This window comes from Halomonas sp. H33-56, assembly GCF_040147035.1.
Taxonomy (GTDB): domain Bacteria; phylum Pseudomonadota; class Gammaproteobacteria; order Pseudomonadales; family Halomonadaceae; genus Halomonas; species Halomonas litopenaei.
On sequence record NZ_JAMSHP010000001.1, the window covers coordinates 3,838,613 to 4,299,985 of the forward strand.

Below are 461,373 nucleotides of genomic sequence, written 5' to 3' on the forward strand. Positions count from 1 at the left end.
GCGATGGGGTAGCGCCATGGGCTCGCCGAACAGACTGGCGGCGCCGCTGGCCGGATCGAAGGACAAGGGACCCAGGCCAAGACGGTTGTCGGCGCGCTGCTGGCTGCGCCTGAGCAGCGCGCGTACCCGCGCCTCAAGTTCGGCCAGTTCAAAGGGCTTGGCCAGGTAGTCATCGGCCCCCAGGTCGAGTCCCCTGACTCGGTCATCCAGGGCGTCCCGGGCGGTCAGGATGATCACCGGGGTGCGATCGCCCGCGTCACGCAACTCGGCCAGCAGTGACAGGCCGTCACCGTCGGGCAGCCCGATGTCCAGAAGCATCAGGTCGACCCCACCCTGGCGCAGCGCCGCCCTGGCATCACTGCAGCAGGCAAACACCTCCACGGTATTGCCAAGGGGGGTCAGGGCCTCGACCAGCGAGCGGCTGATGAGGGCATCATCTTCGACGACGAGAAGGCGCATGCGACTAATGTCTTATCCAGGCAGGGAGGGCATGACAGGTTGATGAAAGCTAGTCGGCCTAGCATCTCTCACGTTAAAGCACCCCGGTTTCATCAATCCATAATAATAGTTGTCAGGAGTCCGCATGAAGAATATCACAGCTCTGCCCGCCGCCCTGCTGCTCGGCGCCAGCCTCAGCGTCGGCACCGCCCAGGCCGCCGACGAGGCCGAATGCATCGCCCCGGCCAAGCCCGGCGGTGGCTACGACCTGACCTGCCGGCTGGCCGCCAATGGCCTGCTCGAGACCGGACTGATCGAGGACCCGATGCTGGTCACCTATATGCCCGGCGGTATCGGTGCGGTGGCCTACAACCACGTCAACGGCGTGCGCACCGACGACCCCAACCTGATCGTCGCCGCCAGCACCGGCGCCGCGGTCAACCTGGCGCTGGGCAAGTTCGGCCAGTACGACGCCAGCGAAGTGCGCTGGGTCGGCGCCCTGGGAGTCGACTACGGCGCCATCGTGGTCAAGGCCGACGCGCCCTGGCAGACCCTGGATGAGCTGATGACGGCGCTGCAGGAAGACCCCACCCAGGTCGCCTTCGGCGCCGGTGGCAGCGTGGGCAGCCAGGACTGGATGAAGGCCGCGCTGACCGCCAAGGCCGCCGACGTCGATCCGCGCAGCCTGCGCTACGTGGCCTTCGAGGGTGGCGGTGAAGCCCTGGCCGCACTGCTCGGCAACCATATCCAGGTGTTCTCCGGTGACCTGTCGGAGCTCAAGTCCCAGCTCGAGAGCGGCGACATCCGCGTGCTGGCGGCACTGTCCGAGGAGCGCATGGGCGGCCCCTACGCCGAGATTCCCACCGCCGCCGAACAGGGTTACGACGTCCAGTGGCCGATCTGGCGCGGCTACTACATGGGCCCCGAGGTCAGCGACGAGGCCTACCAGGCCTGGGTCGAGCGCCTCGAGAACCTGGCCGGCAACGAGACCTTCGCCGAGCTGCGCGAAGCCCGCGGCCTGTTCCCCATGGCCCGCTTCGGTGACGACTTCGACGGCTACGTCAAGGATCAGGTCGCCGGCTTCAAGGAGCTGGCCACGGAAGTGGGTCTGACCCAATGAGTATCGCCGCCGACCGCTGTCTGGGTATCGCCCTGATGGGGTTGGCGGCGTTTACCGCCGTCAACGCCCTGTCCCTCGAGGTGCCCTTCAGCTACGACCCCGTTGGCCCCAAGGCCTTTCCGCTGGGGCTCTCCATCCTGCTGGGGCTGCTGTCGCTGGTGCTGGTGATACGTCCGGGTGAAAACGGCCACTGGCCCGACAAGCGCCTGGGATTGCGCCTGATCGGCGTGCTGGTGCTGCTGCTGGTCTACGCCGTGCTGTTCCCGCGCCTGGGCTTTTTGTTGAGCTCGATGCTGGTGATCGCCGCCCTGGCCTGGCTGTTCGAGGCCAGTCCGCTCAAGGCCGTGGCCACCGGTGTGTTGATGGCGCTGGGCGGCCAGTGGCTGTTCACCCATGGCCTTGGCATCGGCCTGCCCGGCCTGCCGTGGTAGCGCGAACCGCCGCCCTGAAGCCAGCTCCTGTAACAGCTCAGCTGCCAGCGCTGCCCCAGCCCTGACCGCCACCGATCCCTGATCAAGGTGTTCCCATGTTCGACTTTCTTATTGAAGGCTTCGGCGTCGCCCTGACGCCGCTCAATCTTGGCCTGGCCTTCCTCGGCGCGCTGCTGGGCACCCTGTTCGGCGCCCTGCCGGGCATCGGGCCAATCAACGGCATCGCCATCCTGATGCCGCTGGCCTACACCCTGGGCCTGCCCGCCGAATCCGCGCTGATCCTGCTGGCCGGCATCTACACCGGTGCCGAGTACGGCGGGCGCATGTCCAGCATCCTGCTCAATGTGCCCGGCGACGCCGGCGCGGTGATGACCACCCTCGATGGCCATCCGCTGGCCAAGCGTGGCCTGGCCGGTCCGGCGCTGGGCCTGTCGGCGGTGGCGTCGTTTGTCGGCGCCACCATCGCCATCATCGGCCTGACCCTGTTCGCCCCGCTGCTGGCCCGGGTGGCGGTGATGTTCGGCCCCGCCGAATTCTTCGCGCTGATGGTGTTCGCCTTCTCGTCGATGTCGGTGATGATGGGCAAGGACCCGATCAAGACCGCCATCGGCGCCGTGCTCGGCGTGCTGATCGGCACCGTCGGCGTCGACTCCGGCACCGGCGTGATGCGCTACACCTTCGGCATGCCGGAGCTCTATGACGGTATCGACTTCGTGGTGATGATCATCGGCCTGTTCGCCATCAGCGAGATCCTGCTGATGCTCGAGCACGCCCATCGCGACGACGTCGATGACACCCTGCCGCCGCTGGGCCGGGTGTTCGTCAGCCTCAAGGAAGTGATGGCCTGCAAGGGCACCATGCTGCGCTCCGGCGTGCTCGGCTTCATTATCGGCGTACTGCCCGGAACCGGCGCCTCGGTGGCCGGGGCGGTGTCCTACACCACCGAAAAGCGGCTGGTGGACAAGGACAACACCTTCGGCACCGGCGACATGCGTGGCCTGGCGGCGCCCGAAGCGGCCAACAACGCCTCCGCCGCAGGCTCCTTCGTACCGATGCTGACCCTGGGCATCCCCGGCTCCGGCACCACCGCGGTGCTGCTCGGCGCGCTGATGCTCTACAACATCACCCCGGGTCCGATGATGTTCACCGACAACCCGGAGGTCGCCGGTGGCCTGATCGCCTCGTTGTACATCGGCAACCTGGTGTTGCTGGCGCTCAACCTGCCGCTGGCCGGGGTCTTCGCCAAGGTGCTGACCATCCCGCGCTGGGTGCTGGTGCCGGCCATCGCCGTGCTATCCTTCGTCGGGGTCTATCAGCTGCATTCCGACCTGACCGCCATCTATCTGATGCTCGTCATCGGTGTCTTCGGCTACCTGCTGCGCAAGCTCGGCTTCTCGCTGGCGCCGGTCATCCTCGGCTACGTGCTGGGCGGCCTGATGGAAGAGAACCTGCGTCGGGCGTTGGCGATCAGCGGTGGCGACACCGCCATTCTGTGGCAGTCCGGCATCTCGCTGTCGCTGTGGATCGCCGCCTCGGCGCTGCTGGTACTGCCCTGGCTGGTACCCAAGCTGCTCAAGCAACGGCCCTCGAGCCAGGCTTGATGCAACGGGCTTCAGGGCCATGCTCGAGTCGCCCCGGCAAAGGCCCTGGCATCGCTCTTATATGGCCCGCACGAAGCCCCTGCGTAGCCCTTGTGTAGCCCTTAATGTAGCCCTCGTGTAGTCCCTGCGCGGCGCCATCTGGCGCCGCGCGCCGTCGTCAGGCTCGATCACCACCACCTGTGCACAGAGTACAGGCAACGCACACAGGAGACGCCATGCCCGCCGCCCCCACACTCCTTCCCCCCGGCGCCTGGCGCTTCCTGCCCACCCTCGCCCTGGGCGGTCTGGGCGGGGTCATCGCCTACCTGATCGACCTGCCGCTTCCGTGGCTGCTCGGCGCCCTGATCACCACCACCCTGGCCAGCCTCGCCGGGGTGCGCCTGGGCTCGCCGGGACGGTTGCGCAAGGGGGTTCTGGTGGTCATCGGGGTGATGCTGGGCTCGGCCTTCACCCCGGAGCTGTCCGGCGATATCACCGCCTGGGCCGCCAGCGCCGCAATCATGCTCGCCGCCACCGCGGTAATGATGGTGGTGGCGGTGGCCTTCAGCTACCGCGTGGCCGGTCACTCGCTGGACACCGCGCTCTACGCTGGCGCCCCGGGCGGACTGTCGGCGCTGTTGATGATGGCCCACGAGTCTGGCGCTGACCTGCGTGCCGTCGGTATCACCCACGCGGTGCGTATCCTGGTGCTGCTGCTGGCGATTCCACCGATCCTCGGCCTGTTCGGCCACGTGGATCTGGCCGGCGCCAGCAACGGGCCGGCCCAGTGGAGCCAGCTACCCTCGCTCGCCGGCACCGCCTGGCTGGTGGTAGCGGCGGCGCTCGGCGCCGTGGTCGGCCGGGTGCTGCGCCTGCCCAACGCCCTGCTGTTCGGCCCGGCACTGGTGTCGTCGCTGCTGCACTTTTCCGGGCTGACCCACGCGGTGCTGCCACCGGCGCTGATCGCCCTGGCTCAGGTGGTCATCGGCACCTCGGTGGGCGTGCGCTTCGTCGGCGTGGCGCTGTCCGACATGGCGCGGCAACTGGGTCTGGCGGTGGTCCAGGCGCTGATCCTGGTGGTGCTGGCGGTGGCGGCAGCCTGGGTCGGCCAGGCGCTGACCGGCATCTCGGTGGCTGCGGCGCTGCTGGCCTACATGCCGGGCGGGGCGCCGGAGCTGAGCCTGGTGGCGCTGTCACTGAATATCGAACCGGCCTTCGTCACCTCCCACCATCTGCTGCGCATCACCGTTCTGCTGGTGGCGCTGCCGCCGCTGGTGGGCTGGGCTCATCGCCGCCTCAGGGCCTGACGGCATCTGGATTCAGGTGTGGCGATTGGGCTCAGGCGTGGGCGTTCAGAAACGTCATCAACCGGGGAAAGACTTCACGGTCGACCCGGGCGCCCATGAACACGTCCTGATGACCGTAGCCGTCGATGATCGCGAGCTCATGGCGCCCCGGGGCGACCTCCTCCAGGGCCCGGTGGCAGTGCACGTTGCTGTCGGTGAAGACGCGATTGTCGCGCCCGGTCAGCAACAGGCAGGGGGTATCGACGCGGCGCGCCTCGAGCAGGTAGTCGTCGGGTAGCGCAGCGTACTCGGGCACCTCGCGCATCTTCACCGTGCGATGGCCCCGGCGCAGCATCTTCAAGACATGCCGGTGGTAGTTGAGTCCTACCGGGCCGTAGAGGTCACCACCCCGACGGTGGGTGCGCTCGTCCAGGTTCTCGTGGTTGTACAGTGCCGGCCAGCCGGTGCCCCACATCAGTGACAGCATATGGCAGGCTGGCACGTCGCATTCGCGGTGGAACAGCGATACGCCTTTCGACAACAGCTTGCCCAGCGTGAATCTTGGATCCTCGCTCCAGCGCGGGCTGACGTAGGGCTGCTGGAAGATGCGCTCGATCACGAAGGGAAAGATGTGGCCCTTGATCCTCGACCAGCGCGGTACATGGGGCGTCAGCGCAACGCTGTTGAGAATGCAGGAGCGAATGCCGCTGACGGTGCCGCCGAACAGTGCCATGGCAAAGCCCATCGAGCCGAGACAGTGGGCGATCACGTGCAGCTCGACGTCGTCCCCGGCGATCTGGCGAATCTTCGCCACCGCCGCAGGAAAATCAAACAGCGCACAGTCATCCATGGAGTAGCGGTTGGGCTGCAGGTTGTAGGGATGGCGGTTGCTCATGCGGAAGTCCAGCGTCCACACCTCGTCGACCCCTTCGTCCAAAAGGAAGCTGACCAGGTTGCGATGCTCGGGCTGGATGAACATGTCGCTGGAGGTGGTCAGGCCATGAACGATCATCACCGCCATGCGCCCCTGGCCACGCCGAAAGCGCAGCAGTGACAGCCCCAGGCCGTCCTCGGTACAGAAGCCGTGCTGGGTGACCTCGGCGTCGACAACGCCGTCGAGGGTATAGAGGGGGATCTCGCGGGCCATGGTGTTACCTCCCGGTGGGTCGCCGCTTCCGTCTGCTAGGCCAGCATCCGCGCCATGGCGCGCTCGGCCAGGGCGGCGATGGTGCGCGAGGGATTGAGCCCCAGCGCGCGCGGCACGATGGCACCGTCGAGCACGTACAGTCGCGGATAGCCGAACACCTCCCCGGCATGGTCGACCACCCCGTCCCAGCGATTCTCTCCCATGGGACAACCGCCCAGTGGGTGCGGGGTGATCAAATAGTCCAGCAGGCGCCAGCTCGGTGGCTCGATGGCGACGCCTCCGGTGGCCGCGCTCAGGCGCTTGTGGCGTTCGCACAGCGCCTGCACCGTGGCTCGCGACGCGGCCACCCGATAGTCCAGGCTCAACGACGGCTCTCGCTCCAGCCAACGCCGCGTCAGCCTGAGCACCCCGTCGGCGGTGTCCATGCCCTGGCCGAACCAGGGCATCAGGCAGCGATCGGGGTCATTCTCCTTGAGCGCCTCGGCCAGCACCGCGCGCCAGCCACCCCGCAACATGCTCGCGGTGGCGGAGCGCGACAGCAATTGCGTCAAGGCGTGGGCGATCAAGTCAGGGTAGCCGCCGTCCTCGACGAAGTAGCGCTCACCGCCGTCGCTGCCGTCGAGATAGTCGATGGCGGCGCTGATGGTCGGCCCGCGACAGGCATCGATGCGTCTGTTCGGGTAGATCGCGGGGGTCAGGAAATCGCCATTGGCGCACCAGTGATGGCCGAGCAGCGGCGACAGTTCCGGCAGAGTGCGGTACTGGTCCCTGGCCCGCAGCAACAGCTCGGTGGACCCCAGCGAGCCGGCGGCAAGGATCACTCGCTCGGCGCGCTCGTGACGGATCGTCGGCGCGCCTTCCAGATGCTGAAAGGTCACCCGGTAGCCCCCGGATTCCGGCACCAGCGATCGCACCATGCTCAATGGACGTATCTGCGCCCCCAGCTGCTCCGCCCGGGCCAGGTAATTCAGGTCAAGGGTATTGCGGGCCCCCACCGGGCAGCCGATATCGCAATAGCCGCAGTGGATGCAGGTCCCCTGTTCCTTGCCGTGGACATTGAGGGCCTGCCGACTGTGTCGACGGTGGTGAGGCTCACTGAGCCGATAGTTCCAGTCGGGGTCGAAGCGCACCGCCAGCGGCAAGGGGCGAAAGCGATCGCCGTCACCGCTGCGCACGGCGGCCTCCTGGACCAGTCGATAGCGCTCGCTGACCTGGCCCGCGGGGACCTCGGCCACCTCCAGCATCTGGCCTACCCGGTCCTGGTAGGGGACGAGTTCATCGAAGTCGATCGCCTCCGGCCAGCCACTGTCGAAGGCGAAGCGCTCAGCCGGCACCGAGACATTGGCGTAGACCAGCGAACCACCACCCACGCCAGCGCCCTGTGCCACCGCCATGCGCGAAAAGAAGCGCAGGTCGAGCCAGCCATGACGCTCCCGAGGGGCGTCCACATCGAAGCACCAGTCATCATCCGGCCCCCGGGGGAAGTCCTCGCGCTCCCAGCGTCTTCCGCGCTCAAGCACCAGCACCTTGAGCCCGGCCTCGGCGAGCCGGCAGGCCGCCACGGCCCCACCAAACCCTGACCCCACCACGATGGCGTCGTAGTTCATGCCTCGGGCTCCCGGCGAATGACCCAGGGCGCATAGAGGTGCCACAGTTCACCAAAGAAGAAGCGACCGAAATCCGCCACCGTGCGCAGGTCCCCTTGGCCCGTCGGCGTCATGGTCTTGAGCATGGCCATCAACTCGGCCACGCCCAGGTGCAGGATGCCCGCCCCGAGAATGTCGGCCGTGGCGCTCTCGCCCTCGTGCAGGGTGGTATAGAGGGTGGTGGTATCGCGCCAGAGATCAGGCCCCGGATCGTCGTTGACCCGCTTCACCCCGTGCAGGAACAATCGCCGCTCATCCAGTTCCAGAACCGCGTCGTAGACCATCTGACGCCCCGCCCCGGGGCCCTGGGAAAACAACTGAAAGTCGCCCTCTAGAATCACCAGCCCGAGGCCCAGCGGGGCAAAATCGACGACACCACCCAGCCTGCCGTGGTGGCGGTCGTCGGCCAGGAAGGCGCCCATGTCATCGATCTGGACCTTGGCGTGGAGGGCCAGTTCGGTGCCTTCTGCATGCCCCAGCCGTTCACCACGCTCGGGCGCCTGGCTTCCGAGCGAAAAATGGCCTCGCATGGTTTCCTCGAACAGCAATCCCGCCAGCATGGGGTTAGTCGTATTCACCGACATTTCTCCAGGAAAGGACCTGCTCTTGCGCCTGTCGTCCGGGCCGCCCGCCCTTTGGCGACCGGCCCGTCAGCACTCTTCCGACGAGCGCTCTCCAGCCCAGCGCCCTTCAGCCCCGCTTTCGACATTGCCGCTACCGGCCATATCGCTCGCTACCAGGGCACCAGCGCCAGATCGTTATAGGGCACCACGGAGCCATCGGGGTCCGTCACCCTGACTTCATCGCCGTAGCGATCGATCACCTTGACCCGCAGACGGTGGTGAGCGCGGTCCAGCTCCAGGCGACAGAAGTTTTCCTGCTGATAGAAGCCAAAGGCCCGGTAGTGCAGCGTCACGTCACCATCAAACAGCGGAAAGCCATCCACCTGACCGGGCAGACGGGAGTCGTGAACAAAACCGTTGGGGTCCCCGTCGGCCCAGAAGAACGGCCAGTACAGCGCCGAGGAGGTGACGTCATACAGCCGTCGCGGCTCTCCACCGCCCCCTTCCACCACCATCTCGGCGATATTGGCGCAGTGCACGTCGCCGCTGAGGAAGATCACATTTTCGATGCCGGCCTCGACGATATGTTCGACCAGCGCCTTGCGGGTGGCCGGAAACCCCGACCAGCTATCGCTCTCGGCACGCCGGGAGAGGTTGGTCCGCACCAGATCCGTCGGCGCCTGGGCGTCATGGCCATCCAGGGCCGGATCGAGCCTTTCATCCAGCGGACTGGGCGCGAACACCGTCGAGGTAACGACAAACTTGGGCATCGCGCCGCACCTGGCCTGCTGGTCGCTCAGCCACGTGAGCAGCACGTCCAGCTGGGAAGGATGCTGGGGGTCGATGCTGGGCCGTCCCAGCAGATGGTTGTCCATCACCCGGTTCTCGCGACCGTAGGTACGATGGGTACGGGTGTCACAGACGAAGAAGGGATAGCCGCCGCAGTCGAAGTGATAGTGCAGATGACGCCCGAAGCTGCGCGGGCAGTGTGACCACTGGTAGCTCATGTAGGCGCCAATGGCGACATTGAACAGCTCGCGCTTGGCGGCGAGCCGGTCACGATGCCAGTTGTCCTCGATCTCGTGGTCATCGAGGATCATGTACACCGGTGCCTGGCGCAGGAAGTGGCGCATCTGCGGGGAACCAAAGGCCTGGCGATAGCGGTCCTGAAACTCGGCGAAGGTCTCGGCGCGACCGATCGGCACGAAGCGACTGTACTGATCGGCGTAGATCTGATCGCCCACCAGCAGGCTGAAGCGCGCCGCCGGCCGACTGCCTCGACGCCTTAAGTGACTGGCCATGGGGCCGAAGATGCGATCGGCTTCCTTGGTCTTCCACAGGGTACCGGGATAGCGACAGGACCCCAGCAGAAAGGCCAGTCGTGGCTCCACTGCGGCGGCGAAGGTGGTGAATTCGGCCTCGCAGTGCTCGCCATCTAGGTCGGCGAGCAGCGACGCCATGCCGTTAACGTCGGGCAGCCTGGCGGCGATCTGGGCGTCACTCAGGCTTTCCACGTCGGGCGTCGTGTCATCCAGGGTGAGGGTCGCGACACGCACCTTGTAGCGGGTATCGGGCGTCAACGGCACCACCCCATCGGGTTGGCCCAGCGGCGCCACGCCATCGATCGCTCCCAGACCTTCCTCGGCCCCCAGCTCGAAGGTCCCGGTACGATCAAACTCCCGGTGCAGACGAAAATAGAAGGCGTGGGGACGTGACGGATCACCGTCGATCAGGCGGGGCAAGCCATTGTCCTCGACCACCGCCAGCAGGCCCACGGTGCGCAAGGACGCGGTCAGGTCGACGCCATCATCATTGGGAGCGATACCGCGAACCCACAGCCGACAGCTGTGAGCCGTGGTGTGCCCCACGATAGGCCCGATATCGGGCGCGCGAAGTCCCGACATGTGCCCTCCTCCGTCGCAGCGGCGCGTGCGAGGCAGACCGGTTGCCCGCCTGTCCCGTTAAGCGTAGTTCGACTTTGCTGAAGCGGCGACCTGGGCTCTGGTAACCTGTCACTTGCCAGCGTGGTCCTGCCAGTCGCTGATGCTCGCCGATTCTCTTCAATGCCAGCCCAGGAAGCCTCCATGACAGCGACGTCGGATAGCGCCCAGGACGTACTCTCGGTCAGCGACCTCAATCGACGCGCGCGCGCTACGCTGGAAGCCGATCTCGGCGAACAGTGGATCGAAGGCGAGCTGTCGGGGGTCTCGCGCCCGGCCTCGGGGCACGTCTACTTCACCCTCAAGGATGAACGCGCCCAGGTGAAGGCGGTGCTGTTTCGCACGCGTGGACGCTTTGTGTCGACGCCCATGCGTGACGGTGATCTGGTGCGGGTGCGCGCCCGAGTCTCGCTGTTCGAGCCCAGGGGCGACTACCAGTTGATCGTCGAGGCGGTGCAGGCCGCCGGAGCCGGCGCCCTGCTCGCCGCCCTGGCGGCGCTCAAGCAACGCCTGGGCGACCAGGGGGTCTTCACCAACGCTCGCTCGCTGGCCTTTCCCCCGCGACATCTGCTGGTGCTGACCTCCGCCAGCGGCGCCGCCCTGCGCGACGTGCTGGCGGTACTCCGGGCACGCTGGCCGCTGGTCACGGTGACCCTGATACCGGTACCGGTCCAGGGGGCCGAGGCGGCGCCCGCGATCATCGCCGCCCTGGGCCTGCTCAATCGCCAGGCGACGCTGGACCAGGACCGGGACGTGGTGCTGATCACCCGTGGCGGCGGCAGTCTCGAGGATCTGTGGGCCTTCAACGATGAACACCTGGCCCGAGCGATCCACCACTCGCGCCTGCCGGTGATGTCTGCGGTGGGCCACGAGACCGACCAGAGCCTGTCGGATCTGGCCGCCGACGCCAGCGCACCGACGCCCTCCGCCGCCGCCGAACGTCTGGTGCCCTCGCGCCAGGAACTGACGGCCCGGCTAACCCAGGCAGACAATCGTCTGAAGGGTGCACAAGCACGCCTGTTGCAGCGGGAAGGCCAGCGGCTGGATCACCTGCGCTCGCGCCTGCGTCACCCCGGCGAGGCGATCGCACGTCAGCGCGATAGTCTTGGCCAGCTGAAGGAACGCCTCGGACGCGCCATCAGCGGTCGAGTGGTCGCCGAGCGGCGCCGCCAGACAGACCTGGCTCACCGTCTGTCGCTGCGCTCGCCCGGACTCACCCTGGACGAGAATCGGCGCCAACTGAGCCGCTTGAGACGCCGTCTCGACGGCGCCCAGCGGCTATCGCTGGTCCATCGGCGCGAGCGCCTGGCAGCCGCCGCCCGGGAGTTGCAGGCGGTCAGTCCGCTGGCCGTATTAGGTCGTGGCTACGCCATCCTCACCGCCAGCGACGGCCAGGCGGTGCGCCGTGCCGATCAGGCCGCGCCCGGCCAGCGACTGCACGCTCGTCTCGCCGATGGCGAGCTGGACGTCGAGGTGATCGAGACATGGCCGGCAGCCGAGCAGGCCCCGGACAACCGATCCGACGACGAGGCCTAGGGCTTGTCTGAAAAGTGCCTGCGCTCGGTAATACAGCGTTAAAAATCGGATCAAAATGCTCATTTACACCCCGTAAACTGCGCTTTCTCACCGATTTTTGCCTTGTCTAACCTTCGCTCGTCGACTTTTCGGACAGCGCCTAGGTTGTCGGTATCTTGCCGGCGGCACCTTGCCGGCGGCACCTTGGCGGCGAACCGCCGCCGGCTGAAGCAGCCGGACGGGGCCGGAGCGGGGATCTTCGGGGGCTCGGCCCATCGGACCAAGCCTGCCCATCGGGCTAGCGAGAAGGGCTTGCCACCCCCGGCTTGAACGAGGCGGGTTCCAGCTCGTGGCGGGACAATAGCTTGTAGAAGTCGGTACGGTTACGTCCGGCGATGCGCGCCGCCTGGGTCACGTTGCCCTCGGTAATCTTCAGCACCTTGACCAGGTAGCTACGCTCGAATCCTGCGCGAGCGTCGTTGAAGGTCGGCATGGCGTTGTCTTCCGCCGCCAGCGCCTGGGCCACCAGGGCTTCCGGGATCATCGGCGCACTGGACAGTGCCACGCACTGCTCGACCACGTTGACCAGCTGACGCACATTGCCGGGCCAGGCACAGGTTGCCAGCAGATTGAGCGCCTCCGGCGAGAACCCCTTGACGAAGGGCTTGTGGCGCGACGCCGCCTGGGCTACCAGATGCTTGACCAGCAGCGGCACGTCCTCGGCGCGATCCTTGAGCGCCGGCAGCTTCAGGTTGACCACGTTGAGGCGATAGTAGAGATCCTCACGGAACTCACCTTCATGCATGGCCTGATCCAGATCGCGATGGGTCGCCGACAGCACCCGCACGTCCACCGGCACCGACGTGGTGGAGCCCACCGGGCGCACCTGACGCTCCTGCAGTACCCGCAGCAGCTTGACCTGGATCGCCAGTGGCATGTCGCCGATCTCGTCCAGGAACAGGGTGCCACCGTCGGCCGCCTGGAACAGCCCGCCGTGTTCGCTGATGGCCCCGGTGAAGGCGCCCTTGGCGTGGCCAAACAGCTCGCTTTCCAGCAACTGCTCCGGCAGCGCGCCGCAGTTGATCGCGATAAAGGGCTTGTCGGCGCGGGCGCTGGCTTTGTGGATGGCATTGGCCAGCAGCTCCTTGCCGGAGCCCGATGGTCCAGTGACCAGCACGCTGACATCGGACCCCGCCACCATCCGCGCCTGCTCGAGAATACGCTCCATTTCAGGGCTGCGGGTGATGATCTCGTCGCGCCAGCTATCATCACCTTCGCCGCTGCTAGCGGTATTGGACAGGGCATCGTCGATGGCCCCGAACAGCTCTTCGCGGTCCACCGGTTTTGTCAGAAAGCTGAACACGCCCTGGCGAGTGGCGCTGACCGCATCCGGAATCGAGCCATGGGCAGTCAGGATGATCACCGGCAGGCCGGGCATGCGCCGCTGGATATCCTGGAACAGCGCCATGCCGTCCATTTCATCCATGCGCAGGTCGGACAGCACCAGATCCGGCCGCCCTTCTTCCAGCCGTTTGAGCGCCTCGCGACCGCTCTCGGCGGTGGTCACCCGGTAGCCGCGGCTTTCCAGGCGCATGCCCAGAAGCTTCAGCAGGCTGACATCATCGTCTACCAGCAGTACATGGGCCGATGTCCTGGCGTTCGCGGTCGCTGCGACTTGCTTCATATCACCGTCTCCACAATTTCACTCCATCCGCTGTCGCTGGTTGGTGCTCTGCTCTCATTCCGCCTGCTGTCGCAGATTGATGTTCTGCTCGATGGCAGTCATGGCATCGAGCTTGTCTGCCAGTTCCTTGTTTTCCTGGCGTAGCCGAGCCACCTCGCCATGATGGCGACCGGCGCGGTCATCCAGGGCGCGCCGCCCTTCGAGTTCGTTGAGCCAATAGCGCAGCAGGGGCTGGAGTTCAACGGGCGCCAGGCTCAGGTCCGCCTTGTAAAGCTCCGACGCCTGGTCCCACTGGGCTTCGCTGCCCCAGCTCAAGGCCACGGCACGCCCCAGGCGTTGCTCGGGCGCATGACCTTCCAGCCGCGCCAGCATGGCGTCACGCCACTGGCGATCGCCACGCTGGGAGGCCAGACCGAAGGCGATCCAGTCGGTCAACATGCAAGAAGACTCGGCAAAGGTCGGCACCTCTGCATGGCAGGTGGTCAGATCGAGCGCTTCGACCGCCGGTGTTTCGTCACCGACTGACTCGATAGGCAGCATTTCGCAACCGCTGATCACCAGCATCAGACTGACAACAGCGGCAGGGCCGACGACTCGGGTAAGCGAGCGTCGAGGTGTCAGGGTCACACCCCTTGAGTTCATAGCGTCAGGTTCCTTGCGTCCTGACCCGTCAATGCGGGCCTTGTATCGTTATGTAGGCCGTAATGTCGGCCATCTTCCGGTGGTGCTGCCGGCAGCGTCAGTCGAAAGCACACCGGCCACTCGGGATCATCGATCAGCTCGAGCCGGCCGTGCTGTAGACGAGCGCAGTCGGCCGCCACGGAGAGTCCGATGCCGGAGCCCTTGAGCGCACCCTTGCGTCGTGCTCGTCCTTGGTAGAAGGCCTCGAAAAGGTGGTCACGGTCCTGCTCGGCGATCGGCTCGCCGGTGTTGGCCACCTCGAGCTCGAGCCTGTCGTGGCGTGCACGGGCGCGAATCAGCAGCTTGCCACCATCCTCACCGTAAGCCACGGCGTTGGACACCAGATTATCGAGCAATCGGGCGGTGGCCTGATGATCGGCACGCCACTGCAGCGGGCCCGAGAACACTTCGACCCCCATCTCCTTGGACTGCAGGCTCAATCGATGCTTGGCCAGCACCTCGCGTGCGACCGTGGCCATGTCGAGGCGCTCGATGGCCGCACTGCGGTGGTGCTGCAACAGATTATAGTCGAGCAGTTGCTCGATCAGGCGCTGCAGTTCGGCGCCGCTGGCGTCGATCAGGTCCAGCACTTCACGCTGACGCGGGCTCAACTCACCGGCCACGCCATCGGACAACAGCGCCGATCCCTCACGAACGCTGGCCAGCGGTGTCTTCAGTTCATGGGACATATGGCGCAGGAACTGCTGTTTCTGGGCTTCGAGCTCTTCCAGGCGATGGGTCAACCAGTCGAGCCTCTCGCCCAGCGCCACCAGCTCTGCAGGACCCTGAACGTGGCGCTGCTGGCTGTCCTGATAGCCACTGCCGATGCCGAGGATGCGCCGCTCGAGCTGACGCACCGGGCGTATGATCAAGCGGGTGAACAACAGCATCAGCATCAGACTCGCCGAGACCAGTGCCCCGGTCTGCCACCACAGGCGTTGCTGCACTTGTCGCGCCCGTTCACGGATGGCGTCCAGGCGCAGATCGATGCGCCTGTTGGTGGCCTGGCGCATACCCTCGACGTGTCGGGAAAAAGCTACAAAGTCGTCGAGCGAAGCCGCGTAGGCCTCCGGCGGCTGTTGCGGCAGGGTCGCGAGTTCGTCGAGCAGGCGTTCCAGCGCCTGGATGTCGGGGTCATCGGGCAGCAGCAGGCGCTGGCGCGCCAGCAACTCACGGAACTCGGCCAGACGATCGGCATAGATGTCGAGCAGGCTTTCTTCCTGGATCACCGCGTACTGGCGCGCACCACGCTCCATTTCCACCGCCAGCGACCCCAGCGTGCGTGCCCGACGTGTCTCGGACACCGCCTGACGAGCGCTGACCTCGGCCAGCCGCGACAGCTCCGACAGCGCCTGACCAGCCTGGTACATCAGCACACCAAGCGGCAGCATGACCACCACGAAGGCCAGCAGCACCAGTTGCAACAGCGAGCGAGGGCGCCAACGGCGCGTGGCAGCAGAGGTCATGACCAGAGTTCTGTGAAGGAAGGTGAATGAAGCGTCCATCAATCCATCCAGAAGAATACCAGAATTGGCCCGTTACCCCCGCGTCAAACGCTCAGCCGACTTCGCAAAAAACCGTATGAAAAAAAAGGGGCCGGCTAGGCCGGCCCGAATACGCAGGGAACTGAAGGGTCGAAAACAGATCAATCGATGGCCTGGTCCGCCCATTGAACGGTTTTCGGGTGGCCCAAAGGGCCCGAAGCCAAGGTGCGATCGTCGTTACCAGGAACCTGATCTCACCTCTTGGATGGTCTCCCATCCTGCCTCGTTCTGGCTCCGTCGCCTGGGCGGCGGAGCGAAAGACTCCCCCGAAGGGGTCGGCTTCCTTGCCAGAGCATCCTTGCTCTTCACGACACCTCTCCTTGCCTGATCGGCCGGTGCCGTCTCATCGCAACCTTGTGTCGCACATCACGCGGAGCAGGCGCTGGGTTCGTCGGAGTCGCACAGGGCAGTGATTTTTCCGCCGATCCCGGAAGGACAACGACACTTGATCGCCACCTTCCCTGCTCGCCAAGACTATTGCGATCACCGTGCCAAAAACAAAGCAACCTATTTATTATCAATAACTTAAAATTATCAAAAATTGCCAACCACAGCCATCTTAAGCGTCATGGCCGACTTTCGAGGTCTGAGCCTTGAACAAACGTCGCCAAATCCAGACGCAAAACGAGCCAAAATCAAAATATCCTTACTTAACAAACAATTACGGCGTCTCCAAATGGAGACGCCGTAATGGTTGGCCGAAACGTCGACGAGCACCTTCCCTGGTACGCCCTACAAGGCCTTGCTCATTACCTTCGACTTCCGCGCATGATTGTAGGCGTCGCGTCGCAGCGGTGGCAGTTCATCGAGCGCCGAGGGGACAAAGCCGTGCTCAAGAAACCAGTGGGCGGTGTGGGTGGTCAGGGCAAACAGACGATCGATGCCCTGGCGCCGGGCCTGACGCTCGATCTCTGCCAGCAGGCGTTCACCACGGGCCCCGCTACGATAGTCCGGGTGCACCGCCACGCAGGCCAGCTCACCGACGTTGGCGTCGTCGAAACGGTGCAGGGCGGCGCAACCGATGACCATGCCATCACGCTCGATCACCAGGTAGTCGTCGATCTCGTGCTCGAGCCGTTCGCGGGATCTCGGGACCAGCATGCCGCGCTTCTCCAGCGGATCCAGCAGTTCCAGCAGCCCGCCGATATCCTCCACGCCCGCCGCTCGAAGCTGTTCGTAGCGATGCTGGGTGATCATGGTGCCGACGCCGTCACGGGTGAAGAGTTCGCCCAGCAGAGCGTCGGCGTCGCGCCAGGACAACAGGTGGGTGCGTGCGACGCCATGGGACGCCGCCTCGCAGGCGGCTCCCAGGTGGCGTGCGCGCTCCTCACCGATAGAGGCGTCGTCCAACAGCGGCCGCGCCTCCGCCGGAGACAGCTGTCGCAACAACCGCCCGCTGTCATCGCGCAGACCGTCGGATTCCCCCAGCAGGATCAACTTGTCGGCCTTCAGCGCCACTGCCACTTGCTGGGCGACCTCTGCGGCGTCCAGATCGAAGACCTCGCCCGTGCTGGAAAACCCGAGCGGCGGCAGCAGTACCAGCGAGTGCTGCTCGAGCAGGGCTCTGACCGCCCCCGAGCGGACCCGGCGTACCTCGCCGGAACGCTGGAAGTCGACGCCGTCACGCACCCCCAGGGGCTTGGCCATGACCAGATTGCCGGACACCGTGGTCAACTCGATACCGTGCAGCGGCGTGTTGGGCAGCCCCAGTGACAGCCGCGCCTCGAGCCACAGGCGCTGCTCGGCGGCGACCCGCTCGACCCTGGCCATGATGGTTTCGTCGGCGACCCAGCGCCCCTGATGGCGCACCGGCGAGATACCCTCGGCTTCGAGCACGCTGTGTACCTGATGGCGAATGCCGAAGGCCACCACCAGCTTGACCCCCAGGGTGTGCAAGAGCGCCAGGTCCTGGATCAGCGACTCCCCTCGCCCCGCCGCCATCGCCTCCCCTTCGACCAGCACGACGAAGGTGCGGCCACGGTGGGCATTGATATAGGGCGAGGAATGGCGAAACCAGTCGACGAAGGAAAAGGACGTGTTCAAGGACCGGACCTGCTGCGGCGGACAAGGAGAAAGGAGTTCTCACTATATCAGAGCCTGCTATCGACCCACACCCGCCCCGCCCGTTACGCCCTGTTGCCACCTGCGCACCTGTGAACGCCAGACACGACAACGGCGCCCGAAGGCGCCGTCGTGGGGGGGAGGAGTGAGCGACATGATCGCCCTATAGCCCCTTTCCAACCCGTTAGTTGAAGATCCCTTGCCTAGTTGAAGATCCCCTTGAACATGAAGAAGAACATGATCGCAAGGCCCGCCCCTGCCGGCAGGGTGATCAGCCAGGACATCACGATGGTACCGATGACCCTCAGGTTGAGGGCGGCAAGACCGCGGGCCAGACCCACGCCCAGCACCGCACCCACCAGGGTGTGGGTGGTCGAGATCGGCAGGCCGGTTCCCGAGGCCAGCACCACGGTGGTGGCGGCGGCCAGGGTGGCGGCGAAGCCACGGCTCGGGGTCAGCTCGGTGATGCCGGTGCCGACGGTGGCGATGACCTTGTGACCATAGGTCACCAGGCCGACCACGATGCCACCACCGCCCAGCACCAGCACCCACCAGGGCACCGCCGAGGCGCCTTCGATGCTGCCATGCTCATGCACCACGCTGATGACCGCGGCCAGAGGGCCGACGGCATTGGCCACGTCGTTGGAACCGTGGGCGAAGGCCATGGCACAGGCGGTGAAAATCATCAGCACGCCGAACACCCGCTCGACACCCTCGAAACCGAAGGAGTCGGTCTTGCGCTGGCTACGGCCGATGCTGCGCTCGCGCCAGATACCCAGGCCCATCAGCGCCAGGCCAAAGAGCACCGCGATCAGCAGACTCTCGAACGGAGCAAGGTGCAGGCCCACGTGCTTGAGGCCCTTGGTCAGGGTCACCATGGCGACGATGAACCCCACCAGGAACACGTACATCGGCACATAGCGCTTGGCAGCGGCGAACGGGTCGTCGGCTTCGAACACCAGACGCTGCACCGACTTGAACAGCATGAAACCGATGGAGCCCGCGAGCAGCGGCGAGACGATCCAGCTGGCGGCGATCTGGCCCACCTTGCCCCAGCCCACCGCCTCGATGCCGAGCCCGGCCAGGGCAAAACCGACGATGGCACCGACGATGGAATGGGTGGTGGACACCGGCCAGCCCTTCATCGAAGCGATCAGCAGCCAGGTGCCGGCGGCCAGCAGCGAGGCCAGCATGCCGTAGACCAGGAACTGGGGGTCGTTTTCCAGAAGGGCCGGATTGATGATGCCCTTGCGGATGGTTTCGGTGACCTGGCCACCGGCCAGCCAGGCACCGAGAAATTCAAAGATGACGGCGATGATGATCGCCTGCTTGATGGTGACCGCCCGTGAACCTACGGAGGTACCCATGGCGTTGGCCACGTCATTGGCACCGACGCCCCAGGCCATGAAGAAACCGAACGCGCAGGCCAGTAGGATGAAGATGTCACCGTGCTGGGCAATGATCGACATGGGAGAAGATCCCTTGATTGCTGACTGAGGAAAGTCTGAATGACGTCAGACCGCCCGCAGGCGGTCGGATGGAAAGACGGTCTTCAGTTCGCCGTCATGATCTGGAGTCGGCTGCCGACCCGCTCGGCGCGGTCCGACACTTCTCCGATCCATTCGATGATCTGATAGAGGAACATCACGTCTACCGGCGGCAGGTCCTTCTCGAGGGCGAACAGCTGGCGACGAATGGCGATCTGCTGCTCGTCGGCACGCTGCTCGAGATCATGCAGCCCACGGATCAATTTCTGCATCAGCTCGGTGACATTGCGTCCGAAGCCGGATTCGAGCAGGTCCTTGAGTTCCTCGAGGGCCTGACGCGCCTGGGCGACACAGTCGACGGCGGTGGCGATGTACTCGCGCATCGGGGTCGCCAGGGCGTCGGGTACCTGCATCTGGCGGCCGAGCATGATGCCGGTGATGTCGCGGGTCTTGTTGGCGATCTTGTCCTGAACGCTGACCAGGTCCAGCAGGTCCGAACGGGAAACCGGCAGGAACAGGGTGTTGGGCAGGTTCAGCCTCAGCTCGGTCTTCAGCGAGTCCGCCTCGTGTTCGAGCCGGGTAATCACTTCACGATGCGAGGCCGCCGCATCCCAGTCGCCCCTAAGGGTCGCCTCGAAGAAGGGCAGCAGCTCGGCAGAGCAGTCGTGCGCCTTTTCGATATGGGCCAGCAGCGGTTGAAAGGGGGAGCGGCCAAACATCGCCGAAAACGGATTTGATGTCACCATAGGGAGTCACGGACACTGGAGAAATGGCGGCGACAGTATAGTGACCCCAAACTGTCACGTCATGGAAAAAATACTGCCTCACTAACGTCACATTGATGTGATTCACCCTCCATTATCCCTGCCAGGACGCTCCGCATGAGCCATGAAGTCGAACTCAAACTCGCCCTGGGGCCGGATGGCCCGGATGCGCTACGACGCCACCCCCGCCTCGCCGGAGAGGCTTCCCGCCGTCAGACGCTGGTCAATACCTACTACGACACCCCTGAGGGAGATCTCAAAGAGGCCCGCGTCGCCCTGCGTCTGCGGCGTATCGGCGACGAGTGGCGCCAGACCCTGAAGACCAGCGGCCAGGGCGGTGGTGGCCTGTCCACCCGGGGAGAATGGGAATGGAAGGTGGCCGGCGACACCCTCGATCTGGAAGGTCTCAAGGGGCTCGAGCCGATCCAGGCATTGGACGAGACCCTGCTGACCCGCCTCGCCCCCTGCTTTACCACCGACTTTCAGCGGGAGGTGTGGCTTTTGCAAAGCGATGGTGGCGAGGTCGAAATCGCCCTCGACGAGGGCGAGATTCGCGTGGGGGAGCTAAGCGTTACCATCCGCGAGGTCGAGCTCGAGCTCAAGCGGGGAGACGCCAGACAGCTACTGGAGCTGGCCGATGGCTTCGCCGAGAGCGTCCCGCTGCGCCCATCGGACACCAGCAAGGCGGCTCGCGGGACGGCACTGGCGGAGGGCTGGCGGCTGCCGTCCGGCGACAGCCCCTCGACCCTGCTGCATCGCCTGGTGGTCGCCCTCGACGCCTACGCCGACACCCAGGACAGCGGCTGGATGGTCACCGCCCGGGAGACGCTAGAGCGGCTTGCACAGTGCTCGTCGGCGCCCGGTGTCGGTGAGGAAGTCAAGCACCTGCAAGACTCCCTCGAGGACGCAGAGCACCGTCCCGACTGGCTCAGTGCCGAGGTCGGCGCCGGCCTGTTGAGACTCGGTCGCCGGCTACCCGACAACGTCGAGATGGAGTAACGTCAATAGCGAGCAACGCCGACGATGGCCCCATTTCCTGTAGGCGATAACCTAATCCCTGCAGGAGAATGCCCCGAGACCACAAGGACACGCCCGTGATCAACGGCTACAAGCCGGCCGCCGAAGGCCTCAAGACGCGCATCTTTCAGATCATCTTCGAGTCGGATACCCGGCTGGCCAAGGGCTTCGACATCGCCTTGATCACCGCCATCCTGGCCAGCGTGCTGGTGGTGGTGCTGGAGAGCGTCGATAGCCTGCGCATGCAGTATGGCGAGCTGTTCCGGGCCATCGAATGGACCTTCACCATCCTCTTTACCATCGAGCTGGTCCTCAGGCTCTACTGCCTCGAGCGGCCGCTCAATTATCTGAAGAGCTTCTACGGCACCGTCGACCTGATCGCCATCCTGCCGAGCTGGCTGGCGCTGCTGATCCCCGGAGCCCAGTCGCTGATTGTCATCCGCCTGCTGCGCAGCCTGCGCATCTTCCGGATACTGAGACTGATGGAATTCGTCGGCGAGGGACGCCTGTTGATCGACGCGCTGAAGCGCAGCGGCCACCAGATCTTCCTGTTCCTGTTCACGGTGTTCATGCTGGTGACCATCTTCGCCTCGATGATGTATCTGATCGAGCCGAGGGAGGCCGGTTTCACCAGCATTCCCGTAGCCATCTACTGGGCGGTGGTGACCCTGACCACGGTGGGCTACGGCGATATCTCACCGGTGACGCCGCTTGGCCAGGCCATCAGCGTGGTGGTCATGTTGATCGGCTACTCGATCATCGCGGTCCCCACCGGAGTCTTCTCCGCCGAGGTAATCCGCTCGATTCGTGCCGATCGCTACTCCGACGAAGCCTGCCCAGGCTGCGGCCACGACCGCCACGAGCAGCGTGCCAAGTACTGCCTGATCTGTGGCACCTGGCTCGACGAGGACACCCCCGACCCCAACGCGCCGAAGGAAGAACCAGAAGAGGAACCGGAGGACGACGGCGGTGAGGAAGAAAAGGCCAAGCGCGAAGATGACGAAGACGATGGCGTCAGCAATCCCGACCGCAGCGGGCCCTCTGTCTAAGGCGGGGTCCACAACCGCGGCCCGGGAGAGCGAGCCAGGAACGCGACCCCATCATCGTGGCGGTATTCGCCTGTCGCCTTTCTGACAATGCGCCGCATGCTTTCGCTGGTTTGCGTCGAGCGCTACTCCTGGAAGGGTGAGATATCGCCGCGCCCTTCGCGCACGATGACCGGCGGCATGTCGCGCAGATCGATCACGCTGGTCGGCTCCAGCTGACAGGCGCCACCGTCGATCACCAGGTCCAGGTGCGCACCGAAGCGATCGCGAATCTCTTCGGGGTCGGTCATCGGCAACGCCTCCCCTACCGGAATCAGGGTCACGCTCATCAGCGGCTCGCCCAGGCGTTCAAGCAGAGCACGCGAGATCTCGTGGTCCGGCACCCGTACACCGATGGAGCGGCGCTTGGGATGCAGCAGCAGCCGGGGCACCTCGGTGGTGGCGTGCAGGATAAAGGTGTAGGCGCCCGGGGTGTGGGCCTTGAGCAGGCGGAAGACGGCGTTGTCCACCTTGGCGTAGGTGCCGATCTCCGACAGGTCCGAGCACACCAGGGTGAAGTTGTGCTTGTCGTCCAGCGACCTGAGCCACTTGATCTTCTCGATGGCCTTCTTGTCCCCCAGGTGGCAGCCCAGGGCGTAGCCCGAGTCGGTCGGATAGGCCACCACTCCGCCCTTGTGGATGATCTCGACCGCGCGGTCGATCAGGCGCTTCTGGGGGTTGTCGGGGTGAATCTGAAAGTACTGGGTCATGTTGCCTCCCTGGCGAACAAACGGGCAAAAGAAGTTGGCGAAGAAAGCACGAGGCGCAGCGCGGGCCTTCCCTCTGAGACTAGACCGAATGGGCGGCGTTCTTGTCTTCGGGGCTCTTGTCTTCCGGGCCGGCGCGCGGGGTGTCATCGTCCACGCTCGCATTTGTCACGCCAGGGCCCGCCACGTTCGTACTCGCCGCGCTGGCGAACCAGGCGGCAAGGCGCGGATGGGCCCACACCGGCGCCACCGCGGTGCGCGGAATCGGACTCATGCTGCCCGGCGCCAGGTGTCCTCCCGGAAAGTGAAAGTCGCTGCCAAGCGATCCGTACAGCTCGCGCTCCATCAACTGTCGCGCCAGGTCCCGGGTGACATCAGGGTTCTGGAAGCCGCTGACCAGCTCCGCCGCCTGGCCCCCTGCCCGACAGAACTCATCGAGCAGCAGGCCGCGCTTGCGCCGGGTCAGCTTGTAGCGAAGGGGATGAGCCAGCACCGCCACGCCGCCGCTGTCGAGGATCCACTCCACCACCTCGGACAGGTAGGGCCAATGCGACTTCACGTCGCCGATCTTGCCGTTGCCAAGATACTTGCTGAAGGCCCCGGACAGATCCGCCACCAGCCCTTCTGCCACCATCACGTGGGCGAAGTCGGGGCGATTGAGCGGCCGGTCGCTGCCGGCCCAGGCACGCGCCTTGGCCAGCCCGTCGCTCAGGCCGATGCGCTCGAGTCGCCGGGCAATGGTCTCGGCACGCTTCTCGCGGGCGATGGCCTGCTCGGCAAGGCCGGCCTCCAGCATGGCCCCCGGCCCCGACGGCAACAGCCCGACCACATGGATATTGAGTCCCCGCCACTGACAGGACAGTTCGCTGGCGGGCAGCACCGACAGCCCAAGCTCGCGGGCGCGAAGGTCGGCCTCGGCGACTCCCTCGAGGCTGTCATGGTCGGTCAGGGCGATATGCGAAAGCCCCTTGGCGTGGCACAGCGTCACCAGTTCCGACGGCGCAAGAGCGCCGTCGGAAGCGGTCGAGTGCATATGCAGATCGATGGCGAGGGCCGTGCCCTCGAAGGACTCAGGAAGGGCTGGCATGGGACAGGAAACTGGCTCCTCGACATGACGCCGGGCGGCGACTTTGACAGAATATGGCCTCCATGGTGCGCGTGGCGCCTGCCGCGGTCAATGCTGGTCGCGTCGCGCATGCGCCTCCCCGAGCCGGGTGATCGTCATCCAGGATGCCGTAGAGCGGCATCCGACCGCCCGGCGAGTCTGCCCGGGCCAACGTCAACCGGGCCCTATCGAGGAACTATCGATGCTCTACGCGATCATCAGCGAAGATGTGGACAACAGCCTGGAACGTCGACTGGCCGCCCGGCCCGACCACCTGGCTCGACTCGAGGCCCTGCGCGATGAGGGACGCCTGGTGCTGGCCGGACCGCACCCGGCGGTGGACAGCGAAAATCCCGGAGACGCCGGCTTCAGCGGAAGCCTGGTGGTCGCCGAGTTCGACGACCTGGCCAGCGCCCAGGCCTGGGCCGATGCCGACCCCTACATGATCGCCGGCGTCTATGCGTCGGTCACCGTCAAGCCGTTCAAGAAGGTCCTGCCCTGAGGCGAGCCGAGTGCCTGCCCCGCGCACCTGGCGGGATCGCGGGCACCCTGCTTCTGGCACCTGTTCGTGGACAAGCGATGTCCTGGCTACCGTTCACGGACAGCCTGTTTGCTCCGGGTTTGTTCACAGCCCGCTTGTTCACAGAGTCTGTGGAAAAGTCTGTTGAAACGCCGCGGACGCATTGCTGTAACCCTGTTGCCACGCCCTCGACAACAGAGTGATCAATTCTTGACCAGCCCCGCCAGCCGGAAATCTTCGACGTGACATCATCTCCAGATGGCCTCCCCGCCCTGACCGCCGCCACTACCGCCGAACTGGACTGGCGCGAGGACGACAGCGGAATCAGCCCTCACTCCCGTGCCTTCGACGATGTGTACTTCTCGCGCCACGACGGTCGCGCCGAGACCGAGCACGTGTTTATCGCCGCCAACCGGCTGCCCCAGCGCTTTGCCGCCTGGCACGAGCAGCGCCCCTTCGTGATCGGTGAAACGGGCTTCGGCACCGGGCTCAACGTGCTGTGCGCCTGGCACAGCTTCGAGGCGCTGGCGCCCCCCGGGGCGCGGCTGCACATCGTCTCCACCGAGCGCTATCCCATGAGCGCCGAGGATCTGATTCGGGCCCTGGCAGGCCAGCCGGATCTGGCCGACAAGGCGGCGGCGTTGATTCGTCAATGGCCGGCGGCGGTCACCGGGGTGCATCGACTGGTGCTGTCGCCCCGGGTCATTCTCGATCTGCACCTGGGTGACAGCAGCGAACGCCTTGCGCTGCTCGACGGCCTGGTGGACGCCTGGTTCCTCGACGGCTTCGCCCCCTCGAAGAATCCCGAGATGTGGCAGCCTGCACTGTTCGCCACGATGGCGGCGCACTCCCGTCCTGGCGCCACCTTCGCCACCTTCACCTGCGCAGGCATCGTCAAGCGCGGGCTCAAGGCCGCCGGCTTCACCTGGCGCAAGGTACCGGGCCATGGACGCAAGCGCGAGATGCTCGCCGGCGAGATCGACTCGCCTCCCGACGATACCGGCAGACGTCACACCCCCTGGTTTCGCCCTCCTGAGGCGCGGCCCTGTCGGCGCGTGGCCATTGTCGGCGCGGGCATCGCCGGCTGCAGCGCCGCCGAGGCGCTGGCCCGACGTGGTGTCGAGGTCACCCTGATCGACGCTTCGCGACCCGGCAGCGGGGGCTCCGGCAATGTCCAGGGCGCGCTATACGTGAAGCTCGCCGCCGACACCAACCACCAGAGCCGGGTCTATCTGGGCGGGCTGCTCTACAGCCAGCGCTGGCTCGCCCGACTCGACCCCGAGCAGCGCCTGTGGTCGCCCTGTGGCGTGCTGCAACTCGGTGCCAACGAGCGCGAGGCCCGTCGCCAGCGACGCTTTCTCGATCACCACGGCCTACCCCACACGGTGGTGCGTGGCATCGACGCCGACGAGGCCTCCAGCCTCGCCGGGCTCTCGCTGCCCCACGGCGGCCTTTACTATCCGCTGGCAGGCTGGGCCAGGCCGCGCGAGCTGTGCGAGCAGCTCGCCCGCACGCCAGGGGTGACCTTCGTCCAGGCCAGCATCGACAGCATCGAGCCTCTGGAGGGCGGCGGCTGGCGTCTTGTCGGCAGCCACGCCCTGAAGGGCGATCACACCAGCGTCGCCATCGAGGTGGATCAGGTCATCGTCGCCGCCGCCTATCGCTCGGCTGACTTCAGCCAGGTCACTGGCCTGCCGCTGCAGGCGGTACGCGGCCAGGTCAGCCGCGCGCCCCTGGCGCTCGAGGCCCCGGCGCCGAAGCGAGTGGTCTGCGCCGGTGGCTACGTGGCACCGCCGCTGGATGGCGTGCTGACCTTCGGCGCGACCTTTGCCCCGGGGCGTAGCGACAACGACACCCTCGACGAAGACCACCAGGCCAACCTAGAGGAACTCGACAGAACCCTGCCGGGCTACCTCGACCAGCTGCGTCAAGCCGGCCACCCGCTGGCGCTCGAGACTCTCGACGGTCGTGGCGGTGTGCGCTGCGCAAGCCCCGACAAGACGCCCTACGCAGGCCCGCTGCCCGATCAGCCGGCATGGCTTCGCGACTACGCGGTGCTGGCCAAGGACGCCACCCGGGTGCCGGACGTCGCTGGCAGCCACCATCCCGGCCTGTGGATCAGCGCCGCCCACGGCTCACGGGGGCTGGCCAGCGCGCCGCTGTGCGCCGAACTGCTGGCCTCGCGGATCTGCGATGAACCGCTGCCGCTGGAAGCCCCCCTGGCCGACCACCTGCACCCGGGGCGGCGGCTGATCCGCGATATCGTCCAGGGCAAGCGCCAGGGCTGACTCCAGGATGAGCGCCAGGGCTGGCTCCAGGGCTGGACGCAAGCAGCAACGCCCAGACGCCGACGGCCCGCCTTGAAGGCGGGCCGTCGTCTTTTTCACCCGCCGCAGCAAACGCCAAGCGGCCGGGGGCATCGGCAGATCAGATGTCTCCTTCTTCCTCGTCATCTGCGATGTCTCTGCCAAAGGATCGCCACTGGGCCAGGGTCAGCACCTCGGTGCTCTCGGTCTCCAGATCGTGGGCGATGATCAGCTCCGAGCGCTCGAGCTGGCCCTTGAGCTCCTTGACCCAGCCTTTCATGCCCTCTCCGGTGTCGGTGGTGTCGTAGCCCTGACGGGTGACGAAACTCTCGAGCAGGGCGTCCAGTGTCTCCCCGGGCAACATGCGATAGGGTACTTCGACGAAACGGCTCATGCTTGCTCCTCCGAACTCTCGGATTCCCACTCGTTCAGGCGCGCGAGGAAGGTCGCCTCGTCGATCACCTCGACCCCCGCCTGCTCGGCCTTGGCCAGTTTACTGCCAGCACCGGGGCCGGCCACCAGGCAATGGGTCTTCTTCGACACGCTGCCGGCCACCTTGGCGCCCAGCGCCTGCAGGCGCGCCTTGCCCTCGTCCCTTGTCATGGTCTCCAGAGTACCGGTGAGCACCCAGGTCTGGCCTTCCAATGGCGTGGGGCGCTCGCCGACGTCGACCTCGTCCCAGTGCACCCCCGCGGCGATCAACGCCTCCAGCGTTTCGAGATTGTGCGCCTGCTGGAAAAAGGTGGCGATATGGGCGGCCACCACCGGACCCACGTCGTCCACCGCCTCCAGCGTCTCACGGTCGGCCTGCTTGAGGGCATCGAGGTTGCCGAAGTGGCTCGCCAGGTTGGCCGCGGTGGCCTCGCCGACCTCGCGGATACCCAGGGCGTAGATAAAGCGTGCCAGGGTGGTGGCCTTGGCCCTTTCCAGCGCCTCGACCAGATTGCTCGCCGACTTCTCGGCCATGCGCGGCAATTCTGCCAGTCGCTCGGCGGACAGGCTGAACAGGTCCGCCGGGGTCTTGACCCAGTCACGCTCGACCAGGGCATCGATCAGCTTGACGCCGAGGCCGTCGATGTCCATCGCCCGGCGCGAGGCGAAGTGCTTGAGCGCCTCCTTGCGCTGGGCGGCGCATACCAGCCCGCCGGAGCAGCGTGCCACCACCTCGCCCTCGATCCGCTCTATCTCGGACTCGCACACCGGGCAGCGCTCGGGGAAGACGATATCCTGGCCTTCGCCTGCCGCCTCGACCACCCTGACCACCTGGGGGATCACGTCGCCGGCGCGGCGAATGGCGACCCGGTCGCCGATGCGCACGCCAAGCCTCGCGATCTCGTCGGCGTTGTGCAGGGTGGCGTTGGACACCGTCACCCCGGCCACGCTGACCGGATCGAGCCGTGCCACCGGGGTGATCGCCCCGGTGCGCCCCACCTGAAATTCCACGTCGGTGAGGGTCGTGGTCTGCTCCTGGGCCGGGAACTTGAAGGCAATGGCCCAGCGCGGCGCCCGCGAAACGAAGCCCAGCTCGCGCTGCAGGCGTAGCTCATCGACCTTGATCACCACCCCGTCGATATCGACGTCCAGGCGCTCACGACGCTCCCCCAGGCGGCGGCAGTAGTCGATCACACCGTCCGCGCCCTTGACCACTTCGAGCTCGCGACTGACCGGCAGGCCGACCTCGGCCACCCGCTGCATCAGTTCGCTATGCGTGCTCGCGCCTCCATCGGGCTCAAGGCGCGCTACCTGGTAGCCACGGAATTCGAGTGGCCGCGTGGCGGTCACCCTGGGGTCGAGCTGGCGCAGGCTGCCGGCGGCGGCATTACGAGGATTGGCGAAGACCTTGCTGCCCTGCTCACGGGCACGCTCGTTCATCGCCTCGAACTCCTGGTGACGCATGATGACCTCGCCGCGCACCTCCATCAGCGTCGGCGGCGTCTCACCCCGAAGGCGCAGCGGAATGGACTTCAGCGTCTTCAGATTGGACAGGATGCCCTCGCCGGTACTGCCGTCGCCACGTGTGGCACCGCTGACCAGCACACCGTCTTGGTAGACCAGCGAGACCGCGGCGCCGTCGAACTTGGGCTCACAGCTGAACGACAGTGCCTCGGCGTCCAGTTCCATACGCTCGGCCACCCGCTTGACGAAGGCTCGTATCTCATCGTCATCGAAGGCGTTGTCCAGCGACAGCATGGGCAGCGCGTGGGTCACCTCGGGGAAGCCGTCGGCGGGCTTGGCACCGACCCGCTGGGTCGGCGAGTCGGGGCTCGCAAGCTCGGGATGGGCCTGTTCGAGCTCCGTCAGCCGACGCAGCAGCCGGTCGTACTCGGCGTCGGGCAGGCGCGGGTCGTCGAGCACGTGATAGCGGTAGTTGGCGTCATCGAGTTCGGTGCGAAGCCGCGCGACCTCGTCACGGGTCGAAGCATCGGTGGTCATGTAAACCCTTGTCCTGGCGAAGTGCGAAGTGCTGATGATCGGCCATTCTACCCCATGCCCGCCGGGAGAAAACCGCCAGACATCACCGCCCCCGACAGGCAAGCCCGGTCCGCCCCATCAAGACACAGAAGGCAAACGCAGACGGCCCCGTGTCTCCACGGGGCCGTCGCGTACCAGGCAGCGCCTGCGCGGTCAGTTCACCTGATAACGATGCAGGCGGTGGCGGCGCTCGAACTCCTGCACCCGCTGGCGGGCAAACTCCACGGTCTGGGCGGTCATCACGCTGTGATTCTCGTCCTTCAGCTCACCCCCCATATGGCGCACGATCACCATCGCGGTCTCGACCATGGCCTCGAAGGCCGCCGAGCTGTCCTTGGCGCTGGGCAGCGGCATCAGCAGGGTGATGCCAGGTGTGGTGAAGTCGTCCATGGCTTCGATCGGGAAGGTCCCGGGCTTGAGCACGTTGACCATGGAGAACTGCAGGGCGCTGCCCTCATCCTCGGTCTCGAAGCGATGGAAGATGCCCATGTCTCGGCTGTAGCGCAAACCGCAGGCCATCATCAGCTCCAGCAGGGTCGTGCCAGGGAAGCCATCCTCGTCACGGGACATCACGCTGATGACGATGATTTCCTCGGCGTTGCTCAGGCTGTCACGGGCATGCTCGGCGTTGACGTCGTGGCGCAGGGCCTTCTCGAGCACCGGATGGGTGCGCACCCTGGAGTCTTCGACATCGATGTCCTTAGTTTCATCAAATGCGGCTTCGTCATACGCGGCTTCGTCGTACGTGGCATCGTCGAACGAGGCTTCGTCTTCCATCGACGAGGCGCCACGCTGATCGGCAGCGGCCTGCCTGGCAAGCAAGGCTTCCTGACGGCGGCGCTCGGCCTCCTGAGCGGCCTGCTCCTGACGCAGCCCTTCTTCCTGCTGCCGCTGACGCTGCTGTTCGGCCTGATGCTGTGCCTGTTCGGCCTGCCGGCGAGCTTCTTCCTCGGCCTTGAGCTTGGCTTGTTCGGCCTTCTGCTCGGCCTTGAGCCGTGCCTTCTCGGCTCTTTCCTTCTCACGCTTCTCGCGTTCGATACGCTTCTGTTCCCGGCGCTCTCCCAGAGACTTCTGCAGCGAAGCGCCAAAACGATGCACGGAGGACCCCATGCGACGAGAGCGATCCTTCAACGAATCTCCCATCCCCTCGAAGTCCACCAGACGATACTGATCCTCGTCGAACTCCTCGTGGTCCTGTGGGTCCGCCGCCAGAGACGGCATGGCAGCGTCGCCGGGCTCGCTGGCGATGTCATCGTCACGACGCTCGCTCAAGCTGGGCTCGCGGCGCCCATCACCCGCGTCGGCGACATCGTCACGCACCGCGTGTTCGTCCTGGGCAGTCTTGCCGGTGGAGGCGTCAGCGTCCACCGGAGCGTCCATCGTCGTCTCGCTGGTGGCCCTTGGCTCCTCGTGGCTGTCGGCCGCCATGGGCTCGTCGGTCAGGGAGGACTGCTCGGCCACTTCTTCAGCGTTTTCAGCGTTCGGGGCCTGCGCGGGCGCTTTATCGACCCGCACCGACGGCTCTGACGGTGCGGGAGTCGGTTCCGCCTCGGCGGGCGCTTGTTCTGCACCCTCTTCTACACCCTCTGCTTGGGTGGGCTGCTCGGCTCGGGCTGCAGGCACCGGCTGACTGGCTCGCGGGGCAACGGTGTCCGCCGGCCGGTCATTGGTCGACGATCCATCGGCGCGGTGGCTGTCACCAGCCTCCTGAGCGCGACTGGCCTGACTGGAGCGGAATTCGGACAACACCCGGGATGGCCCGGGGTGCTCCTGACGCTGCAGCTTGGGCTTGGGCTGAACATTGGAGAAATCCGCAGGCCTGACGATCCTGGCCCCTCCATTGGGCAGCTCCCAGTTGATTTCTTCCTGGCGCGCACGCTCCTCGGGGTCGTCCTCTACCGAGGCCACCTCCCGACGCTCTGGCGCGCTGGGTCCGGGGCTAGCCGCCATGGCGGGTTCCTGATCATGGCGACTGCCATGACCACCGCCATAGCCGCTTTCGTAGCTACCGTAGCCACTATCAAGGACGTCTCCCTGCACCTCATCAAGGCGGGGAGTGCGACGTTGGCGCTGGAGGCGACGCGCCCCATCGATAACGATGAGGGTCACCAGTGCCAGCCCCAGAATGATCAGCCACTCTCTTAGTTCCATGGGTCGTCATGCCTTTGCTAAGGCGCCATGCCTGATGGTTGTCCGTCAACAGCATAGCGTGATTGCGAAAAAAAGGGCCACTTTTTTTATTTGTCAAGCGCCGGATTTTCTCCGGTCTTCTCGACAGTGCCCTTCGCATTCGCCCTTCCAACTCCCTTTGCTTACCTTGCCATGCAGTATCATGGTCTTACTTGGTAACCCTATTATAACCACCTTTCAAGTGCATCATGCTTCTGCCAGCGCGGCCGCCTCGTCCACGCCCACCGAGACCAGTCGCGAGACGCCAGGTTCCTGCATCGTCACACCCATCAGTCGTTCACCGGCCTCCATGGCGATCTTGTTATGGGTGATATAGATGAACTGAACGCTCTCGGACATTTCCTTCACCAGCTTGGCATAGCGCCCGACATTGGCATCGTCCAGGGGCGCATCCACCTCGTCGAGCATACAGAACGGCGCCGGGTTCAACTGAAAGATGGCGAATACCATGGACAACGCCGTCAGTGCTTTTTCTCCCCCGGACAGCAAATGAATGGTGCTGTTCTTCTTGCCCGGAGGTCGCGCCATGATGGCCACCCCGGTTTCCAGCAAATCATCGCCTGTCAGGGTCAACCATGCGGTTCCACCACCGAAGACTCGCGGGAAAAGCGACTGCAGGCCGGCATTGACCCGCTCAAAGGTATCGCGGAATCGCATCCGCGTCTCCTGATCAATACGTCGGATCGCCTTGTCCAGGGTTTCGAGGGCCTCGTTCAGCTCGGCCTGCTGCGCTTCGAGATAGTCACGCCGCTCGGCCTGCTGCGCGTACTCCTCGATGGCGGCCAGGTTGATCGCCCCCAGCCGGCGAATCTTCTCGCCCAGCTCCTCCAGCCGGGTCTGCCAGGCGGACTCGGTGGCATTGGGGTCCAGCCCTTGTGTCAGAGCCTCGGCATCGTGGCCAAGTTCCCTGAGCTGCTCATCCTGGGTCTCGGCCTTCAGCGCCAATGCCTGAACCTGCATACGCGCCTCCTGCAGACGCTCGCGCACGCCATCGAGATTTCGCTCGTGGCTCTGCCGCGCCTGCTCGTCGTCGCGCAGGCGCTCGACCAGCGCCGCCGCCCGTGCCCGCGACTCATTGAGCTGGCGCTCCTCCTGCTCGCGCCGGTGCAACAGCTCATCGAGACGCTCGCGACGTTCCTCATCCGGCTCATGCAGTCCTTCACGCGCTTCCTCGAGTTCGGCCACCCGCTCCTCCAGGCGTGAGCGGGTATCCCCCGCGCGCCCCTGCTGCTCGGCCAGGCCAGCACGCTCGGTGGTCAACCGCTGGTGCTCCAGGGTGAGCTGCTGGGAGCGCTCGCTCAGCGGACGCTGGCGGGTACGCAGCGAGGCCAGCCGCTCGCGCGCCTGGGTGCGCTCGCGCTCGAGACGCTCGCGTACCTCGGCGCCCTCTTCCAGCCGGGCCATGGCGCTCTGCCACTGCTCGCGCATTTCCTCGATGGCCAGCCGCGCTTCCTCGTCGGCTTCGGCCAGGCCCTCGAGCTCCTCGTGGATCTCCGCGCCGCGACTGGACAGATGCTCAAGCCGGCTGGCCAGACCATTGTCCTGGACCGCCAGTTGCTGACGCGCCTGATCCAGCTCACGCTCAGACAGCCGCAGTTGCTCGAGCCCCTGCTCGGCCTGATCGACCAGCGCCTGGGCACCTTCACGGGCCTGCTCGACGGACGCCAGCCGCTGTTCCTGCTCTGCCAGGGCGGCACTTGTCTCGTCCAGCCGGGCGCGGCTCACCAGCAACGCATCCGGCCCATCTCCCTCGCCCCGCTGGCGCGCCCAACCAGAGCCTAGCCACAGGCCGTCGGCGGTCACCAGGCTGGCCCCTGCCTCGAGCCGATCCTGTGCCTGCCAGGCCTCGTCACGGGAGGCCGCACAGCGAATGCCGGCGAGCCACTGCGCGGCCGCACCGGCGCCCTTGACCCTCGCCGCCAGGCTGTCGCCGGCAGCGTCGACGCTGGCCTCTGAATCGAGCAGTGCCAGTTCGGCGGCAAGCGGCGAGGCCATCACCTCACGACAGTGACTCGACGACGCCATGCGGGCCCTGAGCCAGGGGCCCAGCACCCAGGACACCGTCTCCTCCCAGCCGGGCTCGACATTCAGGCATTCGCCCAGGCGTGGCGCCTCGGCAAGGCCATGCTCGGCCAGGTGCCGGTCCAGGCTTTCGTCGTGGTCGGCCAGGGCCGCCTCGATCAGCGCCTCCAGCGAGGCGATCTCGCCACCCAGGGCGCTGTGACGGGCGAGCGCCTGCTCGCGCGCGCGGTCATGTTCGACAACCTCGCGACGGTTGGCATCGCGCTGATCGATCAGCCGTTCACGGCGCTCCTCGAGCTCCTCGGCGCGGGCCTCGTGCTCGGCCAGCTGACTCTTCACTTCTTCGCGCTGGGCGCTGAGGCCGGCCAGGTCCGGCAATTCATCGAGCTGCTGACGGCGCTTGGCACGGTCGGCGGCGATGCGCTCGAGCCGAGCTTCCAGCTCACGCAGGCGGTCCTGGGTGCGTTCGGCCTCGTGGCTGTCGCTGCGCCAGCGTTCGTTGAAGGCTTCCCATTTGGCGTCGGCCTCCTCCACCGCGGGCTCGGCCTCCTCCAGCGCCGCTTCCAGCTCGGCCAGTTGCTCGGCCAGTTCTTCCTGCTCGGGGCCCAGGGTCTCCAGGCGATCCTCGAGGGCCAGCAGGCGCTGACTGTCGTCCTCGCCGAGACGATCGAGCTCCTCGAGCTCGCGGCGGGCACTCTCGAGATCCCGCGCCAGCTGCTGATCGCGGGAGCGGGTGTGTTCGAGCTCCTGCTCGAGGCGGGCGATGGCGGTGGTGGTCTCGTAAAAGCGTGCCTGGCGCTGGTCGAGCTCCGAGGCCAGGCCATCGTGCTCGGCGCGGGCCTCTTCCAGCCGGGTCTCGCACTGGCGCATGCCGAGCACCTCGCGCTCCACCGCGGTCTCGAGCTCACGCACCCGGGTGTCCTGCTCGGTCTGGGCGGCACGCAAGGCGCGTCCGCGCAGCAGTGCGAGTTCGCCCTTGACCCGGTGCTCTTCTTCTTTCAACGACTGGTAGCGTCTGGCCGCCTCGGCCTGGCGCTTGAGCCGCTCGAGCTGCTTATCCAGCTCCTCACGGATATCGTCGAGCCGGTCCAGGTTCTCCTGGGTGCGACGCATGCGGTTTTCGGTCTCGCGACGGCGCTCCTTGTACTTGGAGATACCGGCGGCCTCTTCCAGGGTGGCGCGCAGCTCTTCGGGACGCGCCTCGATCAGCCGCGAGATCATGCCCTGGCCGATGATGGCGTAGGAACGCGGCCCCAGGCCGGTGCCCAGGAACAGGTCGGCGATGTCGCGTCGGCGACACTTCTGGCCATTGAAGAAGTAGCTGGACTGGGCGTCCCGGGTGACCTGACGCTTGACCGAGATCTCGGCGTACTGGGCGTAGACCCCGCCCATGGTGCCGTCGCGGTTGTCGAAGGTCAGCTCGATGGAGGCCATGCCCACCGGCTTGCGCCCGGTGGAGCCGTTGAAGATGACGTCGGTCATCGACTCGCCACGCAGGGTCTTGGCCGAGGATTCGCCCATGACCCAGCGTACGGCGTCGATGATGTTCGACTTGCCGCAGCCGTTGGGACCGACGATGGCGGTCATGTTGCCGTCAAAGGGCACCGTGACCGGATCGACGAAGGACTTGAACCCGGCCAGCCGGATCGACGTCAGACGCATGGACTATTCAATCACTCGATCGATGATAAGCGCGACAGGATCCATGTCCGGGCCGCCTACTGCAACCCCTTGTCGTTCACCCATGAGATCGCCTGCCTGTGGCTGGGCCTGGCCGCTGGACGATACCCGCGCCAGCAGACGCACCTCATCGACCTGCGCGAGGCTTGCCATGGGCGACATGGCATCGCTGGCGTCAAGGGTCAGGCTGGCCGGCAGATCGGCCAGGGTCAGGCGCTCGATGGCCAGCGGCGGCAGCTTGCCTTCGCTGTCCCGCGCCACCACGAACACCGTGGTCTCCGGCGCCAGACGCCCGACCAGTTCGTCAGCCAGCGACAGGCTGACCAGGACATTGCGCTCGCTCGCCGCAGGGGCCAGGCGTTGCTCGGCCTGGGCGACGCCCTGGCGCATGGCCTCGGACAACGGCGAGTCGTCCGCCGCCGACAGACCGCGCCGCCAGAAGCCCAGGGCGCCCTGGTAGTCGTCCTGCTGGAAGGCCTCGACCCCCAGAAACCACATGGCCGAGGGCAGATTCGGCGCCTCGCGACTGGCCTCCCGGGACAGCGCCAGAATGCGATCGTCGAGCCGCCCTTCGTTGATAAAGTACTGCATCTTGGCCAACTCGCCGATCCACCAGGGTGAACGCCCCTCCAGCGCAAGCACACGCTCGATGGCATCGCTGGCCTGGGCGTAGGCGCCGCTGTCGCGGTAAAGCGGATACAGCGTCTGCCACACGCGAGGGTTGTCGGGTTGGCTCTCGGCCTGCTGCTCGAGGCGCTGGATCATCAGCGCGAGGCTGGCCTCGGGGTCGTTGCGTACCTCTTCGATGGCCTGATACAGCACCAGGTCGCCCTCGGCGCCCTCCCAGCGGTACCACAGCACGCTGACCACCACCACCGCCACCAGCACCAGCGGCACCGCCAGCTTGCCCGCAGCGGCAGACTTCAGCGGTGAGCGCTTGAGCCGCTCGGTGTCATCGAGCAGGCTGCGCTGGAGTTCACTGAGATCCTCGTCGAAGCGTGCCGCGTCGATGTCTCCCCGAGACTTGGCCGCTTCCAGCGACGCCACCCGACGACGATAGACCGCCACGTTCTGGGCGGCGGCGTCATCGCTGTCCTCCAGCGCACGTTGCAGGCGTTCCACCTTCGCCGCACGGCGCAGGGGCAGGATCAGCAGCCAGGCCGCGAGCAGCAGCAGAACGGCAAAGGCCAGCCATAACAGGGTCATGCGGATCCCTCTCTATCGATCAGATCGTCCAGGCGCGCCTGCTCCTCGGCGGACAGCCTGCGTACCTGGGTGCGTCTCCGTGAGCGGATAATCAGCCACAATACCAGGGCGCCGATGACGACCAGCGCGCCGGGCAGCCCCCACAGCAGCAGGGTGCGCCCCTCGAGACGCGGATTGTAGAGGACATAGTCGCCGAAGCGCTGGACCATGAAGTCGATGATCTCCTTGTCCGAGCGGCCGTCCTGAAGCTGGGCGTAGACCCGCTCGCGCATGTCGGCGGCGATCGGCGAGTTGGAGTCGCCGATGGCCTGGTTCTCGCACTTGGGGCAGCGCAGGGTGGCGGTCAGCTCCTGATAGCGCTTTTCGGTCACCGGGTTGTCGAAGCCGCGTACCTCGATGGCTTCCGCCCGAGCGTCGAGCGCAGCGACAAGCATCAGCAGCGCCAGCACCACGCCCGCCAGCCAGCCAAGGCCCGAGCCAGGCAGATTACGTGCACGGGCGCTGCGGTCGTCGCCGCTAGCGCCGCACAGATCGATCAACGCCATTTTTCCACCTCCGGCAAGATGATCTTCTCCACATCATCGGCGGTGATATAGCCGGTGTGGTGGTAGCGAATGATCCCCTCGGCGTCTACCAGGAAGGTCTCGGGAGCGCCGTAGACGCCGAGATCGAAGCCGAGGGTGCCCTCGGGATCGAAGATATTGAACTCGAAGGGATTGCCGAACTGGGTCAGGAAGGCGCGTCCCCTGGCCCTGCGCTCGCCGTCGCTGGCACCTTCTTCCTTGTAGTCGACCCCGACCAGGCGTACCCCGCGCTCGGCCAGATCCAGAAGCTGCGGCATCTCCTGACGACAGGTCGGACACCAGCTGCCCCAGACATTGACCAGGGAAAGCTCGCCGGACAGCGCGTCCTGGCTCACCCGGCGCTCGGGATCCTCGAGGGTCGACAGCTCGAAGTCGGGGAACTCTCTGGCCATCAACGCGGATTCCCTTTCAAAGGGGTTGATCGACAGCCCCTGATAGAGAAAGATCCCGAGCGCCAGAAACAGCACCAGCGGCAACAGCAACAAAAGTCGACGTTTCATGCACGGGTCTCCCTGGCCGTGACGACAATGACAGGAGCGAAGGCCAGCGGCTGACGATCTTTCATGATGCATTGGCCTCCCTGGCCGTCACGACAGGCTCGGGCTCACGTACGCTCAAGCGGCGACGGTAGCGCCTGTCGGCGACGGCGATGATGCCACCGGCGGCCATCAGCAGTGCGCCCAGCCACAGCCAGCGCACGAAGGGCTTGATCTGCACCCTGAGCGCCCAGCTGCCGTCGTCGAGCTCCTCGCCCATGGCCACGTAGAGGTCATGGAACAGGCCAGGCCGCAGCGCCACCTGGGTCATCGGCATGCCGCGCGCGATGTACAGGCGCTTCTCCGGGTGCATCTCGAAGCTTGCGCTGGCGCCCTCTCGGGTCACCTCGATGGTGGCCGCGTCAGAGACATAGTTCGGCCCACGACGCTCGTCCAGCGCCGTCATGTGAAAGCCGATTCCGTTGACCTCGACGCGGTCACCGACATTCATGCGCACGTTGCGCTCCACCGAATAGTTGGACACCAGGGCGACCCCGATGATGGTCACGGCAAGCCCCAGATGGCCGAGCACCATGCCCCAGTAGGCAGGCGTCAGGCGCTTGAGGGCGCCAAGGCGCGAGCCGGCTCGGGAGGTCTTGCCCCACAGGTCACGCACCAGCGACAGCACCAGCCACAGCGCCGCGACCAGGCCCAGCGACGCCTTCAGGTTCCACTGCCCGGTGTAGACCAGCGGCGCCGCCACGCCGATGACCAGAGCGCCGAGACCGGCGATCCACAGGCGGGTCAGCAGCTCGCGCCCGGCCATGCGCTTCCAGCGGGCGCTGGGGCCAAGCCCCATGAACACGCAAAGCAATACGGTCAGGGGCACGAACAGGGCGTTGAAGTAGGGAGGCCCCACGCTGATCTTGCCCAGGTTCAGCGCGTCGAGCAGCAGCGGATAGACGGTCCCGAGCAGCACCGTCACCGTCATCACCACCAGCAGGATGTTGTTGACCAGCAACAGGGCATCGCGGGATACCCAGTTGAAGCCTCCGGGCTGGCTGACCCGTGGCGCGCGCAGGGCGAAGATCAACAGTGACAGGCCCACGGTGATGCCCAGCAGCACCAGAATGAACAGGCCCCGCGAAGGATCATTGGCGAAGGCGTGCACCGAGGTCAGCACCCCTGAGCGCACCAGGAAGGTGCCCATCAGCGACAGCGAGAAGGTGGTGATCGCCAGCAGCACCGTCCAGCTCTTGAAGGTGCCGCGCTTTTCGGTCACCGCCAGGGAGTGGATCAGCGCGGTGCCGGCGAGCCAGGGCAGCAGCGAGGCGTTCTCCACCGGGTCCCAGAACCACCAGCCGCCCCAGCCCAGTTCGTAGTAGGCCCACCAGCTACCGAGCGCGATGCCGACGGTGAGAAAGGCCCAGGCGATATTGGTCCAGGGGCGCACCCAACGGGTCCAGGCGCTATCCAGGCGTCCGCCCAGCAGCGCGGCGATGGCAAAGGCGAAGACCACGCTGAAGCCCACGTAACCCATGTACAGCATCGGCGGATGGATGATCAGACCGACGTCCTGCAGCAGCGGATTGAGGTCGGCGCCGTCGGCGGGGATATTCGGCAGCGAACGCTCGAAGGGGTTGGAAGTGATCAGCACAAAGGCCAGAAAGCCCACGCTGACCAGCCCCATCACGCCGAGCACGCGCGCCACCATGTCCGGTGGCAGCCCCCGGGAGAAGCAGCCCACGGCGAAGGTCCAGACTCCGAGGATCAGGCTCCACAGCAGCACCGAGCCTTCGTGGTTGCCCCACACCGCGCTGAACTTGTAGTACCAGGGCAATAGCGAGTTGGCGTTGTTGGCGACGTTGACCACGCTGAAGTCGTCGAGCATGTAGCTCGCCGTCAGACAGCCGTAGGCGATCAACAGAAAGGCCAGCTGGCCCGCCGCCATCGGCCGCGCGTAGGCCATCCACAGCGGGCGCCGAGTGGCAGCCCCGGCCAGCGGCAGCACCGCCTGCACGCAGGCCATCAGCAGCGCCACGATCAGCGCGTAGTGTCCGATTTCCGGAATCATCTTGATCAGCATGGATTCACCTTGGCCCGCCTTCCGTCCGCGTCAGTCCACTGGCGCCTGGCTCTGCGACTGAATCGCGTGGGCCCATGGGCCCGGAACGCCTGCGTTATGGTCGATTGACCCTGTCCCCTTCTGGCTCGAAGAAGCGCCTTCGGCCCTGCCCCCTCGGGCAAACAAGGCCCCGCACCACGGAGCCCTGTTGTGGGGATACCTTTTTTGTCGATGCACGAAGCCTACTGCGACGTGCCTGGGCCCGCCTGCTTGTAGTCTGCCGGCGAATAGCCGGCGTCTTCCAATGCCTCGGCGACCTCGGGCGGCATATAGTTCTCGTCGTGCTTGGCCAGCACCTTGTCGGCCGCGATAAAGCCGTCGCCGGTCAGTTCGCCGACCACCACCACGCCCTGCCCCTCGCGAAACAGGTCCGGCAGGATGCCGCTGTAGCGCACCTCGACATCGTCGACGTAGTCGGTCACCACGAAGCTGACGTCCAGGCTGTCACTGTCACGATGGACGCTGCCTTCCTTGACCATCCCGCCGGCACGTAGCTGCCGGTCCACGGGGGCTTCTCCGGCGGCAATCTGCACCGGGCTGAAGAACAGGTTGATGTTGGAGCGCAGGGCGTACAGGGTCAGTCCCACCGCCACCGCACACAGCGCCACCAGTCCAAGCACCAGCAGCATCTTATTTCGGCGTTTAGCCCTCATCTTGATCCTCCGAGGGGGAACTTGCGACCGCGGCGTCACGCCTCAGCCGGCGGCGCAAGGTGCGCCGAACACCGCGGCTTTCACCACGAACCAGAATCACGCTCAACAGCAGAAAGCCCAGGGTCGCACCCCAGGCGGTCCACACATAGGGGCCGTGGCTGCCCATGCTGACCAGCTCGGCCAGCGACTCGAAAGCCATCATGGACGCTCCTCGAACAGCTCTTTCACCCAGCGCTTGTGGCCTTCACGGCGCAGGATCTCGGTACGGGTGCGGGTCAGGGTGAAGGCCGCGAAGAAGGCGTAGAACCCCAGCACCATGATCAACAGCGGCATCCACATCTCGACCGGCATCGACGGGCGTTCGGTGATGGTGAAGCTGGCGGGCTGGTGCAAGGTGTTCCACCACTCCACCGAGTACTTGATGATGGGTATGTTGATCACCCCCACCATGGCCAGCACCGACGCCGCCTTGGCGCCGCTCTGGGGGCGGGCGAAGGCGCGCCGGATCAGCATCACGCCAAGATACAGAAACAGCAGGATCAGCATCGAGGTAAGGCGGGCGTCCCACTGCCACCAGGTGCCCCAGGTAGGCTTGCCCCAGACCGACCCCGACAGCAAGGCGATGGCGGTCATGGCGGCGCCCAGCGGCGCCATCATCGCTGCCGCCATGTCGGCGATCTTGATCTTCCAGACCATGAACACGAAGCCGGAGGCGGCCAGCGCCATGAAGATCGACTGGGCCAGGAAGGCCGCAGGCACGTGCACGTAGATGATGCGAAAGCTGTTGCCCTGCTGGTAGTCCGCCGGAGCGAAGGCCAGCCCCCAGACGCTGCCGACCAGGATCAGCGCCAGCGCCAGCGCCCAGCACCAGGGAGAGAGACGCGCGGCTATGCCGTAGAACCAGCGCGGCGATCCCAGCTTGTGAAAGAAGGCCCACATGAGCGTTGTACCTCGATCAACCTTGAATTCGTGATGGCCACGACGGCCCGATCAACCATGGATACTGATGCGCAGCGACGCGGCAATGGCCACAGGAGCCGCCATCAGCGCTACCGACAACAGCGCGCCGATCACCGCCAGGTGCCCCAGCCATTCCCCGCCGCCCAGCGCCGCGCCCATGGCGCCGGTGCCGAAGATCAGCACCGGCATGAAAAGTGGCAACACCAGAAGCGACAGCAGCATGCCACCACGCGCCAGCCCCACCGTCAGCCCTGCGCCGATGGCACCAATCAGGCTGATGCAGCCACTTCCCAGTGCCAGGGTCGCGCTCAGCGCCAGGTAGCTGCCCTGGGGCAATGCCAGCAGCACCCCCAGCAAGGGGGCCATCAACGCCAGCGGTAGCCCGGTGGTCAACCAGTGCACGGCGACCTTGGCCAGCACCAGCAGCGACAGCGGGTGCGGTGCAAGCAACAGTTGCTCCAGGGTGCCGTCCTCGAAGTCGCCACGAAACAAGCCGTCCAGCGACAGCAGTGCCGACAGCAAGGCGGCCACCCACAACACGCCAGGGGCGATCAGCGCCAGGCGTTCGGGTTCCGGCGAGATCCCCAGTGGAAACAGGGTGATCACCATGGCGAAGAACACCAGCGGGGTCAGGGCGTCACCCGGTCGACGGGCGACCGCCGTCAAGTCACGGCGGAAGGTGGCAGCCATCGCGCGACCAAGTCCATCACCGGCCTCTCTGACCGGCTCGGCGGCTTCGATCGACCCAGACGTCGGCGTGTTCATGAAGCCACCTGTCGGTGTCCGTCCAGGGTCAGCCGGCGCACGCCAGGCACATTGGACAGCGGATGGTGGGTGGTGACCAGCACCGCGCCGCCGCTGGCGGCATGGTTGGCCAGGCGGCGCTCCAGGGCGGCCACGCCGGCCACATCGATCGCGGTAAAAGGTTCGTCCAGCACCCACAGGGCACGGCGACTCGACACCAGACGAGCCAGGGTCACCCGGCGCTTCTGGCCGGCCGATAGCTGGGCGGTGGGGACGTCCTCGAAGCCGGCCAGGCCGACTTCGGCCAGGGCCGCCTCGAGCTCGGCATCGGGGCACCCCTCGCCCCCCAGCGCCTGATACCAACGCAGGTTTTCCAGGGCACTCAGGTTGGCCTTGATACCCGGGGCATGGCCCAGATACAGCAGGTTGGCCAGCAGGTCGGCGCGGGCGCGGGGCAGCGCCCGCCCCTGCCAGCGCACCTCTCCATCGACGTCGGCGATCTGGCCGCACAGGATCTTCAACAGCGTGGTCTTGCCACTGCCGTTGGGTCCCTCGACTCGGAGCACTTCCCCCGCCTTGAGGACAACATCCAATCCTCGAAACAACCAGCGGCCATCGCGCTCACAGGCCAGTTGTCGGGCTTCAAGACACAGACGCAAAGGGCACTCCACAACCAGGGACGGGGCAGCAAATCACGCACAGACTTTACACCGATTGCACTACCCGAACCAGACAGCCAGCGCAGCTGACAGCCGCAATCGCACAGGCAATGCACCTTTCGTTGATCCATGGCACTTGCACGAGCGGCGAGGCCTGCTATCTTTCACATACTGTATGAATCGACAGTATCAAGATCCCTCGACGTTGACACCAATCGCCACCCGCTACTCCATCCCGTGACAGCCCGACCCTCACAACAAGGGAGACCCCGCGCCATGGATATCGCGACCTGCCAGTTCCTCGAACGCCTGCCCAACCTGCCCATCGCCGACAGCTGGGCACCCGTCGACTCCACCTCGGATGCCCTGGTGGAGGTCCCCCTGCTGGGGCAGGTATCCGCCGGCATGCCGATCGAGGCCTGCCTGGACAACGCCACCCTGCAGGTGCCATCGCGCATGGTCAGGCGCAACACCTACGCCCTCAAGGTGTGCGGCAACTCGATGATCGATTGCAATATCTTCGACGGCGATGTGATCATCATCGAACGCCAGGAAAGCGCCGAGAACGGCGAAACGGCGGTGGTGATGATCAATGACCAGGAGGTCACCCTGAAAAAGCTCTATATCGAGAAGAATGGTGTTCGCCTGCAGCCGGCCAACGAGACCATGCCCCCGATCTACCTGAAGAACAGTGACATCCGTGTGCTGGGCCTTGTCATGGGTGTCGCCCGCCAGGAAGAAATGGCCGCCTGATGCGCTACCCGATACCCGAGCTTGCCCCCGGTGAGTGGCACGAAAGCGAGATCGAGGTGGAAAAGAGCCGCTTTATCGCCTGGGTGGCCCACGCCCCCAAGGTGGCGGACTTCGAAGCGCTGCTGGCCGAGGCTCGCAGGCAGCATCCCAATGCCAGCCATCATTGCAGCGCCTACATCGCAGGCCCGCCCGGGGAGCAGGTGCACATTGGCTTCTCCGATGACGGCGAGCCGGGCGGTACCGCCGGCCGACCGATGTTTCAGGCACTCGATGGCGATGGCATCGGCCAGGTGGGCGCGGTGGTGACCCGCTACTTCGGCGGCACCAAACTCGGTACCGGCGGACTCGCCCGCGCCTATACCCAGGCGCTGGTCACGGCGCTGGAAAGCCTGCCCAGGGGCGAATGCATCGAGCGCCGCCCACTCAAGATACGGGTCGACTTTGCCGGCGAGGCCGACGCACGGCAGTGGTGCCAGGGGCAGGATATCCCGGTGCAGGCGGTCGACTACGGGGCCGAAGGCGTCACCTTGACCCTGGGCTGGCCCAGTGAACGGTCCACCGACCTGAGCGAGCTCAGCACTCGCCTGAAGGGCCGCATCGAGTCCCTGGACCATCAGGCAGGCTAGGCCCGCTCGATGCTAACGTCGAGGGAGCCTCCAGCCCCGTCTGTTCCGCCTCCGGGACCGGTCCGACGCGACCCCTGCTAAAGCGGCCTCTCCAGGACGGCGTGTTCGTCCTTGGTGAGAGCGTCCTCTCCAGACGAGACAGCGTCTTCACCGATATAGCGTCTGCGCTTGTCGGCCTTGAGCCGTGCCACGTCCACCACCACCAGGCCATCGATGCAGTAGCCGAAGGCGGTATCCACGCCGAAGGCCTTGAAGCTGACGCCGCCAGGTTCGGCCACCTCCACGTATTGCTTGTAGAGCGCCGGCACCCCCGCCCCCATGGCCTGCAGGGCGCCTTTCAAGCGCTGAAAGTCCTCGCCGGCATCGTTGCCGGCGAACAGCCGATCCGCCTCCTCGCGCCCGGCGCGCGACATCGTGCACACCGCCTTGGCCCGGATCGGGCTGTCACCGTCCCCGTGGTAGTGCCGGTAGTAGCTGACCAGCAGGTCCTTGGCCAGGGGCGGTAGATGATTGGGAATGGTCACCGGCCCGAACAGCCAGCGCACCTCGGGATGATGGCGCAGGTAGGCGCCAAGACCATGCCAGAGATAGTCGAGACTGCGACGTCCCCAGTAGCGTGGCTGGACAAAGCTGCGGCCCAGCTCCAGCCCGTGGCGCCAGCGATCCATCGGCGCCTGTTCGAGATGAAAGATGGTGGCGCTGTAGAGCCCTTCGATGCCTTTGCTATCGAGGATGCGCCCGACCTCACCGAGACGATAGGCCCCGGCGATTTCCAGGTCACGATCGTCCCACAGCACCAGATGACGATAGTGCTCGTCGTACTCGTCCAGATCCCGCTTCTTGCCGGTGCCCTCGCCGACCCGGCGAAAGGCAATTTCGCGCAGCCGCCCGATCTCACGCATCACCGCAGAGTCGGGACGATGGTCAAACAGCAGGATCTGCTTGCCGTCAGGCGTCCTGCCCAGCACCTCGGCGTCGACCAGCTCCTCTCGCAGGTGCTGGCGATTTTCCGGATGGGCAATACCGGCCTCGGAGACAAACACGCCCTTGCGTCCCCGCCCCAGACGGTAGACGTGCTTGCGCAACAGCTTGAGCTTGGCGACGGTGGCCAGGTCCTCGCGGTCGAAGCGTGACAGCGGGATCTCGCCCCCCACCTTGAGCGTGATGTGCCGCCCTTTCTGGCGAAACATCTCGTGGGGCAACAGCAGCGTGCCCAGCGGCGAGTACAGCGAGGCCAACGAATAGAACAGCGAGGAGTTGCGACCGCCCACGTGCACCGGCAGGATCGGCGCATTGGTGCGCCGGGCCGCGTGCAGGAAACCCGACAGCCAGTTGCCGTCCTTTACCCCCTTGGGCCCCGCCCGCGACACCTCGCCGGCGGGGAAGACGATCACCGCCTGTTCATCGTCGAGGGCATCAACGATGCCCTGCAGGCTCTTGCGAAAGCCCCTGCGCGACAGGTTGTCCACCGGCAGCAGCAACGGTGCCAACGGCGTAAGCTGCATCAACAGATCATTGGCGACGATCTTCACGTCAGGGCGTACATCCGCCACCATGCGTACCAGCGCCAGCCCATCCAGAGCACCGAGGGGATGATTGGCGACGATCACCACCCTGCCGGCGACCGGAATGTTGTCGCGATCACGCGACGACAGCGAATAGCCGAAGTTCAGCTGATCGAGCACCGCGTCGATGAACTCGAGCCCTCCGGCGCGGCGATGACGCTCGAGAAAGGCATTGATCTCGCGCTCGTGCACCAGCCCCTTGAGGCCGGCGCTCAACAGGCGGCGGCACCAGGCTGGCCAGCTCTGTGCCTTCGGCACCTTGGCCATCAAGGCCTTTTCGACATCGATCATGCCCGTCCTCCGTCGGTGGCAATAGCCGCCAGACTAGAAAGCGCGCATGACAGCACCGTGGCGATCGCGTGTAAGCGGGATGACGGGCTCGACCAGAGTCAGCTACAAAAGCAGCGCCCCCACCTGGCGGCGGGGGCGCTGCGTTCGGTCAAACCTGGGCTGCGGGCCCGGATGACTCTACTCCCGGGTCTTGATCACCATCCCGGGACCATCATGTCGGGGACCCGATCATCATCCCAGGTACTTGATCATCACCCCGGCGGCTACCGCCGAGCCGATGACACCAGCAACATTGGGCCCCATTGCGTGCATCAGCAGGAAGTTGTGGGGATTGGACTCGAGCCCCACCTTGTTGGACACCCGCGCCGCCATGGGCACCGCCGAGACACCGGCGGAGCCGATCAACGGGTTGATCGGATGCTTGCTGATGAGGTTGAGCAGCTTGGCCATCAGCACACCGCAGGCGGTGCCGATGGCAAAGGCCACCATGCCGAGCCCGAGGATGCCCAGGGTTTCCACCGCCAGGAAGCGGTCGGCCATCAGCTTGGAGCCCACCGACAGTCCGAGGAAGATGGTCACGATGTTGATCAGGGCGTTCTGCGCCGTGTCCGAGAGCCGTTCGACCACCCCGCACTCACGCATCAGGTTGCCGAAGCAGAACATCCCGAGCAGCGGCGCCGCATCCGGCAGGAACAATACCACCAGGATCAGCAGTGCCAGCGGAAACACGATCTTCTCGAGCTTCGACACCGGACGAAGCTGGGTCATGGCGATGCTGCGCTCCTTCTGGGTGGTCAACGCCTTCATGATCGGCGGCTGGATCAACGGCACCAGCGCCATGTAGGAGTAGGACGCCACCGCGATGGCACCCAGCAGCTCGGGGGCCAGGATGCTCGAGACATAGATCGAGGTCGGACCGTCGGCTCCACCGATGATGCCGATGGCCGCAGCCTGGTTGAGGCTGAAGTCCATCCAGCCCATGGCGGTCATGCCCACCGCCCCGATCAGAGTGGCGAAGATGCCGAACTGGGCGGCGGCGCCGAGGAACAGGGTGCGCGGGTTGGCCAGCAGCGGACCGAAGTCGGTCATCGCGCCGACCCCCATGAAGATCACCAGCGGCGCGATACCGGAGGCGATGGCCACGCTGTAGAACTGATACAGCATGCCATGGGAATAGCCCCCATCCATGGCCAGGTCGTTGGCGGTACGAAGCAGCGCCGGCGAGATATCACCGTGCAGCGTCTCGCTGATGGCGTAGCGCCAGGTATCCACGTCGGCGCCCGCCGGCAGGCTGGTGCCGAGCGCCTGGGCCATCTGCGCCAGCAGCTCGGGACGCCCCAGGTGGGCCGCCTGCTCTGCCGCCGACAACGCCAGCCCCGCCTCGGGAATATTAGCCAGGATGCCGCCGAAGCCGATCGGCACCAGCAACAGCGGTTCGAACTTCTTGGAGATGGCCAGCCACAAGAGCAGCAGGCCCACCACCAGCATCACCGCCTGGCCCAGGGTCAGGTTGTACAGCCCGGAGCCGTACCATAGGGTCAGAATCTTCTCCATGGGAGGTCCTTAAAGCACGATCAGGGTGTCGCCGACGGAGACGCTGTCGCCCTCGGCGACCTGGACGTCGGACACGGTGCCGGCAGCGGCAGCGCGGACCTCGGTCTCCATCTTCATCGCCTCGAGGATGACCACCACGTCACCCTCGGCCACGCTGTCGCCGGGCTTGACGTTGACCTTGAAGATGTTGCCGGCCAGCGGTGCATCGATGGTCTCGCCGGAGGAAGCTGCCGGCGCCGCCGGTGCAGCGTCAGAAGAGCCAGCGGCGGGCGCTTCCTTGACCTGGGAAATGTCGCCACCCTCGGCGACCTCGACCACGTAGGCGGTGCCGTTGACCTTGACGGTGTAGGTCTCGGGTCCGGCGGTACCAGCCTTGGCCGCCGGCGCCTTGGCGGGCGCAGCGGGCGTCGCCGCCTCGACGCTGGGCGCAGGTTCGAAGGCGTCGGGGTTGTCACGGTTCTTGAGGAACTTGAGCCCGATCTGCGGGAACAGTGCGTAGGTCAGAACGTCGTCTACCTGACGCTCGCCTTCGGCCAGGCGGATGCCGTCGTCCTTGGCCTTGGCGGCCAGCTCATCGGTCAACCGCGACATCTCGGGATCCAGTCGATCCGCGGGACGTTCGGTGATCGGCGAGGCACCGTCCAGCACCCGGCTCTGCAATTCGCTGTCGAAGTCCGCCGGCGCAGCGCCGTACTCGCCCTTGAGCAGCGCCTGCACCTCCTTGGAGATGGACTTGTAGCGCTCCCCCATCATCACGTTCATCACCGCCTGGGTGCCGACGATCTGGGAGGTGGGGGTCACCAGCGGAATATAGCCGAGGTCTTCACGGACCCGAGGAATCTCCTTGAGCACCTCATCGAGACGGTCACCGGCGCCCTGCTCCTTCAACTGGCCTTCCATGTTGGTGAGCATGCCACCGGGCACCTGGGCCACCAGAATGCGCGAGTCGATGCCCTTGAGCGAGCCCTCGAAAGCGGCGTACTTCTTGCGCACCTCACGGAAGTAGGCGGCGATATCTTCCAGGGCCTCCAGGTCCAGGCCGGTATCGCGCTCGGTGTCCTTGAGCATCGCCACCAGCGATTCGGTGGGGCTGTGGCCGTAGGTCATCGACATCGAGGAGATGGCGGTATCGACGTTGTCGACGCCTGCCTCGGCGGCCTTGAGCGCGGTCGCCGATGAAAGCCCGGTAGTGGCGTGGCAGTGCAGATGGATGCGAATATTCAGCGCCGACTTGAGTTTGGTGACAAGCTCGAAGGCGTCATAGGGAGTCAGAAGCCCCGCCATGTCCTTGATCGCCAGGGAGTCGGCGCCCATGTCGGCGATGGACTTGGCCAATTCCACCCAGCTGTCCAGGGTGTGCACCGGGCTCTTGGTGTAGGAGATGGTACCCTGAGCATGGCCATCGTTGGCCTTGACCGCCTGGATCGCACGCTCGAGGTTACGTGGGTCGTTCATCGCATCGAACACGCGGAAGACATCGACCCCGTTGGTCTTGGCGCGCTCGACGAAGCGGTCGACCACGTCATCGGCATAGTGGCGATAGCCCAACAGGTTCTGGCCCCGCAGCAACATCTGCTGGGGCGTATTGGGCATGGCTTCCTTCAACGCCCGTATCCGCTCCCACGGATCTTCGCCGAGGTAGCGGATACAGGCGTCAAAGGTGGCGCCGCCCCAGGATTCCAGCGACCAGAAGCCGATCTTGTCGAGCTTCTCGGCGATGGGCAGCATGTCGTCGATACGCATGCGGGTGGCGAACAGAGACTGATGGGCGTCGCGTAGCACGACATCGGTGATGCCTAGCGGGCGTGCAGATTCGCTCATGGCTGGGTCCTTATCGTTATGAAGCGCTTTGTCGAAATTCACGGTCAGGGTCGTCGCCTGGTACGGACGACCTCAGCGACGCTGGCGGTAGCGGTGAACCGCGGCCGAGATCGCCGCCATCACCGCATCGTCCTGTCCCGGCGCGGCGGGTGCCGCCCCGCGCTTGGGCGCCTCGACCGGCACCGGTTCGGGAAAGTAGCGACCGATGACACGAGACATCAGCGTGGTGGTGATCACCAGCACCGTAAGAAAAACAAAAACAAAACCCATGCCGAGCGCCATCAGGCTGAGGCCCTCGTTGAGCAACTGAGTGTCTTGCATGCGGGATCCTCCGCGTTGTAGCGCCAAAGTTGCCTTGATCTTTCTGGATCATACGGCTTGCGCAAAAATTTTGATGCTATACCCTGCCACATCCCCGGCACAGCACCATGGTCTAAAGGTAGCAGTTTTGGTTGTTAAATTACTACATAAACAGGGGTTAGACGAAGGTCGCATCGGGCTCGCGCCCATGGAGGGCGTGATCGACGCCCATACCCGCGACCTGCTGACCCGTGACGCCGGCTTCGACTGGACGGTCACCGAGTTCGTACGGGTGGTGGACGCGCGTCTGCCGCCTCGAGTGTTCTACAAGCACTGCCCAGAACTGGCGACCGAGGGCGTCATCACCCCCAACCACATCCCGGTGCACCTGCAACTGCTCGGCTCCGACCCCGACGCCCTGGCCGCCAATGCCCGCCAGGCGCTACGCCTCGGCGCCATCAGCCTGGACTTGAACTTCGGCTGCCCAGCCAAGCTGGTCAACCGCCATGACGGCGGCGCCTCATTGTTGCGCGATCCGCGACGCCTGGAGCGTGCCGTGGACGCCGTCCACCGTGCCGTGGGCGACAGCATCCCGGTCACCGCCAAGATCCGCCTGGGCTTCTCCGACCGCCGCCGGGCGCTGGACTGCGCCCTGGCCGCCGAGGCCGCCGGCGCCACCCAACTGGTGGTGCATGCCCGCACCCGGGACGAGGGCTATCGCCCGCCAGCCCATTGGGAGTGGATCGGCCGCATCAACCAGCGCCTGCGCATCCCGGTCGTCGCCAATGGCGACATCTGGACCCTCGAGGACTACTGGAAGGCACGCACCCTGTCCGGCTGTCGCGACGTCATGCTTGGCCGCGGCGCCCTGGCCGACCCGAAACTCGCCCCGCGCATCCGCCACTGGCAGCGCACCGGAGAGCGCCTGCCGGCCACGACATGGGCCGAGCGAGCCGGCATCCTGACGTCCTATGCTGCAATGCAGCGTACCACACTCCCGGCAAAAGTGGTGGTATCGCTACTAAAGCAGTGGATGAACCACATGAAGGCGCGCGACCGCGAGGCCGCCTCCCGCTTTCAGGCCCTGCGACGCATCACCGACCTCGATGAATTCCTTGCGGGGCTCGGCGCCCAGCACCCTGAACCAGGCCCCGTCACGACTCCAGACGCCACACTGCGCCAGAATCTCGCCTCACCCAAGCACCGAAGCGAGGCAGTCGCCGCCGCCCAATAGGGATAGGCAGGCCAACCTCCCCTCCCGGAGAGGAATCCGATCGGAGCAGCGCCTAGCTCTTGTCCTTGAGATCGGCCCAATCCACATCGGGATCACGCCGCCCGTGGGCGCCTGCATAGGCCGGAGATTCGGGCGGCTGCCACTGCGCCAGCCGCTCGGACTCGACCTCGAACACTTCCACCGCCAAGGGGTGGCAGGTGGACAGCGGATCCCTGGCGTCCGGCCCCCATAGATCCACCGACAGATCGCCACCGGGACAGCAGGACAGCGCGCACAACAGGTCGATCTCGGCGAACAGCTCAAGATAGTCCCCAGACCGCGCCGGGCAGGCCTTCATGAAGTACTGGTCATCGTCGTTGAGCCCGGTGCACTGGAAGACATTGAGCACGTCATGCACGTCAAACTCGGTCAACCCCCAGGGTGCGACCGCCCTCACCAGGTTGGAATGGCAGTGAAAATCGAAATCCTCGCCGGTCAACAGGCGATTGACGTAGGGATCGCAGCGGGTTCCCAGCAGGTCATGCACACGCCCGCCTTCGGCGTCCTCACCGTAGCCTGCCAGAGTGTCGTCGATGATGGTGGCCATGGGACGCAGAAAGGGCAGCGTCGACCACAGCCTGTCGTAGGTGCTGACATGGGCTCGCTGCAGCTGACGGGTGCGCGAGGCCCACATGCGCTCGCGCGGGTCATGGCGATGCCACATGTTGAAGTCACCGACCTGGGCGCCATCGACGATGGCGATGCGAAAGACCTGCCCCGCCTTGACCTCCCAGGCCAGCCCATCACGAATCGGCACCCGATGACTGGCCACTCGCCGCCGCCTCCCCGCCCGCTCGGTCAGGCCGTCATAGAAGGCGCGATCCACGTCGAGCACTGACCCCCTGGTCGCCTGATACGCCGCCGCCACCTTGCCGCCCATGCGCCACCCTCCCGATGCGTGAATGTCAGGCTTCAGCCTAGACCAGGCCAGGGAAGACAACGACCGACGCTCGACACAGCACCGTTCATAACGAATCGACGCCAGTCAGCCGGTCAGCCGGTCAGCCGGTCAGCCGGTCAGCCGGTCAGCCGGTCAGCCGGTCAGCCGGTCAGCCGGTCAGCCGGTCAGCACGAAACTGGACAGGAAACTTGGCAGGAAACAGCATAAAAAAAGGCGCCCATCTCGCGACAGGCGCCTAAACGATCGCAACCGGCAGTGATCGCCAGCCGGTCAGCACGAAACTGGACAGGAAACAGAAAACCCGCCCTCCGAAGAGAGCGGGTCTAAATCTGGCGCGCCCGGGAGGATTCGAACCTCCGACCACCTGATTCGTAGTCAGGTACTCTATCCAGCTGAGCTACGGGCGCGTAGGCAATGAAATTCATTGCGATGTCGTATTCCAGGAAACTATCGGAATGCAACCTGGGAGAAGATGGCGCGCCCGGGAGGATTCGAACCTCCGACCACCTGATTCGTAGTCAGGTACTCTATCCAGCTGAGCTACGGGCGCGTATCAATCTCTTGATGCACCAGGCATCCAACATGCCTGATCATCGGTACCCATGAAGCCGCTTCACGACATGCATCGTAAAATGGCGGAGAGGGAGGGATTCGAACCCTCGATGAGGCTATAAACCCCATACTCCCTTAGCAGGGGAGCGCCTTCAGCCACTCGGCCACCTCTCCCTCATCGGCACGGTGCGTATCCTACCGAGACGTAAGGCCTTTGTCCAGCCCGAGGCGAAAAAAGTTCTCCGCTCGGCCACCACCTTCACTCATCATCGGCAGCGCCATCGTCAGCCTTCTCGCGCTGGATGCGCTGGTAGATCTCTTCACGGTGGACGGCAACGTCCTTGGGCGCATTCACGCCGATACGCACTTGATTTCCCTTCACCCCCAGAACGGTGACGGTGATATCGTCCCCGATCATCAGGGTTTCGCCGACGCGGCGTGTCAGGATGAGCATGACTGATCTCCTTCTCAGACTTGTTACGTGAGTCGCTACGCCGTCACGCTTCCGGACGACGTGCCCTCTTTCTTGGTGGCGAGCACTAGCGACTCATGACACCTGATTGTGCCGTTTAAGGGAAGCCCCCGGCCGAATTGGCGAGGGGACTCCTTAAAGCGTAGAAGGTGTGCGCCGCGCCGAGAAACTTATTCGCTCTCGATATCGGCCTTGTCGAGACCAAATGCCTTGTGCAGCGCACGTACTGCCAATTCCATCTGTTTCTCGTCGATCACCACGGAGATCTTGATCTCCGAGGTCGAGACCATGCGGATGTTGATGTTTTCCTCGGACAGCACGCGGAACATCTTCGAGGCGACCCCGGCGTGTGAGCGCATACCCACCCCTACCAGAGACACCTTGGCGATATTATCGTCGCCACGCAACTCGCCACCGCCCAGATCGGGGATGACCTGCTGCTCGAGGATGCGCATGGTCTGCTTGTAGTCACCCTTGGCTACGGTGAAGGTGAAGTCGGTGTAGTCACCGGCCGGCGCCACGTTCTGCACGATCATGTCGATCTCGATGTTGGCGTCGGCGATCGGGCCCAGGATGCGCGAGGCCACGCCCGGCACGTCCGGCGTGTTGAGCAGGGTCAGCTTGGCTTCGTTGGCGGTGAAGGCGATGCCTGAGATCAGCGGTTCTTCCATGGAATCCTCGTCTTGTTCGGAGTCTGCAACGATCAGGGTGCCGGGGCCGTCCTCGAAACTGGACAGCACGCGCAGCGGAACATTGTACTTGCCGGCAAATTCGACGGCGCGAATCTGCAACACCTTGGAGCCGAGGCTGGCAAGCTCCAGCATCTCCTCCACGGTGATCGAATCCAGGCGCTGGGCCTTGGAGCAGACCCGCGGGTCGGTGGTGTAGACGCCGTCCACATCGGTGTAGATCTGGCACTCGTCGGCCTTGAGCGCGGCCGCCAGCGCCACACCGGTGGTGTCCGAGCCGCCACGACCCAGGGTGGTGATATTGCCTTCCTCATCGACCCCCTGGAAGCCGGCGACCACCACCACCTGGCCAGCGTCCAGGTCTTCGCGCATCTCGTCGGTCTCGATGCGCTGGATACGCGCCTTGGTGTGGGCGCTGTCGGTCATGATGCCGACCTGAGAGCCGGTGTAGGACGTTGCCGGCACGTCCAGCTTGTGCAGCGCCATCGCCAGCAGCGAGATGGTCACCTGCTCGCCGGTGGACACCAGCATGTCCATCTCACGGGGGGTCGGCTCGTCGTTGATCTCGTTGGCCATCCCGATCAGGCGGTTGGTCTCGCCGCTCATGGCGGAGACCACCACCACGACCTGATGGCCCTGGTCGCGGAAGCCCTTGACCTTCTCGGCCACGGCCTTGATGCGCTCCACCGAGCCGACCGACGTCCCACCGAACTTCTGTACGTATAGTGCCATATGCCGTCTTCCTCGCTCGTTGGATTCAATGAATGAAACTGTTGTCTCTGCGAAGTTTTGTCAGGGCAGAAAAAAGGGCCGGGGACCCTCTCGAGCCCCCGACCCCAGAGGGATCACAATTTGGCGTCCACCCAGGCCGGGACGCTCTCCAGCGCCGCCGGCAGTGCATTGACGTCGCTACCGCCGGCCTGGGCCATGTCGGCACGACCGCCGCCCTTGCCGCCGACCTGTCCGGCGACGTGATTGACAAGCTCCCCGGCCTTGACCCTGGCGGTCAGATCATCGGTCACCCCGGCGATCAGGCTGACCTTGCCGGCGGCCTCGTCGGCCACCCCCAGCACGATGATGCCGGAGCCAAGCTTGTTCTTGAGCTGGTCAAGCACGCCACGCAATTCCTTGCCCGACACGCCATCCAGGTGCGTCGCCAGTACCTTGACGCCCTGAACCTCTGTGGCGCTTGCCAGCATGTCGCTGCCGGCGGCGCTGGCGAGCTTGGCCTTGAGCCGCTCGAGCTCCTTCTCCAGGCCGCGATTACGCTCGACCAGGCTGTCGACGCGCTCCTCGAGCTGCTCGGGCTTGGCCTTGAGGCGCTCGGCCACACGCGCAAGGCGCGCCTCCTGTTCGCCGAAGTAGGCCAGCGCGCCCTCACCGGTGATCGCCTCGATCCGACGCACGCCTGAGGCGATGCCGCTCTCGGCGACGATATGACAGCAGCCGATGTCGCCACTGCGGGCCACGTGGGTACCACCACACAGCTCGATGGAGAAGTCGTCGGCACCGATGGTCAGCACGCGCACGCTGTCGGCGTACTTGGCCTCGAACAGGGCAGCGGCGCCCTTCTCCTTGGCCTCATCGAGGGTCATGCTCTCGATCCGGGTCGGCGCATTGGCCAGCACCTGCTGGTTGACCAGGCGCTCCACTTCCTTGAGCTGTTCGGCGCTCATTGCCTCGAAGTGGCTGAAGTCGAAACGCAGGCGCTCAGGCGTCACCAGCGAGCCCTTCTGCTGGACATGATCGCCCAGCACCAGACGCAGGGCCTTGTGCAGCAGGTGGGTCGCCGAGTGGTTACGCACCGTCGCCGCACGCAGGCTCTCGTCCACCTGGGGCGTGACCTCGCTGCCGACCACCAGCTCACCTTCGAGCAACACCCCCTGATGCAGGTGATGCCCCGCCTGTTTCTGGGTGTCCTTGACCAGGAACCGTCCGCCCTCGACGTTCAGGTAGCCGGTATCACCGACCTGGCCACCGGACTCGCCGTAGAAGGGGGTGCGGTCCAGCACCACCACGGCGGGATGCTCAGGCGTCAGGCGCTCGAGCGCATTGCCTTCGCTGTCATAGAGCGCGACCACCCTGGCGTTGTCCTCGAGGCGGTCGTAGCCGGTGAACTCGGTCTGGCCCTCGAGCTCGATGGTGGCGCTGTACTCGGCGCCGAACTGGCTGGCCGCCCGGGCCCGCTCACGCTGCGCCTCGAGCTCCCGCTCGAAGCCTTCGGCATCCAGGGTGACGCCCCGCTCACGGCAGACATCGGCGGTAAGGTCATAGGGAAAGCCGTAGGTGTCGTAGAGCTTGAACACCGTCTCGCCCGGCAGGGTGTCACCGTCGAGCGCGGCCAGCGCCTGCTCCAGCAGGCCCATGCCATGATCCAGGGTGCGAGCGAACTGCTCTTCTTCCTTCAGCAACACGCGCTCGATCTGTGCGCGAGCCTGGCGCAGTTCCGGGTAGGCCTCGCCCATCTCGGCGTCCAGCGCCGCCACCAGGCGATGGAAGAAGGCTCCCTGGGCGCCCAGCTTGTGACCGTGGCGGATCGCCCGGCGAATGATCCGCCTGAGCACGTAACCACGACCTTCGTTGGAAGGCAGCACGCCGTCCGCGATCAGGAAGGCACAGGAACGGATGTGGTCGGCGATCACGCGCAGCGACGGCGCCTCCAGGTCGCTCGCACCGGTCGCCTCGGCGGCGGCCTTGAGCAGATTCTGGAACAGGTCGATCTCGTAGTTGGAGTGGACCCCCTGCATGACTGCGGCGATGCGCTCCAGCCCCATGCCGGTATCGATGGACGGTTTGGGCAGCGGCTTCATCTCGCCGCTGGCGTCGCGATCGAACTGCATGAACACCAGGTTCCAGATCTCGATGTAGCGATCACCGTCTTCCTCCGGACTGCCGGGAGGGCCGCCCCACACCTCGGCGCCATGATCGTAGAAGATCTCGGAGCTGGGACCGCAAGGGCCGGTGTCGCCCATCTGCCAGAAGTTGTCTTCGTCCAGCTTGGAGAAGCGCTCGGGATCGATACCGATCTCGTCTTTCCAGATGCGTTCGGCCTCATCATCACTGACGTGGACGGTGACCCACAGCTTCTCCTTGGGCAGTCCCAGCACCTCGGTCAGGAAGGTCCAGGCAAAGCCGATGGCGTCGCGCTTGAAGTAGTCGCCGAAGCTGAAGTTGCCCAGCATCTCGAAGAAGGTGTGATGACGCGCGGTGTAACCGACGTTGTCCAGATCGTTGTGCTTGCCACCGGCGCGCACGCAGCGCTGGGAGGAGGTAGCCCGCACATAGTCCCTGGGGTCACGCCCGAGAAAGACGTCCTTGAACGGCACCATGCCGGCGTTGGTGAACAACAGCGTCGGATCGTTGCCCGGCACCAGCGAACTGGACGGCACGCGGGTATGACCCTGTTCTTCGAAGAACCTCAGAAAGGCCTGTCTGATATCTGCGCTTTTCATGAAATATCCGTGGCGATGAGCGATAGAGCGCGTCGAACCGGCCCACTGCCGTGGCACGCCGGAGCATCCGAGCATGAAACCGCGACCCGGGGCTGTCGCAAAAGGGGACATTATAGCGTAGTTGTCAAGCGACTAAAGTGGGTCGTGCAAAACCGCATCCGAGAAGGCCCGTCTGACGGCGGTTCAATCATCGCCGAGGGCCCGTATCGCCTCGCGCACCTGGTCGAAGTCGAAACCGCGCCCGGCCAGAAAGCGTTCACGCCGAGCACGTTCCCTGGGATCCGCTGGCAGCTCTGGGCCGAAGCGCCGCTCCAGCGCTTCGCTCGCCAGTCGATACCAGTCGACGGACTCCTCGTGCTCCAGTTCTGCCAGCGCCTCCCTGGCCAGCGCTCGATCGACGCCCCTCTGGCCCAGTTCCGCCAGCATCTTCACCGGCCCCTGCCCCCGCATCAACCGACCGCGCAGAAAGCTCTCGGCGAAGCGCCGGTCGCTCTGCAGGCCTTGATCGGCAAGCGCTTCCAGGGCCTGCTCAATGTCCTCGAGGACGTGCCCCTTGGCCAGCAATCGCCCTCGCAGCTCTTCACGGCCGTATTCGCGTCGAGCGAGCAGATCGATGGCGTGCTCGCGTGGGGACATCTGGCTGGCAGCCTTGTGCATGTCATCTCCTGTTGGCACGGGACGGCGAGCACCGACGGCGCGAGCCCCCTTTCACAAACGCCTCGGGCCCCTGTCGAGGGGCCCGAGGAAAGTCGTACGTTGCGACGTCACAGGCCGGCGTGCCGGCTTGCCGCGAGTCGACCTGCTACAGCAGATCGTCGCCAAGGTCGTCGCCAGCGGGCGCCGCGGCTTCCGCTTCCTTCTCGCTCTTCTTCGGCTCCGGCTGGGTCAGCAACTGGGCACGAATCTGGGACTCGATCTCTTCCATGATGGCCGGGTTGTCCTCGAGGAACTGGGCGGCGTTGGCCTTGCCCTGGCCGATCTTGTTGCCCTGGTAGCTGTACCAGGCGCCGGCCTTGTCCACCAGCTTGCACTGAACGCCAAGGTCCACCACCTCGCCGGCGTGGTAGATGCCCTTGCCGTAGAGGATCTGGAATTCGGCCTGACGGAAGGGCGGCGCCACCTTGTTCTTGACCACCTTGACCCGGGTCTCGTTGCCGGTGACCTCGTCGCCCTGCTTGACCGAGCCGGTACGACGGATATCCAGACGCACGCTCGAGTAGAACTTCAGGGCGTTACCGCCGGTGGTGGTCTCGGGGCTACCGAACATCACCCCGATCTTCATGCGGATCTGGTTGATGAACACCACCATGCAGTTGGCGTTCTTGATATTGCCGGTAATCTTGCGCAGCGCCTGGGACATCAGTCGGGCCTGCAGGCCGACGTGGGAGTCGCCCATCTCGCCTTCGATCTCGGCTCTGGGCGTCAGCGCCGCCACCGAGTCGATGATGATCACGTCGACGCCACCGGAACGCACCAGCATGTCGCAGATTTCCAGCGCCTGCTCACCGGTATCCGGCTGCGACACCAGCAGATCATCCAGATTGACGCCAAGCTTCTCGGCGTAGCTGGGATCGAGGGCATGCTCGGCGTCGATAAAGGCGCAGGTCTTGCCGTCCTTCTGGGCCTGGGCGATCACCGACAGTGTCAGGGTGGTCTTGCCCGAGGACTCCGGACCAAATATCTCCACCACTCGACCATAGGGCAGACCGCCGATGCCAAGTGCGATATCGAGACCCAACGAGCCGGTGGATACCGACGGCATCACCACCCTGGGAGCGTCTCCCAGACGCATCACCGTACCCTTGCCGAACTGGCGATCGATCTGGGAAAGGGCGGCGTCCAGCGCCTTGCTGCGGTTCTGATCCTGCGCCATTTCGGAGCTCCTGTAGACAATGGATCGGGGTCGAGCGCCTTGCCCGAGTCCCCATCGGGCCCTGCGCCGGACCCTGGCAATTACTGTATGACTGAACAGTAGTATGACGAAATTTGCGGACGACGACCAGCCCTTCGAGGTGACGAATCGAGCGCATAGGGCAAATCAATAGTGGATGAGGGGTTGATCGCTGCGCTGGCACAGCCGCGGGGCCTGAACGCTTGCGCCACACGCCCGGCGCACGGCGCTGGGCGCTACGCCCACGGCCACCTCAAGGGCACCGCCGGCTGGGCTCAGGTCAGGCTCTCGAGCCGCCTGATCAGGCCTTCGAGCGCATGGACCACGGCGGCCTGGCGAACCTCATCGCGACCGCCGGCAAAGCGCTGGCGATCGGCCTCGAGCCGCCCGTCGACGGCGAAGGCAAACCACACCGTACCGACAGGCTTTTCAGCGCTGCCGCCATCCGGACCGGCGACGCCACTGACCGAGACGCCAAGTCGGGCACCACTGTCGCGACAAGCACCCTCTACCATCGCCTCCACCACCGGCTGACTGACGGCGCCATGGGCGTCCAGGGTCTCGCCGGGCACCCCCAGCAGCCGCTGCTTGGCGGCGTTGGAGTAGGTCACGTAGCCGGTCTCGAAGTAGCGTGAACTGCCGGCGATATCGGTAATGGCAGCGGCCACGCCGCCACCGGTACAGGACTCGGCGGCGGTCACCGAGACCCCACGCTCGACACACAACTCACCCAGCCGAATCGCCAGGCGACGAACACGATCGTTTGCATTTGTCATCGCAGGCCCGTCTCTTGTGGTGAAAACAGGGTGTCACGATACGACATCACGACAACAATGACAGGCTCGTCGTTGCCTCGGAAACGTCTTGCCACGACAACCGCAACAACAAGCCGACAGGTACAGCGCCCACCAACGCATCGCGGCGACCGAGGTCGCCGCGACAGTGATACCCGTCATCCAGGCAGGTTCAGCGCTTGGCAATGATCCAGATGGCGTGAACGATACCGGGAATATAGCCCAGCAGGGTCAGCAGGATATTGAGCCAGAAGTGCAGACCAAAGCCCACCTGCAGGAAGACGCCCAGCGGGGGCAGCAGGATCGCGAGAATAATGCGTACAACGTCCATATGACAGCTCCTTTGAATAGTCCGTAAAGACAGTTCCTTGTAGGCGACTCCTTGAGAGAGTCCCGCAAGGGAAGAGAGTTCCTTGAAAATCGCTCCGCACTCACCAGAAAAGGCGTCGACCGATCACCCACAAGGGTAGACGGACACCCTCTGGCCCCACAAATGCTGCATCGTGGATACATCATGCTGACACGCCTGGCCCCCGGGAAGAAAGCCCGAGACGGATCTCGGCACAGCGGTACAGGCGCGCCCTGCGCCCATGCTATCCTTGACGCCTTTCGCCAGCGTCCCTCGCGATGCCGGCCCGCCGCCGACGACTCATCAACATCGCTTCGAGATCCCATGAACGACATGGCCAAGCCCAGCGCCCCCAGCCATACGCCGATGATGACCCAGTACCTGCGGATCAAGCGCGAGCACCCCGAGGTGCTGCTGTTCTACCGCATGGGGGACTTCTACGAGCTGTTCTACGAGGACGCCAAGCGCGCCGCCGCGGCCCTCGACATCACCCTGACCCAGCGCGGGCAGTCCGCCGGCAAGCCGATTCCCATGGCCGGCATTCCCTACCACAGCGCCGAGGGCTACCTGGCACGCCTGGTCAGCGCCGGCGAGTCGGTGGCGATCTGTGAACAGATCGGCGACCCGGCCACCTCCAAGGGACCGGTGGAGCGCAAGGTGGTGCGTATCGTCACGCCCGGCACCCTCCACGACGAAGCCCTGCTCGACGCCCGCCGCGATAACCTGCTGGTGGCGATCGCGCCCCAAGGGGAGCGCATCGGCCTGGCCTGGCTCGAGGTCTCCAGCGGCCGCTTCAGCGTGCTCGAGGTGGAAAGCGAGGCAGAGATGCTGTCGGAGCTGACCCGCCTGGACCCGGCGGAGCTGCTGGTACCGGAAAGTACCGAGCTGCCGCCGGCGCTTGGCGAACGCCGCGGCCTGCGTCGTCAGAGCGACTGGCTGTTCGACCACGAGAGCGCCCATCGGGTGCTGTGTGACCAGTTCGGCGTGCAGGACCTCAAGGGGTTCGGCTGCGCCCACCTGCACGCGGCGATCATCGCCGCCGGGGTACTGGTGGACTACGCCAGAGACACCCAGCGCAGCGCCCTGCCCCATGTCACCGCCATCGGCGTCGAGAGTCGCGACGACTCCGTGGTCATCGACGCTGCCAGCCGGCGCAACCTGGAGATCGACACCAACCTTGGCGGGGGCGGCGACAACACCCTGGCCAGCGTGCTCGACACCACCACCACCGCCATGGGCTCACGCCTGCTCAAGCGCTGGCTCAATCGACCGCTGCGTGATCGCGAGCAGGTCATGGGGCGCCAGGCGGCCATCAGCCTGCTGCTCGACCATGACGGCCATGAGCCGCTGCGCGACGACCTCAAGGCGATCGGTGACGTCGAACGCATTCTGGCCCGGGTGGCCCTCAACAGTGCCCGCCCGCGGGACCTGGCACGGCTGCGTGACGCCCTCAATGCCCTTCCGGCACTCGAGGCGAGCCTTGCCGGCTACGCCGACGGCACCACGCTCGACGGCCTGCGTCAGCACATTCGCCCCTTCCCGGAGCTGGCCGAACTGCTGACCCGAGCCCTGGTCGACAATCCCCCCGTGGTGATCCGCGACGGCGGCGTCATCGCCGAAGGCTTCGACGACGAGCTCGACGAGCACCGGGGCCTGGCCGAACACGCCGGCGACTACCTGGTGAAGCTCGAGACCCGCGAACGCTCGCGCACCGGGCTTGCCGGGCTCAAGGTCGGCTACAACAGGGTTCACGGCTACTACATCGAGATCCCCCGTGCCCAGGCCAAGGAGGCCCCGGCCGACTATATTCGCCGCCAGACGCTGAAGAACGCCGAACGCTTCATCATCCCGGAGCTCAAGGAATTCGAGGACAAGGCGCTGTCGGCCAAGTCCCGCGCCCTGGCCAGGGAAAAACTGCTGTACGACGGCCTGCTCGACAGTCTCAACGCCGAACTTGCCAGGCTCCAGGCGACGGCCAGGGCGCTGGCCGCACTCGACGTACTGTGCACCCTGGCGGAGCGTGCCCGGGCGCTGGACTTCGTCCGCCCGACGCTGTCAGAGACCCCAGGCTTCGATATCCGCGGTGGTCGCCATCCGGTGGTCGAACAGGTCAGCGACGGCCCCTTCGTGCCCAACGACCTGCGCATGGACGACGATCGCCGCATGCTGGTGATCACCGGCCCCAACATGGGCGGCAAGTCGACCTACATGCGCCAGGCAGCCCTGATCACCCTGCTCGCCCACAGCGGCAGCTTTGTGCCCGCCGACAGCGCCACCATCGGCCCGGTGGATCGCATCTTCACCCGCATCGGCTCCAGCGATGACCTGGCCGGCGGGCGCTCCACCTTCATGGTGGAGATGACCGAAACCGCCAATATCCTGCACAACGCCACCGACCACAGCCTGGTGCTGATGGACGAGATCGGCCGGGGCACCAGCACCTTCGACGGCCTGTCACTGGCCTGGGCCAGCGCCGAACACCTGACCCGTACCCGCGCCTTTACCCTGTTCGCCACCCACTACTTCGAGATGACGGCGCTGGCCACAGAGGCGCCGGCGGTGACCAACGTCCACCTGACCGCCGCCGAACACAATGATGGCATCGTCTTCATGCACCGGGTCGAGGACGGCCCCGCGAGCCAGAGCTATGGCCTGCAGGTGGCCCAGTTGGCCGGTGTGCCCCAGACCGTCATCGCCGAGGCACGGACCAAGCTTGCCGCCCTGGAGCAGCAGGAGATCGATCATGGCCGCAGGAGCGCTGATCCGGATGGCGGAAGCCGACACCACCAGTCCGCCCCCCAGCAGGCGGACCTGTTCGCCAGCGCCCCCCACCCTCTGGTGGAAGAACTCGGCGGCCTGGCGGTCGACGACCTCAGTCCACGCCAGGCACTGGAACTGCTGTACCGCTGGAAGTCGGCACTGTGAGGCCCTTGTGAGGCATACTCTTGCCCGATAGCGGCGCGAGGACTAGAATGTGGCACCCAAGGACCGTAGATTATAAAAAGCCATTTCTATATAACATTAAGGCTTAAGACGCGCCGGCATGTTACGCCGGACGCGAAGGTTGCATGGCCTGCATGGGCGCCACGCCGCACGCACGTCACCAACGACCCGGGCGAAAGCCACCACTGTACAGAGAGGCCGGCAAGGCGCTGGCCCGAGGAAGGGAGACTGGCATGACATTCGTCGTCACCGAAAACTGCATCAAGTGCAAGTACACCGACTGTGTCGAGGTCTGCCCGGTGGACTGCTTCTACGAAGGCCCCAATTTCCTGGTGATTCACCCCGACGAATGCATCGACTGCGCCCTGTGCGAGCCGGAATGCCCGGCTGAGGCGATCTACTCGGAGGATGAACTGCCCGAGGGCCAGGAACAGTTCCTGGAGATCAATACCGAGCTGGCGGAGGTGTGGCCCAACATCACCGAGAAGAAGGATCCGCCGGAAGACGCCGAGCAGTGGGACGGCAAGCCGGGCAAGCTGGAAAAGCTCGAGCGCTGAGCTTAGCCGCCAGGCAGTACCTGAACAAACGCGACAGCCGCCTTATCCGGGCGGCTGTCGCGTTTGTGTAAAGCAAATCTTGAAGGAGGGTGTCCGGCCCACTCGCCCCCGGACAAGCAGCGACCGGCGCGGATTTCTGCCCGACATCGGCGCAGGAAGGACGTGGCGCAATGGCCTCTCGAAGCAGGTGCCCGACAGGCAGGCATAAAAAAAGGCGGCCCGTAGGCCGCCCGCTCCAAGCGTTTCCTTGGGCGGCTCCCTCCGCCCTACTCCCTGAGCGCCCTCCGTGCCCAGAAGCGACTTCCTGTCGCACCAGGCGCGCTCTTGACTCCTGAACGCATCCCGAAAACACCTACCTGAACCGAAGAGTGGCAAGTCCGGCCCATCCGGGTGTCAACCACCGAGGACATCCATGCCCCTTCACTGCCGACGTCGACTCCACCTCCTTGCGGAAACGATGCCGAAACAATGAAGTTTCCGTGGGACAGACGGGCGACTTGCCGCCGCGAAGCCTGACCTCTCGATTCGTGTGGCCATTCTGTCAGTTTCTGGGGTCATCACAAGCACCCTACTTTTCTCACCCATGACGCAGACCGAGAGGGCCTTGCGGAAAAAACATCGAAAAATCAAGGCGATAAAAAAGGCCCGCAACACGGTTGCGAGCCTTTTCGGCGCCAAAATAGTCAATGTCTTACAAGAACTGTAGTCAATCTCTTACAAAACGCGTCGACACTAGCACCATCGGTGCCTTGCCAAGGGCCTACGCCTGCCCCTTGATGGCGGAGCGGCCCGGATAGCTCGCACGCTCACCCAGCTCCTGCTCGATGACCAGCAGACGGTTGTACTTGGCCACACGATCACTGCGGCACAGAGAGCCGGTCTTGATCTGACCGGCACAGGTGCCCACGGCCAGGTCGGCGATGGTGGTGTCCTCGGTCTCACCGCTGCGGTGGGAGATGACCGCAGTGAAGCCGGCGTCCTGAGCCATGCGAATGGCATCGAGGGTCTCGGACAGGGAACCGATCTGATTGAACTTGATCAGGATGGAGTTGCCGATGGACTCGTCGATGCCGCGCTTGAGGATACGGGTGTTGGTCACGAACAGATCGTCACCCACCAGCTGCACGCGATCGCCGAGCTTGGCGGTCAGCGACTTCCAGCCGTCCCAGTCGGACTCGTCCAGACCATCCTCGATGGACACGATCGGGTACTCGTCGCTGAGGCCCACCAGGTAGTCACCGAACCCCTCGGCGTCGAAGCTCTTGTCCTCGCCGGCCAGCAGGTACTGCCCGTCCTTGTAGAACTCGCTGGCGGCGCAGTCCAGCGCCAGGGTGACGTCCTTGCCCAGCACGTAACCGGCGTCTTCGACGGCCTGCTTGATGACCGCCAGCGCCTCGGCGTTGGAGGCCAGGTTGGGGGCGAAGCCGCCCTCGTCACCGACGGCGGTGGCCAGACCACGCGCTGACAGCACCTTCTTCAGCGCATGGAAGATCTCGGCGCCGACGCGCAGCCCTTCGCGGAAGCTCGCCGCGCCGACCGGCTGGACCATGAACTCCTGGATGTCGACGTTGTTGTCGGCGTGCTCGCCCCCGTTGAGGATGTTCATCATCGGCACCGGCATCAGGTACTTGCCCGGCTGGCCGTAGAGCTCGGCGATGTGCGCGTAGAGCGGCACGCCCTTGGCGTTGGCGGCGGCCTTGGCCGCGGCCAGGGAGACCGCCAGGATGGCATTGGCGCCCAGGTTTTCCTTGTTGTCGGTGCCGTCGAGCTCGAGCATGGCATCATCCAGCCCGCGCTGATCGCGTGCGTCCATACCCAGCAGACGCTCACGGATCTTGCCGTTGGCCGCGTCCACCGCCTTCAGCACGCCCTTGCCGAGGTAGCGGCTCTTGTCACCATCACGCAGCTCCAGCGCCTCGCGAGAGCCGGTGGAGGCGCCGCTCGGTGCGCAGGCGACACCGATCGCGCCGCTTTCCAGGCGGACTTCCGCCTGCACGGTGGGGTTGCCGCGAGAGTCCAGCACCTCGAGGGCACGAATATCGACGATCTTGGTCATCTTGAGGATCCTTGTGGGTGAAAAACTCGTGTCAGCGTTGTCGATCCGCCCGGGTGACACCATAGGCCCCAGGGCCAGAACACACGATCCAACGGAGGTAGCGTCAGCGTATCTCGATCGACGGTAGTTTTTTTACTACGTCATCCAGCGCCTTGATCTGCGACAGGAAAGGCTCGAGCTTATCAAGCGGGAGTGCACAGGGGCCGTCGCATTTTGCTGAATCGGGATCGGGATGGGCTTCCAGGAACAACCCGGCGATGCCCACCGCCACCCCGGCCCTGGCCAGGTCCAGCACCTGGGCGCGGCGGCCATCGGCGCTGTCACTGCGCCCGCCCGGGCGCTGCAGCGAGTGGGTCACGTCGAACAGCAGCGGGAAGCCGGTGTCCTTCATCTCGCCGAAGCCGAGCATGTCCACCACCAAGTTGTTGTAGCCGAAGCTCGAGCCGCGCTCGCACAGCAGCAGCCGCTCGTTGCCGGCTTCCTGGAACTTGGTGATGATGTGGCGCATCTCGTGGGGGGCCAGGAACTGCGGTTTCTTGATGTTGACCACCGCACCGGTCTCGGCCATCGCCACCACCAGGTCGGTCTGGCGAGCCAGAAACGCCGGCAGCTGGATGACATCGGCCACCTCGGCCGCCGGTGCCGCCTGGTGCGGTTCGTGGACATCGGTGATCACCGGCACCCCGAAGCGCGACTTGACCTCATCGAGGATCGCGAGCCCCTTGTCCAGGCCGGGACCGCGGTAAGAATGCACCGAGCTGCGGTTGGCCTTGTCGAAGCTGGCCTTGAACACATAGGGGATGTCGAGCTTGCCGGTCACCTCGACGTAAGCCTCGGCGACCTCGAGGGCCAGCTCACGAGATTCGAGCACGTTCATCCCTGCAAACAGCACCAGAGGCAATGAATTGCCGGCCCTCAGGCCGGCAAATTCGATGGTACGCTGGGCGTCTGACATGGCGATCACTCCTGATGCGCGGACTGGGCGCGGGTGCGCTTGGCCTTGTGACCCAGGGCCGCGTTGACGAAGCCGGTGAACAGCGGGTGGCCATCACGCGGCGTCGAGGTGAACTCCGGGTGGAACTGACAGGCCACGTACCAAGGGTGGTCCGGCAGCTCGACCATTTCCACCAGGGAGTTGTCGACGCTGCGTCCGGAGACCACCAGGCCTGCCTTTTCCAGGTCCTCGATGAACTGGTTGTTGACCTCGAAGCGATGACGATGACGCTCGACGATGATGTCGTCACCGTAGGCCTCGCGGGCCTTGGACCCCTTGGCCAGACGGCACTCCTGGCCACCCAGACGCATGGTGCCGCCCAGATCGGAGGCCTCGTCACGCACCTCGATCTTGCCTTCGGGGTTGAGCCATTCGGTGATCAGGCCCACCACCGGGTGCTGGGTGTCGTGGGTGAACTCGGTGGAGTCGGCATCGTTCCAGCCGGCCACATGGCGCGCGTACTCGATCACCGCCACCTGCATGCCCAGACAGATGCCCAGGTAGGGAATGTCGTTCTCGCGGGCGAAACGCGCGGTGGCAATCTTGCCTTCCACACCGCGCTCACCGAAGCCGCCGGGCACCAGGATGGCGTCCTTGCCGGCCAGCCGGTCGGTGCCGTGACGCTCGATGTCCTCGGAGTCGATGTAGTCGACGTTGACCTTCACGCGGGTCTGGATGCCGGCGTGGATCAGCGCCTCGTTCAGCGACTTGTAGGCGTCCAGGAGCTCCATGTACTTGCCGACCATGGCGATGTTCACCGACTTGAGCGGGTTGAGCTTGGCGTCGAGCACCTTGACCCACTCGCTGAGGTCGGCCTCGTCGGCCTCGAGGCGCAGCTTGTCGCAGACGATGTCATCGAGCCCATGCTCGTGCAGCATCAGCGGAATCCGATAGATGGTATCGGCGTCCTGCAGCGGTACCACCGCGCGTTCTTCCACGTTGGTGAACAGCGCGATCTTGCGACGCTCGGTCTCTTCCAGCTCGACCTCGCTGCGGCAGATCAGGATATCCGGCTGGATACCGATGGAGCGCAGCTCCTTGACCGAGTGCTGAGTCGGCTTGGTCTTGGTCTCGCCGGCGGTCTGGATGTAGGGCACCAGCGTCAGGTGCATGAAGATGGCGTTGCTGGCGCCCTTCTCGCTGCGAATCTGACGGATGGACTCGAGGAACGGCAGCGACTCGATGTCACCCACGGTGCCACCGATCTCCACCAGTGCCACGTCGAAGCCCTCGCCACCTTCGTAGACACGACGCTTGATCTCGTCGGTGATGTGCGGGATGACCTGTACCGTGCCGCCCAGGTAGTCGCCACGACGCTCCTTGCGCAGCACGTGCTCGTAGACCCGGCCAGTGGTGAAGTTGTTGGACTGGGTCATCTTGGTGCGGATGAAGCGCTCATAGTGGCCCAGGTCCAGGTCGGTCTCGGCGCCATCCTCGGTGACGAACACCTCGCCGTGCTGGAAGGGACTCATGGTGCCCGGATCCACGTTGATGTACGGGTCGAGCTTGAGCATGGTGACCTTGAGGCCGCGAGCCTCGAGAATCGCCGCCAGCGAGGCCGACGCAATGCCCTTGCCAAGAGAGGACACAACGCCGCCGGTCACGAAGATATATCGTGTCATGGAGAACCTGTCGAAACGTGATCGGTAGGCCCGGCAGGAAGCCGCGCCAGGATGGGACGACAGACTAGCAGATATCGACTAACGGCTCAATTTGCACAACAGGAAGTCATCCTGGAGAAACCGCCCCGCCCCTCCGCCATGGTTCTCACAACGGGTGACGGGGCTCGGCAGAGCCTCAGATGTCGAGGTAGTCGAGGATGCCCTCGCCGGCCTGGCGACCTTCATAGACCGCAGTCACCACCAGATCGGAGCCGCGCACCATGTCGCCACCGGCAAAGATCTTCTCGTTGGTGGTCTGGAAGGCGAAGCTGCCATGCTCAGGCGCCTTGACCCGGCCACGCTCGTCGACCTCGATGCCCACCGACTCGAACCAGGGCGCCGGGCTCGGCTGGAAGCCGAAGGCGATGACCACGGCGTCGGCGGGGATGATCTCCTCGGAGCCCGGCACTACCTCGGGACGGCGACGGCCGTTCTCGTCGGCTTCACCCAGGCGGGTCCGCACCACCTTGACGCCTTCGACCCGCTCTTCACCGACCACCGCCACCGGCTGACGATTGAACAGGAAGTCCACGCCCTCCTCACGGGCGTTGGCCACCTCACGCCGGGAGCCCGGCATGTTCTCTTCGTCACGGCGGTAGGCGCAGGTCACCTCACGGGCGCCCTGGCGAATGGCGGTACGGTTGCAGTCCATGGCGGTATCGCCACCGCCCAGCACCACTACACGCTGACCTTCCAGCGAGACGAAGTCCTCGGGATTCTTCTCGAAGCCGAGGCGGTGGTTGACGTTGGCGATCAGGTAGTCGAGCGCCTTGTGCACCCCGGGCAGGTCCTCGCCGGGGAAGCCACCTTCCATATAGGTATAGGTGCCCATGCCGAGGAACACGGCGTCGTACTTCGCCAACAGGTCCTCGAAGGCGACGTCCTTGCCCACCTCGACGTTGAGGCGGAACTCCACGCCCATCTCCTCGAACACCGCACGACGACGTTCCATTACCGTCTTCTCGAGCTTGAACTCAGGAATGCCGAAGGTCAGCAGGCCGCCGATCTCGGCGTACTTGTCGAAGACCACCGGCTTGACGCCGTTGCGCACCAGGATGTCGGCGCAGCCGAGACCAGCGGGGCCTGCGCCGATGATCGCGACCTTCCTGTCGGTCCAGGTCACCTGGCTCATGTCCGGGCGCCAGCCCATGGCGAAGGCGGTGTCGGTGATGTACTTCTCCACCGAACCGATGGTCACCGCGCCAAAGCCGTCATTGAGGGTGCAGTCACCCTCGCACAGGCGGTCCTGGGGGCACACCCGGCCACACACTTCGGGCAGCGAGTTGGTGCGATGCGACATCTCCGCCGCCTCGAGGATGTTGCCTTCGCTGACCAGCTGCAGCCAGTTGGGAATGTAGTTGTGGACCGGACACTTCCACTCGCAGTAGGGATTACCGCAGTGCAGGCAGCGATGCGCCTGGCTGGCCGCCTCCATGGGCTTGAACGGCTCGTAGATCTCGGCGAACTGGCGGGCGCGGGTGCGCGCCGCCTTCTTCTGCGGATCCTGACGACCGACGTCGATGAACTGAAAGTCGTTGTTCAAACGGTTTGCCATGATGTTCTCCTGCCTTGTTCGGGACGCCGTCGGGTTATTCGGGCTGACGCGTGGACTGGGCCAAGAGGCCATTCAGGCTCGCCGCCTTGGGCTTCACCAGCCAGAAGTGGCGGATGAAGTCGCTGAAGTCCTCGAGGATCGCCTGACCGCGCAATGACCCGGTCTCGGCCACATACTCCTCGATGGTTTCCCTGAGGTGTCTCCGATAGGCCTCCATGGCCTCGGTGTTGACCCGATGGATCTCCACCAGTTCGTGGTTGTAACGGTCGACGAAGCAGCGATCTTCGTCGAGCACGTAGGCGAAGCCGCCGGTCATGCCCGCACCGAAGTTGACGCCGGTCTCGCCGAGCACGCAGACGATGCCGCCGGTCATGTACTCGCAGCAGTGATCGCCCGAGCCTTCGATGACCGCGTGGGCGCCGGAGTTGCGCACGCCGAAGCGCTCGCCGGCGGTACCCGCGGCAAACAGCTTGCCGCCGGTGGCGCCGTACAGGCAGGTGTTGCCGATGATCGCCGTCTTGTGGCTCTCGAACTGACTGCTCTTCGGCGGGGTGATGACGATCTTGCCACCGTTCATGCCCTTGCCGACATAGTCGTTAGCGTCACCTTCCAGGTACAGATTGAGTCCGCGGGCGTTCCACACCCCGAAGCTCTGACCGGCGACACCGGTGAAGCGCGCGGTCACCGGCGCGTCGTCAAGACCCGCCTCGCCGTAACGCTTGGCGATGGCGCCGGAAGTCAGCGCACCCACCGAACGATCACAGTTGGTGATGGTGAAGGACACGTCGGCCCCGCCCTTGGACTCGATGGCGTCCTTGAGCGCCTCCAGCACCTCGAGGTTCTTGGCGCCCGGGTCATGCGGCACGTTACGGCTGACCTGGCAATACTGAGGGGCATCTGCCGGCACATGGTCGTTGGCCAGCAACGGCGTCAGGTCAAGCTTGTGCTGCGAAGGCGTCAGCCCCTCGAACACCTCGAGCAGGTCGGTGCGCCCGATCAGGTCGGTGAGCTTGCGCACACCCACCAGCGCCATCAGTTCGCGCACTTCCTCGGCGATGAAGCGGAAGTAGTGCTTGACCATGTCGACGGTGCCACGGAAGTGCTCGTCGCGCAGGTACTGCATCTGGGTGGCGACACCGGTGGCGCAGTTGTTGAGGTGGCAGATACGCAGGTACTTGCAGCCCAGCGCCACCATCGGTGCGGTACCGAAGCCGAAGCTCTCGGCGCCAAGAATCGCCGCCTTGATCACGTCCAGGCCGGTCTTCAGGCCGCCGTCAGTCTGCAGCCGGATCTTGTCGCGCAGACCGTTGATGCGCAGCGCCTGATGCACCTCCGGCAGGCCCAGCTCCCAGGGTGAACCGGCGTGCTTGATCGAGGTCAGCGGGCTCGCCGCGGTGCCGCCGTCGTAGCCGGACACCGTGATCAGGTCAGCGTAGGCCTTGGCCACGCCGGTGGCGATGGTGCCGATGCCGGGTTCGGAGACCAGCTTGACCGACACCTGGGCGTCGGGATTGACCTGCTTGAGGTCGAAGATCAGCTGGGCCAGATCCTCGATGGAGTAGATGTCGTGGTGCGGCGGCGGCGAGATCAGGGTCACCCCCGGCACCGAATAACGCAGCCGGGCGATCAACTCGTTGACCTTGCCACCGGGAAGCTGGCCGCCCTCGCCGGGCTTGGCGCCCTGGGCCACCTTGATCTGCAGCACCTCGGCGTTGACCAGGTAGGCCGGGGTGACACCGAAGCGCCCGGAGGCGATCTGCTTGATCTTGGAGCTTCTGATGGTGCCGTAACGCGACGGATCCTCACCACCCTCACCGGAGTTGGAGCGCCCACCGGCCTCGTTCATGGCCTGGGCCAGGGCCTCGTGGGCCTCCGGCGACAGCGCACCCAGCGACATACCGGCGCTGTCGAAGCGAGGCAGCAGGTCCTCGACCGGTTCGACTTCCTCGAGCGGCAAAGCCTCGGCGGCGGGCTTCAGCTTCAGCAGGTCACGGATGGTGGCGGGCGCGCGATCATTGACCAGCTGCGCAAACTTCTTCCACTTGGCGTAGTCGCCCTCCTGCACCGCCTCCTGCAACGCCTTGACCACATCGGGGTTGTAAGCGTGGTACTCGTGGCCATGGACGTACTTCATCAGGCCGCCCTGGGAGATGCCCTTGCGCGGCTTCCAGGCGTCCTTGGCCAGCGCCACCTGAGTCAGCTGGATCTCGTTGAAGCCGGTGCCCTCGATGCGCGAGGCCATGCCGGTGAAGCAAAGATCCATCACCTCGGAGGACAGACCCACCGCCTCGAACAGCTGCGAACCACGGTAGGAGGCCAGGGTCGAGATACCCATCTTGGACAGGATCTTGAACAGCCCCTTCTGCAGGCCCTTGCGGTAGTTCTCGCGGGCGTCCGCCGGATTGCCGGACAGCTCGCCGGTGCGATGCATGTCGGCCATCACCTGATAGGCCAGCCACGGATAGACCGCGGTGGCGCCCACCCCGAACAGCACCGCCATCTGGTGGGCGTCACGGGCGTAGCCGGTCTCGACGATCAGGTTGACCCGCGGGCGCAGGGCCTTGCGACCGAGTTCGTTGTGGATCGCGCCCACCGCCAGCGCCGGATGGATCGGCACCTGCCCCTGGGGCAGGTCGGCGTCGGACAGCACCAGGATCACCTTGTTCTCGTGAACCGCCGCCTCGGCCTCGCGACACAGATCGAGCAGCGCCGCCTTGAGCCCTGTCTGCTCCGGGTCATAGCCCAGCGACAGACGCTGGCTGGCAAAGGCCGGGTCGTCCTGGCCTACCAGAGCGGTGAACTTGCGCGGCGACAGGATCGGGGTCGTCAGCACGATACGGTGGGCGTGCTCCGGGGTCGCCTTGAACACGTTGCGCTCGGCACCGATGCAGGTCTCCAGCGACATCACGATGGCTTCGCGCAGCGGATCGATGGCCGGGTTGGTGACCTGGGCGAACTTCTGACGGAAGTAGTCCGACAGCATCCGGTGCTTGCCGGAGAGCACCGCCATGGGGGTGTCGTCACCCATGGAACCCACCGCTTCCTGGCCGCTCTCGCCCAGCGGACGCAGCACCTGGTCACGCTCCTCGAAGCTGACCTGGAACATCTTCTGCTGCACCTGAAGGGTGTCAGCGTCCATGTTCTTGAAGGCGGCGAGCTCGGTCAGCGCGGACTCCAGGAACTGAGCCTCCTGCTTGAGCCAGCGCTTGTAGGGATAGGCCGACTTCAGCCGCTCGTCGATGTCGCTGGTGTGCAGCACTTCGCCGGTCTCGGTGTCCACGGCGAGGACCTGACCGGGGCCGACACGGCCCTTGGCCACCACGTCCTCGGGCTTGTAGTCGTAGGTACCGATCTCGGAAGCCAGGGTGATGAAGCCGTTGCGGGTGATCACCCAGCGCGCCGGGCGCAGGCCGTTGCGGTCGAGCATGCACAGGGCCTGACGGCCATCGGTCATGACCACACCGGCGGGGCCATCCCAGGGCTCCACGTGCATGGAGTTGTACTCATAGAAGGCACGCAGATCGCCGTCCATGATCTCCACGTTCTGCCAGGCCGGCGGCACCATCATGCGCACCGCCCGATGCAGCTCCATGCCGCCGGTCAGCAGCACCTCGAGCATGTTGTCCATGCTCGAGGAGTCGGAACCGGTGGTATTGACGATCTGGTCGAGGCTGGCGATGTCGGGCAGCCGCTCGGAGACGAAGTTCTCCTTGCGCGAGTTGGCCCAGCCACGGTTGGCCTCGATGGTGTTGATCTCGCCGTTGTGGGCCAGCAGGCGGAACGGCTGAGCCAGCGGCCAGCGCGGCGCGGTGTTGGTGGAGAAACGCTGGTGGAACACGCAGATGGCGGTTTCCAGGCGCTCGTCACCCAGATCCTGATAGAAGGCCGGCAGATCCACCGGCATCACCAGTCCCTTGTAGGAGACGACGTCGCTGGACAGCGAGCTGACGTAGAAGTCCGGCTCATCGATCAGCGCCTGCTCGGCCAGTCGGCGGGCCATGAACAGCGAGACGTCAAAGGCTTCCTCGGCGTCACCGGGCTCGACGAACAGTTGACGGATACGCGGCAGGCACTCCAGCGCCATCGGGCCGCACACGCTGGGGTCCACCGGCACCTCGCGCCAGCCGAGCACCTTGACACCGCGCTCTGTCAGGCTCGCCTCGAGCACCTGGCGGGCGCGCTCCTCACGCTGGTCGTCGTCGGGCAGGAAGATCACGCCCACGGCATAGCTGTCGCCCAGTTCGATACCCAGGCTTTCCTTGGCGGCGTGGCGCATGAAGCCGTCGGGCATCTTCAACAGCAGGCCACAGCCGTCACCGGTCTTGCCGTCGGCAGCGATACCGCCACGGTGGGTCATGCAGGTCAGGGATTCGATGGCAGTACTGAGCAGTTCATGGCTAGCCTGCCCTTCCATGTGGGCGATCAGGCCAAACCCGCAGTTGTCACGGAACTCGCCGGGCTGGTGAAGACCTCTGTTCATGGGCGCGCCTCAGGTGAAAGGGTTGTAGTCACAGCATAATCGCGATATTATTATCGGTTTTTCTTTTGATTTTAAGCCCTTAAGGGCTTTCGCTAACTGCACGAAAAATGGGTACCCAGCATAGCCAGCCCCCCGCCCTCGCGCAATCTCCCCGCCGCGCACGCCCCATAAAAAAACACCGTAAATCTGATGCTTGCACCAAGGCTTCGAAAAAAAACCTTATCAGGTCAACGACTTGGAAGCCGTTTCCAGCAAGTCTTGCTGTACGCCTTTCGCCACTAGACTTTAGTCGCAAAAACTGTCGACACCCCATGCCGATCAGGCATACGACATACAGATCCACGCATGAGCGGCGCCTCTCCCCCCATCCCGAAGCCGTCGACAGCACCTCGTACCGCACTCCGTGAAGCCCTGTTCGGCCAATACCTGTCCCGTCTCTTGCCGTTCCTTTCCACGCCAAAGCCACCCGTGCCAACCAAAGCCAACCTTGCCGCTCGGCGTGCCCCAGACACGACAACGCCCGCGCAAGGCGGGCGTCGCAGTCGATACGCTGGAGACTGGCATCATCAGGCCCGCGGGTAGGCCTCGATGCATTCGCCGAGCAGCGCCGGCGGGGTCTGGTCGTAGACGCAGGCCTCGCCAAGCGCGCGCATCAGCACCAGGCGCATGCGGTCATCGGTATTTTTCTTGTCGAGCTTCATGCGCGACACGAAATCCTCAACCGTCATTTCCCTGGGCGCCGCCACCGGCAGACCCGCCCGCTCGATCACTCGACGGGTGCGCGTCACATCGGCCTGCTCGATAAAGCCCTGGCGCATCGACAGGTCCGCCGCCATCAGCATGCCCACACCCACCGCCTCGCCGTGCAGCCAGGTGCCATAACCCATGTAGGCCTCGATGGCGTGCCCGAAGGTGTGCCCCAGATTCAAAAGCGCCCGCACGTCCTGCTCGGTCTCGTCGAGGGCGACGATCTCGGCCTTGATCGCGCAACTACGTTCGATGGCCTTGGCGAGCACAACATCGTCGAGGTCACGCAGCGCAGCCATCTCATCTTCCAGCCAGCCGAGAAAGTCACTGTCATGGATCAGTCCGTACTTGATCACCTCGGCAAGACCCGCGGACAGCTCCCGCTCGGGCAGGGTCGAGAGCGTGGCGGTATCGATCAGCACTGCGCGGGGCTGCCAGAAGGCGCCAATCATGTTCTTGCCCAGCGGATGATTGACCCCGGTCTTGCCCCCTACCGAAGAATCCACCTGGGACAGCAGAGTGGTGGGCACCTGGATAAAGGAGATGCCGCGCTGGTAGGACGCCGCGGCGAAGCCGACCATATCGCCGATCACCCCGCCGCCCAGCGCCACCAGCGTGGCCTTGCGGTTGAAGCCGGCCTCCAGCAGGGCGTCCCAGATGCGCGAGACGCCATCGACATTCTTGTGGGCTTCACCATCCGGCAGCACCAGGGTCTCTATCCTGAGGCGGTCGTCGGCCGCTGACAGCGCCGAGGTCAACCGCTCGAGATAGTGCGCGGCAACGGTGTCGTTGGTCACCACCATCACCTGGCGACCACTGAGATAGGAGGCCAGACGCTCACCGTCATCGACCAGCCCCGGTCCGATATGGATGGGGTAGCTGCGATCGCCCAGGGCGACGGTCAGGGTCAAGGGATTCACGGACGTGGGTGTGCTCATGATGAGGCCTTGCAGGTGAGAGGGTCGAGGAGGCGATGGACGCGACGAACGATATCGTTGACCACCGAGCGCGGCCCGCGGCGGTCGGTGCGGATCACCAGGTCCGCGGTGGCGCGATACAGCGGGTCACGCAGGGCGAACATGTCGCGCAGCAGTTGCTCGCGATCGCCGCGCTGCAGAAGCGGCCGGTTGCGATCCTTGGCGGTGCGCTTCAACTGCTGCTCCACGGTAGTGAACAGATAGATGACGGTACCGCCCTCGCGGATACGCTGGCGATTTTCTTCGCGCAGCACCGCGCCGCCGCCAGTGGCGATCACTACCTTATCGTAGTCCACCAGCTCGCTGATCATGGCGCTTTCCCTGTCACGAAAGCCGCTCTCGCCCTCGACATCGAATATCCAGGGGATATCCGCGCCACAGCGTGACTGAATCTCGTGGTCACTGTCGTAGAACGGACGTGACAATTCGGCCGCCAGCAGGCGGCCGATGGTGCTCTTTCCCGCCCCCATGGGGCCTATCAGAATCAGGTTGGGTACTTCCTGCATCAGTGAGTCGCCAGGCCGTCGTCGAGTATCCGGGGAGTGATGAATACCAACAACTCTACCTTATCGTTGACGTCCTCGGTATAGCGAAACAGCTTTCCCAGCCAGGGGATATCGCCAAGCCAGGGCGTCTTGTACAGCGTATGCAGCTGCTGGGTGGTGAGAATCCCCCCCAGCACCACGGTCTCGCCGTCCTCGACCAGCACCTGGGTCTGGATCTCGTTGGTATCGATGGCCGGCTCGCCGTCGAAGCTCTGCTCGGCCAGGGTGTCATTGTTGATGGTCAGATCCATGACGATGCGGTCATCGCTGGTAATCTGCGGGGTGACCTCAAGCGCCAGCACCGCCTCCTTGAACTCCACGTTGGTGGCACCGCTGGAGGTGGACTCCTGGCAGGGGATCTCCTTGCCCTGCTTGATCAGGGCGGTGTGCTGATTGGCGGTAATCACCCGCGGCTCGGAGATGGTCTGGCTCTTGCCCTCGCTCTCCAGCGCATGCAACTCCAGATCCAGCAGCACATCCCCGGCCAGATAGCCGAACTTGAAAGAGCTTCCCGGATCCAGGGCATCGCCCAGATCCACCCCCAGGCCACCGTAGGCATCCCCTCGATTGCCGAAGACCCCATCACCGATCTGTACCGATTCACCCAGCGCCCCGGACAGGGCACCGTCCCCGCTCCCCACAGGCAACTTGTCGTGACGGCTGCGTGCCCCCCAGTCGACGCCAATCTCCTCGGCGGTGTTGTCTCGGGCCACCACGATGCGCGCCGAAATCTGCACCTGGCGTACCGGCACATCCAGGCGCGCCAGGGTCCAGCGAATCTCGTCAAGCTGACTGGCCACGTCCTGGACCAGCAGGGTATTGGTGCGCGGATCGGTGGCCACGCGCCCGCGATCGGACAACAGCCCGAAACCGTTCTCGCCACGCAGCAAGGCGGCGAGCTCCGCCGCCTTGGCATACCGCACTTCGATATGCTCGGTCACCAGGGGCTCAAGCTCGTCCAGCCGCGAGGCCGCCTCGAGCTTGAGGCGGTCACGCTCGGCCAGTTCCGAGGCCGGCGCCACCAGCAGGATGTCGCCCTGCCGACGACTATCGAGCCCCTGGCTCTCCAGCACCATGTCCAGCGCCTGGTCCCAGGGCACCGCTTCCAGGTTCAGGGTCACCCGCCCAGCGACGCTATCACTGGCGACGATATTGAGGCCGGTGAAGTCACTCAACACCGACAGCACCGAGCGCACCTCGACATCCTGAAAGTTCAGAGTGATCGGCGCGCCCTGATAGCCCTCGCCCTGCGCCCAGCCCGGCGACACCAGCAGCACACCGACCACCAGCCCCACCAGCCACCGTGCGATCGCCTGCCCAGGCGAAAACGCCGATTCGCCTGTCCGACATGAACCGATATCAGGTCGCCTGCTCACTCGCCTACCCTCATGACACGCTCCTTCCAGCGATAGTCCTTGCCTGCAACCGCCTCCAGCCTGACGGCCTCAGCGCTGATCGCCGCGACCCTGGCGGGCGGATTGGCCAGCATCTCCCCTTGCGCCACCCGATAGAGATGACCATCGGGCGCCTCGAACAGCGCCCAATGCCGCTGCCCTCGACCCAGCACTCCCACCAGTTCAAGTTCGTCCAGGGAAAAGGCAGCAAGACCGCTGCCTTGCCCAAACCGCTGACCGCCGAAGCCCTGGCCCTCGAAGCGAAAGGGGCTTCTCGCGTTGGCGTAGCGATACTGAAGCACCGGCAGGCTCACCACCTCGGGCAACGCTACCGGCCGCCGATCGAGCTCCGGCGCCAGCGCCTCGGCCAGACGCCGATCCAGGGCGTCGAGGTCCGCCTGCTGGCAACCCGTCAGGGCCACACCCAACAAGGCGCCCATCAGCACGCCCACCAGCCGGCGCCGCCTCATGAATCCTCCACCAGCGCATCGGCGGCATCCGGCGTCGAATCCGCGACGCGCGCGCCGTCACCAATACTGTAGGTCTGCGCCAGCGCGTGCAGCTCAAGCCCTCCCTCGACCGGCGACAGGCTGAAATCGTGCAACGTCACCAGTCGGGGCAGGTTGGCCAGATCAGCCACGAAACCACCGATGGCGTGGTAGTCGCCCCGCACCCGCAGATCAAAAGGCCGCTCGACATAAAGCTCCAGGGGGCGCGCCGGCCTCAGTTCGAGCTCCTCCAGCGATAGCCCGCGACGCTTGGCCACCTGGCCGATGCCTTCCAACAGCGATGGGATGGCGGCGCCATCCGGCAACATGCGACGCCGCTCGCTGACACGCTGATCGAGATCCACCAACAGCCGCTTGAGGCGATCAAGCTCCGCCAACTCGCGTGCGCGGCCTTCGAAGTCGGCGACCACCTCTCGCTCCTGACGCTGCAGCTCCACCAGACGCTGTGACAGGGGATGCAGATAGCCCACCACCATGGCCACCAGGGCGAGCACGAAAGCCAGGATCGCCACCAGGGTCCGCAGCGACATCGGCCAGCGCCCGGCCTCACTCAGCTCCAGCCGACGCCAGTCCAGCGCCTTGAGCCGGCGCCACTCATCGAGCCAGCGCTCACGCCAGCTGACATCACCGCCCTGCTCTGAATTCATGGCAAGGGCTCCAGCGCCGGCAATGCCGCGAGGGTCATCTCCAGCGCAAAATGCTGATAGCCCTGCTCGGCCCCCACCCGCGACAACAGCGGTTCGGCAAAGACCTGCGCACGCTCGAGGGAGCGCAGCTGCTCGACCAGCCTGGCACTGTCGACGGCCTCGCCCTCGAGCAACAATCTGTCGCCGATGCGCTCGACACGCTGATAGCGGACCCCCGGCGCCAGGGTGGCTGCCAGGGCGTTGACCACCGCAAGCGTCTGGCGCCGCTCGTCCTGCAGCCGCTCGAGCAACGCCTGTTCCTGATCCAGCAATGAGAGCTGGCGTTCGAGATCGACCATCTCGGCGGACTTTTCTTCCAGACGCTCGACGGCAGCGGCGACATGTCGCTGGCGGGCCTCCATCTGCCTCAACCCCCACTGCAGCCAGAGCGTCGCCATCAACGCGAGCCCGACACCCGCCAACGCCGACAGCGCCACCGCCAGCCAGAAGCGTCGCGTGCGCCTGGCGCGAGCGGCCTCGCGCCAGTCAAGCAGATTGACCTGGACCTCGTTGATCGTCACATCTTTCATGGTCGTCCTCGCATGGCCAGGCCGCAGGCGGTCAGCAGGGCCGGCGCTTCGCCGCGTAGTGCCGCCGCGTCCAGCGATGGCTTGAGCGCCATCCCCTCCAGCGGGTCCACCTGGCTGACCGGCAGGCCGAGGGCCTGGCTCAGACGATCGGCAAGCCCCGCGACCAGGCTGCCACCTCCGGTCAACAGCAGTCGCTCGAGCGGACGCACATGGTCCGACACCTGATACAGCTGCAACGATCGCTGGATGTGCTCCACCAGGATCTCGACGAAGGGCCCCAGCACCGTGTGCGAATAGTCGTCCGGCAAACCGCCCCGCTTCTTGCCAAAGCCGGCCTCATCCATGCCGATACCGTAGTGACGCTGGATCGCTTCGGTGAGCTGCATGCCGCCGAACAGGCTGTCATGGCTGTAGACGATGCGCCCGGCCACCACCACGTGCAGCGTGTTGAGGTAGGCGCCCACGTCCACCAGGGCCAGGGCGCCGTCCCCCAGTCGGCGACGACGGCAAAGGCCAGCGATGGCCCGCTCGATGGCGAAGCTCTCGACATCCACCGCCGCAGGCATGAGCCCGCTGGCCTCCAGCGCCTGGGTCAATTGCTCGACGTCCTGGCGACGACAGGCCACCAGCAGTACCTCCTGCCACTGCGGATCGTCGCAGCAGCGCCCCAGGCGATAGAAGTCAAAGGCCACCTCACGGAACGGAAACGGTATGTGCTTGTCTGACTCCCATTCGATACGGGCCTCGATCTCTTCATCATCGAGCGCTGCCGGATAGCGCAGTACCCGGGTTATCGCCGCGCGGGATGGCACCGCCACGGCGGCCTCTCGACTCCCTGGAGAGGCCAGCTCGACCACCCGCGACAGCACCTCGATGACCTCGCCCATATCACGTATGCGGCGCTCCACCACGGCCCCTTGACGCAGCGGTCTGACCGCGTAGCCGGCCACGCGGTGGCCGGCGTCGTCCTCCACCAGCTCGATCAACTTGACCGAGGCGGAGGTGATATCGACACCGACCAGACCCTTGTCCTTCGAGGAAAACCACATGAGCCCATCACACTGCCACCATGGCACCGCGCCCGATGCACGACGCTGTGGCGCCAGCCTAGCCAAAACCGAGCCGGGCCTTACTGATCCATGACGGCACTTTGTGCAACAAGACGGGCAATTCGTCACAATGGTGGTGACAGGCCCTCCCAGTTCCTATAATGGCCGACGCAAAGGACTGCCTTACCCCATCTCTTCGCCCCGCCGTTTTTCGTTCTCAGCATGGACACCGCGATTTCATGAAGTATCTCAGAACGCTCATTTTCTCCGCCGTGTGGCTGGTGATATCGCTTGGCGCCGCCGCGGCCCTGGGCGTCGTCGGTGCCGCCCTCTACTTCGCTCCTGGGCTTCCCGATGTCCGTCAACTGCAGGACTTCGAGCTGCAGACGCCACTGCGCATCTACACCCGCGACGGTCAGCTGATCGGCGAATTCGGCGAGGAACGCCGCATGCCGGTCGACTTCGAGGACATTCCCGAGCCAATGCTCCAGGCACTGATGGCAGCAGAGGATTCGGCGTTCTTCGAACACCCCGGCGTCGACCCCAAGGGCCTGGCCCGGGCCGCAGTGGAACTGGTGTCCAGCGGTGGCGATATCCAGTCGGGCGGTTCGACCATCACCATGCAGGTGGCGCGCAACTATCTGCTGACGCTGGACCGCACCTTTACCCGCAAGCTGCGTGAGATCCTGCTGTCGCTGCAGATGGAACAGATCCTGAGCAAACAGGAAATCATGGAGCTCTATGTCAACAAGATCTTCCTGGGGCACCGTGCCTACGGCATCGCCGCCGCCGCCGAGGTCTACTACGACAAGCCGCTCGATGAGCTGACGCTGGCCCAGCACGCGATGATCGCAGGCCTGCCCAAGGCGCCTTCGGCCTTCAACCCCCTGGCCAACGCCGAGCGCGCGCTGATTCGCCGCAACTGGATCCTGTTTCGCATGCGCGAGCTGGGCTACATCGACCGGAGCGCCTATGACGAAGCGGTTCAGGCGCCGATCACCGCCAGTCGCCACGTGGCCAAGGCCGAGGTTCAGGCCGACTATGTCGCCGAGATGGCCCGTCAGTTCGCCACCGATCGCTTCGGTGACGAGGCCTATACCGGCAGCTATCGCATCACCACCACCATCGACAGCGAGCTCCAGCCCATGGCTCGCCAGGCGCTGGCCAATGGCCTGATCGCCTACGACACCCGCCATGGCTGGCGCGGGCCTGAGGACACCGAGATTCCTCAGAGTCTGGCCGAAGCCCAGGAAAAGACCGAGCGCACCGGCCTGGAGGAAGAGCTGTCCGAGTCTCCCGAGGTCATGGAAACCGCCCGTCGCGCGGCCGAGCGCAGTCAGACCAGCGTCGAGGGCGTCGATGGCGACGTCAGCAACTGGCTGCAGGTGCTGGAGCGCACCCCGACCTACGGCCCGCTGGAACCCGCCATCGTGGTGAAGAGCGAAGGCCGCGAGATGCAGGTGCTGGCCCATGAGGGCGAGCTGATCACCCTGTCCTGGGACGGGCTGGACTGGGCCGCGCCCTACAAGAGTGCCCGCTATCGTGGCGCCTCACCGTCCTCGGCCTCAGAGATCGCCAGCCGGGGTGACCTGGTGCGCATCCTCCAGCGCGAGGACGGCAGCTGGCGCCTGTCCCAGCAGCCCGGTGCCGAGGGCTCACTGGTGGTGATGGACCCGCAGACCGGCGCGATCCTCGCACTCCAGGCCGGCTTCGACTTCGACGCCAGCAAGTTCAACCGCGCGATTCAGGCCCGTCGCCAGGCCGGCTCCATCTTCAAGCCGTTCATCTACCTGGCGGGCCTGAACAGTGGCGAGGTGACCCCCGCCACCGTCATCAACGACGCCCCGGTGGTGCTCAACGACGGCAGCAACGAACTGTGGCGCCCGTCCAACTCCAGCGGTGACTTCCTCGGCCCGACCCGACTGCGGGTCGGCCTTGCCCGCTCGCGCAACCTGGTCACCATTCGCCTTCTGCAGAACATCGGGCTGAGTCGCACCATCGACTTCCTGGTGGACTTCGGCTTCTCCCGTGATCGTCTACCCAACGGCCTGTCGCTGGCACTGGGCAGCGCCAGCCTGACCCCGCTGGAGATGACCAACGCCTACGCGGTGCTGGCCAACGGCGGCTTCCGGGTATCGCCCTGGTTCATCGAGAAGATCACCCAGGGTGAGCAGCAGACCCTGGTGGAAGAGGCAAGCCCCCGCGTGGCCTGCCGCGAATGCAGCGAAAGCCAGACCACCACACAGATCGACGGCAACACCTACGAGGTGGCGCCCAGGGTCGCCAACGAGCGTGCCGTCTACCTGCTGCGCGACATGCTGCGCGACGTGGTCGAGCGCGGCACCGCCCGCCGCGCCCTGGCACTCGAGCGCACCGACATCGTCGGCAAGACCGGCACCACCAACGACCAGCGTGATGCCTGGTTTGCCGGCTTCAACGGCGACTACGCTGCCACCGTGTGGGTGGGCAAGGACGACAACACCCCCACCGCCGAGTACGGCGCCCAGGCCGCCTTGCCGATCTGGGTCGACTTCATGGGCCAGGCGCTGGCCGGCAAGCCGGAGAACATCCCCGAACAGCCGCCCGGCATCATCACCGCCAGGGTCGACGCCAACAGCGGTCGCCTGCTGCGCGACGGCCAGGGTGGCGGCGTCGAGGAACTGTTCGACGAAGACCACATGCCCACCGTACAGCCCCGCCGTGTCGAAAGCGCCGTCGAGCGCCACAGCGGCTCCCAGGGTACCGGCGCCTACGAAGCCATCTTCTAAGGCTATTACCCCTCCTTCCCGTCGGGAAGGAGGGGTCCCATGTCACTTCGCGCTACCCACCACGCCTTGAACCTTCCTAGAGACCACCTTATGGTGATTTCCCGTTTTCATTTGCCCGCGACGGCACTATGCATTTTCGGGCTTTTTGTGCCGATAAAAGCCGCGCTGGCGGACGCCTTCTACGCCCCGATCCCCGTCCATGACGACTCGCCGGACTTTCTCGGCCATGTCGAGTTCGGCTACACCCATCTGTCGGGCAACTCCAACAGCGAGACCTTTCTCGGCAAGGCTCAGCTGACCTGGCTGCAGGGGGCCTGGCTGTCACGCCTGCGCGGCGAGGCCCGCCACGCCAGCGAGGACAGCGAGACCAGTGCGGAGCAGTATCTGGTGTCCTTTCGCCAACGCCGCGAACTGGTCGGCCCGCACTATCTGTTCGGCTTCGGCCGCTGGGAGAAGGATCGCTTCAGCGGCTACGACCACCAGTTCACCGCCATCACCGGCTACGGCCGCCAGCTGATCGACGACGATCGCGCCCACCTGGCGCTGGAGGCAGGCCCCGGCTATCGTGCCGACATCCTGCCCGGCGAGAACGACCAGCGTCTGGCGGTGGCCTACGGCGCCCTGGAGGCCGGCTATGCGCTGAGCGATAGCGCCACCCTCGAACAGGAACTGTCGCTGGAGACCACCCGCAAGAACTCGACGGTGCGCTCCTATACCGCCCTGGATACCCGCATCAACGCCCATATGTCGCTGCGCCTGTCCCACGAGATCAAGCACAACTCGGATCCCCCCGAAGATGCCGAAGCCAAGACCGACCGCATCACCTCGGCGTCACTGCGTTACGAGTTCTAGGGCAGCCCTCGATCAAGAACAGACCGGCTCCTGCGCCACGAGTTCTCAAGCAGCTCTCATCCCTTGAGGACGCCGAGGCCAAGACCGACCGCATCACCTCGGCCTCGCTACGCTACGAGTTCTAGCGACCAGGACCGATCGGATTACGGCCACCAGACGCGACAAGGCCCTCCACTGGAGGGCCTTGTCGTTGCTGTCGAGACGTCTGGATCTAGCGGCGCCTGGATCTATCGGCGCCTGGCTCAGCCGCCGTAGACGTCGTCGATGGTCTTGAGCGGATAGTGCGACGGGTAGGGCTTTCTGGCCACGCCGGAGTCCACCGCCGCCTGGGCCACCGCCGAGGTCACCCGCTCCAGCAGACGCACGTCCACCGGGGTCGGAATGATGTACTCACGGCCGAAGCTCATGGCGTCCTGCTCGTAGGCTTCCAGCACCGCCTGGGGCACCGGCTCCCGCGCCAGGTCCTTGAGCGCGTGGACGGCGGCGACCTTCATCTCTTCGTTGATGCGGGTGGCGCGCACGTCCAGGGCACCGCGGAAGATAAAGGGAAAACCGAGCACGTTGTTGACCTGGTTCGGATAGTCCGAACGTCCGGTGGCCATGATCACGTCCGGGCGGGTCTCCCGCGCCAGGTCGGGATGGATCTCCGGATCCGGATTGGTGCAGGCGAAGACGATCGGGTCCTTAGCCATCTTGCGAATATGATCGGCGGTCATCAGGCCAGGGCCGGACAGACCGATGAACACATCGGCACCATCGATGGCGTCATCCAGGGTGCGCTTGTCGGTGTCCACCGCAAACATCGCCTTGTACTGGTTGAGGTCCTCACGACCTGTATGGATAACGCCCTTGCGGTCGAGCATCACCAGGTTCTCGGGGCGAGCACCACAGGCCACCAGCAGCTTCATGCAGGCGATCGCCGCGGCGCCGGCGCCCATGCACACGATACGCGCCTGATCGAGGGACTTACCGGCAATTTCCAGCGCATTGAGCATACCCGCCGCAGTGACGATGGCGGTGCCATGCTGATCATCGTGAAACACCGGGATCTTGCAGCGCTCGACCAGCGCCTGCTCGATCTCGAAACACTCCGGTGCCTTGATGTCTTCGAGGTTGATGCCGCCCCAGCTGTCGGCAATCCGCGCCACGGTATCGATGAATGCCTGGGGACTCTCGGCGTCGACCTCGATATCCACAGAGTTGATGCCGGCGAAGCACTTGAACAGCACACCCTTGCCTTCCATCACCGGCTTGCTCGCCAGCGGCCCCAGGTTACCGAGGCCAAGGATGGCGGTGCCGTCGGAGATCACCGCAACGGTGTTGCCCTTGCCGGTATAGCGATAGGCGTTTTCCGGGTCCCGCGCGATCTCTCGCACCGGCTCCGCCACGCCGGGACTGTAGGCCAGCGCCAGGTCCTTGGCCGTGGCGGTCGGCTTGGTCAGTTCGACCGACAGCTTTCCGGGAATGGGGAGAGCGTGATAGTCCAGCGCAGCCTGCTTCTTTGCGTCCGTCATGCTTGGTGTCCGGATGTCCTTGTGGAACGGTGGCAACACAATATAGAAAAATATTCCATTTCTCAACATGATTGAGAAAAGCGTCAGTTATACGCCCGTTTCAGGATTTTCGCTGACAATGTCGACAACTTTTGCTGCATTGCACCAACCCTTGTCATGAAGAAAGATGCAAGGAAGGTGAGCGCAGAGATGGGCCAAGGGTGACGCTGGAAGCTCACCGCTCGGGCAAGCGCGAGTTCGCCCCGTGACAACGATGAGGCCCGACCATCGCCTCCCTTTGCTGCTTGAAGCCTAGTCGCCCGCCGCGCGTTGCGCATTGATGCAACGCAATAACGGGATCGCTCACGCGGTCGCGGGCCCTGTCCTTTGCCCCCGTTCCTCTGCGCGCCCCAAGACGCAACGAACCCGCCATGAAGGCGGGTTCGAAGGGGACATTGCCCGAGCATCGTCGACCAGCGTTTCTCGCTGGCGCGTTCAGCTCCGTACGATCAACGCTTGAGCGCGGCACCGAAACGCTTGTTGAAGCGCTCGACGCGACCACCGGTGGTGGCCTGCTTCTGCTTGCCGGTGTAGAACGGGTGGCACTGAGAGCAGACGTCCAGGCTCAGGTCGTGGCCAGCGGTGGAACCGACCTCGAAGGTGGCGCCGCAGGAACAGGTCGCATTGACCGTCTTGTAATCCGGGTGGATACCTTGTTTCATCGTGAACCTCACTTTTCGGTATGCCGCCACCTGATCCATTGCCAGGCACCGCATACGGGTAATGGCACGGGCACTCGTTGGTGCGTCGTCAAGCCCCTGTGCCGGCCGGTGATCCGCTCCCATCAAGGAAGCGGCGGAGTATTCTAGCAGACTTCATTGTGGAGGCCAATTGGCTGACTCTCCTGCCCCGCGCGTGCTGCGGATCGCCATTCCATCCCCCCTTCGCCGCCTGTTCGACTACCTCCCCCAGGGGGCGCCCCCGCCAGGGGGCTGGTCGCCGGGGCTGCGCGTGCGCGTCGAGTTCGGCCGCCGTCAGGTGGTGGGCGTCATCGTCGACTGTCGTGACGACAGCGACCTGCCGCTGGCCAAGCTGAAGCCGATCCAGGCCTGTCTGGACAAGGCGCCGCTGCCAGGCGATTGGCTGTGGTTATGTCGATTCACCTCGCGCTACTACCAGCACGCCCTCGGCGACACCCTGGCCCATGCCATGCCGGTGTTGCTGCGTCAGGGACGCCCGCTGGAGGCGCGGGTACGCGAACGCTGGCAGGTCGCCTTGAACGGCGATCCTGCCCGCCTGGGCCGGGCTCCGCGCCAGGCCGAACTGCTGGAGATGCTGCGCCAGCATCCCCAGGGCCTCACCACCCATGTGATCCAGGCGCAATCCTTCACCCGCGACCAGCTCAAGGCGCTGGAAGCCAAGGGGCTGGTGAGCTGCCACGAGGAAACCCTCACCGGCCCCACCCCCGACGACAGCCAGGGCCTGCTGGCGAGCCCGGCGCTGGCCCTGAACGACGAGCAGGCCAAGGCGCTGAACCAGCTCCACCAGGGGCTCGATCGCTTTCACCCTTGCCTGCTGCACGGGGTGACCGGCAGCGGCAAGACCGAGGTCTACCTGCAGTTGATCGAGGCGGTGGTGGCCAAGAAGCGCCAGGCGCTGGTGCTGATTCCCGAAATCGGCCTGACTCCGCAGACCCTGGGGCGCTTTCGCCAGCGCTTCCGGGTCCCGGTGGTGGCGCTGCACTCGGGGCTGACCGACCACGAGCGCCTGGACGCCTGGGAGGCGGCGGCCAGCGGGAGGGCGCCGATTATCATCGGTACCCGCTCGGCCATCTTCACCCCGCTGGCACGTCCAGGCCTGATCATCGTCGACGAAGAACACGACGGTTCGTTCAAGCAGCAGGACGGGCTACGCTACCACGCCCGCGACCTGGCGGTGGTGCGCGCCAAGCGCCATGGCATTCCGCTGCTGCTGGGGAGCGCCACGCCGTCGCTGGAGAGCCTGCATCGCGCGCGCACCGGTGACTACGCTCACCTGCGGCTGACCCGGCGGGCCACTCGCCATGCTCCCGCTCGACTGGAGCTGGTCGACCTCAAGGGGCGCCCTCGACGCGGCGGCCTGATTCCACCGGTCATCGACGCCATCAAGGCAACGCTGGATGCCGGCCACCAGGTGCTGGTGTTCATCAATCGCCGCGGTTTCGCCCCCACCCTGGCTTGTCACGCCTGCGGCTGGATGGCCGAGTGCGACCACTGTGACGCACGCATGACCTGGCACCGCCAGCCGCCGATGCTGGCCTGCCACCACTGCGATCGCCGCCGGGTCATTCCCGACGCCTGCCCGGACTGCGGCAGCGCCGACCTGCGTCCGCTGGGTAGCGGCACCGAGCGTACGGAGGAGAGCCTGGCCGAAACCTTTGCCGAGACCCCGGTCCACCGCATCGACCGCGATAGCACCCGGGCCAAGGACGCGCTCGAGAAGATGCTCACCGAGGTCCGGCGTGGCGAACCAGCGATCCTGGTCGGGACCCAGATGCTGGCCAAGGGCCACCATCTGCCCCACGTCACCCTGGTCGTGGTGGTCAACGCCGACGCCGGCCTCTACGCCAGCGACTTTCGCGCGCTGGAGCACTCGGCCCAGTTGCTTGAGCAGGTGGCCGGGCGCGCCGGCCGCGCCGCCCACCCTGGCCGAGTGCTGGTGCAGACCATGCACCCGGACGACCCCAGCCTGCGTCTATTGGCCGAGCGCGGCTACGACGCCCTGGCCGAGTCGCTGCTGGAAGAACGCCGCATCGCCGCCCTGCCGCCACTGCGCTTCATGGCCCTGGTCCGCCTGGAAGGCCCCCGGGAAGACGCCCTGACGGCACTCGCCCGGGAGATCGCCGGCGAATTGCGCGAGCAGGTACGTAGCCTGGCTCTGGATCTCGACTGCCTCGGCCCGGTACCTGCCCCCATGGAGCGCCGTCAGAACCGCTACCACCTGCAGATCGCGCTGATGGCGGAGCGACGCAGTCAGCTGCACCCCGCGCTCGAATGGCTAGCCCACCGTCTGGAAGCCTGGCCCGAGGCGCGGCGTATCCGCTGGTCCATTGACGTCGATCCGCAGACCCTGAGCTGAGGTCCGATACGCTGAGCTTTGCCGCCCCGGCCTTTAAAGGCCAGGCGCAATCATCGATAATACGCGGTCTGCCCGCCGACAGGTGCTCCCGCCAGGATTCGCCACGCTCGGCCACCGTGCCACAGGACATAGACGCCTCATGAAAGACACCATCGTTGCGCTGCTGGATGCCGCTCTTGCCGAGCTCAAGCAGCAGGAAGTCGTTCCCCAGGAGCTTTCCCCGGCCTACAAGGTCGACCCGACCAAGGACAAGGCCCACGGCGACTACGCCACCAACCTCGCCCTGATGCTGGCCAAGCCGGCCAAGGCCGCACCGCGCCAGGTGGCGGAAAAACTGGTCGCGGCCCTGCCCGAAAGCGCCGCCGTGTCCAAGGTCGAGATCGCCGGCCCCGGCTTCATCAACTTCTTCGCCGCCACCGACGCCGCGGCCCAGGTGGTGCGCCAGGTGCTGGACGCCGGCGACGCCTTCGGCCGTAGCCTGGCCGGCGCTGGCGAAAAGGTGCAGGTGGAGTTCGTTTCCGCCAACCCCACCGGCCCCCTTCATGTCGGCCACGGCCGAGGCGCCGCGGTGGGCGACTGCCTGTGTCGCCTGCTCGAGGCCACCGGCTACGACGTCACCCGCGAGTTCTACTACAACGACGCCGGCGCCCAGATCACCAATCTGGCGCTGTCGGTGCAGGCCCGCGCCAAGGGGCTGGGCCCGGACAGCGACGGCTGGCCGGAGGACGGCTACCGCGGCGGCTACATCGAGGACGTGGCCAAGGCCTACCTGGCCGGCGAGACCATCCACGCCGACGACCGCCACGTCACCGCCAAGGGTGACCCGGAGGATCTCGACGCCATCCGCGAGTTCGCCGTGGCCTACCTGCGTCGCGAACAGGACCTGGACCTGCGCGCCTTCGGCGTCGGCTTCGATGTCTACTTCCTCGAGTCCTCGCTGTACCAGCAGGGCAAGGTCGAGGAGACCGCCCGTCGCCTGACCGATAACGGCCACACCTACGAGCAGGACGGCGCCCTGTGGCTGCGCACCACCGACTTCGGCGACGACAAGGATCGGGTGATGCGCAAGAGCGAAGGCGGCTACACCTACTTCCTGCCCGACGTGGCCTACCACCTGGACAAGTGGCAGCGCGGCTTCACCAGCGTGATCAACGAGCAGGGTGCCGACCACCACTCCACCGTGACCCGGGTACGCGCCGGTCTCCAGGCGCTGGATGTCGGTATCCCCCAGGGCTGGCCGGACTATGTGCTGCACCAGATGGTGCTGGTCACCCGTTCCGGGGTCGAGGTCAAGCTGTCCAAGCGGGCCGGCAGCTACGTTACCCTGCGCGACCTGATCGACGAGGTCGGCCGCGACGCCACCCGTTTCTTCCTCGCCGCCCGTCGCGCTGACTCGCAGCTGACCTTCGACATCGATCTGGCGCGCTCGCAGTCCAATGACAACCCGGTGTACTACGTCCAGTACGCCCACGCCCGGGTGTGCAGCGTGCTGCGCAAGGCCGAGAGCGAAGGCCTGGCCTTCGACCACGCCACCGCCATGGCCAACCTGGGCCTGCTCGAGGCAGACCAGGAAAAGGCCCTGCTCAATCGCCTGGCGCGCTATCCCGAGGTGGTCGAGCACGCCGCCAAGGCCCGCGAGCCGCAGCAGATCGCCCAATATTTGCAGGATCTGGCAGCCGACTTCCATAGCTGCTACAACGCCTGCAAAGTCATGGTCGACGACGACGCCCTGCGCAATGCGCGCCTGGCGCTGGGCCTGGCCGCGCGTCAGGTGCTGCGTAATGGACTCGACCTGATGGGCGTCGGTGCACCGGAGGAGATGTAAGCCATGGCCACTCGCAAGGCGCCCCCGCGCAAGCGCGGAGCAACCACCAGCCAGAAGCGCAGGCAAGCACCCAAGCAGGCCCGCGGAGGTATCCCCGGCTGGCTGTGGGCCGCCGTCGGCGTGGTCGCAGGCTTCCTGCTGGCCCACCACCAGAACGGTACCGCTCCCTGGCAGGATCCCCGTTCACCGGTGGCGGCGGTACTGCCCAAGCCCTCCAGCGGCGAGCAGCAGGGCAGCAATGCGAGTGGCAGTGCACAAGGCGGACAGGCCAGCGAAAGCGAGCCGCCGATGCCGACGTTCGAGTTCTATACCCTGCTGCCGGAGTCCGAAGTCATCGCCTCCGACGAGGAGATGCCGGCGTCCACCGCCAAGCGCCCCGAGGCGGCCCAGCCGAGCGAGGACGAGATCTCCGCGGACGACCCCATCGCCGCGGTGATCGCCGCCAACTCCCGCGAAGAGGAAGCGTCGTCCATGCCATCCGAGACACCGCGCAGCGCCGAGCGTCGCTACATGCTGCAGGCGGCCTCCTTCCGCGAGGTCAACGATGCCCGACAGCTCGCCGGGCGACTCAAGGACTTCGGCCTGCTGGCCAAGATCAGCGAGGTCGAAGCCACCGGCGGCGCCACCTGGCATCGCGTGCAGGTCGGCCCCTACAGCGATCGCAATGAACTGTCGCGGGCCCAGGATCTGATGAGCACTCAAGGCATAGAGCCGCTGCTGATCCAGCTGCAGAACTGACGTCGGCACACCTCCTCCTACTGAAGCTACGCCCACCAGGCCCAGAACGTCACGTCTGGGCCTGGTGCGTGCTGGCCACCGCTCAAGCACCCATCGTGGCGGTGTCTCTCTTCCTCTGTTGCACCGTCTTCTTGGCGCAGCGAGCCGCATTCCCGAGTCGCCCGCGCTTGAAATCCTTGCGACCTGCCCGCACCTACCAGCCTATCGCTTATGCAGAGGGCTCTGCCCCTCGACAGTCACCGGAGGCCTCGGCTTCCCCAAGGAGAATTCTCCATGACCACGATCGTTTCCGTTCGCCGCGGCGACCAGGTGGCATTGGCCGGCGATGGCCAGGTGTCACTGGGCAACACGGTGATGAAGGGCAACGCCAGCAAGGTGCGTCGCCTCTATCACGGCCAGGTGCTGGCCGGTTTTGCCGGCGGCACCGCCGACGCCTTCACCCTGTTCGAACGCTTCGAGGCCCAGCTGGAGAAGTACCAGGGCAACCTGGTCAAGGCCGCGGTGGAGCTGGCCAAGGACTGGCGCACCGATCGCGCCCTGCGCCGCCTCGAGGCGCTGCTGGCGGTGGCCGACAAGAAGGCCTCGCTGATCATCACCGGCAACGGTGACGTGGTGGAACCCGAGCGTGGCATCATCGCCATCGGCTCCGGCGGCAACTACGCCCTGTCCGCCGCCCGCGCGCTGCTCGAGAACACGGAACTGTCGCCCCGCGAGATCACCGAGAAGTCGCTGGAGATCGCCGGTGACATCTGCGTGTTCACCAACCATCACGTGACCCTGGAAGAGCTTTGATCATGACCCAGATGACGCCCCGCGAAATCGTCCACGCGCTGGATCAGTACATCGTCGGTCAACAGGATGCCAAGCGCTCCGTGGCCATCGCCCTGCGTAACCGCTGGCGCCGAATGCAGCTCGACGGCGAGCTGCGCCAGGAGGTCACCCCCAAGAACATTCTGATGATCGGCCCCACCGGCGTCGGCAAGACCGAAATCGCCCGGCGCCTGGCCAAGCTGGCCAAGGCTCCCTTCATCAAGGTCGAGGCGACCAAGTTCACCGAGGTGGGCTACGTCGGCCGTGACGTCGAGTCGATCATCCGTGACCTGACCGAGGCAGCGATCAAGCTGGTACGCGAGCAGGCCAAGGAAGAGGTCGGCCACCGCGCCGAGGACGCCGCCGAGGATCGCATCCTCGACGCCCTGCTGCCACCGCCCCGTGGCCAGGAAAACGAGCCGCGCGAGGACTCCTCGACGCGCCAGATGTTCAGGAAGAAGCTGCGTGAAGGCCAGCTCGACGACAAGGAGATCGAGATCCAGGTGTCGCCCCAGGCACCCAACCTCGAGTTCCAGACACCGCCGGGCATGGAAGAGATGACCAGCCAGCTGCAGAACCTGTTCTCCGGCATGGGCAAGGGCAAGACCGAGACCCGCAAGGTCACGGTCAAGGAGGCCTTCACCATCCTGCGCGACGAAGAGGCCGGCAAGCTGGTCAACGAGGACGACATCAAGTCCCGCGCGGTGGAGGCGGTGGAGCAGAACGGCATCGTCTTCCTCGACGAGATCGACAAGGTCGCCAAGGGCAGCGGTCAGTCCAGCGGCGGTGAGGTCTCCCGTGAGGGCGTCCAGCGCGACCTGCTGCCGCTGATCGAAGGCTCCACGGTGTCGACCAAGTACGGCATGGTGAAGACCGACCACATCCTGTTCATCGCCTCCGGCGCCTTCCACCTGTCGCGTCCCTCGGATCTGATCCCCGAGCTGCAGGGGCGTCTGCCGATCCGTGTCGAGCTGTCGGCGCTGACGCCGGACGACTTCAAGCGCATCCTGACCGAGCCGTCCGCCGCCCTGACCCGTCAGTACGAGGCGCTGCTGGCCACCGACGGCCTCGAGGTGCGCTTCACCGATGACGGCATCGAGCGCATCGCCGAGATCGCCTTTAACGTCAATGAAGGCACCGAGAACATCGGCGCCCGTCGCCTGCACACGGTAATGGAGCGGCTGCTCGAGGAGGCCTCGTTCAAGGGCTCGGATCTCGGCAACCCGCTGGTCATCGACCGTGCCTACGTCGATTCTCAGCTCGGCGAACTGGCCATGGACGAGGATCTGAGCCGGTATATCCTGTAACCACCGGCCAAGCACCCTCGATGACCGGGCCGCCGCGCACTGCGCCGCGGCCCGGTCGTGCTTTCGATGCCGCCAACGTTGACGTCCGGGCACGCCCACCGTGCTGACACAGAGAGGATCGCCATGAGCGCCCCCACTCCGACCCTGGTGCACTACCACAGAAAGGCCCGCGAGCTCGAGATCGGCTACGCCGACGGCTCCCGCCACCGCCTGTCGGTGGAGTACCTGCGGGTGTTTTCTCCCTCCGCCGAGGTCCGTGGCCACGGCGGCGACACCGCCACCCTTCAGGTGGGCAAGAAGGACGTGGGCCTTGCCGACATCACCCAGGCGGGCCGCTACGCCCTCAAGCTGCACTTCGACGATGGCCACGACAGCGGCCTTTACAGCTGGGACTATCTGGACTGGCTGATCCGCGAGCGCGAGGCCAACTGGACCGACTATCTCAAGCGTCTGGACGAGGCCGGCGCCAGTCGCGAGCCGCTGGGTATCGAGATCCGTCAGCTGTAGCGATCGACACCGGTGTGGCGACAAGCCGGGTGACGGTCAAAGACAAGCCACCTCGGCAAGGCTACAATGGCCGCTGCCAAAGAGCCCCCATCGGCTCTTCTCGCCATCGCTCACGACTCGGGAGTCCCATGGATAAGCGCACCACCCACTTCGGTTTTCAGGACGTGCCGGTCGAGGAAAAGGCCTCACGTGTCGCCGATGTCTTCCACAGCGTGGCGGCTCGCTACGACGTGATGAACGACCTGATGTCCTTCGGTATCCATCGGCTGTGGAAGCGCCTGACCATCGAACGTTCCGGCGTCCGGCCTGGTCATAGCGTACTCGACATCGCCGGCGGTACCGGCGACCTGGCGCTGAAGTTCTCGCGCATGGTGGGACCGCGCGGCAAGGTGGTGCTGGCCGACATCAACGCCTCCATGCTTGGGGTGGGACGCGACAAGCTGATCGACCGTGGTGTCGGTGGCAACGTCGAGTACGTCCAGGCCAATGCCGAATGCCTGCCATTTCCCGACAATACCTTCGACTGCATCACCATCGCCTTCGGTCTGCGCAACGTCACCGACAAGGACGCCGCCCTGGCCTCCATGGCGCGCATCCTCAAGCCCGGCGGCCGCCTGCTGGTGCTGGAATTCTCCAAGCCCGACAATCCGCTGTTGACCCGCGCCTACGACGAGTACTCCTTCCGTCTGCTGCCGAAGATGGGCGAACTGGTCGCCGGCGACGCCGACAGCTATCGCTATCTGGCCGAGTCGATCCGCATGCACCCGGATCAGGAAACGCTCAAGGGCATGATGGAAACCGCCGGACTCGAGCGCGTCGAATACACCAATCTCACCGGCGGCATCGTCGCGCTGCATCGCGGCATCAAGCTTTGAGGACATGATGGCCTTGACCCCGACCCTGCTGCTGGCCGGCATCGAGAAGACCGTCAACGCCCTGCTCGCACGCGACCCTGCCTCGCCTTCTCGGCTGCGCTCGCTGGCAGGCCAGCGGGTGCTGATGTGCCTGGAGTCCCCGCGTGTCCAGCTGGCGCTGTGCTATCACCCCCAGGGGGTTGACCTGCTGCTGGTGGACGAGGTCGATGAAGGCGCCTGGGACGCCATCGTCGAACTGGACAGCGACACCCTGGGCCGGCTGGCCGGCGGCGCCGACATGGAACGGCTGATGTTCGAGGGCCGCCTGGCGGTGCGCGGCAAGATCCACCTGCTCGAGGCGACCCGCGACCTGCTGCTGGATCTCGACCTGGACTGGGAGGCTGAGCTTGCCCGCTATCTCGGCGACCTGCCGGCTCACCAGCTCGCCGAAGGCCTGCGCGGCCTGTCCCGCTGGGGCCTGCGCACCCACCGTGAGCTGTGCGCCGACGTCTCCGAGTACGTCTTCGAGGAAGCCCGCTGGCTGCCCGGCCGCCATCAGCTCGAGGCCATGCGCGAGGCGCTGACCGAACTGGAGCTGGCCACCGACCGTACCGAGGCACGTCTCAAGCGCCTGACCCGCCGCCTGGCCCGGGAGAACGACGTCTCATGATCCTCCGCCCGCTGCGCATCATCTGGGTCGTCACCCGCTACCGACTCGACACCCTGCTGCCGCTGGAAAAGCTGCCCTGGTGGCTGCGGCTGATATTCACCTGGTCGCCGCTCAAGCTGATTCCCGTCGGCGAGCGCTCCCGCGGCGAACGCCTGCGTCTGGCGCTGGAGTCACTGGGGCCGATCTTCGTCAAGTTCGGCCAGATGCTGTCGACCCGTCGCGACCTGTTCCCCGACGATATCGCCAATGAACTCAAGCGGCTGCAGGATCAGGTACCGCCCTTCCCCGGCGAGCAGGCCGAGGCACTGATCGAGGAGTCCCTGGGCGAGCCGCTCGAGGTACTGTTCGCCGAATTTTCCCGCGAGCCGTTGGCCTCGGCCTCGATCGCCCAGGTCCACACCGCCAGGCTGCCCGACGGCCAGGACGTGGTGGTCAAGGTGATTCGCCCAGGCATCGAGCGGGTCATGCGCCAGGACATGGCGCTGATGTACCTGGTGGCGCGAGCGCTGAACAAGGTGCCGGAAGCGCGCCGGCTGCACCCGGTGGAAGTGGTCCGCGACTACGAGACCACCCTGTTCGACGAGCTCGACCTGACCAAGGAAGCGGCCAACACCTCGCAACTCAAGCGCAACTTCGACAAGTCGCCACTGTTGTATGTGCCGTCGATCCACTGGCCGCTGACCCGCCACAAGGTGATGGTCCAGGAACGCATCCACGGCGTGCCTGTGGCCGACATCGAGGCGCTCAAGGCCCAGGGCACCGACCTGAAGCGCCTGGCCGAGCGCGGCGTGGAGATCTTCTTCACCCAGGTGTTCCGCGACAACTTCTTCCACGCCGACATGCACCCGGGCAACATCTTCGTCTCCCGCCAGGCGCCGTCCGACCCCCAGTACATCGCCATCGACTGCGGCATCGTCGGCAGCCTTACCCGGGAAGACCAGGACTACCTGGCGCGCAACCTGCTGGCCTTCTTCCACCAGGACTACTACGAGGTCGCGGCGCTGCACATCGAGTCCGGCTGGGTGGCCGAAGATACCCGCGCCAACGAGTTCGCGGCGGCGGTACGCACGGTGTGCGAGCCGATCCTCGAGAAACCGCTCAAGGACATCTCGTTCGGCCAGGTGCTGCTGGGCCTGTTCCAGACCGCGAGGCGTTTCAACATGGAAGTCCAGCCCCAGCTGGTGTTGCTGCAGAAGACCCTGCTCAATATCGAGGGGCTGGGCCGTCAGCTCTACCCGGACCTGGACCTGTGGGCCACCGCCAAGCCCTACCTGGAGCGCTGGATGAAGGAGCGCGCCGGCGCCCAGGGCCTGTGGGAGTCGTTCAAGCGGCAGGCACCGGAGCTGACCCGGCAGCTACCGGAATTGCCGGTGCTGGCCCACCAGGCGCTGTCCCAGACCGAGAAGCGATCGCGCCAGATCACCCAGCAGGGCGAGGTCATGACCCATATTCTCGGCCAGCTGACCCGCCAGGCCAGGCGCATACGCCGGACGCGACTGGGGCTCGCCCTGGCCGCGGTGGCGCTGGCCTGGCAACCGCTGTCCGGCTGGTTGACCGATCAGCCCTGGCCGGTCCTGGTCGCTGCGGGCATCGGCACACTGCTGGTGATCTGGAACTGATCTTTTAATGGAATCTTCACCGATGAGCGATATTCTGAACCAGCTCGACGCCGCCCTCAGCGAACGTCGGCACGCCGATCCTGACACTTCCTACGTTGCCTCCTTGCATCACAAGGGGCTGAACAAGATACTCGAGAAGGTGGGCGAAGAGGCGGTGGAGACCGTGCTTGCCGCCAAGGATGTTGACGCGGATCCAGCCAGTCGCGAGGCGTTGATCGCCGAAACGGCAGACCTGTGGTTTCATAGTCTGGTGATGCTCTCGCACCTGGGACTCGACCATCGGCAGGTGCTGGATGAACTCGCCCGACGCTTCGGCGTATCGGGGCATGAGGAGAAGGCCTCGCGCCGCTCCTGAGCCTCGGCGGGAACCAACGATTCACGGCGCCTGGCGCCGCATATTGAGGAAGTTCTTATGTTAGGTGGTATCAGTATCTGGCAACTGCTGATCGTACTCGGCATCATCATCCTGATCTTCGGCACCAAGAAGCTCCGCAACGTTGGCAGCGACCTGGGTGGCGCGGTCAAGGGCTTCAAGAAGGCCGTCAACGAAGATGAGGACAAGTCGGAGGAGGCCAAGCCCCAGGCCCAGGTCCGTCATGACGAGACCGATACGCCCAACAACACCTACGACGTCGAGGCGGAGCGCAAGCCCGAATCCTCCGACGAGCGCAAGTAACGCCACATGTTCGATATCGGCTTTCTGGAACTGCTGATCATCGGGGTGGTGGGACTGCTGGTGCTGGGTCCCGAGCGCCTGCCCAAGGCCGCGCGTACCGCCGGCCTGTGGATCGGACGCATCAAGCGTTCGGTGGCCGGCATGCAACGCGAGATCAGCGCCCAGCTCGAGGCCGAGGAACTGCGCCAGAAGCTCAAGGAGCAGGAACGCAAGCTGGACGACAGCGTCAACCAGGCCAAGCGCAGCGCCGAACAAGCCAGGCGCAGCGTGGAATCCATCGCCGACACCCCGAACAAGGGCAACGGCGGGCAGGCGGATTCCACCGGCGCCCAGTCTGCCTCGGCCGGCCAGCGGCTGGACGACGCCGTCGACAGCGCCGCACGCGCCTCGTCGTCCAGCGCTTCGGCTTCCACGCTCTCCCCCGCTCCCAGCGATGACACCGCCTCTTCCGAGCACAAGGACTCCGCCACCCGATGAGCGATACCGGTGACACTCCGCCGTCAAGTCAGGGCCACGCCCCACTGATCGAACACCTGGTGGAGCTGCGCTCGCGGCTGATGCGCGCCGTGATCGCCATCCTGGTGATCTTCCTGGCGCTCTACGCCTTTTCCAACGACATCTACCAGTTTGTCGCAGACCCCCTGATGGAGCTGCTGCCGGAAGGCTCCCAGATGATCGCCACCGAGGTGGCGTCGCCCTTCCTGGCCCCGTTCAAGTTGACCCTGGTAGTGGCGGTGTTCGTGGCCATTCCCTTCGTCCTGCACCAGGCCTGGGCCTTCGTGGCGCCAGGGCTGTACGACAAGGAAAAGGCCCTGGCACTGCCGCTTCTGGCCTCGAGCGTCCTGCTGTTCTATCTCGGCGCGGCCTTCGCCTACTACGTGGTCTTTCCCCTGCTGTTCGCCTTCTTCACCCAGACCGGGCCGGAGAACGTGCAGGTGATGACCGATATCAACCAGTATCTCAACTTCGTGCTGAAGCTGTTCTTCGCCTTCGGTATCGCCTTCGAGATCCCGATTGCCACCTTCCTGCTCATCCTCACCGGCGCCGCCAGCGTCAAGAGCCTGAGCGCCAAGCGCCCCTACGTCATCCTCGGCTGTTTCGTCATCGGCATGCTGATGACCCCGCCGGACGTGGTCAGCCAGAGCCTGCTGGCGGTACCCATGTACCTGCTCTACGAGGTCGGGCTGCTGTTCGGCCGGCTGGTCAAGAGGCGGAGCAGCGATGACGAGGAAGCGCCGGACGAGGCGTGATCGCCACACCGGCAGAGCCCCCGTCAGCAGAATGCACAAAGCCCGAGGCATTGGCCTCGGGCTTTGCTTTTTTACCGCTCTCGCACCGGTGGTGTTCAAGGCGCTTGGCGACAATGATCCGCCATCGTCTGGCGTCTCAGCGGGGCATGGCCCCGCTGAGACGGCGCTCAGGTGTTGACGTCCATCATCTCGTCGATGCGATCCACCAGCTTGTTGATGCCCAGCGCCGCCTCGCTGATGCGGGTGGCCAGCATATAGGCGGGGGTGGTCACCAGGCGATGCTCGAAGTCCACCACGATATCGTCCACCGCACAGCTGCGATGCAGGCCGCCCATGGCGCTGATGCAGCCACACACCTCGGGGTCGGTACCGATGGTGACGGCGATGCCCGGCCCCAGCACCTTGGGCACCAGCACCGGTGCGATGCACATCAGGCCGATCGGCTTGCGCGCATCGTGAAACTCGATCAACAGCTCGGCCAGGTCCTCGTGGACCTCCATCTCGGACTTGGCCGTGGCGTAGTTCGAAAGATTCTTGGCCGCCCCGAAGCCACCGGGCAGGATCAGGGCATCGAAGTCCGATGCCGACAGTTCGTCCAGCGGCGAAATCTCGCCCCGGGCCAGGCGGGCGGACTCGACCAGCACATTGCGCGTCTCCTCGACGGCCTCCCCGCTGTGGTGGTCGATCACCTCCTGGTGAGCGATATCCGGGGCAAAACAGCGATAGGCGATGCCCAGCTGGTCCAGGCGCAGCAGGGTCAGGGTGGTCTCGTAGATCTCGGAACCATCCTGTACGCCGCAGCCCGACAAGACGATCGCTACCTGTTTACTCATGTCATTCTCCTTTATAGCGCGTCGCGAACGGGGCCGGACGCGGCCAAGACTGCCACTACTCTAGAGAGTCGCCACGGGTGCGACAAGACGCGACTTTCGGCGAACGGGAGAGGAGGAATATACTCAATCAATGTCATGCTTTTGTCATGAAGTGCCACCAGACTAGCGCGTGGCGCCGAATCCTTGCTTCCGTGGAGTGCCGTCTTGAGTGCCATTACCCCTCGTCTTTACCCCGCCAGCCGTCCTCGCCGCATGCGCAAGGACGACTTCTCCCGCCGCCTGATGCGCGAGAACCAGCTGAGTGCCGACGATCTGATCTGGCCAGTCTTCGTGCTCGAGGGCGAAGGCCGCCGCGAGGCTGTACCGTCCATGCCCGGGGTCGAGCGCCTGTCGCTGGACCTGTTGATCGAAGAGGCCCGCGAGGCCGTCGAGCTGGGCATTCCCGCCATTGCGCTGTTTCCGGTGGTCGACGCCGACAAGAAGAGCGAGCTGGCGGAAGAAGCCTACAGCGCCAGCGGCCTGGTCCAGCGCAGCGTGCGCGAGCTCAAGGCCGCCCTGCCCGAGCTCGGCGTGATCACCGATGTCGCCCTGGACCCCTACACCAGCCACGGTCAGGACGGCATCCTCGATGAAGACGGCTATGTGGCCAATGACCGCACCGTCGAGACCCTGATCAAGCAGGCGCTGTCCCATGCCGAGGCCGGGGCCGACGTGGTCGCCCCTTCCGACATGATGGACGGGCGTATCGGTGCCATCCGTGAACTGCTCGAGCGTGAAGGCCTGCCCAACACCCGCATCATGGCCTACAGCGCCAAGTACGCCTCGCGCTACTACGGCCCCTTCCGCGATGCGGTGGGCTCGGCGGCCAACCTGGGCAAGGCCGACAAGTCGACCTACCAGATGGACCCGGCCAACAGCGACGAGGCCCTCCACGAGGTCGCCATGGACATCACCGAAGGTGCCGACATGGTGATGGTCAAGCCCGGCATGCCCTACCTGGACGTGGTCCGCCGGGTCAAGGACGAGCTGCGCGTGCCCACCTACGCCTACCAGGTGAGCGGTGAATACGCCATGCACATGGCCGCCTTCGACAACGGCTGGCTGGACGCTGACACTGTCATCCTCGAGTCGCTGATGTGCTTCAAGCGTGCCGGCGCCGACGGCGTGCTGACCTACTTTGCCAAACGCGCGGCCAGGCTATTGGCCCGCTGATCAGGGGAGGGAGCGGCGCCCTTCCCGAGCCCCGATGAGGAACCACCATGGAAGACGCGCAGAGCGACAACGCCACGATTGAACATGCGACCCTGGGCAAGTCCGACGTCTCGATGAGCGACGCGCCCCAGGCCGATACCCCGGTGCCGCGCCTTAACCAGACGCGCACCGGCATCAAGCCCAAGGCAATGCCGGACCCTGAGGCCGACCTCACCGACCCGAGCCTCTACTTCAATCGCGAGCTGTCGCATCTGCAGTTCAACATCCGGGTGCTGGAACAGGCGCTGGACCAGGCGCACCCGCTGCTCAACCGCCTGATGTTCCTGTTGATCTTTTCCTCCAACATGGACGAGTTCTTCGAGATCCGGGTGGCCGGACTGAAGAGCCAGCTGGCCCTGGGCGACGACACCACCGGTGCCGACGGCCGCAGCCCGCGTTCGGTGCTCGACGAGATCTCGAAGATCGCCCACGAGCACGTCGAGCGTCAGTACCGCATCCTCAACGAGCAGCTGATCCCTGCCATGGAAGCCCACAACATCCGCTTCCGTCGGCGTGGAGACTGGACCAAGCAGCAGCGCAAGTGGGTCCATGATTACTTCTCCACCGAGATCATCCCGGTGGTCAGTCCCATCGGGCTGGACCCCTCGCACCCCTTCCCGCGGCTGGTCAACAAGAGCCTCAACTTCATCGTCGAGCTCGAGGGCAAGGATGCCTTCGGCCGCGAGGGCGGCCTCGCCATCCTGCCGGCGCCACGTTCGCTGCCCCGGGTCATCGCGCTGCCGGAAGAGCTGTGCGAGGAAGGCTTCACCGAGTACCTGTTCCTGTCGTCGATGATCCACGCCCACGCCGACGAGGTGTTCCCGGGGATGAAGGTCAAGGGCTGCTACCAGTTCCGTCTGACCCGCAACGCCGACATGACGGTCGATCCCGAAGAAGTCTCGGACCTGGCCTCGGCCCTGCGCGGCGAGTTGCTGGCCCGGCGTTACGGCAGCGGCGTGCGCCTGGAGGTGGCCGACAACTGCCCCGAGGAGCTCTCCGACTTCCTGATCAAGCAGTTCCAGCTCGAAGCCAGTGACCTCTATCGGGTCAATGGCCCGGTCAACCTGACCCGCATGATGTCGGTACTGGGTGACGCCGACCGGCCCGATCTGATGTACCGCTCCTTTACCCCCGGCGTGCCCAAGCAGGTCAAGCAACCCAACTCCATCATGCAGTCGATGCAGGAAGGCGACATCCTGCTGCACCACCCCTTCCAGTCGTTCACCCCGGTGGAGGACCTGCTGCGCGAGGCCGCCCGCGACCCCGACGTGCTGGCGATCAAGCAGACGCTTTATCGCACCGGTGCCGACTCACCCATCGTCAACGCCCTGGTCGAAGCCGCCGGCCACGGCAAGGAAGTGACGGTGGTCATCGAACTGCGCGCCCGCTTCGACGAAGCCGACAACCTGGCGCTGGCGTCACGCCTGCAGGAGGCCGGCGCCATCGTCATCTACGGGGTGATGGCCTACAAGACCCACGCCAAGATGATGCACATCGTGCGTCGCGAGAAGGGCGCGCTGCGCCACTACGCTCACCTCGGCACCGGCAACTATCACTCCAAGACGGCCAAGCTCTACACCGACTACAGCCTGCTCACCGCGGACCCTGTGCTGTGCGCCGACGTGCACAAGGTGTTCCAGCAACTGTCCGGCATGGGCCGCACCCGCCAGATCGAGAAGCTGCTGCACGCCCCCTTCACCCTGCACGAACGGGTCGTGGAAATGATCGAGCGGGAGGCAAGCTACGCGCGCAAGGGCAAGCGCGCCCATATCATCGTCAAGTGCAACTCGCTGACCGAACCCAAGCTGATCCAGGCGCTCTACCGCGCCTCCCAGGCCGGCGTCGAGTGCGACCTGATCATCCGCGGCATGTGCTGCCTGCGCCCTGGCCTGCCCGGCATCTCCGAGAATATCCGGGTGCGCTCGGTGATCGGTCGCTTCCTCGAACACACCCGGGTGTTCCACTTCCACAACGACGGCAAGCCCGAGATATGGGGCTCCAGCGCGGACTTCATGGCGCGCAACATGTTCCATCGGGTCGAGACCTGCTTCCCGCTGCTCGACAAGAAGCTCGCCGCCCGGGTGCGCAAGGACCTCGAGACCTACCTGGTCGACAACTGCCAGAGCTGGCTGCTGCAGGCCGACGGCACCTACATCAAGCAGGACCCGGGCGAGGCCGCACCGATCTCCGCCCAGGAAACGCTGCTGTACGCCTACGCCGCTCGCGCTTGAATAACGCCCCGCATTGACGCGCCATCGGCGCGTCGATAACACCACCCAGGCCCCTCGCCAGCGACGCTGGCGAGGGGCTTTTTCATGTTGTCGTCATGTGTCCTGACGGCTGCCGGTTGCCGCTCGACCTGCGCCTTGGCCGACCCAAGCGGTTCCCGGACCAACCGCCTCCCGCTTCAGGCTGCCGATCATCCAGCCCTGGACACCCAGACCCTAGAAAAAACACCCCGGCTCCCTGAAAAGGGAGCCGGGGTGCTGGGGCGGCGCAAGACGTCAGACGTCGACAACGCCCCTGGAGGTTGCCCGAAAGGCCGACGCAAGCCGACACCTTTCGGACACGTTCTAGACGCCGATCTGGCCGCCGTCTTCGCGCTGGATCACCACCGTGGCGGCGCGCGGTCGCACGCTGGCATCAGACGCCTGGGTCGCGTCGTCACTGGCCGGCCAGTTGCCCGGATGCTGGATATTGATAAACAGCGCGGTCTTGTCCGGCGTGGGGAAGATGCCAGTGACCTCGCAGCCGTTGGGGCCCACGCAGAAGCGCTTGAGCTTGTCCTGGTTGGCCCCGGAGATCACTGCGGCGGCACCATCGGCACGCTCGAGCTCCGCCGGCACGACCGCCAGCACCTGGTCATTGGTGCTCTCGGTGACGCCCTCGTAGCCGTTGTCGGTCTGGATCCACAGGATGCCCTGGCCGTCGCCGCGCTCATCGAAGTAGAGCCCATCGGGACTGGCGAATTCGTTGTCGGCGGTCAGCCCGGACAGGTTGTTCTGGTCACTGGCCGCGGCACCGAACACGAATACCTCCCAGTCGAAGGCGGTGGCATCGCTGCCCTCACGCCAGCGGATGATCTGACCGGTCTCGTTGTTCGCCCGCGGGTTGGCCGCATTGACCGGTGCCGTGGCGTAGCCGTTGCCCAGCGCGGTGATGTTGTCGCCGTCGCCGGTCAGGGTCGCCTCGGTGCCGTCTTCGGTACGCTTCGAGTTGTTGGTCAGGGTCATGTAGACCTCGCCGGTGGACGGGTCCACCGCGCCCCACTCAGGGCGATCCATCGGCGTGGCACCCATCAGGTCGGCGGCGTCACAGGTGTGGATGATCACCCCGGCCAGGTCATCGGCGTCGAGTTCCAGCGCCTCGGCCAGGGTACGGCCATCCTGGGTGGAAGCGTCCGGCGTCAGCGGCAGCCACTCGCCGCTGCCATCGGCGTTGAAGCGAGCGACGTAAAGGGTGCCGCTGTCCATGTACTTGTCACCGATCGCCAGGCGATCGGCCTCGGCGCCGGGAGCGATGGCATCCGCCGGGTCCCAGGCCGCCTCGGAGACAAACTTGTAGATGTACTCGTTGCGCGAGTCGTGACCGGAGTAGAACACCACCGGCTCGCCTGCTACCAGCTTGCCCGGCCAGCAGCCCTCGTGGCGGAAGCGGCCCAGCGCCGTGCGCTTGATCGCCTGCCTGCCGGTATAGGGGTCGATCTCGACGATATAGCCGAACTGACGCGGCTCGTTGCGGTAGTCACCGCTGGCGTCGTCGGCGACGGGGTCGCCGATCAGACGGGTAAATTCGTCGTCGCGTTCGCTGTCATCACCCGCGGCGGTCTCCCAGCCGTAGCGTCCGCGACCACTGGCGATGCCAAGACGGTCATCGTCCAGGGTACGGCCTTCGTTCTTGACGAAGTAGGCCGGCCAGTTCTCCTCGCAGGTGAGGTAGGTACCCCAGGGCGTGTAGCCATGGGCACAGTTGTTGTTGGTGCCGCGAGCCTGGGTGCCGCCCGGGGAATACCGGGTCTTGACGTAGTCGCTGCCCGCCACCGGCCCTGACAGGTGCATCGGGGTGGCGCTGGTGTAGCGACGGTTATGGGCGGAACCCTTGACGTGGCTCCAGCGACCATCGGCGTCCTTCTTCACCTCGACCACGGTCACCCCGTGGGCGTTGATCTCGGTGCGCACCTCGTCCGCCGGACGCTTGCCTTCGGTCATGTTAGTAGGGCCGCCCTGGGGCGCCCACAGCGCGTTCTCGTCGATGTATTCGTTGTTCATCACCAGCAGGAAGCGCTCGGAAGCCGTGCTCTCATCCAGCGCGAAAGGATGCATGCCGTCGTGATGCATGCCGACGCTGGCCGCCTGGGCCTGGGGCGTCATCGTCAGATCCTCGCTCCATTCGGGCGCGCTGTCGTCAAGCGGCGTACCCCAGGGCACCAGCACCTGGGCGGTATAGCCCGGCGGCACCACCACGGCGTCGCTGCGCGAACCGGCAATCGACTCGAAGGCCAGCGCCAGCGGCGTCTTGGCCATCCCTGACGACGGCTCGTTGGCGAAGGCCGAGAGACCAAAGCTTCCCAGCATGGTCATGGCCGCCATGCCCATGCCACCCTTCATCACCGCTCGCCGGGAAAGACGACGGTCGAGCACCGAGGAGAAGGGTTCATTACGGCTGGGGTTCAACAGACGATGATCTTCAATTTCCTTGCTCATTGCGCAGTCCTCTTCTTGCAGCCCTCTGTTCGCCGTCAAGGCGTGGGCTGTCGGTGCCAGTCACTGTTGCCGGCCTCGGGTATCGGAGGGGAAAGTCGATCACAGGGGCGACGGCGGTCCGCCGACAACACTAGGTAGTCCAGATGACACTCGTATGACGATAGACGAGGTTGACGCAGAGCACAGGAAGTAGCGCTATTGTAAAAAGAGTAACAGTTGGTGAAAGAAAATGGCTTCGCTCGTCGACACAGTGCACCAACAATCGCTATCGACAGGACCAGAACCATGTGGAATCTGGGACACCGACATCAGCGCATACTTCTTATGCCCCAACGCGCCCCTTCAGCCGACGAAGATCCCGAGCCTCGTTGGTACTGGGTCCACTGTGTCGATCAACAGAGCCTCGACCGGGGCAGCGCCGCCAATGTCCAATCGCTTTCGTGCCTCGACCAGGCACTTCCCTGTTGTCTCGTCATACCGCCACAATCGGTCACCCTGGTAACGCTGGACGGCGCCCTGGCCGAGGAGGTCGACAGCAGGGAGTCACTGGATGAACTGGTTGAGCGGGAGCTTTGCGTAATACCGCACACTCTCGCGCTCCATGTGCTCTATCGTGATGACAGCGCCCTGGATGTCATGGTGGTGCAGCGTACCCTGCTGGCCCAGTGCAGCCGACGCCTGGGACGCCATCACCTCTCGCCCCGCTGGTGGGCCAGCGCCTTCCAGGGTCTGCCGCCGCCCGAACCCGACACCCTGGGCGTACTGCCCTGGGGCGACGACTGGATGCTGAAGTGGCGCCACCCCGAGACCCCTGAACGGGAGCGCTGGCTGTGCTGGCCCAAGAGTCAGGACATGGAGGACCTGAGCGACCATCTTCCGGAAGTGCTGCGCGAGTCGCCATGGAATTGTCCACTGGCCCCCCAGGCCGTCAACGGCCTCGACTGCCTGGACTTCTGTGCCCGCCACCTGCCCGAGGACCTGCCACTGGTGCCCTCGGACATCGGAGGTGAGGGTCAGCCTAGGGAGAAGAAGCCCGAGCCCGCGTAGAGGCAGCGTGATCGCTATCGCTAAACTTCGCTGCCACTGGCCCAAAAAACGTGTAGAGGCGTTTGAAGCGACGAGAGGGAATGCTGAAGTCATATCGTGAGCGATGACGAGCCGGATGCCGCCGGAGCGCAAAGGCTGGAGTTTACCTTCGACGGAATGAGAACCTTTAGCGCCGGCGGCGGAGTTGCAGTGCATCGCCATCTATCCCGTGTTTCTTCAATCTCCGAGCATGACTCCTATACTTTCCGTTTGGCTACCAACTCCGTTGACCGCCGTAATATCCTGGGGACAGCATGACATGACTACGTAACAGGTCATCATTGCCTTGAACACGATCCTGTCGTCTCTTTTGGCCACGGGTGGCACAAATGTCAGTGAGCCATCACCATCAAGTGGAACATTCATCCACACATTGAATGGTGATGGAACATGCGAAACCTCCTTGCCGATGGCAAGCAATGCCATTCGAAGATTATCAACACAGTTGTCATGGTATTCGCTTACGCCAAGCTGTCTATAGCGATTGATATCGCAGGCGGCAATCAATGTGTCATGCACCCCAGGCGAAGTATCTTCCACTAGTTCCAGCATCTCGTTTCTTCTATTGGAAACCATACTGTCACCGACAACCGGCACCAAGCGCCCAAGATGGGTTCGAGTATGTTCCATGGATAGAAATTCGTCTGGATCACTCGTATTGAAAGCCCACATATCGCAGACCTGCAATCCACTTACGTTAATCAGCGTAAGCATCTGCCCTTTTTCCAGTACAACGGCAGCGCCACACCTCGCGGGAATGAAATAGACCTTTCCTGGCTGCAGAACACCATTGCGCGCAAGCGGTTGGCTCACTGACAACTGTTTTTCTTCCAGCGCACCGAAAGAAGCCGCCAGATCAGGCTCCCTATCTCTACTTATATAACCACCCATCATCCACCTCGCTCACTGATTTTTCCGACTTATCATGAAGAATACATTGTTGGAAATCAGACACTCCCTCTCACCACATCGGCCCTCTGACGGCGAGACGCGCAAATTTCTCATCCCGCGAGACTATTCTTATTTCAAGCTCTGCAATACAGACGTTTGCTGGACAGGGAATCACATCTGTTGCCGAGCATCTGGTACCCAGCAGGGGACGATCGTAGAAGCGGTCACGGAGGTGCGCTCACCCCGAGACTGGATCGGAAACAACGCGAGGAACGTCCAGACTGGCCGCCAGCCTGTCGACCAACGCCTCAACGCGTTGCTCCGCCTGAATCAGAGACTGCTGCAGCCGCTCGTCGGCAAACTCGTCATACTCCACGGCGATGCTGTGCAACTCCTCTATGCCGAGATAGGCGAAAACGGTACGCAAGTGTGGTTCGACGTGGTTGGTGTGCTCCATTCGCTCACCAGGCTCGTAGCCATAGTCACCCCGGGCACCAAGCACTACCAAGCGCTTGCCCATGGCGCTCAGCATCGGCCAATAGGGCAAGCCTGGGCGGGAGCGATCAAAGCCGAAAGTCCGCCCGACTCGCACGATATTGTCGATATAAGCCTTGAATCCGGCCGGAACGCCGAAGTTGTACATCGGTACGCCAGCAATGATCAGATCCGCCTCGAGCAGTTCGTCGACCAGGGAATCACTCTCCGCGAGAACCTCGTGCATCCACCTATCCCGCGCTTCCGGCTTGGTGAAGGCGGCATGAATCCAATCACCGGTGACAGGACGAGGCGGCTGCTGGCCGACATCGCGATAGACGACCCTGTCGTCAGGACGTGCCCGTTGCCACTGTGTGACGAAGTGGGCGCTGAGGCGTCTCGAATGCGATCCGTGGGGTTGACTACCGGAAAGTCCGGAGCGTGCGCTGGCATCAAGGTGCAACAGTGTAGCCATGAAGATTCTCCTTTGGGATTAGTACCGCTCATGCTTGGTGGTGCACGAACGACAGAATCTTCCAATCGATTCGGGCCGACAAACGATCTATTCTTTGCAGATACACAAAAATTTTTTGTCCATAGGGATGCGATGCAACGACGCCGACTACCACTCTCGCAGTTGCGTGCCTTTGAGGCGGCAGCACGTCACCGTAGTTTCAAGGGGGCGGCTGAAGAGCTGGCGGTAACGCCCGCCGCGATCAGCCACCAGGTACGTGAACTGGAAAGCTGGCTCGGCGTAGCGCTATTCGAGCGTCGCACCCGCCAGGTGATCCCGACCGACGCGGCAACGGAGCTTTCTCCCGTGCTACGCCAGGGCTTTGACGCCTTCGCCGAGGCATTGGAAAGTCTGCTCAAGCGAACGACACCCGCCAGCGTCACCCTCTCCTGCACTCCGGCCTTCGCCAGCCAGTGGCTGCTTCCTCGACTGACCGACTTTCATTCGACGAATCCCGATATCGCCTTGAATATCCATGCCAGCGAGAGCGTGCTTGATCTGACGCATGGAACCCGCCTGGCGATTCGTTACGGTATGGGCCCCTATCCGGACCATGAGGTGGTGACCCTGGCGACCGATCGCATTGCCCTGGTCGCCAGCCCGCAACTCCAGCTGGCTGGCGTCGACGACCTCAGGGGTGTTCGTCATATCGATTTCGACTGGTACTGTCCGAACCTTGGCCTGCCCGGCTGGGCTCAGTGGTGTCAGGCGTTGGGGTCTACCCCTGCCGTGCTGGGGCCTCGACTCGCCTTCTCCGAAGAAAGTCACGCGATCCAGGCCGCTATCTCCGGTCAGGGCGTGGCCCTGCTGGGCTTGACCCTGGTGCAGGATGAGATCGCTCGTGGTGTGCTGGAGGTGCCATTCGGCCCGTTTCTACCGGGACTGCACTACCACCTGATCAGGAGCCAAACAATGTCCGACAATGCCATCCTCGACAAGGTGGTGGTTTGGCTTCAACAGGCGTTTTCAGCGGCAACCGCTACCATAGGCGAACAACAGGCACCTTGATGCAACCCGTTTGCCTTCCCGCAAGAAATGACCGTCCTGGCCTTGAGCGTGGCGCTGGATGATCGAACTCAGACGTCATCGGACATCGAAGGCGTTCGCCCCATCGCCCCCTCTCCGATGACCCGAAGCAGCCGGTGGGACATGTGAGGATGACCCGACACTGCACGGGAGGGCATACTGGGGGCGATATCACTAAAACGGGAAAATGTTGTGAAACGGGCCATGCCAGGGATGCGGTCTGCTCTACTCACTACGGTGCTTGCCGCGGCGCTTGTTACTCTCAGCGGCTGCGCCGCCTTCGCCCCGGCGCCGCCGAGCCATCAGGACAATCTGTGCGAGATCTTTCGCCAGCAGCCTGACTGGTACGACGCCACCCAGGCCTCCTATGAAAAGTGGGGCACGCCCCCCTGGACCCAGATGGCCTTCATCAAGCGCGAGTCGTCGTTTCGCAGCCACGTCAGGCCGCCACGTACCAAACTACTGGGCTTCATTCCGTGGACGCGCCCGTCCTCGGCCTACGGCTATGCCCAGGCCCAGGATCCGGTATGGGGCGAATACGATGACGCCGCCGGCGGGCTGTTCGCCAGTCGCACCGACATGGACGACGCCACCGACTTCATCGGCTGGTACAACGCCCGCACGCGGCGCATGACGGGGGTGTCACTGTCCAACCCCGAGCACCTGTACCTGGCCTACCACGAAGGCCAGGGCGGCTATCAGCGCGGCAGCTATCGCGCCAAGCCGGCGGTGCAACGCGCGGCGCGGGAGGTGGCCAGCACCGCTTCCCGTTATCGCAGCCAACTGGCGGCCTGCGAGGCGGAATTCCGCTGCGACAGCTTCTATCAGGTATGGCCCTTCTGCCGCTGAGTCAGGTGGCCTCCCACAATGCTTCCCGCTACCGCAGCCAACTGGCAGCCTGCGAGGCGGAATTCCGCTGCGACAGCTTCTATCAGGTATGGCCCTTCTGCCGCTGAGTCACGTCCCCCACCCGCGGCGCGAGCCAGTTACGCCGGACAAAAACGACCAGAGGCCCGAAAGGGCCTCTGGTCTGGTTCGTTCGCATCGTCGGGCTCAACCCTGCTGGGCAAGACGCTCGGCAGCCAGGCTCAACAGGTGTTCGGTGGTCTCCCAGCCGATGCAGGCGTCGGTGACCGAGACACCGTAGCGCAGCTTGCCGGGCTCCAAGGGTTGTTTACCCTCGTTCAGGTGGCTTTCGAGCATCACCCCGATCAGCGAGGTGTCACCGGCCAGGCGCTGGGCCAGCACCTCGAGCAGGACTTCGCTCTGACGGCGATGGTCCTTGCGTGCGTTGGCGTGGCTGCAGTCCACCATCAGCCGCGGCGGCAGGCCGGTGCCGATCAGCGCCTTCCTGGCGGCGGCGACCGCATCGACCCCGTAGTTGGGCTCACCGTGGCCGCCCCGCAGCACCACATGGGTGTAGGGGTTGCCGGTAGTCTCGCGCATGACCGGCTGCCCCTGCTCGCCCACCGCGAAGTGCTGGTGGGGGTGGGCGGCCGAGCGCATGGCGTCGAGTGCCACCTGGACGTCGCCGCTGGTGGCGTTCTTGAAGCCGACCACCGCGCCGATGCCACTGGCCATCTCGCGATGCAGCTGGGATTCAGTGGTGCGTGCGCCGATCGCGACCCAGGCCAGCAGGTCCTCAAGGTAAGGAGCTATCATCGGCTGCAGGATCTCGGTGGCCACCGGCAGGCCCAGCTCGACGATCTCGCGCATCAGCTGGCGTGACAGCTCGAGCCCACGCGCCATGTCGCCCTTGCCATCCAGGTCCGGGTCATAGGCCAGGCCCTTCCAGCCCACGGTGGTGCGGGGCTTCTCGACGTACACCCGCATCACCACCAGCACTCGATCACGGATGCTGTCAGCCAGGGAGGCCAGGCGCCGGGCGTATTCAAGCGCCGACCTGGGGTCATGGATCGAACAGGGCCCGACCACCGCCAGCAGGCGATCGTCACGACCCTCGAGAATGTCACGGATCTGCTGACGCTGAGCGTCGACGCGATCGCTCAGGGTCGTCCCAAGTGGGCACTGGCGCTTGAGCGCCTGCGGGGTCGGCAGGGTCATCTGGGGGGCGGTCTCTTGCGTCGCGGCAGCGTTGAGGTCGGCGGTGGCAAGCGAAAGGCTGGCGGTCATGGTATCAGCTCCGTGTGGTCGTACATCGTTGGGTGCGTCGACCACCGAGGCGCTCACGGTCGGAGGTGGCCAGTTGGGCCGACCGCGCGTCGATAAATCGCCAGCTATCGCCATAGGCATAGCCATGGGAAATGGTGCTGGCGAAGAGTCGATATGCGGTCATGTCATTGCTCCGGTTGCCTGCCTTTCGCAGGTGAGTGCTACTGAGTGAAAACGTCTGGCCACACAAACAAGGAACCCCCGGACGGGCAGCCGTCCGGGGGTTCTGGGAGGCGGCCCTAGGGGGGAGCGCCTCGCGAGTGCCAGATACTTGGATCAGGCCTCGCGCACCAGCGCCCCGGTATCAAACCAATACCAGGAAAAGCTGGGCCAATAAAAGGACACCGCGTCCGCATGCACACAATCCGAACCCAAGACAGCACCGACGAGGGCGCTGTCGCTGCCATCGGGTCGGGGTCGGGTCGGGTTTGCGTGATCGGTCATCGGTGTCTCCTCGAATCTTGCTTCATCCTGCCCCGCGCCGGAGCAAATGGCAACCCCTGTGCACGGGCAGGAAAAGCGCCGTGCCGTCGACCATGGTCTGCTGACGCCCCTGGCTAGCCTGTCGCCAGTTGCACCCAGCCGATGGTCGCCGGCAGACAGGTCATGCCGACCATCACTACCAGGCCGAGAAAGATCGTCAGGAATCCGCTTTCGTCATGAAAGCCGTCGTGAGAGCTGTCACCATGCAGGTCGTCGTCGTGATGGGCCATGGGTCGCCTCCTTGTGATGTTGTTGTCAGGGTCATCCAGAGTCTAGGGGGATTCCTCGGGTCAGGCGAGTCCGCCGGCGATTCAGCGCAGGTGGCGGCCACCGTCCACGGCCAGGGTCGTCCCGGTCACATAGCGGTTGTCGAGCAGGTAGCGCAGGCTCTGGTAGATGACCCCTGGCCCCGGCACCATGTCCATCGCCGACTTGGCCCTGGCCTTGGCGGCATAGTCCTCGTCATCGCCCTGATTGAGCATGATCAGCGCGGGTGCAATGGCGTTGACCTGGATCTCTGGGGCATAACGCGCGGCGAAGGACAGCGTCAGATTGTCGAGCCCGGCCTTGGTGGCGGCGTAGGCGGCGTGCTTGCGCGAGCCCTTCTGCACCACATAGTCGGTCATGTGGACGATGTCCCGCTGGGGCTCGCTGCAGGCGTCGAGCAAGGGCTTGGCGTGGAGGTTGATCAGGTAAGGCGCCAGCATATGGATACGGAACAGCCGCTCGAAGGCGGCCCCGGCATCCTCGCCATCGCTGTCCGGTGCCCAGTCGCTGGCGTTGTGGACGATGGCACGCAAGGCGTCTGTCTCGTCCTTGAGCCGCTCCAGGAAGTCGAGGATACCGTCTTCGCTGGAGAAGTCCGCCTGGAGGGTGACGATGCCGCGCTCGCGCATGGCCTCGAGCTCCGGGCGCTCGCGGCGATAGCTGATGATCACCGGCTGGCCGTCCTGTACCAGGCGCTCGGCGCAGTGACGCCCCAGACGCTGGGCGCCACCGGTAATCAGGATCGGCGACGCGCTCATGACTGCTTTTCCCCGACCAGGCTACCGACCACCGGCACCAGAGGGTCGCGTGGCGCGTAGGCGAAGACGTCCGAGAACACCCGTGACGGGTCCAGCCCCAGCGAGGCGAGCACGTCGACACAGGCATAGACCATGCCGGGCGAGCCCGACAGATAGACGTCGTGGCCCGACACATCGCCAAGCTCGGCGGCGAGTGCGGCGTCGATACGGCCATGATGGGCGTGCACCCGCTCGTCGGCGAAGCCTTGCTCGAAGCCTTCCTCGCAGACCGCGTGGAAGCTGACCTTATCGGACTCGGCGACCCACTGCCGGGCCAGGCTCTCGGCGTACAGATCACGGCGTTCCTTGGCCGCCCACCACAGGCTGATGGAGCGCTCGGGGTTGGCGTGGAGCGCCGCCTCGACGATCGCCTTCATCTGGGCGAAGCCGGTACCGGCGGCGATCAGCGTCAGCGGACGATCGCTTTCACCATCCAGCACGCAGTCGCCCCCCGGCAGACGCACGGTCAGGTGCTGGGCCTCGACCAGCATGGCCCTGAGCTGGGCCGAGTTGGAGCGTTCGGGCCAGTGCTGAATATGCAGCTCGAGTCGCCCATCGTCACGATGGCGGCTGGCGATGGAAAAGGGCACCCAGCAGTCATCGTCCAGGCACATTTCCAGGTACTGGCCCGGGGCATGGGCCATGGCCTCGGCGCGTCCTTCCAGAATCACGCGAAACACGTCAGGGGTGAGGTCCTCGACCTCGATGACCTGGCAGGTCAGGGTCCTTGCCGTCATGTCGACCTCTTGTTGCTGTCGGGGAGAGGAATGTCGAATTCGTCCCAGCGCTCGCTGACCCGGGACTTGATGCTGTCGTCCATGGCAATCGCCACGCCCCACTCCCTGTCCGTTTCACCCGGCCACTTGCTGGTGGCGTCCAGGCCCATCTTGGAGCCGAGCCCAGCCACCGGAGAGGCGAAATCGAGGTAGTCGATCGGGGTGTTCTCGACCATCACGGTGTCGCGGGCCGGGTCCATGCGGGTGGTGATGGCCCAGATCACGTCCTCCCACTGGCGAGCGTCGACGTCATCATCCAGCACGACCACGAACTTGGTGTACATGAACTGACGCAGGAAGCTCCATACCCCCATCATTACCCGCTTGGCGTGGCCCGGGTACTGCTTTTTCATGGTCACGACCGCCATGCGGTAGGAGCAGCCTTCCGGGGGCAGATAGAAGTCGACGATCTCAGGGAACTGGCGGCGCAGGATCGGCACGAACACCTCGTTCAAGGCGAGCCCGAGGATCGCAGGCTCGTCCGGTGGACGTCCGGTGTAGGTGGAGTGGTAGATGGCGTCCTTGCGCATGGTCATGCGCGTCACGGTGAACACCGGAAAGGTCTCCACCTCGTTGTAGTAGCCGGTATGGTCGCCGTAGGGACCTTCCGGCGCGGTATCATCGGGGTACAGAAAGCCCTCGAGGATGATCTCGGCAGACGCCGGCACCTGAAGGTCGGCGTGACCGCAGTTGACCAGTTCGGTGCGCGAGCCACGCAGCAGGCCGGCGAAGGCGTACTCGGACAGCGAGTCAGGCACTGGGGTCACCGCCCCCAGAATGGTCGCCGGGTCGGCGCCCAGCGCCACCGCTACAGGGAAGGGCTCACCGGGGTGCGCCTGCTGGAATTCCTGGAAGTCCAGCGCGCCGCCACGATGGGACAGCCAGCGCATGATCAGCCGGTTCTTGCCGAGCTTCTGCTGGCGATAGATACCGAGATTCTGACGACTCTTGTGCGGGCCCTTGGTGATCACCAGCGGCCAGGTCACCAGGGGGGCGGCGTCACCGGGCCAGCAGTGCTGGATCGGCAGTCGATCCAGGTCCACCTCATCGCCCTCGAAGACTCGCTGCTGGACCGGTGCCGAGCGCACGGTCTTGGGACCCATGCTCATGACCTGCTTGAAGATCGGCAGCTTTTCCCAGGCATCGCGAAAGCCCTTGGGCGGTTCCGGCTCCTTGAGAAAGGCCAGCAGCTCACCGACCTCGCGCAGCGCCTCGACAGACTCCTGGCCCATGCCCATGGCGACGCGCTTGGGGGTGCCAAACAGGTTGCCGAGCAGCGGCATTTCGCTGCCCTTGACGTTCTCGAACAACAACGCCGGGCCACCGGCGCGCAGGGTGCGATCGCAGATCTCGGTGATCTCGAGATAGGGGTCCACCTCAGCGGTCACCCGCTTGAGTTCGCCGGCGGCCTCGAGACCCGCGATAAAGTCACGCAAGTCACCATATTTCATGCGATTGCCTCGCTCCCCTGAACACAAAAGGGGCAGCATAGCATGCTGCCCCTCGTCTTGACCTCGGTCACCTGGACCTTGCGTCTGGCGACCGCCCAGGCGCGGCGTTGGCCAACGCTAGCGGCGCTTCATCGCCTCGAAGAATTCGAGGTTGGTCTTGGTGTCCTTGAGTCGGTCGATCAGGAACTCGGTGGCCGCGGTATCGTCCATCGGGTTTAGCAGCTTGCGCAGGATCCACATGCGCTGCATCTCCTCGTCGGAGGCGATCAGGTCCTCACGACGGGTGCCGCTGCGGCGGATGTTGAGCGCGGGATAGACGCGACGCTCGGCCAGACGGCGATCCAGGTGGGCTTCCATGTTGCCGGTGCCCTTGAACTCCTCGAAGATCACCTCGTCCATCTTGGAGCCGGTGTCCACCAGGGCCGTGGCGATGATGGTCAGGCTGCCGCCTTCCTCGATGTTACGCGCGGCACCGAAGAAGCGCTTGGGCTTTTCCAGGGCATGGGCGTCGACACCACCGGTCAGCACCTTGCCGGAGGACGGCACCACGGTGTTGTAGGCGCGCGCCAGACGGGTGATGGAATCGAGCAGGATGACCACGTCCTTCTTGTGCTCGACCAGACGCTTGGCCTTCTCGATCACCATCTCGGCCACCTGGACGTGACGCGCCGGCGGCTCGTCGAAGGTCGAGGCGACCACTTCGCCGCGCACGGTGCGCGACATCTCGGTGACCTCCTCGGGGCGCTCGTCGATCAGCAGCACGATCAACTGGCACTCGGGGTTGTTACGCGTGATCGAGGTGGCGATGTTCTGCAACATCAGCGTCTTGCCCGCCTTGGGCGGCGACACGATCAGGCCACGCTGGCCCTTGCCGATGGGTGCGGTCAGGTCGATGATGCGCGCGGTCAGATCCTCGGTGGAACCATTGCCGATCTCCATGCGCAGACGGTCCTGCGGAAACAGCGGCGTGAGGTTCTCGAACAGGATCTTGTGCTTGGCGTTCTCCGGCCGGTCCAGGTTGATCTGGCTGACCTTCAACAGCGCGAAGTAGCGCTCGCCTTCTTTCGGCGGGCGAATCTTGCCGGAGATGGTGTCGCCCTTGCGCAGGTTGAAGCGCCGGATCTGGGACGGCGACACATAGATATCGTCGGGGCCGGCCAGGTAGGAGCTGTCGGCGCTGCGCAGGAATCCGAAACCGTCCTGAAGGATCTCCAGCACGCCATCGCCGAAGATGTCTTCGCCGCTCTTGGCGTGCTTCTTCAGGATGGCAAAGATGATGTCCTGCTTGCGGGACCGGGCCAGGTTGTCGATACCCATCTCGCGGGCGATATCGAGAAGCTCCGGCACGGGCTTTTGCTTGAGTTCGGTCAGATTCATCAGAGTTCAGAAATTACTCGTGGAAGCCGGGCGGCAAGGCGCCGAGGGGCGAAAAGACACGCCGATTGAGTGCGTTCAGAGCCCGAGGCTGCTCGTGCGAGGCCAGGTAAAGATAATAGGGCCATTGACTGGATTCTCCGGAGGGGAGATCCACGCCAGCGTCTGGACGAGGGAGCAGGTTCATTCGCCGTTGCCAGCGTCTCGCGGGCTTGGGCCGGGGCCTTGGCCGGGAGCGGAGCTGACGTCGTGCGGGCTGTCTGACGACTTGGGATGGTCACGTCGCGGCGGCGGCGCGACCGGGAAAACACATTCGAAACAGGCGAATGACCCGATACTAGACAAGCCGGAAGGGGAACGCAAGCCCCGTGGCGGACCCGGATCATTGACATCCCCCGGGGCGAAACGCAACCTTGATCCATCTCCAGTGAAGGACCCGCCATGAATCAACCCTCGGATACGCTCAGCACCCTGCGCGAGTCGCCCCACGACGCCACCAAGGACCCCGCCCGCCTGGCCGCCATCGATCTGGGCTCCAACAGCTTTCACCTGCTGGTGGCCAACTATCAGGATGACCGGCTGCAGGTGGTGGCGCGGCTGGGCGAAAAGGTCCAGCTGGCGGCGGGCCTGGACGACGACGGCTACCTCAACGAGGACGCCATGACGCGGGCGCTGGACTGCCTGGCTCGCTTTGCGCCCTTTCTCGAGGGCATCCCCGCCTCGCGTATGCGGGTGGTGGGCACCAACGCCCTGCGCGATGCCCACAATAGCCAGGAGTTGATCGACCGCGCCGAGGCCATGCTCGGCACGCGCATCGAGATCATCGCCGGGCGCGAGGAGGCACGCCTGATCTACCTCGGCGCGGCCCACGCCCTGGCCGAGAACGGGCGCCGGCTGATCGTCGATATCGGCGGCGGTTCCACCGAGTTCATCATCGGCGAACAGTTCGAACCCAAGGCGCTGGAAAGCCTCTCCATGGGCTGCGTGACCTTTACCCGACGCTTCTTCGGCGACGGCGATATCAGCGAGAAGCGCATGCGCAACGCCGAACTCGCGGCGTTGTCGGAACTGGCTAATATCCGCAGACCCTACCAGCGTCTGGGCTGGGATGACCCGGTGGGCTCCAGCGGCACCATCAAGGCGGCGGCGGCGGTGATGCACGCGGCAGGCGACGCGCCGGAAGGAGTGATCACTCGCGACGGTCTGGCCAAGTTGAGAAAGCGCTTGATCAAGACCAAGCAGCTCGACAAGGTCTCCATGGACGGGCTCAAGGCCGATCGTGCCCGGGTCTTTCCCGCCGGTGTCGCGATTCTGTGCGCGATCTTCGAGGCCTTCGACCTCAGCGAAATGCGCTACGCCGACGGCGCCCTGCGTGAAGGGGTGCTCTACGACATGGCTGGCCGCAACAGTCCCGAGGACTCGCGTCTAAAGAGCCTGGAGACCCTGGCCCGCTACAACGCCGTCGACGTTCGCCAGGCCGACAATGTGGCCGCCTCGGCCAAGGCGCTGTTCGCCCAGGTCGCCGACGACTGGGGGCTCGATGAGGAACGTGGCCGCTATCTGGAGTGGGCCGCCTGGGTGCACGAGATCGGCCAGTCGATCTCGCACAGTCAGTTCCATCGCCACGGCGCCTATCTGCTCGAGCACTCGGATCTGGCCGGCTTCTCGCGCCCGGAACAGCGCCTGCTGGCCTTCCTGGTCCGCGCCCACCGACGCAAGTTCCCGAGCAAGGAATGGCAGCTGTTGCCGAAGGCCGAACAGCGTGACAGCCAGCGCCTGGCACGCCTGCTTCGACTGGCGGTGATCCTCAACCATTCGCGCCCGGAGCAGCCGCCGGCGACGCCGCGGCTCGAGGTGGACGGCGAGGTCCTGCATCTGCACTACCAGGGCGGCGACGAGCCAGGCCTCTTGTGCACCGACCTGGAACGCGAGGCCGACTACCTGGCCAATACCGACTTCGCGCTCAAGCTGCACGCGAGCACGGCCCACGCCGAAGCCTGAGCCCTCTCACACGGGCCCTGGCCAGAGCCCTTGGTCAAAAGCCACGGCCAGAGCCCTTGGCCAAGCCATCAGCCGGCCCCAGGCGTCGCCCGTCAGGGCGACGCCGTCCAGCCCTCGGCCAGGGCGATCCAGCCCCCTCTGCCGGCGTCCAGCGCCGCCACGCAGCGCTCGCCCTGCCACACCACCAGCACCTGGGCACGCCGCCAGGGCGGCACACCAGCTTCCTGCAGCAGCCGCTTCAGGTCGCGACTTCCTCGCCCGGCAAGCCTCAGCCGTTCGCCGCCCTGGCGCGGGCGCAGCCACAGCGGCAGCGGCGTTTCCTCCTCTGTCGTCGGCAGCTTCATCGACACCCCCGCGACCACCAGGGCGCTCCCTGGCGCCCAGGGGCCTTCGGCAACCTCCAGCGGCTCTCCGGCGCCCTCCCCCATCAGCCACAACGCACCGCGCCAGAGCCGCGCCTCTGCCCCGGGCCAGCTCACCTTGACCTCGGCGTCACGCCGGGCATGACATTGCTCGAGCAGCTCGTCTAACCGTGGTCCCGGTGCCGGCGCAAGTCCCAGCCGACGCATGCACAGCCCGATCAACCAGCGCTGACGGCGCCGTGACAGCGACAGCAGGCCCTCGAGTTCGAGCCTGGCGGGGTCGCCACCCAGCCGCGCCAGATCCTCAAGCGCGTATTCGTCCAGCAGTGCCGCCGCCTCGCCGGCATGCCGTGCACTCGCCGCCAGGGCGTCCGCGGCGTCGGGCCAGCGCTGCTCCAGCGCCGGCACCACCTCATGACGCAGATAGTTGCGATCGAACTCGCGACTGGCGTTGCTGGGGTCCTCGACCCAATCGAGCCCGCGACGCCGGGCTTCGGCTTCCAGTTCGCTTCGCCGGACCTCCAGCAAGGGGCGCTCGATCGAAAGGCCACGCTCCTCACGCCGCGCCGGCATGGCGGCAAGGCCCGCAACGCCTGCGCGCCTGAGTGCGGCCAGCAGCAGCGTCTCGGCCTGGTCATCACGGTGCTGGGCCAGCCACAGCACATCACCGGCGTCCAGGCATTCGACGAAGGCGTCGTAGCGCGCCTGGCGCGCCGCCGCCTCCAGGCCCTTGCCGGAGGTACGGTCCACCCTTGCCCGGACGACCTCGAGGGTTATCCCCAGCTGCGCGCATAGCCTGCGACAGTGGCGCTCGAAGTCATCCGCCGCCGCCTGCAGGCCATGGTGCACGTGGATCGCCCGCAATCGGCGCGACCGCTGCCCGCAGACCCTTGCCGCCAGCGCCAGCAGCACGCAGGAGTCGAGCCCGCCGGACAGCGCGATCCACAACGACCGCTGTCGCGGCACCCGGTCGAGGGCCCGCTCGATTCGCGCTTCAAGGGTGGGAGACGTCGGCATGTCGGCGATTCCTGCAAGTCGGACGTGACGGCTGGTGCCTGGTACGCAGGCGGCCCCCATCGCAGGACGATGGGGGCCGCAGGAACAACGCTGGACGCAGGGAGCTTGCCCGCACGTCACTTACGCCGGGGCGCCATAGCTCATCAGACGCTCGTAGCGACGCTCGAGCAGCGCCGCGGTGTCCATGGCGTCGAGGCGCTCGAGGCTTTCGCCGATGGCGTCGCGCACCCGGGTGGCGGTTTCATGGGGGAAACGATGGGCGCCGCCCAGGGGTTCCTTGATCAGGGTGTCGACGAAGCCCAACTCCTTGAGTCGGCTGGCGGTGATTCCCATGGCCTGGGCGGCGTCGCTGGCCCGCTCGGCGCTCTTCCACAGGATCGAGGCACAGCCTTCCGGCGAGATCACCGAGTAGGTCGAGTATTCGAGCATCATCAGCTCGTCGCAAACGCCGATGGCCAGGGCACCACCGGAACCGCCTTCGCCCACCACGGTGGAAATGATCGGCGTCTCAAGCCGCGACATCACCGCCAGATTGTAGGCGATGGCCTCGCTCTGGCCGCGCTCCTCGGCGTCGATGCCAGGGTAGGCGCCAGGGGTGTCGATAAAGGTCAGCACCGGCATCTTGAAGCGCTCGGCCATCTCCATCAGACGGCAGGCCTTGCGATAGCCTTCCGGACGCGGCATGCCGAAGTTGCGGCGCACCTTCTCCTTGACGTCGCGGCCCTTCTGGTGGCCGATGATCATCACCGGACGATCATTGAGTCGCGCCACACCGCCGACGATGGCAGCGTCATCGGCGAACTCGCGATCACCGTGCAGTTCGTCGAAGTCAGTGAATACGTGCTCGAGGTAGTCCAGGGTGTAGGGACGCTGGGGATGGCGCGACAGCTGGGATACCTGCCACGGCGACAGGTCCTTGAAGATCGACTCGGTGAGCTTGCGGCTCTTTTCCTCGAGTCGGGAAATTTCGTCCGCCAGGCTGACCTGGCTGTCGTTGCCGACCAGACGCAGTTCTTCGATCTTGGCCTGCAGTTCGGCGATGGGCTGTTCGAAATCGAGATAGTTGGGATTCATGGGCCAGCCTTGTGGTCATGGTCAGGCGGGCGCGACGCAGTCGTCGCAAGCCCACCCATGGCAAAGAAAAAGTGGTGTGCATTATCGCACCCTGACCGGGCCACGCAAGGCGCAGCGGGTCAAGATCGTCGTAGAGGCGCCCTCGCAACCCCGCGCCGCTAGCGATACTTGAGGCGGACGCCGTCCTGGCCCTCGACCTCACGCAGCGCGATCAGCAGGTCGTCGGATGGCAGCACCTTCCACTGCTCGTCGAGTTCGAGCCAGCCGGTGGCCTCCAGATTGCGGTAGCGCAGGCGCACCGGCAGGCCTTCCTGGTGACGATGAGGCTCGAGGCTCGTGCGCAGGCTGTCGATCAGTCGACCGTTGGCCTCGCGACCATCCACCGAGACTTCTACCGCCTGACCGAAGCGCGAGCGCGCCTGGACCATGGGGGTGACCTCCTTGCCGCGCAGGCGCAGGCCGCCGGAGTAGTCGTCGCTGGACACCTCGCCTTCGATGATCAGCACCTCGGCGTTGTCGAGCTGTTCGCGCACGCTGTCGTAGAGCTCACCGAACAGCGACGCCTCGATGCGCCCGGTACGGTCGTCCAGGGTCACGAACGCCATGGTGTCGCCACGCTTTGACTTCATGGTGCGCTGGGCCACCACCAGGCCGGCGACCCGCTGGGGCTCGCGGGACGGCTTCAAGTCGGCGATGCGGGTCGAGACGAAGCGCGAAAGCTCTTCCTCGTATTCATCGATGGGATGGCCGGTCAGGTAGAGGCCCAGGGTGTCCTTCTCGCCGGCCAGGCGCTCGCGATCGCTCCACTCACGCACCCGCAGATAGTCGGCGTAGGGATCGCTGGCGCTGTCGTCCTCGTCCGGGGCGAAGGCCTCGCCAAACAGATCCATCATCCCGGCGCTCTGGTTCTTGTGGCTCTGGGCCGCGGCCTTCAGGGCGTCATCCAGCGAGGCGGCCAGCACGGCGCGGTTGGGCCCCAGGTTGTCCAGCGCCCCGGAGCGGATCAAGGCTTCCAGGGTGCGCTTGTTCATGCGCTTGGGGTCGATCCGCCGACAGAAGTCGAACAGGTCGCTGAAGGGGCCGTCTGCGCTGCGCGCCTCGACGATGGCGCCGATGGGACCTTCGCCCACGCCGCGGATCGCGCCCAGGCCGTAGACCACCCGCCCCTCTTCGTCGACGGTGAACTTGTAGCCACCGACATTGACGTCCGGCGGGGTCACCGTCAGCTTGAGGTGACGACACTCCTCGATCAGCGGCACCACCTTGTCGAGGTTGTCCATCTCGGTGGACATTACCGCCGCCATGAAGGGACCCGGATAGTGGGCCTTGAGCCAGGCGGTCTGGTAGGACACCAGGGCGTAGGCGGCGGAATGCGACTTGTTGAAGCCGTAGCCGGCGAACTTCTCCACCAGGTCGAAGATGTTGCCCGCCAGGTCGGCATCGATGCCGTTGGCCGCGCAGCCCTCCATGAAGCCGGCGCGCTGCTTGGCCATCTCTTCCGGCTTCTTCTTGCCCATGGCACGCCGCAACAGGTCGGCCTGGCCCAGCGAGTAGCCGGCCATCACCTGGGCGATCTGCATCACCTGCTCCTGGTACAGGATGATGCCGTAGGTGGGCTGCAGCACCGGCTTGAGCAGTTCGTGCTGGTAGTCCGGGTGCGGATAGGATATCTCCGCCCGACCGTGCTTGCGGTTGATGAAGTCGTCGACCATGCCGGACTGAAGCGGACCGGGACGGAACAGCGCCACCAGGGCGATCATGTCCTCCAGCGAGTCCGGCAGCAGGCGCTTGATCAGCTCCTTCATGCCGCGGGATTCGAGCTGGAACACGGCGGTGGTCTCGGCCTTCTTGAGCATCTCGAAGGTCTTGCCGTCATCCAGCGGAATGGTGTCGATATCGAGCGGTCCCTGGCCCTCCTTCGAGCGCACCTTGTCGACCATCTCCAACGCCCAGTCGATGATGGTCAGGGTGCGCAGGCCAAGAAAGTCGAACTTGACCAGGCCGGCGTCCTCGATGTCGTTCTTGTCGAACTGCACCACCAGACCGGAGCCGTCTTCATCGCACAACAGCGGCGAGAAGTCGGTCAGCTTGGTCGGAGCGATCACCACGCCACCGGCGTGCTTGCCGGTGCCTCGGGTCACGCCCTCGAGCTTGAGCGCCATGTCCCAGATTTCCTGGGCCTCCTCGTCGGCCTCGAGGAACTCCTTGAGCTGAGGCTCCTCCTCGATGGCCTTGGCCAGGGTCATGCCGACCTCGAAGGGGATCAGCTTGGACAGCTTGTCACCCAGCGAATAGGGCTTGCCCTGGGCCCGGGCCACGTCGCGCACCACCGCCTTGGCGGCCATGGTGCCGAAGGTGACGATCTGGGACACCGCGTTGCGGCCATAGCGCTCGGCCACGTAGTCGATGACCCGGTCGCGCTTCTCCATGCAGAAGTCGACGTCGAAGTCGGGCATGGAGACACGTTCCGGGTTGAGGAAGCGCTCGAACAGCAGGTCGTACTGGATCGGGTCGAGGTCGGTGATCTTCTGGGCGTAGGCCACCAGCGAGCCGGCACCGGACCCCCGCCCCGGCCCCACCGGCACGTCGTTGTCCTTGGCCCACTGGATGAAGTCCATCACGATCAGGAAGTAGCCAGGGAACCCCATCTGCAGAATGATGTTCAGCTCGAAGTCCAGGCGCTCGCGGTAGCGTTGCTCGAGGGCCGCCCATTCGTCGCTGTCGCGGGGGTGCTGCGCCACCGGATAGAGCGCCTCGAGGCGCTCGGTCAGGCCGTCGTGGGAGATCTTGCGGAAGAACTCGTCCTGGGTCATGCCCTCGGGGATGCCGTACTCCGGCAGGAAGATCTCGCCCAGACGCACGTCGACGTTGCAGCGCGCGGCGATCATTACGCTGTTTTCCAGCGCCTCGGGGATATCGGCGAACAGCTCGGCCATCTCCTGGGGCGACTTCAGGTACTGCTCTTCGGTGTAACGGCGCTCACGTCGGGGATCGTCGAGCGCCTTGCCCTCACCGATGGAGACCCGGGTCTCGTGGGCCCAGAAGTCCTCGCGCTTCAAAAAGCGCACGTCATTGGTGGCCACCACCGGCACCCCGGTGTCCAGCGCCAGCGCCACCGAGGCGTGTACGCAGTCTTCTTCCAGCGGGCGGCCGGTACGGGTCAGCTCCAGATAGAAACGTCCCTGGAAGGCCTGGCACCAGTCGTCCAGCAGGCGCCTGGCATCGGCGTGAAGATCGCTGAGCAGGTGGCGACCGACATCGCCATCGCGACCACCAGACAGCGCAATCAGCCCCTCGTTCTGCTCGAGCACCCAGGCCTTCTCCAGGTAGGCCCGCCCCTGGCGCTGGCCCTCGACCCAGCCACGCGAGATCAGCTCGGTCAGATTGCGGTAGCCGACGTCGTTCATCGCCAGCAGGGTCACCCGATAGGGGTGATCCAGGTCGTGGCCGTTGACCAGCCACAGATCTGCGCCGATGACCGGCTTCATGCCGGCGCCCTGGACACCGTTGTAGAACTTCACCAGGCCGAACAGGTTGGCCTCGTCGGTCAGCGCCAGCGCCGGCGCCCCGTGCTCGATGCCCGCCTTGACGTACGGCTTGAGGCGCACCAGGCCATCGACGAGGGAGAACTCGCTGTGGACGCGAAGATGAACGAAGGGAGCGGACATGAGAAAGCCTTACCTCGACCCGCCGTGGCGGGTGTGTGAAAACGGGTCAGAACAGCGCCAGTTGACGCTTTACCGGTGCAAACGACCGGCGATGCTCGGCCAGCGGCCCGAGGCGTTCGAGCGCGGCCAGATGCTCAGGCGTCGGGTAGCCCTTGTGGCGGGCGAAGCCGTAGTCGGGATAGCGCTCGTCGAGGGCCAGCATGGCCGCGTCACGGGCCACCTTGGCCAGGATGGAGGCGGCGGCGATGGCCGGATGGCGGGCATCGCCCTTGACCACGGCCTGGCCCGGAACATGATGCCCGGGCAGCCGATTGCCGTCCACCAGCAGGTACTCAGGAGCCGGCGCCAGACCATCGATGGCCCGGCGCATCGCCAGATGGGTGGCGTGATAGATATTGAGCCGGTCGATCTCTTCGGGGCTCGCCTCGGCCACATGGTAGGCCAGAGCATGCTCGCGTATCTGGCCGTCGAGCGCCTCGCGACGCTTGGCACTCAGCGCCTTGGAGTCATTGAGTCCGCTGATCGGCACCGAGGGATCGAGGATCACCGCCGCTGCCACCACCGAGCCCACCAGCGGCCCTCGACCAACCTCATCGACACCGGCCAGCAAGCTGCCATCATAGTTCACCACCAGCGGCGGCAAGGCGGGCTTGTTGCTGCGCCTGGACTTCGCTTCAGCGGCCACCGCCAGCCTCCTGACGGACATCATCCGTTTCATCAGCCGTGGCCTCGGCCACCTCCTCGGCCAGCCGAGGCGATACGCTTTCCGGCAACGGCTGTCCCGCTACCAGCGCTTCGATGGCCTCCGCCGCACGCCGGCTGGCGTCACGCTGCAACCCCTCGTGCATGGCGGCAAAGCGAGCCTCGAGCGCAGTCCGCGCCGCTTCATCGTCGAGCAACTCGCCCAGGCGGGTGGCAATGGCCTCGCTGCTGGCCTCGTCCTGGATCAACTCCGGCACCAGCGATTCGCGGGCGATCAGATTGGGCAGCGAGATCCACTCGGTCTTGACCATCAGCCGAGCGATGCGATGGGTCATCGGCGCCATGCGGTAGCCCACCAGCATGGGGCGATGACACAGCATCGCCTCCAGCGCCGCGGTGCCGGAAGCCAGCAGCACCAGGTCGCTTGCCACCATGGCCTCACGAGCCTGGCCATCGAGCAGGCTGACGCAGGCCGCAAGCGCCGGCCGCACGGCCAGCAGCGCCTCGAGCTCCTGCCTGCGCTCGGGCGTGGCCGCCGGGATCACCACCGCAAGCCCCGGCCTTGCCTTGACCAGGCGCTCGGCAGCCTCCAGGAAGGTCTCCCCCATGAAGCGGATCTCGTTGCGCCGGGAGCCGGGCAGCAACGCCAGCACCCGGGCGTCGGCGGCAATCCCCAGCGCCTCGCGCGTGGCCCGGCGGTCGTTGACCAGCGGCAGCTCATCGGCCAACGGATGGCCGACGAAGGCCACCGGCACCCGGTGCTTGACGTAGAAGGCCGCCTCGAACGGCAGAAAGGTCAGCATGGCGTCCACCGAGCGGGCGATGCCCTTGACCCGCCCCTGACGCCAGGCCCATACAGACGGGCTGACGTAGTGGGCGGTGGTGACACCTGATTCGCGCAGCTGGCGCTCGAGGCCAAGATTGAAGTCCGGGGCGTCGATTCCGACCATGATGTCGGGTTCCCAGTCCAGTGCATCCCGACGCAGGGTGCGGCGCACGCGGATCAGCTCTGGCAGGTGCTTGATCACCTCCACCAGCCCCATCACCGACAGGGTCTCCAGCGGATACAACGACTCGAGCCCCTCGGCGATCATGCGCGGGCCACCCAGTCCTCGGAATGCCACCTCGGGATGACGCGCCTTGAGCGCGCGCATCAGGCTTGCGCCGAGAATATCGCCGGACAGTTCACCGGCCACCAGGTAGACGCGGCGGATTGAGCCTGCCTCGCTGGCGACATCGCGTGCAGCGTGTGTCATGACGGATCCCTGACTGGCTGAACAAGTCTGACGATGGAAGGGTGCCCAAGCCGACGACGGCCATCAAGATGGCCGACGACACTGGGGCTGACGCCCGCCGCTGCGGGCGCCGACCGCCGGCCCGACCGCCGGGCCGATGACTGCCTAGCGGATGATGCCCCGCGAGGACGCCTCGATGGAGGCCACGAAGGCTTCGGTCTCGGCCAGCGAGAAGCGCTGGCGGATCTCGCCGATGGCCTGTTCCACGGTGAGCCCCTGACGGTACACCAGCTTGTAGGATTCGCTGAGGGCGCGGATGGCTTCCGTCGCAAAGCCGCGGCGCTTGAGCCCGACCACGTTGAGTCCGTGGGCCTGGGCCGGATTGCCGTTGATCATCACGAAGTCCGGGGTGTCCTTGGTGATGATCGAGCCACCGCCTGCCATGGCGTGGGAGCCGAAACGACAGAACTGATGGATGGCGGATAGCCCGCCAATGATCGCGAAGTCGCCCAGGTGCACGTGGCCCGCCAAGGTGACCTGATTGGCCAGGATGCAGTCGTCGCCGATCACGCAGTCATGGCCGACGTGGACGTAGGCCATGAACAGGTTGCGCGAGCCGATGGTGGTCTCGCTGCGATCCTGAACGGTGCCCCGGTGCAGGGTGACGCCCTCGCGCACGACGTTGTCGTCACCCATCACCAGGCGGGTCGGCTCACCCTGGTACTTCTTGTCCTGGCAGGCCTCCCCCACCGAGGCAAACTGGAAGATGCGGGTACGCTCGCCCAGCACGGTGGGGCCCTGCACCACGACGTGGGGGCCGATGACCGACCCGGCGCCAATCTCGACGTCTGGGCCGATCACACTGAAGGGCCCCACCTCGACATCGTCGGCCAGGCGGGCGCCGGGGTCTACGATGGCGGTCGGATGTATCAAGCGATCTTCCTCTCGGCACAGATGATGTCGGCCTCACAGGCCAGCTCGCCTTCCACGGTGGCACGGCACTTGAACTTCCAGATACCCCGCTTGGCCCGCTCGACCTCGGCGCGCAGCTCAAGCTTGTCGCCCGGCATCACCGGGCGCTTGAAGCGCACGTTGTCGCTGCCGACCAGGTAGTATACATAGCCATCGGCGGGTAGCTTGTTGACGGTCTTGAAGCCCAGGATACCGCAGGCCTGGGCCAGCGCTTCCACCACCAGCACGCCGGGCATGATCGGGTGGTGGGGGAAGTGACCATTGAAGAACGGCTCGTTGATGCTGACGTTCTTGTAGGCAACGATGGTTTCGCCAAGGGTCAGTTCCGTGACCCGATCCACCAGCAGAAAAGGATAGCGGTGGGGCAGATATTCGCGAATCTCGTTGATGTCCATAACCATCGTAGCGACCTCTGAAATGACAAGAGCCCTTCTCCCTGGAAGGACATGACCGGCGGGGGCCAAGGGCACCATACCGGCAATAGGCGGTGGATTATACCGACCTGTACCCGCCCCTCAAGCCTCGCCGGAGCCTCGCTTCTCCAGACGATTGACCCGCTTGGCGATACTGTCGAGCTGCTTGAAACGCACCGCATTGCGGCGCCACTGACTGTTTTCCATGGCCCCGGTGCCCGAGGAATAGACCCCGGGTTCGAGGATGGAGTTGGTCACCAGGCTCATGCCGGTGACCTGGACGCCGTCGCAGATGGTCAGGTGGCCGGACAGCCCCACTCCGCCACCCAGCATGCAGTGGCGGCCCACCCAGGTGGAACCGGCGATGCCGACACAGCCGGCCAGGGCGCTGTGGTCACCGATGTGCACGTTGTGGGCGATCTGCACCTGGCTGTCGATCTTGACGTCGTTGCCGATCACGGTGTCACCCAGCGCCCCACGGTCGATGCTCGAGCAACTGCCGACCTCGACATCATCGCCGAGCACCGCGCCACCGAGCTGGGCGATCTTGCGCCAACCGCCACCGTCGTGGGCAAAACCGAAGCCATCGCCACCGATCACGCAACCGCTGTGCAAGATGACACGCTTGCCGACGACCACGCCGTGATAGAGGGTGACGTTGGCGTGCAGGAAACCGTCCTCGCCAATCTCGCAGTCCGCCCCGACCACCGAACCGGGCCCGACCACCACACGATCCCCCAGGCGAGCACCTGACTCGATCACCGCATTGGGGCCGATCGAGACGTCGGCACCCAGACTGGCGTCCTCGGCCACCACCGCACTGGGATGGATGCCCGGCTGGTGCGCGTCGGCCTGGGGGTCAAGCATGCGCGAAAGCTCGGCGTAGCCGAGGTAGGGATTGTCCAGCACCAGCGCTGGCACCGGGCAGGCGTCGAGATGGTCGGCGTGCAGCAGTACCGCCGCCGCCCGGGTGGACGGCAGGTCCTTCAGATAGGCGCGATTGGCAAGAAAGCTCACCTGATCGGGGCCGGCGTCCTTGAGCGTCGCCAGGCCAACGATACGTTGGCTGCCGTCACCGTGCAGGCGAGCGCCCAGGCGAGAGGCGATATCGGAGAGGTTTGGCTGTGTACGTGTCGATTTCATGTATGACCGTAATGCGGTGACGACGGAATTCGGGACAGGCGCTGTCGGCGATTCCCTCAGTACGTGTTGAGCAGCCGGGTGACCTCGGCCGTCAGGTCCGGCAGATCACGACCGCTGTGCAGGACACCGTCCGGTGTCACCAGCACCTCGACCTCGTGACGCTCGATGACCTGAGCGACCGCCTGGTCGACCCTGCCTTCCAGGCGACTTATCAAACGCTGTTCGGCTTCCTGGCGAGCCTCGAGGATATCACGTCTGAGGCGATCGAAACGCTGCCCTTTTCGCTGAAATTCCTGAACCCGTGAGGGGCTCGGCTGCCCTTCGGCAGCCGCCAGGTCGTCGGCCAGGGCCTCGAGCTCAAGGCGTAGCGTTTCGGCCTCGCGCTGCCAGGGTGCGACCTGTTGCTGCAGGCTCTGCATGGCACTGCGGGCGGCCTCGGTGTCGAGCACGGCGCGACGCCAGTCGAGCACCGCCACCTGGGACGCCGATGCCGACACCGGGCTGCTCAGTGCAGCGGCCAGCGCCAACCACACCAGCCAGCGGCGACGGCCGCCTGTCCTCATCAGAAGGTCTGACCCAGCGAGAACTGGAACACCTGGGTGTCGTCCTCGTCCTCGTCATTGAGCGGCTCGGCCACGCTGAAGGTCAGGGGACCCACCGGCGTCAGCCAGGAGACGCCCACGCCCACACTGTAGCGTATATCGCTGAATTCCACCCCGGAGTTGCACTTCTTGCGATCCTCGTCCTCGGACAGCACGTCGTAGCACTCGGTGAGGAAGGTGTTACCGGCATCGACGAACAGCGACGGCTGCACCGAGCGCTTGTCCTCGACGAACGGCATCGGGAAGATCAGCTCCATGCTGCCCTCGAGCAGCACGTTACCGCCGAGGGTCTCGTCATCACCGTCCTCACGTTCGGTGGTGAGCTGGCCCAGGGTGTTGTCGGTGAAACCACGCACCGAGCCCAGGCCACCGGCGAGGAAGTTCTCGTAGAACGGATAGGGGTCGCTCGAATTGATGGCATCGGCGTAGCCCAGCTGGCCACTGAACTTCAACGACCAGGTCTGCTCTTCGTTGAACGGGAAGAAGTGCTTGGCCTGGGCCCTGGCCTTGTAGTACTCGGCGTCACTGCCGGGCACCCCGAGTTCCAGCGACAGCCGCTGGTAATTACCCGCCGTCGGCATGATGCCGCGGTTGAGGTCGTTGCGGGTCCAGCTGCCGGTGGCCGACAGGGTACTGGCGTCGTCACCCTCGTCGAGCACGTAACGCTTGATCTCCGACGGGGTGTCATCGTAGGTGTCGATCTCGAGCTTCTCGATGTTGGCGCCGAAGTTCATCCGCGTCAGCTCGTTGATCGGGTAGCCGAAGTTGATCCCGGCACCGAGGGCATCGGTGGAGTAGGTGGAGATGTCGGAATCTTCGTAGTCCGTGGCCCGGTAGTAGAAGTTGTAGCCGCGGGAGATGCCGTCCAGGGTCCAGTAGGGATCGGTGAAGCCGAAGTTGACGCTGGTGTAGGTATCACTCTTCTGGGCGCCGATATTGACCCGGTTGCCGCTACCCAGGAAGTTGTTCTGGGACAGCGAGGCACCGTAGATGACGCCGGCACTCTGGGAGAAGCCGAGACTCGCCGACAGCGAGCCTGAGGGCTGTTCCTCGACGGTGTAGGTGACGTCGAGCTGGTCGCTCTCGCCGGGGACCGGCTCGGTCTGCACCTGCACCTGCTTGAAGAAGCCAAGGCGCTCGAGGCGCTGGCGCGACTGGGAGATGGCCTCGGTGGAGGCAGGCGCGCTCTCCATCTGGATCATCTCACGGCGCAGCACTTCATCCTTGGTGGTGGTGTTGCCGACGAACTGGATACGCCGTACGTAAGCGCGACGCCCCGGCGCCACCTGGAAGCTCAGGTCCACCGTCTCACCGTCGCTGCGCACCTCGGGGATACCGTTGACCTCGGCGAAGGCAAAGCCCTCGGCACCCAGGCGCGAGCGCATGGCCTCAGAGGACGCCACCACGTCGCTGCGCGAGAAGATATCACCGGATTCGAACTGCAGCAGCTCGCGGGCCTCAGCCTCGGCCACCTTGAGATCGCCGACGAAGCTGATGTCGCCGACCCGGTAGCGATTGCCTTCATCGACGTTGATGGTGATGAAGATGCGCGACTTGTCCGGGCTGATCGATACCTGGCTCGAGGTGATCTCGAAGTTCACGTAGCCACGATCGAGGTAGTAGGAGCGCAGCCGCTCCAGGTCACCGGCCAGCGCCTCGCGGGAGTACTCGTCGGCGGAGAACCAGCCGAAGAACAGACCGGGATCGTCCTCGAGCTCGAACTCGTCGAGCAGGATCTCGTCGGAATAGGCTTCATTGCCGACGATGTTGATCTGGCGGATCTTGGCGACGGCGCCTTCATTGATGTTGATATCGACCCGCACCCGACCCTGGCCCACCGGCGTAAGCTCAGTGTCGATGCGCGCGCTGTAGCGGCCCTGGGACTGGTAGAGGCCTTCTAGCTCACGCTTCATCTCGTCGATGGTCGAGAGCTGCAGCACCTGGCCTTCGCTGATGCCGGCCTGCTTGAGGCCCGCACGCAGGTCCTCGTCGGGAATCTGGGAGTTGCCTTCGATATTCAGCGCCGAGATCGTCGGGCGCTCCTCCACCTGGATGATCAGGACGTCGCCTTCACGGGCCAGCTGGATATCTTCGAACAGTCCGGTGGCAAACAGCTGGCGAGCCGCTTCGGCCAGTTCACTGTCGTCCACTCGATCGCGAGCGTTGACGGGAAAAGCATTGAAGACGGAAGCCGCAGAGACCCGTTGAAGGCCTTCCACGCGAATGTCCGACACGGTGAAAGGGGCCGCGTGCGCCACCTGGGCACAGGCGGTCAAGAGTGTCGCCAATCCGATGGTCTTGATTTTCATGCAGTCGTTTCGCTCGCGTTGAGTCAGCGTACCTGTCCAGACAGGCACCTTATACATTTCTCCGCCTCACTGACAAGTTGGCGGCGGCGTCTCGCTTGGTGACGTCCCCGGCAAAGCGCGATTCACCTGGGCGCTCGTTGTTGCGCACGCACCACGTCGATGGCGGGGGCAACTTCTACCACAAGCGCATCACATCGAAGTACAGGGCCATGATCATCAGGGTGCCCACCAGCGCCAGCCCGACCTTGAGGCCAACGGCCTGGGTGCGCTCGGACACCGGGCGCCCACGTACCGCTTCGACCAGGTAGTACAGCAGATGGCCGCCATCGAGCACCGGAATCGGCAGCAGGTTGAGCACCCCAAGGCTGATCGACAGATAGGCCATGAAGTTGATGAAGCTCTCGAGCCCGGAACGCGCCGTGTCACCGGCGATCCGGGCGATGGTGATGGGCCCGGACAGATTGGTCGGCGAAATCAGGCCGACCACCATCTTGCGCACGGCGTCGAACGTCAGAAGCGTCATCTCGGCGGTACGTGAGGCCGCCTGCCCCACTGCGTCCAGGGGGCCGTAGCGGATTTCCCGCTGGTACTGCTGGGGCCAGTCTACCGGGGCAACGCCGGCACCGATATAGCCGATCTCGCTTCCATCATCCAGCCGGTTGATCCGCGGCGTCAGACTCAGCGCCTTCGACTCGCCGTTGCGCCCGACCTCCAGCGACAGTGTCTGGCCGGGTCGCGCTCTGACCCGCTCGACCAGATCAGGCCAGTCACTCACCGCACGATCGTCGATACTCAGCACACGATCACCGGCTTGCAACCCTGCCTCGGCCGCGGGCTCCCCTTCCATCACCTGGCCGATGACGGCAGGCATGTCGGGACGCCAGGGGGCGATACCGAGGGTTGCCAAAGGCGCGGGCGGGTCCTGCCCAACCAGCCAGTTCTCGACCGGCGCGCGATAGCTGCGGGAGGCACTCGAGCCCTCCTCGCGGGCCTCGATCTCCAGGCTGCCACTGGCACCGATGGCCGCCACCAGCTTGAGATTGACCTCGTCCCAGGAACGCACCGTCTCGCCACCGATGGCGGTCAGCTCCATCCCCGACTCGAGGCCCGCTTCGGCCGCCGGCGTCTGCGGGGTGACGTCACCCACCACCGGCACCACCGTGGTAGTCCCGGCGACGAACAGCGCCCAGTAGGCCACCAGTGCCAGCAGGAAGTTGGCCAGCGGGCCCGCCGCAACGATGGCCATGCGGGCCCACACCGACTTGCGATTGAACGCCTGATCGAGCTGGTCCTCGGGCACCTCGCCTTCGCGCTCGTCGAGCATCTTGACGTAGCCGCCCAGCGGAATCGCGGCGATGGCAAATTCGGTGCCATGGCGATCGAAACGCGACCACAGCGGGCTACCGAAACCTACCGAGAAGCGCAGCACCTTGACCCCGCAACGCCGCGCCACCCAGAAGTGGCCAAACTCATGGAAGGTGACCAGAAGGCCGAGTACGACGATCACGGCCAGAATATTTTGAATCAGGCCCACGCAAGCCTCCTTGGCTGTATCACGACGGCCGCCGTCGCCGCCGCTTCCCAGGCTCCGGCAGCGCCAAAGGCAAAAGGTTCAACCGGGTGCGCGATCATCACAACGCCTCCAGCCAGGCACGGGCACGCGCGCGGGCGTCATGGTCGGCGGCGAGTACCGCCTCCAGATCATCGGCGCCACCACCGGGGGCACCTGCGCGCACCGCCTCGACCAGCCGGGGGATCTCGGTGAACCCAAGCCGCCCGTCGAGAAAGGCCTCGACCGCCACCTCATTGGCAGCATTAAGCACCGCCGGCTGCAGCCCACCCTCGTCCATCGCCTCACGGGCCAACCGCAGGCACGGAAAGGCGGCCTCGTCGGCGGGTTCGAAGTCGAGCCTGGCCACCTGAAACAGGTCCAACGCCTCGACCCCTGCCTCGATCCGCTCGGGCCAGGCCAGGCCGTAGGCGATGGGGGTGCGCATATCGGGATTGCCGAGCTGCGCCAGCACCGAGCCATCGCTGTAGGCGGCCATGGAATGGATCACGCTCTGGGGATGCACCACCACCTGGATCTGCTCGGGGCGGGCGTCGAACAACCAGCAGGCCTCGATCAGTTCCAGCCCCTTGTTCATCAGGGTGGCGCTGTCCACCGAGATCTTGCGCCCCATGGACCAGTTGGGATGGGCGCAGGCCTCATCCGGGGTCACCCGGGCCAGACGCTCGGCATCGAATCCACGAAAGGGGCCGCCCGAGGCGGTCAGCAGCAGCTGAGTCACGCCGTGGCGCCCGAGTCCCCCACGATGCTGGCCAGGCAGACACTGGAAGATCGCATTGTGCTCGGAGTCGATGGGCAGCAGCGCCGCACCACTTTGCTCCACCGCTTTCATGAACAGGGCCCCGGACATCACCAGGGCCTCCTTGTTGGCCAGCAGCACGCGCTTGCCGGCCCGCACCGCCGCCAGCGTCGGCAACAGGCCCGCCGCGCCGACGATGGCCGCCATCACCACCTCGGCCTCAGGGGCGCTTGCCACCTCGGCCAGGGCCGCTTCGCCGTGACGCACCTCGGTGGCAAGCCCGGCCTCTTTCAGCTGCGTGGCCAGCCAGTCGGCGTCGGTCGGCGTGCCGAGCACCGCCACGTCGGGGCGATGGGTCAGGCACTGACGATAGAGGGCCTCGCGGGAGCGATGGGCGGTGAGAGCGTGGACCCGATAGCGGTCGGGGTGGCGGGCGATGACGTCCAGGGTACTGGTTCCGATGGAGCCGGTAGCACCGAGCACCGAGACGCCCTTGATGGTGGTCGAAGAGGTTTGGGACGAGGCAGAAACTGCAGATGCCGTCATGCTTGCACCAGCCAGGTAAAGAACAGGGCGAACACCGGGACCGCCGCGGTAAGACTGTCGATGCGATCGAGCACCCCGCCGTGCCCCGGCAGCAGCGCGCTGGAGTCCTTGAGGCCGCGATGGCGCTTGAGCATACTCTCGAGCAGATCGCCGAGCACCGACACCAGGGTCACGCCGAGGGTCAACGCCACCAGCGCCAGACCGGCCGACAGCGACAGCTGCTGCCACAGCGCGAACACCAGCGCCAGCGCAGCGGTGACCGCCATGCCCCCATAGACGCCTTCCCAGGACTTGCCGGGGCTGACGTTGGGTGCCAGCTTGCGCCGCCCCAGGGCACGCCCGACAAAGTAGGCGCCGATGTCGGCACCCCACACCAGCAGCAGCACGAACAGAAGCCAGGCGCTGCCGCTCTCGCGCAGCAGATTGAAGCCGACCCAGGTCGGCAGCAGCACCCAGGCTCCCATGGCCAGGCGCATCGCCCGCGAGGACCACTGATGGCTGCGCCCAGGATGACCGAGCACCCACCACAGATTGAGCGCCCAGCCCAGCGCGCCAATGACCAGCGGCCACAGCGCCAGGTGCTGGCCGAAATGCCACAGCAGCGCCATGCCAAGGGCCAGCACCAGCGGAGGCAGCAGGCGCGAGGCCCCGCGCTCGAGCCCCGCCAGATTGGCCCACTCCCAGCCCGCCAGCACCACGATGGCGGCGGTAAACAGAGCGAAGGGGCCGCCCTCCAGACCGAACAGCCCGGCCAGCGCCAGCGGCGCCAGCCAGGCTGCGGTGATGATCCGCTGTCTAAGCACCCTGGGCCTCGAGCTGTTCGTCGGTCATGCCGAAGCGGCGCTTGCGCCGGCAGAAATCCTCCAGGGCGTCATCGAAGGCCTCGCCATCGAAGTCCGGCCACAGGACGGGCGTGAAGTACAGCTCGGCGTAGGCCAGCTGCCACAACAGGAAGTTCGAGATGCGCCGCTCACCGCTGGTGCGAATGCACAGATCCACCGGCGCGGCGTCACTCAGACTGACCTGATCGGCCAGCGCCTGCTCGTCGATGGCGCCGGGGTCGAGCTCGCCGGCGGCCACTCGCTCGGCCAACCGCCGCGCAGCCCGGGCGATGTCCCACTGACCACCGTAGTTGGCGGCGATCACCAGGCGCAGCCCCTGGTTGTCGCAGGTCAGTCGCTCGGCCTCTTCGATGCGCTTCTGGATGGCCGAGGAAAACCCCGAGGTATCGCCGATCACCGACAGCCGGATGTCATGCTCGTGCAGCTTCTTGACCTCACGCTTGAGCGCCATCAGGAACAGTTCCATCAAGGCGTTGACCTCGGCCGCCGGGCGCTTCCAGTTCTCGCTGGAGAAGGCGAACAGCGTCAGCGTCTCGATGCGGCGCTCCGCCGCCCGACGAATGACGGCCCTGACCGCTTCCACGCCGGCGTGGTGTCCACGCACTCCTGACAGGCCGCGCGCCTTGGCCCAGCGATTGTTGCCGTCCATGATCACCGCCACATGGCGAGGCAGGCTCGCGGTCGGCGGTAACGGGCGGAGTTCGGGAGACGGCGTTGACTTCATGGTGTCTCGCATGACGGTTGAATCAGGCCCCGAGGCATCCCTGACCCGGGGAGTCCAGACAGTATGACCGATGGCGGGGTCGCCAGGGATCGCTGAACGACGTAGTACCCAGCGGCCGACCGGCCACGCCAGGCGTGACCGCTCGGTATCGCGCCCCCTCCCGGCCGCACAGGCAGGCCGGTACGGGTATCGCCAGGGCGCCTCAGACCTGCATCAGGTCCTCTTCCTTGGCGGTCAGGGTCTTGTCGATCTCGGCGACAAAGCGATCGGTGATCTTCTGGATCTCGTCCTCGCCCTGACGCTCCTCGTCCTCGGAGATATCCTTGTCCTTGAGCAGCGCCTTGAGGTCGTTGTTGGCGTCACGACGCACGTTGCGAATCGCCACCCGGGCGTTCTCGGCCTCCTGACGCGCCTGCTTGATGTAGCCCTTGCGGGTCTCCTCGGTCAGCATCGGCATCGGCACGCGGATCACGTTGCCGGCAGACGCCGGGTTGAGGCCCAGGTCGGAGGTCATGATGGCCTTCTCGACCTTCGGCACCATGCTCTGCTCCCAGGGCACCACGGCCAGGGTGCGGGCGTCCTCGACGTTGACCGAGGCCACCTGGTTGAGCGGCATCATGGAACCGTAGTATTCGACCTGCACCGCGTCCAGAATACTGGGATGAGCACGACCGGTACGAATCTTGTTCAGGTTGTGATGCAGCGACTCGACGGTCTTCTGCATTCTTGCTTCTGCGTCTTTCTTGATCTCGTTGATCACGATGTCACCCTCTGTGAATCAGCGTGCCTTCCTTGCCGCCCACCACCAGGTTGAGCAGGGCGCCAGGCTTGTTCATGTTGAAGACCCGGACCGGCATGTCATGGTCCCGCACCAGGCAAATCGCGGTCAAATCCATCACCCCGAGCTTCTGATCGAGGGCGTCATCATAGGACAGTTCGTCGTACTTCACGGCATCGTCGAACTTGACCGGATCCTTGTTGTAGACGCCATCCACCTTGGTGGCCTTGACCACCACATCGGCGTCGATCTCGATACCGCGCAGACAGGCGGCGGAATCGGTGGTGAAGAAGGGATTGCCGGTACCGGCGGAGAACAGTACCACGTCACCGGAGGTCAGGTAGCGAATCGCCGTGCGCCGATCGTAGTGCTCCACCACGCCGCTCATGGGAATGGCCGACATCACTCGCGAACGGATATTCGAGCGCTCCAGCGCATCACGCATGGCCAGGGCGTTCATCACCGTGGCCAGCATCCCCATGTGGTCACCGGTCACGCGCTCCATGCCGGCCTCGTGCAGGGCGGCACCGCGGAACAGGTTGCCGCCACCGACCACGATACCGACCTGGACACCGATACCGACCAGTTGCCCGATCTCCAGCGCCATGCGGTCCAGTACCTTGGGGTCGATGCCAAAGTCGGCATCCCCGGTCAACGCCTCACCCGAGAGCTTCAGCAGGATGCGCTTGTACTTCGACACCGCGGCACGGGGCTTCTCGGACTTGGACAGGGGGGAAGAATCGACGCTGCTCATGGCATTTCTCCGCTTTGGGCTTGACTGGGTCGGGTGGCGGTCGGTCAGGCCGCGAGACACCCACCGCTGACGCATACACGAAGGCGTGCGCTTTCGCGCACGCCATCATTACACTGTGCAGGCACAGTTTGGAACCTTGGACCTTAGCTACGCTTGGCCTGTTCCATGACTTCCTTGGCGAAGTCGACCTCTTCCTTCTCGATGCCCTCGCCCACTTCAAAGCGAGTGAAGCCGACCACTTCACCACCGGCGGCCTTGACGAACTCGGCCACGCTCTGGTTCGGGTCCTTGACGAAGGGCTGCTCGGTCAGGCTGTTCTCGGCCAGGTACTTCTTCAGACGGCCCTGGACCATCTTCTCGGCGATCTGCTCAGGCTTGCCAGCCATGTCCGGCTGAGCCAGGATGATGGCCTTTTCCTCGTCGAGGGCAGACTGGGGCATGTCCTCAGGACGGGCCACGGTCGGGTTGATCGCGGCAACGTGCATGGACACGTCCTTGGCGGCTTCCTGGGTGCCGCCCTTGAGCTCGGTCAGCACGCCGATACGGCCACCGTGCACATAGGCACCCACCAGGTTGCCTTCAGCGGCGTCGACGACGACGGCACGGCGCACGCCGATGTTCTCGCCGATCTTCTGCACCAGCTGCTCGCGGGCGGTTTCCAGCTCGCCTTCGGTCACCGCGGCCACGTCGTCGCTCTTGGCGGCGAAGAAGGCGTCGGCGATCTTGTCGGCGAAGGCCTTGAAGTTGTCGTCACGGGCAACGAAGTCGGTCTCGGAGTTGATCTCGACCATCACACCGTAGGCACCGTCTTCGGCCACACGAGTGACGACGACACCTTCAGCGGCGGTACGACCGGCCTTCTTGGCGGCCTTGAGGCCGGAGTTCTTGCGCAGATCCTCGATGGCCTGCTCGATGTCACCGCCGGCTTCGGTGAGTGCCTTCTTGCACTCCATCATGCCGAGCCCGGTACGCTCGCGCAGTTCCTTGACCTGGGAGGCGCTGATAGCTGCCATGGTATTCACCTCTAAATGGTTCGACCTGGGTGTCGGAGAGACCCTCGGTATTACCGCGGGCCTGAAGTAGAGAAAAGGGGGCCACGGCCCCCTTTGCGCCTGTCCGGCGTGGATCGCTTGCGCGATCGGCTGGCCCAGGCGGGCCGAAGCTTACTCGGCAGCGGCAGCGGCGGCGTCGCCTTCGCTGTCGGTCACTTCGACGAACTCATCGGGGCGACCTTCCTTCGCACGGCCACAGGCATCGGCGATGGCCTTGACGTAGATCTGGATGGCGCGGATGGAGTCATCGTTGCCCGGGATCACGTAGTCGACGCCGTCCGGATCGGAGTTGGTGTCGACCACACCGATGACCGGGATGCCCAGCTTGTTCGCCTCGTTGATGGCGATGCGCTCGTGGTCGACGTCGATCACGAACAGTGCGTCCGGCAGGCCGCCCATGTCCTTGATACCGCCGATGGAACGCTCGAGCTTGTCCTGCTCGCGGGTGGCCATCAGGACTTCTTTCTTGGTCAGCTTCTCGAAGGTGCCATCTTCGTGCATGGTTTCGAGTTCGCGCAGACGCTTGATGGACTGACGAATGGTCTTGTAGTTCGTCAGCATGCCGCCGAGCCAGCGGTGGTTGACGAACGGCTGACTCACACGGTTCGCTTCTTCCTTGATGATCTTGCTCGCGCTACGCTTGGTACCGACGAACAGGATCTTGTTGTTGGAAGCGGCCATCTTCTCGACCACATCGATCGCCTCGTTGAGCGCCGGAAGGGTATGCTCGAGGTTGATGATGTGAATCTTGTTACGAGCGCCGAAGATGAACTTGCCCATCTTCGGGTTCCAGTAACGGGTCTGGTGACCGAAGTGTGCGCCTGCCTTGAGCAGGTCACGCATATTGACGTGTGCCATGGATGACTCCTGAAAAATCGGGTTAGGCCTCCACGCACCCCATGGATCCGACCAGAGGTTTCCCTCAGGCACCCGGGACCATGTGTCGGTGCGTGTGTGTTTTCAAGGCGCGAGGCTCCGTCATGGAGACCTCTTCTACTGTTTGTCGCTCGCCAGCGGGCTATCCCGTTGCAGGCGATCGCAAGACCAGGGTCTCGACGAAAACACCAGCAAGGAACGGCGATTGCAGGAAAGCGCGCAGCTTTATACCATGGATGACCTTCGAATTGAAGTCGCCCAACGTCTCGCGCACCTCGACGCGTCCCTCCCCGGAGTCGCCGCGGTCATCGTCGCCGCGAGCCAGCGACTCGGCTCAGCCGCCTGCGCCGGGGCGACACCACCCAGACCGAGATTCCATGAACGTACCCATCAAGACGCCCGAAGAAATCGAGAAGATGCGCGAAGCCGGCCGCCAGGCCGCCAGTGTGCTGGAGATGATCGCCCCCCACGTGGAAGCCGGTGTCAGCACAGGCCACCTGGACAAGCTGTGCCACGACTACATCGTCAACGAGCTCGGCTCCACCCCGGCGCCGCTCAACTATCACGGCTTTCCCAAATCGATCTGCACCTCGATCAACCACGTGGTCTGCCACGGCATCCCCGACGACAGCAAGAAGCTGAAGAAGGGTGACATCATGAACATGGACATCACCGTAAGGACCGCCGACGGCTACCACGGTGACTCCAGCGTGATGTTCATCATCGGCGAGACCATCCAGGGCGAGCGGCTGTGCCGGGTCACCCAGGAGTGCCTCTACCGCAGCATGGCGCTGGTGCGCCCTGGTGCCCGCCTGTCGGAGCTGGCCCAGGCCATCGAGAGCCACGCCAAGGCCAACGGCTATTCGGTGGTGCGTGACTTCTGCGGCCACGGCATCGGCGCCGGCTTCCACGAGGACCCCCAGGTGCTGCACTATGACGGCTACGCCCCCGAGGCGGATATCGAACTGGCCGCCGGCATGTGCTTCACCATCGAACCGATGATCAACGTCGGCGACCATCGCACCAAGGTACTGCGCGATGGCTGGACCGCCGTGACCAAGGACAAGGGGCTGACCGCCCAGTGGGAGCACACCCTGCTGGTGACCGAGACGGGGGTCGAGGTGCTGACCGCCCGTTCCGACGAAGACCTGTCCTTCCTCGAGCGCTGAGAGCCCATGCTGCTGCACCACTATCGCTTCGCACCGGAATTCGAGCTGTTCGACTTCGACGACTTCGCTCGCCAGCTCGAGGGCCAGCGCTCCCCCATCGCGCCCTTCAAGGGCGCGCTCAAGGAGATCCAGTCGCGGCTGGACGAGCGCTTCCTCGGCGGCGCCGACATCCGCGACCTGGTGCGAGGACGGGCCTGGTGCCTGGACCAGCTGCTGGCGCTGGCCTGGGCGCGCCAGCCAGGCCTGGACGATGGTGTAGCGCTACTGGCGGTGGGTGGCTACGGCCGCGGTGAGCTGCATCCTCATTCGGACATCGACCTGATGTTCCTGCTCGAGGACGACGATGACACGCCCTACCGCGAGCCGCTGACCGCCTTCATCACCTTCCTGTGGGACATCGGTCTCGAGATCGGCCACAGCGTGCGCTCGCTCAACGACTGCGAGCGCGAGGCGACGGCCGACGTTACCGTCATCACCAATCTGCTCGAGTCACGCACCCTGGCCGGCCGCGAGGCCCTGCGCCAGGCCATGCGCGAGCGCCTGTCCGGCGAGCGCATGTGGCCGGCAGACCGCTTCTTCGAGGCCAAGTGGCAGGAGCAGATCACCCGCCACTACCGCTTCAACAACTCCGAGTATCACCTCGAGCCGAACATCAAGAGCTCCCCCGGGGGGCTTCGCGATATCCAGATGATCGGCTGGGTGGCCAAGCGCCACTTCGATACCGAGTCCTACGAGGACGTGGTCGCCAAGGGCTTCATGAACGATGCCGAGCACCGCATCCTGAGCCAGGGGCAGGCCTTCCTGTGGCAGGTCCGCTACGCCCTGCACATGCTCACCGGGCGCGCCGAGGATCGGCTGCTGTTCGACCACCAGAACACCATCGCCGAGCTGTTCGGCTACCGCGACAGTCCCGAGCGCCTGGCGGTGGAACAGTTCATGAAGCGCTACTACCGCCATGTCACCGCCCTGGCCGGGCTCAACGACATGCTGCTGCAGCACTTCGACGAACAGATCCTGAGGCCCGACACCCCGATCAGCGTGACCCCGCTGAACGAGCGTTTCGAGATCGCCGGCGGCTACATCCAGGTGCGCTCGCGGACCCTGTTCCGCGACCAGCCGGCGGCGCTGCTCGAGCTGTTCTACCTGATGGCCGAGCACCCCGAGATCGAAGGCGTACGCGCCGACACCATCCGCCTGATCCGCGACCATCGCCACCTGATGGACGACCGCTACCGCAACGACCCGCGTCACCAGGCGCTGTTCATGGCGCTGTTGCGCTCCGGTGGCAATGTCGCCCGCCAGCTGCGCCGGATGAATCGCTACGGGGTGCTGGGCAAGTATCTGCCGGCCTTCGGCCAGGCGGTCGGCCTGATGCAGCACGATCTGTTCCATATCTACACCGTGGACGCCCACACCCTGCGCCTGCTGAAGTGCCTGCACGGCTTCCGCAAGCCCGAGGCGAAGAAGGAGTTCCCGGTGGCGGCGACCCTGATCCACCAGGCGCCGAAGATGGAGATCCTGTGGATCGCCGGGCTGTTCCACGACATCGGCAAGGGCCGCGGCGGCGATCATTCGCTGATCGGCGCCCGCGAGGTCGAGGACTTCGCCGAACGCCACGGGCTCAGTCAGCGTGATACCCGACTGGTCAGCTGGCTGGTGGAAAACCACCTGCTGATGTCGATGATCGCCCAGAAGCGCGACATCACCGACCCTGAGGTGATTCGCGACTTCGCCGCCAGCGTCGGCGACGAGACCCGCCTGGACTACCTGTACATCCTCACCGTGGCCGACATCACCGCGACCAATCCCACCCTGTGGAATGGCTGGCGCGCCTCGCTGATGCGCCAGCTCCACGCCGAGACCCGGCGGGCACTGCGGCGTGGCCTCGAGAACCCGCTGGAGCGCGCCGACTGGGTCCGCGAGACCCGTGAGGAGGCGCACTCGCTGCTGGCCACGATCGGCGCCGACATGGCGCGGGTCGACGCCCTGTGGGAGTCGCTCGGCGAGGACTTCTTCCTGCAGTACGCCTCCAGCGAGGTAGTGTGGCAGACCCAGGGCATGCTGGCCCACGCCGGCAGCGAGCTGCCGCTTATCCTGATCAACGCGCCCACCGACGACATGGCCGAGGGCGGGACCAAGGTATTTATCCATACCCGTTCGGTGGATGACCTGTTCGCCGCCACCGCCGCCGCCATGGAGCAGCTCGGGCTGTCGATCCACGACGCCCGCATCGCCACCTCGCTCAACGACTGGACGCTGAACACCTTTATCGTGCTCGATGACCACGACAAGCCGATCCGCGATGCCAGCCGCCTCGAGGAGATTCGCCGTCACCTGGTCGAAGAGCTCGACGACCCGGACGACTACCCGACCATCGTTACCCGCCACACCCCGCGCCAGCTCAAGCACTTCAAGGTGGCCACCCAGGTGGCCATCGAACAGGACCCGGGTGGCGAGCGCACCCTGCTGGAGCTGACCGCACCGGACCGGCCCGGCCTGCTGGCTCGGGTCGGCAGTATCTTCATGGAGCAGGGCATCACCCTGTCGGCGGCGAAGATCGCGACCCTCGGCGAGCGCGTCGAGGACGTCTTCTACGTCACCGACCGCGAAGGCCGACCGATCACCGACCCCGAGCGCCAGCAGCAGTTGCGCGAACGGCTGATCGACGTCCTCAGTGTCTAGCGGCCCCGCCGAGCTGACCTGAATCACACAGCAGGCAAGGCGCGTCGATTTGAGGCTGGTACGCCCCTTCCCTATAATCGATGCCCGGTCGCGCCCCGCGCCGACGGCACCCACTCCCGTGATGACAACGACGCCCCAAGGGCGCGCCTGGACCCCATGAACCCTGATCTCGACGCCTTGCAACCCTACCCCTTCGAGCGCCTGGCGGCGCTGAAGGCGGACCTGACGCCACCAGCCGACCTCGCCCATCGTCCGCTGACCATCGGCGAGCCACAGCATGCGCCCTACCAGGCGGCACTCGACGCCCTGACCCGACATCAGCATGACTTCGCCCGCTATCCGGCCATCGCCGGACTGCCCGAGCTGCGTCAGGCCATCGCCGACTGGGCCAGTAGCCGCTTCGGCCTGGACGGGCTCGACGCCGAGCGCCAGGTGCTGCCGGTCAACGGTACCCGCGAGGCCATCTTCGCCTTCGTCCAGGCCTGTCTCGATCGCTCACGCCCGGCGCGGGTGGCGGTGCCCAACCCCTTCTACCAGATCTATGAAGGCGCCGCCCTGCTGGCCGGCGGCACCCCGCTGTACCTCGACTGCCGTGCCGACAACGACTTCCGCCCGGATTTCTCGGCCGTCGACGCCGACACCTGGCGCCAGGTGCAGCTGGTGTTCTTGTGTTCGCCGGGCAACCCCACCGGCGCGGTGACCCCGATCGAAGAGTTCCAGCAGTTGATCGCCCTGGCCGACGAGCACGACTTCATCATCGCCTCCGACGAGTGCTACTCGGAGCTGTACCTGGATGAGCAGGCTCCCCCACCGGGACTGTTGCAGGCCGCCGCCGCCATGGGGCGCCACGACTATCACCGCTGCCTGGTGTTCCACTCGCTGTCCAAGCGTTCGAACCTGCCGGGGCTACGCTCGGGCTTCGTCGCAGGCGACGCCGAGCTGATCAGCCGCTTTCGTCGCTACCGCACCTACCACGGCTGCGCCATGGCGCTGCCGATCCAGCAGGCCTCGATCGCCGCCTGGTCCGACGAAGCCCACGTGCGCGACAACCGAGACGCCTACCGCGCCAAGTTCGCCGCGGTCACCGAGATCCTCGCACCGGTGATGGACTTTCCCGCCCCCGAGGCTAGCTTTTATCTGTGGCCAGCGGTCCCCGACGGTAACGACGCCGCCTTCACCAGGCGACTCTACGCCGAGGCCCACGTCAGCGTCCTGCCGGGCAGCTACATGGGCAGAACCGGCAGCGACGGCACCAACCCGGGCGCCGGTCGGCTGAGACTGGCACTGGTGGACGAACTGGCCCCCACTCGGGAAGCGGCCGAGCGCATCCGCGACCTGCTCGCACGCGGCTGATCCCGACCGACGCCACGACCAACGAACATTGAGGACGGGCCCCATGCTGACGCTCTACGTGATCAAGAACTGCGATACCTGCCGCAAGGCCCAGAAGGCGCTGGACGGCAGCGGCCACCCCTACCAGGTCCATGACCTGCGCGCCGATGGCGTATCGGCGGCCCTGCTCGAGCACTTCCTCGAGTCGGTGCCGGTGCTGACCCTGCTCAACAAGCGCAGCACCACCTGGCGCCAGCTACCTGAGGACGACAAGAACGACGTCGACGCCAACAAGGCCCGCGAATTGATGCTCGCCAACCCGACCCTGATCAAGCGCCCGCTGCTCGACACCGGCGACGACATCCTGGTCGGCTATCGCGACGGCGACTACGACGACCTCTAATTTTTCGCCCCTCTTTGCGAATTCCAGTACCTACGAAAAGGACATACGGCATGCACAGCTTTGCACTCGGCATCGGCACCCAGAACACCCAGGGCGACTGGCTCGAGGTCTACTACCCGGCGCCGCTGCTCGCCCCCGACGCCAGCCTGGTAGAGGCCGCCGCCCGGGTACTCGACGCGCCCCAGGGCACCGCCGCCGTCAGCTTCCTGCCGGAACACTGCCAGGCCCTGGCCGACGCCCTGCGCGACGCCGGCCACCCGGAGCAGGCCGAACTGGCCGCCAGCCTCAGCGCCAGCCAGCGTCCGCTGGTGGCGACCTTCATCAGTGAGGACCTGCCGCCCCAGAGCGCCCCGGAGGTCTACCTCAAGCTGCACCTGCTGTCCCATCGCCTGGTCAAGCCGCACCAGCTCGACCTCACCGGCATGTTCGGTCTGCTGCGCAATATTGCCTGGAGCAGCGAAGGCGCCATCGACATCATCGAGCTGCCGGCACGCCGCCTCAAGGCCCGCCTGGAAGGTCGCACCCTGTCGGTGGACTGTGTCGACAAGTTCCCCAAGATGACCGACTACGTGGTGCCCAATGGCGTGCGCATCGCCGACACCGCACGGGTGCGTCTGGGCGCCTACCTGGGCGAGGGCACCACGGTGATGCACGAGGGCTTCGTCAACTTCAACGCCGGCACCGAAGGCCCGGGCATGATCGAGGGCCGTATCTCGGCCGGCGTGGTGGTCGGCAAGGGCTCCGACCTGGGCGGTGGCTGTTCCACCATGGGTACCCTGTCAGGTGGCGGCAACATCATCATCTCGGTGGGTGAAGGCTGCCTGATCGGCGCCAACGCCGGTATCGGTATCCCGCTGGGCGACCGCTGCACCGTCGAGGCCGGGCTCTACATCACCGCCGGCGCCAAGGTCACCCTGCTCGATGACCAGGGCCAGGAAGTACGCACCCTGGCGGCCCGCGAACTGGCCGGCCAGGACGATCTGCTGCTGCGTCGCAACTCGACCAACGGCCGTATCGAGTGCCTGACCAACAAGAGCGCCATCGCCCTCAACGAAGCGCTGCACGCCCACAATTGATCCCGAGCGCGGCGGCCCTGGCCGCCGCCTTTCTTCGAGACCGCTATGCCGACTACCGACTTGCCTGCACCGACCGACGCCCCCGCGACCACCGAGACACTCTCGCCCACCCTGGAGCTTGCCCTCGAGCTGTTGCGGCGTCCTTCGGTGACCCCGGACGACATGGGCTGCCAGGCGCTGATGATCGAACGCCTCGAGCGCCTGGGCTTCAACATCGAGTCGCTGCCCTTCGGCGAAGTGGAAAACTTCTGGGCGGTGCACGGTCACCACGGCCCGGTGCTGGCCTTCGCCGGCCACACCGACGTGGTACCCACCGGACCCGAGCACCAGTGGCAGACCCCGCCCTTTGCCCCGATCATCGATGACGACGGCATGCTGCGCGGTCGCGGCGCCGCCGACATGAAAGGCAGTCTGGCCGCCATGGTCACGGCGGTGGAGCGCTTTGTCAGCGCCCACCCCGATCACCCCGGACGCATCGCCTTTCTGATCACCGCCGACGAGGAAGGCCCGGCGGTGGATGGCACTCGTGCGGTGGTCGAGCACCTGCGCGAGCGCAACGAACGCCTCGACTACTGCATCGTCGGCGAGCCCTCTTCCACCGAGCGCCTGGGCGACGTGATCAAGAACGGCCGGCGCGGCTCGCTGGGCGGCGTGCTCAAGGTCCGCGGCATCCAGGGCCACGTGGCCTATCCTCACCTGGCGCGTAACCCGATTCACCAGATCGCGCCGGCGCTGGACGCCCTCGCCAACGAACACTGGGATGCCGGCAACGACTGCTTTCCTGCCACCAGCTTCCAGATCTCGAACCTGCGCGCCGGCACCGGTGCCACCAATGTGATCCCGGGCGAGGTCGAGGCCACCTTCAACTTCCGTTTCTCCACCGAGACCACTGATGCCGAGTTGCGCGAGCGCACCGAGGCCATCCTGCGTGGCTTCGACCTGGACTTCGAGATCGACTGGACGCTCAACGGCCAGCCCTTCCTGACCCGCGAAGGGGCGCTGGTCGACGCCGCCGTGGCCGGCGTCCGCGACGTCACCGGCACCACCCCGGTGCTGTCCACCTCCGGCGGTACTTCCGACGGTCGCTTCATCGCCACGCTAGGCGCCCAGGTGGTGGAACTTGGCCCGCTCAACGCCACCATCCACAAGGTCGACGAGCGCGTGCGCGCCGCAGACCTGGATGACCTGAGCCGGGTCTACGAAGCCATCCTGACGCGGCTGTTCGCCGACGCAAGGAGCTGAAGTGATGACCGAGCGCTACCCGGATATCGAGATCTATCTTGGCGAGGCCAGCGCCGAGCGCATCGGCGAGTGGCTCTGCGCCACCCTGAATGCCCCGCCGCTGACCCCCTGCGGCAAGCTCAAGTGGCGCACCGAAGGTCACCTCGATGGTGCCGACATTCCCGTGTTGCTGGTCGGCAAGGCCGCCGATGGCTTCGCCAGCCTTTGGCTCGACAGCGGCCAGTCGCCCTGGCCCACCGACGCCGACTTCGCCAGGGCCGCCGCCCTGGCGCTGGACTGCGAGGTGCGCTGCTCGCTGGGCGGCTGGCAGCCCGGCGACGACCCCGACCGCTTCCTGCAGGTGTTACCCGACGGCAGCGAATCGGCCATCGACTGGCCCGACTCGGGACACTGACGAGGCGCTCCCAGCTGGGCCCTGAAACGGGCCCTGAGCCGGGCACGAAACGGGCCCTGAGCCGGACGCAGAGACAGACGCGCGGCGCCACAAACGACGACGCCCCGCACTAGGCGGGGCGTCGTGGCAATGGCGAGAGCATCGCGCTCAGGTGATGACGGTGACGTCGTCGGCCTGCAGGCCGCGCTCGTTCTCGATCACGTAGTAGCGTACTCTCTGGCCTTCGGCCAGGGTGCGATGGCCCCGGCCGCGGATGGCACGGAAGTGAACAAAGACGTCCTCGCCCCCGTCACGGGTGATGAAGCCGTAGCCCTTGTTGACATTGAACCACTTGACCTCGCCGATCTCGCGATCGTCATCCTCGACCTCGGCCAGGTTGACCAACCTTGGCGTCAGGGCATTGAGGGCCAGGGTGGCGACCAGCAACACGCCAAAGACCGCTCCGGCAGCGGCAAGGTAGCCATGCAGCAGTGCCTCCTCGGCGATGGCGCCGTGCAACTCCTCGACGGACAGCCCGGTCACCAGGCTGACGGCAAGAGCAATCAGCAGCGGTGCAGGCGCGGCCAACAGCAGACTGATCACACAACAACGAACGAATACCCTTTTTTTCATGGACGTGAAAAACTCTCTTCTTATGGTGAAAACAGGTGGAATGACCATGGGATCCGCGGCCATGCACGATACACAGACGAGATCCTTCCGCCACGACTTCTCGAAAAAAGCCCAAGGCAGGCAGTTGACACGATGAACAGTGACACACCGCAACATGAGTCTATCACGGGTATTGACAAGTCGTCCGCCGATCTAGCAAAGCGTGTCGAAGAACTGGAGAGCCGTCTGGCCTACCAGGAACACTGGCTGGACAGCCTGGACGCCACCATCGCCGGCCAGGAGCGCCGAATGATGGAGCTGGAACGCATCAATCGCCTGATGCAGGAAAGGCTACGCGAACTGGCGGCCAGCAACGACCGCGGACTGGGCGATGCCCCCGGCCCCGAGGACGAGTTGCCGCCACACTATTAAGAGCCATCGATAGCCATCGACAAAAAAGCACCGCCAGGCGATCGCCTGGCGGTGTTCTTGTACTTGCCCAATGATCGAGTCTAACTAGCGCCTTAGTCGAGGCTGTCCAGGTAGCGCTCCACGTCCAGCGCCGCCATGCAGCCGCTGCCGGCTGAGGTGATCGCCTGACGATAGACGTGATCCATGACGTCGCCGGCGGCGAACACACCGGGCACGCTGGTGGCGGTGGCGTTGCCCTCGAGGCCTGACTTGACCTTGATATAGCCGCCTGCCATCTCGAGCTGGCCCTCGAAGATGCCGGTGTTGGGGCTATGACCGATGGCGATGAACACGCCGGGTGCGGTGATCTCGCGGGTCGAACCGTCCTCGACCGCCTTGAGCCGCGCACCGGTGACCCCGGTGTTGTCCCCCAGCACCTCGTCCAGAGTGTGGTTCCAGATCAGTTCGACGTTGCCGTTCTCGGCCTTCTCGAACAGCTTGTCCTGCAGAATCTTCTCCGCCCTGAGGCTGTCGCGGCGGTGCACCAGGGTGACCTTGGAGGCGATATTGGACAGGTAAAGCGCCTCTTCCACGGCGGTGTTGCCGCCGCCCACCACGATCACTTCCTGGTTGCGATAGAAGAAGCCGTCGCAGGTGGCGCAGGCCGACACGCCCTGGCCCATGAACTGCTGCTCCGAGGGCAGCCCCAGGTAGCGCGCACTGGCCCCGGTAGCAATGATCAGGGCGTCGCAGGTGTAGGTGCCGTTGTCGCCCTTCAAGGTGAAGGGACGTTCGCGCAGTTCCACCTCGTGGATATGGTCGAACAGCACCTCGGTATCGAATCGCTCGGCGTGACGGCGCATGCGCTCCATCAGCTCCGGCCCCTGGACACCGGCGTCGTCGCCTGGCCAGTTGTCCACGTCGGTGGTGGTGGTCAACTGACCGCCTGTCTGCATGCCGGTGATCAACAGCGGCTTGAGATTGGCCCGCGCAGCGTAGACCGCCGCACTGTAGCCGGCAGGCCCCGAGCCCAGGATGATCAGACGTTCGTGGCGCACTTCGCTCATGGCTACCTCACAAGACTAACTTGACTAAGCCGGGGGCTCCCCTGGGGGGCCGCGACGCTAAAGGAAAATGGATTCGATGATGACGGCGACGCAGCGTCGTCATGAGCCAATCCACCCGGAACTCGGGTCGGCAGGGTGCGGTCTGCCGCGCAAGGGTCTGTCGCGACTGGCCAGCACACCAGCATACCGAGAATATACGCAACGGGGCGGCCAGGCCGCCCCGTCGTGACACTGCTCGGGCTGTCCCGAGTCGGCTCACCTGGCGGTGAGCGCTGGCAGCGTCTTACAGCTCGCTGGAGTGAGTACCCAGGTACTTGGCGACACCTTCAGCGGTATCCTTCATGCCTTCCTGGCCTTCGTCCCAGCCAGCCGGGCAGACTTCGCCGTGCTTCTGGTGGTGCTGCAGGGCCTTGACCATACGCACCATCTCATCGACGTTGCGGCCCAGCGGCAGGTTGTTGACCACCTGATGCTGCACCACGCCATCCTCGTCGATCAGGAAGGAGGCGCGCAGGGCGACACCGGCTTCCGGATGCTCGATGCCGTACGCCTGGGTAATCTCGTGCTTGACGTCGGCCACGATCGGGAAGCCGACCTCACCGATACCACCGGCGTCCGGGCTGGTCTTGCGCCAGGCGTAGTGGGTGAACTGGGAATCGATGGAGACACCGATCACCTCGACACCCAGATCCTTGAACTGCGCCAGACGGTTGTCATGGGCGATGATCTCGGACGGGCACACGAAGGTGAAGTCCAGCGGCCAGAAGAACAGCACGCGCAGCTTGCCGTTGCTGTCGGACAGCTTGAAGTTCTCGACGATTTCGCCGTTGCCGGTGACGGCGGCGGCTTCGAAATCGGGAGCTTGACGTCCTACCAGTACGCTCATGAAAGTCTCCTTGGAGTAGTGAAACGTGAGGGTTCAAGAATCAGGGGCAAATACCGGATGTCACCCTAGGCCAGCGAACCACACCGGGCCAATCGACCTGGGCCATCGACCCGATAGTCGCCGGCTATTGTCACCCGACGGCGATGACGTCGCAATGACGCCGTCATCGACATCCGCCAGGCTCGAATGAGATCGTTACGCGGCCCACAGCGGCGTATGACACTTCCATCACATGAGCCCTGTCACATGACCTCGTCATCGTCGCCGGCGACCACCGAGACGATATCCTCGGTCACCGCATCCACCTCGATACGGTAGTGGATCGGCGCACAGCACTGAGGGCAGTCTTCCCAGGTCTCGTGGCTGCCCTGGGAGGTGTCCACCACCAGCTCGATATGGGCATCGCAGTAGGGGCAATCAAGCCGCCAGCTCGGCAGCGTCTGTTCGTGCACGATGCACCTCCCCTCTGGTCGCGATCGACGTGAACCTTCACCATGGGGGTGACCCGACAGCCTTTCAAGGCGTGATCCGGCATCCGTTTACACGTCAACGGTTGAAGAACACAACTATGATGACCAAGTACCACTACTAGTACCACCAAGGGATCGATATTGGCCCCGCGCCGATCCCAGCGAACCTGGACCGTTCGATTCAATGCCTCAGGAGGACAGCATGAGTAGCGATTCCCTACCGGATACCCGTCGCACGCTAGATGTAGGCGGGACTCAGTACGACTTCTACAGCCTGGCCCAGGCTGCCGAGGACCTTGGCGATATTCAGCGTCTACCGATGACGCTCAAGGTACTGCTGGAAAACCAGCTACGCTTTGCCGACGATGAGAGCGTGTCCAGAGACGACCTTCAGGCGCTGGTGGACTGGCAGAAGGAAGGCCGCTCGGACCGCGAGATCGGCTACCGTCCCGCCCGCGTGCTGATGCAGGACTTCACCGGCGTGCCGGGGGTGGTCGACCTGGCCTCGATGCGTGCCGCGGTGGAGAAACTCGGTGAGCAACCGTCGAAGATCAACCCGCTGTCGCCGGTCGATCTGGTCATCGACCACTCGGTGATGGTCGACAAGTACGGCGACCCGTCCGCCTTCAAGGACAACGTGGCGCTGGAGATGGAGCGCAACCGCGAGCGCTACGAGTTCCTGCGCTGGGGCCAGCAGGCCTTCGACAACTTCCGCGTGGTGCCGCCGGGCACCGGCATCTGCCACCAGGTCAACCTGGAGTACCTGGGCAAGACGGTGTGGACCCGGGAAGAGGACGGCAAGACCCTGGCCTACCCGGATACCCTGGTCGGCACCGACTCCCACACCACCATGATCAACGGCCTCGGCGTACTCGGCTGGGGTGTCGGCGGCATCGAGGCCGAGGCCGCCATGCTCGGCCAGCCGGTGTCGATGCTGATCCCCGAGGTCATCGGCTTCAAGCTGACCGGCAAGCTCAGAGAAGGCATCACCGCCACCGACCTGGTACTCACCGTCACCGAGATGCTGCGCAAGAAAGGCGTGGTCGGGAAGTTCGTCGAGTTCTACGGCGACGGCCTCAAGGACCTGCCCCTGGCCGACCGCGCCACCATCGCCAACATGGCCCCGGAGTACGGCGCCACCTGCGGCTTCTTCCCGGTGGACGACGAGACCTTGAACTACATGCGGCTGTCCGGCCGCGACGACGACCAGATCGCCCTGGTCGAGGCCTACTCCAAGGAGCAGGGCCTGTGGCGCGAACCCGGCCACGAGCCGATCTTCAGCGACACCCTGGGACTCGACATGGGTGACGTCGAGGCCAGCCTCGCCGGTCCCAAGCGGCCCCAGGACCGTGTCGCCCTGAGCCAGCTCGCCACCACCTTCGAAAAACTGATGGAGGACGAGGGCAAGTCGGCCAAGGACAGCCGCGACGACAAGATGGGCTCCGAGGGCGGCCAGACCGCGGTCGGCGTCGAGCGCAGCTATCGTCACGCCGACAGCCAGGACGTCAACTACAAGGGCGAGGACTTCAGCCTGGACCCCGGCGCGGTGGTCATCGCTGCCATCACCTCGTGCACCAACACCTCGAACCCCAGCGTGATGATGGCTGCAGGCCTCTTGGCCCGCAAGGCCAAGGAGAAGGGCCTGGCGACCAAGCCCTGGGTCAAGACCTCGCTGGCTCCCGGCTCCAAGGTGGTCACCGAATACCTGGCCGCCGCCGGCCTGCAGGACGACCTCAACGCCCTGGGCTTCAATCTGGTGGGCTATGGCTGCACCACCTGCATCGGCAACTCGGGCCCGCTGCCCGAGCCGATCGAGGATGCGGTCAAGACCGGCGACCTGACGGTGGCCTCGGTACTGTCCGGCAACCGCAACTTCGAAGGCCGGGTGCACCCGCTGGTGAAGACCAACTGGTTGGCCTCACCGCCCCTGGTGGTGGCCTTCGCCCTGGCCGGCAATGTGCGCTGCGACCTGGACAATGACCCCATCGGTGAAGGTAGCGACGGCGAGCCGGTCTACCTCAAGGACATCTGGCCCACCCAGGCCGAGGTCGCCGAGGCGGTGGAGAAGGTCAACACCGAGATGTTCCGCAAAGAATACGCCGCGGTGTTCGACGGCGACGAGGTGTGGAAGGCCATCAAGGTGCCGGAAAGCGAGGTCTACGAGTGGGACGACAACTCGACCTACATCCAGCACCCGCCCTTCTTCGAGGGCATGGGCAAGGAGCCGTCCAAGGTCGAGGACGTCAAGGACGCCCATGTACTGGCCATGCTCGGCGACAGCGTGACCACCGACCACATCTCGCCGGCCGGCGCGATCAAGCCCGACAGCCCGGCGGGCCGCTACCTGCAGGAGAACGGCGTCAAGCCGGTGGACTTCAACTCCTACGGCTCGCGGCGCGGCAACCACGAGGTGATGATGCGCGGCACCTTCGCCAACGTGCGCATCCAGAACGAGATGCTCGATGGCGTGGTCGGTGGCGAGACTCGCCACGTGCCCAGCGGCGAACAGATGGCGATCTACGACGCCGCCATGAAGTACCAGGAGGAAGGCACCCCCCTGGTGGTGGTGGCCGGCAAGGAGTACGGCACCGGCTCCTCCCGCGACTGGGCAGCCAAGGGCACCCTGCTGCTCGGCGTGCGCGCCGTGCTGGCAGAGTCCTACGAGCGCATCCACCGCTCCAACCTGATCGGCATGGGCGTGGTACCGCTGCAGTTCCCCGAAGGAGAGGATCGCAAGTCACTCGGCATGACCGGCGACGAGACGGTCTCCATCGAGGGCCTCGACAGCCTCGAGCCGGGCGGCAAGGTCAAGGTGACCATCAAGGGCGACAAGGGTGAGAAGACCCTCGACGCCCTGTGTCGCATCGACACCGCCAACGAGCTCGAGTACTACCGCCACGGCGGCATCCTGCACTATGTGCTGCGCAAGATGATCGGCGCCGCCTGATCACCCGGCGGGCCCAGGCCCGCCACACAGACGGCCGGCGCATCGCACTGGCCGTCACACCGAGACCTCGCCCACCGGCGAGGTCTTTTTTTGTGCGAATCTTGTTTTCTACTCCATCTACAGACCCTTCAGCGCAGCGCTTGAGCGACCGCATCTATTGCTACCCGCCTGTGTTGCTACCCGACTGCGCCTCACGCCAGCAAATAAAAACCCCGCCTTGTGGCGGGGTTCAGTGATCGCTTGAGCGCGCAGATGCCTAGAAGGCGCGGCGACGATAGTCGCGATAGTTGGGCATCCAGCAGCTCTTTTCGATGTCGCGGCGCAGCTTGGTACCGTCGCTCTTGAGCGCCACGCCCTCGTGCTGGGCCTGGGCCGCCACGTCGAAGGCGATCGACTTGGAGATATCGCGGATGCGCGACAGCGCCGGCAGCATGGCACCCTCGCCCTCCTTGACGATCGGTGCCTCCCGGGCCAGAGCCCGCGAGGCCGCCATCAGCATCGCATCGGTGACGCGGCGTGCACCGCTTGCCACCACCCCGAGGCCGATCCCCGGGAAGATGTAGGCGTTGTTGCACTGGGCGATGGGAATGCGACGACCGTTGATCTCGACCGGCGCGAAGGGACTGCCGGTGGCCACCAGGGCGTCGCCGTTGGTCCACTCGAGCACGTCGGAGGGGATCGCCTCGGCCCGCGAAGTGGGGTTGGACAGCGGCATGATCAGCGGCATCTTGCAGTTGGCGTGCATCGCCTTGACCACCGCCTCGGTGAAGATACCCTTCTGGCCACAGACGCCGAGCAGCACCGTCGGCTGAACCTGCTTGACCACTTCGAGCAGCTCCTGCCCCTCCCAGCCCTCGACCATACCGGCCGGGTGGGCAAGGCGGCGCTGGAAGTCACGCAGCCAGGTCTGGTCGTCCGTCACCAGGCCCTCGCGATCGACCATGTAGACCCGCTCGCGGGCCTGGGACTCGGTCAGGCCTTCGGCCATCATCGCCACCACCACCATCTCGGCGATGCCGCAGCCGGCGGAGCCGGCGCCCACGAACACCACCCGCTGACGGGCCATGCCCTCGCCACGTGCCTGGCAGGCCGCCATCAGGGTGCCGACGCAGACCGCAGCGGTGCCCTGAACGTCATCATTGAAGCAGCATAGCTCGTCGCGATAGCGCTCCAGCAGCGGCATGGCGTTGGCCTGGGCAAAGTCCTCGAACTGCAGCAGTACCTTGGGCCAGCGCCGCTTCACCGCCTGCATGAAGGCATCGATGAACTCGTCGTATTCTTCCTGGCTGATACGCGGGTGGCGCCAGCCCATGTAGCGCGGGTCGTCCAGCAACTGTTGGTTGTTGGTACCGACGTCGAGCATGATCGGCAGAGTATTGGCCGGGCTGATGCCGCCACAGGCGGTGTACAGCGACAGCTTGCCGATGGGGATGCCCATGCCGCCGATGCCCTGGTCACCGAGGCCGAGGATGCGCTCGCCGTCGGTGACCACGATCACCTTGACGTTGTCCTTGGTGGCGCTGCGCAGGATGTCGTCCATGTACTCGCGGTCGGGGTAGGAGATGAACAGCCCCCGGTGGTTGCGATAGATATTGGAGAACTCCTCACAGGCCTTGCCGACCGTGGGGGTGTAGATGATCGGCAGCATCTCCTCGAGATGCTCGGAGACGAGGCGGAAGAACAGCGTCTCGTTGTCGTCCTGGATCGCCCGCAGGTAGATATGGCGGTCCAGGTCATTCTGGCACTGCTGGTACTGGTGGTAGGCACGCTCGACCTGTTCGTCGATGGTCTCGACGTTCTGCGGCAAGAGGCCGATCAGGTTGAACTGCAGGCGCTCCTTCTGGGTGAAGGCGCTGCCCTTGTTGAGCAGCGGCATCTCCAGCAGAGAGGGTCCAGCGTAGGGAATATAGAGGGGACGCTTGGGTTCTGTGCTCATCTCTCGTCTCGTTTGGTGACTCGGTCAAGGGACTCTGGCGAGTCCGGGCACTCTTCTCGGTACCCTTGGGGAAACACTGACGACATCGCCCGTGCGCGATGCACCGGGCTCAGGCGGCGCCTGCCTGACAAGGCGTTATACCATTCTTCCTTTGTGCCCACTCTAGCACGCCGTCGAGAAAGCCCCGCAAAAGCGGGCCCTCAACGCAGGGCCCATGCGCACTTTAGCTCAGACAAGAGCGACTCGACGATGAGACGCGTAGGAAACGGCTCAAACGAAGCGACCAAGCCCCGCGGCGACACGCAGTCGATCCATCAGCGGAGCAGCCTCGGCACGAGCACGCTCGGCCCCTTGAAGCAGCACCGTCTCGATATGGCCCGGATCTTCCATCAGCGCCTGGTAACGCTCACGCGGGGCGCGCAGCTGTTCGTTGAGGTGTTCGAAGACCCGGTTCTTGGCGTCCCCCCAGCCGATGCCCGCGGCGTAGTCATCACGCATGGCCTGGGTTTCCTCGGCGCTGGCGAAGGCCGAATAGATCTGGAACAGGGTGCAGGTGTCGGGATCCTTGGGCTCGCCGGGCTCCAGCGAGTTGGTCTTGATCTTGCGCACCAGCTTGAGCAGCTTCTTTTCCGGCACGAACAGCGGGATGGTGTTGTTGTAGCTCTTGGACATCTTGCGACCGTCGAGGCCACCCAATACCTGGACCCGCTCGTCCACCACCGCCTCGGGCAGGGTGAAGAAGTCACCCTTGTAGAGATGATTGAAGCGCCCGGCCATGTCTCGGGCCATCTCGATATGCTGGATCTGGTCGCGTCCCACCGGCACCTTGTTGGCCTGGAACATCAGGATGTCGGCGGCCATCAGCACCGGATAGCCGAACAGACCCATGGTGACACCCTTGTCCGGATCCTGGTTGCCGGCTTCGTCGTTCTCCGCCACCGCCGCCTTGTAGGCGTGGGCGCGGTTCATCAGGCCCTTGGCACAGACGCAGGACAGCATCCAGGTCAGCTCGGGAATCTCGGGGATATCGGACTGGCGATAGAAGATGGCGTTGTCGGTGTCCAGCCCCAGCGCCATCCAGGTCGCGGCGATCTCGAGGCGCGACTGCTGGACCCGCTGCGGGTCCTGACACTTGATCAGCGCGTGCAGATCGGCGAGGAAGTAGTAGGACTGCACGTTGGGATCGAGGCTGGCCTCGATCGCCGGCTTGATGGCCCCGACGTAGTTGCCCAGATGGGGGGTACCGGTGGTGGTGATACCGGTCAGCACCCGGGTCTTGTCGGAAGCGGTGGTCGTTGCGGACATGGACGGCACTCTAGTATCGGCAAATGCCCGCTATGGTAACGCCAAGGCCTGTGGATGGCGACCGGGGCGACAGCGCCGCCCCGGCCGACCCTTGGCCAATCACATCAGCCGAGCACACTCTCCACGCTGGTCACCGGCAGCGAGAAGGCCTCCCCTACGGCTGCGTAGGTGAGCTGGCCGTCATGGACATTGAGACCGGCGGCGAAGTGACGATCCTCACCGAGCGCCCGACGCCAGCCCTTGTCGGCCAGCGCCACCACGAACGGCTGGGTGGCGTTGGTCAGGGCCTGGGTCGAGGTGCGCGCCACCGCACCCGGCATGTTGGCGACACAATAGTGCACGACGCCGTCCACCACGTAGGTCGGCTCGGCATGGGTGGTGGGCCTGGAGGTCTCGAAGCAGCCGCCCTGATCGATGGCTACGTCCACCAGCACCGCTCCCGGCTTCATTTCCGAGAGCATGGCGCGGTTGATCAGCTTGGGCGCCGCCGCCCCCGGGACCAGCACCGCCCCGATGATCAGGTCCGATTCGCGCACCGCTTCTTCCAGTGCATCGGCGCAGGAAAACACCGTCTTCATGCGCCCCTGGTAGCGATCATCCAGGGTCTCGAGGCGCGGGATCGACTTGTCCAGCACGCTGACATCGGCGCCCAGCCCCAGCGCCATGCGGGCGGCGTTCTCGCCGACCACGCCACCGCCGATCACGGTAACCTTGGCAGGCGGCACCCCAGGCACCCCGGGCAGCAATACACCCGCACCGCCCTGGGCCTTTTCGAGACTGTGGGCACCGGCCTGCACGGCCATGCGTCCGGCCACGGTGCTCATCGGCGCCAACAGGGGTAGTCCACCCTGAGGCGCGGTGATGGTCTCGTAGGCGATGCAGGTCGCGCCGCTGTCCAGAAGCCCCTTGGTCAGGGTTTCTTCGGCGGCCAGATGCAGGTAGGTGAACAGGGTGTGCTGGGGGCGCAGCCGGGCCACCTCTTCGGGCTGGGGCTCCTTGACCTTGAGGATCAACTCGGCGCCATCGAACAGCGCGTCCACGTCGGCCTCGATGGTGGCACCGGCAGCTTGATAGGCCTCGTCGGCAAAACCGGCGCCCTCACCCGCACCGGCCTGCACGACCACCGCGTGGCCACGCTCGGTCAGCTCCCGCGCACCACTAGGGGTCAGGGCGACGCGGTACTCATGGTTCTTGATTTCCTTGGGGACGGCGATCTGCATGGCGACTCTCCCATCGATTCGTACAACAGATTTTTTATCGTCACCCACAGTGAAGCACAGGAATTTTTTGCCAATAAACCCCCGACGAAAAAACGGAAAGATCAGAAAACTTCACCCTCAAAGACCTTTGAACTTTCTTCCCAGGCCCCTAAAAACAGCAAGACACACCAGGGCGTGAAGTTCTGCCCCGGAGGCACCCGATGGCAAAGAGCCTCACACGTCTTGAGCGTCGTAGCGGTATCCGGCGCCGCGGACCGTAGTGATGCGCGAGGCGTGGTCGCCGAGCTTGCGCCGAACCCGCCCCACGTAGACATCGACGGTATTGGTCATGGGGTCCTCGTTGAGCCCCCAGACCGCGTTGAGGATACGTTCACGGCTCATCACCCGCCCGGCATTGCCGAGCAATAGCGCCAGCAGATCGCGCTCCTTGGTCGATAACTCGACGACCTCACCCTCGACCTTCAGGCACAGCGCCTCGCGATCGAACTGCACCGGATCCTCCGCCTGAGCGCCCGGTGTCGCTCCTGCCCGTGCCCGGGCGCGTCGATGCAACGCCTCCATGCGCGCGATCAGCTCGTCGAAGGAAAAGGGCTTGCTCAGATAATCGTCGGCTCCCTTGCGAAGCCCCACGATCTTCTCATCGGTGGCATCCAGGGCCGTCAGCATCAGAATCGGGACCTCGTCGCCCCGTGCCCTGACTCGCGTGCACACCTCATGCCCGGACAGCCCCGGCAGCATGATGTCGAGCAGCACCACATCAAAACCGCCCTCCTTCAACAGCGACAAGACGGTTTCGCCATCACCGGCACGGGTGGCGGTCCACCCCTCGCCCTTGAGCCCGCGACACAGAAAGTCCGCGACCCTATCTTCGTCTTCCACTACCAGCACGTTCACGTCGTCGTGGACTCCTCGGCCATACCTGGCACATCGATGTAGACGATCAGCCCGCCTCCCGGTCGGTCCTCCAGACCGGCATCCCCTCCGTGGGCACGGGCGATGGCACGCACAATGGGCAGTCCCAGACCACTGCCCTCAGTGTAGTTGGTGGAGGCATTGGCACCGCGATAAAAGCGTTCGAACACCACCGCCTTGTCGACCGCCGATACCCCCCTGCCATCGTCCTCCACCGCGATTCGCCAGCCACCACCATGACGCCACAGGCGCACCACCACCCGGGGGCCCCCGTGGACCCGGGCATTCTGAAGAAGCGCCAGCACCGACTGGCGCAGCCGCAGGCGATCCACCTCCACGGGGGCAACGGTCACCTCGGTCTCAAGAGACACCAGCACCGATGACAGACTGATGACATCCTTGAGAAACTCGACCAGTTCGGTGGGTTGCGGTTGCAGGCGCAATTCGCCGCTCTCCTGGCGTGCGATGGTCAGCAGGTCGTCGATCAGAGCAGCAGTATGGCCGGCCGCCTCACGGGCACGACGCAACGCCTCGCGGTAGTCGTCCTCGTCGGGTTGGCGCGCGCGCAGTACCACGTCGCATTCGCCCTGGATGATGGTCAACGGTGTGCGCAGCTCGTGGCTGACATCGGCCAGCAGTCGACGCCGATGCCGTTCGGCCCGACGCGCTTCCTCCAGCAACCTTTCGAGTTCTCCGGTGCGATCCGCCACCGCCTCCTCCAGCGCGCTGTTCTGGCGCTCGAGCGCGCGCCGCTGGGAGTGCACGTCTGCACCCATCTGATTGAGCAGACGGCTGATGCGGCCTAATTCGTCACCGCCGGAGACCTTGATGGCATGACCGAAGGCACCCCCGTGCATACGCTCGACGCCCGCCATCAGCCTCTGAAAGCGCCGCGATACCCGCCAACGGTAGAACACCATGACCGCCACCGTCAGCACCACCGCCAGCAGCGCAAAACCGAGCGCCAGCCAGCGTGTCTGGCGGGCGCCCCGGGCCAGTTCCTCACGGGCTTCGCGCACCTCCTCGATCTCGCCCTCCAGGGCCACGTCCATCAGCTTGCGGAAGCGTTCATCAATGGCTTCATCGAGCAGCGCATAGAAACTCAACCAGCGGCTGACCGGATCGAGCTCCCGCTCCGAGTCGAGCAGCTCAGCGTAGCCGCGGATCACCTCGTCCAGCTGGTCCTCGAGCCTGGCCAGCAGTTCCAGCTCCTCGACTTCCTCGTCGCCTACCAGCTCGATCTCGGCGCCGATGATATCGCGGATCTCGCTGATATCCTGGCGCACCAGCTCCTGTAACCGGCGCTCCCCCTCACCACCGTCCTGATCACCGATCAGCAAGGCATCTGCGTACTGCTTGAACAGCCGATAGCTGTGGGTCGACAGATTCAGGTGTGCTTCGTAGGAGTGATGCGCCAGGTTCATGCGATCGCTCAACCAGGTACTGCGCTCGACGCTCCAGTAGGCCAACACCGCTCCGGTGCAGGCCATCGTCAGCAAGACCAGGGTATAGGCGGTTACCACACTGATGATTTTCATGACCCCAGTTTACTGTTCCCGCAGACGGAAGGCGTTTTCGGATGATCCATGTTCTCCGACAGGCGCAACAACATGCCGGCACCGCCGGTGACCGAATCAGGTAGATTGTGCACCAGGGTCGCCGGGCAGCGTGCGTCAAGCAGCGTGAACAGCTCGACGGCGTCCTTTAGCAGCGGCCACAGGTAACTGTCGACCACCACCAGATCAGGGCGCGACAGCAGCGCCTGGACCAGGGCTAACCGCAGGGACTCACCAGGGGTCAGGTTGTGCCCTGCTTCCTCGATCCGCCCATCCAGACCTCCCAGGCGAGCGATCGCAGGGCCCAGACCACACTCTCGCGCCACCCGGCCGATGTCGTCATCGTCGGGGCGCGCGGCGGCCCCCATGGTCAGCGCGCGGCGCAGGCTGCCCCTGAGCAAGGCGGGGCGATCACCGATACAGGCGATGGCCGGCTCGGTCGGCAAGCCGTCAAACCGCAGTCGCCCCGCCTCGGGTGCACGCCGCCGTGCCAGCACCGCCAGCACCCGCGACGCCAGGTCGGGATCATCGGTGGCGAGACACACCCGCTGGCCCGCGCGAATACGCAGATGCAGGGTGCAGCCACCCACCCGCAGGTGCTCCAGATCCAGCGGCACCGGCCGTCCACGTCGACGCACTCGCGGCAAGGCCTCGGTCCGCGCGAGCAGTGCCCGACACTTGTCGCGGGCGACACACCAGGCGCTGTAGCGATCCCATACGCCGATACATTCGCGCACAGGTACCACCAGGATCGCCAGCACCGACAGTGCCGCGGCGGCGTCCGCCGCCGCCAGACCAAAGCGCGCCGTAGCCCACAGCACCGCCGCTCCACCAAGCCCCAGAGAAGCGTTGGGCAGCGCACGCAGCAGCGATACCCGACGTACGCGACGCACGGCGTCCTCGGCACTGCGACGTCCCTTGCGCTCCAGGCTGGCGATTTCACGGGGCAGGCGATTCATCAACGCCAGCTCGCGGGCGATGGGAATCCGCTCCATCGCGGCAATGGCCACCCCGGCACGCCGCCTTCGCAGATCCCGATGCAGGCGGCCCAGCGCCAGACCCAGCCCGGCGGCCAGCGCCACGGCGACGAAGATGGGTAGCATGCCGGCCAGCGCCAGGACGGGATCGATCAGCCACAGGCACAGCGCCGCCATGGGAAAGACCACCGCCGCAGACACCAGCCGAGTGATGCCCATGCCGACCCAACCCCGGGCCGCCGTCAGGTCACCGACAAAGCGCAGCGACAGCCCTCCGAGGCGACGACCGGCAGGCTCGGCACCGAGGGCAGCGATGGCGCGGAAGACGACGCTGCGAAGCTCCACCGCGTAGCTCTGGCCGATGGCCTCGCCCCGGACCCTGGCCAGTGCCTGGCAGGCAGCGATCACCAGCGCTGCCGCTGCCAGTATCAGCAGCGAGGTCAGCGGCAGCTGGGAGGAGGTCGAGCCGGACGTCGAACGCAGTGCGACGAAGACATCGCGGGTGGCGAAGGCCGTGGCCATCATCAGCCCAGCCTGGATGATCCCCAAGCCCACCACCAGCGCGATATGCCTGCCTCTGCCATGCCCCGAGAGTTCGGGAAGCTCGCTCATGCGGCGGCACCCGTGGCAAGCCGGTTATCCTCTGTCAGGTCCTTGAGCATGGTCTGACCGAGACGCCTTCTGATGATTGGCGCCACCAGCCTCGATACGGCCTCGGGGTCGCACAGCGCCTCACGCTTGACCACCGGCAGCCCGGTTTCGCCGCTGGCTTCACGGCTACCGAGCGCCGACAGACTGACCATCCCCGCCAGGGCAAAGGGCGTTTGACCATGACGTTTGAGCACCGACACACCCCCGACCGCACCCAGCGCATCCGGAGCCGCGAACAAGATACCGTCCAGGCGCTCGATGATGGTGGAATCCGCCAGGATGGCAGCGGTCTCGTCCTGGAACACCCCGTCAGCGATTTCCACCACCACCACCTCGGCACCGCGCGCCGCCGCGCCACCGACCAGCGCCTCGAAGCCACGTTCGATGCGCTCGAGCGGACAGCGGAAGGTCGACGCCATGCCGGCATCGGTAAAGTCACTGACGGCCACCGAGGCGTCGGCGAAGGCGTTGAAGTCACCAAAGGCGCCGGTGCCGGTGGCCTTGACCCCCTCCACCGCAAAGCCCGCACGTTGGAGGCCGTGGGCCAGGCTCACCGCCGCCGTAGTCTTGCCGGCATTCATCGAAGCGCCGAACACCCCAAGCACCACTATGTCATCGGGGATACGCGAATCTGCGATGGCATAGCGGTCAATATTGATCACCTCGCCATGAAGGTCGGCGAGAAAACCCAGCGGACGCAACTGAGTGGGGCGAGCCATCCTGGCATGTGCCGCCTCGACCTTGCCGGCGATGCCGCCACCGGCCAGCAGATCCATACGCACATCCACCTCAGCGCGGCCCATGAATTGATCCGGTGCGTAGCGATCGCCCACACACAGCACCAGCAGATCACCGGGATAGCTCTCGCTGGGACGGCCGCAGGCCAATTGGACCCGCTTGTGCTGCCCGACCTGGAGGACTTCACACAGGATCAGGTCACCGGCGCGCACTGGATGGTCGAGACTGACCAGGGAACGGACGTCATCGCGCCTGGCGCGGCGGGTGGTAAAGGCCCACTTGGCGGTGGCGGGGACGGCGAAGGGAGTCACGGCAGCGGCACAGGTCATGGCGGTAATCCTCTGGGATGAAGGCACATCCCGAGGCTACCGTGGGCCGCTCGTTGCATCCTGTCAGGCGAGTGAGCGCGGCATTAAGCCCACATGAACACAAGCTGACAAGGCGTGAAAAAACGCGTAGCGGATTGGCGACAGCGAACAACCGTCGCCTACAAAGGGTGATAACCCCCTCCTTCGCCTTGCATCAGGCGCACAAGCGCTTGCGGTTGCCAAACCTCCCGTCTCGCCGCCCGGAGGCCATCCGCCTATCCTCGAACCAGGGCGCCGGGCTAGAAAGAGTTCTGGATCTGCCTATACCCTTCCACCAGGCTATTGTTGGTGCGGGCCACGTCTTCGGAAAACGCTGAATCCTGGACCGTTACTCGGGACAGGGTGTCCAGATCGGTCCCGGGGCCAATGCGCTCGGTGGACGGCACATAGAAGTCGTCGGGAAGGTCGCAACCATCTACCACGGCGTTATGGCGCACCACCGCGCCCTTGCCGATAGTGCAGTTGAACAGCACGCTGTTGAAACCGATAAAGGCGCTCTCTCCGACCACGCAGGGACCGTGCACGATGGCGCGATGCGCAATCGACGTGCGTGCACCAATGATCACCGCCGCGCCGGACTTGGAGTGGATGACGACGCCGTCCTGGATATTGGAGTGGGCGCCGATGATCATCGGCTCCATCTTGCCATCGGCATCGACCTCATCGGCACGAATGACCGCGTAGGGGCCGATGAAGACGTTCTCCTCGACGATCACCCGCCCACAGAGAATGGCCGTGGGATCGACAAAGGCGCCGGGGTGGACAACCGGCAAATCACCGTAGGGATTCTTGCGAATCATTCATGCTTCCTTGGTTGTGATTCCTGCGAATCAGATAGTAATCGTCGCCCGGCGTAGTCGGCATGGGCGAATCTTGATGCGACATACGCCACCGCCTTCGCTGAGCCGGTTGGATCATCCGTGGACAAGCCCACCGAGCAGGCACTCGTCCGGACTCAGCATCGCCCTTGGGGCGGCCATCACGGTCACAAGCGGTGGATGCTTACCGGCGCCGCTACTTCCGCGTCCTGGCGAAGTGATGTTCTCTCTGTTCCTGGCGCTGCTTGGCTTCGAGGCACAAGCGCGCCGTGGGCCGGTGCAACAGCCGGGGAAGTCCGATGGGAACGCCGGTCTCCTCGCAGTAGCCGTACTCACCCGTCTCGACGCGCTTCAAGGCGCTGGCAATATTGGCCAGCAAGCGGGTTTCCCTGTCGGCCTGGCGAAGCTGCAGCTGAAGCTCTTCCTCCTGGGCTGCCTGGTCCAGATCGTCGCTCGACCTTTCTCGAGCCGACATGCGCAGGCGAACCTCCTGCAGTCGCTCCTCGACCAGCGCCCGTTCCTGCAGCAATCGGCATCGAAAGAACGCCAGTTGCTCACCGTTCATGTAGTCGTCGTCCGGCATCTCGAGAAGATGCGCTGCGTCATCCATCGTTGGCATCTCACCGCTCCTCCCGCCGCGCCGATTGCACAAGGCGTCTGAGACCATCACACTCGCACAAAATGTTATGTTATAACATATCTGTTAAGTGGCACAACACACCCGCAAATCTTGACTCCCAGGGCCACCTCGCTGAGGCGGTCGTTGACCACGTCGCCGTCCACGGCCACCAGGCTGACCCTCCCGCCTCTACCTCGTGGTCCAAAGTGCTGCAGTTCTTCCATGAACCCAGGGAGTCTTTAGACGCATTCAGGAACAAAGTGCGACCTATCACACCCAGGGTCAGGACAAAAAAGCTGCCAGTATTGAGATTCGCCAACTCGACACCCAGGGTGCCAGAAAATTGCCGGAAGGGGCGGAGGCCAGCTGTGTACGCTCAGGTCTGTGTGGTCAGGTCCCTGTCGTCAGGACGTTATCGTCAGCTTTCCGCGACCAGGGCGCCGCCGTAGGCGCTGACGAATTCGGGAGGAAGACGGCGGGGACGGCCGCTTGAGAGAGCGATGCAGGCGTAGCGGGTACGTGCACGCAGCAGGGTGACACCATCCTGCGGGCGTATCAGTTGAAAGCGGCGGGTCAGGGTCAGGCGCGAGTCGCAGGCGACGATCCAGGTGGCCATGGCCAGGCGTTCGCCCTCGAAACCCGGCGCCAGATAGTCGAGTTCGTGACGGTGCACCGCCATGGCGCGATCCAGCGCCCGGTAGTGTTCCAGGGTCAGACCCAGCTGGCCGGAGTGCTCCCAGCTGGCCTGTTCCACCCAGCGCAGGTACTGGGCGTTGTTGACGTGGCCGTAGTGGTCGATGGCCTCGGGCGCCACCAGGATGTCGATCACGAAGGGCCGGGGCAGATCCCAGTCGAAGGCACCCTGTTCAGCGGTCATGATCGTCCTCCTTGCGGCCACCGCAGTTCCAGCAGGTATCGAAGGCCCCTTCGAGCTCCTCGCCGCAGGCCCGGCAGCGCCAGGCGCTGTCCGGCGCTGGCTCCTCGAGCGCCTGTTTCACCAGCGCTTCGGCTCGCTCACGGTTGTGCTCGGCGACCCACACCTGGGGCTCGCACTCCAGCGGCGGCAGCTCCCCGGCGCCACCGCCGAGGGTCATGTTGCGCAGTTCGCAGGGGATCCCGGCGGCGTCGAGCAGGTTGCGCACGTGGCCCACCAGCAGGGCGTTGCCGTGGGCAAAGATCAGGGTCCAGGGAACCTCGGTCATGGTGTCTTCCTTGGCGCGGGCTTGCCCAGGCACGATGTGACACTTCCATCGCCCGAGGCAAGCCCCTGCGCCTTTTTCGGCCCAGCTAGTTCGGCCCAGCTAGTTCGGCCCAGCGTGTTCAGCCACGGCGAGTCACGTCGCGCCTATCTAGCTCATGCCTTGTTCAATCGCGCCTTGCTCAGTCGCGAAAGACGCGCACACCGAGCGCCTTGAGGTAGGCGGTTTCGGGAATCGCCGGGTGCACCGGGTGATCAGGTCCCTGGTGGCCCTGGAAAAGGATCTGTCCCTGTCGATCCTGGTGACGTACCGCACCGCGCACCACGTCGACCAGGCGATCCTGTGCCAGGTGCATGGAGCAGGAGGCGGACAGCAGCAGGCCGTCGCGGCCCAGCAGGCGCATGGCGTCGCGATTGAGTCGGGCGTAGGCACGCTCGCCGTTGGCGATATCCTTGCGCCTCTTGATGAAGGCCGGCGGATCGAGCACGATCACGTCGAACTTCTCGCCGTCGGCCTTGAGCGCCGCCAGCGCCTCGAAGGCGTCGCCGTGACCCACAGCGACCCGCTCGTGCTGGCCGTTGAGCGCGGCGTTCTCGGCGACGCGATCCAGCGCCGACTCGCTGGCATCCACGCACAGCACTTCGCTGGCGCCATGGGCCGCCGCCTGCACGCCCCAGCCACCGACGTAGCTGAACAGGTCCAGCACCCGCTTGCCGGCCACCCGCTGATTGAGCCAGGCGCGATTGATGCGGTGGTCGTAGAACCAGCCGGTCTTCTGGCCGTCGAGCACGGGGGCGGCGAACTGCACGCCGTTCTCTTCCAGCAGCACCTGCTCCGGCAGCTCGCCCTTGACCACCTCTACCACCTCGCTGAGGCCTTCCTGACGACGACCACTGGTGTCGTTGCGCAGCACCACACAGGCAGGGGACAGCACCTTGTCGAGTGCGTCGAGCAGCTCGTCCTTCACCGCTTCCATGCCGGCGGTGTTGAGCTGGACTACCAGCACCTCGGCGTAGCGGTCGATGACTAGCCCCGGCAGCAGATCGGCCTCGCCATGGACCAGGCGGTAGAAGGGCTTGTCGAACAGGCTCTGGCGCAGCGCCAGGGCCTGATTCAGGCGATGTACCAGCAGCGAGCGATCCAGCCGCATGCTCGGGTCACGCGAGACGATGCGGGCGCAGATCAGCGAGTTGGGATTGACGTAGGCCAGACCCATGGGCTTGCCATTGGCGGCCTCGACGATGACCTGCTCACCGACTTCGAGCCCCTTGAGCGGCGTCTCGGCGATGTCGATCTCGTTGGAATACAGCCACAGGTGGCCGGACTTGAGGCGACGATCGGCGTTCTTTTTCAGGCGCAGCGGACGAGTCACGGTGATCACTCTCTCTACGGAAACTACATGAATAATTGGGCGAGCCCTTCAAGCATCGACAGGACTAACGTTGGCAACGAGGGCAAAAGACACTGGCACGCTGCCCCAGGGTCACGTGCTTCAGCTCACCGCCACATCGGCGGCAGGGTGCGCCGGCACGCCCATAGACGTTGAGGCGCTGGGCGAAGTAGCCGGGTTCGCCGGTGCCGCTGACGAAGTCGCGCAGGGTGGTGCCGCCCTGGGTGATGGCCGCGGCCAGCACCTCCTTGGCGGCGGCGGCCAGGCGATCGTAGCGCTCGCGTCCGATGCGACCGGCCGCGCGGCGCGGATCGATACCGGCCAGAAACAGCGCTTCGCTGGCGTAGATATTACCCACCCCGACGACCACGGCATTGTCCATCAAGAACGGCTTCACCGCCGCCTGGCGCCCCCGCGACAGGGCGTACAGCCGGGCGCCGTCGAAGGCCTGCGACAACGGCTCGGGGCCTAGCCGCGACAAGCGGGTATCGTGGGCCTCGTCGTCCCGGAGCCAATCGACGAAGCCGAAACGACGCGGGTCGTGATAGCGCAGGATGACGCCGTCCTCGAGCACCAGGTCCACATGGTCGTGCTTCCTGGGCAGCTCACCGAGGCGGGCAATACGCAGGCTACCGGACATGCCCAGGTGCCACAGCAGGGTGCCCTTTTCGCGCACTCCGCCGCCGTCGTCCGACCGGGACGCGGCCGTACAGGTACCCTCGGTGCTGGCGACCGTCTCGCCGTTCTCGACGCTTTCACCGCCCTCGCCCGACAGCACCGGCAGCAGCAGGTACTTGGCGCGACGGCGAATCTCGCCGAGGCGGGCGCCGATCAGACGATCGGCGAGATCCTCAGGCACCGGCACCCGCAGGCGCGACTGGCGCACCAGCACCTCACGGATCTCGCGCCCTTGTACATGGGGGGCGATGCCGCGCCGGGTGGTCTCGACTTCGGGAAGCTCGGGCATGGCACACCTGGGGCCTGAGGTTAGAGCGGCGAGCAGCGAGCGACATCACGCCATCGCCCGGGGCCGCTGACAGGGACATACGCAAGAACCCGACCTCGGGGCCGGGTTCTCGGTGACAGGCGACAACTCGCCTGCGGTGGAAGCGAGATCAAGCCTTACTTGATCTTGGCTTCCTTGTACATCACGTGCTTGCGAACCACCGGATCGAACTTCTTCATTTCCATCTTGTCCGGAGTGTTACGCTTGTTCTTGTCGGTGGTGTAGAAGTGGCCGGTACCGGCGCTGGACACCAGACGAATCTTGTCACGCATGAGACTTCTCCCAGTTTGCCGCCTGGTACGCGTCGTGCACACCAGGCCAGTCATTCAAGTCGGCGGAGGCCGTTCGCTCAGGCGAACCAGTGGGCTCCCGAGGACGTCATCCTTAGATGGCGTCGCCGCGCTTACGGATATCGCTGAGCACCTCTTCGATGCCCTTCTTGTCGATGATGCGCATGCCCTTGGAGGAAACACGCAGGGTCACGAAACGCTTTTCGGACTCGACCCAGAAGCGATGGCTGTGAAGGTTCGGCAAGAAACGACGACGGGTCTTGCGCTGGGAGTGTGAAACGTTGTTACCAGTCACCGGGCGCTTGCCGGTAACCTGACATACTTTGGACATGAGAGCCTCCAACCGCGTGGCGAGTTGTTCAAAACCTGTCGGGCAAACCGGGAAGGGCGAGAACCGAAGGGATGTGTCGCAGACTGGCCGCGCGGTGCCGGCGAAAGTCCGCATTCATCATGCCCTCAGCAACCTCGAGCCCTGTCATGAGCCCCGTGCTTTTGACCCAAGGGAATTCAAAGGGTGCACTTTATACCAGACCCTGCCTCCATGGGCAAGGGATACACCAACGTTCGCCAGGTCGCTCGCTCACGGCCCGTGTCGAGGTGCTCGAAACGGCTCCGCTGCGTCGACGGCGATGACGTGACGTGTTCGGGTAGAGAGTCGCCCGGCCAGGACGCGATAGGATCGAGACGATCCTCGCCCCGCCTGGGCCAGCTCTCTTTGCGCGCGGCGCATTATACCCAACCTCGCTCGGCAAATGACACCACTTCTGCGTCTCCCACCACAAAATGATCCAGTACACGGATATCGAACAGGCCCAGCGCCTCTTTCAGGCGATCGGTGATACGCCGGTCGGCATCACTGGGCTCGGCCACCCCGGAGGGATGGTTGTGGCACAGGATCAAGGCGCCCGCCCCCAGCGCCAGGGCACGTTTGGCCACCTCACGTGGGTACACCGAGGCGCTGTCCAGGGTGCCGCGAAACAGCACCTCGAAGCGGATCACCCGATGCTGGGCGTCGAGAAACAGTGCGGCGAAGGCCTCGTGGTCCAGATGACGAAGCTGAGCGGAAAGAAAGGTCCTGACCCGCGCGGGAGAATTCAGCGCCTGACCCCGCTCCAGATAGCTCGCCAGATGACGGCGCGACATCTCCTGGGCGGCCTGCAGCTGAACGAAGGTGGCAAGCCCCAGGCCACGCTGGGCACAGACCTCCTGCTGATGCGCCTCGAGCAGGGCACGCAGTCCGCCGAAGGCACCCAGTACGTCCCGTGCCAGGTCCACCGCGGAGCGTCCTGCCACCCCGACCCGCAGCACAATCGCCAGCAGCTCGGCGTCGGATAGCGCGGTGGGCCCCAGCGTCAGCAGCTTCTCGCGAGGGCGCTCGCCCTCTGGCCAGTCTCGTATCGACATCCCTGTCTCCTGCTCCGTTGCTCTCGTCACACCCTGTCGTCACATCCTCTCGACACGCTCTGTCATCACACCCTCTTCTCACACGCAGCCGCCACATCCTGTCGTCACACCCTCTTCTCACACACTCTTGTCACATCCTCCCCTCACGCCCTGTCGGCGAGCGCCGACATACCCGTTGAGTCTAGTGCGGTCTGCCTGATCTGGAGCCAGGGTGCGCGGCTACGCATGATCCGGTACCGGTGGTAAGGTAGAGGGCTGACTCTGGCTGCGGACTTTTTTCATGTTGCACGCTCCCTCCTCTTCCGGTTGCGGCCTGACCGGCTCAGGCCCCGGCGGCCTGCGCCCCGGGCAGCGGGTTGTGCTGGGCATCAGCGCCGGTATTGCCGCCTACAAGAGCGCCTCTCTGGCCCGACTGCTGGTGCAGGCGGGCTGCGAGGTGCAGGTAGTGATGACAGAGGGAGCCCAGGCCTTCATCACGCCGCTGACGCTGCAGGCGCTGACCGGACGCGCGGTACGCACCTCGCTGCTGGACCCCGACGCCGAGCTCGGCATGGGGCATATCGAACTCGCCCGCTGGGCCGACCTTATTCTGATCGCCCCCGCCACCGCCGACCTGATGGCGCGCCTGGCCCAGGGCATGGCCGACGATCTGTTGACCACCGCTTGCCTGGCCAGCGACGCCCGGCGGATGCTGGCCCCGGCGATGAACCAGGCCATGTGGCGCCATCCGGCGACCCAGCGCAACGCCGCCCGGCTGGTCGAGGATGGCTGGGCCCTGCTGGGCCCCGACCAGGGCGACCAGGCCTGTGGCGACGTCGGCCCGGGACGCATGATGGAACCGGAGGCCATTCTCGGCGCCCTGCTGGATGCCGGCTCTCCCTCCACGCCCCGGACAGCGACAGGCGTCGTGGGAGAGAAAGGCGAAGCAGTGCCCCCGGACGCAGACCTTCATGTGGTGATCACCGCCGGCCCCACCCGGGAGCCGCTGGATCCGGTGCGCTACCTGTCCAATCACAGCTCCGGCAAGATGGGTTTCGCCCTGGCGGAAGCGGCCCGGGACAGTGGCGCCCGTGTCACCCTGATCGCCGGCCCCGTCAGTCTGCCGACGCCCCCGGGCGTTGCCCGCCACGACATAGAAACCGCGGAAGAACTGCTCGCCGCAGCCGAAGGGCTGATGGATGGCTGCGACATCTTCATCGGCTGCGCGGCGGTGGCGGACTATCGCGCCGAGGCTCCGGCCGAACACAAGATAAAGAAGCGCGATGACGACGACGGTCTTACCCTGAAGCTGGTCAAGAACCCCGACATCATCGCCACCCTGGCTGCCCGCGATCCGCGTCCGCTGATGGTCGGCTTCGCCGCCGAGACCCGCGACGTGGTGCGCTACGCCGAGGGCAAGCTCGCGCGCAAGGGGCTCGACATGATCGTCGCCAACGACGTCTCCCGGGAGGGACTCGGCTTCGGCTCGGACCGCAATGCCGCAACCCTGGTGTGGCGCGACGGCGAGTCTCTCGCCCGCCGCGAAGAGACCGACCAGGACAAGGCCAGCCTGGCCCAGGCCATCATCGCCCAGGCCCGAGCCTGCCTCGAGGCGCGACGTCAGACGGTGCGGCCGAACCCGCGCTGAGCCACGACACCACTTATTTATCAGGAAGCCTGTCTGGCTGCCCAAGACCAAGGACCTTTCATGCACGACACTGCCTCCCGCCCTCGCCTCGCCGTCAAGATCCTCGATGAACGGATCAAGGAGCGCATGCCCCGCTACGCCACCGACGGCTCGGCCGGGATGGACCTTCACGCCCTGCTCGACGCGCCGCTGACGCTGGCCCCCGGGGATTGCGAACTGGTCCGCACCGGGCTCTCGATCCATATCGCCGATCCGGGCCTGGCCGGCATGATCCTGCCCCGCTCGGGGCTTGGCCACAAACACGGCATCGTGCTCGGCAACCTGGTCGGCCTGATCGACTCCGACTACCAGGGCGAACTGATGGTGTCGGTGTGGAACCGATCGACCACCGCCTTCACCCTCGAGCCCTTCGAACGTCTGGCCCAGTACGTGCTGGTGCCGGTGGTCCAGGCCGAGCTGGAAGTGGTCGAGGACTTTTCCGAGAGCCTTCGCGGCGGCGGCGGTTTCGGCAGCTCCGGCCGCCACTGACGCCCCAGGTTCGACTACCCGTTCATTCAAGCGCCACGTCAAAAGGACAGGACCCTCACATGACTCAAGTCCCCTCCACGATCTTTCGTGCCTACGATATTCGAGGCGTCGTCGACGAGACCCTGACCGAAGCCGGGGTCGAGGCGATCGGCCAGGCCATCGGCAGCGAAGCCCAGGCCCGCGGCGAATCCCGTGTGGTGGTGGCCCGCGACGGGCGACTCTCCGGCCCGCGCCTGATCAAGGCCCTGACCCGCGGCCTCACCGCCAGCGGCTGTGACGTGGTCGACATCGGCATGGTGCCGACGCCGGTGCTGTACTTTGCCACCCACACCCTGGAAGGCACCCGCTCCGGGGTCATGCTGACCGGCAGCCACAACCCGCCGGACTACAACGGCCTGAAGATGGTGCTGGGGGGCGAGACGCTCTCTGGCGAGGCGATCACCGCGCTCTACACTCGCCTTCAGAACGGCGATCTGCGCGAAGGCCAGGGCCAGGTGTCCGAGCACGATGTGCGTGACGCCTACCTGAAGCGCATCCTCGACGACGTCTCGCTGTCGGGCTCGATCAAGGCGGTGGTGGACTGCGGCAACGGTGTGGCCGGTGAACTGGGCCCGCGCCTGGTCGAACAGCTCGGTGCCGACACCGTGCCGCTGTTCGAGGACATCGACGGCAACTTCCCCAACCACCACCCGGACCCCGGCAAGCCGGAGAACCTCAAGGACCTGATCCACGCGGTGGCCGAGCACGGCGCCGACATCGGTCTGGCCTTCGACGGTGACGGCGACCGCCTCGGCGTGATCACCCCCAAGGGGCGCCTGATCTACCCCGACCACCTGCTGATGGCGTTCGCCGAGGACATGCTCAGTCGCAATCCGGACGCCCGGGTGATCTTCGACGTCAAGTGCACCGGCAAGCTGATCGAGGTGATCGAGAAGGCCGGCGGCACGCCGGAGATGTGGCGCACCGGCCACTCCCTGATCAAGGCACGGATGAAGGAAACCGGCGCCCTGCTGGCCGGCGAGATGAGCGGCCACATCTTCTTCAAGGAACGCTGGTACGGCTTCGACGACGGCCTTTATGGTGCCGCCCGCCTGCTCGAGATCCTGTCGCGCTTCGACGGCGACGCCGACACCTTCTTCGATCGCTATCCGCAGAACCTGAGCACCCCGGAGATCAACATCGAGGTCACCGACGAGACCAAGTTCGACCTGGTCGCGCGCCTGGCCCGGGAAGGTGACTTCGGTGACGAGGGTGTCAAGACCACCCTGGACGGCATCCGCGTGGACTACCCGGATGGCTGGGGTCTGTGCCGCGCGTCCAATACCACGCCGATGCTGGTGCTGCGCTTCGAGGGTAACGACGCCGCCGCGCTGGAGCGCATTCGCACGCGCTTTGCCGAGGCGCTGGCCGACGTGGACGCCTCGCTCACCCTACCCAACTGACGTGCAGGAGACATGACGCCCATGAGCGAACAGGCACGCGATCCGCGCCTGGTGGTGGAGGTCCTCTCCGAGGCCCTCCCCTATATCCAGAAATTTTCCGGCAAGACCGTGGTGGTCAAGTATGGCGGCAACGCCATGACCGAGGACGCCCTGATCGACTCCTTCGCCCGGGACATGGTGCTGATGAAGGAAGTCGGCATCAATCCGGTGGTGGTCCACGGCGGCGGCCCGCAGATCGGTGATCTGCTGGCCAAGCTCAACATCGAGTCGCGCTTTGTCGGTGGCATGCGTGTCACCGACGCCGAGACCATGGACGTGGTCGAGATGGTGCTCGGCGGACTGGTCAACAAGGATATCGTCAACCAGATCAATCAGTGCGGCGGCAAGGCCATCGGCCTGACCGGCAAGGATGGCGCCCAGATCCGCGCGCGCCAGCTCAAGGTCGAGCACCAGAGCCCGGAAATGACGGCGCCCGAGATCATCGACATCGGCCATGTGGGCGAAGTGGAACACGTCTCCACCGACCTGATCGAGATGCTCGCCGCCCGGGATTTCATTCCCGTGATCGCCCCTATCGGGGTCGACGGCGAGGGTCGCAGCTACAATATCAATGCGGATCTGGTGGCCGGCAAGGTGGCCGAGGCACTCGGCGCCGAGAAGCTGATGCTGCTGACCAACGTGGCCGGGTTGATGAACCGCGACGGTGAGGTGATGACGGGACTTTCCACCGCTCAGGTCGACGAATTGATCGCCGACGGCACCATTCACGGTGGTATGCTGCCGAAGATCCGCTGTGCCCTCGACGCGGTCAAGGACGGGGTCGTCAGCGCCCATATCGTCGATGGCCGGGTGCCCCATGCCACCCTGCTGGAGATCTTTACCAACGCGGGTGTCGGTACCCTGATCACCAACGAATCGCCCAACTGAAGCACCCGTACCAGGGCGATACGAAAGCGACACGATAACGACACGATAGCGACGCAAGGAAGTGCGAACCGGGCACAAGCTCCGGACGCAAGGGAACTCGCCCGCCGGCGCCCCGGCGGGCCATCAACGACAAAAGAATTCGATATCATGACGCAGGAAAAGACCCCAAGTCGGCGGGACCAGATACTGCAGGCGCTGGCCCTGATGCTGGAAGAAGACAGCGGCAAGCGCATCACCATCGCCGCCCTGGCGCGCCAGGTCGGCGTCTCGGAGGCAGCGCTCTACCGCCACTTCCCGAGCAAGGCCAGGATGTACGAGGGCCTGATCAGCTTTATCGAGGAGACCCTGTTCGAGCGCATCACGCGCATCCTCGACGAGCAGCAGGAGGCGCTGCCGCGCTGCCATCAGATCATGACCCTGGTGCTGGCCTTCACCGAAAAGAACCCGGGCCTGTCGCGGCTGTTGGGCGGCGACGTACTGACCGGCGAGACGGCGCGACTGAGGCAGCGTATCCACCAGTTGTTCGAGCGGCTGGATACCCAGTTCAAGCAGGTACTACGCGAGGCGGAGCTGCGCGAGGGTCGCCGGCTGGCGATGCCGGCCAGCGCCGGCGCCAACCTGCTGACCGCCCAGATCGAGGGACGCATCGCCCAGTACGTGCGCAGCGACTACCGCCACCGCCCCACCGAGCACTGGGAAGACCAGTGGCCGGCACTGTCGTCACACCTGCTGAGAGACAGCGCCATCCCCGCCTGAGCAAACGACGCCCGCGCGGCGGGTCACGTGGCAAGCTGCAAGACAAGGCGTCGATGGGGGAGTCGGCTCCCCCATCCCTTCGCGCCCCTTCGGCGCCGCTCGCTGGCACGATCGACAGCGGCCCTTCGCTCGCTACCAGCTGCCGGTGTTCTCCATCGAGGCCCAGGGCTCGGCGGGTTCCAGGGCGTCGCCCTTCTGCAGCAATTCCACTGAAATGCCGTCCGGACTCCTGACGAAGGCCATATGGCCGTCGCGGGGGGGCCGGTTGATGGTCACACCGTTGTCCATGAGCTTCTGACACAGGGCGTAGATGTCATCGACGCGATAGGCCAGGTGGCCAAAGTTGCGTCCGCCCTGGTACTCCTCCGGGTCCCAGTTCCAGGTCAGCTCGAGCTCCGGCGCGTTGAGCTGGCTTGAGCGCTCCTCGTCCTCTGGCGCCACCAGGAACACCAGGGTAAAGCGTCCCTTGTCGTTGTCCTTGCGACGCACCTCCTTGAGGCCCAGCAGGTCGCAATAGAAGTGCAGAGAGGCGTCGAGGTCGCTGACACGCACCATGGTGTGTAGAAATTGCATTCGGGTCTCCTCGGGGTTCAGGGGGCCGCGTCTGCTGCGCGGGCTCAGGGGTAACGGGCCACTACCATGGCGCGCGCATCGTCGACTGTAAAGCCAAGCACCGCGTAGTCATCGAGGCGACCGGTCTCCATCCCGGGCGAGCCATGGGGCATGCCGGGCACCGCCAGACCATCGATGTCCGGGGACGTCTCCAGCAACCAGGCCACCTGTTCGGCGGGGACATGGCCCTCGATCAGGTAGCGCCTGCCGTCTTCATTGGTCAGGGTAGCGGTATGACAGGACGCCAACGCCTGGGGAACTCCCAGGTGCTGCTTGACCGCCGCCATGTCGGGGCTATCGTGAAGACGCACCTCGAAGCCGGCCTCACGCATATGCTCGGCCCAGGCGCTGCAGCAGCCGCAGTGAGGATCCTTGTGCATGTCCAGGCCGGCGGCCAGTGCAAGCGGGCTGAAGACACCCATGAGAACGGCACCCAGGGCGCGAGAAAGACGTGTCATCGCGTATGATCTCCTGACGGGAAAAAGAGAAGGACAGGCCTCAGGATCGCAGAATCGCGCCATCAAGGGTATGCCGAGTCGGTACCCTTTTTGTCCCAGCGCAGGTCGGTCCCAGGGGAATCGAGACATCCTACCAACAAGAGCAAGCCGCATGAGCGAGTACTGCGACCTGGCCCCGGGGCATCCGCTGCACGGGCCCTACCATGACAGCGAATACGGGTTCCCGATCCGAGGCGAGTCCGACCTGTTCGAGCGCCTGGCACTCGAGATCAATCAGGCCGGTCTGTCGTGGCTTACGGTGCTGAAGAAGCGCGAGGGCTTCAAGCGCGCCTTCGACGGCTTCGACGTCGATCGGGTCGCCGCCTACGACGACGACGATCGGGCACGTCTGCTGGCCGACGCCGACATCATTCGTCACCGCCTGAAGATCGAGGCGGTGATCCACAACGCCCGGGTGATCCAGGCCATGCGGGAGTCCCACGGCGGCTTTCAGGCCTGGCTCGATGCCCACCACCCCCGTGAGCACGCTGACTGGGTGAAGCTGTTCAAGCGTCACTTTCGCTTTACCGGCCCGGAGATCGTCAAGGAGTTCCTGATGAGCGCGGGCTACCTGGCCGGCGCCCACCGCGACGACTGCCCGGTGCAGGCCCGAGTACTGGCGGCGGCGCCACCATGGACTCGCTGACCCAGGCCGCCCTCGGCGCGGCCCTGGGAGGCGCGGTACTGGGCCGTCACCTGGGCCGCAAGTCATTGCTCGCCGGCGCGGTGGTCGGCAGCCTGCCGGACCTGGACGTGCTGATCGACTACGGCGACGCCGTGGCCAACGTCACCTACCACCGTGGCTTCAGTCATTCGCTCTTCGTATTGACGGGGCTCTCGCTGGTGCTGGCCGGGCTAGCTCAGCGACTGGCCGAGCGACTGGCCGAGCGCCGGGCCAGACGCCCTGCAGAGGGACTGGGCTTGAGCTTAAGCCCGGCACAGGGCCTGGACTTGCAGCGCCTTGGCTTGTTGCGCTGGTGGCTGTTCTTCTGGCTGTGCCTGGTGACCCATCCGCTGCTGGACTCGCTGACCACCTACGGCACCCAGCTGTGGTGGCCACTCGAGGTCACCGCGCCCAGCGCTACCCCGCTGGTGTTCATCATCGACCCGGCCTACACCCTGGCCTTGCTGGTCGCGCTGGTGATCGCACTGTGGCGTGGCCATCGGCCAGCGACCTTGCAACGCGCCGCCAGCTGGGGCCTGGTGATCTCGACGCTGTACCTGCTGCTGGCGCTGGGCGCGCGCGGCTGGGTCGATGCCAGGGCCGACGAGGCGCTCGACCGAGTGGACATGGCCGAGGCACCGCGCCTGATCCAGCCGGCGCCCTTCTCGATCCTGCTGTGGCGGGTCACCGCCGTGGACGGCGATCGCCACGCCGAGACGCTGATCGGCCTGCTCGACGGAGATACCCGCCCGGTCGTCGAACTGTTTCGACGCGGTACCGAACTCGAGGCTGCCGCCCTGGAGCTCGACAGCGGTCGCCGCCTGGCCTGGTTCGCTGGCCCCTTTGTGCGCTACGAGGTGGAGCGCAAGGGAGACGCCGAACGTCTGCTGGCCACCGACCTGCGCCTGGGCTTTCCCGGCTTCCATCCGTTTCGCTTCGCCCTGGCACAGCGCCAGGATGGCAACTGGCGCGCCCTGGAACCGACCCTGCAACTACCGATGAGCGCAAGCCAGCGCCCCATGGGGCAATTGTTCGAGCGCATGCTGTCACCACAGCCCGCGCTGTGTGTCGCTGACTTCGTCGATTCCCGCTGGCAGCTGGGCGCAGGCGACGACTGCGACGCTCGCTGACACCCGGCCGGGTGTCGGCCTCTTGCCTGAGCGACGATCACCATACGCAAGCCGCCGTGGCCAAGGCCACGGCGGCTTGCGAATCAGTGTCTTCAGACGTCGGGCGCGGCTTACAGCCTGGCGATCAGCGCCTCGATCTCGGCGTGGGCAGTGGTGAGGGCCGCTTCCTTGTGCTCATCTCCCATGCTGAGCCCTTCGGCAAACACCGTCTCGACCTCATTGATGCCGATCAGGCCCAGCATATGGCGCAGGTGCGGTGTCTGGGTATCCAGAGCACTACCGGCGTACTGACCGCCGCGAGCGCCCAGCACGATGGCACGCTTGCCCTCGAGCAGCCCCACCGGGCCATTCTCGGTGTAGCGGAAGCTCTTGCCCGCGCGCAGGATACGGTCGAACCAGGCCTTGAGCTGGGAGGGAATGCCCAGGTTATAAAGCGGCACGGCGAGCACCAGCACGTCGTGGGCCTCGAGCTCGGCGAGACGCTCATCGGAGCGCGTCGCCAGCTCGCGCTGTGCCTCGCTCCGCTCTGCGTCCGCCACCTGCCAGCTGGACAGCTCGTCGAGGCCCAGGTGTGGCAGGTCGTCGGCGACCACGTCGCGATGGGTGATCTCGATATCGTCACGCTGGCGCGCCAGGCGCTCGAAGTGGCGTGCCAGCTGGGTGGACTGGCCTTGGTCGGCGAGGATGGATGAGGTGACAAGCAGTACGCGGGTCATGGCGAGCTCCTGTGGAAGATGATGTCTGCGCACAGTTTACCGCCAATAAAATTGTCGAAAAGCGAATAAATCTCGGAATATCTTTCGATAAAAACGAATAAAGCGCCGCTCGGCGCTTTATTCGCGTGTGCTGGCTACACAAGCCAAGGACGCTTTCGTCGGCTTGCCAAGCGCGTCCACGTCGCCCCCCGTCAGGGCGCGATGCCCTGCCCACACCCCTGCAGCTGACGTCCGTTGACGTTCAAGGTGACCTGGGCCGGCCAGGGCGTGCCCGCCATATCATCGAAGCAGGCACCGGCCTCGATGCGCAGCTCGAAGGGCGCATCGGCGCGGCCGCTTTCCAGGATCACTCGACCGGCACCGTTGTCCAGGGTGGTGACGCGATAGGGCAGGCTCACTTCACGCTCGCCGTAGTCCAGACTCATGTCGATGCGCGGCACGTCATTGGCCAGTTCGAGGTGCCAGCCTGGCTCGTTGCCCCGGGCCAGGAACATCACCCCGGGCTTGTCGCTGCGCCGTAGGGAGTCGCGGCGGGTACGGGCCTCGCACTCGAGCCGACCGCGGGAGCTCTTGATCACCGCCCGATCACCAATGATATGGGCGCTGAGTTCCCCTCGCTGGTAACGCTCGCCCTGGTCCACCACCGCCTGGGGCAACTGCTCGGCACCGTGGGTGGTCCACAACCTGAGCGAATCCTCCTGGGTCGCCGAGACCATGTCCTGACTCGGCGAACAGCGCCAGCCAACGAAGGTAGCGCCATCACCGACGAAGTAGGCAGAGGGCAGCAGCGGCGCCTTCTGCTCCACCGGCGCATCGGTAAAGGAACCGCGCCGCTCCGCGCGATCGGTCTGCTCGCTGGCAGGACCGGGAGCGCTGGTAGTGGCGCACCCCACCAGTCCACTCAGCATCACGACAAGGAGGGGTGAGACGACAGCGGGACGACACATGACAGGCTCCTTCGATCACGACATCAGTACGATTCCGTGGCCCCGCCAGGTGCCGTCTGGCGTGTCCCTGTCGGGGCCTACTGGCGAAGCTTACCAGCCACATCGTCAAAAGGCGCGGCTCTGCCACCATGGGATCGCCCCCTCGCACAATCGACGAACGTTCAACCGCGCTTCCCGGCGTCGTGGGCCCTCTAGTGCTGCGCGGTCGTCAGGCGTGGCGTCGACGCAGCTCCTTGGCGGCCTGGACCATATTGGCCAGCGCCGGCGTCACCTCATCCCACTGACGGGTCTTGAGGCCGCAGTCCGGGTTGACCCACAGCCGCTCCAGCGAGATGCGCTCGGCGGCCTTTTCCATCAGCGCCACCATCCAGTCCACCTCGGGCAGGTTCGGTGAATGGATGTCGTAGACCCCCGGTCCGATCTCGTTGGGATAGTCGAAGTCACGGAAGGCGTCGAGCAACTCCATGTCGGAGCGCGAGGTCTCGATGGTGATGACGTCGGCGTCCAGCTCGGCGATGGAGGCGATGATGTCGTTGAACTCGGAGTAGCACATGTGGGTGTGGATCTGGGTCGCATCCGCTACGCCGCTGGCCGACAGGCGGAACGCCTCCACCGCCCAGTCCAGATACTCCTGCCACTCGGCCTTGCGCAGCGGCAGCCCTTCCCGCAGCGCCGGCTCGTCGATCTGGATGGCGCGAATGCCTGCCGCCTCCAGGTCACACACCTCGTCACGCAGTGCCAGGGCGATCTGGCGGCAGGTGGTCGCGCGAGGCTGGTCATCGCGCACGAAGGCCCACTGCAGCATGGTCACCGGGCCGGTCAGCATGCCCTTCATCGGCGCCCCGGTCAGCGACTGGGCGTAGCGGCTCCACTCCACCGTCATCGGTGCTGGACGGCTCACGTCGCCGAACAGGATCGGTGGCTTGACGCAGCGTGACCCATAGCTCTGGACCCAGCCGAAGCGGGTGAAGGCGTAACCGTCGAGCTGCTCACCGAAGTACTCGACCATGTCGTTACGCTCGGCCTCGCCGTGGACCAGCATGTCCAGGCCCAGCTCTTCCTGCAGCCGCACCGCCTGGGCGATCTCCTCGCGCATCCTGGCGTGGTAGTCGTCAGCGGACAGGCGTCCTGCCTTGTGGTCACGACGGGCAGCGCGAATCTCGGCGGTCTGGGGGAAGGAGCCGATGGTGGTGGTCGGAAACAGCGGCAGTCCAAGGGCGCGACGCTGCTGCTCGGCACGCTGCAGATAGGGGCTCGGGCGCTGGCTGTCGGCCTCGCCAAGCGCCGCCAGGCGTGCCCCGACCTCGGGACGATGAATCCGTGGCGACTCACGCCGCGAGGCAATCGCCTGCACGCAAGCCGCCAGCAGCGCCTCGTCTTCGGGTCGCACCCGGCCAGCGAGCAGTCTTGCCAGGGTCACGGTCTCGCCGAGCTTCTGGCGAGCGAAGGCCAGCCAGCTTCTGAACTCGGCGTCGAGCTCGGTCTCGCGCTCCAGGTCCACCGGCACATGCAGCAGCGAGCAGCTGGGGGCGATCCACAGACGCTCGCCCAGACGGCTGGCGGCGTTGGTCCACTGATCGCGCAGGGCAGCCAGGTCGGCGCGCCAGATGTTGCGTCCGTCGATGACGCCCAGCGACAGCACCTTGTGAGGCAGCAGACGGTCGACCACCGTCTCGACCTCCTGTGGGGCACGCACGGCGTCCAGGTGCAGCCCCGCCACCGGCAGATTGACCGCCAGGGTCAGGTTGTCGCCGAGGCCGCCGAAGTAGTTGGCCACCAGCAGCTTGACCCCCGACCCCTGCAGATGATGGTAGGCACGTTCGAAGGCTACCTTCCAGTCGCCGGGCAGGTCCTGGGCCAGGGCCGGCTCGTCGAGCTGCACCCACTCCACACCCAGCTTGGCGAGTCTGGCGAACACCTCGGCGTAGACCGCCAGCACACCATCGAGCAGCGCCAGACGATCGAAGGACGACTCGCCCCGCTCCTTGCCGAGCCACAGCCAGGTCAGCGGCCCGACCAGCGCCACTTTGACCGCGTGCCCCTGCTGCTGCGCCTCGACGACCTCGTCGAACAGCCGCGTGCTGGCCAGGCGGAAGTCCTGCCCCTGGTGCAGTTCCGGTACCAGATAGTGATAGTTGGTATCGAAGTACTTGGTCATCTCGCAGGCGGCGGCGGGCTCGCCGCTGGGCGCGCGGCCCCGGGCCATGCGAAAGGCGGTGTCCAGATCGACTTCACCACGCTCGAGCTCGGCCTTGGCAGCAAAACGCGCCGGCACCGCACCCAGCAGCAGCGACACGTTGAGCACCTGGTCATAGAAGGCGAAGTCGCCCACCGTCACCAGGTCCAGTCCCGCCTCGCGCTGATCCTGCCAGTGACGCTTGCGCAACTCGCGACCGGTCGCCTCCAGGCTGGCCCGATCGGCGTCGCCCTTCCAGTAGGCTTCGGTGGCGCGCTTGAGCTCGCGGTCGGCACCGATGCGGGGATACCCCAGAATATGAGAAAAAGTCATGGTGATTCACCTTGATCATGAATGATACGACGAAGTGTCGCTGGCATCCGAAGGGTGAATCAAACTAAACTTCTTAATCTTTACTATGAAAGAAGCTCACGATAATGCTCGAACTCCGTCATCTGCGCACTCTGATAGCGCTGCGCGACGCCGGCTCCCTGGTGGAGGCCGCCGAACGGGTCCACCTGACCCAGTCGGCGCTGTCCCACCAGCTCAAGGATCTGGAGGAGCGTCTGGGCGGGCCACTGTTCCTGCGCAAGACCCGGCCGGTGGAGTTCACCCGAGCCGGGCTGCGCCTCTTGAACCTGGCCGAACAGATCCTGCCCCAGGTGCGCATGGCCGAGCGTGACCTGGCGCGCCTGGCCGGCAACGAGCAGGGCCGCCTGCACATGGCGATCGAGTGTCATAGCTGCTTTCAGTGGCTGATGCCCACCGTGGATCACTTCCGCGACCATTGGCCGGAGGTCGAGATCGACATCCCCGGCGGCCACCACTTCGATCCGCTGCCGGCGCTGGCCCGCGAGCAGCTCGATCTGGTGATCACCGCCGACCCCCAACCCCTGCCCGGCGTTCACTACGAGCCGCTGTTTCGCTACGAAGGCCTGCTCGCCGTGGCGCGTCAGCATGCCCTGGCCGGGCGCTCCCACGTCTCGCCGCAGGATCTGGCCGACCTGACCCTGATCACCTACCCGGTGGAACGTTCGCGTCTGGATGTGTTCACCCAGTTCCTCGACCCGGCCGGCGTCACCCCCAAGGAGGTGCGCACCGCCGAACTGACGATCATGATGATGCAACTGGTGGCCAGCGGTCGCGGAGTCTGTGCGCTGCCCAACTGGGCACTGACCGAGTACCTGGAGCGGGACTACGTCAAGGCCGTCGCGCTGGGCGAGGATGGTGTCTGGAGCACGCTCTTCGCCGCCATCCGCGAAGACACCCGGGAAGCCCCCTGGATGGTCGACTTTCTGCGCACCGCGCGGGAGACGTCCTTTGCGGTACTGGAAGGGATCAAGCCTGCCTGAAAGACGGGAGCACACTCTCTATTCCAGCAGCGATCCGCGAAGACACCCGGGAAGCCCCGTGGATGGTCGACTTTCTGCGCACCGCGCGGGAGACGTCCTTTGCGGTGCTGGAAGGGATCAAGCCGGCCTGAGGCGAGATCAGCGAGGGCGTGACGCAGTAAGTTCAGGTGGTGGTCTCAGACCCGGCGGGGGATGATCAGCGAGAAGCGCGCGCCCTTCAGGCCGGGGCTCTCGTCCACGCTGACGGTGCCGCCGTGCCAGGCCATCACCTTCTGCACGATGGACAGCCCCAGCCCGTAGCCGCCGGAGCGGCGGGTTCGGCTGTCGTCCAGGCGGGCGAAGGGCTTGAAGATATCCTGGCGCGCCTCCGGCGGAACCCCTTCCCCATCGTCCTCCACGTCGACCCGCACCTGGTTGGGTTCGTCGAGCAGGCTGACCTTGACCCGGGTGCGGGCGTGGCGGCAGGCGTTGGCCACCAGGTTCTGGGTGGCCCGCTGCAGATAGCGGGAATCGGCGTGGACCTCGATCTCCGGCCCCGCAGACAGACGCACGTCAAGATTGCCGTGCAACGGCATCAGGGAGTCGATCACCCGCTCGCAGATGTCACGCAGCTCCACCGGTTCCGGCGAAGCTTCGACACCGTGGATGGTCTCGCTATCGAGGCGCGCATAGGTGAGGATTTCGTCGATCAGATCGTCGAGTTCGTCGATGTCGCTGTCGACCCCCTGCAACTGGCGCCTGACCAGGGCATCCTCGGACATGTCCTCGACCATCTGCACCGCAAAGCGAATCCTCGCCACCGGCGTCCTGAGTTCGTGGGACACTGCCCGGATCATGTCCTGCTGGGCCCGCAACAGCGACTGCACCTGGGAGGCCATGCCGTTGAAGGCCATGCCGACACGCCCGAGAAAGTCGCCGCTCTCGACCTTGACCCGGGTGTCGAGGCGACCGCTGGCAAGCCGGGTGGCGGCCATCTCGAGTCGCGCCATGCGCGCCTCGATACCCCGCACAATCAGGTAGATGACGATCGCCAGTGCGCCCATCAGCAGCACCAGCATCGACGCCAACAGCGCCGGCGGAAGCGCCTCGTAGCTGGCCATCGGCCCTACCGTGAGCCAGAAGGGGGCTTCGCCAGGCGGCGTCACCTGCATGAACAGCACCACTGACCAGTGCTCGGGCAGTAGCTGCATCATCACCTCGCCACCGGCCAGGCGGTTGCGCTGACGTGGCTCGAGGATATCCGGAGGGGACTGGCTGATCGATACCGGCAGGTCGCCGCGGGTCATGCTGTCGATGCTCGCCTGGCGCGCCCCCGCCGGCAGGCTGGCGAGCCATTCCCCGCTGAGCTGGGTCAGGCCCCGCAACTGGCGCTCCGACATGCCGGACAGCGACACCTGCAGGACCGCGCCACCGGCGGGCATCAGCCGCCAGAAGCGCCACTCATGGGGACTGTCACGCCCGACCAGCACGCCGCCGCGCTGCAGTCGAAGACGGGTGAAGTAGCTCGGCGACAGCGACGACAGGGGCACGATCGACATCGACATGTCCAGCGCCTCGGACTTCTCGGCCATCCACTCACGCCGCTCGCCCCGCGGCATGCTGTCGATCATCGTCGCCAACAGGTGCATGGGCGCCTCGGCCAGCTGTTCGCGATAGTGCTCGATGCGCACCTTGTCGATCAGCGTCATGCCCACCATCGCCACGCCGAGCGCCAGCACCAGGGTCGCCGCCAGCATGACGTAGACCCGCAGGAAGGTACTGTCGGCCAGGGCGCGACGCATGGGTTCAGCTGTCCTTCACGAACAGATAGCCCTTGCTCCTGACCGTCTTGATGCGGTGCGGATGGTGGGGGTCATCGCCTATCTTGGGCCGAATCCGCGACACCCGCACGTCGATGGAGCGGTCCTGGCCGTCGTAGCGGATGCCACGCAACTGGGAAAAGATTTCTTCGCGGGTCAGCACCCGACCGGCATGGCTGGCCAGCAGCCACAAAAGGTCGAACTCGGCGCTGGTCAGATCGATACGCTCGCCCTTTAGCCAGGCCTCGCGGGTGGCGTTGTCGATTTCCAGGTCCTGGAACGTCAAGCGGCTTTCGCCACTGACCTCGGCTCCGTCGAGACGACGCAGCAGGGCACGCATGCGTGCCAGCAGTACCCTCGGCTGCACCGGCTTCGGCACATAATCGTCGGCGCCCATCTCGAGCCCCAGGACCTGATCCATGTCGTCGGTCCGCGCGGTCAGCATCAGGATCGGACCACCGTAGTCGCTGCGAACACGACGACAGATCGACAGGCCATCCTCGCCCGGCAGCATCAGATCCAGAATCACCAGATCCGGCTGCAGCGACAGAATACGATCGACGCCGCGACCGCCGTCATCCTCCAGGCTCACTCGGAAGCCGTTGGCTTCGAGGTAGTCCCGCGTCAGACCAGCGAGACGCTCATCATCTTCGATGATAAGTACGTGATCCTGTTCTCGTTGCTCTGAACGTTCTTCCATAGGGGGTCTCATTCCTTTTGGCGAATGCCGGGCATTATCCAACCTGGCCGAATGACTGGTGCTGAGCAATGTCACACGCGATAACACAAGGATACCCGAATTTTGCGCTGTCGCCTGCCCTCGCCCTGATGCGCATCAAGGCCGCCACCACGGCGCCCACGCCGGTTGTGCCCAGTTGCCCCCTTGATGACCACACCTCATCCACAGACTTATCCACTTGATGACGGGCAAGAAGCACACTATCTTGTGTCCGAATATCCGGAGAGACACCACATCATGTGTCTCTAGCAATATCACAGAAGCCTGTCAACTGCCTCTTTCTCGCAGTTGGTCACGCCTGTTTTCACGACTTTTTTTACCTCATAGGGAGCCTCGGCGCCATGGATACCCTCGCTAGCCCGGACCGACCGTCCGTCTCCGTCACCGCCCCCGACACGCTGCGCGTGATCAAGCGCACCGGGGACGTGGTGCCCTTCGACGCCGGCAAGATCGCCGTGGCCATCAGCAAGGCATTCATCGCCGTCGAGGGGGACAATGCCGCCACCTCTAGCCGGGTCCGTGACTTCGTCAAGGAATCCGCCGAGGCCATCGAGCAGACCTTTGCCCGTCGCCTGGCCGACGGCGGCACCGTGCACATCGAGGATATTCAGGACCAGGTCGAGCTGGCGCTGATGCGCAGCGGCGAGCAGAAGGTCGCCCGTGCCTACGTGCTGTACCGCGAGGAACACGCCCGCGCCCGCGAGGAAAGCGGCATCGAGAAGCCGCACCCGACCCTCAACGTCACCGCCGCCGACGGCAGCCGTCGTCCGCTGGACCTGGGGCGTATCGAGACCCTGGTGTTCGACGCCTGCGAAGGCCTCGAGAACGTCGACCCCAACAAGATCGTCCAGGACTCGCTGAAGAACCTGTACGACGGTGTGACCATCGATGGCGTGTCCCAGGCGCTGATGATGACCGCTCGCACGCTGGTCGAGAAGGACCCGAACTACACCTACGTCACCGCTCGTCTGCTGCAGGACAACCTGCGCCGCGAGGCGCTGTCATTCCTCGACGTGGCCGAGGACGCCACCTACGGCGACATGGCCGAGCTCTACAAGCCGGCCTTCGTGCGCTACGTCGAGCGTGGCATCGAGTTCGAGCAGCTCGACCCCGAGCTTGCCAACTTCGACCTGGAACGTCTGGGCGAGGCGCTCGACCACAGCCGCGACAACCAGTTCACCTACCTGGGCCTGCAGACCCTGTACGACCGCTACTTCATCCACCGCGATGACGTGCGCTACGAGCTGCCCCAGGTGATGTTCATGCGTGTGGCCATGGGCCTTGCGCTGAACGAGGACGACCGCGAGACCCGGGCCATCGAGTTCTACGAGCTGCTCTCCAGCTTCGACTACATGGCCTCCACCCCGACCCTGTTCAACGCGGGCACCGTGCGCAGCCAGCTCTCCAGCTGCTACCTGACCACCGTGCCGGATGACCTCGAGAGCATCTACGGCGCGATCCGCGACAACGCCATGCTGTCCAAGTGGGCCGGCGGTCTCGGCAACGACTGGACCCCGGTGCGTGCGCTGGGCTCCTACATCAAGGGCACCAACGGCAAGTCCCAGGGTGTGGTCCCCTTCCTCAAGGTGGTCAACGACACCGCCGTCGCGGTCAACCAGGGCGGCAAGCGCAAGGGTGCCGTCTGCGCCTACCTCGAGACCTGGCACCTGGATGTCGAGGAATTCCTCGAGCTGCGCAAGAACACCGGCGATGACCGTCGTCGTACCCATGACATGAACACCGCCAACTGGGTGCCGGACCTGTTCATGAAGCGGGTGTTCAATGACGAGGAGTGGACCCTGTTCTCGCCGTCCACCTGCCCGGACCTGCATGACCTGTACGGCGTGGCCTTCGAGAAGCGCTATGCCGAGTACGAGGAGATGACCCGCAACGGTCAGCTCAAGCTGTTCAAGCGGGTCAAGGCCAAGGACCTGTGGCGCAAGATGCTGTCGATGCTGTTCGAGACCGGCCATCCCTGGATCACCTTCAAGGATGCCTGCAACATTCGCAGCCCCCAGAGCCACGCCGGCGTGGTCCACAGCTCCAACCTGTGCACCGAGATCACCCTCAACACCTCGCCCGACGAGATCGCGGTGTGCAACCTGGGCTCGATCAACCTGGCGCAGCACGTGGTCGACGGCGAGCTCGACAACGACAAGCTCAAGAAGACCGTGCGCACCGCGGTGCGGATGCTCGACAACGTCATCGACATCAACTATTACGCGGTGCCCCAGGCGCGCAACTCCAACTTCAAGCACCGCCCGGTGGGCCTTGGCCTGATGGGCTTCCAGGACGCGCTGTACGCCCAGGGCATCGCCTACGCCAGCGGCGAGGCGGTGGCCTTTGCCGACCGCTCCATGGAGCTGATCAGCTACCACGCCATCGAGGCCTCCAGCGACCTGGCCGCCGAGCGCGGACGCTACGAGAGCTTCGAGGGCTCGCTGTGGAGCCAGGGCGTGCTGCCGATCGACTCGGTCGACAAGCTCAAGGCCGAGCGTGGCGAGCAGTACATCGAGGTCGACACCAGCCAGACCCAGGACTGGGATCGCATCCGTGACAAGGTGCGCAGCCAGGGCATGCGCAACTCCAACGTGATGGCCATCGCCCCCACCGCGACCATCTCGAACATCTGCGGCGTGACCCAGTCGATCGAGCCGACCTATCAGAACCTGTTCGTGAAATCGAACCTGTCCGGCGAGTTCACCGTGGTCAACTCCTGGATGGTCAACGACCTCAAGGAACGCGGCCTGTGGGACGAGGTCATGATCAACGACCTCAAGTACTACGACGGCAGCGTCCAGCCCATCGACCGCATCCCGGACGACCTCAAGGCCAAGTACGCCACCGCCTTCGAGGTCGAGCCCAAGTGGCTGGTCGAAGCCGCCGCACGGCGCCAGAAGTGGATCGACCAGGCCCAGTCGCTGAATCTCTACATCCAGGGCGTGTCCGGCAAGAAGCTCGACGTGACCTACCGCATGGCGTGGTTCCGTGGCCTCAAGACCACCTACTACCTGCGCGCCCTCGGCGCCACCTCGGTGGAGAAGTCCACGGTGGACCGCGGCAAGCTCAACGCCGTCTCCAACGGCACCGCACCCCAGGCGGCCGCACCGGCGCCGGCACCCGCAGCCGAAGAGCCCCGCGGCATCGACGACTTCCTCAAGGGCAAGGGTGGCCAGCGTCCGCCGTCCGCCGGGGAAATCGACGAGCTGGGCTGTGAGGCCTGCCAGTAACACCGGCGACAACGCCATGACGGACGTGCGGGCCAGGCCCGCACACCTCGCCCCGGCACCGCCGGGGCCACCAGACAACCCCACGCCGACGCCAGGCGCGTCGGCCGATCAGATGATCGGGAGACCGCAACAATGCTGAACTGGGACGAGTTCCACGAGGACGACACCGCCACCGCAGAAGTACCTGAGCCGAAGAAGGCACCCGAGCCGACCCCGGCTCCGGCTGCCGAGGCAACGGATGAGGTGCGCGAAAGCGCCGGCAACTACCAGGCTGCCGACCAGGACCGCATGGCCCGGGCACGCAAGTCGCTGGAAGAACTCGACGTGGCCGCCGGCCTCGAGGAACTCGAGATGGGCGCCGCCCGGATCGAGGTCGACGACAAGAAGATGATCAACGCCCGTGCGGACCTGAACCAGCTGGTGCCGTTCAAGTACGAGTGGGCCTGGCAGAAGTACCTGGACGGCAGTGCCAACCACTGGATGCCCCAGGAAGTGAACATGAACGCGGACATCGCGCTGTGGAAGAGCAACGACGGCCTGACCGCCGACGAGCGCCGCATCGTCGAACGTTCACTGGGCTACTTCTCCACCGCCGACTCGCTGGTCGCCAACAACCTGGTGCTGGCGCTGTATCGCCTGATCACCAACCCGGAGTGCCGCCAGTACCTGCTGCGCCAGGCCTTCGAGGAAGCGATCCACACCCACGCCTACCAGTACTGCGTGGAGTCGCTGGGCATGGATGAGGGCGAAGTCTTCAACATGTACCGCGAGGTCCCGTCGGTCGCCGCCAAGTCCGCCTGGAGCCTCAAGCACACCCAGTCGCTGGCGCGTCCTGACTTCCAGACAGGCACCGTCGAGACCGACCAGGAGCTGCTGCGTAACCTGATCGCCTTCTACTGTGTCACTGAAGGCATCTTCTTCTACTGCGGTTTCAGCCAGATCCTGTCCATGGGCCGGCGCAACAAGATGACCGGCGTGGCCGAGCAGTTCCAGTACATCCTGCGCGACGAGTCAATGCACCTGAACTTCGGTGTCGACATGATCAACCAGATCAAGATCGAGAACCCGAACCTGTGGACGCCGGAGTTCCAGGACGAGGTCACCCAGATGATCCTCGAGGGTACCGAGCTCGAGATCAGCTACGCCCGCGACACCATGCCCCGCGGCGTGCTGGGCATGAACGCGGCGATCATGGAGGAGTACCTGCACTTCATCTGCAACCGTCGCCTGGCCCAGATCGGCCTGAAGGAGCAGTTCCCGGGTGCCCAGAACCCCTTCCCGTGGATGAGCGAAATCATCGATCTGCGCAAGGAGAAGAACTTCTTCGAGACCCGCGTCACCGAGTATCAGGTCGGCGGCGCGCTGAGCTGGGATTGATCGAGACGACGCCCGAGCCTGATGGCTCGGGCGTCTTTCCTTCACTCCACCGACAACCCCACCAGGGAATGGCGACACCACCAATGTTCTGACGTGATTTCAGGAGGGCAACAGCATGGCTGTTTCCAATGGAAGACCCCAGCAGCATGACACCCGCGCCTGGCAGTCCGCCCTGGACCGGGCTCTGGCCGCCCACGGCGGCGAACGCGCCCTGGCCCGCTACGACCACCTGGCCCACGCCTTTCCTTCCCCCGAGTACGATCCCCGCGACGAGCACCACCCGCACCTCAACCTGGACGCCTTGAAGCGCTGGGCGCTCTATCGCGGCTGGCGGGCGCAGCCCGATACCGACCGCATGAGCACGGCCAGTACCCCACCGATCTGCTTTACCCGCTTGTCGCGCCATCGCGTCAGGAGTCATTGACGACGGCCTCACTGGCATAAAAATGCGCAAGGCCCGTCACCGGGCCTTGCGTGTATCGATCGCTCTGCCGGCGTCGTCGGCGTCTTCAGGCAAGCCCTAGCGGCTGACCAGCAACCTCGCCTTGGGCTCCACCCTGATCACATCCTGCAGCGCACTGCGCATGGCCTCGCCGGAGCAGGCCGCTGCGCGGCAGAACTGTAGCGCGATTTCATCATCGTGGGCCCTGCCGACCAGGGCGTCGCGGCAGCCGTCGTCACACAGCCGCTCGGCGAGATCCTGGGGGTTCACCCCTCGGGGCAGTCGAAAACGTAGTTCGAAATCGTGTTCTTTCATGACTGGCGTCCTCCTTGAAGACCGACGTTATTGTCGAACGCCGAGGCCAGTTTGAAAGACGCGCTTGAGGCTCCCTATTGTCCCAAGGATACAGTCGCCCGGCTGGGTATCAGTCCGACGCCCGGGACGACCTTCTACGCCCAATCCAGCCGCTGCCGATCAGCATCCCAAGGGTGATCAGCACCGCCGCCCCGGCAAGCCACAGGGTAGGCGCGGCGAAGCCGGTCATCACCAGCACCAGGGTCGACAGCAGCGGCGTGAAGTAGGCCAGCAGACCCAGCAGCCGCAGGTCCCCCTGCTTGACCCCGATATCCCAGGTAAAGAAGGCGCTGCCCACCGGTCCCAGGCCGAGAGCGATGACACCGAACCAGTCGCTGCCCTGGGGCCAGCGGCCGGGTTCGAAGGCCAGATGACACGCTGCCGCCAGTATCGCGGTGACCAGACAGAAGCCCCCCACCGCGGCGGTGGGTACCGTGCGGGTGGCCCGGGACAGCACCGAATAGCCACTCCAGACGAAGGCACAGGCGAAGGCGGCGGCGTAGCCCAGGAGGCTACCGCCGGCGTCGACGTCTCCGCCGATCAACAGCACCGCCCCGCCGAAACCGAGCAGGCTGCCGACCACGTGAAACCCGCGCAGGCGCTCACCGGGTAGCAGAGCGACAAACAGCACGATCAACAGCGGCCAGAGATAGCTGATCAGGCCGGCGTTGGCCGGCGGCGCGTTCTGCTGGGCGATAAAGTAGAGGGCGTGGTAGCCGAACAGCCCGCCGACGCCCAGCGCCCAGACCAGTGGCGGCTGGCGCATCGGCGCCAGCACCGCCTCGCCGCGAAGGCACTGATAGACCACAAAGCACACAAAGGCTACGCCGAACGCCAGGGCGGTGAGCAGAAACGGTGGCACGGGCCCCGACAACTGGGTAAAGAGGGCCAGCATGGCCCAATTGAGCACCGTGGTGGCACCGATCAAGGTGGCGCGCCTACGCGAGATGTCGACCGCATCGGAGGATGCTCCCGCCTGGGCAGAGGAAGAAGATGAAGATGAGGAAGAGCGCATAAAGACCTCCAGAGCACCGAGGTCTCGAGTGTGGGCCAGCCGCCCACACTAGGTCTTGTACGATTCTGACCTGTTGTGCGTGGCGGTTGCGGCTTGACGCCGCCAGGCGCCGGGAGAAACGTCATGGGCCTCGCGGAAGACGCGGGAAAAGTGGGCGGCGTCGTGGAACCCGCAGACCAGCGCGACCTCGCTGAGGGCCATGGCCGAGCCGGAACGAGTCCGGGTGACCAGCAATTGTCGCGCCAGGGCCAGCCGCTCACGACGCAGCCAGACCGCCGGCGGCACTCCGAGCAGCTCACGAAACTGACGGGCGAAGACCGCCTCGGACAGGTGGCACAGCGCCGCCATCTCCTTGACGCGCCAGGGGTGGGCCAGCTCGCCGCGTAGCCTTGGCAGCAGCTGGAGCAGACGCAGACGCGGCGCAGGGAGCGGCCTGCTGCGCCCTTCATCCAGCGCGTGCTGCAGGCGGGAAAGCCACCGGGCCAGCGCCTCGACGCCGGCGCCCGGGGCGGGCGCCGCCTCGACCAGGCTCGCCGGCGCGCGATAGCCCCTCGCTCGCTCGTTTTCGAAGATCCCCTCCACCCCCAGGGCCTGGCACCAGGCCACCGGCAGGTCGAGCACCAGAATGTCGTTGGCCCCCGGCGCGAGATAGTGGTGGGTCTCGCCGCTGGGGACCGGGGCCAGTACGCCCGGCCCTACGCGCAGACCACGTCCGCCAACGTCCAGTTCCACCATGCCGCCGCGGCCCAGCAACAGCTGCTGAAAGTCGTGGCGGTCACTCAACACTCGGTCTGGATAGTGTCGATGTTCGATCAGGGGGGCGTGGGCGCTCATCGGTCTAGCCCCGCACTCGCTGCGCAGGCAATGGTCGCTTCCCTTGATGCAGGTCAAATGTGATTTGATGACAAAAGATATATGCTCTCATTTACAACCTCATCAGGCTCTGGTAGTGATGAGGACTATCGGAGGTCCTCTCCATGGAACATGCAGGAGGTCCGTCATGGCGACATCCAAGAGTGTCATCAAGCGAGTCTACGTTCCCACCCACGTCAAGACGCTGCCCAATGGCGAGCGCGTCAAGATCCCCGGCCACTATAAACAAAAGGCGCCCGGCGACTGAACAGAGCGCCAGCCTCTGTCCTGCACCAGTCAGATCGAGGACGGCTCCCTGCACACCCGCCACCAGCCAAGCCCCACGGGTACCCCGTAAAGCAGCGCATGGACCAGCAACTCTTCGCCCAGGGCGTAGCCGTGCGACAGCCCGACGCTCAGGTTCCAGGCGCATATCGCCAGCCAGGCGAGGCTGAATATCCACATGGCGGTGTGCTGTCGCGGCTTGGGACAGCGCCACAGCAACACCAGGACCACGACCACCCCGACGACGACAATCAACATGGTTCTCATGGGTGCCCCCTGCGTAACCTGCAATGTTGTTTTTCAGCATAGCCATGGCCGGGCGCGGCGGGACCGACGCCCGCCCTCGCTCACTTTGTGCCACCCCCTTGGGGCAAAGCCTCGGGCGCTGCGTACACCACCAGTTCGGCGGCCTGGTCTGAAGGCGCTGCATCTCGCGGCAGGACAAGCGCCACCACGTTCGCCTCGCTCCTGCCCTGGTGAGTAAGTTGGCTTGCTCCCCGCGCCCCCTCGACCATTCGCTGGCGCCACAATGCCCGACCATCATCCAGAGCGAAGGCGTAGAGCGCGACTGACCTTGTCTGGTCCGCGACGACCACCGCTGCGTCGCCGGAACTACCCGCGAGCATCATCGGCGTGGACAGGTTCGCCGTTCCGACAGGCAGCGAAAGCTCGAACGGCAAGCGCAACTCCTGGGGCAATTCGACGTCGAGGTCACCGACGGTGCGACGCCAGACGATCGCCGAGCTATCGCTACCATCACTACCATCACTGCCGTGCAGAGCGTAAAGCGCGGACAGCTCGACCTTGACCAGCTCCCCCCAGGGAGGCGTACGGCAGGATAGCCAGGGATGACGAGGGTCGGCACCACGGGAGCCGACGCTGGCGTAGAGCGCTTGCCCATCCGGGCCGAGCCTCAGCGCCACACGGGGTGACACCAAGGGTAGCGTCGGTCGGATCAGCCGCTCCAGCGACGCCGGCAAGGTGACTGGCCCAGCGCTGTCCCTGGCCCGCAGGCGAATACGGCAAAGCAGTTGATCCACCGGCGAAAGTCCCCACATGTCGCGTTCGCGCAGTGCCTTCGGGTCAGAGGGCGGGGTTCGCCAGGTCTCTGCCGACAGCGGCGGTGGTGGCATCAGGTCGAGCGACGCCAGGGTCTCCCCGCTGGGCATGTCCAGCATCAACAGCCGGCCCTCGCTCGTCGCCACCACCGCGGCCTGGGGTCTATCGTCCAGGCTGACCATGACAACGTCCTTTGCTGCCGTCGACGCTGTGATCGCCGCATCGACAGGCATCGCCCCCTCGCCGGGCGTGGGGGCAAGATCCAGCGCTCGCGTCCATAGCGGTTCGCCGGTGGTCACCTCCAGCGCCGTCACCCGGCCTCCAGGGCCCTGCTCACTCTCATCTCGGACGTTGTCCGGGCGGCGCTCGGCCCCAGAGGCAGCAGGGTCAGCAGGGTCAGTAGGGGCAGCCACCATCAGCAGGCCCTGGGTCTCATCGACGGCGACGATGCGAAGGTTGTCGGCGCCTGGCGTCTCGGGCCGCCAGCGCCAGATGCGATCGCCGGTGGCGATGTCCAGCGCCACCACCTCGGGGCCGAACCCCGTCAGCAGTACCAGTCGCGAGGTGACCTGGATGCCTGCGGCTCCCTTCAGCACCTCGGCGGATGTGTCGGCACTCATGTCAGCCACTTCGGCCAGGTCGACCTGGCCGTCGGTGCCGAAACTCTCGCAGTGTCTGCCGGTGTCGGCATCCAGCGCCAGCAAGCGACGATCTCGGGTGACTACGAACAGCCGCTGCGGACAGACCAGATCGCTTTCCGCGACCCCCTCTTCCCCGGCACCTTCATGGGTCGTCGACATTTCCAGGGGATCCGGCTCGCCCTCCCCGGGGGTCGGCGCAAAGACGCCCTCGACCATATCCTGCGTTCGCTCAGCGGCATCGTGATAGGCAAGCGTGCGACAGGGCCCCAGCGGCTCGATATTGTCCGCGTTGCCCTTTTCGTCGCTGTTCGGGTGCGACCAAAGACGCTCGCCGGTAGCGACCATGCGAGCTTCGATACCGCTCGAGGTGCAGACAATCAATCGGTCGTCGATGATGACCAGAGGGAAGGCGGTGGCCAAGTGGTTCTCTGTCTCTGTCTCTGTCTCTGCCTCCGCCCTCTCCTGCTCCAGCTCGAGACGCCATAGCGCGTCGAGGCCAGTGGCGGACTCACCCTGGGGGTTTGCCGGGGCCTTGGGCACCGAGGAGCCAGGACTCTCGGGACGCGAAGACAAGGACGGTTCGACAGCAGGGAGAAAGGCCAGCAACAGCAGCAAGGACAAGCAAGAGAGCGTCATCAATCCCAGCGCCTGCCTGCAGCAGGCGTAGGCACCGCGGGCGAACCAGGGCAACAGCAGCACCAGCCCCAGCAATGCCGGCAGGCCCAGACGCGGCAGCAGGCGCCAGGCGTCCAGCCCCACTTCCCACAGTGCCCAGCCAAGGGTTGCTCCAAGCAGTAAAGCGTAAAGCCCCGGGGCGAGGCGCCATCGTGCCATCAGGCCGCATCCCGTCAGCGCCAGCCCCCCCGCTGCCAGCACGTAGTACGCCGAGCCACCCAGCGCCAGCAGGTAGCCCCCGGCGGCCAGTGCAACCAACGCTGTCGCCAGCACCAACAGGCCAAGCAGTCGTGCTGGCCACCTTGCGGCACGCCTGTCATCCATCGCCTTACCTCCGGCATCCTTGACTTCGAGTCGGGCCAGCTCGACGCTCTTGCCCATCCTGCCGCTCACGCCGCGCTTGCCCTTTTGGCCGCTCTCGACACTATTGCCGCTCTTGCCGCTCTTGCTACTGGGGCGCAGCTCCATGCTACAAGGGTTAGACTACCCTTCGGTACGGGGCGGCCCTGACCGCCTGGAACAGGATAGAAGCTGCCAGATGCCACTGCGACTCCCGCAGCGTCGCTCAGTGCCGAATCGCGCTGTCGACCTTCCCGCCTCCCGCAATAGTGACACCATAGACTCTTCATCCATGCACCAGGGGACACCTCCATGAATCTCTACGGCGATACACGCTCGGGAAACTGCTACAAGATCAAGCTGCTGGCATCGCTGCTGGACATTCGCATGGTGTGGATAGGCATCGACATCCTGGCCGGGGACACCCGCGAAGAAGACTTCCTGGGCCGCAACCCCAACGGCAAGATCCCCCTGCTCGAGCTGGATGATGGACGCTTTCTGGCGGAATCCAACGCTATCCTCCACTACCTGGCCAGCGGCAGTGAGTGGCTGCCCGAGGATCGTTACCGCCATGCCAAGGTGCTGCAGTGGCAATACTTCGAACAGTACAGTCATGAGCCCTACATCGCCGTGGCGCGCTTCATCTCGCTCTACCTGGGAATGCCGGAGGACCGGCGGGCCGAATTCGACGCCAAGCAGCAAGGCGGCTACAAGGCGCTCGGCGTCATGGAGCGTCAGCTGGAGGCTACGCCCTTTCTGGTGGGCGAGCACCCCACCATCGCCGACATCTCGCTCTACGCCTACACCCATGTGGCCCACGAAGGCGGCTTCGATCTCGGCGCCTTTCCCGGCATTCGTGCCTGGATCCAACGTATCCAGGCGCTGCCAGGCTATGTCGCCCTCGGTGAGGACAGCCTCTCGTCCGAATGAGCAGAAGCCCCCGCTGCGGCCCACGGCGCTAAAGGTGGCGTGACGCCGGGGGCTGTCCAGCACCGCGAACCAGCCGCGGCACCAGCACACCGCAGCAAAGCTCCGCCTCAGAGCCCTGCATCAGAGCCCTGCACCAGAACCCTGCATCAACGCCCTGTAACAGAGCCCTCCTGCAACAGAGCCCCGCCCCAGCGCCCACGCTGCTATCGGCATAACATGCATGCCGGTGACATCAGGTATGCTATGGGGCCCACCCACGAGCCGCCCTGGAGACCCGACCTTGGCCACCGCGCTGCTTCTCAACGTCTTGATCTTTCTCACTGCGGCGGTGCTGGTGGTCCCGATCATCAAACGCCTTGGCCTGGGGGAAGTGCTCGGCTACCTGATCGCCGGCGTGCTGATCGGTCCCTCGGCCCTCGGCCTGGTACCGGACGCCGAAGGGGTACTGCAGTTTTCGCAGGTCGGTATCGTCTTTCTGCTGTTCGTCATCGGCCTGGAGCTGAAACCGGCGCGGCTCAAGCTGATGCGCAAGGCGGTGTTCGGCTTTGGCAGCCTGCAGGTGGCCATCACTACCCTGGTGCTGGGCCTGACCGCCCTGGCACTGGGCCTTCCGCCGGTGGCGGCGGCGGTGGTGGGCTTCAGTCTGGGGCTGTGCTCTACGCCACTGGTACTGCACCTGCTGGGCGAGCGCCAGGAACTCAACAGCCGCCACGGACGCCATGCCTTTGCGCTGCTGCTGTTCCAGGACATGGCGGCCATTCCGGTACTGGCGGTGATTCCGATCCTGGGCGCCGACTCGCTGGTCAGCGGCGGCATGACTGCGGTGCTCAAAGAAGTCGCCATCGCCGTCGCCGCCTTCACCGGTCTGATCTTTGGCGGGCGCAAGCTGCTGCCGCCGCTGTTCCGCCTGGCCGCAGCCACCGACAGCCGCGAAGTGTTCGCCGGCATGTCGTTGCTGGTACTGATCGGTGCCGCCCTGCTGATGGAGCTCGCCGGACTGTCCATGGCACTTGGCGCCTTTATCGCCGGTATCCTGCTGGCCGATTCCGAGTATCGCCACAGCATCGAGGCCGACATCGAACCGTTTCGCGGTCTGCTGCTGGGGCTATTCTTCATGGCGGTGGGCATGACCGCCAAGGTCGGCCTGCTGGCACAGTCCCCTGGGCTGGTGCTGGGGCTGACCGCACTGCTGCTGCTGGCCAAGGGCGCCAGCCTGATGATCGCCGCTCGGGTCTACCGCTGCGGCTGGCGCGAGACCACCACCCTCGGCGTGCTGTTGTCACAGGGCGGAGAATTCGCCTTCGTGCTGTTGACCGCCGCGGGTTCAGCCGCCTTGCTGGCGCAGGACCTCGTGCACGTTCTGGTGCTGGTAGTGTCGCTGTCCATGGCCGCCACCCCGATCCTGTTTCTGGGCCACGAACGGCTGGTGCGGCCATTGTTCAAGAAGCCTCGGCCCAAGCGTGACTTCGATGCCATGGACGATGATTCGCCACGCATCATTCTGGTCGGCTTCGGTCGCTTCGGTCAGATCATGGGGCGGGCGCTTCAAGGGCTCGAGATCCCCTACACCGTCCTCGACATCAATGCCGACCACGTCGACTTCGTGCGTCGCTACGGCAACAAGGTGTACTACGGCGACGCTACCCGACTGGACCTGCTGGATGCCGCCGGCGCGCGTCATGCCCAGGTGCTGGTGGTCGCGGTCGGCGATCCGGATATCTCGATGCGCATCATCCATCGCGCCAGCAAGCGCTTCCCCCACCTCAAGATCTATGCACGTGCCCGAGATCGTCACCATGCCCAGTTGCTGATGCGTGCCAAGGTTGGCTTTATCCTTCGTGAGCTGCTGCCGGCGAGCCTGGAAATGACCCGTGAGGTGCTGATCGGGCTCGGTGTGCCCCGCGACCAGGCCCAGCACACCATCGACACCTTCCGCCCCCACGACGAGGAGACCCTGCGGCGTCAGCTCGAGGTCTTCGGCAACGAGAAGAAGCAGATGCAGACGGTGCGGCAGGCGGCCAAGGAGCTCGAGACCCTGTTCGAGGCCGACGAGGACATCCTGACCCGGGTCGAGGAAATCCCCCGGCGCCAAGCCTCGGATGGCGACGACACCAAGCGCTCGGCCAACGAGTCCTGACCTCCGGCCCTTGTGCCAGAACCTCCAGCCCTTGTGCCAGAAGCCGCTTGCACTGCCATTCACCGGCCACGTCGAGGGCCAGTCTGCCCAGGCAAGGGCAGAGAACGGACAAGGGCAGCGACAGGTCAGACACAGGGACGACGTCAGCGCCGGGCCGTTTCCCACCAGCGGGGCAGCCTCGCCTGCACCTCAGGTCTGGCGAAGCGATCGTCCAGCAATACCAGGGTGCCAGTATCCTGGGGCCCGCGAATGACCCGCCCGGCCGCCTGGACCACCTTGATCAGCCCGGGGATACGATAGGCGTAGTCGTCACCGCGACCGAAGCGTTGCTCGAGGCGTGTCTTCAGCGCCTCCTGGCGGGCATCGCTGGGGGGTAGCCCCAGGGTGGCGACAAAGGCACCGATCAAACGCTCGCCGGGCAGGTCGACGCCTTCGGCGAAGGCGCCTCCGAGTACCGCGAAGGCGATTCCCTCACCCCCTGGCACAAAGTCCTCCAGAAAGGCCTCCCGCTCCGCCTCGCTCATGGCGCGTCGCTGGGCGCGCTGAGGAATGTCGGGATGGGCCTCGGCCAGGGCTTCTCGCACCTGCTCCAGGTAGGCGAAGCTCGAGAAGAACGCCAGATAGTGGCCGGGACGTCGACGGTACTGCGCGCTCATGACGTCGAGTATTCCCGGCAGGGATCGCTTCCGATCGCGGTAGCGGGTAGACAGCTGCGCGCACACCCGCACCTCGAGCTGCTCGGCGACAAAAGGCGACGCGACCTCGGACCATACCGTGTCCTCGGCTAGCCCCAGCAGGTCGATCTGATAGCGTGGTGGCGCCAGGGTCGCGGAAAACAGCACGCTTGCGTGAGCCGCGGCGAAACGGGGCCGCAGGAAGTCGGCGGGCACCTGGTTGACGATGGCCAGTCGTGCCCGCCCGCGCCCGTGACGGGTGAGCTCGCACAGCGAGTGATCACCGAAACGCTCCGCCAGCCGAACGAAGGCCAACGCCTCGAACAGGCAGTCGGTCAGCGCCGGCTGGGTGTCCTCCGGATGCTCGCCCAGGTGGTCGCCGATGGCACCACAGAGTCCCTGAAGGGAGCCGATCAACTCCGCCGGCAAGGCGTCGAGGGCAAACCAGCGTGGCGCTTCGCGACTGCCCGGGTCCTCTCCGCCGTGCTGACGCACCAGTGCCTGCCACTGCTTGATCACCCTGGCCAGAGGTTGGCGCAGCGCCCCCGGCGCCTCCTTTTGCAGGCGCGCCAGGCGACGCTGATCGAGGCTCGCCGAGTACATGCCACGGGCACGCTCGATCAGGTTGTGGGCTTCGTCCACCAGCACACCCAGGCGCCACTGTCGCGCCTGGGCCAAGCCGTGCAACAGCGCGCTCGAGTCGAAATAGTGATTGACGTCGCCGACCACCAGATCGCACCAGCGAGCCATCTCCTGGCCCAGGTAGTAGGGGCAGACGCGATGCTCAAGCGCCACCTGCCTGAGCCCGTCACGATCTAGCCAGCCCTGCTCCACAGCCGCCTGCCTCGCCTCGGGCAGGCGGTCGTAGAAGCCCTCAGCCAGAGGACAGCTATCTCCGTGGCAGGCCAGTTGCGGATGCTCGCAGGCCTTGTCCCGAGCGATCAGCTCCAGCGTGCGCAGCTTGCGCTGTGGGCCAGGGTCGAGCTGCGCCAGTGCCGCCAGCGCCAGCTGTCGGCCGGTGGTCTTCATGGTCAGAAAGGCGGTGCGGTCCAGCGCCTGGCGGGGCATCGCCTTGAGCAGCGGGAACAGGCTCCCCAGCGTCTTGCCGATGCCAGTCGGCGCCTCTATCAGCAGATCCCGGCCAGTGGCGACGGCCTTGTAGGTGGTCTCGGCCATCTCGCGCTGCCCAGGCCTGAACGCAGGGTAGGGAAACGTCAGACGGTCCAGCGCTTCATCTCTCCGCCGGCGATGTGAGGCTTCGGCCAGCGCCCAGGCTCGATAGGCGCGACAGGCCGACTCAAGCTCCTGCCACAGCGTGGCGGCCTCGGCCTCGACGCTCAGGCAAGTCTCGCGACCGCTGACCAGATCCAGATAGACCAGCGCCAGGGTAATCCGCTCGCGCCCCTGCTGGCGGCACCAAAGTGCGCCGTAGGCCCGCACCTGGGCCCAGTGCAACGCGCGCTGATTGTCGGCCATGCGTTCCAGGCGTCCCCGGTGGGTCTTGATCTCTTCGAGTCGCCCACCGTTCTCGGCCACACCGTCGATGCGCCCCTGGACCTTGAGTCCCTCGAGGGTGGCGACCACCATCACCTCACTGCGGTAGCCTTCGCCACGTCGGGCCACGACGCGGGCATGGCCCTCTATCCCTTCCCGCGAGCTGGGGGCCGGGGTGAAGCGGTGATCCAGATCACCGCGCCTACCGGTGAACTCGCACAGTTCCCGCACGCCGACGCTGAGAGAGACCGACTCGGCCGTGTCCGAGGTAGCTGTCTCGGCATCGTCAGACGATGAAGATCCCTCAGCCATCGGACCACCTCACGTGGCACACCGACACCGGAATGCCGTGGCACTGGAAGTGCTCAAGCCAACGTCGCTGGTTGTCCTGCAGCCGGTCTCCTGGCGCCTTGACCTCGATCAGACGATAGCGGGGCTGGCCCTGCCCAGCATCGGGAAAGAACTGGATCAGGTCCGGCCAGCCCGATCGGTTGGCCTTGAGATCCTCGAGAAGGCGCTCGAACAGCACCGCCAGGTGTTCAGGCGCAATACAGTGAAGCGCCAGTTCCAGCAAGGCTTCGTCGAGCATTTCCCAATAGACGAAGGGGTTGGCCAGCCCCTGCTTGTCGCGCCAGCGGGCCCTGATACGCTCGCGGTAGTCGCCGCTCGCCAGCGCCTCCAGGCAGGCATCGAAGCGATCACGCCGCCGCGATACGAAGTCTGGCCGATACAGATCCGCCGGCCCGCGATGAAAGGGATGAAAGAAGGCGCCCGGCAAGGGGGCGAAGATGACGTCCCAGCAGAGCAGCCCGAAGAGCCCGGCGAAGAGGTGATTCTCGACGTAGAAGGCTGGGGCCTCATCCCGGGCCAGGTGATCACGCAGCGCCAACTCCACCGAGCCACTGGCCGCCAGCGATAGTGGCGGCAAGCTCAGGCTCCAGCTCTGCGGCGGCGCCTGTGCTGCCGGCTTGAGCACCGGCAGACCCAGGCGGCGCTGCAATCGCGGCACCAGCCGGGCAAGCGCCTGGCGCTCGGCGTCGTCCAGCGGTGCCTCGAGCGCCTGGGTCGCCAGCGTCAACGCCTGGTGATGCTCGCCCTCTCGCTCCAGCAGGCGCAGTCGACGCACCCGCGCTTCGCCCGGGCCAGCAAAGGAGAAGATCTCCAGCGCCAGCGCCACCTGCCCCTCTCGCTGGGCCTGCTGGCCCAGACGCAGCAGCAGGCGAGACCGCCGTGCCGCGAGCCAGGGGTTGTCGTCGGGCAGCCTTGGTACTGCCGACCAGATATCAGCCACGGCTTCGCCGTCGTCGAATCGCTCTCGCAGCCGATGCAGGCAGAGATAGGCATCCACCTCCTGACGCTGCTGAAACCCCCGCGACGCGGGATCGAAACTCACCCGTTCATAGCGCATATGGCCAAGCTCGGCCATCACGAAATCGGACCAGCTCTGGCGCAGATTGCCGAAGAACATCAGGCGCAGTCGATCACACACCGACATTACCGAGACCCGCACCAGGGTCTCGTCGGACTCAGGCCACCAGGCGCTCCAGCGCCGCGGCGTGAACTGGCCGTCCAGCGCCTCGCACAGACGTGACTTGGAGACCGAGGTGGGCAGACCGCAAGCGGACACAGTTTCGGCGAAGACCCGTCGAGCCTCGGGCAGGCGCAACTGTGCAAGCAGGTCATCGAGACTCAGCACGGGATCAAGCTCCACCAGCTGCGCCGCCGCCAGTCGGCTCAGCGCCTGCTCGAGATCATCGACCTCGGTGTAGACCAGGCGACTTGTGCGAAACAGCTCGCCCTTGCGCGAGACCATGCGTACCAGCAACGCCTGAGCTGCCTCCGGCAGCTCGCCGAAGGCCATGATAAAGCGCTGTTCTGGCTCTGCCAGCAGGTCGGCGTGGCGTGCCATCACCCAGTCGAGCACAAACTGAAAGTGACGCAGATAGTAGAGAGGATCGTCGCGCAGGTCGGCGGGTAGCGTGGGCGACTTAGGATTCATGCAGGCATTTTACCAGTCGTTCGCTGCGCTCCCAAGGAAGTTACCGACATGCGCCACGGCGTTCGTCAGGCGGCAAACGGCTTTGCTGCTAAGCATTGATGAGCATTGTGCGGATAAAGCCATTTCAGCAAAAGCCGAATCTTGCATGCCAGTCTATGCTGGTGACACTGTCGAACAAGGCCATGACTAACGAGCCTGCTGCCGGCCTGTCGCCTGATCGGACTCGGTGGAAACACGTCGAGCTCTGTGGAGTTGGTCGATGTCGATGACGGCATCGAAAAAGCTCGTCGACGAATCGAGGCGCGAGGCCAGTGAAGCGACCTATCGGTCAAGCCATGAACACGCTGCAAGTTCCTGCCGGCCAGCGCCGGCGATCTCGTCTCTAGAGGAAGTGATCCATGCCCCAGCAGAAGACCGCCATCATCACCGGCTCCACCAGCGGTATCGGTCTCGGTATCGCCGAAGGCTTCGCCAAGGCGGGCATCAACCTGGTCATCAACGGTATCGAGGCCGCCGCGGACGTGGAGGCCACTCGCGCCAGTCTCGAAAAGCACGGCGTCAAGGTCGTCTATGACAACGCCAACATGATGGACCCCGGCGAGATCAGCGCCATGCACAAGCGGGCCGAGGCAGAATTCGGCAGCGTGGACATCATCGTCAACAACGCCGGTATTCAGCACGTGGCACCGGTGGACGAGTTCCCCGAGGACAAGTGGAACGCGATCATCGCCATCAACATGAATTCCGCTTTTCACCTGACCAAGGCCGCCTTGCCTGGCATGAAGGCACGTGGCTGGGGGCGAGTGATCAACATCGCGTCCGCCCATGCTCTGGTGGCATCGCCTTTCAAGTCGGCCTATGTGGCCGCAAAGCACGGCGTTCTGGGACTGACCAAGACCGTGGCGCTGGAAGTCGCCGAACACGGCATCACCGTCAATGCCATCTGCCCGGGATACGTGCTGACGCCTCTGGTAGAGAAGCAGATTCCCGACACCGCCAAGGCACGCGGTATCTCCGAGGACTCGGTCATTCGCGACGTCTTGCTCGCCAACCAGCCGACCCGCCAATTTGTCACCACCGAACAACTGGCGGCCACGGCGCTGTTCCTGTGTTCGGACGGCGCCGCCTCCATGACGGGAATCGCCCTGCCGGTCGATGGCGGCTGGACAGCACACTGAAGCACCGTTCGACAGGGTAGAGCATGCGGCGAACCTGCCGCCGACGCCGCTGCTGCCGCACTTTTCCCGGCAAGGAAAGACGGCCTCACGGACGACCGCACCAAGATGACAGGAGAGCTTGATGGCCAAGCCACCCAAGAAAATAAGTCTGGCACTTCAGGGTGGAGGCGCTCACGGCGCCTTTACCTGGGGGGTCCTCGACGCCCTGCTCGACGACCCATGCATCGAGATCGAGGCCATTTCCGGCACCTCCGCTGGCGCCATGAACGCTGTCGTTCTGGCCGATGGTCTAGTCCAGGGCGGGCGAGAGGCTGGGCGCGAAAAACTGGAAACGTTCTGGCGTGCCGTGTCCCAGTCGGCGCGCTTCAGCATTCTGCAGCGCACCCCCTGGGATCGTCTTAGCGGAAACTGGAGCCTCGACTACTCGCCGGGCCACGTCTACTTCGACCTGATGACGCGATTCTTCTCGCCGAGCCAGTTCAACCCCATGAAATACAACCCCCTGCGGGACATCATCGTCGAGCAGGTCGACTTCGACAATGTGTGTGGCTGCGACCAGATGAAGGTCTTCGTGGCCGCGACCAACGCCGAGACCGGGCGCGTCAAGATCTTCGATCGCGCCGAACTCACCCCCGACATGGTGATGGCGTCGGCCTGCCTGCCCTTCCTGTTCGAAGCGGTCGAAGTCGACGGCGTGCCCTACTGGGACGGCGGCTATTCCGGTAACCCTCCGCTGTTTCCCTTCTATCACACCACCGAGTCCCGAGACATCCTGATCGTCCAGGTCAATCCGGTGGAGCGTGAGGGGTCACCGACCAGCGCTCAGGAGATCCTCAATCGCACCAACGAGATCACCTTCAATGCCAGTCTGCTCAAGGAGTTGAGGGCGCTTGCCTTCGTCAAGCGACTGATCCACGAAGGCCACCTCGACCCCAAGAACTATCGCGACATGCTGGTCCATATCATCGATAGCCAGGACCTGCTGAAACCCCTCGGGGCCTCATCGAAGCTCAACGCCGAGTGGGACTTCCTGTGCCATCTGCGAGATCTCGGCCGCAAACGCGCCCAGGACTGGATCGAGCAACACTACGACGACATCGGCAAGCAGGACAGCGTCGACCTGAGAGCCATGTTCGAGGGCACCCACTGATCGGCAACGGGCCCCGATAGGCGTTATGGCATAGCGGTGCCGGTAAGGTTGCAGACCCGGCACCGACCAAGCTGAGCAAACGGATCAGTCCGACGCGAAGTGATGACTCAGCAAGATAAAACAGTCGTATGTTTCAAACGACATAGAGATTGGTAGCGGCAAAAAAATGGCTTGTCTTCCTGCTGCCGCCGATTACGGAAAGGCCGACACGGAATGCGATTACCCCGACCACTATCGTCGCCATGAGGATGCTGGAAAATGAGTTCCACCGCCGTTTCACCCAACATGGAGAAGGGACTCGCCTTCTTCCGTAAGCACAATCCCGCCGCCGCACAAGCGTTGGAGGAAAAGCTCGGTGACTTCGCCCCCGACCTGATGCGCCTGGTCGCCGAATTCCCCTTTGGCGAAATGTACGGTCGTGATGGCCTGGACCCCAAGCTGCGCCAGAGCGCCACGCTCTCGGCACTGGCCTGTGGAGGCCACGAGAATCAGCTACGCATCCATATCGGCATCGCACGCTCACTAGGCTTCACCCGTGACGAGCTGGTCGAACTGTTCATGCAGCTGGCGCCCTATGCCGGCTTCCCGGTCACCATCAATGCGGTGCTGGCCGTCAAAGACATCTACCCCGATACCTGAAGATCACCACGGTGATACACGCCCCACCAAACCCAACGCTGCGCAAGAAGGAATTACGCCATGTTTGAACATCAGAAAAATCCGCCGATGGAACCCGTTGACGAGGTCGATACCACACTGGCCTACATCGACCTTGCGGACGTCAAGCTGCCGGCAGGCGCTGCACCGCTCGAGCAACGTCACCTGCGCTTCCGCCGAGTCGACGTGGCACCAGGTGGCATCGTGCCTTACCACTCCCACGAAAACCGCCCGGCTATCCTGTTCGTGTTCCAGGGCGAGATCGTCGAGTACAACTCCAAGCATGAGCAGCCGCGCGTTCACAAGGCGCCGTCGATCATCGCCGAGTTCAACGAGATCTGGCACTGGTGGAAGAATGAGACAGACGGTGACGTCATCATCTACGCCGCGGACCTGGCCGAGACCGAGAAGTGCGCCGAAGGCGAGTGCTGATCGACAGACCGAAAGCATGCTCGGCGATGTCGTTCGCCCCGCCGCAAGGCGGTAATACATCGGTAAAGCAATAATCAACCGATATCAGCAGAAGCCGCGGCCACTCATCGCCGAGTGCCGCGGCTTTTTTATGCCAGAGCGAAGCTGGATGTTATGCCAGAGTGCCGAGGCCTTGCGTGCCAGAGCGAAGCCGCAGGCTATGCAAACGCGCCGCGGCCTTGTGTGCCAGAGCGAAGCCGCAGGTTATGCAAACGCGCCGCGTGATTTCCGAAGCGTTAGCGCTGCCTCGCGACCCTGACCTGCCCCAGGAACCGCAATCTACGCTTGTCGCCAGGTTGGCGTTGCGAGCGCACAGGAAGACGTGCTCCTCATTGCTCCTCGAGTTCTCCCGCCAGCCACTGGAGTTGCTCGGCCACCGGTACCTCACGACAGTGGCGTCGATTCTGGCCCGCCCACAGCGGAGAAAAGTCACCGCTGCAACGGGACTCGTGGGCCGCGCGCAGCTCGCACAGGGCGCTGGCAGCCAGCGGAAAGTCGGGTACCTCATCCGACAGCGGCCCCAGCTCGCGCATGGCACGATTGACGATCCCGCGGGCGGGCCGACCGGAGAAGACATTGGTGATGTCGGTGGAGGCTTCATCATCCTGCAGCGCCCTGCGGTGGACGGCCCTCACCGATGCCTCGGGGCAGCACAGCAGTGCGGTACCGATCTGGACCGCCTGGGCGCCCAGATCCAGTGCCTGCCGGACCCCCTGGGGGTCGCCGATCCCTCCGGTCGCCACCACCGGCAACGAGATAGCCTCGACCACCCGGGGCAGCAATGACGCCAGCGGCAACTGAAGACTCAGGTCGTCACTCAAGAAATGTCCCCGGTGCCCCCCTGCTTCAAGGCCCTGGGCGATCACCACGTCGGCGCCATGGGCTTCCAGCCACCGGGCCTCATCCACCGTGGTGGCGGTAGACAGCACCAGCGCACCGCAGGCCTTCACCCGCTCGACCAGTTGTGCCTCAGGTAGACCGAAATGAAAGCTCACCACGGCGGGACGGTGGCGCTCGACGATGGCACAGGCATCGCTGTCGAACGGCCGTCTAGTAGGCGTGTCACTTGGAGGTGGCGGCGCGATTCCCAACTCTTCATGGTAAGGGGCCAGCAACGCTCGCCACTTCTCCAGTCGACTCGGTTGAGGCTCGGGCGACGCATGGCTGAAGAAGTTGACGTTGACCGGGCCTTGTCCTTCCACCGCTGCAAGGGCCTGATCCAGCGCCTCGAGGGCCAGCATGCCGGCAGGCAGGCCTCCCAGACCTCCGGCTGCGGTGACCGCAAGCGCCAGTGTCTCGTCCTGGGCGCCGGCCATGGGAGCCTGGAGGATGGGCCACTTCAGCCGCAATCGAGAGAGCGCGGTCATGGTTGAATCTCCTTGTGTGGAGCGGCGTCGGCTCTCGGTGACGAGGAGCCGCGCGCCTGCAATTCCAGGATATCGCCACGGATGGCAATGTCGAAGCGTCCGAGAAAGCTCATGCCCAGCAGCGCCGTCTCACCTTCCATGCCCGGGCTGATGGAGCCATCGACCCGAGTCGCCGACAGGCCGCCCAGGGTAACGCTGTCGAGGCGTGTCAGGGTGCCTTGTGCACGACCATTGGCGGTATGAAACCAGGCGCTGCCGAGGTCCGGCAACGACAGTCTTGCCGCCAGATCTCCCGGCAGAGCGACACGGGTAGCGCCGGTGTCGACAAGGAAGGTCACCGGCGTGCCATTGATACTGCCGGGCGCAACGAAGTGTCCGCCAGGCCCGCGCTTGAGCCTCAACGGCTCGCCCTCGGCCACCTGATTCAGGTTGGCATTGGGGTTCAGGCGCTGCTCCAGCCAGGACGTCGCCCACCAGCCACCGAGCCCCATGAACAGCACCCAGAACAACAGCATCATGGCGAGCCCGGGGCCACGTGTCCCCTGTCGCTGGGTCATCGGTTTCTCCTCACGGGCGGTTTCGTCCTCCTCGCGCCGGGACGACGAAGGCAGCATGGCGAAGGCGCCAGGTGAACGCTGTACTGGTGTCTGTACGCGGCATCGTCCGCGCCAACCACCACCAGGGAAGGTTCATGATGACAGTTTATGCGTCCGCTCTCCATGACCGGCGCCAGCCTGGCGCCGCCGTCGCCCTTGGCCTCCTCGTCGCCTCGATCTGGCTTATCGCCTCGCCGGCACTGGCCAGCGCCGACAACGATGACGAGGCGGCCTCCACCGGCCTGGACAATGTCACCAAACAGGTCTTCGAGATGCCAAGCTACACCACCGTCGGCGGTGACACCATCGCCCCGGTCAGAGTCGGCTGGGAGGCCTATGGCGAGCTTAACGAGGCAGGCGATAACGCCATCCTGATCACCCACTTCTTCTCCGGCACCAGTCACGCCGCCGGCCGCTATGACGGTGAAGAGACCCCGGGCTACTGGGATGCCATCATCGGCCCCGGCAAGCCGCTCGACACCGACCGCTATTACGTCGTGTCGTCGGACACCCTGGTCAACCTCAACGCCGGCGACCCCAGAGTCACCACCACCGGCCCTGCCAGTCACAACCCCGACACCGGCGAGCCCTGGGGCACCGACTTCCCGTTGGTGACCATTCGCGACTTCGTCAATGTGCAGAAGGCCTTGCTGGATGATCTCGGTATCCAGCGCTTGCACGCGGTGATGGGTGCCTCCATGGGGGCGCTGCAGGCTTACGAGTGGGCCAGCGCCTATCCCGAGCGGGTCGAACGCCTGATTCCGGTGATCGGTGCGGGCGTGGCCGATCCCTGGCTGATCGCCAGCCTGGACGCCTGGGCCGCCCCCATCACGCTGGACCCCCACTGGCGCGGCGGTGACTACTACGCACAGACGCCACCGCTCGACGGTCTACGCGAGTCGTTGAAGCTGATCACCCTGCAGGCCAACCACTGGCGTTGGGCGGACGCCACCTTCGACCGCGACTGGGCCGACGCCAACACCTCACCGATGAGCTCACTGGAAGCCCAGTACGAGGTCGAGGCGACCCTGGACAGCGTCGCCGAACAGCGGGCTGCCACCGCCGACGCCAACCATCTGCTGTACCTGGTCAAGGCCAACCAGGCCTTCATGACCGGCCATGGCGACAGCCTGGAGGCGGGCCTGGCCGCCATCGAGGCCCCGACCCTGATGCTCTACAGCGAAGACGACCTGGTGTTCTCGCCCCAGAAGGTTCGCGAGACCGCCGCACTGATCGAGGCCGACGGCACCCCGGTGACCCTCGAGGCCCTGGAGGGTGACCGAGGCCACATCGACGGCGTGGTGAACATCCAGCAGGCCGAAAAACCGTTGCGTGACTTCCTCGAGGCACCGATTCCCTGAACGCTCGCCGTCGCCGACCAGGCACCGGGGCCTGATTGGCGGCCCCGGCGCCTTTCCAGCACCGGCGCGATGGCCTCGATCACGCATCTCCGCCAAGGCTGGACCTGTCGGGCTCGGCGTGCTGGGATAGCGCCTGGACCGCCCCACGCCAACTGGCACCATCACAACGGGTGCTGTTGCAACGACAATGAACACAAGGAGTTCGACAGTGAGCGACGACGCCACCCTCAAGGTCAGCGAGCTGGACGCCGGCCTGATCTATCGACTGTTCTCCGGAGCCATCGCTCCGCGTCCCATCGCCTGGGTGTCGACCCTGAGCGAGAGCGGTCACGCCAATCTGGCGCCCTTCTCGTTTTTCAATGTGGCCAGCGTCGATCCCCCCGTGCTGGCATTTTCTCCATTGCTCAACGGCGAAGGCGCCACCAAGGACACCATCGCCAACCTCAAGCAGGTCGGCGAGTGCATCGTGCATATCGGTGGTGAGGCGCTGGCCGAGGCGCTCAACGCCACCAGCGCAAGCCTGCCGCCCGAGGGAGACGAGTTCGACCATGCCGGGTTGACCAAGGCCAGCCTGGGAGACCTGCGGGTGCCGCGTATTCAGGAGGCACCGGTTGCCTTCGGCTGTCGCCTTCACGATATCCTGCACTTCGGCGACCGTCCTCTGTCAGGCAACCTGGTACTGGCCGAGGTGACCGTCATCCACGCCGATCCCCGGGTGTGGAACGGTCGACACGTCAGCTGCGACGCCCTGGCCCCGATCGGGCGCATGGCCGGCAGCGACTATGCGCGCTGCACCGACCTGTTCTCACTGGAACGTCCGAAGTAACGAACCCTGGGGCGCACCGGCAACCCCTGACGGCGCCTGCAACGGCCCAATGCAGCTCTCGATGAAGCTCGGGTAGCCCGGGTCGTTGCTCAAGCCGCAAGCAGCGAACGCGTCACCAGGTAGCCGCCCATGGCCAGCAGGCCAAGCAGAAACACCTGGCGAAAGCGTGCCTCGGATAGCCGGCGTCTGAGCCAGGCGCCCCACCACATGCCGAGACTCGCCGGCAGCAGCGCCAGGCTCGACGCCAGCAGCAGGTCGGTGGAGAGCAAGTCCCTCTCGCCGAGTGCCAGCGCCAGGCTCAGAGTCGACAGGCTGAACAACAGCCCCATGGCCTGAACCAGGGCGTCCCGTGACAGACCGATGGCCTGTAGAAAGGGCACCCCGGGGAAGACGCTGGAGCCCGTCAGCCCGGTCAGGACGCCATTCATCGCGCCGACGGCGCCGGACTGGACCGGGCTTCCCGAGAAGCGCAGCCGTCGCCCGCTCAGATTCATCAGTGCGTAGAGCATCAGCAACAGCCCCAGCAACAACGACAGCCAGTGAGCCTCGACGCTGGCCAGCACCCATACCCCCGGCCAGACCGCCAGCACCGCCGCCAGCAGAAACAACCAGAGCCGACGGCATAGCGTCAGCAGATGCCCTCCCACCAGGGCCTGCCAGACGTTGGTGACCACCGTAGGCACCAGCATCAGCGCCATGGTCAGAGGCAGCCCCAGGGTCACGGTCAACAGTGCCAGCAGTACCGTGGGCATGCCCATTCCGAGCACTCCCTTGACCAGTCCTGCCAGGACGAAGATGGCCGACAGCAGGATCAGGGTATCGGGTGCGAACAGCGCGTCCGGCAGCATTCAATCGTCCTCGGTGCGGGTCTCTGGGCCAAGGTCCTCGGTACCGTTCCCTCGGCCCAGGTGGTTCAGTGCGTATCGTCCAGCCTGGCTTCCCACTCCCCTGCCACCCGCTGGCCGCGGCGCTGATTGACGCCAGCGCAGATCACGATGGCGATGATGAAGAAGGCGGCGCACAACAGGATAGAGGCCTTGAGCCCCACCGCCGCCTGCAGCAGTCCCAGGCCGACGATACCGATGACCCCCGCCAGCTTGTTGGCCAACCCCCAGAACCCGAAGAACTCGGCCGCCTTCTGACGGGGCGAGAACAGGCCTACCAGGACCCGGCTGGCCGACTGGCTGGAGCCGAGGCTGAGGCCCGCCAGGCACCCGACCACCAGAAACAGTTGCTCGGCCTGCCAGTCGAGTCCCCAGGTAGCGTTTAGCCAGGCGGTGACCTCGGGGGTGGCCCAGATGGCAAGGATCGCCAGCACCCACAGCACCAGAGTCATCAGATAGGTCACCAGGGTACCGATGCGGTCCTGGATAAAGCCAAATCCGAGTGCCCCTGCCGCGGCGGTGATCTGGACGATGATGAACATCAGGTTGCGGGTGCTTTCCTGCCAGCCGATGACCTGGGCGCCATAGATGAAGGCGAAGGCGATGATGATGTAGACACCAGCCATGGAGAACAGCACCGAGGTCAGAAAAAGACCCAGGTCACGGAACCGACGCAGCTCGTGCAAGGTGGTCGATACCCGCTGCCAGGCAATGCGGGCGAAGGGTTGGCGATGGGGCTGTGGCTCGGCGCGCTCCTTGAGCCAGACGAAGGTTGGTATCGCCGCCAACAGGAAGAAGCCCGCGGCGAAGGGCCCGACCCAGCGGATCCGCTCGAAGTTATCCGCGGTGGCCTCGCCCAGTATGGCCAGGGTGAAGCCCGCCGCCACCAGTCCGCCGACGTAGCCCAGCGCCCAGCCGAAACCGGAGATGGCGCCAAGCTTCTCTGGCGGCCCAAGCCCCGGAAGAAAGGCCGCGATAAAGGACTCGCCCATGGAATAGGCGTAGTTGGACAGGATGATCAACACAAAGCCCAGCGCCACGTAGCCCGGCTCGACGAAATAAAGCATGGCGGTGGTGGCGATGGTGGCCAGATAGCTGGCAAACAGGAAGCGCTTCTTTTCGGCGCGGTAGTCCATCACCGCACCGCACAGCGGACCGGTCACCACCACCAGCAGAAAGCTCAGCGCCAGCGCCAGGCTCCACAGCAGGTTGGCCAGGCGAAAGTCGTCGCCTCGGTCGCCGACGATCACCGTGGTGAAGAGTTCACCGAACACCACGGTGATGATCAGCAGGGTGTAGGCCTGATTGGCGAAGTCGAACATCGCCCAGCCGAAGATCTCGCGCCGGCTCGCCCTGTCGCCGCCCCTTGGAGTCGTCATGCTCACGCTCATGCTGCCGTCCCGTTGGCAAAGGAGTCCAAGATAGCAGCCCGACTCGCCCCAGCGCCACGTCACGCCGAGCCCGGCAGACCCTTGGGACGACCACTGACACCAATAACGAAGTGATACAGTGTGGGCTTCAGACTTTCGACCCAGCGAGCCTCATGACTCCCATCGACTACCTGGCATCCAGCGCGGCCCAGGCCTGGCACCAACGACTGGCTGGCCTGATTCAGGGTGCCGATCGCAGCGACCTTCCGCGACAGCTGGAGCAGGCACTCGCCGAGCTGGTGCCCATGGACACCCTGATCCTGCATGCCTACCAGGGCCGAGGCCGTCCGCGAGTGGTCCATGACAACTATCCCCCCGAACGCCGCCAGCGCGACATCGACCCTTATCTGAGTCGCGTCTACCTGCTCGACCCGATGTTCCAGGCCATCGAGTCTGGTCAGGATAGCGGAACCCATCGACTGCGCGATCTGGCGCCGGACCGTTTCGAGAGCAGCGAGTACTACCACCACTACTATCGCGGCCTAGGACTCAAGGATGAGATCGGACTCTTCGCACGGGTCAGCGACGACACCGTGATGGTGCTGTCTCTCGGCTTCCGTACCCAGTCGCCACCGGTGACTCGGCGCACCGTACAGGCGCTACGCCACCTGACGCCCATCGTCGAAGCCCTGCTTCAGCGGTTCTGGAGCTGGCAACGCAATGCCTTCGAACCGCAACACCAGGAGGTCGAGCCCGTCGACGCCGCCTTCTCGAGTTTTGGCCAGGGTGTGCTCACCCGCCGCGAGCAGGATATCGTGCGCCTGCTGCTCGCGGGCCACTCGGCCAAGTCGGCGGCGCGAGAGCTCGGCATCAGCGACGGCACCGTCAAGGTCCACCGCAAGCACGTCTATCAGCGCCTGCAGGTCACGAGTCAGGCCGAGCTGTTTCGCGCCTTTCTCGATCACGTAGCGCTGATCTCCCGCCAGCAGCGTGACTGACGCACCCGCTCAGAAGCGGTAGGAGAGATACAACCGCCCCTCCCAGATATCCAGGTCATCATGGCCGATGCTGAGATAGCCGGCGCTGGCCTCGAGCAGGGTGGCCTCGCCGACAAACCAGCGAGCGCCAGTGCGCAGGGTACCCGTCAGGTCAGAAGGGTCCTCCCACTCCAGATCCTCGTTGAGGTAGCGCCCGTCGTTGGGCTGCTCGAAGGCCCAGTCCACCCCCAGTTCGGCGTAGGGCATGATCAGACCCGCGTGGTCAGTGTGGTAGATACGGCTAAGCTCACCACTGACCGACGCGACGCCAGTGCTGTAGGAGTCGCCGGGCACTTCCACCTCCACCGGTATCCCCAGGATCTTGCCGTCCAAGTCATAGTCGTCGCTGCGCTCACGGGAGTAGAACAGCGAGACGGTGGGACGCAACAGGGCCTCCCCCCAGCGGTACTGACCGTGGGCATTGAGCGCGCCGCCGAAGCTACGGGTGTCGAAGCTGCCTTCCAGGGTCGCCAGTTCGGTGTCATTGTCACCCCAGCGCCAGATCAGTGATGCGTCCAACGCCCAGCGCTCGGACAGTCGATAGGCGACATAGGGCGAGATGCTGAAGCCATCGCTGTCGCTGTCCCAGGCGCCGCCAAAGTTGTCAGAGCGGCTCGAGTCGACGCTGAAACTGACCCCCGCCACCGTCTGCTCCGACACCCAGCGGTCGACACCCACTGCCACTACCTGGGCCTCGCCATCCAGATCCTGGCCATCACGGTCATCGGAGATATCGGTATAACGAGCATCCACCCAGGTGTTCCAGGGAGAGACCGGCTCTCCCTGACGCCCTGCGGTGATCGGCACCTGTTCCATCAAGGTGGCCTCCAGCGCGTTCCGGGTTCTTGCCTGGGCGTGCTGGCGCAGCAGGTTCTCGGGGCAGGTCACCACCGGCAGGGTACCGTCGGCCAGCGGTGCGCCCCCGAGCCTGGGGTCGTGACGAGGGTCGATGCAGCGGTTAGCCGGCAGCGGCACCCGCCCGGCATACCACTCGGCCGCGTCGACACGGCCAACGATCTGGCCCTGGGGCATCGATGGCACAGAAGGTGTCAGACCCGACGGCGGACGCTGTTCAGGCGGTACGACGCCGATGGGAGGTGTCACCCCGGAAGGTGGCCTGACATCCGGAGGCACGACACCGATGGGGGGCGCTACCTCGCCCGGCCGCGCAACGTTCGGAGGAAGGCTCCATTGCCCCAGGGTGGGCCGCCCCGGCGTCACCCCCACCGGCGGACGTTCGGGGGCGGGCACCGTACCTATCGGCGGCGTTACCCCGGTCGGCGGCCGGAAGTTCGGTGGCACCGTCCCTACCGGCGGCGTTACCCCGGTCGGTGGCCGGAAGCCCGGAGGCACCGTACCTACCGGCGGCGTCACCCCGGTCGGCGGCCTGAAGTCCGGTGGCACCGTACCTATCGGCGGCGTTACCCCGGTCGGCGGCCGCTCGATTGGTGGGAAAGCGGGAGGCACCGTGCCTATCGGTGGCGTTACCCCGGTCGGTGGTCTGAAGTCCGGTGGCACCGTGCCTATCGGCGGCGTCACTCCGGTCGGCGGTCGGAAGCCTGGAGGTACCGTGCCCACCGGCGGCGTCACCCCGGTCGGAGGTCGGAAGCCTGGAGGCACCGTACCTATCGGCGGCGTCACCCCGGTGGGTGGCCTGAAGCCTGGAGGCACCGTGCCTATCGGCGGCGTCACCCCGGCCGGGGGTCGGAAGCCTGGCGGCACCGTACCTATCGGCGGCGTCACCCCGGTGGGTGGCCGGAAGCCTGGAGGCACCGTACCTATCGGCGGCGTCACCCCGGTGGGTGGCCGGAAGCCTGGAGGCACCGTGCCTATGGGCGGCGTCACCCCGGTGGGCGGCCGGAAGCCTGGAGGCACCGTACCTATCGGCGGCGTCACCCCGGTGGGTGGCCGGAAGCCTGGAGGCACCGTACCTATCGGCGGCGTCACCCCGCCAGGGCGGGAAAAATCAGGAAAGATCTTGCCGATGGGAGGGGTAATGCCCGGACGCTCCGGCATCGGGATCTGCCCGGCCGGCGGCAATGTGAAGCCACCCTTCTGGTTCTGGGTATCCAGCAGACAATCCTTGTTGCCCCCCAGATCCAGAAGCTTGTGCACACCACCGTTGCCGTTGGATACCACTGGCGACAGGGTCAGGTGCAGGCCGCCGGCATTGCGCGTCCACTCATCGACGCTCTGCTTTCCCTGCGCCGCCTCCAGCCCGAAGTCGCCCGGCGAGGTCCCCGACAACCACACCGAGCGCGAACCATCGTTGGTGACACCGACAAAAGCCAGCCCTCCCGAGGCGCCACAGTTGGCGGCGATAGCGGGTAACGGGGCCGACATCAGAAAGGCGACAAGGGTGCCCAGGGCACGACGAGTAAAGGGTGGTGCTGGCAACATGGCAAAGTATCCGGACTGACCATTCAGCATCCGCCGCGCCAGAATCTGGGCCACCTCTTCCGGCACCTGCGGATCATTACGGCACAGCCTACACCAACGTCGGAGGATCGCTACGTCTGCCTCAAGTCTCGGTAGTGCCGTTTCGCGCACCCCTCTCTCAATCATGAGGTAGATCAAGGTCATGGCAACCTGAGTCGATCATAGGCTACCCCATCGGTGATACCGGCACTGCCGCCGCCTGGCGGCCCGAGGAGACCTACCCTCATAAGGATATGTCATCGACAGGGGCAGTCTGGCGAGACTGGAGACCTTCCCAAGGAGGTTTCCAATGACAACACCCGACACTCGCCTCTCGTCCCGCCCCTCGACTCCCGTCGCCGACACGGCTCCGGTTCCGGCCCCGGCCCCAGTCCCAACAACATTGGATGCCGAGACCCTGTGGCGCCAGGATCGGGACCACTTCGTCCATCCCTTCACCGACTTCAGCGTCTTCCACGACAAGGGCTGCGAGCTGATCACCGATGCCGAGGGCATCCACGTTCAGGACATTCACGGCAACCGCTTTATCGACGGCATCGCCGGGCTGTGGTGCGTCAACGTTGGCCACGGTCGCGCCGAGATCGGCCAGGCCATGGCCGAACAGGCCACCCGCATGGCCTACTTCTCGACCTTCAACAATCTGTCCAACGCACCGGCTACGCGGCTGGCCGCCAAGCTCGCCGAACTGGCCCCGGCCCACCTCAACCATGTCTTCTACAGCTGCGGAGGCTCCACCGCCAACGACGCCACCATCCGCCTGGTGCACTACTACTTCAACCGCCTGGGCAAGCCGAACAAGAAGCGTATCCTGTCGCGCCACAACGCCTACCACGGCACCACCTACCTGGCCGCGAGCCTGACCGGCATCGAGAGCAACAACTGGGAATTCGACACCCTCGATGGTCTGGTCACCCATCTAAGCGAGGCCAACCTCTATCGTCGCCCCGAAGGCATGGATGAAGCACAGTACTGTGATCATCTGGTCGCGGAACTCGAGGCCACCATCGCCGAGATCGGCGCCGACAATATCGCCGCCTTCATCGCCGAGCCGATCATGGGAGCCGGCGGCGTACTGGTGGCCCCCCGGGGCTATCACGCCCGCATGCAGGAGGTGCTGCGCGCCCACGACATCCTGTATATCGCCGACGAGGTGGTCACCGGCTTCGGTCGCCTCGGCCACATCTTCGCCTCGGAAGCGGTATTCGACACCCAGCCCGACGTCATCAACCTGGCCAAGGGCCTGTCCTCGGGCTATGCCCCGCTCGGCGCGACCCTGATCTCCGACCGCCTCTACGAGGTGCTGGGCACGCCCCAGGGCAAGGGCGGAGTACTCAGCACCGGCTTCACCTACTCCGGACATCCGGTCAGTTGCGCCGCGGCGCTCAAGAATATCGAGATCCTCGAGCGAGAAGAGCTTTGCGCCAACGTCCGCGAGGTCGGCCCCTATCTGGAGCAGGCACTGGCGACGCTGTCACGACATCCCACCGTCGGCGACGTGCGCGGCAGCCACTTCATGATGTGCATCGAGAACGTGGCAGACAAGGACACCAAGGCGCTGTTTCCGGTGGACGCGCGTGTCGGCGATCGGGTGGCCTTCGAGGCCCAGCAGCGCGGACTGATCATTCGTCCGGTGGGGCATCTCAACGTGATCTCGCCGCCCCTGATCTGGACCCGCGACACCGTCGACGAGGCCGTCGCCATCCTCGACGAGGCGCTTGCCGCCACCGCCGAGTCCCTGCGTCGCGACGGCTATCTCTAGCCACGAACCCTCCTGCAACACGAGTCCGCACGCTTTTTTGCCGCGCGACCAGCGCAGGGCTCGCCCCTGCGCGATAGCTTCCGTCCAATAACAACCGTCGCCACAGGCGATACAAGGAGCTTGCATGGAAACCTACGGCGTCTGGAGCCTGGTTCCCACCCTGGTGGTGCTGGTCACCGCCATCATCACTCGTCGCACCATCGAATCACTGCTTGCCGGCTGCCTGGTCGGGCTCTTGATGATCGCCCCCAGCGAGGTCGTCACCCGCGGGTCGGACATCCTGCTCACGGTCCTCGGTAATGACACCGTCACCTGGATCATCCTGGTCTGCGGCCTGTTCGGCAGCTTGATCGCCCTGCTGGTCAAGACCGGCGGCGTGCTGAGCTTCGGTGACGCCATGACCCAACGACTGCACAGTCGTCGCCAGAGCCTGCTGACCACCTGGGTGCTGGGGCTGGTGATCTTCGTCGACGACTACCTCAACGCCCTGACCATCAGCGCCTCGATGAAGAAGATCACCGATCGCTTCGGCGTCTCCCGCGAAAAGCTGGCCTATCTGGTGGATTCCACCGCCGCCCCGGTGTGTATCCTGGTGCCCTTCTCGACCTGGGCGGTGTTCTTCGCCGGCCTGCTCGAGGACAACAACGTCGCCGACAACGGCATGTCGCTGTACATCTCGGCGATCCCGTACATGGCCTACGCCTGGGTGGCGGCGGCCCTGGTGCCCTTGGTCGCGCTGGGCTGGCTGCCTGACATCGGCCCGATGAAGACCGCCGAGGCCCGTGCCAAGGCCGGCCAGCCGGTGCCCGATGGCGGCGAGGAGCACGCGCTGCAGATCGACACCAACTACGATGGCCAGAGCCCGCATCTGCTCAACTTCCTGCTGCCCATCGCCAGCCTGATCGTCGCCACCTGGTACTTCGATATCGACATCCTGCGCGGGGTCATCGTTGCCCTGGCCGTCACCCTGGTGCTGATCGCCGTCCAGCGTCTGCTGAGCTTCAATGACACCTTCGATACCGCCCTGGAAGGCTTCAAGGCGATGATCATGCCGCTGGGCACCCTGGTCGCCGGCTTCTCGCTCAAGGAGGTCAACGACGTCCTGGGCCTCACCGAGGTGGTGATTCAGGCGGTACAGCCGCTGATGACCGCCGGCCTGCTGCCCGCCGTGGTATTCGTCACCATGGCCTTCCTGGCCTTTGCCACCGGCTCCTTCTGGGGGCTGTTCGCGGTGGCCATGCCGATCGTGCTGCCGTTGGCGATCAGCATGGACGCCAATATGCCGCTGGTGGTCGGCGCCTTGATCTCGGCCAGCGCCTTCGGTAGCCACGCCTGCTTCTACGGGGACTCCACGGTGCTGTCGGCCCAGGGTAGCGGTTGCAGCCCCATGGCCCACGCCCTGACCCAGATCCCCTACGTGTTGATCGCCGCGGCCCTGGCCACCGGCGTGTTCCTGCTGATCGGATTCTTGTGAGAGCCTCCATGAACCAGACACACCATTCGTCTTCACCGACCCCGGCCCCTATCGCGTCCCCTATCGCGTCGAGTTCCGCCGGCAGCGACGCGCACAGTCCCGCCCGACTTGGCTGGTCCATGCCGGCGGAATTCGCCCCTCACGACGCCTGCTGGATGCTGTGGCCCCAGCGCCCGGACACCTGGCGCCTGGGAGCCAAGCCCGCCCAACAGGCCTTCGTCGCGGTGGCCAGCGCCATCGCCGAGAGCGAGACCGTCTACGTGGGCGTCAACGACGATCAGTACGAAAACGCCCGTTATCAGCTTCCGGAATCGATTCGCGTGGTCGAACTATCCAGCAACGACGCCTGGATGCGGGACGTGGGCCCGACCTTTCTGACCCACCCCGAACATGGCCTGGCGGTGGTGGACTGGGAATTCAACGCCTGGGGCGGACTCAAGGGCGGGCTTTACTTTCCCTGGGACAAGGACCGCCGGATTCGCCCCAAGATCGCCGAAATGCTGGGCATCCCCCGCTTCGATGCCGGTATCGTGCTGGAAGGCGGCGCCATTCACGTCGACGGCGAGGGCACCCTGATCACCACCGAGGAGTGCCTGCTCAACCCCAACCGCAACCCGGGTCTGGATCGTGCCGCCATGGAGGCGCGCCTGAGTGAGCAGCTGGGCATCAGCAAGGTCATCTGGCTTCCCCGGGGCTGCTACCTCGATGAAACCGACGGCCACGTCGACAATCTCTGCTGCTTTGTGGGCCCCGCCGAAGTTGCCTTGACCTGGTGCGACGACGCTGCAGACCCGGAGTACCAGATCTGCCGCGACGCCCTGGCGGTGCTGGAAGCCAGTACCGATGCCTGCGGTCGACCGTTCACCGTGCACCGCCTGCCCCAGCCCGGCCCACTGTTTATCGGCGAAGACGAGGCCAGCGGCATCGACCGCCTGTCCAGCTCGCACCCACGCCAGCCCGGGGACCGCATGGCGGCCTCCTACGTCAACTTTTACATCGGCAATCGAGTGGTGGTCATGCCCCTGCTGGATGAACGCCGCGACAACGAGGCTCGCGACATTCTGGCGAGGCTTTTTCCCGAGCGTCGGGTGATCGGCGTGCCCGCCCGAGAGATCCTGCTCGGCGGCGGCAACGTCCACTGCATTACCCAACAACAGCCGAGGGATCCAAGACGTACCTGACAGGCGGGAGTCGTCGCCGGTGACGACACGGCACCAGAAAATGTCTGCTGGAAGCGACACCGCATCGGAGAATCAAGGGGTTGTGCTCGGCTCTCTTGGCCAATAGGCTCGATATGGCACATAACAGCATAGGAGAAACATCATGAGGAAGGGTTCCATCAAGACACTCTCCAGCCTGCTGCTGGCCACTTTCATGACCTTGGGCCTCGCCGCCTGCGGCACCGGCACCGGTGAACGCGCCGCCAGTGGCGCTGGCGTGGGTGCCGCCGTAGGTGCCGGCGCCGCCGCCGCCACCGGTGGTGACGTCGCCGAAGGCGCCGTGATCGGCGGTGGCGTAGGCGCGGCCACCGGCGCCGCCACCGATGAGGACGACGTCGACCTGGACAACTAAGGTCCTGGGCCTGGGGCGAGGCGAGGGTGCCTCGTTCCAAACCTGCTCGACGCACAGGAACACCGCCGGCTTGCCGGCGGTGTTCTTGTATCTGGCCGGTCGGGTATCTCGCCCGGGTCTGGCCGGTCGAGTATCTCGCCTGGGTCTGGCCAGTCGGGTATCTCGCCTGGGTCTGGCCGGTCGGGTATCTCGCCTGGGTCTGGCCGGCCGGGTATCTGAGCTGTCGTGTGTCTGGCCTGGTTCGACCAAGCGGGGTTCGGCTAAACGGGGGTCGGCCAAGCGGGCGCGGCTCCCACAATTGGCGCCAATTGGCGACAATTGCTGCATATTTGCTTCACTTGCTCCTTTCTGTGCCGTTGTTACTGTTAGGGTCATCCCCCAGCATGAGGACGACGACATGAAACTTCTGAAGATGACCGGGCTGAGCGCTACTGCCCTGACCATGGCCCTGGCACTGTCGGCCTGCGGTACCGGTACCGGAGAACGGGCGCTGAGTGGCGCGGGGGTCGGTGCAGCGGTAGGTGCCGGCGCGGCGGCGATCACCGGCGGCGACGTGGGCAAGGGCGCGGTCATCGGCGGCGGCGTGGGTGCGGCGACCGGTGCTGCCACCGATTCCCGGGACATCAACCTCAGTCGCTAAGTCCAGGCCCGAGGCGTCCAGGCAGCTTTCGACCCCGCCCCGATCCGAGCCAAGATGCCGCCCTCAGCGGCAGACCCGACCGCCCACGCCGAGATGAAAGTGATCGGCGTGGGCGGCATTGTAGTCAGGCCCCAGCACGGTGCCGAAGACCTTGCAGGCGCGCTGCCCCACTTCCTTCAGGAAACGTCCTTCGGCTCCCTTGCCCCAGTGGCCCGACAAGCTGACGCGACGACCGTCCTCGAGTTCGAAGGCGGCCACATCCAGGGCCTCGGCACTGGCATGCTGGCTGCGACGTCCCTCGGCCCGACCATAGATATTGCGGCAGGCGAAGCTGCCGAAGTGTTCGATCTGGGCCACGTCCACACCAAGGTGGGCGCGCGCAGCGGCGTTGAGCTCGTGACGCTCGAACACCGCCCAGGCCACCGCCAGCGGGCAGCGTGTCATCACGCTCGGCTGCATGCGCGACTGGCCACCGGCGTAGCGCACCAGATTGGAAAGCTCACACTGGCCCCGGGTGACGTCATCCAGTGGGATATATCGCTGGGGCGGGTCCGCCGCCAGCACCGCACGGCAGGCCTCGGGGTCATCCGCCAGCCGCGCCAGCTTCCAGCCGAGGAAAGGACCAGGCGGCGTCTCGATCGATATCGGTGTCCAGGGCAACCAGCGATCCGGTATTGCGATCATCCCCTTGTCCAGGGCAACGCCCAACACCAGCAGCATGATCAACAGCCACTGCCCCATATAGTTCCTTCCTGTGCCCGACCCTTTCTGTGCCCGACCCTTCCTGCGCCCGACCCTTGGCCACGGTTCATCCCACGACCGAGGCGTCGAGTACGATCAGGGGTCCACCAACATGGATAGCGCCAGAGCGACGATACCGACCGTCACGGCGGTTACCACCGCCAGGATGACGATACGGTCCAGCCAGCGATCGAAGGTGACCCAGTTGAATGTCAGCCGCCTGCGACGAGACGGAGGCCCGCGGCGGGTCGCGCCGCGGGCAGGGGGTGAAGACATGGCCGAGATCCTTCCGACGATACCCTGAGCTTACGTCCTGGCACTCTTCCTGACTACCAATGCATCGTAGATACTGCATTTTGCGCCAAGTTTCGTTTGACGGTGCTCGCCCGGGGTCACAGATCGCCGGTGCCGGTCGACGTCACCTCAGTGGTTGATGCGCCGGTTGACCACGTTGGGGGCCCGCCGCAGACGCTCCTCCTCGGCCAGGTTGCCGGCCTCGAACGGATCCGCGCCCACCGGGGTCTCGCCATGCTGACGGTACAGCTGTGACAGCATGTTGCGGCGATCCGCCTGCAGCTCCTTGACCAGCACGAACATCATCCCGAACAGGATGAACGAGAACGGCAGGGCCGCCAGCACGGCGGCGGACTGCAGTCCCTTGAGCCCACCTGCAACGATCAGCGTCAGACAGATGGCGGCAATCAACAGCCCCCAGCAGATCCGCTTGTACAGCGGCGGAGCGATGGAGCCATGGTCGGTCATCTGGGCGACGATAAAGGAGGCGGAGTCTGCCGAGGTGACCAGAAAGATGAAGATCAGGATCATGGCGAGCACCGACAGCACCGTGGAAAACGGCATCAGGTCGAACATCTCGAACAGTGCCACGGTGATATTGTCCTGGGTGGCGGCGGCCAGGCCGGCATCACCGCCCAGCTCCATATGCAGGGCCGCCCCGCCGAACACCCCGATCCACAGACACGCCAGCAGCGGCGGCACCACCAGCACACCGAGTACGTACTCGCGAATGGTCCGTCCCCGCGAGACCCGAGCCACGAAGGTGCCGACAAAGGGCGACCAGGCGATCACCCACGCCCAGTAGAAGATGGTCCAGCTGGAAGCCCAGGGGTCATCGTTGTAGGGCGACATCTTGAGGCTCATGCCGATGAAGTTCTGCAGGTAGTCGCCGATGCCCAGGGTGATGGTCTCGAGGATCTTGACCGTGGGGCCGGTGAACAGCACGTACAGCATCATCGCGATGCACAGCGCCATATTGAGGTTGGACAATCGCTTGATGCCCTTGTCGAGCCCCGACCAGGTCGAGGCCATGTACGCCACGAACATCACCCCGAGGATGCCCGCCTGCCAAAGGCCGCTTTCCGGCAGTCCGAAGACCGCATTGAGGCCACCATTGACCTGCAGTACCCCGAGCCCCAGCGAGGTCGCCACCCCCATCACCGTGGCGACCACGGCGAAGATGTCGAGCCAGTCGGTGTAGGGGCGCAGCGCCGGGCGCTTGGCGGTCATCGACGACAGCACCGAGGAGACCAGCCCGGCCTGGTCCTTGCGAAACTGGAAGTAGGCGATGATCAGCCCGACCAGCGAGAATGCCGCCCACTGGTGCACCCCCCAGTTGAAGTAGCTCATCTGGATGGCGTAGCGCGCCGCTTCCACGCTTTCGGCGGGGACCGCGCCATAGGGAGGCTCGGCGAAGTGGGTCATGGGCTCGGCCATACCGTAGAACACCAGACCGACGCCGAAGCCGGCCGCCAGCAACATGCTGATCCAGGAAAAGGTGCCGTAGGTGGGGGTGCTATCCTGGGGCCCCAGGCGCACCTTGCCGTACTTGCTCATCGCCAGCGCTACCAGAAAGATGACGAAGGCGAACACCGCCATCAGGTAGAACCAGCCAAAGTAGTGGGTCACCTGGCTAAGCGCGGTGTTGGCGGCGTCACCGAAGGCGTCGGGGAAACTGGCGCCCACGGCGACCAGGGCGATGATGATAAGGGCAGATAGACGAAAGACGCGATCCTTGCCAGACAGCGGCAGGCGCTCCTGCAGCGCTCGACCGTTCATGGACACTCCTTGCCAGACGGCGGTCATGATGTGAGGGGCGTAGCACCCTAACAAAAGTCGGACTCTCCATCACGGTAGGCGAATATTCGATTCGGCACAAAAAATTGCCGGCACCCTGGGGTACCGGCAATAGTGCCGGAAATAGTACCGGCAATAGTGTCGGAAATAGTGCCTCCAATAGCGCCGTCAGTTGACGACATAGCAGAAGGCCCGCCATGGGGCGGGCCTTCTGGTTTCCTGCGGTCAGGTCTGGCTCCGCCTGTCCCTTACCAGCCGGGGCTATCACAGACGGGTGATCGAAGCCCGACCGCCACTAGTGGTTACTGCGGTTTCGGTGTGGCCATCGCCTCGCTGGAGCCACCCTCCTCACTGTCATCCATTTTCAGCGCTTCCTCGGGGGGCTCCATGCCTTCGGTCTTGGCCTGGTCACGCGCCTCGAAGGCGTCTGCACCGACCGGCATCTCGCGGTAGTGCTGATAGAGACCGTCGAGCATCAGCTTGCGATCCTTGCGCAGCTCTCTCACCAGCACGATCACCATCATGTAGAGGATGAAGGTGAACGGCAGCGCCGACAGTACCGATGCCGACTGCAGTCCCTTGAGGCCGCCAGCGGCGATCAGCGTCAGGCAGATGGCGGCGATCAGCACACCCCACAGCACCCGCTTGTAGAGGGGAGGATTGATCGAGCCGTTGTCGGTCATCTGGGCAACGATATAGGACGCCGAGTCTGCCGAGGTCACCAGGAAGATGAAGATCAGCATCATTGCCATCACCGACAAGAGTCCCGAGAAGGGCATCAGATCGAACATCTCGAACAGCGCCACGGTGATGTTGTCCTGGGTCGCCTGGGCCAGGCCGAGGCCCTCGTTGGCCAGTTCCATATGGATGGCGGTGCCACCGAACACGCCCAGCCACAGGCAGGCCAGCAGTGGCGGCACGAACAGCACGCCGAACACGTACTCCTTGATGGTGCGCCCCTTGGAGATACGCGCCACGAAGGTACCGACAAAGGGCGACCAGGCGATGACCCAGGCCCAGTAGAAGATGGTCCAGTTCTGGGCCCAGGGATTATCGTTGTAGGGCGACATGCGCAGGCTCATCACGAAGAAGTTCTGCAGGTAGTCGCCCAGTCCCAGGGTGATGGTCTCCAGCAGCTTGATGGTGGGGCCGGTGGCCAGCACGTAGACCATCATGGCGATACACATGATCATGTTGAGGTTGGACAGTCGCTTGATCCCCTTGTCCAGGCCCGACCAGGTGGACGCCATGTAGGCCAGGAACATGCAGAACAGGATGATGAACTGCCACAGGCCGTTCTCCGGGATGCCGAACACCGCGTGCAGGCCGCCGTTGGTCTGCAGCACGCCCAGCCCCAGCGAGGTCGCTACCCCCATCACCGTAGCCACCACGGCAAAGACGTCCAGGGCGCCGTTGAACTTGCGCAGCCCCGGTCGCTTGGCGGTCAGCGGACGCAGCACCACGGACACCAGGCCCGCCTGCTCCTTGCGGAACTGGTAGTAGGCGATGATCAAGCCCACCAGGGCGAAGGCCGCCCACTGATGAATCCCCCAGTTGAAGAAGCTGTACTGAATCGCGTAGCGGGCCGACTCCGCGCTTTCCGGCGTCATGTCGGCGTAGGGTGGTGCAATATAGTGGGTCATGGGCTCGGCCATGCCGTAGAACACCAGGCCAACCCCGAAGCCGGCCGCCAGCAGCATGCTGACCCAGGAAAAGAAGCCGTATTCTGGCTTGCCGTCCTGCGGCCCCAGGCGCACCTTGCCGTACTTGCTCACGGCAAGGCCGAGCAGAAATACCACGATGCCGGTGACCGACAGCAGATAGAACCAGCCAAAATAGTGGGACACGCCACCCAGGGCGCGACTGGCGACTTCGCCGAAACCTTCAGGGAACATGGCCCCCAGGGCCACCAGGATCAGGATGATGATCGCGGAGACGTAAAAGACCCGCTGTCCTTCATTGCGTTGCATATCGCCTTCCTTTTGTTCGACTGCTTGTTGGAAGGCCTGTGCAGCGCCGCTCCGGCGAAGACCACGCTCGGACGCTCCTTATCGAACGCTTCTGCCCGGGCATTCGCCGAGCAGCCTTTGCAGACCCGTACTTTGATAACAGTTAGGTTGTTATCTATCATCCCCGGGCAGCCCACCGATCCGGCTTGGCACTAAGCTGACACTGGACTGCCACTGGAGAGTCGAAGCACCGATGAGGCACCTCGGTGACATCATAGTGAAGTTCGCCACCAAGACAGCGGAATCCACCACCCGCCAGTCGGCGCAGCAAAACATCCGCCAAATTCGTCGCCTCAGGTACGAATTTTCCCGGCCAAAAGCCCGGCCCAAAAGAAGGAGAGCCCCATGGCCCGTCTCGACACTACGCCCCTTTCGGTCCTGGACCTGGCGCCGATCCGGGATGGAGGCACCGTCGCCGACAGCTTCCACGACAGCGTTGCCTTGGCCCGCCTGAGCGAATCGCTTGGCTTCACCCGCTACTGGCTGGCCGAACATCATGGGCTGGAGGGGATCGCCAGCGCGGCGACCTCGGTACTGATCGGACACCTGGCGGAGAAGACCTCACGCATCCGCGTGGGCAGCGGCGGCATCATGCTGCCGAACCATCCACCACTGGTGATCGCCGAACAGTTCGGCACCCTGGAGACGCTCTATCCGGGCCGCATTGATCTGGGGCTGGGCCGGGCGCCGGGCTCGGACGCGGCCACCATGGCGGCGATGCGCCGCGATCCCCACGCTGGCGTCGAGGACTTCCCCCAGCGTCTGGCCGAACTGGAAGGCTTTCTTGGCGAGGCCCGACCGGAGCAGCGGGTCCGGGCGGTGCCCGGCCAGGGCACCCGAGTACCGATCTGGCTGTTGGGCTCGAGTCTGTACAGCGCCCAGCTAGCCGCCCACAAGGGGCTGCCCTTTGCCTTCGCCGCCCAGTTCGCCCCGGCCCAGCTCGACGAAGCGCTGGCCATCTATCGCCGCGACTTCCGCCCCTCCGAGGTGCTCGCGGCGCCCTACGCCATGGTCGGTCTGCCGGTGCTGGCCGCCGCCACGGACGAGCGCGCCGACTACCTCGCCAGCACCGCAAGGCAGAAGTTTCTGGGCCTGATTCGCGGCCAGCGCGGACGCGCCCGGCCACCGGTGGCGACGCTGGACTGGAACCCCATGGAGCGCGCCCAGGTGGAAGGGTTTCTTGGCGCCGCGGTGATCGGCAGCCCGGCGACGGTGCGCGACGGTCTGGAGCGCCTGCTAGAACGCACCCAGGCCGATGAACTGATGATCAACACCGACACCTATGCCCTGGAGGATCGCCTCGAGAGCTACCGCCTGGTCGCTGAGGTATGGCAAGGCTGAGCCCCGCCCGGCAACGTGGCGCGACTCGGCCTCAACGCGGCGGGTGAGCCCCGGGCGTACGCCATTCGGGCTCGCGCTCGAGCCAGTCGGGAGCGGCCTGCTCGAAGGCATGACCCCAGCGCAGCAGGTCGCGATCACGGCGATGGGGAGCGATGAGCTGGACGCCCATGGCCTGGCCGTGCGGGTTGAAGCCTGCGGGCAGATTGATCACCGGGCACCCCGACAGGGAGCCGGCGATCACCACCTCCATCCAGCGATGGTAGGTGTCCATCGTTCGCCCGGCGATCTGCCCGGGCCAGGGTGTGTCGACGTCGAAGGCAAATACCTGGGCGCTGGGCAGGGCCAGCGCATCGAAGCGCTCGAACAGTCCGAGCAGGCAGGCGTACCAGGCACTGCGCTCGACGTTGGCGCGGTGCACATCCAGCGCCGTTCGGCCCATGCCCTGCTCGACTTCCCAGCAGGCCTCGGGCTTGAGCTGGCAACGACGGCTATCGCCGGCCCAGACCTCTGACAGACTGCCCGCCACCGCCCACTGGCGCAGCACCAGCCAGCTTTGCCACAGCCGCTCGGGTGCCATCTCCGGCACCACCGGCTCGACCCGGGCACCGAGGCGCTCGAACACCGACAACGCCCCCTGGCAGACGTCCAGCACTCCCTCTTCCATCGCCAGGTAGCCCTGCCAGTCGCCGAGCCAGCCGATACGCAGGCCCGACGCCGCGTCAGCGTCATCGAACGGATCGGCGAGACGCTCGGGATCATCGGCGAGTGACAGGGGAGCGCGGGGGTGGGCCCCGGCCTGGGTCGCCAGCAGCCTGGCAAGGTCGCCGACGCAGCGCGCCATGGGCCCTTCGGTGGCCAACTGGTGGCCGAAGATATCAGGGCCAGGACCATGGGGAACGCGACCGAAGGAAGGCCTCATCCCGAACAGGTTGTGGTAGGCGGCAGGGTTTCGCAAAGACCCCATCATGTCGCTGCCATCGGCCACCGGCAGCATGCGCATGGCCAGGGCGGCAGCGGCCCCGCCGCTGGAGCCACCGGCGCACAGGGCGGGATCGAAGGCGTTGCGGGTCGCGCCGAAGACGCGGTTGTAGGTCTGGGAACCGAGGCCAAACTCCGGCGTGTTGGTCTTGCCGACAAAGATGGCGCCGGCCTCGCGCATCCGCCTGACCATGATGCCGTCCTGCTGCGGCACCTGATCCTTGAACAAGGGCGAGCCCATCGAGGTCGGCAGGTCACGCGTGGCCGAAAGGTCCTTGATCGCCTGGGGAATGCCGTGGAGCCAGCCGCGAGAGCGCCCCGCCGCCAGTTCGCGGTCGTACTCCCCGGCCTCTTCCATCAGCACCTCGTGGTCACGGCGAGAGACGATGGCGTTGACCACCGGGTTGGCCGCGTCGATCTGTGCCAGGTAGGCGTCCATCACCTCGCGGCAACTAAGCTCTCGTGCATGGATCGCCCGGGACAGCGCAAGCGCTCTCAGCGCCAGGATCTCGCGCTGGGCAGGGCTGGTGGCGCCCTCGCCCACGGACGGAGCAGAGGATGAAGCGCCGGGCGGTGAGGTGGGCGAATCAGACGGTAAAGGTGACGATGGCGGTGGAATAGGCATGGCGTCCTCGCTGCACGGCATTGAGACGAGCGGGCTGGCCCGACTTTTTCCAACGCTAGCGGGCGGAGCCTCAGCTGTCACTTATGCAAGAGCCTCAGCTGTCATCCATGCAAGAGCCTCCGCTGTCATCCATGCAGACGATCGAGGGCGACCAGCCAGCCCAGGTAGACCTCGCCATAGCGCTTGACCCGACCTGCGTCGGGCTCGGCCCGGGAGCCTTCATCCAGCTGCACCAGCGCCTGACACAGCTCGTCCAGCTCGCCCTCCCTGGCACACCAGGCCGCCTGGATGGCGCCGCCAAGAGCGGCGGCATCGGTCACCCGGGGGCACACCACCTCGGTGGCGGTGATGTCCGCCACCATCTGGCGCCAGGCGGCGCTGTGGGCGCCGCCGCCGATCAGCCGAATCTGGCGTGCCTGGTCAGCCAGCGGCCCCATCAGGTCAAGGCCGTAGCGCAGACAGAAGGTGGCGCCCTCCACCACCGCGCGACACAGATGGGCGGGGCTGGTATTGCGGCTGGTCAGGCCGAGAAAGGAGGCGCTGGCCTCGGGCAGGCTCGGTACCCGTTCGCCGTTGAAGAACGGCAAGACCGTCACGCCATCGGCGCCGACAGGCGCCTGGACCAGGGCCTGGTTGAACCCCGCCAGGTCGAGACCGAACAGCTCACGCACGCGATTGGTGGCCGAGGTGGTGTTCATGGTGCAGACCAGCGGCAGCCAGCCCGCGTGGCTGGCGCAGAAGTTGGCGACCATGGCGGAATCGGCCAGCACCGGGTGATCGGAGTGGGCGCAGACGGTGCCCGAGGTGCCAAGGCTGATGGTTACCTTGCCCGGCACGATGTTGCCGGTGCCGATGGCGCCGAGCATATTGTCTCCGCCGCCGCTGGCGACCGCGACTCCTGGGGAAAGCCCCAGCTCCCGGGCCAGCACCGGCCGGACCTGCCCTGCCGTGTCGCGGGAATCGATCAGTCTTGGCAGCACCCGGGCCGGGTCCAGCTCAGGGGCGATCCACTGCCACACCTCAGGACTCCAGCGCCGTGAGCGACTATCGAAATAACCGGTACCCGAGGCGTCTCCCGCCTCGCTGACACGCTCGCCGGTCAACCACAGATTGAGGTAGTCGTGGGGTAACAGCACGCCATCCACGCGATCATAGATGTCGCGATGATGCTCGCGCAGCCAGGCCACCTTGGAGGCGGTGTAGCCGGTCTGAGGCACCAGGCCGAGCCGCGCCAGGCAGCCCTCTTCCCCGCCCAGAGCGCCGATCAGGGCCTGGTTGTGGGCATGGGTCTCGGTATCGCACCACAGCTTGGCCGGGTACAGCACCTGATCCCTGGCATCCAGCGCCACCATGCCATGCTGCTGGCCGGAGACACCGATGCCGCGGATATCACCGGCGCTGACACCGGCCGACGCGATCGCCGCGTGGAAGGCGCCGATAAAGGCCTCGATCCACTGTGCCGGGTCCTGCTCGCGCCGCCCCCTGGCGCCCTCGATCATGCGGTGGGGTCGACTGGCCTCGCCAATGGTGGCGCCACGCGCCAGATCCACCACCACCACCTTGGTGCTCTGGGTGCCACAATCCACACCGAGATACATGAAAAGATTCCTCGTTGGCGCATCGACACGGTGCGTCGAAGCCGACGCGCTCAGCGGTGGGTCAGGACGCCAGCGCCTCCAGGGTCGCCCTGGCGCCCTTGTCCTGCAACAGCTTCAACGCCTCGACGTAGGCCACCACGAAGCGCGGCGAGTCGGCGAGATCCCCGAACAGCTCACGGTTCTCGATAAAGGCAGTGGGGTGCTCGCGCTGGGAACCGGCGAGCTCGGTCAGCCGATCCTTCCAGCGATCGACGATCACGATGGGCTGGCCCTGCTCGTCCACGCCTTCGGCGTAGCGCGCCCAGCTTGCCACCACCGCGGCAGAACGCTTGAGTTCGCCGCCGTGTTCGAGCTGGTGACGAATGACCGGCAACAGCCACTTCGGGATTCGGTCCGAGCTTTCAGCACAAAGCCGCGATAGCGTGTCTCTCACCTCGGGATTGGCGAAGCGCTCGATCAGGGTGTGCCGGTACTGATCGAGATCGACGCCAGGGACCGGAGGCAGTGTCGGGCTGCCCTCCTCGGCCATGTAGCCAAGCAGGAAGTCGATGAACAGCGGATCCTGACAGACCTCATGGGCGTAACGATAGCCGGCCAGATAGCCGACATAGCAAAGCGCCTGGTGGCCTGCGTTGAGCAACCTGAGCTTCATCAGCTCGTAGGGCTCGACGTCCTCGACCAGCTGCACGCCGACCTCATCAAACGCCGGTCGGTCACTGGCAAAATGATCCTCCAGCACCCATTGGGTGAAGGGTTCGCAGATCACCGGCCAGGCGTCTTCCAGTCCGAAGCGCTCGGAAAGCTCCTCGATGTCGCCCGGCGTGGTCATCGGTGTGATGCGATCGACCATTGAACTGGGGAAAGGCACTTCCGCCTCGACGTACTGCCCGAGCGCGCGATCACGAGCGTAGGCAAAGGCCGTGAACATGCGCCTCGCCACCTCGCCGTTGCCCGGGATGTTGTCGCAGGACATCACCGTGAAGGGCGGGATGCCGCGCTCGCGCCGGCGCTCGATCGCCGCCACGATCAAGCCAAAACTGGTACGCGGACGCTCGGGGTTGCACAGGTCATACACCACCTCGGCGGCATCGAGATCGAACTCGCCGGTGACCGGGTGGACGTTGTAGCCGCCCTCGGTCACCGTCAACGAGACGATCCGGATGGTCGGGTCCGACAGTGTCTCTATCACCGCCTCGGGGTCGTCCGGCGCGAAGCGGTAATCGATGATCGAACCGATGACGCGGGGTTCCAGCGCGCCATCGGGATGCTTGACCACCAGGGTATAGAGGTGGTCCTGGCTGGCCAGCGCCTCCTGCATGCGCTTGTCGCCTGGCATCACGCCGATGCCGACGATACCCCAGTCATGGGCCTGCCCGGCTTCCATCAGACGATCCAGGTACATGGCCTGATGGGCCCGATGAAAACCGCCGACGCCGAAATGGGCGATGCCCGGTGTCAGCGCCCGACGATCGTAGCTGGGCACCGAGATATGCGGAGCGAGGCCAGCCAGTTCCGCGTTGCAAAGTCGTGTCATGAAGGCTCTCCGCCAGATGAACAATGAGAAAGCAGAGCCGCTTTCCAAAAATGGGATTGGCTAGTGCCAGTGGAGATCGGCGGTGATCGAGCGGGTCTTGATCAGGCGCGCGTTGAGCATGTCCTTGTCCCGGGTCTTGGCGATGGCCCCGGCCTGGTCCTGGCCCATGCCGAGCCAGCGCTCGATCAATCGCTGCTCGAGCACCGTATCGGCGACCTCGAGAAACAGGCTGAAGTCGAAGTAGTCCGCCAGCGCCGGCCAGGGCCCGTGATCCAGCAGCAGGTAGTTGCCCTCGACGATCAGCACCCGATGACCGGGCGTGATCACCCGAGCACCGGCACGCGCCAGGTCCAGCGGTCGGTCGAATACCGGTACGGCCACGTCCCGGTCGGCTCGCTTCAGCCGCGCCAGGTCATGGCGCAGGCCATCCACATCGAAGGTTTCCGGCGCGCCCTTGATGGGCAGCAGCCCCTGCGATTCCAGCACGCCGTTGTCGAAGTGATAGCCATCCATGGGCACCACCTCGGCGACGCCGGGTTGCCGCTCGTTGAGCTGACGCGCCAGCCAGGCGGAGCGAAAGGACTTGCCGGCCCCCGGCGGGCCGGCCAGAGCAACGATATAGCGCGCCCTGCCCTCGCTGCGCGTCAGCAGTTCGTCAGCGATCGCTTCCATGGTGGGGGTCATCTGTCACCTCGCTCGTGCCCGTGGCTCAACTCATCCAATTGCCGCCATCGACGTTCAGGGTCTGGGCGATGACATAGTCGCTGTCGGCGCTGGCCAGAAACACCGCAGCGCCGGCGTAATCGTCCGGTCGCCCCATGCGGCCACAGGGCACCGCCTCGCCGACCAGTCGCTTCTTCTCGCCGAGGGGGCGTCCCTCGTAGCGGGCGAACAGGGCGTCGACCTCGTCCCACATGGGGGTATCGACCACCCCCGGGGCGATAGCGTTGACACGGATACCGTGGCGAATCAGGTCCAGCGCGCAGGACTGGGTCAGACTGATCACCGCTGCCTTGGTGGCGCAATAGGTGCTGACCAGAGGCTCGCCACGCCGCCCGGCCTGGGAGGCCATATTGATGACGACACCGCCACGTTTCGCCTCGACCATCGCCCTGGCCACCGCCTGCAGGGTGAAGAACAGCCCCTTGACGTTGACCGCGAACTGGCGCTCGAAGTCGGCCTCATCCACCTCGAGCACCGGCGCCATGCCAAATACCGCCGCATTATTGACCAGCACGTCGATAGCGCCAAAACGTTTCTCTACCTTTCGAACCATAGCAGTGATGGCGGTGTTGTCGCGGACATCCAGCGCAGTACCCATCGCACGCTCACGGTCGAAACCTTCCAGCGCCTCGTCGATGGCCTCGCTGTCGACATCCGCGATCACCACGCGCGCGCCCTCCTCGGCGTAACGCCGGGCGATGGCGAGCCCGATCCCGCGTGCACCACCGGTGATCACGGCGGTCTTGTCCTGGAGCTTGCCCGCCACCGGGCCAACAGAGGCGTCTTTCATACGCTGGCCTGCTGACGCTGCTGCCAGTTGGACACCAGGGCGGGCAATTGCGCCATATGGGTCATCACCTGCCACACACCGAGTTGGCTGAGCCGTTCGGCGTGATCGGCGGGCAGATGGCTTGCCCCGACGAAGCCGATGACCGTCATGCCGGCGGCCAGCGCGGCGCTGGCACCGGCGATGGAGTCCTCGACCACCAGGCAGGCACCAGGGCTGACCCCCAGGGTCTCGGCGGCCAGCAGGTAGACACCGGGATCGGGCTTGGGCTTGTCGACCTGCTCGGCACAGAAGATCGGCGCCGTGCCCAGTACCTGATCCAGACCGGTACGCGACAACGAGGCGACGACCCGCTGACGACGACTGTTGGAGACCACCGCCTTGGTACCGGGAATCGCCGCCAGCGCCTGCGCCACGCCATCGATGGCGGTGAGTTCGCGAGCGAGGCGGGCGTCGATCTCGTCGTCGAGCAGGGCCAGCGCCTCCTTGGGCAGCGCGTGGGCGCTCTGGCCGTCGAGAAGCTCGAGAATCGCCGCGGTGGTGCGGCCCAGGGCTTCATTCAGGGCCGCCTCTACGTCGAGGTCGGGTAGCCACTCGGCCAGCCGATCGGCCAGGGTCGCCTCGGCGATCACCTCACTGTCCACCAGCACGCCATCGCAGTCGAAGATCAGGGTCGTCATGGTCGCTCCTCAGGCTTCCGCGGTACTGGCGGCACGATTGTCCTGGCGGGTCAGCGATGCCAGCGGGTGACGCTCCAGGCTTGCCAGCGCCAGACCCTGCTCACCGAACAGATGTGCCCGGCCCGGCTCGAAGCCGAAGCGAATCTCGTCTCCCACCCGGTGGGTCACGTCGCCATCCACCATCAGCGTCAGCAAGTCGCCGTCCATCTCCACGTACAGCGAGGTCTGTCCGCCCAGCCGCTCGATCACGCTGACGCTGGCCTTCAGCGGTCCCTGGTCGTCGAGCATCAGATGCTCGGGACGGATGCCGAGCTCCAGCGCCTGGCCCTGGGCCACCTCGTCGCCTTCCACCGGCACCTTGACGGTATCGCCGCCCGGCACACGCACCTCGACCCCCTGGGCGTCGCCGGCAACGGCCTCGACCTTCAGGAAGTTCATCTTGGGCGAGCCGATGAACCCCGCCACGAAACGATTGCGCGGATGGTGATACAGCTCCATCGGCGAGCCGACCTGTTCCACCACGCCGCCCTGGAGCACCACGATCTTGTCGGCCATGGTCATGGCCTCGATCTGGTCATGGGTCACATAGATCATGGTCGCCTTGAGCTCTTCGTGCAGACGCGCCAGTTCGATGCGCATCTGTACCCGAAGCGCCGCATCCAGGTTGGACAATGGCTCGTCGAACAGGAAGATGCTGGGGTTGCGCACGATGGCGCGGCCGATCGCCACACGCTGGCGCTGACCGCCGGAAAGCGCCTTGGGCTTGCGCTCGAGTAGGGGCTCCAGCTGCAGGATCTTCGCCGCGTCCAGCACTTTCTGGCGGCGTTCCTGCTGGGACACCCCCGCCAGCTTGAGGCTGAAGCCCATGTTGTCCTCCACCGTCATGTGGGGGTACAGCGCATAGCTCTGGAACACCATGGCCAGCCCCCGCTCCGCCGGCCCCAGGTCGTTGACCCGCTGGCCGTCGATGACGATATCGCCGTCACTGGTGCTTTCGAGTCCCGCGATCATCCGCAAAAGGGTCGACTTGCCGCAGCCGGACGGGCCGACGAAGACCACGAATTCCTGGTCCTTGACCTCCAGATCGACGCCCTTGATGACGTGGGTGTCGCCGAAGCTCTTGACCACCTGGTTGAGTGTCAGTGTTGCCATCTTGTTGTCCTCGAAGTTCTGTCAGGGGCGCCTCGGCGCCGCCTGAAATATCTGTCTGCCGGTGCGTCGTTCACCGCGCCGAAGATCGGTTTTTTCATCGCGCCGAAGGCCGGTCACCTCACCGCGCCGAAGATCGCTCACTTCACCGCGCCAAAGGTCAGACCACGGACCATTTGCTTCTGAGTCAACCAACCAAAAATCAGGATCGGCGCGATGGCCATGGTCGAGGCCGCCGACAGCTTGGCCCAGAACAGTCCCTCGGGGCTGGAGAAGGAAGCGATGTAGGCGGTCAACGGCGCCGCCTGAGAGGTGGTCAGGTTCAGGCTCCAGAAGGCCTCGTTCCAGCTCAGGATCACCGACAGCAATCCGGTGGAAGCGATCCCCGGCAGGGTCAGCGGCAGCAGCAGGTACCACACCTCCTGGAAGGTGCTGGCACCGTCCATGCGGCCCGCTTCCAGAATCTCCCTGGGCAGGTCCTTGAAGAAGGTGTAAAGCATCCACACCACGATCGGCAGGTTCATCAAGGTGTAGACGATGGTCAGGCCGATGCGGGTATCGAGCAGGCCGAAGTCGCGAAACAGCAGATAGATCGGTACCAGCACGCCCACCGAGGGCAGCATCTTGGTGGACAGCATCCACAGCAGGGTGCCCTTGGTGCGCTTGGTCGGCAAAAAGGCCATGGCATAGGCCGAGGGCACTGCGATCAACAGCGCCAGCAGGGTCGAACCAAAGGAAACGACAACGCTGTTCCAGGCGAACTTGAGATAGTCGGCCCGCTCCTGTACCTCGACATAGCTTTCCAGTGTCGGGGTGAAGATCAGGCTGGGATCGGCGATGGCCTCGGCTTCGGTCTTGAAGCCGGTGACGATCATCCAGAAGATCGGAAAGAAGATGATCAGGGCCACGCCCCAGCCCAGCAGGGTGATGCCGAACTTGCGCCTGCGCTGGGCGCGCAGGGCCGAGGCACCTCGCCCGGCGTCGGCGACCGGCGCCTTGACGCTGTCGCCGGTGGTAGTGGTGGTGGTCATGTGGTGCACCTCGTCAGCTTGTTGTTGGTCGATGGGTCGTCAGCGGCCGCAAGGCGCTACTGCTCGAGGTTCTTGGCCACCATGCGCACCAGGAAGATGGCGACGATGTTGGCCAGGATGATGGCGATGACGCCGCCGGCGGAGGCGGTGCCCACGTCGAAGTCGAGCAGCGCGCGGATGTAGATCAGGTAGGCCAGGTTGGTGGTGGCCAGCCCCGGTCCACCCGAGGTGGTGACGAAGATTTCGGCAAAGATCGTCAGCAGGAAGATCATCTCGATCATCACCACCACGCTGATGGCACGCTTCAGGTGCGGCAGGGTGATGTAGAAGAAGATCGCCACCGGGCCCGCACCATCCATGCGTGCTGCCTCGACCTGATCGTCATCCAGCGACTGCATCGCGGTCAGCAGGATCAGCAGCGCAAAGGGCAGCCACTGCCAGGACACGATGATGATGATCGAGGTCAGCGGCAGGCTCGAGAACCAGTCCACCGCCGGCAGCCCCAGGCTCTCGGCGAGCCAGGCGAATACGCCGTTGGCCGGGTGCATCATCATGTTCTTCCACACCAGGGCGCTGACCGTGGGCATCACGAAGAACGGCGAGATCGCCAGCACTCGGGCGACGCCGCGCCCCATGAAGTCCTGCTGGAACAGCACCGCCAGCAGGGTGCCACCGACCACGGTGATGGCCAGTACCCAGCCCACCAGCAGCAGGGTGGTGCCCATCGCCGACCACAGCGCCGGGTCGGTCAGCAGGTATTCGTAGTTCTCGAAACCGGCAAAGCCGGTCATGCTCGGCATCAACAGGTTGTAGCGCTGAAACGAGAACCAGACGGTCATCGCCAGCGGCACGATCATCCACAGCAGCAGCAGAGTAACGGCCGGCGCCTGCAGCGAGAGGGTGCGAAGCCCTCCGACGGTGCGCCCGGAAGTACGGTTCTTGTTCATGGGAGATCACGCTTGGTCAGGCCTGCGGGGTAAGTCCGCAGGCGATCGGAGCCAGGGGCCGACCGTGGAGGCCGGCCCACGAACGAGCTTCAGTCGGTATAGCCGGCGCGCTTCATGGTGCGCTCGGTGGCCCGCTGGGCGGCGGACAACGCCTGCTCGACGCTGGTCTCGCCGGTCAGGGCCGAGGCCACCATCTGGCCGACCTGGGTGCCGATGGCCTGGAACTCGGGGATGCCGACGAACTGGACGCCCACGTAGGGGTTCGGCTCGAGGCTCGAGTCGAGCGGGTCGGCCTTGCTGATGGCGTCGACCACGAAGCTGGCGAAGGGCGCGGCCTCGATGTACTCGGCGTTGTCGTAGGTGGACTGGCGGGTGCCGGGGGGCACGCTGGTCCAGCCTTCACGCTCGCCGACCAAGGCCACGTATTCAGGCGAGGTGGCCCAGGTCACGAACTGACGAGCCGCATCCTTGGCATCCGAAGAAGCGGGGATGGCCAGCGCCCAGGCCCACAGCCAGTGAGAGCCCTTGGGGGTCTCGGCCACCGGCGCCGGGGCGAAGCCAAGCTGGTCGGCGACCTGGGACTCATCGGCATCGAACAGCTTGCCCGCCGCCGAGGTGGCGTCCACCCACATGGCGCAGTTGCCGCGCGAGAACAGCGCCAGGTTTTCGTTGAAGCCGTTGGAGCTGGCACCGGCCGGACCGTAGTTGTCGAGCAGGTCGACGTAGAAGGCGACCGCCTCCTGCCAGGCCGGGCTGTCGATCTGGGCGTTCCAGTCCATGTCGAACCAGCGGCCGCCGAAGGTGTTGGTCAGGGTGGAAACGAAGGCCATGTTCTCGCCCCAGCCCGGCTTGCCACGCAGACAGATGCCGGCCACTTCGCCGTCGTCGTCGTGCAGGGCTTCTGCCCAGTCACGCACCTGGCTCCAGGTGGGCTGCTCGGGCATCTCGATACCGGCCTCGGCGAACAGATCCTTGCGGTAGTAGAGCATCGAGCTTTCGGCGTAGAACGGCAGCGCGTAGAGGCTACCTTCGTGACTCAGGCCATCGCGCACGGGTCCCAGCAGGTCATCGACCTGATAGCTCTCGGGCAGATCATCCAGCGGCTCGAGCCAGCCCCGCTCGGCCCAGATCGGGGCCTCGTAACTGCCGATGGTCATGACGTCGAACTGGCCACCCTGGGTGGCGATATCCGTGGTCATGCGCTGACGCAGCACGTTCTCTTCCAGTACCACCCAGTCGAGGGTGATGTCCGGATGCGCCTTCTCGAACGCTTCGGTCAGGCTCTGCATGATCACCATGTCGTTGTTGTTGACGGTAGCCACGGTGATGGTCTCGGCCTGGGCGGCTGACGCGCCCAGCGACAGCACCAGCGCACTTGCCGGCACCAGCGGCCTGGACAGCGCCGCGCAAAGAGGACGGAGGGTGTAAGACGGCTTCATGGCGCACTCCTGATCGTTACCCGCTTGGCGGGGATATTGTTGTACCGCCGACGCGAATCCTCGGACTCGTCGTGGTGGTCGGGCATTGCGTGCATCCGAGCAAGCCAACGCTGCGGATACCTCACCCAGAAAATGATCAATCAAATCACTTGATGATCAAATGATCGAACACAGCCACACAAAACGCAAAGCCGATAGCTTTAGACTTTAGCGGTACACGGACGCCTTTCAGCCCCTGCCCCGGCAACCACTCATCGACGTAAATCAGCCAAACGTCTGGCCTTCACCGAGCTCGCACAAAACAGCAAATATTAGATATTCAGCCTCTTCATTACCTTGTTGTTTAAAGGCTTTTCATCTTCCCATGGTATTTTCCCGCCCCTGGCTTCAGCCTGGCCCCTTACCTCGAAAAGCCGTTGTAACAGTCAGCACTTTCTTTAAAATCAATCGACTAACCCAATACTCTCCTTATTTTCCATATATAGAAATCTTATTCCCTATATGGAATAAAATTGACGCTCTCAGACCCGCCTCCTAGGCTTCGATCGATCGCTGATCCGGCAGTTCGATGCGTCCTTTGCGGCACTTCTGCAGATCCACCGCGCGACCTGTCATTTATTTCCCTGCCTTCTCGTCCGGTGCCCCGGGGCCCTTGCGTGAAGCGCCGGCCAGGGCCTCGCCGAGCATGCCTGCAGGCCCCACGCCACCACGCATGCCACGCCAATCGATCCTGGATCGAGGGAGCCACAACAATGACAGACCACGCTGCTCTGCCTCCGGCCATCGCCAACAAGTCCAATCGCAAGCGCTACTTCCAGTTCAGTCTGATGCTGCTGGCGGCAGGGTCCATCTATCCCCTGCTCTACCTGCGCCAGAATTTCGAAACACCGATCCTCGAGGTCTTCAACATCACCTCGAGTGAACTCGGTAACTTCTATTCCATGCTGGGTGTCGTGTTCTTCCTGTGCTACCTGCCCAGCGGCTGGCTCGCCGACAAGTTCTCGCCCCGCCTGCTGGTGACGGTCTCCATGGCCGGCACCGGGCTGCTCGGATTACTGTTCGCGACCATCCCTTCCGGCGTCATGCTGACGATGGTGTTTCTCGGCTGGGGCCTGACCTCGGGGCTGACCTTCTGGTCGGCGATGCTGAAGGGGGTGAAGATGCTGGCCAAGAAAGACGAGCAGGGTCGCTTCTTCGGTATCCTCGATGGCGGGCGCGGACTGATCGAGGCGATCCTGGCGACCATTGCGATCAGCCTGTTCGCGTACTACCTCAACGACCAGCAGGACAACACCACCGAGGCGCTCAAGGTGGTGGTCTACATGTATTCGTTCACCTGTCTGGTGATCGCCGCCTTGACCTTCATCTTCTTCACTCGCCATGACGGCTCAGAGATACGCGCCAAGAAGATCAAGACCAGCGGCAATGTACTCGCCGACCTCAAGCATCTGGCGTCGATTCCGGCGCTGTGGCTGGTTGCGCTTATCATCCTGTGCGGCTACCAGCTGTTCTGGGCGACCTATTCCTTCTCGGCCTATGTCCAGGAGGGATATGGCGTCACCGCCGTCGCCGCCGGCGCCATCACCGTGGCCAAGCTGTGGATGCGCCCTATCGGCGGCATCACCGCCGGCTTTCTCGGTGACCGCTTCGGCAAGACCAATGTGCTGGCACTGCTGTTCCTGGGCGCCACCGCCTTTCTGGCCACCTTGATCCTGATGCCGACCTCGGTGGGCACGGTGGCCTTGCTGGCGGTGGTGCTGATGATCGGTGTGCTCACCTATGCGTTGCGCGGACTGTACTGGGCGATACTCGATGACTGCGATATTTCCATGGAGGTGGCGGGACTGGCCATCGGCGTAATCTCGCTGCTCGCCTACACCCCGGACATCTTCCTGCCGCAGATCTACAGCTTCCTGTCGGCACGCTTCGAGGCGGTCACCGCCTACCAGCTGTACTTCGGCTACATCGCCTGCATGGGCATCGTCGGGATGCTGGCATCGCTCAAGCTCAAGGCGATCACCGCGCGCAAGGAGCAGCAGTTGCAGCACCAGCAGGCGTGAAGGCAAGCAGGCCAGATCCACACGAAGTGACGAAGAAGCGCATCAGACAACACCCTCGCGCCCCGGCGAGCCGCCGGGGCGCGAGGGTGTCAGGAAGGGGGCCAGGCAAAGGCGCTCGACGATACAGCAGCCGTGCTGCCTAGATTTGCGAGGAAAGGCGCTCGACGATATAGCGCGCCGCCTGATCGTCGGTGATCAGACTGGTCAGCCAGCCGCCGCGCAGCGCGGCCAGGATGGCCGGCCCCTTGTCGCGGCCACCGGCCACCGCCACCATCGCCTGACGCTTCAGCGTGGTCAGCGGCAGGCTGGTCACTCGCTGACTGGTGGAACAGTCGATCAACCGGCCATCGGCATCCATCGGCCAGCCCACCAGCTCTCCCACGGCGTCCAGCGCCAGCAGCTCGTCGAGTTCCGACTCGCTGATGAAATGATCCTGAAACAGCGTCGCCTGGCGATCGATCCGCCCTACCCCGACGAAGGCCGCGCTGGCCTGCTCGGCCACCTCGCCGATGGCGCGAAACAGCGGCTGTGCCGCCAGCGCCCGCTTCTCCTCGACCGAACTGGCGACCACCGGCGTCGGCAGCAGGTAGCGCTCGCCGCCGGTCTTGTCCGCCGCCACCATGACCCCGTCGTAGCGGTTGGACGAGCCGTCCCTGGCCACGTTGCCGACCAGCGAGACGAAGCGATGACGTGGACGGTCGATCCGGCTCAGGGCCTCCACGGTCGCACGAATCGAGCGGCCGGAGCCCAGCGACAGGGTCTGCGGCTCGCTGCGCTCGATGATGCGTGACAGACGCTCGGCGCCGGCCACAGCCAGGTAGGGGGTACTGTCCTCGGCGGTGGCGGACGCAGGCACCACGTCGCAGTAGTCCAGTTCGAAACGTTCACGGATGGCCTGGGACAGTGCGGTGCAGTGGGCCACGGGGTGGTCGATATGGACCTTGACCAGGCCTTCCTGCCTGGCCAGCGCCAGCAGTCGCTGCACGCCCGGACGGGAGACCCCAAGCTGTGCGGCGATCTCATCCTGTGTCTGTCCACCCACATAGGAAAGCCAGGCGGCTCGTGCGGCCTGGTCCAGCTTGACCTCGAACTTGTCCACGCATCGTCTCTCTGGCTGATCGAACAGCCTGCATCATCGCAAGCCAGGGACACCGGCACAACGCAGGCTTACTCGGCCGGCGCCTTTTCCAGCAAGCCGCCGGGCAGCGTGACGCTTACCCTCAGTCCACCGAGCGCCGCGCGATCCAGGGTCATCGTACCGCCGTACAGTGACACCAGTTCCTCGACGATGGAAAGCCCCAGCCCACTGCCGGGGCGGCGCTCATCCAGACGCACGCCGCGCTTGAGTACCGCCTCACGCTCTTGCGCGCTCATGCCCGGACCGTCATCTTCCAGACGCAGGCGCACGCTGTCCCCTTCGAGCCAGAGATCGAGCTCGACCCGGGTGCGCGCCCAGTCGATGGCATTCTCCAGCAGGTTGCCGGTCAGCTCCTGCAGATCGTTGGGATCGATGCGCAGCGCCAGCCCATCCGCCACGCGGGTCTCGAGACGGATACCGCGACGCGTTGCCAGCCGAGACAGGCCGTCCAGCACCGGCGCCAGCACCCTGGCCAGACGTACCCTGGCGGCCAGGGCGGCGCTGCCGACGGCGCTGGCACGGGCCAGGTGGTGGCGCACGGCAGCATCGATACGTCCTAGCTCCTGGCGCATCCTGGCTCGCTCGGTCTCGGGAAGGCGTTCCGCCTGGGTCATCAACACGCTGACCGGCGTCTTGAGCGCGTGGGCCAGATTGCCGGCGGTGGCGCGACCGCGCTCGATCAGCCGCCGGTCATGGTCGAGCACCTCGTTCATGGTCACCGCCAGTTCCGCGAGCTCGGTCGGCAGCCGGGTATCGAGGCGCTCCCGCTGGCCGCCCTTGACCGCCGCCAGATCCGCGTGAAGCGACCTCAAGGGCGCCAGCCCCCAGCGGATCTGCAGCGCCAGACCGGTCAGCAACAGCACGCCGAGCCCCAGCAGCGACAGCCATAGCAGCCATTCGAAGCGTGCCACTTCGGCATCGAGCTCCTGACGGCTGACCGCCAGGCTGACGTGAACGGGGTGGGGATGCCCCGACAGCCTGAGGGAACGCTCGACCAGCCTCAGCCGCTGCCCACGAGGCCCTTCGATGGTGCGCCAGACGGTGTCCGGGGAGGCGGTGATCGGCAGGCGCTGATCCCATAGCGAACGTGAGCCCCGGGAAAGGCGCTCGCCGTCGCTGATCTGCCAGTACCAACCGGAGAACACCTGATCGAAGCGCGCATCGCCGAGACTGTCGTTGACCACCAGGGCACCGCTCTGGGGATCCCGATCCAGGGCCGCCAGCAGCACCCGGTGCATCGACGACAGGCGTTCGTCGAACGAGGCCGAGGCGGATTCGCGAAAGCTGTAGGACAGCCCACCGCCGACCAGCGGCAGGATCACCAGCACCAGCACCAGCGACGCCAGCAGCAGCCGCCGGGTCAGCGAACCGCGCGGCGGCGTCACGGCGCATCCTCTCCCGCCGGGGTCACCAGGCGATAGCCCTCGCCGCGTCGTGTCTCGATCCGCTCGCTGCCGAGCTTGCGCCGCAGGCGACTGATCTGGACGTCGATGACGTTGGAATCGGGTTCATGGTCACGGTCGTAGACGTGCTCGGCCAGCTCGGCGCGACTGACCACCCGCTCGCGGGCATGCATCAGGTAGGACAACAACCGTGACTCCTGAGCCGTCAGCGCCACCGGCCTGCCGGCCAGCGTCACGGCCCCCGTGTGGGTGTCGAAGCTGAGCGCCCCGGCGCTGAGCACCGGGTGGGCGTGGCCGTGGCTGCGGCGCACCAGGGCCCGCAGCCGAAACATGACTTCGGCGGTCTCGAAGGGTTTGGTGACGTAGTCGTCGGCCCCGGCAGAAAAGCCCGCAGCCTTGTCGGACCAGCGCTCTCGCGCGGTCAGCACCAGCACCGGCAGGTCGATGTCGTCGTCGCGCCACTGGGCCAGCCAGCGGGTGCCATCGCCATCCGGCAGTCCCAGGTCGAGCACGACTGCGTCGTAGCGCTCGGTGCGCAGCAGAAAATCCGCCTCGCCTCCGGTCGCCGCGACCTCCACCAGCAGCCCGCCTTCCTCGAGGGAGGCGGCGAGCGCTTCGCTCAGCGCCTGGTCATCCTCGACCAGCAGAATCTTCATGCCACGCCTCCTCCGGCGTCATCCCTGTATTGCGGTGATCCCCGCGGGCTAGTCGGCGTCGCGCGGCGCTGGGCGCTGCATGGCATCGATGCCGACCCCTTCGATGCTCAACAGCTCACCACTGCCTGCGTCGAACTCGAACTCCACGACCTGTCCCTGGGCGCCGACCAGTTCGATCTCGTAGAGGATTCTGCCGTCGTCACGTTCGAGCTCCACTTCGAGCACCTGCCCGTCGTAGCGCTCATCGAGCCAGTCCAGCAGCGTCGGCAACGCCACCAGCCGGCCCTCACGCACCTCCTGGTGCAAGTCACGCCAGTCGTCATCCGCGCGGGCGAAACGGATTCCCAGCGACTCGCTCGCCAGTGCCGCGAGGCTGACGTCGTCGCTCGGGCGCGGGGCCTGGGCCAGGCTCGCGGCCATCACGGACGTGCATAGCAAGAAAAGTGTCTTGGAGGTCATGAGGCGAAGTCTGACCCACTGCAGATGAATGAAAGATGAACGATCCCGTCAGGCTGGCGACAGGTCCCCCCTGTCAGGATGGTCCCACTCGCCGAGATCACCAAGCACACGGTGAGCTTACCTCAACAGCGAATGGAGTCCCCAGCATGAACAAGACTGTCACCCTGAGCCTGGCCGCCCTGACCTTGAGCGGTACCCTCGCCACCAACGCCATGGCCGACGATGAAGCCGTCAACCGGGAGGAGATCGACCGCCTGCTGGCCAGCACCGGGGAGTACGGCTTCACCCACTACGATGAGCTGGATATCGACGACGGCGATCGTTTCGAGGCGGAAGGCTGGCGCGACGACGGCTGGCGCCTGGACGTCGACATGGACCTCAGCGACGGCAGCCTGCTGGGCGAACAGCGGCGCCAGAGCGAGATTCCGACCTGGAGCCTCAGCGGCGACGATGTCGGCAAGGCGCTGGACGCCGCCCAGTCGGCCGGCCTGGAACTGTTCAGCTCGCTGGATGTCGACCGTACAGGTGATATCGAGATCGAAGGCTACGACGCCCAGCACCAGGAGCTCGAGGTCCGCCTCGATCGCCATACCCTTGACGTGACCGGAGTCCAGCATGACGACTGATCATTCCTTCAGCACCGACGACTACCAGCACAACGCCGCCTGGAGGGCGGCGTCCCGTTGGCAGCAACGCGCTCGCCAGGCACGCCCCACCCGCCGGATGGGTGGCTTCAAGCTGGCTCTCGCCACCCTGGTCGGCGCCGTCACCCTGGTGCTGGCCACCATGATGGCCCTGGTGCTGAGCCTGGTGGGACTGGCGCTGATGCCGCTGGTGCGTCACCGCATGAAGAAGCGCATGGAGGCCTACCGCGCCGATCATGCCGACGACATCACGCCTGGGGCGACCACCCGAGCCCCCGGCCAGGACGATGCCCGCGTGTGGGAAGGCCAGTATGAGGTCAAGTGAAGCACCCGGCGGGCGATGCAGCGACGAGTGCGCGTCACTCGCGCGGATCGCCTCCCGGCAGCCGTTCGGGACCGGGCTCGGGCACCTGATCAGACCCGCCTGCCCTGTCTTCGCGGGCAACCTGCCCGCTTGACGGGGCGTCGCTGCTGGCATCGAGTGCCCCCCTCAGGGCCACCACCTCGGCCTTGAGTTCTCGCACCTCGCGGTGCAACTCTCGCAGCATGTCTCGATTGACCCGATGCAGCCGTTCGGACTCGTCCTCCTGATCATCGATGAACAGTGAACCGACGTAGGCCGCGAAGCTACCGAACAGACCCACACCGGCCACCATCAACAGCGCCGCCACCACCCGTCCCAGCGACGTCACCGGATAGTAATCGCCGTACCCCACCGTGGTGACGGTGACGAAGGCCCACCACAGCGCCTCCTCGGCGGTATCGATGGCACTTTCCGGGTTGGGGCCTTCCACCACCAGGATCACCACCGAGCCGAAGATCAACAGCAGTACCGTGGCCGAGGCCACCGAGGCGAAGATGCCCTTGGCCTTGTTGCGAAACAGCAGGTTCCAGATCAGGTGTACCGACTTGATCGCGCGCAGCATGCGGATGATCTGCACTACGCGCACCAGACGGCCAGCCATCAAGAAGCTCACCGGGATACTCGCCAGCAGATCGATCCAGCCCCAGCGCATAAAGCGCCACTTGCTTTCCGCACGGTGGAAACGGATGCAGAAGTCGGCAAAGAAGAAGCCGCAGACCACCAGGTCCAGCTTGAAAATCAGGTCATCGACCTCCGGCGGCAGGTCATTCAGCTCCTGCACCGCCATGGCACCAAGCACGTAAAAGGAGAGGATCAGAATCAGGATCTGAAATGGGGTCAAGCTCTCTTGTTTCATGGGGTTCGACATCGACCGGGAAGCAGAATCACGACCTTACGCGATGCACCGGAAGCTGCCTAGCGGCAGGACACGCCCCGAGCCCTCACCAGGTCAACGTCGACCCATTGCACCTTTCCCTGTCGATGCCCCGATGTCGGTATTGCCCCTGACCGAGAGCCGCTTTTCCCTCGCAGGTCCCTCGCCGGCAGATACCTCTATGACGCTACTCCAGGGGTTCGTAGGGCAGCCCCACGTAGTTTTCGGCGATGGTGGTCAGGCCCGCTGTCGAGCCGGTCAGATAATCGAGCTCCGCCAATTGCATGCGCGCCTCGAAGTCTTCCTCGTCGCTGAAACGATGCAGCATCGACGTCATCCACCAGGAGAAGCGCTCGGCCTTCCAGATACGCTTGAGGCACACCTCGGAGTAGCGCGGGATCAGATCGCTGCGCCCTTCGTTAAACACCTTCACCAGCAGGCGATACAGGGTGTTGACGTCACTCGCCGCCAGGTTCAGCCCCTTGGCACCGGTGGGCGGCACGATATGGGCGGCGTCCCCCACCAGAAACAGGCGACCGTACTGCATCGGCTCGACCACGAAGCTGCGCAGTGGTGCGATGCTCTTTTCGATCGAAGGCCCCGTCACCAGAGTCTCGGCCACGTCTTCCGGCAGGCGCCGTTTCAGTTCGTCCCAAAAACGCTCATCGGACCAGTCCTCGACCTTCTCATCGAGGCCCACCTGCACGTAGTAGCGGCTGCGATTCTCCGACCGCATACTGCACAGGGCGAAGCCCCGCTCGTGGCGCGCGTAGATCAGCTCATCGGTCACCGGTGGCGTGTCGGACAACAGTCCCAACCAGCCAAACGGATAGACCCGCTCGAAGGTCTTCAGGCGCTCCTGCGGGATCGATTGGCGTGACACGCCGTGGTATCCATCGCACCCCGCCACATAGGCACAGCGCAGACGGTACCCCTTGCCTTCATGCTGAAAGGTGAGGGAGGGCGACTCGCTCTCCAGATCATGGGGGGTGACGTCGCTGGCCTCGTAGTAGCTGATACCGCCTTCTCGCTCGCGTGCTTCCATCAGGTCCCGGGTGACTTCGGTCTGGCCGTACACCATCACCTGCTTGCCATCGGTGTGCCCCGCAAGGTCGACGCGTACCCGGCGGTTGTCGAAGGCAAGCTCAAAGCCGTCGTGGGGCAGGCCCTCGGCATCCATGCGTTCGCTGACACCGGCTTCACGCAGCAGGTCGACCATGCCCTGCTCGAGCACCCCGGCACGAATACGTCCCAGCACATAGTCGCCGCTCTTGCGTTCGACGATCACATTGTCGATCCCGGCCCGGCTGAGCAGTTGCCCCAGCAGCAGTCCGGAGGGCCCGGCCCCGATGATGGCGACCTGGGTCGTGAGTTCACTATCGATACGCTCGGGGGAAGATGTTGTCGTCATGGTGGCTACCTCGTCAGCGGAACGTTATGGTTATGCCTTGTATTTTTCGCTGAAACACCACCCCAGATAAGGCATATTCCTCGCCACAAACTGGACTTTTCGCGGAATCTACCCTGACATTTGTCGTAGTCACGCTCAATCACCTCCCCGGCAACCGCCAGGAGCGCAGACCATGAACCCCGAGACCCCGTCCACCACGATATCGTCAGCGGTTACCACCTTTACCCTTTACGGGGAAACCGGTAGCTGGCCGACCCCCGACCTGCTGCACTGCGAGTCCATCGCCGAACGCAGTCGGCTTCACGATTGGCGCATCCATCCTCACCGCCACGTCGACCTGACTCACCTGCTGCTGCTGTACGCGGGCGAGGTCGAACTGCAACTGGAAGACAGCCGACAACGGCGGGCCGCCCCGCTGCTGATCCTGGTGCCTGCGCTCACCATTCACGGGTTTGCCTTCGCTCCGAACATCCAGGGCCACATCCTGACCCTGGCGGCACCGCTGGTCAGCCACCTCGAGCAGGTACTGCCGGACGCCAGCAGGGTCTGGCGCAGCGCGGGAGTCACTGCACTAGCCGACGCCAGACACCGACTGCAGGCATTGGTGGAACATATCGACGGGGAATACCGACGGCCGGCGCGGGACCGCGACGTGCTGCTCGACGCCTTGATCCAGGCGCTGACGGTGGAAGCGGCTCGCCTGGCGACGCATCCGGCCACCCGGGCCAGGTCTGCCGTGAGCACCGATCCCGGCCACGGCCACCTGGCCCGCTACCAGACACTGATCGAGCGGCGCTTTCGCCAGCAGCCGAGCATCGAGGAAATGGCGCGCGAGCTGGACATCAGCGCGGCCCACCTCAACGTCCTGTGCCGGCGCCTGGCGGACCAAAGCGCCCTGGCGGTGCTGCACCAGCGTCTGCTGCTCGAAGCCAAGCGCGAGTTGACCTATACCAACCTGACCATCGCCCAGATCGCCGATGGCCTGGGCTTTTCCGAGCCCGCCTACTTCACCCGCTTCTTCAAGCGGCTCAGCGGAGTGGCTCCCCGCGACTTCCGCCGCCGCCAGTTCCATCGTCAAGGCGACGGATCGCCAAGCTCGCCCTAGGCGCTGTCCGAAAAGTCGACGAGCGAAGGTTAGACAAGGCAAAAATCGGTGAGACAGCGCAGTTTACGGGGTGTAAATGAGCATGTTGATCCGATTTTTAACGCCGTATTACCGAGCGCAGGCACTTTTCAGACAAGCCCTAGACCAGATCCCGGGGGAAGACCTCATCCCAGCTTCGCGAAAAGACTCGAGTATCGCCCTGCCAGGCGTCCAGGGTGGCACGCACCCGAAAGCTGTCGGCGTCGCTGGTCAGCCGAGTGCGAGTCAGGGTGTGGATCTCCCAGTCCCCCCGGCGGAAGGTACGTTGCCACTCGGTCCAGCCGGTAACACTGTCGTAGTTGCCGTAGGAATAGCTGTAGCGCTCGGTCACCGAGCCGGAGATGTCCAGCGCGATATCGTCCAGCCGGTAGCTGCCCTCGTCGTGGAACACCTCCAGTGTGGTCTGGTCATTGGCCAGATCTCGGATCACCTTCCAGCTTTCCTGGGAAGGCTGCAGCAGCGTCTTGGCCAGCGGTGGCGCCCCTTCCGGCTCCTCGAAGGGGCGCAGAGCCGCTTCTTCCGCCGGCCTGGGGACCCTGGTCGGCAGCACCAGGCGACAGGCACCAGGCCACAGTGTCAGGCGTACCGGCCTTGGTGCAGGCCATACCAGCGGCCAGTAGCTGGTCGAGATCGCCAGCCGGATGGCGTGCCCCGCCGGAAACTGCTGGGCAATATGCTTGAGACACACCGTCACGCGGTAGCGGCGCCCCGGCACCAGAGGCTCCGGGTGTTCGTCGCTGTCACGATGGGTCAGGTTGAGCACCCCATAGGACACCCGTGTCGCCTTGTCGTCCTCGGCGATATCGACAAGACGCAGCGCCACCATCGCCACCGGCTGGTCGGCGGACAGTTCCAGCTGCACCGATGGGGCACCACAGATTTCCAGATCCTGCTCGAGCCGGGGCGTCTGGAAAATCAGGGCGCCGCCGTCCTCGTCACGCTGGTCGTGAGGCAGATCCGGCGGTGCGTTGTAGGAACACCACTTGCCGGCATACAGGCCCACCGACAGCGGCGAGCGGATATCCAGGCTCTCGTCGTCATCGCCGTCCTTCGCGTCGGTGCCGTCCTCGCCACGCAGGTCATGTCCGCTGGTCAGCCGCCAGCTCCGGGACATGATGTGGGGAGAGGGCCAGCTCGGCTCGGCGACCCAGCGACCGGGACGAGCGCTGTAGCGCGCCGATGGCGGCATCGATTGCTGCATCCAGACCCTCAGCATCGGTTCGTCCATGATCCCGGTATCCTGGTCCTTCAGCCAGTGGTCCCACCACCGTAGCCCTTCCTGCAGGAAGCCGATGGCCGGCCCCGGTACCCCGAGGTGGGGGTACTTGTGAGCCCAGGGGCCCACCAGCCCCTTGCGTGGCGAGGTCAAACCGGCCAGCAGCCGGAAGACGGCGTTGCAGTAACCATCCGCCCAGCCGCTGATGGCGTACACCGGCACCTGGATACGGCTGTAGTCCTCGCACACCGAGCCATGTTTCCAGTAGTCGTCACGTCGCTGGTGCTGAAGCCAGCGCGAAAGCCAGAGGCCGCTGCCGTCCAGGCGATCGAGCCACATCCTGAACCAGTCGCCACCCACCAGCGCCGGGTCGGGCGGGATGGCATTGCCATCGAACATGGTCGACGCCCAGGAAAGATTGTCGGCCAGCAGGCAGCCACCCATATGGTGGATATCATCGGCGTAGCGGTCATCGGTAAAACAGATGGTGATGACCGCCTTGAGCTGCGGTGGGCGCATGGCGGCGATCTGCAGGCCGTTGAAGCCCCCCCAGGAAATACCGACCATGCCGACACTTCCCGTACACCAGGGCTGGCGTTCCAGCCACTCGAGTACCGCCACCCCGTCGTCCAGTTCCTGCTGCAGGTACTCGTCGGTCAGTACGCCATCGGATTCGCCGGTGCCTCGGATATCGACGCGAACCCCGGCATAGCCATGCCCGGCCCAGTAAGGATGCACCTGAGCGTCTCGCTCCGCGGTCAGGTCACGCTTGCGATAAGGCAGGTACTCGAGGATCGCCGGCACCGGATCATCGTCGGCGTCGACCGGCCGCCAGATACGGGCAGCCAGCCGCGTGCCGTCGGCCAGTGGAATCCAGGTTTCCTGCTCCATCACCTTGCGCGGAAAATCGCTGACCACCCGCATCGTCGCTCCTTGCACTGGCTTCAAGCTCACCCTGTCGAGATCGCCCTGTCCATACCGCGCTGCCGAGATCGCCCTACCCCTGCAACCTGGCCACTCCAGCGCTCTCGGTGACGCTCGGTACAGCGGCGGCGCGCCGACTCAACTATCGATATCGCCGAATGCGAAGATCAGTCGGGCCGCCAGTTGCTGATAGCGACGAAGCAGCGCCTGATAGTCGTCGCCCCCCATCCAAATATAGGCCAATGCGAAGCTGTAGCTATCCTGTTCTGGCAGGCTCGACAGACGCTGCCCCTCCTCCACCTGCAGACTGATCACCGTGCCGGGGTAGTCCTGTTCGAGTTGTGCGAGGGTCTGCGCCGAGGGAACCCGTTCGACGGTGGCGTCATGGAAGAACACGCGGTAGAAGAACTTGGCCGCGACCGCGTAGGCGCCCTCCCGGTGGGGCAGTCTCGGACGCTGCCCCAGCGCCAGGTCCACCGTCACCTGCTGATGGCTGATCCCGTCGACCTTCTCGAACAGGTCGCAATGTGACTGGGAAATGCGTGTGTTGATCTCGAGCAGCCAGATGCGATCCTGGAGTTCGTCCCAGAAAAACTCGACGTTGAACGCGGATTGATCGAAGCCGGTGCGGGTCATGACCAGGCGGGTGGCGTCGATCATCTGCTGCTGAACCCTTTGTGGCAGGGCCGAGGGGTACAGATAGTGGAAGAAGCTCAACACCCCTGGGTAGCGAATCGAGTCGACCACACCATAGACCACGACCTCGCCATCGTGGACGTAGCCTTCCAGCGTGCATTGCCAGCCGCCGATGATTTCCTCGGCCATGCAGTAATGGCCATCGATCGCCGCGATCTCCGGAGGCAGGTTGGCCTGATCCAGCACGCTGTTGAACGGCTCGGCGATGGAACCGATCTCCGCCTTCAGACGGTCAATGGCAAGCGCAAAGTCTTCCGGCGTCTCGATGCGAAAACCGAGCCGTGAGCCCGACGACTTGATCGGCTTGACGAAGAAGGGAAAGGACAGCCCCGCCGCACCGATCTGACCCAACGCCGCCTCGTCGAAGGGGTCGAAGGCGGTGAACCCGGGGATGTACTGCGGCACCACCTCGCGCTGAACGCAACGGCTCCAGTACTTGTGCTCACACTTCAGCAAGCTTTCCAGCGACGTCGATCGGGTACCGAATCGCTTGCACAGGATCGGCAGCATCGTGGATACCGGAAAATCCATATAGCCGATGATCGCGTCTATCGGCCTGCCGAATCGGTCCAGGGTCTGGCCGGCTTCCTCGAGCATCGCGGGAATATCGAATTCTTCGGTGTCATAGACCGCCTCCGGCGCAATAATTCGGTGAAAGCGCCATTCTTCGGCACCCTTCAAGCGCAGCAGACGCTCATGATTGTCATCGTTCAGCCCCACCACAAAAATATTGCGCGCACTCACGTCAAGCCCTCGCGTCATTACGATGGTGTCACGCTGCAAGCTTAGTGAAACGCGCCTCCCACAAAGGCTCATATTGGACTAGAGCGTCATATCAGAAACCTCATCCATCCGACATTAAATGCATCAAAAAAGCCCGCCGTATGGCGGGCTTGGGGTGAGCTGAGCGTAATACTGGCCGCCGCTTCGATGCCGACTACAGCAAAAAGAGGGTGCTCAAGGTCGGGAACAACAGCAACAGAGCCAGGCGCACAAAGTCAGACACGATAAAGGGAGAGACGCCTCGGAAGATCTCTCCCAGTCCCACATGGGGCGCCATGGCCTTGATCACGAAGACGTTCATCCCCACCGGCGGCGTGATCAGCCCCAACTCGACCGTCAGCACCGTGACGATGCCAAACCACACCGGGTCGATACCCAGGCTCTGAATGATCGGGAACACCACCGGCACCGTGATCACCAGCATGGCGATCGAGTCCATGAACATGCCGAGCAGGAAGTACATGGCCAGGATGCACAGCACGACAACGAAGGGCGTCAGCTCCATGGCAAACAGACTGTCGCTGATGGAGAACGAGATGCGTGAGAGCGAAATGAAGTAGCCCAGCGCCTCGGCACCGACCAGCATGAAGAACACCACCGCCGACAGCGCCAGGGTCTCCTGGACCGCAGACCACAGCTCCCGTGCACGCAGCCCCTTGACCAGGGCGTAGATCAGGGTGGCAAAGGCACCGACACTGGCCCCCTCGGTGGGAGTGAAGATGCCCCGGTAGATGCCCAGGATCATGACCAGGAAGACCGCGAAGAAGGGCACCAGCCCGCCGAGCGAGGCAAGCTTCTCGCCCCAGCTCGTCGCTTCCCCTGCCACCGCCAGTTCCGGCTTGACCCGCATGACCACGCTGACGGTCAGGGCGTACAGCACCAGTCCCAGGAGCCCGGGCACCAGACCCGCCATGAACATGTCACCCACCGACTGCTCGGTCAGGATGGCATAGATCAGCAGGGCGATACTGGGCGGAATCATGATGCCTAGGGTGCCGCCCGCGGCCAGCGCCCCGGTGGCCAGGCCACGATGGTAGCCGTATCGCTCCATCTCCGGCAGGGCCACCCGGGTCATGGTGCTGGCGGTGGCCAGAGAAGATCCGGAAATCGCCGAAAAGACGCCACAGGAGCCGACGGCGGCGATCGCCAGGCCGCCCTTCCAGCCACCGCAGATCACCCGAGCCGACTGGAAAAGCTTGCCGGCCATGCCAGAATGCGCCGCCAGCACGCCCATCAGGATGAACATCGGAATCGCGCTGAAGCTGTAGTTGGACAACACCTCCACCGGCACCGACTTCAACATCGATACCGCCGCGCCTAGATCGATGATCGTGGCAAAACCACCGACACCGACCAGCAGCATCGCCAGAGCTACTGGCACCCGCAGGATCATCAACACCAGCAACAGCAGCAGCCCGAACCCGCCGATCGTCTCAGTCGCCATGGGACACCTCCGCACTCTGGCCGAACAGCGCCCCCAGGAGCGCGTGCAGCAGGCTGCGCAACGCCAGCAGAGCACTGAGCACTGCAGCGACAAGATAGATCGGCCCGAGCGAGATCCTCAGGTCCTGGGTGACCTCGCCGTACTCGACAGCGGCGTGGGCCGCACCCACCAGGCCCGTCGCCAGCACCCCGCCAAGCACCGCAAAGCCCAGCAGATAGACGCCATGCAGGCGCGCTGCGATGGACGCAGGAAGACGGTGGGAAAAGGCCTCGACCACCACCTGGCTCTTCTCCACGCTGGCCGACATGGCCGCCAGCAAGGCAAACAGCATCAGGTAGCTGACCAGTTCGACGCTACCGAAGACCTGAAAGGAGATAGCGCCATCGGTCAGACGCTGCAGGTAGCGTGTCACCACGTCGGCGATGGTCACCGCCAGCATCAGTATCAGACAGCCGCCCGCCACCCAGCGACAGACCAGGGCCAGCCAACGGCTGGCCCCTTCCAGAAAGGGTTGCATGGCGTCACTCCGTCCCGGCGCAGCTTTCACGTGCCGCCAGCGCCGCCTGATAGACGTCATGCGCCTGGCTCAAGCCGCGCTCCTCGAGTCCGCTCAGGTAATCCTCGATGCCCTGCTGGAGCGGCGGCGCCCAGTCGGCGTTGTCGAGGGGCGCATCGACCACCCGAATAGTGTGGCCGGCGTCCACCGCTTCCTGCCGCCCCACCTCGTCGATGGCGTGGAACACCTCCCCCGCATTGAGTGCCCACTGCATGCCGGAGTTGGCATCGATGACCGCCTGCTGCTCCGGCGTCAGCCGATCGTAGGCACGCTGGCTCATGGTCGCCACAAAGATCAGCGAATAGAACGGCACCTGGGTGTGGTATTCGACCAGCTCGTTGATACGAAACCCCTTCATGCCTTCCCAGGGAAAGCTCAAGCCATCGAGCACGCCCCGCTGCATGGAGGTATAGATATCCGGGGCAGGCATGCCTACCGGGCTTGCCCCCATGTTTTCGAGGATATCGCCTGCCACCGCGGTCGGGCGACGGATTCGCAGTCCTTCCAGATCGGCCGGTACCTGGACGTCGGTATCCACGGTATGGATGTAACCGGGACCGGTGGTGAACATGAACAACACGCGAGTATCGTCGTACTCTCCCCCCAGGCCGCCATCGTCGTGCAGGGTCTGCAGGATGCATGAACCCTGTATCGCGGAATCGGCCACCCCGGGGAGTTCGACGATCTGCGACAGCGGGAAGCGCCCGGCGGTATAGCCCTGAGCGGTGGCGCCGATATCGGCGATGCCGTTTACGGTCGCCTCATAGATGTCGTCAGCCTTGGCCAGGGTACCGGCGGGAAAGACCTGAACACGCAGATCACCGCCGGAGTCTTCCTCCACCGCCTTGGCCCACTGCTCGAAGATCTGGGTATTGATACCAGAGGCACCAGGCCAGAAGTGGGCCATGCGCAGCGTGGTCGCCGCTTGAACCGAGGCACAGGAAAGGGCCGTCAGGGATGCGGCCATCAGGCACGCGAGGGGGGTCTTCATGGGGATCCTCCGGACTTTATCGTTATCGGCGACGCGCGCTCATTATTGGTCTCTCGCTCGACACCGTTTCCGGCAACTCGACCAGTGGCGCTAGTTCGCATAGTGAACTTCTGTTCGTTTTTCAGTTCAAAAGATAAACTACCTGGCCACACAACGAAAAGCGACTTTGGTCTAGCGAAAGGCCAGGCACCGACGGGAACCAGGCTCTCTTCCCCAGAGTGGTGCCAAGGAGGCGACTTCTCTAGAATTGTGCTTAAACGATAAAGATGCTCTTTCGAGCCACCACTCCCTTCTCGCCTCGCCGTTCAAGGATGAACCTGATGACCTCTCGCCCGGCCGCCGCCCTGCTGCTGCTCCCGCTGACAACGCCTGTCACCGCACAGACTGCCGCAACCGACGACCGCGCCGTCGAGCTGCAGCAACCCGTGTTGACGGTGTCGGCGCCGCGCCTGGAGCGCGAGCTACTCACCACCCCGATGGCTGTCTCGATGGTCGATGAAGACGACATCCATCAAGGTCAGCAGCGGGTCCGTCTCGATGAATCCCTGGTTCGAGTGCCTGGGGTGTTCATCCAGAATCGCGACAACTTCGCCCAGGGTGCTCGTGTCTCCATCAGGGGCTTTGGTGCCCGCGCTCCCTTCGGTGTGCGCGGCATCACCATATTGGTGGACGGTATTCCCTACACCCTCCCCGATGGCCAGGCCCAGCTCGATGCCATCGACCTGGACAACGCAGAACAGATCGAGGTCATCAGGGGACCGGCGGCGGTTCAGTACGGCAATGCCGCCGGTGGTGTCATTTCGGTCACGACGGCGGACGGGCGTGACGAAGGTGACGACTCGACGACGATACGTGCCGGTATCGGTAGCGACGGCTACAACAAGCAATCCCTTTCCACCGGCGGCGAGCACGACGGCTGGGCCTACCACCTGGGTGCCTCGCGACTGGAACTGGCCGGCTATCGGGATCACAGCCGCACCGAGAAGCGCTTGCTGAACGCCAGCCTGTCACGGGATATGGGCGATCAACGCCGTCTCACCGCCATCATCAACCTGCTCGACAACCCCCGTTCCGAAGATCCTGGTGGTCTGACCCAGGACCAGGTCGATGAAGATCGCCGACAGGCGGGCCGCTTCACCGAGGACTACGACACCGGCCAGAAGGTGGACCAGCAGGTCGTGGGATTGCAGTACGAGGATCTTGGCTTCGGCCCCGGGGAGCTCTACCTCAAGGGATTTACCACCTGGCGAGACTTCGAACAGCAATTGCCCTATCCGGGCGACAGCTTGATCGACTACCGACGTCACCACTTCGGTGGCAGCGCCGAATATCACCAACGCTTCAACCTCGCCGGCATGACGCTGGACAGCATGGTGGGTATCGACGGCGCTCGCCAGGAAGACGACCGCCATCGCCGCGATGTAGCCTTCGATGGCAGCGTGACGGGAGAAGTGGCCGACGAGACCCAGACGGCGACCAGCCTGGGTATCTTCGCCCAGGGCGACCTTGCCCTGAATGAGCACTGGACACTGTCGGCCGGCGGACGCTTCGATCGCATCGACATGGAAATCGATGACGACTACGACAACGATGGCGACCAGAGCGGTGAACGCACCTTCCACGAAACCAATGGAAGCCTGGGAATCAGCTACCGCTTCCATCCCTTGCACCAGGTCTACGCCAACACCTCCACCGCCTTCGAGACACCGACCTTCTCGGAGTTTGCCAATCCCGCAGGTGGTGGCTTCAACCCCGACGTCGAGCCCCAGGAGAGCTGGAGCCGTGAGCTCGGGGTGCGCGGCACCCTGCCCACCGGACTGGATTACGACGTCACCCTGTTCTCGATCGACGTCGACGATGAACTGGTCCCCTACGAGATCGATGGCAGCGATCGCACCTTCTACGAAAACCTTGGCGACACCAGCCGCGACGGGCTCGAAGTCGCGCTAGGATGGCAGCCCTCGGCGCGTCTGGAGCTCAATACCGCCCTGACCCTGGCACGCTACGAGTTCGACCAGGTTTCCGGTAGTGACCTGGACGGCAACAGGCTGCCCGGGCTTCCGGAGACAACCTGGGTCAACCAGCTCACCTGGTACGGGACAGGCAGCCAGGACACCCGTTACTTTGCCACCCTGGAAACCCAGTATGTGGGCGACATGGTGGCGGACAATGCCAACCGGGTAGACGTCGACAGCTACTGGCTGGTCAACCTTCGCGCGGGTGACGGCTGGCGACTGGGCGGCAACCAGATACTGTCGACCTACCTCGGCATCCGCAATCTGTTTGACGAAGACCACTATGCCAATGTCCGCATCAATGCCAGCAACGACCGCTATTTCGAACCGGCGCCAGACCGTTCCTTCTATGCGGGCGTAGAACTATCATTTTGATGTAAGCACAATTTTTTCGCCGTACTGTTGCGATTCGGGAGTCAGCGCCGAGCGAGAGTCGCTCTACCCCAGCATCTCTTGAGCCAGATCAAGCACGTCGACTTAAACCCTTGAGACGATGAAACGATCCTTGGCAAAAGGAGGCGCAGCACTCGCTGGCCAACCTCCCATGATCATTCGACGCTCATCCGAGACACCCGCGCGCCTCTGGTCCGGCGGCACGACGCGGGAGCTGTTCATCGCTCCCGTTGACAGTGACTATGCTGACCGGAACTTTCAGGTCCGCCTGAGCACCGCCACGGTAGAGTCCGAAGAGTGCCTGTTCACCCCTCTGGCAGGCTACGAACGACACCTCATGGTATTGGAAGGCGCGGCCCACCTTGAGCATCAAGGGCACCGCTCCAGGGACCTCAGGCGCTTCGAAGTCGACACTTTTGACGGCGCCTGGCAAACCCTGAGCCAGGGGCTCTATCGCGACTTCAACCTGATGGTGAGATACGGCAGTCGCGGCTACCTCACACACCAGTTGCTCCGCGAACAGGAAACCCTGCACCTGTCACCGGAACCCGCACTACTTCGAGCCTGGTACCTGATCAGTGGTCGTGTGGAACTCGTCTCCGGCGAGGTACTCGCGGCCGGTGATCTTCTGGTCATCGAACCCGGCGACCGCCTGGGCCTGCGTTCGCTGCAAGCGAGCCAACTGGTCGTCTCCACCATCGCGTTCTAGGCACAGAGCCGCGACAACCGTCTTGCTGAAACTTGCCTGAAACCAAAGAAGCCCGCCTCCTCTCGGAAGCGGGCTTCTTCGTGATACATGCCTGATCTGTTCACGACAGGGTAGTCGCATGGGGGTGAGTCACACCGACGCTCTTTACAAAAAGAAGGCCCAACTCCTCTCGGAATTGGGCTTCTTCTGAATATATGCCTGACGATGACGCTTAGACAGCAAGGTCGCTCGCATGGGGGTGAGTCACCCCAGCGCTCTTAACAAGGGCTGCAGCGAAGCTGCAAGGGGGGACGAACGACGCGAGCCTGCGAGCGGCCGGACCGCACGCAGTGCGGCCCCACATATAAAAAGCGGGGTCTGCCCCATGCATACGAAGAAGCCCGGTTATCTCTCGATAACCGGGCTTCTTCTGAATAAATGCCTGACGATGACCTACTCTCGCATGGGGAGACCCCACACTACCATCGGCGCTGAGCGGTTTCACTTCTGAGTTCGGCAAGGGATCAGGTGGTTCCCACTCGCTATGGTCGTCAGGCGGAAAAAGGCAATGTATATCATGCTGACGATACGTTTCATCGTATCCGTCAATTGATTCGAGACATCATCGACCAAAACCCTTTGGGTGTTATATGGTCAAGCCTCACGGACCATTAGTACCGGTTAGCTCAACGCCTTGCAGCGCTTCCACACCCGGCCTATCAACCAGCTGGTCTTGCTGGGTCCTTTAGGAGGCTCAAGGCCTCAGGGAGATCTCATCTTGAAGGGGGCTTCCCGCTTAGATGCTTTCAGCGGTTATCCCGTCCGTACATAGCTACCCGGCAATGCCACTGGCGTGACAACCGGAACACCAGAGGTACGTCCACTCCGGTCCTCTCGTACTAGGAGCAGCGCTTCTCAAATCTCCAACGCCCACGGCAGATAGGGACCGAACTGTCTCACGACGTTCTAAACCCAGCTCGCGTACCACTTTAAATGGCGAACAGCCATACCCTTGGGACCGACTTCAGCCCCAGGATGTGATGAGCCGACATCGAGGTGCCAAACACCGCCGTCGATGTGAACTCTTGGGCGGTATCAGCCTGTTATCCCCGGAGTACCTTTTATCCGTTGAGCGATGGCCCTTCCATACAGAACCACCGGATCACTAGAACCTACTTTCGTATCTGCTCGACGTGTCTGTCTCGCAGTTAAGCACCCTTATGCTCTTGCACTCACTGCACGATTTCCAACCGTGCTGAGGGTACCTTCGTGCTCCTCCGTTACTCTTTGGGAGGAGACCGCCCCAGTCAAACTACCCACCACACACGGTCCTCGAACCGGATTACGGTCCTGAGTTAGAACGCCAATGATGCCAGGCTGGTATTTCAAGGTTGGCTCCACCCCATCTGGCGACAGGGTTTCAAAGCCTCCCAGCTATCCTACACAAGCAACATCAGCGTCCAGTGTGAAGCTGTAGTAAAGGTTCACGGGGTCTTTCCGTCTAGCCGCGGGTACACAGCATCTTCACTGCGATTTCAATTTCACTGAGTCTCGGGTGGAGACAGCGTGGCCATCATTACGCCATTCGTGCAGGTCGGAACTTACCCGACAAGGAATTTCGCTACCTTAGGACCGTTATAGTTACGGCCGCCGTTTACCGGGGCTTCGATCAGGAGCTTCGCGTGAGCTAACACCATCACTTAACCTTCCGGCACCGGGCAGGCGTCACACCCTATACGTCCGCTTGCGCGTTTGCAGAGTGCTGTGTTTTTAATAAACAGTTGCAGCCACCTGGTATCTTCGACCGCGTCAGGCTCCGGTCGCGAGGACCTTCACCCTAATGCGGCGTGCCTTCTCCCGAAGTTACGGCACCATTTTGCCTAGTTCCTTCACCCGAGTTCTCTCAAGCGCCTTGGTATTCTCTACCTGACCACCTGTGTCGGTTTGGGGTACGGTCTCACAGTATCTGAAGCTTAGAGGCTTTTCCTGGAAGCGTGGCATCGATGACTTCCTGACCGTAGTCAGTTCGTCTCGCCTCTCGGCCTTGAGGATCCGGATTTACCTGAATCCTCAGCCTACCGGCTTTCACCAGGACAACCAACGCCTGGCTCACCTAGCCTTCTTCGTCCCCCCATCGCAATACTGTGAGGTACGGGAATATTGACCCGTTTCCCATCGACTACGCCTTTCGGCCTCGCCTTAGGGGCCGACTCACTCTGCTCCGATTAGCGTCGAACAGAAACCCTTGGTCTTCCGGCGGGGGAGTTTTTCACTCCCCTTGTCGTTACTCATGTCAGCATTCGCACTCGTGATACCTCCAGCATGCTTCTCAACACACCTTCATCGGCTTACACGACGCTCCTCTACCGCTCGCCATTCGGCGAACCCGTAGCTTCGGTACCTGGTTTGAGCCCCGTTACATCTTCCGCGCAGGCCGACTCGACTAGTGAGCTATTACGCTTTCTTTAAAGGATGGCTGCTTCTAAGCCAACCTCCTAGCTGTCTAAGCCTTCCCACATCGTTTCCCACTTAACCAGGATTTCGGGACCTTAGCTGACGGTCTGGGTTGTTTCCCTTTTCACAACGGACGTTAGCACCCGCTGTGTGTCTCCCACGCTTGCACTCACCGGTATTCGGAGTTTGCCTCGGGTTGGTAAGTCGGGATGACCCCCTAGCCGAAACAGTGCTCTACCCCCGGCGGTGATACGTGAGGCGCTACCTAAATAGCTTTCGAGGAGAACCAGCTATCTCCGGGCTTGATTAGCCTTTCACTCCGATCCACAAGTCATCCAAATCTTTTTCAACAGATCCTGGTTCGGTCCTCCAGTTGATGTTACTCAACCTTCAACCTGCTCATGGATAGATCGCCCGGTTTCGGGTCTATTTCCAGCGACTGGTCGCCCAGTTAAGACTCGATTTCTCTACGCCTCCCCTATACGGTTAAGCTCGCCACTGAAAATAAGTCGCTGACCCATTATACAAAAGGTACGCGGTCACCAAACAAGTTGGCTCCCACTGCTTGTACGCATACGGTTTCAGGATCTATTTCACTCCCCTCTCCGGGGTTCTTTTCGCCTTTCCCTCACGGTACTGGTTCACTATCGGTCAGTCAGGAGTATTTAGCCTTGGAGGATGGTCCCCCCGTCTTCAGTCAAGGTTTCACGTGCCTCGACCTACTCGATTTCACAACACTCAGGTTTCGGTTACGGGGCTATCACCCACTATGGCCAGACTTCCCAGTCTGTTCACCTACCAGTTGTGTTGCTTAAGGGCTGGTCCCCGTTCGCTCGCCGCTACTAGGGGAATCTCGGTTGATTTCTTTTCCTCGGGGTACTTAGATGTTTCAGTTCCCCCGGTTCGCCTCTCATGTCTATATATTCAACATGAGATACCCAAGTTACCTTGGGTGGGTTTCCCCATTCAGAGATGTCCGGGTCGCAGGTCGTTTGCCACCTCGCCGAACCTTATCGCAGGCTTCCACGTCTTTCATCGCCTCTGACTGCCTAGGCATCCACCGTATGCGCTTCATCGCTTGACCATATAACCCCAAAGGGTCTGTCAATCGATGATGTCACGACAATTGCCGGATACGCTTGAAACGTATCTTACTTTGTCAGCATGATATACATTGTTAAAGAGCGTTAGAGCAAAAGCTCTAAGCGAGAGACTTGATACCGCCTGATGGCGAACAAGTATCTTGCTTAGAACTTGACGACTGTTTTACTCGAAATCGAGAAATGGTGGAGCCAAGCGGGATCGAACCGCTGACCTCCTGCGTGCAAGGCAGGCGCTCTCCCAGCTGAGCTATGGCCCCATATCCTGTCGGGTATGCTTGACCAGAACCAGCTATCAAACGATGGGCCTGGGCAAATCCGATGCTACCCGGCGAGCTCACCGATCTTCACCACACCAAAGGCGTGCACTCGCTGAACTTATGAAGATGGTGGGTCTGGGCAGACTTGAACTGCCGACCTCACCCTTATCAGGGGTGCGCTCTAACCAACTGAGCTACAGACCCATTGCCGAGCAATATTGGGCATAAATCCCAAACAGTCGTTACTCTTGCTTGATCAGGTAATTCATTGTGAGCACTTACCGACAGTCAGATGACGTGTCGTTTAAGGAGGTGATCCAGCCGCAGGTTCCCCTACGGCTACCTTGTTACGACTTCACCCCAGTCATGAACCACACCGTGGTGATCGCCCTCCGAAGTTAGGCTAACCACTTCTGGTGCAGTCCACTCCCATGGTGTGACGGGCGGTGTGTACAAGGCCCGGGAACGTATTCACCGTGACATTCTGATTCACGATTACTAGCGATTCCGACTTCACGGAGTCGAGTTGCAGACTCCGATCCGGACTGAGACCGGCTTTATGGGATTAGCTCCACCTCGCGGATTCGCAACCCATTGTACCGGCCATTGTAGCACGTGTGTAGCCCTACCCGTAAGGGCCATGATGACTTGACGTCGTCCCCACCTTCCTCCGGTTTGTCACCGGCAGTCTCCCTAGAGTTCCCGACCGAATCGCTGGCAAATAGGGACAAGGGTTGCGCTCGTTACGGGACTTAACCCAACATTTCACAACACGAGCTGACGACAGCCATGCAGCACCTGTCTGAGAGCTCCCGAAGGCACCAATCCATCTCTGGAAAGTTCTCTCGATGTCAAGGGTAGGTAAGGTTCTTCGCGTTGCATCGAATTAAACCACATGCTCCACCGCTTGTGCGGGCCCCCGTCAATTCATTTGAGTTTTAACCTTGCGGCCGTACTCCCCAGGCGGTCGACTTATCGCGTTAACTGCGCCACAAAGCTCTCAAGGAGCCCAACGGCTAGTCGACATCGTTTACGGCGTGGACTACCAGGGTATCTAATCCTGTTTGCTACCCACGCTTTCGCACCTCAGCGTCAGTGTCAGTCCAGAAGGCCGCCTTCGCCACTGGTATTCCTCCCGATCTCTACGCATTTCACCGCTACACCGGGAATTCTACCTTCCTCTCCTGCACTCTAGCCTGACAGTTCCGGATGCCGTTCCCAGGTTGAGCCCGGGGCTTTCACAACCGGCTTATCAAGCCGCCTACGCGCGCTTTACGCCCAGTAATTCCGATTAACGCTCGCACCCTCCGTATTACCGCGGCTGCTGGCACGGAGTTAGCCGGTGCTTCTTCTGTGAGTGATGTCCTCCCTCGAGGGTATTAACCTCAAGGCTTTCTTCCTCACTGAAAGTGCTTTACAACCCGAAGGCCTTCTTCACACACGCGGCATGGCTGGATCAGGCTTTCGCCCATTGTCCAATATTCCCCACTGCTGCCTCCCGTAGGAGTTCGGGCCGTGTCTCAGTCCCGATGTGGCTGATCATCCTCTCAGACCAGCTACGGATCGCAGCCTTGGTGAGCCGTTACCTCACCAACTAGCTAATCCGACATAGGCTCATCCGATAGCGCAAGGTCCGAAGATCCCCTGCTTTCCCCCGTAGGGCGTATGCGGTATTAGCCTGGGTTTCCCCAGGTTATCCCCCACTACCGGGCAGATTCCTATGCATTACTCACCCGTCCGCCGCTCGACGCCTCCTAGCAAGCTAGGATCGTTTCCGCTCGACTTGCATGTGTTAGGCCTGCCGCCAGCGTTCAATCTGAGCCATGATCAAACTCTTCAGTTTAAAGTCTGATAGTCCGTTAAGCGGACCAAACTTGGCTCAAGGTTCAAACGTCTCGTTTGACGAGTCGCTTGCCTTGATATTTCAGTGACAGTGTCACTGACTCATCGGCAAGCGCCCACATGAATTACCTGATCAAATTATTAAAGAGCGTGCCCTGGACTCTATAGAGAGCTTAAAGAGCGTCTCGCTTTGCTGCGCCGCAGCCCGAATCGTTAACCCGAGCCCTTGTCACAGCGCCCTGCGAGGAAGGCGTATTCTACAGAATCGAAGCGTTTCGTCAAGGCTTTCTTTTTTCGCCGTACAAGCGATGCCTGCAGGACCCAAGAGAAAGCGAAGCGAGCCTGACGCGCATCCTGCGATGCCGTCCTGGCGACTCCGATCGAGTGGCGAGCATTTTACCGATTTCTCGCTGCCCGTCAAGTGGAGAATTTTTTGAAGACTTGAAAAAGCCTTTTCAAAACAATCACTTTACCACCCTTCACCGCCTGTGACGTTTGCTCGTCGCCGGCAGCGGATGCGTACTTTACGCATCACCTCCGGCCTTGGCAAGCGCTTTTCGCAAAAAAATGCCAGATCATCGAGCAGTGTCGATCCAACAGCGGCACCATCTTGTCCACACCGCTCTATGGAACCCCCTGTGGATGAATGCACAGACTGCCCCAGAAGGCGCTTTCGGCACTCATACAAGAACAGGAACGCCCGCGCTAGGCGGGCGTTCCTGTCGGTCGTCAGTATAACGAAGCGTTGGGCTTGCTGCTCACATCGGCCTCTATTGTTACCGCAAGATGATCCTGGGCTAGGTCTTGAGCTTGCGCATCAGCGCCATCGTCGGACCGGACGCCACATAGGTACCGAACAGCAGCAACAGCATGACCGACGGCTCGATCGAGATCACGACAAATCCCAGCACGATGGCCAGCAGGGCCACAAAGGGCACCGGCCCCTTGAGATCGACATCCTTGAAGCTGTAGTAGCGAATGTTGCTGACCATCAAAATGCCAGCCGCCCCCACCACCAGCAGCATCAACAGCTTGAAGCCAAGAGCGGTGGCGTCGAAGCTGTGGAACGTCCACACACTGGCCGCCACCAGCGCCGCCGCCGACGGGCTGGGCAAGCCGATGAACCACTTCTTGTCGACGCTGCCGATCTGCACGTTGAACCGCGCCAGGCGAAGCGCCGCACAGGCCACGTACAGGAACGCCACCACCCATCCGGTCTTGCCGATGTCCTGCAGGATCCAGGTAAAGGCGACAAGCCCCGGCGCCATGCCAAAGGAGATCATGTCAGCAAGGCTGTCATATTCGGCGCCAAACTCGCTTTGTGTATTGGTCAGCCTGGCTACCCGGCCGTCGAGGCCATCGAGCACCATGGCGATGAAGATGGCCACCGAAGCGGCGGTGAAATCGCCATTGAGGGCGGCGACAACGGCGAAGAATCCCGAAAACAGCGCCGAGGTGGTGAACAGGTTCGGCAACAGGTAGATCCCCCGCCGTCGCACCTTCTTGCCGTCCTCGACCGCTTCTTCCACGACTTCGGATTCCCGCATGAAGGCGCTGGCCAGATCTTCATCCTGGGGCTCTCGTGGTTCCTGCTCACGCTTGCCTGCGTCTTCGCTCATCTCTGTCATCCATTGGCTTCGAGTATGGGATCATTCTACACGACCGGCCGGCCGTTACCGCCAACCTCGCGGCAGCCGCCCTCTCCCCCAGCCTCGGGCACCTGCGGGCCAAACGCAAGGCACAGCGCAGGATTCATGCGGCAGCACCATGACCACTCAGTCGTTCACCCATGACGCAACGGGGGAGGAGCACTGAGTGTGCTCCTCCCCCGTTTCTGTCCCCATCGGCGGGCAAGCCCGACGATGGGTTACCAGGAACCCATCAGTTCTTGGATTTGTCGACCAGCTGGTTGGCGGCGATCCAGGGCATCATGCCACGGAGCTTCTCACCGACCTGCTCGATCTCGTGCTCGGCGTTCAGGCGACGACGTGCGGTCATCGAGGGGTAGTTGCTGTTGCCCTCGTTGATGAACATCTTGGCGTACTCGCCGGTCTGGATACGCTTGAGGGCGTTGCGCATGGCGGCACGCGACTCGTCGTTGATGACCTCAGGGCCGGTCACGTACTCGCCATACTCCGCATTGTTGGAGATGGAGTAGTTCATGTTGGCGATGCCGCCTTCGTACATCAGGTCAACGATCAGCTTGAGCTCGTGGAGACACTCGAAGTAGGCCATTTCAGGGGCGTAGCCCGCTTCTGTCAGGGTCTCGAAGCCGGCCTTGACCAGTTCGACAGCGCCACCACACAGGACAGCCTGCTCACCGAACAGGTCGGTTTCGGTCTCGTCCTTGAAGGTGGTCTCGATGATGCCGCTGCGGCCACCACCGATGGCGGCGGCGTAGGACAGGCAGAGTTCCTTGGCCTGGCCGGTGGCATCCTGGTGGATGGCGATCAGGTCAGGAATACCGCCGCCACGGGCGAATTCGGAGCGCACAGTGTGGCCCGGCGCCTTGGGGGCGATCATCACCACGTCCAGATCCTTGCGTGGCTCGATCTGGTTGTAGTGGATGTTGAAGCCGTGGGCGAAGGCCAGGGTAGCGCCTTCCTTGAGGTTCGGCTCGATTTCCTGCTCGTAGATAGCCTTCTGGTTCTCGTCCGGCGCCAGCACCATGACGACGTCGGCGGACTGGCAAGCCTCGGCCACAGAGGCCACCTTCAGGCCGGCGGCCTCCGCCTTGGCGGCGGAAGAAGAACCCGGGCGAAGCGCGACGGTGACGCTGACGCCGGATTCCTTCAGGTTGTTGGCGTGGGCGTGGCCCTGGGAGCCGTAACCGACGATGGTGACCTGCTTGTTCTGGATCAGCTGAAGATCGCAGTCCTTGTCGTAATAAACGCGCATCTGGTGCTCCTGAAAACGAGTGCCTGCTCGGCGATAGAAGAGATCTTGTCTGTGTCGTGTTGCGTTCAGCGTTGATGGCCACCCGCGCCGTCTTGTGCGGCGCTGGGCAGACGAGGGGGCTCGCCCTCCGTCGATGCATCCCACCTTACGCCAGCGCCCGTGTTGCGTAAAACGCTATATTTGCAATACTACGTGCCAAAATATGCAATTACAGGTCAGGACTCCCCATGGACTTCCGCCCCCTGAAGCACTTTCTGATGCTGGCCGATTCACTGCACTTCGGCCGTGCCAGCGAGGCCTGCCACGTGAGCCCATCGACCCTGAGCCGCTCCATTCGCCAACTGGAACAACAGCTCGGCGTGGTGCTGTTCAACCGTGACAATCGCCACGTGGTGCTGACCCCCCAGGGAAAGCGCTTCCAGCGCTATGCCAAGGAAGCCCTGGAAGAGTGGGAACAGGTCCGCCTGTCGTTGCAGAGCGAGGCCAAGCGCCTCAGTGGTGAAATCAGCATCTACTGCTCGGTGACCGCGAGCTACAGCTTTCTCTACAGCCTGCTGGCCGACTTCCGCCAGCGCTATCCCGCCATCGAGCTCAAGCTGCACACCGGCGACCCAGCCCGAGCCATCCAGCGAGTGCTGGCCGGCGACGAAGACATGGCCATTACCTCACGCCCGCGCCGCCTGCCCGATGGTCTCGCCTTCAAGTCGCTGACCCGTTCGGCACTGGTGTTCATCGCCCCACAAGAGCAACGACCGTGGGTGCCACAGCAGCCGATGAGCCCGAGCCAGACACAGTGGCAAGGGGTGCCAATGATCCTGTCGGAGGCTGGGCTATCGCGGGAACTGGCCGACACCTGGTTCAAGGCGCTGGGCGTGACCCCGACCATCTACGCCCAGGTAGCCGGCCACGAAGCCATCGTCAGTATGGTCGGACTCGGCTTCGGCATCGGTGTGGTGCCACGCATCGTGCTGGAGGCGAGCCCGCTGGCCGAACGCGTGAGAATACTCCCGGTCAAGCCGGAACTGCCGCACTACGACGTGGGCCTCTGTGTGCTGGAGCGGCGTCTGAAGAGTCCGTTGATCGACGCCCTGTGGCAGGAAGTCGTGGAGCGTTGAGGCCGGGCACGAAAACGCCGCCCCGAGAGGCGGCGTAACAGGTTCACCGGCTGCCCACCAGGGCCAGCGGTTTGCTAGAGGCTCAGCACCTTGTCACCACGGGCGATACCCGAGACGCCGGTGCGCGCTACTTCGAGAATGCCCACGGGGCCCATCGCCTGCAGGAAGGCGTCGAGCTTCTCGGCATCGCCAGTGATCTGCACGGTGTACAGACTCGGGGTGACGTCGACGATCTGGGCACGGAAGATGTCTACCGTGCGCTTGACCTCATCGCGGGCAGCGCCCAGCGCCTTGACCTTCACCAGCATCAACTCACGCTCGATATGGTTGCCTTCGGTGAGATCCACCAGCTTGACCACGTCGATCAACTTGTTGAGGTGCTTGGTGATCTGCTCGATCACCCGGTCGTCCCCGACGGTGGTCACGGTCAGACGCGACAGGGTCGGGTCATCGGTGGGCGCCACGTTGAGGGTTTCGATGTTGAAGTTGCGCTGGGAGAACAGCCCCACGACCCGCGACAGCGCACCCGGTTCGTTTTCCATCAGAATCGAGATGATATGTCGCATCAGGTCCGCTCCGTCTTGGAAAGCAGCATGTCACGCATGGAGCCCAGAGGCACCTGCATCGGATAGACGTGCTCGTGCGGGTCCACCGCGACGTCGAGGAACACCAGCTCATGGGTGTCGGCGAAGGTACGCGCCAGCGCCTCTTCCAGATCCTCTTTCTTCTCGACCCTGAGCGCGGTGAAACCGTAGGCCTCGATCAGCATCTGGAAGTCCGGCAGCGACTCCATGTAGGAGTGAGCATGGCGGGACTTGTAGTTGAGGTCCTGCCACTGGCGCACCATGCCCAGCGAGCCGTTGTTGAGATTGATGATCTTGACCCCACCACCGAACTGCTTACAGGTGGAGAGTTCCTGCATCATCATCTGGAAGCTGCCTTCGCCGGTCACGCAGACGACCTCCTCATCGGGGAAGTTCTGCTTGACGCCCATGGCCGCGGGAAAACCGAAGCCCATGGTGCCGAGTCCACCGGAGGTGATCAGCCGGTTAGGCTTGTCGAACTTGTAGTACTGGGCTGCGAACATCTGGTGCTGACCCACGTCGGTGGTGACGTACGCCTCGCCACGAGTCACCCGGCAGATGGCCTCGATCACCTCCTGCGGCTTGAGCACCTCGCCGGGCCTGGACGGCTCGTAGAGCTTGCCCTTGCGCTCGTCGCGCCACTCATCGATGGTCTTCCACCAGTCCTTGAGCGCGTCGGGATTGGCGATCTCATGGCCCTGCACCAGGCTGATCATTTCGTTGATCACGCTGGCCGCAGGTCCAACGATGGGCACGTCTGCGCGCACCGTCTTGGACACCGAGCTGGGGTCGATATCCACGTGGATGATCTTGGCCGTGGGACAGAACTTCGAGGTATTGTTGGTCACACGATCGTCGAAACGCGCGCCGATGGCGATCACCAGGTCGGCGTGATGCATCGCCATGTTGGACTCATAGGAGCCGTGCATGCCGAGCCAGCCCAGGCACTGATCGTCGCTCTGGGGATAAGCCCCGATGCCCATCAAGGTGGTGGTGATCGGAAAGCCGAGCTGCTTGACCAGATCGGTCAGACCCTCGCAAGCACGCCCCTGGACCACGCCACCACCGGTGTAGAACACCGGACGACGGGCCTTGAGCATCAGCTCGACGGCCTTCTTGATCTGTCCGGTATGGCCGCGACTGACCGGGTTGTACGAGCGGATCTTGACCTTCTTCGGATAGACGTACTCGTAGCGCTCGGTGGGCGCCGTCATGTCCTTGGGTATATCCACCAGCACCGGACCGGGACGCCCGGTGGCGGCGAGATAGAAGGCCTTCTTGAGCACCTCGGGAATCTCGCTCGGGTGCTTGATCGAGAAGCTGTGCTTCACGATTGGCCGGGTGACACCGACGATATCGGTCTCCTGGAAGGCATCGTCACCGATCAGATGGCTCATCACCTGACCACAGAGCACGACCATCGGGATCGAGTCCATATAGGCAGTGGCGATGCCGGTCACCGCATTGGTGGCCCCCGGCCCCGAGGTGACCAGTACCACCCCGGGCTTGCCGGACGCCCGGGCATAGCCGTCGGCGGCGTGGGTCGCGGCCTGCTCGTGGCGAACCAGGATGTGCTTGACCTTGTCCTGACGGAACAAGGCATCGTAGATGTGTAGTGCGGCGCCGCCCGGATAGCCGTAGATGTATTCCACGCCCTCATCCTGGAGGAAGCGGGCGATCATGTCCGCGCCTGAAAGCAATTCCACAGATGTATCTCCCCTGGAGGTCTCGAGTGCGATTCGCACCTGTCGTGGGTACGAAGTCGAGTGCAGCGGTATGCTGCTGCCGGCGCACCGGCACCTGATGCCAAACCCTGGCGTCCGTCGGCCCGGTTGGGGCCTGCACTCTCATCACGGCGGGTCACCGCGTCGGGGCGTTGGCCAGGCGGGGCGGTTAACCCGAACCTGGTAGTCCTTCGGCGGGTAGAGGCCCATTGGCCTACCCTTCACGCGGCGTTGGGGGTCACCCATCGTGCCGCGCCCGCAGTCAGGAACCCTCAAGATTCCAATAGCGCTCTGTGACTGTCAACCGCCGTTCCCATCGCGCTCGGTCAGAGCACTCTGAAAGGCCTCTTTTCGCGGGTGCAGCAAGACCAATGTCTAACGCCGTTTTCTCGAAATCTGGCCATGACGCTGCTGTAATGACGCCAGGTGACACGATTCACTTACTTTACCAGACACCGATGGAGAGGGTGCGGCGGAAAGTCGCCACGACAGCCGGAGCATGACGGCAGGAGAGTTGCTCTCTGCCCCGCCCCGGGTCTGATCGGCACCGCTGACGATCAGCGAACGACACGCCGACGCTTTCAAATCGGGTCGCTGACACTTGCCATCTGGATCGCTGACGCCTCAAGAGAGAATCGATTCACCCAAGGATTTCTCTAGGCGCTGTCCGAAAAGTCGACGAGCGAAGGTTAGACAAGGCAAAAATCGGTGAGACAGCGCAGTTTACGGGGTGTAAATGAGCATGTTGATCCGATTTTTAACGCCGTATTACCGAGCGCAGGCACTTTTCAGACAAGCCCTAGACAACCACAAGGTCTTTTCGACAACCACAACAACGCCCCCCTTTCACAGGAGGTAGCACTACATGTCTCGCATCGTGCAATGGTCCATCACCGTGGCGCTGGCAGGATTCCTGTTCGGCTTCGACACCGCGGTCATCTCCGGGGCCGACAAGCCCATCCAGGCGCTGTGGGGTCTCAGCGACCTGCAGCATGGCCTGCTGATCATGTCCATGGCCCTTTGGGGCACCGTGATCGGTGCCATCTTCGGCAACTGGCCCACCGATGCGCTGGGAAGGCGCGCCACCCTGCTGATGATCGGTGTGCTGTACCTGGTCTCCGCGGTGGGCTCGGCGGTGGTGTCCGACCCCTGGCTGTTCGCCTTCTTCCGCCTGATCGGCGGCATCGGCGTCGGCATCTCGTCGGTGGCGGCCCCCACCTATATCTCCGAGATCGCCCCGCCGCGCCATCGCGGCTTTCTGGTCGCCATGTACCAGTTCAATATCGTCTTCGGCATCCTCATGGCATTCGTCTCCAACTATGTGATCGGCAGCCTGATGAGCGACGACGCCTGGCGCTGGATGCTGGGTATCGAGGCCATCCCTGCACTGATCTACACCCTGATGATCACCCGTGTCCCGCGCAGTCCGCGCTGGCTCATCCTCAAGAAGAACGCTATCGAGGAAGCCGGCCAGGTACTTCGCCAGATCAACCCTGACGCCGATGTCGACGCCGAGATCAACGCCATTCGCGCCGCCGAAACCGACGAAGCGTCCGCCAAGGCCCCCTTCTTCTCGCGTCGCTATCGTCTGCCGATTCTGCTGGCCTTCCTGATCGCCTTCTTCAACCAGCTCTCGGGCATCAACTTCATCATCTACTATGCCCCCCGGGTGCTCGAAGCCGCCGAACTCGGTAGCCAGGCAGCGCTTCTGTCCACCGCCGGCATCGGTCTGGTCAACCTGGTCTTCACCATGATCGGGATGTCGCTGATCGACCGCTTCGGCCGCCGTACCCTGCTGTTCATCGGCTCGGCCGGCTATCTAGTGTCGCTGGTGCTGATCTCTCGCGCCTTCTTCGCCGACGCCCTGGGCGGACTCGAAGTCCCGCTGCTGCTGGGACTGTTCATCGCTGCCCATGCCATCAGTCAGGGTGCGGTCATCTGGGTGTTCATCTCCGAGGTCTTCCCCAACCACGTGCGTGCCCGCGGCCAATCCTTCGGTGCCTCGATCCACTGGGTCTTCGCTGCGCTGATCACCCTGGTCATGCCCTGGGTGCTGGGCACCTTCAGCGGCGGGCCGGTGTTCGCCTTCTTCGCGGTAATGATGCTGCTGCAACTGGTGTTCGTGATATTCCTGATGCCAGAGACCAAGAACGTCAGTCTCGAGGAACTGCAAAAGCACCTGGTGGGCGACAACGTACGCCTGCGACGCGTGCACCTGTCCGGCGCCCGGGCGACGCGCTAGGCGCTGTCCGAAAAGTCGACGAGCGAAGGTTAGACAAGGCAAAAATCGGTGAGAAAGCGCAGTTTACGGGGTGTAAATGAGCATTTTGACCGGGCTGGCGCACCAGCCGATTTTTAACGCCGTATTACCGAGCGCAGGCACTTTTCAGACAAGCCCTAGGGCTTGGCAAGAATAAGCCCGCGCTCGTTGCCCTTTCGGGCAGAGCCCAAGCCTTGAGGAACGCCACGAAAAAGCCCGCCGGGTGGGGAACCGGGCGGGCAAGGGGGTCACAGGACGCAACCTGACCTTCAGTATAGCGACCGATTAACCATTTGCTTGAGAATGGGTATTCGAATTACCCATCATGCACGAATGCCAGCCGAAGGCATCAGGCCCCTCCTTGATGAAGGGGCCTTCTTGCGTGATCGACCCGTGGTCAGCGGTCGAAACGTAACTGACCATCGTCGGCGACCACGCGGATCACGTCGCCAGCGCTGAACTTGCCGGCCAGCAGGTCCTGTGCCAGCGGGTTCTCGATCCGGCTCTGCAGGGCGCGCTTGAGCGGACGAGCGCCATAGACGGGGTCGAAGCCGACCACCGCCAACAGTGCCAACGCCTCGTCGGAGACCGTGAGCCCGAGATCGTGTTCTGCCAGCCGCGTGCGCAGACGTTCAAGCTGGATGCCGGCGATCGCCTGGATCTGATCCTGGCCGAGGGCGTGGAACACCACCACTTCATCGATGCGGTTGATCAACTCAGGCCGGAAGTGGCTTCCGACCACCTCCATCACCGTCTGACGCATGCTGTCGTAGTCGGCGTCGTCACCACCGAACTGCTGGATGATGTCGGACGCCAGGTTGGAGGTCATCACGATGACGGTGTTGCGGAAATCCACCGTGCGCCCCTGGCCGTCGGTCAGGCGACCATCCTCCAGCACCTGCAACAGGATGTTGAAGACGTCCGGGTGGGCCTTCTCCACCTCGTCGAGCAGCAGCACCGAATAGGGTTTGCGGCGCACCGCTTCGGTCAGGTAGCCGCCTTCTTCATAGCCGACATAGCCGGGAGGCGCGCCGATCAACCGCGCCACCGAGTGCTTCTCCATGAACTCGGACATGTCGATGCGCACCATGGCTTCCTCGGTGTCGAACAGGAAGTTGGCCAGCGACTTGCACAGTTCGGTCTTGCCCACCCCGGTCGGGCCGAGAAACAGGAAGGAGCCGTTGGGCCGGTTGGGGTCGGCCAAGCCCGCGCGGGAGCGCCGCACCGCGTTGGCCACGGCGGTGACCGCCTCGTCCTGACCGATGACCCGCTGGTGCAGGGCCTCCTCCATACGCAGGAGCTTGTCGCGCTCGCCCTCGAGCATCTTGGCCACCGGAATGCCGGTCCAGCGTGACACCACCTCGGCGATTTCCTCCTCGGTGACGTTGGAGCGCAAAAGCTTGTGGTGACGGGTGTCCGCCTCGGCATCGCCGCTCTCGGCAATCTTCTTCTCGAGCTCCGGAATCACCCCGTACTGCAGTTCCGACATCCGCCCCAGGTCGCCCTGGCGGCGAGCCTGCTCCAGGTCGACCCGCGCCCGGTCTAGCTCGTCCTTGAACTGGGCCGCGCCCTGGATGCTGGCCTTCTCGGCCTTCCAGATCTCGTCCAGGTCGGCGTACTCGCGCTCCAGCTCGCCGATCTGTTCCTCAAGGGTATCGAGGCGCTTGCGCGAGGCCTCGTCGGTTTCCTTCTTGAGGTGCTCGCGCTCCATCTTCAACTGGATCAGGCGACGATCCAGACGGTCCATTTCCTCCGGCTTGGAGTCGAGCTCCATGCGAATGCGCGACGACGCCTCGTCGATCAGGTCGATGGCCTTGTCCGGCAGCTGACGATCGGTGATGTAGCGCGTCGACAGCTTGGCCGCCGCGATGATCGCGCCGTCGGTAATGTCGACGCCGTGGTGCACCTCGTAGCGCTCCTTGAGGCCACGCAGGATCGCCACCGTGTCTTCCTCGCTGGGCTCGTCCACCTGCACCTTCTGGAAGCGCCGCTCCAGCGCCGCATCCTTCTCGATGTACTTGCGGTACTCGTCCAGGGTAGTGGCACCGACACAGTGCAGCTCACCCCGGGCCAGCGCCGGCTTGAGCATGTTGCCGGCGTCCATGGCGCCCTCGGCCTTGCCCGCACCGACCATGGTGTGCAATTCGTCGATGAACAGGATGACCCGCCCTTCTTCCTGGGACAGCTCGTTGAGCACCGCCTTCAGGCGCTCCTCGAATTCACCGCGGAACTTGGCCCCGGCCAGCAGCGAGCCCATGTCCAGCGACAGCACGCGCTTGTCCTTGAGCCCCTCGGGCACCTCGCCGTTGATGATGCGGCTGGCCAGCCCCTCGACGATGGCGGTCTTGCCGACGCCAGGCTCGCCGATCAGCACCGGGTTGTTCTTGGTGCGCCGCTGCAGCACCTGGATGGTGCGACGGATCTCGTCGTCACGCCCGATCACCGGATCCAGCTTGCCGTCGGCGGCCCGCTGGGTCAGATCCAGGGTGTACTTCTCCAGCGCCTCGCGGCTGTCCTCGGCGTTGGCGTCATCCACCTTCTGGCCACCGCGCACGCTATCGATGGCGCCCTCCAGCGACTTGCGCGCAAGGCCAGCCTGGGTCAGCGCCTTGGCCACGGCATGCTTCATGGCGATTGCCGCCAGCAGTACCAGTTCACTGGCGATGTATTGATCGCCACGCTTCTGGGCCTCGGCATCGGTGAGGTTGAACAGCTTGATCAGATCCCGGGACGGCTGCACTTCGCCGTCGAACTGGGCGACCTGGGGCAGATCGTCGATCTGGCCCGCCAGGGCGTCACGCAGCCGACCGGCGTCGCCCCCCGCCTTCTGTACCAGCGCCTTGACGCCGGTGTCGCGGTTGTCGAGCAGCGCCAGCAGCAGGTGCGCAGGTTCCATCTGATTGTGCCCGCGCCCCACGGCGAGGGACTGGGCGTCGGCGATAGCCTGCTGCAGCTTGGCGGTAAACTTGTCAAAACGCATCGATATCTCCTTTCGGGATGGCGATGCGTTCGGACGCACCGCTTGACCCTGTCAATGTGACTTGACAGAGATATGGCGGTGCTTTAGGGACGTTTCAAGTCTAGTGAAGCAGTTTCACGTCTAGAGGGGAGTCTCGGGAAAAGTGCGACGTCGGTCCCCTCTATCGCAGCCAGATCACGCTGGCCATGCGTCCGGTGACGCCGTCGTCACGACGATGGGAATAGAAGCGTGATTCACAGGCGGTGCAGAAGTGTCCGCCGCTGACGTGGGAGACGCCAAGACGTTCAAGCCGCAGACGCGCCAGCTTGTAAAGGTCCGCCATATAGTGTCCCAGGCGATAGGGGCTCGGTTCAAAGGCGCTGGCCGCCTCGGGGTGCACGCCGCAGAAGGCCTCACGCACCTCGGGTCCGACCTCGAACTGAGCGTTGGAGATCGCCGGCCCCAACCAGGCCATCAGTTCCCCAGGCGCAGTGCCCAGGGAGGCCACGGTAGCCTCCAGCACGCCACCGGCCAGGCTGCGCCAGCCAGCGTGGGCCAGCGCCACGCGCTCCCCGCCACGGTCACAGAAGAACACTGGCAGACAGTCCGCCGTCAGTATCACGCAGGCGTAGTCACGGGTGGTCGCCACCGAGGCATCGGCCTTGGGTATGGTGTCACTGAAGCCATGCTGGACGCTGGCGCCGTGGACCTGATCGAGCCACAGCAGCGGACGCTCATCGCCCAGTTCCTTGCTCAACTGGCGCCGACAAAGCTCCACATGTTCCGGCTTGTCGCCGACGTGACTCGCCGGGTTGAAGGCGGCGTAGGGTCCCTGGCTGGGGCCGGTCTCGCGGGTGGTGACGAAGGCACCGACATTGGCCGGAGCAGGCCAGTCGGGCACGATCACGCTGGGGCGCAGGTCGAGGGCATCGATCATTGCATGGTCTCCGCATCGTCACGCAGGAAGTCCAGCAGCATCAGCAGGTCATCCGGCAGCGGCGCCTGGAAGCTGACCTCCTCACCACGACTCGGGTGGACGAAGGCCAGTCGACGCGCGTGCAGCGCCTGGCGCGGAAACTCGCGCAGGATTTCCTTGAGCGTCTGCCCCGCTCCGGGCGGCAGCTTGAGTCGCCCACCGTAAACCGGGTCGCCGATCAACGGAAAGCGTCGGTGCGCCATGTGCACGCGAATCTGGTGAGTACGGCCGGTCTCCAGCTTGCAGCGGACGTGGGTATGGGCACGAAAGCGCTCCACCACCCGATAGTGGGTCACCGCCGACTTGCCCGAGGCGGTAACCGCCTGGCGCTTGCGGTCCTTGGGATGCCGGCCGATCGGCGCATCCACGGTGCCGCCAGAGGTCATCTTGCCCACCACGATGGCGTCATACTCCCGCGACACGCTACGCGCCTGCAGCTGCGCCACCAGGTCAGCGTGGGCGGCCAGGGTCTTGGCCACCACCATCAGCCCGCTGGTGTCCTTGTCGAGGCGATGCACGATACCGGCACGAGGCAAGGTGGCGGCGTCGGGAAAGTGGTGCAGCAAGGCATTGAGCAGGGTCCCGTCGGGGTTGCCCGCAGCGGGGTGAACCACCAGCCCCGGCGGCTTGTTGACCACCAGTACCTGGTCGTCCTCGAACACCACCTCAAGCGGAATATCCTGCGCCTCGAAGCGAGTGTCATCCTCGATGAGGGCCTTGAGCACCAGCCTTTCTCCACCGTGGACCTTGTCCTTGGGCTTGGCCGCAGCCCCATCCAGGGTCAGGGAACCGTCCTTGATCCAACCCTTCAACCGCTCCCGGGAATAGTCGGCAAACAATTCCGCTGCGGCCTGGTCCAGGCGATAGCCTGCCATGTCGAGGGGAATGCGACTGTGGACGTCGAGGGTCTGTGACATGGTTCGGAATACTTCTCTGTGGGGATCGAAGATTGATGGCAACTCGCGCACAAAACACGTGGCCCGCAGCAGGAAGACTGCGTTTCCAGGCAAGGTGCTTTATAGTGGGCGGATCGCGGCCGATTCTACCACGGCCGACCCGGGTTGTTTGACACGAGGACCAAGATGCGCGTTTTCACTACTTCCGCCGCTCGCCTGGGCGCCCTGGTGTTGATGGGCGCGGTACTCGGCGGCTGCGCCAGCAACGACGTCGAGGAAGAGCGCTACGACGGCGCCACCGAACGCCAGCTCTACCAGGAAGGTCGCCAGGCCCTGGAGAACGGCAGCTTCACCACGGCCATGAACCGCCTGGAAGCCATCGACACCCGCTTCCCCTTCGGCGACTACGCCGAACAGGCCCAGCTCGAACTCATCTATACCTACTACGAGATGGATGACTGGGAAGCCGCCCGGGCCGCCGCCAGCCGCTTCATTCGCCTGCACCCCAACCATGCGCAGGTCGACTACGCCTACTACATGCGCGGGCTGGCCGCCTGGCAGGCCGGTCGTTTCAGCCTGGAGTCGCTCAAGGTCATCGATATCTCGGAGCGGGACCTCGGCGCTACCCGTGACGCCTACACCGACTTTACCGACCTGATCACCCGCTATCCGGACAGTCCGTACGCCCCGGACGCGCAACAGCGCATCATCTACCTGCGCAACCTGCTGGCCCAGCAAGAGCTGCATGTGGCCGACTTCTACCTGCGCAAGAAGGCCTACATGGCCGCCGTGCAGCGGGGTCGCTGGGTGTTGGAGAACTACCCCCAGGCCGAGGCTACCCGCGACGCCCTGGCGGTGATGGTCGAAGGCTACCTCGGCATGGGCCTGCGTGATCGCGCCAGCGAGACGCTGCAGGTGCTGATCGAGAACGACCCGGACAACGAGCGCCTCAACGGTCGTCGCTTCGAACCCAAGTACGTCGACGGCGCCCCACTGAGCGCCTGAACGACCGCAAGGCAGGCGGTGCCGTGAGGTTGCCGGCTGGCCAATGAAAGGAGAAGGGGCTGCCCATGGGCGGCCCCTTCTTGTTGCAGCGCTTGCTGTCATTCGCTCTGCGCTTCGCTTCTTTTATCTTCGTTCAGCTCCCATATTGACGCTCCAGGGCTGCGATCCACCGTCCTTCCGCCGTCGCTGGCCTGTGGCTGCCCTTGGCGTCCACCGCAGGCCAGGCTCCGGCTATTTTCTGCTTCTACTCAACCTGTCGATGCCTGGGACGGTGTGCCCTCGGGCTCCCGACGCTTGAACTGCTTCGAGCGCTGCAGGCCCCAGTAGGCGAAGACGAAGTAGATAACCGTGCACCAGATGGTGATGTCGTAGAACAGCTCACGATTGACGTAGTACTGATACAGGTCGGGGCTTTCAAACATCACCCGCCAGGCCAGCACCGCTGGCACACCCAGTCCAACGATCCCCCACATCACCTTGATGCCCTTGGATAGCAGTGTCTTGTCCTCCACGCCTTCGCGGTACTTTTCCGCCGCCTTGCGCCGGTGATGTTCGACCACCCGCTCGTTGAACTCCTGCTGGGCCTTTTCCTTCTCTGGATAGGCCTCACAGGCACCGGCCCTTCGCGCCAGCACCACGTAGACCAGGATCGACACAAACCAGGTCGGCAGGAACAGGTAGTAGAACGGCATCACGTCGAGGACATTGAGCCCAAAACCGAAGATCAGCGAGATACCCCAGCTGGCGATCGCCGGACGGTTGTCGGCAAGGCCCTTGAAGTTGGCCCAGTAGCGGGTCATCCCGAGCCGCGGGAACAGCTGGTACTCGGCAAAGGCGATGCCGCCCACCGGCACCAGGATCAGGCCGGCGTAAGTCAGCAGCGGCAACATGCTGCGGTAGACGAAGGGGAAACAGCTCGCGCCCATCACCCCGAGCCCCACCAGCATGGTCACCTTCCAGCGCTTGACCTCGGGCATCAGCGCCTGGGCGGCCAGACCGGCGCGGTACAGGTTGGAATTCGCCGTGGTCCAGCCGGCCACGATCACGATCACGAAGCCGGACATTCCTAACGCGTAGAACGCCACATCGCCGGGGTCGACCACCAGGATACTGAGCTTCATGGTGGCGGCGGTGGCCGCCCCCATCAGGCCCGCCGAGATCCAGGCTACATAGTGGCCGAACATCATGCCGGTACTGGTGGCCAGGGCGTAGCGCTTCTTGCGGGCATAGCGCAGAAGCGCCATGTCGATCAGACCGAAGTGGGCGAAGGTATTGGCGGCCCAGGCGAAGCCAATGACCTCCCACAGCCCGATCCCCGGTTCGCCATCGGCGTTGATGCCGGTGAATACGCTGGCACTGGCGATGGCGACGAAATCCGAAAAACTCGTCAAGGTGGTAAAACCGGTGACCGACTCCGACAGCGCCGGTATCAATACCATGCCGCCGGCGGTGAACATCACCATCAGCCAGGGTGCACAGATGCTGGCGAACTCGCTCAGGGCGTTGAAGCCAAAGGCCGCGACCAGCACCACGATGGCCCCTACGGCAAAGGCGATGATGACGAAGGCCATGTCGGTGGGATAGGGCGCCACCTGAGGTGGCACATCGAAAAGCACCCGCACCGCGGTAGCAGAGACCGTGATCATGGCCGCCGAGATGGCAGCAAAGATCACCACATTGGCGCCGTTGTAGAGCTTCGCCATGACGTTACCGGCGATGCGTTCCAGGTAGGCGAAAAGACTGAGCCGGGTGCCGACGGCGATCGGTGCGGTGATCAGGGTGAAACTCAGTATCGCCAGGGTGTTGCCGATGACCAGACCGATCAGAATGTCCCAGATGCCGGCACCGAGGCCGACGAAGGTGGCACCGATCACGAACTCGGTCGCGGCCACGTGTTCTGCGGCATACAGTCCGAGAAAGTGCTTGGCACCGTGCTGCTTGTGGGGCGGAACCGGCAGCTGTTCATCGTCGACGCTGTCTAGAGATTGCTGCGGGTCAAATCCGGATGTCGCCATGGGCGCCTCCTTGTGTGTCACTCATCTCGCTTGCGGGTGAACGTCGCACCTGCGGGCTCACCCGTTCCGCCGGCTTCCTTCGAGGAACCGATCGCCACTACTGCTGAGCAAAGCGTGCCTGCTCGGTAACCTTCTCGGTGACCCACTGAGCATCTTCGATGGCTTCCTCGGCGGAGATGTCTCCGGCCAACGCCTTGGCGAAGCGGTTACCCACCGCCGTACCGATACCCTGAAAAGCGGGGATCGCCACGTACTGAACGCCTCGATAGGGCACCGCCTGTACCGTCGGGTCATCCGGATTGGCGCTCCTCAACGATTCCAGCACCAGCTCACTGTAGGGCGCGGCCTCGCGGTAACTCGGATTGTCGTAAAGCGAAGCACAGGTCCCCGGCGGCACCTGGGACCAGCCCTCTCGCTCGGCTACCAGTTCCTGATAGCCCCGGGAGGTGGCCCAGGCGACAAAGCGCTTGGCCGCCTCGCTCTGCTCGGAACTGGTGGGAATCGCCAGCGCCCAGGCCCACAGCCAATTGCTGCGCTTGTCCAGTCCGTTATCAGGCGCAAGGGCGAACCCCACGCGATCGGCGACCTCGGAGGCCTCGGGATCGGTCACCGCGGATGCGGCCACGGTGGCATCCACCCAGATGCCGCACTTGCCCTGTTGAAACAGCGCGAGATTCTCGTTGTAGCCGTTGTCTTCCGGATTCGGCGGGCCGTACTCTCCCAACAAGCTCAGATAGAGATCCAGCGCATCGCGCCAGCCACCTCCCTCGAGCTGTGGCTGCCACTCTTCATCGAACCAGCGACCGCCGAAGGCGTTGGCCATGGCGGTCAACAGGGCCATGTTCTCGCCCCACCCCGGCTTGCCCCGCAGGCAGATGCCGTAGTGTTCATCGGAGTCCGAGAGCTTTTCTGCCGCCTGTGCCAAAAAGTCCCAGCTCGGCGCCCTGGGCATGCTCAGGCCCGCATCCTCGAACAGGTCCGTGCGGTACATGGTGAAGGCGGACTCCGCATAGAAGGGAGCCGCGTAGAGAACATCCTGATAGGACAGCGCCTGGCGCACGGTGGGCAGCAGATCCTCGGGCTGGTAGTCGCCAGGCATGTCGGCGATGGGTACAAGCCAGCCACGCTCCGCCCAGATGGGGGCTTCGTAGGTGCCGATGGTAACGATGTCGAAGCGCCCCCCGGAGGTGGCGATATCGGTGGTGACCTGCTGGCGCAGCGTACTCTCGTCCAACGTCACCCAGTTGAGCTGAATATCGGAATTCCCCGCGACAAAGTCCTCGCTCAGCTCTCGCATCCGCAGCATGTCCCGGTTATCCACCGTGGCAATGGTCAACTCGGCAGCCACGCCATGCTGGGCAAACACCGCCCCACCCCCCATTACCAGCGCACAAGCGGTTTTAACTCGAAAGGACGTCATCATTCGCGCTCCCTCTGCCGGCGTTATAGGTTCCTGTTCTAAAAAACCTTAGCACCATGGCGTCGTCCCAACATTGAAATGTCGCGCTTTATTTACCGGGACATTGGTCTAAACACACCCAGAAACCACCATTACAAATTAATTTAATTAGGCATATATGATTCAAAAAAACCATGAGAAAACAAAGATAAGGAAGAGTTCTTCGGTTATCCCACTGCCAACAACCATACTAGTTCAGCAAGAACTGCGATATCGCCTACACCTATCAGCGCACTCTTCTCCATTACCTTTACGATGCCTATTGGCGCTTCAGTCATGAAGGCTTAAATCATCTCTTCCGACGAATATGCAAAGTGACGTCGATCACCGTGTAAAAACGGCGTACGCATCAAAGAAAATACCATCTAATGGTCGCGGGGCTTTAGGCGCTGTCCGAAAAGTCGACGAGCGAAGGTTAGACAAGGCAAAAATCGGTGAGAAAGCGCAGTTTACGGGGTGTAAATGAGCATTTTGATCCGATTTTTAACGCCGTATTACCGAGCGCAGGCACTTTTCAGACAAGCCCTAGCGAGCGCAACAGAAATCCCGGCCCGGGAAATCATGACCAACGACGGGAAGTGACGTCACAAACAGCGAAGGCTGGGCATAACATCGCCACCCGCCGAGCCGATCTGGCCCGACGGGTGAGGTACCGACAAGAGGAAAGAAGCAGGTCTCGTCAGAGGCCCGGTTGCCATCCATTGACGATAGGATAACGACGGTCACGGCCGAAGCCGCGCTGGGTCACGCGCACGCCTACCGGTGCCTGGCGGCGCTTGTACTCGCAGCGGTCCACCAGCTTGACCACCTTGTAGACGTCCTCGGCGCTGAAGCCTGCCTCGATGATCGCCTCGGCGCTCATGTCGCCTTCGATGTAGCGCACCAGAATGGCGTCCAGCGTGTCATAGTCCGGCAGCGAGTCACTGTCCTGCTGGTCCGGCGCCAGTTCCGCCGAGGGCGGACGCTCGATGACACGCTCCGGGATCACCAGGTTCTCGGTGTTGCGCCAGCGCGCCAGGCGATACACCCAAGTCTTGTAGACGTCCTTGATGGCGTTGTAACCACCGACCATGTCACCGTAGAGGGTGGCGTAGCCCACCGCCATCTCGCTCTTGTTGCCGGTGGTCAGGACCATCAGGCCCTTCTTGTTGGACAGCGCCATCAGCAGCACACCGCGACAGCGCGACTGGAGATTCTCCTCGGTAGTATCGCGCTCGGTACCCTCGAAGCTCTCGGCCAGGGTGTCCATGAAGGCTTCAACCATGGGCGCGATCGGCATCACTTCATAGCTGACCCCAAGCAGACGGGCCTGCTCGGCGGCGTCTTCCTTGGAAATGTCGGCGGTGTAGTGATACGGCATCATCACCGCATGGACCCGCTGGGGGCCGAGTGCATCCACCGCGATGGCCAGCGACAGGGCCGAATCGATGCCGCCAGACAGCCCCAGCACCACGCCCTTGAACCCACTCTTGTTGACGTAGTCACGCAGACCGGTGACCAGAGCGCTGTAGAGGTCTTCCTCCGGCGCCACGTCCAGATCCACCTCGCCCTGGCGCGGGGTCCACTTGCCCTGCTCCTCGACGAAGTGCACCGGGCTCAGCCAGATATCCCAGTGCGGTGCCTGCACCGCCAGCTTGCCTTCGGCGTCGACACAGCAGGAGCCACCGTCGAACACCAGCTCATCCTGACCGCCGATCTGATTGACATAGACCAGCGGCAGGCCGACGTCACTGGCACGCTGCTCGAGAAGCTCGAGCCGCTCGGCCGGCTTGTTCTGGTGGTAGGGCGAGGCATTGAGGGTGACCAGGATATCGGCACCGGCGTCGCGAGCCTGGCGGACCGGCGCTTCCTGCCAGATATCCTCGCAGATCAGAATGCCGAGCCTGGCGCCCTTGTGTTCCACGACCAGCGGCGTGTCTCCGGGCTGGAAGTAGCGCTGCTCATCGAATACCTGATAATTGGGCAGGGCCTGCTTGGCGTACTCATCCAGCCACTGGCCGTTGTAGAGCACGCCGGCCATGTTGTGCAGCGCGCCCTCGCGACGGCCGGGATAGCCCACGATGACCATGACGTCGCGGACCATCTTTTCCGCCATGCGGGTACGCGCCTCGCGCAGGCGGGTCTCCATCGACGGCCTCAGCAACAGGTCCTCGGGCGGATACCCGGTCAAGAACAGTTCCGGCAGAACAACCACGTCGGCACCGTGCTCGAGGAAAGCCTCGCGTACGGTCTCGATGGCCCGGTCGGCGTTGCCGGGGATGTCGCCGACCAAGGGGTCGAGCTGCGCCATCACCAGAGTCAGGTCTTGCATGAGCGGAGAAATCTCTCGAGAATCGGGGGGATCAGCCCCCATTGTCCCGCAAGGGCCGCCAACAGGCAAAGGCCGCCTCCAATCCGTGTGGAGTAAGGATGAACCTCTTGATAATCCGCCTTCTGATCTTCGCCGTGGTGTTCTTTGCCGGGCTCAAGCTTTATCGCATGTACCGCGAGTGGAAGTTTGAGCAGCAGGATCAAGGCCCCACCTCCCATGAGGGAGGAAAAATGGTGCGCTGCACCTGGTGCAAGGTACACCTGCCCGAGCAGGACGCCCTGCGCGAAAAGGGCGAGTGGTTCTGCTGCGGTGACCATCGTGACAAGTTCATCACCGAAAGCCGCCAAGGCGACGATGCTGACGGCGATAACGGCGATGACACCCAGGGGCGTTAAACGCCCCGACAGTCACGCCGACGCCCAGTTGACCGACGCCCCGCTGCCCATTGCTACCTCACCCTGCCCCTGCTTCGATCGCCTCACTCCCGGTCAGCTTGGGCGCTCTTCCACACGTCCTTGCAACCGATAGGGCGCGGGATCAATGATCGGCTCTCTTCCCAGCAGTTGATCCACCAGCAGGCGCGTCGAGGCCGGCGCCAGCACCAGCCCATTGCGGTAGTGCCCGGCGTTGACGTGCAGGTTGTCCCAGCCGGGGGCCTGGCCGATATAAGGCACCCCGTCCGGTGATCCGGGCCTCAGTCCGGCCCAGTGGTGCTCGATCTCGCAGTCGGCCAATGCCGGAATGATGGCGGTAGCGCTATGCCATAGTGAGCTGCGGGCGTCGTCGTCGGTGCCCTTGTCGAACCCGGCGTCTTCCAGGGTGGAGCCGGCCAGGACCCGCCCGTCGCCGCGAGGAATCACGTAGCGTCCATCCATCAGCACCACCCGCTCGACCAGTCCGGGTGGAGCCTTGAACAGAATCATCTGACCCTTGACCGGGCGTACCGGCAGATCGAGCCCGGCCATGTCGGCAAGCCCCGCCGACCAGGCGCCGGCACAGATCACCACCTGATCGGCACTGAGGTTGCCCTGGTCGGTGTTCACCACCGCCACCCGCTCCCCTTGCCGCTCGAACCCGGTGACCGTGCATTGCTCGCGCAACGTCACCGACGTCATGTCTTCCAGTCGGGACCTCAGCGCGCGCATCAGACGGGGGTTACGAATGCTGCCCAGGGTCGGCATCCACAGCGCCTCGTCGATATCGCGGCGGGCATTGGGTTCCTTTCGGCGGATCACTTCAGCGCCTACCCGCGACAGCGGCTTGCCAACCTCCCGCGCCCACTCGAGTGCGCGCGCTTCGTCATCCACCCTCAGGTAGAGAAGCCCTTTCTGACGATACTCCGGGTCGACCCCGGTCTCCTCCAGCAGGCGCAGGGCCAGTTCGGGGTAGGCCCCCTCCGACCAGCTCGCCAGGCGCGATACCGGCGAGCTGTAGCGCCAGGGATAAAGTGGCGAGACGATCCCGCCCCCGGCCCAGGAGGCCTCGCTACCGCAGCCGCCTCGCTCTACCACCGTCACACTGTGACCGGCATCGGCCAGTTGCAGTGTCGTCATCAGCCCTATGACGCCGCCGCCAATCACCAGGAAATCACTCAAAGCGCTTCTCCAACGTCTGCTCTCCCTTCTCCGAGCTAGGCTCAAGGAACCCCGAATTCAAACAACAACCACAAGGAAGCGTTCGCCATGGACGACGACGCCCGACGCCCCCGTCATGTCTGCATGTCCCGAGCTTACTGGCACACACCTCACCACCCCGAACCTTACCGTCCCAAGTCTTGCCATCCCGAACCTCATCGAATCGCTTTCCGCCAGTCCGGAACTACCTTGCTGGAGCTGTTGCTGGTGGTGGCTATTGTAGGCCTTCTGACCAGCGTGGCCCTGCCGGGCTACCGGGCAATGGCCGCCCGACAGGATATCGCCAGCGAGCTTTCGCGACTAGAAGGCGCCCTGATGCTGGCCCGGGGCACGGCCATCACCCGGGCAAGACCCGTCACCCTGTGCCCGAGCGACGACGGCGTGCACTGCGGCGAGGACTGGAGGGGGAAGCTGTTGATCAAGGCGGGAGCGCCGAGTTGGGAGGGCGCGACACTTCATGTCTTTGCGCCAAGCCGGCTCTCAAGCATCGATTTTCGCGAGGATGCAAAGCCGGTGCGTTTTCTGGCCAATGGACGCGCCAGTGGACATAACGGGACCTTTGAGGTCTGCGCGAAAGATAACACCGGAGCAAGGCTGGTGCTCAGCAACTACGGCCGAGTGCGCGTCAATTTGCCCGCACAGATCAACTGCGGAAACCTTGTGGACTAATATAAAACTAAATATATGATCGAAATATGTGAACTGTAATACGATCTTTCATATATACCTCGCAGACAAATTTCACTATTCAGTAAAAACATCTTTCTCTTTACTCCGGTTACAAGCCACTGCCCCCACCATCAATCCAGATAGCCCCCCCATCAGAATCGTCACCTGCCATTTCTGGGTCAATCTGCACGTCCATATAAACAACAGCGCTACCCACACCAATTGCCTGGCCTTCCAAGAGCAATCGTCCATTATTCAGGTTGGCATCGCCAACCATCAGCTGATTTCCACTGATCAAGTTCCCTTCAAGAGTCACATCCCCTTCCATGGCAACAGACAATTTCTCGGATGTAACTATAGAACTCTCGTAATGTCCTTCAGCAAGAATCACGTCCGCAGATCCCTTTACTACTACAGTTTCTACCGGAGTATATTCCGACAAGACCAACTCACCATCAAATTCCTGATCGATTGAGCAAAAAAGAGTTTCTTCCAGCCTCGCACACCCTAGATCGTCAAAACTATCATCCGTCATTTGCTCCTCGAGCTCCTTGATACGGTCATCAATCATCGCCAGGGAGCCAATCTTGGCGTCGCAGGGCACAGGCTGATCCATACACACGGAATCCACATCGATTGTGCAGTCATAATCCACGGGAGCCCAAACTCCATCCGGAGTTTGAATATTGAATGCTCCGGCAGAGCCGAGTTGGCATTGCTCAGGGATAGGCAGTGAAGAAATACCATCGCCTGTCGCCTTATTACCAATCATTATGAAATGTTGTGCAACAACCTGCTCGCCATCACTGACCTGGCCCCTGATCAACTGCACTGGAGTTGCCTGATACACACAATCCATATAACGATAGCCGATCGTCTCGCTATCGGATATCGGGAGTACGTCCGACCAGCCAGCCATCAGTTGTCCATCAAAGGCCTTGTCGCGGGCCACCTCACATGCTGACAATCCGCTCGATTCAGGCGTTTCACTTAGCCTCTCGGCCCCGCCCCAATCCGCCGCCATCTGGGCCTGGGCCATGGCGCGCATATTGCCGGCCAGGCGTTCGTCCACCAGCGCCGACTTGACCCCGGCCATGGCCACCACCGAGGCGATCGCTACCAGCGACAGCACCACCAATAGTGCCGCGCCTCGCTGCCTCGCTGGCGCCTTCATTCGGCATTCTCCGCCGCGGACACGGCCTGGAGACGATCCACCGCGTGCAGCCGGATCGGTGTACTGGCGTGGGGCAGGTTCAGGGTGATGCGATAGAGTCCCCCACCCAGATCTTCCAGCACCTGATCGTTCTCGCAGGAACCATCGTAGGCCAGGCCATCGACCAGAGGCTCGCCGCTGTCGACCTCGTGCAGCGTACAGGACTCGCCATCTGGCGCCGGGCGCAGCACGTAATCGCCGGGGGAGGCGTCGCCCCGGCGCACCGCCGCGGTGATGGTATCGAGGGCGTAGCTCAGGACCGCCTGGCGATCGGCCAGGCGCAGCACCTCGCGCGCATTGGCGTTGACCTCCTGAAACAGCGAGCCCGCAGCCAGGATCACCAGGCTGCCGACGACCATGGCCACCATCAGTTCGACCAGCGACACGCCGCGCTGGCGATGCAACGACTTGCCTGGGGAAAGGACGCGGTGCGGACTCATGGTGCTTTCCGAGCGGGCAACTTGACCCAGTACTGAAACAGGCTAGGTTCGGTGAAGCGCTCGTCCTTCCAGCCGATACGCAGCTCGAAGGCGCAGTCGTCCCGCGCGATCACCGCCTCGTCCAGGGCAATGAGACCGGGAAGGAAATCGGCCCAGTGCTCGCGCCAGTGCTCTCGGGAAAGGCTCTCGGGCACACCTTCAGGACAGTACCCGCCATTGGCCACTAGGCTTGCCCACAGCAGTTCCCGTGCATCCTGGGCGGCCAGGTCCGCCAGCGATCTCTGGATACTGGAATGGGCGCTTTGCAAGCTGCGCAACTGCATCCCCGCCACCCCTAAAAGTCCCACCGACAGCAGCACCAGCGCCACCAGTGCCTCGAGCAGGGAAAACCCGGCCTGGGATCGCAGGCTTCTCACGCGGCATCTTCCTCATCGCCGGAACGTACCACGCCGCTTGGCTCCACCGAGACCCAGCGACCCTCGCCTCCTGTCCCGCGAAGCTGCCAACGGCAAGGGCTACCGTAGCTGCAGTCATCCAGGCGCCCCATCAGATCGAAGCTGACCCCACCGGGCGATACCCGGGTACCGTCAGTGTGCGCTGCTTCATCGACCATCAGTACATCACCATGCGCGGTTGGAGTGGACTGGCAGCCGCCGGCGTCCGCGTCTCCCGCCAGCACCTCGAGCCGCCATCGTCCCGCGCAGTCGACCACCAGCACCCGGACCTCCTGGCGTCGGGTCAAGGCGGTGGTGCGTGCCAGGGTCAGTGCGCCGACCAGGCGATTGGTATCCGTCACCAGACGCTCGCCGGCCAGCCAATGGTGCAGACTTGGCACCGCCACCGCAGCCATCAGACCGATCACCGCGACGCAGACGACCAGCTCCAGCAGGGTGACCCCGCGCTGGCGGTTACCAGCAGTCATCTGGTGCCCGTTCGCCGGTCTGGTCCATGGTCAGGCTATCGCAGCCTTCCTTCACCGACTGGGCGTCGAGGGCCCTGGCCTCGAGAAAATAGCGCCCTGGGTGGCGTTCCACCGACAGTTGGTAGAAACCGGACTCCGACGGTCGCTCAAGACCGTCACAGGCGGCGATATCATAGGCCTGGTCACGGCTGTAGCAGCGTTCCAGCGACGAGGCGGTTGTCATCAACAAGGCGCGGCCATCGGCGACACGGGTCTCGCGTAGATGCTCGGTGTACATGGGGTAGGCCACCGACGCCAGCAGACCGATGATGGCGATGCACAGCAACAGTTCGATCAGGGTGAAACCGCCCTGACGCTCCATCGGGCCTGGTGACGAAGCCCGTGTCGAAGCGGCACTGACTTTCTGGTCCAGCTCACTGAATCCATGCTCATCCCAGCGCGTCTCTGCGTAAATTGAGCCTCGCGTTTTTCGTATTCCCTGCATCGGGCTTCTCCGGCTCGTTTTCCCTTCGAGTATGTCGCACGTCCGCCATGGACGGCAGGCGCTGGATCAAGGTTGTGTCGCGACACCACGCTTAAGCACAGACTTGAGGCTTTCTCCTACGCCTGAAAACAAGGACGCCGCCCTTGGGGGCGGCGTCGAGATGCTGCACTGGAAAAACGAACGGCGGAATGCCTTCACGGCAATCCCCTGGTGGCATCAGTCGCTGACGATGACCCGCTCGCGCAGTTCACGCGGCATCGAGAAGGTGATGGTTTCCTCTCGGCCGGCCAGTTCCTCGGGGGCCTCGGCGCCCAGCTCGGTCAGGCGGTCGATGACCCCCTTGACCAGTACCTCCGGGGCGCTGGCCCCGGCGGTCACGCCGACTGCACCGATATTCGCAAGCCAGGCCGGATCGATCTGCTCGGCACTGTCGATCAGGTAGGCCGGGGTGCCCACTCGCTCGGACAGCTCGCGCAGGCGATTGGAGTTGGAGCTGTTGGGGCTTCCCACCACCAGTACCAGGTCGGAGCCCGCCGCCAGTTCGCGCACCGCGTCCTGGCGGTTCTGGGTGGCGTAGCAGATATCGTCCTTGCGCGGCCCCTGGATGTCGGGGAAGGTGGCGCGCAGGGCATCGATCACCCGAGCGGTATCGTCCATGGACAAGGTGGTCTGGGTGACAAAGGCCAGCCGACTGGGGTCCTTGACCTCCAGACGGGCCACGTCCTTTTCGTCCTCGACCAGGTAGATCTGGCCACCGTGGGAGGTGTCGTAACGCCCCATGGTGCCTTCGACCTCGGGATGCCCTTCATGGCCGATCAGGATGCACTCCTGGCCACGGCGAGCGTAGCGCAGCACTTCCATATGCACCTTGGTCACCAGCGGGCAGGTGGCGTCGAAGACCTTGAGCCCGCGCCGCTCGGCCTCCTCCTGCACCGCCCGGGACACCCCGTGGGCAGAGAAGATCACGATGACGTCATCGGGAACCTCGTGGAGTTCCTCGACGAAGATCGCCCCACGCTCGCGCAGGCTATCGACCACGAAGCGGTTGTGGACCACCTCGTGACGCACGTAAATGGGCGGCCCGAACACGTCCAGCGCGCTGTTGACGATGTCGATGGCCCGGTCGACGCCGGCGCAGAAGCCGCGCGGGTTGGCCAGCTTGATTTGCATGGTTTGCCTTGCCTCGGTGCCGTCTTGGCACCTGGTTGAGCGGATGATTCGCGTGGTCATCACGTACTGCGCCTTACCGGCACACCGGGGACGTGAATCGCCTAGTGGGTGGTGGCGGGCTTGACGCCCAGCACCTCGACCTCAAAGGTCAGGGTGCGCCCGGCCAGCGGATGATTGAAGTCCACTTCCACCATGTCGCCGTCGATCTCGGTGACCACCCCGGGTAATTCGTCGCCGTTGGCATCGGCAAAGGACATCACGGTGCCGACCTCCGGCTCGTCGCCGTTGAACACCTCACGCTTCATGCGCTGGATGTTCTGTGGGTTGTGCTGACCGAAGGCGTGCTCGGGACTGACCTCGAAGCTGCCGCTGTCGCCGTCGGTCATACCCTTCAACGGCTGCTCGAACCCGGGCGGCAGGTTGCCATCGCCCAGTTGAAAGGTCGCCGGGGCCTTGTCCCGGGTGGAGTCCACCACGGTGCCATCTTCCAGCTTGAGGGTGAAGTGAAGGGTGACTTCCATGCCCTCGTCGATACGGTAGTCGCTCATTGGGATCTCCGAAAGAGTGACGGACCGGCAGGGACCGATACGTCGCTGCCGGCAACAGATAATTAGCCGCGCCGGGCGCGGCGGCGCTCGCCGAAGATCGACTCCCAGATCAGGCCGATGGCGCCCAGGGTGATGCCGATATCCGCCACGTTGAACGCCGGGTAGTACCAGCCCGCCGCGTGAAAGGACAGAAAGTCCACCACGTAGCCGTGCACCAGGCGGTCATAGAGGTTGCCCAGGGCGCCGCCGATGATCAGCGCGAGACACGCCCCCAGCAGCTTTTCGTCACGCCGCAGGCGACGCATCCAGATCGTCAGGCCGACGGTGGCCGCCACCGCGATGGCGGCGAACAGCCAGCGCTGCCAACCGGGGTGATCGGCCAGGAAACTGAAGGCCGCCCCGGTATTGTGCAAAAGCGTCAGATTGAAGAACGGCAGCACCTCCACCGGCGTGGCGTAGGTCAGCGTCTGGCTCATCAGTGCCTTGGTGCCCAGATCGAGCACGACCCAGGCCAGCGCCAGCCACCACCAGCGCAGCGGCTGGCGCATCGGTTCTACCTGTGAACTCATGTGCCCGTCACCCTCCTTGGTCGTGGAATCCGTGGCGTCAGGCATAGTGACGCACCTCGCCCGGACCGTCCGGCAGGTTGCTGACGCAGCGCGAACACAGGTCCGGGTGCTCGGGCAGCGAGCCCACATCGGGGCGATGGTGCCAGCAGCGCTCGCACTTGGCGTTGTCGCTGGCGCGCACCGCCACCTTGAGCCCTTCGACGTCGGTCTCGGCGGCATCGACTCCTTGGTCGAGCGGCGCCAGGTGGACCTCGCTGGTCAGCATCACGAAGCGCAGCTCGTCGCCCAGGCGCGAGAGCAGTTCGTCAAGCTCGTCGCTGACGTGCAGGGTCACCTCGGCGGCCAGGCTGCCCTTGATGGTCTTGGCGTTGCGGGCGTCTTCCAGGCACTTGTTGACCGCCTGCTTGACCGTCAGCACCCGCTCCCAGAAGTCACGGCCCATGCTGGCGTCGTCGCTGAGGGTGGACAGGCCTGTGTAGTAGGTCTCCAGCAGCACGCTGCGGCCTTCGGCCAGGCCCTTCTCGCCGGGAATGTTCTCGAAGATCTCCTCGGCGGTGAACGACAGGATCGGCGCGACCCAGCGCACCAGCGCCTGGACCACGTGATAGAGCGCGGTCTGGGCGCTGCGACGGGCCTGGGAGTCGGACTGGGTGGTGTACTGGCGATCCTTGATCACGTCCAGGTAGAAGCCGCCCAGCTCCCGCGCGCAGAAGCCGTGCACCTGCTGGTAGACGTCGAGGAAGCGGTACTCGTCGTAGGCCGTCTCGATGCGTGCCTGAAGTTGCGCGGCGCGGTCCACCACCCACTGGTCCAGCGCCAACATGTCGTCGAAGGCCAGGGCGTCACGCTCGGGGTCGAAGCCGTTCAGGTTCGCCAGCAGGAAGCGCGCGGTGTTGCGGATACGCCGGTAAACGTCGGCGGTGCGCTTGAGGATCTCGTCGGACACCGCCATCTCGCCGGAATAGTCGGTGGAGGCCACCCACAGACGCAGGATATCGGCGCCGAGCTTGTCCATTACCTCCTGCGGGGCCACCACGTTGCCCATGGACTTGGACATCTTGCGGCCCTGGGCGTCGACGGTGAAGCCATGGGTCAACAGGCCCCGGTACGGCGGGTGACCGTCGATGGCGCAGCCGGTCAGCAGCGACGAGTGGAACCAGCCGCGGTGCTGGTCCGAGCCCTCCAGGTACAGATCGGCACGCGGGCCGCTCTGATGGCCGTGGGGGTGCGAGCCGCGCAGCACGTGGCGGTGGGTGGTGCCGGAATCGAACCAGACGTCCAGGGTATCGGTGACCTTGTCGTACTGACTGGCCTCTTCGCCCAGAAGCTCGGCCGGGTCCAGGCGGAACCAGGCGTCGATGCCGCCGCGGTCGACCAGGTCGGCGACCTTCTCGGTCAGCTCCACGGTCTGCGGGTGCAGCTCGCCGCTTTCCTTGTGCAGGAAGAACGGGATCGGCACGCCCCAGTTACGCTGGCGCGAGATGCACCAGTCCGGGCGGTTGGCGATCATGCTGTGCAGCCGCGCCTTGCCCCAGCCCGGCGTGAACTCGGTCGCCTCGATCCCTTCGAGCGCACTTTCGCGCAGGGTGCGACCGTCATGGCCAGGGATGTCCATGCCGACGAACCACTGGGCGGTGGCCCGGTAGATCACCGGGGTCTTGTGACGCCAGCAGTGCATGTAGCTGTGGGTGATGGTCTTGTGAGCCATCAGCGCGCCGGCCTCGGACAGTGCTTCGACGACCTTCGGGTTGGCCTTCCAGATCAGCATGCCACCGAACAGCGGCAGGTCGTCGACGTAGACGCCGTCGCCCTTGACCACGCTGATGAAGTCACTGAAGTCCATGCCGTAGCGACGGCAGGAGTCGAAGTCATCGACGCCATGAACCGGCGCCGAGTGGACGATACCGGTGCTGCCCTCGTCGCTGGTCACGTAGTCGGCGAGATACATCGGCGCGGTACGCTCATACAGCGGATGACGGAACTCGATCAGCTCCAGTCGATCGCCACGCGCCGTGGCGATGACCTCACCGCTCAGGCCGAAGCGCTCGAGGCAGCTCTCGACCAGTTCCTCGGCCAGCAGCAACAGCCGCTCGCCGGTGTCGACCAGGGCATAGTTGAACTCCGGATGGACATTCAGCGCCTGGTTGGCCGGGATGGTCCAGGGGGTGGTGGTCCAGATGACCACCGCCGCGGGCTTGGGCAGGCTGTCCAGCCCGAAGGCGGCGGCCAGCTTGGCGTCGTCTGCGCAGGTGAAGGCTACATCGATGGCGTCGGACTTCTTGTCGGCGTACTCGACCTCGGCCTCGGCCAGGGCCGAACCACAGTCGAAGCACCAGTTGACCGGCTTGAGTCCCTTGAACACGTAGCCGCCCTTGACCATGTCGGCCAGGGCGCGGATCTCGCCGCCCTCGTTGGCGTACTCCATGGAGCGGTAGGGATTGTCCCAGTCGCCGACCACGCCCAGACGCACGAAGTCCTGAAGCTGGCCCTTGACCTGCTCGTCGGCGTACTCGCGACACAGCGCCCGGGCCTTTTCAGGCTCCAGGTGCTTGCCATGAGTGGTCTCCACCTTGTGCTCGATGGGCAGCCCGTGGCAGTCCCAGCCCGGCACGTAGGGTGCGTCGAAGCCCGCCAGGTTCTTCGACTTGACGATGATGTCCTTGAGGATCTTGTTGACGGCGTGACCGATGTGAATGCTGCCGTTGGCGTAGGGAGGGCCATCGTGCAGCACGAAGACCTCCTGGCCCTGGCGTGCTTCGCGCAAGCGCTGGTAAATGTCCAGCTTCTGCCACTGTTCGACCCGCGCCGGCTCGCGCTTGGGGAGCATGCCGCGCATGGGGAATTCGGTTTCTGGCAGATTCAGAGTGTGCTTGTAGTCGCTCATAGTCCTGGGGTCAGCCGTCGTCATGATCGGCGGGGGCCTGCCCCGCCGGGGAATCCTGGGTTGCGGCCTCGCGCGCACGTGGCGCCGATGCCAGAGGATAGGGTCGTGGGCCGTCAGGGTCCCGGGCAAACACTGCTCGCGCCCGGTCGATGTCGGCATATATCTGGGTCTTCAGCGCGGCGAAGTCCGCGAAGGTCTCTTCACCGCGCAGCTTGGCGCAGGGCACCACCGTCAGGCGTTTGCCATACAGGTCTGCCTGCATGTCCAGCAGATGCGCCTCCAGCACCGGACGCGGCGACCCTACCGTGGGCCGCCAGCCGATATTGACCACCGCGGGATGACGCTGGGACGCCTCGCCATCGCTGCCGTCGTGGATCTCCACCGTCGCCGCATAGACACCGCGCAGCACCAGCGGACCCGGCAGCAGCGGCAGGTTGGCGGTGGGCACACCGATGGTGCGCCCGCGCTGCTGGTCACGCACCACCCGGCCGCTGACGCGGTAAGGCCGGCCCAGCAGGCGCGCCGCCGCCTCGAAGTTGCCACAGGCCAGCAGGGTGCGCACCCGTGTGCTCGACACTCGATCATCGTCGATGCGAAAGGTCAGGGTGTGTTCGACGCTGAAGCCGCTGCTGCGGCCGGCTTCGGTCAGCAGGGCGAAATCACCGCGACGATCGCAACCGAAGCGGAAGTCGTCGCCCACCACCAGATGGCGTACGCCGAGCCCCTCCAGCAGCACCCGTTCGATGAATTCTGCCGCCGTCAGCTGGCGCAGCGATTCATTGAACGGCAGACACAGCACCCGATCGACGCCGCACTCCTTGAGCAGGCCGACCTTGTCGCGCAACCGCGTCAGGCGCGGTGGCGCCTGGTCGCCGGCAAAGTACTCGCGCGGCTGGGGTTCGAACACCACCACGGTCACCGGCAGTCCGCTGCGCGCCGCCTCGGCGTGGCACTGCTCAAGGATCGCCCGATGGCCCAGGTGCACCCCATCGAAGTTGCCGATGGTCGCCACCGTGCCACGGTGCTCCTCGCGCAGATTGTGCAGGCCTCGAATTACTTCCATGAGTCGGGTCACACCGAACCTAAAGGGAGTCGATTATAGCGAAGTGCGGGGCGCCGCGTCTTCCCACCGTCTGAAGGCGTCTGGGTGGGCAGACAGCTTTCTGACAAACCCCAGCCCTAACCCTTGAGCCGGAACTGGCGGACTCTGACTCCTGTCAGCCCCAGCCAGGCGAAGTACGCAAGCCCACCGGCCGCCACCAGCGCCGCCATCCACAGCACACGAGGCATGAGCCCCCAGCCGAGCCACTGGTGCCACTCCGGCGCCAGCAACACAAGCACCAGGCCCATGGCCACACAGCCGCCTCCGAGCTGCACGGCAAAGCGCCCCCAGCCGGGCTGGAAGCGCAGCACGCCCTGCCGGCGCAGCAGCCAGGCCAGCATCCCGGCATTGAGGAAGGCCGACAGTGCGGTGGCCAGCGCCAGCCCGGCGTGGGCCAGTGGCCAGATCAGGATCAGGTTGAACACCATATTGGCGACCATCGCGATGATACCGACCTTGACCGGCGTCTTGGTGTCCTGGCGGGCAAAGAACCCCGGCGCCAGCACCTTGATCAGCATGAAGGCGACCAGGCCGAGGGCATAGGCACGCAGGCTCATTGCCGCCATCACGATATCGTTGTCGGTCATGGCGCCGTAATGGAACAGCGTGATCAACAGCGGCTCGGCCAGCAGCGCCAGCGCCAGCGCCGCTGGCAGCCCCAGCAGCAGCACCGCTCGCAGCGCCCAGTCCAGCATCTGGCTGAAGTGCTCGGTGGACGCCTCGGCGTGGCGCCGCGACAGCGCCGGCAGGATCACCGTACCGATGGCCACGCCGAACACCCCCAGTGGCAGCTCCACCAGGCGGTCGGAATAGTAGAGCCAGGACACGCTGCCCGCCGCCAGCAGCGAGGCCAGGATGGTATCCAGCAGCAGATTGATCTGCGACACCGAGACTCCGAACAACGCCGGCGCCATCAGTCGAAGGATGCGCCGCACACCCTCGTGGGCGAAGTTGGGCCAGGGCCGGGGCATCAGCCCGAGCCTCACCAGAAAGGGCACCTGAAACAGCAGTTGCGCGGCACCGGCGATCAGCACGCCCCAGGCCAGCGCCATGGCCGGCTCGCTCATCATCGGCGTCAGCACCAGCGCCGCACCGATCAGCGACAGGTTCAGCAGCACCGGGGTGAAGGCCGGTACCGCGAAGCGATTCCAGGTATTGAGCACGCTGCCGGCGAAGGCGGTCAGCGAGATCAACAGCAGATACGGGAACGTCAGCCGAAGCATGTCGGTGGTCAGCGCGAGCTTGTCGGGATCTCGCGCAAAGCCAGGAGCAAACACCCAGGTCAACCAGGGCGCGGCGACGATAGCCAGGGCGGTAATCAGCGCCAGCACCGCCGCCAGGCTACCGCACACCGCATTGAGCAGTTCGCGTATCTCTTCGCGGGTGCGGGTGGTCGAGTACTCCGACAGCACCGGCACGAAGGCCTGATTGAAGGCGCCCTCGGCGAACAGCCGACGCATGAAGTTGGGGATCTTGAAGGCCACGAAAAAGGCGTCGGCGCCCTGTCCTGCACCCAGCAGGGTGGCGATCACCACGTCGCGCACCAGCCCCAGCACCCGGGACAGCATGGTCATGCTGCTGACCACCAACCCAGAGCGCATCAGGCCCCGACGCACGGGCGCCTTGGCGCCCCCCACCGAGGTGCCCGCTCCCTGCTCCAGGGCCTGATCAATGTCCTCATCCGAGGCCTGCTGTCGACGCTCGTCGGTCACGTCACTGATTCCTTGCTTGCGGGTTCCCTGCTCAATTCCCGGCTCGTTTGTCCGGCCCTCTTGTCCCACTGACATTCCCCGCCCTGTGGCTCTCCATCGCCCGGAGAAGGGCGACGAAGGGGCACCGGGGCGCCGCGGGTCATCAATTGGCAGGCACAAAAAAACCGGCCGTAGCCGGTTTTTCGCGTGCGCGACACGGACGCATCCGCGTCACGCCGAAAGCGCGGGACCGGCTTACGCAGCCAGCGCCTTGATGCGCTTGTTCAGACGGCTCTTGATGCGAGCGGCCTTCTTCTTGGACAGGGTGTCCTTGTCGGCGATGCGGTCGATGACCGGCTGTGCCGCCTTGAAGGCGTCCATTGCCTGAGCGTGGTCACCGCTGTTGATCGCCTTGATCACGCGCTTGACGTAAGTGCGGACCATGCTGCGCTGGCCTGCCTTCAGGACACGACGAGATTCTGCCTGACGGGCGCGCTTACGGGCTTGCTTGCTGTTAGCCACTGACTGTCTCCTTGGAGAAAGTTGTCGTCACCGTCGCACGATGACTTGATAACGTATTGATCCAACAGGGAAATAAAAAAATCCCCGTCGGCCTGGCCATCTGGCCGACCGCCATCGCAAGCACTGTCGCGAGGCAATCGTTACGGGCCGTGTCTGAGAGGATGGCGCATCCTATCATGTCAAGGTACTGCGCGCCAGCCTTTTAGGGCCTGGCGCGCCTGGCTCACTCCACCGACCCTGTGCCCGGCCAGCGGCGGCCAGCGCAGCGGTCATCGCGCCACTTGTCCCAACGCCACGGGCGCCTCAGGTCACCCCAGACGTCGCCGCCGCCATCATCACTCGAATCACTTCAGCTTCGACTGGATCATCTGCTTGACGAAGCGCTGACGCTCCTACAGCCGCAGCCCCTGGATCGCCTCCGCCAGATCATGAGCCTCTTCGCCCACGTGCCAGTAGAGCTGACGGCGAGTGCTGATCGCCTGGTAGGCGGCCTCCGCCACTTCCTTCGGGCCCAGAGTAATATCCTGCTCCGTGCACACCATGGAGTCAGGGTTGTTGGAGTTCATCGGTGTATTGATCAGACCGGGTTCGATGATCCCTACATAGATACCATCGGACTCCAGCTCGATACTCAGCGACTCGCCCAGCGACGTCACGAACGACTTGGTCGCACCGTACACGCTGAACATCGGCAGCCCGGTGATCGCCGACGCCGACGACGTCAGCAGGATGGCGCCTGCCTCGGACGCCATCACGTAAGGCAGCGCTTCCTTGATGATGTAGATCGTGCCCATGGCATTGATCAGGTTCATCATCTCGTACTTTTCGAGCTCGACGTCCTTGAACAGGCCACTCGCCTGAATCCCGGCATTGGAGTGGACGACATCGATCACTCCACCGCAGACGGTGGCGAACTACTCGATGGCGTCATGCACACCGGCACGACAGGAGACATCGCACTTGTAGGCAAACAGGTTCGCCTGCCCTTGCGCCTGCAGCTCGTTCAGCGCCTTGACGTTGATATCCAGGCCACCGACCTTGAAGCCCTTCTCCAAAAACAGCTTGACGACCTCAAAGCCGACGCCGGAACCAGCACCCGTTACCAGAATAGACTTCATCGACAACGCTCCCTCTTCTCCAAAGACCGCTGAGACCACGCACCAGGGCACGCTTCAGCTTCAAGGCTCACGCAACAGGACAGATGTCGCGCATGCGCCGCCGACAGCGGCTGCTGTCGGCGGCGCATAAGAGCACGGAGAAAAGACGGGAACCATATCCCTAAAGAGAGGTGCCAGCAGCAACAAGAAGCGCGCTACTGCCCTGGGTCAAGCCAGCACCACAAGATTGTCGCGGTGAATCAGCTCCGGCGCTTCCATATAGCCGAGCAACTCACAGATGCGACCGCTGGGCTGGCCGAGAATCTTGCGCGCGTCCTCGGCGTTGTAGTTGACCAGCCCCTTGGCGATCCGCTCACCCTGCTCGTCGACGCACAGCACCATATCGCCGCGCGCAAAGTCACCCGAGGAGGCCTTGACCCCCACCGGCAACAGCGACGAGCCACTGCCGCGCAGCACCCGTACCGCGCCGGCGTCCAGGGTCAGGGTACCGCGCACCTGCAGCTGGCCGGCGAGCCAGCGCTTGCGCGCAGCGATGGGGGCCCGGTCCGGCGTCAACAGGGTGCCCAGCCGCTCGCCATCGGCCAGCCGCTCCAGTACCCGGGGCTGGCGACCGCTGGCGATCACCGTGACCGCCCCGCTGCGCGCGGCCAGGCGCGCCGCGCGCACCTTGGTGGTCATGCCACCACGGCCCAGGGCGCCGCCGCCGCCGGCCACCGCCGCCAGGCGCGCATCGTCGGCGCGCCCCTCCTCGATCAGCCGGGCGCTGGGGTCATGACGCGGGTCGGCGTCGAACAAGCCCTCCTGGTCGGTCAGGATGACCAGCGCATCGGCCTCGAGCAGGTTGGCCACCAGGGCGCCAAGGGTATCGTTGTCGCCAAAGCGGATCTCGTCGGTGACCACGGTGTCGTTTTCGTTGATCACCGGCACCACCTTGAGGTCCACCAGCGTGCTCAGCGCCGAGCGCGCGTTGAGGTAACGCTTGCGATTGGACAGATCGTCGTGGGTCAGCAGAATCTGCGCGGTCACCAGACCGTGACGACCGAAGTGATTCTCGTAGGTTTCGGTCAGCACGTTCTGCCCCACCGCCGCAGCGGCCTGGAGCTCTCGCACCGATGACGGGCGAGCCCGCCAGCCGAGACGCACCATGCCTGCCGCCACGGCCCCGGAAGACACCAGCACCACCTCGATGCCGCGACTCGCCAGGGCGGCGATCTGATCCACCCAGCCACCGATGGCGGGGTCATCGAGGCCACGCCCGTCGTTGGTCAACAGGGCGCTGCCAATCTTCACCACCACCCGTCGCGCGCTGGACAGGGCGTCACGCCCCGGGACCCGCTCTCCGCTGTGCATCCTTTTCTCGCCCCGCTGCTCTGGCCGAACGGGGAGGCTGTCGACTCCCCTGACGACCGCTATTGAACGTATTCGACCTCGACGTCGTAGTCGTCGTCATCGAGATCGTCATCGTCGTCTTCGTCACGCTTGCGACGACGACCCAGGCGCGCCTCTGTCCTGGCCACCGCCTCATCTTCCATGCGCCGGCGCATCTCCTGCTCGCGCTCCATGGCCTCTTCATCCTCGTTCTCGAGGGTGCGCTGCTCGGTCAGCCAGCGATGGGCCGCCTGCACCAGTGCCTCGGTGCCGACGTTGGAGATCGCCGAGATACGAAAGACCGGGCCTTCCCAGCCGAGTCGACGCACGATCTCGTCGGCGGCAGCCTCACGCTCGTCCTCGGGCAGCAGGTCGAGCTTGTTGAGCACCAGCCAGCGCGGGCGCTCGGCCAGGGTCGGCGAGAACTCGCCCAACTCATGGATGATCGCCTCGGCGGCTTCCACCGGATCGGACTCATCGAACGGCGCCACATCCACTACGTGGAACAGCAGGCGGGTACGCGTCAGGTGCTTGAGAAAGCGCAGCCCCAGGCCGGCACCGTCGGAGGCACCCTCGATCAGCCCCGGCACGTCGGCCATGACGAAGTGCTCGTGCATGCCGAGCTTCACCACTCCCAGGTTCGGCACCAGGGTGGTGAAGGGGTAGTTGGCCACCTTGGGCTTGGCCGCCGACACCGAGCGGATCAGCGTCGACTTGCCGGCGTTGGGCAGGCCCAGCAGACCGACATCGGCCATCACCTTCATCTCCAGGCGCAGGTTGCGCCGCTCACCTTCGGTGCCCGGCGTGGTACGCCGTGGTGCCCGATTGGTGGAGGACTTGAAGTGAATGTTGCCGAGCCCACGGCGACCGCCCTGGGCCACCTGCACCACCTGGCCGATCTCGGTCACGTCGGCGATCACCTCGAGGGTATCCTCGTCGATCACCGTGGTACCCACGGGCACCTTGACGTGGAGATCCTCACCGGCGCGGCCGCTCATCTGGCGACCCTGGCCGGGCTGGCCGTTCTGCGCCTTGTAGAAGCGCTGATACTTGAAATCGATCAGCGTATTGAGGGCATCGTCACCGATCAGGTAGACGCTGCCACCATGGCCGCCATCGCCGCCATCCGGGCCGCCCTTGGGCACGTACTTCTCGCGCCGGAAGCTCAGGCAACCGTTACCTCCGTTGCCTGCCTCCACGATGATCGAGGCTTCGTCGACGAACTGCATCTATCACTCTCCTGGCGGATGCTTTCCACCATGATACAAGAAGGCCCCGCGCTTGGCGGGGCCTTCCGGGGCCTGTCGGCAAGCGAGTCACGCTCGCCGGCGGCCCATGGCGTTCGGGCGGTCTCAGGCAGAGACGACGCTGACGAACTTACGGTTCTTCGGACCCTTGGTCTCGAACTTGACCACGCCTTCGTCCAGAGCGAACAGGGTGTGGTCCTTGCCGATGCCAACACCGGTGCCGGCGTGGAAACGGGTGCCACGCTGACGCACGATGATGTTACCCGGGGTCACGGCCTGGCCACCGAACAGCTTGACGCCAAGGCGTTTGCTTTCACTGTCGCGACCGTTACGTGTGGAGCCGGCTGCCTTCTTATGAGCCATTGCAAAGTCCTCGCTCGTTGAGGGAATAGTCCGCTACGCATTCGCCCGAGGGCGAGGCGTATTTAGGCAGAAATTCCGGTGATTTTAACTTCGGTGAACCACTGACGGTGGCCCTGACGCTTCATGCTGTGCTTGCGGCGACGGAACTTGATGATAGTCACCTTCTCGCCACGGCCGTGGGCGACGATTTCGGCGCTGACCTTGGCACCCTCGACCAGCGGGGCACCAACGGTGACGTCGTCATCGTTGCCGACCAGCAGAACCTCGTCGAACTCGACGGTATCGCCGGTGGGGATTTCCAGTTTCTCGAGCTTCAGAGTCTGGCCTTCCTGAACGCGGTACTGCTTGCCACCGCTCTTGATCACTGCGTACATGCTGTTTCTCCAGAAACTCATCGGGGTTGGCTCTTGATCGACCTGCTTCGAGTGGCGCCCCTTTTGGCAGCCATCTGACAGGGAGCATGGATGAGTGGGCCGCGTATTATAGCGACACCCTCGCGTGGGCACAACCCGACAACCAGCGTCAAGTGGCGAGACCGGAAAAAACCCCGCGCGAGGCCGCCGCCGGGCGCTAATCGTCTTGACGCCCCCATGGGCGGCCCATAGCATGACCGGCAACCCAAGGCCCACGGCCTCCCTCACCTCCAGTCGAAGCCGCCTTCATGTCAGTCAACGCCACCCCGTCACCATCAGCAGCTCCTTCGCCGATTCACGCGGTGGTCGCCGACGACTTCGCCGCCGTCAACCAGACCATCCTCGACCAGCTCGCCTCGCGCATCCCGCTGGTGGAGACCATCGGCCAGTACATCATCGAAAGCGGCGGCAAGCGTCTGCGCCCCCTGCTGGTGCTGCTGGCGGCACGCGCGCTGGAGTATCAGGGCGATCGTCACATCACCCTGGCGACGCTGATCGAGTTCATGCACACCTCGACGCTGTTGCATGACGACGTGGTCGACGAGTCGCACATGCGTCGCGGCAAGGCCACCGCCAATGATGCCTGGGGCAACGCGCCCTCGGTGCTGGTCGGCGACTTTCTGTATTCGCGCTCGTTTCAGATGATGGTCGAGGTCGGCTCCATGCGCATCATGGAGGTGCTGTCCGCCGCCACCTGCACCATCGCCGAGGGCGAGGTTCAGCAGCTGACCAATGTGGGCAATCCCGACACCGACGAGGCCGCCTACTTCGACACCATCCTCGGCAAGACCGCGATGCTGTTCGAGGCCGCCTCCCACAGCGGCGCCATCCTGGCCGGCGCCGACGAACGCCAGGAACAGGCGCTGGCGCTGTACGGACGCTACCTGGGCCTGGCGTTCCAGCTGGTCGACGACCTGCTCGACTACGAAGGTGACGCCAAGGCCATGGGCAAGAACGTCGGCGACGACCTGGCCGAAGGCAAGCCCACCCTGCCGCTGATCCAGGCCATGGCCGCCGGCACCCCCGACCAGGCCCGCCTGGTGCGTCGCGCCATCCGCAAGGGCGGACTCGACCACCTCGACGAGGTGCTGGCCATCGTCAAGTCCACCGGCGCACTGGACTACACCCGCCAGAAGGCCGAAGAGATGGCCGCCAAGGCCCTGGCCGAACTCGACCATCTGCCGCCCTCGCCCTACCGCGACAGCATGGCCGAACTGGCCCGCCTGGCGGTGGAACGCAAGACCTGAAAATCACCGGGCAAGTGCCCTCAAGTGACGGGGAAGCTGGAAAAAAGTGGCTGACTCGGGCTCGCGAGGGTTGCATCATCCACACGGATCCGTATACTACGCATCCGTTGAGGGACACACCTCAAACATCGGAGTATAGCTCAGCTTGGTAGAGCGCTGCCTTCGGGAGGCAGAGGTCGTAGGTTCGAATCCTGCTACTCCGACCAAGAATTTAGTAAAGACGGCCACTTAGCTCATCAGAGCGGTGGCCGTTTTTCGTTGGACGCCCCCCTTCACCTCCCCACGTCTTGCAAGTCCGTCACCGCTGACCCACTCTTTCTAGATGCTCGACGCTGCACAATAAAGGCAGCGTCATACGTGGAGATCATGGATTCGATCTCGCCCTCCCCTAACCGACAAGGACCTCTCCCATGGAATGGATCTCCAGCCACGGTACCTTTCTGCAATTCATGACCAGCCTCGGCACTTTGGCGGTCTGGATCTTCTACGCTCAGTTGCTCTACGCCGGCTTCCGTCGCCAGCGGCGCCCCAAGGTGGTCATCAATCAGGTGATGGGCTTGTCCACCCAGGGCCGCTGCCTGATCAGCAACATGAGCGCCGAGGGCATCCATATCGAGACCGTCCAGGTGTGGCTGCACGAGAAGTGCGGAATACGCCGCTGCACCGTGTCGGAGGTGGATACCGACGAAAACGGAGATACCCCCACCTCCATCTCCAGGGGGACGCTGCAGGGTCCACTGCCATCTAACGCCCACCTGGATGCCGGCGAAATCGATAGTCTGGTGCGCCGGGCACGCGCCGCCGACATCGAGGACGAAGACAACACCCTGTGTGAGGGTGAAGACAGCGACTACGTGCTCGAGTTGCTGGTGCTGTACATCTACAGCTCCGCCCCCGGCATCATGGGGGCCAGCCGCTCCTTTGTGTTCGACGACAACGGACAGGCGCGCCCCCACCACCTGGAAACGCAACAACTCAGGGGCTACCGCGACCGCAAGCGCATGGCGCGCATCTATCGCAACTATCTGGACCGCTAATCCGTCGCCCGTCCAGGCTGCCCTTCGCCACCGCCGAGAAACAGTAATGTCTCGGCAAATAGCTGAGGGGCATGCTTTTCCAGATTAAGAAAGTGCGATCCCTCTCCAATCACCACATAGCGCTTTTCCTCAGCTGCCAGCTCTGCGAAAAGCCCTCTGGCATCAGCGTCGGTCGCCGTAGGGTCGTCATCGCCGCGAATAACCAGCGTCGGTACGCTGATGCGCGAAGCCTCATAGATCGGTCGCGCATTGAAGATCTCCCACAGATCAACCAGAACGCCGTTAGGCGCCTTGACGACGTCGGAATCCTCGGCGGGCTCCATAGCCAGCATCTCGTCAAACCAGCGGTCGAAAACCGCCCGATCACGCCACTGTTCAAGTGCCTCGGGCGGGATCTGGTTGGCCCAACGCTGGTCTGCCTGCTCTCGATTCACTGTCCGGTAGGCGCCCACGTCGGCCAACTTGCCAGGATCATTCGCATCGGCCAGGCTGCTGGTCCAGTTCTGGTTACGATGGCTATAGACCGGCGCGAACAGCACCAGGCGATCCACCTTTTCATCGTTACGCGCCGTGTACATGCCACTGGTGACGGTACCCCAGGACCAGCCCACCAGATTGACCCTGTCGACTTCAGTGCGCTCGCGAATGAAATCGATGACACCCTCCATATCGTCGATGACCGTCTCTGCCCGCGCGAAAGGTGCGTTGTCTTCAGAGGGCTGCGCCATCACCTCCGGCCGAGTCGAATTGCCATACCCCCGCTGATCAAGGTAGTAGGTGGCAAAGCCTGCCTCCGCGGTGTGATCCATCCAGCTCTTGCCGTCTGCCAGGTCGGTGTCGAAGGAAATGCCGGGATAGGTGGCACCGTGAACAAACAGCACCGCCTCGGACATGTCGGCGGGCGACACTCCATCAGGCAGACGCTCCCTGACATAGAGCTCGATGGCATCGTCCACAGAGCTCTTGATGCGGTGCTCCTGCATGACGGTTTGAGCCAGAAGCGACATCGGGGCAAGCATAGTGGCGAACGTAGTGAAAACGAGGGCGGTTCTGCACGAGGCGAGCATGAGCATCTCCTTGTCATTGGCGGTCACTGAACCGACAGGAGAAGCATAGACGGCGAACTCAGCGGCAACCGCTAGACCTTGGGCAAGGGCCGGAGCGCCCGATATGCCAGCCATCCGCTGCCCCTTGGCATGCGCTTCGCCCCTGTCTCCCGAGGCCTGGCCGGCAGCGGAAGACGGGGGCGATAAAGGCGTTGATGGACAGCGTGTGCGACTTACGATGCCACGCTCAATTGAACACCGACAGCAATACCAGCGACAGCTGCGGTACGTAGGCGATCACCAGCAAGGTCAGGATCATCACGATCACGAAGGGCACGATGCCCTTGATCACGGTGCCAAGCGAGGCATTGCCGATGCGCGAGGCCACGAACAGATTGATCCCCAGCGGTGGCGTGATGAAGCCGATGGCCAGGCTGACCACCATGACGATGCCGAAGTGCACTGGATCGATACCCATGGAGGTCGCCACCGGATAGAGAATCGGTGACAGCACCAGAATCGCCGGGGTGGTATCCATGACGCAGCCCACCAGCAGCAGCATTACCAGGATGACCAGCAGCAACACCGCAGGGCTCGACGAGAACTGCAGCATGAAGTCGGCGATCGCCACCGGGATCTGCTCGATGGTCAGGATGCGGGCGAAGGTCGAGGCGCAGCCCAGGATCACCATCACCGTGCCGGTGGTGGCGCAGGACCCAGCGATGGTCTTGAAGATATCCCGGGGCGACAGCTCGCGATGGATGAACACCCCACAGACAAAGGCGTACACCGCCGCCACCGCCGCCGCCTCGGTGGGAGTGAAGATGCCCGCGTAGATGCCCCCCAGGATAATCACCGGATTGAGCAGCGCCCACTTGGCCTCCCACACCAGGCACAGGGTCTTGCGCCCATCGAAGGGGGTATCATCGCCCTTCCAGCCCATCTTGCGGGAATAGAAGTAGGCGTAGGTGATCAGCACCAGACCAATCAACAGCCCCGGCAGGACACCGCCGAGGAACATGTTGGAGATCGAGGTGCCGGTGGAGACCCCGTAGAGCACCATCGGGATCGAAGGCGGAATGATCACGCCGATACTGCCGGCCGCCGCCACCAGCGCCAGCACGAAGGACTTCGAGTAGCCGGCCTCGAGCATGGTCGGCACCACCATGGACCCCACCGCTGCAACCGTGGCCGGGCCCGAGCCCGATACCGCGGCAAAGAACATGCACACCACCACGGTGACGATGGCAAGCCCCCCGGTGAAGCGACCAAAGAAGGCCGAGGCCACCCCGAGAATCCGCCGCGACACGCCGCCGGCCCCCATCAGGTCGCCGGCCAGAATAAATAGCGGTATGGCCATGATCGGAAAGCTATCGGTGGCCGATACCAGGGTCTGGGCCACATAGAGCTCGGACAGGGTGCCGAAGGACAGGATGGTCACCACACAGGACAGACCGATGGCGATGCCCACAGGGACGTTCAGGATCAACAATACCACCAGGCTCAAGAACAATACCGTCGCGGTCATCTCACACCTCCTTGTCGTGTACGGCGTCGGGATGCGCAAGCCGCCAGCGAATGCTCTGCACCTGGCGCAGGGTGGTCAGCGCAAAGCCGACGAAAGGCGCCGCGTAGACCACCCACATGGGAACACCGATGGCCGGGGAGGCCTGGCCGAGCATCAGCTGGCGCTCTATGACCGCCCAGCTGGTCCAGACCACATAAAGCGCGAAGGCCAGAAACAGCAGGTCCCCCAGGATGACCACCCAGTGACGCGCCGAGCGTGGGAACAGCTTGAGCGCCGCGTCGATCTTGATATGCCGCATTTCCCGGGCGCCGTAGCTGATCCCAAGATAAATCAACCAGATAAAGAAGTAGCGCGCGAGCTCCTCGGACCAGGACAGCGACGCGCCCATGATGTATCGCATGAACACCTGCACCGCGAGCAATAGCGTCATCGCGGACATCAGCGCCACGCAGATCGAGATCTCCGCGTACTCATCGAGCCATCTCACAAGTTTCATCCGCTCTCTCCCTGGCAGCGGGGTGATGACAGAAGTCGGCAAGGCTACAGCGAAGCGCCCGCGTGCGGCGGGCGCCTTCTGGCCTCATCGGGTCATGGCTTCAACAGCTCGTCGAGGTACTCGGGATGCTCCATCTTCGATTTGACCAGCGAATAGATGTCGGCCTCGACGGCGGCATCACGCCACAGCTCCTTCTGCTCCGGGGTAATCTCGGTCACCGTCACCCCCTGATCGGCAAACTTGTCGAGGATCTCGCCTTCCAGCTGCTGGGAGCGCTCGCGCTGGTAGGTCGTCATCTCGTCGATGGTGGCGTCGAGTGCCTCACGCAGGGAGTCGTCGAGGGCGTTGTACCTGTCGAGGTTCATGAACACCAGGTAGGGCGTATAGACGTGCTGGGTCAGCGACACATGGTCCTGCACTTCCTGGAAGCGATTGCCGTCGATGATGCCCAACGGGTTTTCCTGGGCGTCCACCGTCCCCTGCTGCAGCGCGGTAAACAGCTCGGTGAAGGCCATCGGTGTCGGATTCGCACCGTAGGCGCGCCAGGCCGCCAGATGGACCTCATTCTCCATGGTCCGCACCTTCATGCCGTCCAGATCAGCCGGTTCGGCCACCACCTTGCCGCTATCGGTGAAGTTGCGAAAACCGTTCTCCCAGAACGCCAGCCCCTTGAGACCCTTGCTTTCCAGCGACTCGAGGAGCTTGTCGCCGACCTCGCCGTCCAGGGCGCTGTAGGTGGCCTCCGTCGACAGGAACAGGAAGGGAGCATCGAACACGTACAGGTCCGCAAACAGCGTGGCCATCGGACTGGTCGAGGAGATACCGATGTCGATATCACCGAAGATGGTGCTTTCCACCACCACCCTGTCATCGCCTAGCTGGTTATCCGGGAACAGCGTGATCTCGAGCTCGCCGTCGGTCCGCTCTTCAACCAGGCGCTTGAACTCGACACTGGCGTCCTTGGCCGAGGTCGAGGTCACGCTGGACATGCGCAGCGTTTCGGCCTGAGACAGCGCCGGGGTCATCGCCAGTGCCGCGGCGATCAGGGACAGCTTCATTCTGGAGAGTCTTGGCATGAGGTCTTCCTTTGTTGGTGTTGTTGGCATTGAAGAGCACGGGCAGCAAGGCGCCCGTCGTCACAGCAATCCTGCATCCGCTTCTCGAGGGTTCGTCACGCGAGCCGATTGACGGCCCAGTACACAGCCTCCCCTCTGGCAAAGCGCACCGCCTCCTCGGCCACCTTGCGCTTGAGCTCGGCAGCCGCGTCCTCGGAATACCAGGCCATGTGCGGTGTGATCAGACAGCTTGGCTGGGCCCACAACGGGCTATCGGGTTCCAGCGGCTCCCGTTCAGTGGTGTCGAGTCCTGCTCCGGCGACGTGACCGGAGGCGAGCGCCTCGGCCAGTGCCACCTCGTCGATGATCCCGCCTCGTGAGGTGTTGACCAGCAAGACCCCGGGCTTCATCGCGGCCAGTGTCCCTGCGTCGATCAGGTGACGGGTGTCCTCCGTCAGCGGGCAGAACACCGCCACCACGTCGGCCCGTCCGTAGAGCGAATCGAGTTCGACGGCTTCGATATAGTCGGTGCCATCCTCGGCACTGGGGCGGTAGAAGGCGTCGTAGCCGATGACACGGAAACCGAGGGCGTTGACTTTCCGAGCGTACAGTCGACCAATCCGTCCCAGGCCGATCAGACCCACCGTCTGAGTCGACTGCCGCCGCAATGGAATGGCTTCGACGTAGTCCCAGCGACCCTGGTGACAGGCAAGGTTCATCGGCACCAGCTTGCGCGTGAGCGCTAGCGTCAGCGCCAGGGCATGGTCGGAGACCTCGTTCATGCCGTAGTCGGGTACGTTGCATACCTGCACCCCGGCGTCGGTGGCCGCCTCGAGGTCCACGTTATTGACGCCGACACCGTAGCGCACGATCAGCTTGAGTCGTGGCAGTGCCTCGAGCACCCGACGGGTGAAGGGGGCGTACTGGTTGAGCGCGATGTCCACGTCAGTAAGCTGATCGACCAGATCCTGCTCGCTGCGACAGGCCAGCATCGGTGCGTCGAATCCAGCGGAAGCCAGGATGTCCCGCTCGATGTCATGATCGGCGTGATCCAGATCGGAGAAGACAATGTTCATGGCAGGTGTCCTTTTCAAGATCCCAGGCAACCACTGTCCACAGGCGAAACGGCCTCTCTGACATCGTCAGAGACAGGTGATGCCAGCATCATCGGTGGTCCTTTCATGTCATCCCCGGCGCTGCAGGGGCCGGTATCGACCAATACGTCCATCTCACGCTCCGGTGTGGGTGGTGGCTGCCAGGCACAGAGCGTCACGCGCGATCGCGCCTGGACGCGATGCTGCTTGCTAACTTTCACCACGAAGGGCCCGCGAGATGGTGTCGGCGGTGCGTTTTACCTGGGGGCCCAGGGCTGCCATGCGGTCTCTCGGCATAAAGCTGATGACACTGGTGACACTGACGGCGGCCACGGCGTTATCGACATGATTCTTGACCGGCGCCGAGACACAGCGGATGCCGTACTCGTTTTCTTCCCAGTCGAAGCTCCAGCCGCGCACGTCGGCTTCCTTCAGGTCGCGACGGACCTCCGCGAATGACTTGAGTGCAGGAGCATCCTCGCGAGGCCTGGCTACCCGCTGCACGGCGGCATAGTAGGCAGGCCAGCTGGAGGGATCCTTCGATGCCAGCATTGCCTTGCCCAGGGCAGTGGCCAGCGCCGGCATGCGCCCTCCGGTGCGCGAGCGCATCTCAAGAGTCCGCTTGCCCGGCAACTTGCACAGGTAGAGCACATCGCCACCGTCGAGCACCCCGAAGTGCACGGTATCCCGCGTCTGTTCGGCCAGCGCCTCAAGGTACGGCCTGGCAATATCGACCAAGGGCTGCTGCTCCGCCGCCCGTTCGCCCAGCTCGATCAACTTCGCCCCGAGGTAGTAGCCCTTGTAGGGCACCTTGTGCAGGTAGCCGTCTCTGACCAGGCAGGACAGGGAACGGGCCACCGTACTGCGGGGGAGCTGCATCGCCTGGGACAGCGCCTTGATCGTGGAAATACCACGCCCGACGCACTGCAGCACTTCGAGCCCTCGACTCAGGGTCTGGGTGCCGGAGCGGTCTTTTGGGGGAATCAGTTCATCCATGGCGCCTCCTTGATTCATCCCATTCAAGGCAAGGCCCCATACACGGTCAAATAGTCAACCAATCCGCCACATAGTGAGTCACTTGAATAAGTAACTAACGGAAACAGCAACAAAAAACCGCCAACTTCGTGAAAGTGGCGGTGGCAGAAAAAACAACGTCTCACCGATCAGTACGTCATCGCCGATATCTCTTGCAAGACATCTCCTGATGACTCAACCAAGGTCGATATCAGCTCGGGCAATGATGCGCACTTCAGGCAATTTATTTAGCTTGAGGGAACCGTCTTTACTCCTGCACCTTTCATCCAGGTGACGCTTACACCGGCTGATGCTTGCACTCAGGGTCACCAGTGGTGCGCTTGAGCGGAGTCGAAGAAAAAAATGTGGCGGTCTCAACGAGTTATTATCGCTATTGGGGAAAGGCCAAGCTAGCTGTCGACAACGTGCCTTACCGAGGTCGAGAGGGCGGCACCCCGTCTCCTACCGTTCCCCGCAACCGCGGGTCTCAGCAGTATGGCTCGGCACTCCTTCTCCTCGTGTCATTACGGCGAACACCTACTCCCCGCTGTCCTGATGAAACCGTTCCGGTACCTGATAGCGCGTGCTGCGGCCACCTCCTGGAAGCTTTACCAAGCAACCCTTCTCGACCAGCCCTGCGAGATGACGGGTGGCAGTTGCCTTACTGACCTTGGCGACTTTCTGGTACTGCGACGCACTGATGCCGTGTTCGAAGCCTCTCTCACCGCCATCCAGCAGGCGGTTCAACACCTTCACCTGCTCAGGCAACAGGCCGGCCGCCCTGAAGTGCTGCCAGAAACGGGCCTTGGCCAACGTCCGATCGACCTTCCCCAGGACATCCAACAAGGTGGCATCCAGCGTCTCCAGGAACCAGACAAGCCAGGCCGTCAGGTCAGGCGTGCCACACTGGTTCGCTTCCAGGCGCCGATAATAGTCAGCGCGGCGCTCCAGGATGGCAGCCGACATGGCATACAGGCGGATACTCTGCTGATCCGCCTGCGCCAAGGCGCGATCAGCGATAGCCCGGGCAATTCGACCATTGCCGTCTTCAAATGGATGCAGTGTTACAAACCAGAAGTGTGCCAGGCCCGCTCGAACCAGGGGATCCAACTCGGGGTCATGACGGCTGGACGCGAACCAAGTGAGGAACTGATCAACCTCATGTTCCAACCCCTCTCGCGGCGGCGCTTCGAAATGCACCTTGGGTCGATCGAGGCGACCCGAGACCACCTGCATGGGCTCCACTCCGCGCCACTGCCCGGGCCTTAACGTCGTAAGCCCCGCGTCAGCATCAGGGAACAACCACCGATGCCACTGAAACAGCCTGGTGGTGTCCAGCGGCGTGTCAGGCTTGAAGGTGGCATCCAGCATCAACTCCGCCAGGCCTTCAGCACGTGGTGAGGTAGCCCCCTCCGGCTCCTCCACACCAAGGCGTCGGGCCAAGGAAGAGCGAACTGACACCACGTTCAGACGCTCTCCCTCGATGGCCGAAGAGGTAACGATGCTCTGCAGTAGCGTATCCAGGGCGGCTCTTGCCTCAGCGTCCTGGTCATCCGCGGATGTCAGAGCCCACGAGCGTCCCAGCAAGATGCCGAGATCCCTCCAGCATGCCTGGACCCGCGGCTGAATCTCGGCCGCGTGCCAGGTGAAGTTCGGCCAGTCAGGATGCTGCCAGATCCATGTCGAGGCGTGATCGGTCATGCCAGGCCTCCAAGAAGGCGGAGGAGCCGAATGACAACGATATTCGACTCGCATTGTGAGCCGAATAATGATTGGTTTCGGCTCAGCTGGCAAGTCTGGGAGTCATAAGGCCTCGGCGACCATGAGGACAGGTTTCAGATCAGGCCACCCAATCCAAAGGTGGTCAAAGGTGGCCCTCATGGCGGCCCGGGGAGCGATGCCCCGCTGCATGAGGCGGCGTGCCGTCCACGAATACAGGGCATGGGTAAGACCGGCCAATAGCCCCAACAGCAAGCCGTGGATCAGGTCCGATCGGCGGATGGCCTATGGATAACGCGACACGGCGTACTTCTTCCTGAAGATCCGCGCCGCATTTCCCGGCAAAATGCGATGAACCCAAAAAAAGCCCCCGAGTCTCCTCGGGGGCTGCTGTGCTGACCGCCAGTTCAAAGGGGTCTGCCATCGCCGGACCTCAGGCCGGCATGTCGTTGGCCTTGGCGTCGCGCGACCAGACCCGGTGGCCACGAATCGCCTCCTGGAAATCGGCGTAGAGATCGTCCACGGTCTGCGCCGAGAACACGCCGTCTTCCGGCACCTCGATGCCAGCCGCCTGCAGCACATTGGCACCGTCGCCGAGTGCAGCGATCGGCTTGAGGTGCTTGTAGGCCTCCTGCACGTAGTAAAGCCCCAGGCCGGAACCCGCCAGCGCCTTGACACTGTCATCGCCAGGGGCCACCGCCACGGCGTCCAGAGTCACCGACGGCAGTCCGTTGAGCATGGCATCCGGGGTCAGGGTGCCGCCTTGAACGGTCGCCACGGGCGCCATCGACGGCGCGATGATGAGCCCCTGGGCCCCCTCGGCTTCCAGGCGCTTCTGCAGCGCTTCCACCTGGTCACCGTCGACCCCGTCGGCGGCCAGGATCGCCACCTTGCGATAGCGAATATCCGGCTGACCGCGATGCATCAAACTAAGCGCCGAGGAGGCGTCCAGCGACGTGGTGCCCAACTCTTCCGAGGGTGCCGGCGGATGCTCCGGCGGCTTGACACCATGCACCTCGCCTACTCGGCGCGCGAGCTCCATGTCGATATTGGGCAGGATCTCCTTGATCACCCGCTCACGGATCCACGGACGCTCGACCTTGGACAACTCGAAGGCGTAAGCGGCGATGATGTGCTCTTTCTCGACGTCACTCTGGCTATGCCAGAACAACCTGGCCTGGGAGTAGTGGTCGCCGAAGGACTCGCTGCGCGCCCTGACCTTGTGGGCATCGATGCGCTCCTGATAGCTCTCGAAACCGCCGTTTTCTTCCGCCGGCGGGGTCTCCCGGGGCCAGCCATCCTCGATCGAGTTGGGTTCGTAGGAAACCTGGCCCTTGTTGATGGTCTGACGGTGCGGAGCGTCGCGCTGGTGATTGTGGAACGGGCACACCGGCTGGTTGATCGGGATCTCGTGGAAGTTCGGGCCACCCAGACGCAGCATCTGGGTATCCAGATAGGAGAACAGGCGCCCCTGAAGCAGCGGATCGTTGCTGAAGTCGATGCCGGGCACCACATTGCCGGGGTTGAAGGCGACCTGCTCGGTCTCGGCAAAGTAGTTGTCCGGGTTGCGATCCAGCACCATCTTGCCGATGGGAGTCACCGGCACCTGCTCCTCGGGAATCAGCTTGGTCGGATCGAGGATATCGAAGTCGAAGGCATGCTCGTCTTCTTCCTCGACCACCTGAATGCCGAGCTCCCATTCCAGGGCATCGCCATTCTCGATGTCGCCCCACATCTCGCGGCGGTTGAAGTCTGGATCACGACCCCACAGCTTCTGGGCCTCGTCCCAGATCAGCGAGTGGGTGCCCGCCAGCGGCTTCCAGTGGAATTTGACGAAGCGGGCCTTGCCTTGTCGATCGATCAGCCGGAAGGTGTGGACGCCGAAGCCTTCCATATAGCGGTAGTGCCGCGGGAAGGCCCGGTCGGACATGGTCCACAGCACCATATGGGCGCTCTCGGGCATCAGCGAGACGAAGTCCCAGAAGGTGTCGTGGGCCGACTGCCCCTGGGGAATCTCGTTGTGGGGCTCGGGCTTCACCGCGTGCACGAAGTCGGGAAACTTCATCGCGTCCTGAATGAAGAACACCGGCATGTTGTTGCCCACCAGGTCCCAGTTACCCTCGTCGGTGTAGAACTTGGTGGCAAAGCCGCGCACGTCGCGCACGGTGTCATTGGACCCGCGCCCGCCCTGCACGGTGGAAAAGCGCACGAATACCGGCGTCTTCTTGCCGGTATCCTGAAACAGTCCCGCCTTGGAGTACCTTGCCGCCGCCTCATAGGGCTGAAAGTAGCCGTGGGCCGCCGCACCGCGGGCATGGACGATACGCTCGGGAATGCGCTCGTGATCGAAGTGATTCATCTTCTCGCGGAAGATGAAGTCTTCCATCAGCGTCGGGCCGCGCTCGCCGGCCTTCAGCGAATTGTGGTTGTCCGCGATCCGGGTGCCCTGGTTGGTACGCAGGTCATGCCCGGTCGCATCACTGCGATAAGTCTCGAGATTGTCGGACTTGCTGTTGGCGTCGGTACGACGCTCAGTGTCATGAGCCTCGTCTCGATTCGGTTGGGTGTACGGATTCTTCGCCATGACAAACACTCCGTTGTTTGCTCGGGAAATGAGCCTTCCACGCCACCAGGCGTGGGCCGTCATCGGTCCGGTCGGCGCCAACTACCAGTCACACCGCCAAACAAGCCATTCCCTTATAGGCAAGAGATCTGCAACTCTCAAACCTTCATCGAAGCACCCTTTTATGCAAAGAAACGAAACACCTCTTCTATATCAGCAAGTTAAACCTTATACATAGAGTTAACAAAAGTTAGACTCTTACATACGCACACCTGCATTACATTGCCTTACGTGATGCGCAGCCCTAAATCGAGAAGACGTCTCGCGCTAGGCCGCACCGCCACCCGGGCCATCGAGCGATGCGGCAGCTTGGCACACACCTCCATCTTGCGAGCCGGGCCGGCTCAGCTCATTCCTTTCTTCTCAACTCCGCCACCTGTTCGAAGTCAAGTCCGCAGATTTCTGCGATTTCGCGGCTATCCATGGCGGTGCGCGCAAGCAGGTTACGCGCGGCTTCCAGACGCCCTTCCAGGCGCCCTTCCTCGAGTCCCTTCTGCTTCCACTGTTCGGGCCATCGTTTGGCACGTTCCGACAGCATGGTGTGTACCTCCTCAAGGTCATTGAGCGCCTGCCACTGCTCGTGGTCGCCCTTCCCGCCCGGCACCCAGTTGGGCAGCAGGACGCGCTTGATCCATGTCGCGAAGTGGCGCCGCAGCCGAGCCTGCCCGGGTGATTTCAACCACTCCACCAACTGGCCGATGGTGTCGATCACGTCCTGCTGGCTATGGTGATACTCCAGCCGAAAGATGGCGGCAACCAGGTTGCGGGTGTCTGCGGGCCAGCGCTCGTCGGCGACGATCGCACCTTCATCCAGCAGCAGATAGGACTGCGAGGGCTGGTAGCTAGCCAGCTCCGTCGCTGCGGGATGAATCAGTTCGGAGAGCTCCTTCGCGGCACTCCATCGCCTTTCTCCATTGTAGAGGACGATGGGCAGCACCGGCGGCAAGCTGCGCTCGCTGGCCAACTTTCTCTGCTTTACCAGGTCCTGATACAGCAGACCCACGTAGGTCATGATGCGCAGCGCCATGAAGGGATCGACGCTGCTCTGAAACTCGATCAACAGATAAAGGTACAGCCAGTCATCACCAGAACGCACCCGCCAGATCACGTCGCCTTCGCGGTCCCGAAGATCATCCGTCACGAAACTGCCGCTGACCTTCTCCAGGCTGTCCAGGTCCAGCCGCTCGACCCACTCGCCTTCGACGAACCCGGTCAAGAGGTCACGTATCACCCTAGGCTCACTGAACAGCAGCTTGTAGCTCTGATCGTGTCTATCACGCATGGCAGGCTGGTCCGTCAATGCATCCTGCATCGCAGCGTGGCGGCTAATCACACTCTTCTCGAGCCCACTCGTAAGCTGCAGCACAGACAAGGCCAGCATGTGAGTTGCATGGGGCAGAATGACGAAGGCTGCCGAGAATCAGTCAGCCACTAATCGGCGAGTTCACAAGCGCACGCGTTCAGCACCGCACCTTCCACCAAGGTCTACCCCATTCGAGGCACTCCTGCCTTGCCCAAAATGTCAGACATTAACTATAGTAACGTCGAACATTATGGAGGCCTGGATGGACGCTCTCGCTTCACTCCCGAGGCCCGCCGAGGGTCGCGGTGCCGCGGCGCTGGCCGAGGTACTGGCACGGGCGATTCTGTCGGGACACTGGCAGCCGGGGGATCTGTTTCCTCGGGAGCTGGATCTGTGCCAGCACTTCGAGGCCAGCCGCAATCGGGTGCGTAACGCCCTGGGCGAACTCAGCGCGGCGGGTCTGATCGAGCGCACCGCCGGTCGCGGCACCGTGGTGCGCGATATCGTCGACTGGCATCTGCTGGATCCGCAGATGAGCGGCTGGATGGCCAGCCTGGACGCGCCCCACCCGCAACTGGTCGAGGCGGTGTTTGCCTTTCGCCTGGCAGCGGAACCCTATATCGGCGAGCTGGCGGCGCTTAACGCCTCCGGCGAAGACCTGGCACGCATCGAACGCGCCTTTGAAGGCATGCAGGAGACCGCCGATGCGGCCTCACAGCGACTGGCCCACGCCGAGCACGATGTGGCCTTTCACGACGCCATCTATCGCGCCAGCCACAACCTGGTCTGGCGCCAGATGGGGCTGCTGTTGAGACCTTCCATCGTGGCCCTGATCCAGCGCTCGCAGCGCCATGCCGGGAGTTCCTCTGACGGCCCCATGGACGACGCAGCAGGCGGCCATGCGCGTGGACTCAGCGACAGCCTGGAGCGCCACCGCCAGCTACTCGAGGCGATTCGCCTGAGGCAGCCAGAGCAGGCCCGCCGCGCCACGGAACTGCTGCTCGAGCGCACCGCACGTGACCTGGACAAGACACTCCCGGCCAGTGGCATCACGACACCGGCGTCGCGACACCTTTAAGCCCGTCCGCTCGCTTCACCCAACCCCATCGACATCGGGCCAAGCAGGCCCCCACAAGAGGCATCGACCATGAAGATCACCCGACTCAAGACCTGGCAGGTTCCGCCACGCTGGTGCTTTCTGAAGATCGAGACCGACGAGGGCGTCTACGGCTGGGGCGAGCCGGTCATCGAGGGCCGGGCCGCCACCGTGGAAGCCGCAGTGCACGAGCTGTCGGACTACCTGATCGGCCAGGATCCGCGCAATATCGAGCACCTGTGGAACGTCATGTACCGGGCCGGCTTCTATCGCGGCGGCCCGATTCTGATGTCCGCCATCGCCGGCATCGACCAGGCGCTGTGGGACCTCAAGGGCCGCGAACTCGGCGTCCCGGTGCACCAACTGCTGGGCGGCAAGGTGCGTGATCGCATGCGCATGTACGCCTGGACCGGCGGCGATCGTCCCGCCGACGTGGGTGCCGGCGCCAAGGCACTGACCGATCAGGGATTTACCGCCTTCAAGATGAACGGTACGCCGGAGATGCAGATCGTCGACAGCCATCGCAAGATCGACGAGGCGGTCGCCCGCGTCGCCGAGGCTCGCGACTCCGTCGGTCCCGACGTGGGCATCGCGGTGGACTTCCACGGCCGTGTCCATCGGCCCATGGCCAAGACGCTGATGCGCGAGCTCGAGCCCTATCACCTGATGTTCATCGAGGAGCCGGTGGCACCCGAGCACCTGCCGGTGCTCAAGACCATCGCCCAGGATCTGGCCACCCCGATCGCCACCGGCGAACGCCTGCACACCCGTTTCGCCTTCCGTGACCTGCTCGCCGACAACATGGTCGATATCGTCCAGCCGGACCTGTCTCACTGCGGTGGCATCAGTGAAGGCTTGAAGATCGCCACCCTGGCCTCGGCCTACGACGTGGCCCTGGCGCCCCACTGCCCGCTGGGCCCGCTGACCCTGGCGGCGTCGCTGCAGCTGGATGCGGTATGTCACAATGCCTTTATCCAGGAACAGAGCATGGGCATCCACTACAACAAGGACAACGACGTGCTCGACTATCTGGTCGACAAGAACGCGCTGGCGATCGAGGACGGCTTCTGTGCCATTCCCGAGGGGCCCGGCCTCGGCGTCGAGATCAACGAGGCGTTCGTCGAGGAACGCGCCAAGGTCGGACACCGCTGGCGCAATCCGGTATGGCAACACGATGACGGCTCCGTCGCCGAGTGGTGAGCGACGGCTGATCGCGTTGCCGAACAATGACAACAGTCCTGGTGGATGCGCGCTCCAAGGTGCCATCCGCCAAGTTCGAGGAGACGTCATGTCCCGTTCCGCATCCCCCTGCCTTGGCGAGGCTCGCGCCATCGTCGAGGCACCCTGCGAACTCGGCGAGGGCCCCAGCTGGGACGCCCGGCGTGGCGAGTTTCGCTGGCTCGATATCCTCGGGCGCCGCTTCCATCGCTACCGCCTCGAAGACGGCGATCATCGGTCCCAGGCGCTGGACGAGCTGGTGTCCTTCGCCGCCCCCTTGACCAGCGGTGATGATCTGCTGGTCACCGAACACGGCCTCAAGGAACGCGACCACGCCCACGGCGGCGTGTCACCCTGGCGCGAGGTCGAGGCTGCCAACCCGGTGACGCGCAGCAACGATGCGCGCATCGATCGCCACGGCGGGCTGTGGTTCTCGACCATGGGCAAGGCCGCCGAAGCCGCAGCCGGCAGCCTCTATCGCCTGTACCGCGGCGAGATCTTCTGCCTGAAGCAAGACATCACCATCCCCAATGCCCTGTGCTTTTCACCGGATGGTCGCCTTGGCTACTTCACCGACACCGCCACCGGGGTGGTCATGCGCTGGGCGCTCGACGCCGAGGGCTTCCCGTTGCGCCAGGATGGCGGCGCCTTCCTTCAGGACGGGGTGGCGGCAAGGCCCGAACAATTGGCCGAGCCCGAACCCTGGGCGGACTTCAACGACGACCCGGGAAACCCGGACGGCGCAGTGATCGATGCCGATGGCTACATGTGGCTGGCGCTATGGGGGTCAGGGCGGGTTGCCCGGCTGACGCCGGATGGCGAGGAGGTCGGTCATGTCAGGGTCAACGCCGACCAGCCCTCCTGCCCGGCCTTCGGCGGGCGTGAGCTGACCACCCTGCTGATCACCACCGCCACCGAAGGACAGCGAGAACACAAGGAAGGCCGCCAGGACGGCGCTACCTTCCTGTTCGACCTGAGCGAAGCGCTTCCCGGCGTACGTGGGCTCGATGATCCACCGATCGCACTGCGCTGAATCGCTGCTCACATGCCGCCGCTTTCGGCTTGTCCATCGGCGGCGCCCCCAGGTTTACGACGCACCCCCAGAGGCCTGAAGCATGAGCGAATCCGACTCTCCCAAGGTCGCCATCATCACCGGTGGCTCACGCGGTATCGGGGCCGACATCAGTCGGCGTCTGGCCAACGATGGCTATGCAGTGATCGTCAACTACGCCCATCACCGCGAGGTCGCCGACGGCCTGGTCGAGGAGATCCTGGCCCAGGGCGGCGCGGCGCTGGCCGTTCAGGCAGACATCTCACGCACCGACGAAGTGGCGCAGCTTTTCGACACTGCCATGCAGCGCTTCGGTCGCGTCGATGCGCTGGTGAACAATGCCGGCGTGCTCAAGGCGGTGCCCATCGCCGAGGCGGCGGACGACGACTACGACACGCACTTCGAGACCAACACGCGCGGCACCTTCAACACCCTGAGGGAAGCCGCCTCGCGCCTGGAAGATGGCGGCCGAATCGTCAACCTGTCGAGCAGCGCGCTGGCGCTGAATCTGCCTGGCTACGGGCTCTACAACGCCACCAAGGCTGCGGTGGAGTCGCTGACCCGAGTGTTTGCCGGCGAGTTGCGCGGCAGGCGGATCACCGTCAACGCGGTAGCGCCGGGACCGGTGGATACCGAACTGTTCCGCTCGGGCAAGACCGAGGAACAGATCGAAAGGTTCACCCATATGCCACCACTGGAGCGACTGGGCCAACCGCGTGACATCGCCGCGGTGATCGCCTTCCTGCTAAGCCCCGAGGCCGAGTGGATCAATGGCCAGGTCATCCGCGCCAATGGCGGCTTCGCCTGAAGCAGCGTCGTCAAGGCTCAGCGCAGTTCTTCGTTGGCGGCGTCGCGGATGCCGTCCCCGACGCGACTGCGCAGCCACTCGGTGGCGGCCTCGGCGGTCATTGGTCGTGAAATCAGGAAGCCCTGCAGCATATGGCAGCCTTGCTCCGCCAGGTGGTCCGCCACCGTCTGGTCTTCCACCCCCTCGGCGACCACGCTGAGCCCCAGATGGTGAGCAAGCTCGATCGTGGAGGACACGATGACGTCGTCCTCGGACCCCTTCACCAGCTGCATGACGAAAGACTTGTCGATCTTCAGCTCCTGGACCGGCATGCGCTTGAGCTGGGCCAGCGACGAATAGCCCGTTCCATAGTCATCGATGGCCAGCTCCACCCCCATGGCGCGCAATGACTGCAGCTTGCGCGCCCCCATCTCCGGCGATTCCATCAGCGCGCTCTCGGTGAGCTCGATGCACAGACACTCGCCGCGCAGGCCATGGCGGTCCAGCGCCCGCTCGACCCGCTTGATCAACCCTGGCTGCTGCAGGTCCATGGCCGAGATATTCACCCCGAGGCGCACATTGAGCCCTGCCTCGCTCCACCTGGCCAGCTGCTGGCAGCCGGTGTCGATGACCCACTGGGTCAGCTGGTGGATCAGCCCCGAGCGTTCGGCCAGTGCAATGAATTCATCCGGAGGGATGCGTCCGAGCCTGGGGTGATCCCACCGCAGTAGTGCCTCCATGCCGAGGGCCCGTCCTGTCAGGGCCGACACCTGGGGTTGATAACGCAGCGAGAACTCACCGTTGCTGGCGGCGTGCTGGAGATCGCGCACCAGAGACAGATGGCGCAGATGGCGTTCGTCCTGGCCGTGCAGGTAACACTGATAGGACTGGCGTAGCTGACGTGCTCGATCCAGTGCGATCTCGGCCCGCCGCAGCAGCAGGTTGGCCTCGCCGCCATGCTCCGGATAGCGCGCCTCGCCCATGGCGCAATCGAGTGTCACCGGCGACCCATCCAGACGGATCGCCCGGGTCAGTCGACGATGCGTATCCTCAAGCCACAGCGGGTCGAGGTGAGACACTGACAGCAGCAGCAGGAATTCGTCGCCACTGAGACGGTAAGCCCCTGCCTTGGGTGCCGGCAGATCCGCCAGGCGTCCGGCCAGCGTACTCAGTACCTGATCACCGAAGTCATGGCCGAAGGTGTCGTTGATCCGGCGCATATGGTTGATGGTCAGCCGCAGCAGGGTAAAGGGACGCCCGGTGGCGATGGCAGCCTCGATATCCTCGTTGGCGCATTGGCGATTGCCTAGCCCGGTCAACTGGTCCTGGCGTGAGCGCTTGCGAATGTCGGCTTCCCGGCGCACCAGGTCGTTCTGCATCTTCAGCATGGTCGAGGACAGCAGACCAAATTCTCCCTTGCGGGGAAGTCGATCGAGATCCAGAGGTTCCCCACGCCCCACACTCTTGGCCGCCCCGACCAGCCGCAACAGCGGCAGACTCACGCCTCTAGCGATCAAGCTGGCGGCCACCAGCATCAGCGCCAGGCTGATCGCCAGGATGATGGCCAGCTGGCGCTTTATCGCCTGATAGTCGGCCAGCAGAGTCTCGTAGGAACGTTCCACCACGAGCTGGATACGCCCCTTTGCATCCTCGAACAGCGTCGAGGCTCGGCGCAGACCCTCGCTCCCCACAAGGCCAACGTCCTCACCTTCACCCACCTGCACCTCGAAATGGGTGTCGCTACGAATCAGCGCCGACAGCGCCGTTGCCATGTCCTCGTCCAGGCGAAACCCCATGACCAGCCAGCCCACGGACGTCGTCCCCCGCACCGGATGCAGGACAAGTTGAAAGGCCTCGCCATCATGAATGAACAGGGTGATGGTCCCATCGGTGCGTCTCGCCTGATCCCGGAGGTCAGGGAAAGCATCCGTGGCCCCGGCATCATGATGGCTCGACACCATCACACGGCCCTCATCATCGAGCAGGCTCACCATGTTGGCACCCATGCGCTCCGCGTACTCGCCAAGCACGTCCACTCGCACCGCGCTGTCGAGCGGGTCGATGGCCTCGCGGAAACGCGGATCTTCCACCAGCAGATCCACACTGTGCAGCAATTGCTGGCCCCAGCCATCGAGCAGGGCTTGCGCCACGCCGGAGGCCACGCCCAGTTCCTTCTCGCCCTGCTCCATGGCGGTCGTCTTGAGCGCACTGAGTACCGCCCATGACACGACCAGCTGGATCCCGATGGTCAGGACCAGCATCACCAGCAGTAGCCGAGCACGAAAGGACATCGAAAGGCCTCCACAGATTGTCGATGGCGCCACCACCACACAAACGCTGCACACAGAGTGGCAGATAAAGTCACCCGTAACCCCCTCACGGGCACTGCGGTCTAACCGGCTTAGGCCACTTCAGGCACAGGCTTCACCCTTTGGCTTCTAGAATAGCCATACTGTTACTAAATGTAACTAATATTCACAAAATCTTTGCCGTCCAGCCCTGCGCAGTCGCGGCAGCCCTGACCGACGAGGTGGCGGCCAGTCCGTCATGAGCTCTGATATGCTGTGGTTTCATCACCGACGAGAGACCAACATGACCGGATCGACACCTCGCAGACGACCCTATCAATTGGCAGAGACCATCAAGGGCTGGATCGTCGAACGCGAGCTGTCACCGGGTGATCGCCTGCCCGGTGAGGCGGAGTTGATGGAGATCCTCGGCGCCTCCAAGGGCACCGTTCGTGAAAGCACCCGGGTGCTGGAAGCCCAGGGGCTGGTCGAGACGCGTACCGGACCCGGCGGCGGCGTGTTTATCCGGGAAATGAGCGAATCCCGCGCCATCTCGCTGCTCAGCCACTATCTCTATTTCAAGGACATCTCGATCCGCGACATCTACCAGATCCGGTTGGCGCTGGAACCGGAGCTGGTAGCCTCGCTGGCGGGGCAGGTCGAGGCTTCAGAGATCGCCAGGCTGCGCCAGTCGCTTGCGAGCTACGCCGAGCCCGCCTGTGACCTGGACGCCGAGCGCCAGCAGCACATCGACTCGCTGGACTTTCATGAACAACTGGCGCAGCTTTCCGGCGGCAACCCCTTGCTGTCCTTCATCATCCGCTTCACCGCCCAGGTGCTGTCCGACCTTACCGTCTATCGGCGGCTGTACGAGCCCGGCGACCATCATATCGGTCCCGCCGGCTGCCAGTATCACGCCTGGCTGCTCGACGCCATCGAGGCCGGCGACGGAGAACGCGCCCGCACCCTGATGCGCGAGCATCTGCTGGAAGCCCAGGCGGTGATGCACGACAACGAGGCGCAGGTAAGACGCGGGTTTCTCAACGAAGGTTAACCACTAGGGCTCGTCCGAAAAGTGCCTGCGCTCGGTAATACGGCGTTAAAAATCGGATCAAAATGCTCATTTACACCCCGTAAACTGCGCTTTCTCACCGATTTTTGCCTTGTCTAACCTTCGCTCGTCGACTTTTCGGACAGCGCCTAGTAGTTGCGGAGGTGCGAGTCTCGGCGACGCTTATTGCTCCTTCACGGTCAGGTCCTTGAGAAATTGCATCAGTACACGAGTGGCCGCCTCACCGTCGGCCGCGGTGATGGCTTCGTCCGGATGGTGACTCAGGCCATCGGTACAACGCACGAACAACATGCCGATACCGGTCAGGTCGCACATCGCCAGACCGTCATGACCGGCGCCGCTGAACAGCAGATCAGCCGGCTCATCACACCGTTGGCAGGCATCCCCCAAGGCCTCGATCAGCCAGTCCGCGCAGGCCACCGCCTCGGCCTCATAGGTCGTCTCCACCGTCAGTGACAACTCGCGCGCCTGTGCCAGTTGTCGGCAGGCGGCCAGAATGTCCTCGCGACCACGACGCCGAACCTCGGCGTGGGGAGAGCGCAGCTCGAGGGTGAACACCACCTCGGCAGGAATCACGTTGACCGCGTTGGGGCGTACCTCCAGCTTACCCACCACCCCGACAAAATCCTCGGTGGCGTTAAGGATGCGGTCGACCTCGGCGATCATCTCGGCAGCCCCCACCAACGCATCGCGACGGCCCGGCATCGGCGTGGTGCCAGCGTGGCCTGCCTTGCCGGCCACCGTCAGCCGGTGACGCTCGATCCCGGTCAAGGAGGTCACCACGCCGAGAGCGTGATCGCGCCGTTCGAGCACCGGCCCCTGTTCGATGTGGACCTCGACGAAGCCCAGCACCGAGTCAGGATCTCGGGCCAATGACGGAATTTGCTCAGGATCACCACCAAAGGCCCGAAGCGCCTCGCCCACGCTGATGCCATCGGCATCCCTGGCCTCCAGGCTGGCAGGATCGAAGGTACCGGCCAGGGCACGACTGCCGATCAGCGTCGACTGAAAGCGGGTCCCCTCCTCATCACCGAAGGCCACCACTTCGACGCCGTAGTCGAGCTCGATCCCATCCTTCTTCAATCGCTCCAGCGCCAGCAGCGGCAGCGCTACGCCGAGCATGCCGTCATACTTGCCACCTTCGACCACGGTGTCCTGGTGTGACCCCATGATCAGCGTGCGCGCGCCGGCGCGCGCCTTGTCGCATCGCCCAACCAGATTCCCGGAGGCATCCATTTCGGGCTCAAGTCCGGCCCGGCGCATCCAATCGGCGATAAGTTCGAGTACCTGGCGGTGTTGCTCCGAGCAGAACAGCCGGGTCACGCCGGCACCAGGCTCCGAGAAACACGCAGCCTCGTCGAGGCGCTCGAGCAGTTGTGCGCCGAGCGTCATGGTCTCGTGGTCAGCGGTCATGATATCTCCAGATCGGGTGCCTTGAGGCACCGGAATAACGAAGGAATGGCGTCAGCGACGCGGCAGGGACGCCAGAAAGTCGGCAAAGGCTGGCGCGCGCACACGCCTGGCCAGGGCGCGCAACTCGCCCGCGATATCGCCCTCACACCAATCGACACGCAGATCGAGGGGGGCCTGGGTAAACGACTCGATACGCAGGGCGGCGGAGCGCGTGCCTCTGACGTCGCCTCCCTCTACCAAGGCGACCTCCAGGGCGTCGATCAGTCCCTCGAGCAGGTACGCCTCATAGTCGTCGCGGTACTCGGGCGTTGCGCCCTGGCGCACGGCGTCGGCGTTGGTACAACAGGTGTCGACAAAGGCGTGGGCCAGGGCCTCGACCACCTTGGCGCTGGCCAGCAGGTTGCCCGCCGCGGCCACGCCGGGGTAGCGGCAGGAAGCGACGGTGGCGAGGTTGTCGGCACCGCTATGCAGCGCTGAGCGCCCCCGGGCATCCATCACCAGGCACTGGCGCAACGAGGCACCCTTGTCGGCGTCGACCTGCCGGGCAAGCGCACCGCGGGCATCCTCCCCCCGTTCCAGCGCCCGGCGGACACCGTCGGGATACCAGGGGTGGGTAACCCGCCCCTGGGTCGCGCAGGCGCCGACGCCACGCCACACATGGTGAACGTAGCCGCCCACCGCCACACCTCCGGTGGCGGTGAGGGCGGCTACCGTGCCGGTAGCCGGATGAACATGCAGCAGCGACAGTGTCATGGCGCGACCTAGTAGCCGACCATATGGCCGATCACCAGACCACCCCAGGACAGCAGGTAGACCAGCGCCATGAAGGGCAGGATAGCCTTCAGCCACTTCTCGTAGGACACCCGGCCCAGCGCCAGCATCGCCAGGGTGCCACCGGAGGTCGGCACGATCAGGTTGGTCAGGCCGTCACCCACTTGGAAGGCGGTGATCATCAGCTGGCGGCTCATGCCGACCAGGTCGGCCACCGGCACCAGGATCGGCATGGTCACCAGCGCCTGGCCAGAGCCGGATGGCACAAACAGATTGATCACCCCCTGGACGACGCTGGCCATGATCGCCGACAGCGCCCCCGGGATATCCTGAATCAGACCGCTCAGGGCGTAGACGATGGTGTCGATGATCTGGGCGTCCTTGAGGATCACCTGGATCGAGGCGGCCAGGCCGATGACCAGGGCGCCCGCCGTCACGCCGGATGCCCCCTCCATCATCTGCTTGACGATCTCGTTGGCCGACAGGCCGTTGACGATGCCGATCACGATGGCGATCAGCAGGAACATGCCGGCGATCTCATTGATGTACCAGCCCTGGGTAAAGACCCCCACCAGCATGGCGGCGAGGCCACCGACGAACACCACCAGCGTGAGCTTGTCGCGCTTGCTCATGTGGTACTCGTCCAGCGACTTGCTCATGGCCTTGGCGTCGTTGGGCTCCTCGAAGTCCATGCGGGTGACGAAGCGACAGATATACCAGGACAACAGGCCCAATGAGGTCAGCACCAGCAAGGCGCGCAGCCAGGCGCCGGAAAAGGTCGGTAGCTCGGCGATGCCCTGGGCCACGCCCACGGTATAGGGATTGATCGGCGACAGTGCAAAGCCCACGCCGATGCCACCCACCGCCATGGTGGTGCCCACCAGGCTGGAGCAGCCCACCGCGCTGGCGATCAGCACCGCGATGGGCACCAGCGCAATATTGTTCTCGAAGCCGACGGCCACACCGAAGAAGCCGTAGATGAAGGTGCCGGCGGTGATGATGACGTTACGCCGTTCGACGCCGACCCGATTGACCGCCACCCCGATGGCGTTCTCGAGGGCGCCGGTGCGTTGAAGGATATGGAACAGCCCGCCGGCGATGAACACGATGAACAGGTACAGCGAGGCCGCGTTCAAGCCCTTGGGAATCGCCACGAAGATGTCAAAAGGCGAGATCGCCGCCACGTCGCTCAGATAATGAAAGGAGTCCGGCACCACGCGGGTGCGTCCATCCTGCATGACCCGCTCGAACTCGCCGGCGGGAATGATGAAGGTCAGCGCATAGGTGGCGAGCAGGATCAGGAAGATCAGCACCATCGGGTCTGGCACCGTGCGATACCACTTCTTGCGCTCTTTCAGCGTCTGGTCGTGGGCACTCATGGAGTTGTCCTTGTTGTGGAAGAACCGTTCTGGATCGTTTGTCGAAGAAGGCCTGGCGATGGAGTGACGCCGCGAGCGTATCGCGGCCACCTCCAGATGAACAAAAGTATTTATCATGATAAATAGAGGGTCAAGTCGGAACCGACGAGGTATCCGGACTGCCAGCGTTGGCAGGTGACGCGCGATTTGCCTGGCGCCCCGCTATGCTCAGCAACAAGGGCGCAGGATAGTGCGCCCGCCGCCTGAACATGGCCCGGGAGGATGCGATGGAAGAACTGGAACAACTACCCTTCGTGTCGCTGCTGCTGGGAGAGGTTCAGGCCTACCTGTCAGACATTGGTTCTGCTGGCCCACGACTGGCCGCCGGCCTGCTGCTGATCCTGGTGACCTGGCTGGTGGCGAGATTCGGCCGCGCCCTGGTGGCGCGGGTGGCCGACAAGGCCAAGCTCCGACGCAATCTGCGCGATGTCCTGACCATGCTGACGGGGCTCTGTCTTTGGCTCGGGGGACTTCTGATCACCATCACCCTGATCTTCCCCACCGTCACTCCCGGCAAGGCCCTTACCACCCTGGGCCTCGGTTCCATCGCCATCGGCTTCGCCTTCAAGGACGTGTTCGAGAACTTCCTCGCCGGCCTCTTGATCCTGTGGCGAGAACCCTTCCAGATCGGCGACCACATCGCCCTGGAGGCCAACGACGTGGAAGGTCAGGTAGAGCAGATCACGGTGCGCGACAGCCGTATCCGCCGCACCGACGGCCAGATGATCGTGGTGCCCAACGCCCTGCTGTTCCAGCAGCCGGTCATCGTCCGCACCAACCGCGATATCCGGCGCACATCCATCATCGTTGGCGTCGCCTACGACGAGGACGTGGACCAGGCTCGCGAGATCATCCAGGGCGCGGTCGCCGAGGTGGACTCGGTGCGCAGCGACGTACGTGCGGTGCAGGTCTTCGCCAAGGCCTTCGGCGCCAGTTCCATCGACTTCGAGGTGGCCTGGTGGACCGGGTCCCGCCCCGTCGACATCCGCGCTTCCCGCGATCAGGTGGTGGCATCCATCAAGCGCGCGCTCGATGAGGCCAATATCGAGATTCCCTTCCCCTACCGCACTCTGGTGTTCAAGGACCAGGCAGAGGCCGAACGCTTCCATCCTTCGGAAGCAGGTCGCCCACCAGACTTATGAACCAGCACTATTTACGCGGTTCGTACTAGAAACTACGTGATCGCCTATCTAGACCAAGGGAGAAAATGGGTAGGATTCAAGTCGGAAGGACGCAGCTTATCGAACCAGTCTCCCTCAACTGCACACCGGCATCACGCTGGATCTACAGGACGAGATACCGATGCATCGCCCTACTGCTCCCGGATTTCACGACCCTGTCGCCCCCGGTCACTCATCGCCCCAGGCCTTCGAGCTCAGGCGAGTGTTGCCGGGCTACTGGTTCGACAGCCTGGCGGGGCGCGAGAGTCGTCTCGACTTCTGTCTCAACGCTACCCTGGCGCTATCGTTCTACTATGCCGCCCTGTGGGCGACCACCATCACCGCCCCCGCCCTCGAGGACGCATTGACGATCAAGGCAGGCCTGCTGGGGATCTGGTGGGTTGTCATCAGCCTTCAGCCTTTGGTGCTCCACGGCACTCGTCGCCTGCACGACCTGGGCCAGGCGGGCTTGTGGAGCCTGATGCTGCTGGTCCCCGGCGCCAACCTGCTGCTGACGGTGGTACTCGCCATGCAGCCCGGGGAGTCCAGCGACACCGAGCACGACGAACAGGGCTCCACCAGCGGTGCGGTATTGGTGTTGAAGCCACTGCTGATCCTGGCCACCTGGGTCGGGTTCTTTTACGTCTTCCGTCAGTAAGTGCCGCAGAGCTCGGCCCTTCATCACCAGTCACCCGATCCGCAACCCATGCTGCTTGAGCTTGCGCACCACGCTTGGCTGGCTGATGCCCAGCTGTTCGGCGATGGCGTAGGTGGTGGGAAGGGTACGGCAGCAGTCGGCAAGGATCTCACGCTCGCGCCGGGCCAGGGCGGCCTTCAGGCCCTCGCCCCGGGCAAGCGGCAGCTCGGGTCGCGCTGCACCTGGTGCGGATAGTGTCGCGGGTGAAGTAGCGCCATCAGCCAGCGCAGCGGAGGCTCCGGTGACAGACGCCGCCGTCTGCTGCGCTTCACGCTGCTGCGAGCCGAGCGGCCCTAACGAGGCCCCCGTGGGCGGCACCAGCAGATCGCCCTGGATGACATCGTCACTGGATAACCAGGCCCTTTCCAGGGTGTTTTCCAACTCACGCACATTGCCCGGCCAATCCCAGCCCATCAGTGCCTGCCACACGTCTCGCGCCAGCATCTTGTCGCGTCCATAACGCCGATTGAGGCGCTTTAGCTGGCGCTCGACCAGGCCGGGAATATCCTCGCGGCGCTCGCGCAGGGGCGGCAGGGTGACCGGAATCACGTTCAGCCGGTAGTACAGATCCAGGCGAAACAGGCCCTGCTCGACCCGTGCCGACAGGTCCTGATTGGTGGCCACCACCAGGCGAAAGTCGACCCGTCGCGGGGCCCTGTCCCCAAGCCGCGTAATACTGCCGTCCTGGATGGTCTTGAGCAGCTTGGTCTGCACCGCCAGGGGCAACTCGCCGATCTCGTCGAGAAACAGGGTGCCGCCCTCGGCCTGCTCGATCAGCCCCTTGCGGCCCCCCGGCGCGGCGCCGGAAAACGCGCCCTTTTCATGGCCGAACATCTCCGATTCGAACAGGCTTTCAGGGATGGCGGCGCAGTTGACGTCGATAAAGGGGCCATCGCGGCGAGAACTCCAACGGTGCAGCTGGCGGGCGAAAGCGGTCTTGCCCACCCCGGACTCGCCCAGCATCAAGACCGTGGCGTCGGTGGGCGCGACCCGCTTGAGCAGCAGCGCCACCTCGCGCATCAGCTGGCTTTTCACCTCCAGGTCATCGAGCTCGGCCTCGAGTGCTTCGCTGTCGCTCTCCAGCGCATGGCCCCGGCGCAAGTGCTCGCTGAAGCGGCGCTGCAACAGCGCGTACTCCTGCTGCAGCAGCTGCAGATCGGTCAAGTCCATGGAGCGGCTGACCACCGCCACCAGCCGCTCACCCTCGAATACCGGATGGGCCTGGGCGATGACCCTGCGTCCGGTGCCGGTGCGCTGGACCAGCTGGGCCGGCCGCCCGCTGCGAATGACTTCCAGGCTGACCGACGGGGTCAGCACGCCATCGGCCTCGAGCCGCTGCACGCTGGTGGCGCAGAGCTCTTCGCAGGACATGCCGTAGACCGCCGCCGCCCCGGGACTGACGTCGCGGATACGACCATCCGGCGCGACGATGAAGAAGTGGTCGTGGGCGGTGTCGATGATGGTCTTGAGAATCTTGGTGTCGTCGTCGCTCATCCAGCGATCCATAAATGCATCATTGATTCAGAAGTGTATCACGATGCGTCGGGATCGCGATTCACTTCTGGATCACGTCTATCACCACAGCAGACCTTCCCTTGGAATCCCTGCACCTCTATTACATCTTTAGTATAAATGCTTAAAAGATGGCACGACGTCTGCATCACCCATAACAACCGTCAGGCCCAGGGCCGCGACCGTCCCCATCCACGATGCCAGGAGTTCCCTGTGAGCGACTTCAATCAACCTCTCGGCGGCAACGAGATGCCGCGCTTCGGTGGCCCTGCCACCATGATGCGTCTGCCCACCCAGACCAGCGCCGAGGGTCTGGACGCCGCCTTTATCGGCATTCCCATGGACATCGGCACCTCCAACCGCCCGGGCACCCGACTGGGGCCGCGCCAGATCCGCGACGAATCGCGCATGCTGCGCCCCTACAATATGGCCACCCGTGCTGCACCCTTCGACAGCCTGCAGGTGGCGGACATCGGCGACGTGCCGATCAACACCTTCAACCTGCCGAAGAACCTGGACATCATCAGCCGCTTCTACGACGACGTCCTGTCCCACGACTGCGTGCCGCTGACCCTGGGCGGTGACCACACCCTTACCTGGCCGATCCTGCGCGCCATCGCCAAGAAGCATGGCCCGGTCGGGCTGATCCATATCGACGCCCACGCCGACGTCAACGAGCACATGTTCGGTGAAGAGGTGGCCCACGGCTGCCCGTTCCGCCGTGCCCAGGAAGAAGGGCTGCTGGACGCCAACCGGGTCGTCCAGATCGGCCTGCGCGGCACCGGCTACGCCGCCGAGGACTTCGACTGGTGTCGCCAGCAGGGCTTCCGCGTGGTCCAGGCCGAACAGTGCTGGCACAAGTCTCTCGAGCCGCTGATGGCCGAGGTGCGCGAGCAGATGGGCGATGGCCCGGTGTACATCTCGTTCGACATCGATGGCCTGGACCCGTCGGTGGCGCCCGGCACCGGCACGGTGGAAATGGGCGGCCTGACCTCGGCCCAGGGCCTGGAGATCGTGCGCGGCGCCCAGGGGCTCAATATCGTCGGCGGCGACCTGGTCGAAGTCTCCCCGCCCTACGACCCCAGCGGCAACACCGCCCTGATGGGCGCCACCCTGCTCTATGAAATGCTGTGCGTGCTCCCCGGAGTCGCGCGCCGCGACTGAATCCTCACAGGGCCAGGGAGTGGCCCTGGCGACAGCCAACGAGGCGCCCGCGTCAGGGCGCCGACCATTACAACAGCAAAGAGTGATCGCCCATGTCCTCCCACCTGCATTCTGCCGACAAGATCACGACCGACGGGGGCAAGCTAAGCACCCATGGTCTGATCAAGTTCCTCGTCCCGTCGTTGATCGGCATCCTGCTGTTCCTGGTGCCCTTCTCGGTCGGTGACACCATCAACATCGGCATGGGTCTGGCCGCCGACTGGCTCAAGGCCACCCTCGGCGACGCCCTGCCCGCCATCGCCACCGTAGTGCTCACCCTGTCCATCGTGCTGACCCTGGTGGTCAAGCTGACCAAACCAGGCTGGGCCCGCCAGGGCGCGATGAAGGAGCTGTTCGACATCGCCCCGCTGTGGGTGGTGATGCGCGCCCTCGGCGCCGCCTTCGCGCTGATGACCTACTTCCAGGTCGGCCCGGAGATGGTCACCGCCTCCTTCACCGGCGGGGTGATGCTCAATGACCTGGCGCCGGTGCTGCTGACCTTCTTCTTCTTCGCCGCCATCCTGCTGCCCTTCCTGGTGGACTTCGGCTTCATGGAGTTCATCGGCTCCATGGTGCGCACGCCCTTTCGCAAGATCTTCGGGCTGCCCGGGCGCAGCGCCATCGACGCCACCGCCTCCTGGATGGGCTCCGGCACCGTCGGCGTACTGATCACCACCCAGCAGTACGAGCAGGGCTTCTACAACGCCCGCGAGGCCTCGGCCATCGCCACCAACTTCTCGATCGTGTCGATCGCCTTCGCCCTGCTGGTGACCAGCTTCATCGGCATCAACCACCTGTTCGTGCCGTTCTACCTGACCGTGGTGGTCGCCGGCCTGGTCGCCGCTGTCATCGTGCCGCGCCTGCCGCCGCTGTCACGCAAGGCCAACACCTACTACGAGCCGGTGGGCTGCCAGATCCAGGAAGAAAACACCGGCAACCAGAGCCTGTTGCGCTACAGCCTGGGCATCGCCGTGGCCCGCGCCGAGACCGCCCCGGGCCCGCTCAAGCTCGCCCGCCTGGCACTGTTCAACGTCGCCGACATCTTCTTCGGGCTGCTGCCGCTGGTCATCGCCATCGGTACCGTGGCGCTGGTACTGGCCGAGTTCACTCCGCTGTTCACCTGGCTGTCCATGCCGATGGTGCCGGTGCTCGAGTGGATGGGTCTGCCCGAGGCCGAGGCCGCCGCGCCGGCGACCCTGGTGGGTTTCGCCGACATGTTCCTGCCGGCGGTACTGGCCAGCGATATCGAGAGCGAACTGACCCGCTTCGTCATCGCCTGTCTGTCACTGACCCAGTTGATCTACATGTCAGAGATCGGCGCCCTGCTGCTGAAGTCACGGATCCCGCTCAAGCTGTGGGAACTGGTGGTGATCTTCCTGCTGCGCACCGCCATCACTCTGCCCATCATCGTGGTCATGGCCCACTGGCTGGTGGGTTGATCGGGAGGCCGACATGACAGACCCAAACGATGCTCACGCCGCCGGCAAGGCGGCCTTCACCCGCATCGACCAAAGCACGGCAGAAGACTGGGCGGTGATCGCCGCCCACGACGCCGACTACCTGGCCGGCCTCGCCTACAGCGTACTGGATACCCTCGCCCGGCTGGGCGAGGGCCACCAGCCCTACCAGATCACCCGGCTGGAGCACTGTCTGCAGAGCGCGACCCGGGCCGAGCGTGCCGGCGCCGACGAAGAGATGATCGTCGCCGCCCTGGTCCACGACATCGGCGACGAACTGGCGCTTTTCGATCACGCCGCCTTCGCTGCCTCGATCCTGCGCCCCTTCGTCAGCGAGAAGACCCACTGGATCGTCCAGCATCACGACGTCTTCCAGGGTCACTATTACTGGGACAAGGTCGGCGGCGACAAGGACGCCCGCGAGCGGTTCCGCGGCCACCCCTGGTTCGACGACTGCGAAGCCTTCTGTCGTGACTGGGACTGTCCGTCCTTCGACCCCGCCTATGACACCCTGCCGCTGGCGCACTTCGAGCCCATGGTCAGGCGGATCTTCGCAAGAGCCCCCTACTCGGTGGCCCCGGACCCCGCCCTCGCCCCTGGCTCGTCTCAAGCCTCTGATCCGTCTCAAGCCCCTGGCCCGTCTCAAGCCCCTGATCCGTCTCAAGGAAGTACCGCATGACCTGCGCTGAACTGCTGATCCGTCTGCTGCGTGACACCTACGACGTGGACACCGTCTTCGGTATCCCCGGCGTCCACACCATCGAGCTCTATCGTGGCCTCGAAGGCGGCAATGGACACGACCACCAGGGCAGTGGCATCCGCCACGTCACCCCGCGCCACGAACAGGGCGCCGGCTTCATGGCCGACGGCTACGCCCGCACCACCGGCAAGCCCGGCGTGTGCTTCATCATCACCGGCCCCGGCATGACCAATATCGCCACCGCCATGGGCCAGGCCCTGGCCGACTCGGTGCCGATGCTGGTGATCTCCAGCGTCAACCGCCGCGACACCCTGGGACGCGGCCAGGGCCGGCTGCACGAACTCCCCGGCCAACGCGAGCTGATGGCCGGCGTCTCGCGCTTCAGCCACACCCTGCTCGACCCGAACGGCCTCGGCGAGGTGCTGGCCCGTGCCTTCGCCGTGTTCGATGGCGCCCGCCCCGGCCCGGTGCATATCGAGATCCCCATCGACCTGTTCGACGCCCCGGTCAGCGAGCCTGTCAGCACGCGCCGCACGGCGCTGGCCAAGGCCGCACCGGCCCCCGCCGCACTCGAGCAGGCGCTCGACTGGCTGGTCGACGCCAAGCGCCCGCTGGTGCTGCTCGGCGGCGGCTGCGTCGATGCCCCGGACGCCGCCCGTCGTCTGGTCGAGAGCCTCGACGCCCCCACCGTCACCACCATCAACGCCAAGGGCCTGCTCGGCCGCGACCATCCGCTGGATCTGGGCGCCAACGCCTCGCTGCCAGCGGTGCGGGAGCTTGCCCATGAAGCCGACGTGGTGCTGGCCATCGGCACCGAGCTTGGCGAGACCGACTATGACGTGGTGTTCGACGACGGCTTTACCCTCGACGGTCGACTGATTCGCATCGACCTGGACCCCGAGCAGCTTGCCCGCAACCAGCATGCCGACCTGGCACTGGTGGCCGACGCTGCCTCCAGCCTCGAAGCGCTGGCCACCGGCTGCGACCAGCGCCTCGGCGGTGAGCAGCTTTCGCGCGATGGCCGCAAGCGTACACATGATGCGCTGAGCGCCCTGGCGCTGGCCGATGATCCGGCCTTCCGCCCCTATGTGCCGCTGTTCGACACCCTGCGCGAGAGCCTGCCGGGGGCGATCCTGGTGGGCGATTCCTGCGCCACCACCTACGCCGCCAACCATCTGGTCAGCCAGGACGCGCCGCGCCGTTTCTTCAACGCGTCCACCGGCTACGGCACTCTCGGCTACGGCCTGCCCGCGGCCATGGGCGCGAGCCTCGGCCAGCCGGACCTGCCGGTGGTGGCGCTGGTGGGCGACGGTGGGGTGATGTTCACCCTGACCGAGCTTGCCTGTGCGGTGGAGGAAAGGCTGCCGGTCATCGTGCTGCTGTGGCACAACCAGGGCTACGAGGAAATCCGCCGCTTCATGGACAACGCCGGCGTCACCCGCCTCGGCGTGGACATCCAGGCACCGGACTTCCAGACCCTGGCGGCCGGCTTCGGCTGTGCGGCGACCCGGGTCGGCAACCCCGCCGGCCTCGCCCGGGCAATCGCCCATCGCCCCGAAGACGGCCCGATGCTGATCGAAATCGACGCCACGGCATGGAACGCCGCGGTGGCCTGATCGAGCAACGACCCCTTTGCCGGCGCCACGGCGCCGGCCCTTTTGCTCCTTTTGTCCGCCCCTTTTATCTGCTCCGTTTTGCGCTCCCAATTTCGCGCCCCTGCGGTACCTACCAACCATAACCACAAAGGTTTCCTAGATGATTTCACTCAAGCGGCTGATCGGCCACGACACCCTGGATGAACACCAGCACAAGAGCATGGGAGGCATGGCCACCTTTGCCCTGTGGCTCGGCGCCAACGTGGTCGTCACCACCATCCTCACCGGCATGCTGCTGGTGCCCGATCTGCGCTTCCCGGTCGCCATGACCTGGGTCCTGATCGGCTCGCTGATCGGCGCCATTCCGCTGCTGCTGGTAGGACTGATGGGCCAGCGCACCGGCCTGCCCTCGATGGCCCTGACCCGCCGCGCCTATGGCCCCACCGGCTCGAAGATCATTTCGCTGGTCAACATGGCGGTGCTGATCGCCTGGAGCTGGATCCAGGCGCTGCTGGCCGGCATGAGCCTGGACTACGCCATCGAGGCCACCACCGGCTACTCCAACCTGCCGCTGATGACGATCCTGTGCGAGACCATCGTGGTGCTGATCGTGCTGCGCGGCCACCTGGGTATCGAGCGCATCGAGCGCTGGGCGGCGGCGGCCATGATGGTGCTGGCGGCCGGCGTGGTCTACCAGCTCAACCGCCACTACGAGGTCGGTGCGCTGTTCGAGATGCCCGCCGAATCCCGCAACGGCATCACCCTGGGCATCGCCTTCGACATCGTCGTCGCCACCGCCTTCTCGTGGATTTCCACCTCCGCCGACTACAACCGCAACTGCAAGAGCGGACGCATCGCGGTACTCGGCACCTACGGTGGCTACGTCTGCGCCTCGATGATCGCCATGGGGCTGGGTGCCGCGGTATCCGGCCTGTCGGTGCTCGGCGGCATGGAACAGACCTACGACCCGACCCGGCTGCTGTCCGGCTTCGGCTTTGGTCTGCCCGCTGCGCTGGTGATCTTCTTCTCGGTGATGACCACCAACGTGATGGCGGTCTACAGCGCCACCCTGTCGTGCATGAACGTGTCCCCCGGCATGGCCTTCTGGAAGCCGGCGCTGGTGATCGGCGTGGTGACGGTCTTTGGCGCCCTGATCCCCGGTATCCTCGACCAGTTCCAGAACTTCCTGTTGCTGATCGGCGCCTTGTTCATTCCGGCCTTCTCGGTGATGATCGTCGACTACTACCTGGTCGGCCGTGACGGCTATAGCGCCGAGCTGCTGCGCTCGCCGCACCAGCTCGGTCGGCCCACCGCCGGTATCGCCATCGGCGCCTACCTGATCGGTGCGGCCCTGGCGGCCTACTGGACCCTGGTGGCACCGCTGTCCATCGGTGCCTCGCTGCCGGTGTTCGTCATCACCGGCGGACTCTACTGGCTGGGCTGTGCCCTGTTCACCCGTTCCAGCCTCGCTGCCCAAGGAGACTGATCCATGCGCCTGATGCTGGCCCAGACCGACCCCGTCCACGCGGATGTCGCCGCCAACCTCGATGCTCTCGATGGCCTGTGCCAGCAGGCGGTGGCCGCCGGCGCCCAGCTGCTGGCCCTGCCGGAACTGGCGCTGACCGGCTACAACGTGTTCGAACGGCTCGATGAGCTGGCCGACGAAGGCGAGTTGATCGATCAGGTCGCCCGATTGGCGCACCAGTATCGCCTGCACCTGCTGTTCGGCCTGGCCCAGCGCCAGGCCGACGGCCGCCTGACCAACTCGGCGGTGCTGATCGACGATGCCGGCACCACCCTGGCCTGCTACCACAAGCGCCAGCTATGGGATCGTGAACATCAGTACTTCATCCCCGGTGACGAGCTGTGCGTGGTCGACACCCGGCTCGGCCGCCTGGGCCTGATGATCTGCTACGACAACGAGTTCCCGGAGATAGCCAGAGCGCTGGCCCAGGCCGGCGCCGAGGTGATCCTCTCGCCCACCGCCAACATGGTGCCCAACGCCGAACGCCAGCAGTTGCAGATCCGCGCCCGGGCGCTGGACAACCAGCGCTTCGTCGCCTGCATCAACCGCGCCGGCATCGAGGGCGAGCTGCACTACTGTGGCAACAGCCTGGTGGCGGGACCGGACGGCGAGGTGCTGGGGCGCCTTGGCAACGACGCCGGGGTGCTGGTGGTGGACATCGAACACTCGCGTATCGACGAGAGCCGCAGCCACCAGGACTACCTGAAGGACCTGCGCGCCCTGCCGGGAGGCAACACGTGAGCACCTTCACCCTGCCCCGGGGTGACGCCGCCAGCTGGTATCGCACCCAGCGCCTGGCCGACGGCATCACCCTGATCGACGAACCGGCCATCAAGCCGTTCTACCGCTGCAATATCTGGCACGTTCGCGGCCGCGAGCGCGATCTGGTGGTGGACTTCGGCCTGGGCGCGGTGCCACTGCGCGAGCGCGTGGCACTGCTGGCCGAACGCGAGATCGTGGCGGTGGCAAGCCACACCCACTTCGATCATATCGGCGCCGCTCACGAGTTCGACTGCTGCCACGTTCATCGCGCCGAGGCCGATATCCTGGCAAGCCCCGACAACCGTCGCACCCTGGCCGAGGCCTTTCTCGACGACGCCATGTTCGACGCCCTGCCACCGCTGCCCTACGCCCACAGCGGCTATCGCATTGCGGCGCCGCCGCGTATCGAGACGCTGGAGGACGGCGACGTCATCGAGCTGGGCGATCGCCATTTCGAGGTGATCCACACCCCCGGCCATTCGCCCGGCGGCATCGCCCTGTGGGAGGCCGCCAGCGCCACCCTGATCAGCGGCGACATCATCTACGACGGTGAGCTGATCGAGGACGCCTATCACAGCGACCTGGACGACTACGCGGCGAGCCTCGAGCGCCTGCGGCGGTTGCCTATCGCCACGGTGCACGGCGGCCACTTCCCGAGCTTCTCGGGCCGTCACTGCCACGCCATGATCGATGACTGGCTCAAGCGCCACCAGGCGTGAACGCGGGACACCCCCTCATCTCGCCGATCATTTCATTCGCTTATTCCCTCTAATGTCTTTGCCCCTGGAGTCCCTCCGTGCAACAGCTGACACAACAGTTTATCGACAACCGCTGGGTCGATAGCCACAGCCGCCGGCGCCTGGCTGTGACCGATCCCTACCGCCAGACCCAGATCGCCGAGATCACCGCCGGCGATGCCAGCGACGTCGACGCCGCCGTGGCCAGCGCGCGTGCCGCCCTGCCCGCCTGGCAGGCGCTGGGCGGACAGCGTCGGGGCGACTTTCTCGAAGCCTTCGCCACGGCCCTCGAAACCCGCCGCGGCGATCTCGAACGGCTGTCCTCCACCAACAACGGCAAGGCCCTGGCCGAGACCGCCATCGACCTGGACGACGCCATCGCCTGCTACCGCTACTACGCCGGCCAGGCCCGCGCTCTGGAGCAGCGTCAGGGTCGCCTGCTCGAGCACGGCATGGACGGCGTCGAGGCGCGGGTGTTCGAAGACCCCGCCGGCGTGGTCGGACTGATCACCCCCTGGAACTTCCCGCTGGTCACCAGCGCCTGGAAGATCGCACCGGCACTGGCCGCCGGCTGCACCCTGGTGTTCAAGCCCTCCGAGGTCACCCCGCTGCCCGAGGTGGCGTTGGCCGACATCGCCGTGGAGATCGGCCTGCCTGCCGGTGTGCTGAACCTCTTGCTGGGTGACGGCGAAGGCATCGGTGCCCCTCTGTCCGCCCATCAGGGTGTGGATAAATTGTCCTTCACCGGCAGCAATGGGGTCGGCGAGAAGGTCATGCGGGCCGCCGCCAACGGCGTGCGCGGCGTATCACTGGAGCTCGGCGGCAAATCGCCGATCCTGGTGCTCGATGACGCCGAGGTCGAAGCCGCCGCCGACTGGGTGATGGCCGGCATCTACTTCAACTCCGGGCAGATCTGCTCCGCCACCTCGCGACTGATCGTGCATCAGACGCTGGCCGAACCGCTCTACCAGGCGCTGGCCGACCGTATCGACGGCCTCACCCTGGGTGACCCGCTGGCCGAGGGCACCGACATGGGCCCGATGACCAGCGCCCGTCAGCGCGAAGCCGTGGAGCGCTACCTCGAGATCGCCAAGGAGGAAGGTCTGACGCCGGTGCGTGACGGCCGCCATCGTGACCTGCCGGCCCAGGGCGAGTTCGTCGCCCCGACCCTGTACCGCGATGTGCCCACCTCAAGCCGTCTGTGGCGCGAGGAAATCTTCGGCCCGGTGCTGTGTGCGCGCAGCGCAGAGAGCGAAGCCGAGGCCATCGCCCTGGCCAACGATAGCGCCTTTGGCCTCGCCGCCACCGTGATCTCTGGTGACGCCGAGCGCGCCAGGCGTGTTGGCCGCGCCCTGCGTGCAGGCAGCATCTGGTTCAACTCCGAACAGCTGGTGATGCCCGAGGCCAGCTGGGGCGGCTTCGGCGCCAGCGGCATCGGACGTGAACTCGGCCCCTGGGGACTGTCCGGTTATCTTGAGGTAAAGCATCTGATTGGCCCTGCCGCTTAACCTCTCCCGGTCCTGTTTCCGGACCATCGCCTCAGCGACGACTCAGTATCACCGCGGCAATATCTCAACAACATCACCCCGATGGCAGGCCAAGGCGCCCGGCCATCGGGGTGTTTTTTTGTCGCAGCGACGCAATTTCGTGCCAGTTCGGCCAACCCGAGGTCAAATAATTAGAAAATTCTTAAAAAGAGAAAGGATGTAGGACATCCCCCATATCCCCTGACGAAATGGCTTTCTAGAGTCGCAGTGAAGCCTTCGCTGCAGGCACCAATGATGCGTTCCTCATGCAAGGACAACATGCGCCACCGCCAACCATTGCCATGACGACTGACCATCCATCAAGGCATGGGAAAATCCGACAACGCCTTGACACCTTTGATGAATCGAAGACCGATTTAAAGAAGGAAACAGGAGAAGAAGATGAGACTCAACTCCATGTCGTCAGCCACCTCATCTTCCGTCACCTTGCCGCTGCCGCTGTATAGCGTACCCGGTAGAAGCAGCAGACTCTGGTCAACTCGTGGCCGTATCGGGCGCATTCGCTACTGTAGCCGACTTGCCGCAGTAGGACTCATCTATAACCTCGCGCTCTTTCTCCCACTTTATCTCGACTACCTGTACCCTGCGACACTCACCCAGAGCACCTTTACCATCCTGATCTACGCCTACGCAGGCCTGTACTCAGTCTTCACCCTTTTCGCCATTCTTCAGGCAAAACGTCGCCTTAACGATCAGGGGCGTTCTGGGTGGGTACTGCTTCTTGGACTGATTCCCCTGATCAACGTATGGCTGGTCATCACCCTAGTCTTCTCTCGTGGCACACCAGGAAGCAACCCCTTCGGACCACCACCTTCTCCATCGACTTCATCGGAAACGAAGCGCTTCTGGTGCTTGCTCATTCTTAACATTGCCGTGGCGTCAGCGGCCATCTGCTATGGACCACTACAGTTTCACCTGGGTCTTTAGACCCTCCCAGTGGACTGCTAAAAGCATAGATATTAACCGACTCGGCGAAAGGATCGCCGGAACTCTTACCCCAAGGAAGGAAGCAGCAAGATGACAAACGAAAGCACTACGTTAGATAACTCAAATGAAATCAACTTCCCTTCAGATACAGAAATCTCCAACACGCAAGGTGATGCAAACGACCGCCAGGCAGCAAATAAAAACCCTGGACTATGGTCGACCAATGGTCGTATCGGTAGAGTAAGATACTTTAATCGCTTAACCTTGCCGGTATTGTTCGTCTATGCCGTACACGGGATACTTATCTACTATAGTCTGACGGCAACACCGGCCGCTGCAGAGACAGCCGCCAGCGCCTTTACCATCAGCCAATTCGTGCTTGGAATTCCATTGACTATCTTTGCGCTAATCCAGGGAAAGCGCAGGCTAAATGACCTGAACAAGTCAGGCTGGCTCATGCTACTTTTCTTTATCCCCCTTATAAACCTCATCCCATTTATCATGGTGACCTTCATCAAGGGGAGTGATGGTGACAACCGCTTCGGTGCTGAACCTTCCCCCCTCACTTCTAATGAGATGACCCTGTTCTGGTTCCTGACCGGACTGTCGGTCGTTGCTTGCGTAGCGCTGGCCTCTCTAACGCTCTAAAAAAACATTCCCTGCGCTACTACCAACAACGACAACCACAAGAGCGCCACAGCCCCGCCAGCATGGCGGGGCTGTTTTTTTACTGCCAGGTGAGCGGAGGCCGGTCAGACGGCTGCGACCTCGGTGGTGCCCTGCTTGCGCCGCCGAAGCAGGATCGAGACGGCCAGCACCACCAGCATGGCCCAGGGGTACGGGGTCAGGAAGGAGGCAAAGGCTGACGGCGCGGCGACCTCGTTCTGCACCGCGGTGGAAGCGATGACCTCCTGCCAGACCGCCACCACGATGTGCCAGGGAAGCAGAAAGAACACCGTGCAGACCGCGCAGTCCATCAGGTTGGCGGCCCTGGCCGGCGAGATGCCGAACTGCTGAGCCAAGCTTCGTACCAATCCCGGCCCCACCAGCAGCAGCGCCGGGGCGTTGGCCGACAGCGGAGTAGATGCGGCAATCGTCACTGCCACGATGCTGGTCTCGGCGCTGGCCCGGTCCTTGACCAGGCGCTTCCTGGCGCCGTCCAGCAGTTTTTCCATCAGACCGGTATCGAGAATCACCTGGGTCAGCGCCAGCACCATCAGCGCAAACAGCACGGCGCCGGTTACCGAAGCAATACCATTTTCGATCAGGCCGGTGCTCTCGCCTCTGGCTTCGGGCAACGAGAACAGATCACCCAGGCCAATGGCACCGATCGCCAGGGCGCACAGCATGGCCACCAGATTGCCGATAAACATGGCTTCGACGATGTGTCGGCGCTTCAGCGCAAAGAACACCACCGCCGCGAGCGGAATCAGCATGACCAGGCCGGAAGCATGACCGGAAGGCACCTCCACGGCTGACGCCGAGGCCTCGCCGCTGGCACCGAACAACAGGAAGATCAGCATCGAGATCGCCGCAGCCGACAGCGCCAGCGGTAGACGGGTGCGGATCACGTCGGCGATTTCCGCCCCTTGGGTATAGGAGGACACGATGGTGGTATCCGACACCGGGGACAGGTTGTCACCGAAGGCCGCACCGGACAGGATCGCCACCGCCAGCATGGACGGATCCGCCCCCAACAGGACGCCCGCCGGGTACAGCACCGGCGACAGCCCGATGACGGTACCGGTACTGGTGCCGGTCCCCAGGGCAAACACCATGGCCATGGCAAAGGCCAGCAGGGTGAAGGCCGCACCCTCGGCGCCCACCGCTGCTCCCAACCACATCAAGCCATCGATCAGGCCGCCGGCGGCCATCAACTTGCCGAAGACACCGGCCAGCAGCCACAGTGCGATGATGGCCGTCGCGGTGGAATTGCCCATCCCCTTGAGCAGGCTGTCACAGTACGCCGTGCGTTGCCGACAAAGAAAGAGTCCCACGCCCATGGCCACCCAGGCGCAGGCCCAGAATGGCTTGGTGCCGGCACGCTCGAACACCGACAGATAGATAAGGCCTAGCACCAGCAGGATCAGGGGCGTCAAGGCACCCAGGGTGCCCCCACGAAAGGACAGTGAAGGTGTTGCGGTTTGTGTTGTCATTATCAGGGACCTTATTGTGTTTTATTGGTGTATTAGCGAGAACAGCGTTTCATCGCCGCTCAGCTACCCAGCCCACCGAAGACCACCACCCCCAGCACGATGGCCAGCAGCAGCAGGGTCTCCAGCACCATCAGGATGACCGGCTTCCAGCCGACCACCGCGAGCTTCTGAAAGGAGGTCTTGATGCCCAGGGCGGCGATGGCGGTGACAAGACACCAGCGCGACAGCGTCGACAGTCCTTCGTTCACGCTGTCGGGAATCAGCCCCAGGCTGTTGATCAGCACCAGCGCCACGAACCCCACCAGGAAGCCAGGCAGCATCGGCACCTGGCGCTTTCCCTCGCTGTTGCGCGAGGCGCGATAGAGCCAGCTGAAGATCATCACCACCGGCACCAGCATGGCCACACGCACCAGCTTGACCAGGGTCGAGACGTCGCCGGTCTCCTCCGAGATGATGTACCCCGCCCCGACCACCTGGGCCACGTCGTGGATGGTGCCCCCCAGGAAGATGCCGGCCTGGGTATTGGCAAGGTCGAGCACCCCCACCAGCAGCGGGTAGGTCACCATGGCCACCGTCGACAGCGTGGTCACGCCCACCACTGTGAGGATGGTGTTGCGCTCGCTGGTGTCGTTTTTCGGCATCACCGCCGACAGCGCCAGCGCCGCCGAGGCCCCGCAGATCGCCACGGCACCACCGGTCAGCAGGCCCAGATCACGGTGCAGGCCAAGCGCCCGGGCCAGCAGCCCCCCTGCGCAGATCACCAGTCCCACCGCGGCGAGCACCGTCAGCACCGGTCCAAGCCCCAGGTCACCGACTTGCTCGAGGGTCATGCGTGCGCCCAGCAGCGCCACGCCAAGGCGCAGCACGGTGCGCGCGGCAAACTCGATCCCCGGCAGGCAGCGTCCCTCTTCGCTCAAGAAGTGCAGCGACATGCCAAACAGCAAGGCGTAGAGCAGGGTCGGCCCACCGTAGTGATCGGCGATAAAGGTGGTGGCCAGGGCAATGGTCACGCACACCAGCAGTCCTCGCCCGATCGGGCTCAGGGACGCCAGTCGACGGCTTAGCCGCTGTCGCGAGGTCGCCGTCGAGGGGGAAGAAGAGGGTGAGGTCATGGGACGACTCCGGATCGTGAAAACGAGCGACCCCGGTCCTGCCGGATGAGGCCGGCGGACGAAGGCGTCTCTTTGGTGAACGGGACAGGAAGATCGACGTGCTGGCGGCGCTCGACGCCGCCCTGTTTCAACCTCTGTGCAGTGCTCTCGTTACAGCGCTCTCGTTACAGTACTCTCGCTTCAGCGCTCGACTCGGTTCTCCGAATCAACCGCGCGGTGCCTTTCCGGTGGCCTCGGCGACCACGTCTTCGGCCAGCACCTGTACGGTATCGATGATCGGCACGCGACCATCGAGCGCATCGCGGATCACCGAAAGCTCAGTACAGGCCAGGACCAGCACGTCGGCACCACGCGCCTGGACATCATGGGCGGCCTCGATGAAGGCGGCACGGGTGGCGGGCGCGCGCCCGGCACCACGCTTGACCGCTCGGATCACGTCGAGCACGCGATCCTCGTTGTCGGGATAGACCAACGACAGCCCCCTTGGCTCGATGAATCCCTCGTAAAGACCAATCTTGCGAAGCGCCGGCGAGCACAGCATGCCCACCCTGGCCCCCGGCATCTCGGCGGCGACCCGGTCCAGGGTGCGCTCGACGATATGCCACACCGGAATGTCCACCGCCTGCTGGGCGGCCGACCAGTAGTAGTGGGCGGTATTGCAGGGCATGACCAGAAAATCGCAGCCTGCCTGCTCGAGTCGTCTGGCCATGGCAGCAATGGCAGGCGCCGGTGACTCGCCGTCACCGTCGATCAGCGCCTTGATCCGTGATGGCACCTTGGGATTGTTGTCGACCAGCATATGCACGTGGTCGATATCGTCCTCGCCGGGCGTCACCTCGATGACCTTCTGCATGAAGGCCACCGTGGCGTCCGGTCCCATGCCGCCCAGCACGCCGACCATCGTATGGTCGGCGATTGTTGCGGAGTTATCGGTGGAAAGCGTCATAGCGGGTCCTTTGACGAGTGATGACCGGTATCAGAAGCCGAGAAGGTTGGGCAACCACAGGCTGAGCTGCGGGAAGAAGGCCAGCAGCAAGGCGATGACCACCATGGAACCCACCAGCGGCAAGGCGCGCACCGAAATCTTCTCGATGGAGACATTGGCGATCGACGAGCTGATGAACATGTTCTCGCCCAGCGGCGGCGTCGAGAAACCGATGCCCAGGCTGACCACCAGCACGATGCCGAAGTGCACGGGATCGACGCCGAGCTCCACCATCACCGGCAACAGCACCGGCGTGACGATCATGATGGTTGCCAGGATCTCGATGAACATGCCGACGATCAGGAGAAAGCCGATCACCAGAATCCACACCAGCCACAGGCTGTTGGTGATATCCAGGATGCCCTGGGCGATCATCGCCGGAATGTGATTCTCGACCAGGATGCGGCCGAAGGCGGTGGCGGTGAACATGATGATCAACACACGCCCGGTCAGCCAGGTGGTGCTCTGGAAGGCCTCGTTGAGCCCGCGCAGCGACGACTCCTTGTGGATGAAGACACCGACGAACAGGGCGTAGAAGATCGAGACCACGGCCGCCTCGGTGGGCGTGAACATGCCCGAATAGATGCCGCCCAGGATCACCACCGGCGCCATCAGCGACCAGAAACCATCCTTGAGCACCGCGACCACCCGCTTGCGATCGTAGGAAGTTCCCTCGGTCTGGTAGCCGTTGCGCTTGGCGGTGATGTAGTTGGCCACCATCAGGCCCGCCCCCAGCATCACGCCGGGGATGACGCCGGCCATGAACAGTGCAGAAATCGACTCGTTGGCGGTGACGCCATAGATCACCAGCGGCATGCTGGGCGGAATGACCACCCCGAGACCACCAGCGGTGGCGGTGATCGCCGCCGGGTAGCTTCTGCCGTAGCCGCGCTCGATCATCGCCGGTATCACCAGCATCCCCACCGCTGCGGTAGTAGCAGGTCCCGAGCCCGAGATCGCGCCAAAGAACATGCAGGCCATCACCGCAGCGGCGCCTAGCCCACCAGCGGCGGGACCGGCCAGCTCCTCGGCGATCAGGATCAGGCGTCTGGCGATACCGGCATCCCCCATCAGTGCGCCAGCCAGGATGAACGACGGCAAGGCCATCAGCGGAAACGAGTTGATGGCCGAAAAGGCCAGCTCGATCAGCGAACTGAGATCGTCGCCGTTGAGCACATAGACGGCCATCGAGGCCACACCGAGAGAGACGACGATAGGGGTGCCGAAGAACAACAGCCCGGCAAACATGGAAAACAGTACGGTTGCGGCCATGGCTTAGCCCTCCGCCTTGGACGACGTCTTGCCGTCGCTGTAGTGGCTCGTTTCCTCGGTGATCCTGGACACTTCCTGAGCGTCCACGTCACCTGGCTCGATGCCCTTGAACAGCTTCAGGTACTGCACCTGCAGCACGCGAAAGGCCATCAAGGTAAAGGCGATGGGGAAGACGAAGTAAACGTAGGCCAGCGACCAGCCCAGGGCCGGCGAGTCATAGGGGAATTCCAGCAACAGCCCGATCAGATCCAGGCTCTTGTAGGCCAGCACCAGACAGAAGGCGACCCAGATCAGATCCACCAGCAACAAGAGGGTATTGGCCACCTTGCGTGGCATCAGCTTGATATGGGTCTGCAGACGGTTATGCGCGCTCAAGTGGGCGGCGTGGGCGGCGCCCAGAAAGACGAACCAGACGAAGGCGTAGCGCGCGAGCTCTTCGATCCAGGCCATGCCGATGCCCAGGGTGACGCGCATCACCACCTGAACGAACAGCAGAATGACAAAGAGCCCGAGCAGAAAGCGGCAGGCGTAGTCTTCGATATAGTTGAGTTTGGCCAGCATGGAGGCCTCCTTCCCGACGGGAATGCAGCAGCGATGACAACAAGACCCGGGCGGCGGTCAGCGACCGCCGCCCGCGGCGACAACGATCAGTGACCGAGCGCCGCCTGCATTTCCTCGAAGGCTTCCTGGCCACCGATGTCCTCGTAGAACTGCGGCCACACCTCTTCCTGGGCGATGCGGATCCATTCATCCTCATCTTCCAGGGTGGCCACCTCGACCCCTTCGGCTTCCATGGCAGCGCGCGCCTCGGAGGCCTTGGTCAGCTGGAACTGCAGCGCGTACAGCTGCGCCTCCAGGCCGGCGCGATCGATGATCGCTCGCTCCTCGTCGGACAGACGCTCGTAGCTGCGCACCCCCATCACGATGGGCTGCAGCGAGTACTGGGCGTGAAGTTCGGTGAGGTGGTCCTGCACCTCGTGAAACTTCATGGTGCTGTTGACGATGTAGGGGTTGTCCTGGCCATCGATCACGCCCTGCTGCAGGCCGGTGAAGACCTCCGGCCAGGACATGCTGATGGGGCTGGCGCCCCAGGCCTCGTAGCTGGCCAGCATGATCTCGTTCTGCGGCACGCGAACCTTGAGTCCCTCGACGTCGGCGAGGGTCGTCACCGGCCGCTGGGAGTTGGTCAGGTGACGGAAGTTGGAGTACAGCCAGCTGACGATGTGCACACCGGCCTCTTCCTCGGCGATGGTGTTCCACCGATCGGCCAGGGGGCCGGTGGTGGCCTTGACCGCATCGGCGTGGCTACGCAGGGCATAGGGCATGGTCAAGGCGCCCAGACGCGCTGCGTAGGGCGTCAGGTTGCCGACACCGACCAGCGCAAAGTCCAGCTTGCCGATGCGGGTGTCCTGGATCATGCCGGTCTCGGAACCGAGCTGGCCGCCGGGGAACAACTCGACCTGCATCTCGCCGTCGGACAGCGATTCGACCAACTCCTCGAAGCGCTGGGCCAGGGCCCCCTGGTCGGAGTCCATGGGATCGCCCATGCCGACCTTGAAGGTCTTGGCCTCTGCGGCGGTGGCAGTGGCTGCCATGACGATGGCGGCGGTAAGTAGAGTCTTCTTGAACATTATTGTCACTCCGGATGTCTTGTTATTGCGTCGTCAGACGTGGCTCAGCGAGAGCCGAGCGCCTTGTCGGGTGTTGCCTCGGGGGGCTGCACCGCCTCATCCATGGCGGCGCTCATCATCGCGACGATGTCGTCGCAGTCTGCTTGATCGAAGGTCAGCGGCAGGCGCAGGTCACACAGGGTGGCGAGTACTCTGTCGGCGATCGGCAGCGCACGTGTGCCGGCCAGATAACCCCAGCTGTCGTAGCGGCTGGTGTAGTCCTCCGGCAAGGGTTTGCCATACCACTTCAACGGAATGCCGCGGGCCTCGCAGCCCTCGACAAAGCGCGCAATGGTGTCGGCGCCCAGCGCCGGCAGGCGGAACTGGATGGAGCTGCCGACGAAGTCCTCCCTGGCGGGCCGGTCAATCAGGCACACCTCGGCGATATCTCCAAGACGCTGCTCCATGCGCCGATACAGCGAATTCCAGCGCGTCTTGCGGTGCTCCATCTCGGCCAGCTGAGGACGCAGGATGGCCGCCCGCAGATTGTCCATGCGGCCACTCATGTTGGGTGTCATCAGACGCGTCTCGGCGAAGCTTTCGGGCGCGGGTGCGGCCAGGTGCCGATCGAACAGCATGTAGGAGCCGGACAGGATCACCGCACGCCGCATGACCTCGGCATCGGCTGTGGCCAGAAGTCCGCCCTCTCCGGAATTGATGTGCTTGTAGGTCTGGGTGCTGAAGCAGCCTGCCTTGCCGAAGGTGCCGCTGGGTCGGCCATCGTAGGCCGCCCCCATGGTGTGGGCACAGTCTTCGATCAGCACGATGCCGTGGGACTCGCACACCGCGACGATGGCGTTCATGTCGCCGATATGGCCGCGCATGTGCGACAGCACAAAGAAGCCGGCACCGCTCTCGCGAGCGGCGCGATCCAGGTCGCCGGGATCGACGGTGGTATCGTCCAGGATGTCCACCAGTACCGCCTCGCCCCCTGCCGCGACGATACTGCCGGGCACCGGCGACAGGGTGAAGGCGTTGCACAGCACCTTGTCGCCGGCCTCGAGTCCGCAGGCGCGCAGCGCCAGCTGCAACGCATAACCGCCGGAGGCGCAGGCCAGTGCGTAGTCGACACCCAGGCTCGCGGCGAACTCGGACTCCAGCAGGGCGGTCTCACCGGCCTCGCCTTCGGCCAGGTTGTAGCGATGCAGGCGACCGCTCTGGAGCACGGCCACCGCCGAGGCGATGGCGTCGTCAGAGATGGCTTCCTGCTGGGTGAAGGATTTGGCAAAACGACGCATGGCAGGCTCCTTCGCTTGCGACTCAGTAACGAGCCTGACGGTGAACAGGGAAATCCCACTCCTGCTCGGGGAAGTACTTGGCCAGGCGCCAGTCACAGGCCCGGGCGTGGCCTTCCATGCCCTCGGTGCGGGAAATCCGGGATCCCACCGCGCTGAAGGTCAGATTGGCCTCGACGCTCAACTGCTGGGTGGTCAGCACCTTCATGAACTTGTGGACATTGAGTCCACCGGAGTAACGCCCGGCGCGCTTGGTCGGCAGGATATGGTTGGTACCGGAGCACTTGTCACCGTGGGTGACGGTGCTGCCCTCCCCCAGAAACAGCGAGCCATAGTTGCTCAAATGCTGCTTCCACCAGTCCAGATCCTCGCACAGCACCTGCAGATGCTCGCAGGCGTACTGATCGCTGATCGCGACGATCTCCTCGCGGCTGTCGCCCACGATGACCTCACCGAAGTCGCGCCAGGCAGCGTGAACGATATCCGCGTTGGGCATGTCGTCAGCGACTTTCGGCAGAATCTCCATCACTTCGCGGGCGATCGCTTCGCTGGTGCTGAACAGCCACACCGGTGAATTCGGGCCGTGCTCGGCCTGGGACACCAGGTCGACGGCGATGGTCATCGGGTCGGCGGATTCGTCGGCGATGATCGCCGACTCGGTGGGGCCGGCAAACACATCGATACCCACTTCACCGAACAGCAGGCGCTTGGCTTCGGCCACGTAGGCGTTGCCGGGACCGACCAGGATGTCGGCCTCGCGGCCACCGAACAGACCGAAGGCCATGCTGGCCATGGCGTGGACGCCGCCCATCTCGAGGATCATGTCGGCGCCGGCCACATGCATGGCGTAGGCCACCGCCGGGTTGATGCTGTCGCCCCGGGGCGGCGAACAGGCCACCACGTGTTCGACACCGGCGGCCTTGGCGGTGGCCACGCTCATCAGCGCCGAGGCGGCGTGAGCGTAGCGGCCGCCCGGCACATAGCAGCCGGCGCTGTGTACCGGCAGCACACGCTGACCGAGCAGCACGCCCTCTTCGGTCTCGATCTCGAAGGAGGTCAGGCTGTCACGCTGGGCCTCGGCAAAACGGCGGATCTGGCGGTGGGCGAAGTCGATGTCGTCCTTGACCGACTGGGGCACGCTGTCGATCAACTGACGCCGCTTGTCGTCGCTCAACACAAAGTCGCCGGTCCAGCCGTCAAACTTCTCGGCGTATTCGCGCACGGCCGCCTCGCCGCGGGCACGAATATCCTCGAGCATGCCACGCACCGCTTCCGTCACGCGCTGGTCTTCGGCGGCAACGCCAGCGGCGGCCTCCGCCGTCTTGAGATGACGAATGGTCATTGTTGTCTCCGAATAACGTCGTCGAGGGCGCCCGAACTCAGCGGGCGCCTGCCCTGAAGCGCCCTGGGCCTAGCCCTTGTAGTCGGGGAAACCGAAGGTATCGGGATAGCCGAACAGCGCAACGGCGCCGCCGGTGTGCAGGAAGACGACGTTCTCGTCCTGCTTGAAGTGGCCCTGGCGGATCAGGTCGATCAGCCCTGCCATGCCCTTGCCGGAGTACACCGGGTCCAGAAGGATGCCTTCGTGACGGGCCAGCAGGGTGACCGCCTCGATCATGCTGTCGGTGGGCACACCGTAGCCCTCACCCACGTAGTCGCAGTTGGCGACCACCTGGTCGCGGCTGACGACGCCGGACAGGCCGAGCTTGGCTTCGGTCTTCTGGGCCAGGGCAAAGACGTTGGCTTCCTGCTTGTCCTTCGGCGCGCGAACGCCGATGCCGAGCACCGGGATGCCGGCGTTGCAGGCGCTGAGGCCAGTGACCAGGCCCGCCTGGGTACCGGCGCTGCCGGTGGCGTGGACCAGATGATCGATGCGCAGCCCCATGTCGTTGGCCTGGGCCAGCAGTTCCAGGGCGGCATTGACGTAGCCCAGGGCACCGATCTCGTTGGAGCCACCGCCAGGGATGATGTAGGGCTTCTTGCCTTCACTCTTCAGACGATCGGCCAGGCCTTCCATCTCGGCGGCCATGTCGGCACCGCCCGGGCGCTTCTCGACGCTGGCGCCGTGGAGCTGATCGAGGAAGACGTTGCCGTTGTAGTTGTAGTTGGAGTCCTCGCTGCCGGTACGGTCTTCCAGCAGAATGTGGCACTCGAGCCCCAGCTTGCAGGCGGCGGCCACGGTCTGGCGGGCGTGGTTGGACTGGGTGGCGCCCTGGGTAATGATGGTGTCGGCGCCCTGTTCCAGGGCGTCGGCCATCAGGAATTCCAGCTTGCGGGTCTTGTTGCCCCCGGTGGACAGGCCGGTGCAGTCGTCGCGTTTGATCCACAGCCGCGGACCGCCGAGCAGCTTGCTCAGGTTGTCCATGGGCTCCAGCGGAGTGGGCATATGGCCGAGACGGACACGGGGAAAACGGGACAGGTGCATACGGGCCTCCAGGCGAGTCATTGTTGGCATTGGCGTGCTCTCTTGACGACCTACGTCGAAAGACACAGCAGGCCTGAAGGCCTGCCCTCGAGCGATCGCTTCCAAGTTAAGCCTCGCCTGGAACATGAGACCAATGCCAAGTTGCTCGCCAGCTGTTAAATTTTTGCATAGCCACTGCTTAGCCCCGGCCGCCACCCACTAAGGCAGACCAAAACACCAATGAAGATCGAATGGATAGAGGATTTTCTCGAGCTTATCGAAGCGGGCACCTTTTCCCAGGCGGCCGAACGGCGCCACGTCACCCAGCCGGCATTCTCGCGCCGTATCCGCCAGCTGGAAGAATGGCTGGGGGTGGCGCTGATCGATCGCAGCGCCTCGCGCCTGGAGTTGACCGCCCACGCGCGGGCGTACGAGCCCCAATTACGAGAGTGGCTGGCACGCCTTTACGCCATGCGCAGTCGTCTCAGAAGCGATGCCCGCCAGGGGCCCAGGGCCATTCTGACCACCCAGCACACCCTGACCGTCAGCTACCTGCCGCGCCTGTTGCGCCACCTGCGTCATCACGCGCCTGAGGTGGGACTGCAGATCACCTCGTCCGACCGCAGCCAGTGCATCCACGACTTCGAGCAAGGCAAGGCCGACCTGTTGCTGTGTTCGGAGCTGGAGGGCGCCCCCCTGTTCAGCGGCAGCGACAGCGTCGAGCGGCTGTCACTGGGCGTTGAACGGCTGTTGCCGGTGTGCGCATCGGATCATCACGGTGGTCTCATGCACGAACTCGAGGAAGGTCAACGACTGCCCTTGATCGGCTACGATCCGGACAGCTTTCTTGGCCAGGCCCTGGCGACGCCTTACCTGCTCGATGCCCAACGCCACTACGAGATCGAACTGGTCTGCGAGACCGCCTTCACCATCGGCATTCGCCAACTCGCCCTGGCCGGTCTCGGCATCGGCTGGCTACCCCACGGGTTGATCGAGGAAGACCTCGAGAGCGGCAAGCTGATTTCCTTGCAGGAAATCCTCGGCGGCCCCTCTCTGGAAGTGGCCTGCTATCGCCATCGCGACGAAGCGGCAGTGGCAGCCCCCCTGTGGCACCTGCTGGAAGAACGCCCTCCCGCGGTCTAGCACTCCCCTGCAGTTCGAAGCCCCTCGATCTCGCACCTCAAACTCCCTGAGGGGCGGCGGAAAGCGTCAGCTCGATGGCGTCGTGGCGCCAGTACTCATCATCACAGTCGATGGCACGGCCGTTCTGGTCGTGGTTGATGCGGGTGATGCGCTGGGCGGGGCTGCCGCGTACCGCGTTGAGCGCGCTGGCGGCGTCGCTGGAAAGTACACAGGTGCCGAGCTCGTAGCTGACCCGCCCGACCCGGATGCCGTACTCGCGGCGGTAGAGCTCGGTCAGCGATTCCCGCGCCAGATCGAACTCCAGAATGGCGGGAAAGCAGCGCGGCAACAGATGGTGTTCCACGTAGAGCACCCGGCGTTCGTCCACCAGCCGGGCACGACAGATGCGGTAGACGCGCTCGCCTTCGGCGAGTCCCAGCCGGCGGGCGACCGTGACGGGCGCGATCACTTCCTCGGCACTGAGCAACAGGGTGCGGGCGCTGCGCTGCTGGGATCGCACCATCTCGTGAAACGGCAGGCAGGCCAACAGGTCATAGCGTAGCCGTGGCGGCGACACGAACCAGCCGCGCCGATTCTCGCGATACACGCAGCCCTCCGCCTCCAGCTCATTGAGTGCCTCGCGCAGGGTGATGCGGGTGGTCTGGAGGCGCGCCATCATGTCTCGCTCGCTGGGCAGACGGCGATCGCCCCGTGTCGAGGCCAGACTCAGCAAGGGCGCAAGACGCTCGCGCAGGCGATGGGAGGGGGAGGCGTCGTGCGAGGTGTCGTCAGGGACAGTAGGCAAGGCGGACTCTCGAAGCTCTGACCAGGATCGCCGCCGGGCAGTATCCGGCGGCGTCCAGCTTTCTGGTATAGACCAAAGAAGGTTCAACGTAATTTCAGCAGTCTAGTGGCAAGCCGGTGACAACGCGATGACAGTGCTCGAACGAGTCGGGTTTTTCGTCCTTTACCTAGCTCATATGGACTGAGACGAGACTGCCACGCAACTGACACGAGGCTGTCACGCTAGCTCCTTAGGGTGATCGTCAACGGGAACTGATCTAGACCAGAAAGGCGCATCGGTTTCCGTCGACTTCTCGCCCCTGACCCGGAGACCCTCTCGTGATCGTCACTTCTCTGCGTTACCCGACCCTGACCGCCCTGGCCTGCGTTGGCCTGCTGTCCACCGCCGCCCAGGCAAACACCGCCGAGCTTGAGTCACTGATCGAGGCCGCCAAGCAGGAAGGCCGCGTCGACAGCGTCGGCATGCCCGACACCTGGGCCAACTGGAAGGACACCTGGGCCGACCTGGAAAGCGTCTACAGCCTGGCGCACACCGATACCGACATGAGCTCCGCCGAGGAAGTCGCCAAGTTCAAGGCCGAGGGCGAGAACGCCACCGCCGATATCGGCGACGTCGGCTTCGCCTTTGGTCCGATCGCGGTGCAGCAGGGGGTGACTCAGCCCTACAAGCCCACCACCTGGGACGAGATCCCCGACTGGGCCAAGGACGACGATGGCCATTGGATGCTCGGCTACACTGGCACCATTGCGCTGATGATCAACAAGAACCTGGTGGAAGAGGACCAGCGCCCGAGTTCCTTCACCGACCTGCGCGAGGGTGACTACTCGGTATCGGTGGGCGCCGTGGGCCAGGCTTCCCAGGCCAACAATGCGGTACTCGCCGCCGCCTACGCCGCCGGTGGCGACGAGGGCAATCTGGCCCCGGGCCTCGAGCTGTTCGCCGAACTGGCCGAGCAGGGCCGACTGTCGCTGGCCGACGTGTCCATCGCCAACCTGGAGAAGGGCGAAGTGGAAGTGGCCCTGCTGTGGGACTTCAACGCCTTGAACTACCGCGACCAGATCGACCGTGACGCCTTCGAGGTGGTGATCCCCTCGGACGCTTCGGTGACCTCCGGCTATGCCACCATCATCAACACCCACGCCCAGCACCCCAACGCCGCCAAGCTGGCCCGTGAGTACATCCTGTCCGACGAAGGGCAGTTCAACCTGGCCGAGGGCTACGCTCGCCCGATCCGCGCCGAGCACCTGACCCTGCCCGACGACATCGCCGCCAAGCTGCTGCCCAACGAGCAGTACGCCAGCGCCCGTCCGATCCAGGACTTTGCCGCCTGGGAACAGAGCGCCAAGGTGCTGCCGCGCCAGTGGCAGTCCGAGGTGCTGATCCACCAGCAGTGATCAAGCGCTGAGGACAGCGCCGCTACGTCGATCGACCGCTGAAGACAGTGCCCAAGTGGCCTGTCTTCAGCGCATTCCACGTCTTATCGCGACAGCGCCGCGCCCTGTATTGCCGCGCGGCCGGGAGTCATCATGACCAGACCCGTCATACTGGTGGTGCTGGACGGCCTCAATCACGCCGTCGGCCATCACGCCATGGGCCACTTGAGCGCCCTGGTAGAGGCCGGACGCGGCTACACCACCCACCTCGACTGCGAGCTGCCGGCCATGTCTCGGCCGCTCTACGAGTGCCTGCTGACCGGCGATCGCCCGGTGGACTCCGGGGTAGTGCACAACGACATCGTGCGCCGGTCCCATGGCATCAGCCTGTTCGACCTGGCCCGCGGCCAGGGCCTTGCCACCGCTGCGGCGGCCTATCACTGGGTCAGTGAGCTCTACGTCAAGGCGCCCTTCGAGCGCACCCGCGACCGTTTTCTCGACGACCCTGCGGCGGCCATCCAGGCCGGCATCTTCTACTGGCAGGACCACTATCCGGATGATCACCTGTTCAGCGACGCCGAGGCCCTGAGGCAACGCCACGCGCCGGACTTCCTGCTGGTTCACAGCATGAACATCGACGATACCGGCCACCGTCACGGCGGCGACTCGCCCCAGTACAGAAACGCCGCCCGCCACGCCGACATCGCCCTGGCCGACTACCTGCCAGGCTGGCTGGCCGACGGCTGCCAGGTGATGATCACCGCCGACCACGGCATGAACGCCGATCGCTCCCACTCGGGCCTGCTGGAAGAAGAACGCCGGGTGCCGCTGTGGCTGTTCGGCGACGCCTTTGCCGACCCCGCCGGACGGGTCATCCGCCAGACCCACCTGTGCGGCACCCTGGCAAGCGTCCTCGGGCTCTCCCACGACAAGCCCTGGCATCCCGAGTTGCTGGCCGCGTCCAGCAGCGCAGGCGTCGCATCCACCGCGAACGCCACCTGCAACGAGGAGGCCGGCTCGTGAAGGCGCCCCTACCGGCCTGGCTGTGGCTTGTGCCTTTCGCCGTGATATTCACCGCCTTCCAGCTGGCGCCGATGGCCTGGGTCGCGATCAGTGCCTTCAACGTCAACGGCGACTGGGGCCTTGGCCACTTTCAGGAGATCGCCCAGTCGGCGTTCTTCCGCCAGGCGATCTGGAAGAGCCTGACCATCTCGCTGGTGTCCAGCGCCATCGGCCTGGTCATCGCCACCCTGACCTGCCACGCCCTGGTGCGTTCCGGCGGACGCCTGAGGCGAGCGATGATCGCCTTCACCAACATGACCTCCAACTTTGCCGGCGTGCCGCTGGCCTTCGCCTTCATCATCCTGCTGGGGGCCAACGGCGTGCTGACCCTGGCGCTTCAACGACTCGGCATCATCGAGGACGTGCGTCTTTACTCCACCGGCGGGCTGATCGTCATCTACACCTGGTTCCAGATTCCGCTGGGCATCCTGCTGCTGTTCCCGGCCTTCGCCGGCCTCAAGGCCGAATGGCGTGATGCCGCCAGCCTGCTCGGCGCCGGGCGCATCGCCTACTGGCAGCGCATCGGCCTGCCGGTGCTGTGGCCGGCCCTGGCCGGCACCTTCACGGTACTGTTCGCCAACGCCATGGGCGCCTACGCCACCGTCTACGCGCTGGTCAACACCAGCTACAACCTGATGACCATTCGTATTGCCAACCTGGTGGCCGGCGACCTGTTCCTCGAGCCCAATCTGGCAAGCGCCCTGGCGCTGATTCTGGTGATGCTGCTGGTGCTGGTCACCCTGGTCCAGCAGTGGCTGTTGAGAAGGAGTGCACAGCATGGCTCACGCTGAAACCCTGCCGGCTCACAAGAGCCCGACCGCAGCGCCGCTGTCGGCGACCTTCAACCCCTACGCCTGGATCGTCGGCAGCGTCTTCGCGGTGCTGGCCCTGCCGCTGGTGGCGACCCTGGGTTACGCCCTGGCCACCCGCTGGGGCGCGACCCTGGTCCCCGATGGCCTGACCCTGGCCTGGTTCGTGGAGCTATGGACCACCCCGCGCTTTGTGGCGGCCTTCGCCCGGTCGCTGGCTGTCGCCGTGGGTGCCCTGGCGCTGTCGCTGGTGCTGGTGATGCCGGTGGCTTTGCTGGCCCACACCCGCTATCCGTGGCTGGACCGCTGGATGAACACCCTGATCCTGATGCCCTTCGCGGTGCCCCCGGTGGTGTCCTCGGTGGGGCTACTCAAGCTCTACGCTGGCGGCCCGCTGCCGCTGGTGGGCACCCCCTGGATCCTGATTCCCACCTACTTCACCATCGTGCTGCCGTTCATGTACCGCGCCATTGCCAACAGCCTGCGTGCGGTGGACGTGCAAAGCCTGATGGACGCCGCCCAGCTGCTGGGTGCCGGGCCGCTTAAAGCCTTCTTTCTGGTCATCCTGCCCAACCTGCGTGGCGGGGTGCAGATCGCCATCTTCCTGTCGTTTTCGTTCCTGGTCGGCGAATTCGTCTTCGCCAACATGCTGGTGGGCACCCGCTTCGAGACGCTGCAGGTCTACCTCAACAATATGCGCGGCGCCAGCGGCCACTTCACCAGCGCCCTGGTGATCACCCTGTTCGCCTTTACCCTGATCCTGACCTGGCTGGGCAATCGCCAGGCCGAGCACACCATCACGGAGGCCACACGATGATGGCTGCCACTACACCTGCCACCCAGCGCGCCGCCCCGTCCACGGTCCCGTCCACTATCCCGTCCTCGGTCCAGACCACGACCCCGTCCGCGCCAGGCCGCCAGGAAAGCGGCAACGCGGTCTCGCTGAAGGGGCTGGCCAAGCGCTTCGGCGAAACCTCGGTGTTCGCCGACATCGACGCCGATATCGAGCATGGCGAGTTCATCACCCTGCTGGGGCCGTCCGGCTGCGGCAAGTCGACCCTGCTGCGGGCCATCGCTGGGTTGACCTCGCTGGACGCCGGCAGCATCCACATCGGCGGTGACGACATCACCCGCCTGCCGCCCCAGCGGCGCGGGGTCGGCATGGTGTTTCAGCACTATGCGCTGTTTCCCAACCTCAAGGTCGCCGACAACGTCGCCTTCGGCCTGCGCATGCAGAAGGTCCCCGGTGACGAGCGCGCGCGCCGGGTAGACGAGGTGCTGCGCCTGGTCGAGATGCAGGACCAGGCGCACAAGTTTCCCCACCAGCTGTCGGGCGGGCAATGCCAGCGGGTGGCACTGGCACGCTCGCTGGTGGTGGAACCCAAGGTACTGCTGATGGACGAGCCGCTGTCGGCGCTGGACGCCCGCATTCGTCGACATCTGCGCGACCAGATCCGCGAGATTCAGAAGACCCTCGGCCTGACCACCCTGTTCGTGACCCATGACCAGGAAGAGGCCATGTTGATGTCCGACCGGGTGTTCCTGATGCACCAGGGGCGGATCCTGCAAAAGGACACCGCCGAGGTGCTCTACACCCGGCCCCGGGACGAAAACGCCGCCGGCTTCATGGGCCACTACTGTCTGCTCGACGCCGTCGAGGCCGCGCCACTGCTGGGCTTTCGCAGCCAGGCCGGTCGTGTCGCGCTGCGCCCCGAGGCGCTCTATCTCAGCGTGCAGGGCCGCCCTTTGGGTGGCGAGCGGCCGGCGCGGGTGGGACCGGGCGTCAGCGGTCGTGTGCGTCGACATCGCCTGCTCGGTAACATCGTGCGCTACGACATCGACTGCGAAGGCACCAGCCTCGCCGTCGATACCCTCAATCGCTCCGCCCGCAGCCTGCTGCCCGCCGGCTGCGAGGTGACGATCCACGTCGATCTCGACGAGGTTCAGGAGCTGGATGCATGAACGACCTGACGAGCCCTGTCACCATGACCACTGACGCCTGCCACGGCGATGCCGCCAAGGCCCCCGACGCGCCCATGACCCTGGCCCTGTTCGACCTCGATGACACCCTGCTCGACGGCGACATCACCGGACTATGGAGTCAGTGGCTGATCGATCTCGGCTGGATCGAGGACGGCGACGCCTACCGCGCCGCCTTCGCCGAACACATGGCCGCCTACGCCGCCGGAACGCTCGACATGGAAGCCCATCTGGCGCTGTTGCTGACGCCGCTGGCCGGCCGCAGCGAGGCCGACGTCAGGCAACAGGTCGACGCCTTCCTCGAGGCCAAGGTGGTGCCCCGGCTCTTCCCTCAGGGCCACGAACGCCTGGCCTGGCACCGTGACCAAGGCCATCGGGTGGTGATCATCTCGGCCTCGCCGATCCACGTGGTCGGCCCGCTGGCCGAGCGCCTCGGTGCCGATCAGGCGCTGGCCACCGCTCTCGAACTCGACTCCCGCAGGCGCTACACCGGCAAGGCCGAGGGCATCCGCACCTTCCAGGGCGGCAAGCTCGAGGCGCTGCGCGAGTGGCTGGCCGAGCACACCCCGGTGGAGAGCTTCGGCTACTCCGACTCGCGTAACGACCTGCCCCTGCTGGAATTCGTCGACCGTCCCTTCGCCATCAACCCCGACTCGGCGCTTGACGCCACCGCCCGCGAGCGCGGCTGGCCGGTACAGTGGTGGCGGCAGGTCGACTGAGCGTGGAGGCACCGGGCGGAAGAGGTTAGGCTGTTACCTACTTTCTAATCTACAACGAGCCGCCCGTATGACCTCTCCTGCCACCATCGCCCTGCTGGGCACCGGTATCATGGGCCTGCCCATGGGCCGTCATCTGATCCGTGCAGGCTTCCCCCTGCGTGCCTGGAATCGCAGCATCGACAAGGCAGCCCCGCTGGGCGAACTTGGCGCCACTCTGGCCGAGACACCCATCGAGGCAGCGGCAAACGCCCAGGCGGTGGTGATGATGGTAAGTTCGGGCGCGGTATGCGAGACGCTGCTGTTCGGCGACGACGGCATCGCCCGTCAGTTGTCTCCCGGTACCCTGCTCATCGTGATGTCGACCATTGGCCACAGTGAAGCAATCGCCTTGGCCGAACGCTGTCGCGAGCTTGGCCTTGGCTGGGTGGACGCCCCGGTCTCCGGCGGCGAAAAGGGCGCGCGCGAAGGATCTCTTTCGATCATGGCCGGAGCAGACGCCGTCGATTACGACAGGGCAAAGCCCATTCTCGAGGCCATGGGCCATCCCCTGCATATTGGCTCGGCAGGCAGCGGCGCCCTGGCCAAGCTGGTCAATCAGTTGACGGTGGCCAGCACCATCGCGGCGGTGTCGGAAGCCCTGGTGCTGGCCGAAGCCGGCGGCGCCGACCCCGCCAAGGTGCGCCAGGCCATGCTGGGGGGCTTCGCCTACTCGCGGATTCTCGACCAGCATGGCCAACGCATGCTGGACGGCGACTTCGCACCCGGCGGACCGGCCAGGCATCAGCTGAAGGACACTCGCGCCGCCTGCGACGTCGCCCGGGAACTCGGCCTCGACTTGCCGCTGCTTGAGTTGACCGACCGCCTGTTCGGCGATCTGGTCAACGCAGGTGGTGCTGACCTCGACCACAGCGCCCTGCTGCTCGAGGTCCGGCGACGCAACGGCATGGACGCCGGCGAACTCGACCGCAACGGCTGACGGACGGCGAGCCCGCCTGGCGTTATCGGCTATTGGCTGAACGGCTATTGGCTGCTCGGCGCATGGCCATCCTGCCCCTGCCCCTCCTCCAGGCGCTCGACGATAAAGGCCGCCATGGCAGCGGCGGCCGGCGACAGGCTGCGACCGGCCAGGCGCACCAGGCCCACCTGGCGCTCCACCACCGGGCACTCCAGCGGAACGAACCTCAGCCGCTCGTACTCCTCGGCAAACGCCAGTCGCGGCAGGGTGGTGATGCCGAGCCCCGCCACCAGGCTGGCGGTCAGCGAGATCATGTTGGAGATGAAGAAGGTGGGACTTGCCAGCAGCGCCTCGGCCTCGGTGCCCTCGAGCAGCCGCGAGGTGCCATTGCCGATCAGGGTCTCGCCGGCAAGCTCGCGCCAGTGCAGGCTCTCGCGCCCGGCGAAGGGATGGTCATCGCGACACACCACCCCCACCTTGTCGCGCAGCAAAGGGGTGAACGCCAGGGCATCGTCAGGCTGCCACAGGCTTGAAAGCCCGATATCCACCTCACCGCCCAGCACCTGCTCGCGCACGAAGTCGGCGTTGCCGTCGTGCAGCGCCACGCGGATGCCCGGATAGCGCTCGACGAACTCCGACAGCAAGCTCGGCATCAGGCGGCTGGCCACCGACGGTACCGCCGCCATATCTAGATGCCCCGCCTGGCGCTCGACCTGGGCGAGCAGGTCACGGCTCAGGCGATCATGCTGGAGGATCAGCTCGCGAAAGCGCGGCACGCAGTACTCGCCGAAGGGGGTGAGGCTCGCCTGGGCACCCTTCTCGAACAGCGCCTCACCAAGGCGCGCCTCCAGCTCGCGCACCGCCATCGACACCGCCGGCTGGCTGCGGTGAAGCTGGCGCGCGGCGGCGTGAAAGCCGCCGTGGTCGACAATCGCCAGCACGTAGCGCAGCGGCTGGATCTTGAGGTCGGGGAGCATGGCATTTCCTCACACGGGCCGTCACACGGGCCGTCACACAGACAGGCGGTAAGCCTTATTTATCATATGCTCGTTATTATTGATTATCTTTATTTTGGTGACTCTCCTAGGCTGTGTCGCATTCGTCACAGGAGGTCATCATGTCTCAGCAGTCAGCCTACCCACTCTATATCGACGGCCAGTGGATCGACGGCGTCGACCAGATCGAGAACCGCAGCCCGTCGGATACCAGCGACCTGATCGGCGTCTACGCCCAGGCCTCGACCGAGCAGGTCAAGGACGCCATCGCCGCCGCCCGCCGGGGTGGCCGCGAATGGGCCAAGAGCGGCCTGGAGCAGCGCTACGGCGTGCTGATGGCGGTGGGCGACGAACTGATGGCGCGCAAGGCCGAGCTCGGCGAGCTGCTGGCCCGTGAAGAGGGCAAGACCCTGGCCGAGGCGGTCGGCGAGGTCCACCGCTCCGCCCAGTTCTTCCACTACTACGCCGCCGAGGTGCTGCGCCAGATCGACGAGCGCGCCGAGTCGGTGCGCCCCGGCGTGGAAGTGGAGGTGCGCCGTGAGCCGGTGGGGGTGGTCGGCGTCATCAGCCCCTGGAACTTCCCCATGGCCACCGCAGTGTGGAAGATCGCCCCGGCGCTGGCCTTCGGCAACGCCGTGGTGTTCAAGCCGGCCAACCTGGTCCCCGCCAGCGCCTGGGCGTTGACCGAGATCCTCAGCCGTCAGGCGCTGCCCGCAGGCAGCTTCAACCTGATCATGGGGCCGGGTTCGAGCGTCGGCGACGCCTTGATCTCGAGTCCCGAGATCAATGCCCTGACCTTTACCGGGTCGCTTGAGGTCGGTCGCCGGGTGGCCGGCGCCACCGCCGCCAACCTGGTCAAGTGCCAGCTCGAGATGGGCTCCAAGAACGCCCTGATCGTGGCCGACGACGCCGATCTCGACCTCGCCGTGGAGGCCGCCTTCAACGGCGCCTACTCCGGCACCGGCCAGAAGTGCACCGCCTCGTCGCGGCTGATCGTCACCGAGCAGGTCCACGACGCCTTCGTCGAGCGGCTGATCGAGCGCCTGAAACAGGTGCGTGTCGGCCCCGCCCTGGAAGACGGCGTGCACATCGGCCCTGCGGCCGACGCCCGCCAGCTTGCCTCCAACCTGGCATGGGTCGAACGCGCCCAGGCCGACGGGGCTCGGCTGGTGTTCGGCGGCGAGCGCGTCAGCGCGGCATGCGACGGCTACTTCATGGCGCCGGCACTTCTGGTAGACACCACCAACGACATGGCCATCAATCGCGAGGAGGTGTTCGGCCCGATCGCCTGCGTGATCAAGGTCGCCGACGCCAACGAGGCCATCGAGGTGCTCAACGACACCCACTTCGGCCTGACCGCCGGCATCATCACCGACTCGCTGAAGCTTGCCAGCGAGTTCAAGGCCCGCGCCGAGACCGGCTGCGTGATGGTCAACCTGCCCACTGCGGGCACCGACTACCACGTACCCTTCGGCGGCCGCAAGGCGTCGAGCTTCGGCCCCCGCGAGCAGGGCCGCTATGCCCGCGAGTTCTACACCGTGGTCAAGACCTGCTACGTCAAGGCCTGAGGAGAGACGTCATGTCCCGAGAAATGCTGACCGTCGACGGCCTGCAGTACTCCAACTGGTCGCGGGAAATCTTCGAGCAGATGCGCGAAGGCGGCCTGGACGCCGTCCACGCCACCCTGGTCTACCACGAGACCACCCGCGAGACGCTGTCGCGCCTGGGCGAGTGGAACCGCCGCTTCGAGGCCCATGCCGACCTGATCATGCCGGTGCGCGGGCCAGGCGATATCGCCAGGGCCCAGGCCAGCGGGCGCATCGGGGTCTTTCTCGGCGCCCAGAACTGCTCGCCCATCGAGGACGACATCGACATGGTCGAGGTGATGCGCGATCTCGGCCTCTTGATCATGCAGCTCACCTACAACAACCAGAGCCTGCTGGCCTGCGGTTGCTACGAGGCAGAAGACAGCGGCATCACCCGCTTCGGGCGCCAGGTGATCCGCGAGATGAACCGGGTCGGCATGGTCATCGACATGTCCCACAGCGCCGAGCGCTCGACCCTCGATGCCATCGAGCTGTCGAGCCGCCCGGTGATCATCTCCCACGCCAACCCCGAGAGCTTCCACCCGGCCAAGCGCAACAAGTCCGATCGGGTACTCAAAGCCATCGCCGAGTGCAACGGCCTGCTGGGCTTCTCGGCCTACCCCTTTCACCTGCGTAACGGCCCGGACTGCACCCTTGCCGAGTACTGCGAGATGATCGCCCGCACCGCCGACCTGATGGGGGTCGAACACCTGGGCATCGGCACCGACCTGTGTCAGAACCAGCCCACCTCGGTGCTCGACTGGATGCGCAACGGCCGCTGGTCCAAGGACATGGACTATGGCGAGGGCAGCGCCACCAACGCCGGCTGGCCGCGGCCACTGGCCTGGCTCAAGGACAGTCGCGACTTCCCCAACCTGATACAGGGCCTGCGCGACGTCGGCATGAACGAGGACGAAGTGGCCGGCATCATGGGCCGCAACTGGGTGGCGCTGCTGGAGCGCGCCGCCACGCCTCAGGGTATCGCCAAGGTCGCCTGAGGCGGCACTCGGAACAGCCCCCGACCAGTCCTCGACCAGCCACCGACCAACCCTCGACCGACCCTGGACCAGCCATCCGTCAGCCACCGACCCGCCGGCATCCCAGATCTCAACAACAACCGAATGCCGGCGGTCATCAATCACCATAACAGGCACCGCCACGACGGTGCCGCACGCCAGAGGTTCATGCCATGACCACCTCCACCACCGGCACCTCGTCACCCGCCGATCGCTCGGCGCCAGCGACCGCGGACTTGCCCGCCGGCCAGTATCGCCTGGGCGACCCCGTCGTGCTCTGTCTCAGCATCGGCTTCATCCTGCTGTTCGTCGGCCTGTCACTGTACGACATCGACGGCGTCGCGGGGGCCATCGGCACGGGCTTCGCCTGGACCGCCAAGGCGCTCGGCAGCTACTTCCAGATCCTGCTTTTGTTGACCTTCTTTATCGCCATGGGGCTGATCGCCACCCCGGCGGCAAGTGCACGCATCGGCAACACCCGCACACCGGAGCTGTCCACCTTCAAGTGGGTGTCGATCATCATGTGCACCCTGCTGGCGGGGGGCGGGGTGTTCTTCGCCGCCGGCGAGCCGATCTACCACTTCGTGGTCACGCCGCCGGCCTTTGCCGGCAGCGCGGCCATCGAGGCCGGCAGCGACTCCGCCATCGCCCCGGCCCTGGCCCAGTCGTTCATGCACTGGGGCTTTCTGGCCTGGGCGGTGCTCGGCAGTCTGACCGCGGTGGTGCTGTCCCACGCCCACTATGACAAGGGCCAGCCGCTGCAGCCGCGCACCCTGCTCTATCCGGTACTCGGCGAACGGCTGATGAAGGGCCCGCTGGGCGGCGTGGTCGACGCCCTGTGCGTGATCGCGGTGGTGGCCGGCACCGTCGGCCCCATCGGCTTTCTTGCCACCCAGGTCAGCTTCGGTCTGCATGAGCTGTTCGGCGTGGCCAACACCTACATGACCCAGTTGATCATCCTGATCGGCCTCGGCGCGGTCTACGTCACCTCGGCGGTTACCGGCATCGACAAGGGCATCCAGATCCTGTCGCGCTTCAACGTCTTCCTGGCGCTCGCCATCGCCGCGGTGATCTTTCTGTTCGGGCCGACGCTGTTCATGGTCAACGCCTTCACCCAGGGTTTCGGCGAGTACCTGACGTCGTTCTTCGCCATGTCGACGATGACCGCCCAGAGCGCGCCGGACTGGTGGATGCAGTGGTGGACGGTGTTCTTCTTCGCCTGGTTCATCGGCTATGGCCCGCTGATGGCGATCTTCGTCGCGCGCATCTCCAGGGGCCGCACGATTCGGCAGATGGTGCTCACCGTGGCGGTGCTGGCACCGGTGGCCACGGCCATCTGGTTCACCCTGCTGGGAGGCTCCGGCATCTTCTACCAGATGACCGGAGCCATCGACCTGACCGAGGCGCTCAACAACTTCCAGTTCGACGTGGCTACGCTGACCGTGGCCCAGGCGCTGCCCGGCGGTACCGTCATGGCGGTGGCGATCCTGGTACTGACCACCATCTTCGTCGCCACCACCGGTGACTCCATGAGCTACGCCATCGCCGTGGTCGGCGCCGGTCACGACGAGCCGAGCCCGCTGGTTCGCGCCTTCTGGGGCATCGCCATGGCGCTGATGGCGGCTATCCTCCTGTACATGGGCGCGGGGCAGATCAGCGCCCTGCAGCAGTTCATCGTGCTGACCGCCATCCCGGTGTCGCTGGTGCTGCTGCCGTCGCTGTGGACCGGCCCCCAGGCCGCCCTCGCCATGGCCCGCGCCCAGGGCATCACCAGCCACAAAGCCAGCGCTACAGGGGAGGCCTGAGATGAGACGCGAAGACCTCGCCAGCCGCCTTTCCGACGTCGAGCAGCGCCTGCGTCTGCGCGCGCCCGACGAGGTGATGCAACTCGATCGCCTGGGCAGCCTGCACGCCAGCCGGCTGAGCTTCGTGCGTAGCCTGGTGCGCCAGATGGCGCGCCAGCGCTGGCAGATCAGCACCACCCGCTTCGAGCTCGACGCCGAGGGCCACGGTGTCGCCATCTATCGTCTGCAGACGCCCCAGGCCCGTTACCACGGGGTGATCTTTTCCCAGCCACTGGACGACGACGCCCGCTCCGACCGGGTCATCGCCGAGCCTGGGACGTCACCTTCGGCGTGGTCGAAGGCGACGTGGACGACTCGCTGCTCGAACAGATGGCCGCCAATGTGCCGCTGCAGGAGGCCGGGCGCCAGCATCCACGTCTGCTGGTGCTGTCCCGGGCCAACCGCAGCCTCAGAAACTTCGCCGCCTTTCTCGACGCGCTGTGCGCCGGGCGACAGCCCGACCCGGCCTGGCTGACCCGGGTCGGCTATCTGTATCGCACCACCGCGGTCTACGGAAACGGCAAGTTCGGCATCGCCGACTTCGATCGGCTCAAGCACAACCCGGACTTCCAGCGTCCCTTCTCGGCCCAGATGCTGGCGGTCTACCTGCTGCGCCACTTCTCCATCGAGCAGATCGAGCATATGGCCCGTGCCCGGGCGCCGGGCAGCGCCGTCGCCATGGCCGCACCGCTGCGCCGCTATCTGGGCATCGGCAATTCCACCGGACTGGGCATGGCGCCCTTTCTGATCAACCACCCGCAGCTGATCCAGCGCTGGGTCGAGAGCCGCGAGAAGGCGCTGGCCCAGGTCAGTGGTCAGGTCCCTGGTGAACCGGAGCGACAGCGCCTGGTGGCGCTTGTCGCCCGGGCCGAGCGCCACCTGGCCCAGACCGTGACCGAGGATAGCGAGCAGAGCGCGCGCAACCGCGAGACCGCCAGCGCCCTGCCGGCGGTGCGCGCCTGGCTCGAGCAGGTACCACTGGCCGAGGAGCTGTGGCAGGAGTTGATCGACTGGAGCCGCCAGACCCTGAGCCTGGAAGCCCAGGAGCTGATCCACACCCTGTTGCTTGAGCTCTACCCGGAGATCGTCGATCCCTTCGAGGACCAGATGGGGGTCGAGGAGGGCCTGGAGCTGACCCCGGACATGCCGCTGGTCAGACTCAAGCAGTTGATCGAGACCCACTACGACTGGGCCCTGCGTCATGACTTCGGCGACCCCGAGGAGCGCTACTGGTTCTGGTATCGCTCGGTCGAGAAGGAAGAACCGCGCCTGGGCGTGCGCGACGTCGAACCCGGCGCCGACCGTGAGCTGAAGCTCGCCATCGCGCCCCGGGTGGCCGATACCCATGGGGTCATCGACGACTTCCTCAGCGCCCATCCGCGCGCCCTGGTGGTGGAGTTCCTGATTCACCACCCGCGTCACAAGGACATCATCCGGCGGATCCAGAGCATGGCCGAGACGCCCTTCGGCGAGATCCGCGCCAACCTGTGGGCCCGCGAGTTGAAGCCAATGCACCTGCTTCGCACCAAGCTTTCGTTCTTCGGCGCCAGTCGCTTCGATCCCAAGTCCGATCGCTGGGTGCGTATCACCCTGTTCCAGGGCGCGCCATTGGTCGAGGAGCTCAACGCCGAGCCCAGCGACCTGATCGACTTCGACGACTGGAGCTTCCCGCTGGAGCCCGACCAGGACGCCGCCGGCACGCTCAAGGAAGCCGATGCCCAACCCCGCCAGCACGCCGGAGCCAACTCATGAAGGTGTCCTACAACGAACTCCAGGGACTCTGCCGCAAGGCCTTCCAGGCCATGGGCTTCGAGGACGGAGACGCCAGCGACGCCGCCGACATGGTGGCCTGGATGCAGCTCTACGAGCTCGGTGGGCTGGCAGCGCTGGGACGAGGCCTCGACTTTCTGCTCGCGGATCAGGGCGAGCGCCCCCCGGAACTCGTCTACTCCGACGGCGACCTGGCGGTGCTCGACAGCCACGGCGCCAGCGTGCTCAAGAGCTCGACCCTGGCACTGGAGCTGGGCTTTGCCAAGGCCCGGGCGCGAGGCCTTGCGGTGATCAAGATCCGCCACTGCCACAACCGCCAGTTGATCATGGGCTACCTGGCGCGACTGGCCGGGCGCGGGATGAACGTCACCGCCTTCTGGCGCAATGCCCAGGCGCCTGACGGTGAGGCCCGGACCGCTGGCGCAGAGCAGGCGGCAGCCACCCCGCTGATCGAGCAGGTGGTGGGCTTTCGCGCCGGAAGTTCGGTGCCGGAGATCCGCGTCTACGCGGTGCACGAGGTGCCCGAGGAAAACGAGCCCAACGACGGGGTGACGCTGATCATGGCCAACCACGTGGACCTGCTGCCGTCGCTGCGCTCCGAGTATCAGCTCGACCTGCTGGCCCGCCACCAGGAGTCCGACCTGCTGGCTTGCCGCGAGCGTGCCATGCAGCAAGGCATCGAGGTCGACGACGGCCTGTGGGCGCAGCTCAAGGCGCTGGCCACCCGGCTGCTGGTGGAGTCTACCGAGGCCTCTCGCAGCGGCGCCGGCGCCGGCACCCACGACAACGACTGACACACAACCCTCACCCCTTGGCACTCTCTTTGCCCTACTGCCCCCGACTTCCAACGTTCGAGGATACCCCATGGTTCACCCGGTCAAGACCGAGCTGTTCGCCTCCCGCGCCCCACTGTCCTGGGCCAGCGTCGGCAACGGCATCCTGTTCACCGCCCAGATCCCCATCGACAAGAGCGGCGAGGTGGTCGACGGCGGCATCGAGGCCCAGACCCGCCAGACGCTGGACAATCTGGTGCACACCCTCGCCTGCGCCGGTGGCGGCGTTGAATCGCTGACTCAGGTATTGATCTACGTGACCCGACGCGAGGACCTGGCTACGGTCAACCGGGTCTACGCCGAGTACGTCAGCGAGCCCTACCCCAACCGCGCGGCGGTGATCGTCTCCGGCTTCGCCCGGGAAGAGATGCTGGTCGAGATGGTGGCCTACGCGGCGCTACCTGTGACGCCCTAGGGCTTGTCTGAAAAGTGCCTGCGCTCGGTAATACGGCGTTAAAAATCGGATCAAAATGCTCATTTACACCACGTAAACTGCGCTTTCTCACCGATTTTTGCCTTGTCTAACCTTCGCTCGTCGACTTTTCGGACAGCGCCTAGCCGCCTATTGCACCGTGCCGCCGACGGCGTAAATGGCCGAACCCCCGACACCAACGAGCCCTCCGATGGAGGGCTCGTCGCATGGTGGGCTCGTCGCATGGTGGGCTCGTCGCATGGTGGGCTCGTCGCATAGCTGTCACGCCTCTCGTCTTCCCCCCGCGGGAGGTCGACTCCGCCGGTGCTATTTCTCGAAGTAGCGTGCCCACAGCGCCTGGTAGTCGCCGTCGTCCTTGAGCCCCTGGATGGCCTCGCTGAACGCGATGGCCAGTTCGCGATCGCGCTGGCGGAAGGCGGCGCCGACGCCGGGCCCGTAGATCGACTCGGGGCCGGTCACCAGCTCGCCCTTGCGCGCAAAACGCTCATCGCTGAACAGCCGCTCCTGGGCCAACGGGAAGGCGGTAAAGACCAGGTCCAGCCGACCGGTGAACATGTCGTTGACCACGCCGCCGGAGTCCGAGTAGCGACGAATGTCCGCCTCGCCGTGGTAGGTGGTCACGTACTCGTCCTGGATGGTGCCCTGCTGCACACCGATAGTCATCTCCGACAGGTCCCCTTCGGGATCGATCTCCGCGTCGGCCTGGCCGACCCACACCGAGGGCACCTGATAGTAGGGATCGGAGAACAGCACCTGTTTCGCGCGTTCGTCGGTGATGTTCATGGCCGAGGCGATCAGATCGTACTTGCGCGCCAGCAGCCCCGGGATGATGCCGTCCCAGCCCTGCTCGACCCACTCGCACTGGCGCTGCATGCGCTCGCAGGCGGCCTCGACCAGCTCGACCTCGAAGCCGGTCAGGCTGCCGTCGGGCAGCTTTTCCTGGTACGGCGGATAGGGCACGTCGACACCGATGCGCAGCGGGCGATCGTCGGCCTGGGCGGTGGTGGCAACAGCGGCGCCGGCGCCGGCAAGGGCCATCGCCAGGCCAAGGGAGGCAGACAGAGAAGCGTTAACTTTCATGGTCATTTCTCGCTCTATTGTGATTGTGTGGTCAGGTGATCGGAGGGCGCCAGTGCCAGCTCGCCCAGCGTGATGGAGGTCAACGGTGGGCGAATGCGGTAGTAGCCGACCTCGTCCATGTCGCGGCCCTGCTCGCGGGCCATCAACCGTGACACATTGGTGCCGCATAGCCGTCCCTGGCAGGGGCCCATGCCACAGCGGGTGAAGGCCTTGAGCTGGTTGGGCCCGGCAGGCCCCGCTTCCAGCGCCGCCTTGAGCTGGGCCCGGCTCACCCCTTCGCAGCGACAGATCAGGGTCTCGCCGGGCTGTCGCTCGACCCAGTCCGCCGGTGGGGTGAACAGTGCATCCAGCAGACGTCGACCGGACAGATCCTGGCGGCGTCGACGCCTCAGCGCGGCGCTTTCCCTGGCGACCGCCCGGCGGTTATCGGCGTCTGGTATCGGCGCCGCGGCGCCTTTTGCATCGGCTGTCGTGTCCAGCGGGTCAGCCATCAGGTCGTCCAGCACGGCCAGCGCCGCCAGTCGCCCTTCGCGCTCGGCATTCACAGCGCCGCCGATGCCACCGCCGTCACCGGCCAGCCACACCCCCGGGCGCACCGACAGGTCGTCGCGACGATCGGGCACGAACGCCTGCTGCGCCTCCTGCCAACGGTGCTCGATGCCCAGCCCTTGGGGGAGCTGCGGCTCGGGCACCACCCCCATATGGGTCAACAGCCAATCGGTCTTGAGCTTGTGCTCGTCGCTGTCGCCACGCCGGCGATAGCGCACCCCGGTCAAGCGCTGGTCACCCTCGGCAGCCAGCGACTGGACGCCACGCACGATCGGCACCCCAGCGCGCCTCAACGCCGCCAGCATGCGCGCGCCCTTGGCGAGGTAGCCGCGAGCCCGCCAGGCCCTGAGCGGGTGACGCAGGGTCCGCGCCAGTCCCAGGTTCGGCGCCGTATCGAGGATCATCCGGGGCGGGCAGCCGGCGTTGAGGTACTGCCAGGCCAGCAGGTACAGCAGTGGCCCGTTGCCCGCCAGCACCGACGGCCCCTCGGTCAGCAGCGCGCCCTGCTTCATCAGGATCTGGGCGGCGCCGGCCTGCATCACCCCAGGTAGCTGCCAGCCGGGGAAGGGCCAGCCCCGCTCCATGGCGCCGGTGGCGATGATCAGACGCTCCGCAACCAGTTCCCGGCTGATGCCATCGTGCCCCCGCACGCCCAGGCGATGGGCGTCGTCCAGGGCGTCGTCCAGCGCCTCGATCCACCACACCCGCGTGCCTGGGCGATAGTCGATCTCCCCCCGTCTGGCGGCGTCCAGGAAGGCGCCGACCAGGGACCGACCGCGATGGTAGTCCTTGCCCATGACTGCGGCGTCGAGCTGGGGCTGGTCGAGATCGCGATAGATCTGCCCGCCCGGCGCCCTGGCCTGATCCAGTACCAGCGAGCGCAGGCCGGCCTCGGCCAGTCTCAGGGCCGCCGCCATGCCGGCAGGGCCGGCGCCGAGTACCACCACTCGGGCGCGGTCCTTGCTGCCGTCGGTGCCGACGGTCTCCCTCGGCTCACAGGTCTGCATCTTCGCGCCCCCTCTGCTCGTCACCACTGGCATGGTTGGCGGTGTCCCACCGGGAAGCCGTCGCTGTCTCTTCGTCGAGCTGGCGGCGTACCCGCATGCCCTGCTCCACCGTGACCAGACAGCCCTGTCGATTGGGGGCACCGTCGATGGTGATCAGGCAGTCGTGGCACACCCCCATCATGCACAGCGGTGCGCGATGGCCACTGGCGACGTGGCGGCGATAGCCGGCGGCGCCCTGGTGCATCAGCACCGCGGCCGCCACGCTAAGCGTCGAGGGCACCTGGTATGGTGCGCCGTCGATGGTGATGGTGACCTCGGGTGTGGCCGTGGCCCTTTTATGCCGCTTGAACATCGAAGCGTCCTCCCGAGAAGAGCGGATAGCGCTCGGTGAGCCGATCATCGTCCAGCGCTGCGGCCAGCTCATCGGCGTGAAAGGCGGCCAGGGTGATGCCGCTGTGACAGCTCAGGTTGTAGGCCCCGGGATAGCGCTGCGAAGCCTCGTAGACGGGGCAACCGTCCGGCGTCATGATCCTCAGCGCCGCCCAGCTGCGCACCAGCCGCGCCGACGCCAGATCGGGATAGATGGTCACCGCCCGCCGCGCCAGGGCGTGCAGGGTTTCGAGGGTGACCCGGGTGTCGTGGCCGACGTGCTCGAGCACGTCGCCGATCAGGTAGCCGCCGCTCGCCGTCTGGCGAATCTGCGGTGTCGGCAGGCGGCCGGCGGCGGGCAGCCGCTCGCTGACCAGCACCTGGCCACGCACCGGCGTGACCCGACCGCAGAGACCCAGCGGCGGTGCCAGCCGCGCCGCCCCCAGTCCGCAGGCCAGTACCAGCCGTTCGGCACGCACGGCGCCACGGGCGGTGTGGGCAACAAAGCCCGCCTCGCCGGGGTCGATCGAGGCGACCGGATGATGAGGCCGTACGTCCACGCCAAGCGCCTGGCAGGCGCTGTAGAGTGCGCGCAGCAGAAACAGCGGATTGCAGTGGCCGTCGTGGGGTGTCCAGATGCCCCCCGGGACGTCGCCGCCAAGGCCCGGCAGCAGTCGCTCAAGCCGCGCGCCCTCCAGGTACTCCCAGCGCACGCCGGCCTCACGGGCCCAGGGCGCGTCGTATAGTGCCTGGTACTCGGCGCAACGCTTACGCACCTCGTCGTCGTCAAGACACAGATCGACGCCTCCGGGCTGCTCGAACTCCAGATCCACCCCGGTGCGCTCGCCAAGCTCGCCGGCGAATCTCGGCCAGGCTCGACTCGAGGCCAACGACATCGCCGCATAGGCGGGCATACCGGCGCCCTTGCCCTGGACCCAGACCAGGCCCGCGTTGCCCCGGGAAGCCTTGAGGGCGGTATCGTGCTCATCGAGAACGCAGACGCGACGGCCACGGCGCGCAAGCCCGTAGGCCACCGCCATGCCGACCACACCACCGCCGATGATCATTACCTCGTGTGCCATGGAAGCCTTGGACCCCTAGCCGTCGATTGCCGATGACTCGACGATAGAAGCCACATCCCATACGATCCAATACCAATCAATGGCAAACCCATGCCCTGATGTTATGGCTCCTTTCGATGCAGGGCTGGATGCAGGGCTGATGGGTGGGTTCAGTGGAGGTTTCGATGGAGGACAGCGATGGACAGCCCCCGGCTCAGTGACCGCCAGTTGCAGGCCTTTCAACACACCATGGACAGCGGCAGCGTCACCGCCGCCGCCAGCCGCATGCGCATCGCCCAGCCAGGCGTCACTCGGCTGTTGAAGCAGCTCGAACACGACCTCGGCTTTGCGCTGTTCTCGCGGATCAAGGGACGTCTGGTACCGACGCCGGAGGCGCGCCTGTTCTATCGCGAGCAGCAGCGCCTGTGGCAGGGACTCGAGCACCTCAGAGACAGCGCCAGGCGGATTCGCCAGCGCGAGCTTGGCGGGCTCGGCATCAGCGCCATGCCGCTGCTCGGCCTGACCTTTGTCCCGGACGTCATCGCCGGGATGGCCAAGGATCACCCAGACCAGCACCTGCGGTTGTCCACCTACCGCTCCGAGCAGGTGGTGGAAGACGTGGTCACCCAGCGCTCGGAGATCGGTTTTTCCCTGCTGGGAGGCCAGGATGAGCGCCTCGGTGCGTCAGCCTTCACCCTCGATAGCGTCTGCCTGCTGCCCCGGGATCACCCGCTGGCAGGGCGCGAGAGCATCGCCCTTGAGGACCTCGATGGCCAGACGCTGATCCACTATGAACCGGGAGACCCCAGTCGCCAGACGCTGGAGCGCACCCTGGCCGAGCAAGGCATCGTGCCGCGCTCGCGGCTGGAGGTGTCGCTGGCGCTGCAGGCAACCCGTCTGGTTGGCCAGGGCGCCGGCATCGCCATCGTCGACGCCCTCAACGCCCGCGCCATGGGCGGCAGCGACAGCATTGCGCTACCGCTGCAAGAGCCCCTGACCGACACCTTCTACCTACTGACACCCCGGGACCAGCCGCTGTCGCGGCTGGCCGAGGAGTTTGTTCAGCGCTTTCAGCGTCGGTTTGCCGAAGTGCAGGCAGAAGCGACGCCATAGCCCTTAGCAATAGCCCTTGGCAATAGCGCTGGGAAATGGCCCGACGCAAGAACCCGCTGGGCTAACCCGGTGGCAAGGACCGCCCGTTACAGCCGCAGTCTGGGCTGGATGACATCAAGAAACGCCTGAATGCGGGCCGACAGGGCGGTATTGCGGTAGTACACCGCCTGCACCAGTTCCCGGGGCCCGCCGTGGCGCATGGCGTCAGGCAGGATGACCTCGAGGCGTCCGCTGGCGATATCATCGCCCACCATGAAGTTCGAATGGCAGGCGATGCCCTCCCCGGCCAGGCACAGGTTTCGCATCACCTCGCCACTGGAGGTCGCAAGCGTGGGCGTGATCTCCTCGTCCAGGCCCTCCACCGGCCAGCGATTAAGTGCCGTCGGGGCGAGAAAGCCGATCAGCTGATGATCGGCCAGCTCCGCCACCGAGGCTGGCCGTCCGGCCCGCTCGAGATAGGCGGGGCTCGCCACCAGGTACAGCCGCGAGCGCCCCAGCAACCGGGCGTGCAGGGTGGAGTCCGCCAGGGCACCGATGCGAATGGCCACGTCGGCACGCTGCTCAAGCAGATTGATGATGCCGTCGCTGGCGGAGAGCTCCAGCTCGATACCGGGATAGCGACGACGGAATTCTCCCACCAGAGGTACCAGCTGGTGCAGCACGAAGGGGCTGGCAGCGTCCACTCGCAGGCGTCCGCTGGGCTCGCCGCGCCCCAGTGCCAGCGACTCTTCGGCGGCGATCAAGCGCTCGAGCCCGACGCGCACCTGCTCGATAAAGCGACAGCCTTCATCGGTCAGGGCGACGCTTCGCGTGGTGCGGTTCAACAGCGGCACCTCGAGGCGCTGTTCCAGGCGCTGCACCGCCCGGGAGACCCGCGCCACCGGGACGTCCAGACGCGACGCCGCGGCGCTGAAGCCGCCGCTATCGACCACCGCCAGCAGCAGTTCCAGATCTTCTGAGCGGGTCTTCATCGTTGCGGTTCCTGTTCGGTTCGGCGCTGCTGAGTTCGTTTCTGTTTAGCGCGCAATTGTCTCGATAGCGACAAAGGTGTTTCTCGATTAGACGCGTTTATCGCAAAAGTCTCCTCCCCCAGACTCCGCGTCGTCAAGTCGTCTCACGAGACGACGCCATCTCGACAGGAGAAACAGATGCCCATCGCGCTATTTGCGCTGACCCTCAGCGCCTTCGCCATCGGTACCACCGAGTTCGTCATCGTCGGACTGGTGCCCACCATCGCCCAGGACCTGGGCGTCAGCCTGCCCTCTGCGGGACTGCTGGTCAGCCTCTACGCTGCCGGTGTCGCGGTAGGGGCACCGGTACTGACCGCCCTGACCGGCCGTTTCAATCGCAAGTGGGTCCTGCTCGGCCTGATGATGCTGTTCATCGCCGGCAATCTACTGGCCTGGCAGGCCCCCGGGTATGGTTCGCTGATCACCGCCCGCATACTGACCGGCCTCGCCCACGGCGTGTTCTTCTCGATCGGCTCTACCATTGCCACCAGCCTGGTCGCCAAGGACAAGGAAGCCAGCGCCATCGCCATCATGTTTACCGGCCTGACCGTGGCACTGGTCACCGGCGTGCCGCTGGGCACCTGGATCGGCCAGACCTTCGGCTGGCGCGCGACCTTCCTGGTGGTCTCGGCGCTCGGCCTGCTCGCCCTGATCGGCAGCGCCCTGCTGATTCCTGGCAACCTCAAGCGCTCGGCTCCGGCGACGCTGGGCCAGCAACTCAAGGTACTGACCCATCCGCGACTGCTGCTGGTCTACGCCATCACCATCCTTGGCTACGGCGGCACCTTCACCGCCTTCACCTTCCTCGCCCCGATCCTCGAGCAGACCACCGGCTTCGCGCCGTCCATGGTCAGCCTGATCATGCTGGTCTACGGCGCCTCGGTGGCCATCGGTAACCTCTACGGCGGCAGGCTGGCCGACCGTCTCGGCCCCATCCCCGCCCTGACCCTGATCTTTGCCGGACTCGTCGCCATCCTGCTGGTGCTCAGCGTCAGCGCCGTCCACCCGGTCGCCGCGGTGCTGACGATCCTGGTGTGGGGCGCCTTCGCCTTCGGTAACGTGCCGGGCCTGCAGGTCTACGTGGTCAAGCTGGCCGAGCGCTATGTGCCCGAAGCGGTGGACGTGGCCTCAGGGCTCAATATCGCTGCCTTCAATATCGGCATCGCGCTGGGCTCGGTGGTCGGAGGCCAGGTGGTCACGCACCTCGCACTGACCGACACCGCCTGGATCGGCGCCATCATCGTGCTGGCGGCGCTGGTACTGACCCGGCTGTCCGGCAGGCTCGATCAGCGTCGCGCCGCTCGCCTGGCCAGCGCCTGAAGCCCGCGACCCGCGACCCGCGACCCGCGTCCCGCGACAGCCACAGAGCGAACGGAAGAGCCTCGTGGCTGTCGCATTATTGCTTCGCCTGCTAAATTTTTTTGACGAACCCTTGAAGTCGCAAGGGTCTCCCCGCATGTCATTAACGACACATCGAAGCACGTATCGGCAAAACACCGGCCTGCCGGTGACAAAGGAATCCAGGGTCCCGCTGTGCGGGCCTCGCCACGACAATGGAGCCAAGATGTCTCAGCCTATCCCCAACCCCGGTCTCGGTACCTTTCGCCTGACGGGCGACACCCTGCGTCACGCGGTCACCACCGCGCTGAAGCTTGGCTATCGGCATATCGATACCGCCCAGTTCTACGGCAACGAAGCCGAGGTCGGCTCCGCCATCGAAGCGAGTTCGGTCCCCCGCGACGAGATCTTCCTGACCACCAAGGTGTGGTGGGATCGTCTGGATCCGGTATCACTCAAGGCAAGCGTCGAGGAGAGCCTGTCCAAGCTGGGCACCGGCTACGTCGACCTGCTGCTGATCCACTGGCCGTCGCCGGACGATGAAGTCCCCATGCGCGACTACCTGACCGCCCTCAAGGAAGTGAAGGACGCCGGCAAGGCGCGCCACATTGGGGTGTCCAACTTCACCAAGGCGCACATCGATCAGGCGGTGGATATCCTCGGCAAGGGAGAGATCCTGACCAACCAGATCGAGGTCCACCCCTTCCTGCAGAACCGCGAACTGATCGCCCACTGCGAACGCCACGGCATCATCCCCACCGCCTTCATGCCGCTGGCCGTGGGCAAGGTGCTCGAGGACGAGACGCTCAAGGCCATCGCCGAGAAGCATGGCGCCAATCCGGCCCAGGTCGCCATCGCCTGGCTCAACCAGCTCGGTATCCCGACCTTCCCCTCCTCGACCAAGGAGCAGAACCTCAAGAGCAATCTCGAGGCGCTGAAGCTCGAGCTGTCCCAGGAGGACATGGACGCCATCGCCAAGCTGGATAGGGGCGAGCGTGTCGCCAGCCCCGATTTCGCACCGAAGTGGGATCAGTAGACCGGCAGACCGACGCTGCCATCACTGATCTCTTGATGGGCTGATCGTCGATCAGACCTGACCCAAGGCGCCACCTGCGGTTCACCGCCGGTGGCGCTTTTTTCGCTTCTTGTGTCAGGTGTCTTGGCACAGGGTCTGACAATCTAGGCGCAAATGGCCTGTGTTATGGCCCACGGGGCGATCGTTTCCGATAGTGAAGTCACGGGTCGACCACAAAGTCGCACGCGCACCATGACCATCTGGTCAGTCCTCAGAGAGGCACCCCCATGGCTACAGAGTTGGAGACGCTGATCTCCCGCGAAGATCCAGCGCTCGTCGAAAGAGCCAGGAAGAAAGCCGACGCCATGCTGCTCGAGCTCAAGATCGCTGACATTCGCAAACTGGCGGAAATGACCCAGCGCGAGATGGCGGATGCGCTGGGAGTCAAGCAACCCACCATCGCAGGACTGGAAAAAGGCGGCCAGGACGCGCGTTTGAGCTCCATCAAGCGCTATGTCGAAGCCATCGGTGGAAAGGTCAGCCTGACCATCGAGCTAGCGGATGGCAGCCAGCACGACTTTCCGGTGTAGCTCCTGTGTCGCCTTGGCGCTACCGCCCCCTTGGCGCTGTCTTCACTCATTGGCGCCTGGTACCTCTGGTGAAGCGTCGTCCTCGGGTGCTGCCAGCGGCTTGATCGTCCAGCCGGTGTAGCCGTAGAGCACGGTGACCAGCGGCGACAGCCAGCAGAAGAAGTTGAACGGCAGATAGGCAATCGTCGCGACCCCCAGCGTCGCCGCCTGGTAGGCGCCGCCGGAGTTCCAGGGCACCAGATTGGCGGTGACGGTGGCCGAATCCTCCACCGCCCGGGACAGGTTCTCCGGCGCCAGTCCCCGCTCTCGGTAGGCCTCGGCGTAGGTGCGTGCGCCCATGACGATGGCCATGTACTGATCGCACAGCACCACATTGGCGCCGATCGACGTCAGCACCGTGGACAGGATCAGCGAGCCCCGGGTCCTTGCCGCCTTCAGAATGGTCTCGGCGATGGTCCTGAGCTGCTGGGTGCGCTCCATGACCCCGCCGAACATCATCGCCACGATGACCAGACTGATGGTGTAGAACATCGAGTTCAGGCCGCCGCGGCTAAGCAGGCTGTCCACCGCCTCGACGCCGGTATCGGAGGTCACGCCACCAAAGGCCACCTGCATCAGTTCAGCGTAATCGGCCCCCTGCATGCCCAGCGCACAGAGACCACCGGCGATGACCCCCAGGGTGATGCCGGGTATCGCCGGCAGCCGCTTGTAGGACACGAATAGCACCAGCAAGGGCGGCAGCAGCAGCACCGGGTTGATGACGTAGTGCGCCGCCAGGGTCTGCTGCATCACCTCGACCCGCTCGAGCCCGCCGGACGTGCCCGAGTAGTAAAGACTCAGCGCCATCTCGATCACCAGGGTCAGGCCAATGCTGACCCCGGTGGTGTAGGACATGTGCTTGATATGGGTGAACAGGTCGGTACCGGCCATGGCCGGTGCCAGGTTGGTGGTATCCGACAGAGGCGACATCTTGTCGCCGAAGTAGGCCCCGGACAGCACCGCCCCGGCCACCAGCGGCAGCGGAATCCCCAGCGAGCCGCCGATCCCCATCAGCGCCACCCCCAGGGTGCCGGAGGTGCCCCAGCTCGACCCGGTCGCCAGCGACGAGATGGCGCAGATGACCACCGCCGCCGGCAGGAAGATCGTCGGCGACAGCAGCTTGAGGCCATAGGAAATCAGCGTCGGCACCACCCCGGCCTGAATCCACACCCCGATCAGCACCCCTACCACCATCAGGATGATCAGCGCCGGCAGGGCGTTGTGGATGCCTCGCACCATACCTTCCTGAATATCGTCCCAGCGGTAGCCGCAGCGCAGCGCCACCAGACTCGCCACGATCACCCCCAGCAACATGGGAATCTGCGGGTCGAGCCCGTAGACGACGATGGATACGCCGATGCCGACCACCAGGGCGATCAGCGATACCAGCGCCTCCGTCAGGGTCGGGGGGCGCTGCACTGGGGAAAAGAGGCGGTGGATCAAAAGGGGCACTCCTGAGCAGGGTCGGTCGCCGACAGAGCCGGAGAGAATCTGCGAGCCCTGGCCACTGCTCGAGCGCTCCCCCCGACGATTCAGGAAAGCTAGGCGGCGATTCACAACGCTGCCATCAAAGCGTCATCAATCGTTTCAATTCAGCAAAGTCGCTGGCGTATGTCGGCGCCCTATAACGTCAATGTCCAACCGACTAGGGGTCATGAAGCCTCCCCCACACCGCCAGCCCCTCTTGTCCCTACCTGGATGTCCCCCGCTCCGCCTCGGCCAGAAAGTCCTCGACGTTGCCTTGAAAGCCCTTCAGATAGGCCTTGATACGCTCGTCCGGCCAGTCCCACCAGGCCAGTCGTTCGAGCCGTTCGGCGATGGCGGGATCATCGAAGCGTGGCCTGAGCACCCGGGCGGGGTTGCCCACCACGATGTGGTAGGCCGGCACGTCTCTGGTCACCACGCTGCCGGCGCCGACGATGGCGCCATGACCGATGGTCACGCCGGGCAGCACGATGGCGCCGTGGCCGATCCAGACGTCGTGGCCGATAGCCACCCGATCGGCCTCGCGCCAGGCGAATACCTCGGCGTCGAGGGCCTCGTCGCTGAAGCCGAACTTGCCGGGGCGATAGCTGAAGTGGTGCAGGGTCGGCCGCCACCAGGGGTGGTTGCTCGGATTGATACGCACGCTGGCAGCGATGGAGGTGAACTTGCCGATGGTGGCGAACATGACGTCGCCGTCACGCTCGATATAGCTGTAGTCGCCGAGACTGACATGGTTGAACACGCAGCGACTGCCAACCTCGGTGAAGCGCCCAAGCTCGCTGTGGTGCAGGCGAGCGTCGGTAGCGACGTTGGGCCGCTCGGACAGACGCGGGGACGTCGGCTGGTCCAGCGCGCTGGATGAGTCTCTGGATGAGCCACTGGGCGAGTCACTGGGCGATTCACAAGATAAGGAGCCGTCAGACACAGACGGCGTGGGGACATCGGACATGATCAGGGGTGCTCTCGCAGATACGTCAGCATGAAGGAAGCCAAGGCCGCAACTGGCTAGCAGACGGCGTCCAGGCGATCCCAGTCCTCCAACGTCTCGCCATCCCGGGCGATGCGCACCTTGGGCGGCAAGGGGGTCGGCTGGTCCAGACGCTCGGCGTCCAGTTCATGGCTGATGTGGGTGAGATAGGCCCGGGGCGGGTCGAGCCGGGTGATGATCTCCAGCGCCTGGGTGATGCTGTTGTGGTTGCGCGTCTCGAGCTGGCTGGCCGGGTGGCAGGCGTCGAGCACGACGACGTCGGCGTCCCACTGGCGCAGAAAACGCTCGGTGGCGCCGGGCAGACCCTGGGTGTCGGTCAGGTAGGCCAGGCGGGTGCCGCCATCATCCAGGCAGTAACCGAGCGTCGGCTTGCTGTGATTGAGCGGCACCGGGGTCACCGACAGCCCATCGAAGTCCAGCGGCTTGAACGGCTTGAGCCCCGGCTGGAAGTCGAGGATGCCGCTGTTGCGATAGAGATCGGCGCAGCCGCTGGGATCCTTGGGACCGTAGACCGGGATCGACGTGCCGGTCCCCCAGCGCAGGTGAAACAGCCCCTGCACATGGTCGGCGTGGTAGTGGGTGACGAAGAAGGCGGCGGGACGCTCCAGCTCGCAGCTATGGGCCAGGTCCATGCGCCCGGCGTCGAGCAGGTAGCGCCGGCCGTCCACGCTCAGCTCGGCGCAGCAGGGGCCACGCTGATGGCTGGTGAACACCCTGGCCCGAGTGCAGGCGCGACAGTCGCAGCCGAAGCGAGGCACCTGGGCGCTGTCTCCGGTGCCGTTGAAGCGAAACTCCATGGAAGTCTCCGAGCTGAAGCAAGAGGCACAAGCCGCTTGCGCTGATGAGGTGGTACGCACTGCCGCTGTAGTCGACGATCGACACAAGGCCGGCGCCGACAGACTCGACGCCGGCTCCGTCAGAGGCGGGAGGCGATGATCGCCTCCAGCGCCCGGACGCTCTCGTCCAGGCTGCCACCGTTGTCGACGCGATCCAGCGCCGGATGGCAGCGCTCGAGTTCGGCCTCCACCTCGGCGTGGCGCGCAAGGCGCGCCTCGATCTGATCGTCGCTCTCGCGCCCGCGCCTGGCGAGCCGCTCACGCAGCACCCCGGGCGGGGCGGTCACCACCACCGGCGTGAGGCGCTCGCCGAAGCGCGCACGGGCGGCCGCGAGCTCGCGACGACTGCCGTTGAGCAGTACCGTGGCCCCGGCCGCCAGCCAGGCCTCCACCTCGATGCCAACGCCGTAGTGAAGCCCGTGGGCGACCCAGTCAAGGCAGAACAGGCCGCGTGCCCGCCGGGCCTCGAACTCGGCCGGCGACAGCGCCACCGAGTCCTCGCCGACGCCGCTTGGCCGGGTGATGTAGCGGTGCGCCACCAGCAGGTCCGGGCGCCGCTTTCGCACGGCGTCGAGCAGGCTGTCCTTGCCCACGCCGCTGGCGCCGATCAGGTAGACCAGCATCAGTGCACCTGCCTGCCCGCGCACCACACGCGCTGGACCAGCGGATGGCCGTCGACCTCGCGCACCCGCACCAGGTCGGCGCGCAGCCCCTGAGCGATGCGTCCGCGATCGTCCAGGCCCACGGCCTCGGCCGGCCTACGCGAGGCCGTGGCCACCGCGCGGGGCAGGTCGTAGCCGTCCTCCATGGCGGCGATACGGAAGACCGCATCGAGCAGCGCCGCCGGGTAGTAGTCGGAGGACAGGATGTCGAGCACGCCCAGGCGCACCAGCTCGGCCGCGGCGATATTGCCGGAGTGGGAGCCGCCGCGGACCACGTTGGGGGCGCCCATCATCACCGCCATGCCGTGACGATGGGAGGCCTCGGCGGCCTCCCGGGTGGTGGGAAACTCCGCTACCCGGGTGCCGTACTCGAGGCTTTCCGCCACATGGGCGACGGTGGCGTCGTCATGGCTGGCCAGGGCCAGGCCGCGCTCGCTGCACAGGTCGGCGATGGCGCGACGGTGGGCGCTGGAATAGGCGGCGCTGTTGGCCAGCTGCTTCTCGATAAAGGCCTCGAGGCTGGCATCGTCCAGGCCGTACTTGCCCTGGTAGTAGACCCGGTAGGCGTCAAGGCTGGCGAACTGGCGCTGGCCCGGCGAGTGATCCATCAGCGACACCAGCCCCAGCAGCGGCGAGTCCATGAAGCTCTTGAAACGCGCCAGAGTATCCGGGTGGCACACCTCGCAGCGCAGGTGCAGACGGTGGTCGACCCGGGCCATGCCGTTGTCGTTGATCGCAGCCAGGGACGAGACCATCTCGTCGAGGGCCCCGTGGCGCATGCTCTGCTCGTCGACGTCACCGATCGACACCGCGTCGAACACCGTGGTGATGCCGCTGGCGGCCATCTGGGCGTCGTGGGCCAGCGCCGCCTGGCGGCCCGGCCAGGACACCTTGGGCCTTGGCTGGAAGTACTTTTCCATATTGTCGGTGTGCAGCTCGATCATGCCAGGCATCAGGATATCGCCCTGGCAGTCGATCACCCCCGGCAGCGACACCGGGCCGCGTTCCAGCGCCTTGATCACGCCGTCCTTGATCACCAGGCTGCCGTGCACCACCTCGTCGTCGAGCACCAGCCTGGCGTTGGTCAGAATCTGATCCTGGTTCATGAAAGGGACTCCCCGGAGTCGGTCTGACGAAATGAGGTATGGTCTGACGCGGTGCGGTCAGCGTCGGTGCCACCAAGCAGCATATGCCCTTCCAGCTCAAGCAGGCGATCGGCGACCCGCTCGCGCACCTCCTCGTCGTGGAAGATGCCGAGCATGGCGGTGCCACGGGCCTTGGCCTCCTCGATCAACTGCACCACCACCTCGCGGTTGGCGGCGTCCAGCGACGCCGTGGGCTCGTCGAGCAGCAACAGCGGGTGCTCGGCGATAAAGCCACGGGCGATATTGACCCGCTGCTGCTCACCGCCGGAGAAGGTGCCCGGCGCCAGCTCCCACAGCCGCTCGGGCAGATTGAGCCGCGCCAGCAGGGCCTCGGCACGGGTGCGGGCCTCGCCGGCTTCACAGCCCCGGGCCAGCAGCGGCTCCATCACCACCTCCCGGGCCGAGACCCGGGGCACCACCCGCAGAAACTGGCTGACGTAACCGATCACGTCGCGCCGCAGCAGGTGCCAGGCGTGGGCCGGCAGCGCCGACAGCTCGAGCTCGCCGTCCTCGAAGTGCAGCGTCAGCTGCCCGCCGCTGACCCGGTAGTTGCCGTTGACCATCTTCAACAGAGTGCTCTTGCCAATGCCACTGCGCCCGGCCAGCACTAGGCACTCGCCCGGCGACAGGGACAGATCGAGACCGCGCATCACCGGCAGCGCCTGGCCGCCCTGGGCGTGCAGCACGAAGGTCTTGTCGAGCCGCCGGGCGGTAAGAAAGGGGGACGTCATCTTGGACTCCTGAGCAAGCGAATTCATGGCGTCAGCACCGAAGACACCAGCAGCTGGGTGTAGGGATGCTGCGGATCGTCGAGGATCTGATCGGTCAGCCCGGCCTCCACCACTCTGCCCCGGCGCATCACCATCAGGCGGTGGGCCAGCAGCCTGGCCACTGCCAGGTCGTGGGTGACCAGGATCACCGACAGGCCGAGCTCCCGGGTCAGGGTGCGCAGCATGTCCAGAAGCCGCGCCTGGACCGAGACGTCGAGGCCGCCGGTGGGCTCGTCCATGAACACCAGCCTGGGCTGGGTCACCAGTGTGCGGGCGATCTGCAGGCGCTGCTGCATGCCGCCGGAAAAGGTCTGGGGCGCGTCGTCGATGCGCGCCGGGTCGAGCTCGACCCGGCCCATCCAGTCCTGGCCGGCGGCGCGCAGCTCGCCGTAGTGGCGCTGGCCCAGCGCCATCAGCCGCTCGCCGACGTTGGCCCCGGCGGAGACCCCCAGGCGCAGGCCGTCCCGGGGGTTCTGATGGACCAGGCCCCACTCCATGCGCAGCAGGGCGCGGCGGCGTGCCTCGCTGATGGCGTAGAGGTCGAGCGCTTCGTCCTTGCCGGGTCTGCCGCCGACCGAGCCGGCCTCCCCGGCGTGATAGACCACCTGACCGCGATCCGGCGCCTCGAGCCCGGAGAGCACCCGCAACAGGGTCGACTTGCCCGAGCCGGACTCGCCGACGATGCCCAGCACCTCGCCCTGGTGCAGGGTGAAATCGATCTCCTCGCAGCCCTTGCCGGGGCCGTACAGGCGCTGGATGGCGCGGGCCTCGAGCAGGGCGGGACGTTCAAGCTGTGGGCGCTTCATGCCTTCTCCTCGCTGCGGGAGTTGCAGTAGTCGGTATCCGAGCACACGAACATGCGTGCGCCCTGATCATCGATGATGACCTCGTCCAGGTAGCTGTCGGTGGCCCCGCAGATGGCGCAGGACTCGTCCCAGGCCTGGATCTCGAAGGGGTGATCCTCGAAATCGAGGCTCTCCACCCGGGTGTGTGGCGGAATCGCGTACAGGCGCTTCTCGCGGCCGGCGCCGAACAGCATCAGCGCCTCGCTCATGTGCAGCTTGGGGTTGTCGAACTTGGGAATCGGCGAGGGGTCCATCACGTAGCGCCCGTCGACCTTCACCGGGTAGGCGTAGGTGGTGGCGATATGGCCGTGGTGGGCGATGTCCTCGTAGAGCTTGACGTGCATCACCCCGTACTCCTCAAGCGCGTGCATGACCCGGGTCTCCTCCTCGCTGGGCTCGATAAAGCGCAGCGGCTCGGGAATCGGCACCTGGAAGATCAGGATCTGGTCGGCGCGCAGGGTCTTCTCGGGAATCCGGTGACGGGTCTGGATCACGCTGGCCTCTGCCGTGGCGGTGGTGGTCTCGACCCCGGCGACGCGCTCGAAGAAGGCGCGGATGCTGACCGCGTTGGTGGTGTCGTCGGCGCCCTGGTCGATCACCTTGAGGGTGTCGTCGGCGCCCAGCACGCTGGCGGTCAACTGCATACCGCCGGTGCCCCAGCCGTAGGGCATCGGCATCTCGCGCCCGCCGAAGGGCACCTGGTAGCCGGGGATCGCCACCGCCTTGAGCAGGGCGCGACGGATCATGCGCTTGGTCTGCTCGTCCAGGTAGGCGAAGTTGTAGCCGCTGTCGATGGCGGTGTTCATCGGACGTTCTCCTGGACGTTCTTGGCCTGGGCGTTTGCGGTCTGGGCTTTTTCAGAACGGGTACTGTCGCCATCGCCTGGTGCAGGACGTGCGCTGGCGGCTTGGGTGTCGGACACGGCCTCGGCCGTGGCGGCGGTACGCTCGGCGTGCTCTCGACGCAGGCGGCGAATCAGCTCAAGCTCCGACTGGAAGTCGACGTAGTGCGGCAGCTTCAGGTGCGAGACGAAGCCCGAGGCCTCGACGCTGTCGGCGTGGGCCAGCACGAACTCGGCCTGCTGGGCCGGGCTCTGGATCGGCTCGCCAAGCTCCTCGGCGCGCAGGGCGCGGTCGACCAGCGCCATGGCCATGGTCTTGCGCTCGTTGCGGCCGAAGGCCAGGCCGTAGCCCCGGGTGAACTGGGGGGCGGTGTCACCGCTGCCGGCGAACTGGTTGATCATCTGGCACTCGCTCATGGCGATCTCGCCGACGCACACCGGCCCGTCGAAGCCCTCGACCTCGATCTCGACCTCCACCGCACCCTGGCGAATCTCGCCGGCGAAGGGGTGGTTGCGCCCGTAGCCCCGTTGGGTCGAATAGCCCAGCGCCAGCAGGTAGCCCTCGTCGCCACGCGCCAGCATCTGCAGCCGGGTGGCGCGATCCACCGGAAAGTCGGGGGGATCGCGGGTGATGTCGTAGGGCTCGCTGCCGTCGTCCTCTTCCCGCTCGATCAGGCCTTCATGGTTGAGACAGTCAAGGATCTGGGGGCAGGCCTCGAGACCTTCCTCGGCACCCTGCGGCGCTGGTGTATCGGTCTCGACCTCCACGCCGGCCAGCAGCATGAAGTCGAGCAGCCGGTGGGTGTAGTCGTAGGTCGGGCCCAGCACCTGGCCGCCGGGCACGTCCTTGAAGGTGGCGCTGATGCGACGCTCGATGCGCATGGCGCCGGTATCCACCGGCAGCGTCTCGGCCAGCCTCGGCAAGGTCGTGCGATAGGCGCGCAGCAGAAACACCGCCTCGACGGTGTCGCCGCTGGCCTGCTTGAGCGCCAGGGCGGCGAGCTCGGGATCGTACAGCGAGGCCTCGGCCATCACCCGGTCCACCGCCAGCCCCAGCTGCTGCTGGACCTGGGACACCTCGAGTTCGCGCTGGTCGCGCGCTCCACGACGACGATCGGCCATCCAGCGATGGGCGTTGGCGATGGCCTTCTCGCCTCCTTTCACGGCGACATACATCAGGCGGTCTCCTCTTGGCGTTCGGCGTCGTCTGTTCCCGCCAATCCTGCGCCGGACAATCCTGCGCCGGACAAGCCAGCTCCCGACAGACGGGTACTACGGGCGATGGCAGTGAGTCGCGTCCCGCTGCTGATAAAGGCGTCCAGCCCCCGGGGGAAGTGGGCACGATTGGCGGCGAGCACACGCATCAACGGCAGCACGCGCTCGGCGTTACCCAGCGCAAGGCCGCGCTGACCGGGTACCCCGGGACCGGATAACCACCAGTCCTCGCCCTGCGCCAGCGCCTCGACCATCACGATCAGGGTGGTGCTGCGATCGGGCCAGGCGTCCGAGCCCAGCGCGAAGCCGTCCTCGCGGGACAGGGTGTCAGGGGTCACCAGGGCGAAGTCGGCCTGGGCCGGGTCGTCGGTCAGTCGCGCCCCGGTGTGGAAGGCCAGGGCGGCGGCGAGGTTGGCGCGCGCAAGCCCCTCGTCCACCCACACCCGGGTATCGAGGTCGCACAGCGCCAGCAGCGCGCCCCAGGCGGCGGGCGAGATCGCCGCGCCGGCCGGCAGCTCCGGCAAGACAAGCTCGGTCAGGGTGCCGGGCTCGGACATGGCGCCGAGCAGCTGACGAAACAGCCGCTGGCTGTCGTGAACGGGATCGGCGAGTCCCGGCCAGTCGTGGGGCCGGACGGCCTCGGAGGTCTGCTGAGTCATGTTCATTCGCCCCTTACCATGGTGAAGAAGTCGACGCGGGTGGCGGCGGCGGTCTGCGAGGCCTGGTTGCGCTGCTCATCGAGTGCCTGCTCGAGCGGTGCCATCAGTTCGCTGTCGATACGCCTGGCCCAGTGGTCGTGGTGAGCGCAGGCGTCGACCAGGGCGATCAGCTCGGCGTGGGCCTTGTCGCGACCACGCACCCAGCCATGGCCAAGGGTGCCGTCATCGAGGGCGACGCTGGCCCGGGTCAGGGTCATCTCGCCCAGGTTGAAGGCCGATCCACTGCCGCCCATGCGGCCACGGACCATCGCCATGCCGGTCTCGGGGCCACGCACGCAGCGGTGGCTCGCCTGGATGCCCAGGGACTGCCAGCCTTGCGCAAGACGGTCGAAAGGAGTCAACGCGAGCAGGCGATGACGTTGCGTCGGGGTCATGGTCGGTGTCATGAGAAGCCCTCGTCGTCGTGGGACTGCGGACGCTCGTCCGCGGGAAAGTCGAAGTGATAGGCCAGCCGATCGGCCCGTGCCCGACTGACGGAGATCTCCACCAGACGACCATCGGCGTCGACGTTGTCACTGGTCAGCACCACCAGCGGCGCCAGGCGGGCGCACTGCAGCATGCGGCTGTCGTCGGCGTCGGCCTGGACCGCTTCCAGGCGCACCCGGGAGCGCCTCAGGCGCAGCCCGTAGTGCTGGTCCAGCAGCGCCCGGGTCGAACCACCGCGATAGCGATCTAGCCAGCCCGGCACCCGTTCGGGGTCGAACCAGTGGCGCAGCCGCAACAGCGGGGCCCGGTCGACATGGCGCATGGTGTCGACACACAGAAGGCTCTCGCCCGGCCCACGCGCAAAGCGCTGGGCGATGGCCTCCGGCGGCACCGCCAGGCCCTGGGTCAGGCAGCAGGTCTCGGTGGCCAGGCCCAGTTCCGCCAGGTTGTGGGTGACCTTGCTGGCGGCGTTGACCGCATAGTCCAGGCGGCGGTCCACCACCTGGGTGCCACGGCCCTGGTGACGGGTCACCATGCCGGCGGCCACCAGTTCGTCCAGCGCCCGGCGTACGGTGTGGCGGTTGACGCCGAAGCGCCTGGACAGCGCCGCTTCGCTGGGCAGCAGATCGCCGGGAGAGTACTGCGCCCGGACTTCGCGCGAGAGGACATCGGCCAACTGGCGATAGCGCGGCGGGCTGCCTGCCTCGGTCACTTGTCTAGACATCTTCGCTCCAAAAAAGAAGGTATCGGGTGGTGGCCGAAGCCACCGGCAGACCAGCCGTTCTGGTCTGCTTACTCGGCTCTGCTGTGTCAGCCTAGATGAAGCGCTTGCGTACGAACTGCGAGGCCATGTCCAGCGCCGTCACGGCGATGATGATCACCAGCATGATGGTGGCCGTCTCGGCGTACTGGAATCCGCGCATGGTCTCCCACAGCGCCACCCCGATACCGCCGCCACCGACCATGCCGAGCACCGTGGCCGAGCGGATGTTGGACTCGAAGCGATACAGGCTCACCGAGATCCACAGCGGCAGCACCTGGGGAATCAGACCGAACACGATCTCCTCGATGCGCCCTGCTCCGGTGACCCGAATGCCTTCCATGGGCCCGGCCTCGGCGGCTTCCACCGCTTCGGAAAACAGCTTGGCCAGCACCCCGGTGGTGTGGATGAACAGCGCCAGGGTTCCGGCGAAAGGCCCAAGCCCCACCGCCACCACGAACAGCATGGCGAATACCAGCTCGTTGATGGCACGGGTGGCGTCCATCAGTCGGCGCACCGGCTGGTAGACCCACCAGGGCACCAGATTCTCGGAGCACAGAAGGCTCGCAGGAATGGCGACCAGGATGGCCAGCAGGGTGCCCCAGATGGCGATCTGGATGGTCACCAGCATCTGCTCGATGTAGTGGCCGAGGTTGCCGAAGGCCGGGGGAAAGAAGTCGCCGGCCAGGGTCGCCATATTGTCGGCGTTGGTCACCAGCAGGCTCGGGCGCATCTCGACGCCCTGCCAGGACCAGGCCAGCACCGCCAGGCCGACGCCCCACAGCGCCAGGGTGGTCCAGCTACGCTTGGGCGGCAGGCTGATGCCGGAAAGTTGTGTCTGGGTGGTCATGCGTTTTCCTGGGGGAACTTGAGAAAGCGGTGACAGCGTGAGCGGTCCAGGCCGCGCCGGGCCTTCGTCCCGGCGCGGCCTGGCGTCACATCAGCCGGCGTTGGTGGCGGCATCCTCGGGCATCGCCTCGGCGGCCTGCACTTCCTTCATGCGCGCATCGAGATCGTCGAGCTGGCTGTCGATCTCGGCCAGTCGGGCCTCGCGATCGCCTTCGTCCAGGCTTTCGTCCTTGGCCACCTCGGAGCGCTCCTTGAACAGCGCCAGCTGACGGATCGGCAACAGCTGGTCGTTGTCGGAGGCATCGAAGCCAGACCACTGCAGCGGCTCGAGAATCTGCTGCTCTTCGGCGTCATCGCCGTAGTTCAGGAAGAACTCACGCAGCTTTTCCTTGGTGGCGTCGTCTAGGTCGCCGCGCCACACCAGCGGGTCGGACGGGATCAGCGGCGACTTCCAGATCACCCGCAGCTGCTCGGCCTTGTCCGGCGCGGTCACTTCCAGACGCTCCATGCCTTCGGTATTGAAGGTGGCCACGTCGACCTGCTGATTGGCCACCGCCAGGGCGTTGGTCTCGTGGCTGGAGTTCAGGGTGCGCTTGAAGGCTGACGAGGCGTCGACACCGTTCTTGGCGAAGACGTAGTAGCCCGGCACCAGATAGCCGGAGGTGGAGTTGGGATCGCCGTTGCCGAACACCAGCTCGGAGGCGTTGGCCAGGACGTCATCGACGCTTTCGATGTCGCTGTCCTTGTGGGTGATCATCAGACTCCAGTAGCCCGGGGCTCCGTTGGCCGCCACGGTCTGGGCGAAGATCTCGCCGTCGGCACGATCGACGGCTTCCATGGCCGACTTGTTGCCGTACCAGGCCAGGTCGATCTGATCAAAGCGCATGGCCTGGATCACCGCGGCGTAGTCGGTGGCGAAGAAGGGCTCGACCTCCATGCCGATCTGCTCGGACATATCGGCCAGGAACGGGTCCCACAGCGGCGCCAGATTCTGGCTGGCCTCGGTGGAGATGATGCCGAACTTGAGGGTCTCGGTCTCGGCGGCGGCCAGCTGGGCACTGGCGGCAAGGCCAATACCGGCGATCAATGGCAGCGACAGGCGACGAAAGGATGCGAGAGACATGGGATTCTCCTGAAGGTTATCGGTCGTTGTGGGAACAGGTGTCGCAGGATGTGGTGGCTCAGCTATGGACGACCTGCGCCGACACAGCCGTCTGGGCCTGGGTGTAGCTCGGCTCACGCAGCGGTGACGGCAGGTCGGGTTGACTGCCGGCACGCAGCTCGTCGAGGCCGGCGTTCTCGTACAGGGTCTTGAGGCGTGCGTCGGTCAGCTCGGAGGTCTTGCCGTCGAAGTACAGGCGCCCATCCTTGAGCGCGATGGCCCGGTGGCAGTAGCGCCGGGCGATATCGACCTGATGCAGGGTGATGACCACGGTGCGGCCATCCTCGGCGTGAATCCGCTCGAGGATCTCCATCACCTCCCGGGCGCTGCGCGGGTCCAGCGAGGCGATGGGCTCGTCGGCGAGGATGACGTCGGCGTCCTGCATCAGCACCCGGGCGATGGCCACCCGCTGCTGCTGACCGCCGGAAAGGGTGTTGGCACGCTGGTAGGCCATGCCCTCGAGGCCGACCCGAGCCAGGCACTGAAGGGCCCGTTGGCGTTCCTCGTCGCTGAAGCGACCGAGCAGCGCCCGCGCCCGCGGCATGCGCCCGAGCTGGCCGATCAGCACATTGGTCAGCACGCTGAGGCGATTGACCAGGTTGAACTGCTGGAAGATGTAGCCGACCCGGCAACGCTGGCCACGGCTGGCCCGGCGCAGGCGACCGCTGGCCTGGATCTCGCGCCCCAGCAGGCTGACTCGGCCACCGCGATCACGGTTGCAGCAGGTCAGTCCGACCAGATGACGCATCAGGGTGGACTTGCCGGAGCCGGACGGGCCGATCAGCGCAACGATCTCCCCCGGGGTGATCTCGAAACTGACATCCTCGAGCACTCGGCTATGGCCGAAGTTCTTGTTGAGCCGCTCGACGATGATGGTGGGAATGGACATGACGCCTCTCCTCTAGGAATGGCGCCAGTCTGGACATCAAAGATGAAGGCCAGTTGTCTAGACAATGTCATTGAGATGACAAATTTCCCTGCACACGGAGCAAGCGCACCGGCACTACCTCGCCAGAGGTAGAAAAAACAAGGAGTTGGGGTCGACTGTCATGCAGCGGTCACGTCATTGCCGCCGATTCGTCATACTCAGGCAGGGCGACCTATGGACGAAGACGTCGTCCATCTGTACGAAAAGGAAGATGGACAAGACGTCCTGAAAAGTCTTGCAAGGAGGCACCAGCAAGCGGCCAATCGCCACGCCCATAGCGCCAGGCGATAAAGGCCATAAACAGGCTTGAAGGGAAAACCGGCGGCTTCGGCGCCAGACTGAATCCGACACATGATCCCACGGAGGCATGTCATGCAGCATCTCAGTCTGGAGCCGGGCGCCCTGGAGGTCAGCGACCTGGCGGGAATGCGTCGGTTCTTCGAGACGACACTGGGCCTTCGGGTGCTGGTCGCCAGCGACACTGGGGTGACCCTTGAATTGGGAGGCGGCGAGAACACCCAGGTGCTGATGTTGCTGGCGAGCCACACCCCGACGCCGCCGAGAACACTGAATCTCGAGGTCGACGCCGCCAGCTTTCCTGCGCTGCGTCGACGCCTGGAAGACTGCGGACACGAGTGCGGCTTTGTACAGAGCTGGGAGGGAGACAACAGCACCTCGCGTCAGTGCGCCTTTCGGGTGGTGCTGTGCCGGATGCCGGAGGGGCACTGGCTGAGGCTTACCGCCATCGATCCGGCCCGCTGCGCCTCATCGACCCGAGAGGTCCGGGCCTGACGCCGTTGATCAATCGCGACCCTCGCCGTCTCCCGCTTCTTCGTCACCCTCGTCATCACCCAACAGCCGCTGGCGCCGTTCGTCACGGAACTTCTGCAGGCGGTTGTTGCGGTAGCGCCGGACGATCGCTACTACCAGCGCCACCACCAGCATCAGCCCCAAGGTGAGCCCCTGCCACGGGCGCGGGTGGTCCAGGGTGGTGCCGAGCACAAAGATCATCACGAAGCCGAGGGCCTGGCTGCCGATGGCCAGGGCGCGCAGGGGGTCGAAGGTCTTGGGTGGTGACATCACAGATCCTGATCAGAGAGATGGCTCGAAAACCGATGGCCCGGCAGGCGGCTCGGGATGACAGCGCGCATCGGGCGCAGTAGCCTTGCCGGATCGAGCCCACCAAGTGTACCTGCTCGCCTGCGCATTTTCGTGCTTTCGCGTTTCCCCAATGGAGTTCGCCCCATCCATGGATGCCATCGCCATCGGACCGGTGCTAGTGAGCCTGCCGCGTCTCTACGCCCTCGTCGTCACCCTGTTGCTGCTGGCCGCCAGCGCCTTCCTGCTGGGCCTGCCCCGCCGCCGCCACGGTCGCTGGTTCAACGGCCTGATGCTGGCCTGGCTGGTCGGCGCTCGGCTCGGGCACGTGCTGCCGCACTGGGCCGCCTATCAGGACAAATGGCTGGATATCATCAAGCTGTGGCTGCCCGGCTACAGCGGGGTCTGGGGGCTGGTCGCCGCCGCCCTGTGGACCCTGTGGTCACTGCGTGATCGCCTTGGCGCCCTGCTCGGTGCCCTGGGTCTGACGCTGGTCGCCTCGCTTGCCTGGCTGGCGCTGGTCAGCTGGGCGCCGCTGTCGGCAAGTCCGGCGCCACAACGCGTGCCAGAGCTGACCCTGGAAGACGTCAACGGCGCCCCCATCGAACTGGCCTCGCTGGCAGGCGGCCCCACCGGCAAGCCGCTGATCATCAATCTATGGGCCACCTGGTGCCCTCCTTGCCGGCGCGAGATGCCGTTGCTGGCCGACATCGACCAACGCGACGACGTCACCGTGGTCGTGGCCAATCAGGGAGAGCCGCTGGTTCAGGTCGCGCGCTACCTGGACGAGGCCGGCCTGGACTTTCGCTACCCCCTGCTCGACCCGCGCCAGCAACTGCTGGCCGCGAGTCAATCTCCCGGGCTACCCACGACACTGCTGTTCGACGCCGAAGGGAAGCTGCTCGAGCGCCATGTGGGGGAGCTGACCCTGCCTCTGCTGGACGACTGGCTGGCGCGCTGAAACTTTGCCAACCTGAGCACATACTGCAGGTGAACCGCACCCGCAGTCTCAGGGCCGAGGGGGACACCCCGCCTCGGCCCGCCCAACCTGTCTTTTCCTGCACTGACGTAGCCTGAATCCGCCACCTCACGGCCAAGCTCATCGCTGGCCCGGGCACGGCGGCAAGCGCGGGGGCGTTTCGGGAACGCCTCGATGCGAAGGTTTCAGCCGCCATGCGACATCTGATCACGGGCATGACGATGGCGCTTAAGCCAGACTGAAGATTGCTGTAAGATACCGCGCCCTGTCGGCGGCGGGCCTGGCCCGCGACCACGAACCGTAACGACGCATCTCCCGAGGCATCATGAGCGACTTCTCTCCCGGCCAGCGCTGGATCAGCGACGGCGAGGCCGAACTCGGCCTGGGCACTATCCTGAATTGCGACGCGCGCAGCGTCACCGTGCTCTTCGGCGCCAGCCAGGAAACCCGCACCTACAGTACCCGTCTTGCCCCGTTGACCCGAGTCGCCTTCGGCAGTGGTGATCGCATCCAGTCCGCCGAGGGCTGGCAGATGACGGTGGACGACACCAAGGAAATCGATGGCCTGATCGTCTATATCGGCGAAGACGACAAGGGCGAGCTGTGCGAATTGCCGGAGGCCCGGCTGGCCGACAGCATGCAGTTCGACCAGGCCCGAGATCGTCTGCTGACCGGCCAGGTCGATCGCAACGACTGGTTCGACCTGCGCTTTCGCACCCTGCATCACTACCATCGCATCGAGCAGAACCCGGCGCTGGGTCTGGCCGGCCCACGCATCGATCTGATACCCCATCAGCTGTACATCGCCGACGAGGTCTCCTCGCGTCAGGCGCCTCGCGTGCTGCTGGCCGATGAAGTCGGCCTCGGCAAGACCATAGAAGCCGGACTGATCCTGCATCGCCTGCTGCTGACCGGGCGGGTCGAGCGGGCGCTGATCCTGGTGCCGGCGAGCCTGACTCACCAGTGGCTGGTGGAATTGCTGCGACGCTTCTCGCTGTCGGTGACCCTGCTCGACGAACAGCAGAGCCAGGCCCACGGTGACACCAATCCCTTCGAGGCCGGCCAGCTGGTGCTGGCAAGCCAGGACTGGCTGTTCGCCAACACCCACCGCCAGCAGCAGGCCGAAGCCTGCGAGTGGGACCTGCTGATCGTCGACGAGGCCCACCACCTGGAGTGGAGCGAGGACGAGGTCGGCCCCGGTTACGCCTGCGTCGAGCGCCTGTCCGGCGCCACCGAGGGCGTGCTGCTGCTGACCGCGACGCCGGAACAGATGGGGCTGGCCAGCCACTTTGCCAGGCTGCGCCTGCTCGATCGCGATCGCTACTCGGACCTGGAGGCCTTCCGCGCCGAAGAGCAGGGCTATGTGGCGGTGGCCGAGGCCATCGACGCCCTGGGCGATGTCGACGGGCCGCTGGATGCCGGCGCCCGGGACACCATCGGCGCTGTCGCCGACGACGGCGACAGCCAGGCGCTGCTGGCGACCCTGTCCAACCCCGAATGCAGCCTGGAACAGCGCCAGCAGGCCAGCGCCCAGCTGCGAGACCAGCTGCTCGACCGCCACGGCACCGGCCGGGTGATGTTCCGCAACAGCCGTCGCCACGTCGGCGGCTTCCCTGAACGTCGCCTGCACGTCGACAAGCTGGAGCTGCCGTCGTCCTATCGCCGAGTGCTGCGTCGCCTGGCGCGGGACGAGGACTACCTCGACGAGCTGCTGATCGAGACCGGCCTCGACCACCCCGAGGTGATGGTCTATCTGGACGGCATGTACAGCGCCCTGACCGAGGATCCGCTCAACGCCGAACCCTGGTGGCAGTTCGACCCCCGGGTGACCTGGCTGCTCGAACGGCTGACCGAGATGGGCGACGACAAGGTCCTGGTGATCGCCCACGACCGCGAGACCGCCCAGGGGCTGTCCGACGGCCTGCGCGTGCTCGGCGGGGTACAGGCGCCGGTGTTCCACGAGGACCTGTCGCTGGTCGAGCGCGACCGTGCCGCCGCCGCCTTCGCCGATGACGAGGACGGCTGCCAGGTGCTGGTGTGTTCCGAGATCGGCTCCGAAGGCCGCAACTTCCAGTTCTGTCGTCATCTGGTGATGTTCGACCTGCCTCTGCACCCGGATCAGCTTGAGCAGCGCATCGGCCGTCTCGACCGCATCGGCCAGCGCCACGCCATCGAGATCCATGTGCCGGTGTTCGAAGGCAGCCCCGGCGAGAAACTGCTGCGCTGGTATCAGGAGGGGATGGACGCCTTCAGTGCGCCGCACGGTATCGGCAATGACCTGTTCGACGCCTTCGGCGACGACCTGGCCGAGAGCCTGCTCGACGACGAGGCTCTGGAAGAAGTCATCGGTGAGACCCGCGCGCTGTTCGACGCCAAGCTGGCCGAACGCGACGCCGGTCGCAATCGCCTGCTGGAGCTCAACGCCTGCCGTCCCGAGCGGGTCGAGTCGGTCAAACAGGGGATCGTCGAACTCGACGAGGACCGCGCCCTGCCACGCTACCTCGACCAGGCGCTGGACATCTTCGGCGTCGACAGTCGCGAACTTGGCAACGACCTGACCCTGCTGTCACCGGGCTCGCACATGCTCGACGGCCTGCCAGGGCTGGTGAAGGGCGAGGAAGGCTTCACCGTGACCACCTCGCGCTCCCGCGCGCTGGCCCGGGACGACGTCCAGCGGCTGTCCTGGGAACACCCGCTGCTGCGCGAGATGATGGGCCGCATCCTCGACGGCAACATGGGCAACACCGCCCTTGCCCTGCTCAAGCATCCGGCGATCCCTGCCGGCCGGCTGATGGCGGAGCTGGTGTTCCGCACCCACTGTCCGGCACCGAAGCGCCTGCACCTCAATCGCTTCCTGCCGCCCACCGCGGTGCGGGTGCTGCTCGACGAGTCCGGCGCCAACCTCACCGACAAGGTGTCTTTCACCGGTCTTTCGAAGAACCTCAAGAAGGTCAAGAAGGCGGTGGCGCGGGACCTGATCAAGAGTCGTCACGACCAGCTGCGCGACCTGCTCGACAGCGCCGAGGCCGAGGCCCAGCGAGAGCTGCCGACGATCGTCGAGGCCGCCCAGGTGCGCATGCGCCAGACGCTGGACAACGAGCTGACCCGACTCGAGGCCCTGGCACAGCGCAACCCGTCGGTACGCGAGGACGAGATCACCGCCCTGCGCGACGAGCGCCAGGCGCTGGACCAGGCCATCGAAGGCACCCGCCTGCGCCTGGACGCCGTGCGTGTGATCGTGACCATCGACGACGACAGCGCCTAAGGATCGTCTCGGATGAGGCGGCCCCGCGCTGCGACCGACAGCGCGGGGCTCCTGCTGTTTGCGAGATGTATCCGGTGCAAGGCCTTGGCGTAACGTGAGTCGCCTGGGGTATCGACCGGCAGTAGCGACCGCCGGTATCGAACAGCGGAACTCGCGCCGTCTTAAAGAATGTCGTCCAGCGCCTTGTCCAGGGTCGGGTAGCGAAAGCTGAAGCCCTCCTCCTCGAAGCGCTGCGGCACCATGCGCGCGCCGGTCAGCAGCAACCGCGACATTTCGCCGAAGGCGGTCTCCAGCACCATCGCCGGCACCGGAAAGGGCGTCGGGCGCTTCAGGTGACGCCCGATCGCTTCGGTGAACTCGCGGTTGGTGACGGGCTCCGGGGCACTGCCGTTGAAGGGCCCGCTCAGGTGCTCCTTCTCGATCAACCACAGGATCATTTCCACCAGATCCTCGCGATGGATCCAGGGCATGTACTGATCGCCCTTGCCGAGCCGCCCCCCCAGCCCCAGCTTGAACGGTGGCAGCAGCTTCTTGAGCATGCCGCCGCCTTCATCCAGCACCAGGCCGGTGCGCAGGATCGCCAGGCGCACGCCGAAGTCCTTCACTCCAGCGGCGGCCTGTTCCCAGCGCTTGCACAGGCGGTGGGCAAATTCATCATGGGGCGCTGTCTGCTCGGTTACCGGCGGCGCATCCTCGCCCCCGCCCTGATCGCCGTAGAAGCCCATGGCCGAACCACTGACCAGCACCCTGGGGGCCTTGGCGGTCTGCGACAACTGTTCGCACAGCATCACCAGTTCCCTGGTGGCGTTGATGCGCGAATCGATAAGTCTTTCCTTCTGGGTGTCACTCCAGCGCTTGTCGGCGATGGGCTCGCCAGCCAGGTTGACCAGCACCCCGGGCGGCGCGTCGACGAAGTCCAGCGCGCTGACCCGTACATCCGCCCCCTCGGGCAGCACCTTCGCCGCCTGCGCCGGTGAGCGGGAGACCACCTGTACGCGGTGACCGGCGTCCACCAGGCGTCGACACAGACGCTGGCCCACAAAGCCACTGCCACCGGTGATCAGTACTCGCATAGCTTGTCCTCTCGCAATACACAACGATCCCTGGCCCCGACCACATACCGTCGGCCCTCTCTAACGGCAGCGGCCACCGCAGCGTGCGACCAGCCTGATTTCAGCCTAGTCGGTTGTGCGCTGGCCGGTCTACGGCTTGTCTGAAAAGTGCCTGCGCTCGGTAATACGGCGTTAAAAATCGGCTGGTGCGCCAGCCCGGTCAAAATGCTCATTTACACCCCGTAAACTGCGCTGTCTCACCGATTTTTGCCTTGTCTAACCTTCGCTCGTCGACTTTTCGGACAGAGCCTAGGACTTCATTTGACTCAAGTTGTACATCACTTATACGCTACATCCAAGATATTGACACCACAGACTCGAGGAGGGCTTCCGTCGATGCTGCAGGTCGCCATCATTGGAGCGGGGTTCAGCGGCCTGGCTTGCGCCGGCCAGCTCCGCCGACACGGTCACCGTGCGGTGCTGTTCGACAAGGGCCGAGGGCCCGGTGGGCGTGGCAGTTCTCGCCGAGAGGGAGACGAATCCCTCGACCTGGGTGCTCAATACTTCAGCGTGCGTGACGCTACCTTCGCCGCCGAGGTCGACCGCTGGGAAGCCGCAGGGGTAGCCACGCACTGGCCGCCCTCCAGCTATCGGGTCGACGCCTCGGGCGCCTGGCATGAGGAAGGCGACGATCAACATCGTTACTGCGGCACTCCACGCATGAGCGCCATCACCCGCCACCTGGCCGCCCCCCATGAGCTGTTTGCGGCGACTCGCGTCACCCGCCTGACCGATCGCCTGGACGGCTGGTGGCTAGAGGACCCGCAGGGCGACAGCTACGGCCCCTTCGACCGGGTGGTGGTGACCGCGCCGGCGGCCCAGGCCGAACCCCTGCTGCGCCCCCACGACGAGGCGCTGGCGCAGGCCTGTCGTGAGATCCGCATGCTGCCCTGCTGGAGTGCCTGGGTGCGCTTCGACACCGCGCTGACGCTCGAGGGCATCGACGCCGACTGGCCAGTGGTACGCTTTGACCAGGGGCCGCTGCGCCTGGCGGTTCGCCAGAATCGCAAGCCCGGACGCGAGCACCAGAGCGAGACGCTTTCGCTGCTGGCCCAAGACGAGTGGAGTCAGCGCCATCTCGAGGACGACGCCGAGGACGTGGTCAGCAGGCTGACGGCAGCCCTGCAGAAGGCCCTCGCAACCCAGTTGCCGACAGGTTCCTCTCTGCCCCAGATCACGGCCAGCGGTGCCCATCGCTGGCGCTACGCCACCGCGGACCTTACGCTGGCGGCGCCCGATCACCGTCTCGGCGAGGATGGCCTGGCACTGGCCGGTGACGGTCTGCGCGGCGGACGTATCGAGGATGCCTGGCTGTCGGGCGTGCACGTCGCCGAGGCCCTGCATCGTACTGCCACCGACGCCTGAAGCGGGCGCCAGTCGCAGGCTTACCCATTTTCAGGTCATCAGGAAACCGAACATGTCATACGCACTGGTACTACTCGCACACGGCTCCAGCGATCCCAACTGGCGGGCGCCCTTCGAGCACTTCCGCGACGCCCTGGCGCCACGCCTTGGCACGCCGATCCGGCTGTCCTACATGGAGCTGTGCGAGCCGTCGCTGGAGACCACCGTGGCCGAACTGAGCGCAGCCGGCGTTACCCGCATCGAGGTGCTGCCGCTGTTCTTCGCCGCCGGTCGTCATCTGCGCAAGGATGTGCCTGCCCAGATCGACGCCCTGCGCAGCGAACACCCGGGGCTCGAGCTGACGCTGCTGGCGCCGGTAGGAGAACACCCCGTGTTCGTCGAGGCGCTGGCAAGCGCAGTGGCCGACCAGGTCGGCGAGACGCTGTCACCGGCCCCCTGATCAGCCCCCTAGGGCTTGTCTGAAAAGTGCCTACGCTCGGTAATACGGCGTTAAAAATCGGATCAACATGCTCATTTACACCCCGTAAACTGCGCTGTCTCACCGATTTTTGCCTTGTCTAACCTTCGCTCGCCGACTTTTCGGACTAAGCCTAGACGTTCAATCAGCGTGAGCGAAAAGCGGTAAAACTGTTGTACACTTTGTAGCGTCTGTACAGCTAAGGAAACGTCGAGTCACCTACGCCATCGACAACTTCCAGGGACAGGGCGCAGCTTGCGCCTTCACAATCGCACCAGGACACGCATCGAGGCCCTCATGAGTCATACGGCGCCCCCCACCGAATCTCCTCTCTACCCCATCCGCGAAGTGTCGCGGCTCACCGGGGTCAATTCGGTGACCCTGCGTGCCTGGGAGAGGCGTTACGGACTGATCGAGCCGCGCCGCACGCCCAAGGGGCATCGCCTCTACGCTCGGGAAGACATCGAGCGGGTCGAGCGTATTCTGCAATGGCTCAACCGCGGTGTCCCGGTCAGTCAGGTCAAGGATCTGTTGACCCAGCCCGAGCCCGCCGAGACGGCACCGCCCGCCGCCGGTGACTGGACCTCGCAGCGCCGCCAGATGCTGGGTGCGGTGGATGCCCTCGACATGGATCATCTGGACGGCCTGTACCAGCAGTCCCTGGCCCTCTACCCGGTCGGCACCTGCATCAGTGAGCTATGGCAGCCGGTGGTCCAGGAGCTCGAGGAGCGCTGGGAAGGGCAGCTTGGCGCGGCCTTGCAGCGACGCAGTCTGGAGAGCTTCCTGCGCACGCGCATCGGTATTCGCCTGTTTCACGCCAATCGCACCGCCCGTGGTTCCACCCTGCTGCTGGACACCCTGCCGGACGATGACGGTTCGCTGTGGACCCTGATGCTGGCGCTCGCCGCCAGTGAACGCGGCTACCGCATCGCCCTGATGGATGCGCCGCTGCCGTTCACCGATCTGCCGCTGGCGCTGGAGCGCCTGCGCCCCGGTGCGGTGGTGCTGTGCAGCGGCAAGGCCGAACGCTCCGACGTGGTCCGTCGACTGCTGCCTCGCCTGGCCGAACAGCTCGACACTCCGCTGGCGCTGTGCGGCCCGGTGGCACGCATCCGCGCCGCCGAACTGGCCGACAGCCAGATCGAGGTGCTCGGTGACGACATCCCCATGGCGCTGGACCGGCTGAGGCCGCTGATTCGCCAGCACTGAGCCACGACAAGACAGCCTGATCATCCCCGTCGCGGCGCGATGCCCACTCTAACCACGACACGATTCGCGGGAGCTCCCCATGCCTGTCACTCTGGTCTGGTTTCGCAGCGATCTGCGTATTCACGACAATACTGCGCTTTACCACGCCGCCCGGCGCGGCCCGGTTATCGGGGTCTTTCTGCACGCCGAACAGCAGTGGCGCGAACATGGCCACGGCGACAACAAGCTCGACTTTCTGTGTCGTGGCGTGGAGGCCCTGGGCGAAGCCCTGGCCGAGCGCAATATTCCGTTGATCCAGCGTCAGGTGCCACGCTTCGATGACGCCCCCCAGGCACTGATGGCGCTGGCCGAGGAACTCGGCGCCGACGCCCTCTATTTCAATCGCGAGTACCCCCTCGATGAGGTCAGGCGCGACCAGGCGGTGCTGGCGCAGGCCGAGCACAACGGCCTCGAGGCGCGTGCCCTGCGCGACGCCGTGGCCTTCAGTCCCGGCGAACTGCTCACCGGCAAGGGCGACTACTATGGCGTCTTCACCCCCTTCGCCAAGGCCTGGCACAAGGCCATCAGCGCCGAGCGACTCGAGGTGCTGGACCCACCGGAGCGCCAGGCGCCGCTGGAGCTGTCCTCCAGCGCCAGCCAGCGCCGCGACTATCCGAACAAGAGCGTGGATGGTCGCCACTGGCCGGCCGGCGAGGAGGCCGCCAGTGACCGTCTGTCGCGCTTTCTGCGAGGTTTCCCTGACAGCCCGGCGAAGCGCTACAGGGAGCAGCGGGACTTCCCGGCCAGACGCGGCACCAGCGAGCTATCGCCCTATCTGGCGCTGGGCATGATCTCCTGGCGTCAGTGCATGCAGGCGGTGATGGCGATCAACGACGGTAGCTTGAGCGACGGCGACGCCGGCCTGACCGCCTGGGTCAGCGAACTGGTGTGGCGAGAGTTCTACCAGCACGTGGCCACAGGCTTCCCCAGGGTGTGCCGCTATCGGGCCTTTCAACGCCACACCGAGGCCCTGGACTGGCGCGATGCCCCCGAGGATTTTGCCGCCTGGTGCGAAGGACGCACCGGCTATCCGCTGGTCGACGCCGCCATGCGCCAGCTGGTCGCCACCGGCTGGATGCACAATCGCCTGCGCATGGTGACCGCCATGTTCCTGTCCAAGCACCTGTTGATCGACTGGCGACGTGGAGAGCGATTCTTTCTCGAGCACCTGGTCGACGGTGAATTCGCCGCCAACAACGGCGGCTGGCAGTGGGCGGCGTCCACCGGTACCGACGCCGCGCCCTACTTCCGCATCTTCAACCCCACCACCCAATCCGAACGCTTCGATCCCGAAGGCGAATTCATCGCGCGCTGGGTGCCGGAGCTTGCGTCACTGGCGCCGAAGAAGCGACATGCCCCGACCCGGGATCTGCTCACCGACCTCGACTACCCCGCCCCCATCGTCGACCACCGCGCCGCCCGCGAGCGCGCACTCGACGCCTTCAAGAGCCTGTCGAAGGACGCGGGATAAGGACACTGTCTGGCTTGGCCTGGCGTGAGATAGCCCGGCACAAGCCAGAGTCATTCTGAGGTCCCTTTGCTGATCCGCCCCGGCCCGAACCCTCTAAACCCTGACCACCTAAGCCCGAACCACCTAAGCCCTGAGCACCTCAGACCGATCCACCTAAGCCCGATCCACCTAAGCCCGATCCACCTCAGTCCGATCTGCCGACGACAACAACACCGACAAGGAGCACCCCATGATCCAGGACCCTGTGCTGGCGACCTTTTGCGACACCTTCAATAAACTAGACAATACCTGTACAGAAAAGCTATACAGTATATATTCTAGTGACATCGTCTTTATCGACCCATTGCATCGAGTGGAAGGCATAGAGGCACTGAAGCGCGACTTCGACGCCCTATACGCCAACGTGATCGACTGCCGCTTCCGCTTTCACCATGGCCTGCGGGACGGCGACCGGGGCTTCGTGTGCTGGACCATGGCGCTGCGCCACCGGCGCCTTTGCAAAGGCCGCCAGATCGACGTGGAAGGCTGCTCGGTATTGCGCTTCGCCTCACCAGACGGCGGCAAGGTGGTCCACCACCAGGACCACTTCGACGCCGGTGCGCTGCTCTACGAGCGCCTGCCGTTGCTCGGCGCGGTGATACGCAGCATCAAGCGATACGCCGCCGGTTGAGGCTGGCAGCGCCGGCCGATGCCCGCGCCTTCGGTAAATATACGCACCGTCGGCTGAAACCATGGACGGCGCCGATACGTAGCTGACAGCAGGCCCAGAATTCTGATCCGACCTTGTACAACAAGAGTGAATCTCGACAAGCGTGAATCGCAGCGAGCTTGAATCGAGCCCACAGCAAGCTCAGACAGCAAGGCCGCACCGCAAAAGGAGCGACAGTAGATGGCACGCGACCCCAACCCTCAGCGCATCTGGCTGACCGGCGCCACCTCCGGCATCGGCGAGGCACTGGCACGACGCCTGCTCGACGATGGCCATCGCGTCGCCCTGACTTCGCGCGGCAAGGCTGGCCTCGAACGACTGGCCAAGGATCACGAGAATGCCATGCCGGTCCCCGCCGACATCACCGACCGCGCGTCGATGCAGGACGCCGCCGCACGCATCGACGAGGCCTTCGACGGCCTCGACATGGTGATCTTCAATGCCGGGACCTGCGTCTACCTCGACGGCGGCCGCGTCGACACCACCCTGGTTCGCGACAACTTCGAACCCAACTTCTTCGGCACCATCCATGGCATCGAGGTGGCTCTGCCGCTGTTGCACAAGGCCCGACGCCAGGGTGCCCGCCCGCAGATCGTGGCGACGTCCAGTGCTTCGGCCTATCTGGCGCTTCCGCGTGCCGAAGCCTACGGCGCGTCCAAGGCGGCACTGAGCTACTTTCTCGAGTCGCTGCGACTCGACCTGGCCCATCAAGGCATCGACGTCAGCGTCATCCACCCTGGCTTCGTCAAGACGCCGTTGACCGAACGCAACGACTTCCCCATGCCCATGGCGGTCACGCCGGAACAGGCGGCCAAGGCGATCTTCGAAGGACTGTCGGCACGCCGACGGGACATCCACTTCCCGCGGCGCTTCACCTACCTGGTCAAGTTCATGGGCATCCTGCCCCTGCGGCTGAGGATCGCCCTGGGCAAGCGCCTGGTCAGGCGCGAAGACGATGACGCTTCCACCCCCCACAAGGAACGCAACCAATGACTCGCCTTCAACCGCCGTTCGAGGCCCAGCGCATCGCGGTGATCGGTGGGGGTATCAGCGGCCTGGCCGCCGCCCGCTACTTGAGCGCGCGTCACCGGGTGACGCTGTTCGAGGCCGCCGACCGGCTGGGGGGACACACCGCTACCGTGGATGTCAGCCTGGACGGACGGGACTACGCCATCGACACCGGCTTCATCGTCTTCAACGATCGCACCTATCCGCACTTCCAGCGCCTGCTGGCACACCTCGGGGTGAACGCTCAGGCCACCGAGATGAGCTTCTCGGTGCATCGCACCGACCGCGACTTCGAGTACAACGGCCACACCCTGACCTCGCTGTTTGCCCAGCGTCGCAACCTGCTGCGCCCTGCGTTCTACCGCCTGCTGGGCGAGATCCTGCGCTTCAACCGACTGGCCATCGCCGATCTGGCGCGACCGGGCCAGGATACGTCCAGCGATGCCCTGCTGATGCCCCTTGGCGACTATCTCGATGGCCATGGCTTCAGCGACGACTTTCAGCGCCACTACCTGCTGCCCATGGGGGGCGCCATCTGGTCGGCCAGCCTGGCCGATATCCGCGCCTTTCCCACACGTTTTTTCCTGCGCTTCTTCCACCACCATGGGCTGCTGTCGGTCAACGACAGGCCCCAGTGGTACACCGTGGAAGGGGGATCGCGCGGCTATATCGATGCCATGGTGGCGCCCTACGCCGACGCCATCCGCCTGGCGACGCCGGTGCGCGGTATTCGTCGGGAACACGACGGCGTGGTGCTGCGCACCGATGCCGGCGAGGAACGCTTCGACCAACTGGTGCTGGCCTGCCACGCCGACCAGGCGCTCGGGCTGCTCGATGACCCCAGCTACGCCGAACGCGAGGTGCTGTCGGCGTTGCCCTACGCCGACAACGAGGTGGTACTGCACACCGATACTCGCCTGCTGCCGCGCCGTCGGCGCGCCTGGGCCAGCTGGAACTATCGCCTCGACAGCCGCAGCGACGCTGACCGGGTCTCGGTCACCTACGACATGAATATCCTCCAGCGCCTGAGCGCGCCGCACACCTTCTGCGTGACCCTGAACGACGCCGACAGCATCGACCCGGCCAAGGTGCTCGGGCGCTTTCGCTACGCCCATCCCCAGTTCACGGCCCAGGGTAGCCTGGCCCAGGCGCGTCATGCCGAGATCTCCTCTGCGGCGCTGCGTACTCACTTCTGTGGCGCCTACTGGCGCAACGGCTTTCACGAGGATGGCGTATGGAGCGCGCTGCGGGTGGCAAAGGCGCTGGGCTGCGAGGAAAGCGACCATGAGCGGCTGGAGGCGGTGGCACCATGATCGCCAAGCCGCGTTCGCGGATCTACCGCGGCACCCTGCGCCATCGGCGCTTTCTGCCGCGACCCCACGAGTTTGCCTATCGCGTATGGATGGCCTGGCTCGACCTGGAGGAGCTGCCCGAACTGTTCGACCGGGTGCCCGGCTTCAGTGCCCGCAGGCCGGCGCTGGCCCGCTTCAGGCGCGAGGATTACCTGCCGGCACGGGGCAGCGAGATAACCCTGGCCGACGCCGCCAGGGCCGAGGTCCGCGAGCGCCTGGGCCAGGCGCCCCAGGGCCGGGTCTGCCTGCTGACCCAGCTTGGCTCTCCCTGGGTGTCGTTCAATCCCATCTCGCTCTACTACCTCTACCACGAACCCGACGGCGAGGGACGCGAGCGTCTGGGCGCGATACTCGGTGAAGTCACCAATACCCCCTGGCGCGAGCGCACCCGTTACGCTGCCGCGGTAGACCCCGAGCGTCACAGCCACCGCGCTGAGTTCGACAAGGACCTGCACGTATCGCCCTTTCTGCCCATGGGCATGACTTACCACTGGCGCTTCAACAGCCCGGGGCGTGAGCTCGCCATGCACATGGAGACCTGGCGGGATGGCCAGCGCCACTTCGATGCCACCCTGACCCTGGCAGGCCGGCCGGCTACCCGACCGGCGCTGCTCGCCGGCCTTGCGCGGCAACCCTGGATGGCCACCAAGACCCTGGCTGCCATCCACTGGGAGGCAATCAGGCTGTGGCTCAAGGGCGTCCCGCTGCACGATCACCCACCGCCGGCCGAAGGCCTCTCATCCAGATCCGAGGAGACTCCGTCTTGACCACACTCAGGAGCGAACAAGGCGTCACCATCAGCCGACGCGGCGACAGGCTCAGCCACTGGCTCAAGCCTCGGGTGCTGGCGCAATTGGGCCAACTGCGCCACGGCAGCATCACCCTTGTCGACGGCCATGAGCGCCATCAGCTTGGGGAACAGGGGGAACTGAGCGTAACCCTGGTGGTACGCCGCAGTCGGGTGTGGAAGCGCATGGCGCTGGGCGGCACCCTGGGGGCGGCAGAAGCCTACATGGACGGTGACTGGGACGTGGACGATCTGGTCGGACTGGTGCGTCTGTTTGCGCGCAACATCGACCGGGTCAATGACGATGTGGAAGGCGGCCTGGCCGGCCTGGGACGCGCCCTGCTGTCCACGCTGCTGCGTCTGCAGCGCAATACCCGCAAGGGCTCCCGGCGCCACATTGCGGCCCACTACGACATCGGCAATGACCTGTTCGCGACCTTTCTGGACCGTGAACACTGGATGTACTCCAGTGCCATCTTCCCCTCCCCGGAGGCTACCCTCGAGCAGGCCTCGACGCACAAGCTCGATGTCATGCTCGACAAGCTAGACGTCAGACCTCACCACCACCTGCTGGAGATCGGCACCGGCTGGGGCGGACTCGCGATCCATGCCGCCCGTACCCGCGGCTGCCGGGTGACCACCACCACCATCTCCCGCGAGCAATACGAGCATACCGCTCGCCGCCTGGCCGAGGAGGGACTCGAGGACCAGGTCACCCTGCTCAACGAGGACTACCGCGAACTTAGCGGGCGCTATGACCGGCTGATTTCGGTGGAGATGGTGGAGGCGGTCGGCGCCGACTACCTGCCGCGCTACCTCAAGACCCTGGACCAGTTGCTGGCGCCCCAGGGGCTGGCGTTGCTGCAGGCCATCACCGTACGTGACCAGCGCTATGAAGCGGCGCGCAGAGAGATGGACTTCATCAAGCGCTACATCTTTCCCGGTGGTTTTCTGCCATCGCCCACGGTACTGCTGCAGAACCTGACGAAACACACCTCGATGAACCTGGTCGATCTGGATGATATCGGCCCGCACTACGCCCGCACCCTGCGTGAGTGGCGCCAGCGTTTCGAGGCGAGCCTCGATCAGGTCGGCAAGCTGGGCTACGACGAGCGTTTTGTGCGCATGTGGCGCTACTATCTGTGCTACTGCGAGGCGGGTTTCGCGGAGCGCACCATCAGCACCTGCCACCTGTTGCTGGCCAAGCCCGATGCGCGGCCGCGAACTCGGCTCGGCAAGCCGTGATCAGGGGACCGATGCCCCCCCGCTGGCAGGCCTCGCTGCTCAATGTGGCGGGCTTCCAGCTGGGCTGGTTCGGCTGTGTGCTGATGGGCGCCTGGGCCGGCGGAGCCATTGCCCTGGCGGTGATCGTGGCTCACCTGCGCTGGTTGGCCAAGCCCGGAGAATGGCGCTGGTTGCTGGGGTTTCTGCTGGCTGGGGTCGTGATCGATGGCTCGCTGGCGGCGTTGGGCGGCTATCGCTTCGACCCGCAGAGCCCGAGCCTCGGTCCGCTGGCGTTGTGGCTGCTGTGGCTATGGCCGCTGTTCGCCACCCTGATTCATCACTCGCTGGAGTGGCTATGGGCGCGCCCCTGGCTCGCCGCCCTCGGCGGCCTGATCGGCGGCCCCTCGTCCTACCTGGGCGGCGCGGCACTGGCGGGCGTCGAGCTGGCCGACTGGCTGCTGCCGACCCAGGCGCTGATCTGGGCCTCGCTGTGCCTGGTCATCGGCATCGGCCTGCGTCGGCGCTCTGGCTGAACAAGGGCGGAAGACGCCATCAGGCCACCGCCTGACGGGTATTGGCCTCTTGACGGGTAGCGCTTTCCCGCCACAGGGCTTCGAGCTCGTGGGCCGGCATCGGCCGGGCGTAGAAGTACCCCTGCACCTCATCACAACCGGCCTGGCGCAGGTAGTCGCGCTGTTCTGCGGTTTCGACGCCCTCGGCCAGTATCTCCAGTGACAACCCTCGGGCCATCGCCGTGACCGCGTTGACGATGGCCGCATCGGCGCTGTCACCCGGCAGCGCCTTGATGAAGGCACGATCCAGCTTCAGCTTGTCCAGCGGCAACTCCTTGAGATAGCCCAGCGACGAATAGCCGGTACCGAAGTCGTCGAGGGCGATGCGATGGCCCAGGTCACGCAATCGCTCCAGGCGCGGCACGATATCGCCGCCACGATCGTCCAGCAGCACCGACTCGGTCAGCTCGAGCCCCAGCCACTGGGACGCCACGTCATGGCGCGCGCGGCCGGTGGCCAGGGTCTTCTCCAGGTCGCCCTGGAACAGCTGCATCGCCGAGATGTTGATCCACACCGGCAGCGGCGATAGCCCCCGCGAGCGCCAGTGGGCGAGCTGGGTCAAGGCCTGATGAATCACCCAGTCACCCAGCGGTGCCATCAGTCCATGACGCTCCGCCAGGGGGATGAACTCCGCCGGGGAGATCATCCCGTCGCGGGGATGACGCCAACGCAGCAAGGCCTCCATGCCGATCATGGCGTCATCGGCGAGGCGATGTTGCGGCTGGTAGTGAAGCTCAAGCTGCCCTCCCTGGGCCAGCGCTTCCCGCAGGTCATTGAGCAGCGTCAGATTGGGACCGTCGCCGACGTCCAGGGCAGGCCGAAAGCGCTGGCAGCAATTACCGCCATGGCGGCGGGCGGACGCCAGCGCCGCCTCCATGCGCTGAAACAGCACGCCGTCACTATTGCCGTCCTCCGGCGCACGACAGCTGCCGATGGTAATACCGAGCCTCAAGGTGCTGCCGTCGATCTCGAACGGCTCCCCCAGATGGCTCCTCAAGCCCTCGACCCAGCGCTCGTGATCGTCGTAGGTAGTGGTACGCAGGACCATGAATTCGTCCCCGCCCAGCCGCCCGACCACACCGCCGGCCACATGCCCGGCCAGGCGCTTGCCGAAACGTGCCAGCAATCGATCACCGGCGCTGACACCGAGGCCGTCGTTGATCTCCTTGAAACCATCGATATCGATCAGCGCCAGATCCAGGCACTCACCGGCACGCAGATGACGCAGACGCGAGGCCAGCAATTCATGAAGACGGAAACGGTTGGGCAGGCCGGTCAGCGGGTCTTCCCGACCGATCCGCCTGAGGTCCTGCTCCCGGGCCTTGCGCAGCGAGATATCGGTAAAGGTGGCGATATGGTGCTCGGCGCGGCCATGGGGGTCGGTGATCACCTGGACCTCCAGCCACATGGGGTACTCGCTGCCATCCTTGCGTCGCTGCCACAGCTCGCCTTCCCAGCGACCGGCGCTGATCAGCGCCTGCCAGAAGCGCTCGAAGAAGGCACTGTCATGGCGCGCCGCCGCCAGGTTGCTGGCGCTGAGGCCGGCCACCTCGGACAGCTCGAATCCCGAGAGCTCGGTAAAGGCCGGGTTGACCGCCTGGATACGGTGCTGGTCGTCGGTGATCATCACCGCCTCCCCCGACTGTCGCATCACCTGCTCGGTCAACCGCGAGCGACGCTGCTCGAGCTTCACCTGACGCCAGCCGTCCCACATGGCCACCGCCATCAGCAACAGCGCACCGAGCCTGAGCGAGACGCTCGGCAGCCACAGGACGGCTGACATCGCCGAGAGCCCGAGCCAGATCAGCGGGCGATTGAAAGATAACCGAGGCCACATGGTCGAATTGGACTCCCGCGATAGAGAACGCGAAAAAAGTGTGCTGTCGTTATCGGCGCTTTGCCCGGAATCTGTAGTGTCAAAGCAGACTTTCTGTCTACCACGACCATGATCGAAGGCCCACGGGGTGCATTCAGCCCCCACGAACAGTAGACTAGGCAGGCCGCATGGCGGCAGATTGCCGTGCGCGGCGTACATCACTTCGACTCTCGGAACGCTCCAGTGACCAAGCAACACTCTTTTGATCGCGATGAACTGCTGGCTTGCAGCCGCGGTGAGCTGTTCGGCCCGGGCAATGCCCAGCTGCCGGCCCCCAACATGCTGATGCTCGACCGCATCACGCGCATTTACGAAGAGGGTGGCGAGTACGGAAAGGGCGAACTGATCGCCGAGCTCGATATCCGCCCTGACCTGTGGTTCTTCGATTGCCACTTTCCGGGCGACCCCGTCATGCCCGGCTGCCTCGGCCTCGATGCCATGTGGCAGCTGGTGGGCTTCTACCTCGGTTGGCTCGGTCACCCCGGACGCGGCCGGGCGCTGGGCTGCGGCGAGGTCAAGTTCAGCGGGCAGATCATGCCTGACGCCCAGAAGGTCACCTACCGCATCAATATCAAGCGCGTCATCACCCGCCGCCTGATTCTGGGCATGGCGGACGGCACCGTTTCCGTCGATGGCCGCGATATCTATCAGGCCAACGACCTGCGTGTCGGCCTGTTCACCTCCACCGCGAATTTCTGATCAGGAGGCTCCCATGCGACGAGTGGTAGTCACCGGTCTGGGCATCGTGTCGTGCCTGGGCAATGACCGGCAACAGGTACTCGAGGCACTCAAGAACGGCCAGTCCGGCATTCGTTTCAAGGAAGAATACGCCGAGCGTGGCTTCCGCAGCCACGTCGCCGGCGTGGTCGACATCGACCTGGACGAACTGGTGGACCGCAAGCTGCGCCGCTTCATGGGTGACGCTGCGGCCTACGCCTATGTCTCCATGGCCCAGGCCATCGAGGATTCCGGCCTCACGCCCGAGCAGGTGTCCAACGAACGTACCGGCTTGATCGCCGGGTCCGGCGGCGCTTCCAGCGCCAACCAGGTGGAGGCCGCCGACGTGATGCGCGAGAAGGGTCTGCGCCGTGTGGGCCCCTACCGGGTCACCCGCACCATGGGCAGCACCGTCTCGGCCTGTCTGGCGACCCCGTTCAAGATCAAGGGCGTGAACTACTCCATCTCTTCTGCCTGCGCCACCTCTGCCCACTGTATCGGTTCCGCCATGGAACAGATCCAGCTCGGCAAGCAGGACGTGGTATTCGCCGGCGGCGGCGAGGAGGAGCACTGGACGCTGTCGTGTCTGTTCGACGCCATGGGTGCGCTGTCGACCAGCTACAACGACGACCCGCAGACCGCCTCTCGCCCCTACGACAAGAGCCGCGACGGCTTCGTCATCGCCGGCGGCGGCGGCATGCTGGTGCTTGAAGAGCTCGAGCACGCCAAGGCTCGCGGCGCCAAGATCTACGCCGAGGTGGTCGGCTACGGCGCCACCTCCGACGGCAAGGACATGGTCGCGCCGTCAGGTGAAGGCGCCATTCGCTGCATGCGCCAGGCCATGGCCAGCGTCGACGGCGACATCGACTACATCAACACCCATGGCACCTCCACGCCGGTGGGCGATGTGGCCGAGCTCAAGGCGGTGCGCGAGGTCTTCGGTGACAGCACCCCGGCGATGAGTTCCACCAAGTCTCTGACCGGGCATTCCCTGGGCGCCACCGGCGTGCAGGAAGCGATCTACTCGCTATTGATGATGGAGAACGACTTCATCGCCGCCTCGGCCAACGTCAGCGACCTGGACGACGAGGCCCAGGGCTTCGATATCGTCACCAGCCGCCGTGATGGCGTGAAGCTGGATCGCGTACTGTCCAACAGCTTCGGCTTCGGCGGTACCAATGCCTGTCTGGTGCTGCAGCGCTTCAACGACTGATCCAGCCCGGCCAGGTAGTAACACGACGGCGCCCCTCGGGGCGCCGTCGTTGTTTGTGGATAGCGCTATTCCCACTGCCAGGGAGAGCAAGACGATATTGCTGACAAAGTGTTGTCTGAAAAACACGAAAAATGGGTAGGTTTGTTGCGCTGCAATAGCGCGTGCTACAACTCCGAACACGGTCAGCTTGCGCTCCAGAAACTCCCGTCGCGATCCTGCGCGCGCAACCGCCGATCAGGACCCTGTCCTGCAGGAACCATCCCGACTCCCTCTTTCATCAAGGATGATGAGCATGAACCTACGCCTTACGCTTTCTCTCGCCGTGCTTGGCTGCACCAGCCTGCTGACCGGCTGCGAGAACATGTCCACCGACAGCATGATCAACACCGGGCTCGCCGGCTTCAACGCCGCCACCATCAGCGACGCCGAGGTCAAGGCCATGTCTGACCAGAGCTGCCAGCAGATGGACAGCCAATCCGTCCTGGCGTCGCCCGACTCTGAGTATGCACAGCGCCTAAAAAGCATTGCCGACCACCTGGGTCACCAGATCGAAGGCACCCCGGTCAACTACAAGGTCTACATGACCGACGACATCAACGCCTGGGCCATGGCCAACGGCTGCGTGCGTGTCTACAGCGGGCTGATGGACATGATGAACGACAACGAGATCGAGGGCGTACTGGGCCACGAACTCGGCCACGTGGCCCTGGGGCATAGCCGCAAGCGCATGCAGACGGCCTACGCCACCGCGATCGCCCGGGATGCCATGGCGGCATCTGGCAACAGCGCGATGGCGACCCTGTCGGACTCCCAACTGGGTGACCTGAGCGAGCAGTTCATCAACGCCCAGTTCTCCCAGAGTCAGGAAAGCGACGCCGACAACTTCTCTTTCGACCTGCTGACCGAGCGGGGCATCCCGCGCGAGGGGCTGATGACCGGCTTCCAGAAGTTCGCCGATCTCGACGGCGGCGAAAGCAGCCTGATGTCGTCACACCCGGGCTCCATGGAACGCGCCGACAATATTCGCGAGCGCCTGGCCAACGGCTAGGACTGACGATAGGTGGCAGCTTCAGCCCTTTCATGCTCGGAGCTGCCACACTCGCTTTGCCCGCATCAACGACAAAAGGAGAAGACCATGAGCGGCAGCACCTCGAATGAAAGCGTTATCGCAACGCTGAAGCCTTCGATTCTGGCGGGAGTGGGTTCACTGATAGTTGGATTGTTGCTCGCATCAATCGGAACATACTATTTAGTACATGTTGCCGTTTATCTTTATGGGTTTCTCATCAGCCTGCACATTCCAGGCAGTTCAATCATCTTGAACCGATCCTGCGCCATCATCACTGTTTGGGTGATCTGTCTTATTATTCCCATCTGCAAGATCATTGGCTTGGCCACCACCAAGTTTGATATCACACCGCGCCGAGTCTACTACTATCACGGCGTCTTGAATCGCCGCGTGGATCAGTTGGAGATCGCACGCATCCGCGACCTGTCGACATCAGAGCCTTTGCTGCTCAGGCTCTTTGGCTTGGGTAACCTGATACTGCTGACGGCAGACCGGACCCATCCGCGCCAACTTATTCCCGGCATCAAGGACGTCCACGGCATGCGAGAGCGTGTACATGACCTGAGCGTTGCCGAAAGACAGCGGACAGGCTATCAGGAGATGGAAAACACCACCGAAGCGACGGCTTGACCGCCTTTTCTCTCGGCGATCGGCGATGATGCCGAGCGCCCCAAGACCGGCTCCAGTGGGGCCGGATCGCGTTCAGCGACTGACACTGCGCGCCAGTTCTTCGGGCGCGGGTCTCGGCACGCTGGAGATCTCTTCCAGGCGCGCCTCGATCCAGGCTTCGGTCTCGACCAGCACCTCTTCAGGGGTGCGTCCTTCGGTGGCGATAGGCTCGCCCACCACCAGCGAGATGCGGCCAGGCCGCTTGATCCAGTCACGCCCCGGCCAGCATTCGCCGGCGTTGTGGGCCACCGGCACCACCGGCACCCCGGCGCGGCAGGCGATCACCGCCCCACTCTTGTTGTAGCGGCGACGCTTGCCTGGCTCTACCCGGGTTCCCTCGGGAAAGATCAGCACCGACAACCCCTCCTTGAGCCGCTGGCCTCCCTGGCTCAGTACCTGGCGCATGGCCCGGGCAGGCTTGGAGCGGTCCAGGGCGATGGGGTGCAACAGGCGCAGCCCCCAGCCAAAGATCGGAAAGTTCAACAGTTCCTTCTTGAGCACCGTGCACACCGGAGGCTTGAGCAACTGCAGGTAGACGGTTTCCCACTCGCACTGGTGATTGGACAGGATCACCACCGGCCCATCGGGCAGTTTTTCACGCCCCTTCATCTCGTAGCGCACCCCGCACACCAGGCTGAACCAGGCGATGATGAAGTGGTTGTAGAGGTTGAGCAGCCGATAGCGCGAGCGCAGTGGCAGCAGCGGCGCCGGCGGCAGAAACAGCAAGCCACACACCAGCATCGCGGCAAAATAGCCAATATAGAAGATCACGCTGCGCAGCAGATTCATGCGTCCTTCCCCTGACTCGTCGCCTGGCAGGCCACGTCTTCCCGCGCTCGACACCAGGTGTCGAGCATGCGACCCACCTCGAGCCGCCAGGGTTTCTGGTGTACCCCGAACACTTCCAGCACCCGGCGACAGTTGAGTACCCGGCGCAGCGGCTGATCATGGTGGTGGCTGAGCGCCTTCACCTCGCCCAGCGCGATATTTTCGCCCTGGCCTTCCAGACGCGTGCCCAACTGGGTGCGCACCATGCACACGAACGTATAGGCGCTGACCGGCTCTACCCCGGCCAGATGGTAGCTGCCCCAGGCATTGGCGCCGCAGGACTGCTGCTGCAGCATGCCGATCAGCGCCATGGCCACGGCATCAGCGGACGTCGGGCACAGGGTCACGTCGGTCTCGGCGGGCACGGTGCCACCATCGATCAGGGTATCGAGCAGTTCGCCGAGCCAGGCGTGGCTACCCTCCAGGGCGAACATGGGACCGACCCGCACGATCAGGTGCTCGGGGCACTCGGCACGGATGCGGTCGCCCGTCGCCACCAGCCGGCGCAGCCCCTCGTCCCGGGGGGCCGGAATCACGTGCTCGTCGATGGGCGAATCGTGGCCATCCTCGTAGAGCTGGTCACAGACGCACCACACCAGCGGTATGCCAACGTCACGGCACGCCTCCATGCAGGCCTCGACCGCCTCGGCGTGTTCGACCACCGCAGCGGGCGGCACGCTGAAGGGGCGCGACAAGGGGGGAATGATCAGCGCGTCCGGCGCCAGCGTACGCAGCGCTTCAGGATCCACGCGGGTCGCGGGATCGATCACCAGCTCGGTATCACCGCGCCGATTGCTTTCCCGCGCCAGGGCCAGGGACAGACAATGCCCGGCGTCCAGAATCAGCAGCTTCACGACGACTCCTCGTCCATGAGAGCGCCGCACGAGACTCGTACGACGCCCTGGCGTTACGGCCGGTGTCCAGACGCTGCGACAGGAATAGCGGCGAGAACCGCCACTCGCACATCACGCCCGAGGACACCAAAGGGCCATATTCTACACCAACTGCTCATCGATCAGCGCCCCTCTTGGAGGTAGCAGACTCTCGCCATCCATCGAGGTGGAAACGTCTGGCTGCCGGTTGGCGCGATCAGCCGACGCTGGTCGCAAGGCCCACCAGGCTGACCGCCACCAGCACCACCCCGAGCACCCGGAAGAACACCTCGGAGCGAGCACCGAGCAGCGCCTGGTGGACTCGCTCGCCGAGTACATGGCCCACCATGGCGCAGGGCAACAGCCACAGGTGATGCTCGAGCTGCAGGTCCACTCCGGCGATGATGAAGGACACCATCTTGATCACCACCAGGATGAACCACAGCACAAACAGGGTGTCGCGCAACTGGTGCTTGGCCACATGGGAAGCGAATACCGCGACGATCAGCGGAGCGCCGATCAGCGATGCTCCGCTGACGTAGCCGCCCAGCGCCAGCAGCACCACGTCCACCGTCTTGCTGCGGCTACGAAAGGGGCGATTGAGGGCGTAGCTGGCGCCGTAGACGATCACGATCACGAAGATCACCGCCGTCATCAGCTCAGCCGGCAGGGTCAAGAGGCCAACCACGCCGATCAGCTTGGGCACGATCATGATCGCCAGCGCGCGCTTCAAGTAGCGCCAGTCGATATTGCTGTCTCCGGTATTGCCGGTCTGCTGGATCTGACGATGGCCGCGCCAGGCGATCCAGCTCGAGAAGATCAACAGATGCACCGCCACCAGCGGCAGGAACACCAGTGGCTCATCGAGCACCAGCAGCAGGAAGGGCAGCGCCAGCACCGCCCCACCGAACCCCAGACTGGAGCGCACGAAACCGCTCCAGCAGAAGATCAGCCCGATCAACGCGTACTGGTACCACAACAGATCCTGCATCCGCCGCTCCCTCCTGGATCACCACTAAATTATTTGTCTGCTTATCACTTTAGCCTGTCTGGCTGCACGGCAACATAAGACATCAGTGGAGATAGAGAGGCATCCGTCTCGCAAGGAGTGGGTTGGAAGACCCGGCCTTCAGCCCCTATGCTGAATTTGCCAGAACGAGCATTTCCCACTCTCAACTTCGCAGGAGAGCACGCCATGGAATGGCTGGAAGATCTTGTCGACTACCTGACCGAGCACGACATCAAGCTGGCCACCGCGGAGTCCTGCACCGCCGGTCTGATCGCCTCGGAACTGGCCCGCGTACCTGGCAGCGGCCAGGTCATCGACAGCGGACTGGCCGTCTACTCGCCCGAGGCCAAGAACCGCTACCTCGGGATCCCCTTCGAGACCATCTCGCGCTACGGCCTGACCGGCGAGGAGATCACCCGGGAGATGGTGCTGGGCACCCTGAACAACTCCAACGCCAAGCTGGCGATCGCCAACACCGGCATCGCCGGCCCAGGCGAACCCGAGGATGGACCGCCCAAGGGCACGGTGTGCCTGGGCTGGGGCTTTCGCTACGAGGACAAGATCTACGTGATCACCACCACCGAGCATTTCGACGGGGATCGCAACGAGGTCCGCCTGGCGGCGGCCCATCATGCCCTCAAACGAGTGTGTGACTGGCACCGCGACATTCGCGACGGCAAGCTCGCGCCCTACTGGCGTGAGCACGACTGACACCCCAATCCCGCAAGGAGGCACGGATGACCCACGACGATATCGACCAGTTGCAGCGCATCATCGCGCGTGAACTCGAAGTCCAGCCCGGGGCGGACATCAGGGATGAAATTCAGCGGCGCCAGGCGTTTTTGATCGACCAGCTTCATACCACCGGCCAGCACTGCCTGGTGCTCGGCATCAGTGGCGGCGTGGACTCGACCAGCGCCGGCCTGCTGGCCCAGCGGGCGGTCGAGACGGCGCGGGAGCGACTGCCCGAAGCACGCTTCATCGCCATGCGCCTGCCCTATGGCGAGCAGCAGGATGATGACGACGCCAGGCAGGCGCTGGACGCCATCCAGCCGGACGAGTGCCTGACGGTCAATATCAAGCCGGCCAGCGACGCCATGCTGGAAGCGCTGGAGCAGGCAGGCCTTGAGTTTCGCGACCAGGCCCTCCGCGACTTCGTGATGGGCAATATCAAGGCGCGCCAGCGGATGATCGCCCAGTACGCCGTGGCCGGTGCTCAAGGTGGCCTGGTCATCGGCACCGACCAGGCCGCCGAGGCAGTGATGGGCTTCTACACCAAGCACGGTGACGGCGCCTGTGACCTGGTGCCCCTGGCCGGCCTGACCAAGGGCCAGGTCCGCGACATGGCTGCACAACTGGGCGCCCCGGATACCCTGGTCAACAAGGTGCCGACGGCGGACCTGGAGTCACTGCGCCCGCAGTTGAGTGACGAGGAAGCCCTCGGCGTCAGCTACGCCGCCATCGACCGCTTCCTCACCGGCGAGAGTGTCGCCCCCGAGGACGCCGAGCGCATCATCGCCACCTGGCGGCGCACCGCCCACAAGCGTGCCATGCCCAAGACGCCCTGATACCCCGGGCACTTGAGGCGAAGCGCCTTGGCCGAAGAGAGACGCTGCAAGAGAAAGAGGCACTTGGCGAGAAGAGGCACTGCACTGAACAGGCGCTGACCAAAAAAGAAGACCCGGAACGCAAGGAGGCCCTGCCGATGCAGGGCCTCCTTGGTTTGCTAATGACGCCATTTGATGGCATCCACAACGGGACTTAGAACGGGATCTCGTCGTCGAAGTCGTCGAAGTTGCCCGGGTCCGGTGCGCCGAAGCCGCCCTTCTGACCACCGCCCTGGTTGGGCGCCTGCTGGGGCGGACGGTTCTGCTGAGCGCCACCCTGCTGGCCACCGCCAAAGTTGCCGCCCTGCTGGGGCTGGCCGCCACCGAAGTTGCCACCCTGCTGGGGCTGGCCACCACCGAAGTTGCCACCCTGCTGGGGCTGACCACCACCGAAGTTGCCACCGCCCTGCTGGGGCTGACCACCGCCGAAGTTGCCGCCGCCCTGAGGGCCGCCGCCGAAGCCGCCACCCTGGCCGCCTTCACCGCGACCATCGAGCATCTGCATGTCGTTGGCGACGATCTCGGTGGAGTAGCGATCCTGGCCGTTCTGGTCCTGCCACTTGCGGGTCTGCAGGCGGCCTTCGATGTACAGCTTCGAGCCCTTCTTGAGGTACTGCTGGGAAATCTCGGCCAGCTTGTTGAACATCACCACCCGGTGCCATTCGGTGCGTTCCTGGCGCTGGCCGCTCTGGCGGTCCATCCAGGTATCGGTGGTCGCGAGGTTCAGGTTGGCCACGGCGGTGCCGGACGGTGTAAAGCGTACCTCCGGATCCTGGCCGAGGTTGCCGATGAGGATGACCTTGTTGACGCCACGGGCCATGGTTGACTCCTTGATGCAGACAATGGGTGCCGGGCCGGCGGGCAGGATAGCTGCCACGCCCCCGGTGACAATCGGTCGGCGTCGATCGGTCGACGCCACAAAAGCGGATGTCGCTACTATACGCGAGATCGAGACGATTCGCCGCCGTGAAGAACGGCTCGGCACTCGAGCGCAGACAGTGTGCGGCGACGTGATGTCGCGACAAGGTGCCGACACCAGGCGCCGCGACTATCTGCCGCGGCTATCTACCGCGGCTATCTACCGCAACTATCTACCGCTACCTAGGAGCGCTGGGTCGAAGAACGGGTCAGCCGCGCCAGCGCCTCGGTGTCCAGGGTGGCACGATCCACCTTCAGGTAGGCCAGCCGCTCCTCCGGCACCACCAGCACGTCCTCGACCCCGGCGACGGCGGCAAAGCGCGCCATCAGGTTGTCCAGGGTATCGCTCTCGTGCTCGTCGGCCAGGGCCACCACCTCGCTGGACAGGTGGCGCGGCGCGCGCATGCCGAGCATCAGCACGAACCAGCCAAGCCCCAGCAGCGCTGCCCCCAGGAACACCGCCGACAGCCCGAACTGCTGCGCCAGGAAGCCGCCCATCACGCCACCGAGGAAGGCCCCCAGGAACTGGCTGGTGGAATAGACCCCCATGGCCGTGCCCTTGGCCCCGGCCGGCGCCAGCTTGCTGATCATCGACGGCAGGGTGGCCTCGAGCAGGTTGAAGGCGGTAAAGAAGGCCAGCAGCCAGGCGCCCAGGGCTACCAGGCCCGAACCGGCGAGGCCCAGCCCGACCAGACTCAGGGTGATGGTAGCGATGGCACCCAGGCACATCAGCTTCATCTTGCGCTTCTTCTCGGCCACGATCACCAGCGGCACCATGGCGACGAAGGACAGTCCCATCACCACCAGGTAGACCAGGCCATGGCGGGCTTCGACGACGCCGGCATCGACCAGCTTGAACGGCACCGCGGTGAAGATCGCCATCAGGATCAGGTGCAGGCTGAAGATGGAGGCGTCCATGCGCCACAGGTCCATGCGCCCGAGGATGCTGGCGAGCTGCCCGCGGTCGAGGCCGACGTCACGATGGCCGCGACGGCGCGGCGCCGGCGGCACCAGCTTCCACAGCACCAGCATCCCCAGCGCCGCCAGCAGGGCGGTGAAGTAGAACACCCCGGCCAGGCCAAAGTGGCTGGCCACCAGCGGGCCGAGCACCATGGCGACGCCAAAGGCCACGCCGATCGACAGACCGATGGTCGCCATGGCGGCGGTGCGAACCTGCTCGCGGGTTTGGTCGGCCAGAAGCGCCATGATGGCGGCGGCCACCGCACCGCTGCCCTGCAGACTGCGACCGACAATCATCATGGCGATGGAGTCCGCCTGAGCGGCGACCACGCTGCCGATCAAAAACAACCCCAGGCCAGCAGCAATCACCGGCTTGCGCCCGATGCGATCCGACAGCAGACCGAAGGGAATCTGCAGTACCGCCTGGGTCAGGCCATAGACGCCGAGCGCCAGCCCCACCAACAGAGGGGTGGCCCCGACCAGGTGGTCGGCGTTGAGGGCGAGTACGGGCAACACCATGAACAGCCCGAGCATGCGTGTGGCGTAGAGCCCCGCCAGACCGACGATGGCGCGCCGCTCGGAGGCTAACAAGAGTCTGGCCTTGGACATGAACGAATTCCGGCTTGAGAGCGGGGAGAGAGCCCCGAAGGTGGACCGCATATTCTAGCGCCTGGGGGCGATCCAGAAAATGCCGACACTCGAGTCATTTCACAAGCGTCTTTTCACCGGTGGCTTTGCCGGCCGGGCGACCGGCCACGTATAATCGACCTTTTGCCGCGTCTTCGAGGTGGGAATGGACAAGATTCTGGTCAGGGGTGCCCGCACCCACAACCTCAAGCAGATCGACGTCGAACTACCCCGTGACAAGCTGATCGTGGTCACCGGGCTGTCTGGCTCCGGCAAGTCGTCGCTGGCCTTCGATACCCTCTACGCAGAGGGGCAGCGCCGCTACGTGGAGTCGCTGTCCACCTATGCGCGCCAGTTCCTGTCGATGATGGAAAAGCCCGACGTGGACCATATCGAGGGGCTGTCGCCGGCGATCTCCATCGAGCAGAAGTCCACCTCCCACAACCCGCGTTCCACCGTCGGCACCATCACCGAGATCTACGATTACCTGCGCCTGTTGTTCGCCCGTGCCGGCACCCCACGCTGCCCGGAACACGGCGAGGACCTCGAGGCCCAGACCATCTCGCAGATGGTCGACCAGGTGATGGCGCTGCCGGAAGGCAGCAAGCTGATGCTGCTGGCCCCGGTGGTCAGCGGACGCAAGGGCGAGCACCTGCAGCTGCTGGCGGAGCTGCGCTCCCAGGGCTTTGTACGCGCCATGGTCGACGGCCAGGTGCTGGAACTCGACGACGTGCGCCCGCTGGACAAGAACCGCAAGCACGACATCAGCGTGGTGGTGGACCGCATCAAGGTGCGCGAAGGCCTCGAGCAGCGCCTGGCGGAATCCTTCGAGACCGCCCTGGGTCTGGCCGACGGTACCGCCATGGTCCACTTCATGGACGGTGAACAGGACGACATGGCGTTCTCGGCACGCTTCGCCTGTCCGGTCTGCGGCTACTCCATCGCCGAACTCGAACCGCGGATGTTCTCGTTCAACAACCCGGCCGGCGCCTGCCCCACCTGCGACGGCCTGGGGGTGCAGCAGTTCTTCGACCCGGAAAAGCTGATCAGCCACCCGGAGCTGTCCCTGGCGGAAGGCGTGATCAAGGGCTGGGACCGGCGCAGCGTCTACTACTTCAACCAGCTGAAGTCGGTGGCCGAGCACTACCGCTTCACCCTGGAGACCCCGTGGCAGGATCTGGCCCGCCACGAGCGCGAGGTGATCCTCAACGGCAGCGGCAAGGACGACATCGCCTTCAGCTACGTCAATGATCGTGGCAAGAAGGTCACCCGCGAGCACCCCTTCGAGGGCGTGCTGCCGAACATGCAGCGCCGCTACCGCGAGACCGAGTCGAGCATGGTCCGCGAGGAACTCGCCCGCTATATCGCGGTGCAGCCCTGCCGCACCTGCGAGGGCTCGCGCCTGCGCAAGGAAGCCCGCCACGTGTTCGTCGACGACACCACTCTGCCCGAGGTGGTGCGCCTGCCGATCGGCGACGCCCAGCGCTACTTCAGTGAACTGAGCCTGCCTGGTCGGCGCGGCGAGATCGCCGAGAAGATCCTCAACGAGATCTCGGCCAGACTCGAGTTTCTGGTCAACGTCGGCCTCGACTACCTCAACCTGGAGCGCAGCGCCGAGACCCTGTCCGGTGGCGAGGCCCAGCGCATCCGCCTGGCCAGCCAGATCGGTGCCGGCCTGGTGGGCGTGATGTACATCCTCGACGAGCCCTCCATCGGCCTGCACCAGCGCGACAACGACCGCCTGCTGCAGACCCTGGAACGCCTGCGCGACCTGGGTAACACGGTGATCGTGGTCGAACACGACGAGGACGCGATTCGTGCCGCCGACCATGTCCTCGACATCGGCCCCGGCGCCGGTGTCCATGGCGGCGAGATCGTCGCCGAGGGCACCCCGGAGGAGGTCATGGCCAACCCGGCCTCGCTGACCGGTCAGTACCTGTCCGGTACCCGCGCCATCGAGGTACCGCCCTGGCGCATCCCCGGCAACCCGGAAAAGATGCTCAAGCTCACCGGCGCCTCGGGCAACAACCTCCAGGACGTCACCCTGGAGCTGCCGCTGGGGCTGTTCGTGTGCGTCACCGGGGTGTCCGGCTCGGGCAAGTCGACCTTGATCAACTCGACCCTGATGCCGATCGCCGCGCGCGAGCTGAACAAGGCCACTACCCTGACGCCGTCGCCCTACACCGGCATCGAGGGGCTCGATCAGCTCGACAAGATCATCGACATCGACCAGAGCCCGATCGGCCGCACGCCGCGCTCCAACCCGGCGACCTACACCGGCATCTTCACCCCCATTCGCGAACTGTTCGCCGGCACCCAGGAGGCGCGCTCACGCGGCTACAAGCCCGGCCGCTTCTCGTTCAACGTCAAGGGCGGGCGCTGCGAGGCGTGTCAGGGCGAGGGCATGATCAAGGTCGAGATGCACTTCCTGCCGGATATCTATGTGCCCTGCGACGTGTGCAAGGGCAAGCGCTACAACCGCGAGACCCTGGATATCCACTACAAGGGCAAGACCATCGATGAGGTGCTGGAGATGACCGTGGAGGAGGCGCTGGAGTTCTTCAGCCCGGTGCCCGCCATCGCCCGTCGTCTGCAGACCCTGGTCGACGTGGGCCTGACCTACATCCGCCTGGGCCAGAGCGCCACCACCCTGTCCGGCGGCGAGGCCCAGCGGGTCAAGCTGGCCCGGGAGCTGGCCAAGCGCGATACCGGCAAGACCCTGTACATCCTCGACGAGCCCACCACCGGCCTGCACTTCGAGGACATCCGCCAGCTGCTGACGGTCCTGCACCGGCTGCGCGACCACGGCAACACCGTGGTGGTCATCGAGCACAACCTTGACGTGATCAAGACCGCCGACTGGCTGATCGACCTGGGCCCGGAGGGCGGGTCCGGCGGTGGACGCATCATCGCCGAGGGCACCCCGGAACAGCTCGCCGAGATGGAGGTCTCCCACACCGGGCGCTTCCTCAAGCCGCTGCTCAAACGCGCCGCCCCCACCTCGCGCAAGGGCGACAAGGAAACCGCGACCGCCTGAGGACGCCTCGGAACACAACGAGCGGGTGTCGCAACATCGCCAACGCAAGACGCCCGAGATAAGGCAAATGAAAAAAGGGGAAGGCCTTCCCCTTTTATCTTCCAGGCGTCGCGCACTTTTATCACGGGGAACAGGCGCGGCCTCATCCTGCGACTGCCGTTGTCATCTGAATACCAGATATCAACACCAATAGAAGACTGGCACCTGAACTCGATCACTTTTTGTGCCTCCACCTTTCGATATGCTGAGACACACAATCATCGGTTTGCCCACACAGGGAGGTCCGCCATGCCACACGAGAACAAGGAGCCATCACTTGATGATGAGCATCGCGCACTGGAAGCGCTATTCGAAAGGATGGAGCAGATGCCCCCGCCGGCGCCGCCAGAGCCCAACCTTTTTTCCATTTCAGGGCCGGGGCAACACGAGAACCGACTGTCGGACCTGATGGCGATCTTCATGGGTAGCCACGAAGGCGCCCCAAGGTGGCTGGCCAAGGCGCTAGTGGCGTGCCTTCTGAAAAAGGGCGCTTTCCCGGGTGAGCTAGAAGACGACCTGCTCTTGTGCACTGACTGGGACAGCCTCTCGGTCGAGCGCGAAGTCCCGTCGTCGGACGTTCGGGATGGCAACGACAAGCGGCTCGATCTGGTCATCTCGAGCGACAGCTTTGTGATCGGCATCGAACACAAGGTATGGGCGTCGGCGTCATACAACCCCTTCACTACCTACGCCGCCATGATTGACGCCTATCAGCAGCCCTATCAGGTCCGCTGCGTACTGAGCCCCCTGACCCAGCGGGACGATGTCCCCGTCGACTGGGTATGCGTCTCCTACGACGAGTTGATCACCGCCGCTCGAGAGCGATTCGGCGAGGAAGTCGCCACCAGCACCTTTACCAAATGGCAGGTCTTCTATCAGGAACTGTTGCAGCACCTGCACGCCATCGCCCACCAGGACAAGGCCATGATCATGGACGACAAGGAACTCACGTTCGCCCTCAAGCACTTCGCTCAACTCAAGCAGGCGGCGAGGAAACTCGGACTACTGGAAAGCGAACTGGTTCAGCAGTGCACTCGCACGTTGGCGTCCACTCTGGATATTTCGGAAAACGAGATCATCAAGTCGAGCAGCACCTGGCGTGACGAACAGCGGGTACTCCGCTTCTCTTTCCCCCACTGGGAAGGGCATAACAACCAGGCCTGCCTGGTCTATTACCCCACCTCGGAGTCTGACGCTGCCGACAGCGAAAGTATCGGCTTCTACGTCAGAGGCTACATCGACCGGCAGGCTACTTCTGCAGATCTAGAGGACATCGCCGAGGACTTCATGAGCACCGTTCCGGACACCTGCAGCGATGCTTGCTCCTTCTATCGCGATGGCGAACCTAAAGACTTCAGGTTTGAAAGCAACAAGCGCTATCTGGTCCTCGATGCCTGGCCCCACCCCTATACCCGAGAAGGCGCCCTGAACGCGCTGGGCGACCTGGCCCGCTGGATCGATCAGCGCCTCAGTCAAAGCGTCCAGTAAACCACAGGAAGACGCGGCCGCGATCGCTGGGTGGCGGCAAGGCGCACGCCTAAAGACTGCTCTCGTGCAGGATGCCCTTCAAGGTAAGCGCCCGCTGGGCGGTCTGTTCAAGCTGACAGGCGGCGGCGACGACGCTGCGGATGGTGCCATCCTGATAGCGGGCATAGGCGTAGCCGCACTCGGCGTCGCGAAAGGTGATCCAGGCGCGCTGCACGTCTCTTAGCGCGTCCACCCGGGAGATACCCACGTCAGGATTCCCCTCGTCCTGCTCGCGCATCAACGCGCGCAGCTCCTGATACTGGGCGTTGAGCAGTTCATCCCAGACCCGGGTCTCCTGGGCCAGACAATCGACGATGCCCAGGGTCGTGGCCCCGCCCGGGGTCTGCTGGCAGGCGTCGGCGGCGAGTCCGATGCAGTCACCCACCGCCCCCTGGCCCATCTGTACAAAGCAGTCGCGCACCTCGGCTGCGGCGACCGTGGGCGCCGCACTGCCCCCCACCTCGGCCAATGATGACGCCTGGGCAGCCTCCTTGCCCGCTTCTTCTGGATCGCCCGGCGTCTGCGCCACGGCGATGACTGGCGACAGCACCAGCATCGACAACAGCCTCTGCCACGTCCTTTGCATGCCTTCCCCCGATACCTTGTCCCTGACTGACAGCATAGGGGAAGCCACGCCGTGCGGACACACAGCCCTGGCGCTTATGTCATCGCTGCCCCTGGATGCCAGCCCTCTCGGGCCGGCCCAGCTTCCGACCATCATGCCCAAGAGTCCCGTCGACAAATGACAGACATAAAAAAACCGACACCCGGAGGTGTCGGTTTCGCGTCGTGTCGAAGCGCTGTCGAAAGGATTACTCCTCGCCGACGGCCTCTTCTTCAACGACGGGGCGATCGACCAGCTCGACGTAGGCCATGGGGGCGTTATCGCCGGTGCGGAAACCGCACTTGAGAATACGGACGTAACCGCCCGGACGCTCGACGTAACGCGGACCCAGCTCGTTGAAGAGCTTGCCGACCGCTTCCTTCGAGCGGGTACGGCTGAAGGCCAGACGCCGGTTGGCGACGCTGTCTTCCTTGGCCAGGGTGATGAGCGGCTCGATATGACGACGCAGCTCCTTGGCCTTGGGAAGGGTTGTCTTGATCACTTCGTGCTCGACCAGCGACACGCTCATGTTGCGAAACATGGCCTGGCGGTGCGAGCTGGTACGATTGAGGTGACGACCACTCTTACGATGACGCATGGTTGTGATTCCTTACCAAACTGGGACTCGAGCCGACGCTTAGGCGGTGGCCTTGTCGTCCTTCAGGCTAGCCGGCGGCCAATTTTCAAGCCGCATGCCAAGGGACAGACCACGAGCAGCCAACACGTCCTTGATCTCGTTCAAGGACTTCTTGCCGAGGTTCGGGGTCTTCAACAGCTCCACCTCGGTGCGCTGAATCAGATCGCCGATGTAGTAGATATTCTCGGCTTTCAGGCAGTTGGCGCTACGAACGGTCAACTCGAGATCGTCTACGGGGCGCAGCAGGATGGGATCGATATGATCCTCTTCCTCGACCACTTCCTGTTCCTTGTCGGCTTCCAGGTCGACGAACGCTGCCAGCTGCTCTTGCAGGATGGTCGCGCTGCGACGGATCGCCTCTTCCGGATCCAGGGTGCCGTCGGTTTCCAGGTTGATGATCAGCTTGTCGAGGTCGGTGCGCTGTTCGACGCGGGCGGCTTCGACGCTGTAGGAAACGCGGCGCACGGGGCTGAAGGTCGCATCCAGCTGCAGACGGCCGATGGCGCGTGTCTCGTCGTCGGCTTCGCTGCGGACATCCGCAGGCTCATAGCCGCGACCACGGGCCACCTTCAGCTGCATCTTGAGCTCGGCGCCTTCATTGACGTGGGCGATGACGTGCTCGGGGTTGACCACTTCGACGTCGTGATCGACGGCGATGTCACCAGCGGTGACGACGGCCGGGCCCTGCTTGTTCAGCGAGAGCATCGCCTCGTCGCGGCTGTGCATCTTGATCGCCACGTCCTTGAGGTTCAGGAGGATTTCGATGACATCTTCCTGGACACCCTCGATCGCGCTGTACTCATGGTCGACACCAGCGATCTCGGTCTCCACCACGGCGCAGCCGGGCATGGACGAGAGCAGGATACGACGCAGAGCATTGCCCAACGTGTGGCCGAAGCCACGCTCGAACGGCTCGAGCACGATCTTTGCGTGGTGTGCGCTGATCTCTTCGACCTTGATGTCGCGAGGACGGAGAAACTCTGTCACTGAACGCTGCATATGAACACCTTTCAGGCTGCCAAACGAATACTCGGTAATAACCGCCGCCCTCCCGGAGGAGGGCGGCGCGGACGGACCGCTTACTTCGAGTACAGCTCGACGATCAGTTGCTCGTTGATGTCGGCAGTCAGGTCACCGCGCTCAGGCAGGGCCTTGAAGGTGCCTTCCATCTTCTTGGCGTCGAGTTCGATCCAGGCCACGTCGCCACGGTTGGCGGCGATGCTCAGGGCGTTCTGGATACGCGCCTGTTGCTTGGCCTTTTCACGAACGGATACCACGTCGCCGGGCTTGACCTGGTAGGAGGCCACGTTGACGGTCTTGCCGTTGACGGCAATCGCCTTGTGGCTTACCAGCTGACGAGCCTCGGAGCGAGTGGCGCCAAAGCCCATGCGGTAGACGACGTTGTCCAGTCGGGACTCAAGCAGCTGCAGCAACAACTCACCGGTCGCACCCTTCAGGCGGGCGGCTTCCTTGTAGTAGTTGCGGAACTGCTTTTCGAGTACGCCGTACATGCGACGTACTTTCTGCTTCTCGCGAAGCTGCAAGCCGTAGTCGGAAAGACGCTGACGGCGCTGGCCGTGCACACCCGGAATCTGTTCGGATTTGCACTTTTTCTCGAAGGGAGTGACACCGCTCTTGAGGAAGAGGTCGGTACCTTCCCGGCGAGACAGTTTGCACTTCGGTCCAATGTAACGAGCCATGAATCTGTCTCCTTAAACGCGGCGTTTCTTCGGCGGACGGCAGCCATTGTGGGGAATGGGCGTCGCGTCGGTGATGCTTTGCACGCGGAAGCCGGCGGCGTTGAGTGCACGCACGGCGGATTCACGGCCAGGACCGGGGCCCTTGACCAGCACGTCGACGTTTTTCACACCATACTCGGCTGCAGCAGTTGCTGCACGCTCGCTTGCCACTTGAGCAGCGAACGGGGTGCTCTTGCGAGAACCACGAAAACCCGAACCACCGGCTGTCGCCCAAGAAAGAGCGTTGCCCTGGCGGTCTGTGATCGTAATGATCGTGTTGTTAAAAGAGGCATGGATATGCGCAACGGCATCCACTACCTGCTTTTTAACCTTTTTACGGTTGCTACGCGGGTTAGCCATGTTGATGTCAATTCCTGTCTTTACGCCAGAACGTGCGTGTTATTTGCGGATCGGCTTACGCGGTCCCTTACGGGTACGCGCGTTGGTCTTGGTGCGCTGACCGCGCATCGGAAGACCACGACGATGACGCAGACCACGGTAGCAACCCAAGTCCATGAGACGCTTGATGTTCAGCGTCACATCACGACGAAGGTCGCCTTCAACGGTATACTTGCCGACTTCACTACGCAGGCTGTCGATCTCTTCAGATGACAGATCCTGGATCTTGGTGGTCGGCGCGATGCCGGTCGCTTCACAGATTTCCTGTGCGCGAGTACGGCCAATCCCGAAGATGTAGGTCAGCGAGATCGCCGCATGCTTGTTGTCCGGGATATTGACGCCTGCAATACGGGCCATCAGCTTACTCCGAAGTTTGAGCGGCTTGCTCGGTTAATCAACTACAAAAGGCGCAATAGCATACCCCCTTCCCGTCATTAGGGCAAGGGGTATGCCAGCACCCGGTTCAATTCAGGCCAGGATCAACCCTGGCGCTGCTTGTGCCGCGGCTCGGTGCAGATGACGCGAACAGCGCCATTGCGACGAATGATCTTGCAATTGCGGCACATTTTCTTCACGGAAGCTCGAACTTTCATCGTTCTCTCCAAAATCGGCTTGCGGCGTGCCAAATCGGCCTGCGGCGCCTTAGCGCATGATGCCGCCGCTACCGTAGCCTTTCAGGTTGGACTTCTTCATCACCGACTCATACTGGTGCGACATGAGGTGCGACTGCACCTGGGCCATGAAGTCCATGATGACCACGACCACGATCAGCAGCGAGGTACCGCCAAAGAAGAACGGCACGTTCCACGCTACGATCAGGAACTGGGGCATCAGGGAAACCGCAGTGATGTAGAGAGCGCCGAACAGGGTCAGACGAGTCATGACCTTGTCGACATAACGAGCGGTCTGCTCGCCAGGACGAATCCCCGGCAGGAAGGCACCCGACTTCTTGAGGTTGTCGGCCACATCCTTGGGGTTGAAGACCAGCGCTGTGTAAAAGAAGCAGAAGAATACCACCGCCGCCGCGAAAAGCAAGATATAAAGGGGCTGACCTGGGGCCAACGCCTGGGACGCGCGCTGCAACCATTCCATGCCGTCGCCCGCACCTACCCACTGACCGAGGGAGGCGGGGAACAACAGGATGCTCGAGGCAAAGATGGCCGGAATGACACCCGCCATGTTGACCTTGAGCGGCAGGTAGCTGCTCTGCCCTGCATACATCTTGTTGCCTACCTGGCGGCGCGGGTAGTTCACCGTGATCCGGCGCTGGCCGCGTTCGATGAACACGACGAACGCCACGGTGGCGATACCCAGAAGGCTAAGCGCCAACAGCGGCAACACATTCCACGCGCCCTCGTTGCGGGCAAGCTCGAAGGCTTGAGCCACAGCTCCGGGCAGGCCGGCGACGATACCCGCGAAGATCAGCAGCGAAATGCCGTTGCCGATGCCCTTCTCGGTGATCTGCTCACCCAGCCACATCAAGAACACCGCGCCACTCACGAAGGTGATGATCGCGGTGAAATAGAAGCTGAGATCGGCCGTATAGGCAATGCCTTGGCTGGCCAGACCCACGGACATGCCGGTGGCCTGAACCAGGGCCAGCACCACCGTGCCGTAGCGCGTGTACTGGCTGATCTTGCGGCGGCCGCTCTCGCCCTCCTTCTTCAACTGCTCGAGGTGGGGCGAGACGGCGGTCAGGAGCTGCATGATGATCGACGCCGAGATGTACGGCATGATGCCGAGGGCGAGGATACTCATGCGCTCCAGGGCACCGCCCGAGAACATGTTGAACATGCCCAGGATGGTGCCCTGCTGCTCCCTGAACAAGGCAGCAAGCTGGTCAGGATTGATACCGGGAACGGGTATGTGGGCACCGATACGGTAGACCACGATGGCGAGGAGCACGAAGCGCAGACGCGCCCACAGTTCACTCAGACCGCTGCCCATCGCCGGCATGTTTCCTGACTTGGCCATTTAGTCCTCTACCTTGCCACCGGCGGCTTCGATCGCTGCGCGGGCACCCTTGGTGACCCGCAGACCGCGAACGGTGACCGCCTTGTTCAGATCGCCGGAAAGGATCACCTTCGCATGCTGCGTGGAGTCCTTCAGCACATTGGCTTCCTTGAGGCTTTCCAGGGTGACTTCGTCACCCGCGACCTTGGCCAGCTCGGCCAGGCGGACTTCCTCGGAAACCAAAGACTTGGCGGAGGTGAAACCAAACTTCGGCAGACGACGCTGCAGGGGCATCTGACCGCCCTCGAAGCCGGGCTTCACGCTGCCACCGCTGCGCGACTTCTGGCCCTTGTGGCCACGGCCGCCGGTCTTGCCCAGACCGGAACCGATGCCACGACCGACGCGCTTTTCAGCGTGCTTGGAGCCCGGTGCCGGGCTCAGGCTGTTAAGTTTCATGGATTACTCTCCCTCAACACGCACAAGGTAGTTGACCTTGTGGATCATGCCGCGAACGGCAGGGGTGTCTTCCAGTTCAACCGTGTGACCGATGCGGCGCAGGCCGAGGCCCTTCATGGTGGCCTTGTGCTTGGCCAACGTGCCGATGGTGCTGCGGGTCTGGGTAACCTTGATCGTAGCTGCCATGGTGTATTACCCCGTGATCGCTTCGACTGAGAGACCGCGCTTGGCGGCCACGTCTTCCGGCGACTGCATGGAAGCCAGGCCATTCACGGTCGCACGGACCACGTTCACCGGATTGGTGGAGCCATAGCACTTGGCCAGGACGTTGTGCACGCCGGCCAATTCCAGCACGGAGCGCATGGCGCCGCCGGCGATGATACCAGTACCGTCAGAGGCCGGCTGCATGTACACCTTGGAGGCGCCATGACGAGCCTTGACCGGATACTGGAGGGTACCGCCGACCAGGTTCACCTTGATCATGTTGCGGCGCGCCTGGTCCATCGCCTTCTGAATCGCGACCGGCACTTCACGTGCCTTGCCACGACCGAAGCCAACGCGACCGTTACCGTCGCCCACGACAGTCAGAGCGGTGAAGCCGAAAATACGGCCACCCTTGACCACCTTGGCGACACGGTTGACCTGCACGAGCTTTTCCTGCAGATCGCCGTTTTGCTGTTCGTTCTTCGCCATCGTAAAACCCTTTAGAATTCCAGGCCGCCTTCACGTGCGGCGTCGGCCAGGGCCTTCACACGACCGTGGTACTTGAAGCCAGCGCGGTCGAAGGCCACCTGGGTGATGCCCGCTTCCTTGGCGCGTTCAGCGATCAGCGCACCAACTTTGGCTGCGGCGTCTGCATTGCCGGTCGAACCCTCGCGCAGGCTCTTGTCCAGCGTGGAAGCGCTGGCCAGGACCTTGCCACCATCCGGCGAGATAATCTGCGCGTAGATGTGACGGGGGGTACGATTGACGCACAGGCGAGACACGCCCAGCTCGCGGATCTTCGCGCGAGCGCGGCGGGCACGACGGAGACGAGATTCTTTCTTCGCGTTCATAACCCTGCCTTACTTCTTCTTGGCTTCTTTACGGCGGACCTGCTCATCCGCGTAACGCACACCCTTGCCCTTGTAGGGTTCAGGCGGACGGAAAGCGCGGATTTCCGCTGCGACCTGGCCGAGCTTCTGCTTGTCCGCGCTCTTCAGCACGATGACGGTGTTCTTCGGCGTTTCCGCCGTGACACCTTCAGGCAGTTGATAGTCGACCGGGTGAGAGAAGCCCAGTGTCAGGTTGAGCGTCTGGCCTTTCGCTTGAGCGCGATAACCGACGCCGATGATTTCGAGAGACTTGGTAAAGCCCTCGGACACGCCGGTGACCAGGTTCTGAACCAGGGCACGGGTGGTGCCGACCATGGCCCAGCTCTTAGCAGATTTGCTCGGCTGGAAGGTCAGCTGGCCATCTTCCTGCGCGACCACGACATCGTCGTGAACGGGCATGGAGAGGGTGCCCTGACCGCCTTTGGCGGTCAGCGTGGCGCCGTCGATCTTGACCTCGACGCCAGCGGGCACTTTAACCGGATATTTGGCTACGCGGGACATTCCAAACTCCTAGAATACGGTGCAGAGGACTTCGCCGCCGACACCAGCCTGACGCGCGGCACGATCGGTCATCACACCCTTGGAGGTGGTGACGATCGCGACACCCAGGCCATCGGCGACCTTCGGCAGCGCATCCTTGCCCTTGTAACTACGCAGGGACGGCTTGGAAACCCGCTGCAGATGCTCGATGACCGGCTTGCCTTCGAAGTACTTGAGGCTGACGGTCAGCTCGGGCTTGGCTGATTCGCTCACGGCGAAGTCAGTGATGTAACCCTCTTCTTTCAGCACGCGGGCCACTTCAACCTTGATCTTGGAGGACGGCATGGTGACCGTCTCCTTGGTGGCCTGCTGCGCATTGCGGATACGGGTAAACATATCCGCCAGAGTGTCTTGCATGCTCATTTAACTTGCGCTCCTGATGATTCTACGTGGCGTTACCAGCTGGACTTCTTCAGCCCGGGCACGTCGCCACGCATGGCGGCTTCACGCAGCTTGTTACGACCGAGGCCGAACTTGTTGTAGTAGCCGTGCGGACGGCCAGTCACGCGGCAGCGGTTACGCTGACGCACGGGGCTGGAGTCACGCGGCAGCGACTGCAACTTCAGCTGCGCATCGAAGCGCTCCTCATCGGAGCTGTTCACGTCCTGGATGATCGCCTTGAGCTCGGCACGCTTGGCAGCATACTTCTCAACCAGTTGCGTGCGCTTCAGCTCACGCTCAATCATGCTCTTCTTTGCCATGATCCCACCCCTATTTCTTGAACGGGAAGTTCAGTGCACTCAAGAGCGCACGACCTTCGTCATCGGTGTTGGCAGTGGTGGTGATGGTGACATCCAGACCACGAATCCGGTCGATCTTATCATACTCGATCTCCGGGAAGATGATCTGCTCACGCACCCCCATGCTGTAGTTGCCACGACCGTCGAAGGACTTCGGGTTGAGACCACGGAAGTCACGAACGCGGGGGATCGCGATATTCACCAGGCGATCGAGGAAGTCCCACATACGCTCACTGCGCAGTGTGACCTTCACGCCGATCGGCCAGCCTTCACGCACCTTGAAGCCCGCGATGGACTTACGTGCCTTGGTCACCATCGGCTTCTGACCGGAGAGCTTCTCCAGGTCGCCGACGGCAGCGTCGATCAGCTTTTTATCGCTGGTCGCTTCGCCGATACCCATGTTCAGAGTCACCTTGGTGATCCGGGGTACCTGCATAACGTTGGCGTAGCTGAACTGCTCTTTCAGTTGAGCCACCACCTCGTTTTGATAACGTTCTTTCAAGTTCGCCATTTTGCTACCCGACTCGCGTTAGGCGTCGATCTGCGCTTGCGTCGACTTGTAGATACGTACCTTGGTACCGTCTTCCTTGATCTGGAAGCCGACGCGATCCGCCTTACCGGTCTCCTGATTGAAGATGGCTACGTTGGACGCGTGAATCGGAGCCTCGCGCTCGACGATACCGCCCTGATTGCCGGCCATGGGGTTTGGCTTGGTGTGACGCTTGATCATGTTCACACCCGCTACCACGAACCGCTCGTCCTTGAGGACGCGCTTCACGGTACCGCGCTTACCCTTGTCCTTGCCGGCGATGACGATCACTTCATCATCACGTTTGATCTTTTGCATGTCGCCTCGCTCCCTTACAGCACTTCAGGCGCTAAGGAAATGATCTTCATGAACTTCTCGTTGCGAAGTTCACGCGTCACCGGCCCGAAGATACGGGTACCGATCGGCTGCTCGTTGGTGTTGTTCAACAAGACGGCCGCATTTCCATCGAAGCGAATCAGCGAACCGTCGCTGCGACGGACGCCACTGCGGGTCCGGACAACTACCGCTTTCAGCACCTGGCCTTTCTTGACCTTGCCGCGCGGAATAGCTTCCTTCACCGTGACCTTGATGACGTCACCAACGCGAGCGTAGCGGCGGTGTGAACCACCCAGCACCTTGATGCACTGCACCCGGCGCGCTCCGCTGTTGTCGGCGACATCCAGCATTGTCTGAGTCTGAATCATCGGTTTTCTCCAAACCTAAACTGACTGCACGAGGTTAAGGCCGTGGCCTTAACCCTTGGCCTGTTCGACAACCTCGACCAGGGTCCAGGCCTTCTTCTTGGACAGCGGACGGCATTCCTGGATGGATACCGTGTCACCGGCCTTGGCCTGGTTGGTCTCGTCGTGGGCGTGCAGCTTGGTGGAGCGCTTAACGTATTTGCCGTAGATCGGGTGGCGCTCACGACGCTCGATCATTACAACGATGGACTTGTCCATCTTGTCGCTCACCACCTTGCCGGTGAGCGTACGGGCTTTTTTCTCTTCGGCCATCTCAGACACCTGCCTTCTCGTTGAGCACAGTCTTCACGCGGGCGATATCCCGACGAACCTGCTTGAGCAGATGAGTCTGGCTCAGCTGGCCGGTGGCCTTCTGCATGCGCAGGTTGAACTGCTCGCGGAGGAGTTCGAGGAGCTGCTCGTTGAGCTGCTCGGCGGACTTTTCACGAATTTCCTGGGCTTTCATCACATCACCGTCCGTTTCACAAAGGTGGTGGAGACCGGGAATTTCTGGGCGGCCAGTGCGAAAGCTTCGCGGGCCAGTTCCTCGGAAACGCCTTCGATCTCGTAAAGGACACGACCGGGCTGGATCTGTGCGACCCAGTACTCGACGGAGCCCTTACCTTTACCCATCCGGACTTCCAGGGGCTTCTTGGAAATCGGCTTGTCCGGGAAGACACGGATCCAGATCTTGCCGCCACGCTTGACGTGACGGGTGATGGCACGACGGCCAGCTTCGATCTGACGGGCGGTGACACGACCGCGGCCGGTGGCCTTGAGGCCGAACTCGCCGAAGCTCACTTTGCTTCCGCGATGCGCCAGGCCACGGTTGCGGCCCTTCTGCACCTTACGGAATTTTGTACGCTTGGGTTGTAACATCGAATCGCTCTCCCCTTACCTGGAACCTTTCTTCTTGGAGGGCGCTGCCTGGCTCTGCTTCGCCTTGGCGCGGACCTCCTCGATGCCCCCGAGGATTTCACCCTTGAAGACCCAGACCTTGACACCGATGATGCCGTAGGTGGTCTTGGCTTCGTAGGTGGCGTAATCGATGTCCGCACGCAGGGTATGCAGCGGAACACGACCTTCGCGGTACCACTCGGTGCGGGCAATTTCCGCGCCGCCGAGGCGACCGGAGAGCTGCACCTTGATGCCGCCAGCGCCCAGACGCATGGCGTTCTGGACAGCGCGCTTCATGGCGCGACGGAACATCACACGGCGCTCGAGCTGGCCGGCAATGTTCTGTGCGACGAGCTGAGCATCCAGCTCGGGCTTGCGAACTTCCTCGATGTTGACGTGAACAGGCACGCCCATCATCTCGGTAACGTCGCGACGCAGGCGATCGACATCTTCGCCCTTCTTGCCAATCACGATACCCGGACGGGCAGTGTGAATGGTGATGCGCGCGTTGTTCGCGGGACGCTCGATGGTGATCTTGCTAACGGAGGCGTTTTTCAGACGCTCTTCCAGGAAGCTACGCACCGCGAGGTCGTTGTTGAGCTTATCGGCATAGGCGCCGCGCTCGGCGTACCAGACAGAGGTATGGTCTTTGACGATACCCAGTCGGATGCCTGTCGGATTGACTTTCTGACCCATCTGGTCGACTCCTACTTCTCGGCTACCTTGACGGTGATGTGGCAAGTGCGCTTCAAAATGCGATCCGCACGGCCTTTGGCGCGCGGACGGATGCGCTTGAGCGTCGTACCCTCATCGACACAGATGGTCGAGACGCGCAGCTCGTCGATGTCCATGCCGTTGTTTTCTTCCGCATTCGCGATGGCGGACTGCAGCACCTTCTTGACCAGCTTGGCCGCCTTCTTCGGTGAGAAGGTCAGCAGGTCGATTGCTTCGGCGACAGGCTTACCGCGCACCTGATCAGCCACCAAACGGGCCTTCTGGGCGGATAAACTGGCGCCACGCAGCTTTGCTGTGACTTCCATCTCTTAATCCTCTCTGGCTTACCGTTTGGCTTTCTTATCCGCCGCATGGCCGCGATAGGTGCGGGTAGCAGCGAATTCGCCCAGCTTGTGGCCAACCATTTCCTCGGAGACGTGCACCGGGACGTGTTGGCGACCGTTATGGACTGCAATGGTGAGCCCGACCATGTTGGGCAGGACCATTGAACGACGCGACCAGGTCTTGATCGGTTTGCGATCGTTCTTTTCCGCTGCAGTCTCAACCTTTTTCAGCAGATGAAGGTCTACAAAAGGACCTTTCTTCAGTGAACGTGGCACAGCCGTTACCTCTTAATGTCTTGGCGTGGGATCTTAACCGCGAGCCTTGCGGCGGCGGACGATCAGCTTGTCGGTGCGCTTGTTCTTGCGGGTCTTGTGGCCCTTGGTGGGCATACCCCACGGGGACACCGGATGACGACCACCGCTGGTGCGGCCTTCACCACCACCGTGCGGGTGATCCACCGGGTTCATCGCGACACCGCGAACAGTCGGGCGCACACCTCTCCAGCGCTTTGCACCGGCCTTGCCAAGTTGACGCAGGCTGTGCTCGGAATTGCTCACCTCACCCAGGGTCGCGCGGCACTCGGCCAGCACCTTGCGCATCTCGCCGGAGCGCAGACGCAAGGTGGCGTAGTTGCCTTCACGAGCCACCAGCTGGGCGCTGGTACCGGCGCTGCGTGCGATCTGAGCACCCTTGCCAGGCTTCAGTTCGATGCAGTGCACCGTGGAACCCAGCGGGATGTTGCGCAGCGGCAGTGCGTTGCCCTTCTTGATCGGCGCATTGACGCCGGACTCGAGGCGATCACCGGCACTCACGCCCTTGGGGGCGATGATGTAGCGACGCTCACCGTCGATGTACTTCAGCAGCGCGATGTGGGCGCTACGGTTCGGGTCATGCTCCAGGCGCTCGACGATGGCCGGAACGCCATCCTTGGTGCGCTTGAAGTCGATGATCCGATAGTGGTTGCGATGACCACCGCCGACGTGGCGAGTGGTGATGCGACCCTGGTTGTTACGACCACCGGACTTGGACTGCTTCTCGAGCAACGGCGCGTAAGCGCGGCCCTTGTACAGTTCCTCACCAACAATCTTGACGACGTGGCGACGACCGGCGGATGTGGGTTTTGTCTTGACGATTGCCATGATCCGTACTCCTGCCTTTACTCGGCGCCAGAGAAGTCTTCAAGCGTCTCGCCGGCGGCCAGTGTCACGTACGCCTTGCGATAACCCTTGCGCATACCAACACCATGCGCGGTGCGCTTGGTCTTGCCCTTCACGTTCAGAACAGAAACGCGATCGACCTTCTTGCCGAACAGCTCCTGGACGGCAGCCTTGATCTCGGGCTTGGTTGCGTCACTCGCCACCTTGAACACGTACTGGTTACGCTCGGCGGCCATGGCGGCCTTCTCGGTCACGTGCGGACCAAGCAGAACCTTGAATACACGCTCCTGGTTCATGCCAGCTTCTCCTCGAATTTGCGCAGTGCGGAGACGGTAGCCAGGACCTTGTCGAAGGCGACCAGGCTGACCGGGTCGGCGGCGGCGACGTCCACCACATCCACGTTGGGGATGTTGCGGGCTGCCAGGTACAGGTTCTCGTCGACTTCTTCGGTGACGATCAGCACCTTCTCCAGGCCCAGGTCGGAAAGCTTGGCGACCAGCTGCTTGGTTTTGGGTGACTCGACAGAGAAGGCATCAACGGCAACAAGACGCTCCTGACGGACCAGCTCGGACAGAATCGAGCGCATGGCCGCACGGTACATCTTGCGGTTGACCTTCTGGGAGTGGTCCTGCGGACGGGCCGCGAAGGTCACACCACCGCTGCGCCAGATCGGCGAGCGAATGGTACCGGCGCGAGCGCGACCGGTGCCCTTCTGGCGCCACGGCTTCTTGCCGCCGCCACGGACGTCGGAGCGGTTCTTCTGGGCGCGGGTGCCCTGACGACCACCAGCCAGATAGGCGGTGACGACCTGGTGCACGAGCGCTTCGTTGAATTCTTTGCCAAAGGTAGCGTCGGACAGCTCAACGGTCCCGGCGCTTGCACCTGCAAGATTCAGATTCATTGGAAAGTTCCCCTTCAGCCAGCTTTGACGGCGCTGCGCACGATGACATCACTGCCGGTAGCACCAGGAACGGCGCCTTTGATCAGCAGCAGGTTGCGCTCGGCATCGACACGGACGATTTCCAGGCTCTGAACGGTGCAACGTGCGTTGCCCATCTGGCCGGCCATCTTCTTGCCCTTGAACACGCGGCCCGGGGTCTGGCACATGCCGATGGAACCCGGAGCACGGTGGGACAGAGAGTTACCGTGGCTGTTGTCCTGGGTACGGAAGTTCCAGCGCTTCACTGCACCCTGGAAGCCCTTACCCTTGGAGGTGCCGGTCACGTCAACGCTTTGACCAGCTTCGAAGAGGGATACGGTGAGTTCGCCGCCCACTTCCGGAGCTTCGTCGCCTTCGCTCAGGCGGAACTCCATCAGGGAACGACCAGCCTCGACACCTGCCTTGGCGTACAGGCCAGCTTGGGCCTTGGACAGATGCTTGGCTTTGCGGGAGCCGGTTGTCACCTGGACCGCGGCGTAGCCGTCGGATTCGACAGACTTCACGCAGGTCACGCGGTTGGGATCAACCTCGATAACGGTTACGGGCACAGACGCGCCGTCTTCGGTGAAGACACGGGTCATGCCGGCCTTCCTACCGACCAAACCGATAGTCATGCTTAGTCTCCTTTAGTGTACGGGGCTATCACCCGCTATGGCTGCCCTTTCCAGAGCATTCCACTAGCACGTTGTGTAACGCCATCCCGGCGTGGCGGCTGCTGAACCTCTACTGGATGAGAGGGACGCTGGGCCGCGAGTGTCTAGTGATATCAGTCGAGCTTGATTTGCACGTCCACGCCAGCGGCGAGGTCGAGCTTCATCAGGGCATCAACGGTCTTCTCGGTCGGCTCGACGATGTCGAGCACACGCTTGTGGGTACGAATCTCGTACTGATCACGGGCGTCCTTGTTCACGTGCGGGGAAACCAGCACGGTGTAACGCTCGCGATTGGTCGGCAGAGGAATCGGACCACGAACCTGGGCGCCGGTACGCTTGGCGGTTTCAACAATCTCCGCGGCGGACTGGTCGATCAGGCGATGGTCGAAAGCCTTCAACCGAATGCGAATCTTCTGGTTCTGCATTTGCCCTAACTCCAATGGAACTTGACGGCGCGAGCCGTCAACCCACGCATTCAAAGGATGCGCATTATATGCGCCGCGCCATCGAGAGTCAAACCCTCAATGACGATGCGCAGAAAAGGGGGCTCCTTGCGGAGCCCCCTTCGGTGATCACCGGTCTGATTTAGACCAGGATCTTGGCCACGACGCCAGCGCCGACGGTACGGCCGCCTTCGCGGATGGCGAAGCGCAGACCTTCGTCCATGGCGATCGGAGCGATCAGGTTGACGACCATCTGGACGTTGTCGCCCGGCATGACCATCTCGACGCCTTCCGGCAGTTCACAGGTACCGGTGATGTCGGTGGTACGGAAGTAGAACTGCGGACGGTAGCCCTTGAAGAACGGAGTGTGACGACCACCCTCGTCCTTGCTCAGCACGTACACTTCCGCCTCGAACTGGGTGTGCGGAGTGATGGTGCCCGGCTTGGCCAGAACCTGACCACGCTCGACTTCGTCACGCTTGGTACCACGCAGCAGGGCACCGACGTTCTCGCCAGCACGACCTTCGTCGAGCAGCTTACGGAACATCTCGACACCGGTAACGGTAGTCTTGGTGGTGTCCTTGATACCAACGATCTCGATCTCTTCGCCCGGCTTGACGATGCCGCGCTCGACACGACCGGTCACAACGGTACCGCGACCAGAGATGGAGAACACGTCTTCGATCGGCATCAGGAACGGCTGGTCGACAGCACGCTCCGGCTCGGGGATGTAAGCATCCAGAGCCTTGATCAGGTTGGCAACGGCGGTAGTACCCATGCCGTTGTCGTCCTTGCCTTCCAGAGCCATCAGGGCAGAGCCGGTGATGATCGGAGTGTCGTCGCCCGGGAAGTCGTACTCGGACAGAAGTTCACGAACTTCCATCTCGACCAGCTCGAGCAGCTCTTCGTCGTCGACCATGTCGGCCTTGTTCAGGAACACGACGATGAACGGAACGCCAACCTGACGAGACAGCAGGATGTGCTCGCGAGTCTGCGGCATGGGGCCGTCAGCAGCGGAACAGACCAGGATAGCGCCGTCCATCTGGGCAGCACCGGTGATCATGTTCTTGACGTAGTCAGCGTGTCCCGGGCAGTCGACGTGAGCGTAGTGACGCTCCTCGGACTGATACTCGACGTGAGAGGTGGCGATGGTGATACCACGCTCACGCTCTTCCGGAGCATTGTCGATGGTGTCGAACTCACGCCAGTCACCGCCGAACACCTCGGCAGAAACGCGAGTCAGGGCCGCCGTCAGGGTAGTCTTGCCGTGGTCGACGTGACCGATGGTGCCGACGTTGACGTGCGGTTTGGAACGTTCGAATTTTTCCTTAGCCACTGCTATGACCTCTTTCGTTAGCTAACGGTTAACCGTTCTGGTTGATGACGGCTTCAACGACGCTGGACGGCGCCTCTTCGTAGTCCGCAAACTCCATGGTGTAGCTTGCGCGGCCCTGGGTCTGAGAGCGCAGGTCGGTTGCGTAACCGAACATCTCAGCCAGCGGCACGGTGGCGCGAATGACCTTGCCGGAGGAAGAGTCATCCATACCCTGGACCAGGCCCCGGCGGCGGTTCAGGTCGCCCATGACGTCACCCATGAATTCTTCAGGGGTCACGACCTCGACCTTCATCACCGGCTCGAGCAGAACTGCCTTGGCCTTGGGAGCGCCTTGCTTGATCGCCATGGAAGAGGCGACCTTGAACGCGGTCTCGTTGGAGTCCACGTCGTGGTAGGAACCGTCGAACAGCGTTACCTTGACGTCGATCATCGGGTAGCCCGCGATGACACCGTTCTGGAGCTGCTCATAGGCCCCTTTCTCGACGGCCGGCACGTATTCCTTCGGAACCACGCCGCCGACGATCTCGGAAGCGAACTTGAAGTGCATCTCTTCGTCGTCGCCCTTGTCTTCGGCCGTCAACGGCTCGATGCGCAGGTGTACGTGACCGTACTGACCGCGACCACCGGACTGACGAACGAACTTGCCTTCCTGCTCGACGCTCTGACGAATCGTCTCACGGTAGGCCACCTGCGGCTTGCCGATGTTCGCCTCGACCTTGAACTCGCGACGCATGCGGTCAACGATGATGTCGAGGTGAAGCTCGCCCATGCCGGAGATGATGGTCTGGCCAGTCTCTTCGTCGGTCTTGACCTGGAAGGACGGATCTTCCTGGGCCAGCTTGCCCAGTGCAATACCCATCTTTTCCTGGTCAGCCTTGGACTTCGGCTCCACGGCCACGGAGATAACCGGATCCGGGAACTCCATGCGCTCGAGAACGATCTTGTCGTTCAGGTCGCACAGGGTATCACCCGTGGTCACGTCCTTCAGGCCGATACAGGCGGCGATGTCGCCGGCCAGAACTTCCTTGATCTCCTCGCGCGAGTTGGAGTGCATCTGGACGATACGACCGACGCGCTCCTTCTTCTGCTTGACGGAGTTGTAGACGCTGTCGCCTGACTTCAGCACGCCGGAGTAGACGCGGATGAAGGTCAGGGTGCCAACGAAGGGGTCGGTCGCGATCTTGAACGCCAGCGCGGCGAAAGGCGCACTGTCATCGGCCTCACGGGTCGCGATGGTGCCGTCCTTGTCGTCGAGCTCACCTTCGATCGCCTTGACCTCGGTGGGAGACGGCATGTACTCGATGACGCCATCGAGAACGGCCTGAACGCCCTTGTTCTTGAACGCAGAGCCACAAGTGACCAGCACGATCTCGTTGTCGAGGGTACGACGACGCAGACCAGCCTTGATCTCGTCGTTGGTCAGCTCGCCCTCTTCGAGGTACTTGTCCATCAGCTCTTCGGACGCCTCGGCGGCGGCCTCGACCATCTGCTCGCGATACTCTTCGGCGGTCTCCTGGAGCTCCGCCGGGATATCAACGAGGTCGTAGTTCATCCCGAAGTTGTCTTCATCCCACAGGATGGCCTTCATCTGGATGAGGTCGATGACGCCCTTGAACTCGTCCTCGGAGCCCCAGTTGATCTGGATCGGCACGACGTTGGCGCCGAGACGATCCTTCAGCTGGTTGACGACCATGAAGAAGTCAGCGCCGCTGCGGTCCATCTTGTTGACGAACACCATGCGCGGAACTTCGTACTTGTTGGCCTGGCGCCAGACGGTCTCGGTCTGCGGCTGCACACCGGAGGAGCCACACAGCACGACGACGGCACCGTCAAGCACACGCAGGGAACGTTCGACTTCGATGGTGAAGTCAACGTGTCCAGGGGTGTCGATGATGTTGATGCGGTGCTCATCGAACTGCTTGTTCATGCCCTGCCAGAAGCAGGTGGTCGCCGCGGAGGTGATGGTGATACCACGCTCCTGCTCCTGCTCCATCCAGTCCATGGTGGCGGCGCCCTCATGGACCTCACCGACCTTGTGGGACAGACCGGTATAGAACAGGACACGCTCGGTAGTAGTCGTCTTACCGGCGTCGACGTGGGCCACGATACCGATATTGCGGTAACGCTTAAGCGGAGTCTTGCGAGCCACGATGTAACTCCCGTTGGTTGGCGATGCGCTTTAGAAGCGGTAGTGAGAGAAGGCCTTGTTGGCTTCTGCCATGCGATGCACGTCTTCACGCTTCTTGACTGCCGAACCCTTGCCTTCGGCTGCATCCAGCATTTCGCCAGCCAGACGCTGCACCATGGTCTTCTCGCCACGACGGCGAGCGGCGTCCACCAGCCAGCGCATGGCAAGCGCCTGGCGGCGGGACGGACGGACTTCGACCGGCACCTGATAGGTCGCACCGCCGACGCGGCGAGACTTCACCTCGACCATGGGCTGGATGGTTTCCAGCGCCTTGTCGAAGATTTCCAGCGGCTCTTCATTGGAACGCTCGGCAACCCTGTCCAGCGCACCATAGACGATACGCTCAGCTACGGACTTCTTGCCGCTGATCATCAGGTGGTTCATGAACTTGGCCAGACGCTCGGATCCGAACTTGGGATCCGGCAGAATCTCGCGCTTGGCCGCAACTCTTCTTCTAGGCATGATAAGCCCTCGGTTGAAGGGTCCTTCAGGTAAACCCGAGACTCGCGCTTGGCGGCTCGACCTTACTCTTATCAGACCGGGTCAAACTTGGTAATGGAAAGCGACGCAGCCCTTAGGACTTCGGACGCTTGGTGCCGTACTTGGAACGGCCCTGACGACGGTTCTGGACACCGGAGGTGTCGAGAGCGCCGCGAACGGTGTGATAACGCACACCCGGAAGGTCCTTTACTCGACCGCCACGAATCAGGACCACAGAGTGCTCCTGGAGGTTGTGGCCTTCACCGCCGATGTAGGAGGACACCTCGTAGCCGTTGGTCAGGCGCACACGGCAGACCTTCCGCAGTGCGGAGTTCGGCTTCTTCGGGGTGGTGGTGTAGACGCGGGTGCAGACGCCGCGCTTCTGCGGGCAGGCCTGAAGCGCAGGCACGTCGGTCTTCGCGGCCTGACGCTTGCGCGGCTTGCGCACGAGCTGATTAATCGTTGCCATAGCTGTTAGCTGACTCCAATGGGTTGCCTAAGCCTTTTCACAGTGGCGCGGATACACCCACCCCACTGTTAAAGGCTGCGCATTCTACTGGCTGATGCCAAGGCGCGTCAAGCCCGGAGCCGCAAAGGCTCCAGGCTTTTGCCGACATCAGATCTCGTCGTCGTCCGAGTCCAGCGCGGTGAGCTGGGCGCCCAGCTCCTGCTCGACGTCGTAGGCCGACGGCTGGAGCAGTCGCTCGGTGTCTTCACGCTTGCGACGACGCTCCTCGTGGTGGGTCAGACCGGTACCGGCCGGGATCAGACGTCCCACCACCACGTTTTCCTTCAGGCCGCGCAGGTAGTCGCGCTTGCCGGTGACCGCCGCTTCGGTCAGCACGCGGGTCGTCTCCTGGAAGGAGGCCGCAGAGATGAACGACTCGGTGGCCAGGCTGGCCTTGGTGATACCCAGCAGCAGGCGCTGGTACTTGGCCGGGAACTTGTCATTGGCCTGGAGCACGGCATTCTGCTCCAGCACACGGACCAGCTCGACCTGATCACCCGGAATGAAGTCGGAGTCACCGGCGTCGGTGATCTCGACCTTGCGCAGCATCTGACGCACGATCACTTCGATGTGCTTGTCGTTGATGCCAACGCCCTGCAGACGATAGACGTCCTGCACCTCGGCCACGATGTACTTGGCCAGCTCGGCGATGCCGAGCAGTCGCAGGATGTCGTGCGGGTTGCTCGGACCATCCGAGATCACCTCGCCCTTCTCGACCGTCTCGCCCTCGAACACCGCGATCTGACGCCACTTGGGAATCAGCATCTCGAAGGGGTCGCCTTCGGACGGGGTGATGGTCAGACGACGCTTGCCCTTGGTTTCCTTGCCGAAGCTGATCACACCGCTGATCTCGGCCAGGATGGACGGCTCCTTCGGCTTGCGCGCCTCGAACAGGTCGGCGACGCGCGGCAGACCACCGGTGATGTCCTTGTTGCCGGACGCCTCCACCGGGATACGCGCGACGATCTCACCGATGCCGATGGACGAGCCATTGTCGACGGTGACGATCGCCTTGCCGGGCAGCGGGTACTGCACCGGAGTGTCGCTGCCGGAGACGGTCACCGGCTTGCCGGCGGCGTCGTTGAGCATGATCATCGGACGCTTGTCGCGACCGGCCATCGGCCGCGCCGCGGACTCGATGATCTCGATCGAGGACAGACCGGTCATCTCGTCGACGCTGCGGTGCATGGTCAGGCCTTCATCCATGTCGACGTAGTGCACCTGGCCTTCCGCTTCGGCGACGATCGGGTGGGTGTGCGGATCCCACTTGGCCACGGCCTGGCCGGGATCGACCGCATCACCGTCACGCACCGAAAGCTCGGCACCGTAGGGCAGCTTGTAGTACTCACGCTCGCGGCCATGCTCGTCGGCCACCGCCAGGGCGCTGGAGCGCGACACCACGACCAGCTTGCCGTCGGCGCGTTCCACGTACTTGATGTTGTGCAGGCGCACCTTGCCGCCATGCTTGACCTGGACGCTGTCCACCGCAGAGGCCCGCGAGGCGGCACCACCGATGTGGAAGGTACGCATGGTCAGCTGGGTACCCGGCTCACCGATGGACTGGGCGGCGATGACGCCGGCCGACTCACCGATGTTGACCTGGTGGCCACGGGCCAGATCGCGCCCGTAACAGGACGAACACACCCCGTGACTGGTTTCACAGGTGATGGTGCTGCGCACGATGATCTCGTCGACGCCCATGGTGTCGAGCTGCTCGCACCAGGCCTCGTCCAGCAGGGTGCCGCGCGGAATCAGCACTTCGTCGGTGCTCGGGTCGATGACGTCCTGAGCGACCACACGGCCGAGTACACGCTGGGCCAGCGAGACGATGATGTCGCCGCCTTCGATGACCGGGTGCAGGGTCAGGCCACGCTCGGTGCCACAGTCGACCTCGGTGATGACCACGTCCTGGGCGACGTCGACCAGACGACGGGTCAGGTAACCGGAGTTGGCGGTCTTCAGAGCGGTATCCGCCAGACCCTTACGCGCACCGTGGGTCGAGATGAAGTACTGGAGTACGTTCAGACCTTCACGGAAGTTGGCGACGATCGGGGTCTCGATGATCGAGCCATCCGGCTTGGCCATCAGACCACGCATACCCGCCAGCTGGCGGATCTGGGCGGCGCTACCACGGGCACCGGAGTCGGCCATGATGAACACGCTGTTGAAGGAGTCCTGTTCGACTTCCTTGCCTTCGCGGTCGATCACGGTCTCCTTGGAGATGCCCGCCATCATCGCCTTGGCGACCTGGTCGTTGGCACGCGCCCAGATATCGATGACCTTGTTGTACTTCTCGCCCGCGGTCACCAGACCGGAGGAGAACTGGTCCTCGATTTCCTTGACCTCTTCCTCGGCCGCCTCGACGATCTCGGCCTTGGCGTCCGGGATGACGAAGTCGTTGACGCCGATGGAGGCGCCGGACCAGGTGGCCAGACGGAAGCCGGTGTACATCAGCTGGTCGGCGAAGATGACCGCGGCCTTGAGACCGGCGCGACGATACACTTCGTTGATCAGCTTGGAGATGGCCTTCTTCTTCATGGCCTGGTCGACCAGATCGAAGGGCACCCCTTGCGGCAGGATGCGGAACAGCAGCGCACGGCCGACGGTGGTGTCACGCAGACGACGGTGCTCGGAGCGCTCGCCGGTCTCTTCGTCGATGTCGACCTCGTCCAGGCGCACCTTGACGCGGGCGTGCAGCGACACGTTCTGGGTGCCGAAGGCGCGCTCGACCTCGTTGAGGTCGGAGAACACCATGCCCTCGCCCTTGGCGTTGATGCGCTCGCGGGTCATGTAGTACAGACCCAGCACCACGTCCTGGGACGGCACGATGATCGGCTCGCCGTTGGCCGGTGACAGCACGTTGTTGGTGGCCATCATCAGCGCGCGCGCTTCGAGCTGGGCTTCCAGCGTCAGCGGCACGTGCACGGCCATCTGGTCACCGTCGAAGTCGGCGTTGTAGGCGGCACACACCAGCGGGTGCAGCTGGATCGCCTTGCCTTCGATCAACAGCGGCTCGAACGCCTGGATACCGAGACGGTGCAGGGTCGGGGCGCGGTTCAAAAGCACCGGGTGCTCGCGGATGACGTCGGCGAGGATGTCCCACACCTCCGGCAGCTCGCGCTCGACCATCTTCTTGGCGGCCTTGATGGTGGACGCCTGGCCGCTGGCCTGCAGCTTGGAGTAGATGAACGGCTTGAACAGCTCAAGCGCCATCTTCTTGGGCAGACCGCACTGGTGCAGACGCAGGGTCGGGCCCACGGTGATGACCGAGCGGCCGGAGTAGTCGACGCGCTTGCCCAGCAGGTTCTGACGGAAACGCCCCTGCTTGCCCTTGATCATGTCGGCCAGCGACTTCAACGGACGCTTGTTGGAGCCGGTGATGGCGCGACCGCGACGACCGTTGTCGAGCAGCGCATCGACGGACTCTTGCAGCATGCGCTTCTCGTTGCGCACGATGATGTCCGGCGCATTGAGGTCGAGCAGACGCTTCAAGCGGTTGTTGCGGTTGATCACGCGACGGTACAGATCGTTGAGATCCGAGGTCGCGAAGCGGCCGCCATCCAGCGGTACCAGCGGACGCAGGTCCGGCGGCAGCACGGGCAGCACTTCCATCACCATCCACGCCGGATCGTTGCCGGAGCCCTGGAAGGCTTCGAGCAGCTTCAGACGCTTGGACAGCTTCTTGATCTTGGTCTCGGAGTTGGTCTGCGGGATCTCTTCGCGCAGACGCTCGATCTCTTCCTCGAGATCGATATCCTTGAGCATCGCCTGGACGGCCTCGGCACCCATACGGGCGTCGAAGTCATCGCCGAACTCCTCGAGGGCCTCGAAGTACTGCTCGTCGTTGAGCAGCTGGCCACGCTCGAGGGTGGTCATGCCGGGATCGACGACCATGAAGCTCTCGAAATAGAGCACGCGCTCGATGTCGCGCAGCGTCATGTCCATCAGCATGCCGATGCGAGACGGCAGCGACTTCAGAAACCAGATGTGGGCGACCGGACTTGCCAGCTCGATGTGCCCCATGCGCTCGCGGCGCACGGCGGCCTTGGTGACTTCGACGCCGCACTTTTCGCAGATGATGCCGCGGTGCTTCATGCGCTTGTACTTGCCGCACAGGCACTCGTAGTCCTTCACCGGACCGAAGATCTTGGCGCAGAACAGGCCATCACGCTCGGGCTTGAAAGTCCGGTAGTTGATGGTCTCCGGCTTCTTGACCTCGCCAAAGGACCAGGAGCGGATCATGTCCGGCGACGCGAGCGTGATCTTGATCGCGTCGAACTCGTCGGACTGTGACTGCGATTTGAGGACTTTCACCAAATCTTTCATTAGGTCGGCTCCGTTGCGGAGTTGTCATGGGCGGGGAGCTATTGCTCCCCGCGGACCGTCATTCATTGAAGCGCCTTTCGGGCCGCCTCAGCTCTCCAGTTCGATATCGATGCCCAGCGAGCGGATTTCCTTCACCAATACGTTGAAGGATTCCGGCATGCCCGCCTGCATGGTGTGATCGCCATCCACGATGCTCTTGTACATCTTGGTACGACCTTCCACGTCATCGGACTTGACCGTGAGCATTTCCTGCAGAGTGTAAGCGGCGCCGTAGGCCTCCAGGGCCCAGACCTCCATCTCACCAAAGCGCTGACCACCGAACTGCGCCTTGCCGCCCAGCGGCTGCTGGGTGACCAGCGAGTAGGAGCCGGTGGAACGCGCGTGCATCTTGTCGTCGACCAGGTGGTTGAGCTTCAGCATGTACATGTAGCCCACCGTCACCGGACGATCGAACGACTCGCCGGTACGCCCGTCGTACAGGGTCATCTGGCCGGAATCCGGCAGATCGGCCAGCTTCAGCAGGTGCTTGATCTCGTGCTCCTTGGCACCGTCGAACACCGGCGTCGCCATCGGCACGCCCTTCTTCAGGTTCTTGGCCAGCGCGATGATCTCGTCATCGGACAGCGACTCGATCTCCTCGACGCGGGTACCCTGGGTGGAGTTGTAGACCTCACCGAGGAACTCGCGCAGCTGAGTGAGCTGCTGCTCGCGGGCGTCACGCAGCATGTGCTCGATCTTCACGCCGAGACCGCGGGCAGCCATGCCCAGGTGCGTCTCGAGGATCTGACCGACGTTCATCCGCGACGGTACACCCAGCGGGTTCAGCACCACGTCGATGGGCTCACCGTTGTCGTCGAACGGCATGTCCTCGATCGGCATGATGGCCGAGATGACACCCTTGTTACCGTGACGGCCGGCCATCTTGTCACCCGGCTGCAGGCGACGCTTGATCGCCAGGTAGACCTTGACGATCTTGAGCACGCCCGGCGCCAGATCGTCGCCCTGGGTGAGCTTGCGCTTCTTGTCTTCGAAACGCTCGTCCATTTCCTTGCGACGGTTCTCGAGCTGCTCGTCGGCCTGAGCCAGCAGTTCATTGAGCTTCTCGTCCTGCATGCGCAGCTTGAACCACTGCTGACGCGGCAGCTCCTCGAGATAGTCCTCGGACAGCACATCATCCTTGGACAGGCGCGGACCACCGTTGACCGGCTGACCGGACAGGGTGCGCTTGAGACGCTCGAAGGTGGCGTCCTCGGCGATGCGGTAGGTCTCCTGCAGGTCCTTGCGCACCTCGTCGAGCTGCATCTGCTCGATGGACAGAGCGCGCGAGTCCTTCTCGACGCCGTCGCGGGTGAACACCTGAACGTCGATGACGGTGCCCTTCATGCCGGTGGGGGCACGCAGGGAGGTGTCCTTCACGTCGGACGCCTTCTCACCGAAGATCGCACGCAGCAGCTTCTCTTCCGGGGTCAGCTGGGTCTCGCCCTTGGGCGTGACCTTGCCGACCAGGATGTCGCCGGCGCCGACCTCGGCACCGATGTACACCACACCGGCCTCATCCAGCTTGCCCAGTGCCGATTCACCGACGTTGGGAATATCGGAGGTGATCTCCTCCGGCCCCAGCTTGGTGTCACGGGACACACAGGTCAGTTCCTGGATGTGGATGGTAGTGAAACGGTCTTCCTGGACCACCCGCTCGGACAGCAGGATGGAGTCCTCGAAGTTGTAACCGTTCCACGGCATGAAGGCGATGCGCATGTTCTGGCCAAGCGCCAGATCACCCATGTCGACGGACGGACCGTCGGCCAGGATGTCACCACGCGCGACGTTGTCGCCGGGGCGAACGATCGGACGCTGGTTCTGGCAGGTGTTCTGGTTCGAACGCAGGTACTTGGTCAGGTTGTAGATGTCGACACCGGCCTCACCGCCGATGATCTCGTCTTCGTTGACCCGCACCACGATGCGCTTGGCGTCGACCGAGTCGATCACGCCGCCACGACGGGCCACGGCACAGACACCGGAGTCACGGGCGACGAAGCGCTCCATGCCGGTACCGACCAGCGGCTTGTCGGCACGCAGGGTCGGCACCGCCTGACGCTGCATGTTGGCACCCATCAGGGCGCGGTTGGCGTCATCGTGCTCGAGGAACGGAATCAGTGCGGCGGCGACGGACACCACCTGACGCGGAGACACGTCCATCAGCGTCACCTGTTCGGGACGCATGAAGGTGGTCTCGCCGCGATGACGCACCTGGACCAGGTCGTCGACCAGCTTCTTGTCGGCGTTGACGGTGGCCGAGGCCTGGGCGATGACGAAGTCACCTTCCTCGATGGCCGACAGGTGCACCACCTCGTCGGTGACCACGCCATCCACGACCTTACGGTACGGCGTCTCGAGGAAGCCGTAGCTGTTGGTGTGGCTGTAGGTCGCCAGCGAGTTGATCAGGCCGATGTTCGGACCTTCCGGCGTCTCGATCGGGCAAAGACGGCCGTAGTGGGTAGCGTGAACGTCACGCACCTCGAAACCGGCGCGCTCACGGGTTAGGCCACCCGGGCCGAGAGCGGACACACGACGCTTGTGGGTCACCTCGGACAGCGGGTTGTTCTGGTCCATGAACTGGGACAGCTGAGAGGAGCCGAAGAACTCCTTCACCGCAGCGGCCACCGGCTTGGCATTGATCAGGTCCTGAGGCATCAGGCCTTCGCTCTCGGCCATGGACAGACGTTCCTTGACCGCGCGCTCGACACGCACCAGGCCGACACGGAACTGGTTTTCTGCCATTTCGCCGACGCAGCGGATGCGGCGGTTGCCCAGGTGGTCGATGTCGTCGACATCGCCAAAGCCGTTACGGATGTTGATCAGCTCGCGCAGCACGTCGAGGATGTCGGTACGATCCAGCACACCGGAACCGGTGTCGGAATCACGACGCAGACGACGGTTGAACTTCATCCGGCCGACGCCGGACAGGTCATAGCGGTCTTCGCTGAAGAACAGGTTGTTGAACAGCGTCTCGGCGGCTTCCTTGGTGGGCGGCTCGCCGGGGCGCATCATGCGGTAGATCTCGACCAGCGCCTCGAGCTGGGAACCGGTGGTGTCCAGCTTGAGGGTGTCGGAGACGAAGGGACCGCAGTCCAGATCGTTGGTGTAGAGCGTCTCGATGGTGGTGATGCCGGCCTGACCGAGGGCCTCGAGCAGCTCCGGGGTGATCTCGGAGTTGCAGGGGCAGATCAGCTCGCCGGTGGCGGGGTTGATCTGGTCCTTGGCCAGGGTCTTGCCGAACAGGTAGTCCATCGGCACTTCCAGACGCTCGAGACCCGCCTTCTCCAGCTGGCGGATATGCTTCTGGGTGACACGACGCCCCTCTTCGACGATGACCTCACCGTCGGCGCCCTTGATGTCAAAGGTCGCGGTCTCGCCACGCAGGCGAGACGGCACCAGCTCCACCGAGAAGCCGGACTTCTCGATGTGGAAGGTGCTGGTGTCGAAGAACTCGTCGAGGATCTCCTCGGCGCTCATGCCCAGCGCGCGCAGCAGCACGGACGCCGGCAGTTTGCGACGACGGTCGATCCGCACGAAGACGTTGTCCTTCGGGTCGAACTCGAAGTCCAGCCAGGAGCCGCGGTAAGGAATCACGCGAGCGGAGTACAGAAGCTTACCGGAGCTGTGGCTCTTGCCCTTGTCGTGATCGAAGAACACGCCGGGACTACGGTGAAGCTGAGACACGATGACGCGCTCGGTACCGTTCACCACGAAGGTACCGTTCTCGGTCATCAGGGGGATTTCCCCCATGTAGACTTCCTGCTCCTTGATGTCCTTGATGGCCTTGTTCGACGACTCCTTGTCGTAGATGATCAGGCGAACCTTGACACGCAGAGGAGCGGAGTAGGTGACGCCGCGCAGCTGGCATTCCTTGACGTCGAAGGCCGGAGTGCCGAAACGATAGCTGACGTACTCGAGCGCAGCGTTGCCGGAGAAGCTCTCGATCGGGAACACGGACCTGAAGGCGGCGTGCAGGCCGACTTCCATGCGCTCTTCGGGAGAGCGGTCCTGCTGGAGAAAGTCGTAGTAGGAATCAAGCTGGATGGCCAGCAGGTAAGGCACATCCATCACTTGGGGCAGTTTGCCGAAATCCTTGCGGATGCGTTTTTTCTCAGTGTATGAGTAAGCCATCTGTATTCCCCAGCTTGTTCACCATGGGTGACCGATGCGTGTCGGCGCCACCCGACGGACGGTCTCCGTCAGGCGCTGACGGCAAGTCCTCGGATGAGTGACTCGCCGTCGGAATTCTGCAAGCTACAGGCCCTTGGGGGCAGGCAGCTAGTGACAACAGAAAAAGGCCGGTAGCGGGCGTCCCGCCACCAGCCGTGGAAGCTTACGCAGCGCGTAAAGCCATGGGCACAAGGATTACTTGAGCTCCACGGACGCGCCGGCTTCTTCCAGCTTCTTCTTGGCTTCTTCCGCGTCGTCCTTGCTCATCGCTTCCTTGATGGTCGCCGGCGCGCCGTCGACGGCACCCTTGGCTTCCTTCAGGCCGAGACCAGTGATCTCGCGGACGGCCTTGATGACGTTGACCTTCTTGTCGCCAGCGGAGGTCAGCACCAGGTCGAACTCGGTCTGCTCTTCGGCAGCGGCGGCTTCGCCACCAGCGCCCGGGCCAGCCACGACAGCAGCAGCGGCGCTAACGCCGAACTTCTCTTCCATGGCTTCGATCAGCTCGACGACTTCCATGACGGACATGTCGGAGACGGCGTTGATGATATCTTCTTTGGTCAGTGCCATTGTCTAGATTCCTAACTTTGCGGGCGTCTCGGTCACCCGAGAACGCGAAATGGATCGTGGTCGGTCGACAGGACGACGCCTTAAGCGGCTTCTTCCTGCTTCTGGTCGCGCAGCGCAGCGAGAGTACGAACCAGCTTGCCGGCAGAAGCTTCCTTCATGACGGACATCAGCTTGGCGATCGCCTCATCGTAGGTCGGCAGGGTCGCCAGACGGTCGATATCGCTTGCCGGGATCAGCTCACCTTCATAGGCCAGCGCCTTGACTTCGAAGTTCTTCTCATCCTTGGCGAACTCCTTGAACAGACGAGCGGCAGCGCCCGGATGTTCGTTGGAGAAGGCCAGCAGAGTCGGACCAACGAAGGTCTCTGACAGGCACTCCCAGGGAGTACCGGTCAGGGCGCGGCGTGCCAGGGTGTTGCGCACAACACGCACCTGGACGCCATTCTCGCGAGCCTGCTTGCGCAGTTCGGTCATCTTGTGGACCGCGACGCCGCGAGAGTCGGCAACTACGACGGAGAGTGCATCCTTGGCGACTTCACTGACCTCGGCAACAATTGCCTTCTTGCCTTCGAGTGCTAGTGCCACTGTGATCACTCCTTCGTGCCGGAACCCGAGGGCTCCGATGGTTACCATCTCCCCTTCCGTAGAAGAGGGGCTTCAATGATGGTGCTCACCAGATGCCTGGCGGCAACACCATCTGCGCAGGTGCCCGGGGGCGATTAAGCCGCCGGCAGACCCGAAGGTCAGGCGGCGGCGCCTGCGGTCTTTGACGGTGCCCCGCCGGCCGGGTGAATCACCCGGCACGGGGACCGCAAAGTGTCTTGCCTGTTGTGTCGCATCACACCAGCGCGGAGTGATCGACGGTCAGACCCGGGCCCATGGTGGTGGACAGGGTCATCTTCTTGAAGTACACGCCCTTGGAAGTGCTCGGCTTGAGCTTCTTCAGGTCGGCGAGCAGCGCATCCAGGTTGCCCTTGATGGCGTCGGCTTCGAAATCGACCTTGCCCAGGGTGGTGTGGATGATGCCGTTCTTGTCGGTACGGAAACGCACCTGACCGGCCTTGGCGTTCTTGACGGCGGTAGCGACGTCGGGGGTCACGGTGCCGACCTTGGGGTTCGGCATCAGGCCACGCGGACCCAGGATCTGACCCAGCTGGCCGACGACACGCATGGCGTCCGGCGAGGCAATGACCACGTCGAAGTCGAGCTGGCCTTTCTTGACCTGCTCGGCCAGGTCGTCCATACCGACGATGTCGGCACCGGCTTCCTTGGCGGCTTCTTCGTTGGCACCCTGGGTAAAGACGGCAACGCGCACGTCCTTGCCGGTACCGTTGGGCATCACGGTCGCACCGCGCACCACCTGGTCGGATTTACGCGGATCGACGCCCAGGTTGATGGCGACGTCCAGCGACTCCTTGAACTTGACGGTGGACAGCTCGGAGAGCAGAGCCACGGCCTCGTCGATGGAGTAGACCTTGGTGGCGTCAACCTTGTCGCGAATCTGCTTTGCGCGCTTGGTAAGCTTTGCCATGATCAGAGACCCTCCACGTTGAGGCCCATGCTGCGGGCGCTACCGGCAATGGTACGCACCGCGGCGTCGAGATCGGCAGCCGTCATGTCCGGCTCCTTAGTCTTGGCGATCTCTTCGAGCTGCTCGCGGGTCACGGTACCGACCTTCTTCTTGTTCGGCTCACCAGAGCCGGACTTGATACCAGCGGCCTTCTTCAGCAGCACCGCGGCGGGCGGTGTCTTGGTGACGAAGGTGAAGCTGCGGTCGGAGTAGACGGTGATGACCACGGGAGTCGGGAGACCCGGCTCGATGTTCTGCGTCTCGGCGTTGAACGCCTTGCAGAATTCCATGATGTTGACACCGTGCTGACCCAGCGCGGGACCCACGGGGGGACTCGGGTTGGCCTTACCAGCTGCAACCTGCAGCTTGATGTAAGCCTGTACTTTCTTGGCCATGATGGACTCCAGTTGGGTAGTAGCGCCTTGCGGCTCCCCGGACAAAACGGCCGCCTCTCGAGGCGACCCCTACGCACTGAAAACTTTCAGCACATGACGGTGGGCCTGCCTGAGCAGACCCACCGTAAGAAACTTGTCGACCTACTCCTTCTCGACCTGGGAAAACTCCAGCTCGACGGGAGTGGCGCGCCCGAAGATCAGCACGCTGACCTGCAGACGACTCTTGTCGTAGTTGACCTCTTCGACCACGCCGTTGAAATCGGCGAAGGGGCCATCGATGACGCGCACCGACTGACCGGGCTCGAACATGGTCTTGGGACGCGGCTTTTCGGCCCCATCCCTGACGCGACTGAGAATGGCGTCGGCCTCGCGCTGAGTGATCGCCGCCGGCTTCTCCTTGGTCCCGCCGATAAAGCCCATGACACGGGGCGTCTCGTTGACCAGGTGCCAGGTCTCGTCGACCATTTCCATCTCGACCAGCACGTAGCCGGGATAGAACTTGCGCTCACTCTTGCGGCGCTTGCCGTCACGCATCTCGACGACTTCTTCGGTCGGCACCAGAATCTCACCAAAGAGATCTTCCATGCCGTGCATCTTCACACGCTCGATCAGCGAGCGCATGACGTGCTTCTCGAAGCCGGAGTAGGCGTGGACGACGTACCAACGCTTGGACATGAAGACTCCTAACCGATGACGCCGGACATCGCCCAGCTGAGCAGCGTGTCGATCAACCAGAGCAGCAGCCCGACCACCAGCACAGCCACCAGCACGATGGCGGTGGTCTGGATGGTCTCGGGGCGCGTCGGCCAGACGACACGTTGAATTTCCTTCCTGGCGCTCTGCGCCAGCTCCACCAATTCACGCCCCTTGGTGGTGGTCAATGCGACCAGGGCAGCAACGACAGACAGGGCAACAACGCCCAGAACACGATACAGAAGCGGCTGGTCGGCAAAGTAGGTGTTGCCAACGACGGCCAGCACCAGAAGAACGACGACAACCGCCCACTTGAGCCCGTCGTGGCGCGACTCCTGCACCTCGGCGTTATGCTTCATGAAAACGAGACTCCTCAGGGCGCGGCAATCGAAACACGAAAGTATATAAAAAACTGCCAGCCTGGGGAAGACTGGCAGGCCAGGAGGGAATCGAACCCCCAACCTGCGGTTTTGGAGACCGCTGCTCTGCCAATTGAGCTACTGGCCTGTACTCGATGCAAACCACCCTTTGCGGGCAGCCTCTGCAACAGCGGGCGCCATGATAGCGAAACGGATCTCGCCTGGCAACCCCCTCCGCCCTGCAGACGCGGCGGAGAAAGAAAAAGCGAGCCTAGGCTCGCTTTTCTTAGATGGAGCTCATGGACGGATTTGAACCGTCGACCTCACCCTTACCAAGGGTGTGCTCTACCCCTGAGCTACATGAGCGCACTCTTCGGCAATCCAACGACTCACATTGCCTGAACTCTGGAGCGGGCAGCGGGGATCGAACCCGCATCATCAGCTTGGAAGGCTGAGGTTCTACCATTGAACTATGCCCGCAAAATCGGTACTAAACCTTCTTTGCTGAAGCAAAGCCCACCGAACCCAAACCAGCCTGGCAGCGTCCGACCGCCTGCTCCGCATCAACCAGAAACCACAACTCTGGTCGATCAAAATCTGGTGGAGGGGGAAGGATTCGAACCTTCGAAGCTTTCGCGGCAGATTTACAGTCTGCTCCCTTTGGCCACTCGGGAACCCCTCCAACTGGCGACGTATTTTATCGCCCTGCTCCGAGAAGTCAAGTGGTTGTTTTAAAAGAATCAAGCTGCACGCAAAACTCTTACAACCTGTCTCGACGGCAGCCTGCAACCCGCGGGTCGCTGTACCTCGGAACGCGGCGCATTGTGTCAAAGCAGAATGGATAACGCAAGGCTTCCATAGGCTTTTTTTTACGGCGCACCGGAAAACCACGGTCACAGCAGCATCGAAAACGCCAACCCCGCGCGGATCTTTTCCAGCGCCACCGGAGCCGGCGGCACCGGCGCCCCCGCCATCTTGCCGGCACGTTCTGCTGCCGTCAGAGGGAAGCACGCTTCAAGGCCGGCGTAGACCATGTCCGGCCAGATCGCGTGGGGTACGCGAATACCACGAGACACCACCCTGGCATCGCCGCCGGTGACCAGCATGGGTAGCGCCACCCCTTCACGATCACAGACCTCGCTGTAGATCCGATTGACCGCGCTGACAGCGGCCATGTAGATAC

General features: G+C 64.5%; 405 protein-coding genes, 10 tRNA genes, 3 rRNA genes and 2 pseudogenes (2 of these 420 only partly in view). 140 read left to right on the top strand and 280 right to left on the bottom strand.

Annotated elements, in window-relative coordinates:
• Window positions 1-459, bottom strand: the 5' portion of a protein-coding gene (locus NFH98_RS16345) for a response regulator (RefSeq protein ID WP_045991089.1). 210 nt of this gene lie to the left of the window's left edge; only the first 459 of its 669 coding nucleotides appear in the window; it begins with the start codon at window positions 457-459; its stop codon lies beyond the left edge, outside the window.
• Between the two features lie 124 nt (window positions 460-583).
• Here NFH98_RS16345 and NFH98_RS16350 point away from each other — a divergent pair, with 124 nt between their 5' ends.
• The 4 genes from NFH98_RS16350 to NFH98_RS16365 all read left to right on the top strand — a co-directional run bounded on the left by NFH98_RS16350 (window position 584) and on the right by NFH98_RS16365 (window position 4,876).
• Entirely contained in the window at window positions 584-1,558 is a 975-nt protein-coding gene (locus NFH98_RS16350) for a Bug family tripartite tricarboxylate transporter substrate binding protein (RefSeq protein WP_108449946.1), read from the top strand.
• Window positions 1,555-1,989 carry a tripartite tricarboxylate transporter TctB family protein gene (locus NFH98_RS16355; RefSeq protein ID WP_045991090.1) on the top strand — a complete coding sequence of 145 codons (435 nt, stop codon included), beginning with the start codon at window positions 1,555-1,557 and terminating at the stop codon, window positions 1,987-1,989. The genes NFH98_RS16350 and NFH98_RS16355 overlap by 4 nt, the downstream gene beginning before the upstream one ends.
• Before the next feature lie 95 nt (window positions 1,990-2,084).
• Window positions 2,085-3,590, top strand: a complete 1,506-nt coding sequence (locus NFH98_RS16360) for a tripartite tricarboxylate transporter permease (protein WP_045991091.1) — start codon at window positions 2,085-2,087, stop codon at window positions 3,588-3,590.
• 215 nt (window positions 3,591-3,805) lie between these two features.
• Complete coding sequence (locus NFH98_RS16365) at window positions 3,806-4,876, top strand: AbrB family transcriptional regulator (protein ID WP_045991092.1); 1,071 nt, start codon at window positions 3,806-3,808, stop codon at window positions 4,874-4,876.
• A gap of 31 nt (window positions 4,877-4,907) precedes the next feature.
• Here NFH98_RS16365 and NFH98_RS16370 read toward each other — a convergent pair whose 3' ends face one another.
• The 4 genes from NFH98_RS16370 to NFH98_RS16385 form a co-directional block, all read right to left on the bottom strand.
• Window positions 4,908-6,002, bottom strand: coding sequence for an alpha/beta hydrolase family protein (locus NFH98_RS16370; protein WP_348827047.1), 1,095 nt, complete (start codon window positions 6,000-6,002; stop codon window positions 4,908-4,910).
• A gap of 35 nt (window positions 6,003-6,037) precedes the next feature.
• Entirely contained in the window at window positions 6,038-7,609 is a 1,572-nt protein-coding gene (locus tag NFH98_RS16375) for a GMC oxidoreductase (RefSeq protein ID WP_045991094.1), read from the bottom strand.
• Complete coding sequence (locus tag NFH98_RS16380; protein ID WP_146164648.1) at window positions 7,606-8,226, bottom strand: hypothetical protein; 621 nt, start codon at window positions 8,224-8,226, stop codon at window positions 7,606-7,608. The genes NFH98_RS16375 and NFH98_RS16380 overlap by 4 nt, the downstream gene beginning before the upstream one ends.
• A gap of 155 nt (window positions 8,227-8,381) precedes the next feature.
• Entirely contained in the window at window positions 8,382-10,115 is a 1,734-nt protein-coding gene (locus NFH98_RS16385) for an alkaline phosphatase D family protein (protein ID WP_349622946.1), read from the bottom strand.
• A 180-nt stretch (window positions 10,116-10,295) separates the two neighbouring features.
• Here NFH98_RS16385 and xseA point away from each other — a divergent pair, with 180 nt between their 5' ends.
• The gene (gene xseA, locus NFH98_RS16390; protein ID WP_124803400.1) at window positions 10,296-11,687 is read left to right on the top strand and encodes an exodeoxyribonuclease VII large subunit; all 1,392 of its coding nucleotides are present in this window, start codon (window positions 10,296-10,298) and stop codon (window positions 11,685-11,687) included.
• Window positions 11,688-11,964: 277 nt separating this feature from the next.
• On the opposite strand, the gene glrR is transcribed toward xseA, so the two are convergent.
• The 6 genes from glrR to NFH98_RS16420 form a co-directional block, all read right to left on the bottom strand.
• The gene (gene glrR / locus NFH98_RS16395) at window positions 11,965-13,350 is read right to left on the bottom strand and encodes a two-component system response regulator GlrR (RefSeq protein WP_045991097.1); all 1,386 of its coding nucleotides are present in this window, start codon (window positions 13,348-13,350) and stop codon (window positions 11,965-11,967) included.
• A 54-nt stretch (window positions 13,351-13,404) separates the two neighbouring features.
• Complete coding sequence (locus NFH98_RS16400) at window positions 13,405-13,992, bottom strand: hypothetical protein (RefSeq protein ID WP_231498601.1); 588 nt, start codon at window positions 13,990-13,992, stop codon at window positions 13,405-13,407.
• Window positions 13,989-15,497, bottom strand: coding sequence for a sensor histidine kinase (locus NFH98_RS16405; protein ID WP_348827049.1), 1,509 nt, complete (start codon window positions 15,495-15,497; stop codon window positions 13,989-13,991). The genes NFH98_RS16400 and NFH98_RS16405 overlap by 4 nt, the downstream gene beginning before the upstream one ends.
• An 810-nt stretch (window positions 15,498-16,307) precedes the next feature.
• Window positions 16,308-17,618 carry an amino-acid N-acetyltransferase gene (gene argA, locus NFH98_RS16410; protein WP_045991098.1) on the bottom strand — a complete coding sequence of 437 codons (1,311 nt, stop codon included), beginning with the start codon at window positions 17,616-17,618 and terminating at the stop codon, window positions 16,308-16,310.
• 221 nt (window positions 17,619-17,839) lie between these two features.
• Complete coding sequence (locus tag NFH98_RS16415; protein ID WP_045991099.1) at window positions 17,840-19,105, bottom strand: inorganic phosphate transporter; 1,266 nt, start codon at window positions 19,103-19,105, stop codon at window positions 17,840-17,842.
• Between the two features lie 83 nt (window positions 19,106-19,188).
• Entirely contained in the window at window positions 19,189-19,869 is a 681-nt protein-coding gene (locus NFH98_RS16420; RefSeq protein ID WP_045991100.1) for a TIGR00153 family protein, read from the bottom strand.
• A 135-nt stretch (window positions 19,870-20,004) separates the two neighbouring features.
• Between NFH98_RS16420 and NFH98_RS16425 the strand changes: the two genes are divergently transcribed.
• On the top strand, window positions 20,005-20,886 hold the full coding sequence (locus NFH98_RS16425) for a CYTH domain-containing protein (RefSeq protein ID WP_348827050.1): 882 nt from the start codon (window positions 20,005-20,007) through the stop codon (window positions 20,884-20,886).
• A gap of 98 nt (window positions 20,887-20,984) precedes the next feature.
• Window positions 20,985-21,953 (top strand): ion transporter, encoded by a 969-nt coding sequence (locus NFH98_RS16430; protein WP_315901234.1) that lies wholly within the window; start codon window positions 20,985-20,987, stop codon window positions 21,951-21,953.
• A 122-nt stretch (window positions 21,954-22,075) separates the two neighbouring features.
• Here NFH98_RS16430 and NFH98_RS16435 read toward each other — a convergent pair whose 3' ends face one another.
• Window positions 22,076-22,699, bottom strand: a complete 624-nt coding sequence (locus NFH98_RS16435) for an L-threonylcarbamoyladenylate synthase (protein ID WP_045991103.1) — start codon at window positions 22,697-22,699, stop codon at window positions 22,076-22,078.
• A 79-nt stretch (window positions 22,700-22,778) separates the two neighbouring features.
• On the bottom strand, window positions 22,779-23,783 hold the full coding sequence (locus tag NFH98_RS16440; protein ID WP_348827051.1) for a PHP domain-containing protein: 1,005 nt from the start codon (window positions 23,781-23,783) through the stop codon (window positions 22,779-22,781).
• A 220-nt stretch (window positions 23,784-24,003) separates the two neighbouring features.
• On the opposite strand from NFH98_RS16440, the gene NFH98_RS16445 reads away from it, so the two are divergent.
• Together NFH98_RS16445 and mnmC are read left to right on the top strand one after the other, a co-directional pair.
• Complete coding sequence (locus tag NFH98_RS16445; protein WP_045991104.1) at window positions 24,004-24,303, top strand: YciI family protein; 300 nt, start codon at window positions 24,004-24,006, stop codon at window positions 24,301-24,303.
• A gap of 260 nt (window positions 24,304-24,563) precedes the next feature.
• On the top strand, window positions 24,564-26,609 hold the full coding sequence (gene mnmC / locus NFH98_RS16450; RefSeq protein WP_348827053.1) for a bifunctional tRNA (5-methylaminomethyl-2-thiouridine)(34)-methyltransferase MnmC2/FAD-dependent 5-carboxymethylaminomethyl-2-thiouridine(34) oxidoreductase MnmC1: 2,046 nt from the start codon (window positions 24,564-24,566) through the stop codon (window positions 26,607-26,609).
• Window positions 26,610-26,748: 139 nt separating this feature from the next.
• On the opposite strand, the gene NFH98_RS16455 is transcribed toward mnmC, so the two are convergent.
• The 13 genes from NFH98_RS16455 to ccmA form a co-directional block, all read right to left on the bottom strand.
• The gene (locus tag NFH98_RS16455; RefSeq protein WP_045991106.1) at window positions 26,749-27,021 is read right to left on the bottom strand and encodes a YheU family protein; all 273 of its coding nucleotides are present in this window, start codon (window positions 27,019-27,021) and stop codon (window positions 26,749-26,751) included.
• Window positions 27,018-29,060: an NAD-dependent DNA ligase LigA gene (gene ligA / locus NFH98_RS16460; RefSeq protein WP_349622947.1), complete on the bottom strand. Its 2,043-nt coding sequence runs from the start codon at window positions 29,058-29,060 to the stop codon at window positions 27,018-27,020. The genes NFH98_RS16455 and ligA overlap by 4 nt, the downstream gene beginning before the upstream one ends.
• 192 nt (window positions 29,061-29,252) lie before the next feature.
• Window positions 29,253-31,250: a cell division protein ZipA gene (zipA, locus tag NFH98_RS16465; RefSeq protein WP_349622948.1), complete on the bottom strand. Its 1,998-nt coding sequence runs from the start codon at window positions 31,248-31,250 to the stop codon at window positions 29,253-29,255.
• 225 nt (window positions 31,251-31,475) lie between these two features.
• Window positions 31,476-34,973 (bottom strand): chromosome segregation protein SMC, encoded by a 3,498-nt coding sequence (smc, locus tag NFH98_RS16470; RefSeq protein ID WP_349622949.1) that lies wholly within the window; start codon window positions 34,971-34,973, stop codon window positions 31,476-31,478.
• Window positions 34,974-34,976: 3 nt separating this feature from the next.
• Complete coding sequence (ccmI, locus tag NFH98_RS16475; protein ID WP_349622950.1) at window positions 34,977-36,197, bottom strand: c-type cytochrome biogenesis protein CcmI; 1,221 nt, start codon at window positions 36,195-36,197, stop codon at window positions 34,977-34,979.
• The gene (locus tag NFH98_RS16480) at window positions 36,194-36,631 is read right to left on the bottom strand and encodes a cytochrome c-type biogenesis protein (RefSeq protein ID WP_349623121.1); all 438 of its coding nucleotides are present in this window, start codon (window positions 36,629-36,631) and stop codon (window positions 36,194-36,196) included. Before NFH98_RS16480 ends, ccmI begins: the two co-directional genes overlap by 4 nt.
• Before the next feature lie 101 nt (window positions 36,632-36,732).
• Entirely contained in the window at window positions 36,733-37,281 is a 549-nt protein-coding gene (locus NFH98_RS16485; RefSeq protein ID WP_108132330.1) for a DsbE family thiol:disulfide interchange protein, read from the bottom strand.
• Window positions 37,282-37,342: 61 nt separating this feature from the next.
• Window positions 37,343-39,343 carry a heme lyase CcmF/NrfE family subunit gene (locus tag NFH98_RS16490; RefSeq protein WP_108132329.1) on the bottom strand — a complete coding sequence of 667 codons (2,001 nt, stop codon included), beginning with the start codon at window positions 39,341-39,343 and terminating at the stop codon, window positions 37,343-37,345.
• A gap of 221 nt (window positions 39,344-39,564) precedes the next feature.
• The gene (gene ccmE / locus NFH98_RS16495; protein WP_349622951.1) at window positions 39,565-40,035 is read right to left on the bottom strand and encodes a cytochrome c maturation protein CcmE; all 471 of its coding nucleotides are present in this window, start codon (window positions 40,033-40,035) and stop codon (window positions 39,565-39,567) included.
• The gene (gene ccmD / locus NFH98_RS16500) at window positions 40,025-40,237 is read right to left on the bottom strand and encodes a heme exporter protein CcmD (RefSeq protein ID WP_231498600.1); all 213 of its coding nucleotides are present in this window, start codon (window positions 40,235-40,237) and stop codon (window positions 40,025-40,027) included. Before ccmD ends, ccmE begins: the two co-directional genes overlap by 11 nt.
• On the bottom strand, window positions 40,234-40,974 hold the full coding sequence (locus NFH98_RS16505) for a heme ABC transporter permease (RefSeq protein WP_349622952.1): 741 nt from the start codon (window positions 40,972-40,974) through the stop codon (window positions 40,234-40,236). The genes ccmD and NFH98_RS16505 overlap by 4 nt, the downstream gene beginning before the upstream one ends.
• 51 nt (window positions 40,975-41,025) lie before the next feature.
• Window positions 41,026-41,760, bottom strand: a complete 735-nt coding sequence (ccmB, locus tag NFH98_RS16510) for a heme exporter protein CcmB (protein WP_108449932.1) — start codon at window positions 41,758-41,760, stop codon at window positions 41,026-41,028.
• Window positions 41,757-42,398 (bottom strand): cytochrome c biogenesis heme-transporting ATPase CcmA, encoded by a 642-nt coding sequence (gene ccmA / locus NFH98_RS16515; protein ID WP_349622953.1) that lies wholly within the window; start codon window positions 42,396-42,398, stop codon window positions 41,757-41,759. Before ccmA ends, ccmB begins: the two co-directional genes overlap by 4 nt.
• A 276-nt stretch (window positions 42,399-42,674) precedes the next feature.
• Between ccmA and lexA the strand changes: the two genes are divergently transcribed.
• Together lexA and NFH98_RS16525 are read left to right on the top strand one after the other, a co-directional pair.
• The gene (gene lexA / locus NFH98_RS16520) at window positions 42,675-43,151 is read left to right on the top strand and encodes a transcriptional repressor LexA (protein ID WP_045991117.1); all 477 of its coding nucleotides are present in this window, start codon (window positions 42,675-42,677) and stop codon (window positions 43,149-43,151) included.
• Window positions 43,151-43,777, top strand: coding sequence for an IMPACT family protein (locus NFH98_RS16525; RefSeq protein ID WP_108132325.1), 627 nt, complete (start codon window positions 43,151-43,153; stop codon window positions 43,775-43,777). Before lexA ends, NFH98_RS16525 begins: the two co-directional genes overlap by 1 nt.
• 77 nt (window positions 43,778-43,854) lie before the next feature.
• On the opposite strand, the gene olsF is transcribed toward NFH98_RS16525, so the two are convergent.
• The 4 genes from olsF to NFH98_RS16545 form a co-directional block, all read right to left on the bottom strand.
• On the bottom strand, window positions 43,855-45,633 hold the full coding sequence (olsF, locus tag NFH98_RS16530; RefSeq protein ID WP_349622955.1) for a bifunctional ornithine lipid synthase OlsF: 1,779 nt from the start codon (window positions 45,631-45,633) through the stop codon (window positions 43,855-43,857).
• Window positions 45,634-45,864: 231 nt separating this feature from the next.
• The gene (locus NFH98_RS16535; RefSeq protein WP_108449929.1) at window positions 45,865-47,187 is read right to left on the bottom strand and encodes a sodium ion-translocating decarboxylase subunit beta; all 1,323 of its coding nucleotides are present in this window, start codon (window positions 47,185-47,187) and stop codon (window positions 45,865-45,867) included.
• 9 nt (window positions 47,188-47,196) lie between these two features.
• Window positions 47,197-49,008, bottom strand: coding sequence for a sodium-extruding oxaloacetate decarboxylase subunit alpha (gene oadA, locus NFH98_RS16540; RefSeq protein ID WP_108449928.1), 1,812 nt, complete (start codon window positions 49,006-49,008; stop codon window positions 47,197-47,199).
• Window positions 49,009-49,080: 72 nt separating this feature from the next.
• The gene (locus NFH98_RS16545; protein WP_045991122.1) at window positions 49,081-49,329 is read right to left on the bottom strand and encodes an OadG family protein; all 249 of its coding nucleotides are present in this window, start codon (window positions 49,327-49,329) and stop codon (window positions 49,081-49,083) included.
• Between the two features lie 187 nt (window positions 49,330-49,516).
• Here NFH98_RS16545 and NFH98_RS16550 point away from each other — a divergent pair, with 187 nt between their 5' ends.
• A complete protein-coding gene (locus NFH98_RS16550; protein ID WP_349622956.1) occupies window positions 49,517-50,542 on the top strand; it encodes a tRNA dihydrouridine synthase in 1,026 nt (341 codons plus the stop codon).
• Between the two features lie 52 nt (window positions 50,543-50,594).
• Here the strand turns inward: NFH98_RS16550 and NFH98_RS16555 are convergent, their stop codons facing one another.
• The 11 genes from NFH98_RS16555 to NFH98_RS16605 form a co-directional block, all read right to left on the bottom strand.
• A complete protein-coding gene (locus NFH98_RS16555; RefSeq protein ID WP_349622957.1) occupies window positions 50,595-51,461 on the bottom strand; it encodes an urea carboxylase-associated family protein in 867 nt (288 codons plus the stop codon).
• Between the two features lie 351 nt (window positions 51,462-51,812).
• A tRNA-Arg gene (locus tag NFH98_RS16560) sits at window positions 51,813-51,889 on the bottom strand.
• A gap of 66 nt (window positions 51,890-51,955) precedes the next feature.
• Window positions 51,956-52,032, bottom strand: a tRNA-Arg gene (locus tag NFH98_RS16565).
• Between the two features lie 83 nt (window positions 52,033-52,115).
• A tRNA-Ser gene (locus NFH98_RS16570) sits at window positions 52,116-52,208 on the bottom strand.
• An 85-nt stretch (window positions 52,209-52,293) separates the two neighbouring features.
• Window positions 52,294-52,488 carry a carbon storage regulator CsrA gene (csrA, locus tag NFH98_RS16575; protein WP_045991125.1) on the bottom strand — a complete coding sequence of 65 codons (195 nt, stop codon included), beginning with the start codon at window positions 52,486-52,488 and terminating at the stop codon, window positions 52,294-52,296.
• A 188-nt stretch (window positions 52,489-52,676) separates the two neighbouring features.
• Window positions 52,677-53,927, bottom strand: a complete 1,251-nt coding sequence (locus tag NFH98_RS16580; protein ID WP_045991126.1) for an aspartate kinase — start codon at window positions 53,925-53,927, stop codon at window positions 52,677-52,679.
• A 113-nt stretch (window positions 53,928-54,040) separates the two neighbouring features.
• Window positions 54,041-56,647: an alanine--tRNA ligase gene (gene alaS / locus NFH98_RS16585; RefSeq protein WP_124803434.1), complete on the bottom strand. Its 2,607-nt coding sequence runs from the start codon at window positions 56,645-56,647 to the stop codon at window positions 54,041-54,043.
• A 183-nt stretch (window positions 56,648-56,830) separates the two neighbouring features.
• Window positions 56,831-57,304: a regulatory protein RecX gene (locus tag NFH98_RS16590; protein ID WP_348814825.1), complete on the bottom strand. Its 474-nt coding sequence runs from the start codon at window positions 57,302-57,304 to the stop codon at window positions 56,831-56,833.
• Between the two features lie 145 nt (window positions 57,305-57,449).
• A complete protein-coding gene (gene recA, locus NFH98_RS16595; protein WP_045991129.1) occupies window positions 57,450-58,520 on the bottom strand; it encodes a recombinase RecA in 1,071 nt (356 codons plus the stop codon).
• A 293-nt stretch (window positions 58,521-58,813) separates the two neighbouring features.
• Window positions 58,814-59,314, bottom strand: coding sequence for a CinA family protein (locus NFH98_RS16600; protein ID WP_108132317.1), 501 nt, complete (start codon window positions 59,312-59,314; stop codon window positions 58,814-58,816).
• Window positions 59,315-59,504: 190 nt separating this feature from the next.
• Window positions 59,505-59,663: a YqaE/Pmp3 family membrane protein gene (locus tag NFH98_RS16605; RefSeq protein ID WP_045991131.1), complete on the bottom strand. Its 159-nt coding sequence runs from the start codon at window positions 59,661-59,663 to the stop codon at window positions 59,505-59,507.
• Between the two features lie 342 nt (window positions 59,664-60,005).
• Here NFH98_RS16605 and mutS point away from each other — a divergent pair, with 342 nt between their 5' ends.
• The gene (gene mutS, locus NFH98_RS16610) at window positions 60,006-62,606 is read left to right on the top strand and encodes a DNA mismatch repair protein MutS (RefSeq protein ID WP_502878754.1); all 2,601 of its coding nucleotides are present in this window, start codon (window positions 60,006-60,008) and stop codon (window positions 62,604-62,606) included.
• A gap of 251 nt (window positions 62,607-62,857) precedes the next feature.
• Window positions 62,858-63,181, top strand: a complete 324-nt coding sequence (gene fdxA, locus NFH98_RS16615; RefSeq protein ID WP_045991132.1) for a ferredoxin FdxA — start codon at window positions 62,858-62,860, stop codon at window positions 63,179-63,181.
• 760 nt (window positions 63,182-63,941) lie between these two features.
• Here the strand turns inward: fdxA and eno are convergent.
• The 12 genes and pseudogenes from eno to pilM form a co-directional block, all read right to left on the bottom strand.
• Window positions 63,942-65,237, bottom strand: a complete 1,296-nt coding sequence (eno, locus tag NFH98_RS16620) for a phosphopyruvate hydratase (RefSeq protein ID WP_349622958.1) — start codon at window positions 65,235-65,237, stop codon at window positions 63,942-63,944.
• 103 nt (window positions 65,238-65,340) lie between these two features.
• A complete protein-coding gene (gene kdsA / locus NFH98_RS16625; protein ID WP_108449773.1) occupies window positions 65,341-66,192 on the bottom strand; it encodes a 3-deoxy-8-phosphooctulonate synthase in 852 nt (283 codons plus the stop codon).
• 5 nt (window positions 66,193-66,197) lie between these two features.
• Window positions 66,198-67,853 carry a CTP synthase gene (pyrG, locus tag NFH98_RS16630; protein ID WP_045991135.1) on the bottom strand — a complete coding sequence of 552 codons (1,656 nt, stop codon included), beginning with the start codon at window positions 67,851-67,853 and terminating at the stop codon, window positions 66,198-66,200.
• Between the two features lie 175 nt (window positions 67,854-68,028).
• Window positions 68,029-69,447, bottom strand: a complete 1,419-nt coding sequence (locus NFH98_RS16635; protein WP_045991136.1) for a glutamate synthase small subunit GltD family protein — start codon at window positions 69,445-69,447, stop codon at window positions 68,029-68,031.
• Window positions 69,448-69,481: 34 nt separating this feature from the next.
• A complete protein-coding gene (gene gltB, locus NFH98_RS16640) occupies window positions 69,482-73,927 on the bottom strand; it encodes a glutamate synthase large subunit (RefSeq protein ID WP_222516049.1) in 4,446 nt (1,481 codons plus the stop codon).
• A gap of 566 nt (window positions 73,928-74,493) precedes the next feature.
• On the bottom strand, window positions 74,494-75,612 hold the full coding sequence (aroB, locus tag NFH98_RS16645) for a 3-dehydroquinate synthase (RefSeq protein ID WP_045991138.1): 1,119 nt from the start codon (window positions 75,610-75,612) through the stop codon (window positions 74,494-74,496).
• Window positions 75,609-76,157 (bottom strand): shikimate kinase AroK, encoded by a 549-nt coding sequence (gene aroK / locus NFH98_RS16650; RefSeq protein WP_045991139.1) that lies wholly within the window; start codon window positions 76,155-76,157, stop codon window positions 75,609-75,611. The genes aroB and aroK overlap by 4 nt, the downstream gene beginning before the upstream one ends.
• Window positions 76,157-77,446, bottom strand: a pseudogene (locus NFH98_RS16655) (type IV pilus secretin PilQ); the annotation flags it as partial. The gene aroK and the pseudogene NFH98_RS16655, both read right to left, overlap by 1 nt.
• Before the next feature lie 122 nt (window positions 77,447-77,568).
• Window positions 77,569-78,060 carry a pilus assembly protein PilP gene (locus NFH98_RS16660; protein WP_108132312.1) on the bottom strand — a complete coding sequence of 164 codons (492 nt, stop codon included), beginning with the start codon at window positions 78,058-78,060 and terminating at the stop codon, window positions 77,569-77,571.
• Window positions 78,057-78,746: a type IV pilus inner membrane component PilO gene (locus NFH98_RS16665; protein ID WP_108449768.1), complete on the bottom strand. Its 690-nt coding sequence runs from the start codon at window positions 78,744-78,746 to the stop codon at window positions 78,057-78,059. The genes NFH98_RS16660 and NFH98_RS16665 overlap by 4 nt, the downstream gene beginning before the upstream one ends.
• Window positions 78,743-79,315 (bottom strand): PilN domain-containing protein, encoded by a 573-nt coding sequence (locus tag NFH98_RS16670; protein ID WP_349622960.1) that lies wholly within the window; start codon window positions 79,313-79,315, stop codon window positions 78,743-78,745. The genes NFH98_RS16665 and NFH98_RS16670 overlap by 4 nt, the downstream gene beginning before the upstream one ends.
• The gene (gene pilM, locus NFH98_RS16675; RefSeq protein WP_349622961.1) at window positions 79,312-80,364 is read right to left on the bottom strand and encodes a type IV pilus assembly protein PilM; all 1,053 of its coding nucleotides are present in this window, start codon (window positions 80,362-80,364) and stop codon (window positions 79,312-79,314) included. Before pilM ends, NFH98_RS16670 begins: the two co-directional genes overlap by 4 nt.
• A 239-nt stretch (window positions 80,365-80,603) precedes the next feature.
• On the opposite strand from pilM, the gene NFH98_RS16680 reads away from it, so the two are divergent.
• Window positions 80,604-83,132 (top strand): penicillin-binding protein 1A, encoded by a 2,529-nt coding sequence (locus tag NFH98_RS16680; protein ID WP_349622962.1) that lies wholly within the window; start codon window positions 80,604-80,606, stop codon window positions 83,130-83,132.
• Window positions 83,133-83,171: 39 nt separating this feature from the next.
• Entirely contained in the window at window positions 83,172-83,984 is an 813-nt protein-coding gene (locus tag NFH98_RS16685; protein ID WP_349622963.1) for a DUF481 domain-containing protein, read from the top strand.
• A 242-nt stretch (window positions 83,985-84,226) separates the two neighbouring features.
• Here the strand turns inward: NFH98_RS16685 and NFH98_RS16690 are convergent, their stop codons facing one another.
• The gene (locus tag NFH98_RS16690; protein WP_045991146.1) at window positions 84,227-85,498 is read right to left on the bottom strand and encodes a malic enzyme-like NAD(P)-binding protein; all 1,272 of its coding nucleotides are present in this window, start codon (window positions 85,496-85,498) and stop codon (window positions 84,227-84,229) included.
• Between the two features lie 488 nt (window positions 85,499-85,986).
• Entirely contained in the window at window positions 85,987-86,199 is a 213-nt protein-coding gene (rpmE, locus tag NFH98_RS16695) for a 50S ribosomal protein L31 (RefSeq protein ID WP_045991147.1), read from the bottom strand.
• A gap of 169 nt (window positions 86,200-86,368) precedes the next feature.
• On the opposite strand from rpmE, the gene NFH98_RS16700 reads away from it, so the two are divergent.
• The 13 genes from NFH98_RS16700 to tatC all read left to right on the top strand — a co-directional run bounded on the left by NFH98_RS16700 (window position 86,369) and on the right by tatC (window position 98,850).
• Complete coding sequence (locus tag NFH98_RS16700; protein ID WP_349622964.1) at window positions 86,369-88,594, top strand: primosomal protein N'; 2,226 nt, start codon at window positions 86,369-86,371, stop codon at window positions 88,592-88,594.
• A gap of 139 nt (window positions 88,595-88,733) precedes the next feature.
• A complete protein-coding gene (gene argS, locus NFH98_RS16705; protein ID WP_045991149.1) occupies window positions 88,734-90,419 on the top strand; it encodes an arginine--tRNA ligase in 1,686 nt (561 codons plus the stop codon).
• A gap of 3 nt (window positions 90,420-90,422) precedes the next feature.
• Window positions 90,423-91,157 (top strand): SPOR domain-containing protein, encoded by a 735-nt coding sequence (locus NFH98_RS16710; RefSeq protein WP_348827070.1) that lies wholly within the window; start codon window positions 90,423-90,425, stop codon window positions 91,155-91,157.
• A 273-nt stretch (window positions 91,158-91,430) separates the two neighbouring features.
• Window positions 91,431-91,949, top strand: coding sequence for an ATP-dependent protease subunit HslV (gene hslV, locus NFH98_RS16715; RefSeq protein WP_045991151.1), 519 nt, complete (start codon window positions 91,431-91,433; stop codon window positions 91,947-91,949).
• A gap of 2 nt (window positions 91,950-91,951) precedes the next feature.
• On the top strand, window positions 91,952-93,274 hold the full coding sequence (hslU, locus tag NFH98_RS16720; protein ID WP_045991152.1) for an ATP-dependent protease ATPase subunit HslU: 1,323 nt from the start codon (window positions 91,952-91,954) through the stop codon (window positions 93,272-93,274).
• 123 nt (window positions 93,275-93,397) lie between these two features.
• Entirely contained in the window at window positions 93,398-93,781 is a 384-nt protein-coding gene (locus NFH98_RS16725; protein ID WP_045991153.1) for a gamma-butyrobetaine hydroxylase family protein, read from the top strand.
• Window positions 93,782-93,909: 128 nt separating this feature from the next.
• The gene (gene ubiE, locus NFH98_RS16730; protein ID WP_045991154.1) at window positions 93,910-94,656 is read left to right on the top strand and encodes a bifunctional demethylmenaquinone methyltransferase/2-methoxy-6-polyprenyl-1,4-benzoquinol methylase UbiE; all 747 of its coding nucleotides are present in this window, start codon (window positions 93,910-93,912) and stop codon (window positions 94,654-94,656) included.
• 7 nt (window positions 94,657-94,663) lie between these two features.
• Window positions 94,664-95,305, top strand: a complete 642-nt coding sequence (locus NFH98_RS16735) for a ubiquinone biosynthesis accessory factor UbiJ (RefSeq protein WP_045991278.1) — start codon at window positions 94,664-94,666, stop codon at window positions 95,303-95,305.
• Complete coding sequence (gene ubiB / locus NFH98_RS16740) at window positions 95,302-96,924, top strand: ubiquinone biosynthesis regulatory protein kinase UbiB (RefSeq protein WP_045991155.1); 1,623 nt, start codon at window positions 95,302-95,304, stop codon at window positions 96,922-96,924. The genes NFH98_RS16735 and ubiB overlap by 4 nt, the downstream gene beginning before the upstream one ends.
• A 22-nt stretch (window positions 96,925-96,946) precedes the next feature.
• Window positions 96,947-97,279 (top strand): phosphoribosyl-ATP diphosphatase, encoded by a 333-nt coding sequence (locus NFH98_RS16745; RefSeq protein ID WP_045991156.1) that lies wholly within the window; start codon window positions 96,947-96,949, stop codon window positions 97,277-97,279.
• A 57-nt stretch (window positions 97,280-97,336) separates the two neighbouring features.
• Window positions 97,337-97,600 (top strand): Sec-independent protein translocase subunit TatA, encoded by a 264-nt coding sequence (gene tatA, locus NFH98_RS16750; RefSeq protein WP_045991157.1) that lies wholly within the window; start codon window positions 97,337-97,339, stop codon window positions 97,598-97,600.
• Window positions 97,601-97,606: 6 nt separating this feature from the next.
• The gene (gene tatB, locus NFH98_RS16755; protein ID WP_349622965.1) at window positions 97,607-98,077 is read left to right on the top strand and encodes a Sec-independent protein translocase protein TatB; all 471 of its coding nucleotides are present in this window, start codon (window positions 97,607-97,609) and stop codon (window positions 98,075-98,077) included.
• Entirely contained in the window at window positions 98,074-98,850 is a 777-nt protein-coding gene (gene tatC / locus NFH98_RS16760; RefSeq protein WP_045991159.1) for a twin-arginine translocase subunit TatC, read from the top strand. Before tatB ends, tatC begins: the two co-directional genes overlap by 4 nt.
• Window positions 98,851-99,017: 167 nt before the next feature.
• Here tatC and elbB read toward each other — a convergent pair whose 3' ends face one another.
• Window positions 99,018-99,683 carry an isoprenoid biosynthesis glyoxalase ElbB gene (elbB, locus tag NFH98_RS16765; protein ID WP_045991160.1) on the bottom strand — a complete coding sequence of 222 codons (666 nt, stop codon included), beginning with the start codon at window positions 99,681-99,683 and terminating at the stop codon, window positions 99,018-99,020.
• 204 nt (window positions 99,684-99,887) lie between these two features.
• Here elbB and hemB point away from each other — a divergent pair, with 204 nt between their 5' ends.
• Window positions 99,888-100,895: a porphobilinogen synthase gene (hemB, locus tag NFH98_RS16770; RefSeq protein WP_108132299.1), complete on the top strand. Its 1,008-nt coding sequence runs from the start codon at window positions 99,888-99,890 to the stop codon at window positions 100,893-100,895.
• 47 nt (window positions 100,896-100,942) lie between these two features.
• Window positions 100,943-103,165 carry a polyphosphate kinase 1 gene (gene ppk1 / locus NFH98_RS16775; RefSeq protein ID WP_181248595.1) on the top strand — a complete coding sequence of 741 codons (2,223 nt, stop codon included), beginning with the start codon at window positions 100,943-100,945 and terminating at the stop codon, window positions 103,163-103,165.
• Between the two features lie 342 nt (window positions 103,166-103,507).
• Here the strand turns inward: ppk1 and NFH98_RS16780 are convergent, their stop codons facing one another.
• Entirely contained in the window at window positions 103,508-105,637 is a 2,130-nt protein-coding gene (locus tag NFH98_RS16780) for a PhoX family protein (protein ID WP_349622966.1), read from the bottom strand.
• Window positions 105,638-105,922: 285 nt separating this feature from the next.
• Here NFH98_RS16780 and NFH98_RS16785 point away from each other — a divergent pair, with 285 nt between their 5' ends.
• Window positions 105,923-106,684 carry a hypothetical protein gene (locus tag NFH98_RS16785; protein WP_124803462.1) on the top strand — a complete coding sequence of 254 codons (762 nt, stop codon included), beginning with the start codon at window positions 105,923-105,925 and terminating at the stop codon, window positions 106,682-106,684.
• Between the two features lie 216 nt (window positions 106,685-106,900).
• Here NFH98_RS16785 and NFH98_RS16790 read toward each other — a convergent pair whose 3' ends face one another.
• Window positions 106,901-107,617 (bottom strand): DUF1989 domain-containing protein, encoded by a 717-nt coding sequence (locus NFH98_RS16790; RefSeq protein ID WP_204248908.1) that lies wholly within the window; start codon window positions 107,615-107,617, stop codon window positions 106,901-106,903.
• A gap of 235 nt (window positions 107,618-107,852) precedes the next feature.
• On the bottom strand, window positions 107,853-108,563 hold the full coding sequence (locus NFH98_RS16795; RefSeq protein WP_349622967.1) for an FMN-dependent NADH-azoreductase: 711 nt from the start codon (window positions 108,561-108,563) through the stop codon (window positions 107,853-107,855).
• Between the two features lie 30 nt (window positions 108,564-108,593).
• On the opposite strand from NFH98_RS16795, the gene NFH98_RS16800 reads away from it, so the two are divergent.
• Window positions 108,594-109,610, top strand: a complete 1,017-nt coding sequence (locus NFH98_RS16800; protein ID WP_349622968.1) for a LysR substrate-binding domain-containing protein — start codon at window positions 108,594-108,596, stop codon at window positions 109,608-109,610.
• Window positions 109,611-109,841: 231 nt separating this feature from the next.
• A complete protein-coding gene (locus tag NFH98_RS16805; RefSeq protein ID WP_108132294.1) occupies window positions 109,842-110,477 on the top strand; it encodes a transglycosylase SLT domain-containing protein in 636 nt (211 codons plus the stop codon).
• 204 nt (window positions 110,478-110,681) lie between these two features.
• Here NFH98_RS16805 and NFH98_RS16810 read toward each other — a convergent pair whose 3' ends face one another.
• The 7 genes from NFH98_RS16810 to rho form a co-directional block, all read right to left on the bottom strand.
• Window positions 110,682-111,761, bottom strand: a complete 1,080-nt coding sequence (locus NFH98_RS16810; RefSeq protein ID WP_045991167.1) for a 3-deoxy-7-phosphoheptulonate synthase — start codon at window positions 111,759-111,761, stop codon at window positions 110,682-110,684.
• A 315-nt stretch (window positions 111,762-112,076) separates the two neighbouring features.
• Entirely contained in the window at window positions 112,077-112,244 is a 168-nt protein-coding gene (locus NFH98_RS16815; RefSeq protein WP_156088602.1) for a hypothetical protein, read from the bottom strand.
• A gap of 113 nt (window positions 112,245-112,357) precedes the next feature.
• The gene (locus tag NFH98_RS16820; protein WP_181248593.1) at window positions 112,358-112,513 is read right to left on the bottom strand and encodes a hypothetical protein; all 156 of its coding nucleotides are present in this window, start codon (window positions 112,511-112,513) and stop codon (window positions 112,358-112,360) included.
• Between the two features lie 81 nt (window positions 112,514-112,594).
• The gene (gene folM / locus NFH98_RS16825) at window positions 112,595-113,308 is read right to left on the bottom strand and encodes a dihydromonapterin reductase (RefSeq protein WP_124803466.1); all 714 of its coding nucleotides are present in this window, start codon (window positions 113,306-113,308) and stop codon (window positions 112,595-112,597) included.
• Window positions 113,305-114,084, bottom strand: coding sequence for an NAD(P)H-flavin reductase (locus NFH98_RS16830; RefSeq protein ID WP_108132291.1), 780 nt, complete (start codon window positions 114,082-114,084; stop codon window positions 113,305-113,307). Before NFH98_RS16830 ends, folM begins: the two co-directional genes overlap by 4 nt.
• Window positions 114,081-115,574, bottom strand: a complete 1,494-nt coding sequence (gene ubiD / locus NFH98_RS16835) for a 4-hydroxy-3-polyprenylbenzoate decarboxylase (RefSeq protein WP_349622969.1) — start codon at window positions 115,572-115,574, stop codon at window positions 114,081-114,083. The genes NFH98_RS16830 and ubiD overlap by 4 nt, the downstream gene beginning before the upstream one ends.
• A 117-nt stretch (window positions 115,575-115,691) precedes the next feature.
• On the bottom strand, window positions 115,692-116,951 hold the full coding sequence (gene rho / locus NFH98_RS16840; RefSeq protein WP_045991171.1) for a transcription termination factor Rho: 1,260 nt from the start codon (window positions 116,949-116,951) through the stop codon (window positions 115,692-115,694).
• A gap of 438 nt (window positions 116,952-117,389) precedes the next feature.
• On the opposite strand from rho, the gene ppx reads away from it, so the two are divergent.
• Window positions 117,390-118,949, top strand: a complete 1,560-nt coding sequence (ppx, locus tag NFH98_RS16845) for an exopolyphosphatase (RefSeq protein WP_108132290.1) — start codon at window positions 117,390-117,392, stop codon at window positions 118,947-118,949.
• 92 nt (window positions 118,950-119,041) lie between these two features.
• Here the strand turns inward: ppx and tilS are convergent, their stop codons facing one another.
• The 18 genes from tilS to rpsB form a co-directional block, all read right to left on the bottom strand.
• Window positions 119,042-120,328, bottom strand: a complete 1,287-nt coding sequence (gene tilS / locus NFH98_RS16850; protein WP_349622970.1) for a tRNA lysidine(34) synthetase TilS — start codon at window positions 120,326-120,328, stop codon at window positions 119,042-119,044.
• Window positions 120,329-120,448: 120 nt separating this feature from the next.
• A complete protein-coding gene (locus NFH98_RS16855) occupies window positions 120,449-121,402 on the bottom strand; it encodes an acetyl-CoA carboxylase carboxyltransferase subunit alpha (RefSeq protein WP_045991173.1) in 954 nt (317 codons plus the stop codon).
• Between the two features lie 158 nt (window positions 121,403-121,560).
• Window positions 121,561-125,070: a DNA polymerase III subunit alpha gene (dnaE, locus tag NFH98_RS16860; protein ID WP_124803472.1), complete on the bottom strand. Its 3,510-nt coding sequence runs from the start codon at window positions 125,068-125,070 to the stop codon at window positions 121,561-121,563.
• Between the two features lie 46 nt (window positions 125,071-125,116).
• A complete protein-coding gene (gene rnhB / locus NFH98_RS16865; RefSeq protein ID WP_231498598.1) occupies window positions 125,117-125,755 on the bottom strand; it encodes a ribonuclease HII in 639 nt (212 codons plus the stop codon).
• A complete protein-coding gene (lpxB, locus tag NFH98_RS16870) occupies window positions 125,745-127,028 on the bottom strand; it encodes a lipid-A-disaccharide synthase (RefSeq protein WP_348814846.1) in 1,284 nt (427 codons plus the stop codon). Before lpxB ends, rnhB begins: the two co-directional genes overlap by 11 nt.
• A 144-nt stretch (window positions 127,029-127,172) precedes the next feature.
• Window positions 127,173-127,940 (bottom strand): acyl-ACP--UDP-N-acetylglucosamine O-acyltransferase, encoded by a 768-nt coding sequence (gene lpxA / locus NFH98_RS16875; RefSeq protein WP_045991176.1) that lies wholly within the window; start codon window positions 127,938-127,940, stop codon window positions 127,173-127,175.
• Window positions 127,937-128,380, bottom strand: a complete 444-nt coding sequence (gene fabZ / locus NFH98_RS16880) for a 3-hydroxyacyl-ACP dehydratase FabZ (protein ID WP_045991177.1) — start codon at window positions 128,378-128,380, stop codon at window positions 127,937-127,939. The genes lpxA and fabZ overlap by 4 nt, the downstream gene beginning before the upstream one ends.
• 114 nt (window positions 128,381-128,494) lie before the next feature.
• Window positions 128,495-129,535, bottom strand: coding sequence for a UDP-3-O-(3-hydroxymyristoyl)glucosamine N-acyltransferase (lpxD, locus tag NFH98_RS16885; protein WP_349622971.1), 1,041 nt, complete (start codon window positions 129,533-129,535; stop codon window positions 128,495-128,497).
• 56 nt (window positions 129,536-129,591) lie between these two features.
• Window positions 129,592-130,098 carry an OmpH/Skp family outer membrane protein gene (locus tag NFH98_RS16890; RefSeq protein ID WP_222516070.1) on the bottom strand — a complete coding sequence of 169 codons (507 nt, stop codon included), beginning with the start codon at window positions 130,096-130,098 and terminating at the stop codon, window positions 129,592-129,594.
• The gene (bamA, locus tag NFH98_RS16895) at window positions 130,098-132,446 is read right to left on the bottom strand and encodes an outer membrane protein assembly factor BamA (protein WP_348814848.1); all 2,349 of its coding nucleotides are present in this window, start codon (window positions 132,444-132,446) and stop codon (window positions 130,098-130,100) included. The genes NFH98_RS16890 and bamA overlap by 1 nt, the downstream gene beginning before the upstream one ends.
• Before the next feature lie 175 nt (window positions 132,447-132,621).
• On the bottom strand, window positions 132,622-133,980 hold the full coding sequence (gene rseP / locus NFH98_RS16900; protein WP_348814849.1) for an RIP metalloprotease RseP: 1,359 nt from the start codon (window positions 133,978-133,980) through the stop codon (window positions 132,622-132,624).
• Window positions 133,981-134,077: 97 nt separating this feature from the next.
• On the bottom strand, window positions 134,078-135,301 hold the full coding sequence (gene ispC / locus NFH98_RS16905; RefSeq protein ID WP_108449741.1) for a 1-deoxy-D-xylulose-5-phosphate reductoisomerase: 1,224 nt from the start codon (window positions 135,299-135,301) through the stop codon (window positions 134,078-134,080).
• Window positions 135,298-136,104, bottom strand: a complete 807-nt coding sequence (locus tag NFH98_RS16910) for a phosphatidate cytidylyltransferase (RefSeq protein ID WP_045991182.1) — start codon at window positions 136,102-136,104, stop codon at window positions 135,298-135,300. Before NFH98_RS16910 ends, ispC begins: the two co-directional genes overlap by 4 nt.
• Window positions 136,097-136,867 (bottom strand): polyprenyl diphosphate synthase, encoded by a 771-nt coding sequence (uppS, locus tag NFH98_RS16915; RefSeq protein WP_045991283.1) that lies wholly within the window; start codon window positions 136,865-136,867, stop codon window positions 136,097-136,099. The genes NFH98_RS16910 and uppS overlap by 8 nt, the downstream gene beginning before the upstream one ends.
• A 202-nt stretch (window positions 136,868-137,069) precedes the next feature.
• Window positions 137,070-137,627 carry a ribosome recycling factor gene (gene frr / locus NFH98_RS16920; protein ID WP_045991183.1) on the bottom strand — a complete coding sequence of 186 codons (558 nt, stop codon included), beginning with the start codon at window positions 137,625-137,627 and terminating at the stop codon, window positions 137,070-137,072.
• Between the two features lie 4 nt (window positions 137,628-137,631).
• Window positions 137,632-138,399 carry a UMP kinase gene (gene pyrH, locus NFH98_RS16925; RefSeq protein WP_045991184.1) on the bottom strand — a complete coding sequence of 256 codons (768 nt, stop codon included), beginning with the start codon at window positions 138,397-138,399 and terminating at the stop codon, window positions 137,632-137,634.
• Window positions 138,400-138,542: 143 nt separating this feature from the next.
• Entirely contained in the window at window positions 138,543-139,412 is an 870-nt protein-coding gene (tsf, locus tag NFH98_RS16930) for a translation elongation factor Ts (protein ID WP_045991185.1), read from the bottom strand.
• Between the two features lie 150 nt (window positions 139,413-139,562).
• Window positions 139,563-140,309: a 30S ribosomal protein S2 gene (gene rpsB, locus NFH98_RS16935; protein WP_045991186.1), complete on the bottom strand. Its 747-nt coding sequence runs from the start codon at window positions 140,307-140,309 to the stop codon at window positions 139,563-139,565.
• Between the two features lie 395 nt (window positions 140,310-140,704).
• Here rpsB and map point away from each other — a divergent pair, with 395 nt between their 5' ends.
• From map to NFH98_RS16970, 7 genes are all read left to right on the top strand, one after another.
• Window positions 140,705-141,496: a type I methionyl aminopeptidase gene (gene map / locus NFH98_RS16940; RefSeq protein ID WP_348814851.1), complete on the top strand. Its 792-nt coding sequence runs from the start codon at window positions 140,705-140,707 to the stop codon at window positions 141,494-141,496.
• A gap of 6 nt (window positions 141,497-141,502) precedes the next feature.
• Window positions 141,503-144,178: a [protein-PII] uridylyltransferase gene (locus tag NFH98_RS16945; protein ID WP_348814852.1), complete on the top strand. Its 2,676-nt coding sequence runs from the start codon at window positions 141,503-141,505 to the stop codon at window positions 144,176-144,178.
• Window positions 144,179-144,334: 156 nt separating this feature from the next.
• Window positions 144,335-145,531, top strand: a complete 1,197-nt coding sequence (dapC, locus tag NFH98_RS16950) for a succinyldiaminopimelate transaminase (protein ID WP_349622972.1) — start codon at window positions 144,335-144,337, stop codon at window positions 145,529-145,531.
• Window positions 145,532-145,574: 43 nt separating this feature from the next.
• Complete coding sequence (locus NFH98_RS16955) at window positions 145,575-145,913, top strand: arsenate reductase (protein WP_045991190.1); 339 nt, start codon at window positions 145,575-145,577, stop codon at window positions 145,911-145,913.
• A gap of 50 nt (window positions 145,914-145,963) precedes the next feature.
• On the top strand, window positions 145,964-146,989 hold the full coding sequence (gene dapD / locus NFH98_RS16960; protein WP_108132279.1) for a 2,3,4,5-tetrahydropyridine-2,6-dicarboxylate N-succinyltransferase: 1,026 nt from the start codon (window positions 145,964-145,966) through the stop codon (window positions 146,987-146,989).
• 45 nt (window positions 146,990-147,034) lie between these two features.
• Window positions 147,035-148,231 (top strand): succinyl-diaminopimelate desuccinylase, encoded by a 1,197-nt coding sequence (dapE, locus tag NFH98_RS16965; RefSeq protein WP_045991192.1) that lies wholly within the window; start codon window positions 147,035-147,037, stop codon window positions 148,229-148,231.
• Window positions 148,232-148,235: 4 nt separating this feature from the next.
• A complete protein-coding gene (locus NFH98_RS16970) occupies window positions 148,236-148,625 on the top strand; it encodes a hypothetical protein (RefSeq protein WP_349622973.1) in 390 nt (129 codons plus the stop codon).
• Between the two features lie 147 nt (window positions 148,626-148,772).
• Here the strand turns inward: NFH98_RS16970 and NFH98_RS16975 are convergent, their stop codons facing one another.
• Entirely contained in the window at window positions 148,773-149,237 is a 465-nt protein-coding gene (locus tag NFH98_RS16975) for a cold-shock protein (RefSeq protein WP_045991194.1), read from the bottom strand.
• A gap of 132 nt (window positions 149,238-149,369) precedes the next feature.
• Here NFH98_RS16975 and NFH98_RS16980 point away from each other — a divergent pair, with 132 nt between their 5' ends.
• Complete coding sequence (locus NFH98_RS16980; protein ID WP_181248591.1) at window positions 149,370-149,648, top strand: SlyX family protein; 279 nt, start codon at window positions 149,370-149,372, stop codon at window positions 149,646-149,648.
• A 92-nt stretch (window positions 149,649-149,740) separates the two neighbouring features.
• Here NFH98_RS16980 and trxB read toward each other — a convergent pair whose 3' ends face one another.
• From trxB to NFH98_RS16995, 3 genes are all read right to left on the bottom strand, one after another.
• Window positions 149,741-150,694 (bottom strand): thioredoxin-disulfide reductase, encoded by a 954-nt coding sequence (trxB, locus tag NFH98_RS16985; RefSeq protein WP_045991195.1) that lies wholly within the window; start codon window positions 150,692-150,694, stop codon window positions 149,741-149,743.
• 283 nt (window positions 150,695-150,977) lie between these two features.
• Window positions 150,978-151,580 (bottom strand): peroxiredoxin, encoded by a 603-nt coding sequence (locus NFH98_RS16990; protein ID WP_045991196.1) that lies wholly within the window; start codon window positions 151,578-151,580, stop codon window positions 150,978-150,980.
• A gap of 242 nt (window positions 151,581-151,822) precedes the next feature.
• Window positions 151,823-152,032, bottom strand: a complete 210-nt coding sequence (locus NFH98_RS16995; RefSeq protein ID WP_108449737.1) for a zinc ribbon domain-containing protein — start codon at window positions 152,030-152,032, stop codon at window positions 151,823-151,825.
• 220 nt (window positions 152,033-152,252) lie between these two features.
• On the opposite strand from NFH98_RS16995, the gene acnA reads away from it, so the two are divergent.
• A complete protein-coding gene (acnA, locus tag NFH98_RS17000; RefSeq protein WP_045991198.1) occupies window positions 152,253-154,997 on the top strand; it encodes an aconitate hydratase AcnA in 2,745 nt (914 codons plus the stop codon).
• Between the two features lie 256 nt (window positions 154,998-155,253).
• Here the strand turns inward: acnA and NFH98_RS17005 are convergent, their stop codons facing one another.
• From NFH98_RS17005 to radC, 16 genes are all read right to left on the bottom strand, one after another.
• Window positions 155,254-156,933, bottom strand: coding sequence for an NAD-dependent malic enzyme (locus tag NFH98_RS17005; RefSeq protein ID WP_045991199.1), 1,680 nt, complete (start codon window positions 156,931-156,933; stop codon window positions 155,254-155,256).
• Between the two features lie 270 nt (window positions 156,934-157,203).
• On the bottom strand, window positions 157,204-158,238 hold the full coding sequence (gene trpS / locus NFH98_RS17010; protein WP_045991200.1) for a tryptophan--tRNA ligase: 1,035 nt from the start codon (window positions 158,236-158,238) through the stop codon (window positions 157,204-157,206).
• A gap of 104 nt (window positions 158,239-158,342) precedes the next feature.
• Window positions 158,343-159,458: an alanine dehydrogenase gene (gene ald, locus NFH98_RS17015; protein WP_222516075.1), complete on the bottom strand. Its 1,116-nt coding sequence runs from the start codon at window positions 159,456-159,458 to the stop codon at window positions 158,343-158,345.
• A 213-nt stretch (window positions 159,459-159,671) separates the two neighbouring features.
• Window positions 159,672-160,352: a response regulator transcription factor gene (locus NFH98_RS17020; RefSeq protein ID WP_349622975.1), complete on the bottom strand. Its 681-nt coding sequence runs from the start codon at window positions 160,350-160,352 to the stop codon at window positions 159,672-159,674.
• Window positions 160,349-161,908, bottom strand: a complete 1,560-nt coding sequence (locus NFH98_RS17025; protein ID WP_222516077.1) for a sensor histidine kinase — start codon at window positions 161,906-161,908, stop codon at window positions 160,349-160,351. The genes NFH98_RS17020 and NFH98_RS17025 overlap by 4 nt, the downstream gene beginning before the upstream one ends.
• Complete coding sequence (locus tag NFH98_RS17030) at window positions 161,905-163,515, bottom strand: ABC transporter ATP-binding protein (RefSeq protein ID WP_222516078.1); 1,611 nt, start codon at window positions 163,513-163,515, stop codon at window positions 161,905-161,907. The genes NFH98_RS17025 and NFH98_RS17030 overlap by 4 nt, the downstream gene beginning before the upstream one ends.
• Window positions 163,512-164,621, bottom strand: coding sequence for a P-loop NTPase family protein (locus NFH98_RS17035; protein WP_222516079.1), 1,110 nt, complete (start codon window positions 164,619-164,621; stop codon window positions 163,512-163,514). Before NFH98_RS17035 ends, NFH98_RS17030 begins: the two co-directional genes overlap by 4 nt.
• A 278-nt stretch (window positions 164,622-164,899) precedes the next feature.
• Complete coding sequence (locus NFH98_RS17040) at window positions 164,900-165,460, bottom strand: gamma carbonic anhydrase family protein (protein ID WP_349622976.1); 561 nt, start codon at window positions 165,458-165,460, stop codon at window positions 164,900-164,902.
• A gap of 214 nt (window positions 165,461-165,674) precedes the next feature.
• A complete protein-coding gene (locus tag NFH98_RS17045; RefSeq protein ID WP_124803502.1) occupies window positions 165,675-166,097 on the bottom strand; it encodes a TraR/DksA C4-type zinc finger protein in 423 nt (140 codons plus the stop codon).
• A gap of 418 nt (window positions 166,098-166,515) precedes the next feature.
• Window positions 166,516-166,974 (bottom strand): acyl-CoA thioesterase, encoded by a 459-nt coding sequence (locus NFH98_RS17050; RefSeq protein ID WP_222516081.1) that lies wholly within the window; start codon window positions 166,972-166,974, stop codon window positions 166,516-166,518.
• Window positions 166,964-167,299, bottom strand: coding sequence for a putative signal transducing protein (locus tag NFH98_RS17055; protein ID WP_108132274.1), 336 nt, complete (start codon window positions 167,297-167,299; stop codon window positions 166,964-166,966). The genes NFH98_RS17050 and NFH98_RS17055 overlap by 11 nt, the downstream gene beginning before the upstream one ends.
• Window positions 167,300-167,477: 178 nt before the next feature.
• Window positions 167,478-168,668, bottom strand: a complete 1,191-nt coding sequence (locus NFH98_RS17060; protein ID WP_045991285.1) for a class I SAM-dependent rRNA methyltransferase — start codon at window positions 168,666-168,668, stop codon at window positions 167,478-167,480.
• 64 nt (window positions 168,669-168,732) lie between these two features.
• Entirely contained in the window at window positions 168,733-169,653 is a 921-nt protein-coding gene (gene mutM, locus NFH98_RS17065) for a bifunctional DNA-formamidopyrimidine glycosylase/DNA-(apurinic or apyrimidinic site) lyase (protein WP_222516082.1), read from the bottom strand.
• A gap of 155 nt (window positions 169,654-169,808) precedes the next feature.
• Complete coding sequence (gene rpmG, locus NFH98_RS17070) at window positions 169,809-169,964, bottom strand: 50S ribosomal protein L33 (RefSeq protein WP_016856547.1); 156 nt, start codon at window positions 169,962-169,964, stop codon at window positions 169,809-169,811.
• A gap of 112 nt (window positions 169,965-170,076) precedes the next feature.
• Window positions 170,077-170,313, bottom strand: a complete 237-nt coding sequence (gene rpmB, locus NFH98_RS17075) for a 50S ribosomal protein L28 (protein ID WP_045991211.1) — start codon at window positions 170,311-170,313, stop codon at window positions 170,077-170,079.
• A 398-nt stretch (window positions 170,314-170,711) separates the two neighbouring features.
• Window positions 170,712-171,386 carry a RadC family protein gene (gene radC / locus NFH98_RS17080; RefSeq protein ID WP_124803508.1) on the bottom strand — a complete coding sequence of 225 codons (675 nt, stop codon included), beginning with the start codon at window positions 171,384-171,386 and terminating at the stop codon, window positions 170,712-170,714.
• Window positions 171,387-171,666: 280 nt separating this feature from the next.
• Between radC and coaBC the strand changes: the two genes are divergently transcribed.
• The 5 genes from coaBC (at window position 171,667) to slmA (ending at window position 176,666) form a co-directional block, all read left to right on the top strand.
• Window positions 171,667-173,013: a bifunctional phosphopantothenoylcysteine decarboxylase/phosphopantothenate--cysteine ligase CoaBC gene (gene coaBC / locus NFH98_RS17085; RefSeq protein ID WP_108132271.1), complete on the top strand. Its 1,347-nt coding sequence runs from the start codon at window positions 171,667-171,669 to the stop codon at window positions 173,011-173,013.
• Between the two features lie 60 nt (window positions 173,014-173,073).
• A complete protein-coding gene (dut, locus tag NFH98_RS17090; protein WP_045991213.1) occupies window positions 173,074-173,541 on the top strand; it encodes a dUTP diphosphatase in 468 nt (155 codons plus the stop codon).
• Between the two features lie 59 nt (window positions 173,542-173,600).
• On the top strand, window positions 173,601-174,983 hold the full coding sequence (locus NFH98_RS17095) for a phosphomannomutase/phosphoglucomutase (RefSeq protein WP_222516083.1): 1,383 nt from the start codon (window positions 173,601-173,603) through the stop codon (window positions 174,981-174,983).
• Window positions 174,984-175,004: 21 nt separating this feature from the next.
• Window positions 175,005-175,910, top strand: coding sequence for an acetylglutamate kinase (argB, locus tag NFH98_RS17100; RefSeq protein WP_045991215.1), 906 nt, complete (start codon window positions 175,005-175,007; stop codon window positions 175,908-175,910).
• A 147-nt stretch (window positions 175,911-176,057) separates the two neighbouring features.
• Window positions 176,058-176,666, top strand: coding sequence for a nucleoid occlusion factor SlmA (gene slmA, locus NFH98_RS17105; protein ID WP_045991216.1), 609 nt, complete (start codon window positions 176,058-176,060; stop codon window positions 176,664-176,666).
• 132 nt (window positions 176,667-176,798) lie between these two features.
• On the opposite strand, the gene NFH98_RS17110 is transcribed toward slmA, so the two are convergent.
• Together NFH98_RS17110 and NFH98_RS17115 are read right to left on the bottom strand one after the other, a co-directional pair.
• On the bottom strand, window positions 176,799-177,239 hold the full coding sequence (locus NFH98_RS17110) for a VOC family protein (protein WP_124803516.1): 441 nt from the start codon (window positions 177,237-177,239) through the stop codon (window positions 176,799-176,801).
• 44 nt (window positions 177,240-177,283) lie between these two features.
• Window positions 177,284-177,736, bottom strand: coding sequence for a DUF411 domain-containing protein (locus NFH98_RS17115; RefSeq protein WP_349622977.1), 453 nt, complete (start codon window positions 177,734-177,736; stop codon window positions 177,284-177,286).
• 151 nt (window positions 177,737-177,887) lie between these two features.
• Between NFH98_RS17115 and NFH98_RS17120 the strand changes: the two genes are divergently transcribed.
• Window positions 177,888-178,421: a DNA-3-methyladenine glycosylase I gene (locus tag NFH98_RS17120; RefSeq protein ID WP_045991219.1), complete on the top strand. Its 534-nt coding sequence runs from the start codon at window positions 177,888-177,890 to the stop codon at window positions 178,419-178,421.
• Entirely contained in the window at window positions 178,409-179,569 is a 1,161-nt protein-coding gene (locus tag NFH98_RS17125) for a metal-dependent hydrolase (protein ID WP_222516087.1), read from the top strand. The genes NFH98_RS17120 and NFH98_RS17125 overlap by 13 nt, the downstream gene beginning before the upstream one ends.
• Before the next feature lie 110 nt (window positions 179,570-179,679).
• Here NFH98_RS17125 and NFH98_RS17130 read toward each other — a convergent pair whose 3' ends face one another.
• The 3 genes from NFH98_RS17130 to metE all read right to left on the bottom strand — a co-directional run bounded on the left by NFH98_RS17130 (window position 179,680) and on the right by metE (window position 183,741).
• Window positions 179,680-180,285: an FMN-dependent NADH-azoreductase gene (locus NFH98_RS17130; RefSeq protein WP_108132267.1), complete on the bottom strand. Its 606-nt coding sequence runs from the start codon at window positions 180,283-180,285 to the stop codon at window positions 179,680-179,682.
• A gap of 191 nt (window positions 180,286-180,476) precedes the next feature.
• Window positions 180,477-181,232: a COG3650 family protein gene (locus NFH98_RS17135; protein WP_108132266.1), complete on the bottom strand. Its 756-nt coding sequence runs from the start codon at window positions 181,230-181,232 to the stop codon at window positions 180,477-180,479.
• A 208-nt stretch (window positions 181,233-181,440) separates the two neighbouring features.
• Window positions 181,441-183,741 carry a 5-methyltetrahydropteroyltriglutamate--homocysteine S-methyltransferase gene (metE, locus tag NFH98_RS17140; protein WP_222516088.1) on the bottom strand — a complete coding sequence of 767 codons (2,301 nt, stop codon included), beginning with the start codon at window positions 183,739-183,741 and terminating at the stop codon, window positions 181,441-181,443.
• Between the two features lie 104 nt (window positions 183,742-183,845).
• Between metE and NFH98_RS17145 the strand changes: the two genes are divergently transcribed.
• Window positions 183,846-184,760 carry a LysR family transcriptional regulator gene (locus tag NFH98_RS17145; RefSeq protein WP_349622978.1) on the top strand — a complete coding sequence of 305 codons (915 nt, stop codon included), beginning with the start codon at window positions 183,846-183,848 and terminating at the stop codon, window positions 184,758-184,760.
• Window positions 184,761-184,936: 176 nt separating this feature from the next.
• Here NFH98_RS17145 and NFH98_RS17155 read toward each other — a convergent pair whose 3' ends face one another.
• Entirely contained in the window at window positions 184,937-186,541 is a 1,605-nt protein-coding gene (locus NFH98_RS17155; protein ID WP_222516089.1) for an ATP-binding protein, read from the bottom strand.
• 4 nt (window positions 186,542-186,545) lie between these two features.
• Complete coding sequence (locus NFH98_RS17160; protein ID WP_083970186.1) at window positions 186,546-187,259, bottom strand: winged helix-turn-helix domain-containing protein; 714 nt, start codon at window positions 187,257-187,259, stop codon at window positions 186,546-186,548.
• Window positions 187,260-187,639: 380 nt separating this feature from the next.
• On the opposite strand from NFH98_RS17160, the gene NFH98_RS17165 reads away from it, so the two are divergent.
• The 3 genes from NFH98_RS17165 (at window position 187,640) to NFH98_RS17175 (ending at window position 192,329) form a co-directional block, all read left to right on the top strand.
• Window positions 187,640-190,528: a ribonucleoside-diphosphate reductase subunit alpha gene (locus tag NFH98_RS17165; protein WP_253029475.1), complete on the top strand. Its 2,889-nt coding sequence runs from the start codon at window positions 187,640-187,642 to the stop codon at window positions 190,526-190,528.
• A 132-nt stretch (window positions 190,529-190,660) separates the two neighbouring features.
• Window positions 190,661-191,905 carry a ribonucleotide-diphosphate reductase subunit beta gene (locus tag NFH98_RS17170; protein WP_124803534.1) on the top strand — a complete coding sequence of 415 codons (1,245 nt, stop codon included), beginning with the start codon at window positions 190,661-190,663 and terminating at the stop codon, window positions 191,903-191,905.
• A 115-nt stretch (window positions 191,906-192,020) separates the two neighbouring features.
• On the top strand, window positions 192,021-192,329 hold the full coding sequence (locus tag NFH98_RS17175) for a hypothetical protein (RefSeq protein ID WP_045991229.1): 309 nt from the start codon (window positions 192,021-192,023) through the stop codon (window positions 192,327-192,329).
• Between the two features lie 96 nt (window positions 192,330-192,425).
• Here the strand turns inward: NFH98_RS17175 and NFH98_RS17180 are convergent, their stop codons facing one another.
• The 5 genes from NFH98_RS17180 to NFH98_RS17200 form a co-directional block, all read right to left on the bottom strand.
• Entirely contained in the window at window positions 192,426-192,662 is a 237-nt protein-coding gene (locus NFH98_RS17180) for a hypothetical protein (protein ID WP_349622979.1), read from the bottom strand.
• 109 nt (window positions 192,663-192,771) lie between these two features.
• The gene (yddG, locus tag NFH98_RS17185; RefSeq protein WP_349622980.1) at window positions 192,772-193,716 is read right to left on the bottom strand and encodes an aromatic amino acid exporter YddG; all 945 of its coding nucleotides are present in this window, start codon (window positions 193,714-193,716) and stop codon (window positions 192,772-192,774) included.
• Window positions 193,717-193,764: 48 nt separating this feature from the next.
• Window positions 193,765-194,550 (bottom strand): AraC family transcriptional regulator, encoded by a 786-nt coding sequence (locus NFH98_RS17190; protein ID WP_349622981.1) that lies wholly within the window; start codon window positions 194,548-194,550, stop codon window positions 193,765-193,767.
• 315 nt (window positions 194,551-194,865) lie between these two features.
• The gene (locus tag NFH98_RS17195) at window positions 194,866-195,120 is read right to left on the bottom strand and encodes a hypothetical protein (protein ID WP_045991231.1); all 255 of its coding nucleotides are present in this window, start codon (window positions 195,118-195,120) and stop codon (window positions 194,866-194,868) included.
• Window positions 195,121-195,200: 80 nt separating this feature from the next.
• Window positions 195,201-197,552: an outer membrane protein assembly factor BamB family protein gene (locus NFH98_RS17200; RefSeq protein ID WP_349622982.1), complete on the bottom strand. Its 2,352-nt coding sequence runs from the start codon at window positions 197,550-197,552 to the stop codon at window positions 195,201-195,203.
• Window positions 197,553-197,879: 327 nt separating this feature from the next.
• Between NFH98_RS17200 and NFH98_RS17205 the strand changes: the two genes are divergently transcribed.
• Complete coding sequence (locus tag NFH98_RS17205) at window positions 197,880-198,497, top strand: glutathione S-transferase family protein (protein ID WP_045991233.1); 618 nt, start codon at window positions 197,880-197,882, stop codon at window positions 198,495-198,497.
• A gap of 280 nt (window positions 198,498-198,777) precedes the next feature.
• The gene (locus tag NFH98_RS17210) at window positions 198,778-200,634 is read left to right on the top strand and encodes a monovalent cation:proton antiporter-2 (CPA2) family protein (protein ID WP_349622983.1); all 1,857 of its coding nucleotides are present in this window, start codon (window positions 198,778-198,780) and stop codon (window positions 200,632-200,634) included.
• Window positions 200,635-200,777: 143 nt separating this feature from the next.
• Here the strand turns inward: NFH98_RS17210 and NFH98_RS17215 are convergent, their stop codons facing one another.
• Both NFH98_RS17215 and NFH98_RS17220 read right to left on the bottom strand, forming a co-directional pair.
• On the bottom strand, window positions 200,778-203,114 hold the full coding sequence (locus tag NFH98_RS17215; RefSeq protein ID WP_349622984.1) for an ATP-dependent DNA helicase: 2,337 nt from the start codon (window positions 203,112-203,114) through the stop codon (window positions 200,778-200,780).
• Complete coding sequence (locus NFH98_RS17220; RefSeq protein ID WP_349622985.1) at window positions 203,107-204,801, bottom strand: VRR-NUC domain-containing protein; 1,695 nt, start codon at window positions 204,799-204,801, stop codon at window positions 203,107-203,109. Before NFH98_RS17220 ends, NFH98_RS17215 begins: the two co-directional genes overlap by 8 nt.
• A 398-nt stretch (window positions 204,802-205,199) precedes the next feature.
• Between NFH98_RS17220 and NFH98_RS17225 the strand changes: the two genes are divergently transcribed.
• From NFH98_RS17225 to NFH98_RS17240, 4 genes are all read left to right on the top strand, one after another.
• A complete protein-coding gene (locus NFH98_RS17225; RefSeq protein WP_045991236.1) occupies window positions 205,200-205,979 on the top strand; it encodes a 3-hydroxybutyrate dehydrogenase in 780 nt (259 codons plus the stop codon).
• 121 nt (window positions 205,980-206,100) lie between these two features.
• Window positions 206,101-207,129, top strand: coding sequence for a patatin-like phospholipase family protein (locus NFH98_RS17230; RefSeq protein ID WP_045991237.1), 1,029 nt, complete (start codon window positions 206,101-206,103; stop codon window positions 207,127-207,129).
• A gap of 258 nt (window positions 207,130-207,387) precedes the next feature.
• Window positions 207,388-207,768 (top strand): carboxymuconolactone decarboxylase family protein, encoded by a 381-nt coding sequence (locus tag NFH98_RS17235; RefSeq protein ID WP_052704215.1) that lies wholly within the window; start codon window positions 207,388-207,390, stop codon window positions 207,766-207,768.
• A gap of 60 nt (window positions 207,769-207,828) precedes the next feature.
• The gene (locus NFH98_RS17240) at window positions 207,829-208,218 is read left to right on the top strand and encodes a cupin domain-containing protein (RefSeq protein ID WP_052704216.1); all 390 of its coding nucleotides are present in this window, start codon (window positions 207,829-207,831) and stop codon (window positions 208,216-208,218) included.
• 368 nt (window positions 208,219-208,586) lie between these two features.
• On the opposite strand, the gene NFH98_RS17245 is transcribed toward NFH98_RS17240, so the two are convergent.
• Both NFH98_RS17245 and NFH98_RS17250 read right to left on the bottom strand, forming a co-directional pair.
• A complete protein-coding gene (locus NFH98_RS17245; protein ID WP_108132254.1) occupies window positions 208,587-209,624 on the bottom strand; it encodes an NAD(P)H-dependent flavin oxidoreductase in 1,038 nt (345 codons plus the stop codon).
• Complete coding sequence (locus NFH98_RS17250) at window positions 209,621-210,181, bottom strand: retropepsin-like aspartic protease family protein (protein ID WP_108132253.1); 561 nt, start codon at window positions 210,179-210,181, stop codon at window positions 209,621-209,623. The genes NFH98_RS17245 and NFH98_RS17250 overlap by 4 nt, the downstream gene beginning before the upstream one ends.
• 134 nt (window positions 210,182-210,315) lie before the next feature.
• Here NFH98_RS17250 and NFH98_RS17255 point away from each other — a divergent pair, with 134 nt between their 5' ends.
• Together NFH98_RS17255 and NFH98_RS17260 are read left to right on the top strand one after the other, a co-directional pair.
• Window positions 210,316-211,581: an E22 family MetX-like putative esterase gene (locus NFH98_RS17255; protein WP_349622986.1), complete on the top strand. Its 1,266-nt coding sequence runs from the start codon at window positions 210,316-210,318 to the stop codon at window positions 211,579-211,581.
• Window positions 211,582-211,768: 187 nt separating this feature from the next.
• A complete protein-coding gene (locus NFH98_RS17260) occupies window positions 211,769-212,407 on the top strand; it encodes a flavin reductase family protein (RefSeq protein WP_108449722.1) in 639 nt (212 codons plus the stop codon).
• A gap of 89 nt (window positions 212,408-212,496) precedes the next feature.
• Here the strand turns inward: NFH98_RS17260 and NFH98_RS17265 are convergent, their stop codons facing one another.
• Together NFH98_RS17265 and NFH98_RS17270 are read right to left on the bottom strand one after the other, a co-directional pair.
• Window positions 212,497-213,255 carry a sulfite exporter TauE/SafE family protein gene (locus tag NFH98_RS17265; protein ID WP_349622987.1) on the bottom strand — a complete coding sequence of 253 codons (759 nt, stop codon included), beginning with the start codon at window positions 213,253-213,255 and terminating at the stop codon, window positions 212,497-212,499.
• A 65-nt stretch (window positions 213,256-213,320) separates the two neighbouring features.
• Entirely contained in the window at window positions 213,321-214,670 is a 1,350-nt protein-coding gene (locus tag NFH98_RS17270) for an MFS transporter (protein ID WP_231498595.1), read from the bottom strand.
• Between the two features lie 164 nt (window positions 214,671-214,834).
• On the opposite strand from NFH98_RS17270, the gene NFH98_RS17275 reads away from it, so the two are divergent.
• Window positions 214,835-215,659 carry a helix-turn-helix transcriptional regulator gene (locus NFH98_RS17275; protein WP_253029360.1) on the top strand — a complete coding sequence of 275 codons (825 nt, stop codon included), beginning with the start codon at window positions 214,835-214,837 and terminating at the stop codon, window positions 215,657-215,659.
• Window positions 215,660-215,668: 9 nt separating this feature from the next.
• Here the strand turns inward: NFH98_RS17275 and NFH98_RS17280 are convergent, their stop codons facing one another.
• A complete protein-coding gene (locus tag NFH98_RS17280) occupies window positions 215,669-218,152 on the bottom strand; it encodes an autotransporter outer membrane beta-barrel domain-containing protein (protein WP_349622988.1) in 2,484 nt (827 codons plus the stop codon).
• A 274-nt stretch (window positions 218,153-218,426) separates the two neighbouring features.
• Here NFH98_RS17280 and NFH98_RS17285 point away from each other — a divergent pair, with 274 nt between their 5' ends.
• From NFH98_RS17285 to NFH98_RS17305, 5 genes are all read left to right on the top strand, one after another.
• Window positions 218,427-219,896, top strand: a complete 1,470-nt coding sequence (locus NFH98_RS17285; protein ID WP_108132249.1) for an aminotransferase — start codon at window positions 218,427-218,429, stop codon at window positions 219,894-219,896.
• Between the two features lie 124 nt (window positions 219,897-220,020).
• The gene (locus NFH98_RS17290) at window positions 220,021-221,370 is read left to right on the top strand and encodes a Na+/H+ antiporter NhaC family protein (protein WP_306169242.1); all 1,350 of its coding nucleotides are present in this window, start codon (window positions 220,021-220,023) and stop codon (window positions 221,368-221,370) included.
• Between the two features lie 8 nt (window positions 221,371-221,378).
• Window positions 221,379-222,551, top strand: coding sequence for an agmatine deiminase (gene aguA, locus NFH98_RS17295; protein ID WP_349622989.1), 1,173 nt, complete (start codon window positions 221,379-221,381; stop codon window positions 222,549-222,551).
• A gap of 142 nt (window positions 222,552-222,693) precedes the next feature.
• Complete coding sequence (locus NFH98_RS17300) at window positions 222,694-222,942, top strand: YMGG-like glycine zipper-containing protein (RefSeq protein WP_045991247.1); 249 nt, start codon at window positions 222,694-222,696, stop codon at window positions 222,940-222,942.
• A gap of 397 nt (window positions 222,943-223,339) precedes the next feature.
• Window positions 223,340-223,582, top strand: coding sequence for a YMGG-like glycine zipper-containing protein (locus NFH98_RS17305; protein ID WP_108132246.1), 243 nt, complete (start codon window positions 223,340-223,342; stop codon window positions 223,580-223,582).
• Between the two features lie 63 nt (window positions 223,583-223,645).
• Here NFH98_RS17305 and NFH98_RS17310 read toward each other — a convergent pair whose 3' ends face one another.
• The 4 genes from NFH98_RS17310 to NFH98_RS17325 form a co-directional block, all read right to left on the bottom strand.
• Entirely contained in the window at window positions 223,646-224,323 is a 678-nt protein-coding gene (locus NFH98_RS17310; RefSeq protein WP_349622990.1) for an extensin-like domain-containing protein, read from the bottom strand.
• Between the two features lie 96 nt (window positions 224,324-224,419).
• Complete coding sequence (locus NFH98_RS17315; protein ID WP_108132245.1) at window positions 224,420-224,599, bottom strand: hypothetical protein; 180 nt, start codon at window positions 224,597-224,599, stop codon at window positions 224,420-224,422.
• A 147-nt stretch (window positions 224,600-224,746) separates the two neighbouring features.
• Window positions 224,747-226,396 carry a BCCT family transporter gene (locus NFH98_RS17320; RefSeq protein ID WP_045991251.1) on the bottom strand — a complete coding sequence of 550 codons (1,650 nt, stop codon included), beginning with the start codon at window positions 226,394-226,396 and terminating at the stop codon, window positions 224,747-224,749.
• Window positions 226,397-226,716: 320 nt separating this feature from the next.
• Window positions 226,717-228,384 carry a BCCT family transporter gene (locus NFH98_RS17325; RefSeq protein WP_083970190.1) on the bottom strand — a complete coding sequence of 556 codons (1,668 nt, stop codon included), beginning with the start codon at window positions 228,382-228,384 and terminating at the stop codon, window positions 226,717-226,719.
• 384 nt (window positions 228,385-228,768) lie between these two features.
• Here NFH98_RS17325 and NFH98_RS17330 point away from each other — a divergent pair, with 384 nt between their 5' ends.
• Window positions 228,769-229,764, top strand: coding sequence for an LLM class flavin-dependent oxidoreductase (locus NFH98_RS17330; RefSeq protein WP_348827125.1), 996 nt, complete (start codon window positions 228,769-228,771; stop codon window positions 229,762-229,764).
• Between the two features lie 31 nt (window positions 229,765-229,795).
• Here the strand turns inward: NFH98_RS17330 and NFH98_RS17335 are convergent, their stop codons facing one another.
• The 10 genes from NFH98_RS17335 to NFH98_RS17380 form a co-directional block, all read right to left on the bottom strand.
• Window positions 229,796-231,367, bottom strand: coding sequence for an amidase (locus NFH98_RS17335; protein WP_349622991.1), 1,572 nt, complete (start codon window positions 231,365-231,367; stop codon window positions 229,796-229,798).
• A 125-nt stretch (window positions 231,368-231,492) separates the two neighbouring features.
• The gene (gene xylB, locus NFH98_RS17340; RefSeq protein ID WP_349622992.1) at window positions 231,493-232,965 is read right to left on the bottom strand and encodes a xylulokinase; all 1,473 of its coding nucleotides are present in this window, start codon (window positions 232,963-232,965) and stop codon (window positions 231,493-231,495) included.
• 61 nt (window positions 232,966-233,026) lie between these two features.
• Window positions 233,027-234,499 (bottom strand): mannitol dehydrogenase family protein, encoded by a 1,473-nt coding sequence (locus NFH98_RS17345; RefSeq protein ID WP_108450155.1) that lies wholly within the window; start codon window positions 234,497-234,499, stop codon window positions 233,027-233,029.
• Window positions 234,500-234,559: 60 nt separating this feature from the next.
• A complete protein-coding gene (locus NFH98_RS17350) occupies window positions 234,560-235,183 on the bottom strand; it encodes a nucleoside triphosphate hydrolase (RefSeq protein ID WP_108132238.1) in 624 nt (207 codons plus the stop codon).
• A gap of 25 nt (window positions 235,184-235,208) precedes the next feature.
• A complete protein-coding gene (locus NFH98_RS17355; protein ID WP_348827130.1) occupies window positions 235,209-236,012 on the bottom strand; it encodes an L-iditol 2-dehydrogenase in 804 nt (267 codons plus the stop codon).
• Complete coding sequence (locus tag NFH98_RS17360) at window positions 236,009-236,689, bottom strand: HAD family hydrolase (protein ID WP_348827131.1); 681 nt, start codon at window positions 236,687-236,689, stop codon at window positions 236,009-236,011. The genes NFH98_RS17355 and NFH98_RS17360 overlap by 4 nt, the downstream gene beginning before the upstream one ends.
• Before the next feature lie 9 nt (window positions 236,690-236,698).
• Window positions 236,699-237,841 (bottom strand): ABC transporter ATP-binding protein, encoded by a 1,143-nt coding sequence (locus tag NFH98_RS17365; protein ID WP_045991259.1) that lies wholly within the window; start codon window positions 237,839-237,841, stop codon window positions 236,699-236,701.
• A gap of 137 nt (window positions 237,842-237,978) precedes the next feature.
• Window positions 237,979-238,869 carry a carbohydrate ABC transporter permease gene (locus NFH98_RS17370; protein WP_045991260.1) on the bottom strand — a complete coding sequence of 297 codons (891 nt, stop codon included), beginning with the start codon at window positions 238,867-238,869 and terminating at the stop codon, window positions 237,979-237,981.
• 56 nt (window positions 238,870-238,925) lie between these two features.
• Window positions 238,926-239,816, bottom strand: coding sequence for a carbohydrate ABC transporter permease (locus NFH98_RS17375; protein WP_045991261.1), 891 nt, complete (start codon window positions 239,814-239,816; stop codon window positions 238,926-238,928).
• An 89-nt stretch (window positions 239,817-239,905) separates the two neighbouring features.
• A complete protein-coding gene (locus NFH98_RS17380; protein ID WP_108450158.1) occupies window positions 239,906-241,255 on the bottom strand; it encodes an ABC transporter substrate-binding protein in 1,350 nt (449 codons plus the stop codon).
• Between the two features lie 752 nt (window positions 241,256-242,007).
• On the opposite strand from NFH98_RS17380, the gene NFH98_RS17385 reads away from it, so the two are divergent.
• Complete coding sequence (locus NFH98_RS17385; RefSeq protein WP_348827134.1) at window positions 242,008-243,315, top strand: MFS transporter; 1,308 nt, start codon at window positions 242,008-242,010, stop codon at window positions 243,313-243,315.
• A gap of 139 nt (window positions 243,316-243,454) precedes the next feature.
• On the opposite strand, the gene NFH98_RS17390 is transcribed toward NFH98_RS17385, so the two are convergent.
• From NFH98_RS17390 to NFH98_RS17405, 4 genes are all read right to left on the bottom strand, one after another.
• Window positions 243,455-244,414 (bottom strand): sugar-binding transcriptional regulator, encoded by a 960-nt coding sequence (locus NFH98_RS17390; RefSeq protein ID WP_045994626.1) that lies wholly within the window; start codon window positions 244,412-244,414, stop codon window positions 243,455-243,457.
• Window positions 244,415-244,482: 68 nt separating this feature from the next.
• On the bottom strand, window positions 244,483-245,838 hold the full coding sequence (locus NFH98_RS17395; protein ID WP_348827135.1) for an ATP-binding protein: 1,356 nt from the start codon (window positions 245,836-245,838) through the stop codon (window positions 244,483-244,485).
• Window positions 245,835-246,512, bottom strand: coding sequence for a winged helix-turn-helix domain-containing protein (locus NFH98_RS17400; protein ID WP_045994628.1), 678 nt, complete (start codon window positions 246,510-246,512; stop codon window positions 245,835-245,837). Before NFH98_RS17400 ends, NFH98_RS17395 begins: the two co-directional genes overlap by 4 nt.
• Before the next feature lie 48 nt (window positions 246,513-246,560).
• A complete protein-coding gene (locus tag NFH98_RS17405) occupies window positions 246,561-246,950 on the bottom strand; it encodes a PepSY domain-containing protein (RefSeq protein ID WP_348827136.1) in 390 nt (129 codons plus the stop codon).
• 167 nt (window positions 246,951-247,117) lie between these two features.
• On the opposite strand from NFH98_RS17405, the gene NFH98_RS17410 reads away from it, so the two are divergent.
• Together NFH98_RS17410 and NFH98_RS17415 are read left to right on the top strand one after the other, a co-directional pair.
• Window positions 247,118-247,597 carry a PepSY domain-containing protein gene (locus NFH98_RS17410; protein WP_348827137.1) on the top strand — a complete coding sequence of 160 codons (480 nt, stop codon included), beginning with the start codon at window positions 247,118-247,120 and terminating at the stop codon, window positions 247,595-247,597.
• Window positions 247,587-247,940: a hypothetical protein gene (locus tag NFH98_RS17415; RefSeq protein WP_045994631.1), complete on the top strand. Its 354-nt coding sequence runs from the start codon at window positions 247,587-247,589 to the stop codon at window positions 247,938-247,940. The genes NFH98_RS17410 and NFH98_RS17415 overlap by 11 nt, the downstream gene beginning before the upstream one ends.
• A 34-nt stretch (window positions 247,941-247,974) precedes the next feature.
• Here the strand turns inward: NFH98_RS17415 and NFH98_RS17420 are convergent, their stop codons facing one another.
• Both NFH98_RS17420 and pobA read right to left on the bottom strand, forming a co-directional pair.
• A complete protein-coding gene (locus NFH98_RS17420) occupies window positions 247,975-248,820 on the bottom strand; it encodes an ion transporter (protein ID WP_240184326.1) in 846 nt (281 codons plus the stop codon).
• Window positions 248,821-249,040: 220 nt separating this feature from the next.
• Complete coding sequence (pobA, locus tag NFH98_RS17425; RefSeq protein ID WP_108132227.1) at window positions 249,041-250,264, bottom strand: 4-hydroxybenzoate 3-monooxygenase; 1,224 nt, start codon at window positions 250,262-250,264, stop codon at window positions 249,041-249,043.
• A 172-nt stretch (window positions 250,265-250,436) separates the two neighbouring features.
• Between pobA and NFH98_RS17430 the strand changes: the two genes are divergently transcribed.
• Window positions 250,437-251,369, top strand: a complete 933-nt coding sequence (locus tag NFH98_RS17430; protein ID WP_349622993.1) for a helix-turn-helix domain-containing protein — start codon at window positions 250,437-250,439, stop codon at window positions 251,367-251,369.
• 139 nt (window positions 251,370-251,508) lie between these two features.
• Here NFH98_RS17430 and NFH98_RS17435 read toward each other — a convergent pair whose 3' ends face one another.
• From NFH98_RS17435 to NFH98_RS17455, 5 genes are all read right to left on the bottom strand, one after another.
• Window positions 251,509-253,548 (bottom strand): CocE/NonD family hydrolase, encoded by a 2,040-nt coding sequence (locus NFH98_RS17435; protein WP_124803588.1) that lies wholly within the window; start codon window positions 253,546-253,548, stop codon window positions 251,509-251,511.
• Between the two features lie 138 nt (window positions 253,549-253,686).
• Entirely contained in the window at window positions 253,687-254,988 is a 1,302-nt protein-coding gene (locus NFH98_RS17440) for an ATP-grasp domain-containing protein (protein WP_348827140.1), read from the bottom strand.
• 193 nt (window positions 254,989-255,181) lie between these two features.
• Window positions 255,182-256,471, bottom strand: coding sequence for a TRAP transporter large permease (locus NFH98_RS17445; RefSeq protein WP_349622994.1), 1,290 nt, complete (start codon window positions 256,469-256,471; stop codon window positions 255,182-255,184).
• Complete coding sequence (locus tag NFH98_RS17450; RefSeq protein WP_045995308.1) at window positions 256,461-256,988, bottom strand: TRAP transporter small permease; 528 nt, start codon at window positions 256,986-256,988, stop codon at window positions 256,461-256,463. Before NFH98_RS17450 ends, NFH98_RS17445 begins: the two co-directional genes overlap by 11 nt.
• A gap of 4 nt (window positions 256,989-256,992) precedes the next feature.
• On the bottom strand, window positions 256,993-258,018 hold the full coding sequence (locus tag NFH98_RS17455) for a TRAP transporter substrate-binding protein (RefSeq protein ID WP_213231626.1): 1,026 nt from the start codon (window positions 258,016-258,018) through the stop codon (window positions 256,993-256,995).
• Window positions 258,019-258,338: 320 nt separating this feature from the next.
• Here NFH98_RS17455 and NFH98_RS17460 point away from each other — a divergent pair, with 320 nt between their 5' ends.
• Window positions 258,339-260,408, top strand: a complete 2,070-nt coding sequence (locus NFH98_RS17460; RefSeq protein ID WP_108132222.1) for a TonB-dependent receptor family protein — start codon at window positions 258,339-258,341, stop codon at window positions 260,406-260,408.
• Window positions 260,409-260,577: 169 nt separating this feature from the next.
• Window positions 260,578-261,135 carry a HutD/Ves family protein gene (locus NFH98_RS17465; RefSeq protein WP_185696400.1) on the top strand — a complete coding sequence of 186 codons (558 nt, stop codon included), beginning with the start codon at window positions 260,578-260,580 and terminating at the stop codon, window positions 261,133-261,135.
• 419 nt (window positions 261,136-261,554) lie between these two features.
• Here NFH98_RS17465 and rrf read toward each other — a convergent pair.
• From rrf to ilvC, 7 genes are all read right to left on the bottom strand, one after another.
• Window positions 261,555-261,670 (bottom strand): 5S ribosomal RNA (gene rrf / locus NFH98_RS17470).
• Between the two features lie 94 nt (window positions 261,671-261,764).
• A 23S ribosomal RNA gene (locus NFH98_RS17475) occupies window positions 261,765-264,652 on the bottom strand.
• A gap of 200 nt (window positions 264,653-264,852) precedes the next feature.
• Window positions 264,853-264,928: transfer RNA gene (locus NFH98_RS17480), tRNA-Ala, on the bottom strand.
• 127 nt (window positions 264,929-265,055) lie between these two features.
• Window positions 265,056-265,132 (bottom strand) — tRNA-Ile (locus NFH98_RS17485).
• Between the two features lie 101 nt (window positions 265,133-265,233).
• A 16S ribosomal RNA gene (locus tag NFH98_RS17490) occupies window positions 265,234-266,771 on the bottom strand.
• The 16S, 23S and 5S rRNA genes sit together here with 2 tRNA genes alongside, the layout of an rRNA operon.
• Before the next feature lie 796 nt (window positions 266,772-267,567).
• Window positions 267,568-268,389, bottom strand: coding sequence for a CDP-diacylglycerol--serine O-phosphatidyltransferase (gene pssA, locus NFH98_RS17495; RefSeq protein ID WP_045994259.1), 822 nt, complete (start codon window positions 268,387-268,389; stop codon window positions 267,568-267,570).
• A 262-nt stretch (window positions 268,390-268,651) separates the two neighbouring features.
• Window positions 268,652-269,812: a ketol-acid reductoisomerase gene (ilvC, locus tag NFH98_RS17500; protein ID WP_258184008.1), complete on the bottom strand. Its 1,161-nt coding sequence runs from the start codon at window positions 269,810-269,812 to the stop codon at window positions 268,652-268,654.
• An 83-nt stretch (window positions 269,813-269,895) separates the two neighbouring features.
• Between ilvC and ilvY the strand changes: the two genes are divergently transcribed.
• Window positions 269,896-270,783 (top strand): HTH-type transcriptional activator IlvY, encoded by an 888-nt coding sequence (ilvY, locus tag NFH98_RS17505; protein WP_045994257.1) that lies wholly within the window; start codon window positions 269,896-269,898, stop codon window positions 270,781-270,783.
• Between the two features lie 74 nt (window positions 270,784-270,857).
• Here ilvY and ilvN read toward each other — a convergent pair whose 3' ends face one another.
• Both ilvN and NFH98_RS17515 read right to left on the bottom strand, forming a co-directional pair.
• A complete protein-coding gene (gene ilvN, locus NFH98_RS17510) occupies window positions 270,858-271,349 on the bottom strand; it encodes an acetolactate synthase small subunit (protein WP_045994256.1) in 492 nt (163 codons plus the stop codon).
• Complete coding sequence (locus NFH98_RS17515) at window positions 271,349-273,073, bottom strand: acetolactate synthase 3 large subunit (protein WP_045994255.1); 1,725 nt, start codon at window positions 273,071-273,073, stop codon at window positions 271,349-271,351. The genes ilvN and NFH98_RS17515 overlap by 1 nt, the downstream gene beginning before the upstream one ends.
• An 883-nt stretch (window positions 273,074-273,956) precedes the next feature.
• On the opposite strand from NFH98_RS17515, the gene NFH98_RS17520 reads away from it, so the two are divergent.
• Complete coding sequence (locus NFH98_RS17520) at window positions 273,957-275,333, top strand: sugar porter family MFS transporter (protein WP_108449270.1); 1,377 nt, start codon at window positions 273,957-273,959, stop codon at window positions 275,331-275,333.
• Between the two features lie 415 nt (window positions 275,334-275,748).
• Here the strand turns inward: NFH98_RS17520 and clpB are convergent, their stop codons facing one another.
• The 3 genes from clpB to rluD all read right to left on the bottom strand — a co-directional run bounded on the left by clpB (window position 275,749) and on the right by rluD (window position 280,203).
• Window positions 275,749-278,331 carry an ATP-dependent chaperone ClpB gene (gene clpB / locus NFH98_RS17525; protein WP_108133541.1) on the bottom strand — a complete coding sequence of 861 codons (2,583 nt, stop codon included), beginning with the start codon at window positions 278,329-278,331 and terminating at the stop codon, window positions 275,749-275,751.
• Between the two features lie 160 nt (window positions 278,332-278,491).
• Complete coding sequence (gene pgeF / locus NFH98_RS17530; protein WP_045994252.1) at window positions 278,492-279,247, bottom strand: peptidoglycan editing factor PgeF; 756 nt, start codon at window positions 279,245-279,247, stop codon at window positions 278,492-278,494.
• Entirely contained in the window at window positions 279,244-280,203 is a 960-nt protein-coding gene (rluD, locus tag NFH98_RS17535; protein ID WP_045994251.1) for a 23S rRNA pseudouridine(1911/1915/1917) synthase RluD, read from the bottom strand. The genes pgeF and rluD overlap by 4 nt, the downstream gene beginning before the upstream one ends.
• A 165-nt stretch (window positions 280,204-280,368) precedes the next feature.
• On the opposite strand from rluD, the gene NFH98_RS17540 reads away from it, so the two are divergent.
• Window positions 280,369-281,187, top strand: a complete 819-nt coding sequence (locus tag NFH98_RS17540) for an outer membrane protein assembly factor BamD (RefSeq protein WP_045994250.1) — start codon at window positions 280,369-280,371, stop codon at window positions 281,185-281,187.
• A 248-nt stretch (window positions 281,188-281,435) separates the two neighbouring features.
• Here the strand turns inward: NFH98_RS17540 and NFH98_RS17545 are convergent, their stop codons facing one another.
• From NFH98_RS17545 to NFH98_RS17555, 3 genes are all read right to left on the bottom strand, one after another.
• Window positions 281,436-283,202 carry a purine-cytosine permease family protein gene (locus tag NFH98_RS17545; RefSeq protein WP_108133538.1) on the bottom strand — a complete coding sequence of 589 codons (1,767 nt, stop codon included), beginning with the start codon at window positions 283,200-283,202 and terminating at the stop codon, window positions 281,436-281,438.
• A gap of 97 nt (window positions 283,203-283,299) precedes the next feature.
• Window positions 283,300-284,625, bottom strand: a complete 1,326-nt coding sequence (locus tag NFH98_RS17550; protein WP_349622995.1) for an ABC transporter substrate-binding protein — start codon at window positions 284,623-284,625, stop codon at window positions 283,300-283,302.
• Between the two features lie 715 nt (window positions 284,626-285,340).
• Window positions 285,341-286,972, bottom strand: a complete 1,632-nt coding sequence (locus tag NFH98_RS17555; RefSeq protein WP_108449267.1) for an NAD+ synthase — start codon at window positions 286,970-286,972, stop codon at window positions 285,341-285,343.
• 98 nt (window positions 286,973-287,070) lie between these two features.
• On the opposite strand from NFH98_RS17555, the gene NFH98_RS17560 reads away from it, so the two are divergent.
• The gene (locus NFH98_RS17560) at window positions 287,071-287,367 is read left to right on the top strand and encodes a PP0621 family protein (protein WP_108133534.1); all 297 of its coding nucleotides are present in this window, start codon (window positions 287,071-287,073) and stop codon (window positions 287,365-287,367) included.
• Window positions 287,368-287,460: 93 nt separating this feature from the next.
• Here the strand turns inward: NFH98_RS17560 and thiO are convergent, their stop codons facing one another.
• Window positions 287,461-288,567 carry a glycine oxidase ThiO gene (gene thiO / locus NFH98_RS17565; protein ID WP_287165640.1) on the bottom strand — a complete coding sequence of 369 codons (1,107 nt, stop codon included), beginning with the start codon at window positions 288,565-288,567 and terminating at the stop codon, window positions 287,461-287,463.
• An 87-nt stretch (window positions 288,568-288,654) separates the two neighbouring features.
• Between thiO and NFH98_RS17570 the strand changes: the two genes are divergently transcribed.
• Window positions 288,655-289,275, top strand: a complete 621-nt coding sequence (locus NFH98_RS17570) for a GspH/FimT family pseudopilin (protein WP_349622996.1) — start codon at window positions 288,655-288,657, stop codon at window positions 289,273-289,275.
• Between the two features lie 109 nt (window positions 289,276-289,384).
• On the opposite strand, the gene NFH98_RS17575 is transcribed toward NFH98_RS17570, so the two are convergent.
• The 17 genes and pseudogenes from NFH98_RS17575 to rplU all read right to left on the bottom strand — a co-directional run bounded on the left by NFH98_RS17575 (window position 289,385) and on the right by rplU (window position 305,290).
• The gene (locus tag NFH98_RS17575; RefSeq protein ID WP_349622997.1) at window positions 289,385-290,449 is read right to left on the bottom strand and encodes a pilus assembly PilX family protein; all 1,065 of its coding nucleotides are present in this window, start codon (window positions 290,447-290,449) and stop codon (window positions 289,385-289,387) included.
• A complete protein-coding gene (locus tag NFH98_RS17580; protein WP_349622998.1) occupies window positions 290,446-290,928 on the bottom strand; it encodes a PilW family protein in 483 nt (160 codons plus the stop codon). The genes NFH98_RS17575 and NFH98_RS17580 overlap by 4 nt, the downstream gene beginning before the upstream one ends.
• A complete protein-coding gene (pilV, locus tag NFH98_RS17585; protein ID WP_315900866.1) occupies window positions 290,925-291,344 on the bottom strand; it encodes a type IV pilus modification protein PilV in 420 nt (139 codons plus the stop codon). The genes NFH98_RS17580 and pilV overlap by 4 nt, the downstream gene beginning before the upstream one ends.
• Window positions 291,341-291,850 carry a GspH/FimT family pseudopilin gene (locus tag NFH98_RS17590; protein WP_349622999.1) on the bottom strand — a complete coding sequence of 170 codons (510 nt, stop codon included), beginning with the start codon at window positions 291,848-291,850 and terminating at the stop codon, window positions 291,341-291,343. The genes pilV and NFH98_RS17590 overlap by 4 nt, the downstream gene beginning before the upstream one ends.
• Window positions 291,837-292,211, bottom strand: a complete 375-nt coding sequence (locus NFH98_RS17595; RefSeq protein ID WP_162816485.1) for a type IV pilin protein — start codon at window positions 292,209-292,211, stop codon at window positions 291,837-291,839. The genes NFH98_RS17590 and NFH98_RS17595 overlap by 14 nt, the downstream gene beginning before the upstream one ends.
• 339 nt (window positions 292,212-292,550) lie before the next feature.
• On the bottom strand, window positions 292,551-293,504 hold the full coding sequence (ispH, locus tag NFH98_RS17600; RefSeq protein ID WP_185696479.1) for a 4-hydroxy-3-methylbut-2-enyl diphosphate reductase: 954 nt from the start codon (window positions 293,502-293,504) through the stop codon (window positions 292,551-292,553).
• A gap of 101 nt (window positions 293,505-293,605) precedes the next feature.
• Window positions 293,606-294,052: an FKBP-type peptidyl-prolyl cis-trans isomerase gene (gene fkpB / locus NFH98_RS17605; RefSeq protein ID WP_045994447.1), complete on the bottom strand. Its 447-nt coding sequence runs from the start codon at window positions 294,050-294,052 to the stop codon at window positions 293,606-293,608.
• 62 nt (window positions 294,053-294,114) lie between these two features.
• Window positions 294,115-294,621 carry a signal peptidase II gene (gene lspA, locus NFH98_RS17610; RefSeq protein WP_231498700.1) on the bottom strand — a complete coding sequence of 169 codons (507 nt, stop codon included), beginning with the start codon at window positions 294,619-294,621 and terminating at the stop codon, window positions 294,115-294,117.
• Window positions 294,622-294,658: 37 nt separating this feature from the next.
• Window positions 294,659-297,505 carry an isoleucine--tRNA ligase gene (ileS, locus tag NFH98_RS17615; protein WP_349623000.1) on the bottom strand — a complete coding sequence of 949 codons (2,847 nt, stop codon included), beginning with the start codon at window positions 297,503-297,505 and terminating at the stop codon, window positions 294,659-294,661.
• 10 nt (window positions 297,506-297,515) lie between these two features.
• The gene (ribF, locus tag NFH98_RS17620; RefSeq protein ID WP_108133523.1) at window positions 297,516-298,568 is read right to left on the bottom strand and encodes a bifunctional riboflavin kinase/FAD synthetase; all 1,053 of its coding nucleotides are present in this window, start codon (window positions 298,566-298,568) and stop codon (window positions 297,516-297,518) included.
• A 116-nt stretch (window positions 298,569-298,684) separates the two neighbouring features.
• Window positions 298,685-300,208: a murein biosynthesis integral membrane protein MurJ gene (gene murJ, locus NFH98_RS17625; RefSeq protein ID WP_124805193.1), complete on the bottom strand. Its 1,524-nt coding sequence runs from the start codon at window positions 300,206-300,208 to the stop codon at window positions 298,685-298,687.
• Between the two features lie 345 nt (window positions 300,209-300,553).
• Window positions 300,554-300,820, bottom strand: coding sequence for a 30S ribosomal protein S20 (gene rpsT, locus NFH98_RS17630; RefSeq protein WP_045994444.1), 267 nt, complete (start codon window positions 300,818-300,820; stop codon window positions 300,554-300,556).
• Between the two features lie 392 nt (window positions 300,821-301,212).
• Window positions 301,213-301,938 (bottom strand): annotated as a pseudogene (locus NFH98_RS17635) (SDR family NAD(P)-dependent oxidoreductase).
• Window positions 301,939-302,145: 207 nt separating this feature from the next.
• Window positions 302,146-303,288, bottom strand: coding sequence for a glutamate 5-kinase (gene proB, locus NFH98_RS17640; RefSeq protein WP_108133521.1), 1,143 nt, complete (start codon window positions 303,286-303,288; stop codon window positions 302,146-302,148).
• 59 nt (window positions 303,289-303,347) lie between these two features.
• A complete protein-coding gene (gene cgtA / locus NFH98_RS17645) occupies window positions 303,348-304,535 on the bottom strand; it encodes an Obg family GTPase CgtA (protein ID WP_108133520.1) in 1,188 nt (395 codons plus the stop codon).
• A 123-nt stretch (window positions 304,536-304,658) separates the two neighbouring features.
• Complete coding sequence (gene rpmA, locus NFH98_RS17650; protein ID WP_045994440.1) at window positions 304,659-304,916, bottom strand: 50S ribosomal protein L27; 258 nt, start codon at window positions 304,914-304,916, stop codon at window positions 304,659-304,661.
• A 62-nt stretch (window positions 304,917-304,978) separates the two neighbouring features.
• Window positions 304,979-305,290 carry a 50S ribosomal protein L21 gene (gene rplU / locus NFH98_RS17655; protein ID WP_045994439.1) on the bottom strand — a complete coding sequence of 104 codons (312 nt, stop codon included), beginning with the start codon at window positions 305,288-305,290 and terminating at the stop codon, window positions 304,979-304,981.
• A gap of 287 nt (window positions 305,291-305,577) precedes the next feature.
• Here rplU and ispB point away from each other — a divergent pair, with 287 nt between their 5' ends.
• The 3 genes from ispB to NFH98_RS17670 all read left to right on the top strand — a co-directional run bounded on the left by ispB (window position 305,578) and on the right by NFH98_RS17670 (window position 307,613).
• Window positions 305,578-306,576, top strand: coding sequence for an octaprenyl diphosphate synthase (gene ispB / locus NFH98_RS17660; protein WP_124805119.1), 999 nt, complete (start codon window positions 305,578-305,580; stop codon window positions 306,574-306,576).
• Between the two features lie 129 nt (window positions 306,577-306,705).
• Window positions 306,706-306,782, top strand: a tRNA-Pro gene (locus NFH98_RS17665).
• A 204-nt stretch (window positions 306,783-306,986) separates the two neighbouring features.
• The gene (locus NFH98_RS17670; protein WP_213230446.1) at window positions 306,987-307,613 is read left to right on the top strand and encodes a hypothetical protein; all 627 of its coding nucleotides are present in this window, start codon (window positions 306,987-306,989) and stop codon (window positions 307,611-307,613) included.
• Here NFH98_RS17670 and NFH98_RS17675 read toward each other — a convergent pair.
• The 9 genes from NFH98_RS17675 to NFH98_RS17715 all read right to left on the bottom strand — a co-directional run bounded on the left by NFH98_RS17675 (window position 307,610) and on the right by NFH98_RS17715 (window position 319,470).
• On the bottom strand, window positions 307,610-308,794 hold the full coding sequence (locus NFH98_RS17675; protein WP_349623001.1) for an alpha/beta hydrolase: 1,185 nt from the start codon (window positions 308,792-308,794) through the stop codon (window positions 307,610-307,612). The genes NFH98_RS17670 and NFH98_RS17675 overlap by 4 nt on opposite strands.
• A 112-nt stretch (window positions 308,795-308,906) precedes the next feature.
• The gene (locus NFH98_RS17680; protein WP_108133517.1) at window positions 308,907-310,187 is read right to left on the bottom strand and encodes a TRAP transporter large permease; all 1,281 of its coding nucleotides are present in this window, start codon (window positions 310,185-310,187) and stop codon (window positions 308,907-308,909) included.
• A gap of 1 nt (window position 310,188) precedes the next feature.
• Window positions 310,189-310,683: a TRAP transporter small permease gene (locus tag NFH98_RS17685; RefSeq protein WP_045993609.1), complete on the bottom strand. Its 495-nt coding sequence runs from the start codon at window positions 310,681-310,683 to the stop codon at window positions 310,189-310,191.
• Between the two features lie 92 nt (window positions 310,684-310,775).
• Window positions 310,776-311,759: a DctP family TRAP transporter solute-binding subunit gene (locus NFH98_RS17690; RefSeq protein ID WP_071211131.1), complete on the bottom strand. Its 984-nt coding sequence runs from the start codon at window positions 311,757-311,759 to the stop codon at window positions 310,776-310,778.
• A 95-nt stretch (window positions 311,760-311,854) separates the two neighbouring features.
• Window positions 311,855-312,814 carry a C-terminal binding protein gene (locus NFH98_RS17695; protein ID WP_124805122.1) on the bottom strand — a complete coding sequence of 320 codons (960 nt, stop codon included), beginning with the start codon at window positions 312,812-312,814 and terminating at the stop codon, window positions 311,855-311,857.
• Window positions 312,815-313,042: 228 nt separating this feature from the next.
• The gene (locus NFH98_RS17700; protein ID WP_071211132.1) at window positions 313,043-313,828 is read right to left on the bottom strand and encodes an IclR family transcriptional regulator; all 786 of its coding nucleotides are present in this window, start codon (window positions 313,826-313,828) and stop codon (window positions 313,043-313,045) included.
• Between the two features lie 555 nt (window positions 313,829-314,383).
• Window positions 314,384-315,547 (bottom strand): Fic family protein, encoded by a 1,164-nt coding sequence (locus NFH98_RS17705; RefSeq protein WP_222517069.1) that lies wholly within the window; start codon window positions 315,545-315,547, stop codon window positions 314,384-314,386.
• Between the two features lie 451 nt (window positions 315,548-315,998).
• Complete coding sequence (gene katE / locus NFH98_RS17710; protein WP_213230428.1) at window positions 315,999-318,149, bottom strand: catalase HPII; 2,151 nt, start codon at window positions 318,147-318,149, stop codon at window positions 315,999-316,001.
• 388 nt (window positions 318,150-318,537) lie between these two features.
• Complete coding sequence (locus NFH98_RS17715) at window positions 318,538-319,470, bottom strand: Rpn family recombination-promoting nuclease/putative transposase (protein ID WP_349623002.1); 933 nt, start codon at window positions 319,468-319,470, stop codon at window positions 318,538-318,540.
• A gap of 283 nt (window positions 319,471-319,753) precedes the next feature.
• Here NFH98_RS17715 and NFH98_RS17720 point away from each other — a divergent pair, with 283 nt between their 5' ends.
• From NFH98_RS17720 to NFH98_RS17735, 4 genes are all read left to right on the top strand, one after another.
• On the top strand, window positions 319,754-320,569 hold the full coding sequence (locus NFH98_RS17720) for a FadR/GntR family transcriptional regulator (RefSeq protein ID WP_349623003.1): 816 nt from the start codon (window positions 319,754-319,756) through the stop codon (window positions 320,567-320,569).
• Between the two features lie 69 nt (window positions 320,570-320,638).
• Complete coding sequence (gene dgoD / locus NFH98_RS17725) at window positions 320,639-321,787, top strand: galactonate dehydratase (RefSeq protein ID WP_349623004.1); 1,149 nt, start codon at window positions 320,639-320,641, stop codon at window positions 321,785-321,787.
• An 88-nt stretch (window positions 321,788-321,875) separates the two neighbouring features.
• Window positions 321,876-322,838, top strand: a complete 963-nt coding sequence (locus tag NFH98_RS17730; protein WP_045993633.1) for an SMP-30/gluconolactonase/LRE family protein — start codon at window positions 321,876-321,878, stop codon at window positions 322,836-322,838.
• Window positions 322,839-322,920: 82 nt separating this feature from the next.
• Window positions 322,921-323,664, top strand: a complete 744-nt coding sequence (locus NFH98_RS17735; protein WP_045993634.1) for an SDR family oxidoreductase — start codon at window positions 322,921-322,923, stop codon at window positions 323,662-323,664.
• Between the two features lie 17 nt (window positions 323,665-323,681).
• Here the strand turns inward: NFH98_RS17735 and NFH98_RS17740 are convergent, their stop codons facing one another.
• Window positions 323,682-325,934: a putative bifunctional diguanylate cyclase/phosphodiesterase gene (locus tag NFH98_RS17740; RefSeq protein WP_222517085.1), complete on the bottom strand. Its 2,253-nt coding sequence runs from the start codon at window positions 325,932-325,934 to the stop codon at window positions 323,682-323,684.
• 301 nt (window positions 325,935-326,235) lie between these two features.
• On the opposite strand from NFH98_RS17740, the gene NFH98_RS17745 reads away from it, so the two are divergent.
• Window positions 326,236-326,985, top strand: coding sequence for a FadR/GntR family transcriptional regulator (locus tag NFH98_RS17745; RefSeq protein ID WP_108133555.1), 750 nt, complete (start codon window positions 326,236-326,238; stop codon window positions 326,983-326,985).
• Between the two features lie 180 nt (window positions 326,986-327,165).
• Here the strand turns inward: NFH98_RS17745 and NFH98_RS17750 are convergent, their stop codons facing one another.
• The 3 genes from NFH98_RS17750 to NFH98_RS17760 are packed head-to-tail and all read right to left on the bottom strand — an operon-like array spanning window position 327,166 to window position 330,566.
• The gene (locus NFH98_RS17750; protein WP_222517086.1) at window positions 327,166-328,416 is read right to left on the bottom strand and encodes an allantoate amidohydrolase; all 1,251 of its coding nucleotides are present in this window, start codon (window positions 328,414-328,416) and stop codon (window positions 327,166-327,168) included.
• A gap of 51 nt (window positions 328,417-328,467) precedes the next feature.
• A complete protein-coding gene (locus NFH98_RS17755; protein ID WP_349623005.1) occupies window positions 328,468-329,169 on the bottom strand; it encodes a DUF1028 domain-containing protein in 702 nt (233 codons plus the stop codon).
• A gap of 8 nt (window positions 329,170-329,177) precedes the next feature.
• Window positions 329,178-330,566 (bottom strand): YfcC family protein, encoded by a 1,389-nt coding sequence (locus NFH98_RS17760; RefSeq protein ID WP_045993637.1) that lies wholly within the window; start codon window positions 330,564-330,566, stop codon window positions 329,178-329,180.
• Between the two features lie 266 nt (window positions 330,567-330,832).
• Here NFH98_RS17760 and NFH98_RS17765 point away from each other — a divergent pair, with 266 nt between their 5' ends.
• Window positions 330,833-331,747 carry a mechanosensitive ion channel family protein gene (locus tag NFH98_RS17765; RefSeq protein WP_108449236.1) on the top strand — a complete coding sequence of 305 codons (915 nt, stop codon included), beginning with the start codon at window positions 330,833-330,835 and terminating at the stop codon, window positions 331,745-331,747.
• A 160-nt stretch (window positions 331,748-331,907) separates the two neighbouring features.
• Window positions 331,908-332,423 (top strand): DUF805 domain-containing protein, encoded by a 516-nt coding sequence (locus NFH98_RS17770; protein ID WP_222517088.1) that lies wholly within the window; start codon window positions 331,908-331,910, stop codon window positions 332,421-332,423.
• A gap of 30 nt (window positions 332,424-332,453) precedes the next feature.
• On the opposite strand, the gene NFH98_RS17775 is transcribed toward NFH98_RS17770, so the two are convergent.
• On the bottom strand, window positions 332,454-333,956 hold the full coding sequence (locus NFH98_RS17775; protein ID WP_222517089.1) for a sigma-54 interaction domain-containing protein: 1,503 nt from the start codon (window positions 333,954-333,956) through the stop codon (window positions 332,454-332,456).
• 231 nt (window positions 333,957-334,187) lie between these two features.
• Between NFH98_RS17775 and speB the strand changes: the two genes are divergently transcribed.
• The 10 genes from speB (at window position 334,188) to NFH98_RS17825 (ending at window position 345,075) form a co-directional block, all read left to right on the top strand.
• Window positions 334,188-335,138, top strand: coding sequence for an agmatinase (speB, locus tag NFH98_RS17780; RefSeq protein WP_045993646.1), 951 nt, complete (start codon window positions 334,188-334,190; stop codon window positions 335,136-335,138).
• A gap of 92 nt (window positions 335,139-335,230) precedes the next feature.
• Entirely contained in the window at window positions 335,231-336,616 is a 1,386-nt protein-coding gene (locus NFH98_RS17785) for a YjiH family protein (RefSeq protein WP_083970496.1), read from the top strand.
• 13 nt (window positions 336,617-336,629) lie between these two features.
• Window positions 336,630-337,313: an HD domain-containing protein gene (locus NFH98_RS17790; RefSeq protein WP_349623006.1), complete on the top strand. Its 684-nt coding sequence runs from the start codon at window positions 336,630-336,632 to the stop codon at window positions 337,311-337,313.
• Complete coding sequence (locus tag NFH98_RS17795; RefSeq protein WP_222517091.1) at window positions 337,310-338,950, top strand: 5-guanidino-2-oxopentanoate decarboxylase; 1,641 nt, start codon at window positions 337,310-337,312, stop codon at window positions 338,948-338,950. Before NFH98_RS17790 ends, NFH98_RS17795 begins: the two co-directional genes overlap by 4 nt.
• A gap of 139 nt (window positions 338,951-339,089) precedes the next feature.
• Window positions 339,090-340,415, top strand: coding sequence for a purine-cytosine permease family protein (locus tag NFH98_RS17800; RefSeq protein WP_045993648.1), 1,326 nt, complete (start codon window positions 339,090-339,092; stop codon window positions 340,413-340,415).
• 3 nt (window positions 340,416-340,418) lie between these two features.
• Window positions 340,419-341,195 (top strand): carbon-nitrogen hydrolase family protein, encoded by a 777-nt coding sequence (locus NFH98_RS17805; protein WP_108133486.1) that lies wholly within the window; start codon window positions 340,419-340,421, stop codon window positions 341,193-341,195.
• Window positions 341,192-341,935, top strand: a complete 744-nt coding sequence (locus NFH98_RS17810; RefSeq protein ID WP_108133485.1) for an MBL fold metallo-hydrolase — start codon at window positions 341,192-341,194, stop codon at window positions 341,933-341,935. Before NFH98_RS17805 ends, NFH98_RS17810 begins: the two co-directional genes overlap by 4 nt.
• Window positions 341,936-342,012: 77 nt before the next feature.
• The gene (locus NFH98_RS17815) at window positions 342,013-343,461 is read left to right on the top strand and encodes an aldehyde dehydrogenase family protein (protein WP_349623007.1); all 1,449 of its coding nucleotides are present in this window, start codon (window positions 342,013-342,015) and stop codon (window positions 343,459-343,461) included.
• Between the two features lie 420 nt (window positions 343,462-343,881).
• Window positions 343,882-344,427, top strand: coding sequence for a DUF805 domain-containing protein (locus NFH98_RS17820; protein ID WP_222517093.1), 546 nt, complete (start codon window positions 343,882-343,884; stop codon window positions 344,425-344,427).
• Between the two features lie 90 nt (window positions 344,428-344,517).
• The gene (locus tag NFH98_RS17825; protein ID WP_222517094.1) at window positions 344,518-345,075 is read left to right on the top strand and encodes a DUF805 domain-containing protein; all 558 of its coding nucleotides are present in this window, start codon (window positions 344,518-344,520) and stop codon (window positions 345,073-345,075) included.
• Between the two features lie 104 nt (window positions 345,076-345,179).
• On the opposite strand, the gene NFH98_RS17830 is transcribed toward NFH98_RS17825, so the two are convergent.
• From NFH98_RS17830 to cuyA, 9 genes are all read right to left on the bottom strand, one after another.
• Window positions 345,180-346,583 (bottom strand): Na+/H+ antiporter NhaC family protein, encoded by a 1,404-nt coding sequence (locus NFH98_RS17830; RefSeq protein ID WP_108133481.1) that lies wholly within the window; start codon window positions 346,581-346,583, stop codon window positions 345,180-345,182.
• 59 nt (window positions 346,584-346,642) lie between these two features.
• Window positions 346,643-347,695 (bottom strand): YeiH family protein, encoded by a 1,053-nt coding sequence (locus NFH98_RS17835; protein ID WP_108449223.1) that lies wholly within the window; start codon window positions 347,693-347,695, stop codon window positions 346,643-346,645.
• A gap of 205 nt (window positions 347,696-347,900) precedes the next feature.
• Window positions 347,901-348,641 (bottom strand): cysteate racemase, encoded by a 741-nt coding sequence (cuyB, locus tag NFH98_RS17840; protein ID WP_222517095.1) that lies wholly within the window; start codon window positions 348,639-348,641, stop codon window positions 347,901-347,903.
• Window positions 348,642-348,671: 30 nt separating this feature from the next.
• Entirely contained in the window at window positions 348,672-349,952 is a 1,281-nt protein-coding gene (locus NFH98_RS17845) for a TRAP transporter large permease (protein WP_222517096.1), read from the bottom strand.
• A 3-nt stretch (window positions 349,953-349,955) separates the two neighbouring features.
• On the bottom strand, window positions 349,956-350,513 hold the full coding sequence (locus tag NFH98_RS17850; RefSeq protein WP_108133479.1) for a TRAP transporter small permease: 558 nt from the start codon (window positions 350,511-350,513) through the stop codon (window positions 349,956-349,958).
• An 86-nt stretch (window positions 350,514-350,599) separates the two neighbouring features.
• Window positions 350,600-351,583, bottom strand: a complete 984-nt coding sequence (locus NFH98_RS17855) for a TRAP transporter substrate-binding protein (protein WP_052704426.1) — start codon at window positions 351,581-351,583, stop codon at window positions 350,600-350,602.
• Between the two features lie 44 nt (window positions 351,584-351,627).
• On the bottom strand, window positions 351,628-352,860 hold the full coding sequence (locus NFH98_RS17860) for a DegT/DnrJ/EryC1/StrS family aminotransferase (protein WP_349623008.1): 1,233 nt from the start codon (window positions 352,858-352,860) through the stop codon (window positions 351,628-351,630).
• A gap of 22 nt (window positions 352,861-352,882) precedes the next feature.
• Window positions 352,883-354,199 (bottom strand): histidinol dehydrogenase, encoded by a 1,317-nt coding sequence (hisD, locus tag NFH98_RS17865; protein ID WP_348814922.1) that lies wholly within the window; start codon window positions 354,197-354,199, stop codon window positions 352,883-352,885.
• Window positions 354,200-354,268: 69 nt separating this feature from the next.
• The gene (gene cuyA / locus NFH98_RS17870) at window positions 354,269-355,312 is read right to left on the bottom strand and encodes a D-cysteate sulfo-lyase (protein WP_349623009.1); all 1,044 of its coding nucleotides are present in this window, start codon (window positions 355,310-355,312) and stop codon (window positions 354,269-354,271) included.
• A gap of 189 nt (window positions 355,313-355,501) precedes the next feature.
• Here cuyA and NFH98_RS17875 point away from each other — a divergent pair, with 189 nt between their 5' ends.
• The gene (locus tag NFH98_RS17875) at window positions 355,502-356,404 is read left to right on the top strand and encodes a LysR family transcriptional regulator (protein WP_108133476.1); all 903 of its coding nucleotides are present in this window, start codon (window positions 355,502-355,504) and stop codon (window positions 356,402-356,404) included.
• 37 nt (window positions 356,405-356,441) lie between these two features.
• Here the strand turns inward: NFH98_RS17875 and NFH98_RS17880 are convergent, their stop codons facing one another.
• On the bottom strand, window positions 356,442-357,188 hold the full coding sequence (locus NFH98_RS17880) for a UTRA domain-containing protein (RefSeq protein ID WP_231498696.1): 747 nt from the start codon (window positions 357,186-357,188) through the stop codon (window positions 356,442-356,444).
• A gap of 317 nt (window positions 357,189-357,505) precedes the next feature.
• Here NFH98_RS17880 and NFH98_RS17885 point away from each other — a divergent pair, with 317 nt between their 5' ends.
• From NFH98_RS17885 to NFH98_RS17915, 7 genes are all read left to right on the top strand, one after another.
• Entirely contained in the window at window positions 357,506-358,582 is a 1,077-nt protein-coding gene (locus tag NFH98_RS17885) for an ABC transporter substrate-binding protein (RefSeq protein ID WP_349623010.1), read from the top strand.
• A gap of 132 nt (window positions 358,583-358,714) precedes the next feature.
• The gene (locus NFH98_RS17890) at window positions 358,715-359,584 is read left to right on the top strand and encodes an alkaline phosphatase family protein (RefSeq protein WP_108133475.1); all 870 of its coding nucleotides are present in this window, start codon (window positions 358,715-358,717) and stop codon (window positions 359,582-359,584) included.
• The gene (locus NFH98_RS17895; protein WP_349623011.1) at window positions 359,581-360,414 is read left to right on the top strand and encodes an ABC transporter permease; all 834 of its coding nucleotides are present in this window, start codon (window positions 359,581-359,583) and stop codon (window positions 360,412-360,414) included. Before NFH98_RS17890 ends, NFH98_RS17895 begins: the two co-directional genes overlap by 4 nt.
• Window positions 360,401-361,249: an ABC transporter permease gene (locus NFH98_RS17900; RefSeq protein ID WP_108133473.1), complete on the top strand. Its 849-nt coding sequence runs from the start codon at window positions 360,401-360,403 to the stop codon at window positions 361,247-361,249. The genes NFH98_RS17895 and NFH98_RS17900 overlap by 14 nt, the downstream gene beginning before the upstream one ends.
• Window positions 361,246-362,394, top strand: coding sequence for an ABC transporter ATP-binding protein (locus tag NFH98_RS17905; protein WP_349623012.1), 1,149 nt, complete (start codon window positions 361,246-361,248; stop codon window positions 362,392-362,394). The genes NFH98_RS17900 and NFH98_RS17905 overlap by 4 nt, the downstream gene beginning before the upstream one ends.
• Entirely contained in the window at window positions 362,391-363,131 is a 741-nt protein-coding gene (locus NFH98_RS17910; RefSeq protein ID WP_349623013.1) for an HAD family hydrolase, read from the top strand. Before NFH98_RS17905 ends, NFH98_RS17910 begins: the two co-directional genes overlap by 4 nt.
• Before the next feature lie 67 nt (window positions 363,132-363,198).
• Window positions 363,199-364,107, top strand: coding sequence for an NAD(P)-dependent oxidoreductase (locus NFH98_RS17915; protein WP_349623014.1), 909 nt, complete (start codon window positions 363,199-363,201; stop codon window positions 364,105-364,107).
• A gap of 44 nt (window positions 364,108-364,151) precedes the next feature.
• Here the strand turns inward: NFH98_RS17915 and NFH98_RS17920 are convergent, their stop codons facing one another.
• Window positions 364,152-365,063 (bottom strand): LysR family transcriptional regulator, encoded by a 912-nt coding sequence (locus NFH98_RS17920; protein ID WP_349623015.1) that lies wholly within the window; start codon window positions 365,061-365,063, stop codon window positions 364,152-364,154.
• 140 nt (window positions 365,064-365,203) lie between these two features.
• Here NFH98_RS17920 and NFH98_RS17925 point away from each other — a divergent pair, with 140 nt between their 5' ends.
• From NFH98_RS17925 to NFH98_RS17950, 6 genes are all read left to right on the top strand, one after another.
• On the top strand, window positions 365,204-366,649 hold the full coding sequence (locus NFH98_RS17925) for an aldehyde dehydrogenase family protein (protein WP_349623016.1): 1,446 nt from the start codon (window positions 365,204-365,206) through the stop codon (window positions 366,647-366,649).
• Window positions 366,650-366,660: 11 nt separating this feature from the next.
• Window positions 366,661-367,665 (top strand): dipeptidase, encoded by a 1,005-nt coding sequence (locus NFH98_RS17930; protein WP_349623017.1) that lies wholly within the window; start codon window positions 366,661-366,663, stop codon window positions 367,663-367,665.
• A 191-nt stretch (window positions 367,666-367,856) separates the two neighbouring features.
• On the top strand, window positions 367,857-369,488 hold the full coding sequence (locus tag NFH98_RS17935) for a BCCT family transporter (protein ID WP_124805153.1): 1,632 nt from the start codon (window positions 367,857-367,859) through the stop codon (window positions 369,486-369,488).
• Between the two features lie 345 nt (window positions 369,489-369,833).
• Window positions 369,834-371,279 carry a hypothetical protein gene (locus tag NFH98_RS17940; protein WP_349623018.1) on the top strand — a complete coding sequence of 482 codons (1,446 nt, stop codon included), beginning with the start codon at window positions 369,834-369,836 and terminating at the stop codon, window positions 371,277-371,279.
• Window positions 371,276-372,091, top strand: coding sequence for a DUF3726 domain-containing protein (locus NFH98_RS17945; protein WP_045993663.1), 816 nt, complete (start codon window positions 371,276-371,278; stop codon window positions 372,089-372,091). Before NFH98_RS17940 ends, NFH98_RS17945 begins: the two co-directional genes overlap by 4 nt.
• 70 nt (window positions 372,092-372,161) lie before the next feature.
• The gene (locus NFH98_RS17950) at window positions 372,162-372,545 is read left to right on the top strand and encodes a RidA family protein (RefSeq protein WP_108449213.1); all 384 of its coding nucleotides are present in this window, start codon (window positions 372,162-372,164) and stop codon (window positions 372,543-372,545) included.
• A gap of 324 nt (window positions 372,546-372,869) precedes the next feature.
• On the opposite strand, the gene NFH98_RS17955 is transcribed toward NFH98_RS17950, so the two are convergent.
• The 4 genes from NFH98_RS17955 to NFH98_RS17970 are packed head-to-tail and all read right to left on the bottom strand — an operon-like array spanning window position 372,870 to window position 376,650.
• On the bottom strand, window positions 372,870-373,643 hold the full coding sequence (locus NFH98_RS17955) for a transporter substrate-binding domain-containing protein (RefSeq protein WP_287165674.1): 774 nt from the start codon (window positions 373,641-373,643) through the stop codon (window positions 372,870-372,872).
• A 14-nt stretch (window positions 373,644-373,657) separates the two neighbouring features.
• Window positions 373,658-375,199 (bottom strand): FAD-dependent oxidoreductase, encoded by a 1,542-nt coding sequence (locus NFH98_RS17960; protein ID WP_349623019.1) that lies wholly within the window; start codon window positions 375,197-375,199, stop codon window positions 373,658-373,660.
• Entirely contained in the window at window positions 375,186-375,551 is a 366-nt protein-coding gene (locus NFH98_RS17965) for a (2Fe-2S)-binding protein (protein ID WP_287165676.1), read from the bottom strand. Before NFH98_RS17965 ends, NFH98_RS17960 begins: the two co-directional genes overlap by 14 nt.
• A complete protein-coding gene (locus NFH98_RS17970; RefSeq protein WP_287165677.1) occupies window positions 375,535-376,650 on the bottom strand; it encodes an NAD(P)/FAD-dependent oxidoreductase in 1,116 nt (371 codons plus the stop codon). Before NFH98_RS17970 ends, NFH98_RS17965 begins: the two co-directional genes overlap by 17 nt.
• Before the next feature lie 177 nt (window positions 376,651-376,827).
• On the opposite strand from NFH98_RS17970, the gene NFH98_RS17975 reads away from it, so the two are divergent.
• Window positions 376,828-377,742, top strand: coding sequence for a LysR substrate-binding domain-containing protein (locus NFH98_RS17975; RefSeq protein WP_287165678.1), 915 nt, complete (start codon window positions 376,828-376,830; stop codon window positions 377,740-377,742).
• 86 nt (window positions 377,743-377,828) lie between these two features.
• Here NFH98_RS17975 and NFH98_RS17980 read toward each other — a convergent pair whose 3' ends face one another.
• Complete coding sequence (locus NFH98_RS17980; RefSeq protein ID WP_287165679.1) at window positions 377,829-378,713, bottom strand: LysR family transcriptional regulator; 885 nt, start codon at window positions 378,711-378,713, stop codon at window positions 377,829-377,831.
• Window positions 378,714-378,890: 177 nt separating this feature from the next.
• On the opposite strand from NFH98_RS17980, the gene NFH98_RS17985 reads away from it, so the two are divergent.
• The 3 genes from NFH98_RS17985 to NFH98_RS17995 all read left to right on the top strand — a co-directional run bounded on the left by NFH98_RS17985 (window position 378,891) and on the right by NFH98_RS17995 (window position 381,695).
• Entirely contained in the window at window positions 378,891-380,072 is a 1,182-nt protein-coding gene (locus NFH98_RS17985) for an MFS transporter (RefSeq protein WP_348827170.1), read from the top strand.
• 244 nt (window positions 380,073-380,316) lie between these two features.
• Entirely contained in the window at window positions 380,317-381,126 is an 810-nt protein-coding gene (gene dkgB, locus NFH98_RS17990) for a 2,5-didehydrogluconate reductase DkgB (RefSeq protein WP_045993672.1), read from the top strand.
• Between the two features lie 266 nt (window positions 381,127-381,392).
• A complete protein-coding gene (locus tag NFH98_RS17995; RefSeq protein ID WP_287165681.1) occupies window positions 381,393-381,695 on the top strand; it encodes a helix-turn-helix domain-containing protein in 303 nt (100 codons plus the stop codon).
• 42 nt (window positions 381,696-381,737) lie between these two features.
• Here the strand turns inward: NFH98_RS17995 and nhaC are convergent, their stop codons facing one another.
• From nhaC to phnC, 15 genes are all read right to left on the bottom strand, one after another.
• Window positions 381,738-383,177: a Na+/H+ antiporter NhaC gene (gene nhaC / locus NFH98_RS18000; protein WP_287165682.1), complete on the bottom strand. Its 1,440-nt coding sequence runs from the start codon at window positions 383,175-383,177 to the stop codon at window positions 381,738-381,740.
• A gap of 247 nt (window positions 383,178-383,424) precedes the next feature.
• A complete protein-coding gene (locus NFH98_RS18005) occupies window positions 383,425-384,168 on the bottom strand; it encodes a DapH/DapD/GlmU-related protein (RefSeq protein ID WP_348827171.1) in 744 nt (247 codons plus the stop codon).
• Window positions 384,169-384,224: 56 nt separating this feature from the next.
• Window positions 384,225-385,004: a phosphonate metabolism protein PhnP gene (gene phnP, locus NFH98_RS18010; RefSeq protein ID WP_124805164.1), complete on the bottom strand. Its 780-nt coding sequence runs from the start codon at window positions 385,002-385,004 to the stop codon at window positions 384,225-384,227.
• A 119-nt stretch (window positions 385,005-385,123) separates the two neighbouring features.
• Complete coding sequence (gene phnN / locus NFH98_RS18015) at window positions 385,124-385,666, bottom strand: ribose 1,5-bisphosphokinase (protein WP_124805165.1); 543 nt, start codon at window positions 385,664-385,666, stop codon at window positions 385,124-385,126.
• Complete coding sequence (locus NFH98_RS18020; protein ID WP_348827172.1) at window positions 385,666-386,811, bottom strand: alpha-D-ribose 1-methylphosphonate 5-triphosphate diphosphatase; 1,146 nt, start codon at window positions 386,809-386,811, stop codon at window positions 385,666-385,668. The genes phnN and NFH98_RS18020 overlap by 1 nt, the downstream gene beginning before the upstream one ends.
• Window positions 386,808-387,581, bottom strand: coding sequence for a phosphonate C-P lyase system protein PhnL (phnL, locus tag NFH98_RS18025; RefSeq protein ID WP_287165686.1), 774 nt, complete (start codon window positions 387,579-387,581; stop codon window positions 386,808-386,810). Before phnL ends, NFH98_RS18020 begins: the two co-directional genes overlap by 4 nt.
• 23 nt (window positions 387,582-387,604) lie before the next feature.
• Entirely contained in the window at window positions 387,605-388,426 is an 822-nt protein-coding gene (gene phnK / locus NFH98_RS18030; protein ID WP_287165687.1) for a phosphonate C-P lyase system protein PhnK, read from the bottom strand.
• Window positions 388,423-389,271: an alpha-D-ribose 1-methylphosphonate 5-phosphate C-P-lyase PhnJ gene (locus NFH98_RS18035; protein WP_287165688.1), complete on the bottom strand. Its 849-nt coding sequence runs from the start codon at window positions 389,269-389,271 to the stop codon at window positions 388,423-388,425. Before NFH98_RS18035 ends, phnK begins: the two co-directional genes overlap by 4 nt.
• Window positions 389,268-390,482 (bottom strand): carbon-phosphorus lyase complex subunit, encoded by a 1,215-nt coding sequence (locus NFH98_RS18040; protein WP_287165689.1) that lies wholly within the window; start codon window positions 390,480-390,482, stop codon window positions 389,268-389,270. The genes NFH98_RS18035 and NFH98_RS18040 overlap by 4 nt, the downstream gene beginning before the upstream one ends.
• Complete coding sequence (phnH, locus tag NFH98_RS18045) at window positions 390,482-391,180, bottom strand: phosphonate C-P lyase system protein PhnH (RefSeq protein WP_287165690.1); 699 nt, start codon at window positions 391,178-391,180, stop codon at window positions 390,482-390,484. The genes NFH98_RS18040 and phnH overlap by 1 nt, the downstream gene beginning before the upstream one ends.
• A 2-nt stretch (window positions 391,181-391,182) precedes the next feature.
• Window positions 391,183-391,626, bottom strand: a complete 444-nt coding sequence (gene phnG, locus NFH98_RS18050) for a phosphonate C-P lyase system protein PhnG (protein WP_239452594.1) — start codon at window positions 391,624-391,626, stop codon at window positions 391,183-391,185.
• Complete coding sequence (gene phnF, locus NFH98_RS18055) at window positions 391,623-392,390, bottom strand: phosphonate metabolism transcriptional regulator PhnF (protein ID WP_083970561.1); 768 nt, start codon at window positions 392,388-392,390, stop codon at window positions 391,623-391,625. The genes phnG and phnF overlap by 4 nt, the downstream gene beginning before the upstream one ends.
• A gap of 91 nt (window positions 392,391-392,481) precedes the next feature.
• Window positions 392,482-393,276: a phosphonate ABC transporter, permease protein PhnE gene (gene phnE, locus NFH98_RS18060; protein ID WP_045994226.1), complete on the bottom strand. Its 795-nt coding sequence runs from the start codon at window positions 393,274-393,276 to the stop codon at window positions 392,482-392,484.
• Between the two features lie 90 nt (window positions 393,277-393,366).
• Entirely contained in the window at window positions 393,367-394,398 is a 1,032-nt protein-coding gene (gene phnD, locus NFH98_RS18065; RefSeq protein ID WP_045994225.1) for a phosphonate ABC transporter substrate-binding protein, read from the bottom strand.
• 58 nt (window positions 394,399-394,456) lie between these two features.
• On the bottom strand, window positions 394,457-395,326 hold the full coding sequence (phnC, locus tag NFH98_RS18070) for a phosphonate ABC transporter ATP-binding protein (protein ID WP_108133444.1): 870 nt from the start codon (window positions 395,324-395,326) through the stop codon (window positions 394,457-394,459).
• Window positions 395,327-395,737: 411 nt separating this feature from the next.
• On the opposite strand from phnC, the gene NFH98_RS18075 reads away from it, so the two are divergent.
• Entirely contained in the window at window positions 395,738-396,157 is a 420-nt protein-coding gene (locus NFH98_RS18075) for a VOC family protein (RefSeq protein ID WP_045994223.1), read from the top strand.
• 9 nt (window positions 396,158-396,166) lie between these two features.
• Here NFH98_RS18075 and NFH98_RS18080 read toward each other — a convergent pair whose 3' ends face one another.
• Window positions 396,167-396,445: a hypothetical protein gene (locus NFH98_RS18080; protein WP_222517124.1), complete on the bottom strand. Its 279-nt coding sequence runs from the start codon at window positions 396,443-396,445 to the stop codon at window positions 396,167-396,169.
• A 169-nt stretch (window positions 396,446-396,614) separates the two neighbouring features.
• Here NFH98_RS18080 and NFH98_RS18085 point away from each other — a divergent pair, with 169 nt between their 5' ends.
• Window positions 396,615-397,424 carry a TlpA family protein disulfide reductase gene (locus NFH98_RS18085; protein ID WP_348827173.1) on the top strand — a complete coding sequence of 270 codons (810 nt, stop codon included), beginning with the start codon at window positions 396,615-396,617 and terminating at the stop codon, window positions 397,422-397,424.
• Between the two features lie 343 nt (window positions 397,425-397,767).
• Entirely contained in the window at window positions 397,768-400,707 is a 2,940-nt protein-coding gene (gene rapA, locus NFH98_RS18090; RefSeq protein ID WP_348827174.1) for an RNA polymerase-associated protein RapA, read from the top strand.
• 161 nt (window positions 400,708-400,868) lie between these two features.
• Here the strand turns inward: rapA and NFH98_RS18095 are convergent, their stop codons facing one another.
• On the bottom strand, window positions 400,869-401,780 hold the full coding sequence (locus tag NFH98_RS18095) for a TIGR01777 family oxidoreductase (protein ID WP_124805177.1): 912 nt from the start codon (window positions 401,778-401,780) through the stop codon (window positions 400,869-400,871).
• Between the two features lie 375 nt (window positions 401,781-402,155).
• Here NFH98_RS18095 and NFH98_RS18100 point away from each other — a divergent pair, with 375 nt between their 5' ends.
• The 10 genes from NFH98_RS18100 (at window position 402,156) to NFH98_RS18145 (ending at window position 411,973) form a co-directional block, all read left to right on the top strand.
• Window positions 402,156-403,184 carry an NAD(P)/FAD-dependent oxidoreductase gene (locus tag NFH98_RS18100; RefSeq protein ID WP_348827175.1) on the top strand — a complete coding sequence of 343 codons (1,029 nt, stop codon included), beginning with the start codon at window positions 402,156-402,158 and terminating at the stop codon, window positions 403,182-403,184.
• 52 nt (window positions 403,185-403,236) lie between these two features.
• Entirely contained in the window at window positions 403,237-403,623 is a 387-nt protein-coding gene (locus tag NFH98_RS18105; protein WP_108133438.1) for a sirohydrochlorin chelatase, read from the top strand.
• Window positions 403,624-403,938: 315 nt separating this feature from the next.
• Window positions 403,939-404,850 (top strand): MerR family transcriptional regulator, encoded by a 912-nt coding sequence (locus NFH98_RS18110; RefSeq protein ID WP_045990818.1) that lies wholly within the window; start codon window positions 403,939-403,941, stop codon window positions 404,848-404,850.
• 79 nt (window positions 404,851-404,929) lie between these two features.
• Entirely contained in the window at window positions 404,930-406,360 is a 1,431-nt protein-coding gene (phrB, locus tag NFH98_RS18115; RefSeq protein WP_349623020.1) for a deoxyribodipyrimidine photo-lyase, read from the top strand.
• 229 nt (window positions 406,361-406,589) lie between these two features.
• Window positions 406,590-407,030, top strand: a complete 441-nt coding sequence (locus NFH98_RS18120; RefSeq protein WP_045990820.1) for a nuclear transport factor 2 family protein — start codon at window positions 406,590-406,592, stop codon at window positions 407,028-407,030.
• Between the two features lie 219 nt (window positions 407,031-407,249).
• Window positions 407,250-408,062 (top strand): SDR family NAD(P)-dependent oxidoreductase, encoded by an 813-nt coding sequence (locus tag NFH98_RS18125; protein WP_045990821.1) that lies wholly within the window; start codon window positions 407,250-407,252, stop codon window positions 408,060-408,062.
• Window positions 408,059-409,390 (top strand): NAD(P)/FAD-dependent oxidoreductase, encoded by a 1,332-nt coding sequence (locus NFH98_RS18130; protein ID WP_349623021.1) that lies wholly within the window; start codon window positions 408,059-408,061, stop codon window positions 409,388-409,390. Before NFH98_RS18125 ends, NFH98_RS18130 begins: the two co-directional genes overlap by 4 nt.
• Entirely contained in the window at window positions 409,387-410,196 is an 810-nt protein-coding gene (locus tag NFH98_RS18135) for a DUF1365 domain-containing protein (protein WP_045990823.1), read from the top strand. Before NFH98_RS18130 ends, NFH98_RS18135 begins: the two co-directional genes overlap by 4 nt.
• Entirely contained in the window at window positions 410,193-411,461 is a 1,269-nt protein-coding gene (locus NFH98_RS18140) for an SAM-dependent methyltransferase (protein WP_108133432.1), read from the top strand. Before NFH98_RS18135 ends, NFH98_RS18140 begins: the two co-directional genes overlap by 4 nt.
• Before the next feature lie 11 nt (window positions 411,462-411,472).
• Window positions 411,473-411,973, top strand: a complete 501-nt coding sequence (locus NFH98_RS18145) for a DUF2878 family protein (protein WP_222569678.1) — start codon at window positions 411,473-411,475, stop codon at window positions 411,971-411,973.
• Window positions 411,974-411,992: 19 nt separating this feature from the next.
• On the opposite strand, the gene NFH98_RS18150 is transcribed toward NFH98_RS18145, so the two are convergent.
• The gene (locus tag NFH98_RS18150; protein ID WP_213230099.1) at window positions 411,993-413,849 is read right to left on the bottom strand and encodes a putative bifunctional diguanylate cyclase/phosphodiesterase; all 1,857 of its coding nucleotides are present in this window, start codon (window positions 413,847-413,849) and stop codon (window positions 411,993-411,995) included.
• A 222-nt stretch (window positions 413,850-414,071) separates the two neighbouring features.
• Here NFH98_RS18150 and fabA point away from each other — a divergent pair, with 222 nt between their 5' ends.
• From fabA to NFH98_RS18170, 4 genes are all read left to right on the top strand, one after another.
• On the top strand, window positions 414,072-414,587 hold the full coding sequence (gene fabA / locus NFH98_RS18155) for a 3-hydroxyacyl-[acyl-carrier-protein] dehydratase FabA (RefSeq protein ID WP_045990827.1): 516 nt from the start codon (window positions 414,072-414,074) through the stop codon (window positions 414,585-414,587).
• 13 nt (window positions 414,588-414,600) lie between these two features.
• Window positions 414,601-415,818: a beta-ketoacyl-ACP synthase I gene (fabB, locus tag NFH98_RS18160; protein ID WP_045990828.1), complete on the top strand. Its 1,218-nt coding sequence runs from the start codon at window positions 414,601-414,603 to the stop codon at window positions 415,816-415,818.
• Between the two features lie 292 nt (window positions 415,819-416,110).
• Window positions 416,111-416,866, top strand: a complete 756-nt coding sequence (loiP, locus tag NFH98_RS18165; protein WP_287165701.1) for a metalloprotease LoiP — start codon at window positions 416,111-416,113, stop codon at window positions 416,864-416,866.
• 87 nt (window positions 416,867-416,953) lie between these two features.
• Window positions 416,954-417,517, top strand: coding sequence for a PH domain-containing protein (locus NFH98_RS18170; RefSeq protein WP_287165702.1), 564 nt, complete (start codon window positions 416,954-416,956; stop codon window positions 417,515-417,517).
• 72 nt (window positions 417,518-417,589) lie between these two features.
• Here the strand turns inward: NFH98_RS18170 and NFH98_RS18175 are convergent, their stop codons facing one another.
• The 3 genes from NFH98_RS18175 to NFH98_RS18185 all read right to left on the bottom strand — a co-directional run bounded on the left by NFH98_RS18175 (window position 417,590) and on the right by NFH98_RS18185 (window position 420,247).
• On the bottom strand, window positions 417,590-418,345 hold the full coding sequence (locus tag NFH98_RS18175) for a lysophospholipid acyltransferase family protein (protein WP_045990830.1): 756 nt from the start codon (window positions 418,343-418,345) through the stop codon (window positions 417,590-417,592).
• The gene (locus NFH98_RS18180; RefSeq protein ID WP_045990831.1) at window positions 418,342-419,238 is read right to left on the bottom strand and encodes a sugar nucleotide-binding protein; all 897 of its coding nucleotides are present in this window, start codon (window positions 419,236-419,238) and stop codon (window positions 418,342-418,344) included. Before NFH98_RS18180 ends, NFH98_RS18175 begins: the two co-directional genes overlap by 4 nt.
• 235 nt (window positions 419,239-419,473) lie before the next feature.
• Complete coding sequence (locus NFH98_RS18185) at window positions 419,474-420,247, bottom strand: sulfite exporter TauE/SafE family protein (RefSeq protein ID WP_045990832.1); 774 nt, start codon at window positions 420,245-420,247, stop codon at window positions 419,474-419,476.
• 204 nt (window positions 420,248-420,451) lie between these two features.
• Between NFH98_RS18185 and NFH98_RS18190 the strand changes: the two genes are divergently transcribed.
• Together NFH98_RS18190 and nadE are read left to right on the top strand one after the other, a co-directional pair.
• Window positions 420,452-420,976 carry a CinA family protein gene (locus NFH98_RS18190; RefSeq protein WP_045990833.1) on the top strand — a complete coding sequence of 175 codons (525 nt, stop codon included), beginning with the start codon at window positions 420,452-420,454 and terminating at the stop codon, window positions 420,974-420,976.
• Window positions 420,977-421,002: 26 nt separating this feature from the next.
• The gene (nadE, locus tag NFH98_RS18195) at window positions 421,003-421,833 is read left to right on the top strand and encodes an NAD(+) synthase (RefSeq protein ID WP_348827179.1); all 831 of its coding nucleotides are present in this window, start codon (window positions 421,003-421,005) and stop codon (window positions 421,831-421,833) included.
• A gap of 193 nt (window positions 421,834-422,026) precedes the next feature.
• Here the strand turns inward: nadE and ssb are convergent, their stop codons facing one another.
• Both ssb and NFH98_RS18205 read right to left on the bottom strand, forming a co-directional pair.
• On the bottom strand, window positions 422,027-422,692 hold the full coding sequence (ssb, locus tag NFH98_RS18200; protein WP_045990835.1) for a single-stranded DNA-binding protein: 666 nt from the start codon (window positions 422,690-422,692) through the stop codon (window positions 422,027-422,029).
• A 281-nt stretch (window positions 422,693-422,973) separates the two neighbouring features.
• Window positions 422,974-424,359, bottom strand: coding sequence for an MFS transporter (locus NFH98_RS18205; RefSeq protein ID WP_108133424.1), 1,386 nt, complete (start codon window positions 424,357-424,359; stop codon window positions 422,974-422,976).
• A gap of 184 nt (window positions 424,360-424,543) precedes the next feature.
• Between NFH98_RS18205 and uvrA the strand changes: the two genes are divergently transcribed.
• Both uvrA and NFH98_RS18215 read left to right on the top strand, forming a co-directional pair.
• The gene (uvrA, locus tag NFH98_RS18210) at window positions 424,544-427,414 is read left to right on the top strand and encodes an excinuclease ABC subunit UvrA (protein WP_045990837.1); all 2,871 of its coding nucleotides are present in this window, start codon (window positions 424,544-424,546) and stop codon (window positions 427,412-427,414) included.
• A 288-nt stretch (window positions 427,415-427,702) separates the two neighbouring features.
• Window positions 427,703-428,941 carry a PDDEXK-like family protein gene (locus NFH98_RS18215; RefSeq protein WP_348827180.1) on the top strand — a complete coding sequence of 413 codons (1,239 nt, stop codon included), beginning with the start codon at window positions 427,703-427,705 and terminating at the stop codon, window positions 428,939-428,941.
• Window positions 428,942-428,990: 49 nt separating this feature from the next.
• Here NFH98_RS18215 and NFH98_RS18220 read toward each other — a convergent pair whose 3' ends face one another.
• The 46 genes from NFH98_RS18220 to NFH98_RS18445 form a co-directional block, all read right to left on the bottom strand.
• Window positions 428,991-429,566 carry a lysozyme inhibitor LprI family protein gene (locus NFH98_RS18220; protein WP_108133881.1) on the bottom strand — a complete coding sequence of 192 codons (576 nt, stop codon included), beginning with the start codon at window positions 429,564-429,566 and terminating at the stop codon, window positions 428,991-428,993.
• 226 nt (window positions 429,567-429,792) lie between these two features.
• On the bottom strand, window positions 429,793-430,182 hold the full coding sequence (rplQ, locus tag NFH98_RS18225) for a 50S ribosomal protein L17 (protein WP_045990838.1): 390 nt from the start codon (window positions 430,180-430,182) through the stop codon (window positions 429,793-429,795).
• A 39-nt stretch (window positions 430,183-430,221) separates the two neighbouring features.
• Entirely contained in the window at window positions 430,222-431,220 is a 999-nt protein-coding gene (locus tag NFH98_RS18230) for a DNA-directed RNA polymerase subunit alpha (RefSeq protein ID WP_108133880.1), read from the bottom strand.
• Window positions 431,221-431,300: 80 nt separating this feature from the next.
• Window positions 431,301-431,921, bottom strand: a complete 621-nt coding sequence (gene rpsD / locus NFH98_RS18235) for a 30S ribosomal protein S4 (protein WP_045990840.1) — start codon at window positions 431,919-431,921, stop codon at window positions 431,301-431,303.
• A 12-nt stretch (window positions 431,922-431,933) separates the two neighbouring features.
• Window positions 431,934-432,320 (bottom strand): 30S ribosomal protein S11, encoded by a 387-nt coding sequence (rpsK, locus tag NFH98_RS18240; protein ID WP_013331014.1) that lies wholly within the window; start codon window positions 432,318-432,320, stop codon window positions 431,934-431,936.
• Between the two features lie 39 nt (window positions 432,321-432,359).
• Complete coding sequence (gene rpsM / locus NFH98_RS18245; protein WP_045990841.1) at window positions 432,360-432,716, bottom strand: 30S ribosomal protein S13; 357 nt, start codon at window positions 432,714-432,716, stop codon at window positions 432,360-432,362.
• A 122-nt stretch (window positions 432,717-432,838) separates the two neighbouring features.
• Window positions 432,839-432,952, bottom strand: a complete 114-nt coding sequence (gene rpmJ, locus NFH98_RS18250; protein WP_031384759.1) for a 50S ribosomal protein L36 — start codon at window positions 432,950-432,952, stop codon at window positions 432,839-432,841.
• 49 nt (window positions 432,953-433,001) lie between these two features.
• Complete coding sequence (secY, locus tag NFH98_RS18255; RefSeq protein ID WP_045990842.1) at window positions 433,002-434,333, bottom strand: preprotein translocase subunit SecY; 1,332 nt, start codon at window positions 434,331-434,333, stop codon at window positions 433,002-433,004.
• Window positions 434,334-434,768 (bottom strand): 50S ribosomal protein L15, encoded by a 435-nt coding sequence (gene rplO, locus NFH98_RS18260; protein ID WP_045990843.1) that lies wholly within the window; start codon window positions 434,766-434,768, stop codon window positions 434,334-434,336.
• Window positions 434,769-434,771: 3 nt separating this feature from the next.
• Window positions 434,772-434,954, bottom strand: a complete 183-nt coding sequence (gene rpmD / locus NFH98_RS18265) for a 50S ribosomal protein L30 (protein WP_045990844.1) — start codon at window positions 434,952-434,954, stop codon at window positions 434,772-434,774.
• A gap of 6 nt (window positions 434,955-434,960) precedes the next feature.
• The gene (gene rpsE, locus NFH98_RS18270) at window positions 434,961-435,461 is read right to left on the bottom strand and encodes a 30S ribosomal protein S5 (RefSeq protein WP_045990845.1); all 501 of its coding nucleotides are present in this window, start codon (window positions 435,459-435,461) and stop codon (window positions 434,961-434,963) included.
• Between the two features lie 11 nt (window positions 435,462-435,472).
• On the bottom strand, window positions 435,473-435,823 hold the full coding sequence (rplR, locus tag NFH98_RS18275; protein ID WP_045990846.1) for a 50S ribosomal protein L18: 351 nt from the start codon (window positions 435,821-435,823) through the stop codon (window positions 435,473-435,475).
• Window positions 435,824-435,832: 9 nt separating this feature from the next.
• On the bottom strand, window positions 435,833-436,363 hold the full coding sequence (gene rplF / locus NFH98_RS18280) for a 50S ribosomal protein L6 (protein ID WP_045990847.1): 531 nt from the start codon (window positions 436,361-436,363) through the stop codon (window positions 435,833-435,835).
• Window positions 436,364-436,372: 9 nt separating this feature from the next.
• Window positions 436,373-436,765: a 30S ribosomal protein S8 gene (gene rpsH / locus NFH98_RS18285; RefSeq protein ID WP_045990848.1), complete on the bottom strand. Its 393-nt coding sequence runs from the start codon at window positions 436,763-436,765 to the stop codon at window positions 436,373-436,375.
• A 32-nt stretch (window positions 436,766-436,797) separates the two neighbouring features.
• A complete protein-coding gene (gene rpsN, locus NFH98_RS18290; RefSeq protein WP_045990849.1) occupies window positions 436,798-437,103 on the bottom strand; it encodes a 30S ribosomal protein S14 in 306 nt (101 codons plus the stop codon).
• A gap of 10 nt (window positions 437,104-437,113) precedes the next feature.
• Window positions 437,114-437,653, bottom strand: a complete 540-nt coding sequence (gene rplE, locus NFH98_RS18295; RefSeq protein ID WP_045990850.1) for a 50S ribosomal protein L5 — start codon at window positions 437,651-437,653, stop codon at window positions 437,114-437,116.
• 18 nt (window positions 437,654-437,671) lie between these two features.
• On the bottom strand, window positions 437,672-437,989 hold the full coding sequence (rplX, locus tag NFH98_RS18300) for a 50S ribosomal protein L24 (protein ID WP_045990851.1): 318 nt from the start codon (window positions 437,987-437,989) through the stop codon (window positions 437,672-437,674).
• A 14-nt stretch (window positions 437,990-438,003) separates the two neighbouring features.
• Entirely contained in the window at window positions 438,004-438,375 is a 372-nt protein-coding gene (rplN, locus tag NFH98_RS18305) for a 50S ribosomal protein L14 (RefSeq protein WP_009723896.1), read from the bottom strand.
• Window positions 438,376-438,423: 48 nt separating this feature from the next.
• Window positions 438,424-438,684, bottom strand: coding sequence for a 30S ribosomal protein S17 (gene rpsQ / locus NFH98_RS18310; RefSeq protein ID WP_045990852.1), 261 nt, complete (start codon window positions 438,682-438,684; stop codon window positions 438,424-438,426).
• Between the two features lies 1 nt (window position 438,685).
• Window positions 438,686-438,877, bottom strand: a complete 192-nt coding sequence (gene rpmC / locus NFH98_RS18315) for a 50S ribosomal protein L29 (protein WP_045990853.1) — start codon at window positions 438,875-438,877, stop codon at window positions 438,686-438,688.
• Window positions 438,877-439,290: a 50S ribosomal protein L16 gene (rplP, locus tag NFH98_RS18320; RefSeq protein ID WP_045990854.1), complete on the bottom strand. Its 414-nt coding sequence runs from the start codon at window positions 439,288-439,290 to the stop codon at window positions 438,877-438,879. The genes rpmC and rplP overlap by 1 nt, the downstream gene beginning before the upstream one ends.
• A gap of 15 nt (window positions 439,291-439,305) precedes the next feature.
• A complete protein-coding gene (rpsC, locus tag NFH98_RS18325; protein WP_045990855.1) occupies window positions 439,306-440,004 on the bottom strand; it encodes a 30S ribosomal protein S3 in 699 nt (232 codons plus the stop codon).
• 11 nt (window positions 440,005-440,015) lie between these two features.
• Window positions 440,016-440,348 carry a 50S ribosomal protein L22 gene (gene rplV, locus NFH98_RS18330; RefSeq protein ID WP_045990856.1) on the bottom strand — a complete coding sequence of 111 codons (333 nt, stop codon included), beginning with the start codon at window positions 440,346-440,348 and terminating at the stop codon, window positions 440,016-440,018.
• A gap of 18 nt (window positions 440,349-440,366) precedes the next feature.
• Window positions 440,367-440,642, bottom strand: a complete 276-nt coding sequence (gene rpsS / locus NFH98_RS18335) for a 30S ribosomal protein S19 (protein WP_045990857.1) — start codon at window positions 440,640-440,642, stop codon at window positions 440,367-440,369.
• A 33-nt stretch (window positions 440,643-440,675) separates the two neighbouring features.
• The gene (gene rplB, locus NFH98_RS18340) at window positions 440,676-441,506 is read right to left on the bottom strand and encodes a 50S ribosomal protein L2 (RefSeq protein ID WP_108133879.1); all 831 of its coding nucleotides are present in this window, start codon (window positions 441,504-441,506) and stop codon (window positions 440,676-440,678) included.
• A gap of 17 nt (window positions 441,507-441,523) precedes the next feature.
• On the bottom strand, window positions 441,524-441,820 hold the full coding sequence (gene rplW, locus NFH98_RS18345; RefSeq protein WP_045990859.1) for a 50S ribosomal protein L23: 297 nt from the start codon (window positions 441,818-441,820) through the stop codon (window positions 441,524-441,526).
• Window positions 441,817-442,425, bottom strand: coding sequence for a 50S ribosomal protein L4 (gene rplD, locus NFH98_RS18350; protein WP_045990860.1), 609 nt, complete (start codon window positions 442,423-442,425; stop codon window positions 441,817-441,819). Before rplD ends, rplW begins: the two co-directional genes overlap by 4 nt.
• A gap of 14 nt (window positions 442,426-442,439) precedes the next feature.
• Window positions 442,440-443,078, bottom strand: coding sequence for a 50S ribosomal protein L3 (rplC, locus tag NFH98_RS18355; protein WP_045990861.1), 639 nt, complete (start codon window positions 443,076-443,078; stop codon window positions 442,440-442,442).
• 152 nt (window positions 443,079-443,230) lie between these two features.
• Window positions 443,231-443,542, bottom strand: a complete 312-nt coding sequence (gene rpsJ, locus NFH98_RS18360) for a 30S ribosomal protein S10 (RefSeq protein ID WP_045990862.1) — start codon at window positions 443,540-443,542, stop codon at window positions 443,231-443,233.
• A gap of 160 nt (window positions 443,543-443,702) precedes the next feature.
• Window positions 443,703-444,896, bottom strand: coding sequence for an elongation factor Tu (gene tuf / locus NFH98_RS18365; protein WP_045990863.1), 1,194 nt, complete (start codon window positions 444,894-444,896; stop codon window positions 443,703-443,705).
• A 28-nt stretch (window positions 444,897-444,924) separates the two neighbouring features.
• Complete coding sequence (gene fusA, locus NFH98_RS18370) at window positions 444,925-447,045, bottom strand: elongation factor G (protein WP_045990864.1); 2,121 nt, start codon at window positions 447,043-447,045, stop codon at window positions 444,925-444,927.
• 30 nt (window positions 447,046-447,075) lie between these two features.
• The gene (gene rpsG, locus NFH98_RS18375) at window positions 447,076-447,546 is read right to left on the bottom strand and encodes a 30S ribosomal protein S7 (protein WP_023007554.1); all 471 of its coding nucleotides are present in this window, start codon (window positions 447,544-447,546) and stop codon (window positions 447,076-447,078) included.
• A gap of 112 nt (window positions 447,547-447,658) precedes the next feature.
• Entirely contained in the window at window positions 447,659-448,033 is a 375-nt protein-coding gene (rpsL, locus tag NFH98_RS18380; RefSeq protein ID WP_045990865.1) for a 30S ribosomal protein S12, read from the bottom strand.
• Between the two features lie 147 nt (window positions 448,034-448,180).
• A complete protein-coding gene (gene rpoC, locus NFH98_RS18385) occupies window positions 448,181-452,398 on the bottom strand; it encodes a DNA-directed RNA polymerase subunit beta' (RefSeq protein ID WP_045990866.1) in 4,218 nt (1,405 codons plus the stop codon).
• Window positions 452,399-452,485: 87 nt separating this feature from the next.
• The gene (gene rpoB / locus NFH98_RS18390) at window positions 452,486-456,565 is read right to left on the bottom strand and encodes a DNA-directed RNA polymerase subunit beta (RefSeq protein ID WP_108133878.1); all 4,080 of its coding nucleotides are present in this window, start codon (window positions 456,563-456,565) and stop codon (window positions 452,486-452,488) included.
• A gap of 234 nt (window positions 456,566-456,799) precedes the next feature.
• Entirely contained in the window at window positions 456,800-457,174 is a 375-nt protein-coding gene (gene rplL / locus NFH98_RS18395; protein ID WP_108133877.1) for a 50S ribosomal protein L7/L12, read from the bottom strand.
• Window positions 457,175-457,254: 80 nt separating this feature from the next.
• On the bottom strand, window positions 457,255-457,758 hold the full coding sequence (rplJ, locus tag NFH98_RS18400; protein ID WP_045990869.1) for a 50S ribosomal protein L10: 504 nt from the start codon (window positions 457,756-457,758) through the stop codon (window positions 457,255-457,257).
• Between the two features lie 253 nt (window positions 457,759-458,011).
• Window positions 458,012-458,704: a 50S ribosomal protein L1 gene (gene rplA, locus NFH98_RS18405; RefSeq protein WP_045990870.1), complete on the bottom strand. Its 693-nt coding sequence runs from the start codon at window positions 458,702-458,704 to the stop codon at window positions 458,012-458,014.
• A gap of 2 nt (window positions 458,705-458,706) precedes the next feature.
• Window positions 458,707-459,138, bottom strand: coding sequence for a 50S ribosomal protein L11 (gene rplK, locus NFH98_RS18410; protein ID WP_045990871.1), 432 nt, complete (start codon window positions 459,136-459,138; stop codon window positions 458,707-458,709).
• Between the two features lie 141 nt (window positions 459,139-459,279).
• Window positions 459,280-459,813, bottom strand: coding sequence for a transcription termination/antitermination protein NusG (gene nusG, locus NFH98_RS18415; protein WP_045990872.1), 534 nt, complete (start codon window positions 459,811-459,813; stop codon window positions 459,280-459,282).
• 8 nt (window positions 459,814-459,821) lie between these two features.
• A complete protein-coding gene (secE, locus tag NFH98_RS18420; protein ID WP_045990873.1) occupies window positions 459,822-460,190 on the bottom strand; it encodes a preprotein translocase subunit SecE in 369 nt (122 codons plus the stop codon).
• A 72-nt stretch (window positions 460,191-460,262) separates the two neighbouring features.
• Window positions 460,263-460,338, bottom strand: a tRNA-Trp gene (locus NFH98_RS18425).
• A gap of 143 nt (window positions 460,339-460,481) precedes the next feature.
• Window positions 460,482-460,556: transfer RNA gene (locus NFH98_RS18430), tRNA-Thr, on the bottom strand.
• A gap of 40 nt (window positions 460,557-460,596) precedes the next feature.
• Window positions 460,597-460,670 (bottom strand) — tRNA-Gly (locus NFH98_RS18435).
• Window positions 460,671-460,788: 118 nt separating this feature from the next.
• Window positions 460,789-460,872 (bottom strand) — tRNA-Tyr (locus tag NFH98_RS18440).
• A gap of 211 nt (window positions 460,873-461,083) precedes the next feature.
• Window positions 461,084-461,373: the end of a type III pantothenate kinase gene (locus NFH98_RS18445; RefSeq protein ID WP_045990874.1), read on the bottom strand. It continues 550 nt past the right edge of the window; the window shows 290 of its 840 coding nt (coding positions 551-840); the start codon falls outside the window, past its right edge; it ends in the stop codon at window positions 461,084-461,086.

Coding starts and splice junctions, on each gene's coding strand:
- NFH98_RS16350 (WP_108449946.1), top strand. CDS start 584: ATGAAGAATATCACAGCTCTGCCCGCCGCCCTGCTGCTCGGCGCCAGC.
- NFH98_RS16355 (WP_045991090.1), top strand. CDS start 1,555: ATGAGTATCGCCGCCGACCGCTGTCTGGGTATCGCCCTGATGGGGTTG.
- NFH98_RS16360 (WP_045991091.1), top strand. CDS start 2,085: ATGTTCGACTTTCTTATTGAAGGCTTCGGCGTCGCCCTGACGCCGCTC.
- NFH98_RS16365 (WP_045991092.1), top strand. CDS start 3,806: ATGCCCGCCGCCCCCACACTCCTTCCCCCCGGCGCCTGGCGCTTCCTG.
- NFH98_RS16370 (WP_348827047.1), bottom strand. CDS start 6,002: ATGGCCCGCGAGATCCCCCTCTATACCCTCGACGGCGTTGTCGACGCC.
- NFH98_RS16375 (WP_045991094.1), bottom strand. CDS start 7,609: ATGAACTACGACGCCATCGTGGTGGGGTCAGGGTTTGGTGGGGCCGTG.
- NFH98_RS16385 (WP_349622946.1), bottom strand. CDS start 10,115: ATGTCGGGACTTCGCGCGCCCGATATCGGGCCTATCGTGGGGCACACC.
- xseA (WP_124803400.1), top strand. CDS start 10,296: ATGACAGCGACGTCGGATAGCGCCCAGGACGTACTCTCGGTCAGCGAC.
- glrR (WP_045991097.1), bottom strand. CDS start 13,350: ATGAAGCAAGTCGCAGCGACCGCGAACGCCAGGACATCGGCCCATGTA.
- NFH98_RS16400 (WP_231498601.1), bottom strand. CDS start 13,992: ATGAACTCAAGGGGTGTGACCCTGACACCTCGACGCTCGCTTACCCGA.
- NFH98_RS16405 (WP_348827049.1), bottom strand. CDS start 15,497: ATGACCTCTGCTGCCACGCGCCGTTGGCGCCCTCGCTCGCTGTTGCAA.
- NFH98_RS16415 (WP_045991099.1), bottom strand. CDS start 19,105: ATGTCGATCATTGCCCAGCACGGTGACATCTTCATCCTACTGGCCTGC.
- NFH98_RS16420 (WP_045991100.1), bottom strand. CDS start 19,869: ATGGTGACATCAAATCCGTTTTCGGCGATGTTTGGCCGCTCCCCCTTT.
- NFH98_RS16425 (WP_348827050.1), top strand. CDS start 20,005: ATGAGCCATGAAGTCGAACTCAAACTCGCCCTGGGGCCGGATGGCCCG.
- NFH98_RS16435 (WP_045991103.1), bottom strand. CDS start 22,699: ATGACCCAGTACTTTCAGATTCACCCCGACAACCCCCAGAAGCGCCTG.
- NFH98_RS16440 (WP_348827051.1), bottom strand. CDS start 23,783: ATGCCAGCCCTTCCTGAGTCCTTCGAGGGCACGGCCCTCGCCATCGAT.
- NFH98_RS16445 (WP_045991104.1), top strand. CDS start 24,004: ATGCTCTACGCGATCATCAGCGAAGATGTGGACAACAGCCTGGAACGT.
- NFH98_RS16455 (WP_045991106.1), bottom strand. CDS start 27,021: ATGAGCCGTTTCGTCGAAGTACCCTATCGCATGTTGCCCGGGGAGACA.
- ligA (WP_349622947.1), bottom strand. CDS start 29,060: ATGACCACCGATGCTTCGACCCGTGACGAGGTCGCGCGGCTTCGCACC.
- zipA (WP_349622948.1), bottom strand. CDS start 31,250: ATGGAACTAAGAGAGTGGCTGATCATTCTGGGGCTGGCACTGGTGACC.
- smc (WP_349622949.1), bottom strand. CDS start 34,973: ATGCGTCTGACGTCGATCCGGCTGGCCGGGTTCAAGTCCTTCGTCGAT.
- ccmI (WP_349622950.1), bottom strand. CDS start 36,197: ATGACCCTGTTATGGCTGGCCTTTGCCGTTCTGCTGCTGCTCGCGGCC.
- NFH98_RS16480 (WP_349623121.1), bottom strand. CDS start 36,631: ATGCTTGTCGCTGCGCTCGACGCTCGGGCGGAAGCCATCGAGGTACGC.
- NFH98_RS16485 (WP_108132330.1), bottom strand. CDS start 37,281: ATGAAACGTCGACTTTTGTTGCTGTTGCCGCTGGTGCTGTTTCTGGCG.
- NFH98_RS16490 (WP_108132329.1), bottom strand. CDS start 39,343: ATGCTGATCAAGATGATTCCGGAAATCGGACACTACGCGCTGATCGTG.
- ccmE (WP_349622951.1), bottom strand. CDS start 40,035: ATGAGGGCTAAACGCCGAAATAAGATGCTGCTGGTGCTTGGACTGGTG.
- ccmD (WP_231498600.1), bottom strand. CDS start 40,237: ATGATGGCTTTCGAGTCGCTGGCCGAGCTGGTCAGCATGGGCAGCCAC.
- NFH98_RS16505 (WP_349622952.1), bottom strand. CDS start 40,974: ATGTGGGCCTTCTTTCACAAGCTGGGATCGCCGCGCTGGTTCTACGGC.
- ccmB (WP_108449932.1), bottom strand. CDS start 41,760: ATGAACACGCCGACGTCTGGGTCGATCGAAGCCGCCGAGCCGGTCAGA.
- lexA (WP_045991117.1), top strand. CDS start 42,675: ATGGATATCGCGACCTGCCAGTTCCTCGAACGCCTGCCCAACCTGCCC.
- NFH98_RS16525 (WP_108132325.1), top strand. CDS start 43,151: ATGCGCTACCCGATACCCGAGCTTGCCCCCGGTGAGTGGCACGAAAGC.
- olsF (WP_349622955.1), bottom strand. CDS start 45,633: ATGATCGATGTCGAAAAGGCCTTGATGGCCAAGGTGCCGAAGGCACAG.
- NFH98_RS16535 (WP_108449929.1), bottom strand. CDS start 47,187: ATGGAGAAGATTCTGACCCTATGGTACGGCTCCGGGCTGTACAACCTG.
- oadA (WP_108449928.1), bottom strand. CDS start 49,008: ATGAGCGAATCTGCACGCCCGCTAGGCATCACCGATGTCGTGCTACGC.
- NFH98_RS16545 (WP_045991122.1), bottom strand. CDS start 49,329: ATGCAAGACACTCAGTTGCTCAACGAGGGCCTCAGCCTGATGGCGCTC.
- NFH98_RS16550 (WP_349622956.1), top strand. CDS start 49,517: ATGGAGGGCGTGATCGACGCCCATACCCGCGACCTGCTGACCCGTGAC.
- NFH98_RS16555 (WP_349622957.1), bottom strand. CDS start 51,461: ATGGGCGGCAAGGTGGCGGCGGCGTATCAGGCGACCAGGGGGTCAGTG.
- csrA (WP_045991125.1), bottom strand. CDS start 52,488: ATGCTCATCCTGACACGCCGCGTCGGCGAAACCCTGATGATCGGGGAC.
- NFH98_RS16580 (WP_045991126.1), bottom strand. CDS start 53,927: ATGGCACTATACGTACAGAAGTTCGGTGGGACGTCGGTCGGCTCGGTG.
- alaS (WP_124803434.1), bottom strand. CDS start 56,647: ATGAAAAGCGCAGATATCAGACAGGCCTTTCTGAGGTTCTTCGAAGAA.
- NFH98_RS16590 (WP_348814825.1), bottom strand. CDS start 57,304: ATGCACAAGGCTGCCAGCCAGATGTCCCCACGCGAGCACGCCATCGAT.
- recA (WP_045991129.1), bottom strand. CDS start 58,520: ATGGCGCAGGATCAGAACCGCAGCAAGGCGCTGGACGCCGCCCTTTCC.
- NFH98_RS16600 (WP_108132317.1), bottom strand. CDS start 59,314: ATGACAAATGCAAACGATCGTGTTCGTCGCCTGGCGATTCGGCTGGGT.
- NFH98_RS16605 (WP_045991131.1), bottom strand. CDS start 59,663: ATGGACGTTGTACGCATTATTCTCGCGATCCTGCTGCCCCCGCTGGGC.
- mutS (WP_502878754.1), top strand. CDS start 60,006: ATGAACGACATGGCCAAGCCCAGCGCCCCCAGCCATACGCCGATGATG.
- fdxA (WP_045991132.1), top strand. CDS start 62,858: ATGACATTCGTCGTCACCGAAAACTGCATCAAGTGCAAGTACACCGAC.
- eno (WP_349622958.1), bottom strand. CDS start 65,237: ATGACCAAGATCGTCGATATTCGTGCCCTCGAGGTGCTGGACTCTCGC.
- kdsA (WP_108449773.1), bottom strand. CDS start 66,192: ATGTCAGACGCCCAGCGTACCATCGAATTTGCCGGCCTGAGGGCCGGC.
- pyrG (WP_045991135.1), bottom strand. CDS start 67,853: ATGACACGATATATCTTCGTGACCGGCGGCGTTGTGTCCTCTCTTGGC.
- NFH98_RS16635 (WP_045991136.1), bottom strand. CDS start 69,447: ATGGCAAACCGTTTGAACAACGACTTTCAGTTCATCGACGTCGGTCGT.
- gltB (WP_222516049.1), bottom strand. CDS start 73,927: ATGAACAGAGGTCTTCACCAGCCCGGCGAGTTCCGTGACAACTGCGGG.
- aroB (WP_045991138.1), bottom strand. CDS start 75,612: ATGAGCACACCCACGTCCGTGAATCCCTTGACCCTGACCGTCGCCCTG.
- aroK (WP_045991139.1), bottom strand. CDS start 76,157: ATGCAGGAAGTACCCAACCTGATTCTGATAGGCCCCATGGGGGCGGGA.
- NFH98_RS16660 (WP_108132312.1), bottom strand. CDS start 78,060: ATGAGGCGGCGCCGGCTGGTGGGCGTGCTGATGGGCGCCTTGTTGGGT.
- NFH98_RS16665 (WP_108449768.1), bottom strand. CDS start 78,746: ATGAATTCAGAGCAGGGCGGTGATGTCAGCTGGCGTGAGCGCTGGCTC.
- NFH98_RS16670 (WP_349622960.1), bottom strand. CDS start 79,315: ATGAAAGATGTGACGATCAACGAGGTCCAGGTCAATCTGCTTGACTGG.
- pilM (WP_349622961.1), bottom strand. CDS start 80,364: ATGTGGTTTTCCTCGAAGGACAAGGGTCTGGTCGGTGTCGATATCACC.
- NFH98_RS16680 (WP_349622962.1), top strand. CDS start 80,604: ATGAAGTATCTCAGAACGCTCATTTTCTCCGCCGTGTGGCTGGTGATA.
- NFH98_RS16685 (WP_349622963.1), top strand. CDS start 83,172: ATGTCACTTCGCGCTACCCACCACGCCTTGAACCTTCCTAGAGACCAC.
- NFH98_RS16690 (WP_045991146.1), bottom strand. CDS start 85,498: ATGACGGACGCAAAGAAGCAGGCTGCGCTGGACTATCACGCTCTCCCC.
- rpmE (WP_045991147.1), bottom strand. CDS start 86,199: ATGAAACAAGGTATCCACCCGGATTACAAGACGGTCAATGCGACCTGT.
- argS (WP_045991149.1), top strand. CDS start 88,734: ATGAAAGACACCATCGTTGCGCTGCTGGATGCCGCTCTTGCCGAGCTC.
- NFH98_RS16710 (WP_348827070.1), top strand. CDS start 90,423: ATGGCCACTCGCAAGGCGCCCCCGCGCAAGCGCGGAGCAACCACCAGC.
- hslV (WP_045991151.1), top strand. CDS start 91,431: ATGACCACGATCGTTTCCGTTCGCCGCGGCGACCAGGTGGCATTGGCC.
- hslU (WP_045991152.1), top strand. CDS start 91,952: ATGACCCAGATGACGCCCCGCGAAATCGTCCACGCGCTGGATCAGTAC.
- NFH98_RS16725 (WP_045991153.1), top strand. CDS start 93,398: ATGAGCGCCCCCACTCCGACCCTGGTGCACTACCACAGAAAGGCCCGC.
- ubiE (WP_045991154.1), top strand. CDS start 93,910: ATGGATAAGCGCACCACCCACTTCGGTTTTCAGGACGTGCCGGTCGAG.
- NFH98_RS16735 (WP_045991278.1), top strand. CDS start 94,664: ATGGCCTTGACCCCGACCCTGCTGCTGGCCGGCATCGAGAAGACCGTC.
- ubiB (WP_045991155.1), top strand. CDS start 95,302: ATGATCCTCCGCCCGCTGCGCATCATCTGGGTCGTCACCCGCTACCGA.
- NFH98_RS16745 (WP_045991156.1), top strand. CDS start 96,947: ATGAGCGATATTCTGAACCAGCTCGACGCCGCCCTCAGCGAACGTCGG.
- tatA (WP_045991157.1), top strand. CDS start 97,337: ATGTTAGGTGGTATCAGTATCTGGCAACTGCTGATCGTACTCGGCATC.
- tatB (WP_349622965.1), top strand. CDS start 97,607: ATGTTCGATATCGGCTTTCTGGAACTGCTGATCATCGGGGTGGTGGGA.
- tatC (WP_045991159.1), top strand. CDS start 98,074: ATGAGCGATACCGGTGACACTCCGCCGTCAAGTCAGGGCCACGCCCCA.
- elbB (WP_045991160.1), bottom strand. CDS start 99,683: ATGAGTAAACAGGTAGCGATCGTCTTGTCGGGCTGCGGCGTACAGGAT.
- ppk1 (WP_181248595.1), top strand. CDS start 100,943: ATGGAAGACGCGCAGAGCGACAACGCCACGATTGAACATGCGACCCTG.
- NFH98_RS16780 (WP_349622966.1), bottom strand. CDS start 105,637: ATGAGCAAGGAAATTGAAGATCATCGTCTGTTGAACCCCAGCCGTAAT.
- NFH98_RS16785 (WP_124803462.1), top strand. CDS start 105,923: ATGTGGAATCTGGGACACCGACATCAGCGCATACTTCTTATGCCCCAA.
- NFH98_RS16790 (WP_204248908.1), bottom strand. CDS start 107,617: ATGATGGGTGGTTATATAAGTAGAGATAGGGAGCCTGATCTGGCGGCT.
- NFH98_RS16795 (WP_349622967.1), bottom strand. CDS start 108,563: ATGGCTACACTGTTGCACCTTGATGCCAGCGCACGCTCCGGACTTTCC.
- NFH98_RS16800 (WP_349622968.1), top strand. CDS start 108,594: ATGCTTGGTGGTGCACGAACGACAGAATCTTCCAATCGATTCGGGCCG.
- NFH98_RS16805 (WP_108132294.1), top strand. CDS start 109,842: ATGCGGTCTGCTCTACTCACTACGGTGCTTGCCGCGGCGCTTGTTACT.
- NFH98_RS16810 (WP_045991167.1), bottom strand. CDS start 111,761: ATGACCGCCAGCCTTTCGCTTGCCACCGCCGACCTCAACGCTGCCGCG.
- NFH98_RS16815 (WP_156088602.1), bottom strand. CDS start 112,244: ATGACCGATCACGCAAACCCGACCCGACCCCGACCCGATGGCAGCGAC.
- NFH98_RS16820 (WP_181248593.1), bottom strand. CDS start 112,513: ATGGCCCATCACGACGACGACCTGCATGGTGACAGCTCTCACGACGGC.
- folM (WP_124803466.1), bottom strand. CDS start 113,308: ATGAGCGCGTCGCCGATCCTGATTACCGGTGGCGCCCAGCGTCTGGGG.
- NFH98_RS16830 (WP_108132291.1), bottom strand. CDS start 114,084: ATGACGGCAAGGACCCTGACCTGCCAGGTCATCGAGGTCGAGGACCTC.
- ubiD (WP_349622969.1), bottom strand. CDS start 115,574: ATGAAATATGGTGACTTGCGTGACTTTATCGCGGGTCTCGAGGCCGCC.
- rho (WP_045991171.1), bottom strand. CDS start 116,951: ATGAATCTGACCGAACTCAAGCAAAAGCCCGTGCCGGAGCTTCTCGAT.
- ppx (WP_108132290.1), top strand. CDS start 117,390: ATGAATCAACCCTCGGATACGCTCAGCACCCTGCGCGAGTCGCCCCAC.
- tilS (WP_349622970.1), bottom strand. CDS start 120,328: ATGCCGACGTCTCCCACCCTTGAAGCGCGAATCGAGCGGGCCCTCGAC.
- NFH98_RS16855 (WP_045991173.1), bottom strand. CDS start 121,402: ATGAATCCCAACTATCTCGATTTCGAACAGCCCATCGCCGAACTGCAG.
- dnaE (WP_124803472.1), bottom strand. CDS start 125,070: ATGTCCGCTCCCTTCGTTCATCTTCGCGTCCACAGCGAGTTCTCCCTC.
- lpxB (WP_348814846.1), bottom strand. CDS start 127,028: ATGACACACGCTGCACGCGATGTCGCCAGCGAGGCAGGCTCAATCCGC.
- fabZ (WP_045991177.1), bottom strand. CDS start 128,380: ATGGTTATGGACATCAACGAGATTCGCGAATATCTGCCCCACCGCTAT.
- lpxD (WP_349622971.1), bottom strand. CDS start 129,535: ATGAAATCGACACGTACACAGCCAAACCTCTCCGATATCGCCTCTCGC.
- NFH98_RS16890 (WP_222516070.1), bottom strand. CDS start 130,098: ATGAGGACAGGCGGCCGTCGCCGCTGGCTGGTGTGGTTGGCGCTGGCC.
- bamA (WP_348814848.1), bottom strand. CDS start 132,446: ATGAAAATCAAGACCATCGGATTGGCGACACTCTTGACCGCCTGTGCC.
- ispC (WP_108449741.1), bottom strand. CDS start 135,301: ATGACGGCATCTGCAGTTTCTGCCTCGTCCCAAACCTCTTCGACCACC.
- uppS (WP_045991283.1), bottom strand. CDS start 136,867: ATGAAGTCAACGCCGTCTCCCGAACTCCGCCCGTTACCGCCGACCGCG.
- pyrH (WP_045991184.1), bottom strand. CDS start 138,399: ATGAGCAGCGTCGATTCTTCCCCCCTGTCCAAGTCCGAGAAGCCCCGT.
- tsf (WP_045991185.1), bottom strand. CDS start 139,412: ATGGCAGCTATCAGCGCCTCCCAGGTCAAGGAACTGCGCGAGCGTACC.
- rpsB (WP_045991186.1), bottom strand. CDS start 140,309: ATGGCACACGTCAATATGCGTGACCTGCTCAAGGCAGGCGCACACTTC.
- map (WP_348814851.1), top strand. CDS start 140,705: ATGAACGTACCCATCAAGACGCCCGAAGAAATCGAGAAGATGCGCGAA.
- NFH98_RS16945 (WP_348814852.1), top strand. CDS start 141,503: ATGCTGCTGCACCACTATCGCTTCGCACCGGAATTCGAGCTGTTCGAC.
- dapC (WP_349622972.1), top strand. CDS start 144,335: ATGAACCCTGATCTCGACGCCTTGCAACCCTACCCCTTCGAGCGCCTG.
- NFH98_RS16955 (WP_045991190.1), top strand. CDS start 145,575: ATGCTGACGCTCTACGTGATCAAGAACTGCGATACCTGCCGCAAGGCC.
- dapD (WP_108132279.1), top strand. CDS start 145,964: ATGCACAGCTTTGCACTCGGCATCGGCACCCAGAACACCCAGGGCGAC.
- dapE (WP_045991192.1), top strand. CDS start 147,035: ATGCCGACTACCGACTTGCCTGCACCGACCGACGCCCCCGCGACCACC.
- NFH98_RS16970 (WP_349622973.1), top strand. CDS start 148,236: ATGACCGAGCGCTACCCGGATATCGAGATCTATCTTGGCGAGGCCAGC.
- NFH98_RS16975 (WP_045991194.1), bottom strand. CDS start 149,237: ATGAAAAAAAGGGTATTCGTTCGTTGTTGTGTGATCAGTCTGCTGTTG.
- NFH98_RS16980 (WP_181248591.1), top strand. CDS start 149,370: ATGAACAGTGACACACCGCAACATGAGTCTATCACGGGTATTGACAAG.
- trxB (WP_045991195.1), bottom strand. CDS start 150,694: ATGAGCGAAGTGCGCCACGAACGTCTGATCATCCTGGGCTCGGGGCCT.
- NFH98_RS16990 (WP_045991196.1), bottom strand. CDS start 151,580: ATGAGCGTACTGGTAGGACGTCAAGCTCCCGATTTCGAAGCCGCCGCC.
- acnA (WP_045991198.1), top strand. CDS start 152,253: ATGAGTAGCGATTCCCTACCGGATACCCGTCGCACGCTAGATGTAGGC.
- NFH98_RS17005 (WP_045991199.1), bottom strand. CDS start 156,933: ATGAGCACAGAACCCAAGCGTCCCCTCTATATTCCCTACGCTGGACCC.
- trpS (WP_045991200.1), bottom strand. CDS start 158,238: ATGTCCGCAACGACCACCGCTTCCGACAAGACCCGGGTGCTGACCGGT.
- ald (WP_222516075.1), bottom strand. CDS start 159,458: ATGCAGATCGCCGTCCCCAAGGAAATCAAGAACCATGAGTACCGCGTC.
- NFH98_RS17025 (WP_222516077.1), bottom strand. CDS start 161,908: ATGAAAATCATCAGTGTGGTAACCGCCTATACCCTGGTCTTGCTGACG.
- NFH98_RS17030 (WP_222516078.1), bottom strand. CDS start 163,515: ATGAGCGAGCTTCCCGAACTCTCGGGGCATGGCAGAGGCAGGCATATC.
- NFH98_RS17035 (WP_222516079.1), bottom strand. CDS start 164,621: ATGACCTGTGCCGCTGCCGTGACTCCCTTCGCCGTCCCCGCCACCGCC.
- NFH98_RS17040 (WP_349622976.1), bottom strand. CDS start 165,460: ATGATTCGCAAGAATCCCTACGGTGATTTGCCGGTTGTCCACCCCGGC.
- NFH98_RS17045 (WP_124803502.1), bottom strand. CDS start 166,097: ATGCCAACGATGGATGACGCAGCGCATCTTCTCGAGATGCCGGACGAC.
- NFH98_RS17050 (WP_222516081.1), bottom strand. CDS start 166,974: ATGACCGCTGAACAGGGTGCCTTCGACTGGGATCTGCCCCGGCCCTTC.
- NFH98_RS17055 (WP_108132274.1), bottom strand. CDS start 167,299: ATGACCGAGGTTCCCTGGACCCTGATCTTTGCCCACGGCAACGCCCTG.
- mutM (WP_222516082.1), bottom strand. CDS start 169,653: ATGCCCGAGCTTCCCGAAGTCGAGACCACCCGGCGCGGCATCGCCCCC.
- rpmG (WP_016856547.1), bottom strand. CDS start 169,964: ATGCGTGACAAGATTCGTCTGGTGTCCAGCGCCGGTACCGGCCACTTC.
- rpmB (WP_045991211.1), bottom strand. CDS start 170,313: ATGTCCAAAGTATGTCAGGTTACCGGCAAGCGCCCGGTGACTGGTAAC.
- radC (WP_124803508.1), bottom strand. CDS start 171,386: ATGTCGATACGAGACTGGCCAGAGGGCGAGCGCCCTCGCGAGAAGCTG.
- coaBC (WP_108132271.1), top strand. CDS start 171,667: ATGTTGCACGCTCCCTCCTCTTCCGGTTGCGGCCTGACCGGCTCAGGC.
- dut (WP_045991213.1), top strand. CDS start 173,074: ATGCACGACACTGCCTCCCGCCCTCGCCTCGCCGTCAAGATCCTCGAT.
- NFH98_RS17095 (WP_222516083.1), top strand. CDS start 173,601: ATGACTCAAGTCCCCTCCACGATCTTTCGTGCCTACGATATTCGAGGC.
- argB (WP_045991215.1), top strand. CDS start 175,005: ATGAGCGAACAGGCACGCGATCCGCGCCTGGTGGTGGAGGTCCTCTCC.
- slmA (WP_045991216.1), top strand. CDS start 176,058: ATGACGCAGGAAAAGACCCCAAGTCGGCGGGACCAGATACTGCAGGCG.
- NFH98_RS17110 (WP_124803516.1), bottom strand. CDS start 177,239: ATGCAATTTCTACACACCATGGTGCGTGTCAGCGACCTCGACGCCTCT.
- NFH98_RS17115 (WP_349622977.1), bottom strand. CDS start 177,736: ATGACACGTCTTTCTCGCGCCCTGGGTGCCGTTCTCATGGGTGTCTTC.
- NFH98_RS17120 (WP_045991219.1), top strand. CDS start 177,888: ATGAGCGAGTACTGCGACCTGGCCCCGGGGCATCCGCTGCACGGGCCC.
- NFH98_RS17125 (WP_222516087.1), top strand. CDS start 178,409: ATGGACTCGCTGACCCAGGCCGCCCTCGGCGCGGCCCTGGGAGGCGCG.
- NFH98_RS17130 (WP_108132267.1), bottom strand. CDS start 180,285: ATGACCCGCGTACTGCTTGTCACCTCATCCATCCTCGCCGACCAAGGC.
- NFH98_RS17135 (WP_108132266.1), bottom strand. CDS start 181,232: ATGTGTCGTCCCGCTGTCGTCTCACCCCTCCTTGTCGTGATGCTGAGT.
- metE (WP_222516088.1), bottom strand. CDS start 183,741: ATGACTTTTTCTCATATTCTGGGGTATCCCCGCATCGGTGCCGACCGC.
- NFH98_RS17145 (WP_349622978.1), top strand. CDS start 183,846: ATGCTCGAACTCCGTCATCTGCGCACTCTGATAGCGCTGCGCGACGCC.
- NFH98_RS17155 (WP_222516089.1), bottom strand. CDS start 186,541: ATGCGTCGCGCCCTGGCCGACAGTACCTTCCTGCGGGTCTACGTCATG.
- NFH98_RS17160 (WP_083970186.1), bottom strand. CDS start 187,259: ATGGAAGAACGTTCAGAGCAACGAGAACAGGATCACGTACTTATCATC.
- NFH98_RS17165 (WP_253029475.1), top strand. CDS start 187,640: ATGGATACCCTCGCTAGCCCGGACCGACCGTCCGTCTCCGTCACCGCC.
- NFH98_RS17170 (WP_124803534.1), top strand. CDS start 190,661: ATGCTGAACTGGGACGAGTTCCACGAGGACGACACCGCCACCGCAGAA.
- NFH98_RS17175 (WP_045991229.1), top strand. CDS start 192,021: ATGGCTGTTTCCAATGGAAGACCCCAGCAGCATGACACCCGCGCCTGG.
- NFH98_RS17180 (WP_349622979.1), bottom strand. CDS start 192,662: ATGAAAGAACACGATTTCGAACTACGTTTTCGACTGCCCCGAGGGGTG.
- yddG (WP_349622980.1), bottom strand. CDS start 193,716: ATGCGCTCTTCCTCATCTTCATCTTCTTCCTCTGCCCAGGCGGGAGCA.
- NFH98_RS17190 (WP_349622981.1), bottom strand. CDS start 194,550: ATGAGCGCCCACGCCCCCCTGATCGAACATCGACACTATCCAGACCGA.
- NFH98_RS17195 (WP_045991231.1), bottom strand. CDS start 195,120: ATGAGAACCATGTTGATTGTCGTCGTCGGGGTGGTCGTGGTCCTGGTG.
- NFH98_RS17200 (WP_349622982.1), bottom strand. CDS start 197,552: ATGGATGACAGGCGTGCCGCAAGGTGGCCAGCACGACTGCTTGGCCTG.
- NFH98_RS17205 (WP_045991233.1), top strand. CDS start 197,880: ATGAATCTCTACGGCGATACACGCTCGGGAAACTGCTACAAGATCAAG.
- NFH98_RS17215 (WP_349622984.1), bottom strand. CDS start 203,114: ATGGCTGAGGGATCTTCATCGTCTGACGATGCCGAGACAGCTACCTCG.
- NFH98_RS17220 (WP_349622985.1), bottom strand. CDS start 204,801: ATGAATCCTAAGTCGCCCACGCTACCCGCCGACCTGCGCGACGATCCT.
- NFH98_RS17225 (WP_045991236.1), top strand. CDS start 205,200: ATGCCCCAGCAGAAGACCGCCATCATCACCGGCTCCACCAGCGGTATC.
- NFH98_RS17230 (WP_045991237.1), top strand. CDS start 206,101: ATGGCCAAGCCACCCAAGAAAATAAGTCTGGCACTTCAGGGTGGAGGC.
- NFH98_RS17235 (WP_052704215.1), top strand. CDS start 207,388: ATGAGTTCCACCGCCGTTTCACCCAACATGGAGAAGGGACTCGCCTTC.
- NFH98_RS17240 (WP_052704216.1), top strand. CDS start 207,829: ATGTTTGAACATCAGAAAAATCCGCCGATGGAACCCGTTGACGAGGTC.
- NFH98_RS17245 (WP_108132254.1), bottom strand. CDS start 209,624: ATGACCGCGCTCTCTCGATTGCGGCTGAAGTGGCCCATCCTCCAGGCT.
- NFH98_RS17250 (WP_108132253.1), bottom strand. CDS start 210,181: ATGACCCAGCGACAGGGGACACGTGGCCCCGGGCTCGCCATGATGCTG.
- NFH98_RS17255 (WP_349622986.1), top strand. CDS start 210,316: ATGATGACAGTTTATGCGTCCGCTCTCCATGACCGGCGCCAGCCTGGC.
- NFH98_RS17260 (WP_108449722.1), top strand. CDS start 211,769: ATGAACACAAGGAGTTCGACAGTGAGCGACGACGCCACCCTCAAGGTC.
- NFH98_RS17265 (WP_349622987.1), bottom strand. CDS start 213,255: ATGCTGCCGGACGCGCTGTTCGCACCCGATACCCTGATCCTGCTGTCG.
- NFH98_RS17270 (WP_231498595.1), bottom strand. CDS start 214,670: ATGACGACTCCAAGGGGCGGCGACAGGGCGAGCCGGCGCGAGATCTTC.
- NFH98_RS17275 (WP_253029360.1), top strand. CDS start 214,835: ATGACTCCCATCGACTACCTGGCATCCAGCGCGGCCCAGGCCTGGCAC.
- NFH98_RS17285 (WP_108132249.1), top strand. CDS start 218,427: ATGACAACACCCGACACTCGCCTCTCGTCCCGCCCCTCGACTCCCGTC.
- NFH98_RS17290 (WP_306169242.1), top strand. CDS start 220,021: ATGGAAACCTACGGCGTCTGGAGCCTGGTTCCCACCCTGGTGGTGCTG.
- aguA (WP_349622989.1), top strand. CDS start 221,379: ATGAACCAGACACACCATTCGTCTTCACCGACCCCGGCCCCTATCGCG.
- NFH98_RS17300 (WP_045991247.1), top strand. CDS start 222,694: ATGAGGAAGGGTTCCATCAAGACACTCTCCAGCCTGCTGCTGGCCACT.
- NFH98_RS17305 (WP_108132246.1), top strand. CDS start 223,340: ATGAAACTTCTGAAGATGACCGGGCTGAGCGCTACTGCCCTGACCATG.
- NFH98_RS17310 (WP_349622990.1), bottom strand. CDS start 224,323: ATGGGGCAGTGGCTGTTGATCATGCTGCTGGTGTTGGGCGTTGCCCTG.
- NFH98_RS17315 (WP_108132245.1), bottom strand. CDS start 224,599: ATGTCTTCACCCCCTGCCCGCGGCGCGACCCGCCGCGGGCCTCCGTCT.
- NFH98_RS17320 (WP_045991251.1), bottom strand. CDS start 226,396: ATGAACGGTCGAGCGCTGCAGGAGCGCCTGCCGCTGTCTGGCAAGGAT.
- NFH98_RS17325 (WP_083970190.1), bottom strand. CDS start 228,384: ATGCAACGCAATGAAGGACAGCGGGTCTTTTACGTCTCCGCGATCATC.
- NFH98_RS17330 (WP_348827125.1), top strand. CDS start 228,769: ATGGCCCGTCTCGACACTACGCCCCTTTCGGTCCTGGACCTGGCGCCG.
- NFH98_RS17335 (WP_349622991.1), bottom strand. CDS start 231,367: ATGCCTATTCCACCGCCATCGTCACCTTTACCGTCTGATTCGCCCACC.
- xylB (WP_349622992.1), bottom strand. CDS start 232,965: ATGTATCTCGGTGTGGATTGTGGCACCCAGAGCACCAAGGTGGTGGTG.
- NFH98_RS17345 (WP_108450155.1), bottom strand. CDS start 234,499: ATGACACGACTTTGCAACGCGGAACTGGCTGGCCTCGCTCCGCATATC.
- NFH98_RS17350 (WP_108132238.1), bottom strand. CDS start 235,183: ATGACCCCCACCATGGAAGCGATCGCTGACGAACTGCTGACGCGCAGC.
- NFH98_RS17355 (WP_348827130.1), bottom strand. CDS start 236,012: ATGAAAGACGCCTCTGTTGGCCCGGTGGCGGGCAAGCTCCAGGACAAG.
- NFH98_RS17360 (WP_348827131.1), bottom strand. CDS start 236,689: ATGACGACCCTGATCTTCGACTGCGATGGCGTGCTGGTGGACAGTGAG.
- NFH98_RS17365 (WP_045991259.1), bottom strand. CDS start 237,841: ATGGCAACACTGACACTCAACCAGGTGGTCAAGAGCTTCGGCGACACC.
- NFH98_RS17370 (WP_045991260.1), bottom strand. CDS start 238,869: ATGACCACCACCACTACCACCGGCGACAGCGTCAAGGCGCCGGTCGCC.
- NFH98_RS17375 (WP_045991261.1), bottom strand. CDS start 239,816: ATGAACAAGAACCGTACTTCCGGGCGCACCGTCGGAGGGCTTCGCACC.
- NFH98_RS17380 (WP_108450158.1), bottom strand. CDS start 241,255: ATGAAGCCGTCTTACACCCTCCGTCCTCTTTGCGCGGCGCTGTCCAGG.
- NFH98_RS17385 (WP_348827134.1), top strand. CDS start 242,008: ATGACAGACCACGCTGCTCTGCCTCCGGCCATCGCCAACAAGTCCAAT.
- NFH98_RS17400 (WP_045994628.1), bottom strand. CDS start 246,512: ATGAAGATTCTGCTGGTCGAGGATGACCAGGCGCTGAGCGAAGCGCTC.
- NFH98_RS17410 (WP_348827137.1), top strand. CDS start 247,118: ATGAACAAGACTGTCACCCTGAGCCTGGCCGCCCTGACCTTGAGCGGT.
- NFH98_RS17415 (WP_045994631.1), top strand. CDS start 247,587: ATGACGACTGATCATTCCTTCAGCACCGACGACTACCAGCACAACGCC.
- pobA (WP_108132227.1), bottom strand. CDS start 250,264: ATGACGACAACATCTTCCCCCGAGCGTATCGATAGTGAACTCACGACC.
- NFH98_RS17430 (WP_349622993.1), top strand. CDS start 250,437: ATGAACCCCGAGACCCCGTCCACCACGATATCGTCAGCGGTTACCACC.
- NFH98_RS17435 (WP_124803588.1), bottom strand. CDS start 253,548: ATGCGGGTGGTCAGCGATTTTCCGCGCAAGGTGATGGAGCAGGAAACC.
- NFH98_RS17445 (WP_349622994.1), bottom strand. CDS start 256,471: ATGGCGACTGAGACGATCGGCGGGTTCGGGCTGCTGCTGTTGCTGGTG.
- NFH98_RS17450 (WP_045995308.1), bottom strand. CDS start 256,988: ATGCAACCCTTTCTGGAAGGGGCCAGCCGTTGGCTGGCCCTGGTCTGT.
- NFH98_RS17455 (WP_213231626.1), bottom strand. CDS start 258,018: ATGAAGACCCCCCTCGCGTGCCTGATGGCCGCATCCCTGACGGCCCTT.
- NFH98_RS17460 (WP_108132222.1), top strand. CDS start 258,339: ATGACCTCTCGCCCGGCCGCCGCCCTGCTGCTGCTCCCGCTGACAACG.
- NFH98_RS17465 (WP_185696400.1), top strand. CDS start 260,578: ATGATCATTCGACGCTCATCCGAGACACCCGCGCGCCTCTGGTCCGGC.
- pssA (WP_045994259.1), bottom strand. CDS start 268,389: ATGAGCGAAGACGCAGGCAAGCGTGAGCAGGAACCACGAGAGCCCCAG.
- ilvY (WP_045994257.1), top strand. CDS start 269,896: ATGGACTTCCGCCCCCTGAAGCACTTTCTGATGCTGGCCGATTCACTG.
- ilvN (WP_045994256.1), bottom strand. CDS start 271,349: ATGCGACATATCATCTCGATTCTGATGGAAAACGAACCGGGTGCGCTG.
- NFH98_RS17520 (WP_108449270.1), top strand. CDS start 273,957: ATGTCTCGCATCGTGCAATGGTCCATCACCGTGGCGCTGGCAGGATTC.
- clpB (WP_108133541.1), bottom strand. CDS start 278,331: ATGCGTTTTGACAAGTTTACCGCCAAGCTGCAGCAGGCTATCGCCGAC.
- pgeF (WP_045994252.1), bottom strand. CDS start 279,247: ATGATCGATGCCCTCGACCTGCGCCCCAGCGTGATCGTGCCCGACTGG.
- rluD (WP_045994251.1), bottom strand. CDS start 280,203: ATGTCACAGACCCTCGACGTCCACAGTCGCATTCCCCTCGACATGGCA.
- NFH98_RS17540 (WP_045994250.1), top strand. CDS start 280,369: ATGCGCGTTTTCACTACTTCCGCCGCTCGCCTGGGCGCCCTGGTGTTG.
- NFH98_RS17545 (WP_108133538.1), bottom strand. CDS start 283,202: ATGGCGACATCCGGATTTGACCCGCAGCAATCTCTAGACAGCGTCGAC.
- NFH98_RS17550 (WP_349622995.1), bottom strand. CDS start 284,625: ATGATGACGTCCTTTCGAGTTAAAACCGCTTGTGCGCTGGTAATGGGG.
- NFH98_RS17555 (WP_108449267.1), bottom strand. CDS start 286,972: ATGCAAGACCTGACTCTGGTGATGGCGCAGCTCGACCCCTTGGTCGGC.
- NFH98_RS17560 (WP_108133534.1), top strand. CDS start 287,071: ATGAACCTCTTGATAATCCGCCTTCTGATCTTCGCCGTGGTGTTCTTT.
- NFH98_RS17570 (WP_349622996.1), top strand. CDS start 288,655: ATGGACGACGACGCCCGACGCCCCCGTCATGTCTGCATGTCCCGAGCT.
- NFH98_RS17575 (WP_349622997.1), bottom strand. CDS start 290,449: ATGAAGGCGCCAGCGAGGCAGCGAGGCGCGGCACTATTGGTGGTGCTG.
- NFH98_RS17580 (WP_349622998.1), bottom strand. CDS start 290,928: ATGAGTCCGCACCGCGTCCTTTCCCCAGGCAAGTCGTTGCATCGCCAG.
- NFH98_RS17590 (WP_349622999.1), bottom strand. CDS start 291,850: ATGACTGCTGGTAACCGCCAGCGCGGGGTCACCCTGCTGGAGCTGGTC.
- NFH98_RS17595 (WP_162816485.1), bottom strand. CDS start 292,211: ATGGAGCGTCAGGGCGGTTTCACCCTGATCGAACTGTTGCTGTGCATC.
- ispH (WP_185696479.1), bottom strand. CDS start 293,504: ATGCAAATCAAGCTGGCCAACCCGCGCGGCTTCTGCGCCGGCGTCGAC.
- fkpB (WP_045994447.1), bottom strand. CDS start 294,052: ATGAGCGACTACCGTATCGACGAGGGCATGGAAGTCACCCTTCACTTC.
- lspA (WP_231498700.1), bottom strand. CDS start 294,621: ATGAGTTCACAGGTAGAACCGATGCGCCAGCCGCTGCGCTGGTGGTGG.
- ileS (WP_349623000.1), bottom strand. CDS start 297,505: ATGAGCGACTACAAGCACACTCTGAATCTGCCAGAAACCGAATTCCCC.
- ribF (WP_108133523.1), bottom strand. CDS start 298,568: ATGGAAGTAATTCGAGGCCTGCACAATCTGCGCGAGGAGCACCGTGGC.
- murJ (WP_124805193.1), bottom strand. CDS start 300,208: ATGCGCTCTGGGTTGGTGGTCAGCAGCATGACCATGCTGTCCCGGGTG.
- proB (WP_108133521.1), bottom strand. CDS start 303,288: ATGCACAGCGGAGAGCGGGTCCCGGGGCGTGACGCCCTGTCCAGCGCG.
- cgtA (WP_108133520.1), bottom strand. CDS start 304,535: ATGCAGTTCGTCGACGAAGCCTCGATCATCGTGGAGGCAGGCAACGGA.
- rpmA (WP_045994440.1), bottom strand. CDS start 304,916: ATGGCTCATAAGAAGGCAGCCGGCTCCACACGTAACGGTCGCGACAGT.
- rplU (WP_045994439.1), bottom strand. CDS start 305,290: ATGTACGCAGTGATCAAGAGCGGTGGCAAGCAGTACCGCGTTCAGGAA.
- ispB (WP_124805119.1), top strand. CDS start 305,578: ATGTCAGTCAACGCCACCCCGTCACCATCAGCAGCTCCTTCGCCGATT.
- NFH98_RS17670 (WP_213230446.1), top strand. CDS start 306,987: ATGGAATGGATCTCCAGCCACGGTACCTTTCTGCAATTCATGACCAGC.
- NFH98_RS17675 (WP_349623001.1), bottom strand. CDS start 308,794: ATGGCTGGCATATCGGGCGCTCCGGCCCTTGCCCAAGGTCTAGCGGTT.
- NFH98_RS17680 (WP_108133517.1), bottom strand. CDS start 310,187: ATGACCGCGACGGTATTGTTCTTGAGCCTGGTGGTATTGTTGATCCTG.
- NFH98_RS17685 (WP_045993609.1), bottom strand. CDS start 310,683: ATGAAACTTGTGAGATGGCTCGATGAGTACGCGGAGATCTCGATCTGC.
- NFH98_RS17690 (WP_071211131.1), bottom strand. CDS start 311,759: ATGCCAAGACTCTCCAGAATGAAGCTGTCCCTGATCGCCGCGGCACTG.
- NFH98_RS17695 (WP_124805122.1), bottom strand. CDS start 312,814: ATGAACATTGTCTTCTCCGATCTGGATCACGCCGATCATGACATCGAG.
- NFH98_RS17700 (WP_071211132.1), bottom strand. CDS start 313,828: ATGGATGAACTGATTCCCCCAAAAGACCGCTCCGGCACCCAGACCCTG.
- NFH98_RS17705 (WP_222517069.1), bottom strand. CDS start 315,547: ATGACCGATCACGCCTCGACATGGATCTGGCAGCATCCTGACTGGCCG.
- katE (WP_213230428.1), bottom strand. CDS start 318,149: ATGGCGAAGAATCCGTACACCCAACCGAATCGAGACGAGGCTCATGAC.
- NFH98_RS17715 (WP_349623002.1), bottom strand. CDS start 319,470: ATGCGTGATAGACACGATCAGAGCTACAAGCTGCTGTTCAGTGAGCCT.
- NFH98_RS17720 (WP_349623003.1), top strand. CDS start 319,754: ATGGACGCTCTCGCTTCACTCCCGAGGCCCGCCGAGGGTCGCGGTGCC.
- dgoD (WP_349623004.1), top strand. CDS start 320,639: ATGAAGATCACCCGACTCAAGACCTGGCAGGTTCCGCCACGCTGGTGC.
- NFH98_RS17730 (WP_045993633.1), top strand. CDS start 321,876: ATGTCCCGTTCCGCATCCCCCTGCCTTGGCGAGGCTCGCGCCATCGTC.
- NFH98_RS17735 (WP_045993634.1), top strand. CDS start 322,921: ATGAGCGAATCCGACTCTCCCAAGGTCGCCATCATCACCGGTGGCTCA.
- NFH98_RS17740 (WP_222517085.1), bottom strand. CDS start 325,934: ATGTCCTTTCGTGCTCGGCTACTGCTGGTGATGCTGGTCCTGACCATC.
- NFH98_RS17745 (WP_108133555.1), top strand. CDS start 326,236: ATGACCGGATCGACACCTCGCAGACGACCCTATCAATTGGCAGAGACC.
- NFH98_RS17750 (WP_222517086.1), bottom strand. CDS start 328,416: ATGACCGCTGACCACGAGACCATGACGCTCGGCGCACAACTGCTCGAG.
- NFH98_RS17755 (WP_349623005.1), bottom strand. CDS start 329,169: ATGACACTGTCGCTGCTGCATGTTCATCCGGCTACCGGCACGGTAGCC.
- NFH98_RS17760 (WP_045993637.1), bottom strand. CDS start 330,566: ATGAGTGCCCACGACCAGACGCTGAAAGAGCGCAAGAAGTGGTATCGC.
- NFH98_RS17765 (WP_108449236.1), top strand. CDS start 330,833: ATGGAAGAACTGGAACAACTACCCTTCGTGTCGCTGCTGCTGGGAGAG.
- NFH98_RS17770 (WP_222517088.1), top strand. CDS start 331,908: ATGCATCGCCCTACTGCTCCCGGATTTCACGACCCTGTCGCCCCCGGT.
- NFH98_RS17775 (WP_222517089.1), bottom strand. CDS start 333,956: ATGAGCGACGACGACACCAAGATTCTCAAGACCATCATCGACACCGCC.
- NFH98_RS17785 (WP_083970496.1), top strand. CDS start 335,231: ATGTCCTCCCACCTGCATTCTGCCGACAAGATCACGACCGACGGGGGC.
- NFH98_RS17790 (WP_349623006.1), top strand. CDS start 336,630: ATGACAGACCCAAACGATGCTCACGCCGCCGGCAAGGCGGCCTTCACC.
- NFH98_RS17795 (WP_222517091.1), top strand. CDS start 337,310: ATGACCTGCGCTGAACTGCTGATCCGTCTGCTGCGTGACACCTACGAC.
- NFH98_RS17800 (WP_045993648.1), top strand. CDS start 339,090: ATGATTTCACTCAAGCGGCTGATCGGCCACGACACCCTGGATGAACAC.
- NFH98_RS17805 (WP_108133486.1), top strand. CDS start 340,419: ATGCGCCTGATGCTGGCCCAGACCGACCCCGTCCACGCGGATGTCGCC.
- NFH98_RS17820 (WP_222517093.1), top strand. CDS start 343,882: ATGAGACTCAACTCCATGTCGTCAGCCACCTCATCTTCCGTCACCTTG.
- NFH98_RS17825 (WP_222517094.1), top strand. CDS start 344,518: ATGACAAACGAAAGCACTACGTTAGATAACTCAAATGAAATCAACTTC.
- NFH98_RS17830 (WP_108133481.1), bottom strand. CDS start 346,583: ATGACAACACAAACCGCAACACCTTCACTGTCCTTTCGTGGGGGCACC.
- NFH98_RS17835 (WP_108449223.1), bottom strand. CDS start 347,695: ATGACCTCACCCTCTTCTTCCCCCTCGACGGCGACCTCGCGACAGCGG.
- cuyB (WP_222517095.1), bottom strand. CDS start 348,641: ATGACGCTTTCCACCGATAACTCCGCAACAATCGCCGACCATACGATG.
- NFH98_RS17845 (WP_222517096.1), bottom strand. CDS start 349,952: ATGGCCGCAACCGTACTGTTTTCCATGTTTGCCGGGCTGTTGTTCTTC.
- NFH98_RS17850 (WP_108133479.1), bottom strand. CDS start 350,513: ATGCTGGCCAAACTCAACTATATCGAAGACTACGCCTGCCGCTTTCTG.
- NFH98_RS17855 (WP_052704426.1), bottom strand. CDS start 351,583: ATGTTCAAGAAGACTCTACTTACCGCCGCCATCGTCATGGCAGCCACT.
- NFH98_RS17860 (WP_349623008.1), bottom strand. CDS start 352,860: ATGCGTCGTTTTGCCAAATCCTTCACCCAGCAGGAAGCCATCTCTGAC.
- hisD (WP_348814922.1), bottom strand. CDS start 354,199: ATGACCATTCGTCATCTCAAGACGGCGGAGGCCGCCGCTGGCGTTGCC.
- cuyA (WP_349623009.1), bottom strand. CDS start 355,312: ATGCCAACAATGACTCGCCTGGAGGCCCGTATGCACCTGTCCCGTTTT.
- NFH98_RS17875 (WP_108133476.1), top strand. CDS start 355,502: ATGAAGATCGAATGGATAGAGGATTTTCTCGAGCTTATCGAAGCGGGC.
- NFH98_RS17890 (WP_108133475.1), top strand. CDS start 358,715: ATGACCAGACCCGTCATACTGGTGGTGCTGGACGGCCTCAATCACGCC.
- NFH98_RS17900 (WP_108133473.1), top strand. CDS start 360,401: ATGGCTCACGCTGAAACCCTGCCGGCTCACAAGAGCCCGACCGCAGCG.
- NFH98_RS17905 (WP_349623012.1), top strand. CDS start 361,246: ATGATGGCTGCCACTACACCTGCCACCCAGCGCGCCGCCCCGTCCACG.
- NFH98_RS17910 (WP_349623013.1), top strand. CDS start 362,391: ATGAACGACCTGACGAGCCCTGTCACCATGACCACTGACGCCTGCCAC.
- NFH98_RS17915 (WP_349623014.1), top strand. CDS start 363,199: ATGACCTCTCCTGCCACCATCGCCCTGCTGGGCACCGGTATCATGGGC.
- NFH98_RS17920 (WP_349623015.1), bottom strand. CDS start 365,063: ATGCTCCCCGACCTCAAGATCCAGCCGCTGCGCTACGTGCTGGCGATT.
- NFH98_RS17925 (WP_349623016.1), top strand. CDS start 365,204: ATGTCTCAGCAGTCAGCCTACCCACTCTATATCGACGGCCAGTGGATC.
- NFH98_RS17930 (WP_349623017.1), top strand. CDS start 366,661: ATGTCCCGAGAAATGCTGACCGTCGACGGCCTGCAGTACTCCAACTGG.
- NFH98_RS17935 (WP_124805153.1), top strand. CDS start 367,857: ATGACCACCTCCACCACCGGCACCTCGTCACCCGCCGATCGCTCGGCG.
- NFH98_RS17945 (WP_045993663.1), top strand. CDS start 371,276: ATGAAGGTGTCCTACAACGAACTCCAGGGACTCTGCCGCAAGGCCTTC.
- NFH98_RS17950 (WP_108449213.1), top strand. CDS start 372,162: ATGGTTCACCCGGTCAAGACCGAGCTGTTCGCCTCCCGCGCCCCACTG.
- NFH98_RS17955 (WP_287165674.1), bottom strand. CDS start 373,643: ATGAAAGTTAACGCTTCTCTGTCTGCCTCCCTTGGCCTGGCGATGGCC.
- NFH98_RS17960 (WP_349623019.1), bottom strand. CDS start 375,199: ATGCAGACCTGTGAGCCGAGGGAGACCGTCGGCACCGACGGCAGCAAG.
- NFH98_RS17965 (WP_287165676.1), bottom strand. CDS start 375,551: ATGTTCAAGCGGCATAAAAGGGCCACGGCCACACCCGAGGTCACCATC.
- NFH98_RS17970 (WP_287165677.1), bottom strand. CDS start 376,650: ATGGCACACGAGGTAATGATCATCGGCGGTGGTGTGGTCGGCATGGCG.
- NFH98_RS17975 (WP_287165678.1), top strand. CDS start 376,828: ATGGACAGCCCCCGGCTCAGTGACCGCCAGTTGCAGGCCTTTCAACAC.
- NFH98_RS17980 (WP_287165679.1), bottom strand. CDS start 378,713: ATGAAGACCCGCTCAGAAGATCTGGAACTGCTGCTGGCGGTGGTCGAT.
- NFH98_RS17985 (WP_348827170.1), top strand. CDS start 378,891: ATGCCCATCGCGCTATTTGCGCTGACCCTCAGCGCCTTCGCCATCGGT.
- dkgB (WP_045993672.1), top strand. CDS start 380,317: ATGTCTCAGCCTATCCCCAACCCCGGTCTCGGTACCTTTCGCCTGACG.
- NFH98_RS17995 (WP_287165681.1), top strand. CDS start 381,393: ATGGCTACAGAGTTGGAGACGCTGATCTCCCGCGAAGATCCAGCGCTC.
- NFH98_RS18005 (WP_348827171.1), bottom strand. CDS start 384,168: ATGTCCGATGTCCCCACGCCGTCTGTGTCTGACGGCTCCTTATCTTGT.
- phnP (WP_124805164.1), bottom strand. CDS start 385,004: ATGGAGTTTCGCTTCAACGGCACCGGAGACAGCGCCCAGGTGCCTCGC.
- phnN (WP_124805165.1), bottom strand. CDS start 385,666: ATGCTGGTCTACCTGATCGGCGCCAGCGGCGTGGGCAAGGACAGCCTG.
- NFH98_RS18020 (WP_348827172.1), bottom strand. CDS start 386,811: ATGAACCAGGATCAGATTCTGACCAACGCCAGGCTGGTGCTCGACGAC.
- phnL (WP_287165686.1), bottom strand. CDS start 387,581: ATGACGTCCCCCTTTCTTACCGCCCGGCGGCTCGACAAGACCTTCGTG.
- phnK (WP_287165687.1), bottom strand. CDS start 388,426: ATGAAGCGCCCACAGCTTGAACGTCCCGCCCTGCTCGAGGCCCGCGCC.
- NFH98_RS18035 (WP_287165688.1), bottom strand. CDS start 389,271: ATGAACACCGCCATCGACAGCGGCTACAACTTCGCCTACCTGGACGAG.
- NFH98_RS18040 (WP_287165689.1), bottom strand. CDS start 390,482: ATGTATGTCGCCGTGAAAGGAGGCGAGAAGGCCATCGCCAACGCCCAT.
- phnH (WP_287165690.1), bottom strand. CDS start 391,180: ATGACTCAGCAGACCTCCGAGGCCGTCCGGCCCCACGACTGGCCGGGA.
- phnG (WP_239452594.1), bottom strand. CDS start 391,626: ATGACACCGACCATGACCCCGACGCAACGTCATCGCCTGCTCGCGTTG.
- phnF (WP_083970561.1), bottom strand. CDS start 392,390: ATGTCTAGACAAGTGACCGAGGCAGGCAGCCCGCCGCGCTATCGCCAG.
- phnE (WP_045994226.1), bottom strand. CDS start 393,276: ATGACCACCCAGACACAACTTTCCGGCATCAGCCTGCCGCCCAAGCGT.
- phnD (WP_045994225.1), bottom strand. CDS start 394,398: ATGTCTCTCGCATCCTTTCGTCGCCTGTCGCTGCCATTGATCGCCGGT.
- phnC (WP_108133444.1), bottom strand. CDS start 395,326: ATGTCCATTCCCACCATCATCGTCGAGCGGCTCAACAAGAACTTCGGC.
- NFH98_RS18075 (WP_045994223.1), top strand. CDS start 395,738: ATGCAGCATCTCAGTCTGGAGCCGGGCGCCCTGGAGGTCAGCGACCTG.
- NFH98_RS18080 (WP_222517124.1), bottom strand. CDS start 396,445: ATGTCACCACCCAAGACCTTCGACCCCCTGCGCGCCCTGGCCATCGGC.
- NFH98_RS18085 (WP_348827173.1), top strand. CDS start 396,615: ATGGATGCCATCGCCATCGGACCGGTGCTAGTGAGCCTGCCGCGTCTC.
- rapA (WP_348827174.1), top strand. CDS start 397,768: ATGAGCGACTTCTCTCCCGGCCAGCGCTGGATCAGCGACGGCGAGGCC.
- NFH98_RS18095 (WP_124805177.1), bottom strand. CDS start 401,780: ATGCGAGTACTGATCACCGGTGGCAGTGGCTTTGTGGGCCAGCGTCTG.
- NFH98_RS18100 (WP_348827175.1), top strand. CDS start 402,156: ATGCTGCAGGTCGCCATCATTGGAGCGGGGTTCAGCGGCCTGGCTTGC.
- NFH98_RS18105 (WP_108133438.1), top strand. CDS start 403,237: ATGTCATACGCACTGGTACTACTCGCACACGGCTCCAGCGATCCCAAC.
- NFH98_RS18110 (WP_045990818.1), top strand. CDS start 403,939: ATGAGTCATACGGCGCCCCCCACCGAATCTCCTCTCTACCCCATCCGC.
- phrB (WP_349623020.1), top strand. CDS start 404,930: ATGCCTGTCACTCTGGTCTGGTTTCGCAGCGATCTGCGTATTCACGAC.
- NFH98_RS18120 (WP_045990820.1), top strand. CDS start 406,590: ATGATCCAGGACCCTGTGCTGGCGACCTTTTGCGACACCTTCAATAAA.
- NFH98_RS18125 (WP_045990821.1), top strand. CDS start 407,250: ATGGCACGCGACCCCAACCCTCAGCGCATCTGGCTGACCGGCGCCACC.
- NFH98_RS18130 (WP_349623021.1), top strand. CDS start 408,059: ATGACTCGCCTTCAACCGCCGTTCGAGGCCCAGCGCATCGCGGTGATC.
- NFH98_RS18135 (WP_045990823.1), top strand. CDS start 409,387: ATGATCGCCAAGCCGCGTTCGCGGATCTACCGCGGCACCCTGCGCCAT.
- NFH98_RS18145 (WP_222569678.1), top strand. CDS start 411,473: ATGCCCCCCCGCTGGCAGGCCTCGCTGCTCAATGTGGCGGGCTTCCAG.
- NFH98_RS18150 (WP_213230099.1), bottom strand. CDS start 413,849: ATGTGGCCTCGGTTATCTTTCAATCGCCCGCTGATCTGGCTCGGGCTC.
- fabB (WP_045990828.1), top strand. CDS start 414,601: ATGCGACGAGTGGTAGTCACCGGTCTGGGCATCGTGTCGTGCCTGGGC.
- loiP (WP_287165701.1), top strand. CDS start 416,111: ATGAACCTACGCCTTACGCTTTCTCTCGCCGTGCTTGGCTGCACCAGC.
- NFH98_RS18170 (WP_287165702.1), top strand. CDS start 416,954: ATGAGCGGCAGCACCTCGAATGAAAGCGTTATCGCAACGCTGAAGCCT.
- NFH98_RS18175 (WP_045990830.1), bottom strand. CDS start 418,345: ATGAATCTGCTGCGCAGCGTGATCTTCTATATTGGCTATTTTGCCGCG.
- NFH98_RS18185 (WP_045990832.1), bottom strand. CDS start 420,247: ATGCAGGATCTGTTGTGGTACCAGTACGCGTTGATCGGGCTGATCTTC.
- NFH98_RS18190 (WP_045990833.1), top strand. CDS start 420,452: ATGGAATGGCTGGAAGATCTTGTCGACTACCTGACCGAGCACGACATC.
- nadE (WP_348827179.1), top strand. CDS start 421,003: ATGACCCACGACGATATCGACCAGTTGCAGCGCATCATCGCGCGTGAA.
- ssb (WP_045990835.1), bottom strand. CDS start 422,692: ATGGCCCGTGGCGTCAACAAGGTCATCCTCATCGGCAACCTCGGCCAG.
- NFH98_RS18205 (WP_108133424.1), bottom strand. CDS start 424,359: ATGTCCAAGGCCAGACTCTTGTTAGCCTCCGAGCGGCGCGCCATCGTC.
- uvrA (WP_045990837.1), top strand. CDS start 424,544: ATGGACAAGATTCTGGTCAGGGGTGCCCGCACCCACAACCTCAAGCAG.
- NFH98_RS18215 (WP_348827180.1), top strand. CDS start 427,703: ATGCCACACGAGAACAAGGAGCCATCACTTGATGATGAGCATCGCGCA.
- NFH98_RS18220 (WP_108133881.1), bottom strand. CDS start 429,566: ATGCAAAGGACGTGGCAGAGGCTGTTGTCGATGCTGGTGCTGTCGCCA.
- rplQ (WP_045990838.1), bottom strand. CDS start 430,182: ATGCGTCATCGTAAGAGTGGTCGTCACCTCAATCGTACCAGCTCGCAC.
- NFH98_RS18230 (WP_108133880.1), bottom strand. CDS start 431,220: ATGCAGCGTTCAGTGACAGAGTTTCTCCGTCCTCGCGACATCAAGGTC.
- rpsD (WP_045990840.1), bottom strand. CDS start 431,921: ATGGCTCGTTACATTGGACCGAAGTGCAAACTGTCTCGCCGGGAAGGT.
- rpsK (WP_013331014.1), bottom strand. CDS start 432,320: ATGGCTAACCCGCGTAGCAACCGTAAAAAGGTTAAAAAGCAGGTAGTG.
- rpsM (WP_045990841.1), bottom strand. CDS start 432,716: ATGGCCCGTATTGCAGGCGTCAATATCCCGGACAACAAGCATGCGGCG.
- rpmJ (WP_031384759.1), bottom strand. CDS start 432,952: ATGAAAGTTCGAGCTTCCGTGAAGAAAATGTGCCGCAATTGCAAGATC.
- secY (WP_045990842.1), bottom strand. CDS start 434,333: ATGGCCAAGTCAGGAAACATGCCGGCGATGGGCAGCGGTCTGAGTGAA.
- rplO (WP_045990843.1), bottom strand. CDS start 434,768: ATGAAACTTAACAGCCTGAGCCCGGCACCGGGCTCCAAGCACGCTGAA.
- rpmD (WP_045990844.1), bottom strand. CDS start 434,954: ATGGCAGCTACGATCAAGGTTACCCAGACCCGCAGCACCATCGGCACG.
- rpsE (WP_045990845.1), bottom strand. CDS start 435,461: ATGGCGAAGAACGAACAGCAAAACGGCGATCTGCAGGAAAAGCTCGTG.
- rplR (WP_045990846.1), bottom strand. CDS start 435,823: ATGAACGCGAAGAAAGAATCTCGTCTCCGTCGTGCCCGCCGCGCTCGC.
- rplF (WP_045990847.1), bottom strand. CDS start 436,363: ATGTCCCGCGTAGCCAAATATCCGGTTAAAGTGCCCGCTGGCGTCGAG.
- rpsH (WP_045990848.1), bottom strand. CDS start 436,765: ATGAGCATGCAAGACACTCTGGCGGATATGTTTACCCGTATCCGCAAT.
- rpsN (WP_045990849.1), bottom strand. CDS start 437,103: ATGGCAAAGAAGAGCATGATTGAGCGTGAGCTGAAGCGCACGCAACTG.
- rplE (WP_045990850.1), bottom strand. CDS start 437,653: ATGGCGAACTTGAAAGAACGTTATCAAAACGAGGTGGTGGCTCAACTG.
- rplX (WP_045990851.1), bottom strand. CDS start 437,989: ATGCAAAAGATCAAACGTGATGATGAAGTGATCGTCATCGCCGGCAAG.
- rplN (WP_009723896.1), bottom strand. CDS start 438,375: ATGATTCAGACTCAGACAATGCTGGATGTCGCCGACAACAGCGGAGCG.
- rpsQ (WP_045990852.1), bottom strand. CDS start 438,684: ATGGCCGAAGAGAAAAAAGCCCGTACGCTCACCGGCAAGGTGGTGAGC.
- rpmC (WP_045990853.1), bottom strand. CDS start 438,877: ATGAAAGCCCAGGAAATTCGTGAAAAGTCCGCCGAGCAGCTCAACGAG.
- rplP (WP_045990854.1), bottom strand. CDS start 439,290: ATGTTACAACCCAAGCGTACAAAATTCCGTAAGGTGCAGAAGGGCCGC.
- rpsC (WP_045990855.1), bottom strand. CDS start 440,004: ATGGGTCAGAAAGTCAATCCGACAGGCATCCGACTGGGTATCGTCAAA.
- rplV (WP_045990856.1), bottom strand. CDS start 440,348: ATGGAAGTCACAGCAAAGCTGCGTGGCGCCAGTTTATCCGCCCAGAAG.
- rplB (WP_108133879.1), bottom strand. CDS start 441,506: ATGGCAATCGTCAAGACAAAACCCACATCCGCCGGTCGTCGCCACGTC.
- rplW (WP_045990859.1), bottom strand. CDS start 441,820: ATGAACCAGGAGCGTGTATTCAAGGTTCTGCTTGGTCCGCACGTGACC.
- rplD (WP_045990860.1), bottom strand. CDS start 442,425: ATGAATCTGAATCTTGCAGGTGCAAGCGCCGGGACCGTTGAGCTGTCC.
- rplC (WP_045990861.1), bottom strand. CDS start 443,078: ATGACTATCGGTTTGGTCGGTAGGAAGGCCGGCATGACCCGTGTCTTC.
- rpsJ (WP_045990862.1), bottom strand. CDS start 443,542: ATGCAGAACCAGAAGATTCGCATTCGGTTGAAGGCTTTCGACCATCGC.
- rpsG (WP_023007554.1), bottom strand. CDS start 447,546: ATGCCTAGAAGAAGAGTTGCGGCCAAGCGCGAGATTCTGCCGGATCCC.
- rpsL (WP_045990865.1), bottom strand. CDS start 448,033: ATGGCAACGATTAATCAGCTCGTGCGCAAGCCGCGCAAGCGTCAGGCC.
- rpoC (WP_045990866.1), bottom strand. CDS start 452,398: ATGAAAGATTTGGTGAAAGTCCTCAAATCGCAGTCACAGTCCGACGAG.
- rpoB (WP_108133878.1), bottom strand. CDS start 456,565: ATGGCTTACTCATACACTGAGAAAAAACGCATCCGCAAGGATTTCGGC.
- rplL (WP_108133877.1), bottom strand. CDS start 457,174: ATGGCACTGACCAAAGAAGATATCATCAACGCCGTCTCCGACATGTCC.
- rplA (WP_045990870.1), bottom strand. CDS start 458,704: ATGGCAAAGCTTACCAAGCGCGCAAAGCAGATTCGCGACAAGGTTGAC.
- rplK (WP_045990871.1), bottom strand. CDS start 459,138: ATGGCCAAGAAAGTACAGGCTTACATCAAGCTGCAGGTTGCAGCTGGT.
- nusG (WP_045990872.1), bottom strand. CDS start 459,813: ATGTCCAAGCGTTGGTACGTCGTCCACGCCTACTCCGGCTTCGAGAAG.
- secE (WP_045990873.1), bottom strand. CDS start 460,190: ATGAAGCATAACGCCGAGGTGCAGGAGTCGCGCCACGACGGGCTCAAG.